Source organism: Myxococcus sp. SDU36, from assembly GCF_030168875.1.
GTDB lineage: Bacteria > Myxococcota > Myxococcia > Myxococcales > Myxococcaceae > Myxococcus > Myxococcus vastator.
In genome coordinates this window covers 4,359,948-4,817,940 of sequence record NZ_CP077414.1, presented here as the reverse complement: position 1 = coordinate 4,817,940, position 457,993 = coordinate 4,359,948, and the positions used below count along the sequence as shown (strand labels likewise).

383 protein-coding genes, 1 other RNA gene and 3 pseudogenes (2 of these 387 only partly in view) are annotated in these 457,993 nt (G+C 69.8%); 235 read left to right on the top strand and 152 right to left on the bottom strand.

The features are described 5' to 3' along the window. The 6 genes from KGD87_RS19035 to KGD87_RS19010 form a co-directional block, all read right to left on the bottom strand. A protein-coding gene (locus tag KGD87_RS19035; RefSeq protein ID WP_284661643.1) for a GlsB/YeaQ/YmgE family stress response membrane protein crosses the window boundary here: on the bottom strand, positions 1-392 show its 5' portion. Its footprint begins 373 nt before the window's first position; only the first 392 of its 765 coding nucleotides appear in the window; its start codon is at positions 390-392; its stop codon lies off the left edge, out of view. A 36-nt stretch (positions 393-428) separates the two neighbouring features. Further along, positions 429-2,282: a cytochrome c/FTR1 family iron permease gene (locus KGD87_RS19030; RefSeq protein ID WP_284661642.1), complete on the bottom strand. Its 1,854-nt coding sequence runs from the start codon at positions 2,280-2,282 to the stop codon at positions 429-431. Positions 2,283-2,349: 67 nt separating this feature from the next. Then, positions 2,350-2,709 carry a hypothetical protein gene (locus KGD87_RS19025; RefSeq protein ID WP_163778816.1) on the bottom strand — a complete coding sequence of 120 codons (360 nt, stop codon included), beginning with the start codon at positions 2,707-2,709 and terminating at the stop codon, positions 2,350-2,352. Positions 2,710-2,809: 100 nt separating this feature from the next. Beyond that, positions 2,810-3,043, bottom strand: coding sequence for a hypothetical protein (locus tag KGD87_RS19020; protein WP_163778819.1), 234 nt, complete (start codon positions 3,041-3,043; stop codon positions 2,810-2,812). Positions 3,044-3,164: 121 nt separating this feature from the next. Beyond that, the gene (locus KGD87_RS19015; protein ID WP_284661640.1) at positions 3,165-3,644 is read right to left on the bottom strand and encodes a dihydrofolate reductase; all 480 of its coding nucleotides are present in this window, start codon (positions 3,642-3,644) and stop codon (positions 3,165-3,167) included. Next, complete coding sequence (locus KGD87_RS19010; protein WP_284668662.1) at positions 3,641-4,435, bottom strand: thymidylate synthase; 795 nt, start codon at positions 4,433-4,435, stop codon at positions 3,641-3,643. Before KGD87_RS19010 ends, KGD87_RS19015 begins: the two co-directional genes overlap by 4 nt. Positions 4,436-4,565: 130 nt before the next feature. Between KGD87_RS19010 and KGD87_RS19005 the strand changes: the two genes are divergently transcribed. Genes KGD87_RS19005 through KGD87_RS18980 form a run of 6 tightly spaced genes read left to right on the top strand, consistent with a single transcriptional unit; the run spans position 4,566 to position 8,963 of the window. Continuing rightward, positions 4,566-5,144 (top strand): cob(I)yrinic acid a,c-diamide adenosyltransferase, encoded by a 579-nt coding sequence (locus KGD87_RS19005; RefSeq protein ID WP_284661639.1) that lies wholly within the window; start codon positions 4,566-4,568, stop codon positions 5,142-5,144. Next, the gene (queG, locus tag KGD87_RS19000; protein ID WP_284661638.1) at positions 5,141-6,160 is read left to right on the top strand and encodes a tRNA epoxyqueuosine(34) reductase QueG; all 1,020 of its coding nucleotides are present in this window, start codon (positions 5,141-5,143) and stop codon (positions 6,158-6,160) included. Before KGD87_RS19005 ends, queG begins: the two co-directional genes overlap by 4 nt. Continuing rightward, positions 6,133-7,110: a DMT family transporter gene (locus KGD87_RS18995; RefSeq protein ID WP_284661637.1), complete on the top strand. Its 978-nt coding sequence runs from the start codon at positions 6,133-6,135 to the stop codon at positions 7,108-7,110. The genes queG and KGD87_RS18995 overlap by 28 nt, the downstream gene beginning before the upstream one ends. Positions 7,111-7,159: 49 nt before the next feature. Next, positions 7,160-7,867, top strand: a complete 708-nt coding sequence (locus KGD87_RS18990) for a 2OG-Fe(II) oxygenase (protein WP_284661635.1) — start codon at positions 7,160-7,162, stop codon at positions 7,865-7,867. Between the two features lie 9 nt (positions 7,868-7,876). Then, complete coding sequence (gene alkB / locus KGD87_RS18985; RefSeq protein ID WP_284661633.1) at positions 7,877-8,530, top strand: DNA oxidative demethylase AlkB; 654 nt, start codon at positions 7,877-7,879, stop codon at positions 8,528-8,530. A 25-nt stretch (positions 8,531-8,555) separates the two neighbouring features. Further along, positions 8,556-8,963, top strand: a complete 408-nt coding sequence (locus KGD87_RS18980) for an ATP-grasp domain-containing protein (protein ID WP_284661632.1) — start codon at positions 8,556-8,558, stop codon at positions 8,961-8,963. 6 nt (positions 8,964-8,969) lie between these two features. On the opposite strand, the gene KGD87_RS18975 is transcribed toward KGD87_RS18980, so the two are convergent. After that, positions 8,970-9,779, bottom strand: a complete 810-nt coding sequence (locus KGD87_RS18975; RefSeq protein WP_284661631.1) for a hypothetical protein — start codon at positions 9,777-9,779, stop codon at positions 8,970-8,972. A gap of 93 nt (positions 9,780-9,872) precedes the next feature. Between KGD87_RS18975 and KGD87_RS18970 the strand changes: the two genes are divergently transcribed. Next, positions 9,873-10,760, top strand: a complete 888-nt coding sequence (locus KGD87_RS18970; RefSeq protein WP_284661630.1) for an MTAP family purine nucleoside phosphorylase — start codon at positions 9,873-9,875, stop codon at positions 10,758-10,760. Positions 10,761-10,883: 123 nt separating this feature from the next. After that, a complete protein-coding gene (locus KGD87_RS18965) occupies positions 10,884-11,927 on the top strand; it encodes a YihY/virulence factor BrkB family protein (RefSeq protein WP_284661629.1) in 1,044 nt (347 codons plus the stop codon). A gap of 10 nt (positions 11,928-11,937) precedes the next feature. Here KGD87_RS18965 and KGD87_RS18960 read toward each other — a convergent pair whose 3' ends face one another. Further along, the gene (locus tag KGD87_RS18960; protein WP_284661628.1) at positions 11,938-12,762 is read right to left on the bottom strand and encodes a M48 family metallopeptidase; all 825 of its coding nucleotides are present in this window, start codon (positions 12,760-12,762) and stop codon (positions 11,938-11,940) included. A gap of 205 nt (positions 12,763-12,967) precedes the next feature. On the opposite strand from KGD87_RS18960, the gene mutM reads away from it, so the two are divergent. The 9 genes from mutM to KGD87_RS18910 all read left to right on the top strand — a co-directional run bounded on the left by mutM (position 12,968) and on the right by KGD87_RS18910 (position 21,601). Next, positions 12,968-13,840 (top strand): bifunctional DNA-formamidopyrimidine glycosylase/DNA-(apurinic or apyrimidinic site) lyase, encoded by an 873-nt coding sequence (gene mutM / locus KGD87_RS18955; RefSeq protein ID WP_350099187.1) that lies wholly within the window; start codon positions 12,968-12,970, stop codon positions 13,838-13,840. Positions 13,841-13,916: 76 nt separating this feature from the next. Further along, a complete protein-coding gene (locus tag KGD87_RS18945) occupies positions 13,917-15,728 on the top strand; it encodes a TIGR04551 family protein (RefSeq protein WP_284661627.1) in 1,812 nt (603 codons plus the stop codon). A 2-nt stretch (positions 15,729-15,730) separates the two neighbouring features. Further along, positions 15,731-15,979 carry an LPS translocon maturation chaperone LptM gene (gene lptM, locus KGD87_RS18940; RefSeq protein ID WP_284661626.1) on the top strand — a complete coding sequence of 83 codons (249 nt, stop codon included), beginning with the start codon at positions 15,731-15,733 and terminating at the stop codon, positions 15,977-15,979. Next, on the top strand, positions 15,976-17,217 hold the full coding sequence (lysA, locus tag KGD87_RS18935) for a diaminopimelate decarboxylase (protein ID WP_284661625.1): 1,242 nt from the start codon (positions 15,976-15,978) through the stop codon (positions 17,215-17,217). The genes lptM and lysA overlap by 4 nt, the downstream gene beginning before the upstream one ends. A 16-nt stretch (positions 17,218-17,233) precedes the next feature. After that, entirely contained in the window at positions 17,234-18,121 is an 888-nt protein-coding gene (dapA, locus tag KGD87_RS18930) for a 4-hydroxy-tetrahydrodipicolinate synthase (protein ID WP_284661623.1), read from the top strand. Positions 18,122-18,160: 39 nt separating this feature from the next. Further along, positions 18,161-18,976, top strand: a complete 816-nt coding sequence (dapB, locus tag KGD87_RS18925) for a 4-hydroxy-tetrahydrodipicolinate reductase (protein WP_284661621.1) — start codon at positions 18,161-18,163, stop codon at positions 18,974-18,976. After that, on the top strand, positions 18,973-19,743 hold the full coding sequence (locus tag KGD87_RS18920) for a fumarylacetoacetate hydrolase family protein (protein WP_284661620.1): 771 nt from the start codon (positions 18,973-18,975) through the stop codon (positions 19,741-19,743). The genes dapB and KGD87_RS18920 overlap by 4 nt, the downstream gene beginning before the upstream one ends. Next, a complete protein-coding gene (folK, locus tag KGD87_RS18915) occupies positions 19,740-20,264 on the top strand; it encodes a 2-amino-4-hydroxy-6-hydroxymethyldihydropteridine diphosphokinase (RefSeq protein WP_284661618.1) in 525 nt (174 codons plus the stop codon). Before KGD87_RS18920 ends, folK begins: the two co-directional genes overlap by 4 nt. Next, on the top strand, positions 20,261-21,601 hold the full coding sequence (locus KGD87_RS18910; protein WP_284661616.1) for a tetratricopeptide repeat protein: 1,341 nt from the start codon (positions 20,261-20,263) through the stop codon (positions 21,599-21,601). Before folK ends, KGD87_RS18910 begins: the two co-directional genes overlap by 4 nt. A gap of 59 nt (positions 21,602-21,660) precedes the next feature. On the opposite strand, the gene KGD87_RS18905 is transcribed toward KGD87_RS18910, so the two are convergent. The 5 genes from KGD87_RS18905 to KGD87_RS18885 all read right to left on the bottom strand — a co-directional run bounded on the left by KGD87_RS18905 (position 21,661) and on the right by KGD87_RS18885 (position 26,987). After that, positions 21,661-22,680, bottom strand: coding sequence for a hypothetical protein (locus tag KGD87_RS18905; RefSeq protein ID WP_284661615.1), 1,020 nt, complete (start codon positions 22,678-22,680; stop codon positions 21,661-21,663). Between the two features lie 106 nt (positions 22,681-22,786). Then, the gene (locus KGD87_RS18900) at positions 22,787-24,349 is read right to left on the bottom strand and encodes a caspase family protein (protein ID WP_284668660.1); all 1,563 of its coding nucleotides are present in this window, start codon (positions 24,347-24,349) and stop codon (positions 22,787-22,789) included. Positions 24,350-24,444: 95 nt separating this feature from the next. Continuing rightward, a complete protein-coding gene (locus KGD87_RS18895; RefSeq protein WP_284661613.1) occupies positions 24,445-25,224 on the bottom strand; it encodes a hypothetical protein in 780 nt (259 codons plus the stop codon). Further along, positions 25,221-25,769, bottom strand: a complete 549-nt coding sequence (locus KGD87_RS18890) for an RNA polymerase sigma factor (RefSeq protein ID WP_284661611.1) — start codon at positions 25,767-25,769, stop codon at positions 25,221-25,223. The genes KGD87_RS18895 and KGD87_RS18890 overlap by 4 nt, the downstream gene beginning before the upstream one ends. A 159-nt stretch (positions 25,770-25,928) precedes the next feature. Beyond that, positions 25,929-26,987, bottom strand: coding sequence for a KpsF/GutQ family sugar-phosphate isomerase (locus KGD87_RS18885; RefSeq protein ID WP_284661610.1), 1,059 nt, complete (start codon positions 26,985-26,987; stop codon positions 25,929-25,931). Between the two features lie 132 nt (positions 26,988-27,119). Between KGD87_RS18885 and fsa the strand changes: the two genes are divergently transcribed. The 4 genes from fsa (at position 27,120) to KGD87_RS18865 (ending at position 31,032) form a co-directional block, all read left to right on the top strand. After that, positions 27,120-27,791: a fructose-6-phosphate aldolase gene (gene fsa / locus KGD87_RS18880; protein ID WP_284661608.1), complete on the top strand. Its 672-nt coding sequence runs from the start codon at positions 27,120-27,122 to the stop codon at positions 27,789-27,791. A gap of 188 nt (positions 27,792-27,979) precedes the next feature. Then, complete coding sequence (locus KGD87_RS18875; protein WP_284661607.1) at positions 27,980-29,116, top strand: acyl-CoA dehydrogenase family protein; 1,137 nt, start codon at positions 27,980-27,982, stop codon at positions 29,114-29,116. 116 nt (positions 29,117-29,232) lie between these two features. Next, entirely contained in the window at positions 29,233-30,030 is a 798-nt protein-coding gene (locus tag KGD87_RS18870; protein ID WP_284661606.1) for an electron transfer flavoprotein subunit beta/FixA family protein, read from the top strand. Positions 30,031-30,066: 36 nt separating this feature from the next. Continuing rightward, positions 30,067-31,032 (top strand): electron transfer flavoprotein subunit alpha/FixB family protein, encoded by a 966-nt coding sequence (locus tag KGD87_RS18865; protein WP_163786256.1) that lies wholly within the window; start codon positions 30,067-30,069, stop codon positions 31,030-31,032. A 78-nt stretch (positions 31,033-31,110) separates the two neighbouring features. Here KGD87_RS18865 and KGD87_RS18860 read toward each other — a convergent pair whose 3' ends face one another. Next, a complete protein-coding gene (locus KGD87_RS18860) occupies positions 31,111-31,656 on the bottom strand; it encodes a cytochrome c oxidase assembly factor Coa1 family protein (protein WP_284661605.1) in 546 nt (181 codons plus the stop codon). A 127-nt stretch (positions 31,657-31,783) separates the two neighbouring features. On the opposite strand from KGD87_RS18860, the gene KGD87_RS18855 reads away from it, so the two are divergent. From KGD87_RS18855 to KGD87_RS18840, 4 genes are all read left to right on the top strand, one after another. Next, the gene (locus tag KGD87_RS18855; RefSeq protein WP_284661603.1) at positions 31,784-32,758 is read left to right on the top strand and encodes a GNAT family N-acetyltransferase; all 975 of its coding nucleotides are present in this window, start codon (positions 31,784-31,786) and stop codon (positions 32,756-32,758) included. A 118-nt stretch (positions 32,759-32,876) separates the two neighbouring features. Then, complete coding sequence (locus tag KGD87_RS18850; RefSeq protein ID WP_284661602.1) at positions 32,877-33,818, top strand: DMT family transporter; 942 nt, start codon at positions 32,877-32,879, stop codon at positions 33,816-33,818. A 119-nt stretch (positions 33,819-33,937) separates the two neighbouring features. Beyond that, complete coding sequence (locus KGD87_RS18845; RefSeq protein WP_284661600.1) at positions 33,938-34,915, top strand: MBL fold metallo-hydrolase; 978 nt, start codon at positions 33,938-33,940, stop codon at positions 34,913-34,915. A gap of 33 nt (positions 34,916-34,948) precedes the next feature. Beyond that, on the top strand, positions 34,949-35,542 hold the full coding sequence (locus KGD87_RS18840; RefSeq protein ID WP_284661598.1) for an MOSC domain-containing protein: 594 nt from the start codon (positions 34,949-34,951) through the stop codon (positions 35,540-35,542). A 98-nt stretch (positions 35,543-35,640) separates the two neighbouring features. Here the strand turns inward: KGD87_RS18840 and KGD87_RS18835 are convergent, their stop codons facing one another. Then, on the bottom strand, positions 35,641-37,107 hold the full coding sequence (locus KGD87_RS18835; RefSeq protein ID WP_284661597.1) for a pentapeptide repeat-containing protein: 1,467 nt from the start codon (positions 37,105-37,107) through the stop codon (positions 35,641-35,643). Between the two features lie 44 nt (positions 37,108-37,151). On the opposite strand from KGD87_RS18835, the gene KGD87_RS18830 reads away from it, so the two are divergent. Both KGD87_RS18830 and KGD87_RS18825 read left to right on the top strand, forming a co-directional pair. Next, a complete protein-coding gene (locus tag KGD87_RS18830) occupies positions 37,152-38,108 on the top strand; it encodes an RluA family pseudouridine synthase (protein ID WP_163785589.1) in 957 nt (318 codons plus the stop codon). A 27-nt stretch (positions 38,109-38,135) separates the two neighbouring features. Next, positions 38,136-40,709, top strand: coding sequence for a penicillin-binding protein 1A (locus KGD87_RS18825; protein WP_284661595.1), 2,574 nt, complete (start codon positions 38,136-38,138; stop codon positions 40,707-40,709). On the opposite strand, the gene pyrF is transcribed toward KGD87_RS18825, so the two are convergent. The 3 genes from pyrF to KGD87_RS18810 form a co-directional block, all read right to left on the bottom strand. Continuing rightward, positions 40,690-41,553: an orotidine-5'-phosphate decarboxylase gene (gene pyrF, locus KGD87_RS18820; RefSeq protein ID WP_284661594.1), complete on the bottom strand. Its 864-nt coding sequence runs from the start codon at positions 41,551-41,553 to the stop codon at positions 40,690-40,692. The genes KGD87_RS18825 and pyrF overlap by 20 nt on opposite strands. A gap of 29 nt (positions 41,554-41,582) precedes the next feature. After that, the gene (locus KGD87_RS18815) at positions 41,583-42,344 is read right to left on the bottom strand and encodes an SDR family oxidoreductase (RefSeq protein ID WP_284661592.1); all 762 of its coding nucleotides are present in this window, start codon (positions 42,342-42,344) and stop codon (positions 41,583-41,585) included. An 89-nt stretch (positions 42,345-42,433) separates the two neighbouring features. Beyond that, entirely contained in the window at positions 42,434-43,459 is a 1,026-nt protein-coding gene (locus KGD87_RS18810; protein WP_284661591.1) for a histone deacetylase family protein, read from the bottom strand. A 111-nt stretch (positions 43,460-43,570) separates the two neighbouring features. On the opposite strand from KGD87_RS18810, the gene KGD87_RS18805 reads away from it, so the two are divergent. The 5 genes from KGD87_RS18805 (at position 43,571) to KGD87_RS18785 (ending at position 49,923) form a co-directional block, all read left to right on the top strand. Then, positions 43,571-45,619 carry a methyl-accepting chemotaxis protein gene (locus KGD87_RS18805; protein WP_284661589.1) on the top strand — a complete coding sequence of 683 codons (2,049 nt, stop codon included), beginning with the start codon at positions 43,571-43,573 and terminating at the stop codon, positions 45,617-45,619. Between the two features lie 10 nt (positions 45,620-45,629). Further along, complete coding sequence (locus KGD87_RS18800) at positions 45,630-46,907, top strand: MFS transporter (protein WP_284661588.1); 1,278 nt, start codon at positions 45,630-45,632, stop codon at positions 46,905-46,907. A gap of 132 nt (positions 46,908-47,039) precedes the next feature. Next, on the top strand, positions 47,040-47,558 hold the full coding sequence (locus tag KGD87_RS18795) for a twin-arginine translocase TatA/TatE family subunit (RefSeq protein WP_284661587.1): 519 nt from the start codon (positions 47,040-47,042) through the stop codon (positions 47,556-47,558). A gap of 48 nt (positions 47,559-47,606) precedes the next feature. Next, complete coding sequence (gene tatC / locus KGD87_RS18790) at positions 47,607-48,812, top strand: twin-arginine translocase subunit TatC (protein ID WP_284668659.1); 1,206 nt, start codon at positions 47,607-47,609, stop codon at positions 48,810-48,812. Between the two features lie 13 nt (positions 48,813-48,825). Next, positions 48,826-49,923 (top strand): potassium channel family protein, encoded by a 1,098-nt coding sequence (locus KGD87_RS18785; protein WP_284661585.1) that lies wholly within the window; start codon positions 48,826-48,828, stop codon positions 49,921-49,923. Here KGD87_RS18785 and KGD87_RS18780 read toward each other — a convergent pair. Both KGD87_RS18780 and KGD87_RS18775 read right to left on the bottom strand, forming a co-directional pair. Next, on the bottom strand, positions 49,895-51,217 hold the full coding sequence (locus KGD87_RS18780; RefSeq protein WP_284661583.1) for an alpha/beta fold hydrolase: 1,323 nt from the start codon (positions 51,215-51,217) through the stop codon (positions 49,895-49,897). The two genes, KGD87_RS18785 and KGD87_RS18780, sit on opposite strands and share 29 nt — an antisense overlap. 249 nt (positions 51,218-51,466) lie before the next feature. Beyond that, positions 51,467-51,835, bottom strand: a complete 369-nt coding sequence (locus KGD87_RS18775; protein WP_284661582.1) for a nuclear transport factor 2 family protein — start codon at positions 51,833-51,835, stop codon at positions 51,467-51,469. A 166-nt stretch (positions 51,836-52,001) separates the two neighbouring features. On the opposite strand from KGD87_RS18775, the gene KGD87_RS18770 reads away from it, so the two are divergent. Next, positions 52,002-52,889 (top strand): methylated-DNA--[protein]-cysteine S-methyltransferase, encoded by an 888-nt coding sequence (locus KGD87_RS18770; protein ID WP_284661581.1) that lies wholly within the window; start codon positions 52,002-52,004, stop codon positions 52,887-52,889. Between the two features lie 58 nt (positions 52,890-52,947). On the opposite strand, the gene KGD87_RS18765 is transcribed toward KGD87_RS18770, so the two are convergent. The 5 genes from KGD87_RS18765 to KGD87_RS18745 all read right to left on the bottom strand — a co-directional run bounded on the left by KGD87_RS18765 (position 52,948) and on the right by KGD87_RS18745 (position 61,088). Then, the gene (locus tag KGD87_RS18765) at positions 52,948-57,030 is read right to left on the bottom strand and encodes a DUF3857 domain-containing protein (protein ID WP_284661579.1); all 4,083 of its coding nucleotides are present in this window, start codon (positions 57,028-57,030) and stop codon (positions 52,948-52,950) included. Positions 57,031-57,232: 202 nt separating this feature from the next. Then, positions 57,233-57,925, bottom strand: a complete 693-nt coding sequence (locus tag KGD87_RS18760; RefSeq protein WP_284661578.1) for a histidine phosphatase family protein — start codon at positions 57,923-57,925, stop codon at positions 57,233-57,235. Then, complete coding sequence (locus tag KGD87_RS18755; protein WP_284661577.1) at positions 57,925-58,998, bottom strand: phosphotransferase family protein; 1,074 nt, start codon at positions 58,996-58,998, stop codon at positions 57,925-57,927. Before KGD87_RS18755 ends, KGD87_RS18760 begins: the two co-directional genes overlap by 1 nt. Positions 58,999-59,022: 24 nt before the next feature. Beyond that, entirely contained in the window at positions 59,023-59,847 is an 825-nt protein-coding gene (locus KGD87_RS18750; protein WP_284661575.1) for an SDR family oxidoreductase, read from the bottom strand. 5 nt (positions 59,848-59,852) lie between these two features. Next, positions 59,853-61,088: an acyl-CoA dehydrogenase family protein gene (locus KGD87_RS18745; protein WP_284668658.1), complete on the bottom strand. Its 1,236-nt coding sequence runs from the start codon at positions 61,086-61,088 to the stop codon at positions 59,853-59,855. Between the two features lie 59 nt (positions 61,089-61,147). Here KGD87_RS18745 and KGD87_RS18740 point away from each other — a divergent pair, with 59 nt between their 5' ends. Next, positions 61,148-62,080 (top strand): LysR family transcriptional regulator, encoded by a 933-nt coding sequence (locus KGD87_RS18740; RefSeq protein WP_284661573.1) that lies wholly within the window; start codon positions 61,148-61,150, stop codon positions 62,078-62,080. A gap of 102 nt (positions 62,081-62,182) precedes the next feature. On the opposite strand, the gene KGD87_RS18735 is transcribed toward KGD87_RS18740, so the two are convergent. Beyond that, positions 62,183-63,031 (bottom strand): aldose epimerase family protein, encoded by an 849-nt coding sequence (locus KGD87_RS18735; protein WP_284661571.1) that lies wholly within the window; start codon positions 63,029-63,031, stop codon positions 62,183-62,185. 7 nt (positions 63,032-63,038) lie between these two features. Further along, complete coding sequence (pruA, locus tag KGD87_RS18730; protein ID WP_284661570.1) at positions 63,039-64,694, bottom strand: L-glutamate gamma-semialdehyde dehydrogenase; 1,656 nt, start codon at positions 64,692-64,694, stop codon at positions 63,039-63,041. A gap of 170 nt (positions 64,695-64,864) precedes the next feature. On the opposite strand from pruA, the gene KGD87_RS18725 reads away from it, so the two are divergent. From KGD87_RS18725 to uraH, 5 genes are read left to right on the top strand one after another with little or no spacing between them, the layout of a single operon-like run. Continuing rightward, on the top strand, positions 64,865-66,310 hold the full coding sequence (locus tag KGD87_RS18725) for a SidA/IucD/PvdA family monooxygenase (RefSeq protein ID WP_284661568.1): 1,446 nt from the start codon (positions 64,865-64,867) through the stop codon (positions 66,308-66,310). Continuing rightward, positions 66,307-67,677, top strand: a complete 1,371-nt coding sequence (gene allB, locus KGD87_RS18720) for an allantoinase AllB (protein WP_284661566.1) — start codon at positions 66,307-66,309, stop codon at positions 67,675-67,677. Before KGD87_RS18725 ends, allB begins: the two co-directional genes overlap by 4 nt. A 21-nt stretch (positions 67,678-67,698) precedes the next feature. Beyond that, positions 67,699-68,721, top strand: a complete 1,023-nt coding sequence (gene alc / locus KGD87_RS18715; protein ID WP_284661565.1) for an allantoicase — start codon at positions 67,699-67,701, stop codon at positions 68,719-68,721. Further along, the gene (gene uraD, locus KGD87_RS18710) at positions 68,718-69,230 is read left to right on the top strand and encodes a 2-oxo-4-hydroxy-4-carboxy-5-ureidoimidazoline decarboxylase (RefSeq protein ID WP_284661563.1); all 513 of its coding nucleotides are present in this window, start codon (positions 68,718-68,720) and stop codon (positions 69,228-69,230) included. Before alc ends, uraD begins: the two co-directional genes overlap by 4 nt. Continuing rightward, the gene (gene uraH / locus KGD87_RS18705) at positions 69,227-69,571 is read left to right on the top strand and encodes a hydroxyisourate hydrolase (protein ID WP_284661562.1); all 345 of its coding nucleotides are present in this window, start codon (positions 69,227-69,229) and stop codon (positions 69,569-69,571) included. The genes uraD and uraH overlap by 4 nt, the downstream gene beginning before the upstream one ends. A gap of 67 nt (positions 69,572-69,638) precedes the next feature. On the opposite strand, the gene KGD87_RS18700 is transcribed toward uraH, so the two are convergent. After that, complete coding sequence (locus tag KGD87_RS18700; protein WP_284661560.1) at positions 69,639-70,052, bottom strand: response regulator; 414 nt, start codon at positions 70,050-70,052, stop codon at positions 69,639-69,641. A gap of 469 nt (positions 70,053-70,521) precedes the next feature. On the opposite strand from KGD87_RS18700, the gene KGD87_RS18695 reads away from it, so the two are divergent. The 7 genes from KGD87_RS18695 to KGD87_RS18665 all read left to right on the top strand — a co-directional run bounded on the left by KGD87_RS18695 (position 70,522) and on the right by KGD87_RS18665 (position 78,373). Beyond that, positions 70,522-74,106 carry a protein kinase domain-containing protein gene (locus tag KGD87_RS18695; protein WP_284668657.1) on the top strand — a complete coding sequence of 1,195 codons (3,585 nt, stop codon included), beginning with the start codon at positions 70,522-70,524 and terminating at the stop codon, positions 74,104-74,106. Between the two features lie 66 nt (positions 74,107-74,172). Continuing rightward, positions 74,173-74,829, top strand: coding sequence for a 2-hydroxychromene-2-carboxylate isomerase (locus KGD87_RS18690; protein WP_284661559.1), 657 nt, complete (start codon positions 74,173-74,175; stop codon positions 74,827-74,829). Positions 74,830-74,965: 136 nt separating this feature from the next. Continuing rightward, on the top strand, positions 74,966-75,613 hold the full coding sequence (locus KGD87_RS18685; RefSeq protein WP_163780857.1) for a hypothetical protein: 648 nt from the start codon (positions 74,966-74,968) through the stop codon (positions 75,611-75,613). A 75-nt stretch (positions 75,614-75,688) separates the two neighbouring features. Continuing rightward, complete coding sequence (locus KGD87_RS18680; protein WP_284661557.1) at positions 75,689-76,885, top strand: acetyl-CoA C-acetyltransferase; 1,197 nt, start codon at positions 75,689-75,691, stop codon at positions 76,883-76,885. A 29-nt stretch (positions 76,886-76,914) separates the two neighbouring features. Beyond that, on the top strand, positions 76,915-77,130 hold the full coding sequence (locus KGD87_RS18675; protein ID WP_163780860.1) for a hypothetical protein: 216 nt from the start codon (positions 76,915-76,917) through the stop codon (positions 77,128-77,130). 164 nt (positions 77,131-77,294) lie between these two features. Next, complete coding sequence (locus KGD87_RS18670) at positions 77,295-77,492, top strand: hypothetical protein (RefSeq protein ID WP_013938428.1); 198 nt, start codon at positions 77,295-77,297, stop codon at positions 77,490-77,492. 149 nt (positions 77,493-77,641) lie between these two features. Further along, positions 77,642-78,373: a DUF1751 domain-containing protein gene (locus KGD87_RS18665; RefSeq protein WP_284661556.1), complete on the top strand. Its 732-nt coding sequence runs from the start codon at positions 77,642-77,644 to the stop codon at positions 78,371-78,373. Positions 78,374-78,391: 18 nt separating this feature from the next. Here the strand turns inward: KGD87_RS18665 and KGD87_RS18660 are convergent, their stop codons facing one another. Then, positions 78,392-80,029, bottom strand: coding sequence for a sigma-54-dependent Fis family transcriptional regulator (locus KGD87_RS18660; protein WP_163780864.1), 1,638 nt, complete (start codon positions 80,027-80,029; stop codon positions 78,392-78,394). Positions 80,030-80,171: 142 nt separating this feature from the next. Between KGD87_RS18660 and KGD87_RS18655 the strand changes: the two genes are divergently transcribed. Both KGD87_RS18655 and KGD87_RS18650 read left to right on the top strand, forming a co-directional pair. Then, positions 80,172-81,047 carry a dioxygenase family protein gene (locus KGD87_RS18655; protein WP_284661555.1) on the top strand — a complete coding sequence of 292 codons (876 nt, stop codon included), beginning with the start codon at positions 80,172-80,174 and terminating at the stop codon, positions 81,045-81,047. A gap of 31 nt (positions 81,048-81,078) precedes the next feature. Further along, on the top strand, positions 81,079-81,702 hold the full coding sequence (locus KGD87_RS18650; RefSeq protein WP_284661554.1) for a YceI family protein: 624 nt from the start codon (positions 81,079-81,081) through the stop codon (positions 81,700-81,702). A gap of 107 nt (positions 81,703-81,809) precedes the next feature. Here KGD87_RS18650 and KGD87_RS18645 read toward each other — a convergent pair whose 3' ends face one another. The 4 genes from KGD87_RS18645 to KGD87_RS18630 all read right to left on the bottom strand — a co-directional run bounded on the left by KGD87_RS18645 (position 81,810) and on the right by KGD87_RS18630 (position 92,027). Next, positions 81,810-87,890, bottom strand: a complete 6,081-nt coding sequence (locus KGD87_RS18645) for a DUF6982 domain-containing protein (RefSeq protein WP_502887945.1) — start codon at positions 87,888-87,890, stop codon at positions 81,810-81,812. 126 nt (positions 87,891-88,016) lie between these two features. Further along, positions 88,017-89,408, bottom strand: a complete 1,392-nt coding sequence (locus tag KGD87_RS18640) for a peptidase MA family metallohydrolase (protein ID WP_284661552.1) — start codon at positions 89,406-89,408, stop codon at positions 88,017-88,019. A gap of 57 nt (positions 89,409-89,465) precedes the next feature. Next, complete coding sequence (gene ilvA, locus KGD87_RS18635; protein ID WP_284661550.1) at positions 89,466-90,683, bottom strand: threonine ammonia-lyase; 1,218 nt, start codon at positions 90,681-90,683, stop codon at positions 89,466-89,468. A gap of 114 nt (positions 90,684-90,797) precedes the next feature. Further along, complete coding sequence (locus KGD87_RS18630) at positions 90,798-92,027, bottom strand: Glu/Leu/Phe/Val family dehydrogenase (protein ID WP_284661549.1); 1,230 nt, start codon at positions 92,025-92,027, stop codon at positions 90,798-90,800. 71 nt (positions 92,028-92,098) lie between these two features. Between KGD87_RS18630 and KGD87_RS18625 the strand changes: the two genes are divergently transcribed. Further along, positions 92,099-92,617 carry a helix-turn-helix domain-containing protein gene (locus tag KGD87_RS18625; RefSeq protein WP_284661548.1) on the top strand — a complete coding sequence of 173 codons (519 nt, stop codon included), beginning with the start codon at positions 92,099-92,101 and terminating at the stop codon, positions 92,615-92,617. A 4-nt stretch (positions 92,618-92,621) separates the two neighbouring features. On the opposite strand, the gene KGD87_RS18620 is transcribed toward KGD87_RS18625, so the two are convergent. Next, on the bottom strand, positions 92,622-95,054 hold the full coding sequence (locus KGD87_RS18620; protein WP_284661547.1) for a DEAD/DEAH box helicase: 2,433 nt from the start codon (positions 95,052-95,054) through the stop codon (positions 92,622-92,624). 68 nt (positions 95,055-95,122) lie between these two features. Here KGD87_RS18620 and KGD87_RS18615 point away from each other — a divergent pair, with 68 nt between their 5' ends. Beyond that, complete coding sequence (locus KGD87_RS18615; RefSeq protein WP_284661546.1) at positions 95,123-96,229, top strand: RNA polymerase factor sigma-32; 1,107 nt, start codon at positions 95,123-95,125, stop codon at positions 96,227-96,229. A 91-nt stretch (positions 96,230-96,320) separates the two neighbouring features. Next, on the top strand, positions 96,321-96,872 hold the full coding sequence (locus tag KGD87_RS18610; protein ID WP_284661545.1) for a hypothetical protein: 552 nt from the start codon (positions 96,321-96,323) through the stop codon (positions 96,870-96,872). 21 nt (positions 96,873-96,893) lie between these two features. Here KGD87_RS18610 and KGD87_RS18605 read toward each other — a convergent pair whose 3' ends face one another. The 4 genes from KGD87_RS18605 to KGD87_RS18590 all read right to left on the bottom strand — a co-directional run bounded on the left by KGD87_RS18605 (position 96,894) and on the right by KGD87_RS18590 (position 100,995). Further along, entirely contained in the window at positions 96,894-98,462 is a 1,569-nt protein-coding gene (locus tag KGD87_RS18605; protein ID WP_284661544.1) for a beta-ketoacyl synthase N-terminal-like domain-containing protein, read from the bottom strand. Positions 98,463-98,481: 19 nt separating this feature from the next. Continuing rightward, the gene (locus tag KGD87_RS18600; protein WP_284661542.1) at positions 98,482-99,915 is read right to left on the bottom strand and encodes a DUF6250 domain-containing protein; all 1,434 of its coding nucleotides are present in this window, start codon (positions 99,913-99,915) and stop codon (positions 98,482-98,484) included. 79 nt (positions 99,916-99,994) lie between these two features. Beyond that, positions 99,995-100,699 carry a hypothetical protein gene (locus tag KGD87_RS18595; RefSeq protein WP_284661541.1) on the bottom strand — a complete coding sequence of 235 codons (705 nt, stop codon included), beginning with the start codon at positions 100,697-100,699 and terminating at the stop codon, positions 99,995-99,997. A 32-nt stretch (positions 100,700-100,731) separates the two neighbouring features. After that, complete coding sequence (locus tag KGD87_RS18590) at positions 100,732-100,995, bottom strand: molecular chaperone DnaJ (protein ID WP_284661540.1); 264 nt, start codon at positions 100,993-100,995, stop codon at positions 100,732-100,734. A gap of 57 nt (positions 100,996-101,052) precedes the next feature. Here KGD87_RS18590 and KGD87_RS18585 point away from each other — a divergent pair, with 57 nt between their 5' ends. Both KGD87_RS18585 and KGD87_RS18580 read left to right on the top strand, forming a co-directional pair. Further along, positions 101,053-101,811 carry a DUF4159 domain-containing protein gene (locus KGD87_RS18585; protein WP_284661539.1) on the top strand — a complete coding sequence of 253 codons (759 nt, stop codon included), beginning with the start codon at positions 101,053-101,055 and terminating at the stop codon, positions 101,809-101,811. A 27-nt stretch (positions 101,812-101,838) separates the two neighbouring features. Then, the gene (locus KGD87_RS18580) at positions 101,839-104,118 is read left to right on the top strand and encodes a glutamine amidotransferase (RefSeq protein WP_284661538.1); all 2,280 of its coding nucleotides are present in this window, start codon (positions 101,839-101,841) and stop codon (positions 104,116-104,118) included. A gap of 54 nt (positions 104,119-104,172) precedes the next feature. On the opposite strand, the gene KGD87_RS18575 is transcribed toward KGD87_RS18580, so the two are convergent. From KGD87_RS18575 to KGD87_RS18525, 11 genes are all read right to left on the bottom strand, one after another. Further along, positions 104,173-104,727, bottom strand: a complete 555-nt coding sequence (locus KGD87_RS18575; RefSeq protein ID WP_284661537.1) for a superoxide dismutase family protein — start codon at positions 104,725-104,727, stop codon at positions 104,173-104,175. Positions 104,728-104,842: 115 nt separating this feature from the next. Continuing rightward, on the bottom strand, positions 104,843-106,411 hold the full coding sequence (locus KGD87_RS18570; RefSeq protein ID WP_284661536.1) for an HsdM family class I SAM-dependent methyltransferase: 1,569 nt from the start codon (positions 106,409-106,411) through the stop codon (positions 104,843-104,845). 293 nt (positions 106,412-106,704) lie between these two features. Continuing rightward, on the bottom strand, positions 106,705-107,532 hold the full coding sequence (locus KGD87_RS18565) for an ion transporter (protein ID WP_284661535.1): 828 nt from the start codon (positions 107,530-107,532) through the stop codon (positions 106,705-106,707). A gap of 43 nt (positions 107,533-107,575) precedes the next feature. After that, positions 107,576-109,204, bottom strand: a complete 1,629-nt coding sequence (locus KGD87_RS18560; RefSeq protein ID WP_284661534.1) for a sodium:solute symporter family transporter — start codon at positions 109,202-109,204, stop codon at positions 107,576-107,578. 7 nt (positions 109,205-109,211) lie between these two features. After that, positions 109,212-109,496 carry a DUF485 domain-containing protein gene (locus KGD87_RS18555; RefSeq protein WP_176416888.1) on the bottom strand — a complete coding sequence of 95 codons (285 nt, stop codon included), beginning with the start codon at positions 109,494-109,496 and terminating at the stop codon, positions 109,212-109,214. A 16-nt stretch (positions 109,497-109,512) separates the two neighbouring features. Then, the gene (acs, locus tag KGD87_RS18550) at positions 109,513-111,477 is read right to left on the bottom strand and encodes an acetate--CoA ligase (RefSeq protein ID WP_284661533.1); all 1,965 of its coding nucleotides are present in this window, start codon (positions 111,475-111,477) and stop codon (positions 109,513-109,515) included. Positions 111,478-111,505: 28 nt separating this feature from the next. Beyond that, positions 111,506-112,612, bottom strand: coding sequence for a hypothetical protein (locus KGD87_RS18545; protein ID WP_284661532.1), 1,107 nt, complete (start codon positions 112,610-112,612; stop codon positions 111,506-111,508). Positions 112,613-112,766: 154 nt separating this feature from the next. Continuing rightward, complete coding sequence (locus KGD87_RS18540) at positions 112,767-113,594, bottom strand: hypothetical protein (RefSeq protein ID WP_284661531.1); 828 nt, start codon at positions 113,592-113,594, stop codon at positions 112,767-112,769. A gap of 136 nt (positions 113,595-113,730) precedes the next feature. Then, positions 113,731-115,086, bottom strand: coding sequence for a sigma-54-dependent transcriptional regulator (locus tag KGD87_RS18535; protein WP_284661530.1), 1,356 nt, complete (start codon positions 115,084-115,086; stop codon positions 113,731-113,733). Next, positions 115,083-118,055: an ATP-binding protein gene (locus tag KGD87_RS18530; RefSeq protein ID WP_284661529.1), complete on the bottom strand. Its 2,973-nt coding sequence runs from the start codon at positions 118,053-118,055 to the stop codon at positions 115,083-115,085. The genes KGD87_RS18535 and KGD87_RS18530 overlap by 4 nt, the downstream gene beginning before the upstream one ends. After that, positions 118,052-118,246 carry a hypothetical protein gene (locus KGD87_RS18525; protein WP_284661528.1) on the bottom strand — a complete coding sequence of 65 codons (195 nt, stop codon included), beginning with the start codon at positions 118,244-118,246 and terminating at the stop codon, positions 118,052-118,054. Before KGD87_RS18525 ends, KGD87_RS18530 begins: the two co-directional genes overlap by 4 nt. Positions 118,247-118,471: 225 nt before the next feature. Here KGD87_RS18525 and KGD87_RS18520 point away from each other — a divergent pair, with 225 nt between their 5' ends. From KGD87_RS18520 to KGD87_RS18510, 3 genes are all read left to right on the top strand, one after another. Continuing rightward, positions 118,472-119,659: a GNAT family N-acetyltransferase gene (locus tag KGD87_RS18520; protein ID WP_284661527.1), complete on the top strand. Its 1,188-nt coding sequence runs from the start codon at positions 118,472-118,474 to the stop codon at positions 119,657-119,659. A 77-nt stretch (positions 119,660-119,736) separates the two neighbouring features. Further along, positions 119,737-120,732 carry an NAD-dependent epimerase/dehydratase family protein gene (locus KGD87_RS18515; protein WP_284661526.1) on the top strand — a complete coding sequence of 332 codons (996 nt, stop codon included), beginning with the start codon at positions 119,737-119,739 and terminating at the stop codon, positions 120,730-120,732. A gap of 3 nt (positions 120,733-120,735) precedes the next feature. Beyond that, a complete protein-coding gene (locus KGD87_RS18510) occupies positions 120,736-121,596 on the top strand; it encodes a WGR domain-containing protein (protein ID WP_284661524.1) in 861 nt (286 codons plus the stop codon). Positions 121,597-121,617: 21 nt separating this feature from the next. Here KGD87_RS18510 and KGD87_RS18505 read toward each other — a convergent pair whose 3' ends face one another. Further along, positions 121,618-122,358, bottom strand: coding sequence for a hypothetical protein (locus KGD87_RS18505; RefSeq protein WP_284661523.1), 741 nt, complete (start codon positions 122,356-122,358; stop codon positions 121,618-121,620). Positions 122,359-122,628: 270 nt separating this feature from the next. Between KGD87_RS18505 and KGD87_RS18500 the strand changes: the two genes are divergently transcribed. After that, on the top strand, positions 122,629-123,834 hold the full coding sequence (locus tag KGD87_RS18500; RefSeq protein ID WP_284661521.1) for a substrate-binding domain-containing protein: 1,206 nt from the start codon (positions 122,629-122,631) through the stop codon (positions 123,832-123,834). A gap of 27 nt (positions 123,835-123,861) precedes the next feature. On the opposite strand, the gene KGD87_RS18495 is transcribed toward KGD87_RS18500, so the two are convergent. Beyond that, positions 123,862-124,659 (bottom strand): M14 family metallopeptidase, encoded by a 798-nt coding sequence (locus tag KGD87_RS18495; protein ID WP_284661519.1) that lies wholly within the window; start codon positions 124,657-124,659, stop codon positions 123,862-123,864. A 93-nt stretch (positions 124,660-124,752) separates the two neighbouring features. Then, positions 124,753-125,196, bottom strand: coding sequence for a Spy/CpxP family protein refolding chaperone (locus tag KGD87_RS18490; protein WP_284661517.1), 444 nt, complete (start codon positions 125,194-125,196; stop codon positions 124,753-124,755). A gap of 228 nt (positions 125,197-125,424) precedes the next feature. Here KGD87_RS18490 and dnaE point away from each other — a divergent pair, with 228 nt between their 5' ends. The 3 genes from dnaE (at position 125,425) to KGD87_RS18475 (ending at position 130,955) form a co-directional block, all read left to right on the top strand. After that, positions 125,425-128,982: a DNA polymerase III subunit alpha gene (dnaE, locus tag KGD87_RS18485; RefSeq protein ID WP_284661516.1), complete on the top strand. Its 3,558-nt coding sequence runs from the start codon at positions 125,425-125,427 to the stop codon at positions 128,980-128,982. A 26-nt stretch (positions 128,983-129,008) separates the two neighbouring features. Next, positions 129,009-129,836, top strand: a complete 828-nt coding sequence (locus KGD87_RS18480) for a crotonase/enoyl-CoA hydratase family protein (RefSeq protein ID WP_284661514.1) — start codon at positions 129,009-129,011, stop codon at positions 129,834-129,836. An 81-nt stretch (positions 129,837-129,917) separates the two neighbouring features. After that, complete coding sequence (locus KGD87_RS18475) at positions 129,918-130,955, top strand: prephenate dehydrogenase/arogenate dehydrogenase family protein (protein ID WP_284668656.1); 1,038 nt, start codon at positions 129,918-129,920, stop codon at positions 130,953-130,955. 18 nt (positions 130,956-130,973) lie between these two features. Here the strand turns inward: KGD87_RS18475 and KGD87_RS18470 are convergent, their stop codons facing one another. After that, a complete protein-coding gene (locus KGD87_RS18470) occupies positions 130,974-133,610 on the bottom strand; it encodes a U32 family peptidase (protein WP_284661513.1) in 2,637 nt (878 codons plus the stop codon). A gap of 118 nt (positions 133,611-133,728) precedes the next feature. On the opposite strand from KGD87_RS18470, the gene KGD87_RS18465 reads away from it, so the two are divergent. The 3 genes from KGD87_RS18465 to KGD87_RS18455 all read left to right on the top strand — a co-directional run bounded on the left by KGD87_RS18465 (position 133,729) and on the right by KGD87_RS18455 (position 142,378). Next, positions 133,729-134,532: an SDR family oxidoreductase gene (locus tag KGD87_RS18465; RefSeq protein ID WP_163783235.1), complete on the top strand. Its 804-nt coding sequence runs from the start codon at positions 133,729-133,731 to the stop codon at positions 134,530-134,532. A 167-nt stretch (positions 134,533-134,699) separates the two neighbouring features. Continuing rightward, positions 134,700-140,270, top strand: coding sequence for a lamin tail domain-containing protein (locus tag KGD87_RS18460; protein ID WP_284661512.1), 5,571 nt, complete (start codon positions 134,700-134,702; stop codon positions 140,268-140,270). A gap of 44 nt (positions 140,271-140,314) precedes the next feature. Then, complete coding sequence (locus KGD87_RS18455; RefSeq protein WP_502887944.1) at positions 140,315-142,378, top strand: M3 family metallopeptidase; 2,064 nt, start codon at positions 140,315-140,317, stop codon at positions 142,376-142,378. Between the two features lie 15 nt (positions 142,379-142,393). Here KGD87_RS18455 and KGD87_RS18450 read toward each other — a convergent pair whose 3' ends face one another. Continuing rightward, the gene (locus KGD87_RS18450) at positions 142,394-143,464 is read right to left on the bottom strand and encodes a lipase secretion chaperone (RefSeq protein ID WP_284661509.1); all 1,071 of its coding nucleotides are present in this window, start codon (positions 143,462-143,464) and stop codon (positions 142,394-142,396) included. 244 nt (positions 143,465-143,708) lie between these two features. On the opposite strand from KGD87_RS18450, the gene KGD87_RS18445 reads away from it, so the two are divergent. Next, the gene (locus tag KGD87_RS18445; RefSeq protein WP_284661507.1) at positions 143,709-143,981 is read left to right on the top strand and encodes a hypothetical protein; all 273 of its coding nucleotides are present in this window, start codon (positions 143,709-143,711) and stop codon (positions 143,979-143,981) included. A gap of 247 nt (positions 143,982-144,228) precedes the next feature. Here the strand turns inward: KGD87_RS18445 and KGD87_RS18440 are convergent, their stop codons facing one another. Then, positions 144,229-146,736: a glycogen/starch/alpha-glucan phosphorylase gene (locus KGD87_RS18440; protein ID WP_284661505.1), complete on the bottom strand. Its 2,508-nt coding sequence runs from the start codon at positions 146,734-146,736 to the stop codon at positions 144,229-144,231. Between the two features lie 225 nt (positions 146,737-146,961). On the opposite strand from KGD87_RS18440, the gene KGD87_RS18435 reads away from it, so the two are divergent. Further along, positions 146,962-147,546: a DUF2378 family protein gene (locus tag KGD87_RS18435; protein WP_284661503.1), complete on the top strand. Its 585-nt coding sequence runs from the start codon at positions 146,962-146,964 to the stop codon at positions 147,544-147,546. Between the two features lie 7 nt (positions 147,547-147,553). On the opposite strand, the gene KGD87_RS18430 is transcribed toward KGD87_RS18435, so the two are convergent. The 4 genes from KGD87_RS18430 to KGD87_RS18415 all read right to left on the bottom strand — a co-directional run bounded on the left by KGD87_RS18430 (position 147,554) and on the right by KGD87_RS18415 (position 153,567). Continuing rightward, complete coding sequence (locus KGD87_RS18430) at positions 147,554-148,732, bottom strand: M23 family metallopeptidase (protein WP_284661501.1); 1,179 nt, start codon at positions 148,730-148,732, stop codon at positions 147,554-147,556. Positions 148,733-148,841: 109 nt separating this feature from the next. Next, positions 148,842-150,335, bottom strand: coding sequence for a SpoVR family protein (locus KGD87_RS18425; RefSeq protein ID WP_284661500.1), 1,494 nt, complete (start codon positions 150,333-150,335; stop codon positions 148,842-148,844). 35 nt (positions 150,336-150,370) lie between these two features. Continuing rightward, positions 150,371-151,480 carry a DUF444 family protein gene (locus KGD87_RS18420; RefSeq protein ID WP_284661498.1) on the bottom strand — a complete coding sequence of 370 codons (1,110 nt, stop codon included), beginning with the start codon at positions 151,478-151,480 and terminating at the stop codon, positions 150,371-150,373. 23 nt (positions 151,481-151,503) lie between these two features. Continuing rightward, positions 151,504-153,567: a PrkA family serine protein kinase gene (locus tag KGD87_RS18415; protein ID WP_284661497.1), complete on the bottom strand. Its 2,064-nt coding sequence runs from the start codon at positions 153,565-153,567 to the stop codon at positions 151,504-151,506. A 739-nt stretch (positions 153,568-154,306) separates the two neighbouring features. On the opposite strand from KGD87_RS18415, the gene KGD87_RS18410 reads away from it, so the two are divergent. Beyond that, positions 154,307-155,227, top strand: a complete 921-nt coding sequence (locus tag KGD87_RS18410; protein WP_284661495.1) for a hypothetical protein — start codon at positions 154,307-154,309, stop codon at positions 155,225-155,227. Further along, the gene (locus KGD87_RS18405) at positions 155,224-156,894 is read left to right on the top strand and encodes an ArnT family glycosyltransferase (protein WP_502887943.1); all 1,671 of its coding nucleotides are present in this window, start codon (positions 155,224-155,226) and stop codon (positions 156,892-156,894) included. The genes KGD87_RS18410 and KGD87_RS18405 overlap by 4 nt, the downstream gene beginning before the upstream one ends. Positions 156,895-156,925: 31 nt before the next feature. Here KGD87_RS18405 and ruvX read toward each other — a convergent pair whose 3' ends face one another. After that, the gene (gene ruvX / locus KGD87_RS18400) at positions 156,926-157,381 is read right to left on the bottom strand and encodes a Holliday junction resolvase RuvX (RefSeq protein ID WP_284661492.1); all 456 of its coding nucleotides are present in this window, start codon (positions 157,379-157,381) and stop codon (positions 156,926-156,928) included. A gap of 189 nt (positions 157,382-157,570) precedes the next feature. Between ruvX and KGD87_RS18395 the strand changes: the two genes are divergently transcribed. Both KGD87_RS18395 and KGD87_RS18390 read left to right on the top strand, forming a co-directional pair. Then, the gene (locus KGD87_RS18395; protein ID WP_284661491.1) at positions 157,571-159,043 is read left to right on the top strand and encodes a hypothetical protein; all 1,473 of its coding nucleotides are present in this window, start codon (positions 157,571-157,573) and stop codon (positions 159,041-159,043) included. A gap of 6 nt (positions 159,044-159,049) precedes the next feature. Then, entirely contained in the window at positions 159,050-159,571 is a 522-nt protein-coding gene (locus KGD87_RS18390; RefSeq protein ID WP_284661490.1) for a tetratricopeptide repeat protein, read from the top strand. A gap of 128 nt (positions 159,572-159,699) precedes the next feature. Here KGD87_RS18390 and KGD87_RS18385 read toward each other — a convergent pair whose 3' ends face one another. The 4 genes from KGD87_RS18385 to KGD87_RS18370 form a co-directional block, all read right to left on the bottom strand. Continuing rightward, the gene (locus KGD87_RS18385) at positions 159,700-160,893 is read right to left on the bottom strand and encodes a M48 family metalloprotease (RefSeq protein ID WP_284661488.1); all 1,194 of its coding nucleotides are present in this window, start codon (positions 160,891-160,893) and stop codon (positions 159,700-159,702) included. A gap of 58 nt (positions 160,894-160,951) precedes the next feature. After that, positions 160,952-162,064: a tetratricopeptide repeat protein gene (locus tag KGD87_RS18380; protein ID WP_284668655.1), complete on the bottom strand. Its 1,113-nt coding sequence runs from the start codon at positions 162,062-162,064 to the stop codon at positions 160,952-160,954. Positions 162,065-162,342: 278 nt separating this feature from the next. Beyond that, a complete protein-coding gene (locus KGD87_RS18375; RefSeq protein ID WP_284661486.1) occupies positions 162,343-163,458 on the bottom strand; it encodes an ArsA family ATPase in 1,116 nt (371 codons plus the stop codon). Continuing rightward, the gene (locus tag KGD87_RS18370; RefSeq protein ID WP_284661485.1) at positions 163,455-164,369 is read right to left on the bottom strand and encodes an ArsA family ATPase; all 915 of its coding nucleotides are present in this window, start codon (positions 164,367-164,369) and stop codon (positions 163,455-163,457) included. The genes KGD87_RS18375 and KGD87_RS18370 overlap by 4 nt, the downstream gene beginning before the upstream one ends. Positions 164,370-164,537: 168 nt before the next feature. On the opposite strand from KGD87_RS18370, the gene KGD87_RS18365 reads away from it, so the two are divergent. Beyond that, complete coding sequence (locus KGD87_RS18365) at positions 164,538-164,843, top strand: hypothetical protein (RefSeq protein ID WP_284661484.1); 306 nt, start codon at positions 164,538-164,540, stop codon at positions 164,841-164,843. Positions 164,844-164,867: 24 nt separating this feature from the next. Beyond that, positions 164,868-165,668, top strand: coding sequence for a ParA family protein (locus KGD87_RS18360; protein WP_163783244.1), 801 nt, complete (start codon positions 164,868-164,870; stop codon positions 165,666-165,668). 10 nt (positions 165,669-165,678) lie between these two features. Here the strand turns inward: KGD87_RS18360 and KGD87_RS18355 are convergent, their stop codons facing one another. Then, positions 165,679-166,362, bottom strand: a complete 684-nt coding sequence (locus tag KGD87_RS18355; RefSeq protein ID WP_284661482.1) for a polyhydroxyalkanoate synthesis regulator DNA-binding domain-containing protein — start codon at positions 166,360-166,362, stop codon at positions 165,679-165,681. 167 nt (positions 166,363-166,529) lie between these two features. On the opposite strand from KGD87_RS18355, the pseudogene KGD87_RS18350 reads away from it, so the two are divergent. The 3 genes and pseudogenes from KGD87_RS18350 to KGD87_RS18340 form a co-directional block, all read left to right on the top strand. Then, positions 166,530-166,628 (top strand): annotated as a pseudogene (locus KGD87_RS18350) (zinc-ribbon domain-containing protein); the annotation flags it as partial. 474 nt (positions 166,629-167,102) lie between these two features. Further along, a complete protein-coding gene (locus KGD87_RS18345; RefSeq protein WP_284668765.1) occupies positions 167,103-168,659 on the top strand; it encodes a hypothetical protein in 1,557 nt (518 codons plus the stop codon). A gap of 6 nt (positions 168,660-168,665) precedes the next feature. Continuing rightward, entirely contained in the window at positions 168,666-169,472 is an 807-nt protein-coding gene (locus KGD87_RS18340; protein WP_284661481.1) for a hypothetical protein, read from the top strand. Positions 169,473-169,502: 30 nt separating this feature from the next. Here the strand turns inward: KGD87_RS18340 and KGD87_RS18335 are convergent, their stop codons facing one another. Beyond that, complete coding sequence (locus KGD87_RS18335; RefSeq protein WP_043611634.1) at positions 169,503-169,730, bottom strand: twin-arginine translocase TatA/TatE family subunit; 228 nt, start codon at positions 169,728-169,730, stop codon at positions 169,503-169,505. A 112-nt stretch (positions 169,731-169,842) separates the two neighbouring features. Between KGD87_RS18335 and KGD87_RS18330 the strand changes: the two genes are divergently transcribed. Then, positions 169,843-170,568, top strand: coding sequence for a glycerophosphodiester phosphodiesterase (locus KGD87_RS18330; protein ID WP_284661479.1), 726 nt, complete (start codon positions 169,843-169,845; stop codon positions 170,566-170,568). 3 nt (positions 170,569-170,571) lie between these two features. Here KGD87_RS18330 and KGD87_RS18325 read toward each other — a convergent pair whose 3' ends face one another. From KGD87_RS18325 to KGD87_RS18315, 3 genes are all read right to left on the bottom strand, one after another. Continuing rightward, positions 170,572-171,468, bottom strand: a complete 897-nt coding sequence (locus KGD87_RS18325) for a hypothetical protein (RefSeq protein WP_284661478.1) — start codon at positions 171,466-171,468, stop codon at positions 170,572-170,574. A 158-nt stretch (positions 171,469-171,626) separates the two neighbouring features. Beyond that, positions 171,627-174,851 (bottom strand): MXAN_5808 family serine peptidase, encoded by a 3,225-nt coding sequence (locus KGD87_RS18320; RefSeq protein ID WP_284661476.1) that lies wholly within the window; start codon positions 174,849-174,851, stop codon positions 171,627-171,629. 212 nt (positions 174,852-175,063) lie between these two features. Next, a complete protein-coding gene (locus KGD87_RS18315) occupies positions 175,064-175,882 on the bottom strand; it encodes an EI24 domain-containing protein (protein ID WP_350099144.1) in 819 nt (272 codons plus the stop codon). 58 nt (positions 175,883-175,940) lie between these two features. Between KGD87_RS18315 and KGD87_RS18310 the strand changes: the two genes are divergently transcribed. Then, on the top strand, positions 175,941-177,278 hold the full coding sequence (locus tag KGD87_RS18310; RefSeq protein ID WP_284661474.1) for a glutamate--cysteine ligase: 1,338 nt from the start codon (positions 175,941-175,943) through the stop codon (positions 177,276-177,278). Between the two features lie 12 nt (positions 177,279-177,290). Here KGD87_RS18310 and KGD87_RS18305 read toward each other — a convergent pair whose 3' ends face one another. Both KGD87_RS18305 and KGD87_RS18300 read right to left on the bottom strand, forming a co-directional pair. Then, a complete protein-coding gene (locus KGD87_RS18305) occupies positions 177,291-177,959 on the bottom strand; it encodes a hypothetical protein (protein ID WP_502887942.1) in 669 nt (222 codons plus the stop codon). A 118-nt stretch (positions 177,960-178,077) separates the two neighbouring features. Then, positions 178,078-179,580, bottom strand: a pseudogene (locus KGD87_RS18300) (Hsp70 family protein); the annotation flags it as partial. 526 nt (positions 179,581-180,106) lie between these two features. Between KGD87_RS18300 and KGD87_RS18295 the strand changes: the two are divergent. Beyond that, positions 180,107-180,859, top strand: a complete 753-nt coding sequence (locus KGD87_RS18295; protein WP_284668764.1) for a hypothetical protein — start codon at positions 180,107-180,109, stop codon at positions 180,857-180,859. Positions 180,860-181,737: 878 nt separating this feature from the next. Here the strand turns inward: KGD87_RS18295 and KGD87_RS18290 are convergent. From KGD87_RS18290 to alaS, 3 genes and pseudogenes are all read right to left on the bottom strand, one after another. Further along, a pseudogene (locus KGD87_RS18290) lies at positions 181,738-181,986 on the bottom strand (TIGR02266 family protein); the annotation flags it as partial. Beyond that, positions 181,983-182,636 carry a hypothetical protein gene (locus KGD87_RS18285; protein WP_284661470.1) on the bottom strand — a complete coding sequence of 218 codons (654 nt, stop codon included), beginning with the start codon at positions 182,634-182,636 and terminating at the stop codon, positions 181,983-181,985. The gene KGD87_RS18285 and the pseudogene KGD87_RS18290, both read right to left, overlap by 4 nt. Continuing rightward, the gene (gene alaS, locus KGD87_RS18280) at positions 182,633-185,326 is read right to left on the bottom strand and encodes an alanine--tRNA ligase (RefSeq protein ID WP_284661469.1); all 2,694 of its coding nucleotides are present in this window, start codon (positions 185,324-185,326) and stop codon (positions 182,633-182,635) included. Before alaS ends, KGD87_RS18285 begins: the two co-directional genes overlap by 4 nt. Before the next feature lie 415 nt (positions 185,327-185,741). Between alaS and KGD87_RS18275 the strand changes: the two genes are divergently transcribed. After that, positions 185,742-192,197, top strand: a complete 6,456-nt coding sequence (locus KGD87_RS18275) for a PA14 domain-containing protein (RefSeq protein WP_284661467.1) — start codon at positions 185,742-185,744, stop codon at positions 192,195-192,197. Then, positions 192,194-192,469: a hypothetical protein gene (locus KGD87_RS18270; protein ID WP_284661465.1), complete on the top strand. Its 276-nt coding sequence runs from the start codon at positions 192,194-192,196 to the stop codon at positions 192,467-192,469. The genes KGD87_RS18275 and KGD87_RS18270 overlap by 4 nt, the downstream gene beginning before the upstream one ends. Positions 192,470-192,660: 191 nt before the next feature. Here KGD87_RS18270 and tnpC (KGD87_RS18265) read toward each other — a convergent pair whose 3' ends face one another. The 3 genes from tnpC (KGD87_RS18265) to tnpB (KGD87_RS18255) form a co-directional block, all read right to left on the bottom strand. Then, positions 192,661-193,935, bottom strand: coding sequence for an IS66 family transposase (gene tnpC / locus KGD87_RS18265; protein ID WP_284661464.1), 1,275 nt, complete (start codon positions 193,933-193,935; stop codon positions 192,661-192,663). Next, positions 193,887-194,273: a hypothetical protein gene (locus KGD87_RS18260; protein WP_284661463.1), complete on the bottom strand. Its 387-nt coding sequence runs from the start codon at positions 194,271-194,273 to the stop codon at positions 193,887-193,889. Before KGD87_RS18260 ends, tnpC (KGD87_RS18265) begins: the two co-directional genes overlap by 49 nt. 81 nt (positions 194,274-194,354) lie before the next feature. Beyond that, positions 194,355-194,675, bottom strand: a complete 321-nt coding sequence (gene tnpB / locus KGD87_RS18255) for an IS66 family insertion sequence element accessory protein TnpB (protein ID WP_284661462.1) — start codon at positions 194,673-194,675, stop codon at positions 194,355-194,357. A gap of 442 nt (positions 194,676-195,117) precedes the next feature. Between tnpB (KGD87_RS18255) and tnpB (KGD87_RS18250) the strand changes: the two genes are divergently transcribed. The 4 genes from tnpB (KGD87_RS18250) (at position 195,118) to KGD87_RS18235 (ending at position 198,019) form a co-directional block, all read left to right on the top strand. Continuing rightward, positions 195,118-195,504, top strand: a complete 387-nt coding sequence (gene tnpB / locus KGD87_RS18250; protein ID WP_284661461.1) for an IS66 family insertion sequence element accessory protein TnpB — start codon at positions 195,118-195,120, stop codon at positions 195,502-195,504. 58 nt (positions 195,505-195,562) lie between these two features. Then, entirely contained in the window at positions 195,563-197,224 is a 1,662-nt protein-coding gene (gene tnpC / locus KGD87_RS18245) for an IS66 family transposase (protein ID WP_284661460.1), read from the top strand. Positions 197,225-197,291: 67 nt separating this feature from the next. After that, entirely contained in the window at positions 197,292-197,573 is a 282-nt protein-coding gene (locus KGD87_RS18240) for a hypothetical protein (RefSeq protein ID WP_284661459.1), read from the top strand. A gap of 56 nt (positions 197,574-197,629) precedes the next feature. Further along, complete coding sequence (locus KGD87_RS18235) at positions 197,630-198,019, top strand: tetratricopeptide repeat protein (RefSeq protein WP_284661458.1); 390 nt, start codon at positions 197,630-197,632, stop codon at positions 198,017-198,019. 159 nt (positions 198,020-198,178) lie between these two features. Here the strand turns inward: KGD87_RS18235 and KGD87_RS18230 are convergent, their stop codons facing one another. Further along, the gene (locus KGD87_RS18230) at positions 198,179-198,688 is read right to left on the bottom strand and encodes a hypothetical protein (protein ID WP_284661457.1); all 510 of its coding nucleotides are present in this window, start codon (positions 198,686-198,688) and stop codon (positions 198,179-198,181) included. A gap of 660 nt (positions 198,689-199,348) precedes the next feature. Here KGD87_RS18230 and KGD87_RS18225 point away from each other — a divergent pair. Together KGD87_RS18225 and KGD87_RS18220 are read left to right on the top strand one after the other, a co-directional pair. Continuing rightward, positions 199,349-200,098, top strand: a complete 750-nt coding sequence (locus tag KGD87_RS18225; protein ID WP_284661455.1) for a HEAT repeat domain-containing protein — start codon at positions 199,349-199,351, stop codon at positions 200,096-200,098. Continuing rightward, the gene (locus KGD87_RS18220; protein WP_284661454.1) at positions 200,095-200,832 is read left to right on the top strand and encodes a signal protein; all 738 of its coding nucleotides are present in this window, start codon (positions 200,095-200,097) and stop codon (positions 200,830-200,832) included. Before KGD87_RS18225 ends, KGD87_RS18220 begins: the two co-directional genes overlap by 4 nt. Positions 200,833-200,845: 13 nt before the next feature. Here KGD87_RS18220 and KGD87_RS18215 read toward each other — a convergent pair whose 3' ends face one another. From KGD87_RS18215 to trmB, 6 genes are all read right to left on the bottom strand, one after another. Beyond that, positions 200,846-203,812: a helicase C-terminal domain-containing protein gene (locus tag KGD87_RS18215; protein ID WP_284661453.1), complete on the bottom strand. Its 2,967-nt coding sequence runs from the start codon at positions 203,810-203,812 to the stop codon at positions 200,846-200,848. Between the two features lie 57 nt (positions 203,813-203,869). Then, positions 203,870-204,280, bottom strand: coding sequence for a cupredoxin domain-containing protein (locus KGD87_RS18210; protein WP_284661452.1), 411 nt, complete (start codon positions 204,278-204,280; stop codon positions 203,870-203,872). Between the two features lie 45 nt (positions 204,281-204,325). Further along, a complete protein-coding gene (locus KGD87_RS18205) occupies positions 204,326-205,462 on the bottom strand; it encodes a hypothetical protein (protein WP_284661451.1) in 1,137 nt (378 codons plus the stop codon). Between the two features lie 67 nt (positions 205,463-205,529). Next, positions 205,530-205,949: a hypothetical protein gene (locus KGD87_RS18200; protein ID WP_284661450.1), complete on the bottom strand. Its 420-nt coding sequence runs from the start codon at positions 205,947-205,949 to the stop codon at positions 205,530-205,532. Positions 205,950-206,005: 56 nt separating this feature from the next. After that, positions 206,006-207,049 (bottom strand): diguanylate cyclase, encoded by a 1,044-nt coding sequence (locus KGD87_RS18195; RefSeq protein ID WP_284661449.1) that lies wholly within the window; start codon positions 207,047-207,049, stop codon positions 206,006-206,008. 107 nt (positions 207,050-207,156) lie between these two features. Beyond that, positions 207,157-207,777: a tRNA (guanine(46)-N(7))-methyltransferase TrmB gene (gene trmB / locus KGD87_RS18190; protein ID WP_284661448.1), complete on the bottom strand. Its 621-nt coding sequence runs from the start codon at positions 207,775-207,777 to the stop codon at positions 207,157-207,159. Between the two features lie 75 nt (positions 207,778-207,852). Here trmB and KGD87_RS18185 point away from each other — a divergent pair, with 75 nt between their 5' ends. From KGD87_RS18185 to KGD87_RS18045, 29 genes are all read left to right on the top strand, one after another. Next, entirely contained in the window at positions 207,853-208,779 is a 927-nt protein-coding gene (locus KGD87_RS18185) for a bifunctional riboflavin kinase/FAD synthetase (RefSeq protein ID WP_284661447.1), read from the top strand. A 204-nt stretch (positions 208,780-208,983) separates the two neighbouring features. After that, positions 208,984-210,684: a type IV-A pilus assembly ATPase PilB gene (pilB, locus tag KGD87_RS18180; RefSeq protein ID WP_163786700.1), complete on the top strand. Its 1,701-nt coding sequence runs from the start codon at positions 208,984-208,986 to the stop codon at positions 210,682-210,684. 42 nt (positions 210,685-210,726) lie between these two features. Further along, positions 210,727-211,842: a type IV pilus twitching motility protein PilT gene (locus KGD87_RS18175; RefSeq protein ID WP_163784639.1), complete on the top strand. Its 1,116-nt coding sequence runs from the start codon at positions 210,727-210,729 to the stop codon at positions 211,840-211,842. Between the two features lie 57 nt (positions 211,843-211,899). Then, positions 211,900-213,153 carry a type IV pilus assembly protein PilC gene (pilC, locus tag KGD87_RS18170; RefSeq protein WP_284661446.1) on the top strand — a complete coding sequence of 418 codons (1,254 nt, stop codon included), beginning with the start codon at positions 211,900-211,902 and terminating at the stop codon, positions 213,151-213,153. 10 nt (positions 213,154-213,163) lie between these two features. Next, on the top strand, positions 213,164-214,747 hold the full coding sequence (locus KGD87_RS18165; RefSeq protein WP_284661444.1) for a two-component system sensor histidine kinase NtrB: 1,584 nt from the start codon (positions 213,164-213,166) through the stop codon (positions 214,745-214,747). Further along, on the top strand, positions 214,744-216,180 hold the full coding sequence (locus tag KGD87_RS18160; RefSeq protein WP_284661443.1) for a sigma-54-dependent transcriptional regulator: 1,437 nt from the start codon (positions 214,744-214,746) through the stop codon (positions 216,178-216,180). Before KGD87_RS18165 ends, KGD87_RS18160 begins: the two co-directional genes overlap by 4 nt. A gap of 186 nt (positions 216,181-216,366) precedes the next feature. Then, positions 216,367-217,002 (top strand): prepilin-type N-terminal cleavage/methylation domain-containing protein, encoded by a 636-nt coding sequence (locus tag KGD87_RS18155; protein ID WP_176424333.1) that lies wholly within the window; start codon positions 216,367-216,369, stop codon positions 217,000-217,002. Positions 217,003-217,017: 15 nt separating this feature from the next. Continuing rightward, positions 217,018-218,013 (top strand): ABC transporter, encoded by a 996-nt coding sequence (locus KGD87_RS18150; protein ID WP_284661441.1) that lies wholly within the window; start codon positions 217,018-217,020, stop codon positions 218,011-218,013. 47 nt (positions 218,014-218,060) lie between these two features. Then, positions 218,061-218,990 carry an ABC transporter ATP-binding protein gene (locus KGD87_RS18145; RefSeq protein ID WP_284661440.1) on the top strand — a complete coding sequence of 310 codons (930 nt, stop codon included), beginning with the start codon at positions 218,061-218,063 and terminating at the stop codon, positions 218,988-218,990. Continuing rightward, complete coding sequence (locus KGD87_RS18140; protein ID WP_284661439.1) at positions 218,990-219,757, top strand: ABC transporter permease; 768 nt, start codon at positions 218,990-218,992, stop codon at positions 219,755-219,757. Before KGD87_RS18145 ends, KGD87_RS18140 begins: the two co-directional genes overlap by 1 nt. Positions 219,758-219,780: 23 nt before the next feature. Next, positions 219,781-220,788 (top strand): prepilin peptidase, encoded by a 1,008-nt coding sequence (locus KGD87_RS18135; RefSeq protein WP_284661437.1) that lies wholly within the window; start codon positions 219,781-219,783, stop codon positions 220,786-220,788. Between the two features lie 16 nt (positions 220,789-220,804). Further along, on the top strand, positions 220,805-221,926 hold the full coding sequence (locus KGD87_RS18130; RefSeq protein WP_284661436.1) for a sensor histidine kinase: 1,122 nt from the start codon (positions 220,805-220,807) through the stop codon (positions 221,924-221,926). 73 nt (positions 221,927-221,999) lie between these two features. Then, a complete protein-coding gene (locus KGD87_RS18125; RefSeq protein ID WP_284661435.1) occupies positions 222,000-223,424 on the top strand; it encodes a sigma-54-dependent transcriptional regulator in 1,425 nt (474 codons plus the stop codon). 214 nt (positions 223,425-223,638) lie between these two features. Further along, complete coding sequence (gene pilM, locus KGD87_RS18120; RefSeq protein WP_043712169.1) at positions 223,639-224,721, top strand: type IV pilus assembly protein PilM; 1,083 nt, start codon at positions 223,639-223,641, stop codon at positions 224,719-224,721. A gap of 28 nt (positions 224,722-224,749) precedes the next feature. Next, entirely contained in the window at positions 224,750-225,427 is a 678-nt protein-coding gene (locus KGD87_RS18115) for a PilN domain-containing protein (protein ID WP_284661434.1), read from the top strand. A gap of 15 nt (positions 225,428-225,442) precedes the next feature. After that, a complete protein-coding gene (locus KGD87_RS18110; protein ID WP_284661433.1) occupies positions 225,443-226,069 on the top strand; it encodes a type IV pilus inner membrane component PilO in 627 nt (208 codons plus the stop codon). Between the two features lie 44 nt (positions 226,070-226,113). Continuing rightward, on the top strand, positions 226,114-226,677 hold the full coding sequence (locus KGD87_RS18105) for a pilus assembly protein PilP (RefSeq protein ID WP_284661432.1): 564 nt from the start codon (positions 226,114-226,116) through the stop codon (positions 226,675-226,677). A gap of 57 nt (positions 226,678-226,734) precedes the next feature. Then, entirely contained in the window at positions 226,735-229,455 is a 2,721-nt protein-coding gene (locus KGD87_RS18100) for a type IV pilus secretin PilQ (RefSeq protein WP_284661431.1), read from the top strand. A 38-nt stretch (positions 229,456-229,493) separates the two neighbouring features. Next, complete coding sequence (locus KGD87_RS18095; protein WP_284661430.1) at positions 229,494-230,147, top strand: hypothetical protein; 654 nt, start codon at positions 229,494-229,496, stop codon at positions 230,145-230,147. Between the two features lie 64 nt (positions 230,148-230,211). Continuing rightward, complete coding sequence (locus KGD87_RS18090) at positions 230,212-230,574, top strand: roadblock/LC7 domain-containing protein (RefSeq protein ID WP_140794779.1); 363 nt, start codon at positions 230,212-230,214, stop codon at positions 230,572-230,574. Positions 230,575-230,710: 136 nt separating this feature from the next. Beyond that, the gene (gene efp, locus KGD87_RS18085) at positions 230,711-231,289 is read left to right on the top strand and encodes an elongation factor P (protein WP_163784123.1); all 579 of its coding nucleotides are present in this window, start codon (positions 230,711-230,713) and stop codon (positions 231,287-231,289) included. 43 nt (positions 231,290-231,332) lie between these two features. Continuing rightward, on the top strand, positions 231,333-231,932 hold the full coding sequence (gene accB, locus KGD87_RS18080) for an acetyl-CoA carboxylase biotin carboxyl carrier protein (RefSeq protein WP_284661429.1): 600 nt from the start codon (positions 231,333-231,335) through the stop codon (positions 231,930-231,932). A 73-nt stretch (positions 231,933-232,005) separates the two neighbouring features. Further along, the gene (gene accC, locus KGD87_RS18075) at positions 232,006-233,391 is read left to right on the top strand and encodes an acetyl-CoA carboxylase biotin carboxylase subunit (RefSeq protein ID WP_284661428.1); all 1,386 of its coding nucleotides are present in this window, start codon (positions 232,006-232,008) and stop codon (positions 233,389-233,391) included. 189 nt (positions 233,392-233,580) lie between these two features. Continuing rightward, on the top strand, positions 233,581-236,787 hold the full coding sequence (sgmX, locus tag KGD87_RS18070) for a type IV pili formation protein SgmX (RefSeq protein WP_284661427.1): 3,207 nt from the start codon (positions 233,581-233,583) through the stop codon (positions 236,785-236,787). Positions 236,788-236,814: 27 nt separating this feature from the next. Continuing rightward, the gene (locus tag KGD87_RS18065) at positions 236,815-237,759 is read left to right on the top strand and encodes an ExeA family protein (RefSeq protein ID WP_284661426.1); all 945 of its coding nucleotides are present in this window, start codon (positions 236,815-236,817) and stop codon (positions 237,757-237,759) included. 5 nt (positions 237,760-237,764) lie between these two features. Further along, complete coding sequence (locus KGD87_RS18060) at positions 237,765-241,697, top strand: translocation/assembly module TamB domain-containing protein (protein WP_284661425.1); 3,933 nt, start codon at positions 237,765-237,767, stop codon at positions 241,695-241,697. Between the two features lie 14 nt (positions 241,698-241,711). Then, the gene (locus tag KGD87_RS18055) at positions 241,712-244,795 is read left to right on the top strand and encodes a POTRA domain-containing protein (protein WP_284668653.1); all 3,084 of its coding nucleotides are present in this window, start codon (positions 241,712-241,714) and stop codon (positions 244,793-244,795) included. Positions 244,796-244,812: 17 nt separating this feature from the next. Then, a complete protein-coding gene (locus KGD87_RS18050; RefSeq protein ID WP_284661424.1) occupies positions 244,813-245,328 on the top strand; it encodes a hypothetical protein in 516 nt (171 codons plus the stop codon). Between the two features lie 22 nt (positions 245,329-245,350). Continuing rightward, positions 245,351-246,670 (top strand): lysophospholipid acyltransferase family protein, encoded by a 1,320-nt coding sequence (locus tag KGD87_RS18045; protein WP_284661423.1) that lies wholly within the window; start codon positions 245,351-245,353, stop codon positions 246,668-246,670. Here KGD87_RS18045 and KGD87_RS18040 read toward each other — a convergent pair. The 7 genes from KGD87_RS18040 to KGD87_RS18010 all read right to left on the bottom strand — a co-directional run bounded on the left by KGD87_RS18040 (position 246,661) and on the right by KGD87_RS18010 (position 253,429). After that, on the bottom strand, positions 246,661-247,929 hold the full coding sequence (locus KGD87_RS18040; protein ID WP_284661422.1) for a spinster family MFS transporter: 1,269 nt from the start codon (positions 247,927-247,929) through the stop codon (positions 246,661-246,663). The two genes, KGD87_RS18045 and KGD87_RS18040, sit on opposite strands and share 10 nt — an antisense overlap. Then, entirely contained in the window at positions 247,926-248,861 is a 936-nt protein-coding gene (locus KGD87_RS18035; RefSeq protein WP_284661421.1) for a Ppx/GppA phosphatase family protein, read from the bottom strand. The genes KGD87_RS18040 and KGD87_RS18035 overlap by 4 nt, the downstream gene beginning before the upstream one ends. A gap of 14 nt (positions 248,862-248,875) precedes the next feature. Next, positions 248,876-250,060 carry an aminotransferase class V-fold PLP-dependent enzyme gene (locus KGD87_RS18030; protein ID WP_284661420.1) on the bottom strand — a complete coding sequence of 395 codons (1,185 nt, stop codon included), beginning with the start codon at positions 250,058-250,060 and terminating at the stop codon, positions 248,876-248,878. Positions 250,061-250,157: 97 nt separating this feature from the next. Further along, entirely contained in the window at positions 250,158-251,450 is a 1,293-nt protein-coding gene (gene tolB, locus KGD87_RS18025; protein ID WP_284661419.1) for a Tol-Pal system beta propeller repeat protein TolB, read from the bottom strand. After that, positions 251,447-252,235 carry an energy transducer TonB gene (locus KGD87_RS18020; protein WP_284661417.1) on the bottom strand — a complete coding sequence of 263 codons (789 nt, stop codon included), beginning with the start codon at positions 252,233-252,235 and terminating at the stop codon, positions 251,447-251,449. Before KGD87_RS18020 ends, tolB begins: the two co-directional genes overlap by 4 nt. A 3-nt stretch (positions 252,236-252,238) precedes the next feature. After that, complete coding sequence (gene tolR / locus KGD87_RS18015) at positions 252,239-252,706, bottom strand: protein TolR (RefSeq protein ID WP_163784097.1); 468 nt, start codon at positions 252,704-252,706, stop codon at positions 252,239-252,241. A 12-nt stretch (positions 252,707-252,718) separates the two neighbouring features. After that, positions 252,719-253,429: a MotA/TolQ/ExbB proton channel family protein gene (locus tag KGD87_RS18010; RefSeq protein ID WP_011555704.1), complete on the bottom strand. Its 711-nt coding sequence runs from the start codon at positions 253,427-253,429 to the stop codon at positions 252,719-252,721. A 245-nt stretch (positions 253,430-253,674) separates the two neighbouring features. On the opposite strand from KGD87_RS18010, the gene KGD87_RS18005 reads away from it, so the two are divergent. Further along, positions 253,675-254,625, top strand: coding sequence for a hypothetical protein (locus KGD87_RS18005; RefSeq protein WP_284661407.1), 951 nt, complete (start codon positions 253,675-253,677; stop codon positions 254,623-254,625). Positions 254,626-254,729: 104 nt separating this feature from the next. Beyond that, positions 254,730-255,545, top strand: a complete 816-nt coding sequence (gene murI, locus KGD87_RS18000; protein ID WP_284661406.1) for a glutamate racemase — start codon at positions 254,730-254,732, stop codon at positions 255,543-255,545. Positions 255,546-255,552: 7 nt separating this feature from the next. On the opposite strand, the gene carF is transcribed toward murI, so the two are convergent. Beyond that, a complete protein-coding gene (gene carF / locus KGD87_RS17995) occupies positions 255,553-256,398 on the bottom strand; it encodes a plasmanylethanolamine desaturase (protein WP_284661405.1) in 846 nt (281 codons plus the stop codon). Between the two features lie 214 nt (positions 256,399-256,612). Between carF and KGD87_RS17990 the strand changes: the two genes are divergently transcribed. The 10 genes from KGD87_RS17990 to KGD87_RS17945 all read left to right on the top strand — a co-directional run bounded on the left by KGD87_RS17990 (position 256,613) and on the right by KGD87_RS17945 (position 267,707). Then, positions 256,613-257,179 carry a RomY N-terminal domain-containing regulatory protein gene (locus KGD87_RS17990; RefSeq protein WP_163784105.1) on the top strand — a complete coding sequence of 189 codons (567 nt, stop codon included), beginning with the start codon at positions 256,613-256,615 and terminating at the stop codon, positions 257,177-257,179. 136 nt (positions 257,180-257,315) lie between these two features. Beyond that, positions 257,316-258,008 (top strand): cell division ATP-binding protein FtsE, encoded by a 693-nt coding sequence (ftsE, locus tag KGD87_RS17985; protein WP_284661403.1) that lies wholly within the window; start codon positions 257,316-257,318, stop codon positions 258,006-258,008. Then, positions 258,005-258,907, top strand: coding sequence for a cell division protein FtsX (locus KGD87_RS17980; protein ID WP_163784109.1), 903 nt, complete (start codon positions 258,005-258,007; stop codon positions 258,905-258,907). The genes ftsE and KGD87_RS17980 overlap by 4 nt, the downstream gene beginning before the upstream one ends. Next, a complete protein-coding gene (locus KGD87_RS17975; protein ID WP_284661398.1) occupies positions 258,841-260,034 on the top strand; it encodes a murein hydrolase activator EnvC family protein in 1,194 nt (397 codons plus the stop codon). The genes KGD87_RS17980 and KGD87_RS17975 overlap by 67 nt, the downstream gene beginning before the upstream one ends. A gap of 69 nt (positions 260,035-260,103) precedes the next feature. Further along, positions 260,104-260,964: an alpha/beta fold hydrolase gene (locus tag KGD87_RS17970; RefSeq protein WP_284661397.1), complete on the top strand. Its 861-nt coding sequence runs from the start codon at positions 260,104-260,106 to the stop codon at positions 260,962-260,964. 57 nt (positions 260,965-261,021) lie between these two features. Beyond that, positions 261,022-262,389, top strand: a complete 1,368-nt coding sequence (locus tag KGD87_RS17965) for a S41 family peptidase (RefSeq protein ID WP_284661395.1) — start codon at positions 261,022-261,024, stop codon at positions 262,387-262,389. Between the two features lie 69 nt (positions 262,390-262,458). After that, positions 262,459-264,240: a PEGA domain-containing protein gene (locus KGD87_RS17960; protein ID WP_284661394.1), complete on the top strand. Its 1,782-nt coding sequence runs from the start codon at positions 262,459-262,461 to the stop codon at positions 264,238-264,240. A 2-nt stretch (positions 264,241-264,242) separates the two neighbouring features. Beyond that, positions 264,243-264,626: a hypothetical protein gene (locus KGD87_RS17955; RefSeq protein WP_284661393.1), complete on the top strand. Its 384-nt coding sequence runs from the start codon at positions 264,243-264,245 to the stop codon at positions 264,624-264,626. Positions 264,627-264,877: 251 nt separating this feature from the next. Beyond that, positions 264,878-265,858, top strand: coding sequence for a D-alanine--D-alanine ligase (locus tag KGD87_RS17950; RefSeq protein ID WP_284661392.1), 981 nt, complete (start codon positions 264,878-264,880; stop codon positions 265,856-265,858). A gap of 325 nt (positions 265,859-266,183) precedes the next feature. Next, on the top strand, positions 266,184-267,707 hold the full coding sequence (locus KGD87_RS17945) for a cellulose synthase family protein (RefSeq protein ID WP_176420975.1): 1,524 nt from the start codon (positions 266,184-266,186) through the stop codon (positions 267,705-267,707). Between the two features lie 67 nt (positions 267,708-267,774). Here the strand turns inward: KGD87_RS17945 and KGD87_RS17940 are convergent, their stop codons facing one another. Then, positions 267,775-268,317 carry a hypothetical protein gene (locus tag KGD87_RS17940; RefSeq protein ID WP_284661391.1) on the bottom strand — a complete coding sequence of 181 codons (543 nt, stop codon included), beginning with the start codon at positions 268,315-268,317 and terminating at the stop codon, positions 267,775-267,777. An 82-nt stretch (positions 268,318-268,399) separates the two neighbouring features. On the opposite strand from KGD87_RS17940, the gene KGD87_RS17935 reads away from it, so the two are divergent. Continuing rightward, the gene (locus tag KGD87_RS17935; RefSeq protein ID WP_284661390.1) at positions 268,400-269,449 is read left to right on the top strand and encodes a PEGA domain-containing protein; all 1,050 of its coding nucleotides are present in this window, start codon (positions 268,400-268,402) and stop codon (positions 269,447-269,449) included. Positions 269,450-269,500: 51 nt separating this feature from the next. Here the strand turns inward: KGD87_RS17935 and KGD87_RS17930 are convergent, their stop codons facing one another. Further along, the gene (locus KGD87_RS17930; protein ID WP_284661389.1) at positions 269,501-270,097 is read right to left on the bottom strand and encodes a hypothetical protein; all 597 of its coding nucleotides are present in this window, start codon (positions 270,095-270,097) and stop codon (positions 269,501-269,503) included. A 53-nt stretch (positions 270,098-270,150) separates the two neighbouring features. On the opposite strand from KGD87_RS17930, the gene KGD87_RS17925 reads away from it, so the two are divergent. Further along, a complete protein-coding gene (locus KGD87_RS17925; protein ID WP_284661388.1) occupies positions 270,151-272,046 on the top strand; it encodes a M1 family aminopeptidase in 1,896 nt (631 codons plus the stop codon). Positions 272,047-272,055: 9 nt separating this feature from the next. On the opposite strand, the gene ftsY is transcribed toward KGD87_RS17925, so the two are convergent. Further along, positions 272,056-273,621: a signal recognition particle-docking protein FtsY gene (gene ftsY / locus KGD87_RS17920; protein ID WP_284661387.1), complete on the bottom strand. Its 1,566-nt coding sequence runs from the start codon at positions 273,619-273,621 to the stop codon at positions 272,056-272,058. Between the two features lie 69 nt (positions 273,622-273,690). Here ftsY and KGD87_RS17915 point away from each other — a divergent pair, with 69 nt between their 5' ends. Next, positions 273,691-274,248, top strand: coding sequence for a hypothetical protein (locus KGD87_RS17915; protein WP_284668652.1), 558 nt, complete (start codon positions 273,691-273,693; stop codon positions 274,246-274,248). Between the two features lie 26 nt (positions 274,249-274,274). Here KGD87_RS17915 and rnpB read toward each other — a convergent pair. Together rnpB and KGD87_RS17905 are read right to left on the bottom strand one after the other, a co-directional pair. Continuing rightward, an RNA gene (gene rnpB / locus KGD87_RS17910) (RNase P RNA component class A) lies at positions 274,275-274,670 on the bottom strand. Between the two features lie 70 nt (positions 274,671-274,740). After that, complete coding sequence (locus KGD87_RS17905; RefSeq protein WP_284661386.1) at positions 274,741-276,024, bottom strand: RNA polymerase sigma factor; 1,284 nt, start codon at positions 276,022-276,024, stop codon at positions 274,741-274,743. Positions 276,025-276,307: 283 nt separating this feature from the next. Between KGD87_RS17905 and KGD87_RS17900 the strand changes: the two genes are divergently transcribed. After that, complete coding sequence (locus KGD87_RS17900; RefSeq protein ID WP_284661385.1) at positions 276,308-277,636, top strand: reverse transcriptase family protein; 1,329 nt, start codon at positions 276,308-276,310, stop codon at positions 277,634-277,636. A 37-nt stretch (positions 277,637-277,673) separates the two neighbouring features. Here the strand turns inward: KGD87_RS17900 and KGD87_RS17895 are convergent, their stop codons facing one another. Then, complete coding sequence (locus tag KGD87_RS17895) at positions 277,674-278,312, bottom strand: ribonuclease HI family protein (protein WP_284661384.1); 639 nt, start codon at positions 278,310-278,312, stop codon at positions 277,674-277,676. Positions 278,313-278,330: 18 nt separating this feature from the next. Further along, the gene (locus tag KGD87_RS17890; protein ID WP_284661382.1) at positions 278,331-279,062 is read right to left on the bottom strand and encodes a zinc ribbon domain-containing protein; all 732 of its coding nucleotides are present in this window, start codon (positions 279,060-279,062) and stop codon (positions 278,331-278,333) included. A gap of 166 nt (positions 279,063-279,228) precedes the next feature. On the opposite strand from KGD87_RS17890, the gene KGD87_RS17885 reads away from it, so the two are divergent. Together KGD87_RS17885 and KGD87_RS17880 are read left to right on the top strand one after the other, a co-directional pair. Then, complete coding sequence (locus KGD87_RS17885; protein ID WP_284661381.1) at positions 279,229-280,011, top strand: cupredoxin domain-containing protein; 783 nt, start codon at positions 279,229-279,231, stop codon at positions 280,009-280,011. A gap of 121 nt (positions 280,012-280,132) precedes the next feature. Beyond that, positions 280,133-280,297, top strand: coding sequence for a hypothetical protein (locus KGD87_RS17880; RefSeq protein ID WP_284661380.1), 165 nt, complete (start codon positions 280,133-280,135; stop codon positions 280,295-280,297). 87 nt (positions 280,298-280,384) lie between these two features. On the opposite strand, the gene KGD87_RS17875 is transcribed toward KGD87_RS17880, so the two are convergent. Then, positions 280,385-280,681, bottom strand: a complete 297-nt coding sequence (locus KGD87_RS17875; RefSeq protein WP_163787487.1) for a TIGR02300 family protein — start codon at positions 280,679-280,681, stop codon at positions 280,385-280,387. A 148-nt stretch (positions 280,682-280,829) separates the two neighbouring features. Between KGD87_RS17875 and KGD87_RS17870 the strand changes: the two genes are divergently transcribed. After that, positions 280,830-282,548 carry an AgmX/PglI C-terminal domain-containing protein gene (locus KGD87_RS17870; RefSeq protein ID WP_284661378.1) on the top strand — a complete coding sequence of 573 codons (1,719 nt, stop codon included), beginning with the start codon at positions 280,830-280,832 and terminating at the stop codon, positions 282,546-282,548. Positions 282,549-282,552: 4 nt separating this feature from the next. Here the strand turns inward: KGD87_RS17870 and KGD87_RS17865 are convergent, their stop codons facing one another. From KGD87_RS17865 to KGD87_RS17855, 3 genes are read right to left on the bottom strand one after another with little or no spacing between them, the layout of a single operon-like run. Further along, positions 282,553-282,798, bottom strand: coding sequence for a DUF3006 domain-containing protein (locus tag KGD87_RS17865; RefSeq protein ID WP_284661377.1), 246 nt, complete (start codon positions 282,796-282,798; stop codon positions 282,553-282,555). A 13-nt stretch (positions 282,799-282,811) separates the two neighbouring features. Beyond that, entirely contained in the window at positions 282,812-284,152 is a 1,341-nt protein-coding gene (locus KGD87_RS17860; RefSeq protein WP_284661376.1) for a ComEC/Rec2 family competence protein, read from the bottom strand. After that, the gene (locus KGD87_RS17855) at positions 284,149-285,345 is read right to left on the bottom strand and encodes a ComEC/Rec2 family competence protein (RefSeq protein WP_284668651.1); all 1,197 of its coding nucleotides are present in this window, start codon (positions 285,343-285,345) and stop codon (positions 284,149-284,151) included. Before KGD87_RS17855 ends, KGD87_RS17860 begins: the two co-directional genes overlap by 4 nt. Positions 285,346-285,459: 114 nt before the next feature. Here KGD87_RS17855 and deoC point away from each other — a divergent pair, with 114 nt between their 5' ends. The 4 genes from deoC to KGD87_RS17835 all read left to right on the top strand — a co-directional run bounded on the left by deoC (position 285,460) and on the right by KGD87_RS17835 (position 289,192). After that, on the top strand, positions 285,460-286,281 hold the full coding sequence (gene deoC, locus KGD87_RS17850) for a deoxyribose-phosphate aldolase (protein WP_284661375.1): 822 nt from the start codon (positions 285,460-285,462) through the stop codon (positions 286,279-286,281). Between the two features lie 15 nt (positions 286,282-286,296). Further along, positions 286,297-286,689 (top strand): TraR/DksA family transcriptional regulator, encoded by a 393-nt coding sequence (locus tag KGD87_RS17845; protein ID WP_284661374.1) that lies wholly within the window; start codon positions 286,297-286,299, stop codon positions 286,687-286,689. A 65-nt stretch (positions 286,690-286,754) separates the two neighbouring features. Continuing rightward, complete coding sequence (locus KGD87_RS17840) at positions 286,755-288,482, top strand: phospho-sugar mutase (protein WP_284661373.1); 1,728 nt, start codon at positions 286,755-286,757, stop codon at positions 288,480-288,482. A 65-nt stretch (positions 288,483-288,547) separates the two neighbouring features. Continuing rightward, positions 288,548-289,192 carry a hypothetical protein gene (locus KGD87_RS17835; protein WP_284661372.1) on the top strand — a complete coding sequence of 215 codons (645 nt, stop codon included), beginning with the start codon at positions 288,548-288,550 and terminating at the stop codon, positions 289,190-289,192. Here the strand turns inward: KGD87_RS17835 and KGD87_RS17830 are convergent, their stop codons facing one another. The 5 genes from KGD87_RS17830 to KGD87_RS17810 form a co-directional block, all read right to left on the bottom strand. Then, complete coding sequence (locus KGD87_RS17830; protein ID WP_284661371.1) at positions 289,193-290,350, bottom strand: sensor histidine kinase; 1,158 nt, start codon at positions 290,348-290,350, stop codon at positions 289,193-289,195. Positions 290,351-290,702: 352 nt separating this feature from the next. Continuing rightward, positions 290,703-291,632 carry an ABC transporter permease gene (locus KGD87_RS17825; RefSeq protein ID WP_284661370.1) on the bottom strand — a complete coding sequence of 310 codons (930 nt, stop codon included), beginning with the start codon at positions 291,630-291,632 and terminating at the stop codon, positions 290,703-290,705. Beyond that, entirely contained in the window at positions 291,625-292,740 is a 1,116-nt protein-coding gene (locus KGD87_RS17820) for an ABC transporter permease (protein WP_284661369.1), read from the bottom strand. Before KGD87_RS17820 ends, KGD87_RS17825 begins: the two co-directional genes overlap by 8 nt. Beyond that, a complete protein-coding gene (locus tag KGD87_RS17815) occupies positions 292,733-294,214 on the bottom strand; it encodes an ABC transporter ATP-binding protein (RefSeq protein ID WP_284661368.1) in 1,482 nt (493 codons plus the stop codon). Before KGD87_RS17815 ends, KGD87_RS17820 begins: the two co-directional genes overlap by 8 nt. A gap of 38 nt (positions 294,215-294,252) precedes the next feature. Beyond that, on the bottom strand, positions 294,253-295,443 hold the full coding sequence (locus tag KGD87_RS17810; RefSeq protein ID WP_284661366.1) for a BMP family lipoprotein: 1,191 nt from the start codon (positions 295,441-295,443) through the stop codon (positions 294,253-294,255). A 75-nt stretch (positions 295,444-295,518) separates the two neighbouring features. Here KGD87_RS17810 and KGD87_RS17805 point away from each other — a divergent pair, with 75 nt between their 5' ends. After that, positions 295,519-296,823 (top strand): thymidine phosphorylase, encoded by a 1,305-nt coding sequence (locus KGD87_RS17805; RefSeq protein ID WP_284661365.1) that lies wholly within the window; start codon positions 295,519-295,521, stop codon positions 296,821-296,823. Between the two features lie 72 nt (positions 296,824-296,895). Here KGD87_RS17805 and KGD87_RS17800 read toward each other — a convergent pair whose 3' ends face one another. Then, positions 296,896-297,582 carry a DUF4328 domain-containing protein gene (locus KGD87_RS17800; RefSeq protein WP_284661364.1) on the bottom strand — a complete coding sequence of 229 codons (687 nt, stop codon included), beginning with the start codon at positions 297,580-297,582 and terminating at the stop codon, positions 296,896-296,898. 347 nt (positions 297,583-297,929) lie between these two features. Between KGD87_RS17800 and KGD87_RS17795 the strand changes: the two genes are divergently transcribed. The 4 genes from KGD87_RS17795 (at position 297,930) to KGD87_RS17780 (ending at position 300,816) form a co-directional block, all read left to right on the top strand. Then, a complete protein-coding gene (locus tag KGD87_RS17795; protein ID WP_284661363.1) occupies positions 297,930-298,340 on the top strand; it encodes an SET domain-containing protein-lysine N-methyltransferase in 411 nt (136 codons plus the stop codon). A 304-nt stretch (positions 298,341-298,644) separates the two neighbouring features. Beyond that, entirely contained in the window at positions 298,645-299,010 is a 366-nt protein-coding gene (locus KGD87_RS17790) for a TIGR02266 family protein (protein WP_284661362.1), read from the top strand. A 34-nt stretch (positions 299,011-299,044) separates the two neighbouring features. Further along, positions 299,045-299,449 (top strand): cytidine deaminase, encoded by a 405-nt coding sequence (locus KGD87_RS17785; RefSeq protein WP_176410488.1) that lies wholly within the window; start codon positions 299,045-299,047, stop codon positions 299,447-299,449. 20 nt (positions 299,450-299,469) lie between these two features. After that, positions 299,470-300,816 (top strand): 5'-deoxyadenosine deaminase, encoded by a 1,347-nt coding sequence (locus tag KGD87_RS17780; protein WP_284661361.1) that lies wholly within the window; start codon positions 299,470-299,472, stop codon positions 300,814-300,816. Positions 300,817-300,819: 3 nt separating this feature from the next. On the opposite strand, the gene KGD87_RS17775 is transcribed toward KGD87_RS17780, so the two are convergent. Continuing rightward, positions 300,820-302,187 (bottom strand): sensor histidine kinase, encoded by a 1,368-nt coding sequence (locus KGD87_RS17775; protein WP_284661360.1) that lies wholly within the window; start codon positions 302,185-302,187, stop codon positions 300,820-300,822. Positions 302,188-302,448: 261 nt separating this feature from the next. Between KGD87_RS17775 and KGD87_RS17770 the strand changes: the two genes are divergently transcribed. The 12 genes from KGD87_RS17770 to KGD87_RS17715 all read left to right on the top strand — a co-directional run bounded on the left by KGD87_RS17770 (position 302,449) and on the right by KGD87_RS17715 (position 318,084). Beyond that, positions 302,449-303,186, top strand: coding sequence for a PspA/IM30 family protein (locus KGD87_RS17770; RefSeq protein WP_163786428.1), 738 nt, complete (start codon positions 302,449-302,451; stop codon positions 303,184-303,186). A 10-nt stretch (positions 303,187-303,196) separates the two neighbouring features. After that, positions 303,197-304,384, top strand: a complete 1,188-nt coding sequence (locus KGD87_RS17765; protein WP_284661357.1) for an ABC transporter substrate-binding protein — start codon at positions 303,197-303,199, stop codon at positions 304,382-304,384. A 15-nt stretch (positions 304,385-304,399) separates the two neighbouring features. Continuing rightward, complete coding sequence (locus tag KGD87_RS17760; protein WP_284661356.1) at positions 304,400-305,203, top strand: hypothetical protein; 804 nt, start codon at positions 304,400-304,402, stop codon at positions 305,201-305,203. A 47-nt stretch (positions 305,204-305,250) separates the two neighbouring features. After that, a complete protein-coding gene (locus tag KGD87_RS17755) occupies positions 305,251-307,038 on the top strand; it encodes a DUF8728 domain-containing protein (RefSeq protein ID WP_284661354.1) in 1,788 nt (595 codons plus the stop codon). Positions 307,039-307,157: 119 nt separating this feature from the next. After that, the gene (locus tag KGD87_RS17750) at positions 307,158-308,813 is read left to right on the top strand and encodes a hypothetical protein (protein ID WP_284661353.1); all 1,656 of its coding nucleotides are present in this window, start codon (positions 307,158-307,160) and stop codon (positions 308,811-308,813) included. Continuing rightward, the gene (locus tag KGD87_RS17745; RefSeq protein WP_284668574.1) at positions 308,810-309,511 is read left to right on the top strand and encodes an ABC transporter ATP-binding protein; all 702 of its coding nucleotides are present in this window, start codon (positions 308,810-308,812) and stop codon (positions 309,509-309,511) included. Before KGD87_RS17750 ends, KGD87_RS17745 begins: the two co-directional genes overlap by 4 nt. Then, positions 309,508-310,791 (top strand): FtsX-like permease family protein, encoded by a 1,284-nt coding sequence (locus KGD87_RS17740; protein WP_284668573.1) that lies wholly within the window; start codon positions 309,508-309,510, stop codon positions 310,789-310,791. The genes KGD87_RS17745 and KGD87_RS17740 overlap by 4 nt, the downstream gene beginning before the upstream one ends. Then, positions 310,788-311,567 (top strand): hypothetical protein, encoded by a 780-nt coding sequence (locus KGD87_RS17735; protein ID WP_284668572.1) that lies wholly within the window; start codon positions 310,788-310,790, stop codon positions 311,565-311,567. Before KGD87_RS17740 ends, KGD87_RS17735 begins: the two co-directional genes overlap by 4 nt. A 100-nt stretch (positions 311,568-311,667) precedes the next feature. Further along, complete coding sequence (locus KGD87_RS17730) at positions 311,668-314,163, top strand: serine/threonine protein kinase (protein ID WP_284668571.1); 2,496 nt, start codon at positions 311,668-311,670, stop codon at positions 314,161-314,163. A gap of 21 nt (positions 314,164-314,184) precedes the next feature. Beyond that, a complete protein-coding gene (locus KGD87_RS17725) occupies positions 314,185-315,942 on the top strand; it encodes an ATP-binding protein (protein ID WP_284668570.1) in 1,758 nt (585 codons plus the stop codon). Positions 315,943-316,002: 60 nt separating this feature from the next. Continuing rightward, positions 316,003-316,560: a gamma-glutamylcyclotransferase gene (locus KGD87_RS17720; RefSeq protein WP_284668569.1), complete on the top strand. Its 558-nt coding sequence runs from the start codon at positions 316,003-316,005 to the stop codon at positions 316,558-316,560. 69 nt (positions 316,561-316,629) lie between these two features. Then, positions 316,630-318,084 (top strand): DNA/RNA non-specific endonuclease, encoded by a 1,455-nt coding sequence (locus KGD87_RS17715; RefSeq protein ID WP_350102468.1) that lies wholly within the window; start codon positions 316,630-316,632, stop codon positions 318,082-318,084. Between the two features lie 46 nt (positions 318,085-318,130). On the opposite strand, the gene KGD87_RS17710 is transcribed toward KGD87_RS17715, so the two are convergent. The 4 genes from KGD87_RS17710 to KGD87_RS17695 all read right to left on the bottom strand — a co-directional run bounded on the left by KGD87_RS17710 (position 318,131) and on the right by KGD87_RS17695 (position 323,217). Continuing rightward, positions 318,131-319,084, bottom strand: a complete 954-nt coding sequence (locus KGD87_RS17710; RefSeq protein ID WP_284668567.1) for a L,D-transpeptidase family protein — start codon at positions 319,082-319,084, stop codon at positions 318,131-318,133. Positions 319,085-319,161: 77 nt separating this feature from the next. Next, on the bottom strand, positions 319,162-321,129 hold the full coding sequence (locus KGD87_RS17705) for a LysM peptidoglycan-binding domain-containing protein (protein ID WP_284668566.1): 1,968 nt from the start codon (positions 321,127-321,129) through the stop codon (positions 319,162-319,164). A gap of 151 nt (positions 321,130-321,280) precedes the next feature. Further along, a complete protein-coding gene (locus KGD87_RS17700; protein ID WP_284668565.1) occupies positions 321,281-322,828 on the bottom strand; it encodes a cytochrome c family protein in 1,548 nt (515 codons plus the stop codon). Between the two features lie 5 nt (positions 322,829-322,833). Continuing rightward, positions 322,834-323,217 (bottom strand): response regulator, encoded by a 384-nt coding sequence (locus KGD87_RS17695; protein WP_002634498.1) that lies wholly within the window; start codon positions 323,215-323,217, stop codon positions 322,834-322,836. A gap of 182 nt (positions 323,218-323,399) precedes the next feature. Here KGD87_RS17695 and KGD87_RS17690 point away from each other — a divergent pair, with 182 nt between their 5' ends. From KGD87_RS17690 to KGD87_RS17655, 8 genes are all read left to right on the top strand, one after another. Further along, positions 323,400-325,046, top strand: coding sequence for a mechanosensitive ion channel family protein (locus tag KGD87_RS17690; protein ID WP_284668564.1), 1,647 nt, complete (start codon positions 323,400-323,402; stop codon positions 325,044-325,046). A gap of 120 nt (positions 325,047-325,166) precedes the next feature. Then, entirely contained in the window at positions 325,167-325,733 is a 567-nt protein-coding gene (locus KGD87_RS17685) for a hypothetical protein (RefSeq protein ID WP_284668563.1), read from the top strand. Between the two features lie 15 nt (positions 325,734-325,748). Next, complete coding sequence (locus KGD87_RS17680; RefSeq protein WP_284668562.1) at positions 325,749-326,576, top strand: hypothetical protein; 828 nt, start codon at positions 325,749-325,751, stop codon at positions 326,574-326,576. Between the two features lie 14 nt (positions 326,577-326,590). Next, the gene (lpoB, locus tag KGD87_RS17675) at positions 326,591-327,199 is read left to right on the top strand and encodes a penicillin-binding protein activator LpoB (protein ID WP_163780181.1); all 609 of its coding nucleotides are present in this window, start codon (positions 326,591-326,593) and stop codon (positions 327,197-327,199) included. Between the two features lie 16 nt (positions 327,200-327,215). After that, a complete protein-coding gene (locus KGD87_RS17670) occupies positions 327,216-328,472 on the top strand; it encodes a COG3014 family protein (protein WP_284668561.1) in 1,257 nt (418 codons plus the stop codon). Positions 328,473-328,502: 30 nt separating this feature from the next. Then, a complete protein-coding gene (locus KGD87_RS17665) occupies positions 328,503-329,291 on the top strand; it encodes a ZIP family metal transporter (RefSeq protein ID WP_284668560.1) in 789 nt (262 codons plus the stop codon). 9 nt (positions 329,292-329,300) lie between these two features. Next, positions 329,301-330,155 carry a class I SAM-dependent methyltransferase gene (locus KGD87_RS17660; RefSeq protein ID WP_284668559.1) on the top strand — a complete coding sequence of 285 codons (855 nt, stop codon included), beginning with the start codon at positions 329,301-329,303 and terminating at the stop codon, positions 330,153-330,155. Between the two features lie 329 nt (positions 330,156-330,484). Then, a complete protein-coding gene (locus KGD87_RS17655; RefSeq protein WP_284668558.1) occupies positions 330,485-332,209 on the top strand; it encodes a sigma-54-dependent transcriptional regulator in 1,725 nt (574 codons plus the stop codon). A 21-nt stretch (positions 332,210-332,230) separates the two neighbouring features. On the opposite strand, the gene KGD87_RS17650 is transcribed toward KGD87_RS17655, so the two are convergent. From KGD87_RS17650 to KGD87_RS17630, 5 genes are all read right to left on the bottom strand, one after another. Beyond that, positions 332,231-333,034, bottom strand: a complete 804-nt coding sequence (locus KGD87_RS17650; RefSeq protein WP_284668650.1) for a biliverdin-producing heme oxygenase — start codon at positions 333,032-333,034, stop codon at positions 332,231-332,233. After that, on the bottom strand, positions 333,031-333,282 hold the full coding sequence (locus KGD87_RS17645; RefSeq protein WP_284668557.1) for a hypothetical protein: 252 nt from the start codon (positions 333,280-333,282) through the stop codon (positions 333,031-333,033). The genes KGD87_RS17650 and KGD87_RS17645 overlap by 4 nt, the downstream gene beginning before the upstream one ends. Positions 333,283-333,421: 139 nt before the next feature. Beyond that, the gene (locus tag KGD87_RS17640; RefSeq protein ID WP_284668556.1) at positions 333,422-333,910 is read right to left on the bottom strand and encodes a GDYXXLXY domain-containing protein; all 489 of its coding nucleotides are present in this window, start codon (positions 333,908-333,910) and stop codon (positions 333,422-333,424) included. Beyond that, a complete protein-coding gene (locus KGD87_RS17635) occupies positions 333,910-335,007 on the bottom strand; it encodes a DUF4401 domain-containing protein (protein WP_284668555.1) in 1,098 nt (365 codons plus the stop codon). The genes KGD87_RS17640 and KGD87_RS17635 overlap by 1 nt, the downstream gene beginning before the upstream one ends. A 1-nt stretch (position 335,008) precedes the next feature. Then, positions 335,009-336,022: a DUF2157 domain-containing protein gene (locus KGD87_RS17630; protein WP_284668554.1), complete on the bottom strand. Its 1,014-nt coding sequence runs from the start codon at positions 336,020-336,022 to the stop codon at positions 335,009-335,011. A gap of 193 nt (positions 336,023-336,215) precedes the next feature. On the opposite strand from KGD87_RS17630, the gene KGD87_RS17625 reads away from it, so the two are divergent. Beyond that, positions 336,216-337,367, top strand: a complete 1,152-nt coding sequence (locus tag KGD87_RS17625) for a hypothetical protein (RefSeq protein WP_284668553.1) — start codon at positions 336,216-336,218, stop codon at positions 337,365-337,367. Positions 337,368-337,387: 20 nt separating this feature from the next. Here KGD87_RS17625 and KGD87_RS17620 read toward each other — a convergent pair whose 3' ends face one another. Together KGD87_RS17620 and KGD87_RS17615 are read right to left on the bottom strand one after the other, a co-directional pair. Next, the gene (locus tag KGD87_RS17620) at positions 337,388-337,894 is read right to left on the bottom strand and encodes an ureidoglycolate lyase (RefSeq protein WP_284668552.1); all 507 of its coding nucleotides are present in this window, start codon (positions 337,892-337,894) and stop codon (positions 337,388-337,390) included. 12 nt (positions 337,895-337,906) lie between these two features. Then, positions 337,907-339,256 (bottom strand): sigma 54-interacting transcriptional regulator, encoded by a 1,350-nt coding sequence (locus tag KGD87_RS17615; RefSeq protein WP_284668551.1) that lies wholly within the window; start codon positions 339,254-339,256, stop codon positions 337,907-337,909. 464 nt (positions 339,257-339,720) lie between these two features. Between KGD87_RS17615 and KGD87_RS17610 the strand changes: the two genes are divergently transcribed. Next, on the top strand, positions 339,721-340,710 hold the full coding sequence (locus KGD87_RS17610; RefSeq protein ID WP_284668550.1) for a hypothetical protein: 990 nt from the start codon (positions 339,721-339,723) through the stop codon (positions 340,708-340,710). A gap of 141 nt (positions 340,711-340,851) precedes the next feature. Then, entirely contained in the window at positions 340,852-341,238 is a 387-nt protein-coding gene (locus tag KGD87_RS17605) for a thioredoxin family protein (protein WP_284668549.1), read from the top strand. A 73-nt stretch (positions 341,239-341,311) separates the two neighbouring features. Here KGD87_RS17605 and KGD87_RS17600 read toward each other — a convergent pair whose 3' ends face one another. After that, on the bottom strand, positions 341,312-341,659 hold the full coding sequence (locus KGD87_RS17600; protein WP_284668548.1) for a hypothetical protein: 348 nt from the start codon (positions 341,657-341,659) through the stop codon (positions 341,312-341,314). 151 nt (positions 341,660-341,810) lie between these two features. Next, positions 341,811-342,701, bottom strand: a complete 891-nt coding sequence (locus tag KGD87_RS17595) for an alpha/beta fold hydrolase (protein ID WP_284668547.1) — start codon at positions 342,699-342,701, stop codon at positions 341,811-341,813. Between the two features lie 195 nt (positions 342,702-342,896). Between KGD87_RS17595 and KGD87_RS17590 the strand changes: the two genes are divergently transcribed. The 10 genes from KGD87_RS17590 (at position 342,897) to KGD87_RS17545 (ending at position 352,484) form a co-directional block, all read left to right on the top strand. Continuing rightward, the gene (locus tag KGD87_RS17590) at positions 342,897-343,886 is read left to right on the top strand and encodes an AAA family ATPase (protein WP_284668546.1); all 990 of its coding nucleotides are present in this window, start codon (positions 342,897-342,899) and stop codon (positions 343,884-343,886) included. A gap of 30 nt (positions 343,887-343,916) precedes the next feature. Beyond that, a complete protein-coding gene (locus KGD87_RS17585) occupies positions 343,917-344,798 on the top strand; it encodes a DUF58 domain-containing protein (RefSeq protein WP_176418126.1) in 882 nt (293 codons plus the stop codon). Then, positions 344,795-345,784 carry a BatD family protein gene (locus KGD87_RS17580; protein ID WP_284668545.1) on the top strand — a complete coding sequence of 330 codons (990 nt, stop codon included), beginning with the start codon at positions 344,795-344,797 and terminating at the stop codon, positions 345,782-345,784. The genes KGD87_RS17585 and KGD87_RS17580 overlap by 4 nt, the downstream gene beginning before the upstream one ends. Continuing rightward, positions 345,759-346,769 carry a vWA domain-containing protein gene (locus KGD87_RS17575; protein WP_163780150.1) on the top strand — a complete coding sequence of 337 codons (1,011 nt, stop codon included), beginning with the start codon at positions 345,759-345,761 and terminating at the stop codon, positions 346,767-346,769. The genes KGD87_RS17580 and KGD87_RS17575 overlap by 26 nt, the downstream gene beginning before the upstream one ends. After that, on the top strand, positions 346,766-347,827 hold the full coding sequence (locus KGD87_RS17570) for a VWA domain-containing protein (RefSeq protein WP_284668544.1): 1,062 nt from the start codon (positions 346,766-346,768) through the stop codon (positions 347,825-347,827). The genes KGD87_RS17575 and KGD87_RS17570 overlap by 4 nt, the downstream gene beginning before the upstream one ends. Then, entirely contained in the window at positions 347,824-348,834 is a 1,011-nt protein-coding gene (locus KGD87_RS17565) for a tetratricopeptide repeat protein (protein ID WP_284668543.1), read from the top strand. Before KGD87_RS17570 ends, KGD87_RS17565 begins: the two co-directional genes overlap by 4 nt. Beyond that, complete coding sequence (locus KGD87_RS17560; RefSeq protein ID WP_284668542.1) at positions 348,818-350,704, top strand: BatD family protein; 1,887 nt, start codon at positions 348,818-348,820, stop codon at positions 350,702-350,704. The genes KGD87_RS17565 and KGD87_RS17560 overlap by 17 nt, the downstream gene beginning before the upstream one ends. Next, on the top strand, positions 350,701-351,411 hold the full coding sequence (locus KGD87_RS17555) for a tetratricopeptide repeat protein (protein ID WP_284668541.1): 711 nt from the start codon (positions 350,701-350,703) through the stop codon (positions 351,409-351,411). The genes KGD87_RS17560 and KGD87_RS17555 overlap by 4 nt, the downstream gene beginning before the upstream one ends. Positions 351,412-351,516: 105 nt before the next feature. After that, positions 351,517-351,885, top strand: coding sequence for a hypothetical protein (locus KGD87_RS17550; protein ID WP_284668540.1), 369 nt, complete (start codon positions 351,517-351,519; stop codon positions 351,883-351,885). A 191-nt stretch (positions 351,886-352,076) separates the two neighbouring features. Next, positions 352,077-352,484: a response regulator gene (locus KGD87_RS17545; RefSeq protein ID WP_163780138.1), complete on the top strand. Its 408-nt coding sequence runs from the start codon at positions 352,077-352,079 to the stop codon at positions 352,482-352,484. A gap of 1 nt (position 352,485) precedes the next feature. Here the strand turns inward: KGD87_RS17545 and KGD87_RS17540 are convergent, their stop codons facing one another. Continuing rightward, on the bottom strand, positions 352,486-352,812 hold the full coding sequence (locus KGD87_RS17540; protein ID WP_163780136.1) for a PilZ domain-containing protein: 327 nt from the start codon (positions 352,810-352,812) through the stop codon (positions 352,486-352,488). Positions 352,813-353,035: 223 nt separating this feature from the next. Between KGD87_RS17540 and KGD87_RS17535 the strand changes: the two genes are divergently transcribed. From KGD87_RS17535 to KGD87_RS17485, 11 genes are all read left to right on the top strand, one after another. Continuing rightward, positions 353,036-353,494: a hypothetical protein gene (locus KGD87_RS17535; protein ID WP_284668539.1), complete on the top strand. Its 459-nt coding sequence runs from the start codon at positions 353,036-353,038 to the stop codon at positions 353,492-353,494. Between the two features lie 15 nt (positions 353,495-353,509). After that, positions 353,510-353,995, top strand: coding sequence for an ATP-dependent helicase HrpB (locus tag KGD87_RS17530; protein ID WP_284668538.1), 486 nt, complete (start codon positions 353,510-353,512; stop codon positions 353,993-353,995). Between the two features lie 10 nt (positions 353,996-354,005). Then, positions 354,006-354,809 (top strand): flagellar M-ring protein FliF, encoded by an 804-nt coding sequence (locus KGD87_RS17525; RefSeq protein WP_284668537.1) that lies wholly within the window; start codon positions 354,006-354,008, stop codon positions 354,807-354,809. A gap of 7 nt (positions 354,810-354,816) precedes the next feature. Further along, complete coding sequence (locus KGD87_RS17520; RefSeq protein WP_284668536.1) at positions 354,817-355,308, top strand: hypothetical protein; 492 nt, start codon at positions 354,817-354,819, stop codon at positions 355,306-355,308. Positions 355,309-355,455: 147 nt separating this feature from the next. Continuing rightward, positions 355,456-356,601 (top strand): type III secretion system cytoplasmic ring protein SctQ, encoded by a 1,146-nt coding sequence (gene sctQ, locus KGD87_RS17515; protein ID WP_284668535.1) that lies wholly within the window; start codon positions 355,456-355,458, stop codon positions 356,599-356,601. A gap of 8 nt (positions 356,602-356,609) precedes the next feature. Next, the gene (locus KGD87_RS17510; protein WP_284668534.1) at positions 356,610-357,032 is read left to right on the top strand and encodes a flagellar biosynthetic protein FliO; all 423 of its coding nucleotides are present in this window, start codon (positions 356,610-356,612) and stop codon (positions 357,030-357,032) included. Next, positions 357,029-357,760: a type III secretion system export apparatus subunit SctR gene (gene sctR, locus KGD87_RS17505; protein WP_284668533.1), complete on the top strand. Its 732-nt coding sequence runs from the start codon at positions 357,029-357,031 to the stop codon at positions 357,758-357,760. The genes KGD87_RS17510 and sctR overlap by 4 nt, the downstream gene beginning before the upstream one ends. 4 nt (positions 357,761-357,764) lie before the next feature. Then, entirely contained in the window at positions 357,765-358,034 is a 270-nt protein-coding gene (locus tag KGD87_RS17500; protein ID WP_011555600.1) for a flagellar biosynthetic protein FliQ, read from the top strand. Then, positions 358,031-358,825 carry an EscT/YscT/HrcT family type III secretion system export apparatus protein gene (locus KGD87_RS17495; protein ID WP_284668532.1) on the top strand — a complete coding sequence of 265 codons (795 nt, stop codon included), beginning with the start codon at positions 358,031-358,033 and terminating at the stop codon, positions 358,823-358,825. Before KGD87_RS17500 ends, KGD87_RS17495 begins: the two co-directional genes overlap by 4 nt. Next, positions 358,822-359,871 carry an EscU/YscU/HrcU family type III secretion system export apparatus switch protein gene (locus KGD87_RS17490; protein ID WP_284668531.1) on the top strand — a complete coding sequence of 350 codons (1,050 nt, stop codon included), beginning with the start codon at positions 358,822-358,824 and terminating at the stop codon, positions 359,869-359,871. The genes KGD87_RS17495 and KGD87_RS17490 overlap by 4 nt, the downstream gene beginning before the upstream one ends. Further along, a complete protein-coding gene (locus tag KGD87_RS17485) occupies positions 359,868-361,934 on the top strand; it encodes a flagellar biosynthesis protein FlhA (protein ID WP_284668530.1) in 2,067 nt (688 codons plus the stop codon). Before KGD87_RS17490 ends, KGD87_RS17485 begins: the two co-directional genes overlap by 4 nt. Positions 361,935-361,945: 11 nt before the next feature. On the opposite strand, the gene KGD87_RS17480 is transcribed toward KGD87_RS17485, so the two are convergent. The 6 genes from KGD87_RS17480 to ligA form a co-directional block, all read right to left on the bottom strand. Then, the gene (locus tag KGD87_RS17480; protein ID WP_163782702.1) at positions 361,946-362,299 is read right to left on the bottom strand and encodes an HU family DNA-binding protein; all 354 of its coding nucleotides are present in this window, start codon (positions 362,297-362,299) and stop codon (positions 361,946-361,948) included. A 125-nt stretch (positions 362,300-362,424) separates the two neighbouring features. Continuing rightward, on the bottom strand, positions 362,425-363,810 hold the full coding sequence (locus KGD87_RS17475; protein ID WP_284668529.1) for a YhjD/YihY/BrkB family envelope integrity protein: 1,386 nt from the start codon (positions 363,808-363,810) through the stop codon (positions 362,425-362,427). A 356-nt stretch (positions 363,811-364,166) separates the two neighbouring features. Next, on the bottom strand, positions 364,167-366,938 hold the full coding sequence (locus tag KGD87_RS17470) for an Rne/Rng family ribonuclease (protein WP_284668528.1): 2,772 nt from the start codon (positions 366,936-366,938) through the stop codon (positions 364,167-364,169). Between the two features lie 551 nt (positions 366,939-367,489). Then, complete coding sequence (locus tag KGD87_RS17465; protein WP_284668527.1) at positions 367,490-367,933, bottom strand: DUF3052 domain-containing protein; 444 nt, start codon at positions 367,931-367,933, stop codon at positions 367,490-367,492. After that, positions 367,930-368,229 carry an acylphosphatase gene (locus KGD87_RS17460; protein ID WP_284668526.1) on the bottom strand — a complete coding sequence of 100 codons (300 nt, stop codon included), beginning with the start codon at positions 368,227-368,229 and terminating at the stop codon, positions 367,930-367,932. Before KGD87_RS17460 ends, KGD87_RS17465 begins: the two co-directional genes overlap by 4 nt. Before the next feature lie 3 nt (positions 368,230-368,232). Beyond that, positions 368,233-370,251 carry an NAD-dependent DNA ligase LigA gene (ligA, locus tag KGD87_RS17455; RefSeq protein WP_284668525.1) on the bottom strand — a complete coding sequence of 673 codons (2,019 nt, stop codon included), beginning with the start codon at positions 370,249-370,251 and terminating at the stop codon, positions 368,233-368,235. Positions 370,252-370,706: 455 nt separating this feature from the next. On the opposite strand from ligA, the gene rho reads away from it, so the two are divergent. Both rho and KGD87_RS17445 read left to right on the top strand, forming a co-directional pair. Next, positions 370,707-372,335, top strand: coding sequence for a transcription termination factor Rho (rho, locus tag KGD87_RS17450; protein ID WP_284668524.1), 1,629 nt, complete (start codon positions 370,707-370,709; stop codon positions 372,333-372,335). 25 nt (positions 372,336-372,360) lie between these two features. Next, positions 372,361-372,675 carry a hypothetical protein gene (locus KGD87_RS17445; protein WP_284668523.1) on the top strand — a complete coding sequence of 105 codons (315 nt, stop codon included), beginning with the start codon at positions 372,361-372,363 and terminating at the stop codon, positions 372,673-372,675. A 3-nt stretch (positions 372,676-372,678) separates the two neighbouring features. Here the strand turns inward: KGD87_RS17445 and KGD87_RS17440 are convergent, their stop codons facing one another. From KGD87_RS17440 to KGD87_RS17425, 4 genes are all read right to left on the bottom strand, one after another. Continuing rightward, a complete protein-coding gene (locus tag KGD87_RS17440; protein ID WP_284668522.1) occupies positions 372,679-373,905 on the bottom strand; it encodes an AI-2E family transporter in 1,227 nt (408 codons plus the stop codon). Between the two features lie 119 nt (positions 373,906-374,024). Further along, positions 374,025-374,483, bottom strand: a complete 459-nt coding sequence (locus tag KGD87_RS17435; protein ID WP_284668521.1) for a hypothetical protein — start codon at positions 374,481-374,483, stop codon at positions 374,025-374,027. 15 nt (positions 374,484-374,498) lie between these two features. Continuing rightward, positions 374,499-374,951 (bottom strand): hypothetical protein, encoded by a 453-nt coding sequence (locus KGD87_RS17430; RefSeq protein ID WP_284668520.1) that lies wholly within the window; start codon positions 374,949-374,951, stop codon positions 374,499-374,501. A 17-nt stretch (positions 374,952-374,968) separates the two neighbouring features. Continuing rightward, on the bottom strand, positions 374,969-375,724 hold the full coding sequence (locus KGD87_RS17425) for a glutamine amidotransferase (RefSeq protein WP_284668519.1): 756 nt from the start codon (positions 375,722-375,724) through the stop codon (positions 374,969-374,971). Between the two features lie 204 nt (positions 375,725-375,928). On the opposite strand from KGD87_RS17425, the gene KGD87_RS17420 reads away from it, so the two are divergent. Further along, positions 375,929-377,392, top strand: a complete 1,464-nt coding sequence (locus tag KGD87_RS17420) for a glutamine synthetase family protein (RefSeq protein ID WP_284668518.1) — start codon at positions 375,929-375,931, stop codon at positions 377,390-377,392. A 23-nt stretch (positions 377,393-377,415) separates the two neighbouring features. Continuing rightward, complete coding sequence (locus tag KGD87_RS17415; RefSeq protein ID WP_284668517.1) at positions 377,416-378,600, top strand: iron-containing alcohol dehydrogenase; 1,185 nt, start codon at positions 377,416-377,418, stop codon at positions 378,598-378,600. A 49-nt stretch (positions 378,601-378,649) separates the two neighbouring features. On the opposite strand, the gene KGD87_RS17410 is transcribed toward KGD87_RS17415, so the two are convergent. The 8 genes from KGD87_RS17410 to KGD87_RS17375 form a co-directional block, all read right to left on the bottom strand. After that, positions 378,650-379,222 carry a hypothetical protein gene (locus tag KGD87_RS17410; RefSeq protein WP_284668516.1) on the bottom strand — a complete coding sequence of 191 codons (573 nt, stop codon included), beginning with the start codon at positions 379,220-379,222 and terminating at the stop codon, positions 378,650-378,652. Between the two features lie 210 nt (positions 379,223-379,432). Continuing rightward, positions 379,433-380,311 (bottom strand): hypothetical protein, encoded by an 879-nt coding sequence (locus KGD87_RS17405; RefSeq protein ID WP_284668515.1) that lies wholly within the window; start codon positions 380,309-380,311, stop codon positions 379,433-379,435. Positions 380,312-380,466: 155 nt separating this feature from the next. Further along, the gene (locus KGD87_RS17400) at positions 380,467-382,317 is read right to left on the bottom strand and encodes an ArnT family glycosyltransferase (RefSeq protein WP_284668514.1); all 1,851 of its coding nucleotides are present in this window, start codon (positions 382,315-382,317) and stop codon (positions 380,467-380,469) included. After that, positions 382,314-383,264 (bottom strand): hypothetical protein, encoded by a 951-nt coding sequence (locus KGD87_RS17395; protein WP_284668513.1) that lies wholly within the window; start codon positions 383,262-383,264, stop codon positions 382,314-382,316. The genes KGD87_RS17400 and KGD87_RS17395 overlap by 4 nt, the downstream gene beginning before the upstream one ends. After that, on the bottom strand, positions 383,251-383,763 hold the full coding sequence (locus KGD87_RS17390; RefSeq protein ID WP_163783489.1) for a zinc metalloprotease: 513 nt from the start codon (positions 383,761-383,763) through the stop codon (positions 383,251-383,253). Before KGD87_RS17390 ends, KGD87_RS17395 begins: the two co-directional genes overlap by 14 nt. A 58-nt stretch (positions 383,764-383,821) precedes the next feature. Further along, positions 383,822-384,772, bottom strand: a complete 951-nt coding sequence (locus KGD87_RS17385) for a CarD family transcriptional regulator (RefSeq protein WP_284668512.1) — start codon at positions 384,770-384,772, stop codon at positions 383,822-383,824. Between the two features lie 82 nt (positions 384,773-384,854). Further along, complete coding sequence (locus KGD87_RS17380; protein ID WP_284668511.1) at positions 384,855-385,061, bottom strand: hypothetical protein; 207 nt, start codon at positions 385,059-385,061, stop codon at positions 384,855-384,857. 88 nt (positions 385,062-385,149) lie between these two features. Further along, complete coding sequence (locus KGD87_RS17375) at positions 385,150-387,471, bottom strand: serine/threonine-protein kinase (protein WP_284668510.1); 2,322 nt, start codon at positions 387,469-387,471, stop codon at positions 385,150-385,152. 271 nt (positions 387,472-387,742) lie between these two features. Between KGD87_RS17375 and KGD87_RS17370 the strand changes: the two genes are divergently transcribed. From KGD87_RS17370 to KGD87_RS17355, 4 genes are all read left to right on the top strand, one after another. Continuing rightward, positions 387,743-388,579 carry a hypothetical protein gene (locus tag KGD87_RS17370; RefSeq protein WP_284668649.1) on the top strand — a complete coding sequence of 279 codons (837 nt, stop codon included), beginning with the start codon at positions 387,743-387,745 and terminating at the stop codon, positions 388,577-388,579. 60 nt (positions 388,580-388,639) lie between these two features. Then, a complete protein-coding gene (locus KGD87_RS17365) occupies positions 388,640-389,299 on the top strand; it encodes an SRPBCC family protein (protein WP_284668509.1) in 660 nt (219 codons plus the stop codon). Between the two features lie 8 nt (positions 389,300-389,307). Beyond that, the gene (locus tag KGD87_RS17360) at positions 389,308-389,661 is read left to right on the top strand and encodes an ArsR/SmtB family transcription factor (protein WP_140794649.1); all 354 of its coding nucleotides are present in this window, start codon (positions 389,308-389,310) and stop codon (positions 389,659-389,661) included. A gap of 170 nt (positions 389,662-389,831) precedes the next feature. Continuing rightward, positions 389,832-391,640, top strand: coding sequence for an acyl-CoA dehydrogenase FadE (locus KGD87_RS17355; protein ID WP_284668508.1), 1,809 nt, complete (start codon positions 389,832-389,834; stop codon positions 391,638-391,640). 21 nt (positions 391,641-391,661) lie between these two features. On the opposite strand, the gene KGD87_RS17350 is transcribed toward KGD87_RS17355, so the two are convergent. Further along, positions 391,662-392,372 (bottom strand): PilZ domain-containing protein, encoded by a 711-nt coding sequence (locus KGD87_RS17350; protein ID WP_284668507.1) that lies wholly within the window; start codon positions 392,370-392,372, stop codon positions 391,662-391,664. A 264-nt stretch (positions 392,373-392,636) separates the two neighbouring features. Between KGD87_RS17350 and mraZ the strand changes: the two genes are divergently transcribed. The 18 genes from mraZ to ftsZ all read left to right on the top strand — a co-directional run bounded on the left by mraZ (position 392,637) and on the right by ftsZ (position 420,281). Further along, on the top strand, positions 392,637-393,089 hold the full coding sequence (mraZ, locus tag KGD87_RS17345) for a division/cell wall cluster transcriptional repressor MraZ (RefSeq protein ID WP_090490200.1): 453 nt from the start codon (positions 392,637-392,639) through the stop codon (positions 393,087-393,089). 46 nt (positions 393,090-393,135) lie between these two features. Beyond that, entirely contained in the window at positions 393,136-393,522 is a 387-nt protein-coding gene (locus KGD87_RS17340; RefSeq protein ID WP_163781951.1) for an STAS domain-containing protein, read from the top strand. A 6-nt stretch (positions 393,523-393,528) separates the two neighbouring features. Beyond that, positions 393,529-394,443, top strand: a complete 915-nt coding sequence (gene rsmH, locus KGD87_RS17335; protein ID WP_284668506.1) for a 16S rRNA (cytosine(1402)-N(4))-methyltransferase RsmH — start codon at positions 393,529-393,531, stop codon at positions 394,441-394,443. Further along, entirely contained in the window at positions 394,440-394,859 is a 420-nt protein-coding gene (gene ftsL, locus KGD87_RS17330) for a cell division protein FtsL (protein WP_284668505.1), read from the top strand. Before rsmH ends, ftsL begins: the two co-directional genes overlap by 4 nt. Then, positions 394,856-396,874, top strand: a complete 2,019-nt coding sequence (locus tag KGD87_RS17325) for a PASTA domain-containing penicillin-binding protein (RefSeq protein ID WP_284668504.1) — start codon at positions 394,856-394,858, stop codon at positions 396,872-396,874. The genes ftsL and KGD87_RS17325 overlap by 4 nt, the downstream gene beginning before the upstream one ends. A gap of 51 nt (positions 396,875-396,925) precedes the next feature. Then, positions 396,926-398,449: a UDP-N-acetylmuramoyl-L-alanyl-D-glutamate--2,6-diaminopimelate ligase gene (locus KGD87_RS17320; RefSeq protein ID WP_163781958.1), complete on the top strand. Its 1,524-nt coding sequence runs from the start codon at positions 396,926-396,928 to the stop codon at positions 398,447-398,449. Between the two features lie 44 nt (positions 398,450-398,493). Next, positions 398,494-399,894, top strand: a complete 1,401-nt coding sequence (locus KGD87_RS17315; protein ID WP_284668503.1) for a UDP-N-acetylmuramoyl-tripeptide--D-alanyl-D-alanine ligase — start codon at positions 398,494-398,496, stop codon at positions 399,892-399,894. After that, positions 399,894-401,072 (top strand): phospho-N-acetylmuramoyl-pentapeptide-transferase, encoded by a 1,179-nt coding sequence (mraY, locus tag KGD87_RS17310; RefSeq protein ID WP_284668502.1) that lies wholly within the window; start codon positions 399,894-399,896, stop codon positions 401,070-401,072. The genes KGD87_RS17315 and mraY overlap by 1 nt, the downstream gene beginning before the upstream one ends. Before the next feature lie 19 nt (positions 401,073-401,091). Continuing rightward, entirely contained in the window at positions 401,092-402,459 is a 1,368-nt protein-coding gene (gene murD, locus KGD87_RS17305; protein WP_284668501.1) for a UDP-N-acetylmuramoyl-L-alanine--D-glutamate ligase, read from the top strand. 4 nt (positions 402,460-402,463) lie between these two features. Beyond that, positions 402,464-403,630: a putative lipid II flippase FtsW gene (ftsW, locus tag KGD87_RS17300; protein WP_284668500.1), complete on the top strand. Its 1,167-nt coding sequence runs from the start codon at positions 402,464-402,466 to the stop codon at positions 403,628-403,630. Continuing rightward, the gene (gene murG, locus KGD87_RS17295) at positions 403,627-404,778 is read left to right on the top strand and encodes an undecaprenyldiphospho-muramoylpentapeptide beta-N-acetylglucosaminyltransferase (RefSeq protein ID WP_284668499.1); all 1,152 of its coding nucleotides are present in this window, start codon (positions 403,627-403,629) and stop codon (positions 404,776-404,778) included. Before ftsW ends, murG begins: the two co-directional genes overlap by 4 nt. Beyond that, positions 404,775-406,193 carry a UDP-N-acetylmuramate--L-alanine ligase gene (murC, locus tag KGD87_RS17290; protein ID WP_284668498.1) on the top strand — a complete coding sequence of 473 codons (1,419 nt, stop codon included), beginning with the start codon at positions 404,775-404,777 and terminating at the stop codon, positions 406,191-406,193. Before murG ends, murC begins: the two co-directional genes overlap by 4 nt. Before the next feature lie 4 nt (positions 406,194-406,197). Beyond that, complete coding sequence (murB, locus tag KGD87_RS17285; RefSeq protein WP_284668497.1) at positions 406,198-407,130, top strand: UDP-N-acetylmuramate dehydrogenase; 933 nt, start codon at positions 406,198-406,200, stop codon at positions 407,128-407,130. After that, positions 407,127-408,083, top strand: a complete 957-nt coding sequence (locus tag KGD87_RS17280) for a D-alanine--D-alanine ligase (protein ID WP_284668496.1) — start codon at positions 407,127-407,129, stop codon at positions 408,081-408,083. The genes murB and KGD87_RS17280 overlap by 4 nt, the downstream gene beginning before the upstream one ends. Before the next feature lie 155 nt (positions 408,084-408,238). Beyond that, a complete protein-coding gene (locus KGD87_RS17275; protein WP_284668495.1) occupies positions 408,239-409,093 on the top strand; it encodes a cell division protein FtsQ/DivIB in 855 nt (284 codons plus the stop codon). Positions 409,094-409,139: 46 nt separating this feature from the next. Beyond that, the gene (ftsA, locus tag KGD87_RS17270; RefSeq protein WP_002634374.1) at positions 409,140-410,372 is read left to right on the top strand and encodes a cell division protein FtsA; all 1,233 of its coding nucleotides are present in this window, start codon (positions 409,140-409,142) and stop codon (positions 410,370-410,372) included. A 332-nt stretch (positions 410,373-410,704) separates the two neighbouring features. Continuing rightward, the gene (gene agmC, locus KGD87_RS17265) at positions 410,705-418,729 is read left to right on the top strand and encodes an adventurous gliding motility protein AgmC (RefSeq protein WP_502888030.1); all 8,025 of its coding nucleotides are present in this window, start codon (positions 410,705-410,707) and stop codon (positions 418,727-418,729) included. Between the two features lie 334 nt (positions 418,730-419,063). Then, entirely contained in the window at positions 419,064-420,281 is a 1,218-nt protein-coding gene (ftsZ, locus tag KGD87_RS17260; RefSeq protein WP_284668494.1) for a cell division protein FtsZ, read from the top strand. Between the two features lie 14 nt (positions 420,282-420,295). Here the strand turns inward: ftsZ and KGD87_RS17255 are convergent, their stop codons facing one another. Further along, positions 420,296-420,685 (bottom strand): hypothetical protein, encoded by a 390-nt coding sequence (locus tag KGD87_RS17255; protein WP_163787331.1) that lies wholly within the window; start codon positions 420,683-420,685, stop codon positions 420,296-420,298. A 137-nt stretch (positions 420,686-420,822) separates the two neighbouring features. On the opposite strand from KGD87_RS17255, the gene KGD87_RS17250 reads away from it, so the two are divergent. Genes KGD87_RS17250 through KGD87_RS17240 form a run of 3 tightly spaced genes read left to right on the top strand, consistent with a single transcriptional unit; the run spans position 420,823 to position 423,218 of the window. Beyond that, positions 420,823-422,175, top strand: a complete 1,353-nt coding sequence (locus tag KGD87_RS17250) for an acetyl-CoA carboxylase biotin carboxylase subunit (protein ID WP_284668493.1) — start codon at positions 420,823-420,825, stop codon at positions 422,173-422,175. Between the two features lie 45 nt (positions 422,176-422,220). After that, positions 422,221-422,433 carry a biotin/lipoyl-binding carrier protein gene (locus KGD87_RS17245; protein ID WP_176420127.1) on the top strand — a complete coding sequence of 71 codons (213 nt, stop codon included), beginning with the start codon at positions 422,221-422,223 and terminating at the stop codon, positions 422,431-422,433. A 2-nt stretch (positions 422,434-422,435) separates the two neighbouring features. Then, entirely contained in the window at positions 422,436-423,218 is a 783-nt protein-coding gene (locus KGD87_RS17240; RefSeq protein WP_284668492.1) for an enoyl-CoA hydratase/isomerase family protein, read from the top strand. 34 nt (positions 423,219-423,252) lie between these two features. Here the strand turns inward: KGD87_RS17240 and KGD87_RS17235 are convergent, their stop codons facing one another. After that, positions 423,253-423,846 carry a response regulator gene (locus tag KGD87_RS17235; protein ID WP_141648350.1) on the bottom strand — a complete coding sequence of 198 codons (594 nt, stop codon included), beginning with the start codon at positions 423,844-423,846 and terminating at the stop codon, positions 423,253-423,255. Positions 423,847-423,920: 74 nt separating this feature from the next. Further along, entirely contained in the window at positions 423,921-425,633 is a 1,713-nt protein-coding gene (locus tag KGD87_RS17230; protein ID WP_284668491.1) for an FHA domain-containing protein, read from the bottom strand. 135 nt (positions 425,634-425,768) lie between these two features. Here KGD87_RS17230 and KGD87_RS17225 point away from each other — a divergent pair, with 135 nt between their 5' ends. The 7 genes from KGD87_RS17225 to KGD87_RS17195 all read left to right on the top strand — a co-directional run bounded on the left by KGD87_RS17225 (position 425,769) and on the right by KGD87_RS17195 (position 435,673). After that, complete coding sequence (locus KGD87_RS17225) at positions 425,769-427,295, top strand: rhomboid family intramembrane serine protease (RefSeq protein WP_350102423.1); 1,527 nt, start codon at positions 425,769-425,771, stop codon at positions 427,293-427,295. Between the two features lie 145 nt (positions 427,296-427,440). Beyond that, entirely contained in the window at positions 427,441-427,926 is a 486-nt protein-coding gene (locus tag KGD87_RS17220) for a hypothetical protein (RefSeq protein ID WP_284668489.1), read from the top strand. A 268-nt stretch (positions 427,927-428,194) separates the two neighbouring features. Beyond that, the gene (locus KGD87_RS17215; protein WP_284668488.1) at positions 428,195-430,498 is read left to right on the top strand and encodes an ArnT family glycosyltransferase; all 2,304 of its coding nucleotides are present in this window, start codon (positions 428,195-428,197) and stop codon (positions 430,496-430,498) included. Beyond that, positions 430,495-431,412, top strand: coding sequence for an ABC transporter ATP-binding protein (locus tag KGD87_RS17210; RefSeq protein ID WP_284668487.1), 918 nt, complete (start codon positions 430,495-430,497; stop codon positions 431,410-431,412). The genes KGD87_RS17215 and KGD87_RS17210 overlap by 4 nt, the downstream gene beginning before the upstream one ends. Positions 431,413-431,415: 3 nt before the next feature. Next, positions 431,416-432,216, top strand: coding sequence for an ABC transporter permease subunit (locus KGD87_RS17205; RefSeq protein WP_284668486.1), 801 nt, complete (start codon positions 431,416-431,418; stop codon positions 432,214-432,216). 198 nt (positions 432,217-432,414) lie between these two features. Beyond that, complete coding sequence (locus KGD87_RS17200) at positions 432,415-433,464, top strand: SPFH domain-containing protein (RefSeq protein WP_284668485.1); 1,050 nt, start codon at positions 432,415-432,417, stop codon at positions 433,462-433,464. A gap of 292 nt (positions 433,465-433,756) precedes the next feature. Continuing rightward, positions 433,757-435,673, top strand: coding sequence for a CotH kinase family protein (locus KGD87_RS17195; protein WP_284668484.1), 1,917 nt, complete (start codon positions 433,757-433,759; stop codon positions 435,671-435,673). Here KGD87_RS17195 and KGD87_RS17190 read toward each other — a convergent pair. Then, positions 435,670-437,412, bottom strand: a complete 1,743-nt coding sequence (locus KGD87_RS17190) for a gluzincin family metallopeptidase (protein WP_284668483.1) — start codon at positions 437,410-437,412, stop codon at positions 435,670-435,672. The two genes, KGD87_RS17195 and KGD87_RS17190, sit on opposite strands and share 4 nt — an antisense overlap. A 30-nt stretch (positions 437,413-437,442) precedes the next feature. Here KGD87_RS17190 and epmA point away from each other — a divergent pair, with 30 nt between their 5' ends. Together epmA and KGD87_RS17180 are read left to right on the top strand one after the other, a co-directional pair. Further along, on the top strand, positions 437,443-438,447 hold the full coding sequence (epmA, locus tag KGD87_RS17185) for an EF-P lysine aminoacylase EpmA (RefSeq protein WP_163782648.1): 1,005 nt from the start codon (positions 437,443-437,445) through the stop codon (positions 438,445-438,447). Positions 438,448-438,541: 94 nt separating this feature from the next. Beyond that, on the top strand, positions 438,542-439,279 hold the full coding sequence (locus tag KGD87_RS17180; RefSeq protein ID WP_284668482.1) for an inorganic pyrophosphatase: 738 nt from the start codon (positions 438,542-438,544) through the stop codon (positions 439,277-439,279). A gap of 6 nt (positions 439,280-439,285) precedes the next feature. On the opposite strand, the gene KGD87_RS17175 is transcribed toward KGD87_RS17180, so the two are convergent. Next, the gene (locus tag KGD87_RS17175; RefSeq protein ID WP_284668481.1) at positions 439,286-440,482 is read right to left on the bottom strand and encodes an energy transducer TonB family protein; all 1,197 of its coding nucleotides are present in this window, start codon (positions 440,480-440,482) and stop codon (positions 439,286-439,288) included. Positions 440,483-440,595: 113 nt separating this feature from the next. On the opposite strand from KGD87_RS17175, the gene KGD87_RS17170 reads away from it, so the two are divergent. The 5 genes from KGD87_RS17170 (at position 440,596) to KGD87_RS17150 (ending at position 448,825) form a co-directional block, all read left to right on the top strand. Further along, positions 440,596-442,041 carry a nicotinate phosphoribosyltransferase gene (locus KGD87_RS17170; protein ID WP_284668480.1) on the top strand — a complete coding sequence of 482 codons (1,446 nt, stop codon included), beginning with the start codon at positions 440,596-440,598 and terminating at the stop codon, positions 442,039-442,041. 7 nt (positions 442,042-442,048) lie between these two features. Next, on the top strand, positions 442,049-443,020 hold the full coding sequence (locus KGD87_RS17165) for a nicotinamidase (protein WP_284668479.1): 972 nt from the start codon (positions 442,049-442,051) through the stop codon (positions 443,018-443,020). A gap of 105 nt (positions 443,021-443,125) precedes the next feature. Continuing rightward, complete coding sequence (locus KGD87_RS17160) at positions 443,126-445,627, top strand: type VI secretion system Vgr family protein (protein ID WP_284668478.1); 2,502 nt, start codon at positions 443,126-443,128, stop codon at positions 445,625-445,627. A 48-nt stretch (positions 445,628-445,675) separates the two neighbouring features. Continuing rightward, a complete protein-coding gene (locus KGD87_RS17155; RefSeq protein ID WP_284668477.1) occupies positions 445,676-447,685 on the top strand; it encodes an amidohydrolase family protein in 2,010 nt (669 codons plus the stop codon). Between the two features lie 12 nt (positions 447,686-447,697). Next, positions 447,698-448,825, top strand: a complete 1,128-nt coding sequence (locus KGD87_RS17150; RefSeq protein ID WP_284668476.1) for a hypothetical protein — start codon at positions 447,698-447,700, stop codon at positions 448,823-448,825. 9 nt (positions 448,826-448,834) lie between these two features. Here the strand turns inward: KGD87_RS17150 and KGD87_RS17145 are convergent, their stop codons facing one another. From KGD87_RS17145 to KGD87_RS17135, 3 genes are all read right to left on the bottom strand, one after another. Next, positions 448,835-449,950, bottom strand: coding sequence for a glycerate kinase (locus tag KGD87_RS17145; protein ID WP_284668475.1), 1,116 nt, complete (start codon positions 449,948-449,950; stop codon positions 448,835-448,837). 214 nt (positions 449,951-450,164) lie between these two features. After that, positions 450,165-450,653, bottom strand: a complete 489-nt coding sequence (locus KGD87_RS17140; RefSeq protein ID WP_284668474.1) for a YkgJ family cysteine cluster protein — start codon at positions 450,651-450,653, stop codon at positions 450,165-450,167. Positions 450,654-450,663: 10 nt separating this feature from the next. After that, positions 450,664-451,968: a class I SAM-dependent rRNA methyltransferase gene (locus KGD87_RS17135; RefSeq protein WP_284668473.1), complete on the bottom strand. Its 1,305-nt coding sequence runs from the start codon at positions 451,966-451,968 to the stop codon at positions 450,664-450,666. A 29-nt stretch (positions 451,969-451,997) separates the two neighbouring features. Here KGD87_RS17135 and KGD87_RS17130 point away from each other — a divergent pair, with 29 nt between their 5' ends. Beyond that, entirely contained in the window at positions 451,998-452,528 is a 531-nt protein-coding gene (locus KGD87_RS17130) for a hypothetical protein (protein ID WP_163787655.1), read from the top strand. 51 nt (positions 452,529-452,579) lie between these two features. Next, positions 452,580-453,143 (top strand): FxsA family protein, encoded by a 564-nt coding sequence (locus tag KGD87_RS17125; RefSeq protein WP_284668472.1) that lies wholly within the window; start codon positions 452,580-452,582, stop codon positions 453,141-453,143. A gap of 15 nt (positions 453,144-453,158) precedes the next feature. Here KGD87_RS17125 and KGD87_RS17120 read toward each other — a convergent pair whose 3' ends face one another. After that, a complete protein-coding gene (locus KGD87_RS17120; protein ID WP_502888029.1) occupies positions 453,159-454,259 on the bottom strand; it encodes an acyltransferase family protein in 1,101 nt (366 codons plus the stop codon). Positions 454,260-454,379: 120 nt separating this feature from the next. On the opposite strand from KGD87_RS17120, the gene KGD87_RS17115 reads away from it, so the two are divergent. From KGD87_RS17115 to KGD87_RS17100, 4 genes are all read left to right on the top strand, one after another. Beyond that, positions 454,380-455,189: a YfiM family lipoprotein gene (locus KGD87_RS17115; protein WP_284668470.1), complete on the top strand. Its 810-nt coding sequence runs from the start codon at positions 454,380-454,382 to the stop codon at positions 455,187-455,189. A 235-nt stretch (positions 455,190-455,424) separates the two neighbouring features. Further along, positions 455,425-456,534 (top strand): cytochrome-c peroxidase, encoded by a 1,110-nt coding sequence (locus KGD87_RS17110; RefSeq protein WP_284668469.1) that lies wholly within the window; start codon positions 455,425-455,427, stop codon positions 456,532-456,534. A 41-nt stretch (positions 456,535-456,575) separates the two neighbouring features. Continuing rightward, entirely contained in the window at positions 456,576-456,974 is a 399-nt protein-coding gene (locus tag KGD87_RS17105) for a hypothetical protein (RefSeq protein WP_090490155.1), read from the top strand. Positions 456,975-457,157: 183 nt separating this feature from the next. Then, positions 457,158-457,993, top strand: partial view of a c-type cytochrome gene (locus KGD87_RS17100; protein ID WP_284668468.1) — the 5' portion only. It continues 7 nt past the right edge of the window; only the first 836 of its 843 coding nucleotides appear in the window; the start codon lies at positions 457,158-457,160; the stop codon falls past the right edge of the window.

Genomic DNA, 457,993 nt, shown 5'->3' with positions numbered 1-457,993 from the left:
CAGCCCACCGTGGACGCACCCACGATGAAGCCGGTGAGCATGCCCACGGTGCCCGCGATGAGGCCGCCACCGGCGCCGGCCACGAACTCCACCGCCACCCGTGGCACGGGGTCCGCGGGGCGGGCGCGGGCCTTGCCAGGAAGGGCCTGTTCGTTGACGGAGGTCGTGCCCTCCGCCTCCTGGCTCGGGCGGGAGGCTCCCTCCGCGTCGACGTCGCTGCGCGTCGGCGCGTCCCAGCCGACCGGGGCTGGAACCAGGGGCGGCGGCGTCAGCTCGGAGGCGGGCGCCCGGGCGGGCTCGCTCGTGGGGGGCTCCTGTGCCCAGGCGGCGCTCTGGCCCGAGGAGAGGACCAGCAGGGCCAACCCGATGGAGTGCGCTCGCGAAACCTTCACCAGGGACACGCTACCGCAACGACGGGCGCGCGTCGCCTAACCCGCGGAGGCCTCGGAGACAGGCTGGGCACGGCCCTTGCGGCGCAGCAGGACGAGCGCCAGCGGGACGGCGCCCAGCAGGAGCTGGGGAACGAGCGAGAGCGCGTCCGGATAGATGCCCAGCATGTCCACGGTGACGAAGGGCACGGGCGCCAGCGGCAGCGCACCGACTTCCTGCAGCGAGTGCAGGCCCTTGCCCAGCAGCATCACCGCGGTGAGGACCAGGATGACGGTGGACGCGTTGAAGAGCGTCTTCATCGGCAGGCGGTACCCCAGTCGGTTGATGAAGAGGACCAGGGCCGCCATGGCCACCGCGCCCGCGAGCGCGCCCCAGGCCACGCCCTCCGGCGAGTCCAGCGCGAGCCCCTGGAGGAAGATGGCCGTCTCGAAGCTCTCGCGCAGTACGGCGGTGAAGGCGATGAGGAACAGGCCTGGCATGCTGCCGCGGCCCAGCGCGCCCTGCATCTTCTCGCGCAGCTCGCCCATGAACTGGCTGATGTTGGAGCGGGCGTTGAGCCACAGCGCCGCGTACAGCAGCATGGCCACCGCCACGAGCGCGGCGATGCCTTCCAGCCACTCGCGCTGGGCACCGGCCAGCAGGTGGCGGCCGAGCACGTAGGACAGCGCGCCGACGATGAGCGCGGAAATCCATCCGAAGTGCACCACACGTACGTGCTCGGTGGCCTTCATCTTCCGCAGCGCGGCCAGCAGCGCCGCGACGATGATGGTCGCCTCGAAGCCCTCGCGCAGCAGGATGAGCAGCGTCAGCCACATCGTGGACAGCAGGCTCGCGGTGGTGCCCGAGTCACGCCGCGCCTGGTCCAGCAGCGCCAGCAGCTCCCGGCCCTCGTCCTGGAGGTGCGGGCTGCCGCGCTCCGCCGCCATGCGGGCCTTGAGGAAGCCCTGCTCGATTTTCAGCGTCAGCGCCGAGTCGCGCGCGCTGAGCTTGGGCTCCACCGGCTCCACGCCGTTGAGGTAGCCGTCCAGCAGCGCCCCCTTCGCGCCCGCGATGTCACCCGCGGCGCCCAGGCGCATGGCCTGCTGCACGTTCTCCCGGGCGGCGAGCAGCAAGCGCTCCTCGTCCGCGTCCAGCATCTTCCGGCGCAGACAGGCCAGGTGCTCCTGGCCGAACTCCTTCACCAGGTCCGCGTCGGTGGCGTTGGCCAGCCGCTCCAGGGAGATGCGCGGCGGCGTGCCCTCGCACTCGGGCAGGCGCATGGTGAAGACGTAGAAGGCCAGCGACCAGCGCTCCTCCTCGGACAGGGTGGGGTAGGCCGGCATCGCGGTGCCCGGCACGCCGAAGCTGGTGGTGTTGAAGGCCTTGTACGGCGTGAGGCCTTCCATCAGCTCCGCGTCCTGGAAGTTGGCGGGCGCCGGCTCCATGTTGGCGGCGATGGCCACGTTCGCGCTGCCGTCCGCGCCATGGCACGCGGCGCAGTTGGTGGCGAACAGCGACTGGCCCAGCGCCAGGTCCGGCGGGCGGCGCGGACTGCGGGCCAGCCCTCCGGCCGTGACGAGGTTCTCCACCAGCTCACCGCAGTCGCGGCTGACGCCGTCAGGGTCCTCGCCCTTGTCCACGCGGGCCTGGATGGCCTCCACGCGCGGCAGGAAGGCCGCCGCGGCGGGGCCCAGTCCGCGCGCCGCGTCCACCGCCTCCGCCGCGAAGCTCTTCTGCTCCTCCATCTCGAACGCGGACTGCGACTCGATGGCGAGCGGATAGTCCGCTTCCAGGTACTGGAGGATGCCGATGAGCCGGTGCCAGGTGCGTTCCTCGGAGGCGCCGTCGTCCGCGCGGGACGCCACAGGCAGGGCAAGCAGGAGGAACACCAGCAGCGAGGCGGCGCGAGTCATGCCACCCCCTCTACCAGTGGGGTGGTGACCTTTCAATCTTGCGAAGCAACTTCAAAATCAGCCGGAGTCAGGTCGCGCTCACGTCGGAGTAGCCCGAAGGTCCAATCGTCTCCACGACCTGGAGGGAGCCCACGCGGAGTGAGTCCACCTGCCAGTCGTCACCCCGCAGCTTGCCAATGGTCAGGGCGCGGATGGCCAGGGTGCCGATGCTGAGCGCTCCGATGGCGAGCGCTCCCAGCGCGGTGGCCCCGACGGCCAGGGCGGGGAGGGCACGAGGCCGCGGCCTCAGGCGGTGGCGCAGCAAGGGAGCAAGCCGAAGGCTGGCCACGAGCGCGGCCACGTTGGAAGCCGTGAGCACGGCGGCGCTGGAGAGGGCCGCGGTCCGCCAAGGCACTTCGATGGGACGAGACAGAAGGGTGGTCTGCATCCCGTGGAGGTGTGCATGGCGTCGGGAGGTGCCACGCGACGGGACGGGAGGCCCCCGGCCGGATGGATGGCCGGGCGCCTCAAGGTGCTTCACCTGCGCGCTATTCGATGACGATGTCGCAGTACTGCGGGAAGCGGTTGCATGGGTAACAGGTGCCACCGGGGCCGCCCACGCAGACCTCGTTGGCGGCACACCGGCCCTGCAGGTCACACATGCGCAGTTCCTGCTCGGCGCTGCCCGTTTCCTCCACGGGGGCTTCTTCCACGGGGCCGCCACAGGCCATCATCACCACGGCCGCAACCAATCCAAGTCCTCGCATCCACGTCTTGCTCATCCGGAGCTCCTTGGGACTGACGGGTGAAGTCCGGATTGTGCGCTTAACGTTTGAGGGAAGGAATGTGGGCGCGTGCCCTCGCCCGGGCATGCATGTAGCCGCCGCCGGGCGAAGGGGGGCGTCAGCGCTCGTAGGTGCGGAAGGTGTGGGGTGGCTCGGCGTCGGGATGTGCTTCCTCTTCGACGCACGTCCACCCCGACAGGTCCACGTCGGGGAACCGGGTGTCACCGGGGAAGTCCCGGGCGATGTGCGTGAGGTAGAGGCGCTGCACGCGGTCCATCGTCTGGGCGTAGAGGTCCGCGCCCCCGGCGATGAAGACCTCCGGGTCGCCGCTGGCTTCCGCCAGGCAGAGCGCTTCGTCCACGGAGTGCGCCACCTGGACGCCCGGGGGCGCGAAGTCGCGCTGACGGGTGACGACGATGAAGGTGCGGCCCGGCAGTGGGCGGCCGATGGACTCGTACGTCTTGCGCCCCATCACCAGGGTGTGACCCATGGTGATGCGCTTGAAGCGCGCGAGGTCCGCGGGCAGCCGCCACGGGAGCTGGTTGCCCGCGCCGATGACGCGGTTCGCCGCCATGGCGACGATGGCGGACAGCTTCATACGGCCACGGGCGCCTTGATGGCGGGGTGCGGCTCGTAGCCTTCGAGCGTGAAGTCTTCGTACTTGAAGGCGAAGAGGTCCGTCACCTCGGGGTTGAGGCGCATGCGCGGCAGGGGGCGCGGCTCGCGCGACAGCTGCGCCTTCGCCTGCTCGACGTGGTTCAGGTACAGGTGCGCGTCGCCCACGGTGTGGATGAACTCGTGCGCCTGCAGGCCCGTCACCTGCGCCACCATCATCGTCAGCAGCGAGTACGAGGCGATGTTGAAGGGCAGCCCCAGGAAGAGGTCCGCGCTGCGCTGATAGAGCTGGCAGGACAGCCGGCCGTTGGCCACGTAGAACTGGAAGAGGACGTGGCAGGGCGGCAGCTTCATGGACGGCAGGTCCGCCACGTTCCACGCGCTGATGATGTGGCGGCGCGAGTCGGGGTTCTTCTTCAGCCCCTCCACCAGCGCCTTCATCTGGTCGATGTGCTCACCGTTGGGCGCCGTCCACGAGCGCCACTGATGCCCGTACACGGGGCCCAGGTTGCCGTCGGCGTTGGCCCACTCGTCCCAGATGGTGACGCCCTGGGCCTGGAGCGTGCGCACGTTGGTGTCCCCCGCGAGCATCCACAGCAGTTCGTGGAGGATGGACTTCGTGTGCAGCTTCTTCGTGGTGAGGAGCGGGAAGCCTTGCGTGAGGTCGAACCGGAGCTGGGGCCCGAAGACGCTGAGCGTCCCCGTGCCGGTACGGTCGCCCTTCTTCACCCCGTGGTGCAGGACGTGGTCGAGCAGGGACAGATAGGGCTGCATGGGGCCCATGTACGATCGTGTCCACGCTGGACACAAGGGTCGCGTGCCACGAGTGGACTCCGTCCGGGACGGACCTCGAGGTGCGGCTTCTCATGGACGCCAGTCGCGACGCACCGTTAGAAGCCGGGGCATGAAAATCTACACGAAGAGCGGCGATGCCGGAGAGACCGGTCTGTTCGGTGGCGGACGCGTCGCGAAGGACGACATGCGTGTGGACGCCTATGGCGAGGTGGACGAGCTGAACGCGACCCTCGGCCTCGTGCGGAGCTTCGCGGGGCCCACGGACGTGGACGCGCTGCTCCACCGGCTCCAGGACCAGCTCTTCACGGTGGGCGCGGTGCTGGCCACGCCCGAGGGCACGAAGGCCTCGGCGCACATCCCCGAGCTGAAGGCCGAGTGGGCCGAGGACATGGAGCGCGCCATCGACGGCTTCGATGCGGAGCTGGCTCCGATGACCCACTTCATCCTGCCCGGAGGCACGCAGGCCGCGAGCGCGCTGCACCTGGCGCGCACCGTCTGCCGCCGCGCCGAGCGCCGCACGGTGCCGCTGCTGCGCGAAGGGAAGATTCCGAAGGCGGTGGTCGTCTATCTCAACAGGCTCTCCGACCTGCTCTTCGTCCTGGCGCGCGTGGTCAACCACCGCGCGAGCGTGGAAGACGTGAAGTGGATTCCGGCGAAGCCCTCCAAGTCGTCGGACGCGCCCCTGTGAGCATGCTGCCCACCGCCCATCTGCGTGACCTCGCCAGCTCGGTTGGCTTCGACCTGGTGGGGTTCGCGCGCGCCGAGCCCATTCCGCCCGACTTCCTGCTGTCGTGGGTGGCGGCGGGCTACGCGGCGGACATGGATTGGATGGGCGAGCGGGCCGCCGAGCGGCTGGACGTCTCGGTCCTGCTACCGGGCGCGAAGACGGTCATCTCCTTCGCGAACAACTACTGGCGCGACGACGCGGAGACGGTGGACTCCCCCATCGCGCGGTACGCCCGGGGGCGTGACTACCACTCCACGCTGCGCGACCGGATGAAGGCGTTCCGAAAGGCGCTCAACGTGATGTACCCGGGGCTAGGCACCTACGGCGGCGTGGACAGTGGCCCGTTGATGGAGAAGGTGTGGGCGGCGCGCGCGGGGCTTGGCTACGTGGGGAAGAACGGCTGCTTCATCACCGAGCCCTATGGCTCGTGGGTGCTGCTGGCCACGCTCGTGGTGGATGCGGAGGTCGACGACTATGGCAACGGTCCCGCGGCGGACCGGTGTGGCGCGTGCCGCCGCTGCCTCATGTCCTGCCCCACGGGCGCCCTGGTGGGCAACGGCCGCGTGGACGCGCGCGCGTGCCTGTCCTACCAGACCATCGAGAACCGCGAGCAGCAGGTGCCGGAGGCGTTCCGGCTCAAGTTCGACAACCTGATTTTCGGCTGCGACATCTGCCAGCAGGTGTGTCCGCTGAACCGCCGGCCGGTGTTCGCCGAGCACCCGCGCTTCGCGCCCCGAGCGGTGGCGGAGTTGGGTGTACGCGAGCTCGCGGGACTCACACTGGAACAGTATGAGCACCTGATACCTGGCACCGCGCTGGCGCGCGCACGCTACGACGGGCTGCGCCGCAACGCCGTGTATGCGTTGGGGGTGGCGAAGCAGGCGGATGCGAAACCGTTGCTTGAAAAGCTCTGCGGCGATTCGAGCGAATTGGTACGTACCGCCGCGCAATGGGCGCTCCATCAGCTCGACCCCTGACGTCCACCTCTCCGCAGCCCCTGGGCCCGGTCTACGCCGGGCTCATCCTCCAGGTCCTCATCAGCGCGGGGACGTACCTGGCGGGCAAGCGCGCGATGTCGGAACTGCCGCCGCTCACGGTGGTGCTGTGGCGCTTCGTGTTGAGCGGCTCGGTGTTCGTGTTGCTGCTGTGGTTCCTGCCCGGGCCCCGGCTGCCGCCGCGCAGCGAGTGGGGGCGGGTGCTGCTGCTGGGCCTGCTGGCGGGGCCGGTGAACCAGGTGTTCTTCTTCCATGGACTGGCCCAGTCGACGGCGGCGCACGCGGCGCTGCTCTACGCGCTGACGCCGCTGGGTGTGTACCTGCTCAGCCTGGGACGAGGGCATGAGCGGGCCTCGCTCCGGGCGATGGGCGGCATCGTCACGGCGTTCGTGGGCGTGGTGGTGTTGCTGTTGGGGCGCGGGCTGGCGGATGCGAGCGGCTCGTTGATGGGAGACCTGCTCATCCTGGGCGCGATGATGTCGTGGGTGGTGTACACGACGGAGGGCAAGCCGTTCGTCGCCATCCACGGACCGATTCGCGCGACGGCGTGGAGCATGGTGGTCTCCACGTTGATGATGCTGCTGATGGCGCCGTTCTTCGCGAAGCCGGACGCGGTGCTCGCGGCGAGCCCCGCGGCCCGGTACTCCATCGTCTACCTGGGCCTGCTGACGTCGGTGGTGGCGTACCTGCTCTGGTACTTCGCGCTGTCGAGGGTGCCCGCGTCGAAGGTGGCCGTGTTCTCCAACTTCCAGCCCGCGGCGACCGCGGTCGCCGCCTGGGCCCTCCTGGACGAGGCGCTGCAATGGGAGGTCGCGGTGGGCGGTGTGCTCGTGCTCCTGGGGGTGCGGCTGACGCAGGCGGCGCACGTCCGGCCTCCCGCCGTGGCGCCGGCCGCGCCAGAGCAGCCTCCCGCCTCATCGAGCGTCGGATAGCCGCAAGACTCGGAGTGCCAGGCCCGTCTCCGCCCTTTAGTTTCCAGTCATGCATGTCTCGGAGCGGGTGGCCGACGTCGATTGGGCACGGATTTCGGAGGAGCTGGACGCGCGAGGCTGCGCGACGTTGGAGCGGCTCGTCACGCCGGCCGAGTGTGATGCCCTGGCGGCGCTGTACCCGGAAGACGCCGTGTTCCGCAGCCGCGTGGTGATGGCGCGGCACGGCTTCGGAAGAGGGGAGTACAAGTACTTCGAGTACCCGCTGCCGGACGTGGTCGCCGGGCTGCGCGAGGCGCTGTACCCCCGGCTCGCGCCGATTGCGAACCGCTGGAACACCGCCATGGGCATCGAGCTGCGGTACCCGGAGTCCCATGCGGCGTACCTCGAACGCTGCCACGCGGCGGGGCAGGTGCGGCCCACGCCGCTGCTGTTGCGGTACGCGGCGGACGACTACAACTGCCTGCACCAGGACCGCTATGGGGCGCACGTCTTCCCGCTCCAGGTGGCGATTCTGCTGTCGGAGCCCGGACGGGACTTCACGGGAGGCGAGTTCGTCCTCACCGAGCAGCGTCCGCGCATGCAATCACGCGCGGAGGTCGTCCCGCTGCGCCAGGGAGACGCCGTGGTGTTCGCCGTCCATCACCGCCCGGTGCAGGGCACGCGAGGCGTGTACCGGGTCAACCTCCGGCACGGCGTCAGCCGCATCCGCTCGGGACAGCGTCACACGGTGGGTGTCATCTTCCATGATGCGACTTGAGGCGCGCGCATGACGATGGACCTGTTCGACGGCCTGGGTGGCACCGGTCCTCGCGAGGAGTCGCTGGGCCCCGGTGCCAGGGTGCTTCGGGGCTTCGCGCTGACCCAGGACGCGGAGTTGCTGAGCGCGGTCCATGACGTCGCGCTCGCTTCGCCCTTCCGCCACATGGAGACGCCGGGCGGGTTCCGCATGTCGGTGGCGATGACGAGCTGCGGGGCGTGGGGCTGGGTGACGGACCGGACGGGGTACCGCTATGCCACGGTGGACCCGTTGCATGGGCGGCCTTGGCCGGAGATGCCGGCCGTCTTCCTGCGGCTCGCGCAACTGGCCGCCGCGAAGGCCGGCTTTGATGGGTTCACGCCCGATGCGTGCCTGGTGAATCGCTACGAGCCCGGGGCGAAGATGTCGCTGCACCAGGACAAGGACGAGCGTGATTTCACCGCGCCCATCGTCTCCGTCTCACTGGGGCTCCCGGCGGTGTTCCTCTTCGGTGGGGCGGAGCGAGCGGACCCGTCGGCGCGGGTGCGCCTGAGTCACGGCGACGTGGTCGTCTGGGGCGGGCCAGCCCGCCTGCGCTACCACGGCGTCATGCCGCTCAAGCCGGGCCACCATCCGCAGGTGGGTGGGCATCGCATCAACCTGACGTTCCGGAAGGCGCGTTGAAGGGCCCGAGCAGTTCCGCCAGGCGATGCAGGCCTACGCAGAGGACCCCATCCTGCACTGGCAGCGAGTGGTGTGCCGGGAGTTGAGGCCCTTGCGCAGAGTCGAAGAGGGCGCGCCGGACCGCATCCCCAGCTCCTTCGAATTCCGCACCTTCTGGTGGAAGGGCCAGTTGGCGGCGTGGGGGCCCTACTGGTGGCAGGGCACTCCGTACACCTTGACGCCGGAAGAGCAGCACGAGGCGCTCGGGCTCGGGCGTGAGGTGGCACGTCGGCTGGACGTGCCCTTTCTCGTGGTGGACGTGGCCCAGGAGGTATCGGGCCGGTGGATTGTCATTGAGTGCAACGACGGCCAGGAGAGCGGCTACGTGGGTATCTCCCCGTTCGCGCTCTGGCGGGCCATCCTCGACGTCGAGAGTGGAACTGGAGCGTCGTAGCGCGCCTCAATCCCCGTTCGGGTCCCAGTCGGAGATGTCGTACCCAGGCTCGGGGGGCAGCGCCGGCTTGCTGGGCGCGGGCTTCTTCACGGCCGGAGGCGGAGCGTCGGACACGTCTTCGTCGAGTAGCGGGTCCTTCTTCGCCGGGCTCGCGGAGACGGCAGGCGGGGTGGGTTTCACCGGCTCGGGCGCGGCCGACGCAGGCGCGGGCGCCGCCGTGGGCTCGTCATCCGGCGAGTCCAGGTCACCCAGTGACGTCGGGTCCGCGGGGGCCGATGCGGGAGTCGGGGACGGCGGTGGAGCCGACTCACTCGCCCGGTACACGCCTGTCCGCGTGGCCTCCACCGCGACACCGGAGGACGGCGGCGGCGGGGGAACAGGCTCCGGCGCGCGGCGCGAAGGCTCCGCCGCCGCGGAGGACTCCGACGCGCGGTAGCCGTCCCGCCGGCCGGCTGGCTTCTCATCCCCGAACGGGTCGTCCTCGCGGCTGCTGCGCTTGCGCGTGGGCCGCGCGTCCCCGTCGCCGAACGGGTCCTCCTCGCGGGTCAGCTTCTTCCCCTTCCGCCGCTTCGGCGGATCCGCCACCACTCCAGCCGGCATGCCCTTCAGCGACGAGTGCCGGTCCGCACACAGGCCCACGCCCTCCTGACATTCGGCCAGACAGTGGGTGAGCTGCTTGATGGTGCGCCCGCTGCCTCCGAACTCGATGGAGCAGTCCTCCTTGCAGGTCGCGTAGTCCTCCTGGCAGCCAGAAGGGACGGCGGCCGCGGCGGGGCCGGCGGCGAGGGTCAGGCCAAGAATCAGGAGGGCTCGCATGGCGATTACGAAAACTACCAGTCTTCTGGGGTTCCGGCGCCAGGGGGGCGCGTTATGGTCCCCTGGCGCGATGGTCGCGCCACGAGGAGGCACATGGCTGTCAGGGTGGGCATCATCGGGAGCCCCGGGTTGGCCCAGGCCCTGGGCATCCCCGGCAAGGGCGACTCCCACATCTTGGAGACACCCTTCGGTCCTCACGCGGGTCCCATCGTCACCACCGAGCTCAACGGCGTCTTTGTCGCCTTCGTCGCCCGCCACGGCGCCGGCCACGTCTACAACGCCACCCGCGCGCCCTACCGCGCCAACATGTACGCGCTGAAGGTCCTGGGCGTCACCCACGTCCTCGCCACTGGCACCGTGGGCAGCCTGCGCGAGCACATCCAGCCGCTCCAGCTCGCCCTGCCAGACCAGGTCATCGACCGCACCTACCGCCGTCCCTGCACCTTCTACGACGACGTGGCCGTCCACGTGGACCTGGGCAATCCCTTCTGCGGCACCCTGCGCCAGGTGCTCGAGCACGCCAGGGACCCGCTGGGACCGGCCGTGCACACCGAGGCCACCTACGTCTGCATCGAAGGGCCGTCCCTCAGCACCCGCGCGGAGAGCATGCTCTACCGCACATGGGGCGGGGACCTGGTGGGCATGACGGGCATGCCCGAGGCCCGGCTCGCCCGCGAGGCGGAGCTCCACTACGCCCTGGTGGCCCTGCCCACGGACTATGACTCGTGGCAGCCGCGCGCGCCGGGGCAGGCGCATGACGACCTGCTGGCGCAGATCTCCCACAACCGCAAGGCCGTCACCGCCAGCGGCGCCGCGCTCATCCGCCGCGCGCTGCCTCGCATCGGAGAGGCCCGCGCCACCTGCCGCTGCGACACCGCGCTGGCCCTGGCCATTGGCACCGAGCGCACCCGCATCCCTGACGAGGTGCGCGGACGCCTCCGTCCACTGCTGGGCAGATACCTCCCGCCCAACGTCGCCTGACGACACTTCACCCAGCCATTCGGTCGAGCCACACGACGCGCGCTCGCCCGGCCGCCTGCTGCCAAAGCGCGCTCTGGTTTTCACCTTCGGGGCCCCTGTATGACTCGGTGCGAGGAGACGAGCATGGGGTTGCCCAGACTCAAGTACCTGTCCTGGCGCGAGTTCAGCCGCCGCTTCGTGAAGGAGTTCCAGGAGGACAGCGTCACCGACATCGCGGCGCAGTTGTCGTACTACCTGCTGTTCTCGCTGTTCCCCTTCCTCTTCTTCCTCGTCACGCTGGTGGCGTACCTGCCAATCGCCCCGGGCGCGGTGGACGCGATGATGGCCCGCATCCGTCCGCTGGTGCCGGGTGACGCGCTGGGGCTCATCACCGGGCACCTGCAGTCCCTGGTCAACCAGCCCCAGCCCAAGCTGCTGACGGCCGGCCTGGTCATCACGCTGTGGTCCGCCTCGCGCGGCGTGAACTCGCTGCGCACCGCGCTCAACCTGGCGTACGACGTCGCCGAGTCCCGGGCGCTCTGGAAGACGGAGGGCCTGGCGATGCTGGTGACGCTGATGGGCTCGCTGTTCATCCCGCTGTCCTTCGCCGTGTTCCTGCTCGGCGGGCGGCTGGGGCTGGGGCTGGCGGGGATGCTCCAGTTCGTGGACGCCTTCCACCTCGTGTGGTCCTGGCTGCGCTGGCCCTTCACCGCGTCCCTGGTGATGCTGGTGCTGGCGTGCTGCTACTACCTGCTGCCTGACGTGAAGCAGCGCTTCAAGTACATCATCCCCGGGGCCGTCCTGAGCACGGGCCTGTGGCTGATGTGTACCTGGGGCTTCACGCAGTACGTGGAGCACTTCGGCAAGTACAACGTCACCTACGGCTCCATCGGTGGGGTGATGGTGCTGCTGCTGTGGCTCTACCTCTCCGGGCTCATCTTCATCGTCGGAGGCGAAATCAACGCCATCCTCGAGCACGCCTCGGTGGACGGGAAGTCGAAGGGCGCCCGTTGCTTCGGGGAGCCCGCGCCGCTGGAGCCGCCCCTGAAGACGCCCGGCGCGGCCAAGAGCGCCAGCAGCGCCCTGCGCTCGAAGCTGGCGCGCTTCCGTTGGCGGCGGCGCGTGGCCCGGGGCCAGGAGCCCGAGCCCACCGTGGAGGAGGACGCCCGCTCCTCCACGCCGCGCTGAAGGCTGGGGACTACTTGCCGCCCAGGGCCTGCTTGATGGCGGGCAGCCCCCCCGGGGCGTTGTTGCTGCCCCGCAGGTTCTTCTGGGAGATGATCTTCTGGATGTTCGTGATGCGGTCCCGGTTGGTGGGGTGCGTGCTCAGCCACTTCATCAGCGCGGGCGTGTCGCCCTGCGCCTTCTGGAGCTTCTCGAAGAAGGTGATGAGGCCCCGCGGGTCATAACCCGCGCCGGAGGCGTAGCGAGCGCCGTACTCGTCGGCTTCAATCTCCTCGCTGCGGCCATGCGCCAGCATCGTGCCGCCGCTCACCAGTTGCGCGGCGATCTGCGCCACGGTGCCCGGGTTCTGCCCCAGCGCCGCCTGGGTGATGGCCTGCAGGCCCATCTGGTTGACCATGGCGCGCGCGGAGTGACGGCCCACGACGTGGCCCGCCTCGTGCGCCATGACGCCGGCCAGCTCCGCCTCGGTGTCCGCGGCCAGGATGAGGCCCGTGTAGACGTACAGATAGCCGCCGGGCGTGGCGAAGGCGTTGACCATCTTCGGGTCGTCGATGACGTGGATCTTCCACTTCACCCCGGGCCGGTCCTTGGAGGCCTGGTTCAGGATGCTGGCGGAGATGCCGCGCACGTAGTCGACGACGGCCGCGTCCTCCACGTACTTGATCTTCTCCTTCGTCTCCAGCTCCGCCTTGACCTGCTTGCCGAGCTGCTCTTCCTGCTCGTCGGAGATGAGGGTGCGGGCCACTGCCTTCTCGGCGGTGATGCGCTGCTTGGCGCAGCCCGTCGACAGGCCCAATGCCAGGGTGACTCCCAGTACCGCCACGAGGATGCGCTGCATGCCGAGTGCTGCCTTTCTTTCCAGAGGTCTACGCCGCGTCGCTCCGCGGGAGGCGGCACGGTGGCCCACATCGGCACCTGCCTTCAAGGGCCGCGTGGTGCAAGCCGCCAGGCATCCGGCCTTCGCGCCGCCACCGCGCCAGTGTTCGCTGCCCGGCAGGTAGGCGGTGCGTGAGGCCGCCCGGCGGTGTATGTGCCCCGGCAGGATGCCAGAACTTCCCGAAGTCGAAATCGCGCGGCGCAACCTGGTGCGCTGGTTCAGCGACCGGCGCCTCGTGCGTTCCGAGTCGGAGAACACCCGCATCTTCCGAGGCGCCGAGCGCCAGCAGTTCGACGCGCTGACCGGCCGGTTGGAGTCGCTGGTCCGCCGGGGCAAGTACCTGCTCTTCGCCTTCGAGGGCGGCAAGGGGCTGATGGGGCACCTGGGGATGACGGGCAAGTTCGTCCGCCGCACCGAGGCGCAAGTGGAGCCCTACAGCCGCGCCCGGTTCCACCTGGACGACGGCCAGGTCATCCACTTCTCCGATCCACGGATGTTCGGCCGCCTGGAGCCGGCACCCGCCGCGCGCCTGCGGGAGCTGGACGCGGTGCGAATCCTGGGGAGGGATCCGCTGGCGGATGGCCTCACCGCGGGGCAGCTCCAGCAGGCCGTGGGCTCCTCCCGGAAGGAGCTGAAGGTGGCGCTGATGGACCAGGAGCGCATCTCCGGCCTGGGCAACATCCACGCCGCCGAGGCGCTCTTCCGCGCGGGCCTTCACCCAGCGCGCCAGCCCGGCTCCCTGACGCCGGACGAGTGGAAGCGCCTGGTCCAGGCCATCCGCGCCGCCATCGACTTCGGCCTCAAGGAGCAGGAGGGGGAGGAGCCGGTGTACCTGGAGGAGGGGCGCTCGGAGAATCCATTCCGGGTATACGGACGCGCGGGGGGCCCATGCTCTCAGTGCGACACCCGGGTCGAGTCCTTCACCCAGGGAGGCCGTACCACCCACTTCTGCCCCCGGTGCCAGCCGGGGGACGGACGCCGTCGTGAGGCGGAGGCGCCAGCCGTTGACGGCGCGAAGACCCGCCCTGGTAAGCGTTGACACCCCTTGGTCCCGTCGCTTGAATCGCCCGCCTTTCAGACCCGGCCGCCCCAGGTGGCCCTGGAGATCGTTGCCCATGTCTCACGCCCTGCTGGCGGCGCTACTCGTCGCTTCGTCCACGGCCACCGCTCAGACGCCGGTGCCCGAGGGTAGCCCGCCCGCGCCCGCGGAAGCCGCACCCGCTGCTCCCGCCGCCCCCGCGGAGCCTGTTCCCGCGGAGCCCGCGCCCGTGGCCCCCACTCGCGAGGGCGTCAGCCGTGACGACCTGGAAGCGCTGAAGGAGGAGCTGCGCGAGGAGATTCGCGCCGAGGCCGCCAAGCAGTCCATTGGCGCCACGGACGCGTGGGCCGAGGAGTTCCCGGAGGAGAAGCGCAAGCTCGAGGTCTTCACGCTCGACGGCTACTTCCGCGTCCGCCCCACGCTCTTCTACAAGTTCGACCTGGGCAAGGTGCCGGGCCGGGAGCTCTTCCCGCGCTCGCCGCGCAGCGCGCAGGAGAACACCCAGTCCTTCGCCACCATGCGCGTGCGCCTGGAGCCCACCTTCAACATCTCCGAGCAGGTGGCGTTGAAGATGGAGGTCCTCGGCCTGGACAACTTCATCATGGGCGCCATGCCGGACACGCTGCTGCCCGGAAACACGCGCAACCTCTTCGGCATCTTCTCGGAGAGCCAGGACCCGCTGGCGGACGCGCTCCAGGACTCCATCAAGCTGCGCCGCGCCTACGGCGAGGTGAAGACGCCGGTGGGCATCCTGCGCTTCGGCCGCATGGGCAGCCAGTGGGGCCTGGGCATGCTGCGCAACGACGGCACCTGCTTCGACTGCGACTTCGGCGACACCGTGGACCGCGTCCAGTTCGTCACCAACCCCTTCGAGGGCTGGTACGTGACGCCGATGCTGGACTTCAACGATGAGGGCGTCACCGACACGCGCGGCACCGTGGGCGAGCCCATCGACCTGACCCAGTCCGATGACTCGCACAGCTGGGTGATTGCCATCGCGCGCCGGGACACCGACCAGGTCATCCGCTCCAAGCTGGACAACAACCAGGGCGTGCTCCAGTACGGCCTGCACTTCACCTACCGCACCCAGAAGTGGGAGTACGACGGCTCCACCACGAACGGCCCGGGCACCGGCTTCATCCCGCGGGACGCGTCGCTGTACGTGCCGGACCTGTGGCTCAAGTACGAGGAGAAGAACTGGCGGCTGGAGTTCGAGGTCGCCGCCCAGCTGGGCCGCATCGGCAACCGCGCGCTGGACGTGGGCGGCATCAACGACCCCACGCGCAACCAGAGCCTCACCGTGGCCCAGTTCGGCGGCGTGGCGCAGGGCGAGCTGCGGCTGCTGAACCAGAAGCTGTCGCTGAACATGGAGCTGGGCTTCGCCTCCGGCGACAAGGCGGCGGGCTTCGGAAACCAGCCGGGCCGTCCGGGCTCGGGCACCAACGGCCAGACGGTGCCGGGTGACTTCGAGGGCCCGCAGTACGCCTGTGACGTGGGCGGCTGCTCGGACAACGCCATCCGCAACTTCCGCTTCAACCGCGACTACCGCATCGACCTCATCCTGTGGCGCGAGCTGCTGGTCGGGGTGACGGACGCGTTCTACGTCCGCCCGTCGGCGAAGTACACCATCACCGAGGGCTTCGACCTCTACGGCCGCGTCATCTACTCGCAGGCCATGTACGCGCAGTCCACGCCGTCCTTCACGAGCAAGGCGCTGGGCCTGGAGGTCAACGTGGGCGCGGACTACAAGACGGAGGACGGGTTCATCGCCGGCCTCGCCTACGGCATCCTGTTCCCGATGAGCGGCCTGCAGGAGTTCGACGCGACGCTGCGCAACGACCTGGACACGCCGCAGACCATCCGCGCGTGGCTGGGGATGCAGTTCTAGCCATGCGCCAGGTCCTCGCGGCGCTGTGCGTGGCCGCCAGCGTGTCACTGACGCTGGCGGCGTGTGGCATCAAGGGGCCGCCTCGGCCACCCGGGCCGCCGCCAGCGCCCGCGACCCAGACGCAGCCGCCGCCGCCCGAGTCGGAGCGAGGGCCTCTGGAGCCATCAGGGCCCACCCTGTCTCCCACGCCGGAGACCGGGGTGGAGACGCCGCTGTCACCGCCGACGTCCGAGGACGCGGGAGCCCCGTGAATCACTTCACCTATCGCAAGGGCGTGCTCCACGCGGAAGAGGTGCCGCTGGCGGCCATCGCCGAGTCCGTGGGCACGCCCACCTACGTGTACTCCACCGCCACGCTCACCCGGCACGTCCGGGTGGTGACGGAGGCCTTCGGAGACCGGCCGCACCTCATCTGCTACTCGGTGAAGGCCAACTCGAACCTGGCCATCCTCCGGCTCATCGCCGAGCGCGGCGGCGGGTTCGACATCGTCTCCGGCGGCGAGCTGGCCCGGGTGCGGCACGCGGGCGGGGATGCCGCGAAGACGGTGTTCGCTGGCGTGGGCAAGACGCAGGAGGAGATGGAGGCGGCGCTGGCCGCGGGCATCCTCCTCTTCAACGTGGAGAGCGCCGAGGAGCTGGAGGCGCTGGACGCCGTGGGCCGCCGCCTGGGCCGCCGCGCGCCCTTCGCCCTGCGCGTGAATCCGGACGTGGATGCGCGCACGCACCGTTACATCTCCACCGGGTTGAAGACGTCGAAGTTCGGCGTGCCGTTCGAGGAGGCGGTGGCCCTCTACGCGCGCGCGAAGAAGATGAAGGGCCTGCTGGCCGCCGGGCTGGATTGCCACATCGGCTCGCAGCTCACCCAGACGGCGCCCATGCGCGCGGCCTTGTCCAAGGTGGCGGGCCTGTACTCCGCGCTCAAGGCGCAGGGCCACCCGCTGGCGTACCTGGACGTGGGCGGCGGGCTGGGCATCACCTATTCGGACGAGACGCCTCCGTCTCCGGACGAGTACGCCCGCACCGTGATTGCCGCGGCGGGCACCACCGGGGCCACGCTCATCCTGGAGCCGGGCCGGGCGCTGGTGGGCAACGCGGGCGTGCTGCTCACGCGCGTGCTGTACCGGAAGAAGACGCCGGCGCGGCACTTCGTGGTGGTGGACGCGGGGATGAACGACTTGCTGCGCCCCGCGCTCTATGAGGCGCACCACGGCTTTCAGCCCCTGGTGAAGCGGCGGGGCAAGGCGGTGGAGGTAGACGTGGTGGGGCCGGTGTGTGAATCCACCGACGTGCTGGCGAAGGCACGCTCCCTGGTGCTCCCGCAGGCAGGCGAGTTGTTCGCCTTCATGAGCGCGGGCGCGTACGGCATGAGTATGTCGTCCACCTATAATTCCCGGCCACGCCCGGCCGAGGTGCTGGTGGACGGTGAGGCGTGGCGCGTGGTCCGGGAGCGCGAGCGCATCGAGGAACTCTGGCGCGGCGAGCGGGCCTGAACGTATAAGCGCCGGCATGAAGACCTTCGAAGGCTCCATGACGGCGCTGGCCACTCCGTTCCGCGACGGAGCGCTCGACGAGCCCGCCTACCGGGCGCTGGTCCGCCAGCAGATTGAGGGGGGCACCCGCGTGTTGGTCCCCATGGGCACCACGGGCGAGGCCGTGACGATGACGGCCGACGAGCGGGCCCGCGCGGTGAAGGTGGTGGTGGAGGAGGCGAAGGGCCGCGTGACGGTGGTGGGCGGCGCCGGCTCCAACAGCACCGCGGAGACCATCGAGGGCGTGCGCCGCGTGCGCGAGGCGGGCGCGGACGGCACGCTCATCGTCACGCCCTACTACAACAAGCCCACGCAGGCGGGCTTGCTGGAGCACTACCGCGCGGTGGCCAAGGCGCACCCGGGCTTCCCCATCATCGCCTACAACGTGCCGGGCCGGACGGGCGTGGACCTGCTGCCCGACACCGTGCTGCGGCTGTGTGACATCCCGGAGGTGGTGGCGCTCAAGGAGGCCACCGGCAGCATGCCGCGGGCCATCGACATCCTGGAGAAGTGCGGTGACCGGATGACGCTCCTGTCCGGTGACGACTTCACGGTGCTGCCCTTCATCGCCTGCGGCGGCAAGGGCGTCATCTCCGTGTCCTCCAACGTGGCGCCGCGGATGATGGCGGACCTGGTGGCGGCGGCGCTCGCGGGGAATATCGCCGTGGCGCGCGACCTCCAGGTGCGGATGAACGAGCTGCATCGGCTGCTCTTCATCGAGGCCAGCCCCGCGCCCGTGAAGTGGGGATTGCACGTGATGGGATTGTTCGGGCCCGAAGTGCGGTTGCCCCTGGTGCAGATGACCGAGCCCAACGCCGCGAAGCTTCGCGACACCCTGCGCCAGTTGGGCCTGCTCACGGGCTGAGCTTTCTCGCACCCCGCCGTTACCTGGAGCGCGGCAGACATGATTCGCACCGTCATCACCGGCATCACTGGCCGCATGGGCAGCACGTTGCTTCGCCTGGCGCGCGACTCGGGAGACCTGCGGGTGGTGGGCGGCACGGCGCGGCCGGGCAGCGCCTCGGTGGGCCAGGACGCCGGGGTGGCCACGCGGCTGGGCCCGGTGGACGTGACGGTGGTGGACAGCCTGGAGCGGGCGCTGGACGCCGCGCGGGCGGACGTCGTCATCGACTTCACCAGCGCGGAGCTGAGCGTGGCGCACGCGCAGGTGTGCGCCGCGCGCGGCGTGGCTTTGGTGGTGGGCTCCACCGGCTTCACGCCGGAGGCGTCCGCGGCACTGGCCCAGAGCGCGGAGAAGGTGCCCATCGTCGCCGCGCCGAACATGTCGGTGGGCGTCAACCTGGTCATCCGCATGGCCGCGGAGCTGGCGCGGGTGCTGGGGCCGGGCTTCGACGTGGAGGTCCTGGAGGCGCACCACCGCATGAAGAAGGACGCGCCCAGCGGCACCGCGCTGCGGCTGGCGGACGTGCTGGCGGAGGCCTTGGGGCGCACCCGGGAGGACCTCACCTTCGCGCGGCATGGGCAGTTGGGTGCGCGGCCCGCGCGCGAGATTGGCGTGCAGACGCTCCGCGGCGGCGACGTGGTGGGCGAGCACACCGTGTACTTCCTTGGCGAAGGTGAGCGCATCGAGCTCACGCACCGCGCCACCAACCGAGACCCGTTCGCCGCTGGCGCGCTGAGGGCCGCGCGCTGGGTGGCGGGGCGCGCGCCGGGTCTCCATGACATGGCCGACGTGCTCGGCTTCCAGAGGACTTCATGACGACCGCGCGCTACTGCCGCTTCCTGCACGAGGGCCGTGCGCACCACGGCCGGGTGGAGGGCTCCGAGGTGGCGGTCCTCACCGCCGCGCCCTGGGCCGGCGCGAAGGAGACGGGCATCCACCGCTCGCTGTCCTCGCTGACGCTGCTGGTGCCCTCGGACGCGTCCAAGGTGGTCTGCATCGGCCAGAACTACCGCAAGCACGCGGAGGAGATGGGCAAGCCGGTGCCGCCCGAGCCGCTCATCTTCACCAAGCCCTCCACGGCGCTCAACGGCACGGGCTCGCCCATCCGCATCCCCAAGGCGAGCCAGGAGGTCCACTACGAGGCGGAGCTGGCGCTCGTCATCGGCGAGAAGCTGAAGAACGCCGACGCGTCCACCGCCGCGCGCGCCATCTGGGGCCTCACCTGCTTCAACGACGTGACGGCGCGCGACGTCCAGCGCCGCGAGATTCAGCACACCCGCGCCAAGGGCTACGACACCTTCGCGTGCGCGGGGCCGTGGGCGGTGACGGGCCTGTCCCCCGACGACCTCCAGATTGTGTGCCGGGTGAACGGGCAGGTGCGCCAGGACAGCCGCACGTCCGACATGATTTTCAGCCCCGCGCGCCTGGTGTCGTTCATCTCCCACATCATGACGCTGCTGCCCGGGGACATCATCAGCACCGGGACGCCGTCGGGCGTGGGGAAGCTGTCGGCCGGGGACACGGTGGAGGTGGAGCTGGAGGGAATCGGAACCCTGGTGAACCCTGTTGAGCTGGAGCCGTGAGCGACACCGTCTACGTCGGGTTGGGTTCCAATGAGGGAGAGCGCGAGAATCACCTCGTCGCCGCCCTGTCCGCGCTGTCCCGCATTGACGCGGTGGCGGTGCTCCACTGCTCCTCGCTCTTCGACAGCGCCCCCGTGGGGCCTCCGCAGCCGCGCTTCCTCAACGCGGTGGTGGCCCTGGAGTGTGGTCTTCCGCCGCAGCGGCTGCTCTGCATCCTTCAGCAGATTGAGAGAGATTTGGGCCGCCGCCGGGACGTGCGCTGGGGCCCGCGCACCATCGACCTGGACATCCTCTTCTGGGAGGGACAGGTGGTGGCCGACCCCACGCTCCAGGTGCCCCACCTGGAGCTGCACAAGCGCCGCTTCGCCCTGGAGCCGCTCGTGGAACTGGCGCCTCACCTGCGTCATCCGGTACTGGGGATGCCGGTGAAGGAGCTCCTCGGGAAACTCGCCCCGCAGGATGTCCGCAGGAGCGAGGCCACGTGGTGGCCCGAAGCGAGCTACTCGAGCAACGACACATGAACCTGTCCCTGGCCCTGGCCACCGCGGCGCTGTTGACCGCCGAGCCCTCGACGCTGCCTCCCAATCACCCGGTCATCCCCCCGGGGACCACGGCCTCGCCCGCCACCGCGGGCATGCCGGAGGGCCACCCGCCGACGGAGGGCGTGGCTCCCAGCATCAACCCGGAGCAGCTCCCCCCGGGCCACCCGCCCATGTCGGGCACGGGCCGGGCGCCGCCGTCCGCGGAGGAGCTGCTGCGCCAGCTCGACTCCACGGAGGGGTTGGCGGACCGGGAGAAGACCTTCGAAATCGCCGCGTCGCTGGGCCGCCTGTACTACGTGAACGGCCGCAACGCGGAGGCCAGTACGTACCTCCAGCAGGCCCTGGCGCGCGCGCAGCCCACGCGGGAGCTGTTCCTGGCGCAGCGCAAGAAGCTGGGCAAGGCCGCGATACCCACCCCAGAGGCGGCGGGCTGCGGCTTCACCCCGAACATGCCGGTGGAGGACATGGCCGCGGCCGCGCAGGCGCGCGCGAAGAAGGGTGACACCGCGGGCGCTGTGGCCTGTGCGCGCGCGGCGCTGGCGCCGGTGCTGGACGTGGCGGTGATGCAGGCCAACGCGCTCTACCTGTCCAACGACAGCGGCAAGGCGCTGGTGGCCTATGAGGCCGTGCTGGAGGTGGAGCCCCGGCACGAGGACGCCCTCTACGCGCGCGCGGCGCTGCTCTTCGAGACGAAGGGCGACGACGTGGCGGCGCTGAAGCAGGCGGGCGAGGGCTTCGAGGCGGTCGCCACCACGTACCCCGACTCGTTCCGCGCGCCCATGGCGAAGCGGATGGTGGCGCTGGTGGAGGAGACGGTGAAGGCGGGCGGCCGCAAGCAGCTGCTCGCCTCGCGCGCGGAGGACCGCCGCATCCGCCTGTCGCAGGCGCCCGCGGCCGCCGCGCCGGATGCGCCCCGGCCGCTGTCGCAGGAGATGGTGGACGCGGTGAAGAACACCGAGCGCACGCCGGAGCTGGAGCAGGGCCTGGCGAAGCTGGTGGACGAGGGCGAGGAGCACCTGGCGAAGGGCCGCTACCAGGAGGCGCTCGCCAACTACACCCGCGTGGTGCCCTTCCAGCCGGAGAACGGGCGCGCGAAGGCGGGCATGGCCTGGGCCCTGGTGGGCCTGGAGCGCCCCATGGCGGCGCGCGTGTGGGGCGTAGCCGTGCAGAGCGACCCGCACTCCGTGGAGAAGCTGGGCGACACGCTCAAGGCCAAGGGCGACGACAAGGGCGCCAAGGCGCTCTGGGAGAAGCTCGCCACGGACGCGCCGGAATATCCCAACAAGGCCAGCCTGCAGGCGAAGCTGGGGAAGTAGCCGCGGTCAGCAGGGGCGCCGGCGCATGTTGGCCCGGGCCCCTCTGCCGTTGTGTTGTGTCAGGGCAGGGCCGGGAGTTCGCAGGGCCACCACGCCGGTGGAGTGGCCCGGTCATCCCAGGTGTCGTTCCAGTAGTCCTTCAGCGCATAGACCTCGGTGTTGGCCTTGCTGCAGAACCGCTCCGGGTGCTTGTTGACCACGAGCGTTTCGTCCCGGTTGTAGACGATTGTATCGCGCCGGCACTGCTGGGTGCTGCCCGCAGGCGGCGGGCCGGCGGTGGTCGCACGTTCAAGCTTGGCGTACATCATCGAGCTGGGCTGCTCGCAGGCCATCTCCTTGAAGCGGCCATCCGTGAGGATGGCGACGTTCATCGTCACGCGGCGCTCCGTCAGGAAGCACCCCTCGAAGGTCTGGTATCCATCAGGAAGGCTCGGGTCAGTCCCGTATCGGTAGGTCACCAAGGAGTAGCCCTGCGGGGGAATCGGGCATTCGCCGAAAAGCTTTTCATAGAGCGGATGCAGCGCGCCCTCGCGGTACACCACCGCGTGGTACTCCGTTGCACCCCGGTCGTACCCTTCCTGATGCCCGACGACGAGGTCGGGGCTGGACGTTGCCGTCAGACTGACGCGGTCGAGCTCGCCGTTGTCATTGCCGTCCACGTAGGCGAGCAGGTATGCGACACCCAGCTTCGAGCCTTCCTCGCCATGCAGAACGCCGGGCTCGGGCAGCCGATGCACGGGCATGCTGAAGGTGTTGGGGAAGCGCCCGTTCACCTTGACGTCGACGATGCGCCGCTCGAAGGACTTCCTGGGGCTCACCCGCTGGCATTTGCCCACCGCGATGTGGAAGGGATTCTCCAACATGCACTGGAGCGTCGCCTCGGGCCAGTGTTCCCAGTAGAGGCCCGCCCGCAGCTTCTTGCCGCGTGCCTCGTCGAGTGATTCGGTGCCGAGGAGCGCGCCCTCCACCGTGAACAGGGCCTGGTCCTCGGCTTCGTCTCCCAAGAGTCCTCCGCAGCCAGCGAGGGCCAGCGTGAGCAGCCCGGTTCCGAGTGTTGCGTGTGCCTTCCGATGCGCCATGTCACCCATCCTTGTGTGTGGAGGGCTCGCGGAACGCTTGCTGCTCGCGAGGGCCTCTTGGGTTGCAGGAAGGGAGACGCGGGGTGTGGACTGCGTGGGACATCCTTCAATGACTCCAGGTGCTCCCAAATAACAGGCTGGGCGTTGCCTGCACGCGCAGCTGTGCGTCCGCCTTCATCAAGGCCACCCATCCGCCGAGCCGCACGAAGAGCCCGGCGTGTGCGCCGAGGGGAACCTCGGTGGAGAGTGCGGCGAAGGTGGCTGCGCCCGCGCCCACGCGCATTCGTGCGGCAGGTAGGTTCAACCTTTGTCGTTGTGCCGCCTCAAGACTGGTTGCGCGCTGAAGCACTCCGATGGCGCCTCCGCCGACATGCACGCTGGTCCAGAAGGAGCCCATGGCACGTGCCAGGCCGACGCCGCCCCACAATCCCAGCTCGGCATGGGCCATCTGGAGCAGGGGCGTGGTGCCGCGATGTCCTCCGAGCGTCAGCCCGCCGGTGACGGAGAGCCCTGACCTGGTGCCCGAGGACGTCTCTCTCGTGAGGTACACGCCCGCTTGCGGTCCCCACCCGCCCACCTGGGTGGAAGACCTGCCAACGCCCAGTCCGACTTGAAGCCGCCAGCCATCGTCCTGCAGGAGTGCGCCTTTTCGCTGGTGCAGCGCGAGCGTGCGCACTTCGAGCGATGCGGCGTTCAGGCGGTGGTGGCTGCCCCAGGGAAGGTAGACTTTGCCAAAGAGCACCTGCGCGCCTCGCCTGACCTGGATGCGGTAGCGGCCGGAGGGCAGCGCCAGCCGCACCGAGGCCTGCGGCCGGGGTTCCACTTCCGCCATCACCTGGAGCGTGCGCTCGTCGACCAGCACCACGCTGTCTCCCAGCGCGGCGGGGAGCTCCAACTGCGCCTGCGCCCGTTCCAGGGTGGTGATGAACAGGTCGCCTTCTCCCGCCAGCTGGCTGGATAGTTCTGGGTGCTGGACCGCTGCGCTGGAGCCATGCGAGGCAGCGAGCGTGCGATGGTAGACGTGGCCATAGGCCTCGGTGAGGCTCACACGCCCGTCACCGTCCACGTCCGCGGCGCCTCTCAGTCCCGAAATCAGGTGGTGCGAGAAGTAGGAACCCTGAAGGCTGTCGGATTCCTGGGCGACTTCGTGCGCGCCCGCAGAGGTGATGAGCACCTTTCCCGATGGGCCCACCTGCCGCACGAAGGAGATGTCGAAGGCGGGCGCGGACTTGATCCCCTTGGATCGCCCACGCACCATTGCTCCACTGTGGCAGGCGTCGAGGACGGCCACGGTGACGGTGGATGGAACCTCAGCTAGCAGCCGCTGCAGTTCGGCGAGCGCGAAGGCCTCGCCTCCCATGCGAAGCGCAGCGTCGTCTCCATGCCCCGAGTAGTAGAAGAACAGCAGCGTGCGCTCTCCCGCCCGGCGCGCCTCCTCGATACGTCCCCGCATCCGTGCCAAGGCGAACCGTACACTGCCGGGGCCTTCCCCTTTGAGGAGGATGCGGCGGTCCTCGGGCACGCCGCCAAGCTGCCCCAGGAGTGCATCCAGCCGTTCGGCGTCCCGCTCCGCCCAGCGAAGGGGCTCATCGGTGTCCCGGCCGAGGTTGTGGCCCACGCTGAGCGCGAAGCGACTCTCCGCTACCGCGGGCCACGCCGCCAGGAGCATTCCCGTGAGGGAAAGACCGGTGAGCACTTTCAGTGCCGCTGTGCTCGGGGGCCGGAGGCCTGCCACGTGCGTTGGGGCCTCACCCTGCCGTGCGCTCATGGCTGCTCCTTGGGAAGCTCACGAACGATGTACCGCGTCGAGGGAAGCGGCGCGGGCCGAGGGGGGAAGTCCATCCCCTCCGCTGCCCGCTCCAGCCAATCCAGGACCGCTTCCGCCGAGGGCGCGTCGGCGGTGGTGGGGGTGAGCACCATCACCAGGGCCTCTCGCTCCGGGGCGGCGTCCAGTTCCAGGCTGCCGGGGAGCACCAGGCGTCCCGGCGCCATTCGTACCGTGCCGCCCGTCTGGGGGAATCCATGCAGCGGCGTCAGGCGGCCGTGGTCGCTCAGGGCCAGCACATACAGCCAGCCGCCTTCCACATCCTCCACTTCGACTCTCACCCGGTCTCCAGGACGAAGGACCACGCCAGGCGCCTGCTCGAAGACGGCCTCGCCGCGTTTGACGAGGAGCCGCGCCGTCAGCCCTCCTCGGACACGTACCTGTTCGCCCTCGTCCGTCGGAGGCTTCCAACGCTGCACCTCCAGGACCATCAGGGCGCACACCGCGAAGGCGGGCAGGGCCCAGCGGTACGCCCACTGCCAACGCAGCGCACCAGCCGGTCGCGGCGCGAGCCGTGTCCGGATGGTGCTGAAGGGATGCGTGGCGGCGAAGGCGCTTCGTGCCGCTTGGCGGTCGCGCAGATGCGCGGCCAGCTCAGGCGATGCTTGAGCCGCGTCCTCCACGCGGTGCGCGTCCTCGGCGGACAACTCTCCGCAGAGATAGCGCTCGATGAGCAGGTCCGGCACGCATGGAAAGCGAGGGTGGGAAGGGGGCCTCATGGGGATGCGGTTCCTTTCCGCGCAACGGGGCTCGCGGGGACATCGAGGAGGCGCCGCGCGGTATCGAAGAAGGCCTGGAGCTTTCGCTGCACCGTCTTGCGCGACACGTCGAGCAACACGGCGATTTGTTCCTGTTCGAGTTCGTCGAGGAACCGGTGCGCGACGACGCGCTGGACGTCTTCCGGGCAATGGGCGAGGACGTGCCGCATCAGGTCCGCTTCCACCAGGAGCCGCTCCATGGTTGCGTCCTGGGGGGCGACATCCCACAGCGGGGCGCGCAAGGTGAGGGCGCTGGTGGCCTCGGTGCGGCGGCGTCGCAGCAGCGAGAAGCACTGCCGGTCCGCCAACGTCAACATCCAGGACAGCGGCGAGTTCGCATCGCGCACCTGCTTCAGGTTCGCATGGACCCGCAGGAACACCTCCTGCGTGGTGTCCCAGGCCAGCGCGTCGTCGTTGAGCAGCCGCTGACAGCGCCGGTATACGGGCTCACTGTAGCGGCGGTAGTACCCCTCGGTCTGCCCGACGTCGTCTTCCGGCTCGCGCACGGATGCCCCTCATGCGGGGCCCCTGGCCAGCCCCCCGGCCAGTGTCGCCCGGTCGGGGCGTCCGAAGGGGTGGGGCCCCGCGAGGCGAGACGCATAGGCGTCACCGCGTGGGACATTTTTCTGGAAGAGACTTCGCCCCTTGACGAGCGGCGGCACGCCTCAGACGAACTTCGCGGCCAGCAGGTCCTGCACGTCGAGCAGGCCCACGGCGCGGCCCTCCACGTCCACCACGGGGAGCTGGTCCACGCGCAGCTCGCGCATCTGCGTGGCCGCGGCCAGCACCAGCGTCTCCGGCGTCACGCAGCGCGGGTTCTTCCCCATCAGCTCGCGCACGGGCACGGTGAAGTCGGTGAGGCCCGCCTCCACGCGGCGGCGCAAGTCGCCGTCGGTGAAGATGCCCACCAGCTTCCCGGACTTGTCCACCACGCACGCGGCGCCCGGCCGGCCCGGCGTCTTCGTCATCACCGCCACCACCGCGGACAGCGGCGAGGTGTCGCGCACCAGCGGGTTGGCGTTGCCGGTCCGCATCAGCTCGAAGACGCGCTGCACGGAGCGCCCCAGCTTCCCGCCCGGGTGCAGCAGCGCGTAGTCCTCCGTACCGAAGGGCCGCGAGCGCAGCACCGTCATCGCCAGCGCATCGCCCATCGCGTGCAGCGCGGCGGTGGAGGCCGTGGGCACGAGGCCCATGGGGCACGCCTCCGCGATGGCGCCGATGTCCAGCACCACGTCCGCGCCCCGGCCCAGCGGGCTCTTCGCGTCACCGGTGAGGGCGATGACGGGCGTCTCCATCCGCTTGAAGGAGGGGAGCAGGCGAATCAGCTCCTCCGTGGAGCCGCTGTTGGACAGCGCGAGGATGACGTCGCCCCGGCCCACGCGGCCCAGGTCTCCGTGCACGGCCTCCGCGGGGTGGAGGTACACGGAGCGGATGCCAGTGGAGGCCAGGGTGGCGGACAGCTTCTGGCCAATGTGGCCCGCCTTGCCCATGCCGGTGACGATGACCTGGCCCGCGCAGTCGCGCACCAACTGCACGGCGCGCAGGAAGTCGGCTCCCAGACGCTCCGTCACGCCGAGGATGGCGCGGGCCTCGGCCTCCAGCACGCTCCGCGCGTAGGCGAGCGTGGCCTCCGCGTCAGGGAGGACGGCAGGCGCCTGGGCGGGACGGCCGGGGAGGGCGCGCAGGCGGGGCTTCTTGGCGACGGAGCGGGAAGGGCGGGCCATGTTCAGTGTCCGGCCTTCTACCTCCGCCCCCCGGCGGTGGCCACCCTTGACGCATGGGGGGGCATCGGTTACGCGCCTGCTCGCCCGGCCTCCTTTGGCCGGGGCACATTCCACCTTCAAGAGAGGGACGAGATGAAGTTCTTCATCGACAGCGCCGACGTGGAGGAGATTCGCAAGGCCCACGCCATGGGCTGCGTGGACGGGGTGACGACCAACCCGTCCCTGCTCGCCAAGGTGGGCCGGGGCCTGGAGGAGACCATCCGCGAAATCTGCTCCATCGTGGACGGTCCCATCAGCGCCGAATGTGTGTCCATGGACGCGGACGAGCTCATCAAGGAAGGCCGCTCCCTGGCGAAGATTCACGACAACGTCGTGGTGAAGATTCCCATGGGCGTGGAGGGCATGAAGGCCACCAAGGCGCTGACCGCCGAGGGCATCCGCACCAACGTCACGCTGTGCTTCTCCGCCAACCAGGCCCTGCTGTGTGCCAAGGCCGGCGCCACCTACGTGTCGCCCTTCGTGGGCCGGCTGGATGACATCTCCCAGGACGGCATGGAGCTCATCTCCCACATCCTGGAAATCTTCCGGAACTACGAGTACTTCAACACGCAGGTGCTGGTGGCCAGCGTGCGCAACCCCGTGCACGTGCTCCAGGCCGCGCGCCTGGGCGCGGACGTGGCCACGCTGCCCTACAACGTCATCACCCAGCTGGCGAACCACCCGCTCACCGACGCCGGCATCAAGAAGTTCCTGGCCGACTGGGAGAAGGTCCCCAAGGCCACCAAGCCGCCCGCGGCCCAGTAGTCCCTCGGGAAATTCGGACTTTAAGCAGCTTCCTGGGCTCCAATCCCCATGCGGGGTTGGGGCCTGTTTTTTTGAGAAGATGGACCCGGTCCTCCTCCGCTTCCCGGTGGGTTGCACTGGCGATTTCGCGCCGCGGCATGTATTCGTTGACTCCCGAGTCAACGAGCCGAACCCGTCACGAGGTCCCCATGGAATTCCAGCTCACCGACGCCCAGCGCGCGCTGCAGGACGCGGCCCGCAAGTTCGCCCGCGAAGTCGTGCGTCCGAAGGCCGCCCACTACGACGAGACGGCCACCTTCCCACTCGATTTGCTGACGACCGCGTGGGAGCTGGGGCTGCTCAACATGGCGATTCCCACCGAGTACGGTGGCGTGGGCCTGTCGCACCTGGAGCAGACCCTGGTCGCCGAGGAGCTGAGCTGGGGCTGTGCGGGCGTGGCGACGTCCATCATCGCCAATGACCTGGCCAACCTGCCCATCATCCTCCACGCGACGGATGAGCAGAAGAAGCGGCTGCTCACGCCCTTCACGGAGAAGCTGAAGTTCTCCTCGTTCTGCCTCACGGAGCCCGAGGCCGGCAGTGACGTGGCCAACATGCAGACCACGGCGCGGCTGGACGGAGACCACTACGTCCTCAACGGCGCCAAGTGCTTCATCACCAACGGCGGCCAGGCGAGCCAGTACACGGTGTTCGCCTCGGTGGACAAGGGCAAGAAGCACAAGGGCATCACCTGCTTCGTGGTGGAGGGCCGCCCCGAGGGGCTGTCTGTCAGCAAGCACGAGAACAAGATGGGCCAGCGCGCCAGCGAGACGGTGTCGCTGACGTTCGAGGACGTGCGCGTCCCGGTGGCCAACCGCATTGGTGAAGAGGGGCAGGGCTTCGCCATCGCCATGGCCACGCTGGACAACAGCCGCCCCCTGACGGCCATGTTCTCCGTGGGCATCGCCCGCGCCGCGCTGGAGCACTCCATGGAGTACTCCACCCAGCGCCGCACCTTCGGCAAGCCCATCATCGAGCACCAGGCCATCCAGTTCATGATTGCCGACATGGCCATGAACACCCACGCGGCGCGCATGCTCACCTACGAGAGCGCGTGGCTGCTGGACGAGGGCAAGCGCAACTCCCTCCAGTCCAGCTACGCCAAGTGCTTCGCCGCGGACATGGCCATGAAGGTCGCCACCGACGCCGTGCAGGTGTACGGCGGCTACGGCTACATCAAGGAGTACCCCGTGGAGAAGCTGATGCGCGACGCCAAGCTCATCCAGGTCTACGAGGGCACCAGCCAGGTCCAGCGGCTCGTCATCGCGCGGGAACTGTTCAAGTAGCGCCGCGGCACCGCGTCCGGCGGCCGTTTCCCATTGCCGCCGCGACGCGCCAGTGCCTATTAACCCAGGCTGTTCTCCCAGATTTCAAACTCCTCCCCGTAAGGAGAAGCACCGCCGTGAAGATCCTCGTCACCGCCAAGCGCGTGGAAGACCCCGAGTCGAAGATCAAGGTCAAGCCGGATGGCTCGGGCATCGTTCTGGAGGGGCTGAAGTACAAGATCAACCCCTTCGATGAAATCGGCGTCGAAGAAGGACTCCGGCTCGTCGCGAAGCACCAGGGCGAAGTCGTGGTGGTGTCCGTCGGTGGCAAGGAGGTGCAGGAGCAGCTCCGGCACGCCCTGGCCATGGGCGCGCACCGCGCCGTGTGGGTGAACCACACCGGCCCGGTGGACCAGCTCGGCATCGCGGCCCTGCTCCAGAAGGTCGTGGAGAAGGAGCAGCCGGACCTCGTCATCCTCGGCAAGCAGTCCATCGACGATGACCAGAACCAGGTGGGCCAGTACCTCGCCGAGTTCCTCGGCTGGGGCCAGGCCACGTTCGCCTCCAAGGTGGAGTCCATGGAGAGCGAGCAGGAGAAGAACAAGGTCCCCGCCATCGTCGTCTCCGCCGACAAGAAGAGCGTGCAGGTGATTCGCGAGGTCGACAACGGGCTCGCCACGGTGGAGTGCCAGCTGCCCGCCGTCGTCACCACGGACCTGCGCCTCAACCAGCCGCGCTACGCCAGCCTCCCGGGCATCATGAAGGCGAAGAGCAAGCCCATCGAGGAGCTGACGCCGGCCAAGCTGAGCGTGGACGTCACCCCCGCCATCCAGGTGCTGAAGATGTCCGCCCCCCCGGCGCGCAAGGCCGGCATCAAGGTCGCGGACGTCCCTGCCCTGGTCGAGAAGCTGCACAACGAGGCGAAGGTCGTCTGAGCAGCTTTCCCGCACACTCTCTACGGAGTCATCCAAATGCCAATCGTTCTCATTGTCGCCGAGCAGCAGCCGGACGGGAACCTCCGCAAGGCCACCCTCAACGCCATCTCCGCCGGCAAGCAGCTCGCGGAGAAGGCCGGTGGTGAGCTGCACATCGCCCTGGTGGGCAAGGACCCCGCGAAGGTCGCCGACGAGCTCAAGGGTTACGGCGCGAAGGCCGTGCACCTGGGCGCCGCCGCCGAGCTGGAGCACTACTTGGCGGAGACCTACGCGCCCGCCATCGCCGCCCTGGCCCAGGAGCTGAAGGCGGACTACATCGGCATGGCGTCCACCGCGCAGGGCAAGGACCTGCTGCCCCGCGTGGCCGGCCGCCTGCGCGCCGCCATGGCCACCGACGTCATGGCCATCAACGGCAGCGGCGCGGACCTCTCCTTCACCCGTCCCATGTGGGCCGGCAACGTCTTCGCCGACGTGAAGCTCACCACGCCGGTGAAGGTGCTCACCCTGCGCGCCACCGAGTTCCCCGCCGCCGCTGGCGGTCAGGGCGCCGCCGAGGTGAAGACCTTCAGCCCGAAGGTCGAGGCCTCCAAGACGAAGTTCGTCGACTTCAAGGAAGTGAAGAGCGCGCGGCCCGAGCTGACCGAGGCGCGCGTTGTCGTCTCCGGTGGCCGCGGCACCAAGGGCGACTTCAAGGAGATTGAAGGCCTGGCGGACGACCTGGGCGCCGCGGTGGGCGCGTCCCGCGCGGTGTGCGACGCGGGTTGGGTTCCCAATGACTTGCAGGTCGGCCAGACGGGCAAGGTGGTGGCGCCGTCGCTCTACATCGCGGCGGGCATCAGCGGCGCCATCCAGCACCTGGCGGGCATGAAGAGCTCGAAGACCATCGTCGCCATCAACAAGGACCCCGAGGCCCCCATCTTCCAGGTGGCGGACTACGGCATGGTGGCGGACCTCTTCAAGGTGCTGCCCGAGCTGCGCGCGGAGCTGGCGAAGCTGAAGTAGCGCCGAAGGGCACGGACGTGTCCTGACTCAAGGGGCGACGTGGGGACCTCCCCGCGCCGCCCCTTCGCTTTTCGCGACTCACAGCTCGATGTCGCGGCCCGCGTCGCGCGGCGCTGCTTCCTCTTCGGGCTCCGGGGCCTCGTCCGCGTAGGGCGGCTCGGCGGGCAGCGGCAGCTCGGGGCGCTTGAGCGGTTCGGCGCGGAGCAGGTCGATGAGCGTCCCGTCGCCAACGGCGACGATGAGGTGGTTGAACTGCCAGGGGCCGTCTCCGCGTTTCTCACCCTGCGCGTGCAGCGTGCCCTTGCCGTCGGGCCCCTCGAGCGGGAGGGAGAACTGCGCGCGAGAGACACCGTTGCGGCGCTGCACGGAGCTGCGCCGGGGCAGGCCACTTTCGATGGGCGTGCCCAGCGCGCGCAGCACCCACGCGTCGCCGCTGGCGATGGCCACCGCTTCCTGGTGCGCGTCGGACTGGCCCAGGGAGGAGAAGCCCAGGTACGTGGCCAGCACGCCCAGGCCGACGCACGAGGCGAGCATCCCCAGGCACCCCAGCGGAAGGACCCAGCGCCAGTGGCGACTCCACCCGCCGGGCCGGGGCGCCATTGAACCTTCCAGTGCCGTGTCCATGGCCGCCTCCTCCCGCTTCGCGCGCGGCCTCCTCTTATTCGCTCCCGAGGCTCCCGGGGAACACGCGGAAGCCGTCCGGCACCGCCAGCGGTTGGTGTGTGTACCGGGCAACAGGTAGATTTCGCGTGTGCCTTCGCGAGCCTCCTCCGCAGAGGTGTTGTTGGACGTGCTGGAGGCCTTGCCTCCGGGGCACCGGCTGTGGGTGCGTGGCGCGGGGCGAAGCCTGTTTCCGCTGCTGCGGGCAGGGGACTCGGTGCGGGTGATGCGCTGTGGCCCGGGCTCGCTGGCGGCCGGGGACGTCGCGCTGATGCGGCAGGGGCGCGAGCTGGTGGCGCACGTGGTGGTGTCCACGCGGCCATGGCGGACGGCCTCGCTGCTGGGGCGCCAGGACGCTCCGGGCGGCGTGACGCTGGGCCGGGTGGTGGCCATCCGCAGGGGGCGCTGGGTGGTTCCACTGCCCAGTCCGCTGCGCCCGGCGCTGCGGCTGGCGCAGAAGGCCGCGTCCACGGCATGGGCCTGGCCCCGGACCCGGCTAGTGTCTCGGGGCGTGTGGGACTTCCTCTTCGCCGGATGGTCGCTGCCGCTTCGTCACCGCCTGGTGGGGCCGTTGGAGGTGCGGCTCCTGACGGCCGGAGACCTGGACCCGCTCCTGGCCTATGCCAGTGAGCGGCTGGTGGTCTCTCCGGGCTTTCTGCGCCGTCAGCTCCGCGAGCGCTGGGGCCTGCCGGACGCGGGGCGTCAGGGGGCCGCGGCGGGCGCCTTCGACGCGCAGGGACGGATGCACGGCTTCGCCTGGGTGGACTCCTACCGGCAGGAGGGCTTGCAACTGGAGGGCGTCTGGGTGCGCTCCCTGGTGGTGGCGCCCCGCGTGCGGCGCATGGGCGTGGCCACGGGGCTGCTGGAGTGCCTGCTGGACGAGGCCCGGCGCCAGGGGCAGTCGCACGTCTTCGCGGACGTGGACGACGACAACATGGCGTCGCTGCGCACGTTCGAGCGGCTGGCGTTCCGGCGAGCGGACGCCACGCTGACCCAGCAGGCCAACGAGGCCTGGGATGCCACGGGCCGCTCCAAGCGGCTGGTCGTCGTCGAGCGCGCCCTGTAGGCGCGCTCGGGGAGGGTTGCGTGGCCGCCCAGGCTGCGTCAGAAAGCCCGCGGCCGTGGCCGCCGCGTGACGTCACCTGGCGAGCCCGGCGTCATCCTCTCCGGTGGACCCTCGCGACATGAGCACCTCGACGTCCGACATGCTGGGGGGCGCCACGGAGCCTCCGTCGCGGTCGCAGCGGCTTCGGGCGGATGGGGCGCTGGCGCTCATCACCTCGTTCTGGGGCATCACCTTCGTGGTGGTGAAGGACGCGCTCGGGCACGGCGACCCCTTCAGCTTCCTCACGCTGCGCTTCCTCGTGGGCGCGGTGGTGCTGAGCGCCCTGGCGGGACGGCAGGTGCTGACGGCGCGCAACCTGCGCAGCGGCACGATGCTGGGGACCTTCCTCTTCCTGGGCTTCTCCCTGCAGACGGTGGGGCTCACCACGACCACGCCTTCGCGCTCGGCGTTCATCACCGGGCTGTGCGTGCTGCTGGTGCCGCTGCTGTCGCTGGTGCTCTACCGGAAGGCGCCGAAGTTCACCTCGCTCCTGGGGGTGGGCCTGGCGGCGGTGGGGCTCTACCTCTTCACGCAGCCGGACGTGGGGCTGGGCAGTGGCGGCCTGTCGTCCGGAGACGTGCTGTCGCTGGGCTGCGCGGTGGCCTACGCGTGCCACATCCTCATGACGGAGCGGCATGCGCCGAAGCAAGGGGTGATGGGGCTGGTGGCGGTGCAGCTCTGGACGGTGGCGCTGCTGTCCGCGCTGTGCCTGCCCTTCGTGGAGCGGCGCGTGGCGTGGCATCCGTCCTTCGTGGGGGCGGTGCTCGTCTGCGGCGTGTTCGCCAGCGCGCTGGCCATCAGCGTCCAGACGTGGGGGCAGGCACGCACCACGGCGGTGCGCGCGGCGCTCATCTACTCGCTGGAGTCGGTGTTCGCAGCGCTGTACTCGGTGCTGCTGGGCTACGAGACGCTCGGGCCTCGCGAGTGGCTGGGCGGCGCGCTCATCCTGTCGGGCGTGTTGATGTCGGAGGTGGGCGCGGCGGCCTGGGTGTGGTGGCGCGCGCGGGCACCGGCGCTGTAGCGGCCCCGTCGCGGGGCGTGCGTGCGGCCACGCCGGGCCTGTCCACCAGCCGGGCGGGCAGGGCGGTGAAGTGAAGGCGGCCACCGGCGGGTGGACGCGCTATACCCGGGGCCCTTCCCATGAGTGTGGAGCTGCGGCGAAACGGGATGCACCTGACGGGCACCCCCCTGTCCCTGGATGCGAAGCGCAAGTCGCCGCTGTGCTTCGTGAGTCACGGGCATTCGGACCACATTGCCCGGCACGAGAGCACCATCGCCACGGCGGCGACGCTGCGCTTCATGACGCACCGCCTGGGGCCGGTGCGTGAGCCGCGCGAGGTCCCCTTCCGGCAGCCCTTCGAGCTGGGGCCGCTGGTGCTGGAGTTGCTGCCGGCGGGGCACATCCTGGGCAGCGCGCAGCTCCGCGTGACGCGTCCGGATGGGCGCCGCATCGTCTACACCGGGGACCTCAACGTGGCGCCATCGCTCACCGCCGAGGCGACGGAGGTGGCGGAGTGCGACACGCTCGTCATCGAGTCCACCTTCGGCCATCCGCGCTACCGCTTCCCGCCGCGTCCGGAGGTGCTGGGGCAGGTGGAGACGTGGCTGCGGATGCAGTTGGAGCGCGGCGCGGTGCCGGTGCTGCTGGGCTATCCGCTGGGCAAGAGCCAGGAGGCGATGAAGCACCTGGCGGGGCGCGGCTTCCCGCTGGTGGCGCACTCCTCCATTTATGAAGTGGCGCAGCTCTACGCGGAGCTGGGCGTGCCGATTGAAAACCTGCGCTGCTACGACGGCAGGGTGGAGCCGGGTGAGGTGCTCTTCTTCCCGCCGCACCAGGCGCGGGGTGGGGCGCTGGCGCCGCTGTGGCCTCGGGCGACGGCGGTGCTGACGGGGTGGGCGGTGGACCGGGGCGCGGTGCGGCGGTACGGCGCGGACGTGGCCTTCCCACTGTCGGACCACGCGGACTTCCCCGGGCTGGTGTCCTACGCGAAGTCCACGGGGGCGCGGGAGGTGCTGACGTGCCACGGCTTCGCGGAGGAGCTGGCGCAGGCGCTGCGCGACGCGGGGATGGACGCGCGCCCGCTGGGCGGGAAGCCGCAGCAGCTCGGGTTGTTCTGACAGGCGGCGTGGGGGCGCGTTAGAAGGACGGCCATGGCCCGCAAGACGCCGCAGTGTGAAGGACGCACCGTGCGCGTCCTCGTGTGTACCGAGCGCAAGAGCTTCGTCACGAAGGAGCTGCCCGAGGCGCGGGTGTCCTTCGAGGGCTTGGAGGGCGACCGCCACGCGGGCCTGACGCGAGCGGCGGACGTGCGCACGCCGTGGTTCCCCAAGGGGACGCTCATCCGCAACACGCGGCAGCTCTCCCTGGTGTCGACGGAGGAGCTGGCCGAGGTCGCGCAGACGCTCGGCATTCCGCGCGTGCTGGCGTCATGGCTGGGCGCGAACCTGGAGGTGGCGGGCGTGCCGCGGCTGACGCACCTGCCTCCGGGCACACGGCTGTTCTTCCCAGAGGACGCGACGCTGGTGGTGGAAGGGGAGAACGAGCCCTGCACAGGCCCGGGGCGCGTCATCGAGGCGCATCATCCGGACGTGCAGAAGCTGGCGAGCCGCTTCGTGAAGGCGGCGTGGCAACGCCGGGGACTGGTGGCCTGGGTGGAGCGCCCCGGCATCATCCGCGCGGGGGACACCGTGAGGGTGGTGCTGCCCAGTCCCGTGACGTACGTGCTGCCTTCGTCCGGCGCGTAGCCCCGCGAGCCCTCGCGCCAGAAACACCCCGGGGCCGCCAGGTCCGGGAGCGCATCCCGGACCCCGCGGCCCCGCGGGCCTCGACCTGCACCGGACGGCTACTCCTCCGGTGATTGGACGATGAGCTTCTCCTTGCCGCACACGTCACAGCGCAGGTGGACGAAGAGGTCGCCGTCGCTCTCCTCGGGAACCTCGCCCTCGGGAACGCCCAGCTCTTCCTTCGCCAGCGCCGCCACCTTGGACGGAATCTCCTCCGCCTTCAGCGACTGGACGTACGTCATCTCCCGCTCGTGGCACTCGCGCGTCTCGGGGCCCGTGAGCCACGACGGCTCCATGCCCTCCGGCAGCCGGCTCACCAGCTCCAGGTGGGTGACGGACTCGGCCAGGTAGGCCAGCCGCCGCAGCCGGGCCTCGTCCGGCAGCGCCGCGAAGACCTGGAAGCCCTCCAGCAGGGCATTGCGGTCCTCACCCGTGGCCAGGTGCGCCAGCTCCAGCGACGCGTCGCTCGACTCCAGCGCCTCGTCCCAGTTGTTCTCCGGGTTGAAGCCCGCCTCCAAGAGCGACGTGTAGAGCTGCGTGGCCGCCAGCCGGCGCCGCGCCTCCTGCAGGTGCTCCACGACTTCGTGCGTCAAGCGCAGCTCCAGCAGCGCGCCCGTGGTGCGGGGGTCGATGGCGCCCGTCAGGTCATCCACGTCCACCTCTTCCCGCAGCGCACCCTTCAGCACCTGGGCCGCGGCGAAGCGGAACAGGGGCAGCACGCCCACCTCGCGCAGGTACATGGCCGCCACCGGGGCGTCCTTGGCGCCCATGCGGAGCGCCTTCTGCGCGCGGTCCACCACCGCCGGGTCGGCCGCGGGCTTCTTGTTCTCCAGCCGCGTCTTCACCGCCTCGCGGTAGAGCGTCTCCAGCGAGCTGCCCGGGGGCAGCCGCTGCGGCAGGAGCGGGCGCAGGCCGGGCACGTCCAGCACCCACAGCGGGGGCACGCCCATCCGCTTCAGCGCCCGGAAGAAGAGCGAGCCGGGAGGGTCCTGGGGCCGGAAGGGCGGCAGCTCGTCGCCCACGGGCTCACCCTGGAGCGCCGCGGCGGCCTGCGCGCCCAGCGCCTTCTCCCGCTGCTCACGGGTGAAGGCGGTGATGCCCTGGGCGGGGGGCGGCGGAGGCGGCGGGGCCTCCTCGCCGTCCAGACCGACGACGCGGTCCATGTCCACGTCGTCCAGCTCGACGTCGTCGAGTCCCTTGGCGCCCGTGAAGTCGCACCGCAGCAGCTTCAGCTTTTCGAACGTCGCGCCTTCGAGGTTCGCACCCCGGAAGTCGCAGTCCTGGAGCCGGCCGCCGTGAAAGTAGGCATTGGAAAGGTCCGCGTCCCGGAAGTTGACCTTGGACAGGTCGCACCGGTCCCATTCCGAGCCGATGAGGCCCAGCCCGGACAGGTCCGTGTTGGCGGAGAACAGTTGAGTGAAGGTGGCGCCGGTATGGTCGGTGGCGACCTGGCCGGACTTGCGCATCCGGTTCCATTCCGCCGAGCCACTCTGGAGAAGCTTCTCGATACTGGGGGCTTTCGCCATGGACCGGGGATTATTCGTATGGTCTGGTCCATGCGCCAGCACAAATGATCGAGTACCGAATCGAAGCCGACACCGCCGGGATGCGGCTGGACAAGCACCTGCGCAAACGGCTCCCCAATGTTCCGGTGAGCCACCTCTTCAAAATGATTCGCACCAAGAAGGTGCGAGTGAACGGGAAGCGTGCGCAACCCGAGCAGTTGCTGTCCGAAGGAGACGTGCTCACCATCCGCGGCGACGAGCAACAGCTCGTGGGGGCGGAACGTCCGAAAGTGGACCCGCCTCCACCACCGGTGGACCCCAGCCGGTTGGTCATCCTTCGAGAGGACGACTGGCTCATGGCCGTGGACAAGCCCAGCGGAATGGCCGTCCATACCGGCAGCGGCATCACCGGCGGGACGCTGGTGGACTACGTGCGCGCGTATCTGGGGCCCAAGGCCGTCCGCAACGACTTCGCGGCGTCCCCCGCACACCGGCTGGACCGGGAGACCTCCGGCGTCATCCTGGTGGCCAAGCGGCGCCCGGCCATGGTGCACTTCACCGAGGTCTTCACCCACGGCCTGTCCCGCAAGCGCTATCTCACCCTGGTGAAGGGGAAGATGCCACGGGACTCCGGGGTCATCGACCTGCCCTTGTCGGAACACCAACAGACGGCCGAGTCCAAGGCCCGTCGGGGGGTGAACATGCAGGCGGCCGTCACCCGGTGGAAGGTCGTGAAGCAGTCGGGCGAGGCGGCGCTCCTGTCCTGCGCCATCGAGACCGGGCGCACGCATCAGATAAGAAGGCATCTGGCCGCCATCGGACATCCGGTGGCTGGGGACAGGAAGTACGGTGACTTCGCCTTCAACCGCGACGTGCGGGCGCGCTGGGGGCTCAAAAGGTTGTTCCTGCACGCCGAGCGCATCGAATTCCCGCATCCCGAAGGCGGCGCGAAGGTGGTCGTCGAGGCCCCCCTCGCCGTCGAGCTCCGAGATGTGCTCAAGCGGGCCGCATTGGTGCCCTGACGCCCGCGAGGCACAAAAGAAACGCGTATGTCCGACCCTAAATCCGCTGACCGCAGCCGCTCGAAGCTGGTGCTCGACGGCGTCCCCTCCAAGCGCTGGTGGAAGTTCCTCCTGAAGTCCGCGGGATGGCTGGCGCTGACGGGGGCCACGGCCGCCGTGATTGCCGTGACGACCGTGTACTACGTGTACGCGGAGGGACTGCCCGCCATCCCCAAGGTGGACGAGTACTGGCCGCCCATCGTCACCGAGGTCTACACGGACGACGCGGTGCTCGCCGGCGAGTTCTACGAGGAGCGCCGAAAGGTGGTGCCCTACGAGCGGATTCCGAAGCGCCTGGTGCAGGCCTTCATCGCGTCGGAGGACTCCAGCTTCTTCGACCACTTCGGCGTGGACGTGCTGGGCACCGCGCGCGCCGGCTTCAAGACGGTGGGCTCCAAGCTGGGCCTGCGCTCGGGCGGCATCCAGGGGGGCTCCACGCTGACGCAGCAGACCGCGAAGGCGGTGCTCATCTCCGCGGAGGGCTACAAGTCCGCCACCGCGAAGACCATCACCCGCAAGATTCGCGAGGCCATCCTCGCCCGGCGCCTGGAGGAGTCGCTGACGAAGGAGGAGATTCTCTACCTCTACCTCAACAACGTCTTCCTCGGGCACCACAGCTACGGCGTGCAGAGCGCCGCGGAGAACTACTACCGCAAGGACGTGCGCGACCTGACGCTGGGCGAGATGACGCTCATCGCGGGCCTCCCGCAGGCGCCCAGCCGCTACTCGCCCTTCCTGCGCCCGGAGGCGGCCCGCAAGCGCCGCTCCTACGTGCTGCGCCGCATGCTGGTGGAGGGCATGATTTCGCAGGAGGAGCACGACACCGCCAACGCCGAAGAGGTGAAGGTGTACCCGGTGGAGGACGTGTTCCACGAGTTCGCGCCGTACTTCGTGGAGCAGGTGCGCAAGGACGTGGTGGACCGGTACGGCAACCCCGTGCTGCTCAAGGCCGGCCTCAAGGTCTTCACCACCATGGACAGCGAGCGCCAGCGCGCCGCGCAGGACGCGGTGCTCCACGGCCTGCTGTCGGTGGACAAGCGCCAGGGCTGGCGCGGTCCGGTGGAGCAGCTCGCGTCGAAGGAGGCCATCCGCGCCTTCATCGACCGCTCGACGAAGCTCATGGGCTCACAGGCGCTGGTGGAGAACCGGCTCTACGTCGCCGTCGTCACGTCCATTGACGGGGACGGCAAGGGCGCGGACGTGCAGGTGGGCGGGCACGCCGGCCGGCTGCCGCTGTTGGGCATGCGCTGGGCGCGCAAGGTGAACCCGGAGGGCTACTACCCGGCGATGATGATTTCCTCGGTGAGGCGGGCCATCTCCGAGGGCGACGTCATCGTGGTTCGCCACGTGACGAAGAAGGACCTGACGGACGACAAGGAGCAGTGGGACAAGAAGCTCGCGGACGAAATCCCCAGCGAGGGCGTGAAGCTCTTCCGCCTGGAGCAGACGCCCGAAGCGCAGAGCGCGCTCGTCTCCATCGACCCCCACCGCCAGTACCTCACCGCGATGGTGGGCGGCTACGACTTCGACGACAACGAGTTCAACCGCGCCTTCCAGGCGTGCCGTCAGCCGGGCAGCTCCTTCAAGCCCTTCGTGTACTCGGCGGCGCTGGAGCAGTTGGACTGGACGGAGGCCACCGTGCTGGTGGACTCGCCCATCGTCGAGCACGACCCGGACACCAAGGTGTCGTGGAAGCCGGCCAACTACAGCGACAAGTTCGAAGGCGAGGTGCTGCTGCGCACCTCGCTGGTCAACTCGCTGAACGTGCCCGCGGTGAAGACGTTTGGCGCGGTGGGCGTGAAGAACATGGCCGAGTGGAGCACGAAGCTCGGCATCACCACGCCCATGAACATGGACTTCTCCGCGGCGCTGGGCTCCTCGTGCGTGTACCCGGTGGACCTGGCCAACGCCTACGCCACCTTCAACCGCTACGGCCGCAAGAAGCCCACGTACTTCATCCGCAAGATTGAGGACCGCTGGGGCCGCACGCTGGAGGACCACACGGCCTTCGACGACGCGTGGGCGCCCCTGCAGGACCGCGTGGCCGCTGGCTACGCGCGCCTCTTCGAGCCGGGCGAGCAGGTGATGAGCCCGGAGGCCGGCTTCATCCTCACGCACCTGCTGCGCGGCGTGGTGCTCCAGGGCACCGGCGGTCCGGCGCAGCGCCTGGGCAAGCCGGCGGCGGGGAAGACGGGCACCACCAACGACTCCTTCGACGCGTGGTTCGCCGGCTACACCCGCGACCTGGTGACGGTGGCGTGGGTGGGCTACGACTTGAACCCGCATCCGCTGGGCCGCTACGAGACGGGCGGCCGCGCCGCGCTCCCCATCTGGCTCAACTACATGAAGAGCGCGCTGGGGGACCGGAAGCAGTCCGAGTTCTTCCCGTGGCAGTCCATGAGCCTGGTGCGGCTCCACATCGACAAGAAGACGGGGAAGATTGCCCCAGCGGGCGCCCGGGATTCGGAGCTGATGTTCTTCAAGAAGGGCACCGAGCCGAAGGACGCGGTGCCCGACAAGAACACGGTCGACGTGGACCAGTTCATGATGGGCGCGCAGTAGCGCGGAAGGCGCGCGCCGGCGCCAGGTGCCGCTCCAGCGCCTGGCGCAGGGCGGCGGTGTCCGGCCCCGCCTCCAGCACCGAGCGCGTGGCGGTGGGGATGACCTGCGCCTCGCGCCCGGCGAACAGGCGCTTCAAGTCGTCGAAGCCGGCGCCCTGCGCGCCGATGCCGGGCGTGAGCAGCAGCGCGCCGCCGAGCCGCTCGATGACGCCGCGGTCCGAATCAGGGAGGGTGGCGCCCATGACGGCGCCCGCCACCGGCGCCGCGTCCTGGCCGGGCTGCTCGTTGAAGGCGCGCAGGCCGTCCGCCAGGGACTCCGCCACGGTGCGGCCGTCCTCGCCGCGCGACGACTGGAGTGAGGTGCCCTCCGGGTTGGAGGAGCGCACCACCACGAAGGCGGCGGCGCCGGACGCGCGCGCCCGCTCCAGCGTCTTTCGCAGCGCGCCCAGGCCCAGGTAGGCGGTGAAGGTGGCCGCGTCCGCTTCGTAGGCGCTGCCCTCGCCGAAGACTGTCTCGGCGTAGGCCTCCATGGTGGAGCCGATGTCCCCGCGCTTCACGTCCAGCAGCGTGAGGGTGCCCACGGACTTGAAGCGGCGCAGCAGCTCCTGGAGGACCTGGAGGCCCGCGGGGCCGTGGCGCTCGAAGAAGGCGCTCTGCGGCTTCACCACCGCGACGGTGCTCCCCGCCGCGTCGGCCACGCGCTCGCAGAAGTCGCGCAGGCCCTGGGCGTTGTCGGGCAGGCCCCAGCGCGCCAGCAAGTCTCTTGACGGGTCGATGCCAAGGCAGAACGGCGAGCGCTGCTCGGCCAGCAGGCTGAAGCGGTGGGCGAAGGGCTGTGGCGTCATCACCGGGCGTCTCCGTGGGAAGGGGAAGGTCAGCGCAGCCGCCGCGCGGCCGCGTCGAAGAGGGGGTTGGGCAGCACCTTTGCCAGGCGCGTGGGCACCGCGAGCTGCCAGGGGAAGGACACCTCCGCGTCGCCCCGGACGATGCCCTTGCCCATCAGCTCCACCGCGTCATGCGTCTCCATGAGGAAGGGCATGGGGAAGGGGTTGGTGGCCGTCAGCTCGCTTTTCACGAAGCCGGGGTAGATGCAGGTGACGCGCACGCCGGTGCCGCGCAGGTCCACGCGCAGGCTCTCCATGAAGGTGGACAGGAAGGCCTTGGACGCGGAGTAGGCCGCGTGGCCGGCCAGCCCCCGGAAGCCCGCGAGGCTGGAGACGCCCACCAGGTGCCCGCGCTGGCGCTCCACCATCTGGGGCAGCACGGCGCTCAGCGTGGCGGCGGCGCCGGTGACGTTGGTGTCGATGATGCCGCGCACGCGCTCCCATGGCAGGCGCTTCGCGTTCGTCGTGCCGCCGATGCCCGCGTTGGCCACCACCAGGTCCAGCCCGCCCGCCTCCGCGTCCAGCGCGCGGATGCGCTCCAGGGTGGCGTCCGCCTGGGTGACGTCCAGCGCCACGGGCTCCACGGTGACGCCGGCCGCCTGGGCCTCGTCCCGCAGGGCATGGAGCTGCGGCAGGCGGCGTCCGGCGGCGAACACGCGGACGCCCCGCTTGGCGAGCCACAGCGCCAGCCCGCGCCCCAGGCCGCTGGATGCACCCGTCACCAACGCCGTCCGGTAGCTCAACTCCACCATGCAGTCCTCCCGCGTGCTGCCGGGCTTCTTGCACGGTTGCCAGGGGAAGAACAGCGGCGCGAGACGCGGCGCGCCATCCAGCCAACGCTCTACACGCGGGGCCAGTACGGCCGCAGCGCCTCGCGGCTCACCCGCAGCGCGGCCTTCGCGTCCGCGTGGGTGTCACCCGTGGGGAAGCTGTCCTTGCGCCCGGCGAGCACCTCCACGCAGGCATGCACGGACTGGGACAAGCCCTCCAGCGAGTAGCCGCCCTCCAGCAGCAGCACCAGCCGGCCCTGACACACGCTGTCGGCCAGGGACTTCATCGCCGAGCACATGGCCGCGAACCCGCGCTCGCTGACGTCCATGCCGCCAATCGGGTCGTGCTGGTGCGAGTCGAAGCCCGCGGAGACGAGGATGAGCTGGGGCCGGTACGCCTCCGCCACGGGCAGCAGCAGCTCCTCGAAAATCATCCCGTAGTCCGCGTCCGAGTTGCCGCCCGGCAGGCCCACGTTGACGGTGTAGCCCTCGCCCTCGCCCTTGCCCGTCTCCTGGGCCGCGCCCGTGCCCGGGTAGTAGGGGAACTGGTGCACCGACTGGTACATGACGTCCCGGCGCGACCAGAACGCCGCCTGCGTCCCGTTGCCGTGGTGCACGTCCCAGTCGAGCACCAGCACGCGCTCGGCGCCCAGCCTCCGGCCCGCCTCCGCGGCGATGGCCGCGTTGTTGTACAGACAGAAGCCCATGGCCTTGTCGGGCTCGGCGTGGTGCCCGGGCGGGCGCACCAGCGCGAAGGCGTTGCGGGCCTCGCCCTTCATCACCGCCTCCACCGCCTGCACGGAGGCGCCCGCCGCAAGACGGGCCGCGTCGATGCTGTCCGGCGACACATGGGTGTCTGGGTCCAGCTGCGAGGCGTGCCCGCTCAGGCTCGCCAGGTACGCCAGCAGCTCCGGCGTGTGGACCGACGCCAGCTCCGCCTCCGTGGCGGAGCGCGGGGCGGTCATCACCGTGCCCTTCACCGGCGCGCTGGCCAGCACCCCGAGGATGCGGCGCAGCCGGGAGGGCGACTCCGGGTGGCCCTGTCCGGGGTCGTGCTGGAAGAAGAGCGGGTCCGTCAGGAGCAGGGTGGAGGACATCGGGAAGACCTTACGCATCCGCCAGGCGGGAAGTCAGCACCCCTGGGGGACAGGCCGCGCCGGCGCCCTGTTCTTGCCCTGCCGGTGTTTCCCTCCCTACAGTGCCTCGTCTTGGCTCTCCGGTTCAAGAAACCCGGCCTGCGCAGCCTGCTGCTGGGCTCCTTCGCGCTCGTCCTCGCCCTCATCCTGGGGACGCTCTTCTTCGTCGTACCCTCGCGCGTGGAGGCCCACCTGGAGCAGCGCCTGCAGACGCGGGGAGAGGCCCGTGCCAGCCAGGCCGTCAGCATGCTCACGAGCCAGCCCGCCGCGGCCCTGCCCGACAGCCTGGAGCGGCTGCGCGCGGGCGACGACGACTTCAGGGTGCTGGCCGTCCTCTCCAGCGAGGGCCAGGTGCTGGCCACCCACCCGGCCGAGCCGCCCGCGTGGTTCCATGCGGAGCTGAAGGCCCGGCAGGGCCGGCCGCTGAATGGCTTCCGCTTCGCCAGCGGCGACCGCTCCGTGGCGCGCCCGGTGACGCTGTCGGGCGGCGTGGTGGGGCAGGTGCTGCTGGTGCTCGACAACGCCGGGCTGGACGCGGTCGTCAACGAGCTGCGCCAGCTGGTGCTGCTCGCGTTCGGCCTGGGCCTGGGCCTGTTCCTGCTGGTGGCGTTCTTCATTTCCCGCGCCTTCATCCTGGTGCCGCTGGACGCGATGATGGGCATGGCCCGGCGGCTGGCGGAGGCGGACCTCACCGGCCGCGTGGACGTGGGGACGCAGGACGAGCTGGGCCAGCTCGCCGAGGCGCTCAACCGCATCGCCCAGAGCTGGCGCGACACGCTGGGCCGGGTGCGCGGCGTGTCGGACGTGGTGGCGGGCGTGGTGGAGCAGATTCACCGCACCGGCACCACGGTGTCGTCCGGCGCGGGCACGGTGCAGGCGCGCGTGGAGGAGACGTCCTCCTCCATGGTGGAGATGATGGCCTCGCTGCGCGGCATCGCGGAGAACGTGGAGGTCCTCTACCAGAGCGCCGAGGAGAGCAGCTCCTCCATCATGGAGATGGCCGCCACCAACGACGAGGTCGCGGAGAACGTCCAGGCCATGGCCGCCAGCGTGGAGGAGACGACCAGCGCCATCGAACAGATGACGTTCTCCATCAAGGAGGTGGCCACCAACATCCAGGAGCTGTCCGCCTCCACGGAGGAGACGTCCTCGGCCATCAGTGAGATGGACGCCGCCATCGGCCAGGTGGAGGCCAACGCGAAGGAGACGGCCCGCCTGTCCGAGCAGGTCTTCGACGACGCGCAGACGGGCGTGGAGGCGCTGCGCAAGACGCTCTCCGGCATCGACCGCATCAAGGACACGAGCCGCAGCGCCGCCAGCGTCATTGAAAGCCTGGGCCGGCGCATCTCCGAGATTGGCAACATCCTCAACGTCATCGACGACGTGGCGGAGCAGACGAACCTGCTGGCCCTCAACGCGGCCATCATCGCCGCGCAGGCGGGGGAGCACGGCAAGGGCTTCGCGGTGGTGGCGGAGGAAATCAAGGACCTGGCCGAGCGCACCGGCGCGTCCACGAAGGAGATTGCCGAGCTCATCCGCAGCATCCAGGAGGAGAGCCGCAACGCCGTGGTGGTGATGAACCAGGGCGTGCGCAGCGTGGAGGAGGGCGTGCAGTTGGGCCGGGAGGCGGAAGGGGCGCTGCGCAAAATCAACGACAGCACCCAGAAGTCCACGCAGATGGTGAAGGCCATTGCCCGGGCCACCGTGGAGCAGGCGCGCGGCAGCAAGCAGGTGACGGCCTCCATCCACCGCATCAGCGACACGGTGCAGCAAATCTCCAAGGCCTCCAACGAGCAGGCCCGCGGCGGCGAGCAGATCATGAAGAGCGCGGAGAAGATGAAGACGCTCACCGCCCACGTGCAGCGCAGCAGCCAGGAGCAGGCGCACGGCAGCAAGCAGATTACCCGCTCCATCGAGAGCATCAACGAGATGGTCACCCACCTGAACCGCGCCCAGAAGGAGCAGACCAAGGGCAGCGAGCAGGTGCTCAAGGCGGTGGAGACCATCAAGGGCGTGTCCGAGCACCAGACACGCTCCGTGAAGCAACTGGAGGAGGCCATCGACAACCTCCAGCGGCAGGCGGAAATCCTCCGTGCGGAGGTCCGCCGCTTCCGGGTGTAGACACGTCTTCATGCCGACACAACGACAGGTCTCCGAGCGCGCCGTGGTGGCCCTCATCGGCGCGGTCCAGTTCGTCAACATCCTGGACTTCGTGATGGTGATGCCGCTGGGCCCGGACTTCGCGAAGGGGCTGGGCATCGCGTCGTCGCACATCGGCGTCATTGGCGGCGCGTACACGGCGGCCGCCAGCGTGGCGGGGCTGGCCGGTGGCTACTTCCTGGACCGCTTCGACCGGCGCAAGGCGCTGGCGGTGTCCATGCTGGGCCTGGTGGTGGCCACGGCGGCGGGCGGCTTCGCCACGGGGATGTCCACGCTGCTGCTGGCGCGCGTGGTGGCGGGCATCTTCGGCGGGCCGGCCACGTCGCTGTCGCTGTCCATCATCGCGGACCTGGTCCCCGTGGAGCGGCGCGGCCGGGCGCTGGGCGCGGTGATGGGGGCCTTCTCCGTGGCCTCGGTGGCGGGCGTGCCCATGGCGCTGAAGCTGGCCGAGTTCGGCGGCTGGCGCGTGCCCTTCTTCGCGGTGGCCGCCATGGGCCTGCTGGTGGTGCTGGGCGCCATCTTCTTCCTGCCACCGGTGCGCGGCCATCTGGACGCGGGGCCCCGCCAGCAGGCCAGCGTGCTCGAGCTGTTGGGCAACCGGGACATCCAACTGTCGTATGTGATGACGGCGTTGGTGATGATGGCGGGCTTCGTCCTCATCCCCAACCTGTCCGCCTATCTGCAGCAGAACGTGGGCTATCCGCGCGAGCTGCTCTGGCTGCCGTACTTCATTGGCGGCATCGCCAGCTTCGCGACGCTGCGGGTGGCGGGGCCCATGGTGGACCGGTACGGCGCCTTCGTGGTGGGCACGGTGGGCTCCACGCTGGTGCTGCTGTCCACCTACGTGGGCTTCGTCCACCTGCCGCGCTGGATGCCCGTGCCCGTCATCTTCACGCTCTTCATGGTCGCCATGGGGACGCGCAACGTCGCGTACAACACGCTGACGTCGCGGGTGCCGGACAACCCGGTGCGCGCGCGGTTCATGTCCCTCCAGTCCGCCGTCCAGCACATGGCCGCCGCCGTGGGGGCCTTCCTCAGCGCTCGGCTGCTGACGGACCTGCCAGACGGCACCCTGGGCGGCATCCCTCAAATGGCTGGAGTGTCCATGGTCCTGACGCTGTTGCTGCCCGTCTTGCTGTGGGTGGTGGAGCGGCGGGTGCAGAGCCGGGAGCAGGCGCGGGCGTTGGCGGTGGCTCCCTCGCGAGGAATGGCGGTTCCGCTCTCGCCCGGGGTGGATCCTCGCGCGTAGTATGAAAGGGCGCCTTCGGGTTGCCTGCCGCCCATTCCGGGGGGCGGGCGGATGCTTTGGCGCGACGAACGGTTGCGCCTGCCTCCTCGGGGCGCGATAAACCGGGCTGCTCCGGGGAGCGCGTCAGGAAAAATGTTCAACATCGGCGCAGGCGAAATGGTGTTCATCCTGGTGGCCGCGCTGCTCATTCTCGGGCCGCAGCGGCTGCCCGAGCTCGCGCGCGGCATCGGCAAGTTCCTGCGCGAGTTCCGCCGCCAGACGGATGAGGTCCGCAACGTCGTGGAGCGCGAGTTCTACGCCATGGACCAGGAAATCGGAGAGCCTCCCACCGCGCCCGTGAGGCCCGGGACGCGCTTCGCGCCCCAGCCGCCGCAGGTCGTGGGTGGGCCCGAGGCCAGCCTGCCTCCCGCCACGGAGGGCGCGGCGCCTCCGGCCGATGCGGCGCCCCCTCAGCCCTCGTCGTCCGCGCAGGTGCTGGAGCTGGACGGGCAGGGGCCTCGCGAGGTGTCCACCGCGGACGTGCAGACGGGGGAGCCGGGCGCGGAGCCCGCCGCCGAGCCGTCGCCCGAGCCCGCTGCTTCTTCCGCCACCTCGCCCACGCTGTCTCCCATCCCGGGGACGGTGGCGCGCAACGCCCCGAAACGGAGCTGAGCCGTGAGCCCCCCGCCCATCAACCCCGGCGCCGACTCCGAGCTGCGCATGAGTCTGTCGGACCACCTGACGGAGCTCCGCTCGCGCCTCGTGCGGTGCACCCTCGCGGTGCTCGTCCTGGGGGCGATTTCGCTCGTCTTCGCCAAGCCGATTTTCGGCCTGCTGATGCAGCCGGTGCTGGACGCGCTGCCGCCCGAGAATCGCTCGCTCATCTACACGTCCGGCATCGAAGAGCTGAACGTCTTGATGAAGGTGGGCGTGTACTGCGGCATCTTCCTCACCACGCCCGTCATCCTGATGCAGATCTGGGGCTTCGTCTCGCCCGGCCTGTATCCGGAGGAGCGCCGCTTCGCCGCGCCCTTCGTGGCGTTCGGCTCCATCGCCTTCCTCCTCGGCGCCGCCTTCTGCTACTTCGCGGTGCTGCCCTCCATGTTCACCTTCCTCCTCAACGAGGAGGAGACGCTCGCGCTGGAGCAGCGCCTGGACACGGCCCGGCTGCGCGCGGACGACGCCTTGCGCTTCCTGCGCCTGGGTGAAGTGGAGGAGGCGGGGCGCATCGCGAAGGAGACGAGCACCCAGCTTCGCGCGGAGGGCGAGGGGCAGGCGCCCGCGCCGGAGGCCGCGCCCGCCGCCAGCGTGGAGATGACGGGGCGGCTGGAGGGCCTGGGGCGGCTCCTGGACGCGGCGTCGGTGGGCTACGGCGCGCAGTCCCGCGGCGTGCTGCGGCAGGCGGTGGAGCAGCGCATGGAGGCCGTGACGGCCTACGGGAACAAGGACTTCGCGGCGGCGGCGGCGGCCATGGACCGCTCGGCGAGCCGGCTGGCGGACATCGCCCCCGCGCGCACCGAGGAGCTGGCGGGGCTGTGGCGGCTGGAGAAGGAGCTGGCCACGGCGCACGCGGCGCACGAGGCGGCGCGGTGGACGCGGCCCATGTTGTCCATGCACGAGCAGCTCTCGCTGGTGCTGCTGCTCATCCTGGCCTTCGGCATCATCTTCGAGCTGCCGCTCGTCATGGCCTTGCTGGGCGTGGTGGGCGTGGTGAAGTCGTCCTGGCTCTTCAAGTACCAACGCCATGCCTTCGTGGTGTGCCTCATCGCGGCGGCCATCATCACTCCCACGGGAGACGTGGTGAACCTGTCGCTGATGGCGGGCCCCATGCTGCTCTGCTACGAGCTGGGCGTGCTGTTGGTGTGGATGGTGGAGCGGCGTCGCGCGCGGGGCTCGGCGGAGACGGACATCACCCCGGCGTCGTAGTCGAGGAGCCTCCATGAAGCCCTCCCGCCGGCACTTCCGGGCCAATCTGCGCTACCTGCGGGCGCTGGTGCGGCGCTTTCGCACCACGCTAATGCTGTCCGCCGTGTTGTTCCTGGGCGGGCCGCTGCTCTTCCACTGGCGCTTCCGGGGGCCGGACGGCGACCGCATCGACTTCGGCGAGGCGCTGCACCACACGTACTTCCTGCTCTACGGCCAGCCGTCGCTGCCCTATGTGGACGACTGGCTGGTGGAGCTGCTCAACCTGGTGATTCCGCCTTCGGGCATTGCGCTGGTCGCGGACGGCGTGGTGCGCTTCGCCTACCTGTTCTTCGCCCGGCACAAGAACGACAAGGAGTGGATTGAAGTGGTCTCCGAGACGATGAAGGGCCACGTCGTGGTGTGTGGGGCGGGGCGGGTGGGCTACCGCGTGGTGACGCAGCTGCGGGAGATGGGCAAGGACGTGGTGGTGGTGGAGAAGCGCGAGGACGCGGCCTTCGTGTCCGCGCTGCGCGACGAGCGGGTGCCGCTGCTCATCGACGACACGCGCAGCCCGCTGTGCCTGCCTCGCACCAACGTGAAGGACGCGTCCGCCATCGTCTGCGCCACGGATGATGACCTGGCCAACCTCAACATCGCCCTGGACGCACGCAAGCTCAACCCGAACATCCGCGTGGTCATCCGCCTGTTCGATGACGACCTGAGCGGCAAGGTGCGGGAGACGTTCAAGGCGGAGGCGCTCTCCAGCTCGTCGCTGGCGGCCCCGGCCATGGCGCTGGCGGCCATGGACCCGCGCATCGTCCACTCGTTCCACCTGGCGAAGCACCTGATGGTCGTCTCGCTGTTCGAGGCGCGCCTGGGCCTGCCGAGCCTCACCATCTCCGAGGTGAGGGACCGGTTCGGCTGCCTGACGTTGTCGCTGCAACGCAATGGCGAGGAGCAGCTCCACCCGCGGGGGGATGAGGTCATCCGGTCTGGAGACGTGCTGTCGCTCCAGGCGTCCTATCCGGAGTACCGGCGGCTGCGCGCCTTCACCCACGAGGCCGAGCCGCCCCTGTGGTCCCAGCACGAAGCGGTGGCCGTGGTCACGCCTTCGTCCCGCAAGGTGGGCTGAGGGCCGGGCGCGCCTCCGGCCAGCGCGAGAAGGCGTGCGCCGGGGCCCTGGCGGTGGGCAGGGCGAGCGCCCGCGCGAGCAGGACGGCCATGGCGTCCCACTCCAGCAGGAAGCCGTCGTGCCCATGCTGACTGGACAGCGTGGCGTGCTCGGCGTGGAGGCCGTGCTCGCGCAGCCGCCGGGCCAGCGCCGCCATGTGGCTGGGGAAGAAGAGCTGGTCGGTGTCGATGCCCACGCACAGCGCGCTCGCGCGGATGCGGGCCAGGCCACCTCCCGGGAAGCGTGACACGTCGTGGTGGTCCATGGCGCCCAGCTGCGCCAGGTACGCGCGCGCATCGAAGCGGCTCGCCAGCTTCTGGCCCTGGTACTCCAGGTAGCTGTGCATGGGGTACAGCGCGCGTGAGGACCACGCCGAGGGGCGGCCCTGGAGCGCGTCCAGGCCGGGCTCCGCGCGGTAGGTGAGCATCGCGAGCTGCCGGGCCAACTCCAGGCCCCGGCGAGGCGACTCAGGGAAGCCCGGGTCCATCAGCAGGGCCTGCCGCGCCACGTGGTTGAGGCCCACCACCCACGCGGAGGCGGACTCCGTGGTGGCGATGGGCGCCATGCGGGCGAAGCGCTCCGGCGCCAGCGCCGCGAGGCAGAGCACCACCATGCCGCCCAGTGAGCCGCCGGTGACGAGCGCCACTTCGTCCAGGCCCAGCGCGTCCATGGCCAGCAGGATGCTCCGGGCCTGGTCCCACGGCGTGACGGTGGCGGGCAGGCGTTGCTCGTCCTGGCGCAGGTCGCCCTTGGGCAGCGGGAGCGGTGGGCCGAAGCGCGCGTCGTCCGTCCGCGGAGGGAAGCCCTCGTCGGCGGGGCCCGTGGTGCCGTAGCAGGAGCCCAGGTTGTTGAAGCACAGGAGCCGCACGCGGGATGGGTCCAGCGCACGCCGTGGGCCGATGAGCGGCTCCCACCAGCCGCCCGTGCCGCCCGCGCGCATGTCTCCGGTGAGCGCGTGGACCAGCAGCACCGTGGGGACGGACGTGGGAGCTCGTGCTGGGCCCCGGTGGCGTGCCTCGGCCGCGAGCGCCTGCTGTTCGGCCACGGTGCGGCGGACGACGCGCAGCGCGCTCGCCTGCGCTTCGGCCTCGGAGAGGACGCGCGCGCGCGACTCGAGCCAGGGGACGTCCTCCTCGGGGCCCCACCACCAGCCTCGCACGAGGTGGTTCGTGATTCGGGCGCCCGCCTCCAGCGTCAAGTCGGGCAGGGAGACGTCGAAGAGGCGCGGGGCGGACGTGAGGTGCGCTGTGGGCACGGGAACTCTCCGGAGGTGATGCGGAAGGGGGCCCTCCAGGACGCGGAGGGCTGGGAGAGGTCGGCGCGCGTCCAGAAACGACGAAGCCCACCAACCCTCGCGGGTGGATGGGCTCGGTGGCTCACCAGGGGCGGACGGACGTCAGCCGAACCTGGAGGGCGAGAGCCCACCCGGCATCGACATTCGACACATGGCGCTTGGCGACGTCATTGGCGGTTACGGATAAGCGCTCGTCTGTCGGGAGTCAAGTCAGCCCACCGCCGTGCACTGGGCCGCGACGACCTGGGGCGCGTCGTCCACGACCTGCCACACGCGCGTGTAACGGAAGTTCCCTTCGAAGGGGGCGCCCTGGAACTCACCGGATAGCGCGGCATGGACGACGACCACGGCGCCCGCGGAGAGGTAGCGGAAGTGTGGGTCGGTGAAGTCCACCCGGGTGAGGCGCAGGGCCCCCGAGCGATGCGCTTCCAGGTCGGCGTCCTTGTCGAGGATTTGGCCGGCGTGGCTGACGAAGAGGAGGTCGTCGGAGAGGAGGGCGTCGAGCGCGGCGACATCGCTCAAGAGCATGGCCTGTCTCAGCGCCTCCTCCGCGGCCAGGAAGTCTTCTTCTGGAAGCATGGCGCTCCTTTCCTGTGGCGGTATGCGGGATGGAGCGTTCGGTTGTTGCACAATGACGCCTCATGTCAACGCGCGCCCGGCGCGCGAGGACAGCGCAAGAACCGGATTGCTCCAGGATGTGTTGGCGGACATACGTTTTCGCGAAGCGCATCCCAGGAGCATCGGCATGGCATCCAGCGACTACGCCCGCATCGAACAGGCCATCCTCTATCTCGACGCACATGCCCGCGAGCAGCCGTCACTGGACGACGTGGCCGCGCACGTGGGACTGAGCACGTTCCACTTCCAGCGGCTCTTCTCGCGCTGGGCGGGCATCAGCCCCAAGCGCTTCATCCAGGTACACACGCTGAGCTCGGCCCGGCGCCTGCTCGACGAGCGTCGCAGCGTGCTGGAGACGTCGCTGGAGGTGGGCTTGTCGGGCACCGGCCGGCTGCATGAGCTCTTCGTGACGCTGACGTCGATGACGCCGGGGGAATACAAGCTGGGCGGCGAAGGGCTCACCGTGCGCCATGGCGTCCACCTGTCACCCTTCGGCGCGTGTCTGCTCGCCGTCTGTGCGCGTGGAATCTGTGGCCTGCACTTCCTCGCGGGTGAATCAGAGGAGGAGGCGCTCGCCTCGCTGCGCAAGCAGTGGCCGCGTGCCACGTTCGTGGCGTCCGCCGAGGACACGGCGCCGTGGCTGGAGCGCATCTTCCAGGCGGAGCACGGTGGCTCGGAGTCGAGCCCCTTGTCGGTGCTGGTGCGGGGCACGCCCTTCCAGGTGCAGGTGTGGCAGGCGCTGCTGCGTGTGCCGTCGGGCAAGGTGACGACGTACGAGGACCTCGCGCGCGCCATCGGCAAGCCCAAGGCGATGCGCGCGGTGGGCTCGGCGGTGGGCGAGAATCCCGTGGGGCTCTTGATTCCCTGCCACCGCGTGCTGCGCAAGACGGGCGTCTTCGGGGAGTACCGCTGGGGCGCCTCCCGTAAGCGGGCGATGCTGGCGTGGGAGGACCTGCGGTACACCGGGGCGGACGACGCGCCCACCCAGGCGGAGGGCATCCGACAAGGTGCCTGACTCCTGGGGCTCAGGCGGCAGGGAGTCCCGTTCGGATTTCCGCCGCTTGACCCACGGTCTACTCCTGGACCTCCGCGGACGCGGGCCCGCGCAATGAGACGCGTTGCTCCAAGGCGTCGAGCGCGGCCTGCATTGCTTCCTTGTACTCCACGTACTTCGATGCCTCGTAGCGCCCGTGCGCCCGTCTGATGCGGAAGTCGCGCGTGAGCGCACCGTCTGTCATGCGGGAGGCCAGCTTCCACTCCGCATAGGCCGTGGTGTCGGAGCGCTCCTCCAGTTCCTGCGCCGTGAAGGCCTGGCCCGCGGGTGCCTCGAAATGGGTCACGCTCTCGATGACGAGGGGCGTTCTCATTGTAATGGGAGCGTCGCGCCGCTCCGTCTCCCGGAGGCTCAGGAAGTTGTGCTCCCAGGGCGAGGGCAGCTGCCCCACGATACCGCCGCCCGCGGAGGCGAAGCGGCCGCGCATGACATACTCGATTTTCAAGGTCAGCGGGCGCTCGGGCTCATCCAGGTCGGGGACCTCCAGGGTGGTGACGCTCACGCCTGCCTGGGTGCCTCCCAGCATGGAGGCCAACAGCTCCGCGCGCTCGGAGGGCTCTTCGTCGGAGAGGTAGTAGCGCAGGGCGGAGGCATGGGCTCCTGTCAGCGTCACCTGCTCCTTCACGCGCAGCACCGTCCCCTGCAGGCGGACGTGGCGTTCGGCGCGGACGTTGCTCTCGGGGGGCTCAGGAATGCGCACGAGCCGGGACTTCGTGGCATCCAACACCAACGCTTCCCGGCCGCTCAGCCCCATCGCCCCGCTGCGTAGGGGCGCGGTGGACTTGTTCGTCACATCCACGAAGGTGCCCCCGCCCACCGTTGGGAGGTAGACGACCATGTGGTCGAACTGGTCCAAGGCAGGCGTATCCGAGACGATGGGCCCTCCCGTCCTCACGAGCGCCAGTTGCGACGGAATCCCGGCGGCGCCGAGCAACTGGTGCAGCAGGAGGGAGTGGTCCTTGCAGTCGCCGGTGCGGCTGCTGACGATTTCATCCACGGCGTGCGGAATGCGGGCCCGGGCGCCAAAGAGGATGCCTCGATAGGTCAGGCTCTTCTGGACCCACCGGGCCAGGACGGCGGCGCGTGCTGCCTCATCCCTGACTGTTCCGCCCGCCTTAGCGGCCAGGGATTTCATGCTGGCCGCTGGCACGAGCTGCGTCGCAATGGAGTCCAGGTAGTCGGTTCCCTCGGCCTCCCACGTCTTGCCGACGGGGGCCAGCCACGCCATGGGCAGAAACTCCTGGTAGTCGGGCTGCATGCCCTCGTCGCGGTAGATGGCGGGCTGCTCGATGACAAAGGTCCACGTCCCGGGCGCCTGGAGGGGCTTGATGCCGGGAGAGGCCCGCCACTGCATCGCGTCCACGTCGCCGCGGACGTGGAGCACGGCGCGTGACGCGGGCACGCTCGATGAGAAGTCATGCTCGAGGAAGCGCGGGGACTGCGGTGGCGTGATGTCGCGCCGGGTGACCACCACCTCCACGGTGTGCCCAGGCTTTAGCCCCGGCACGGGTACCACCAGGGTGCGGCGCTGGGTTCCCATCTGCGAGGAGGCCTTGTCGGAGACATAGCAGTCCTCCACCGTGCCCTTGGCCACCACGCGGCCGCTCTCATCCCGGACTTCCACCCGGTTGACGAAAATCTCCTCGAACAGCGGGTCGAGTTCGAACTCGAAGGTGTTGTAGCGCTCCACGCCTGCCGCGTTGTGCACTTGGACCCGGCGCAGGTCCGTGGTGCGCAACTCCTTGCCCTTCACGAACGAGATGGCGGTGGCCCGCAGGAGGTACTGGCCATTGTGGCCCGTCGCCTTGGCGGGCTTGTCCCGCCGGGCAACCAGGTCTGGTGGCATCGCGACTTCCTCGATGGGCGTCTTGAGCACCGAGTTGACCCCTTGGCCCAGCATGCCGGACACATGATCGAGCAACTGGCGCGTGCCCTCGGAAGAGGGCTCCAGTTCGAGCGCCTTCTCCAGGGAGGACTTGGCCTCCGCGTAGCGCTTGAGCGCGTACTCCGCGCTGGCCTGGACCCGGTAGCTCCTGGGCGACTTTGCTGACTTGCTCACCATCTCCTTGGCGACTTCCAAGGCGAGCTGGGGCTTCTTGGCCTCCAGCCACGTGTCCGCCAGGGCTTCGGACAACTCCAGGGCGTAGCCCTCACGTTTCTGGCGCTGCTTCAGGAGGGTTGCGGCCTGCGCGGGGACGCCCTTGCTCCGCAGGATGCCCGCATGGATGAGCGTGGCGTTCGTCGAGTCGGCTCGCTTCCGGTAGCGTTGGATGACTTGGAGCGCCTGCGCGACACGGCCCTTCTCCTGGAGCAGGGCGAGATACCGCTCCAGGTGGGGCTCGTTGGTGAATCGGGACGGGAAGAGCGAGGCGTAGACGCGGAAGCCCTCGGCTTCGCGGCCGGTGCGCACGAGCAGATAGGCTCGCCAAGCCTCCAGCCGTGGTTCCCCCCGGAACCGCTTCGAGTGGGCGTTGAGGAGCGCGAGCCCTTCTTCGTATTGCTCGGTGCTGACGTGCCCGGCCACGGCGTTGAGGAGCAACAGCGGGTCCCCGGGCGCCACGTCGAAGGCACGCTTGAACCACGTGAGCGCCGCGGCGAAGTCCCTCCGGGAGGTGTAGTGAAGCGCGATGTTGCTGAACACCCTCGCATGGGTTGACGCGGAGGACTTGCCCACAGCCGCGGAGACGGGCGCTGCCGAGGGTGCGCTGAACTTGAAGGCGTCCATCGCCGCGCTGACCCGTGGGCCCAGCGTGGGTTGATTCCTGGGCCACCACGCGGCGAGCAGGTACGCCATGTCGCCATCCCGGAATACACGCAGCTCGGACGCGTCGATATCGCCGTTTTCGTCGGGCGTTTCGTAGGTGAGGGCCCGGCCCGACAGGTTGCCCGCGGTGACCTCGCGGGTACTGCGGAACGTGGTGGTGTGAGAGTCGACGTCAAGGGTGCTCATCAGGCCGTGCGTCAGCGCGTCCGGAGAGGGGTCCTCCCCGAAGAGCCAGATGGGAACCAACACCAGGCCGGCACTGTCACTGACCGCGCCGAAGTCAACCATGGGATACGCGGTCCCAAGGTTGCTTGGCCGTGCCCAGAGCCGTCCGTCCAGCTCGACGGAATAGCCATACTCCGTGGAGCGCGCCGTCAGCGGGCCAGCGGGGGCGGCGGAATCCGTGGCCTTCCGCTGGGGGTCCACCAGGGAGAAGCGTGAGAACAGACGGTCTGCTTCCTCGAAAATCTCCTTCTCCGACTGGGTATTTCCCCACACCATGAGCTGATAGGCGTGCTCTTCGTGCGTGTAGACCCAGTGCACGTAGCTCAGCGGTATCTTCGCGTGGTGGGCGCGGGAGCGCAGTCGGATGCCCTTCAGTTCTCCAATGGCATGCGGTTCGCGCGACAGTGTTTCGACCGTGCTCAGGCCGCTCTCTAGGTTGGCGGTCACGATGTCCGCGAGCAGTTCCGTGCCTTCCTCCCCAGGGGTGAAGTCTCCGCGCGAGAACTGCTCCGGGACGATGATGAAGAACATCTGGAGCTTGCCTCCCCGGGCCATGGCGAACTTCGCGGCTGCGTTGAGGCGTTGGGCGTTCATCGTCGTCCAGGGTTTGCCCGGATGCTGGAAGGCATAGTTCAGCTCCTCGTCGCGGATGCCTTCGTCGGGCTTCTCCGCCCGGTACTGCTCCGGGACTTCATGCTGGCGCGAGACGGCGCTGACGAAGCCGAAGCCCATGGCGCCCAGGATGAAGACGGAGAGCCCAACGGCCCACCACGCGTGCGAGCGACCCTTCTGCCACCGTGCCGATTCGGAGCGGAGCTCCAGCAGGCCGGTCACGGCGAGGAACAATCCCAGCAACAAGAGGATGAATCCGACCAGCGGCGCCACGATTGCCGCAAGGGGGCCGTCGAGCACGGGCTTGAGCAAGCGCGCGACGAGGACGACCAGCGCGGCAACCTCCACGACCACCAGCGAATAGATCGCCTTGCGGTTCGTGGCTGCGTCCTGGAGGGCCTCCCGGTGCTTCAGGAGGCTGATGAGAATGACGAAAGTCCAGATGAGGGTGCCAGGCGACAGGCCACCGTCCGTCGCCGCGGCAAAGAGCGTGATGGGCATGTGAAGATGGGCAGCAGCCTAGCAGGCGCGACGCTTGCCATCCCATCCCCCCGGGACTCACGGAGGACGATGCGCTCGTTTCAAGGCGCGTAATTCATTATCTTCCGGAAATAGCAAAAGCCTGCGCGCGGCCCGTCAGGGTCAAGCAAGACATCACCATGGGATGCGCAGTATGACATTGACCCAGTGTGAGGCTGGCCGCTCAGCGGTAGGTGAGCAGTCCGCGCTGGGCGCCCTCGAAGTGGCTGTGCTCGTTGAGCGTGGACAGGTAGCGGCCGCGCTCGCTGTAGATGACCTTGGTGAGGCCGCAGTTCGCCAGCGTCAGGTTGAGGCGGAAGGCGTGCTCGTCGGGGATGCGGAGCAGCTCCTGGCAGATGGCGGTGATGGTGCCTCCAGAGGTGAAGACGAGCGCGTTCTTCGACGCGCCCAGTTCCTGGATGAGGGCGTCCATCGCGCGGCGGCACCGCTCGCCGAAGGCGGACCAGGGCTCGGTGTACTCCGCGTCGTGCTGGCCGGCCACCCAGCGGGCCACCGCGTCGGTGAAGAGCGCCTGGTAGGCGCGCCGGGGCGACTCCGCCTGGGACAGCTCCGCTCGCAGCACGGCCGGGTCCGCGTAGCGCGGCGTGTGCCGGGTGACGATTTCCTCGTGGTCGAACTCGTTGAAGCCCGCAGTCTGCTCGGCCACGGCGCCGCGGCCGAGCGCGGCGAGACACGCCTCCGCCGTCTGCCGGTGCCGCGCCATGGTGCCGGTGACGACGGCGTCCACGCGGGGCAGCCGCTCGCGAAGGGTCTCACCCAGCACCCGGGCCTGGACGAGCCCCGTCTCCGAGAGCTGGTCGTAGTTCGCCGCGCCGAATGAGGCCTGGCCGTGCCGGACCAGATACACCACGCCCATCAGCGCGCCCCCTTGCGGATGAGCCGGTGGCAGCGCCAGCCCAGGTAGTTGACCAGCACCCAGAAGTTCTTGAACGCGGGGTTGCGCGTCTGCTGGTGGTGGTAGCGGTAGTAGATTTGCTGGGCGATGACGGCGAGCCGGAAGAGGCCGAACACCTCGTAGAAGGTCCAGTTGGCGGGCTTCAGCTTCGTCTGGTCCAGGTAGTACTCAACGACTTCTTCACGCCGGAGCATGCCGGGCAGGTGCGTGGGCTGGCGCCGCGTGGAGCGCAGCAGGAAGTCGTCGTCGGCGTGGACCCAGTAGGCCAGCGCGCTGCCCAGGTCCATCAGCGGGTCGCCCAGGGTGGCCATCTCCCAGTCGAGCACGCCGATGATGCGCGTGGGCTCCTCCGGGGCGAGCACCACGTTGTCGAAGCGCCAGTCGTTGTGGATGACGCAGGTGGCGATGTCCGCGGGCGTGTTCGCCTTGAGCCAGTCGCGCACGTAGCGGAAGCCGGCGACGTTCCACGTCCGTGCCTTCTCGTAGCGCGCCGACCAGCCCTCCACCTGCCGCGTGGGATAGCCCGGCCCCTTGCCCAGTGACGTCAGGCCCACCGCCGCCGGGTCCACGGCGTGCAACTCCACGAGCTTGGAGACGACGTTGAGGCACAGCGCCCGCGTCTGCTTCGCGTCCAGCGCCAGTCCCCGGGGCAGGTGCTTGCGCGGGATGAGCCCCTCGATGCGCTCCATGACGTAGAAGTCGGAGCCCAGCACGGCCGGGTCCTGGCACAGGCCCACCATGGTGGGGACGACGGGATAGGCCGGCTTCAGCGCCTGCTGCACCGTGTACTCCCGGGCCATGTCGTGCGCGGACTTCGCCTTCGTCCCCGCGGGAGGGCGGCGCAGGATGAGGTCCCGGTTGGCGTACTTCAGCCGGTACGTCCAGTTGGAGGCGCCGCCCGCGTACTGCGTGACCTCCGGCGAGCCCTCCAACGTGGGCACCTGGGCCTTGAGCCAGGCCTCCACGGCGGGGAGGTCCAGCTCCTCGCCCGGGCGCACGGCACCTGCGGGGTCGATGGTCGCGGTCGGTGGCATCGGTGGGCTCGTTCCTAGCTCAACTCAGCTCGGCTTCGGCCGCGAGCCGGAGCGCATGCCTCGCGTGTTCCGGCGCAGCATCCACGAATAGAGCTCACGCGGCAGCAGGCGCTTCAGCCGCCAGGCCCTGCGGCCCTCCGCGTGGGGCAGGACGTAGAAGCCGCGCTCGGCCACCGCGTCGAACACGTCGTTGGCGATGTCCTCCGCGGTGATGGCGGAGCGCTCCAGCAGCCGCGCCATGGTGGCCCCCAGCTTCGGGTCCGTGGTGCGCAGCGAGTCACCCAGGTTCGTCTTGAAGAAGGACGGGCACACGACGCTGACGCCGATGCCGTACTCCGCCAGTTCGTTGTGCAGCGTCTCGGACAGCGACACGACGGCGGCCTTGGTCGCGTTGTAGCTGCTCATCAGCGGTACATCGAGCAGCCCCGCCATGGACGCCACGTTGACGATGTGGCCGTGGCCCTGCTTCTTGAAGGCGGGGGTGAACACCTTGCACCCCCGCACGACGCCCAGCAGGTTGATGTCGATGATCCACTGCCAGTCGTCAAGCGACACGTCCTCGATGGCGCCCGCCTGTGCGACTCCGGCGTTGTTGATGACCACGTCCACGCCGCCCCACTGGGCCGTGAGCCAGTCCAGGGCCTCGCGCAGGTCCTCTTCGCGCCGCACGTCACAGCGCAGGTGATGGGCCTGGGGCGCCAGGGCGGAGAGCTCCTTCAAGGCCTCCTCGCCTCGGGCGTCGTTGACGTCGCCGATGCAGACCTTCCAGCCGGCGCGAGCGAAGCGCAGGGCGATGGCCTTGCCAAGTCCGCTGGCACCACCGGTGATGAAGATGCGTTGAGTCGCCATGGCCGTCAGCTCCGGGAGAAGCCCCGCTTCGACAGCTCGAGGCGGGCGATGAGTCCCTTGTGTACTTCGTCCGGGCCATCCGCGAGGCGCAGGCTGCGCGCCTGGGCGAAGAAGCCCGCCAGCGGCGTATCTTGGGACACGCCCGCGCCGCCGTGAAGCTGGATGGCGTCATCCACCACCTTCTGGAGGACATTGGGCGCGACGACCTTGATGGCGGAAATCTCCGTCATGGCACCGAGCGCCCCCACCTGGTCCATCTTCCAGGCCGCGTAGAGCGTCAGCAGCCGAGCCTGGTCGATGGCGATGCGCGCCTCGGCCACCTTCTCGCGGTTTCCACCCAGGTTGAGGAGCGGTTTCCCGAAGGCCGTGCGCTTCATGCCCCGGTCAATCATCAGCTCCAGAGAACGCTCCGCCGCGCCGATGCAGCGCATGCAGTGGTGGATGCGCCCCGGTCCGAGCCGACCCTGGGCAATCTCGAAGCCCATCCCCGGTCCGGCGATGACGTTGTCGCGTGGCACGCGCACGTTGTCGAAGTGCACCTCGCCGTGGCCGTGGGGCGCGTCGTAGTCGCCGTACACGGGCAGCATGCGGCGGATGCTCACGCCCGGCGTGTCCAGCGGTACCAGCACCATGGAGTGCTGGTGGTGCCGGTCCCCGCCGGTGTCGGGCGTGCGGGCCATGAAGATGACCACCTTCGCGCTGGGGTGCCCCAGGCCGCTGGACCACCACTTGCTGCCGTTGAGGACCATGTCGTCGCCGTCGACGATGGCGGTGGCCGCCATGTTGGTGGCATCGGACGAGGCCACGTCCGGCTCCGTCATGCAGAACACCGAGCGGATGTCCCCGGCCAGCAGCGGCTTCAGCCAGTGCTCCTGCTGCGCCTCGGAGCCGTACTTCCAGAGCACCTCCATGTTGCCGGTGTCCGGGGCGCTGCAGTTGAAGACCTCGGGGGCGATGAAGCTGCGGCCCGTCTCCTCGGCGATGGGGGCGTACTCCAGCGTGCTGAGCCCGGCGCCGAGCTTCGCGTCCGGGAGGAACAGGTTCCACAGGCCCTGGGCCTTCGCCTGGGTCTTGAGCTCCTCCATGACGGGCGGCACGCGCCACGTCTTCCAGTCGCCGCCCTGCGCGGTGGCTCGGAGCTCCTCGTGGTAGCGGCTCTCCGCAGGGAGGATGTGCTCGCTCATGAAGCGCTTCACACGCTCCAGGTAGTCCTTGCCTCGCTGGCTGGGCTCGAAGTCCATGGGCGTCATCCTGCGCACCGGGCCTTGATGCATCCAGTGAATATTGGTCATGTGTCATCATGAACCCTGTTCAGGATTCGGCGCGGCTGGCCCGGCTGGACCTCAACCTCTTCCGGGTCTTCGACGTGGTGCTCCGGGAGCGGAACCTGACGCGCGCGGCGGAGGTCCTGTTCCTCAGTCAGTCGGCGGTGAGCCATGCGCTGGCCCGCCTGCGTGAGCAACTGGGCGAGCCGCTGTTCGTCCGCGAGGGGCGCGGCGTGGCGCCCACGGCGTTCGCGGAGCGCCTGGCGCCGGAGATTCGGGAGGCGCTGGCGCTGTTCGAGCAGGCGGTTCATCGCGGACGCGGCTTCGACCCGCGCCGGGACGTGGGCCAGTTCACGGTGGCGATGAATGACGTGCTGGAGCCGTCGATTCTCCCGCGGCTCGTGGCTCGGCTGCGGGCGCACGCGCCGGAGGTCCGTATCTCCAGCGTCCGGCTCGACCGGGCGCGGCTGGAGCGGGACCTGGCGTCGGGGCGGGTCGACCTCTCCATCGACGTGGAGCAGCAGACCGGCGCGGAGCTGAAGCGCACGGCCTTGTTGCAAGACACCTTCTGCGTGGTGAGCCGAAGCCGGCGCAGGCTGGACGTGGCGAAGTACATGGCGGCCCGGCACGTCACCGTGTCCTCGCGTCGCACCGGGCTGGCCGTGGAGGACCTGGTGCTCAGCCGCCTGGGCTACCAGCGTGACGTCGTCGTCCGTTGCCAGCACTACGAGGCCGCGTTCAAGCTCGTCGCGGACTCCGACTTGCTGCTGACGATGGCGAGGCGGCGCGCGGCGGCGCTGCATGCGCTGCTGGGCAACCACCTCCTGCCGATGCCGCTGTCACTGCCCCCGCTGGAACTCCACCTCTACTGGCACCGGCAGACGGATGCGGACCCGCGCAACCGCTGGCTGCGAGGTGAGTTGCTCTCGCTGACGGGGGAGGGGGCCCGGCCCGGGAGGGGACCATGAGCTCGCTGTTCGGGAATGTCGGGGGTTTTGTGCGGCAAATGTCCCGACATTTCCGAACAGCGAGGTGCAGGAGTCGCCCCGGGAGGCTCCGGGGCCTGCCGCTCAGCCCTGGATATCGAACCGAAGCGACGCCCGCGCGCCGGGCTGGACATGCGGCAGCCCTTCGCCCGTGGCCAGCGCACCCTTGGCGGCGGTCCACGGCTCCACGCAGACGAAGTCCTTCCCGCGCAGCGTCCACACGACGAGCACGCGGTACTCGGGGCTCCACGACAGGCGGATGGGCGCGAGCCCGGGGCCCCGCGCCAGCGTCGTGCCCGGCTTCGAGTGGTCCTTCAGGTGAAGGTCCACTTCCTCCTCGGTGAGGTCCAGCCCGGTGACGGCCACGTCCTGACCGCGCCAGTTGTCCCACGCGCGCGCGGCGTCCGTGTCCACGCCCGCCTGCGCCTTCGCCGCGTCCGGCACGCGGAAGTACGGATGGAAGCCCAGGTGCAGCGGCATGGGCCGCGTGTCCTGGTTCTCGAACTCGCTCTCCAGCGTCAGCCGTTGGCCGACCAGCGAGAAGGTCAGCCGCGCGTCGAACCGCCATGGGAAGTGGCGCAGCGTCTCCTCGTTGGAGGACAGCTCCACCACCAGCCGTGCTGCGTCAGCCTGCCGCACCGTCCACGGCAGCCTCCGCGCGAAGCCGTGCTGCGGCAGCGTGTACTGCTGACCGCTTACGGAGTAGGTGTCCCCCGGCAGCGGCCCGGCGTTGGGGAACAGCACGGGGATGCCCCCGCGCACGTTCTTCGCCGGGTCCGCGACGGTGGCCTCGTCGAGGTACAGCAGTTCGTCACCGTCCACGCACATCCGGCTGACGAGGGCCCCGCGTGAAGGAATGACCTCCACGCGGCACCCGCCGTCCACCAGCGCGTACGTGTCCAGTCCTGCGATGCCGGGGGACGGACCGTTCATACGTGCCTCAGAGGGCGCCTTCGTTGGGGTCGTTGTCCATGAAGGGGTAGGGCACCTTCACGGCCGGGACGAAGGTCTCCTTGATGGTGCGGGGGCTGGTCCACCGCACCAGGTTGAGGGCAGAGCCCGCCTTGTCGTTGGTGCCGGACGCGCGGCCACCGCCGAAGGGCTGCTGGCCCACGACGGCGCCGGTGGGCTTGTCGTTGATGTAGAAGTTGCCCGCCGCGTGGCGCAGCTCGCGCAGCGCCGTGTCGATGGCCTTCCTGTCCCGGGCGAACACCGCGCCGGTGAGGGCGTAGGCGGCGGCCTGGTCGACCTCGCGCAGCGTCTCCTCGTACTTCGCATCCGGGTAGACGTGCAGGCCCACCAGCGGCGCGAAGATCTCCTCGCGGAGGATGCGGTGGGAGGGGCTGTCGAGCTGCACCAGCGTGGGCTTCACGAACCAGCCCTGCTTCCGGTCCACCTCGCCGCCGGCGACGATGCTGGCCCCGCTGTCGCTCTTGGCCAGGTCGATGTACGAGGAGACCTTCTTGAAGGACTTCTCGTCGATGACGGCGCCCATGAAGTTGCGGAAGTCCGACACGTCCCCCATGCGGACCTCGCTGATGAGCGCCTGGAGGCGCGGCTTCAGCTTGGGCCACAGGGACTCGGGGATGAAGACGCGGCTGGCCGCGGAGCACTTCTGACCCTGGTACTCGAAGCCGCCGCGGACGATGGCCACCGCGAGCGCCTCCAGGTCGTCCGCCGCGGACGGGTGGGCGACGATGAAGTCCTTGCCGCCCGTCTCGCCGACGATGCGGGGGTACTGCTTGTAGCGGGAGATGTTCTCCCCCACCGTGCGCCACATGGCGTTGAACGTCGGCGTGGAGCCGGTGAAGTGGATGCCGCCCAGGTGCGGACTGGCCAGCACCGGGTTGCCCACCGTGGGGCCGTCACCCGGGAGCATGTTGATGACGCCGTCGGGCAGGCCCGCCTCGCGCAGCAGCTCCATGATGTACCAGGCGCTCAGGGCCGCGGTGGACGACGGCTTGAAGAGCACCACGTTGCCCATCAGCGCCGGCGCGGTGGCCAGGTTGAGGGCAATGGCCGTGAAGTTGAACGGCGCCACCGCGAAGACGAAGCCGTCCAGCGGGCGGTAGTCCGTCATGTTCCACGTCTGGTGCGCGGCCTCCGGCTGCCAGCTGAGAATCTGCTCGGCGAACGCGACGTTGAAGCGGATGAAGTCGATGGCTTCGCAAGCGGCGTCAATCTCCGCCTGGTGGACCGTCTTGCCCTGCCCCAGCATGGTGGCGGCGTTGAGGATGGGGCGGTAGCGCGAGGCGAGCAGCTCCGCGGCGCGCAGGAAGATGGCGGCGCGCGACTGGAAGGGCATGCGCGCCCAGTCGTCCTTGACGGCCAGCGCGGCCTGGATGGCCTGCTCCGCGTGGCTGGCGTCCGCCTCGTGCAGCGTGGCCAGCACGTGCTGGTGGTTGTGCGGCATGCGCACCGTGTCCGTCTTGCCGGTGCGCAGGTGCTTGCCGCCGATGATGACGGGGATGTCGAGCTGCTCACCGGCCATGCGCTTGAGCTCGGCTTGCACCTCCCGGCGCTCGGCCGTGCCGGGCGCATAGGAGAGGACAGGCTCGTTCTTCGGCGGCGGGACGCGGGTATGGGCGTTGATCACGCGGATTCACCTCGGGCGGAAACGAAGGGCGCGCAGCATAGCCAAGCAGCCCAGCGGGGGAAGCGTGGAAGGTGGCGCAACCTCCAGTGAACCCTTGAGGTTTCGGACAATTCCCCCTCAATCCGGGGCGTGTTGGCTCGCTGACGCGGTGCGCGGGTACGATGTGGACCATGCGCGTCCCCTCGAGCCCCGCCGAGTCGCCCTCCGCCCCTGCTCTCACCGCGCTGGAGGCTCGAATCCGGAAGGACCTGGCGCAGTTGGAGTACCCACGCAGACCGTGGGTGCTGCCGCGTCGCACCCGGGACGGGCAGGCCGTGCTGGACGTGCTCGTCATTGGTGGTGGGCAGAGCGGGCTCACCGCCGCCTTCGGGTTGATGCGTGAGCGCGTCACGAACCTGCTCGTGGTGGATGACTGCGAGCAGGGCCTCGCCGGGCCGTGGAAGACCTTCGCCCGCATGCACACGCTGCGCACGCCCAAGCACCTGACGGGCCCGGACCACAACCTGCCCAACCTCTGCTTCCAGTCCTGGTACGAGGCGCAGCACGGCGAAGGCTCGTGGGAGGCGGTGGTCCGAATCCCCAAGGAAATGTGGGCGGACTACCTCGACTGGTACCGCCGCACGCTCGAAATCCCCGTGCGGTGTGGCACGCGCGCGGGGGCCATCGCCTGGAGCGCGGAGGAGGACTGCTTCGCCGTCCCGCTCATCGACGCGAGCCAGGGCACCACGGACGTGGTCCATGCGCGCAAGGTGGTGCTGGCCACGGGCATCGACGGCTCCGGGCGCTGGGAGGTGCCGTCCGTGGTGGCCGGGCTGCGGCGCGAGCTGTACGCCCACACGCGCGACGCCATCGACTTCGAGGCCCTGCGGGGCAAGCGGGTGGGCGTGCTCGGCGCCGGCGCGTCCGCGTTCGACAACGCCGCCGTGGCGCTGGAGCACGGCGCGGCCGAGGTCCACCTCTTCTACCGGCGCAAGACGCTGCCCAACGTGAATCCCTACCGCTGGGCGGAGTTCGTGGGCTTCCTCAAGCACCACGCGGACCTGCCGGACGCGGACCGCTGGCGCTTCATCCACCGCATCATCGAGATGGGGCAACTGCCACCGTCGGACACCTTCAGCCGGGCGCGGGCCTTTCCCCAGTTCCACCTGCACGGCGGCAGTCCCTGGCTCGGCGCGGAGGAGGTGGACGGGCAGGTGCGCGTCACCACGCCTCACGGGCAGTTCCTGTTCGACAAGCTCATCATCGGCAGCGGCACGGTGACGGACCTGTCGCTGCGCCCGGAGCTGGCGGGCCTCCACGGCGACATCGCCCTGTGGAAGGACCGGTACACCCCGCCCGAGGGGCAGTCGCACGCGGACCTGCAGCGGCACCCGTACCTGGGCGCGCACTTCGAGCTTCAGGAGAAGCACCCGGGGCAGGCGCCCTGGCTCCAGGGCATCTTCAACTTCACCTTTGGCTGTCTGCTCTCGCTGGGCTTCGGGGGCGCGAGCATCTCCGGCATGAAGTACGGCCTGCCCCGGCTCGTGTCCGGGGTGACGCGGCAGCTCTACGTGGATGACCGGGACGCGTTCTTCGAGTCCCTGGCGGGATACGACGAGAAGGAATTCGAGCCATGAGTGGAGCGCAGTTCGTGGTGCGCGGCCAGCGCGTCGTCACAGGCGAAGGCGTGCGCGAGGCGGCGGTCGTGGTGCGTGGCGGCAAGGTGGCCGCGGTGGTGTCTCACGCGGAGGTCCCCGCGGGACTGCCGGTGGTGGACGTGGGCGACAAGGTGGTGATGCCCGGCGTGGTGGACAGCCACGCGCACATCAACGAGCCCGGCCGCACCGAATGGGAGGGCTTCGAGACGGCCACGCGCGCGGCGGCGGCGGGGGGCATCACCACGGTGGTGGACATGCCGCTCAACTCGCTGCCGCCCACCACCACGCTGGCGGCGCTGAAGCTGAAGGCCGAGGCGGCCCACGGGCGCTGCCAGGTGGACCACGCCTTCTGGGGCGGCGTCATTCCGGGCAACGCGGGCGAGCTGGAGGCGCTCATCGACGCGGGCATCTCCGGCTTCAAGTGCTTCCTGTGCCCCTCTGGCGTGGACGAGTTTCCGCATGCGACGCGCGAGGTGCTCGACGTGGCCATGCCCATCCTCGCGCGCAGGGGCATCCCGCTCATCGTCCACGCGGAGCTGGAGTCCCCGGTGGAGGGCCTGACACCCGGTGGGGACGCCCGCACGTACCGCGGCTACCTGGAGTCCCGACCGAAGCGCTGGGAGAACGAGGCCATTCAGATGATGGTGGAGCTGGCGCGCGCGCACCGCTGCCGCGTGCACATCGTCCACCTGTCCTCCGCGGAGGCGCTGCCCGTGCTGCGCGAGGCCCGGCGCGAGGGCCTGGATGTGTCGGTGGAGACGTGTCCGCACTACCTGAGCTTCACGGCGGAGGAGATTGAGGACGGCGCGACCCACTTCAAGTGCGCGCCGCCCATCCGTGAAGCGGAGAACCGCGAGCGGCTGTGGGCCGGGCTGGCGCGGGGGGACATCGAGCTGGTGGTGTCGGACCACTCGCCCTGCACGCCAGCGCTGAAGCACCTGGAGCGCGGCGACTTCGGCGCGGCCTGGGGCGGCATCGCGTCGTTGCAGCTCAGCCTCCCAGCGGTGTGGACGGAGGCGAAGCGGCGCGGCCTGGGGCTGGAGTCACTGGTGCGCTGGATGTGCGAAGCCCCCGCGCGGCTGGTGGGCCTCGCGGGCGTCAAGGGGACGCTGGCGCCCGGCGCGGACGCGGACCTGGTGGTGTTCGACCCGGACGCTTCATTCGCCGTGGAGCCACAGCGCCTGCTACACCGTCATCCGCTGACGCCGTACGCGGGCAGGACGTTGACGGGCGTGGTGGAGATGACGTTCCTGCGAGGGACGAAGGTTTTCGAGCGCGGCCAGCCGATGCCGCGCCCGTCGGGACTCTGGGTGCGCCGCCCCGTGGGGCCGCGCGCCGCTGCTTGAAGCACTTGGGAGACACACACCATGCACGCACCCGAAGAGGGAAAGCTGCGGATTGCCTTCACCGAATTCATCGACCTGGCCGCGGAGAACGTGGGCGGACAGGCGCTGCTGGCCAGCGATGAGTTCTTCGCGGGGAAGGAGAACCTGCTGAAGCCCGGCCGGGGCATCTTCATCCCCGGCAAGTTCACGGAGAATGGCAAGTGGATGGACGGCTGGGAGTCGCGCCGCAAGCGCGTGCCGGGCCACGACTGGTGCATCCTCAAGCTCGGCCTGCCGGGCGTGGTGCGCGGCGTGGACATCGACACCAACCACTTCCTCGGCAACTTCCCCGAGTACGCGTCGGTGGACGCGCTGGAGGTGGAGGGCTCGCCCACGCCCGAGGCCCTGGCCGAGGCGACCTGGACGCCCATCCTCCCGCAGCTCAAGCTGCAGGGCGGCACGCGCAACCTGTTCCCCATCGCCAGCGACAAGCGGTGGACGCACCTGCGGCTCAACATCTTCCCGGATGGCGGCGTGGCCCGCTTCCGCGTCCATGGCGAGGTGCGTCCGGACTTCGCGCGCCTGTCCCACGCCGGCGGCACGGTGGACCTGGCGGCGGCGGAGCATGGCGGCACGGTGGTGGCGTGCAACGACTCCTTCTTCGGCCCCAAGGACAACCTCATCCTCCCGGGGCGCGCCGCCAACATGGGCGAGGGCTGGGAGACGCGGCGCAAGCGCGTGCTGCCGGGCTTCGACTGGATTGTGGTGAAGCTCGCCGTCCCGGGCACCGTGGAGCGGGTGGAGGTGGACACGGCCTTCTTCAAGGGCAACTACCCGGACTCCTGTTCCATTGAAGGCTGCTACCTGCGCGAGCCGGTGGTGGACTTCGCCAACGCGCATGACCTCGCGTGGACGGAGCTGCTGCCGCGCACGAAGCTCCAGGCGCACCACCGCCACTTCTATGAGGCGGAGCTGGCGGCGAAGGGGCCCTTCACCCACGTGCGTCTGAAAATCCACCCCGACGGCGGCGTCAGCCGGCTGCGGGTCCACGGGCGGCCGGCATGAGCAGCGGACTGACACGGCTCAACGCCATGTTGCCGTCGGAGGCGCGCGCGGAGCTGATGCGCTGCTGCGGGGCGTCCCGCTGGGCGGACGGCATGGTGCGCTCGCGGCCCTTTCGAGACGAGGAGCATTTGTTCTCGGAGTCGGCGTGGCTCTGGAAGCAGACAGGGCCGGACGACTGGCGCGAGGCCATGACGCATCACCCGCGCATCGGAGATGTGTCCCAGCTGCGTGCGAAGTTCGCGTCCACCGCCTCATGGTCCTCGCAGGAGCAGGGCGGGGTGCGGGGCGCGGACGAGGCGGTGCTGCAAGGGCTGGCGGAAGGCAACGCCGCCTACGAGCAGCGCTTCGGTTTCATCTTCCTGGTATGCGCCACGGGCAAGAGCGCGGCGGAGATGCTGGAGCTCTTGCGCGAGCGGCTGGACAACGCACCGGACGAGGAGCTGCGCATCGCGGCCGGTGAGCAGGCGAAAATCACCCGCATCCGACTGGAGAAGCTGCTGGCGCCATGAGCACCCTGTCCACTCACGTCCTCGACACGAACCGGGGCCGGCCGGCGTCCGGTGTTCCCATCACCCTGGAGCTGCAAGGCGACTCGGGCGAATGGAAGCCGCTGGCTCGCGGCGTCACCAATGACGACGGCCGCGTGCGCGACTTCCTGCCCCAGGGCGCGCGCGTGGAGCCGGGCATCTACCGGATGGCCTTCGACACCGGGGCGTACTTCCGGGCGCTCGGCGTGCGCGGCTTCTATCCGTCCGTGACGGTGGTGTTCGAGCTCACCGCGCCGGACGAGCACTACCACGTCCCATTGCTGCTGAGCCCCTTCGGCTACTCCACGTACCGGGGGAGCTGAGCCACGGCACGCCTTCCGCTGGAGCGGCACGTCCTGCGTGCCGCGTCGAGCCGCGGGGTGAGCGGCCTCAGCTCTTCCACGCGGGCTGGATGGTGGGCGCGGCCGGAGTGACGGCCTCCGCGCGGGCCAGCAGCGCGTGAAGCTGGGCGATGAGCACGGGCGGCTTCACCGGCTTGACGAGGTACGCGTCCGGGACGGGCTGGTCCACGGGCCCTTCCGTGCGAGGCGCATAGCCGCTGACGAAGATGACGGGGATGTGCTTGAGCGTGGGCTCGGCGCGGAAGTGGCCACACAGCGCGTAGCCGTCCATTCCGTCCATGTTCACATCGGAGATGAGCACATCGGGCGGGTGCGACAGGGCCTGCTGAAGCCCCGACTCGCCGTTGGCCGCCGTGACGCAGTCAAACTCGCCGGAGAGCAGGAGACGGAGCGTCTCCCGCATCGTCCATGAGTTCTCGACGATGAGGACCTTCGGCTTCACGACACCCCGACTCTCAGGGAGGCAGCCGCCCGGCGGTGCCCGGTGCACACGCGCTCCCCCGGCGAAAAGCCCAGCATCACCCCACGCGCCAGCCGGGGCAAGAGGGGGTGCGCAGCGCCCCTGGGTTCCAGCCGTCTTTGTGTGCACCCACGCGTCCAGGGCTTCGGGCAGGGCGGCCAGGCGGCCGTCCAGTCGGGGGCCGTGTTGTCAGGTGCTCGCCGCCGGGGCCTCACGCGCGGTGCGCCACTCAACGCCGACACGGCACCGATGAGGTGTGCCTGTCGCAAGGAAACGTGATATCCCATGAACTTCTGCATTTCGCTGACCCCGCCGGTTCCCCTTCGTGAGCGACGAGGAGAAGACAGCCGTCCTGGACGAGCGCAGCCGTCCTCCAAGTTCGTGGGGGGACCGCATCCGCACGCCCATCACCCTGCCGGGAGCGCGCGCCGGGGAGCGCCGCTCGTTGGCCGTGGGCATGGTGGTGACGGGGCGCTACCGGGTCGAAGGGCTGCTGGGCGAGGGCGGCATGGGCCGCATCTGGCTGGCCACGGACCTGCATGAGCACCGCCGGGTGGCGCTCAAGGAGATGCAGGTTCCGGCGGGCCTGACGGCGGGCAAGACGGAGGAACTGGTGCTGATGTTCCGGCACGAGTTCTTCGCCATGAAGAAGCTCCAGCACCCCGGCACGCTCAAGGTCTTCGACTGGGGCATGACGGAGGCCGGCAACCGCTTCATCACCATGGAGGTGGTGGACGGGCAGGACCTGAGCTCGCTGGGGCGTGAGTCGCCGCTGGACACGCGCACGCTGTACCGCGTGCTCATCCAGATGTCCCAGGTCCTGGCCTTCCTTCACGCGCGGCTGTACGTGCACTGCGACATCAAGGCCAGCAACATCCGCATCACCAGCGCGGGCGCGGTGAAGCTGATGGACTTCGGCGTCATGCACCAGTTGGGCACGCCCAGCCCCGGCCGGCTCAAGGGCACGCTGGAGTACCTGGCGCCGGAGTGGCAGCGCGGCGCGAGCATCGACGGGCGCGCGGACCTCTATTCGCTGGGCGTCATGGCCTACTACCTGGCCACGCGCCGGCTGCCCTTCAAGCGCAACACCCCGGCGGCGCTGCTGGCGGACCACCTGACGCGGCCGCCGCCGAAGCCGTCCACGATTTGTCCGGTGGATCCACAGCTGGAGGAAATCATCCTCCTGCTGCTGGCGAAGGACCCGCGCGAGCGCTTCCAGGACGCCAGCGAGCTGATGGAGGCGCTCTGCCACGCCAGCAGCGAGCCGATGCCGGAGGAGCCGCTGTCGGCGCGCGCCAGCTACCTGCACGTGCCGGAGGTGGTGGGCCGCGCCGCGGAGCTGGAGGCGCTGATGAACGGCCTGGCCGAGGCGGACTGGGGCCAGTCCCGCGCGGTGCTCATCGGCGCGCCCGCGGGCGTGGGCAAGACGCGGTTGCTCCAGGAGTTCGAGCTCCAGGCGAAGCTGGCGGAGCTGCCCTTCGGCCGGGGCCAGTGCCGCGCGGAGGGGCAGGCGCCGCTGACGCCCATCGTCCAGGCAGTGCGCTGCCTGGTGCCGCTCACGCCCTCGGAGATGATGGACCGCCTGGGGCCGAAGCTGCACCAGCTGCTCCCGGGGCTGACGCCGGACGCGGGCGAAGCGCACCCGGTGGCGGGCGAGGAGAAGCTGGCCTTCTTCGGCGCGCTGGCGGAGTGGGTGCAGGCGCTGGGCCGGCGGATGACGCTGGTGCTGTGCTTCGAGGACTTGCAGTGGGCCGACAGCGCCACGCTGGAGGTGCTCAACGTCCTCATCCGCGCGCTGTACGGCACGCGCGGCATGGTGGTGGGCACGTTCCGGAGCGGCGAGCTGAGCCGCCTGAGCCTGGCCTTCCAGACGGTGGACGAGAAAATCACCACCCGCATGGACCTGGAGCCGCTGGCCGCCGAGCACGTGCGCACGCTGGTGGAGCTGGCGCTGCCGGGGCTGGCCGTGCCCCAGGCCTTCGTCACGCGGCTGCATGAGACGACGGGCGGCAACGCCTTCTTCGCCACCGAGTGCCTGCGCGCGCTGGTGGAGGAGGGCGCGCTGACGCGGGTGGGCGGCCGGTGGAACGCCGTCGAGGGACTGGACACGCGGCCGCTGCCCGCCAGCATCCACGACGCGGTGCTCGCGCGCCTGGGCAGCGCTCCCGCCGAGCAGGTGTCGCTGCTGCGCCAGCTGGCGCCCGCGGGCCGCAGCCTGGAGCTGCCCATGCTCCGCGCGCTGGCGGAGCTGCCCGAGTCCGAGCTGTTCGCGGTGCTGGACGGCATCGTGGAGCGGCAGTTCCTCCAGGAGGCGGAGGGCCGCTACGTCTTCACGCACGACACCGTGCACCAGGCCGTCTACGACAGCACGCCCGAGGAGGCGCGGCGCGTGGCGCATGGCCGCGTGGCGGTGGCGCTGCAGACGCTGCACTCGTCGCGGCCAGAGCTGTCGCGCACGGTGGGGTGGCACTACCTGCGCTCGTCGGAGCCGGAGCTGGCCATTGGCCCGCTGCTGGACGCGGGCCGGGCCGCCATCGAGGCGCAGGCGCTGCTGGAGGCGACGCTGCTGCTGAAGGAAGCGGCGATGCTGCTGGAGGCCGCGCCGGACTTCCCGGGCCGAGACAGGCTGCTGCTGCGCATCTGGGTGACGATGGTGGAGGTGGGCTATTCGAGCGACCCGCCCACCTCGCTCGTCTTCGCGCGGAAGCTGAGTGAGCACTGGGCCTCCACGGTGGACCTGGAGGACGGGCGGACGCAGGCGGTGGCCGCGCTGGAGGCCGCGTGCGCCGCGCCGGAAGCGGAGCGCCCCGCGCGCCTGAAGGCGCTGTTCCGCGAGCGCGAGGCGGATGCGTTCGCCAGCACCGCGGATGTCTTCTGGAAGCAGGCCGAGCTGCGCATCCTCCAGGCCATGGCGCTGGCCAGCGTGGGGCGCACGGAGGAGTTGACGGCGCTGCTGGAGCGCGTGCGGGCCGAGCAACCCGAGGTGTCGCCCTATCGCGCCGCGGCGCAGCTGGCGCCCGCGCAGCTGTGCGCCTACACGGGCCGCTTCGCCGGCGTGCTGGAGACGCAGTACGAGCACCTGAAGCGGCTGCGCGGGCTGTGCGAGGTGACGGGCCGGCTGCCCAAGCGCCTGGCGTGGGCGCTGGGCATGGGCGGCTTCACGATGAACCTGAACCTGGCGCTGCGCGGCGAGCCGCTGGACGCGCAGGCGCTCCGCGACGGGTACGCCGTGGCGGAGGCCCATGGGTTCACGGACGTGCGCGGCTTCCATCTGTTCTCGGTGGTGACGCGCGCGGCCTTCACGGGCGACGGCGCGGCGTTCGTCCCGGCCTTCACGGAGAAGACGGAGCTGGTGCGGCGGCTGGGCAACCCCCGGTTGATGGAGCGCAACCTGGCCCTCTTCACGCCGCCGTACTACCTGGAGCGCGGCGAGCACGAGCACGTGGCCGCGGTGGTGGCCCGCGCCGAGGCGCTGGCGCGGGTGCTGCCGGAGGACCGGTGGCTCCAGTGTCACCTGCGGGTGTACCAGGCCTGCCGCGACGTGCTCTTCGAGGATGCGGGGGCGGCGCGCCGCTCCCTCCCCGCGGCCCTGGCCGCCGCGCGGGAGGGCGGCGTCCGCATGGAGACGCTGCTGCGCGTCTACCAGTCCCGCTTCGAACGGGAGCAGGGCAACCTGGTGGCGGCGGAGGACGCGGCGGAGGCGGCGCTGGCGCGGGCCACGGACCCGGTGCTGGCCAACCCGTGGGACGAAATCCTCTCCCGCCGGGCGCTGGCGGCGCTGCTGCCCGGTGAGGAGGGCCTGGCGCACCTGCGCAGGGCGCTCGCGCTGGCGGAGCTGACGGGCAACGTGCTCCAGGTGGGGCTGGTGCGCCTGTCGCTCGCGGAGCGCGCGCGGGACGCGGAGTCCTCGGTGGTGGCGTTGGAGGCGGCCGAGGCGGCCTTCACGGATGCCCGGGCCTCCAGCCTGCTGGCCCTGGCCAGCTCCCTGCGGGGCGCGCTCCAGCGCCGGGCCGGGGCGCTGCGTCAGAGCGCCTGATGTACCGCTGGAGCGTCGACGGGACTGTGTCCTCCCAGCCCGGACGTGGGGCGTTAGACTCGGGCCATGGCCCACACCCCACTGCGCTTCCTGCTGGATTTCATCTCGCCGTATGCCTACCTGGCCTGGACGCGCCTGCCGGCGCTCGCCGCGCGCCATGGCCGCGTCGTGGAGCCGGTGCCCGTGCTGCTGGCGGGGGTGCTCAACGCGACGGGAAACCTCGGCCCCGCGGAGGTCGCGGCCAAGCGCGGCTACGTCTTCAAGCAGACCTTCCGCATCGCCCATGACTTCGGCGTGCCCTTCGCGCCGCCGCCGACGCACCCCTTCAATCCGCTGCTCGCGCTGCGCGTGACGGCGGCCGTGGAGGACGTGGAGGCCCGGGGCCGGCTGGTGAGCGCGCTGTATGCCTCCGCCTGGGGCGGCGGGAAGGGCGCGGAGTCGCCCGAGGCCGTGGGCGCGGCGATTCAGGCCGCGGGGCTGGACGCCCAGGCGCTGCTCGCGGCGGCCCAGACGCAGGAGGTGAAGGACCGGGTCCGCCGCAACACCGAGGCGGCGGTGGCCGCCGGGGCGTTTGGCGTGCCCACCTACCTGGTGGACGACGAGCTGTTCTTCGGCGTGGACTCGCTGGGCCACCTGGAGCGGTTCCTGCGCGGCGAGGACCCGCTCACCCCGGCGGACGTCGAGCGCTGGCGCACGCTGCCGGCCAGCGCGTCCCGGCGCTGAACCCAGCGCACGCGGGCGCCGCTTTCCGCTAGGGTCCCGGAGCCATGGTCTCCGGTCGGCCCGCCTTGTTGACCTCCCTCATCCGGCTCCTCGCGCCCGTGGCGCGCGGGGCGATGCACCTGGAGGTCGTCCCCTCATGAATGTCCTCGCCGAGCTGGGCATCGTCGTCGCCGGCCTGGTGCTGGCGCTCGTGCTGCTGTCCATGAATCTGTGGCGCGGCATCCTCTTCCTCTTCCCGTCCAGCGTGCGGGTGGAGCCCGAGGCGCCCGCGGACCAGATGGATTTGCCCCTGGAGCTGTCGGGGCGCGCCAACCAGCTCCAGGCGCTGGGCTTCGTGCCGCTGGGCAGCCACGAGGAGAAGCCGCGCCTCCAGCGCGCCACGCGCTCCTACGATTGGGCCCATCCGGGTGAGCGCGTCTTCGCCACGCTCCATACGGGGCAGGGCGGCGTGCCCCGGCTGTACCTCCTCACCCCCCTGGCCTCCGGGGGCTTCGTCATCACCGCGGACTACCGGCGCCCGGCGCTGGAGGTCCCCGGCGTCTACCTGACGGGTTCACTGGAGGACGCTCCCCCGGACCGCCTGCTGCGCGCGCACCTGCGCCGCCTGGACGGGCTGCGGCCCGCGGGGGAGTTCACCTGGGAAGGCCGGGTGGCCGCCGGGCGTTCCTGGTACCAGGGGCTCGGCCGCAAGGAAATCCGGAAACAGAACCTTCAAGGTTTGTTGTGGACCGTCATCGCGCTTGCCATCGTCGCCAGCGCTTTTTTCGGGCAGCGCGCGCCCTAGGGCCGCCCGTCCCACACGTCACGACGTCACGGCGCGCGTGCACCGCGCGCCCCATGAGAGTAGGTAGACGACACCATGAAGAGCGTGTCCAAGAACGAGGAAATCTACTTCCTGTCCGGCAAGCGCACCCCGTTCGGTACCTACGGGGGAAGCCTGAAGGACCTCAGCGCCACCGACCTCGCCGTGGAGTCGGCGAAGGCCGCGCTGGCCCAGGCGAAGGTGTCTCCGGAAGACGTCCAGCACGTCGTCTACGGCAACGTGGTGCAGACCAGCGCGGACGCCATCTACCTGCCGCGCCACGTGGGGCTGCGCACCGGCGTGCCCGTCCCCGTGCCCGCGCTGGGCGTCAACCGGCTGTGCGGCTCCGGCTTCCAGGCCTTCGTCACGGCGGCGGAGCTGATGCTCACCGAGCAGGCCTCCGTCGTGCTGGCCGGTGGCACCGAGTCCATGAGCCAGGCGCCCCACGTCATCCGCGGCGCCCGCTGGGGCCTGCCGCTGGGCAAGGGCAGCCTGGAGGACATGTTGTGGACGGCCCTCACCGACAGCTACACGGGCCAGGCCATGGCGCTCACCGCCGAGCAGCTCGCGGTGGACTACTCGCTCACGCAGGAGCAGGTGGATGACTACGCCGTCCTCACCCAGAAGCGCTTCGCCGCCGCGCAGGAGGCGGGCCGCTTCCAGGATGAAATCGCCCCCGTCACGCTGAAGACGAAGAAGGGTGAGACGGTGGTGTCCCGGGACGAGCACAACCGCCCGGAGACGACGGTGGAGAGCCTGCGCAAGCTGCCCAAGGTCTTCAAGAAGGACGGCGTGGTGCACGCGGGCGCGGCCAGCGGTATCTGCGACGGCGCCGGCTCCATGGTGATGGCCACCGGCAGCTTCGTGAAGCAGCACGGCCTGCAGCCCATTGCCCGGCTCGTCAACTGGGGCGTCTCCGGGTGCGACCCGAAAATCATGGGCATCGGCCCGGCGCCGGCCATCCGCCAGCTGCTGGCGCGCGCCCAGTGTCAGCTGTCGGACATTGACCTCTTCGAGGTCAACGAGGCCTTCGCGCCGCAGTACCTGGCGGTGGAGAAGGAGCTGGGCCTGCCCCGCGAGCGCACCAACGTCAACGGCGGCGCCATCGCCGTGGGGCACCCGCTGGGCGCGTCGGGCGCGCGCATCACCACCACGCTGGTGTACGAGCTGAAGCGCCGCGGTGCCCGCTATGGTATCGGGTCCGCTTGCATCGGTGGCGGCCAGGGCATCGCGGTGCTCGTCGAGGCGCTCTGATGGCACAGGACCTCCAACCAGGACGCGAGATGAGCAACGAGGTGGACGCGAAGACGGCGCGTGAGCGGGCCAAGGCCATCGCGGAGCAGCGCCGCGCCGAGCGTCGCAACCGCAAGCGCAAGTGCGTGGTGTGTGGCGTGGAGGAGAGCGACAAGACGCCCCTGACGGCACACCCCGAGGGCATTGGCCCGGCCTGCAAGGACGAGGTCACCTGCCTGTCGCGCAAGGCCGCCAGCAGCCGGTGAAGCTCCAGCCCCCGGGCCCGCGCGCTCCGTGCGAGGCCCGGGAGCAGACCCCTCGGGTGGGGCGCCCAGGACACGCCAGGGCCGGATTGTCGGGCCCGATTCTTGATAGCGGAATCGTCTCGGGGTAAACGTCCAGAATCTCCTGGTTTATGACGAGGGTCGGAATGGGCGTTATCAGCTTCACGGGCGTCAAGGTGTTCTCCACCACGCTCGCGCGTGACCGCGAGAACATGGGTGAGAACATCACCAAGTGGCTCAAGGAGAACTCCAACCTCGAGGTGGTCGACAGGGTGGTGACGCAGTCCTCCGACAAGGAGTTCCACTGCTTGACCATCACGCTCTTCTACAAGCCGAAGGCCTGATCGGCCGCGCGGCGGTTGACGAGGCGTGGGTGTTCGAGGGCGCTCTCCCCGGTGTCGGGGATGGGCGCCCTTCGTCATTTGGGGTTGCGAAGCGAGCGATGTTCCACCACCTTTGGACGGCTCTGGGCAACGAGAGGATGGTGTACTGAATGCGACCGATGAGGGGCTTCGGAGGCGGGGGCGGCGGCATGGGACTGCCCGGCCTGGAGACCACGGCGGCCAAGTTGGCGGTGGCGCTGGTGGCGGGCTCCGTGATGTTCCACCTCACGAAGTCGCAGTCGGGTGGCTTGCTGCTGCTGTTCCCGGACCTGGTGTTCGGGAGGCTCTTCCTGTGGCAGCCGCTGACGTACGCCTTCATTGAGTCCAGTCCCATCGGCATCATCTTCGGCGCCATCATCACCTGGTCCATTGGCGGCTACCTGGAGTCCATCTGGGGCGGCAGGCGCCTGCTGATGGTGGCGTTGGGCATCGCGGTGAGCGCGGGCCTCATCACCTCGCTGCTGGCCATGCTGGTGCCTGGCGCGACGGTGCAGGCGTACGCGGGCGGCAACGTCATGACGTCGGTGCTGTGGGTGTCCTACGGACTCACCATTGGCCGGGGGCAGACGAACTTCTGGGGCCTGCCACTGTCGGGCAACGCCCTGGCGGGCGTCGGCGCGGGCTTCGTCGTGCTGTCGGCCATCACCAGCGGCTGGCAGACGCAGGTGCCGGACCTGCTGGGCTTGTGCATGGCGTTCGCCTACGTGCGTGGCGCCAGCCCGCGCAGGCTGTGGCTCCACCTGCAGCACTGGCGGCTGCAGCGCCAGTTGAAGGGCCGCTCCAAGCACCTGCAGGTGGTGCGGCCGAAGGACCGGCCGGACCGGGACCAGTACCTCAACTGACGCCGGGCTCTTTGCGCCTCAGTGGGCCGCCTCCGGGTGGCCGTACTGCTTGAGCTTGCGGTAGAGCGTCGCCACGCCGATGTCGAGCTGCTCGGCGGTGCGCGCGCGGTTGCCGCCGTTCTGCGCCAGCACCGCCAGGATGTAGTGCTTCTCCATGTCCTCCAGCCGCTGTGGATTGCCGGTGGGTACCAGGCTGGGGGGCGCGGCGCGGACCTCCTCCGGCAAGTCGTCCCGCTCCACCCGGGTGCCCTCGCACAGCGCCACCGCGCGCTCCACGGCGTTGCCCAGCTCCCGCACGTTGCCGGGCCACGCGTAGCGCAGCAGCTGGTCCGCCGCGTCCGGGGACAGGCCCGACACCCTGCGGCCCAGGCGCTCCGCGGCCTCGGCGAGCAGCAGCCGCGCCAGGGGGAGCACGTCGTCGCGGCGCTCACGCAGCGGCGGAATCTTCAGCTCGATGACGCGCAGCCGGTAGTAGAGGTCCTGGCGGAAGCGCCCCTGGCGGACCTCCTCCGCGAGCTCGCGGTTGGTGGCGGCCACCAGCCGCACGTCCACCTTGCGGCTGGCATTCTCGCCCACGCGGCGCACCTCGCGCTCCTGCAGCACGCGCAGCAGCTTGGCCTGCATGGACGGGGGCACCTCGCCCACTTCATCCAGGAAGAGGGTGCCGCCATGGGCCGCTTCGAAGAGGCCGGCCCTGTCGTGGGTGGCGCCGGTGAAGGCGCCTCTCGCGTGGCCGAACAGCTCGCTCTCCAGCAGGCTCTCCGTGACGGCGGCGCAGTTGACGGCGACGAAGGCCTTGTGCGCGCGGCCGGACTCGTCATGGATGAGGCGGGCGATGCGCTCCTTGCCCACGCCGCTCTCCCCCGTGACGAGCACCGTGGAGTCCACCTTCGCTCCCCTGCGCGCCAGGTTGATGATGCGCTGCATCGCCTCCGAGCGCGCCACCATGCCCGCCGGGTCCTCCGTCACGCCCGCGCGCGCCAGCGACTGTCGCTTCGCGCGCAGCTTGCGCTCCGCCTGCCGCAGCGCCTCCGTCACCTGCGCCAGCATGCCCTCCATGCACTGCGTCTCATAGAGGCGCAGCACCTCCGTGCACTCGGTGCTCCACTCCTCGGCGGGCCGGCCCACGTAGTGGCAGGCCGCGTCGCCCTTGCCCACGCAGCGCAGCTCCGTGCCGTAGATGGGCTTGCCGTTGACGTAGCTCATGTAGCCGGACGCGAAGCCGGTGAGGCTCCAGCACACCGGCTGGTCGGACTGGCCCAGGTGCAGCAGGTGCTGCTCGGCTTCATAGGAGTCGCGCCACTGCGCTTCGGCGAAGGGCTCCGGGCCCTCGTCCGCGCGGCGCTGGACGGGCTCCACCCGGACCTGCCCCTGGAGGGTGTGCAGCCGCCCTCCGGCACGGCGCCACAGGGATTCGTCCTGCCAGGGCACCGCGCCCTTCATCGCCTCGGCCGTGCGCCAGCCGTGCGCGTAGCCCAGGCGCGTGAAGGTGCCGCGCGCCGCCGTCATCCCCATCAACCCGATGAGCTCCTTGCGAAGCAGCCCCAGCGCCACCGGGTCCATCAGCAGCACGCGCTGGTCCCCGAAGTGGATGAGCCCGCCCCCCGGCTCGAAGGACAGCAGCTCACTCAAGTCCAGCTCGAAACGGCCACCCACGCTGTACGGCTCCTTCCAGAATGAGTTGAGTCTCTATCGTTTTGAGAGCCCCGTTGCACGGAGGGTTTTCGGAGTGGAGCAAATCCAATAGGTTGGAGTTTGGGGTGTCGTGGTCCTCCGGTTGCATTAGAAAGCGGCCGTCATGGGCGACGAACTCGACAGACGCGGGGTGCTTCAAGGCGCGGCGGCGGCCGGGGTGGCGGGCATGTTGGGGACGGGTGGCCCTGGCGGCGGCCAGGCCGTGGCCCCCGCGGCGTTCATCTCCCATGGCTCACCGATGGTGGCCCTGGACGCGGATGCCTATCCGCAAGCGCTGCGGCGCTTTGGCGGCGAGGCCCAGGCGCGGGCCCTGGTGGTGGTGTCCGCCCATTGGGAAACGCCCGGCGAGGTTCGCGTCACCGCCAGCGCGCAGCCGCCCCTCATCCATGACTTTCATGGCTTTCCCGATGCGCTCTTTCGGCTGCGCTACGGCGCGCCGGGTGCGCCGTCACTGGCCGAGGACGTGGTGGCCCGGCTGAAGGCGGGCGGGTTGCCCACCGTGGCCGACGCGGAGCGTGGCTGGGACCACGGCGCGTGGGTGCCGCTGCTGCATGCCTTCCCGGAGGCGAAGCTCCCCGTCGTCCAGGTCTCCATGCCGCTGGGCGCGAGCCCCGCGGACATCGCGCGGATGGGCGAGCTGCTCCGGCCGCTGCGCGCGCAGGGCGTGCTGCTGATGGGCAGTGGCGGCATCGTCCACAACCTGCGCCGGCTGAACTTCCATGAGAAGGCGGCGTCCGTCGAGCCGTGGGCCGCGGCCTTCGATGCGTGGATTGCGCGGAAGCTGGAGGCGCGAGACTTCAATGGCCTTCAAGCCTGGTTGGAGGCACCGAACGCGCGGCTCGCGCATCCAAGGGCCGAACATTTGATGCCGCTCTATTTCGTCCTCGGAGCTGCCCTCCCCGAGGACCGCCTCACCCCCGTATTCGAGGGCTTCCATCACGGAACCTTGTCCATGCGCAGCTTCGCGCTGCGCGCCTGACTTCGCTGTATCTCCCAGGAGCACACCCCCGATGAAGACGTCCATGAAGAGCGCCGTTGCCCTGTTTTTCGCCCTCCCGTCCCTCGCGCTGGCCTCCAACTGGAATGTGGATGACTCGCACTCCAGCGCCGGCTTCTCCGTCCGTCACATGATGGTGTCCAACGTCACCGGCTCGTTCAACGTGAAGAGCGGCACGGTGAACCTGGATGACAAGGACATCACCAAGTCCAAGGTCGAGGCCGTGCTGGACGCGACCACCGTCAACACCGGCAACGCCAAGCGCGATGCGCACCTGAAGGCTCCTGACTTCTTCGACACGGCCAAGTTCCCGGAGATCACCTTCAAGTCCACCAAGATCCAGAAGGCGGGCCAGGGCAAGCTGAAGGTCACCGGCGACCTGACCATGCACGGCGTCACCAAGCCCGTCGTCCTGGACGTCACGGGCCCGTCGAAGGAGTCCAAGGACCCCTGGGGCAACACCCGCACGGGCGTGACGGCGACCACCAAGCTGAACCGCAAGGACTTCGGCCTGGCCTACAACCAGGCGCTGGAGACGGGCGGCGTCGCGGTGGGTGAGGAAGTCACCGTGAACCTGGACCTGTCGCTGGTGAAGCAGGCGGACGCCGGCGCCCCGGCCGCGACGGACAAGAAGTAGTCCTTCGTTTCTCCTGAAATGACGGAGGGGCCTCCCACGGTGGTGGGGGCCCCTCTTTCATTTGCGGGGCACGGTGGCCTCGCCCGTCCTTCGTCGGACGCGTCCGCTCAGCCCTCGGCCACCGCCTGCACGCTGGAGCGGTAGATGAAGATGCGCGCGGTGTTGGTGCGCTGGTCGGCGGGGATGACGAAGAAGCCCGGCGTGCTGCCCTGGAAGTCCTGGGAGAAGCCCGCGACCTGACGTCCGTCGTTGAAGGTGACCCGAATCTTCTGACCCTCCGCCTGCGGCTGACGCGCACCGGCGGCGAGCATGAAGAAGATGGCCTTCACGCGCTTGCCCTGAATCTGCTCGGCGGCGAAGCCGCTCTGCTGCTCCAGGGAGATGACCTCGTCGAGTAGGTCCGCGTCGCGGATGGTGCCGCGCTTCACCTGGCCTTCGACGGTGTGGATGATGACGCGGTGCTCGCCTTCGACGAAGGAGGTGAGGGCCGTGCCTCCGACGATGGCGGTGTCGTCGAAGAGCGGCTCACGCTCCACGGCGATGCGGTTGGCGGGCGCGGCCGGCATGACGACGGCGGTGTGCTGCGGCTGCGCGGCGGTGGCCAGTGAGGCCGCCTGGGCGAAGTGCGCGGGTGCCGGCGCGACGACAGGGATGGCGGCCATGGGGGCGGGCGGCGGCACCACGGCTTCTTCCTCGACGTCGATTTCGGAGACCTCCTGCTCGAGTTCCATCGAGACTTCTTCTTCCTCGATGGGCGTGGCCTCGGTGAAGTCCTGCGCCTGCGCGCCGAAGGGGCTGTCCGTGCTGGCGGCGGCCCACTGCGACGTCACGGGCGCGCTGTCCTGCATGGGCTCGGCCTCCCACTCGGAAGCCTCTTCAATGGGCTCGGCCTCCTCCATGACGGGCTCCACGTCCACGGAGGCGTCATTCCACTCCGCCGAGGCGGGCGTGGCCGTGTCCGCGAGGGAGACCTCTTCGGCGGGCGCTTCGTTCCAGTTCGCCGTCTGCTCCGAGGACCACTCGGTGGTGGCGGAGGCGTCCCGGGCCGCGCCGGTGTCGTGGTGGGTCGTGAACCCATCCGCGCTCGCCGTGTCCGGGGAGGGGGACGCCCACTCGCTGGCAGGCGCGTCACCTGTGGGCGCGTTCCATTCCGAGGCCGCGGGGACGGTGTCGGCGGACGTGTCCCATTGCGAGGCGGCAGGTGCGCTCGTTGAGGCCCATTCGGCGGCCGGAGCGGCTTCCTCGATGGGTTCCGCCCACTCGGCCTGGACCTCCTCGGTGGCGGGCGTGGACCACTCCGCGTGGGGGGCTTCCGTGGGCGTTGCCCACTCCGGCTGAGCATCCTCCACCGGAGCGGCGGCCCACTCGGCCTGGACCTCCTCTGCTTCGGGAGTCGCCCACTCGGCCTGCGCGCCTTCCGCGGGGGCGGCCCAGGCGTTCTGGGCGGCTTCGGGCGTAGACGTGGCCCACTCCGGCTGGGCGGCGGTTTCGGTGGCGGGCGTGGCCCACTCGGCCTGGACTTCCTCGGTGGCGGGCGAAGCCCATTCCGATGCCGGTGCGACGGTTTCGGTGGCGGGTGTGGCCCACTCGGACTGGCCTTCCTCGGTGGTGGGCGAGGCCCATTCCGACGCCGGTGCGGCGCCTTCCTCGGGAGTGGCCCACTCGGCCTGGACTTCCTCGCTCTCGGGCGAAGCCCACTCCGACGATGCGGCGGCTTCGGCCGAAGGCGTGGCCCACTCGGCCTGGGCTTCCTCGGTGGCGGGCGAAGCCCACTCCGACGACGGTGCAGCGCCTTCCTCGGGAGTCGCCCACTCGGCTTGGGCTTCCTCGGTGGCGGGCGAAGCCCACTCCGACGATGCGGCGGCTTCGGCCGAAGGCGTGGCCCACTCGGCCTGGGCTTCCTCGGTGGCGGGCGAAGCCCACTCCGACGACGGTGCGGCGCTTTCCTCTGGAGTCGCCCACTCGGCCTGGACTTCCTCGGTGGCGGGCGAAGCCCACTCCGACGAGGCGGCGGTCTCGGCTGCAGGCGTCGCCCACTCGCCTTGAGCCTCTTCCGTCGTGGGCGAGGCCCATTCCGACGGTGCGACGGCTTCGGCAGCGGGCGTCGCCCACTCGCCTTGGACCTCTTCTTCAGCCGCGGGCGAAGCCCACTCCGGCTGCGCGGCTTCCGCGGGTGCCGCGGCCCAGTCGGTCTGCGCCACATCGGTCGCGGGCGCAGCCCACTCAGCCTGGGCTCCATCGGTCGCAGGCGCAGCCCACTCAGCCTGGACTTCCTCGCTCTCGGGCGAAGCCCACTCGGGCTGAGCATCTTCACCGGGAGCGGCTTCGGTCGCAGGCGTAGCCCACTCAGGCTGCCCGGCGTTTTCCGTAGCGGGAGCGCCCCAGTCGGTCTGCGCGGCTTCCGCCGCAGGCGTCGTGGCCCACTCGGGCTGTGCGGCGACCTCTTCGACAGGCGTGGCCCACTCGGACTGCGCGGCCTCGGCGCCCGGCGTCGTCCAACCTGCCTGGGCATCCGTGGTGGCGTCACCGGTTTCAGGCGCAGCCCATCCGGCCTGGACCTCGGTCGCCTGGGCGGGATTGGCCCACTCGGCTTGTACTTCCACCGGCGCTGCTTCGGACGGAGGGGCTGACCCATCGGCCTGAACCTCAGCGGGCGCGGCCTCAGAAGCCTCGGCCCACTCGGCCTGGACTTCCACGGGCGCTGCTTCAGTCGACGCCGTGTTCCAGCTCTCGCTCGGAGACGCTTCAGCCGTGGCCCACTGGGTCTGGCCTTCCTCGGCGGTCGGCTCCGCCCACTCCGCCTGGAGTTCGACGGTTTCCGAAACAGGATCCTCCCAGCCTGCATACGCATCGCTGGAAGCGGCCTGCTCACCAGAAGGGGCCCATTCCGTCTGCGCCGCTTCCACAGCGGGCGGCTCGGAAGTGGAGGCCCATTCAGGCTGCAGCTCGATGGTGCCCGCGTCACCCTCCGCCGTCGCCACACCGCGCTCATCAGTCGGCGCGAAGTGGCCGTGGGCCAGGAACTCGTTCGCCGCCGCGAGAGGCACGGCCTCTTCGGGGTTCCCGCTCAGGTCGAACATCTCCTCGGAGGAAGGCGTGCGCGCGGAGTGCCCTGCGGACGCATGCGGCGGCTCTCCCTCCACCTCGAGCGTTTCCGCGTGGAGGTCCGGACCCACCTGAACCGGCCGAATCTCGAGCGACGGGACATCCGACGCCGCGAAGGGCGCAGCCCCCTGCGGGAAGTCCACTTCGGGAGCAGCGGCCTCCGTATCGACGTCGATGACCTCGAGCGTGGGCTGCTCGCTCCCGGCATCCGCGGCCTGGAACGATGCTTCTTCCTCTGCGTATCCGGGCGCGGACTCGACATCGATGACATCGAGCGAGGGCTCGTCGGACGCAACCTCGGCCGCGTTGAGCTCCAGCGTCGGGACGCTTCCCTCCTGCGCGGGAGACGCTTCGCTCACCTCAGAGGCATCGAGCGCGATTTCGGCCGACTGCGGCTCGGCGACGTCGGAGGCCTCCAGGGAAATCTCCGCGGCCGACTCGATGGGAGCGGACTCGGCGACGTCCGTGGCGTCGAGCGTGATTTCGGAGGGCGAATGGGCAGAAGCCGATTCGGCGACATCAGACGCATCGAGAGCGATTTCGGGCTCGCTCATCTCGGCTGCGTCGAGGACGAGCTCCGAACCGGTAGAGGCTTCGTCCGAGTTTTCGTAGGTGCCGTGAGCCGTCTCGATGACAGCCACTTCGCTGACGTCGGAGGCCGCATGCTCCATTGTCGCGAAGTCTTCGGCCGCGTCCGTGCTGCCCCATTCGTTGGATGCCAGCGCCGTGTCACTGACGTCGGCGGCGTCGAGTGCCACTTCCGGATACGCCTCGGCTGTGGCCGACTCGCTCGCTTCGGACGTCGTGAACGCGTGGTCGCTCACGGCCGTGTCGCTGACCTCCGGGGTGTCGAGCACGGCTTCGGTGTACGGCTCGCCAGCGGCGGTCGCGTCGCCTCCGCTGAATGCAGTCTCTGCGTAGGGCTCGAACGAGGCGGCTTCGCTGCCGTAGGTGTCGGAGGGCGCGGCCTCGGCGACGACTTCGCTGTCGGCATCCGCGGCCGTCAACTCAGGCTCGGGCGCGGACGTTTCGACGACATCCGAAGCCGAGCGCGCAAACTCGGGAGCGGCTGCGGTCGTGCCGCCTGTCTCGGAGGGGGTCAGCGCCACCTCGGGATAGGCCTCCGCCGTCGCGGCATCGCTGACGTCGGCCGTCGCGAAGTCGGTCGCAGGGTAGGTCTCCGCCGTCGCGAAGTCCGTCGCAGGGTAGGCCTCCGCCGTCGCGAAGTCCGTCGCGGGGTAGGCCTCCGCCGTCGCGGCATCGCTGGCGTCTGCCGCCGCGAGCGCCGTCTCGGGAGCGGCCTCCGCCACGGCGACATCGGAAGCGTCGAGCGCGATTTCGGCGGGCGCGTTGTCGTCGCCCGTTGCAGTCCCGGCAGCCGCGTCGAGCGCCGTCTCCGGGGCGTGCTCAACCGCCTCGTCGCTCACGTCGGCTGCATCGAGCGCAATCTCGGCGGGCTGTGCCTCGTAAGTATCGCCCGCGCTGAAATCCGTCGCGCCGTGGTCAGCCGTCACGTCGGTCGTCGTGCCCGCGTCCCACGCCTCCGTCGTACCCGCCTCCGACGCTTCGACCATGTCGGAATCTTCGAGCGCGATTTCGGAGTCCGCCGCCTCCGGCTCCGCCATGGCGGCAACGTCGATGATGTCGCCCGCATCGGCGACGTCCACGTGCTCAGACTCGACGGCGAGCGGCGCGGAGGCCCACGCATCATCGATGGCGGCGGGAGACTGCTCGTGTGCCAGGACAGGCTCGCTGTCGGCGGTGCCGTCCAGCAACTCGACCTCGGAGGAGGGGACCTCCACTTCCGACGAGGGTAGGGCGTCGCCCGTGGGCGCCTCTGGTGCCGACTCGACCTCCATCGACATGTCGGCGAACGACGCCTCCAGGGAGGTCTCGGGCTCGGCGCTGGCGGTCACCGCCGGGGTGTCCGTGCCCACCTCCGAGAAGTCATCCTCCGCCACGTTCAGGGCTTCCGGCTGCGCCTCCTCGAACTCGGGCTGAGCATCCTGCTGGAGGTCCTCGGTGACGTCCGCGAACGACGCAGACGGATCATCCGCCGCCGGTTCCTCGTCGGCGGGCGTCGCCTCGATGGAGGGTTCCTGCTCATCACTCAGCGCGCTCTGCGCCTGGCCACCGGCGCCCGGCGTCATCCACGGCGCGGGCTCGCTCAGCGCGGGAATGTCGATGTCGTCAGATAGGCTGATGTGGTCTGGCTCGACAGCCGGCTGGGGCGCGGGAGCTGTGGGGTAGGGCTGCTGCACGGACTCCGCGGCATGGGCCTGCGGATCCTCCTGCCACGCTTCGGCAGCGCCTTGGGCGTAGCCCGAATGCGGGTCATGCGCCTGCTGCGCGTAAGCCTGCGCGTTCGGGTCGTAGCCCTGCTGCGCGTAAGCCTGCGCATTCGGGTCATACGCCTGCTGCGCATACGCCTGAGCGTTCGGATCGTACCCTTGCTGCGCGTAAGCCTGCGCATTCGGGTCATACGCCTGAGCGTTCGGGTCATACGCCTGCTGCGCATACGCCTGAGCGTTCGGGTCATACGCCTGCTGCGCATACGCCTGAGCGTTCGGGTCATACGCTTGCTGCGCATACGCCTGCGCGTTCGGGTCATACGCCTGCTGCGCATACGCCTGAGCGTTCGGGTCATACGCCTGCTGCGCATACGCCTGCGCGTTCGGGTCGTAGCCCTGCTGCGCATACGCCTGAGCGTTCGGGTCGTACCCCTGGTTCGGGTCGTAGCCGGCGGGGTAGGGGTACCACTGGCCATCAGCCGCGTAGTAGCCCTGGGGCTGCTGCTCATAGCCGGCGGGGTAGGGGTACCACTGGCCGTCCGCGGCGTAGTAGCCCTGGGGCTGCTGCTCGTAGCCGGCGGGGTAGGGGTACCACTGGCCGTCCGCGGCGTAGTAGCCCTGGGGCGCGGCCTGCTGCTGCCAGGCGGCGGCGTCCGCGGCTGGCGCGTCATCCACGCCCAACTGTGCGCGCAGCTCGTTCCAGCGAGCCTCCTCCACCGGAGACAGGCTTCCCAGCTTCCGCTTCTCATCGAGGAAACGGAATTCTCTCATCGCTGCGCGCGTGTCCGACATCCGTCACCTTGCTGCGGACAGCGTACCGCCGAGCTTCTGTCGCAGCGTAAATAGAGGGGGCTGCGAGTCTAGGGGACTCCCGGGAACGGGTAAACCAATTGGCCCGGGCCTGGCTGCCAGCCTCCCCTACTGGAGAGCGGCCCGGACGTCCTCGTCGAGGCTCGCCCGCGTCTCGCCGTAGTGGTCCGACAGGGCCTCGTCGATGGGTCTTCCCTGTCCCACCTCGCGGACCATCGTGAGGAACCGGCCCGTGCCGCCCCGCTTCACCAGCTCGCGGACCGCCACGGCGGAGGTGGCATAGGCGACCGTCGGATTCCGCTGCATGATGAGGGACGAGCCCTCCATCTGCGCCAGCTTGGGCAGGGCGTTCGCCTTGGCGGCCTGGGCCATGTAGTTCCGGACCGACCGCTGGGGGTCCTCGACACCCAGGTAGCGCCACTCGACGTATTCGGCCAGTCCCTCGTTGAGCCAGATGGGGAGGTTGTTGCCGTAGCCGCCGCAGAAGTCATCCAACGCGGCGTGGACGTACTCGTGGACCAGGGTGGCCTTGGTCTGCTGTGTGAGCTCCGCGGCGTCGTTGATGCGGATGGCGTTGTCGGAATAGAGCCCGGCGACCGCTCGCGCCCTCGCCGCGCCGAAGTGCGTCTGGAACTCCGCGAGCGTGTAGAGGATGATGTCCACCGGCGCCTGTCGCACCTCGCCCAGCATGCTGCGGGTGAAGTCGTAGGCCTCGTCCAGCGCGGCGACGATGCGGCCCTCGTACTCCGCGCGCTGGCCGAAGTCGCGCTGGTTGTTGAAGTACTTGATGACGAAGCGGCTGTTGGAGCGCGTCCGCATGCCGTCCGCGCCGGTGCCCGACTCGTAGTTGAGGCTGGCCGAGCGCGTGGAGCCCCGGCCCTGGCCGGCCACCGCGGGCTGGGCTTCGACCATGACGGTGGGCCTCCCGCTCGTGGCGCCGTTCATCCGCAGCTCCAGGCGCTCCGCCTCCCGCCGCGCGGCGGTCTCCTCCGTCGTCTTGGCGCGGGCCTGCACGAGCAGCCGCTTCGCCTCCGCGGCCTCCTTCGACTTCGTCGGCACCTTCTCCAGCGCGGCCACTGCGCCCGCCGCGTCCTGCTCCTCCATCAGCAGCCGCCCCAGCTCCAGGCCGAAGGCGCCGTCCTTGGGGTACTGGGCCAGCCCCTTGCGCAGGGCGGCCTCCGCGGCGGCCCGCTGGTCCGTCTTCCGCGCGGTCCGGGCCAGGCACCGCAGCGCGCCCGCGGACTCTCCGTAGACAACGGCGCGCTCGCCCAGCGAGTACGCCATCACCGGGTCTTCGTCCCTCAACGCCTCGCAGCCCTTCTGGAGCGCGGTGGCGACGGTGCCCCGCTGCGCGGCGGGCACGTCCGACGCCTCGCCGGCCGAGAAGGCCAGATACAGCTCCTCCCAGGCGCGGCTGGCGGCGAGCGACTTCGCCTTCTGTCCGGGAGAGGCAGGGGCGGCGGTCAGCAGCAGGGCGGAGAGCAGGGCGGCGGGGCTCATGCCCTGAGTATCGCCGGACACGGGCGCAAGGGCGCAAGGCCCTGCCCCGGACGGCTGTCACTTGCGGGCCACCTGCCAGCCCAGCCGGTGGAGCGCGCGCTCCAGCTCCTCGATTTGCGCGGGCCCGGTGGTCTCCAGCGTCACCTCCACCAGGGTCTCCCCCAGGCCCGCCTTGGAGAAGGCGCGCTCGTGGTGGATCTCCACGACATTGGCGCGCAGGTCCGCCACCTGCGTGGTGAGCTTCGCCAGCATGCCGGGCCGGTCCGGCAGCCGGACCTCCAACTGCACCAGACGGCCGGCCTTCACCAGGCCGCGCTCGATGATGCGGCTGATGACGTTCATGTCGATGTTGCCGCCGCTGAGGATGATGGCGGTGCGCCGGCCCCGCGCGGCGGGAACGTCACCGCGGAGCAGCGCCGCCACGCCCACCGCGCCGGCGCCCTCCACCACGCTCTTCTCCTGCTCCAGCAGGGTGAGGATGGCGGCGGCAATCTCCTCCTCGTCCACCGCCACCACCTCGTCCACGTACTTCTGCACCATGGGGAAGGTGAGGTCTCCCACGCGCTTGACGGCGATGCCATCCGCGATGGTGGTGCCCGCGGCGGCCAGCAGCACGCGCTCGCCCGCCTCCACCGACGCCTTCATGCTGGCGATGGTCTCCGCCTGCACGCCCACCACGCGGATGTCGGGCCGCGTCTCCTTCAGCGCGCACGCGATGCCGGAGATGAGCCCGCCGCCCCCAATGGGGACGAGCACCACCTCCAGGTCGGGGCACTGCTCCAGCAGCTCCAGCCCAATGGTGCCCTGGCCGGCGATGACGTGCGCGTCATTGAAGGGGTGGATGAAGACGCGGTCCTCCGCCTTCTGGATGCGCAGCGCCTCCGCGTAGGCCTCGTCGTAGTTGGTGCCCTTGAGCACCACGCGCGCGCCGTAGTCATCCCGCGTGCGCGACACCTTGATGAGCGGGGTGCGCTCCGGCATGACGATGGTGGCGTTCACGCCCAGCCGCCGCGCGTGGTACGCCACGCCCTGCGCGTGGTTGCCGGCCGACGCGGCGATGACGCCCCGGCGACGCTCGTCCTCGGTCAGCGTCAGCAGCTTGTTGAGGGCGCCGCGCTCCTTGAAGGCCCCGGTGCGCTGGAGGTTCTCCAGCTTGAAGTACACCGCGGCGCACTCCGTCCGCTCCGTGAAGTAGTCCGACTGCGGGCACGGCGTGGGGCGAATGGCCGAGCGGAGGCGCTCGCGCGCGGCCTGGATGTCCTCAAGGGTGACCATGGGCGCGCCTCTATCGGATGCGAGCCCCGGGCGGAAGAGACACGAGGAGAGAGCGCGCTCCGCCGCCTGTCTGCCGCGCCGCGCCACGTCCAGGGCATGACACGGCGGGCCGCGTCAGATGCCGCGCAGCACGGTGGCCTTGCCCACCCGGCCAATCGCCAGGATGTACGCGGCCGTCCGCATGGAGACCTTCCGGGAGCGCGCCACCTGCGCCACGCGCTCGTAGGCCTCCTTCATGGACTTCTCCAGCTCCGCGTTGACGCGGTCCTCTTCCCACGACAGGTGCTGGAGGTTCTGCACCCACTCGAAGTAGCTCACCGTCACGCCGCCGGCGCTGGCCAGCACGTCCGGCACCACGAAGATGCCGCGCTTCTCGAACACCTCGTCGGCCTCCGGCTGCGTGGGGCTGTTGGCGCCTTCGATGATGAGCCGGGCGCGCACCGCGTGGGCGCTCTCCCGGGTGAGCACGTGGCCCAGCGCCGCGGGGATGAGGACCTCACAGTCCGCGCCCAGCACGTCCTCGTTGCTGCACGAAGCACCGCCGCCGAAGCCCGTCACCGTGCCGGTGCGCTTCACGTGCTCGAAGAGGGACGGGACGTCCAGGCCCTGCGGGTTGCGCACGCCGCCCAGCGCGTCCGACACGGCCACCACCACGCCGCCGTCCTCCCAGAGGAGCTGCGCGGTGTGGCTGCCCACGTTGCCGAAGCCCTGGAGCGCGAAGCGCGTGCCCTTCACCGGCATGCCCAAATCTCTCAGGATTTCACGCGCCACGTAGAGCAGCCCGCGGCCGGTGGCGGCCTCGCGGCCCTTGGAGCCGTACAGCTCCAGCGGCTTGCCCGTCACCACCGCGGGCGAGTGGCCGTGGTAGCGCGAATACTGGTCCATGATCCACGCCATCACCTGGGGGTTGGTGTTGACGTCGGGCGCGGGGATGTCGCGCGTGGGGCCGATGACGTCCTGCACCTGGTCTACGAACTTCCGGGTGAGGCGCTCCAGCTCCTTGATGCTCAGCTGGGACGGGTCGCAGGCGATGCCGCCCTTGGCGCCGCCGTAGGGGACATTCACCACGGCCGTCTTCCACGTCATCAACGAGGCGAGCGACGCGCACTCGTCCTGGTCCAGCATTGGGTGGTAGCGCAGGCCGCCCTTCATGGGGCCGCGGCTGTTGTCGTGCTGAATCCGGTAGCCGAGGAAGGTGCGAATCTCCCCGGAGTCCATTTCGATGGAGACCTGGACCTTCACCTCGCGCAGCGGCGTGGCGAGCAGCGTTTCGATGGGGGTGCCCACGTCCATGATCCGCGCGGCTTTGCGGAAGTAGTAGTTGGTACCCTCGACGGCGCTCATGTGTCGGCATGCTCCTGGATGGCGGCGCGCGCGACCTTAACAGAAGGGGTGCGCTACCATAGGAAACTGCCATGCCGCCCGAACCGCCGGACGCTTCCACCGTGAGTGGACACCTCCAGGGACTGGCCCGGCGCATCCGGGCACTGCGGGAGCGGCGGGGCCTCACCCAGGAGGACCTCGCCGCCCGCTGCGGCATCTCCGTGTCCTTCGCGTCCCTGCTGGAGCGGGGCGAGCGCAGCCCCAGCTATGAGACGCTGCTCCAGGTGGCCGCCGCGCTCCAGCTCCCGCTGTGGGAGCTCTTGCGGCTGGAGGACACGAAGGATGCGGGGGTCCACCGGCTGGAGGCCTTCGTCCAGGGGCGTGGCCTGTCCCGCGTGGACGTGGACCGGCTGCTGTCGGTGGCGGAGGTGATGTTCAACGCGCCCGCGCCCGCGCCAGCAACGGAGGACCTCCAGGTCGTCCGGCCGGAGCCCGCCCGCTGCGGCGAGCCCGGCTGCGAGAAGCCGGTGCTCGCCCGGAGCCTGTGCGCCGCGCACTACCACCGCGAGCGGCGCAGGAAGGCCGCCAGTCCAGGGACTGGCGGCACCTGAGGGACTACTTCCGCTTGGCCTGCTCCACCTTGAGCGTGCGCTCGCCGTGGGGCTTGCCGTGCGTGGTCTCGAAGGCCGCGACGTCCTCGTCGGCGACGAAGACGTACGCGTAGGTGGGGCGCAGGTCCGTGCGCAGCACCTTGCCGGCCGGAGCGCCCGCGGCCTCCAGCGCGGCGGCGACGCCCGCCTCGTCCAGCCCGTCCTGCTTGCCCAGGCCCACCCACAGGCGCGTCTGGCCGGGAACCTCCGGCAGGGCCTCCGTGCGGGGACGGCGCTCCGGGCGCGCGCCACGCGGACGGTGACGCTCCACCTTCAGCGCCTTCTCGCCGTGGGGCTTGCCGTTGACGGCCTCGAAGCCGGGCGCGTCGTCCTCGGCCACGTAGGCGTAGCCGTAGGTGGGGCGCAGCAGGGTGCGCAGCACCTTGCCGGCCGGAGCGCCCGCGGCCTCCAGCGCGGCGGGCAGCTTCGCCTCGTCCATGCCGTCGTCCATGCCCAGGTTGATCCACAGCTTCGCCTCGCCGGGGCCCGCGTCCGGGGACGGGGGCGGGCGGGGCGCGGCGTCACGCTCCGTGCGCGGCTTGCTCTTCTCCACGCGCAGCGTCTTGGTGCCGTGCTGCTTGCCGTTGATGGTCTCAAAGGCGGCGGAGTCCTCCTCCGCCACGAAGACATAGGCGAAGGTGGGGCGCAGCTCGGCGCGCACCACCTTGCCCACCGGGGCGCCCGCGTCTTCCAGCGCCGTGGCGATGCTGCCCGGCCCCAGGCCATCCGCGGTGCCCAGGTTCACCCACAGCTTCGCCTCGCCCGGACCGGCCTCCAGCGCCGCCGCGCCGCGGACACTCTCGCCGCCGCCGCGGACACTCTCGCGCCGCGCGTCGTCACGGCGGGGCCGACGCTCGCGCTCGGAGGGCTCGACGCGCTTCTCGCGCCGGTCATCGCGCTCACGCTCCCGGCGCTCACCGCCACGCTCCTTGCGCTCGCCGCGCTCGCGTCGGCCGCTCTCGCGGCTCTCGAACTTGCGCTCCTGCGGAGGCTCACGCCCCTCCGCCGCCATCGCCGCGGCGGCCTTCTCCATGCGCAGGTGGCTGAAGAAGTACTTCAGCAGGAAGGCGATGAGGTCGTCGGCGTCCGCGCGGGGCTTGAGCTGCGCGGCCAGCGGCAGGAAGCCCTCGAAGACGGAGCCGCCCGCGGCCTCCTGGATTTCGCGCACGTGGCGCTCCGTCCACAGGCGCATGGCCTCTTCCGGGGCCGGCATCTCGCGGTTGTCGAAGTTGATGCCGTACTTCTTCTCCAGCACGGTGTACGTGGCCAGCTCGCGCCCGGAGAAGAGGTTGATGGCGGTGCCCTTGTTGCCGATGCGGCCGGTGCGGCCCACGCGGTGCAGGTACACCGCCGGGTCCTCCGGCAGCGAGTAGTTGATGACGTACTCCAGGCCGGAGATGTCGATGCCGCGCGCCGCGATGTCCGTGGCGACCATGAAGGCCACCTCGCCGCGCTTCACCTTGCCCATGACCCGCTCGCGCTCCTTCTGCGGCAGGTCGCCATTGAGCAGCTCCGCGTCGAAGCCGTTGCGGTTGAGCACCGCCGTCACCAGCGCCGTGTCATCCCGCGTGTTGCAGAAGATGATGGCGTTCTGCGGCTCTTCCTTCTCCAGCACGTAGATGAGGTTGCGCGGCTTGGGGAAGGCGTCCGACACGTTGTAGCGGATGTGGTGGATGTGCTCCACCGTGAAGACGTCGCCTGACAGCAGCAGCGTCTCCGCGTTCGTCGTGTAGCGCGCGATGAGGTTCTGGATGTCCGTGGGGACGGTGGCGCTGAAGAGCAGCACCTGGCGCGTCTTGGGAAGGCGGTCGAGGATGCGCGTGACTTCCTCGTAGAAGCCCTGGTTGAGCATCTCATCCGCTTCATCCAGGACGGCGTGGTCACACGCGTCCAGCTTCAGGTTGCCGCGGTTGATGTGGTCGAACACGCGGCCCGGCGTGCCGACGATGATGGGGGTGCCATCCTCCAGCGCGTCCTCCTGCTGCTTCATGGAGGCGCCGCCGTAGATGGCCGCGACCTTCAGGCCCTTGTGCTTGCCGAGCGACCTCAGCTCGTCCGCGACCTGCAGGGCCAGCTCGCGGGTGGGACAGAGGATGAGCGCGCGGACGCGGCGCTCGTCGGCGGGAATCTTCTCCAGCAGGGGCAGGCCGAACGCGGCCGTCTTCCCGGTGCCCGTCTTGCTGCGGACGATGAGGTCTTTTCCCTCCATGGCGGGCTTGAAGGCGCGGGCCTGGACGGGGGTGGGGTTGGTATAGCCGACCTCCGCCAAGGCAAGGCGGATGGGCTCTGACAGGTTCATGTCGTCGAAGCCGATGTCCGCGATGTACTCGGCGGGACGCGTCGGGGCTTCGTCAGGCGCCGGACTCCCCGGCACGTTTGGCTCTTGGATGTCGCTCATCGGGCATGGGCATAGCCCCTGCATTACCCTGTGGCAACAATCGCGGCACTTTGCTGTATGGAGCCCCCATGGCGAATGGGAGGAAAAGAACCAAAGGGACGTCCCCCCGCCCCCGCGTGAAACGGCCGGCCTCGCCCGGGGCTGGCGACGTCGCGGACGCCGAGGTGGACGGGGCGGAGGTCGAGGCTCAAACGGACCCGGATTCCCTGGAGCCGGACGCGGCGGAGCTGGCGGAGGTCGAACCGGAGGCCGACCTGGGCCCCCTCGTGGCGCCCCCCAGGGCGCTCATCCGCGCGGAGGAGGCGGCGCTCACGCCCAGGGACCCCCTCCAAGCCTACATGGCCGAGGTGCATCGCCATCCCCTCCTGACACGGGAGGAGGAGCTCGAGCTGTCCCGGTACTACAAGGAATCCGGGGATGTGAACGCCGCCTACCGGCTGGTGGCGTCCAACCTGCGCCTCGTGGTCAAGCTGGCCCACGAGTACCACCGCAACCCGCTGTCCCTGCTGGACCTGGTCCAGGAGGGCAACATCGGGCTGATGCAGGCGGTGAAGAAGTATGACCCCGAGCGCGGCGTGAAGCTGAGCAGCTACGCCGCCTGGTGGATTCGCGCGTACATCCTCCGCTACATCATGGACAACTGGAAGATGGTGAAGCTGGGGACCACCGAGGCCCAGCGGAAGCTCTTCTTCAAGCTGCGCCAGGAGCAGGAGCGGCTCGTCGCGCAGGGCTTCGAGGCCAGCCCCAAGCTGCTCGCCGAGCGGCTGAACGTCACCGAGCAGGACGTGATGGAGATGGACCAGCGGCTGGGGCACGACGAGATGTCGCTCGACGCGCCCCTGGGCAACGACGATGACTCGCGGACCACCCGGGCGGACCGCTACCTGCCGTCCAACTCCATCCCGGCGGACGAGCGCCTGGGCGCCGAGCAGCTCAAGGCCCTCTTCCGGGAGAAGCTGTCCGAGTTCGCCCGGACGCTGGAGGGCAAGGAGCGCTTCATCTTCGAGAGCCGCCTCGTCTCCGACGAGCCCCTGACGCTTCAGGACATTGGCGACAAGTACGGCGTCAGCCGGGAGCGGGCCCGGCAAATCGAGGCGGCCCTCATCAACCGGATGCGTGAGTTCATGCGTGAACACATCCCGGACTTCGACCTGGTGGCCAGTCCCAAGGCCTGACGGCGGGGGGCGGGGGCGGGGCATCTGGCCGGGCACTGGCGATATGCTGGGGGCGTCCGGCCGTTCTCCTCGCACCTTCAGGGGACCCCTCATGCACCGCTCCACCCGCCTCGCGGGAGTGTGTCTCGTCGTCGCCACGTTGCTGACGCTCACGGGTTGTTCCGGCTCCCTGCGCAAGAGCTACGTGCGCGACAAGGCGGCCGACCACGTCTACCGCCAGGAGTTGGCGGAGCTGTGGCCCCACGTCCAGGAGGTGCTGCGCAGCCACGGCTACTCCTGGAAGGAGATGCCCGGCCGCTACGTCCTGGAGACGGAGTGGCTGGACTCTGGCGGCGGTAGCCTGGGCCCGGGCACGGCGTCCCGCTTCCTGGTGCAGGGCATCGTGCTCACCACCGGCGGCACGGCCCTGCGGGTGATGCGCGGAGACCGCGTCACCCAGTCCATTGGCGTGGGTTACGTGGACAGGGAAATCAAGACGGACGAGGACTACGCCCAGGCCGTCAACAGCAGCCAGGCCAGCGGCGTCCTCCCCACGCGGCAGAACTACTTCCGGGACCTGGAAATCGAGCTGGAGATTCTCCGCCGCAGTGACCCGGAGGCGGCCGCGCGCCTCGACGCGGACGCGCTGGCCGCGCACCCCTGAGTCCCGCGGCGGGCCCCGCCCCTACTTCGACCAGGGGCGGGAGATGACGCAGGCGTTGATGCCGCCCACGCCCATGGACAGCTTGCCCGCGCAGCCCGCGGGCGCGTCGACGGCTTCGTCGAAGACGTAGCGGCCGTGGACGCGGGAAATCTGCTTGTTGAGCTCCGCTTCCTTCAGCGGCGTGGGGAACACCCGGCCCTGGCCGTAGCCCAGGTACTGCGCCGTCAGCTCCCAGCCGCCGCCTGCGGACATGCCGTGGCCGAAGGTTCCCTTGCGCGCGGTGATGAGAACTTGCTCGGGCAGCACGTCGCGCAGGTTCTGGACCTCCAGGTAGTCACCCGGCGTGGCGGTGGCGTGCAAGTCCCAGCTGCCCACGTCCTCCGGGGCGCAGCCGGACTCGGCCAGGGCCTCTCGGATGGCCAGCGTGGGGCCTTCCTTGGACGGGGTGATGATGTGGTCGGCGTCCGCGGTGACGCCCACCGCGATGGGCTCCATCCCCAGCGGCTTGAAGCCCTTGGCCGTGAAGTGCTCCAAGTCACCCAGCACCCACACCACCGAGCCCCCCGCGACGTGCGTGCCGCGCAGCGCGGTGAGCGGCTTGGACAGGGCGGCGTCCGCGGAGATGACGCGGGCGTTGTAGAAGCCGCCCACCGTGAGCGGCATGGGCGGCGGGTCCGTCATGCCCATGACGACGGCCTTCGCCTGGCCCAGCTGAATGGCGTTGATGGCCAGCCGCAGCCCGTAGCCGAACGACGAGCACGCGGCCACCGGGGCGAACGTCATGCCATTGATGCGGCCCATCATCGAAATCTGCGAGGCCGGCGTGTTGTGGATGTTCCACAGCACGTTGGAGGACACGGCGTTCCACGGCGGCTCCGGCGACATCCACTTCTTCTGGAGCCGGGCGTTGCGCGTGCGCTTCTCCTTGATGACGGCCAGCTTGGCGGACTCCACGTCGCCGTCCTCGGGCACGCCAATGGCTTCGATTTCGCGCAGCTCCTCCAGGTACTCGCGCAGCTCCGGCGAGCGGCCCGCCCAGAAGTGCCACCACGCGTCCTCGGCCTCGTCGCGCGCGGTGTCGTCCACCGTGGACGGCTCCGGCGGCAGGCCGGGCAGCGGCTCCTGCGTCTCTTTCCACTTCCGCAGGGCGCTGTTGCGCTCCGGCGCGGACCAGAAGCGGTCCCACCGGCGCTGGGCGCGGTACAGGTCCAGGGAGATGGAGCGGATGGTGGGCAGATCGCCCAGGCCGGTGCCCACGTAGACGTGCGCGCGGGGCCCCAGCGCCTGCAGCTCCTGCTCCAAACCCGGGTTCTGCGCCAGGGACTGGATGAAGGCGCCAATGGCGAACTGCGTCGGCTGGCCCATCTTCCGCTCGAGCTGCGAGAAGCGGCTGCCCGGGAAGCGCGCGTCAATCCACGGCTTGTAGTCGGCCAGCTCGAACTCCGGCATGCCGACGAGGAAGTTGTCGGGGCCGAAGCCGTTGAAGGGGGACAGCCAGCTTTCGGACGACGAGAGGTTGCGCTCGAACGCCTCGATGTTCCTGGACCGGGGGGCGACAACGCCCCAGCCGAAGATGCCTACTCTGCGCACGTGGGATTGTCCTTCACCGCTAGGGGGCGAGCGGCTGAATCGTCAAGTTGTCGAAGTGGACCCGGTTCTTCCAGCCGGAGAAGCCGAAGTACTGATTGCGCGGGCCCTCCAGCGGGACGGGGTCCTTGAGCGTCAGGTAGGGCTGGCCATCCAGCTCCCACGCCAGGGTGCCGCCGTTGCGGGTAATCTTGATGTGGTGTCGCTTGCCGGGCACCACCGCGGCGCCGTCGCGCACCGCCCGGTCATTCGCGTGCTCGTTCTGCCGGGCGATGGCGGACTGGGTGTTGCGCCAGCCACCGAAGATGATGACGTACCCGGTGGCGGTGTACTGCAGCCGCAGGTCGCCCGCGTAGAACGAGCGCCCGTCGCCCCACACCTCCACCTTGATGTCGCCCTCCGGGTTGTCCGTCCAGGCGTCGAACTCAATGGTGGCGTTGGTGGGGATGGGCTGCTTCAGCCACACCGGCCGGTTGTGCATCAGCTCCACCACCAGCGCCCCGTCCACCAGCTTCACCGCGTCAGGGTGGGTGGCGTTCCACGCGTCACCCAGCGTGTCGCGGTTGAAGTCGTCCGCGTAGGGGCCGGGGGGGGGCGTGGGCGCGCGCGGCGCCGCCGTGAAGGGCAGCCGGTCCGGCGTGTCCACCCGCAGGTTGTCGTAGAAAATCTGGGACTCGAAGCCGGACAGGCCCAGCCGGTCCTGCCCCGGGCCCTTGAGCGGGAAGGGGTCGTCCAGCTCCAGCATCAGCTCGCCGTCGACGAACCAGCGCAGCAGCGTGCCGCGGCGCTCGATGCGCCAGTGGTACGTGCGGCCCGCCTGCACCGGCTGGCCTCGCAGCTCCACCCGGACCTTGGTGTCCTCCTTGAAGGCGCCGCTGGCCTTCAGGTCCACGTTCTCCTGGCCTCCGCGCGCGGCCCGGCGCCGGAGGGCGTCCAGGGAGGGCGCGTTCATGTCGCGCCGGCCAATGACGGACAGGGCGTTGTTCCAGCCGCCCTGCACCAGCACGTATCCGGAGGCGGGGTCCCTGCCGTTGCCGAAGAGCTCCACCCGGATGTCCCCGGCGGGCAGCTCCGAGCGGACGTCGAACTCCACGGCGACGTCCTCCGGCAGCGCGGCCTGGAGCCACAGCGGGTTGTTCTTCACGCCGGGGGCGAGCAGCTCGCCCTGAAGCACGCGCCAGTAGCCCCCCGTGGAGAAGAAGTCACGCTCCACGACGCCCGCGTCGGAGAAGTCCTGGGAATACGGCACCGTCGCCCGCGCGTCCGGCTGGCCGCGCAGCAGCGCGTAGTGGATGAGGGGGAACTGGATGACGAGGATGAGGCCGACGAGCACGGCCCACCCCTTGCGAGTCAGTCCCGTCGGCTTCACCCACGCGGTGCTCGCGGGAGGCTCCTGCCGGGGAGCGGACTCCTTGGGGGACTCGTGCTGCTTCTCCTGACGCCTGGCCTGACCCATCAATCCTTCCGGGGGGAAAGGCGGCGGAATCTACGCCCCGGGCAGGTGGACGTAAAGCACGGCCACCTGCCTCTGGGGGCTACTTGACCCCCCACCGCTTTTCGAGCGCATGTTGCTCCGCCTGCCGCACCTTGAGGCGCTCTCGCTCCCCGCGAAGCTTGTCCGCCTCCTCGGGAGAGGGCCGGACGGCCAGCTGGTACACCGCGCCGGCCACCGCGAAGAGGCCCGCGGCGATGATGACGCCCCAGGGCTTGGCGGCCACCGCCTGCACCACGCCGCCCACCTGGTGCAGCGCCGCGAGCGCGCCGATGACGAGCATCCACGCACCCACCGCGGAGGCCACCACCGCGGCTACCGGGCGTTGCAGCATCGCGCCCGCCAGCCCACCGATGATGAAGCCCGGCACGAAGCCCAGCAGGAAGTCCTGCTGCCCGGCGATCTGCCCGGCCACCAGGCCCAGCGGCACGCCCACGCCCAGGAAGGTGATGGCCGTGGGGAGCAGGAAGCCCAGCGCCATCAGCACCGCGGCGGCGATGGTGGCCATCTTCGCCACGTCCGGCAGGCCCAGCTTCATGACGAGCACGGGCGTCCACAGCAGGCCCATCACCGCGCCAATGGGGCCCGCGAGCACGCGGAAAAGCTTGCCCCCACCGGCGACGAGCAGCGTCACGCCGGCGACACAGCACACGATGCCGGCCCACATGGGCAGCAGCCGGTAGATGGCGACCCAGCCGGTGGGATTGAACGTCTGGTACGCCCCGAGGGCCTGGAGGAGGCCTTCCATGGCAGTTTCTCCTTGATGCGGTCCGCCGAAGCTTACGCGTATCGGACGATTGCGAGTACGAGCAGGAGCACGAAGACGGTGGCGGCGAGCAGGGCGAACCCGTACAGGGCGCGCGGGGTGGCGGTGCGCCGCAGCAACTCCTCCGCCTCCGCGCGGTCCTCGGCGGACGGACTTTCCGCGAGGATTCGCTCGGCGTCGCGCCGTGCACCCGCCACGTCGCCCGCCTCCTTCCGAGCCCAGGCGGCCTGGGCCTCCGCCGAGCCGGGCGCCGGGGGCGTCTGTCCGCCTTTCGCCATGACGCCGTTCTATACCGGGGAATGCGCATACCCGTCGACGGTATATAGATACGCCCTATGTCCGCGCGGCGTCTGACCCGTCGAAACCTCCTGCTCGGCACCGCCGCGCTCGCCCCACTGCTGGCCCGGCGGGCGCATGCCTTCGGTGAGAAGAACCGCTTCATCCCCGCCGTGGCCCGTCACAAGGGCCGCTGGGACACGCGGCTGTCCGGCCTGCGCCGCATCACCTGGGAGCTCCAGCGTCGCACCTCCGTGGAGGTCGTCCCGGACGCGCGCCCGTTTCCGCTCAGCTCGCCGGACCTCTTCGAATACCCGTTCCTCTACTTCGGCGGCGAGGGGGAGTTTCCCCCGCTGGAGGATGCGGAGGTGGCCAACCTGCGCCGCTACCTGACGTACGGCGGCTTCATGCTCGCGGACGCCAACGACGCCAGCGACGGGGCCGGCTTCGACGCGTCCTTCCGCCGGGAGATGGCGCGGGTGCTGCCCCAGAGCCCGCTGGCAGACGTGCCGTCGAAGCACGTGGTGTTCAAGTCCTTCTTCCTGCTGGACGCGGCGCCCGGGCGGGTGCTCAACAAGCCCCAGTTGATGGGCTGCAACCTGGGCAAGCGCACCGCGGTGCTGTACTCGCAGAATGACCTGGCCGGGGCGTGGAGCCGCAACGAGTCGGGTGACTTCGAGTTCGACGTCTCGCCGGGTGGCGAGCCCCAGCGGGAGCTGGCGGTGCGGCTGGGCATCAACGTCTGCATGTATGCCCTCTGCCTGGACTACAAGGACGATGCCGTCCACCTGCCGCTCATCCTCAACAAGCGGCGCTGAAGCCCCGGCCCTCCGCCGAAAGCCTGGATGAACTCCCCCACGTTCAACGCCTGGAAGCTCGTCACCCTCTCGCCATTGCCACCGTGGGCGCTGGTCCTGCTCGCCCTGGGGCTGGTCCTGGGCGTGGCGCTGGCCGCCTGGGGCGTGCGCCGTGAGCCCTCGCGCGGGCGCCGAGTCCTCCTCTGGGCCCTGCGCGTCGGAGCCGGCCTGGCCGCGCTCTTCTTCCTGCTGGAGCCCGGCATCCGCCACCTGCAGGTGGCGCGCATGAAGAACCGCGTCGCGGTGCTGGTGGACCGCTCCGCGTCCATGAGCTTCCCCGCGGAGGTGGGCGGACGCACGCGCTCCGAGGAAGTGGCGGACTTCCTGGAGCGGGCAGCGCCGCGCCTGGCGGAGCTGCAGGACCGCTTCACGGTGGAGCTGTACGGCTTCGACCCGGAGCTGGCGCCGGTGACGCCAGAGACGCTGAAGACGCCCGCGCGCGCGGGCACCACGGACCTGCTGGCGGCGGTGCGTGCCGCGGCGGGGGCGGGGCAGGGCTCGCGCAAGCTGTCCGGGGTGCTGCTGTTCAGCGACGGCGCGGACAACACCGAGCTCAAGGCGGGCGTGGTGGGCCGGGCGCGCGCGGCGCTGGCGGACCTGAACGTCCCCGTCTCCACCTTCACCGTGGGACAGGAGACGCTGAAGGACGTCGCCGTGGAGGGGCTGAAGGTGGATGACTTCGCCTTCGTCCGTAACTCGCTCACCGTGGAGGTGGAGATTCACGGCCGCGGCTTCGAGGGGCAGGACATCCCCGTGGTGCTGAGCCAGGAAGGCAAGACGGTCGCCAGCAAGGTGGTGCGGATGGAGTCCGCGGACGACGTGAAGCCCGTGGCCTTCACCTTCACGCCGGACCAGACGGGGCGCTTCGTCTACACGATGACGGTGCCCACCTTCCCGGGCGAGGCCGTGGCGGAGAACAACACCCGCTCCTTCACGCTGAAGGTGATTCGGGACCGCGTGCGCGTGCTGCTGGTGGTGGGCCGGCCCTCCTGGGACGAGCGCTACCTGCGCGGCCTGCTGCGCCAGGACGCCAACGTGGACCTGGTGTCCTTCTACATCCTGCGCACGCAGTCGGACGACCCGGGCGTGGTGAACGACCAGCGCGAGCTGTCCCTCATCCCGTTCCCCATGGAGGAGATTTTCGACACGAAGCTGGACACCTTCGACGTCGTCATCTTCCAGAACTTCGGGCACTCGGACCCGTCGCTCTCCATCGCCGAGTACGAGCGCAACCTGGAGCGCTACGTCCACAACGGCGGCGCCTTCGTGATGATTGGCGGCGACAGCGTGCTGGGCGAAGGCCGCGCCACCATGCCCACGTTGATGGAGTCGCTGCCGGTGGCCGCCGCGGGCCCCGCCAACCTGGACGCCTTCAAGCCGCGGCTGACGCCCGAGGGCCTGCGTCACCCGGTGACGGGCATTGGCATGGGCGCCGCCAGCACGGAGGCCGCGTGGGCGGAGCTGCCGCCCATCCCTGGCGCCAACCTGACGCAGGCGCGTCCGGGGGCCACGGTGCTGCTGGACCACCCGCACCTGACGGTGGGCGGGAAGAACGCGCCGCTGGTGGCCGTGTGGGACTACGGCCGCGGGCGCTCGCTGGTGATGGCCACGGACGCCTCCTGGTACTGGGCCTTCGCGGCGCACAAGGATGGCTCGCCCAGCCGCGCGTATGACCGCTTCTGGGGCAATGCGCTGCGGTGGCTGGTGAGAGACCCGGACCTGACGACGCTGAAGGTGACGGCGGACCCGCCGTCCGTGGAGCCGGGCCGGCCGGTGGGCGTCGTGGTGCAGGCGCGGATGGCGGACTACCAGCCGGCGCAGGACGCGCAGGTGCGGGTGGAGCTCTTCTCCGTCGCCACGCAGAAGCCGGTGGCGGTGCAGACGGGTTCCACGGGGACGGACGGCGTGGTGCGGCTGGAGTTCGAGCCCCCCGCGCCCGGGCCCTACAAGCTGCTGGCCTCCGCGAAGAAGGGCGAGACGGACCTGGGCAAGGGCGAGGACGCGGTGGCCGTGCGCGCCGTGGGGCCCGAGCTGTCGGACGCGTCCGTGCGGCCGGAGCTGATGGCGCAGATCGCGAAGGAGACGGGCGGCAAGTCGTACAAGCTACCGCGGGACGGCCTCCCGGACGTGCCGCTGCTGGACCCGCCGGTGGTGGAGGTGGGCCGCGCCAGGGATCAGCCGCTGTGGGACCGCTGGTACTACCTGGTGGCGCTCATCGCGCTGCTGGGCGCGGAGTGGTTCGCCCGCCGGCGCTTCGGCTACGTGTGACAGCGGCCTCTCCCGGTGACAGGGAGAGGCCCGGTTGCTGACGGGTGGGGCGGACTACGTCTTCTCCACCACGCCGCAGGCGATGCGGCCGCCCGCGTCCCCCGTCGGGTCGGTGTGGTAGTCGTCTTCCTTGGCGTGCACCACCACCGCGGAGCCGTCCTTGTCGAACAGCGACTTCACGGTGAGGCCGTTCTGCGAAAAGATGTCGAACTGCACCGTGCCGTCGCTCGCCACGTAGAGGTTGGGCAGGTCGCCGTGGTGCTTGCCCTTCGGCGCCAGCAGTCCGTGGGCCTTCTTGCTGGGGTTGAAGTGGCCGCCGGCCGTGGTGAAGGCGGGCGCCTCGCACTTGCCCACCTCGTGGATGTGGAAGGCGTGCTGTCCCGGGGGCAGGTTGCTCAGCTTGCCCTTGATGAGGAGGCCTTGCTTGGTCTGCTCCAGGGTGATTTCGCCCACGTCCTGGCCCTCGGAGTTCTTCACCTGGGCCTTGGCCGTCTGGCCCTTGGGCGGCGTCTTCTTGGCCGCCGGCGGCGGCGTGCCCGCGTCCTCCTGCGCCAGGGCGGGGAGGGCGGCGGTCAGTGCGGCGGCGGTGAGCAGGGCTCGAATCTTCATGGGTGTGTCTTCCTCCTGAGGTCATGCGCTACGGAGCGAAGGTGGACACTAGCGGTTGCCCGTGCCCGCCGCTGGGGAAAGCAAGCGGGCATCCGAGCCATCTGCCGGGTAGCGCTCACTCCTCCGTGAGGGGCACGGGCACCACGCGGGAGGCGCCGAAGGCGGGCGCCCAGATGGCCTGGACCTCCGGCCCATTGAGGAAGCGGACCAGCGCCTGGAAGGCGGGCAGGGGGCCGCCCAGGCGCTCGGCCCAGGCCAGGCCCCGGGGGGAGAGGTTGGGCACCAGCGGGCCCAACTCGTCCCGTGTCTTCACGGACCGGGTGAGGCCCAGGCCCTCGTCGCGCAGGCGCCGCGGCACGTAGAGCGGGGCGAAGCGCGCGTGGCGATGGTCATGCACGCAGCCCTCGTCCTCCAGCAGCGCGGCTGACAGGGGCAGCTCGCGCACGTTGAAGAGCAGCTTCACCGCGCCCAGGTGCGGGTCATAGGGACCGCGCAGCCGGTGGTCGCCGCGGGGGACGAGCCGCCGGTCCAGGTAGCAGTAGGCGCGGGCCTCGGGCGGCACGCAGCCGCGGTGGCGGGCACCGCCGTAGCGATAGAAGGGCCGTATGTGGCTGGCGTCCACCTCCAGCGGCGGCCCGGCCTTCAGCGCGCGCAGCTTGGGCATCAACTCTTCGGGCAGGCCATGGGCCTTCGCGAAGTCGGGCAGGGCTTCTTCCGTCGTGGCTGCGAAGTCCTTCACGCGCGTGAGGAGCCGCTCCGGGTCCGCGTCCACCAGCAGCTCGTCGAAGCGGGTCTTCACGCCGGGGAGGCTGACGGGGACGAGCCGCGTCAGGGGTTCACCGCTCTGCCGCCAGCGGGCATCCAGGGCGGAGGCCTCGGGCGCGGTGGGCGCGAGCCGCCACTCGGGGGGCTCGGGGGTGAAGTGTTGCCCGAGGCCACGCCGCTCGAAGCGTGGGGCGGGGTGAGGGCCCGGGAGGGAGCTCCACACGGTGATGCAGGTCCGCACCTGCGTGCCCGCGAAGGCGCCGGGGCCCAGGTCCACCACCTCGCGCAGGGAGAGCGTCTCCAGCAGTGACTGGCGCAGCGGCGCGTACATGAAGGCGTCCAGGAAGCTCGCCGGGGTGATGAAGGCGAGCGCCCCGGGACGGGTGGCCAGCCGGTGCGCGGCCACCAGGAGGAAGAAGGCGAAGTCGTCGCGCAGGCTGGTGCCGGGCATCAGCGCCAGGGGGAGCAGGGCGCGCAGCCGGGCATAGGTGCCCGGGTCCTTCAGCACGGAGGAGGTGCCGTTGTAGGGCGGGTTGCCCACCCACAGCTCCTGGTGCTCCGGCGGCGTGGTGGCGAGCAGGGGCGCCAGGCCGTCGCGCAGCGCGTCTCCGGCGCGCACGGTGGCCTCGGGCACGCGGGCCTGGCAGAGACGGGCGACCTCGGGGTCCAGCTCCAGGCCGCAGAGCCGGACGCCGGGCCGCAGCCGCGAGGCGGCGGTGAGGAAGGCGCCCGCGCCGCATGAGGGGTCCACGACGGTGAGGGGCCCTCCGCCCACGTGCTGGAGCGCGAGCGCGAGGGTGCGTTCCGCCAGCGGTGCTGGCGTGAAGAAAGCACCCACGGCCTTGCGGTCCAGGCTGGGGAATTGAAGAACGAGCTTCTCCTCATCCACTTCCAGCGGCCTGTGCGCGGTGCGAGGCATGGAACCGCATCCTACTCAGCGTGGTGCGGAGTGAACGCCCGGGGCTCGCATTTAGACTTGGTGTTTCAGCGAGTTGTGCGCTTGGCATCACCATCCCTGCCCTGGAGTCGCAGGTGCGTGTGATGTCTGCGTGGGGCTCGCTGCCTTGTTGTTTCAGGTTGGCCCATGAACGAACGTGGCGGGAGCCGCCACGTCGATGAGCCTGGGCTTCGGCAGGCCCAGGTTGTTCATGAGCTGGATGAAGCCCTCGCGGCTCCGGCCCGCCCCGCGGAGCCATGCCCGCCGCTCGCGACCTAGAGCCCGTGCCCGCAGTGCTTGCAGAAACGGGCATCCAGGTCATGCCCCTGCTGGCCACAGGCGGGGCACGCCCGGTGGTCCACCGCGTTCCGCGTGGCGGCGGCCAGCTCCACGGAGACGATACCCGTGGGCACCGCGATGATTCCGTAGCCCATCACCATCAGGATGGACGCGATGAACTGCCCGGGCACCGTCTTGGGCGTGATGTCGCCAAAGCCCACCGTCGTCACGGTGACGATGGCCCAGTACATGGCGCGGGGGATGCTGTCGAAGCCGTTCTCCTGGCCCTCCACCACGTACATCAGTGCGCCCATGATGACGACGATGGTCAGCACCGTGCCCAGGAAGACGGTGATTTTCGGCCGGCTGGCGCGCAGCGCGGTGAGCAGCACCTCCGCCTGCCCCAGCAGGTGCGTCAGCTTGAGCACGCGGAACACGCGCAGCAGCCGCAGCACCCGAATCACCAGCAGGGACTGCGCCCCGGGAATCAGCACGCTCAGGAACGTGGGCAGGAGCGCCAGCAGGTCCACCAGCCCGAAGAAGCTGCGGGCGTAGCGCAGCGGCTTGCTGACGGAGAAGAGGCGGAGCAGGTACTCCAGGGTGAACAGGGCCGTGAAGAACCACTCGACGCCGAGCAGCACGCTCCCGTACTGGGTCCGCACCGAGGCGACGCTCTCCAGCATCACCGCGATGATGCTGAAGAGGATGGCCCACAGGAGGCCGACGTCGAACGCCCTGCCCGCGGGCGTCTCCGCCTCGAAGATGATTTCGTGCAACCGACCGCGGAGGCCCTCGGAGGGGCCCTGCTCTGAGGCGCTGGACACGGGCCCAGTGTAGGCGACCCGTGTCCCAGGGGAATGCCCGTCCTCAGGCCTTGGCCTCGCTGGCGGCGGGGCGGGACGGCCCAGCCTCCGGCTTCGAGCCCACGGCGACCACCGCGGGGGCCGGCTGGGGCGCCCCCACGTGCATCCGGTGCTTCACCTCGGCGAAGCGGGCGGCGGACGCGTGCTCGGGGAAGAGCAGCGACACCGCGGCGCCCACGAGGAAGGCCAGGGGGATGGTGATGACGCCCGGGTTGCGCAGCGGGAACAGCGCGGACGTGTTGCCCAGGAGGTCCACCTGCACCGTGGGGGACAGGTAGATGAAGAGCACGGAGCTGAAGGCGCCCGTGAGCATGCTGGCCACCGCGCCATTCGTGGTGAACTTCTTCCAGGCCATGGACAGGAGCAGCGCCGGGAAGTTGGCGCTCGCCGCGATGGCGAAGGCCAGCCCCACCATGAAGGCCACGTTCTGCCCCTTGAAGACCACGCCCAGGATGATGGCCAGCACGCCCAGCAAGAGGCTGGCCAGCCGCGCCACCTTGAGCTGCTCCGCCTCGGGGGCCTGGCCCTTGCGCACCACGCTGGACCACAAGTCGTGGGACAGCGCCGCCGCGCCGGACAGCGTCAGGCCGGCCACCACCGCCAGAATCGTGGCGAAGGCGACGGCGGAGATGAAGCCCAGGAAGCCCGTGCCCCCCACGACTTCGGCGAGCATGGGCGCCGCCATGTTGCCGCCCTTGTCCACGCTGGTAATCGCCTGACGGCCCACCAGCACGGACGCGCCGAAGCCCAGGATGAACGTCACCAGGTAGAAGTAGCCGATGAGCCCCGTGGCGTAGAAGACGCTGCTGCGCGCCGCCTTCGCGTCCGGCACCGTGTAGAAGCGCATCAGGATGTGCGGCAGGCCCGCGGTGCCGAACATCAGCGCCACGCCCAGGGAGATGGCCTCCAGCGGGTTGCTCACCAGCTTTCCAGGGGCCAGCACCTCCGCGCCGTACCGGGTGGCGGCCTCGTTGAAGAGCCGCAGCGGGCTGAAGCCGAACCTTGACAGCACCATGCCCGCGAGCCCCGTGGCGCCCGCCAGCAGCAGCACCGCCTTGACGATTTGCACCCAGGTGGTGGCGATCATCCCGCCGAAGAGCACGTAGAGAATCATCACCGCGCCCACGATGACGACCGCCATCTCGTAGGACAGGCCGAACAGCAGGTGGATGAGGTTGCCGGCGCCCACCATCTGCGCAATCAGGTAGAAGCTGACCACGGTGAGCGTGCCCACCGCCGCGGACAGCCGCACCGGCGTCTGCTTCAGCCGGTAGGCCACCACGTCCGCGAAGGTGTACTTGCCCAGGTTGCGCAGGGGCTCGGCGATGAGGAACGTCACGACCGGCCAGCCGACGAGCCAGCCCACGGAGTAGATGAGCCCGTCGAAGCCGGACGTGGCCACCAGACCCGCGATGCCCAGGAAGCTGGCGGCGCTCATGTAGTCACCCGCGAGCGCGAGGCCATTCTGCGCCGCGCTCACGCCGCCGCCCGCGGCGAAGAACTCCGACGTCGTCTTCGTCTTGCGCGCCGCCCAGTACGTAATCGCCAGGGTGATGCCCACGAAGAGGAGGAAGAACAGGATGGCCGTGGCGTTGGGCTGGCCGAGCTGCGTCGTCGTTTCTGCCGGGTTCATGCCTGCCTCACTTTCCACCGCGGAGTTGGTGCAGGGCGCGGTCGTACTTCCCGTTCGCCCACAGCATGTAGATGCCCGTCAGCGCCCAGGCCGCGACGATGACCAGCGCGCCCAGCAGGATGCCAACGGACAGGCCCGGGACGAGCTGCTGCCCCATGAGCGGCTTGTCGAAGGCCACCAGGAGGATGAAGCCCAGGTACGCCGCCAGCGTCGTCACTGTGAGCACGCCGGCCACGCGCCAGCGCGCCGCCGCGAGTGCTTCCAGCGCTTCCTCGTTCGGATTCGTGGACATGGGGTGTCTCCTCCGGTCAGCGCTTCGCCTGTGTGGGGGTGGCCTTCGCGAGCAGCTCGTCGAGCACCGACGGGTCCGCCAGGGTGCTGGCGTCACCCAGGTTCTCCACCTCGCCCGAGGCAATCTTGCGGAGCATGCGGCGCAGAATCTTCCCGGAGCGCGTCTTCGGCAGGCCGTTGACCAGCACCACCCGGTCCGGCGTGGCGATGGGGCCAATGACATGCCGGACCTGCTCCTTGAGCGCGCCCACCATCTGCTCGGAGCCGGACTCCTGCCAGTCCGGCTTCACCGTGACGAACGCGCACACGCCCGTGCCCTTGAGCTCATGTGGGAAGCCCACCACCGCGGCCTCGGCGACGGCCTCGTGCGCCACCAGCGCGCTCTCCACCTCGGCGGTGCCCAGGCGGTGCCCGGAGACGTTGAGCACGTCATCCACGCGGCCGGTAATCCAGTAGTACCCGTCCTCGTCGCGGCGGCAGCCGTCACCGGTGAAGTACAGGTTGGGGAAGCGCGCGTAGTACGTCTCCTTGAAGCGCTGGTGGTGGCCGTACAGCGTGCGGGCCTGCCCCGGCCACGAGCGCGCCAGGCACAGGTTGCCGCTGACGCCGTTGCCTTCGATGACGCGGCCCTCGTCGTCCACCAGCACTGGCTCCACGCCGAAGAAGGGCAGGGTGGCGGAGCCCGGCTTGGTGGGCGTGGCCCCCGGCAGCGGCGCAATCAGGATGCCGCCCGTCTCCGTCTGCCACCACGTGTCCACCACCGGGCAGCGGCCGTCGCCCACGACGTCGTGATACCAGCGCCACACCTCCGGGTTGATGGGCTCGCCCACGCTGCCCAGCAGGCGCAGCGACTGACGCGAGGACTTCTTCACCCACGCGTCGCCCTCCCGGATGAGCGAGCGCAGCGCGGTGGGCGCGGTGTAGAGGATGGTGGCCTTCAGGTCGTCCACCACGCGCCACAGCCGCCCCGCGTCCGGGAAGGTGGGCGTGGACTCGAACATCACCGTGGTGGTGCCGGTCATCAGCGGCCCGTAGAGGATGTAGCTGTGGCCGGTGACCCAGCCCAGGTCCGCCGCGCAGAAGTAGACGTCCTCCGGCTGGATGTCGAAGACGTAGCGGAACGTGGTGGCCGCGTAGACGAGGTAGCCGCCCGTGGTGTGCAGCACGCCCTTGGGCTTCCCCGTGGAGCCGGACGTGTAGAGGATGAAGAGCGGGTCCTCGGCGTCCATCCACTCCGCGGGACAGACGCCGCGGTGCTTCGCCATCTCCGCGTCCAGCCAGTAGTCGCGGCCGGCGAGCATCGGCACCTCCTTGCCCGTGCGGCGCACCACCAGGATGGACTCCACCCGGGACAGGCCCTCCACGGCCTCGTCGGCAATGGCCTTGGTGGCCACGAACTTGGGACCGCGCGGACCTTCGTTGGCGGTGATGAGCACCTTGGCGCCACAGTCGAGGATGCGCTCGCGCAGGGCCTCCGACGAGAAGCCGGCGAACACCACGGAGTGCACCGCGCCGATGCGCGCGCACGCGAGCATGGTGTAGGCCAGCTCCGGCACCATGGGCAGGTAGATGCAGACGCGGTCGCCCTTGCGCACGCCGTGCGCCTTGAGCACGTTGGCCACGCGGCCCACGTGGTGCTGGAGGTCGCGATAGGTGATGGACTCGTACTCGCCCGGCTCGTTCTTCGCCCAGATGATGGCGACCTTGCCGGGGCGCTCCTTGGCGTGCCGGTCGATGCAGTTGTAGGCCGCGTTGAGCTTGCCGCCGCCGAACCAGGCGAAGTCCACCTGCTCGGCGTCCAGGTCCATGATGGCGTCTGGCTCGTGGAACCAGGTGAGCTGCTTGGCCATCTCACCCCAGAAGGCCTCGGGCTGCTGGAGGCTGCGCTGGTAGAGGCGCTGGTAGTCCTCCAGGCTCTTCACGTGGGCTTTGCGGCTGAAGGCGTCCTTCGTGGGAATGAGCGCGTCCTGCGTCTGGGCCATCGTCGGCATCCTTGGGAATGGAGGCGGGTTAGTAGAAGAGCTGCAGCTGGCTCGTGCCCGTCACGGCGGCGCGGGCCTGGGCGAGGTCACCCGTCCACGCGACGGCGACCTCGGTCCGGAGGTTGAGCGTGTGCTTCTGGAACCAGATGTTGAAGCCGGGCTTGAGCGCGACCTGGTCCTGGCCGGCCACGCGCGCCTTGAAGTACTCGCCGGAGATGAGCGGCTGGAGCTTGCCGAAGCGCCAGCCCGTCTCCGCGTAGAAGCCCGTGCCGCTCCGCGGGTTGTCCAGGCCCTGGCGGTAGTGGAAGAGGGTGGCGTTGAAGACGAACTCCTGGTCGTTCGCCAGGGGCACGTCGAGGAACACGTCCGCGGCCGTGCCCAACGAGTCATGGAGCCCGGACTCCGTGGCCACCGCTTTCGGCTGGTAGTCGGCGCCGAGGCCCACCGACAAGCGCGGCTCGGAGGCGAAGTAGATGCCCTGGAAGAAGAGGTCCTCCTCGCGCGTGAAGAAGTTCCAGCGCGCCATCGCCGTGACGCGAGGCAAATCGTCCGGGTTGAGCACGGTGCCCTCCGGCGTCGTCTTGCCGTTGACGCCATTGAAGAGGGCGGCCCGGAAGCCCAAGGGGCCGGCGAAGCCGCGGACCTGCACGCCGATGTCCCGCCACACCTTGCCCACGCCGGGTGTCCAGCGGACCAGGTTGGCGTGGTAGTCCACCGCCTGCAACGCGATGGCGCCTTGGAGGACATGGCGCGTCAGCGGCGGCAGCAGCATGCCCACGTCAATCCAGATTTTCTCCGCCACCTCGTAGGAGATGAACGCGTCCTGGATGAAGAAGGCGCCGCTCCAGTCGCCGTTCTTGCCGAAGTTGGGCTGGTCCGTCTCGGCGAAGAACGACAGTTTCCTGGTGATGTTGCCGAACACGAGCAGGCGCGTGCGCCGCAGGAACATGTCGGAGCCAGGCCCGCCGGACGGCGCGCCCTCGTCGACAAGCTGGAGCTGCGGCTGCAGGAGGATGGCGACGTTGAGGTAGGACTCCTCGCTGAGGGGAAGCTTGAATGCGCTCGACGGAGTGGCTGACAGCAGGACCGCGAGCGCGGCCATGAACGGCAGCATGCGTGCGGGGGCAGTGCGCATGCCCCAGCACAGAGCAACGTGTCTGCCAACGCGCCGCGCCCGGAGATTCAAGACGTTGCAGGTTGGCCCGGCGCGTCAGGACGTTACCGAAGGTGACGTGCGCGTTACCGCGGTAACGCTTCATGCGCCGCGTCGTAGCGCTTCGCGCGCGGCGTCAGGTCTGCTTGGAGTTGGAGTGGTCGCCTGTCTTTCCTAGCAGGTATCCACCATGGCTGATGGCCAGCAGGGCGAGCATGCCTTGCGACAGGGCGGGCATCGCGCTGGTCGTCCCGCGCGCCACCGACATGGCCACATCCATGAAGTAGCCCACCGCTGCGATGATTGTGAAATAGAACATCTGCACCTTGGCCAGGTCGATGTGCGCGGTGTTGCCCACCTCGTCTCCCTGGAACATGTCCGCCATGCGCGCGTCCGTCATGTTCGCGTTGGCGTAGAGCACGCCCTGCCGGTGCGCGTCGATGTCCGCGGTCGCCTCCGCGAGCTGGACGGAGGTGTTCCGCACCAGCTTCTCGTCCGGGCTGCGCGCACGCTTGCCTCCCAGCACCAGCGGTGTGCCCAGCAGGGAGGTGGTGGAGATACCCATGGCAATCCAGAGCTCCTGGGGGATGTCGACTCCCACGGCGTTTGACGCGCCCGACTTCACGCGGGAGAGCGTCATCGTCAGGTAGCCCGCCATCACCACCACGGTCCACACGAGCGCCTGGAAGCGGGAGAGACTCATCAGGTTGCGCTCACTGATGAGCAGGGCCAGCGGCACGCCCACGATGGCCTTGCCCAACACCAGCAGGAAGCCGGTGAGCATGGCGGCCGTTCCGAGCAGGTTCCAACCCGGCGGCAGGTACCACGTCGAGGTGAGGACGGCCATGGGCATGACCGTGGTGAGCACCACCATCCGCCCGTACTCCGCGCGAGGAATGACGCCAACGACTTCCCCCGCGCGATTGCCAGCCCCACTGCCAATCACAGGCACGCTGTCTGCCATGAATTCCCCCCTGCGGTGTGTTGGCGGGAATCCTAGCGATGGGGCGCGGCGGGCGTTCCGTCGTGCCGGGGCGTCGCCCATGGCGGACGGGCCTCCTGCACCGGAGGGCAGTGGACGGGCGCCCGGGCGCCGTGCCTCAAGCGCGCGTGCGAGGGATGCCCAGCTTCTGGCGCTTCTCCCACAAGGCCTTGCGGCTGATGCCCAGGCGCTTCGCCAGCTCCGTCTCGCCCATGTGCTCCTGGTGCTCCATGACGAAGCGGCGGAAGTACTCCTCCATGGAGTCCGGTGCGGCGCCGCTGGTTTCCTCGGTGGCGGAGGCTCCGAAGCTGTCCGCCGCTTCGGGCAGCTCCAGCGCCAGGAGCCCCGCTGTCACCACCGGGCCATCCGCGAGGATGACAGCGCGCTCCAGCGCGTTCTCCAGCTCGCGCACGTTGCCCGGCCAGGGATGGGAGGTGAGCGCATCCATGGCCTCGGGCGCCAGGCTCGCCGTGGGACGGCCGACCTTGCGGCTGGCCTTCTCCAGCAGGTGTCTGGCCAGCGCGGGCACGTCCTCCGTGCGCTCCCGCAGCGGCGGCAGGCGAATCTCCACCACGCGCAGGCGGAAGTAGAGGTCCTGGCGGAAGGAGCCCTCCTGCACCCGGCGGGGTAAATCGCGGTGAGTCGCGGCGACGATGCGCACGTCCACCTTGCGGGGCCGCGTCGCGCCCACTCGCCGCACCTCGCCATCCTGGAGCATTCGCAACAGGCGCGCCTGGGCGGGCGCGGGCAGCTCACCAATCTCGTCCAGGAAGAGGGTGCCGCCGTGCGCCGCCTCCACGAGCCCCGGGTGCGCGGCCTGGGCGCCGGTGAAGGCACCCTTCTCGTGGCCGAACAGCTCGCTCTCCAGCAGGCCTTCGGGAATGGCCGCGCAGTTCACCGCCACCAGCGGCCCGTCCGCCCGAGGACTCTGGGCGTGGAGGGCTCGCGCCACCAGCTCCTTGCCCGTGCCGGATTCGCCCAGGACCAACACGGTGGCGGGGGAGGGCGCCACCTTGCGGACGCGCTCGAAGACCTCGCGCATCGCGGCGCTGCTCCCCACCATTCCGCTGACGGGGTGCGTCTGGTCCACCTCGCGCTTGAGCGCCGCGTTCTGCCGCGTCAGCAGCCCTTCGCGCAGCACCCGCTCCACCTGCATCAGCAGCTCGTCGTGGTCGAAGGGCTTGGCGATGTAGTCCACCGCGCCCAGCTTCATCGCGTCCACCGCCGACTTCACGGTGGCGTAGCTGGTCATGATGAGCACCGGTACCCCCGGACACAGGGCGATGATGTCCGTCCCCGGGGCGCCCGGCAGGCGCAGGTCCGACAGCACCAGGTCGAACGAGTCCAGGGCGTAGTCGCTCGACGCCTCATGCACGGAGCCCGCCTCGGACACGTCATGCCCCGCGCGTACGAGCAGCCGGCGCAGCTCCGTGCGGATGATGGGCTCGTCTTCGATGACCAGGATGCGGCTCATGCCGGGGCCTCCCGCTCGGGGTTCACGCTGGCTTCCATCCGGCGTGGCTCCGGAAGGCTCACCACGACGCTAGTCCCTCCCCCCTGCCGCCTGTCCACCTGCATCGCGCCGCCGTGCTCTCGGACGATGCCCGCCGCGAGCGCCAGGCCCAGGCCCGTTCCCTCGCCGGAGCCCTTCGTGGTGAAGAAGGGCTCGAACACGCGCTGCGCCAGCTCGGGGGGAATCCCGTGTCCCCGGTCCATGACGCGCAGGCGCACCGCGCCACCGTCGATGTCCGCCTCCAGCTCCACCACGCCGTGCTCGGGTGAGGCGTCCATCGCGTTGGTCAGCAGATTGACGAGCACCTGCTCCAGTCGCTGCGCGTCGCCTAGCACCTCCAGGCCCGCTGGACAGCGATGCTCGAAGCGCACCCCTCGCTGCTTGCGCGCCAGCCGCGCCAGTTGCACGGCTTCGCTCAGCAGCGGCGCCACGGCGACGCGCGTGAAGGGCCGCGCCTGTCCGCCCACCGTGCCTTCGTGGCTGAAGCCCACCAGCGTCCGGACGATGGCGTCGATGCGCCGACACTGCTGGAGGATGAGCCCCGCGCGCTCCTGCAACGCGGCCGGGTCTTCCAACTCGTACTTGAGGTTCTGCGTCAGGCTGGCGATGGCCGTCAGCGGGTTGCCAATCTCGTGGGCCACGCCCGCGGCCACTCGGCCCAGCGAGGCCAGCCGGTCCTGATGCGCCATGCGCGCGTCCACGGCCTTGCGCGCCGTGAAGTCCTCCACCAGGAGCGCCATGCCCTCGGACGTGCCCGTGCCCTGCTCAGCCGGAGAGAGCCGCGAGCGGTGCAGCCGGAGGATGCGCTCGACGCCCGCCACGGTGACACGCGTCTCCGTGTCCCCGTCCACGCCGCTGGCGAAGCCGGACAGCAGCGGGCCCCAGGGCGCGGGCAAGGCCTCCAGGGGATGGCCATGCACGGTGTCCACCGGCACGCCGGAGAGCTGCTCGAGCGCCGCGTTCCAGATGACGACCTCACCATCCGGCCCCACGGCGCAGACACCCACCGGGAGGTCCTCCAGGATGCGGCGCAGGTAGCGGCGCACGGCCTCCAGCGCGGGCACCGGGCCTCGCGGGCCCCGCGCGTCGCGGAGGCGCTCCTCGACGAAGCGAAGCTGCTCGGCCAGGGCCGTTCGCGCGCCGGGCTCCAGCCGCAGCGCCTCCTCCACCGTCATGCGCGCGAGCACGGGGCCCAGCAGGCCCGACAGGTTTCGCTCCACGCCGTCGCGCAGGCGGCGCAGCTCGGAGGGCCGGCGCTCGTCCGGCGGCAGCGACAGGGACTTCAGCGCCCGGTCCACCTCCGCCGTCGCGGCCTCCTCACCCAGCAGCGGGGCCAGCTTGCGGCGGAACTCGTCGGGCGAGCCCGCCACCACGCCGCCCGCGGCGGGCGCGGCCTCTTCGCGTGTGCAGGCCCGCGCGGCCTCTGCTTCCTCGGCGGACTGGCGCGTCGCCAGCGAAACGCCGATGAAGGCCAGCCCGTTGAGCGTCAGCGAGGCGAAGGTGGCGAAGCCCCAGGGCTCGTCGACGGGGAAGCCGAGCAGCGCCGCCATGCGGTGCGTCCACGCGACGACGCCCGGCGACGCCCACAGGGGCACTACGAGCGTTAGGAGCCACGCGCTGGCGCCCACCGCCAGGCCCGTCAGCAGCCCGGCGCGTGTGCCCCGCTTCCAAAACAGCAACCCCAGCACGCCCGGGATGAACTGCGCCACCGCGACGAAGGACACCAGCCCCAGGTCCACCAGGCCCGTGCCGCGGATGTTCAGCAGCCAGTGGAAGCCGTAGCCGGCCAGGATGATGATGCCGATGAGCAGCCGGCGCGCCCACAGCAGCCATCCGTACAGGCGTGGCTGGCCGCGCGCATAGCCCAGCGGCAGCACCAGGTGCGTGAGGCACATGGGCGCCAGGGCCAGCGTGGTGACGATGACCATGGCGCTGGCCGCGGAGACGCCGCCCAGGAAGGCACCCAGCGCCAGCCACGTGGCGCCGCGTGACGCGGGCACCGCCAGCACGTGGAAGTCCGCGGGCCAGGGCAGCCCCAGCGCCTGGCCGCTCCAGAGCACCACGGGGACGACCAGGTTCATCACCAGCAGCAGCAGCGGGAAGGCCCAGGTGGCGGTGGCCAGCCCCTCTCGCTCCGGGGCCTCGGTGAAGGCGACGTGGTAGCTGCGAGGCGTGAGGAAGGCGGCCGCGCAGGACAGCACCAGCAGCGGCGCCCAGGAGGCCTCCCGCGCCGGACGCTGGAGCCCTTCGATGGCCTCTGGATGCGCGTCCACCCAGGCCCGCAGTCCGTCCACGCCGCCGAACACGTTGGAGACCGCCCAGACGCCCACGGCCACCAGGGCGACGAGCTTCACCGCGGACTCGAAGGCGATGGCCAGCATCAGGCCTTCGTGCCGCTCGCGCGGGGAGAGGTGCCGGGCGCCGAAGAGGACGGAGAAGACGGTGAGGACCGCGCAGAAGCCCAGGCCCACCAGCGTGGGCGACGCGGACGGACTGAGCACGCGCGCGGACTCCACGACGGCCCGCACCTGGAGCGCCAGGTAGGGCAGGCTGCCCGCCAGCAGGAACAGCGTCACCGCCGTGCCGGTGGACTGCCCCGGGTAGCGGAAGGCCAGCACGTCCGCCAGTGAGGTGAGCTGCAGCTCGCGGGTCAGGCGCAGCAGCGGGCGCCACAGCACGGGAATCAGCAGGCACGCCAGGGTGACGCCCAGGTAGATGCCCAGGTAGCGGAAGCCGTGCCGGGCCGCGTAGCCCACGCTGCCGAAGTAGGACCACGACGTGGCGTACACGCCCAGCGCCAGCGCGTAGACGAGCGGATGCTGGGTGATGCGCGCGGGGATGGCGCCTCGCTCCGCCGCGTAGGCCACCAGGAAGAGGACCAGCAGGTAGGCGACGGACGCGGCGACGAGCGAGCCAAGCTCGAGCGTCATCGGCCACCGCTTCGGTGCGCCGCCCAGCCGCCCAGGAGGATGACGCCCAGCCACACCGCGAAGGGCAGGTACCCCGGCGCGCCCTCCGCCAGCCACAGCCGGCGCAGGGGGGAGCCGAAGAGGAGCACCGCGACGGCGAAGACGAGCAGCGACGGCATCACGGGGGCGTCGGGCTCGGGAGGGCGCTTCATGGCGGCGAGGATACCAGCCGCGTCTGCTTCGAGTGACGAAGCCGCCACGTGTGTCAGGTGGACGCGGTGGGGCGGGTCGCCGGGTCCGAAAGGCGCAGCCTCACGGCGCACCTGCTGCGCGGGCGCACGGGCCTGGCCGTGGCTTGTCGCTCGACAGGCGGGCCGGGCCGTCGCGAGAATGCGGGTCGGCCGAGGTGCCCGTGCGGGCGCCATCGGGGAACGGAGATGCGCGTGGAGACGCAGCCTGGCGACTTCGGACCGCCGCGAGACGAACGTGAGCTGGCCGCCGTCGCGGACATCATGATGCAGTCGTATGCCATGTCCCCCGCCGACAGCGCCGCCTGGGTGCAGCGGACGTCGCGGCCGGACCTCCGGTTGCTGCGCGAGGGCGGCGAGGTGGCGGCCACGCTCGTGCTCATCCGCATGGGGCAGTGGTACGGCGGACGCAGCGTGCCCGTCATCGGCGTGGGCGGCGTGGGCGTGTCTCCCGTCCACCGGGGGCGCGGCACCGCCACGCGGCTGATGCGGCACCTGCTGCGCGAGGCGCGCGCGACGGGCGCCCCGCTGTCGGTGCTCTATCCCGCGACGCAGCCGCTCTACCGGCGCGTGGGCTACGAGCACGCGGGCACGCGGCAGGAGATTCGCATCCAGGTCCCATCGCTGGACTTCAGTGAGCGGACGTTGTCGCTCCGGCCCATCGAGGAGAAGGACACGCAGGCCGTCGTCCTGAGCTACCAGCGCCACGCGCGTCACCGGCCGGGCTGGCTGGACCGTGGGGACTTCTCCTGGGGCCGCGTCCGCAACCTGCGCGGCGAGGTGGCACATGGCTACCTGGTGGAGGGCAGCGCCGGTGTGGAGGGCTACCTCTACGTCATCCGCCGGCCGCTCAAGGACTTCAAGCAGGAGCTGTTCCTCTCCGACGTCGTGGCCCATACGCCCGCGGCGGCGCGGCGGATTCTGAGCTTCCTGGGGGACCACCGCTCCCTGGCCACGGACGTCTTCTGGTACGGCGGCGTGGACGACCCGCTGCTCCTGCTGCTTCGCGAGCAGACGTACTCGGTGAAGCTGTACATGCACTGGATGGTGCGGGTGCTGGACGTGGCCTCCGCGCTGGAGGCGCGTGGCTGGCCGGAGGGGCTCTCCGGCACCCTCCATCTGGACCTTGAGGACGACCTCTTCCCGGAGAACCAGGGCCGCTTCGTGTTGGAAGTCATTGACGGTCAGGCGCGCGTCCGCCGTGGCGGCGACGGCGGCTTGCGGCTGCACGTGCGGGAGTTGGCGCCGCTGTACACCGGCCACCTGTCCGCGGAGTCGCTGCGGGCCATGGGCGCGCTGGTGGGCGATGAGGCCTCGGTGCGCGCGGCGGGCAGTCTCTTCGCCGGGGCGCCGCCTTCGCTGCGCGACATGTTCTGAACCGGGCCGGGCGCTCTATCGGGCCCGGCGTGGGAGTGCTAGGAGCGCGAGCAGTCCTTCACAGGAGCGTGCAATCAATGCGGGCATTCGTCACCGGTGGTTCAGGCTTCGTGGGCAGGCACCTCCTCGCCGCGCTGAAGGTGCGCGGGACGCCTGCCCGGGCCCTGGCGCGCTCCGCCGCGGCGCTGGCCTCGGTGACGGAGTCCGGCGCGGAGCCCTTCGAGGGCGACCTGTCGGACGTGGACAAGTTGAAGGCGGGCATGGAGGGCTGTGACACCGTCTTCCATTGCGCCGCGGTGGTGAAGGGCTGGGGCGCGCGCAGCGAGTTCTACGAGACGAACGTGCGCGGCACGGAGCGGGTGCTGGAGGCGGCGCGCGCCGCGGGCGTCAAGCGGCTGGTCCACGTCAGCACGGAGGCGGTGCTGGTGGATGGCTCGCCCCTGGAGCGGGTGGATGAGACGATGCCCCTGCCCGAGCGCCCCATTGGCGACTACCCCTCCACCAAGGGCGAGGCGGAGCGCCGGGTGCTCAGCGTGAATGCGCCGGACTTCGTCACCGTGGTGGTGCGTCCCCGCTTCATCTGGGGCGCCGGTGACACGTCGCTGCTGCCGCAGTTCCAGGAGGCTGTGCGTGCCGGGCGCTTCCGGTGGTTTGGCGGCGGCCGTTACCTGACGTCCACCTGCCACGTGGCCAACTGCGTGGAGGGAATGCTGCTGGCGGCGGAGAAGGGCCGCGGCGGCGAGGCTTATTTCCTCACGGATGGGGAGCCCGTGGAGTTCCGAGGCTTCATCACCGCCATGCTCGCGACGCAGGGCGTGGACGCGGGCGAGCGCAGCCTGCCATACGGTGTGGCCGCGACGGTGGCCACGGTGGGCGACTTGCTGTGGGGCACCTTCGGCCTGGGCGGCAGGCCTCCGCTCACCCGCACCGAGGTGCTGCTCATGGGGCGCGAGGTGACGGTGCGGGACGACAAGGCCCGCCGGGAGCTGGGGTATGAGGGCCGCCGCTCCCGTGAAGAAGGGCTCCGGGAGATGAAGGCGGAGCATCGGAGCACGGCGTCGCGTATGCTTTGAGGCATGCGAAGGTTCGAGTTCGTGGAAGGCTCCAGCTCCAAGTTCTGGGAGCCGGAGCTCAAGGGCAACACCTTCATCGTCACCTACGGCCGCATCGGCACCGCCGGTCAGCGGCGGGAGAAGGCTTTCGCGGACGAAGCCGGCGCCCGGAAGGAGTACGAGAAGAAGGTCGCTGAGAAGCTGCGCGAGGGGTACCGCGAGGTGACGGAGGGCGGCGCCGCCGAGGCCGCGCCCGCCCCGCCGCCCGCGCCGAAGAAGGCGGAGCTCCCCCGCCGCGTGCCCGCGGCCACGCCCACGCCCGATTCGCTGAAGGCCGCCGCCGAGGCCCTGGCCGCGCTCCGCGCCCGACTGGGGTGGCGGAGCTGGGAGGTGACGTCGCGGGCCCGGCGTGCGAAGCGCGCGCTGCGGGCCCTGGGCGGCGCGGACCCCGCGGCCCACGCGGAGCTGGCGGGCACCTTCACCGCGCTGATGGAGCGCGTCGTCGCTCCCAGGAAGGATGGCCGGCTCCCGCTGCGGCACGCGCTGGCGTTGCTGGGCGAGCTGGACGTGGCGGCCTTCTCCCGCGCGGCCGAGGTGTGGCTCGCCGCGCCGGACGCCGTCCCCGCCGCGACGGCCGTGGCCCGGCAGGCGTCGGCGCTGGGGCAGCCCGAGCTGGCGCTGCGCATGGGCATGCTGCTAGCGGAGCGTCCCGGTCAAACGGGCGCGCCTACCGAGGAGGGGTGGAGCAAGCGGTGGACGCGCCTGCGGCCACACGTGGAGGAGCAGCTGTCCTCCAGCGGCGGCTCGCTGGCCACCTGGGCCCGGTCCGTCGAGGCCTCGAAGGACGCGCACCTGGCCAGCCGGTTGGCCCGGCTGGAGACGTGAGGCGCCGCGAGGAGCGGTGAGCTAGCCCGGGCCGCCGCTGCTGGACGCGGACGACTTCTTGGCGGCGCCCTTGCCCGAGGACGGGACGCTGTCGGGCTGCCGGTCCATCTCCGCCATCGGGTAGTCGCGCGCGGCATCCAGGTAGGACTGGGGCTTGATGCGCCGGCGCATGCGCCACGTCAGGTTGTCGGGCTGCACGAGCACGGGCTCACCATTGGCGCGCTGCTCCACCAGGTGTCCGTCGCAGAAGCGCCACAGCTTGCGGCCGTCCACCTCCTGCCGCGCGTAGAACAGGTCCGTCTGCCCCACCTGGGGCTTGGGCGGGCACCAGGTGCGGCGGGCGGTCTCCTCTCGCTCGGGCATCTCCGCGCGCCACCGCCGGCGGGCATCCTTCAGCGCCACCGCCGCCAGCACCTTGGGGCCCTCTTCCAACCGGGCTTCCACCTCCGGCAGCAGCTCGTTGCCACGCCGGACAATCTCCGGGAAGGCCCCGATGTCGCGGAAGCTGCACTCCTTCAACCGGTTCAGCGTGTAGCGGTGCACCTCCATGAGGGGCGGAAGTGACGTGGTGGCCTCCCGCATCATCGCCAGTTGCCGCGCGTGGTCCGGCGCGTCCAGCTTGGAGACCTGCTCCGTCTCCCGGAGGAAGCGCGCCATCGCGCCGTTCACCGTCGTCAGCTCGTCCGCCAGCCACCGCGGCTCCGAGGACGCACAGGGGTCCGCCTTCGCCTTCTTGTAATCCCGGTAGTCCGCTCGGGACATGCCGAGCGAAAAATGCTCCACCGGAGGAGCGGGCTTGGTCGCGCACGCGCTCAATGCCGTGCCCAGGCCCGCAAGCACGAGCTTCCGAATGTTTGCCGTCATCCCCCCATTCTGGCATGTCATTTGTGTTCAAACAAACGTGCGGAAGCGGACGCTTCGGGGCAGGCCCGGATTCCGAGGCGGACGGGCCTCCCCTGTACGGCGTCACGGAGGTTGCCTACAAGGCTGCCCAGGAGCCGAGCACCTGTTCCCAGAAGTGTGAGCCGGTACATGAAGCCCGCGGTCCTCATCATCATCGGGGTGTTCACGGCGTTGGGGGGGGCCCTCTACCTGTCCTCGCGGCGCGCCGCGGAGCGCGGCACGGCGGAGGCGCGTCCGGCGGCGCGGGCGCCCGTGGCCACCCGCGCGGTGCGGACGGAAATCACGTTCCTCTACAGCACGGAGAAGCAGGCGTGGGTGGAGGAGGCGGCGGCGGCCTTCCAGAAGGCGCACCCGCTCATCCGGGTGAATCTGGTGGGCCGGGGCTCGCTGGAGGCCGCGCGGGCCATCCTCGAAGGCCGTGAGCGGCCCACCGTGTGGAGCCCTGCTGACAGCGCGGTCCTGCGGATGCTGGAGTCGGACTGGGCCACGGACGCCACGCGCCCGCCGCTGTTCGCCTCGGAGGGCGCCGCGGCGCCGCGGCCGTTGGTGAAGACGCCGCTCGTCTTCGTGGCGTGGGAGGACCGGGCGGAGGTGCTCCAGCGCGCCAGCGGCGGGGGCGCGGTGTCCTGGAAGGTCATCCACGACGCGGTGGCCAGCGACCAGGGCTGGCCCGCGGTGGGCGGCCAGCCGGAGTGGGGCTTCGTGAAGCTGGGCCACACGGACCCCACGCGCTCCAACTCCGGGCTCCAGGCGCTGCTGCTGGCGGCGCTGGAGTTCTACGGCAAGCAGCGCGGGTTGACGGTGGCCGACCTGCTGGAGCCGCGGTTCCAGACGTGGCTGAGCCAGTTGGAGCGGGGCGCGGGCCGCTTCGAGCGGTCCACGGGCGCGCTGATGGCGGACATGGTCCGCTTCGGCCCGTCCCGCTACGACATCGCCGTGGTGTACGAGAATCTGGCCATCTCCCAGCTCTCCCAGTCCCCGGGGAAGTGGGGGGCGCTGAAGGTCCTGTACCCGACGCTCACGTCCTGGAGCGACCATCCGGCGGCGGTGCTGGAAGGGGACTGGGTGCTGCCCCACCAGCGTGAGGCCGCGCTGGAGTGGCTGCGGCATCTGCACAGCCGGCCGGTGCAGCAGCGCGCGCTGGCCTTCGGCTTCCGCCCCGCGGATGCCTCCGTGCCGCTGACGTCGCCCGGCGAGCACGGCCCCTTCCACCCGCTGGCCGCGCGCGGCCTCCAGGTGGACGTGCCGGACGGCGCGGAGGTCCCCGAGGGCGCGGTGGTCCGCAACCTCCTCACGCTGTGGTCGCGGCGGGTGGGCAACGCGCGCTCGCCGTAGCCCGCCGCTGCGTCCGGTGCGCCGCCGTCAGCCGCCGCGCGCCGCCAGGTCGATGAAGCCGCGAATCCAGATGAGGTTCACGGCGTCGCAGACGTCCCGCGGCGTCGGCGTCGTCGTCTCCAGCGCGGCCGTGTAGGGCACGCCCTGGCGCGAGTACCAGTCGGTGACGCTGCCGTCGTGGTACTCGATGAGGCCGTCCGCGTCGGTGATGCTGTGGTCGTCCACCTTCTGGCTGCGCACCACCGCGACGTGCTTCGCGCTGGCCTCCACCAGCGGGCGGTAGGCGGCCTTGTCTCCGAAGGTGTACGCGTACGTCGACGCCCCGCCCAGGTAGTCGTCCTGGTGGATGTCGAGCGCGGCGGCCGGCGCGGCGTAGCGCGCCAGCTCGCTGCGTATCGCGCGCGTCTCCTTGGGGCCCCCGTCATGGAGCGCCCAGCGGAGGATGGGCCGCGCGACGTTCAGTTCGCCCACCCACTCCCCGGGGGCGATTTCGTAGCGGAGGAAGTCGTTGTTGGGCTTCTCGCCGCTGCGGTTGTAGCGCGTGCCCGCCTCGAAGCCGGACGGGTTGATGCAGGGGTAGACGCGCAGCCCCACGCCGCGCTCCACCGCGTACGCCGCCACCGCCGGGAAGTGCTCGGCCAGCGTGAGCGGGCCGGCGGGCTCCTCTCCGTGGAAGCCGGAGGTGATGACCAGCCAACGCTCTCCCGGGACGACGAGCCGGAGGAGGGAGTAGTCCTGGTCCCCCTCCGTCACGCGGCCGTATTCGGACACGTCCGCGACGTGGGCGTGGGCGCGGATCCGCTTTGCGTAGTCGGTGTAATTCACGCATCTAAACTAGCCGTGCGCCGCCGCCCCGCCCACCCTTTCCCGCAAGCACACACCCCACCTGTCCTGACGCCACGGTGGCGTGCGCGCGGGCTATGGGCCTACGTGCTGGCGGAACTGCTCGGCCAGCTCCTGGCGCTGCCGCGGCGTCAGGGTGCCGTGGACCTCCAGGGCGGCGTCTGTCGCCTGGTGAGCAAAGGCGCGCATGGCCTCGATGCGCGCGTCCACCAGGGCGTGGAGCTGCTGCCGGTCCGGCGTGTCCGAAGAGAGCTGCTGGAAGGCCTCCTCGCGCACCGCGCGGTGCTCCTTCATCAGCTGCATTCCGTCGGAGAACAGTCGCTCCTTCACGGCGTGGATGGACTGGCGCTGTGAATCGGTGGCGTCCAGGGTGTCCAGCTTGTCGTCGAGCTTCCACGTCACGAGCTGCTTCACGCGCTCCGGGTCCTTGCCCCAGCGGGGGCCTCCCCGCAGCGCGAAGCCGCTGAGCAGGGCGACGGCGAGCATCGCGGAGCCGACGACGGCGAACCTCTTCATCATGGCGTTCTCTCCTGGGTGGAGCGCGGGATGGCTCCACGAGACGTCGCCACGACTCGCGGCGACGCAGGGCAATGTGCCGGCCCGCCATTGCAGGGGCTTGTACGAGGCGTGAAGAAGTATGAAGCCGCCCGTATGCTCACCGGGCCAGGAACAACACTGGACTGGCGAGCAGGGGAGCTGGGCTCTAGTGTTCGGCGGCCCCCCGGCCTCCAGGAGCGGAACGCGCTTATGTCCTTCACCCACCTCCACCTGCACACCCTCTACTCGCTCCTCGATGGGGCGATCCGGATGAAGGACCTCATCAAGACGGTGAAGGAGAAGGGGATGAGCAGCGTTGCCGTGACGGACCACGGCAACATGTTCGGCGCCATCGACTTCTACAAGAAGGCGAAGGACGCCGGCATCAAGCCGATTCTGGGCATGGAGGCCTACGTCGCCGGACCCAAGGGGCGTGAGGACCGCTCCGAGAAGGTCTCCCACCACCTCATCCTGGTGGCGAAGAACGCGGAGGGCTACGCCAACCTGCGCTACCTCTCCTCCACCGCGTACATGCACGGGTTCTACTACCACCCGCGCATCGACAAGAAGGTGCTCGCCGAGCACAGCAAGGGCCTCTTCGCGCTCACCGCGTGCCTGGGCGGGGAAGTCACCAGCGCGTGCTTCCGCGGTGACATGGACCACGCCCGGCGCGCGGCGCAGGAGTACAAGGATATCTTCGACCCGGGGCACTTCTTCCTGGAGGTGCAGTCCAACGGGATGCCGGAGCAGGACAAGGCGAACGAGAACCTCAAGCAGCTCTCGCGTGATTTGGACATCCCGCTGTGCGCCACCGCGGACGCGCACTACATCAAGCGCGAGGACGCGCGCGCCCACGAGCTGCTCATGTGCATCGCCAGCGGCAAGACGCTGGCGGACGGCAAGCGCATGAAGCACTCCACGGACAAGCTCTACGTCACCAGCCCCACGGAGATGCTGGAGTTCTTCAAGGACATCCCCGAGGCGGTCCACAACACCCAGCGCATCGCCGAGCAGTGCAACCTGGAGCTCAAGCTGGGCAAGCCGATGCTGCCCACCTTCAAGGTGCCCGAAAGCCACACGCCGGACAGCTTCATGGCGGAGCTGGCGTATGAGGGCCTGCGCGAGCGCTTCAAGGAGCTGGCGGCCACCGTCACCTATCCCATCGACCGCGAGCAGTACCAGGCGCGCCTGTCGCTGGAACTGGGCGTCATCCAGAAGATGGGGTTCAGCGGCTACTTCCTCATCGTCCAGGACTTCATCAACTGGGCGAAGAAGATGAACATCCCGGTGGGCCCGGGCCGTGGCTCCGGCGCCGGCAGCCTCGTGGCCTACGCGCTGCGCATCACCGACGTGGACCCCATCCCGTACAACCTCCTGTTCGAGCGCTTCCTGAACCCGGAGCGCGTGTCGATGCCCGACTTCGATATCGACTTCTGCCAGGACCGCCGGGACGAGGTCATCCAGTACGTCGGCCGGAAGTACGGCGAGATGAACGTGGGGCAGATCATCACCTTCGGCTCGCTGAAGGCGAAGAGCGTGCTGCGCGACGTGTGCCGCGTGTTCGCGCTGCCCTTCAGTGAAGGTGACCGCATCGCGAAGCTGGTGCCGGAGGTGCTCAACATCACCTTGAAGGAGGCCATCGAGATGGAGCCTCGCCTCAAGGAGATGATGGAGACGCCCACCAACCTCGGCGAGGTGGAAGGCAAGCCCGTCACCACCAAGGACGTGCTCGAAATCGCGCTCGCGCTGGAGGGCCTGCACCGCCAGCCCGGCATGCACGCCGCCGGCGTGGTGATTGCCGACAAGCCGCTCTGGGAGTTCGTGCCCGTCTACCAGCCGCCGGGTGAGAAGACGCTCATCACCCAGTTCGCCAAGGACGAGGTGGAGGCGGCCGGCCTGGTGAAGTTCGACTTCCTCGGGCTGAAGACGCTCACGGTGATTCAGCACGCGCTGAATCTGGTGAAGCGCAACCACGACAAGGACATCCCGCGGCACGAGATTCCGCTCAACGACGAGAAGACGTGGGAGTTGATGGCCAAGGGCGACACGGCCGGCGTCTTCCAGATGGAGTCCAGCGGCTTCACGGAAATGGTCGTGAAGCTCAAGCCGAACTGCTTCGAAGACGTCATCGCCGCCGGCGCGCTCTACCGCCCCGGTCCGCTGGACTCCGGCATGGTGGACGTCTTCATCAACCGCAAGCACGGCCGGGAGAAGGTGTCGTACCCGCACCCAGCGCTGGAGCCGGTGCTCAAGGACACCTACGGCGTCATCGTGTACCAGGAGCAGGTGATGCAGATTTCGCAGGTCCTGGGTGGCTACACCCTGGGCCGCGCGGACCTGCTTCGCCGCGCCATGGGCAAGAAGAAGGCCGAGGTCATGCAGGCCGAGCGGGCCGGCTTCCTCGAGGGCTGCGCGAAGAACAACGTCGACCTCAAGGTCGCCGGTGAAATCTTCGACCTGATGGAGAAGTTCGCCGAGTACGGCTTCAACAAGAGCCACTCGGCGGCCTACGGCCTGGTCACCATCCACACGGCCTGGCTGAAGGCGCACTTCCCCTGCGAGTTCATGGCGGCCCTTCTCTCCAGCGAGAAGGACAACACGGACAAGGTGGTGAAGCACATCGGCGAGGCGCGCGAGTCGGGCCTCGAGGTGCTGCCGCCGGACGTGAATCAGTCCGACATGGAGTTCGGCGCGGTGAGCGGGAAGATTCGCTTCGGCCTGGGTGCCATCAAGGGCGTGGGCGAGGGCGCCATCGAGTCCATCCTGGAGGCGCGCAAGGACGGCCCCTTCAAGAGCCTGTTCGACTTCTGCGAGCGCGTGGACAGCCGGAAGGTGAACCGGAAGGTGATGGAGGCGCTGGTGAAGGCGGGGGCCTTCGACTTCGAGAAGCGCTCGCGCCGGCAGATTTTCGACACCATCGAGAAGGCGATGAACCGCGGCTCGGCCAGCCAGAAGGACAAGGCGGCCGGGCAGAGCTCGCTGTTCGGCATGCTGGCCGGCCCGTCCTCGAACGGCGGAGGCGGCGCGCTGAAGGACGACTACGTCGAGGTGGAGGACTGGTCGGAGAAGGAGCGGCTGTCGCTGGAGAAGGAAGCCATTGGCTTCTACGTGTCCGGCCATCCGCTGCACCAGTACGACAAGGAGCTGAAGCGCTACGCGCGGCCGATTACGGCGGTGCAGCGCGCGCGCCGGGACGACAAGCTCACGGTGGCGGGCATCGTCACGGTGCTGCGCGAGCGGCCCACGAAGACGGGCAAGCGCATGGCGTGGGTGACGATTGAGGACCTGTCCGGCTCCATCGAGCTGGTGTGCTTCCCGGGCAAGGACGGCACGCGCAACGTGATGGGCCGGGACGGCAAGTGGGCGAAGCAGGGCCCCAAGCCGGGCTTCGAGAACTGGGAGCACCTGCTCAAGTCGGACGACCCCATCCTGGTGTCCGGCACGGTGCAGATCAGCCAGCGTGACGAGGACTCGCCGACGCCGGAGCTCATCGTCGACGACATCCAGAGCCTCAAGGCGGTGCGTGAGAAGCGCACCAAGCGCCTGGAGCTGCGCGTGCCGGCGGACCTGCTCACGGAGGAGCGGGTGGCGAAGCTGCACGAGCTGGCGAAGAAGTACGCCGGCGCCACGCCCGTGGCGGTGAGCGTGCTCTTCAAGGGTGAGGGCGAGGCGCTCATCGGCAACACGTCCATCAAGGTGCAGGTGAATGACGACCTGCTCCTCGCGGTGGACCGCCTGTTCGGCATGCGCGTGGTGGAGTTCGGCTGACGTCTTGAGTCGGAGGGCTGCGCTGAATGGACGGGACCTACAAGTCGCTGCGCATCGAGAAGAACGAAGGCGTCGCCGAGCTGGTGCTCACCGGCCCCGGCAAGGGCAACGCCATGGGGCCCGACTTCTGGCGGGAGATGCCCGAGGCCATCCGCGCGCTGGATGCGGATGACGCCGTCCGCGTCGTGCTGGTTCGCGGCGAGGGCAAGCACTTCACCTTCGGCCTGGACCTCATGGGGATGATGGAGTCCCTGGGGCCGCTGCTCACCGGCGAAAGCAACCTGGCCCTGGAGCGCTTGAAGTTGCTGTCGCTGATTGGCGACATGCAGCAGGCCACCGAGGGCCTGGCCCGTTGCCGCAAGCCCGTCATCGCCGCGGTGCACGGCTGGTGCATCGGCGGCGGCATGGACCTCATCGCCGCGTGTGACTTCCGGTACTGCTCCCAGGACGCGAAGTTCTCCCTGCGCGAGGTGAAGGTGGGCATCGTCGCCGACCTGGGCGCGCTCCAACGCCTGCCGCGCATCATCGGCGAGGGCCACACACGCGAGTTGGCCTACACTGGCGGTGACGTGGACGCGGCGCGCGCGCTGCGCATGGGGCTGGTGAACGAGGTGTTCCCCACGCCGGAGGCCCTGCTGGAGGAGGCCCGGGCGACCGCGAGGCGCATCGCCGAGAATCCCCCGCTCGTCGTCCAGGGCGCCAAGCAGGTCATGGAGTACTGCGCGGACAAATCCATCGCGGATGGCCTGCGTTATGTGGCGGTGTGGAACTCCGCGTTCCTCCAATCCCATGACCTCGCCGAAGCCTTTTCCGCATTCGCGGAACGCCGCCCCCCTCACTTCCAGGGGCGCTGAGCACCCCTCCCGAGGGGCTTTCGCCTCGCATGCCGCCGATGCGAGAATTCCATGAACACCTTGGATTCGGAGTCCGGCGACATGACGGAGAGCATCGCGCTGCTGGGGTACGGCCGCTTTGGCCGTGCCTTGTCTGGCCTCCTGCTGGGAGCGGGCCTCCGGCATCGGGTGTTCGAGCCGGGACAGGCTGACGTTCCCGCGGCGCTGAGGGCCTCGACGCTGGCCCAGGCCGTTGAGGGCGCTGGACTCGTGGTGCTGGCCATGCCCGTGTCCGCCATGCGCTCGGTGCTGGAGGCGCTTCGGCCGCACTTGTCGCCAACGCAGACGGTGCTCGACGTCGGCAGCGTCAAGGTGAGGCCCGTGCAGGTGCTCGCCTCGGTGCTGGGGCGGGACATCCCCTGGGCGGGCACGCATCCGCTGTTCGGTCCGGCCAGCCTGGCCAGGGGCGACCTGCCGCGCCGGACGGTGGTGTGTCCGAACGCGCTGCACCCGGAGGCCGGGCGAAAGGCCCGCACGCTGTTCGAGCGCATCGGCTGCGAGGTGACGGAGCTGTCGCCGGACGCACACGACGCGCTGATGGCGCGCACCCACGTGCTCACCTTCTTCCTGGCCCACGGACTGCTCAAGGCGGAGGCCGGAAAGGACCTGCCCTTCGCGCCGCCCAGCTTCCAGCCGGTAGCCCGCTTGGAGGAGTACGCACGGCTGGAGGTGCCCCACCTCTTCGGCGTCGTGCAGTCGGAGAACCCCTACGCGCGGGACGCGCGGGTGCGGTTGCTGGACGCCCTCACGCAGCTCCACCTGGGCTGTGATTCAGGGCGCTCGGGCGCGCCGGAGCCTGTCGCCGCGCCGCCCGGGTTGACGGAGGTCCGGGAGCGCGTGGATGCGTTGGACCAGGAGCTGGTGCAGCTCCTGAATCGTCGCGCCCAGCTCATCCAGCAAGCCGCCCACCTGAAGTCCGAGCACGGACTCCCGCTGCCAGACGCGGAGCGCGAGGCGAGCCTGCTGGAGACTCGGCGCCAGTGGGCCGAGGCGCAGGGGATGGACGCGGACGCCACGGAGGATGTCTTCCGCGCCGTCCTGCGCTTCTCACGCCGCGCCGTGCCCTCGCGCTCCCGCTGAGCGCGGCGGGCCTCCGCGTCAGCGCTGCACGGTGGAGGTGGGGTTGAGCACCTTCATCGTGCCCTTCGTCACACCGAACTGCTCATGCACCGCCGCGCGGCGCACTGCTTCGGCGGGGGAGATTCGGCCCGCCAGCAGCTCCTGGTACGCGGAGAGCACGCGCGAGGCCTCCTCGCGAGACTCGCGCACGAACTCCACCCGGAAGCGCCGCACGCCCCGCGCGAGCAGCGACGGCACCAGCGACGCCGCGCTCTGCGCCTGCGCGTTGAACACCGTGTTCCGGCACCCCACGTCCACCACCACCGGGTGCTCCAGCCCCTTGTGGTCTCGCAGCGACACCCGGTGCTTCTCACACGGCCGCCCACAGCTCCGGTAGTCACGGCCGTGAGACAGCGTGTGGGAATACACGCAGTGCTCGGTGTGGAACGTGGAGATGTGGTGATGCACCGTCACCGTGAAGCGCTCCGCGGGCAGGTGCTCCAGCATGGCCCCGAGCTGCACCGCGTCCAGGTCATGGGCGAAGGTCAGCGTGTCCAGCCCGAGCCCCAGCAGGTGCAGCGCCGTCACGGAGTTGGTGACGTTGAGCGAGAAGTCCGCGTGCAGGGCAGGGCGCGTCTCCCTGGGCGCGGGAGGCCGCTCCAGGAAGTGCATCATCGCGCCCCAGTGCCGTACCAGCACCGCGTCCGGCTTCAGCTTCGCGATGCGCGCGTCGTAGCCTTCCTCGCCCGGCTTCTGCACGCGCACCGTGGCAATCGTCACGCGCAGCCCCGCCGCGCGCGCACGCTCCACCGCGCGCTGCAGGCCCACCAGCTCCATCCAGTCCAGCTCCACCTCGGGGAGGCCCGCGGCAATCACCGCTTCGAGCTGCTCGTCCGTGCGGCACAGCGGCAGCAAGCGCACGTCCTCCACCGCCCGGGGTGCTGGCCGCACGCGCTCACGCAGCGACGCGCGCAGGGGCTCCAGCGTGGAGCCCGCGTTCACGGTCCGCACCGGACCGCGCGCCACGGCGTCCGACAACTCCGCCACCAGCCGGCGCCGCAGCGCCTTCAGCTCCGACACCGGCAGGTGCAGCCCCGCCGCCAGCCCGGACGTCTCCAGCCCTGTCAGCGTGAAAGGCGTCCCGCCCAGCGCCGCCAGCTTGTCGCGCAGCAGGGCTTCGTCGATGCCGCCCGCGCGCGCCTCGGCCAGCGCGACCTCGCTGGACACCGTGGAGACGTGTCCACCGCGCGCCCGGCCCAGCACCGTGAGCGGCGACCCCGCGGCGCCTGTCACGGTCAGCTCCAGGGGCACGCGGCCTTCGGGCTCGCCGCGCCCCAGCAGCTCCTCGGTGCGCTTCGCCAGGGACGGGTCGCTCGTCATCCAGACGCGCTGGCCCGGCTTCACCCGTCCCATGTCCGGACCCGGGTTGCCGAAGCCCAGCACCCAGCCGCGGCCCTTGCGCTCCACGCGGAACAGCGGGCCGCCGGGCTCGTGCTTGTCCTCGGGGTGCCCGTCGTCGAACACCACGCCCATGCCGGGGCGGGGCGACACCTCGGCCGCCACCGGTGTCTCCGTCTCCAGCGGAGAGGACACCTTGCCCACGGGCGCATCCGGGCGTGCCTGCGCGTCGTCCTGGACCAGCCCGCCCGTCCACGGACGTCCCTCCACGTCGTCCACCACGCGCACGTCGCGGCCGTGCACGGACTCCACGCGGCCCAGGTACGCGCCCCGGTGCTTCGGGAAGCGCCCCTCCACCAGCGTCTGGTGGTCCGAGCCCGCGAAGAAGCCGTGCGAGAAGCCCCGGCTGTACGACAGCGTCATGTCCGCCAAATCGTTGCGCAGCGCGCCCGTGTCCGGCGTCCCCGCGGACACGCCATCCACCCAGCGCCGGTAGCCCTGCACCGCCGTGGTGACGTACTGCGGCCCCTTCTGCCGGCCCTCAATCTTCAGCGAGTGGACGCCAATCTCCACCAACTGCGGCACCGCCATCACCCCCGCGAGGTCCTTGGGGCTGAGCAGGTATTGCACGTCCCCCAGCTCCCGCGTCTGGCCATCCACCACCAGGTCGTAGGGGAGCCGGCACGACTGCGCGCACTGGCCGCGGTTGGCGGAGCGTCCGCCCCACGCCTCGCTGGTGAGGCACTGGCCGCTCCACGACATGCAGAGCGCGCCGTGGATGAAGACCTCCAGCTCCACGTCCGTCTCCGACGCCAGCCGGCGAATCTCCGCCACGGACAGCTCGCGCGGCACCACCACGCGCGTGGCGCCCAGGCCCTTGGCGAAGCGCGCACCCTCCGCGCTCGAAATCGTCATCTGCGTGGAGGCATGAACCTCCATTTGCGGACACACCGCGCGCGCCACCAGCGCAATCGCGGGGTCCTGGACGATGAGCGCGTCCACGCCGGCTTCGGCGATGCGGCGCAGGATGTCCTCCACCACCGGGAGCTCGGGCTCGAAGACCAGGGTGTTCAGCGTCAGATAGGCGCGTGCGCCTGCGCGGTGTACGAGCGCCAACGTCCCGGGCAGGGTGGCGAGCGAGAAGTTCTCCGCGCGGGCGCGTGCGTTGAACCCTTCGTCCAGCCCGAAATAGATGGCGTCCGCGCCACTGGCGAGCGCGGCCCTCATCGAGTCGAGGTCCCCAGCGGGGGCGAGGATTTCGGGGCGGCGGCGGGTCATGGCGCGACCTCTAACATACGGCCCCCGGTTCCGCTGTCGGCCCGGCGAACGTCATGGACGCAGTGCGGCAGGTTTGTTCAAGTCCCCGCCCGGTTGCTTCCACAGGAGACGGGTCCAAATGGCTGATGGCGTGTTCCGGGACGGGCTGCTCGCGGGCAAGGTGGCGTTCATTTCTGGCGGCAGCAGTGGCATCAACCTCGGCATCGCCGAGGCCTTCGTGAAGGCGGGCGCCAAGGTGGCCATCAACGGCCGCAACGTGGAGAAGCTCGAGGCCGCGGTGAAGGGGCTTCAGGCACATGGCACCGCCATGGGCGTGGCCGCCGACGTCCGGGACTTCGCCGCGGTGGAGAAGGCCCTCCAGACAGTGCGCGAGGCCTACGGTGAGCTGGACGTCGTCGTGTGCGGCGCCGCCGGCAACTTCCCCGCGCCCGCGCTGGGCATGTCCTCCAACGGCTTCAAGGCCGTCATGGACATCGACGTGCTGGGCACCTTCAACATCAGCCGCGCCGCCTTCGAACACCTGCGCAAGCCGGGCGCGTCCCTCATCAACATCTCCGCGCCCCAGGCCTATCTCCCCATGGCCATGCAGGCCCATGTCTGCGCCGCCAAGGCCGGCGTGGACATGCTCACCCGCGTGCTGGCCATCGAGTGGGGGGGCTCCGGCGTGCGCGTCAACTCGATTACCCCCGGCCCCATCGACGACACGGAGGGCATGCGCCGGCTCGCCCCCAGCGACGAGGGCCGCGACAAGCTCGCCCAGGCCCTGCCGCTCCAGCGCTTCGGGAAGAAGCAGGACATCGCCCAGCTCGCGCTCTTCCTGGCGTCGGAAGGCTCGTCCTACATCACCGGCTCCATCATGGTCTGCGACGGCGGCCAGTCCCTGCTGGGCGGCGGCGCGCTCATGGCCGCGCTCGGCATGTAGCGGGCCGCGCCTGACGGGACATGGGTCACGACAGCCCCGTGGGGTTCCACCCGGGATGCAAAGCTCTGGTGGGGGTCTACGTGGTGAAGGGACTTGTCTGGTAGAAGGCACTGGGACCTCGCGAGTGCTCTCTTCCGTGCGGGGTCCGTTCGTTCCCGGAGCCGCTCATGTCCCGTTGTCCTCTCGCGCTCACCCGGTTGCTGGGGTTGGGCGTGCTGTGCCTCGGCGTTGCGCTGATGGGGTGTGGTGACAGCGCCACGCCGCCGTTCCCCCCACCAGCGAAGTCCCTGCCCGACGCGGCGCTCTCCACGGTGCAGGTGGACCGGGTGGAGCAGGTGCTGGCGGACGGCGTGGACCGGGTCACCATCACCGTGACGGTGCGGCAGAAGGACGGCTCGCCCATGGAGGGCCGCACGGTGCGGGTGGAGGTCTCCGGCGACGGGAACACCGTGACGCAGCCGGCGGACCGGACGAACGCCCAGGGCGTGGCGACCGCGTCCGTGGTGTCCACGCGAGGCGGCTCGAAGCGGGTGACGGCCTCGGTGGATGCCGAGGGCGGCGCGGTGGTGCTGGGCTCGCGTCCCGTCGTCGGCTTCACCGTGCCGCGGGCCTCGCGGCTGGCCTTCGCGGCGTCCTCGCTGTCGGCCCGGGCCGGTGCACCCATCGGTGGACTGGACGTCGAGTTCCAGGACGCCGACGGCCGCCCGGTTCCGTCCATCACGGGCGAGGTGACGCTCTCGCTGGCCGCCGGCCCGGGTGGGGCGTCCCTTGGAGGCTCGCTCCGGGCTCAGGCCGTGGACGGCGTCGCCCGCTTCCAGGAAGTGGTGCTGACGCGCGCGGGCCTGGGCTATCAGCTCAAGGCCGAGGCGACCGGCGTCGAGGGCGCCGTCAGTCCTTCGTTCGACGTGACGCCGGCCGCCGCCGCCACCGTCGAGGTGACGGGGCTGCCGCCGAACGCCATCGCGGGCTCCTCGCATGATGCGGAGGTGACGGTGCGTGACGCGTTCGGCAACGTCGCCAGTGGCTATCGCGGCACGCTGAGCGTGCAGTCCTCGGACGCCACGGCCACGCTGCCGGGCGGGCACACCTTCACGGAGGCGAACGCGGGCCGCTTCCGCTTCACGGGCATCACCCTGCGGCGGGCGGGCACTCAGCGCGTCGACGTGCAGGACGCCGCGCAGGCGGGTTTGGCGGGGCGCCAGGACGTGCGCGTCACGGCGGACCGGACCGCGGCGCTGGCCTTCGCGCGCGTGCCCTCGCATGCGTCCGTGCGCGCCGCGCTGACCGCCGTGGAGGTGGTGCTCCAGGACGCGCATGGCAACCGGACGCCCGTGGGCGCGCCCTCGGTGACGCTGGCCCTGGTGTCCGCGGGCGGCGTGCCCTTGCGCGGCGTCACCGAGGTGGCGCCCGTGGAGGGGCTGGCGTCGTTCTCCAACGTGCACGTGGAGACGGAGGGGCGCTACCAGCTCCAGGCCACCGCGGAGGGACTGACACCCGCCACGAGCACGGACATCGACATCATCGATGACGTGGACCCCGCCATCCCTGTCCTCGCCGCGACCGCGGCCACGCCCGACGGCGTCACGGTGTCCTGGACGGCCGTGGGTGATGACGGCGACCAGGGACGGGCCGCGTCGCAGGCCCTGCATTACTCGCTGAGCCCCATTGAAACGGACGCGGACTTCAACCAGGCGACGCCGGTGGCCGGCCTGGGCGAGCCCGCGGAGGCTGGCACACAGGAGGCCGCCGTCCTCACGGGCCTTCAGCCTGGCACGAACTACCACGTCGCGCTGCGCGTGGCGGACAACCAGGGCAACGCGGTCCGCTCCGCCAGCTTGATGGTGCAGACGCAGGTGCAGGGCGTCACGCGGCTCGTCTTCTCCCAGCAGCCCGTGGATGGTGACGCGGGCGACACGCAGCCGGACCTCCGCGTCTCGCTGCTGGATGGCGACGGACAGGTCGTCACCACGGCCACGTCGCCGGTGACGCTCACGCTGGAGGATGAACCCGGGTTCACGCCGTTGCAGGTGGCGGCGGTCGCGGGCGTGGCGACCTTCTCGGGCGTGGTGGTGGAGCAGGCGGGGACGCACCGCTTCATCGCGTCGGCCACGGGACTGGACCCGGAGCCCAGCGACGCGTTCACGATTGAGCCGGGCGACGCCGTCCGATTGGCGCTCACGGGCCTGGTCTCACCGGTGGCCGCGGGCGCCGAGGGCAGTGTGGTGGTGACGGCCCATGACGCCTTCAACAACGTGGCCACGGGCTACACCGGCGCGGTGCGATTCACGTCCACCGACGCCGAGGCGGAGCTGCCGGGCGACCACACGTTCACCGCGGCGGATGCGGGGCAGCGGACCTTCAGCGGCGTGACGCTGCTGACCGCGGGCGCCCAGAGCGTCACCGTGGTGGACACGGCGCGGCCGGAGCTGACCGACACGCTCGAGGTGGAGGTGAGCACGGGGGCTGCCGCCGAGTTGACGCTGAGCGCGCTCCCCGCGGAAGTGGCGGCCGGCGAGGCGCAGAGCCTCACCGTCACCGCTCGAGATGGCTTCGGCAACATCGTCACGGGCTACACGGGTACGGTGCACTTCGAGTCAGATGACCCGGAGGCGACGCTGCCTACGGACTACACCTTCGTTCCCGGGCAGGACGCGGGGCAGCACACGTTCCCGGTGACGCTGGTGACCTCCGGGGCGCGCTCGGTGACGGTGCGGGATGCGGGCAACGCGGGGCTGGCGGCGACGGTGAGCACCCAGGTCCTGTCTGGCCCCGCCGCGCAGTTGACAGTGGAGCTGGCCGTCGCGACGACCCTCGCGGGCGAGCCCGTGGCGGCCACTGTGTCGGTGCGGGATGCACACGGCAACCTCGCCTCGGGTTACCGGGGCACCGTCCACTTCGAGATTCCGGGGGACGCCCAGGCCACCGTGCCTTCGGACTACACCTTCACCGAGTCGGACGCTGGCCAGCGCCTCTTCAATGTGACGTTCGCCGCGGTGGGCAGCGGTCAGCTCGTCGTCACGGACACCCTGACGGCGACGCTGACGGGGATGGCCTCTGTGACGGTGCAGCCTGGACTCCTCGCGGCGTTGTCCGTCGTGGGGCCGACGGAGCCCATTGTGGCGGGCGAGCCCCAGTCCTTCGCCGTCACCGCGCAGGACCGCTTCGGCAACGTCCTGACGGCGTACGACGGGGCGGTGGAGCCCACGTCCACGGACCCGGCCGCCGCGCCGCTGTCGACGTACACGTACACCGAGGCGGACCAGGGCGTGCACACCTTCACCATCACCTTTGAAACGGCGGGTGCGCAGTCGGTGACGTTCACGGACGGCGATGCCGCGGTGGCCGACACGTATGACTTCACCGTGGAGGCGGGCGAGCCCGTGCAGCTCGTGTTCGTCGCTCCTCCGGAGCCGGGCACCGTCCTGGCGCCGCTGACCGAGACGCGGGTGGCGCTGCAGGATGGGTTCGGCAATGTGTCGAATGTCACGGCGCCGTCGGTGACGCTCCAGTTGGTGGGGGCGCCGGGGGTGACGCTGGGCGGCACGTTGACGGTGGCGCCGGTGGCGGGCGTGGCCGTCTTCAACGACCTCACGGTGGACCAGGCGGGCAGCTTCGTCCTCTCCGCGACCACGGAGGGGCCGTCGCTGCCCTCCGTCGACACGATGGTCACCATCACCGACGACGTCGCGCCCGCCGAGCCCGTGCTGAGCGCCAGCCTGGTGGACAACACGACGGTCCGCCTGACGTGGCTGGCCACGGGAGATAACGGCGTGGTGGGCAACGCCGCTCGCTACGAGCTGCGCTACAGCGCCGCGCCCATGGACGCGCAGAGCTTCGCGCTGGCCAGCGAGGTGCCCACGGCGGCGCCACGGGCGCCGGGGCAGGCGGAGGAAGTGATTCACGCCCTGCCGCCGTCCCAGGCGGCCACCGGGTACTTCGGGCTCCGCGTCTTCGACGGAGCGAACAACGGCAGCACCGTGGCGTTCGTCTCCATCGAGGTGCCGGGGCCCTGCGGCGATGTCGTCTGCACGCCGCTCGCGCCGGAATGTGATGAGGATGGCGTGCAGCGTGTCACCTACGCGGAGGCGTGCGTGGTGACGGCGGGCCTGGCGGAGTGCGAGTACACGCCCACCTCGGAGCTCTGTCCGGGCCAGGACGGCGTCTGCTTCGAGGGCACCTGTGCCACGGCGCCCGCGCCCGTGGCGGGTGAGTTGGTCATCAGCGAGGTGATGCACCGCCCGGATGCGAACACCACCGAATACATCGAGCTGACCAGCACCGTCGACGGACCGCGGGACATCGCGAACCTGCGCATCCGCTTCGACGATGGCGCGGGCAGCGAGACGGACGTCAGCGTGTTGACGACCGGGGACCGGCCGCTCATCGTTTCGGGGCGAGGCACCTTCGTCCTCGCGAACAACACGGAGGTGGCCACCAACGGCGGCGTGGCGGCCCAGTACGGCTACGGGAGCACGCTCTTCGAGCTTGGCCATTCGGGGCACCTCTTCGTCGAGATGGGCGCCACCGTGGTGGATGACGTGGCGTACTCGGCGTCCTTCCCGCAGACGACGGGGCGCTCGATGAACCTGTCGTCCGTGGTGGTGGGGACTCGGGCCAGCCAGCACGCCTGGTACTGGTGTGATTCAGAGGCGCCGCTTTCGGGCGGCGGACAGGGCACGCCGGGCGGCGCCAACGCGTCCTGCGGCGTGGAGCTCACCGGCCCGGTGGACTACTGCGCCATCCAGTATCCGAAGTCCTTCGCCACGCCCATCCAGGCGGGCCAGGCGGAGGCCGTCTACAGCCAGTTCTACGAGCCCCAGGTGAGCACCCGGAACACGAACGGCAACGACGGCTTCCCGCACCTGGTGGCGGAGCTGGGCTACGGAGCCGACGCGGCCTCACCGGAGTCGTGGACGTGGGTGCCGGCGCAGCCGAACGCGGGGTACGCCACGCCGGGCAACAACGATGAGCTGGTGGCCCCGCTGAACATCGCGGCGCCGGGCAGCTACATCTACGGCTTCCGCTATCGCTTTACCCAGGGACCCGAGTCTGCCCAGGCGTGGGTGTACTGCGACCAGGACGGCGTCGTCGCGGAGGCGAGCACGGGTAACTACGGCACGGTGACGGTGGTGTCGCCGCCGCCCGTGGCCAACCACGTCGTCATCAGCGAGGTGAGCGGCGGCAACGGAACCGGGACCGCGGCGACCGATGAGTTCATCGAGCTCTACAACCCGACGGACTCCGACGTGGACATCAGCAACTGGCAGGTGCAGTACAAGTCCGCGACAGGAGCCGCTTACGCTGGCGCCGGCACCGTCACCATTCCCGCCGGGACTGTCATCCGCGCCCATGGGTACTTCCTCCTGGGGGGCAGCAACTACAGCGGTTCCGTGGCGCGGGACCTGGCCTATTCGTTCGACGCATCGGCGTCCACGACGGGCGGAGGCCACATCCGCATCGGTCCTGGCCTGACGACCAACGTCAATGACGTGGCGGTGGACAAGGTGGCGTGGGGCACCGGGAACTCGCCCGAAGGCACCGCGGCGCCCTCTCACCCCGCGACGGGCGGCAGCTTGGAGCGGAAGGCCCTGGACACCTCGACCTCCGCCACCATGGCGGAGGGCGGCGCTGACGCGTCCTTCGGCAACGGCTGGGACTCGGACAACAACAGCGCGGACTTCGTCACCCGGGCCGTCCGTCAGCCACAGAACTCACTGAGCCCGACGGAACAGCCGTAGCCGGGCGCGAGCACCGCGTGTCTCACGGAGGCCGCCGGGCGTGCATGCGCCGGGCGGCCTCTTGTATTTCCGCCGCCAATCCCTGCTGCTCCCCGGCGTCCGGCGCATTACCTTTGCGGCCGTACCTTCGCCGTCATCACGTCCAGGAGCAGACTGTGTCAGAGAGCCAAGTCCCCGACGCCGCCCGCCTCGTCACCTGCCCACCGGGCGAATTCACGCGCGCCGGTGAGGAGGCCATGGCCGCCGCCCGAGCGGGAATCGCCCAGCTCAAGGCCCTCCGTCCCCCCTACGTCACGCGCGAGGTGCTGGAGCTCTACGACGAGGCCACGGCCGCGCTCGACGACGCGGGGGCCCGCGCCAGCGTCGCCCGACATGCGCACCCGGACGCCGCCATGCGCGAGGCCGCCGAGGCCGCAGAGCAGGCCCTGGAGACGCTCGGCAACGACATCCGCATGGACCGGGGCGTCTATGACGTGCTGGCCGCGCTGGATTTGTCCGGCGAGGACTCCGCCACGCGCAAGTGGATGGAGAAGGTGCTGCGGGAGTTCCGCCGCGCGGGCGTGGACCGGGATGACGCCACCCGCGCCCGGGTGAAGGCGCTCCAGGAGGAGCTGGTCCGCATCGGCCAGGAGTTCAGCCGCAACATCCGCCAGGACACGCGCACGGAGGCGCTGTCGCCGTCCGCGCTGGAGGGGCTGCCCGACGACTACGTGCGCGCCCACCCGCCCGGTCCGGACGGCAAGGTGCGCATCACCACGGACTACCCGGACATCGTCCCCTTCATGACGTACTCGCGGGATGCCCAGGCCCGCGAGCAGATGTGGCGCGTCTTCCGCCAGCGCGGCCACCCCGCCAACGCGGACGTCCTGCAGCGCATGGTGTCCCGCCGGAACGAGCTGGCCACGCTGCTGGGCTACCGGAACTGGGCGGCCTACGCGACCGAGGACAAGATGATTCGGGACGAGCGGGCCGCCTCGGACTTCATCGAGAAGATCGCCGCAGCGTCCGGCGCGCGCATGGAGCGCGACTACGCCACGCTGCTGGAGCGCAAGCGCCGCGACGTGCCCGGCGCCGAGCGCGTCAACCCATGGGACCAGGCGTACCTGGAGGACCGCGTGAAGGCGGAGCAGTACGCCTTCGACTCGCAGGTGGTGCGGCCCTACTATGAGTACACGCGCGTGAAGCAGGGCGTGCTTGACCTGACGGCGCGCCTGTTCGGCGTCACCTACCGCCGCGTCGCGGACGCGCCGGTGTGGCACCCGGACGTGGAGGCCTACGACGTGTTCGAGGGCACCACGCTGCGCGGGCGCTTCTACCTGGACATGCACCCGCGCGACGACAAGTACAAGCACGCGGCCCAGTTCACGCTGACCAGCGGGAAGTCGGGCCGGCGGCTGCCGGAAGGGGTGTTGGTCTGCAACTTCCCCCGTCCCGGAGCGGAGCCCGCGCTGCTCCAGCACAGCGACGTGGAGACCTTCTTCCACGAGTTTGGCCACCTGCTGCACCACATCTTCGGCGGCCACACGCGCTGGGCGGGCGTGTCCGGCGTGCGCACGGAGTGGGACTTCGTGGAGGCGCCGTCGCAGATGCTGGAGGAGTGGGCGCGTGACACCGTCAGCCTCCAGACCTTCGCCAGGCACCACCAGACGAACGAGCCCATCCCCGCGGACGTGGTGGAGCGCATGCGCCGCGCGGAGGAGTTCGGCAAGGGGCTGTGGGTGCGCCAGCAGATGTTCTACGCGGCGCTCAGCCTGGAGCTGTACCGGCGCAAGCCGGAGGGCGTGGACACGGTGTCGCTCGTGCGCGAGCTCCAGGGGAAGTTCACGCCCTTCCCGTACGTGGAGGGCACCTACTTCCACCTCTCCTTCGGCCACCTCGACGGGTACTCGTCCAACTACTACACGTACATGTGGTCGCTCGTCATCGCGAAGGACCTGTTCACGGTGTTCCAGCAGAAGGGGCTGCTGGCCCCGGAGCCCGCCCAGGCCTACCGGCGCGCGGTGCTGGAGCCGGGGGGCTCCGACGACGCGGCCCGGCTGGTGAATGCCTTCCTGGGGCGCGACTACGACTTCCGTGCCTACGAGGAGTGGCTCAACCAGGCGGCGTGACGTTCCGTCCGCGCTTCAGTTGCGCCCCCACTGCCGGGGGCGCGTGAAGCGGAAGAGGCCACTGGCCTCCTCCTGGGCGATGACGTCCGCCTCGGCGCCGAAGTATCGGGCACGCACCTCCTGGAGCCGGGCCTCCAGCGCCTCGCCGGAGAGCGTCCGTGCCAGCGCCGTGCGCTCCGCCATGTAGCGGAGGCCCGCCTCCCAGCGGGCCTCCCGCGTCTGGTCCAGCGCGTCCCAGCGCCGCAGCGCTTCGTCATCCAGCCCCAGCTCCTGGCGCACGGTCCACAGGCTGCGCGCGCGTTCGGCCGGTGTCATGCCCGTCAGCTCGCTTTGGATGGAGGGCAGCGCCAGGAAGCGGTTCATCGTCTCCTGCGGATGCCGGGCGAGCTGCGCGGGTGCCCCGTCTCCGTAGACCTCCCCCAGCCGCGCCTTGTAGGCAGCCAGCTTCTCCGGAAGGGGCAGGTCCTGCCGCGCGTCAATCACCTGGAGCGCGTCCACCAGCGCCTGATGCTTCAGCTCCGAGGCCCAGAGGCGCTGCGCGGTCTCCTCCCCGAAGAGCCGGTTGCGCGCATCCCAGACGGCGGAACGCCGCTGCTTCGAGTCCAACCCGCGCAGGTAGGCGTCGTTGTCCTTCACCCACTTCTCGTAGTCCAGACGGTCGCGCAGCAGGGCGGCCAGCGCTTCGTACTGACTGGGAAAGGCTTTGCGAAGGAAGGTCTGGAGTTCTTCTCGCCACCGGTCCGGCGAGCGCGTCTGGAAATACCGCATGAGCTGCTCCAGCATCCGGAGCTGGACGGACGGTTCATGCAGCCGCGAGCCGAAGCGCTCGAGCAGTGAGAGGCGCAGCAGCTCCCACTCCGCGTCCAGGGACTCCGCCGCTGGGGCGGCTGCGTTGACGGCGCCTGGCATGGGCGGACGGCTCGCCGGGGCGCCCACGGGTGTGGGAAGGCCGCGGCCCTGGGCCCTCGCGGTGTCGGGTGAGGGAGGCACGCCAGACGTCTGTCCCGTGGGGATGAGTCGCCATCCCACGAGCAGGGCCAGGATGGCGGCACTCGTCCCCAGCACTCGGTTGGCTTGCAGGCTCATGCCGCCGAGTCCTCGGACGTGGCGGCTCCAAGGCCAATCGCCCTCCAGTCCCTCGCGCGGCACAAGGGGACTCGGCTGTTCGCTGAATCGCCGCGGACACGACGGATGTTTCCCATACAACGCGGATGCACAGCGAAATTGTATGGTACTAGGCTTTTGCGGTAATTCTGATTATTCTGCTTAAAGTCAGTGTATGACCCTTGGGGCCAGGCCTCATGTCTGGCATTCAAAAAGGGAAGACACCATGAAGAAGGCGATGACCTTGTTTGCCAGCGTTTCGCTCGGATTCCTCATCAGCGCGTGCGGCGGGCCGGAGCTGGAGGATGCTGACGGTTCGACGCTGACCACGGCGGAGCAGGCCATCTGTGAGGGCTACGCTCCGGGCGCCGTGTGTACCTTCAAGTGCACCAGCACGTCCGATTGGACCTTCGTCGGTGGCGTCGCCTACGGCCAGTGCCAGAGCGTGGCGAACCGCATCTGCGGACGCACGGCCTACGGCGCCTGCTGGAGCCGCTGAGCCCGTCCCAGCCTGAGCTCAGGGCCACCTTGCCCGCGGGCGCATCCACCACCATGTCCTTGGTGAGGAAGCGGATGCGCCCGAAGTCACCGCGAAACCGCGCCGCGAAGGCCTCACGCACCTGCGCGAGGCCCCGGCGCTGCTTTCCGTCATACGTCTCGTACAGGGCGTCTGGCGTGAACTCCGCCATCACCGCCTCTTCCGGCGCCGTCACCGGCCAGGAGGGGAGGGGTCGCGGGCCCTGTGCTCACGGCTCCACCGGCGTCTGCTGGATGCGCCAGATCTCCTCGGCGTACTGCTTGATGGTCCGGTCCGAGGAGAAGATGCCGCCGCGCGCCACGTTGATGATGCACTTGCGCGCCCAGCCGTCCGCGTCCCTGTAGGCGTGCGCGACCTCCTCCTGCTTCGCCATGTAGGACGGGAAGTCCGCCAGCATGAGGTAGCGGTCCTCCTCCAGGAGGCTGTCCACCAGCGGCTTGAAGAGGTGCTTGTCCTCCGGGGAGAAGAAGCCGGTGGAGATGAGGTCCAGCGCCTCGCGCAGCTCCTGGTGCTGGCCGTACACGTCGCGCGGGCGGTAGCCCTCGCGCTTGCGGGCAATCACCTCGTCCGCCGTGAGGCCGAAGAGGAAGAAGTTCTCATCACCCACCGCGTCGCGAATCTCCACGTTGGCGCCGTCCAGCGTGCCCAGCGTCAGCGCGCCGTTGAGCATCAGCTTCATGTTGCCGGTGCCGGACGCCTCCATGCCCGCGGTGGAGATCTGCTCGGACACGTCGGCGGCGGGGATGATGCGCTCGGCCAGGCTCACCCGGTAGTTGGGGGCGAACACCACCTGCAGGCCCGTGGTGCCCGCGTCACTGTTCACCACCTCGGCGATGCCGTTGATGAGCCGGATGGTCAGCTTCGCCAGGTGGTAGCCCGGCGCCGCCTTGGCGCCGAAGATGAACGCCCGCCGGTGGATGATGGTGGACGGGTCCCTGCGCGCCTTCATCCACAGCGCCACGATGTGCAGCGCGTTGAGGAGCTGGCGCTTGTACTCATGCAGGCGCTTGATTTGGACGTCGAAGATGGCGTCCGGATTGAGCTGCACCCAGCGCAAGTCCCGGATGTGCCGGGCCAAATCTTCCTTGTTGGCGCGCTTCACGTCGCGGAAGGCCTTGCGGAACTCCGGGTCCTCCGCGTGCGCCTCCAGCTTCGTGAGCTGGTCCAGGTCCGTGGCCCAGCGCTCGCCGATGCGGGACGTAATCAGCTTGGACAGGCGGGGGTTGCACCACGCCAGCCAGCGGCGCGGCGTCACGCCGTTCGTCTTGTTGTTGAACCGCTCCGGGTGCATGGACGCGAAGTCCGTCAGCACGTCCCGGCGCAGCAGGTCGGTGTGCAGCGCCGCCACGCCGTTGACGCTGTGGCTGCCGACGACGGCGAGGTGGGCCATGCGAATCTTCTTCTCGGCCCCTTCCTCCACCAGGCTCATCCGCTGCATCTTCTCCTGGTCGTACGGGTAGCGAATCTGCACCTGCCGCAGGAAGCGCGTGTTGATTTCGTAGATGATTTCCAGGTGGCGGGGCAGCAGCCGCTCGAAGAGCGTCGCCGGCCACCGCTCCATCGCCTCGGCCAGCAGCGTGTGGTTGGTGTAGCCGAACGTCTCCTGGGTAATCGTCCACGCCTCGTCCCAGAGCAGGCGCTTCTCGTCCACCAGCACGCGCATCAGCTCCGCCACGCCAATGGCCGGGTGCGTGTCGTTGAGCTGGATGGCCGCCTTGCGGGAGAAGTCCCGGAAGTCGGTGTGGTTCTTCAGGTAGCGCCGGACGATGTCCGCGATGGAGCACGCGACGAAGAAGTACTGCTGCTTGAGCCGCAGCTCCTTGCCGGCCTGGAACGCGTCGTTGGGGTAGAGGACCTTGGAGATGACCTCCGAGTCGTTCTTCTCCACGACGGAGCGCTCGTAGTCGCCCGCGTTGAACAGCAGCAGGTCGAACTCCTCGGACGCCCGCGCCTGCCACAGCCGCAGCGTGTTGACGGTGTTGTTGTGGTACCCCGCGATGGGCGTGTCATACGGCACGCCCACCACCGTCTTGCCGCCCACCCAGCGCGCCACGGGGCGGCCATCCGGCCCCTGGTGGTGCTCCACGCGCCCGAAGAAGCGCACCGGCACCGCCTTCTCCGGCCGGACGATTTCCCACGGGTTGCCGAACTTGAGCCACTCGTCGGCGCGCTCCACCTGGTACCCGTCGACGATGTCCTGCGTGAAGATGCCGAACTCGTAGCGGATGCCGTACCCCATGCCGGGGTAGGCCAGCGTGGCCAGCGACTCCATGAAACACGCGGCCAGGCGGCCCAGGCCGCCGTTGCCCAGGCCCGCGTCCGGCTCCATCTCCAGCAGGTTGGTGAGGTCCACCCCCACCTCCTGCATCGACTCGGCCGCCGCTTCGTACATCCCCAGGTTCAGCAGGTTGTTGCCCAGGGCCCGACCCAGCAGGTACTCCGCGGACAGGTAGTAGGCGCGCTTGACGTCCTTTTCGTAGTACGTGCGCGACGTCTTCACCCACCGGTCCGCCAGCCTGTCCCGCACCGCGAGCGACAGCGCCATGAAGCGGTCATGCGGGGTGGAGGACTCGTAGTTCTTTCCGCGCGAATAGCGCACGTGGTCGAGGAAGGAACGGCGCAGGCTGGCCGCGTCGTGCCCGACGCGCCCGCTGTCTTCGGTCTGGGCCGGCTGGGCGGGGCGGGGCTGCTGGGAGGCGGAGGCAGGAGGGGCCATGTCGCTGGGTATCTCTGGACGTAGATGCTGCGGGTTCAGGGTTTCGCGGGCCCCGGGCTTTCCCGGGTACGCGAAGGTGCGTCAGGCTAGCGCAGCCGTGTCTCGCATCGCACCGGTAAAGCGCGGCCTGGCCCCCTGGGACAGCTCACCTGGAAGGGCGGCGGACTGCCTGTCGGTGGATGGCGCGCCAACCCGGAGACGGATTGATGTAGAAATCAATCCGCCATGGGTTTTCCGCAGAACGACCTCGAACAACGGTTGGCCATCATCCGTCCCGACGACACGGTGCGCGGGCTCGTCTTCAACGCGGTGTTCAACCTGACGGAGAAGAAGCTGGGCGCGGACGCGGCCACGCGCCTGCGTGAGCCCTTCTTCAAGCGCTCCCCGGTGGACTTCTTCTCCTATCCGGCCGTGGACGCCCTGCGCCTCTTGTACGCGACGTCGGAGGCGCTCACGCCCGTCTACGGCTCCATGGAGGACGCGGTGCGGGCCTGCGGCGCGGCGGCCGTCACGCACTTCTTCCAGTCCACGGTGGGGCAGACGCTCAACCGGCTCATCGGCAAGGGCGACCCCAAGCGGCTCCTCTCCCACGCGCCCACCGCGTACTCGACGCTGGTGAACTACGGCCGGCGCGAATTCGCCGTGCTGGGAGACAAGCAGGTGCGCCTGGCCTTCCACGGGGACATGCAGCCGGTGCAGTACCACGAGGGCGTCTTGCAGGAGGCGCTGAGCGTCGTCGGCTGCAAGAGCCGGGTGGTGGGCACGCCTCGCGGCGTGACGGGCGCTGACTACGTCATCACCTGGGAGTAGGCCCGCGTCACGGCATGGCCGCGGCTTGCCCGGCGACGGCGGCCATGGACACGGCCTCCATCTGCCCCGTCAGCTCCTGCGCCTTGGCGAGGAAGTCCGGCAGCAGCTCCTTGGGCAGCGGGTCCGCGCGGGGGTACTGCTGGTTGAGCGGGTTGGTGTACCGGCCGTTGCGCTTGAGGCCGAAGTGCAGGTGCGGCCCGGTGGAGCGGCCGGTGTTGCCGGAGTACGCGATGATCTGCTTCTGCCGCACGCGGGTGCCCGCGCGGACGCCTTCTCCGAAGCGCGACAGGTGCATGTACTGCGTCTCGAAGCCGTTGGCGTGGCGGATGACCACCATGTTGCCTGCGGCGCCCGCGTAGCCCGCCTGCGTCACCGTGCCGTCCGCCACCGCCCACACCGGGGTGCCAATGGGGGTGCCGTAGTCCACGCCGTTGTGGGCCTTGAGGTACTTGAGCACCGGGTGGAAGCGCGAGCCGAAGCGGCTGGTGACGTTGGCGTACTTCAGCGGCGTCTTGAGGAAGGTCTTCTTCGCGCTGGCGCCCTCCTCGTTGAAGTAGTTGGGCTGCCCGTCCGGGAGCACGTAGCGGTACACCTTCTTGTTGCCCACCAGTCCGCCCGCGTACGTCGCCGCCAGCACGTCGCCGTAGCGCAGCAGGCGGCCCTTGGAGACGAACTTCTCCACCAGCGCGCGCGCCGTGTCGCCCTTGCGCACGTCCCGGTAGAAGTCGATGTCCCAGGCGAACACGTCCGCCAGCACCATGCCGATGGCCGGGTCCTCGCCGGCGTCCACCGCCGCCTCGTACAGCGACGACTGGATTTCCAGCGCCACCACGGCGACCTGCTTCTCCACCTCGATGGCGCGCTTGCTGCCCACGTACTTCTCGCCGTCGCGGCGGACCTGCCACTCGTCCACCATGCTCTGGCGGTAGTCGAAGAAGTCCAGCTCCCCGTCGCGCATGACGAGCCGCAGCTGGTCCCCCACGCGCGACTTGCGGAAGTCGAACACGCCCTCCAGCGCGGAGATGACGGCGGCCACCTGCGCGTCCGGGAGCTTCGCGTCGTGCAGCGCCTGCGCGAGCGTCTGGCGCGGCTCGATACGGCGGTTCTTGATGACGTAACGGACGGCGGCTTCGGACGTCGAAGCCAGCAGCGCGGCGGCCAGGCAGAGCAGGGGAGCGATTCTCATGGGGCGGCGGCCGAGTGTAGTGGACACCCTGGCGCTCGCCCAGCGGAGGACCGGGAAATTTCTCAGGCCTGGCTGCCTGGCTGCTTGAGCGCCGCCAGGGCAGGGCCGCTCAGAGCTCCACCTTCCGCTCGGAGTGGGTCTGCCCGTCGAAGCGCAGCATGGCGCCCTTGTTGTCGTACCGCGTGAGGATGTTGACGGGCCGGCGCCAGAGCGACTGGAGGTTGCGCAGCGTCTCGCGCGCGTAGTCGCCCTTGAGGTCCTGCCCGTCGTGGCGGTGCGCCAGCAGGAGCTCGCTGCGGTTCTCGAAGTTGCCGTCCACTACCTCGATGATGGGCTGGCCGAAGTTGGTGAGCCCCTGGAGGAGCTTGTTCTTCACCTTCTTGAACTCGCGGTCCAGAATCTCCCACGAGTTGCGCTTGTCGTTGAAGCCGTACACGAAGAGCTTCTGCTCCATCGCGAACTCGGGCGTCAGGAACGTGTCGATGAAGGTGATGTCGTTGTAGTGCTTGCGGACCTCGAAGATCTTCTCGCGGCCCGCACCCAGCTTCTTGTCCCAGGAGCGGCGCGCGCGCAAATCGTCGCACTCGTCCCACTCCTTGCCGAAGCGGCCCTTGTTCCACCGCTCTTCAATGTCCCGCCACAGCTCGATGCCCAGCTTGTACGGGTTGATGGCGCCAGGGCGGGTCCCCATGGTGCCCGAGTGGTGGTCCGCGTAGTCGATGATTTCGTCGTCCTTGAGGGCCCGGCGCGTCATGATGGTGGAGTGCCAGTAGCTGGCCCACCCTTCGTTCATGATCTTCGTCTGGCCCTGGGGCGCGAAGTAGTAGGCCTCGTCGCGCAGAATCGCGAGGATGTCCGCCTCCCACGGCTCCAGCGGCGCCTCCTCCAGGAGGAAGAGCAGCACGTCGCGCTGCGGGCGCTCGGGGAAGTTCTTGGCGCGCTGCTTCTCGTCCTCCACCTTCTTGCGCTGGGAGTCGAGGAACTCGGACGGGTTGATGTAGCCGCGCATGTACTCGCGGCCCACCTTGAAGCCCTCCACGCGCTCGTTGGCCTTGAGCTCGTCCTCGGCCTTCTTCGGGTCCGGGTTGCGCCGGATGTGCGGCGCGTGCTGGTCGATGAGGTTCTCCAGGCTCAGCGTCCGGTCGATGAAGTCCTCGACCTTCTCCACGCCAATCTTGTCCACCCAGCGCCGCACCCGCGTGGCGTGGTTGGCCATCTCATCAATCATCCGGCGGTTGGTGTGCCGGAAGGAGAAGTTGTTCTTGAAGAAGTCGCAGTGGCCGTAGACGTGGGCCATGACGAGCTTCTGGTCCACCTCCGGGTTGCTCTCCATCAAGTAGGCGTAGCAAGGGTCGTTGTTGATGACGAGCTCGTAGATTTTGCTCAGCCCGTACTCGTAGCCCTTGGCGAGCTGCTCGTACTCCATCCCCCAGCGCCAGTGGGGATAGCGGGTAGGGAAGCCGCCGTAGGCGGCCACCATGTTCATCTCGTCGTAGGACACCATTTCAAAGCGGGTGTCGAAGAAGTCCAGGCCGAACTCCTTGGCGTAGCCATGGATTTCGTCCCGGAGCGCGGCGAGGCGAGGGGTGAGGCTCTTGGGCATCGGGCAGTCGCTCCGGTGGGAAAGGCCCGCTGAAGTCAGCGGCCCTTGCCGAGGAAGTCCTTGATGGACGCGTAGATGGCGTCCTTGTCCGCGATTTCGCTCAGCGCGACGTTGGGCGTGTCCCCCACCGCCTCGCGCAAATCCTTGATGAACTGGCCGCTGCCGTAGGGAGACTCCACCTGGCCGTAGGCGAACTGGTTGACGTTGGGCAGCACGTCGCTTCGCAGCATCTCAATGCACTGCCGCGTGTCGTCCGCGCTCCAGTTGTCCCCGTCGCTGAAGTGGAACGGGTAGATGTTCCACGCGCTCTTCGGGTAGTCCGCCAGGATGATGTCCCGGCAGAGCTTGTAGGCGCTGGAAATCATCGTCCCGCCGGACTCGCGGGTGTGGAAGAACGTGTCGCGGTCCACCTCGCGCGCCACCGCGTCGTGGATGATGTAGCGCGCCTCCAGGCCCTTGTATTGGTGGCGCAGCCACGTATCGAGCCAGAAGCTCTCGATGCGGACGATCTCCTTCTGCTCGTCACCCATGGAGCCGGACACGTCCATCATGTAGATGATGACCGCGTTCGTCTCCGGCAGGTCCTGGAGCTTGTAGCTGCGGTAGCGGCGGTCCTCGCGCGTGGGGATGATGACGGGCCGCGCCGGGTCATACGTGCCAGCGGCGATCTGCCGCCGCAGGGCCTGCTTGAAGGTCCGCTTGAAGTGCCGCAGCGACTCCGGGCCGGTGGTGTTGACGCCGGTGTAGCGGATCTTCTGGGTGATGATGCGCTCGTTCTGCCGCCGCTCGATGTGGGGCAGCTGCAGCTCCTCGCCCAGAATCTGGGCGAGCTCGTCGAGCGTGACGTCCACCTCCAGGGCGTGGTCGCCTTCACCCTGGCCAGCCTGCTTGCCCTCCCCGGGCTCCACCGCCCCGGGGCCGAGCTGCTGGCCGACCTCGCCGTCACCCTGTCCGACGCCACCCTGTTCCTTGTGGCCGTACTTGAAGCGGGGGATGTCGATGAAGGGGATGGGGATGGAGATGGCGTCCTTCCCCTTCTTCCCAACCATCTCGCCCTTCTGCACGTACTTGCGCAGGTTGGCTTTGATCTTCCCGCGGACAATCTGTTTGAAGCGGGAGTGGTCCTGGTGGATCTTCAAGGTCACGGCGGCTCGCCCCTCTCTAGGTGTTACTCCTTCGCGTCGCCGCGGGCGAAGATGCTGGCCACGAAGTTCAGCACGTCCGTGGAGCAGATCTCGCAGTAGCCGTAGTTCTTCATCATCCGGTCCTTCACCAGGTCGATCTTCTCCTGCGTCTCCTTGTCGACGACGGAGGACACCAGGTTCTTGAGCTTGATGCTGTCCTTCTGGTCCTCGAACAGCTTCAGCTCCAGCGACTTGTGGAGCCGCTCGTTGGTCCGGTAGTTGAAGGTCTTCCCCTCCACCGCGAGCGCGCCGATGTAGTTCATGATTTCGCGGCGGAAGTCGTCCTTGCGGGTATCGGGGATGTCGATCTTCTCTTCAATGGACCGCATCAGCCGCTCATCGGGTTCCTCGTAGAGGCCGGTGTACTTGTTCTTGACCTTCTCCTTCTGGGTGTAGGCCTTGATGTTGTCGATGTAGTTGCCGCACAGCTTGGCGATGGCGTCCTCGTCCGCGGAGATGGCGCGCTGGACCTCGTTCTTGACGATGTCCTCGTACTCCTGCTTCACGGACGTGAGCAGCTCCTTCATCCCCTTGCGCGTGTCCTCGTTGTTGATGAGGGAGTGCGTCTTGAGGCCGGCCTCCAGCTCGTTGAGGACCATGAAGGGGTTGATGCAGCCCTCGCCCTTGTCGCTCACCAGGGCGTTGGAGATTTTGTCCTGGATGTAGCGCGGGGAGATGCCCTCCAGGCCCTCGCGGTTGCTCTCCTTGCGCAGCTCCTTGATGTTGTCCTCGGTGAAGTTCGGGAGCGTCTTGCCGTTGTAGAGCTTGAGCTTCTGGAGCAGTGACAGGTTGTGCTTCTTGGGCTCCTCCAGGCGCGTGAGCACGGCCCACATGGCGGCCATCTCCAGCGTGTGCGGCGCGATGTGCTTGCCCTTGATGGCGCGGGAGTTGAAGTCCTTCTCGTAGATCTTCACCTCTTCGGACAGCTTGGTGATGTACGGGACGTCAATCTTCACCGTGCGATCTCTCAGGGCCTCCATGAACTCGTTGTTCTCGAGCTTCTTGTACTCGGGCTCGTTGGTGTGGCCGAGGATGACCTCGTCGATGTCCGTCTGCGGGAACTTCTTCGGCTTGATTTTATGCTCCTGCGACGCGCCGAGCAGGTCGTAGAGGAACGCGACGTCCAGCTTGAGCACCTCGACGAACTCGATGATGCCGCGGTTGGCGATGTTGAACTCGCCGTCGAAGTTGAAGGCGCGCGGGTCGGAGTCGGAGCCGTACTCGGCGATCTTCCGGTAGTTGATGTCACCGGTGAGCTCGGTGGAGTCCTGGTTCTTCTCGTCCTTGGGCTGGAAGGTGCCGATGCCCACGCGGTCCTTCTCGCTGAAGACGAGCCGGTTGACGCGGATGTGGCCTATGACCTTGGCGAAGTCGCCCTGGTACTGCGTCATCAGCTCCTTGAAGACGAAGCGGCAGGCGGGGCACAGCTCGGAGCCATCCGGAATGGTGTAGCCGGACTCGGGCGGAGAGATCTCGGCGTAGACCTTGGCGCGCCACTCCCGGGGGATGAGGTTGAGCGGCTCCTCGTTCATCGGGCACTTCATCTTCTCCTTCACCGGGACGCCGTCCGCGCCCTTCTTGTCGGTGAGCCAGGAGAAGGTGTACGCGGCGCCCTCCGGCGTCTTGGAGTAGTCCTCGGTGCCCTTCTTCAGCAGGCGCGCGATGGTGGACTTGGACGAACCTACGGGGCCGTGGAGGAGGATGACGCGCTTCTCGGTGCCGTAGCCCTGGGCGGCGGACTTGAAGACGTTGACCAGCTTCATGAGCGGGACATCGAGCCCGAAGATGGCGTCACGGCCGCCGAACTTCTCGTCACTGAAGAAGTGGTAGCGGATGAGCTTCTTCTTGTTGTCGATGTACTCCGTCTTTCCGTGGCTGAGGATCATGTCGTAGATCCTCTGGAAGGCGGTGCGGGTGACCTTGGGGTTCTGCCGGACGATTTCGAGGTACTCCTCGAACGAGCCTTCCCAGTTGAGCTCCGCGTAGGTCTTCACGTCCTGCAACGCGGCGATTCTGGAGACCCACGAACCCTTCTCAGCGTCCTTCATGTCTCTCCCTCGGAGCCCACCCGGGGACGCGGAAAGCCGCGCCGACAGGGGGCCAAAATGGTCAACCTGGAGGGCATGACTGCCATTCCACACCCACCCCGACGAGGTCCCAGGCACGACTGCCCTGCTGCCCCTTCGGGACCCCGCCGCGGAGTGGGACCGCGCGTTACGCTCGTGTCAGGGGTGGGACGCCCGGAGGCGCACCCCCTCCACGGGGTGAAAAGGCCTCTTGATTATAAGGGTCCTCGCCCACGGGGGTAGGCGCACACCGGCTGCACGAAGGGTAGTGAACGCCTGAACGGTCATCTCCTCGGCGCACGGCAGGGGCGATGCGCGGGTGGGTTGTGGGGCAGCGTGCCCTTTCACTCCACATGTCGGCGCGGAGCCTTCACGGACGAGGCTGGCGTCGCATGCGCGAAAGCAGGCGAGCGGCCGTGCGGGAGGGGGCGCGTGGTGCGCCGAACGCGCGTCCGCGAGTGGCCGCGTCACACACGTCACGGCGAGGCGCGACAGTCACGCCATGCCAGGGGTATGGGGCATGCGGGAAGGCAGCCCGTCGCTGGCGCGCTTCGCACGGGATGAACCGCGGCACGGCGCAGGGGCGTCGGCGCGGTGCAGCCCTTGCTTCACTCGCGGGGTCTCCCGTTCTGGACGGCGCCGTGCGCGCGCACGAGAGGACGGTCTCTGAGCATGGCGTGTGCAATGGGGCGCGGCTTCTGTCCTTCCCAGGAGCCTGCTGATGCCCGTCCTGCTTGTCGCAACCTGTCTTCTCGTCGCATGGGGCCAGGCAACAGTCCCTCATGCGGAGGGAGACGTGGTGGCGACGGCGTTGCTCGATGCGGGGCGCGCACCCCGCCGCGCGCTGCGGTTGGCGCAGCGGCCAGGGTGGGGCCAGGGCATGGTGGTGTCGATTTCTCCCGAGGTTGAGACGGTGCTGGGAGTGGGGGCCGACCGCGAGCTGCGAACGGAGTACGGCCCCGAGGTCTCGGTGCCGCTGTACGTGGAGTGGCAGGCGGGGGCGGGGAGGGGGCAGGCGCGTTACCTCGTGCGGGTGGGGCGTCCCGAGGTCCGCGCCGTGGACGATGAGGGGATGGAGCCCGCGTGGCGGTTGGCGGAGGAATTGGGCGCGGTGAGTGGCCGGGACGGAGCCGTGGTGCTTTCCGACCGGGGGACGCGGGTTCAGGCGTGGCTGCGACTGGCGCCCGGGGCTTCCGCGGCCTTGAGCACCCTGGTGCGGGCGGCGTTGTCCTCGGACTGGCTCGTCACCCCGCGGTTTCCAGAAGCGCCCGTGGGCGCGGGAGGGCGCTGGGTCGTGGCGCGAGCCCTGGAGGGAGGGCTGGCCGTCGTCACCTACGAGTTGGTGAAGCTGGATGGCGCCCGCGGCCGGGTGCGCTTCTTCCTCCAAACCCAGGGAGCGGACGGCCCTCCAACCCCCAAGGCCGAGGGCGAGCTGCGTTTCGACCTGAGCCGCCCGTTCCCCGAGCGACTGGAGGTCCTCTACACGTCACGCGCCGAACTGGGGGCGCGGGGCTCCCGGCGGCTGGAGGTGGTCCGCCGCACGCGGGTGACGCTGGAGTCCAGCAGCCCCCTGGCCCCAGCGCACCCTGAAACGATTGCAGCCCCCTGGCTATCGGAAGGGGAGCAGGTTCGCGCACCGTGAAATCGGCCGCGCTCTCCGAGCAAGGGAACAATGGGCGTTGGCTTGGCTTTGGGCCGTGCCTGCGTATCCTGCCGCGCGTCATGGCCACTGCCCCCACACCCCTCTCCGTTTCGCCTCCCCACGCACCTGGCCTGTCGGCGGTGCCTGCCCCTCAGCACGAGCCAGGCACCCGGCTGCTCGTCGGGCTGTTGCTGGTGGCGGCCCTGGTGCCGCGGCTGGGCGTGTTCTTCGTCAACGAGAACCTCTTCGGTGACGCGGTGGTGCGCACGGAGTTGGCGGAGCGCTGGCTGCGGGCGCCGCACTTCATCACCGCTTACGGGGACGGGGCCTACCAGTTCGGTCCGCTGCACATGTACCTGGTGGGCGCGGCGCTGTCGGTGTTCGACCGGGAGGTCGCGGGCCGCGTGGTGAGCCTGCTGTTCGGCGTGCTGTCGGTGGTGCCGCTGTTCGCGCTGACGCGCCGGCTCTTCGGCTGGCGCGCGGGCGTGGTGGCCGGCCTGTCCTTCGCCGCGTGGGGCATGCACATGCAGTTCTCCACCACGGCCTGCAGCGAGGCGGTGTCCCTCTTCTTCATGCTGGCCACCTTCGCCCTGTACGCGGAAGGCGTGGATGAGAACCGCTTCCTGCCCCTGTTCCAGGCGGCGTTGATGCTCAACCTGGCGTGCGCGCTTCGCTACGACGCGTGGATGTACATCCCGCTGCTCACGGGGGCGTTGTGCTTCAGCAGCCAGGACAAGGTGGTGTCGCTGACCCGGGCCGTGGGCTTTGGCCTGGTGTGCCTGCCGTTCCCCCTGTTGTGGATGCAGGGAAATGAGCTGATGCACGGCAACCCGTTCTTCCCGGTGGTGGCGGTGGAGGACTTCCACCGCAACTGGGTGAAGTCGTCCCTGGGGGAGGGGCTGAACGTACGCTGGCGGTTGCAGCAGCTGGGGTTCTGGCCCGGCATCGCCCTGCTCACGCTGTCGCCCCTCGTGGCGCTCCTGGGCATGACGGGCATGGTTCGTGCGTGGCGCTCGCGTCCGGACACGCGCTGGCTGGTGGCCGCGGCGGTGCTTCCCGCTGCCTACTTCACATTCCGGGCGGCGGTGCTGCTGACCTTCGTTCCGCTGGGCCGCTTCACGGTGACGCAGGTCGCGCTGGTCCCCGTCTTCGTGGCCTTCGGCTTCGCCGGGCTGGTGGGGGCGCGTGGAGGCCCCGTGCTGCGCAAGGCCCTGGCGGGCGTGACGGCGCTGGTCGCCGTGGCCGTGCCGGTGGCGATGGGCATCTATACGTTCCGTGCCGACGGGCCGCTGCAGGCCACGATGCGCCCCATCAGCCCCACGTCCACGAATCCCGTGGCGCTGATGCAGGTGGCGAAGTTCCTGAAGGCGGAAGTCGCCGCCAAGGGGGGGGCCGCCGCGCTCGACATCGACCCGAACTACATGGACCTGCAGCTGGCCTTCTTCTCCGGCCTTCCCGAGGAGCGGCTGGCGCGCGTGCGCTGGGACACCTTCCGCCAGCGCATGCGGGAGGCCCGTCCGGAGGTGCTGGTCCGCTTCGACGGTGGAACGCTGGCGAAGGACGCGGGCGTGAAGCTGGAGGAGCGCTCGCTGGTGCTGGACGGCGTGGCCTACCAGAAGCTGGATGGCTTCACCGCGCCGCTCCACGTGTACCGGCGTCAGCCGTAGCGCGGGGACCTGGAGGGGCCCTCCAGCCCGCTCAGGGCTCCGAGTCGTAGTCGTCGGGGTGGTAGTCGGTATCGGGCGGCCGGCGGGCATCCAGCCACCCTTGGAGGATGAACTGCGCCGCCACCTGGTCGATGACCTCCCGGCGGCGGGCCCGGCTGACGTCCGCCTCGAGCAGGGTCCGCGTGGCGGCCACGGTCGACAGCCGCTCGTCCCATAGCTCCACCGTCACCCCCAGCGAATGGGTCAGGGTGTCCGCGAACTTCCGGGACGCCTCGGCGCGCGGGCCCTCGCTCCCGTCCATGTTGAGCGGCAGGCCCAGCACGACGTGGGTCACCTCGTGTTCGCTCACGACGGTGGCCAGCGCCGCGAGGTCCGCCTTGAGCGACGTACGGCGAACGGTGGTGACGCCTTGGGCCGTGAGGCCCAGGCCATCCGAGACGGCCACTCCAATGGTTTTGGTGCCCAGGTCCAGGCCCATGGTGCGCATGCCGCGGAACTTAACCGCAATCCTTCGTCGTGGACCGCTCCGTCCGCGCCTGGGGACGTGCCCCCACCTCGGTGAGCGCTAACCGCCGGAATTCGCTGGATGCCTCCCACGCCCACGGACGGCACCGCCGCTGCAATCCAGCGGACGACTGCGCGGCGTCCACTTCAACCCCGTCGCGCGAGAGGGTTCATGCTCGACTTCCTCAAAGGTGCGGCCAACCTGCTGGCTGGCCCCATGTCCACCGCGGTGGAGTTCGCGGGCAACGCGCTGGGATTGCCGCCGCTCATCACCAACTCCATCAAGGCCGCGGCGGGGGTCGCGACGGGCAACGTCATGCTGGCTGCCAGCGGCGCCATGGGCGTGGCGCAGGAGCTGTCGAAGAACCCGCCCGCGAAGACGGAGTACCACGCGTCCTCCTCGGGCAGCTCGAAGGCCGGCAGCGGCTACGCGCCCTCCGCGTCCTCGTCGCCCATCCTGAATCCGGGCAGCAGTCCGTTGGACCCGAAGATGCTCGACTACGCGGACGCCCTGAAGGTGCTGGAGGCGAACTTCCAGCAGCTGGACCTGCTGGATGGCACGAAGAGCGGCTCGCTGTCGAAGAAGGACCTGCAGCGCATCTCCACGGACTCCAGCCTGTCACCTCAGCTGCGGGACGCGGCCCGCTTCATGGGGGAGAACACGGCCCTCTTCGAGCGGCTCGACCGGCAGGGGCCGCTGGCGAGGATTGGCGTCTTCTCGCCGCTGTACAACCTCGACACCTTCTCGGTGAAGGACCTCCAGCGCGAGCTCAAGGCGGTGGACGCGGAGTTCGCGCGGTATGGCCGGCCCGTGCGCCCTGGAAGCGGTGGCGCGACGCCTCCGGCGCCTGGATGCACGCCCGGCGGTGGTGGCACGCCGGTGCCCGGCACTGGCGGCACGTCCGGCGGCGGTGGCTCCACGCCTGTGCCGGGCAGCCCGCCGACCTCGACGGCGAACCCGCTGGACCCGGACTTCCACGAGTATCACGACGCCTTGCGCGTGCTGAGCGCGAACTGGGACACCTTCGACACCGCGGTGGGGGCCCGGGACAACGTGCTCACGCGCGACAACCTGGAGGCCATCCTGAGCAGCCCGGCGGCATCGTCGACGCTGAAGCGCGCCGCGCAGTTCTTCAAGGACCACCCCGCCTACTACGACCGGCTGGAGATGGCCGCGGGCGTGGGTCCGCGGGACGGCATCGTGGGCCGGCCGGATGTCACGGCGGCGCTGCGCCAGGCGGACGCGGCGCAGGCGTCCTCCGGAACGCCGCCCGCGAGCGGCGCTGGCGGGAGCCGGCCGGTGGGCGGCGCTTCGTCGAGCGTGCGGGGCATCGTCGACAACCCCAACATGAGCATCGAGGACAAGATTCAAGCCATCCTGATGTCCATCTCCAGCGACACGGACGAGGAGATTCTCGACGTGATGGAGCAGATGGCGAACGTGCGCGACCAGCGGGCCTCGCTGGGCACCGGGGAGTCGGACCGGAAGGCGGGCGCGAAGCTGGAGAGCAGCATGCAGGAGCTGGAGCTGCGCCTTCAGCGGCTGGTGGAGAAGCGAAAGGCGATGTTCGACCTGATGAGCAACATGTCCTCGAAGTTCCACGAGATGGCGAAGACGGCCATCTCCAACCTGCGGAGCGCCTGAGCCGTCATGGGACGCATCATCAAACACGAGGGAGCGGTGGCCATGCGGATGCAGCGCGGCGCGGTGCAGGGCTTGAAGGCGTTCGCCCGGGGCGAGGCGACGTGGGCCGAAGTGGAGGGGATGACCTTCGAGGAAGCGAAGGCCATTGCCCAGGTGGGGTGTGACCTGGCGGCGGCGGGACGTCTGGAGGAAGCCCGCATCCTCTTCGAAGGCCTGGTGGAGGGAAACCCGAAGGACGCGGCGGCGCGGGCGGCGCTGGGCACCGTGTACCAGAAGCTGGGCAAGCTGGACGACGCCATCGCCGAGTACAGCGCCGCGCTGGAGCGTGAGCCCGACAACCCGGTGGCGCTGGCCAACCGTGGCGAGCTCTACCTCCGCAGGGGCGAGCGCCAGGGCTTCACGGACTTGGCGAACGCGGTGGAGGCGGACCCGCATGGCGAGACGGCGGGAGGCCGCCGGGCGCGGGCGCTGGTGAAGGCCATCACCTTGATGGCGGTGGAGAAGCTGAAGGAGAGCGCGCAGCCGTAGCGCCGGAGTCGGGGGGAGCAGGGCCACCCGGCTGTCGGGGAGCGGCGGGGTGGAGGCAGTCGGCGGGTGGGCGCTGGGAAGAGGCGTGGCCGGAAGAGGAGGGGAGCGCCCACCTGTCGACCGCTGTTTCAGGGCGTGGGGAGCGAGGCAATCCGTTCGCCGATGGGCGGATGGCTCATGCCCTTGAGGACGACCCAGCGGGGGGGCGCGGGGTCCATCTTGTTGACGCGCGCGGCCTTCACCAGCATGCGCCGGAAGGCGTCCACGTCCCCCGTGAGCCGCAGGGCATAGCGGTCCGCCTCGCGCTCCCGTTCCCGGGAGAAGGCGCCCGAAATGGGCCTGGCCGTCAGCACGAGGAGGAAGAAGACCAGGGAGATGAGGGGCAGGTTGCGGATGTCCGCGAAGTGGGGGGCGCCGAACCAGCCCCGCGACGCGGACAGTCGCAAGAGGCGGTCGAGCGCGAAGAGCAGGGCCACCAGCACCAGCGATGAGGCGATGCGGGCGGGCCACTTCGACTCGTTCACATGGCCTGCTTCGTGGGCCACCGCGGCCAGCACTTCGTCCTCGGAGAGCTCCTTGAGGATGATGTCATTGAGGACGATGGTGCGCGTGGGGCCCTGCCCGGCGAAGTAGGCCTGCAGCCGGCGCGAGGAGACGGAGGTCTCCTCCACGAGGACGTCGGCGAAGGCGATGTCCGCCTGCTCCATGAGGCCCACGATGCGGGTGCGCAGGGGGCCGTCGGGCAGCGGCTTCTGGTCGAAGAAGAGCCGGCTGCGGTACGGGTCCAGTGCCCCGGAGACGAGGAGCAGCAGGGCCACGGGCACGCCCAGCACCAGCCACCATTGGCGCAGCTTGCGCGCCAGGCCGAACATGCCGATGACGAGCGCGCAGATGGCGGAGGACGCCAGCAGCTGGGCCTTGAGCATGTCGTAGGCGAAGGTGGCGGGCGTCTGCGTGGACATGCCGTGCCGGTGCTCCAGCGTGTAGCTGAACCACACGTCCACGGGCAGGTAGATGAGCGACACGACCAGGTCCGTGAAGAGGGCGAAGAGCACCGCCGCGCCCCAGCCGGGCTCGCCCCACAGCCGCTCCATGGCGCGGAAGAAGGCGCGGGTGACTGGCGCCGTCCGGAGGAAGCCGAGCCGCCGCTCCAGGCCCGCGGCGGCCGCCACGGCCAGGCGGTGGAGCGGTTGGACGAGGACACCCAACATGAGCAGCATCAGGGCCAGGTTGGCGAATGGCCCCACCGCGGCCCGGATGTAATAGGGCCGGTGGAAGGCGTGAATCTCCGCCAGTTGCTCGGGCGTGAAGAGGGGCTCCATGGAAGCCCCAGGCTACGCCGCGCGCCCCCGGCCTGCCCAGCCAGGGGGGCTACCGCGCTCAGGTATGGGGCTCGGCCTCGGAGGAAGACGCCGTCGACGCGGGCTCGCCCTCCGCGTCCGCCAGCAGCAGGGCCTTCACCTTGGCCAGGCTCTCACGCGTGCGGTCCACGAAGGTGCTCTGCGAGCCGATGCGCTCGGCCGTCTCCAACGTGCGCTCGTAGATGTTGATGGACTTGGTGAGCAGCACCCGAATCTTCTTCCGCAGCTCCTGCCGGTAGATTTGGGCCTCGCTGGCATCCAGCTCCGCGGGGGCGGGCGAGTTCACCATGTGCTCGTAGAGGTTCTCGTACAGCGAACCAATCTGCGTGCCCGCGGCGGTGGCCCAGTAGCCGTTGCCCACGCGGATGGAGCGCAGGTAGTGGCCCTGCGCGGACAGGAGCAGCTCGGCCTTGTAGTTGAGGTCCTGGGCGAGCGTGTCCGCGCCCTTCGCCGGGTCCAGCTTCACGCCGTCGTAGTGGAGCCGGTACAGCTCGCCGATGAAGAAGTGGGCCTGAGCGGGGAAGTAGTCATCCACCTCGCCCTTGTCCTCCAGGGCGTCATAGGTGGAGAGCGCCTTGCGTAGGGTGACCTCGGCGGTCTCCGGCGAGCCGCTCTCCAACTGGCAGATGCCCTGCTGCACCTGCGCTTCGAGGCGGCGGTTGAGGGGGAGGTCCTCGCGCGCGACGATGATGCCCAGCAGCTTCGAAGCCTGTTCGTAGCGCTCCAGGTGGTAGTCCACCTCCGCCACGCGGAAGGCCGCGTCCAACGCGTCACCCTGGCCCTTGGCCGGGTCCGACAATTCGGAGAAGCGGTGGCCGGCCTCCTCCCACTCCTTGAGGCGCTGGTGAGCCAGGCCCGCGTTGTAGAGCGCCGCGCGGCGGTGGCGGCTGTCAGGGAAGAAGTCCACGAGCCGGCCGAAGTAGCGGGCCGCCTGCTGGAAGTCGTTCGCGGCGAAGGCCGACGTGCCGCCCGCGAAGAGCTCCTCGTCGTTGAGCTTGTCCAGCTCCAGGTCCGCCGTCACCGTCACCGCTTCGAAGTGGAGCTCCTGCTTGGGCGCCTTCGCCTGTGGCTCCTCCCGCGCGACGGAGCCCGTCGTCCGGCACCCGGATACGACAAGGCCCAGCGCGGCCATCCACCACCACCGGCTGACAGGCTTCTGCTTCAGCGCTCTCCCGTTCACCACATCCTCCTCCTGGACCGGCTCCCCCTCCCGGACAGCGCCGGGCGCCGCGGGGTTCCCTGCCCCGTCACCGGGCACGCCAGCTTAATGCGCCCGGCCCGCGCGCGCTTCCCCGGCCGCCTGCTTCCCGCGGACGGCTGGACTGAAGAAGTGCGGCGTTTTCGCACAAGCACCGTGCGAAACAGGGAAACGCGGCGGCGGGCCCGAAGCATGTGGGCCCCTGGCCGGGGTCAGCCGAGTGTCTCGTCGCCCACCAGGTAGCGTCCGGTACGCCACAGGGCGGAGATATCGTGCACATCCATCGCGAAGCGGGGCACCTGGATGATGGGGACCCCCGGACAGGCGGCCTGGAGCTGGGCGATGCCGGTGTGGTCCTGCTCGGCCATGATGTGCTGCTCGCGCAGCGTCTCTTCCACCTTGGCGCGGCGGCTGGGCGTCAGCGTGGCCGCGTCCGCCCACAGCGCCTCCGTGGGCATGGGGTGCACGCGGTTGACCACCAGCGACACGACCTCCATGCGGTGCTGCTTGAGCATCTTGTGGAAGTGGATGGCCTCGTCCATGCGCTCGGGGTGGGGGCTCGTCACCAGCACGAAGCCGGTGTTCGGGTCCTCCAGCAACTGGCGCACGCCCCGGGCGCGCTCGCGAAAGCCCTCGTTGAGCGAGGAGATGGCGAGCATGAAGTTGGAGAGCTCCTGGAGCATCTCCGTGCCGGTGAACCTGGCCAGGCCCCGCATGACGTAGCCGCCGCGGTTGAACAGGGACATCCCCAGCTTGCCGGCCTTGAGCGCCGGGGTGAGGAGCCACTTCGCCGCGTCATTGTCCAGGAAGTCCAGCACCCGGTTGGGCGCGTCCAGGAAGTCCAGCGCGTGCGCGGTGGGCGGCGTGTCCAGGACGATGAGCTCGTAGTTGCTGCTGCGGCGCAGCTCCCACAGCTTCTCCATGGAGATGTATTCCTGGCTGCCCGCCAGGGCCGTGGAGAGCGACTGGTAGAAGCGGTTGGACAGGATGCGCTCGCGCTGCTCGGGCGAGGCGACGCGGGTGATGAGCTCGTCCCACGTCTGCTTCATGTCCAGCATCATCGCGTACAGCGGCGCGCGGGGATTCACGCCCAGCGGCTCCAGCGCGGTGGCGGGGACGGGCGTCTCCGCGTTGCCCAGCGCCGTGAGGCCCAGCGAGTTGGCCAGCCGCCGCGCCGGGTCGATGGTGCACACCAGGCTGGAGCGCCCATCCACTGACGCGCGCAGGGCCAGGGCGGCCGCCGCCGTCGTCTTGCCCACGCCGCCGGAGCCCACGCAGATGAGGACGCGCTTGCCCGCAAGCGCGGGCGACAGGGCCGTCGTGCTCACGCCGCCCCCGTCACGAGAGGTTCGAGGTGCGCCATGACCTGTTCAATCGCCTTGCGCCCGAACTCGGGCGTGAAGAGCCGGGGGACGGGGTAGACGGGCGCATGCAGGTTGCGCTCCAGCTTCGTCCCGGCGAGCACCGCCTGCGCCGCGCGGTCGTGGTGCGCCTGGGCCACGGCGAGCAGCTCCGGATGGCCCCCCAGGGCCTCCAGGTCCGCTTCGGTGAAGCGCTCCGGGAAGGACTGGTTGAGCACCGCCGCGTGCGTGCGCAGGCTCACCTTGTCTCGCAGCGCCGCGTGCAGCTCCAGCGCCTCGTTCACCGGCATCTCCTCGGGGAGCGCCACCAGCACGGCGGCCGTCACCGCCGGGTCCACCAGGAGGTCGCGCATCTTCTGGGCCTCGCGGGCCATGGGCCCCGGCGGCACCGTCTGAATCAGCACCTGCGGCACGCTGAGGAAGGAGATGGCGTGGCCGGTGGCCGGCGCGTCCATGATGACGGTGTCGAACCGCCAGCGCCCGTCCGGGAGCTTCTCCTGCAGGTGGAACATGATTTTCCCCAGCAGCACCAGCTCCTGCAGGGACGGGATGAAGCGGAGGAACTGGCGCACCAGCCGGTTCTCGAAGACCGTCTTGTAGAAGGTCTCGAAGCGGAGAACCATGAGGCCGTACTCGCGCATGGCCTCCTGGGGCCGCACGTTGACGGCCCAGAGGTTCTGCTCCAACTGGGCCACTTCGGGCCCGGCTTCGGGACGCCCCAGGAAGCGGCTGACGCGCTCCTGGGTGTTCACTTCGCACACCAGGGTGCGCTTGCCCGCCCGCGCCGAGCGCAGGGCCAGCGCCGCCGCGACGGTGCTCTTGCCGACTCCGCCCTTGCCGGAGACGATCCACAGGCGCTTGTCGAGTAGTCCGGCCATAGAATGAGAGCGGCGAACCGTAGGAATCGTGTTCACGGGAGTCAACGCGTTTGGCCTCGGCTTGTTGCGCTGCTTGACACGTCGCGTTGCCCCCTCGCAGAGTGCGGCGTTTTCTTCAAGACTTCCAGACGGCCCGGCAGGGCTTTGCTCGCGAGGACGCGTGTTTCCATGCTCAAGAACAACCCGGTGATGAAGAAGCTCGTGGAGACGGGCGAGGAGCGCATCGGCAAGCTGGCGCAGCAGCTGCTGTCGAACGAGAAGTTCGTGTCGGCGGTGCAGACGCTGGTGTCGCGCTCCCTGGCGGCGAAGGGCACCCTGGACAGCGCGCTGCGCACGGCCCTGTCCGCCGCGAACCTGCCGTCCACCGCGGACCTGGAGCAGCTTCGTTCGAAGGTGGACGACCTGGAGCGGCTGCTCTCGTCCGTCGAGGGCAAGGTCGACACGCTGCTGGCGGCGAAGTCCCCGAAGAAGTAGTCCGCGCGTGAGGAGTGCCCAGGCATGAGGCGCATCGCGTTCATCAATGAGAAGGGCGGCACCTGCAAGACGACCCTGGCGGTGAACACCGCCGCCTGGCTGGCCAAGGAGCGCGGCCTGCGGGTGCTGCTGGTGGACCTGGACACGCAGGGCCACGCGGGCAAGGCCCTGGGCGTGGACGTGCGTACCTTGCCTCGCAACGTGTTCCACCTGCTGACGGACGCGTCGGTGCGCTTCGAGGACGTCGTCCAGCGCTCGGCCCTCGAGGGCCTGGACGTGCTGCCCGCCTACAAGGAGATGGCGGACTTTCCCGTCGTGGTGGCCGCGGATGAACGCCGGGCCCACCGGCTGGCGGACCGCCTGCGCGCGGCGGACGCGGCGGGCTATGACGCCATCGTCTTCGACGCGCCGCCCTCCATGGGGACCACCACGCGCAACATCCTGGTGGCCGCCACCGAGGTGGTGGTGCCGGTGGCGCTGACGTACCTGGCGCTGGACGGCTGCGCGGAGGTGGCGGACACCGTGCGCCAGGTGGGCGAGGCGGAGGGGCGGCCGGACCTTCGCGTCACGAAGGTGGTGCCCACGCTATACCGGAAGACGGCGCTGGCCACGGCGATTCTGGAGCGCCTGAAGGCCTACTTCCCGGACGCGCTGGCGGCCACGCCGCTGGGCTACGACGTGAAGGTCGACGAGGCCCAGAGCCACGGGCAGACCATCTGGGAGTACGCGCCGCGCAGCCGGGGCGCACAGATGCTGGCCGCCATCGCCGCGGAGCTGCACGGAGAGCCCGCCCCCAAGCGGAGGCGGGCCTCACAGAAGGCCTGACGCCGCGCGGCTACTCCTGCTTCGGCGGGCTCTTCTGCTGCTCGGCCTGCTCCAGCTTCTTCTCCAGCTCCTCGAGGCGCTGGGTGAGCGAAGCCATGTCGCGGCCCAGCGCGGGCAGGTTGCCGGTGAGGTTCTCCACGACGTGCTTCACGCGCTCGTCGATTCGCCGCTGCCACTCCTCGAAGGCGCGCTGGCTGGCCTTGAGCAGGTCGGCCGGGCTGAGCCCTGCCGCTGCCGCGGCCGCGGCGTCCGCGGTGGTGGTGTCCTCGGTGGTGGCGGCGGGGGCCTCGGGCTCACCCTCTGCCCGGGGGGCGTTCTCGTCCCGGCGCAGGAGCTTGTCGAGTCGGGACTCGGCCTCCTCGCGGATGGAGGCGACTCGCGGGGAGACCTCCTTCTGGATGAACCCGGAGATGGACTCGCCGGGGTGGCGGATGATTTCCCGCAGCACCGACAGCGGCATCTGGTTCTTCTTCTTCTCCTCTTCGAAGATGATCTGCGCGAGGGTGACGGAGGTCAGGTCCTCTTTGGTACGATTGTCGACAATCCGTACCTCGGTGCCCTCCTTGATCATCGCTGCGATCTCATCAAGGGTGACGTACCGGCTCTCCACGGTGTCGTAGAGCTTCCGGTTCGTGTACCGCTTGATGATCTTCGGCTCCTTGCTGGGAGCGTCTGCTTGCTCAGCCTCGCTCATGTGTCTCTCCGCCCCTTTTTGGGCTCGACATCAAGCCACGTGCCCCGCCTGAGTCTCGCAGGGGCGTTTCTCGTAGCAGAGGGGGTGGGGGCGAGCAAGCAACGTGAACCCGGCTCGCCGTGTCCACCCCGTCGTCCTATACTCGTGCTTCCAGCCGGGCCTGCTGAATGATCGTCAAGTGTGAGCGGTGCCAGACGCGGTTCAAGATCCCCGACGAGAAGGTGACCGAGAAGGGGGTCAAGGTCCGCTGCACCAAATGCCAGAACACGTTCCGGGTCACCCGCGAGGCCGCTGCCGGCCCTCCGGGCGAGCCGCCAGCCCCCTCCTCGGGCGGGCAGGTGGACCCTTTCGCTCAATTCGGGGTCGCTCCAGACCCCACGTCCGTGGACGTCACCAAGCCGGGCTACTTCGAGCTGGGAGTCGAGGCGAGCAGGCCGATGCCTGCACGCCCCCCGCCCCATGCGTCGAACTGGAACAGCATGGACGGGGACCTGGGCTCGGAAGACGGTGTCTTTCGGGAGCCCACGCGAATCACGTCGCTGCCGCTGCCTCCCGCCGCGCGTCCGCCCGAAGCGCCGGTGGGGCGCCCGCCACCGCCGGGCGCCTTCGTGGTTCCTGGGACTGAGCGTCCAGGGCGTCCACCCGCCGCGGCGCCCGCGCCCCCCGGTCCGGGGAGCGCACCTGCGCGAGCGGCGGGGGCCCGAGGTGCGGGTGGCCCCGCTGGCATGGAGGACCGCTCCGTGCCTCCTGTCCCCGAGGCTGCCGAAGCCCCCGTGTCCCCGGCGAGCGCTCGCCGAAACGCCGCGCCGCCGGTGGCCGACCCGTTCTCGGAGCTCCTGGGGCCGTCTTCGCCCGCCGAGCCGTCGGCGTCCGCGAAGGCGCTCGGCCGAAGCGCGGTGACGCCGCCGCCAGCGGGCGCGCCCGTGGGAGCCACGGCGCTCGGGACGGTGCGCCCGGGCGCTGCGCCGCCCGTTTATGATGGGGACGATCCGTTCGCGTCCATCGACATCGATGATGCGGCGGCGATGCCGTCGACGGCCACAGGCGCGCCGCCACCGGTGGAGAACGACCCGTTCGCGTCCATCGACATCGACGATGCGGCGGTTCCGTCCGCGGCACCCGGGCTGCCTCGGCCCGTGGGCAGCGACCCGTTCGCATCCATCGACATTCATGGCGCGGGGCCCGCGAAGTCCGCGTTGCCTTCAGCGGGAAGGAGTCCTCTCGCGGCGGTCGACCTCCACGCCTCGGGGCCCGCGAAGCCTTCCAAGGCCGCATCTCCTTCTGCCGGGAGCGACCCGTTCGCGTCCATCGACCTCCACGCCGACGCGCCCGGCAGCGGGCCTGTTCCGGGCGGGAGTGACCCGTTCGCGTCCGTCGACCTCCACGCCGACGCGCCGGCCGCGATGCCGCCTTCCGCGAATCCCCGGGACTTGTTCGACCTGGGCTCGGATGTGGGCGGGCAGGGCGAGGATTCTGGCCTGCTGCCCACGGACACGGGCCGCGCCGCGCTGTTCGGGACCCCGGACGCCTCCGACACCTCCCTGCTTGGCGATGTCCCCCCCACCCTGGATGACGCGGAGGCCTTTGGCGTCACCCTGGGCCGGGTCGGGGCACCCAGCGGCGTCCAGCGCGAGGTGCTGGACATGGACGGGCTGCCGGCGAAGCCCGTGGTCACCGTGGCCAAGCCCACCGCGCGTCCCGAGGACGTGGGCATCCCGCTGAGCCGCCCGTCGAGCCGCCTTCGCAAGGCGCTGGGCGTCACCGTCAACTTCGTGTTGGCCGCGGCCCTGGTGGCCGTGCTGGGCACGGTCGGCCGGGTGTATCTGAGCGATGGCCGGCTGGACGTGTCGGCCCTGTCGCTGGACTCCCTTCGCGCGCTCTTCATGCCCGCGCCGAAGCCGCTCGTGGCCGTGGATGTGACGAACGGGCTGTACGAGACGCGCGAGGGCCCCTCGCTCTTCTACGTCCGAGGGGACGCGGCGAACCGTTCGGACACCGCCGCCCGCATCCGCGTGCGGGCCGCGCTGTACGACGGCAGCCAGCGCGTGGCCTCCGCGGAGGCGCTCGTGGGCGGGGTGCCCACGCCCGAGGAGCTCTACGGCGTGGGGTCGCTCGACGCGGCGGTGGCCCTGCGCCAGCGCGTCGACGAGGCCGCCGTCTCCGTGGCGCCCGGCGCCAAGGCCCCCTTCGTCGTCATCTTCCCCGAGCACCCCTCGGACCCGGGGGGCTACCGGCTGGAGGTGACACTGGAGCCCGAGCGCTCCAAGACGGCGGAGGCCGGCCCCCGGACGGAGTGAGCCACCATGCCCACGCAGGAGGATGCACGGAGGGTCGCGCGCTTCATCCACGCCTTGAGCGGCGGGGCGGAGGTCCGTCGCAAGGCCGCCGCGCGTGAGCTCGCCTGGAGGGATCCGCTCGACTCCAACGAGCTGGTGGGCCACCTCATCGCCCTCTCGCGCGCGGGGTGGGGGCCCGCCTCCTGCGCGTTGTCGGACTTCATGGCCGCGCTGGCGCAGGAGGCCGAGCACATCCCCCACGTGGAGTCGCTGCGGCGGCTCGCGCACGTCCAGTCGCTCGACACCGTGGCGGACCTGTTCGCCCAAGGCCCCGCGAAGCTGGAGATGGACGCGGACGCCGCCGCCCGCGCGGACGCCAACGTCTTCTCCCAGTCGCTCGGGCACCTGAAGCAGCAGGCCCGCCTGACGCGGGATCCGGACACCCTGTCCCGCCTGGCCACCGTCAGCAATCCCACCGTCCTGCGCAACGTGCTCATCAACCCCCGGCTCACCGAGGAGCTGGTGGTCCGCATCGCCGCGCGCCGCCCGGCCCGGCCCGAGCCGCTCATCGAAATCTGGAAGTCACCGCGCTGGTCCGTGCGCCACGCCATCCGGCGCGCGCTCGTCTTCAACCCCTACCTGCCGCCGGAGACGGGCGCGAAAATCGTCCCGCTGCTCAACACCGCGGACTTGAGGGAGCTCGTCTCGAACGCCGCCCTGCATCCCGCCCTGAGGGCCCAGGCCTCCAGGCTGCTCGCCGAAGGCCATGGGGCAGGGCCCGCGCTGGGGCTCGCGCCCGCCTCACGCATCCCCGGACATCGCGGGCACGACTGACGGGCCGCGAAGCCTGGAGAGGGCAGAGGCCTAGCGGCGGCGCGGCTGCTCGGGCTCGGTGAACTCGGCGTCGGTGGTGCTGCGGCGGCCCGGAGGCAGCGGCTTCGCATCCACCAGGTCCTCGCCGCGCGACGCCTTGCGGAACGAGTACACGAACTTGCCCACGGCATTGCCGAGCTGACCCATGCGGGCGGCCGAGAAGACCACCAGCAGGATGAAGCCGAGGACGATGATTTCTCCGAGGCCGAGGCCCAGCATGATGAGGGCACAGTGCAGCAAAGGGCGTGGGGAGGCAAGCCATGCGTCCACCGCCGCACGCCCGGTTGGACTTCTGATGCACGGCGGCGGCCACCCGCGCAGACTGGAGGGCATGCTCCTGCTTGCCCACCGTGGCGCCAGCGCCGACGCCCCCGAGAACACCCTGGAAGCCTTCGCCGAGGCGGCCCGCCAAGGCGCGGATGGTGTGGAACTGGACGCCATGCGCTGCGGCTCGGGCGAGGTCGTCGTCTGTCACGACGAGCGCCTGGAGCGGCTCGCGCGGCTGCCGTGGGAGGTTCGCCTCACCCCGTGGTGGAAGCTCCAGCGGGCCGACGTCGGCTCGCCGCTGGGCTTCGCGCCCGCCCGCATCCCGCTGCTGGAAGAGGTGCTGGAGGCCCTGCCGCCGCAGTTCCTGGTCAACATCGAGCTCAAGTGCGAGCGCGCCGATGACGGAGGCCTGGCGGAGCAGGTGGCGCGGCTGGTGCGCCGGCGCGGGCTGTCGGGCCGGGCCGTCATCTCCAGCTTCAACCCGCTGTGTCTCTTCCGCCTGGCGGCCGCGGCGCCGGAGCTGCGCCGGGGGCTGCTCATCGACCCGGACAAGTCCTGGGCCCTGCAGGCCTACGGGGTGAGCCCGCTCGTGTCGTCACACTCGGTCCACCCCTTCCACGAGGCCTGCACCCCGGAGCGGGTGGCCGCCTGGCGCGCGGCCGGGATGAGCGTGGCGGCGTGGACGGTGGACGACCCCCAGCGCGCCCAGGTCCTGGAGCGGATGGGGGTCAGCTACCTCATCACCAACCGGCCGGGGGCGGTCCGTCAGGCCCTGCACCCCGCCGCGTAGCGCTCAGAAGTCCAGGCCGAGCGTGGTGTTGAAGGCGAAGACGGCTGGCAGGCCCCGGTCCACGGTGCCGCCGTTCTCCTCGTAGGAGACGCTGCCGGTGCGCGTCAGCGACAGCTCGGCGCCCAGTTGGAGCACGCCGCCGATGAAGCGCACGCCGCCGTAGATGCGCTGGTTGATGTTGCTGCCGAAGGACACCTTCCGGTACGCGGCCGTGTCGACCAGCGCTTCACGCGAGTCGTCACCCGTCGAGTCGTCGAAGCTGCGGTCCGGGTTGAAGTCGATGCGGCTGGACGTCGCGCCGACGAAGCCCAGGTCCAGGCCGCCGTAGGGCGTCAGCGTCACCATGCCGCCCAGCGGGAACTGCTTGCCCACGCCGAAGTCCAGGCCCATGACGGTGAGGCCCAGATCCCGGGCGCCGAACAGCTTCGTCACGTGTCCGCGCACGCCGAAGTCGGGCAGGTAGGTGAAGCCCTCGTTGGCGGCCCACTTCACCTCGCCGGTGGCCACCACCTGGCTGCTCTTCTCCACCCAGCCCACGCGCCCGCCCAGCTCCAGCGAGAAGGGCAGGCCCTTGCGCGCGTGGAAGGAGGGGATGAGCACCGTGGAGGGCTGGTCGTTCTGCGTGGGGATGTTCACGCTGCCGGGCAGCGACACCACGGAGAGCTCCGCGTTGACGGCCCAGGCCGAGTGGCCTGTCGTCTCCGGTGGCATCAGGTTCACGGAGGTGATGGCCGCGCCCATGATGCGGGCGAAGGCCTGGAAATCCGCGTCGGCGGACGCCACTGGGTTGTCGCCCGTGGGGTTGCCGAACCGTGCGACCTGCAGGTCATTGGGCGCAGCGACAACGGACGCGCCTGACGCCCAGGCCGCGAGGGCCACCCACCGACTGAACGTCCGCATTCGAGTCACCGCCTCCAGGGCGCGCGACCGGCCGGTAAGGCGCCCACCGCGCCGGACGCTAACGCCTGCCCGCGACGAGCGTCAACAAAACGGGCGGCCTCTCCCGCGGGAAAGGCCGCCCGGAAGGAGGCGGCGCGCCACAGGTGGGCGCGGGGCGCCTACCGCGGCTGCGGCTTGCTGGAGGGGCTGCCGGTGGGCGTGGCCATCTTCTGGGCGACCTCGGCCGGGCGGCGGCGGATGACCAGCGTGCGGCGGCTGGCGAAGTCGTTGTCCTCGCGCGCCACCACCAGCACGTTGTTGTTGCCCTCCTTCAGCGCGAACTCGGTGGAGAACTTCAGCGTGTTCGGCTCGGCGCCCTGGGGGTCCACGCCCTTGAAGTAGACCTTCTGGTCGTTCACCAGCACGTAGACGTCCAGCAGCCCGTGGGGGTCCGTCACCACGCCGGAGAGCGTGAACTTGTCCCCGTTGGCCACCAGGCCGCCAGCGGCCGGATCCACGTCCAGTCGGATGTCGGGCGGGCGGTGGTTGGTGACCAGGGTGGCCTTCGGCGCGGTGGCCTTGCCCGTCTTCAGCTCCTTCGCGTCCTGGCTGCGCACGAAGGCGAAGCGGTCCTTCTCCAGCGCCACGCGGTAGTAGCCCTTGGTGACCGCCTCGGCGGGCAGCACCGTCGTCCCGCTCAGCTTCGCCACCGCGCGCGCGCCCTGCGCGGGGGCGCCATACAGGTCCACCTTGTCGCCCAGGCGGACAAAGCCCTTCTTCGGCTCCATCGTGGCGACCGCGGCGTCGGTGACGGGCAGCTCCAGCTTCTCCATCACGAACTCCTCGAGCGGCTCGTCGATGATGGCCAGCTTCAGCGGGAAGGTGTTGCCCTTGAAGCCCTTCTTCACCTCCAACTGGAAGCGCGCCGTCTTCGTCTCACCGGGCTTCAGCTCGCCCAGCTTGAAGCGGCCCTTCTCGATGAAGACGTTGGCGTCGCCGCCATTCTTGATTTGCGTGAACGAGTCGAGCGCCGTGCCGGTGCCCGCGTTCGTCACGTCCAGCAGCACGGCGACCGACTCCCCGCGCTGCACGGTGCCGTCGCCGTTGCAGGCGGCGCAGTCGTCGATGACCTGCCAGTTGAAGGCGAAGGCGGGGCGGGGCAGCTCCACGAAGTTGAGCTCGGCCACCCGCGTCTCCGGCAGGGCGCCGTGGTCATCGAAGAAGCGCACCGTCACGTCGTCGCGGCGGCTGGTGAGGTCCTTGGGCAGGCGCACCTTCACCTTCCACGTCTTCTTCTCACCCGGCGCCAGCGCGCCGAAGAGGAACTCGCGGCGGTCCAGGAAGGCGTTGTCGCTCTCCGTCCAGGCGCGCACGCGCTTGAGCGGCTCGGTGCCGCGGTTCTCCGCGGTCAGCGCCATCTCCATCACCTCGCCCGCGGCAATCTTCGCGTCCGGGCCCGGCGTCAGCGCCACGGCCATCTGCACGTTCTTCGGCGTGGGGCCCGCGCTCCAGTCCACGCCCAGCGCGGCGATGGCGGCGTTGATGCGGGACTCTTCCTCGGCGCGCTTCTGGTGGATGAACGCCTTGCCCTGCTTGAGCTGCTCCTTGCGCGTGGTGGCCGGAGCGCGCAGCACGAAGTCGCGGGCGAACTTGACCTCGAAGTCCTCCTTGATCTCCTCCTGGGACTCGGCGTCGAGCTGGTCGTCCAGGTCCTCACCCATGCCGGCCACGTCCACGTCCAGCAGCGGGTCCTTCTCCCCGTGCTTCTTGTCGTTGGCGGCCGTCTTCGGCGCGCTCTTGCTCTCTTCCTTCGGGGCGGCGGCCTGGGCCTGCTTCTCGTCCACCTTCAGGTACTTGAGGCTCTCCAGCGGCTTCTCGCGGTTGAGCACGTCCTCGCGCTTCTTGGCGACGGTGCTGGAGTCCGGGTTTCCGAAGTGCTGGTCCAGGTCGGCCTCGCCCATGGAGCGGCGCGGCGCGAACACGTCCACGCGCTCGTCGGTGGCGCGGGTGGGGACCAGCTGGATGTCCGGGACGATGCCGACCTCCTGGATGGAGACGTCGCCCGGCGTGAGGTACTTGGCGATGGTCAGCTTCAGCGCGCTGTCATCCGGGAAGTCGTACAGCACCTGCACGCTGCCCTTGCCGAACGTCTGGCGGCCAATGATGGTCGCGCGGTCGAGGTTCTTCAGCGCGCCGGCGACGATTTCGGACGCGGAGGCGCTGCCGGCGTTGACCAGCACGGCGATGGGGTAGTTGTCCTCGCCGTCCATGGCGCGCGCGCGCTTCTCCTCGCGCAGCTTGTCGGACAGGCCCACCGTCGCGACGATGGTGCCGCTGGACAGGAACGTGTCGGACACCTGGATGGCCTGCTCCAGGAGGCCGCCCGGGTTGCCGCGCATGTCGAGCACCAGGCCCTTGAAGCCGCCCTTCGCGTCCGCCTGCTTGCGCAGCTGCGTGAGCGCCGCCTCGAGGTCGCGGGTGGTGTTGCCCTGGAAGTTCTTCAGGCGGATGTAGCCCACGTTGTTGGAGAGCATCTTGTGCTGCACGCTCTCGATGGAAATCATGGCGCGCGAGAGCGTCATGATGCGGGCCTTGTCCCAGCCGTCGCGCTCCACGGTAATCGTGATGCGGCTGTCCACCGGGCCGCGCAGCTTCGACACGGCCTCGTTGAGGTCCATGTTGACGGTGGACTCCTCGCCAATCTTCTTGATGCGGTCATCCTTCTGGATGCCGGCGCGGTGCGCGGGCGTCTTCGGAATCACCTTGACCACGGTGAGGTTGCCCTCGCGCATCTGGATGACGAAGCCCAGGCCGCCGAACTCACCCTTGGTGGACAGCTTCATCTCCCGGTACAGCTCCGGGCGCAGCAGCACCGAGTGCGGATCCAACGTGGACAGCATGCCGTTGACGGCCGCGTACTCCACGTCGCGCGTGTCCTCGATGGGCCGCATGTTCTTCGACAGGAAGTCGAAGACGTCCTTGAGCGCGAAGGACATCTTCCACAGCGAGTCCACGTGGGCGATGTCGAACTCGCGCTGCTTGCCGTTCACGTTGACGTTGAGCTTGCCCGTCTCCGCGTTGCCATCCACGAGCACGTCGGGGACGCTCTTCTCGACGTACTCCAGCGAGGCGATCATCATCTCCTTCGGCCTCACCCGCTTCGGGTCGACGTAGTTCTCCTTCACGTACAGGATGACCTTCGTCAGGACGCGCAGGCTGTTGAGGTCGTGCGGGGCCTTCTCTCCTTTGGCGGCGGGAAGGCTGCCGTTCCACGAGCCTGGCCCGGCCTCGGCTGCCCCCATGGTCAGCGGCAAGGGAGCCCGGTCACTGCCCACCAGGGCCCAGGCGCCGAGGAGCACGGCAACGGCTGTGATGCGGCGGAGGAAACGCGGCATTTGGTTCATCCAAGCTGGGGCGCTGTCCGGCACCCCGGGTGTGGCGAGAAGCCTTGAGATTTCGACCGGTTATACCGAGTAGACGAACACTGTAAGCGGCCGGGCAAGCCTAATCACGGGCTCCAGGTGCTTCAAGGCATCGCCTCTCTGCTGGTGAAGCAGAACGTCCCTGGTGGGCATTGCGTTCCCGGTACCCCCGTTTGGACACCCGGCTCGGACGTTTATTTCAACGCAGCGGTAGTGGGCTCTCCAGGAGGGGGCGCCAGCAGCCGGGCCTCGCGCAGCCCGCCATAGAGCAGGGTGCCGGCGACGATGGCCACGGGCAGGAAGAAGGCGTTGAGGATGGGGATCCAGAGCAGCACGTAGATGCCCGCGCCCAGGCCCAGGCACAGCGCTCGGCGCTCACGCAGCATCCGGCGCACCTCGGTGAAGGGATACAGGTGACGCGTCATGGGGGCGGCCAGGTGCTCACCCGCCATCCACGTCATGGTGTACAGGCTGGCGAGGACCGTCCACAGCACGCTGCCCACCCCCGGTATCAGGTGGAGGGGCAGGAGCACGGCCAGGCCCGCGAGGAGGAAGAACAGCCGCGCGAGCGTATGGGCGATGCCGGTGACGAGCCCCCGGAGGAAACCCGCCACGGTGAAGGACGCGCCCGAGCCGCCACCCCAGGTCGCTTCGGTCAGCTCGGACAGGGGGTCCTGAAGCGGGGCCAGCAGCAGCGGCGGCAGCACGTTGGCGCCCACGACCCAGAGCACCAGGCCGGACAACACCAGGACCGTGGTCCACGCGGCCCGGCCGTACCAGCTCTCCGGGCGGGTCCAGACGGATTCCAGGGCGCCGGGGGCGTAGCGCCACAACAGCCAGACGAGCCCCACCAGGGCGGCGGCGGTGACGGCGGCACAGAGGGCGGACAGGAGGAACAGCCGGCGGTCGCGCAGGATGAGGGAGACGGCCCGGCCGAGGAGGCCCATCCCCTGGAAGAAATCCGACAGGCGGGGTTGGGGAGAGATGGGGGGGAGGGTGGAATGTGGGCTCATAAGGGCCAGTGCGCAAATCCGGGCGGGTCTGAAGGTCTAGGTTATATAGGGCGCGCCCATGTCACTCGACCTCAAGCGCGCGGCCTCAGAGCCCATCTCCTCCGTCGACATGCTGTTGGCTGGATTCCGAGCCGCCGAGAAGCCCCGTGGAATGCACCGTCTGGGGCTCGAGCATGAGAAGTTCCTCTACCCGGCCGGCGCCGCGGAGCCCCCCACCTATGAAGGTGAGCGGGGCGTGGGCGCGCTGCTGCACCGGGTGGCCTCGGCGGGCTACACGCCGTTCCGGGAGACGCCGGAGTCGCCCGTCATCGCGCTGCAGCGCGGCGGCGCCACCATCTCCCTGGAGCCTGGCGGCCAGGTGGAGCTGTCCGGGAGCCCCTTCGTCACCGCGCGCGAGGCGCACGCGGAGAACCTGACGCACCTGTCGGAGGTGTCCTCCGCCGCGAAGGAACTGGGCTTGCGGCTCGTCTTCCTGGGCTACCGCCCGTTTGGCACGACGGCGCAGATGCCGTGGATGCCGAAGACGCGCTACCTCATCATGCGCCGCACGCTGCCGGAGCGCGGCCGGCTGGCGCTGAACATGATGTTGATGACGTCCACCGGCCAGGTGTCCCTGGACTGGGCGGACGAGGCGGACTGTGTCCGCAAGACGGTGGTGGTGGCGCGGCTCGCCCCGCTGATGAACGCGCTGTACGCCAACAGCCCGTTGGTGGAGGGCAAGCCGTCGGGTTACCTGTCCTTCCGCAACCGCGTCTGGGACGAGGTGGACCCCACGCGCTGTGGTTACCTGCCCGCGTTCTTCGACGGCTCGTTCTCGTACCGCGCCTATGTGGAGTGGGCGCTGGACGCGCCGCTGCTCTTCCTGCGGCGCAACAACGAGTACCTGTATCCGAAGCTGTCCTTCCGGCAGTTGATGAAGGAGGGCTTCGAGGGCAAGCCGCCCGACCTGAACGACTGGACGGACCACCTGTCCACGCTCTTCCCCGAGGTGCGGCTGAAGACGGTGGTCGAGGTGCGCGGCGCGGACTGCGTGAGTCCGGCGATGACGGGGGCGCTGGCCGCCCTCTGGCGCGGCATCCTGTACGACGCCACCGCCCTGGAGGAGGCCGAGCGCCTGCTCCCGAAGCTGACCTACGCCGAGCACCTGGCCTTCCATGACACGGCGCGGCGCGAGGGCCTGGGCGGCCGGCTGGGTTCGCGGGAGCTGCACCGCCTGGCGGCGGAAATGTTGGCCATCTCCCGCCGGGGGCTGATGCGGCTGGATGCGCAGGATGCGCCCCTGTTGGACGCGCTGGACGCGGTGGCCGAGTCGGGGCGCTCGCCCGCGGTGGCGGTGCTCGAGGCGTGGGAGAAGAATCCCCGCCCCGAGGCGCTGCTGGACGGCTTCGGCCTGTGACGTGGGGGCGGGCTAGAACTGCCCGCCAATCATCACGTTGCCGTTGAAGAGGCTGCCCTTCTCGTCAGCGTTGGTGACGGGGTTTTGGACGAGGCCCTCCCCGCCGACGAGCCGGTACGTGGCGCGCGCGCCGGCCACCAGGTTGCCGAAGCGGTAGTCCAGGCCCGCGGCCAGCGGGAGCTCCGTCTGCCAGTCGTTGTTGTAGAAGTTGTCCGCGCCGTCCGACGGGTTGAGGTAGCTCAGTCCGACGCCCGCGCCGACGAAGGGGCGCCACTTCTCGTCGATGAGCGGTCCCGCCTTGGCGAGCAGGGTGGCGTTGTGGCGCCAGATGCCCTCGCCATCACCGTTGTCGGGCAGGCGCGCGTCATCAATGGGGAGGCGCTGGCCTTCGTAGCCCACCTCGACGCCGCCGTACTGCCAGGGATAGGCGCTGGCGGTGATGCCCAAGAGCGGGCCCACCTTGGTGTTGCTGCCAAGGTCTCCGGTGAAGTTGCCAAGCCCCAACCGGACGTCGACGCCCACCAGCGGCTGCTCATTGACGCGCAGTCGCTCGCCCACCTGCTGTGCCTCGATGGCGAAGGCAGGTCCCGCCATGCCCAGCGCCGCCGTGGCGACTCCACCCACAATCGAACGTCGCATCGCATTCCTCCCCGGGAAAACAGTCACCGGAAAGCTGGCCATCTGTCGCCACGGTTGCAGAGAGAGCCACAGGGACGCACGGTGGCCTGGATGGCCGCGGGTGCATCGGCCCACGGGGCGAAGGACGCCGTGACTCGTGCGCGGACGGGCGAGGAGGAGCTCAGCGGCGGCCGAAGAGCTTCTTCAGTCCGGACAGCACGCCACCCTGGCGCCGCTCCGGCTCGGGGATGAGCGGCGAGCGGGCGATGAGCGCGTCGAAGGCCGCGTCGTCCAGGTGCTCCGTGGCCAGGGACACCGCGTGCCGCTTCACGCCGGGCAGGGTGGCTTCGAGCGACAGGGCCCCATCCACCGAGAGCGCGAGGTGCAGCTCCACCTCCCCCGCGCGCTCCACGTTGAGGGTGAGCTGGCCAAGGTACTCGGCGTCGGCGGCCTGCGTGGCGGCCCCCTGGAAGACGGCCAGTTCGAGCGGCCCCGGCGCGGTGGGAAGCACCAGCGTCTTGGTGGCGGGCAGGCGGGTGTTCCGTTCGAGGACGCGGCGCAAGGTGCCGCCGCGCTCGGCGACGGAGAGCGGCGAGGAGAGCACCTCTGAGACGGTGGCCGCGGGCTTTCCGGCCTCGGCGAGCAGGAGCCCCTGACCAAGCAGCGCGGCACCCAGGGCCACGCTGCCCCGCGCGTCCACGTCGTCGCGCACGCTCACGCCTAGGCTCTCTTCGAGCCGGCGGCGGACCAGGGGCGCGGCGCTCTGCCCGCCGACGAGGAGCACCGCGTCCAGCCCCTGAGGGGAGAGCGCGTTGGATTCGAGCACGTCGCGGACCACGGTGGTGACGCGCTGAGCGAGGTCGGCGGTGAGGGCCTCCACGCGCTCCCGGTTGAGGGGGGGCACGGTGCCCGAGGGGAGGGTGACGTCGACCTGCTCCCGACTGGAGAGGGCCACCTTCGCGGACTCGGCGGCGGTGCGCAGGGGGGCCCAGTCGAGGGGATGGTCCGGCTTGGGCACGCCTTGTTCGGAGAGGTCGCTGGCGATGGCTTCGGCGATGCGTGCATCGAAGTCCATGCCGCCGAGGGTGGCGTCGCCCCCGGTGGTGATGACCTCGAGGTCATCGCCTGTGACTTGCACCACGCAGACCTGAAGCCCGCCGCCACCCAGGTCCACGACGAGCACCCGCTTTCGCGCGAGCCCCCGGCCATGGGCATACGCGAGCGCCGCCGCCGCGGGGGCGATGAGGATGCGCTGGGCATCGAGCCCCGCGAGCGTGGCGGCTTCGCGAAGGGCCGCGCACTGGCGGTCGGTGTAATGCGTGGGGGCGCAGAGGACGGCGCGGGTTGCCTTGCGGCCGAGGTGCGCCGCGGCGGCCTGCTTCAGCTCGCGAAGCATCATGGCCGTGAAGAGGGTCGGCGAGATGACGCGGCCCCGGACCTCCACGGCGGCGTCCCCATTCGCGTCGGTGGTGACGGGGTAGGGGAGCAACGGGGCGAGCCAGCGGAGCTGAGGCGAACGCGGCTTCAGGCCCAGCAGTCGCTTGAGGCCGGAGATGGAACGGCGGGGGGCGCGTTGGCCTTCCGTCTGAGCCGCGGCGCCGACGACGAGGTCGCCGGTACCATTCACAGCGATGAGTGCGGGAAGGTCCGTGGTGTTGGTGCCGGGGAGGGGGATGAGCTTGGGCATCCCGTCCTGGACGATGGCGACGCGCGCATGGGAGGTGCCCAGGTCGATGCCCAGCACGACCTCGGGGAGCGCGGGCGTCGAGGCCGGCTGAGGAAGGGGAACTTCGAGCAGGGCACGGCGGCGGTTGCGTGGCACGTCCGCGTCCTGGGGGACGGGGGGCGTGGGCTCGGATTCGGTACGGGCTGGGGCTGCTTCCGTGGCGGCCCCGGTGGGCGCGGCGCTCGCTTCCGAGTTGGACAGAGACGCTTCATCCGAGGCCGGGCTGGGAGGCGTGCTTTCGGGAGCGGGCGGCTCGGTGGTCGCGTGTGTCGGCGCTGGGGGTGGACTCGACTCGACCGTGGGGGCTGCACTGGTTGGTGCCTGGGCCGAAGTGTCACGTGATGCGGAGGCGTCCTGCGAAGGCTCAGCGGGCTTCGCCTCCGGGGCGTCGGGCGCCGTCTTGTCGACGTCAGGTGCGCTCGGGCGCGCGGCCACCGCCTGTGTGGAGGGTGCCTCGCCGGGGGCGCTGCCGGAGTGGTCATCCGTGCTGGATTCGGACGAGGCATCCGGGCCACTTGTTTCGGTGTTCGGCGCGGATGATGCCTCGCCGGGAGCACTGCCGGAGTGGTCATCCGTGCTGGATTCGGACGAGGCATCCGGGCCGCTGTGCTCGGTGCTCAGCGCGGATGATGCCTCGCCGGGGGCACTGCCGGAGGGGGCATCCGTGCTGGTCGTCGTCGTGGAATTGGACGAGGCACTCGGGCCACTCTTTCCGGTGCTCGGCGCTGCTGCTTGGGGCGCGCTAGCTGCTTCGTTGCTTGTCTCGGCGACGGGCGCATCGCGCAGAGGTGACGTCGCAGCGGAGGGCTTCGTGGTGGATGCGTCGCCTGCTTCGGCGTCGGGCTTTGCACGAGGGAACGCGGCCGTCTCGGAAGCCACCGGAGCTGCTACGGGGCCTGCCTCGGTGGTGGACTCGACGCTTGGGCTCGAAGTGGCAGTCGGTGATGCGTCGCCTGCATCGGCATCGCGCTCTTCGCTCGCGGGGGGCGCCGTTCCGGAGGATGCCGGGGCTGCTTTGTTGTCCGCGTCAATGCCGGGCTCGGCGCTTGTGGTCGATGTCTCTGCGAGTGTTTCAGTCGTGGATGTATCGCAGCCCTCGGCACTCGTGGCTGCAGACGGCGCCGAGGATTCCGTGGCTGCTTCGTTGGCGGGAGCGGTGCCCGTAGCCGGACTCGTCGCGGAGGGCTCCCTCGTTGCGGAAGTGCCAGCTTCCGCGACGATTGGGGGGCTCGCCTGAGCGACCGAAGCTCCGTGGGGCGCCGCTGCATCTGCATCCGTCGCCGGAGTGGAGGTCGCGTGCAGGCGCGCAGCGGGTTCGTCGTGCTTCGTCGAGGCAACGGCGCCTTCCGTAGCGGGCTCCGTTGCCGAGGCGGGTCCATCGCTCGCTGCTGCACCGAACTGCTTTGTATCCGCAGAGTCGTCACCCGTTCCATGTACGGGCTTGGAGTCGTCAGGCGCAGGCAGGGTTGGGGCGGGCGCGGTTCTACCAGGACCAGGCGGGGATGCAGGAAGCGCGGAGCCGGTGGGCTCGGCTTCGGCGTTCTCATTGCCACCTGCATCCTCGGACGACGCGAGGCTCGCGGTGATGGCGAAGTCGAGCCCGTCACTCGAATCAGCTTCAAAGCGCGGAGCGACTGGCCCCGGACGTGCGTCGGCGTCTCGCGTGCTCGGAGCCCCTGAATCAGGGGCCTCAAGTGAGCCCGTGTCCGCCTCACCGGACACCGCATGCGCGTCCGTGCTGGACGCAGGCGCAGCTGGCACTTGCTCGAACTCGGAGGACGGAGCCGCAATGCCAGAGTCCGGTACTTCCGAGCGTGCGTCATCATCCGCCGTAGCAGCCTCGGAGCTGTGCGTGGGTTCCGGAACCGTCACCGCGTCAGGAACTCCAGCCGTCGTGCCTTCGACGCGCGCATCCTCCCGCGCGGGCCGCACCGCATTCGAAGCCTTCGCGCCGGGTGCGCGGCGAACGAGTCCCGGAGGTGGCGCGGGCGCAGGGGCCGGAGGAGGGGGCAGGACTTGGGCGGGAGCTTGTGGCTCCACACTACCGGTACGTTTCGCCACCACCCGGTCGATGAGCGCCTTGCTCGCCGCGTCCAGTTTCACGAAGCGCACCGTCATGCCGGTACGCCCGCCCACCGCGTCCACCTGGGCCTTCACGACGACGCCTTCGCCGCGAAGCAGCCGTGTCCCGTCGGCCAGGACGAACTCGAACGCCAGCCCGGTGCCTTCGGGCTTCATGGCGCGCGTGGCGACGAACACGCCACCGCGCGCCACGTTCGAGCCGTACTTGTCGATGAACTCCTCCTCCGTCGTGTACGGGAGGCGGATGCGAAGCGGGAGGAGCTTGGACGCGGTCCCGCTCATTTCAACGGAATCCGCACATCCCCCCCGGAGCCCTGAAGCAACAGGTGCAGCCCGTCATCCCGAAGGGCCTCCGGTGGAAGCTCGAAGAGGAGGACCACGTCGGTGCGCTCGTCCGGAGCCCAGGTGCGGCGAAGGGGGCGGGTGCCCCCGACGACCTGGGCATCCCGGGCCACGGCGTACGACTGGCCTTCAGCCCCGAAGAGCTTCGCCCCGTCCAGGTCCAGGGTGAGCGGCGCGCCGCCCACGTTCTGCGTCATGAGCTGCACGCGGAAGAACAGGTCCTCGGAGGTCAGGCTCACCTTCCCCGAGCCCGTCACCGAGTGCGACGCCTCCAGTCCGGTGAGCTTCACGGACAGGGTCTCCAGGCGCACGGCGTCGTTGGGGGAGGGGAGCTCCCAGGCGCGCTCGGTGGGGACGTTGATGCCCGCGGCGAGGCCCGCGAGGTTCGCGTTCGGGTCTCCTCGCGTGGCCTCGGGGCCTTGGGAGGGACGGCCTCCCTGGTTCACCCGGTCCACTTCCTGGCGGAGCTTCTGAAGCGTCCGGTCATCACCCGTGCCCGCGTAGTCAGGCGCGGACTCCTCCTTGCAGCCACCCAGAACGAGGGTGGCCGCCAGGAGCGCCACGGAAGCAGAGGCCCGGTGGTTCATCACGCGGTGCCCATGCCCTTCACCAGCTCGTACAGCTTCTCCAGCGCCGCGGGGAGCTTCGAGGCATCCGGGCCGCCGGCCTGGGCCATCTCCGCCTTGCCCCCGCCCTTGCCGCCGACTTCCTTGGCCATCTCGCGCACCAGCGCGCCGGCGTTGATGCCCTTGGCCACGACGTCCTTGGTGGCCGCGACCAGGATGATGGCCCGGCCGTCCTTCTCGCCGCCGATGGCAACGACGCCCGAGCGGATGCGGTCACGGAGCTGGTCCGCCATGCCGCGCAGGACGTTGTCGTCCGCCGCGTCCACCTTCGTGGCCAGGACCTTCATGCCATTCACCTCGCGAGCCTGCTCCAGCAGGTCCTTGCTGCTGGCCGCCTGCGCCTTGACGGCGACTTCCTCGACCTTGCGCTCCAGCTCCTTCACGCGCTTCTGGGTCGCCTCGACGCGCTTGGAGACTTCCTTCGGGCTCGACTTGAACAGCTCGGCCACCTTGCGCAGCTCGTGCTCCTGCTCGCGGACGTGCTGGAGCGCGCCGATGCCCGTCAGCGCGACGATGCGGCGCACGCCGGACGCCACGCCGCTCTCGCTGGTAATCTTGAACAGGCCGATGTCACCGCTGCGGCGCACGTGGGTGCCGCCGCACAGCTCGGTGGACTCGGGGTGCACGGTGACGACGCGGACCGTCTCGCCGTACTTCTCGCCGAACATGGCGACGGCGCCGGACTTCTTCGCGTCCTCCAGGCTCATGATGCGCGTCTCGGCCCCCGCGTTGTCGCGAACCCAGCCGTTGACCAGGTCCTCGACCTGCTCGAGCTGCGCGGACGTGGCGGGCGAGAAGTGCGCGAAGTCGAAGCGCAGGTAGTCCGGCGCGACGACGGAGCCCGCCTGCTTCACGTGCTCCCCGAGCACGAGCTTGAGCGCCTTGTGGAGCAGGTGCGTCGCGGAGTGGTTCGCGCGGATGGACTTGCGGCGCTCCGAGTCCACGCCGGCCTGGACCATGTCGCCGACCTTGAAGGTGCCCTCGGAGACTTCCACCGAGTGGACCACGAGGCCCGGCACGGGGCGCTGCGCGTCGGTGACCTTCGCCACCGCCTTGCCACCGTGGCCGACGACGCGGCCAGTGTCGCCCATCTGCCCGCCGGACTCGCCGTAGAAGGGCGTGCGGTCCAGGACCAGCTCCACCGTGTCGCCCTGGGTGGCCTGGGTGACCTCGGCGCCGTCCTTGACGATGGCCCGGATGCTGCCCTCGCCCTCGTGGCCCTCGCCGTCGTGGCCGAGGAACTCGGTGGGACCGAGCCGCTCCGCCAGCTTCAGGTAGACCTCGCCCGTGGCCTTGTCGCCGGAGCCCGCGAACTTGTTCTTGTCCGCCTCTTCCTTGAGGCGCTCCTCGAAGCGGACCAGGTCCACGTCGAAGCCGCGCTCGCGGGCGATGATCTGCGTGAGGTCCCACGGGAAGCCGTAGGTGCCGTGGAGCAGGAAGACGACGTCGCCGGAGAGCTGCTTGCCGCCGGCCTTCTGCAGTTCGGACAGCTCCTCCTCGATGAGCTTGAGGCCGCGGCTGAGCGTCTGACGGAAGCTGGTCTCCTCGTGCCGGCAGACCTCCAGGACGAAGGTGCGGCTCTCCCGGAGCTCGGGGTAGGCGTCGCCCATCAGCTCGATGACGCGGTCGACGACCTTGAAGAAGAAGACGTCCTCCAGGCCCAGCTGGGTGCCGTGCCGGATGGCGCGGCGCATGATGCGGCGCAGGACGTAGCCGCGGCCCTCGTTGGAGGGCTGGACGCCGTCCGAGATGAGGAACGCCGCCGCGCGGCCGTGGTCCGCGACCACGCGCTGGGACGCGCCGGACTCCTGCGAGTAGGGCTTGCCGCACAGCTCGCTGACGGTGGCGAGGATGTTCTGGAAGAGGTCCGTCTCGTAGTTGGACCGCTTGCCCTGGACGACGGAGGCGATGCGCTCCAAGCCCGCGCCGGTGTCGATGGACGGCTTCGGCAGGGGGATGAGGGGGCCGTCCTTCTCCTTGCGCTCGAACTGCATGAACACGAGGTTCCAGATTTCGAGCCACCGGTCGCAGTCACAGGCGACGCCCAGACACTTCTTGCCCTCGGCCTCTTCGACACAGGGGATGTCGTCGCCCTGGTGGTAGTGGATTTCGGAGCAGGGGCCGCAGGGGCCGGTGTCGCCCATGGCCCAGAAGTTGTCCTTGAGGCCGAGTTTGTAGAGGCGCTCGGCGGGGACGCCCTGCTTCTTCCAGAGCTCGTAGGCCTCTTCGTCCCAGGGGGTGCCGCCCTCGCCGTTGAACACGGTGACGGCGAGCCGGTCGGTGGACAGGCCGAGCGTCCGGGTGACGAACTCCCAGCCGTACGCGATGGCGTCGGACTTGAAGTAGTCGCCGAAGGAGAAGTTCCCGAGCATCTCGAAGAACGTGTGGTGCCGGGCGGTGAAGCCGACGTTGTCGAGGTCGTTGTGCTTGCCGCCGGCGCGCACGCACTTCTGCGACGTGGTGGCGCGGCGGTAGTCGCGCGTCTCACGGCCGGTGAAGACGTCCTTGAACTGCACCATGCCCGCGTTGGTGAACATCAGCGTCGGGTCATTGGCGGGGACCAGGGAGGAGGACGCCACACGGCGGTGGCCGCGCTCCTCGAAGAACTTGAGGAACGCCTCGCGGATCTCAGAGGCGGTCAGGGCGGAAGGCATGGTGTGGGTATATGCCACAAGAGGCGGCTTCGCAGGAGTTCTTGGAGCTTGCATGGGGGCCTGGAGGACCCTGGGAGTTCAGGGCTGAGCCGGACGGAGGGCTGGCAGGGGAGCAGGGCAGGCCGCGTGGGGCGCCGGGGAGCCGGGAGCGCCGAGGAACTCAACAGGGACGCATGTAGGTTTCCAGGAACGGCCTGTCCAGATCCGAAGACGGTGCATCTCCAATGCGGACGGTCTGAATTCGACCTGAATTGCGAAATGCACTCCAGGTGGGACTTTGAGTGCGACCGCGCTTCACGAATATTCGATGGGATCATCAAGTAGGCGCTGGCCCATTGGTTGCTCAACGCAACGATTTGCGTGGTGGTCTGTTGGCTACTTGACGGTTTGTGCCAGTGAATGCGATGTGCTGGGAATGCTGGCTGTACTGGGACTGGCGGGGTCTATGCGGAAGATGTGGAAGAAGTTGGGGGCTGCAAGCGCGGCCATCTTCGCCGTGGTGTTTGTAAGCTGCGGTCAAGAGTTGCCAGACGGAAGCGTGACGGAACCCAAGGCGGCTCGCAGTCAAGCGTTGCAGGTGCCAGGTCTCCGGGCTGAGTACTTCGATGATGATGCACTGCAAGACTTGGTTACTACGCGCATTGATCCGCAGGTGGACTTCTTCTGGGGCTCCGGAATGCCATCTGGCACCGCGCTCTCCAGCGCGGATACCTTCAGTGTGCGCTGGTCGGGAACGCTGACTGCGCCATCGACAGGACTGTATACTTTTACCACGTCGACTGACGATGGCGTACGCCTTTGGATTGGCGGGCAGAATGTCATCGACAACTGGACGCTCGAAGATGACAACGATCCGCTATCGGTGGGCACGACTTCGCTGGTAGCCGGGCAGACGTACCCCATTGTCATGGAGTATTTCGAAGGTCCTGGCTTGGCGCACGCAAAGCTATTCTGGGCGTACCCCGGTCAAGCTCAGCAGATTATCCCAGCAGCGGCATTCAGTCATGATGATGGCCCCTCAGTGCCCGGCGTTCCGCCGCTGGCGAACACGGGGACTCCCACGGATTTTGAAGACTCGATTTCCTTCCTTTATGAGGGGAGCAACCCGCCGCAAACGGGCGTCGTGCCGGGCACCATGGACAGCCGACGCGTCGCTGTCGCTTACGGCCGGGTCTTGACCACTGTCGGCGCTCCGTTGCCCGGGGTGAAGGTGTCGGCCCTGGCGCACCCTGAGTGGGGCGAGACGCTGACCCGGGCCGACGGTTCCTACGAGTTCGCTCTCAATGGCGGCGGCCACGTTGTCATGCAGTTCGAGAAGGCAGACCTCCTGCCGGTTCAGCGCACGATTCAGACGCCATGGAGAGAGTGGGTGAGCGTGGATGATGTCGCTCTTACTGCGCTCGACACCGCCGTGACAGTTATCAGTACGTCGGCCGCGACGCTCCAGGTGGCACGTGGCAATCCGGTGACGGACGTGGATGGCACTCGGCAGGCCACGCTCCTGGTCCCCGCAGGTACCGGCGCAACGATGACGCTGCCTGGCGGTGGGGTTCAGCCGCTCTCGACAATGTCCGTCCGGGCCACGGAGTACACCGTTGGTGAAGGCGGTCCCCGGGCCATGCCGGGCACATTGCCACCGATGAGCGCCTACACATACGCACTTGAATGGAGCTTGGACGAAGCGCTGGCTGTCGGGGCGACGCAGGTGTCCTTCAGTCAGCCGGTCTTCTTCTACCTGGACAACTTCCTGGGCTTTCCCGTCGGCGGTGCAGTGCCCACTGGCTATTACGACAGGCAAGTGGGCCAGTGGAAAGCTGATGCCGATGGTCGCGTAATCAAGATTGTCGGCATCTCGAATGGCATCGCTGAAGTCGACGTTACCGGGAACGGAATGTCGGACACAGGCCCGTCCCTCAATTCTCTGGGGTTTACGCTGGAGGAGTTGCAGCGTTTGGCAATTCTCTATGCCCCCGGAACGTCGCTCTGGCGCGTGCCGCTGACGCATTTGACGCCTTGGGATTGTAACTGGCCATTCGGATTTCCGGATGGCGCCGAGGCTCCGCCTAATAGAGAGCCGGAGGCTGACGAGCCGGAGCCCAATTCCTGCAAGGTGTCGGGCAGCATTATTGAGTGTGAGAATCAAACATTGGGGGAGGCTGTGGCCGTTACGGGCACGCCATACTCGTTGCATTATCAGAGTGACCGTGTGCCCGGACGAACCAGTCGTTATAGTTTTGTCATTCCGGTAACGGGGGCCACCGTGCCCGATAGTGCAGACTATGCCGTCGTCCAAATCAGTGGCGCTGGCAGGACGTGGCGATATCGGTTTGGACGCACTCCCAACAGGAGTTTCACGTTTCAGTGGGACGGGCTCGATAGGTGGGGGCGTATGCCCCAGGGAACCCAGACTTTTCTTGTTGAAGTAGGCTACGCATACCGGGGCGTATACCGTGACCCGCGGTCGGGCGGTCGCAGCTTCGGCTCCAGTGGAGGCGGCGCCATCGCGACTGGCAATCGACAGACGCTGGAACTCATTCTGTGGCGTCGCTGGACGAAGCAATTGGTCGCCCACAATACGCTAGCTCAGGCGCTCGGTGGCTGGACGCTCAATGCCCATCACTCCTTCGAACCAAAGAGCGGGCTGCTCTATAGAGGAGATGGGGAGAGGCAGACGTCCAAGGCGATAGGTGCAGTTCTTCAATATGTCGCAGGAAGGGGGACGGCCTATACCGAGGGTGGGTTGGCTGCTAACTCAAACTTTGGATTTCATCGCTTGGTGTCAGGTTCGGACGGTTCTCTTTATGCGCTGGAAATGAATAGCGGACTAGTCCGGCGCATTACGCCTGATGGGTACATCCATACAGTTATTGGTTGTCAGATGGGGTGTGCTGTTTCGGATGGTAGTGCAGGAGCGCTTGCTACTGAGACCAGTTTTGGGTCAATCACAGCGCATGCCTTGGGGCCGGATGGTAGTCACTACGTCGCAGCGCGCTCCAGGATCTACCGCGTTGCACCAGATGGCATTGTCCACCTCTTTGCGGGAGATGGAACAGGCGTTTCCAATGGGACGAATGGAGAAGGCGGTCCTGCTCTTCTGGCAAAGATTGGTTACGTTTCGTTCTTGAGAGTTGCGCGGGATGGCGATGTCTATTTTGCAACGGGCGCCAACTCGGGGCAATCGGGGCGTCGGATCCGAAAAGTGGATTCGGCAGGCATAATTACGACCGTTGTAGGTCATGATACCTACGGCGGAGTGGCGACTGATGTGCCCGCTTTGGAGACCGGCCTGCCTCAAATAACACTTTCTGCGGGTTTTGACGCAGCCGGGTCACTGTATTTTGGCGGAACGTCGGAATACCGCATCCGGAAGCTTGATTCGGACGGTATCGTGCGCAGTGTGGTTGGCAATGCAACTCACGGGTACTCTGGCGACGATGGTCCAGCGATAAATGCTGGTATGGCGGGCAGCCTCCACCAGGGGGGGATGGCTCTTGGGCCGGATGGGTCGCTCTACTTTTCTGATCAGTTTCGAGTTCGCCGTGTCGGGCCCGATGGTATCGTTTCGACGGTCGCAGGAGTTGGCGCCATGACATCGGGAGATCCGCCCTCGGGTGCCAATGCGGTTCAGACGAGAATTCGTACTCCGTACAGCATTGCCGTTGATGGCAATGGGGCTCTCTATATTGGATTCGTTCAGCCTTTCACAATTTACAAGGTTGTTACGCCGTATGCTGGACTGGCAGTGGGGGAAGTCCTTGTGCCAGCAGAGGACGGGAGTGAGGCTTATGTTTTTGCTGGGGGGCGGCATCTCCGGACTGTCAATGCTCTGACTGGAGCGACGCTGCTTACGTTTGGCTACGATTCTGTGGGAAGACTGGTCTCCCTGACGGACGCCAATGCGCAAGTCACGACAATCGAGCGCCAGCCTGACGGACGGCCGACGGCAATTGTGGCACCAGGTGGTCAACGGACTGAGTTGCTGGTTTCGTCGGAGGAACTCCTCTCTCAAATCGAAAATCCCAACAATGAAGCGATTGTCTTGGGATATGGCGCGGGCGGTCTGCTTACCTCGCTGACGGACGCTCGAAATGGCTTGCACATCTTCGAATACGATTCGACTGGGCGGTTGGTGAAGGACACGAATCCAGGTGGAGGATTCAAGGCGCTCGCTCGCTCCAAGCCAGCCTCGGGGTATGGTTCAGGGAAGGATGGCTACGCTGTTTCCGTGACGACGGCTGAGGGGCGCGTCACACGGCACACTTCTGAAAGAGTGGGGTCGCAGCAGCGGCGCACCATGCTTTCTCCTGCTGGGTTTCTTACCGAGTCGAACGTTGGCTCCAACGCATCTACGTCAACCGTATATCCAGATGGTACGACGGAGTCAGTCCGCTACGGCAACGATCCTCGCTTTGGAATGAGCACGCCTTTCGTGGCGGGCCATACGACGACGCTCCCGTCGGGTCTGACGCGGGTGGAAACGGCCAGTCATGTCGTAGCGCGCCCGACGGGGGCCAACGTTGACAATCCATTTGACTATAGTAGTGCGACTTGGAATTTCAGTCTGAATGGGAAGACTACAAGTACAGTATTCTCAAGGGCGACAGGACGGTTTACGCGTACCAGTCCGATGAATAAGAAGGTCTACGCCGATACGGATCAGCAAGGGCGCATCACGCGTCTTGAAGTGCCGGGAATCGAACCAATCTCGTATGTATATCACCCTGATGGGCAGCTCGCGTCAGTTGCGCAGGGCTCCCGGCTCAGGGCCTTCAGTTATCACTTGAGTGGTGCTGCCAAGGGAGAACTCGCATCCATCGCTAATTCAGCGGGTCAAATGATTAGCTTTTCACGGGACGCCACCGGAAGAATAACAAGCACTACGCTACCTGGCCCACGAACGGTCTCCTTTGGCTATGATGTCGCAGGGAATTTGACGTCATTAGAGCCCCCCGGGAAGCCTGCGCATATATTCGGCTACACACCCAACGGCTTGGAAGATGTCTACACTCCGCCCCTGGCAACTGGCACGGGTACGCTCAGCACGTTGGCGACACATAATTTGGATGATGAGCTGACATCGACAAGCTATCCGGACGGCACCTCGGTCGCGGTTACGTACGATGCCAGTGGACGATTCGCTTCGGTAACAACACCTCGTCATACCGTTACTGCTGAGTATTCGCCTGTCACCGGGAAACTCGTTGGACTCATTGACGGTGCGGCGAGCAGCGGCAATGGTGCAAGCGTCGCTTTTAATTATGATGGAACACTGGTGTCGAGTGTTGCGTGGGGGGGCGGTGTTTCCGGCAGTGTCGGATATTCTTATAACTCGAACTTCGATGTGGCCTCTGTTAGTGTTGATGGGGTGGCGCCTGTTGTGTATGTCTATGACGGCGACCGGCTTCTGTTGTCGGCTGGGGAACTCACTGTTGCGCGCAATGTTTTGAATGGACTCCTGTCCGGAACAATTCTGGGAAGCACGTCAACAACCCAGGGGTACAACTCGTACGGGGAGGTTGTCAGTCGCGGAACAAAGTATGGAGCGCAAGCCCTTTATGTCGAGTCTCTTGTTCGAGATGAATTGGGGCGCATTTCTACGCGTTCAGAGACGATGCATGGAGGCTCTGCTCGGACCTGGGGATATACCTATGATTCGGCTGGGCGTCTTGAGACAGTCAGTCGTGATGGAGTTGCTTACGCGGCCTACTCGTATGACTTAAATGGCAATCGTACGTCGATGGAAGAGGTGGGAGTGGTTGCGACCGCGACTTATGACGCCCAAGACCGGTTACTCTCTCTGGGAGGGACGACCTATTCATACGGTGCCCGAGGGGAGTTGAAAACGAGGACGGCAGGAGCCGAGGTCACTCAGTATATGTATGACACGACGGGAAGTCTTGTTGGTGCTGTTTTGCCGGATGGGATGGAATTGGAGTATGTTGTTGATCCCTATGGCCGTCGCGTAGGAAAACGCGTGAACGGAGTCCTTGTTCAAGGTTTTCTGTTCGACGGACAGTTGCGCATTGTAGCGGAGTTGAATGGGGCGGGGATGGTGGTGAGTCGATTTGTTTACGCTACTCGAGGCCATGTTCCCGACTACATGATGAGAAATGGCGAGGTTTATCGTATTTTTTCGGATAGCATTGGAAGCCCTCGTCTCGTTGTTGATGTTGCGGATGGTACGGTAGTGCAGTCGCTTGAATATGATGCTTGGGGTAAGATTATTGCGGACTCCAATCCTGGATTTCAGCCGTTTGTCTTTGCTGGCGGGTTGTATGATGCTCATTTGAGGTTTGTTCACTTTGGGGCTCGCGACTATGACCCCGAGATCGGCCGGTGGACGACCAAAGATCCAGTTCTCTTCGGAGGTGGAGATACAAATCTTTATTCGTATGTCGGTGGGGACCCAGTTAACTTTATTGACCCGAGTGGCTTGAGCGCTCTTGAAGTTTCGTTGTGGGAACTCGGATTCACTGAGCTTGTTTCGGCGACTCGGGCCGCGCAAGGCGTGGCTGCGGGCACCTGGGCTGGACTGATTGGGGCGGTATCGACGATGTCGAGCCATGGTGTGACGGGAACGGACATTATGCAGCTTGAGGCTGTGTTCTCGCAGGTGCCTGGACTTCCACCCGGGGTTACGAATGCAGTGTTCGCTGACGCTGTCGGGTGGCCTGGACCCAAGGGGCCAGGCAAGGGGCCGGACTGGGATAAAATGCGAAAACTAGGCATCACCCTCTCGGTTGTTAAGGTGGTTGCTAATTATTATGCAGATCAGGTGCCTAGAATTAGCAATAGCATGAATCATATTCTATATGCGAGGATTAACTATTTGCGGTGGATGATATCGGAAATGGAAAAGACGTGTCCGTGATGCAGAAGATTTCATTTTTTAACTCATCGAGTAAGCCACAAACGGTTGTGCTGGAGCCGTTTGCTGCCGACTACACTCTCGTTCCAGGAGAGGTTCTTGTGTTTGTTGCTGAGGGGGTGGAGGGTGATTTTATGTTCTCGGCTGACGTTAGGGCTAGGGATCATGTGTTGGTGTATACCGATGGTGTCTGTGATTTTGTTTCCGTGTTTACTGGAGACGGAATGCGAGTGGATGTTGGTTATAATCGGCACTTGATGGAGACGGAGTGGTGATGGCATGGTTGTGAGGGGTTTTAGTGGCGGCGTTGTACCGTGTCCCTTCGGCAAGCGTGCGTGAGCGTGCCGGCGGGGGCCAGTAGAATGGGGGCAGGCGCGGAGCGCTGCTGCGCCTGCGTTGAGGGTCACCCGGACGCGCGGATTTCTGGGCATGGGCGGCCCGGCGTTCGCGACAGGGGCTGGGTGAGTCAGGTCCCGGACGGCGGCGCATCCGCCGCGGCCAGTGCCTGCTGGTAGTTCCAGGGCATCCACTCGTCCGGGGCTTGCGCCAGCGCCTCCGGGTGGCGAAGCAGCGCCACCAGGTAGTTGAAGGGGTTGCCCTCGCACAACTCCACGGTGTGGATGAGACTCATGAAGACGTCTCCCACGTGAGCGCCATTCAGCGTCTGGTAGAAGAGGGCATTCTTGCGGTGAAGAATGACTTTCTTCAGGGCCCGCTCGCATACGTTGTTGTCCAGTGGGGCACCCTCCTCGCGCAGGAAGAGGGTCAGCTCCTCCCAGTGCTTGCGCAGGTAGGCAATGGCCTGGCCCAACCCGGAGTTGGGCTCCACCTTGCGCTGGGTGACTTGCTCCTCCAGCCACGCCTTGAGTGCGTCCAGGACGGGGCGGCTTTCTCGCTGGTGCCTCGCCAGCCGCTGCGCGGGCGTCAGGCCCTCTTTCCGAGCGACGGCGTCCACCCGGTACACCTCCCGGAGGGCCTCCAGCACGCGCGTGCATTCCTCCGGGAAGTCGGCGGCCACGTCGACGAAGCCCCGCCGCGCATGCGTCAGGCAGTTGGCCCACAGCGTGGCGAACTCCCCGGGCACATTCGCCGTCTGCGCGTCGCTCATCTGAATGGGCGTTGAGAGTTCAGCGGCGCGCTGCTGAAGGACGTCCGCGAGATTTTCTCCGGCGTGCTGGCGTCCGGTGAAGAAGAGGGCAATGGGGTGCTCCTGGCCCACGGCGAGCAGGCCCGAGGTGTGCACGCCGGTGCGCTTCAGCGGGGCCCCCGCGGCGGCCGCCTGCACCTGCTCCCGCGTCAGCGCCAGCACCTTCATGACGGTGTCGTCATTGTGGAGCACCGGAGCCTGGGCCGCCTGGTTGACAAGCGCGTCGAAGGCGGGCTGAAGCTTGCTGGCGGCGGCCTCGACGAGCTCCCATTGGGTGGCGGCCGGAAGGGGAATCCCAGCGCCTGCTTGGAGTTTCTCAATGCGGTGGAAGGGCAGCCCGCAGCCGTACTTGAGAAGCCCCGTCATGGCCACGGCCGTCTCGTCGTACTTCTCCTCGCCCACGCCCTCGGGCGCCTGGGCGGTGTACACCTCTCCGCACAGGTTGCAGCGCAGCCTCTCGCACTCCCACACGGTGGCCACCAGCGGGGCCATGCCCTTCACCCGCACCCGCTTGGACGGCTCCTGCAGCGGGTACACCTTGCCCTTCAAGCAGCCCTGGCACACCTCCCCACCGTGCAGCGAGGCGTGCGCCACCTTCTCCGGCTGGCGCCCGTGTAGGCCGCCGCCGCGGTGCGTCCGTGCCCCGGGGCGGGGGCCTTCTTTTCCTCCTGGTGCTGGACGCGCCCAGCCGGCTGTCCCGCCTTGCGCAGCACCGCGTCCGTCTTCTCGGTGGGCGCGCCGAAGAGAAGCCTGCGCAGCCGCTCGAGACTCGTCCCCTTCGCCTGCAACTCCGCCGTGACGAAGGCCAGCGTGTCCATGGCGGCCTTCAGCTTCACGTAGTCGTCCTGGCTGAGTGCCCCGCGCGTCCGCTCGACAATGACTGCCAACTCCGCCGGATTCACCTCCAGCCGCTGGCGCTGCTTCTTGCCCATGCCCGCTACAACCGGTTTGTGGCGCGCAAGCCTGCCTGGGGCGTGGGAGTCCGGGCTCGCTCCCATGGAGGGCGACGCGGCCTACGTGCCCACCTGGCGCCACTCAGGGGCGGCCTGCGTGGCCGAAGCGTCGCCCGCGCACAGCAGCACCTGCAACTCGTGGGCGCGCAGCGGGGCCGCCGCCTCACTCGCCGTGGGCCACCAGCGAAACCGCCCCTGGGAGAGGCGCTTGTGACACAGCCAGAAGCCCTGCCCGTCGTAGACGAGCAACTTCACCGCCGTCCGCTGCCGGTTACGGAAGACGAATACCGTTCCGCTGAAAGGGTTTTCCGCGAGGGCCGCACGGCACTGTTGCGCCAGCCCATCAACGCCCCGGCGGAAGTCCACCGGCTCAATGGCCACCAGCACTCTCATTTGAGGAGTGATTTGAATCATGGGCCCGCAGCGCGGCCACCAGGGCCAGCACGTCGAAGCCCTGGCACGAGGCGGGCACGGTGAGCGTCAGTCGGCTGCCCTCCCGAGCCACGTACTCAATGACGAGGTTGGCGGCGGGGCCGGCCCCAGCAGTTGCGCGGCGCTCACCTCAAGGAAGCCGTCCGGCCCGCTCGCCGCGCCGGCCTGACGCTTCGGCGGGTGCGCCGCCGACGTCCGGGCCTTCAGCCCGGCGTGGCCCACCCCCAACGCGCGCGCGACATGGGACACCCCGTAGCGCTGCGCCGCCGAAACCGCCTCCCTCCACAGCGCCTCTGGCATCCGTCCCTGCTGGCTACGCGTCAGCCGCCACTGCTGCACCCGCCCGCGCAACGCCTCCAACTCTTCCGCTGCTATACTGCCTCTCGCCACCGTGTCTCTCCCGGTCCGCTCCAATGGGCCGTGGACGGTACCGGGGGGCACCAGGGCCCTTCACGCACGTCTGCCGGAAGGACACGATGGCTTGAGCAACGAAGTCCGCGAGGTGCTGGCCAAGGACCCACTGAGCGGCCACGTCTTCGTCTTCCTCAACCGCCGGAAGAACCAGGTGAAGCTTTTGCTGTGGACGCGCGGCGGCTTCACCCTCGTACACAAGCGCCTCGAGCGTGGCACCTTCACCTTTCCGAGCCAGGTGGCCCTGGGCGCCACCAGCATTGAACTCGACGTGCATGAGTTGGCGATGCTGCTCGAGGGCATCGACGTGCAGCGCGCGCGGACGTCGCAGCGCTGGGAGCCCCCGGGGCACTTGCGCTCGGCCTGAAGAAAATCTCCTTCGAGGGTGTGGCGCGGGCACGGCGGCTGGTTACCTTTCCCGCGCCTTGCCAGGTACCGCGCCCACCTCCGAGACGACGAAGAAGCCGCGCCGAGGCCCGGTGCTGGAGGTGCTCAAAGCGCTCCTCGCCGAGGGCCGCACCGAAGAGGTGGTGGCGTTGGTGGCCAGGCTGGTGTCGAGAAACTCGGAGCTGGAGCGGCTGCTTCAGGACGCCAAGACGAAGGGCAAGAAGAGCGAGGGCGTGTCCACCACGCAGCTGAAGCTGCTCCTCGACGGACTGCCGGCGAACTCCGATGGCGACGTGGCGGAAGTGGATGCAAGGCTTCGCCGCTCGTCCGGCATTGACGAGGAGCCTCCGCAAGAGGAACCAGCGCGGCCAAAGCGGACGCGCCCCGCCCCCCGCCCCATTCCCACGAATCTGCGCCGGGTGGAGAACGTCATCCCGGTGCCCGCACCGCAGCGTCCGTGCCCGCGGTGCGCAGAGGCGCGAGAGTGCGTCGGGCACGAGGTGACGGAGGTCATCGACCTGATTCCGGCGGAGGTCATCGTCCGGCAGGACAAGCGGGAGAAGCTCGCGTGCCGTCTGTGTGAGGCGGAGGTGGTCCGCGCCCCGCTGGGCGAGAAGGTGGTGAGCGGCGGGAGAATGGGCGCCAGGCTGGTGGCCCAGCTTCTCGTGGAGAAGTACTACGACGGGTTGCCGCTGAGCCGGCAGGTGGAGCGCTTCGAGCGTCTGGGGCTCGAGGTGGCCCTCTCCACCCTCGCCGACCAGGTGGCCTGGGCGACCGAGGCGCTCCGGCCAGTGTGGCGCGCGGCCATGTCCAAGGTGCTGGGCGCCACGGTGATGCACCTGGATGCGACGTCGCTGCCGGTGCTGGACTCGAAGAATGCGAAGGGCATTCGCCTGGGCGCCATCTGGGGCTATGTCGGCGCCGACGTGAAAGACTGCGGCACGCAGCACACCGCGCTGTGTCTGTACAACTCGACGGGAAAGCGGGAGGGCCAGCGCGAGGGGGAGCTGGGCCCCGCGCAGATGCTGGCGCTGCGAGAGGGCCGCACGGTGGCCGATGCGGCTGGCATCTTCGACGCGTCCTTCAAGCGGGCGGGCCTGCTGGAGTGCGGCTGCAACACGCACGCGAGGCGCTACTTCCGGAAGGCCCTGGACGGCGGCGACAAGCGAGCCGCGCTGCCGCTGGCGGCCTTCAAGCGACTCTTCGCCATCGAGCGACGGCTCAAGGCCTGTACCATTGACGAGCGCCGGCGAGGGCGGCAGGAGCGCAGCAAACCCGTCTACGACGACCTCATTGCCTGGGCGATTGCCCACCAACCCAATGAGCCGCCCTCTTCTCCGCTGGGCCGGGCCATCCGGTACTTGCTCAATCATCAACAGGCGTTGCGACGCTACCTCGAAGACGGCGTCATCCCCATCGACAACACCGTCGTGGAGCGCCTGCACATCCGCACCGCGCTGACGAGGAAGAACTTCCTCTTCGCCGGCAGTGACGCGGGTGGCGAACGCGCCGCCATCGCATACACCCTCCTGGGGTGCTGCAAGCTGGCTGAGGTAGACCCCGTCGCATACCTGGCGGACGTCCTGCCCCGGCTGGCCACCAAGAAGCTGTGCCTCCGCGACATGCCCGCGCTGCTGCCCACAGAATGGAAGCGCTCGCATCCCGAAGCCGTGCGCGGCAAGGCGGCAGTTGCGCGCTGAGCGCCAAGGCCCCTCGCGCCTCGCAGGCAGGCGTGGCCCTCTCGTATGGTTCTCGGCGGAGGACGGCATGCCGAAGAACCAGAGGAAGCTCCGCATCTACATCTCCGCCGACGCGCTCGCGCTGCTCAAGCACCTCGACTACCCATGCTCCGAGGAAGTGCTCGCCTCGGCGAAGCGAGTCGAAGGGCTCGATGACGAGGGCATGGACTACGAATTGAGCGGCACCCGCGATGACTTCGAGAGCCTCGCCGGCTGGGTTGCCGGTGACGCAAACCACGCCGACCGCCGCCAGAAGCGGAAGCTGGCCTTGCTGCTGGCCCTCTCGGATGCGCTCGAGGCGGTGCTCTGACGACTGGCCACGAGTCGCTGGCGGCCCGCCTAACACTCTCTCCGACCAGACTTCAAGTGCCTGCCGGGTGCGCCCGGGCGGAGGGACACCTCTACGTCGCATTTGCCTACGAGCAGGGCCGAGGCGTCCGGAAGAATCTAGGACGAGCCATTCAAATCTACAAGAAGGCCGCCGATGCGGGAAATGCCGATGCCCAATGCGTCCTGGGTTGGATGTGTCTCAATGGTGTCGGGGGCTCTACAGACATACTGGGGGCTCTCAGGTGGTACCAACAGTCCGCAGAACAAGGTAACGCTAGTGCCCTCTTTAGCCTTGGACAGATGTACGGGGAAGGCAATGGCGTGCCCAAATCCAGGACACGCGCAGCTCGGTACCTCAGGTTGGCCGCAGCTCTGGGCCATTCTCGGTCCGCAGACTATCTGAAAGAACTGGGCTTCGAGGAGTAGCGGGCGCGCCGGGAGTGGATGCGTCAGCGGGTGACCTGATTGTAGTCAACTTGGTGCATCAATAATTCCGGAGTGGTGAATGCCAGGGCGTGCCGTCGAGGAGGAAACGCAGACGGCGGTGCCCGCCGCGCCCAGGTGTCCATGTCATTCACTCGCCAGTCAGGTGCCCGAAGAGGCGTTCCCGAAACGACTCAGCATTTCTTCCACGTACTGGACGCCCCTGGCCGTGATGGCTTTGCCCTTCTGGGTGTCCTGCGCGTAACCACCGTGTAGGCGGAGTGCCTTGGCCGCGTTCGGCGCGGCGTAGGTGACACCCAGCTCCCCCCAGAATCGCGACGTTGTCCCAGACGTCACCTCCAGCTCCGCGTCGAGCGAGCGTGCGAGATAGAGGGGGATGAGCGACCGCACGAGCTGGTCCTTCTGCTTGCCTGCCGAGATGAAATCCTGCTGCCGCGGATGGCTGCGCAACGCGAACAGCAACTGGTCCACGGCGGTGCCACCATTTCCGGTCGCGGGCGAACCGGCCTTCTTATCGGGGCGCGCTCGCTTCTTCGTCTTCGTGGCCGGGCGGGCCGTCCGCTTCTCCGACTTGGCTCCCGTGTTGCTCTGCGCCTGCCGTGCTGCGGGCTTCTTCTTTTTCGCCCCCGTGCGAGGCTCCTTCGCCGTCACCTTTCGGGAAGGCTCTGGCGTCGCGGCCTGGGCAGCCGAAGGTGCGACAGCGTCGGTGGTTACCGCACCACGCGGCGGGGTGCGCTCTGCCTCGGTCGGCTCCGGTGCCGACGCGTCGGCCGGCTGGGAGACGACTGGCCTGGGACGCGGCGTGCGCTCGACCACGGTCTGCTGTGGGGCGCCACGAGGAGGAGGTGAGGGGAAGTCCGAGGACCGGGGCGCGGATGTGTCTCGGGACTCCTTGAGCCCGAGTCGCGCGCGCACCTCACCCACGATACCGCCCAACCCCACGTTCTGGAGCAGACCTTCCAACCGGGACGTGAAAGACACCTGGTGAGCCCTCCTGGAGAGGCGCACATTACCCCATGAAGGCCACATCCCCGAGCGGATGGCTCGATTCCTGCCGGTCCTGCTGTGGTGGCGGAGGCGGGAGGCACCGGTTGTAGGGCCACAGGGGCCGAGCCCGGGCCGCTGTGACGGCCCCGCATCGGGCGCCCTTCCCAGCGCATCCCCAGGTCTGGACAGACACCCGGACTGACAGAAGCGGGTCGGCCCTCCAAGGTGGGCGTGGGCATGACCCACTGTCTTCCAGGTGCAAGGCCATGCAACTGTTCGGCAATCGTCAGACGGCGCTAGACTCTCCGGACTCCTTCTCTGCACATGCAGCTGCTTTCCTCCGCCCTCGTCCTGCTGCTCCTCGCGCCCTGCGCGGCCCTGGCCCAGGGCAGCTCCCGTATTGCCTTCCTGGGCAAGCAGCTCCAGAAGAGCAAGGACCCGCGCTCGCGCTCGCAGGCGGCGCTGGTGCTCGGCGCCACGGAGGACCCGGAGGCCGTGCCGCTGCTGTGCAACGGATTGAAGGACGAGAGCGAGCTGGTGCGCGCGGCCGTGGCGAAGGGGCTGGCGAAGCTGCTGGAGCCCGACGGGCTCGCCTGCCTCCAGGCCCACAAGGCGGACGCGGACGCGTCGGTCCAGGCGGCGGTGCGCGAGGCCGTGGTCACCCTGAAGGAGTACCAGTCCCGCCCGCCGCGCTTCTACGTGCAGCTCGAGGCGGTCAAGGACCGCACGGGCAAGCTCCCCGCCGACCTGGTGAAGGCGACGGAGGCGCGGCTGCGCTCGCGGCTGATGCGGAGCGGGGCCCAGCTCGCGCCCGCAAAGGAGACGAAGGCGGCGGCGAAGGGCACGCTGAAGAAGCTTCGGGTGCGGGGCTACCGCGTCACCCCGGAGCTTCATGCGACGGACAGCGGCGGGCTGAGGGTGGCGCTGGTGTGCCTCACCTACCCGGACCTGTCGCTGATGGGGCAGGTGGAAGTGAATGCCGCGGGCGCTCAGCCTGGCGATCTCCTCAAGGCGCTGGTACCTCGCGCGGTGGAGGAAGCGGCGGAGACCTTCGAGTGGAGCAGCGAGACATGACGACGACCACGGCGCCCCTGACGCCACCCAAGCGGCGCTGGCGCAACTTCCTCCTCGAAACGGGCTTCCAGCTCAAGCTGACGGCGTACATCGTGTCGGTGACGCTCGTGCTGTCGGCGCTGCTGGGCGTGTTCCTCGTGAGAGGCGCGCGGTCGCTCATGCGCGAGACGGCGACGGCGGTGGAGGCCCGCTCCCGCGCGGCGGAGGTGAGCCGCGAGCTGTCTGGCGCCACGCTCTCCAATGAGCTGCTGACGCGGATGGACGACCCCACGTTCGAGGCGAGCTTCCGCGAGAAGGCACGGGCCATCGACGCGGCCTACGAGGCCGAGCGCGCCGCCATCATCGCCCAACGCGCGGAGCTGGAGCGGCAGCAGAAGCTCACCTGGTGGGCGCTGGGGGGCTTCCTGGTGGCCTTCATCGCGGTGGTGGGCTTGGGGACCATCGTGGTGACGCACAAGGTGGCGGGCCCGCTCTTCCGCATCCGCCGCATGGTGCAGGAGGTCCACGACGGCCGGCTGCGCCCACCCCAGCACGGGCTCCGGGATGGCGACGACCTCCAGGACCTCTTCGAGGCCACGCGGAAGATGGTGCAGCGCCTCCGCGAGCAGAATGAGGAGGACGCGAGGACCTTGTCGAACGCGCTCCTGGCCGCGGAGCACTCGGGCGCCTCCCCCGAGCTCATCCACGAGCTGCGCGCCCTGGATGCGCGCTACCGCACCCGGCTCGAGGACTGAGCCGCTCCGGGGCTCACCCCCAGGACCGCGCGGGTCCTGACTCCACGGTGAGCCCCGTCTCCTTCAGCATCGCGTGGATGCGCAGGCGCGCCTGGGCCCACGGGAGCGCCTCGACGCGATAGCCCTCCAGCGCGTTCATCAGGTGGCCACGGTAACTGGGGTGCCCCGGGTCCGAGATGATGACCACGCCCCGGTCCGTCGTGGCCCGGATGAGTCGGCCCACGCCCTGGCGCAGTTGCAGCAGGGCGCGTGGCAACCGGTAGTGGAGGAAGCCCATGTACTCGCCGCCGTTCCGGGACAGCGGCTCCTCGCGCGCGGCCACCAGCGGACGCATGGCGGGCTCCAGCGGCAGCTTGTCGATGAAGACGCAGCCGACGCCGCGGCCGGGGATGTCCACGCCCTGCCAGAAGCTCTTGGTCCCCAGCAGCACGGTGCCCGTGTCCTTCTCCTGCCGTGCCGCCAGCGAGCGGCTGTGCCCGCGTGACTGCCGCAGCACCTCGATGCCCAGCGGGTCCAGCCGTCCGCGCACGCTCGTGCCCACGCGCTCCATGCGGCGCGTCGACGCGAACAGCCCCAGCACCCGGCCGCCCATCGTTTGTGCCAGGCCCGAAATCCGGAGCGAGGCCCACTCGATGAAGGCTTCCTCGTGCGCACGAGGCGCATCGGTGACGAGCACGACCAGCGCCTGCTCCTGCAGCTTGAAGGGCGTGGCCGCGCGGACCAGCCGGGGCGCGGGCCGGCCTCCGCGCCCGTCGAGCCCCAGGCGACGGAGGACGAAGGGGAAGCCGTCGCCAGTGCCCAGCGTGGCGGATGCGAGTACCAGGGTGCGCTTGCTCTCCGCGAAGTCCTTCGACACGTAGGCGGAGACATCCACCGGCTGGGCGCTCAGGCTCCACCGCTGCCGCTTCGGCTCCGCCGTGGCCGCGTAGCACCGTCCTGGCGCGGCTTCACCGGACAGCTCGCCCGCGAGCACGGCGAGCTCGCCCAGCTCCGTGGTGGCGCCGGACAGCTCCCGCTCCAGCGCGGGTTGCCGAGCCGCCAGCTCGGGGAGCGCGGCCAGGACACGCACGGACAGCAGGACATGCAGCGCCTGAAGCGCGCCGCGCACGCCTTCCAGTCCGTCGCGCACCGGCTCCCAGGCGGGTAGGGCGCGCACGGTCGCGGTGATGCGCAGCTCCGGAGAGTACGCGCCTTCGTCCGGGTCCTCGCCCAGTGCGGTGGCTGCGGGCTCACACAGCTCCGTCACGCGAGCGCCGAGGTCGCGCGCGTCGTCGAGCAACCGGCGGAGCCCATCCTCCACCTCGCCCATCAGCGCCCGTGTCTCCGTCCGGCGCGAAGCGCTCAGCGCCTTGCGCAGCTCGGCGAACAGGCCGCGTCGTCCGTCCCTTCCGTGCAGCCGCTCGGTGAGGCGGAGGAAGGCCAGGTCCGACAGCTCCAGCGCCAGCGCGGTGGTGGCGACGTCCTCCACCTCGTGCGCCTCGTCGAGGACCAGGTGGTCCAGCTTCGGGTAGCGCGCGGGCCATGCGAAGGCGAGCGACTGGTTGATGACCAGCACGTCCGCCTCACGGGCCTGCGCCACGGCCGAGTGATAGAAGCAGCGGTGGAAGTGCGGGCACTTCTCGCCCAGCGTCGTCGACGCCTCGGAGCGCACGGCGGGCACCAACGCCATCAGCACCGGGAAGCGCTCGCGGAACCAGTGGCTCAGCCGGTCCAGGTCGCCCTCGCCGCTGCGGCGCAGGTACGCGCGCAGGTACGCCCGAGGCGCGCGCGCGGCGTGCCCCATGCCGGGCTCCACCCGTGTCGCCTCCAGCGCGCGGCGGCGACACAGGTAGTTCGTCTGGCCCTTCAGCAGGGCGTAGCCGAAGGCGCCTTTCGTGGCCCGGTGAAGCCGCGGCAGGTCCTTCTCCAGGAGCTGGTCCTGGAGCGTCTTGGTGTGCGGCGCCACGCCGACCTTGCGTCCGTTGCGCGCCGCGAAGAGCGCCGCGGGAGCCAGGTACGCCAGCGACTTGCCCGTGCCCGTGCCGGCTTCCACCGCCAGTTGCCCGCCGTCCGACAGCGCCCGCGCCACCGCCTGCGCGACGTCGAGCTGCGCGGCCCGGCTCAGGAACCCTTCACCGGCCTGCTCCAGCGCGCCATTCGCGCCCAGCAGCGCGGAGACCTCGTCCGGACGCACCGGCAGCACGGGGGCATCTGCCTCTGGCTCAGGCAGCGCCGTGGCGCCCCCCGCACGCCGCCGCTCCGGCTTCCCGCGAAGGAAGCCCTGCGCCTCCAGCGCCAGCGGCGCCGCCTCCGCGCGGCACGCGGCGGCCAGTCGCGACAGCAGGTCCACCAGCGGCCACTCCTCGTAGTCGAACGCGCCGCTCGCGCCGTCCTTCAGGCCCACGCCCTCCATGGCCAGGCGCAGCTCCGCGCCCTTGCGTGGATCCAACGCGGCGAGCAGGTCCACCACGTCATCGCCACGGCCCTCGCGGATGCAGCGCTCCATGGCGTGCACCAGCACTGAGTACACCGCCTCGCAGTCCGATACCGCGCGGTGCGGCTGGCGCAGGGCCAGTCCGCCCCAGCGCAGCAGCGACTCCAGCGAGTGGCTGGGCAGCTCCGGGTGCAGGTAGTGCATCAGCTCGCACGAGTCGAGCACCGGGGCGCGGATGGGCCCCAGCAGGTCCGGCAGGAAGCCTTTTTCAAAGGGCGCGTTGTGCGCCACCACCGTCCAGCCGGAGAGCTTCTCTCGAAGCTCGGCGATGTCGGCGCCGAAGCGCGGATGCCCTTCGAGGTCCGCGTCCGTCAGGCCCGTCAGCCGCCGGATGGTGAGGGGGAGGGGCCGCGACGCCGAGTACAGGCGCGCGAAGCGTTCCACCTCGCGCCCGTTCTCGAAGAAGATGCAGCCCAGCTCGATGACCTCGTCCACACGCGGGTCCAGCCCCGTGGTTTCGAGGTCGAGGAAGACATGCCGGGTGAAGAGCTCCGCCGCGCCGCCCATTCAGGCCGCGCAGACTACTCCTCCCGGCGGCGCTGCCCAGAAATCGGCCAGCGTCCGTCAGTCGACCATGAAAACGCCGGAAATCATCTTGTTCATGGCGCAGCCGTACACCAGCTTGCCGGACTCCTTCGGCGTGAAGGCAATCTCCACCGGCTGGTCGAGCGGCAGCGGCGTGTTGATGTCGTAGCCGTCCATGACGACCTCGGTGGCGCAGGTGTGGTCCGTCTTGCGCGTCACCACCAGCTTCACCGGCTCACCCTTCTTGAGGCTCACCGGGCTGGGCTCGTAGCCCTTCTCCGTGACGGACAGCTCGACGACGCGCACGCCGTTCTCCCGCTTCTCGGGGACGGCGGGGGCCTTCGCCGCGTCGGCGTCCTTCGTGCACCCCTGCTGGGTGATGCCCACCAGGGCGGCCGTCGCGGCCAGGGCGAGCCAGGGCTTGATGATGCGGGAGATGAACTGACGCATGGAGGTCTCGGCGGTGAGGGGCCGCGCCCCCCGCGGGGATGGGCCTCAGGCCTCGTCCGCGGGGGCGCTCTCGGAGGGGGAGGTGACGGGCTCGAAGCGCAGCAGGGCGTGGAGCGGGACGAAGACTTCGTGGCCCTCTTCGCCCAGCAGCAGGTCGAACCGGCCCACGCGTATCAGCGGAAGCTGGAGGGTGATGCCGTTGCGCAGCACCATCCGCACCGTCTGCCCCAGGTGGTCCAGGAAGGCGCGCGGGTCCGAATGGGGGCGCTTGTCCGGCTGACGCGCCACCGCGGACGGCTTCTGCGTCAGCTTGGCATCGCGCTCCAGTCCGGGCAGCAGCCGCTCCCAGTCCCCGCGCCGGGCCAGCAGCACCACCTGGAGCTTCTCCAGGCGACCCGTGCGCTCCAGCGTGAAGGCGATGGGCTCCTCGCCGAGCAGCGTGTCCAGCAGCGAGCGCTCCGCCAGCACCACGGAGACCTCCGCCTTGTCGCTGATGAGCCGGGCCAGGAAGTCCGCGACCACGGCGTTTTCGACCTCGCCGCGGGCCTGCTTGATGGCCGCCTTGCGCTGGGTGCGCTCCTTGCGGGCCATGAACTCCGCCACCGTCATGCCGCTCTGGAGCACGCCGAAGGCGTCACCCAGGGACAGGCTGGGTGTCTGGCCCATCAGCTCGTACACCTGGTCGAAGCGCTTCGCCTCCTCGGCGTGCAGCTTGCGCCAGATGCGGCACTTCATCTTCCCTTCGAGCTCGCCCTTCGCGATGCGGGCGGGGACGCGCTCGCGCACCGCCAGCGCCTGAATCTGCTCGGGCGTGGGGGGGGGCCGGGGCGTGGAGGGCCGGAAGCCACCGGGGCGTCCGCCGAACCCACCACCGGGGGCCCTACCCGGAGGCGCACCCGTGCCAGGGCCCGAGGGGCGTGGAGTCAGCGGGCGAGCCCCAGGCGTCACGCCCGTCGTCGGGCGGGGCGTGGGGGCCGCTGTCGCTGGCGCTTCCGCCGGCGCGCTACCCGTGGGCGTGGGACGCGGCGTCGGCAGTGGCGCCGAGCCAGCAGCAGGCCGGGGTGTGGGCGCCACGCCCGTGGGGCGCGGGGTGGGCGTGGGGCGCGGCGTGGGCGCCGGAGTCGGGGCGGCAGTGCCGGGCGTCGTCGCCGGGCGCCGGATGACTTCGACCGCGGGAATCACCCGCCGTGTCTTCCTGTCGTTCACAGTCGTACGTTACCTGATGCGAGTTTTCCGGGCATGCCCGGCTTCACGGCTGGAGGGATGCTGAAAGATCGACCTTCCACCCGGACGGCTCTCGGACCATCCGGACCTCGTGGGAGCTGCCTCCCGCACGCACGAGCACTGTCGCCACGTCTCCCTCCTCCCGGACCAGCGAGACCTCCGTAACATCCGGAGGCGGAGGGACATTCGCGAAGAAGAGGGCCAGGGGCTCCGGCTTTTCTTCACCACCGGAGGCCGCGCCCACCACCTGCGCCCGCTGCGCCAGCGCGTCCTGGGTGGGCTTGGACAGCGCGCCCCACGCCTGCTGCAGCTCCCCTCGCTTCACCAGCCGGTGGAAGGACGTGTAGGCGTCCTGCGGGGTGCCGAAGCGCGGCCGGTTGCAGCCACCCAGGCCCAGCAGCAGGACCAGCGCTACCAGCCAGGGCATCGTCGCGGAGAGACGCATGGGGACAGGGGTTTAGGTCAAAGCGTCGCCGGGGGAAAGCCCGAGGTTCGGACATGTCACGCGGCGTGCTGATGGACGCGATTGCGGCCTGCTCCCTTGGCCGCATAGAGGCAGGCGTCCGCGGCCCGCAGCAGCGCCTCCACGCTCGGGAGGTCGCCCGACGGCACCGTGGCCACGCCCAATGACGCGGTCAGCCGCACGCACTGCGGCTTGCCACTCCCCCCCACATGCTCTAGCTCCAGGGCGGCGATGGCGTCGCGCACCCGCTCGCAGACCCGGAGCGCATCCGCGGGGCCCGTCTCCGGGAGCAGGGCGATGAACTCCTCGCCGCCGTAACGCGCCAGCAGGTCCACTTCCCGCAGCCGCGCCCGCGCCGTCTGGGCCACGGCCTTCAGCACGTGGTCCCCGAAGGGGTGCCCGAAGCTGTCGTTGATGCGCTTGAAGTGGTCGATGTCCAGCATCACCAGGGACAGGGGCGCCCCATAACGCCGAGCGCGGGCGAACTCGTCGTTCAGCCGCTCCTCCAGGGCGCGCCGGTTCGACAGGCCGGTGAGGGCATCCGTGCGGGTGAGCGTCAGCAGCTCTTCGCGCCGCGCCGCCAGCTCCTTGTTGGCGCGGTCCAACTCCCGGTTCTTCTCCACCAGCGCGTCCTGCAGCGCCTTCAGCCGCAGCATGGACTTCACGCGGGCCGACAGCTCGAGCATGTCGAAGGGCTTCACCAGGTAGTCATCCGCGCCCAGCTCCAGCCCCTCCACCTTTCCCGCGGCCTGCCGGGCCGTCATGAGAATCACAGGGATGAAGCCGAAGCCGTCCTCACCCGCGTTCGCCTTGACGATGCGGCACACCTCCACGCCGCCCAGCCCCGGCATCTCCACGTCCATGAGGATGAGGTCGGGGCGGGACTCCCGGATGGCGGACAGCGCCTGGGCACCGTCATGCGCCTCGGTGAAGACGTAGCCGTGAGGGGCCAGGCCGTCGCGCACGTGCCGGACATGCACCGGGTCATCGTCCACGATGAGCACCGCGCGGCCACTGAGTTCCCCTAAGGGCGGGGAACGGCGGGCGACCTCCAGCGTCCTCTTCCGTTCGCCATCCGCCATGAATGTCTCGCCCCCGGTGCGGTCATCCCGCGGTGCGGGGTTGCCCGCCATTCTCACGGCCCGTGCCTGGGATGCAAGCGGCTCGGCGACCGCCCGTGGCACCGACGTCAGGCAGGCTTCAGTAGCCGCGCCCGGTACACGGGCTCGCCGCTGGCCAGGTAGCGGCGCTCCCGCGTGGAGGGCACCTCCTCCGGGTCGTAAGGATGGAAAACGCCTGAACCCAGGGGGTTCTTGAAACCAGCGGATTCCAGGATGCTGAGCATCGTCACGCCGCGGTCCTGGACGTCGGTGCGCATGTCGAAGCGTCCGCCCGGTGCGAGCTTGCCGTACAGCAGCTCGGCGAACGCGGGCTGAATCACGGCGCGCTTGGCGTGGGAGCGCTTCCACCAGGGGTCGGGGAACTGGAGGTGGATGGCGGCGAGCGAGTCGGGCGCGAAGATGCGGGGCACGATGGAGCGGGCATCCGCTTCGATGACGCGCAGGTTGCGCAGGCCCGCCTTGTCGCCGCGGTCCTGGGTGTCGCGCGCGTACTTCTTGCGCCACTCGAAGGCGACGAAGCGCACCTCGGGGTGGCGGCGGCAGTACTCCAGGGCGTGGCCGCCGACGCCGGAGCCGATCTCCAGCTCGAGCGGTCCGCTGAAGCCGAACTCGGCGTCCCAGTCCGGCGGGGTCTCCAGCGTGACGAACTTGAGGCCGACGGGCTCGGGGAGCAGGCGAGGACGGGTCATGGGCGGGCGCCACCAACCATGGCGGCGACGGGTTTGGCCAGGGAAAAACGCGAGGCCTGGAGTATACGGGAGCCCATGAAGGTCTTCCCTGCGGTGGCGGACGCGGGCCGAGCGCTGGCCGGACAGGCGCTCGCGCTGGGCAACTTCGACGGTGTGCACGTGGGCCATCAGGCCCTCTTCGCGGAGGCGCGTCGCCACGGGCGGGCCGCCGCCTTCACCTTCAATCCCCACCCGGGCAAGGTGCTCCAGCCCGAGCTGGCGCCGAAGCTCATCACCCTGCTGCCACGCAAGCTGGAGCTGTTCGAGGCGTGCGGACTGGACGCGGCGGTGGTGCAGCCCTTCTCGCGCGAATACGCGCGCACGCCGCCCGCGGACTTCGAGGCCGCGCTCTTCGACGCGCTCGGCGTCGCGCACGTCGTGGTGGGCAGCGACTTCACCTACGGCGCTGCCCGGCGCGGCACCGTGGAGACGCTGCGCGAGGCGGCGTCCCGGCGCGGGGCGACGGTGCACGTGGTTGCGCCCGTCACGGTGGATGGCGTGGTGGCGTCGTCATCACGCGTGCGCGAGTACATCCTGGAGGGGCGCGTGTCCGCGGCGCGGCGCCTGCTGGGCCGTCCCTTCGACCTGGACGGCACGGTGGTGACGGGCGCGGGGCGGGGACGGGGCATTGGCTTCCCCACGGCGAACGTGGACACGCAGAACGAGCTGCGCCCCGCACCGGGCGTCTATGCCATCCGCGTTCAACTGCCGGGCGAGTCAAAAGGCACCTGGCATGGCGGCGCGGCGAACATCGGTGTGAAGCCCACCTTTGGCGGCACGGAGGTGACGATCGAGGCGCACCTGCTCGACTTCACCGGCGACCTGTACGGCAAGGAGCTGCGCGTGCAGTTCCTCGACCGCCTGCGCCCCGAGCAGCGGTTCGGCTCGGTGGGGGAGTTGACGGGGCAGATCAAGCGTGACGTGGAGGCCGCGCGCGCCGTGATTGCTCGCGCGGAGGGTTGAGCAATTTTCCCGTGTCCGTTCAATGGGTTGTGAGAGCAGGGGAGCAGGCGAGGGCGCCTTGACGCGCGCGCGCCGCTCCCCTCTAATTCGCAATCAGGAACCGTGCCATGGGGTGTGAGTCACCCGGGCACCGCTCCCGCGTCTTTGAGCTCGGAGGCGGGCCCCCGCCCGTTTCTTTCTTCTTCAAGGAAGAGGCATCAACGAATGTCCGGTCGACTCGGTGAACTGCTGGTTCGCGAGAACCTCATCTCCGTGCAGCAGCTGCGCAAGGCCCAGGAAGAGCAGCAGAAGAACGGCACGCGCATCGGCACCGCGCTCGTCAAGACGGGCGCCATCGAGGAGTCGAAGCTGACCGATTTCCTCTCCAAGCAGTACGGCGTGCCGGCCATCAACCTGAAGGACTTCGACGTCGAGCCGGACATCATCAAGCTGGTGCCGAAGGAAGTGGCGGAGAAGCACCTGGTGGTGCCCGTCAACCGCGCGGGCCCGTCGCTCATCGTGGCCATGTGCGACCCGTCCAACATCTTCGCGGTGGACGACCTGAAGTTCCTCACCGGCTACAACATCGAGACGGTGGTCGCCTCGGAGGTCTCCATCCGCGAGGCCATCGAGCGCTACTACGCGGAGAAGGGCCCGTCGCTGGAGGACATCGTTGGCGACGTCGGTGACGACATCGAGGTCACGAAGGAAGAGACGGAGAATATCGATGAGATGGCCAAGGCCGCGGATGACGCGCCTGTGGTCAAGCTGGTGAACCTCATCCTCATGGACGCCATCAAGAAGCGCGCGTCCGACATCCACGTCGAGCCGTACGAGAAGGACTTCCGCGTCCGCTTCCGCATCGACGGTGTGATGTACGAGGTGATGCGCCCGCCGATGAAGCTGCGCAACGCGATTACGTCGCGTTTGAAGATCATGGCCTCGCTGGACATCTCCGAGCGGCGCCTGCCGCAGGACGGCCGCATCAAGATCAAGATGGGCGGCGGCAAGGAGATGGACTTCCGCGTGAGCGTGTGTCCCACGCTCTTCGGCGAGAAGGTCGTGATGCGTCTGCTCGACAAGAGCAACCTCCAGCTGGACATGACGAAGCTGGGCTTCGACGCGCAGCCGCTGGCCTGGTTCAAGGAGGCCATCGACCGGCCCTACGGCATGGTGTTGGTGACGGGCCCCACGGGCTCGGGCAAGACGACGACGCTGTACTCGGCGCTCGCCAGCCTCAACGGGCTGGACACCAACATCTGCACCGCGGAGGACCCGGTCGAGTTCAACTTCGCCGGCATCAACCAGGTGCAGATGCATGACGACATCGGCCTGAACTTCGCCGCGGCGCTGCGCTCCTTCCTCCGCCAGGACCCGGACATCATCATGATTGGTGAGATCCGTGACTTCGAGACGGCGGAGATCGGCGTGAAGGCGGCGCTCACGGGCCACCTGGTGCTCTCCACGCTGCACACCAACGACGCCCCGGGCACGGTGAGCCGTCTGCTGAACATGGGCATCGAGCCGTTCCTCGTGACGGCGTCGCTCAACCTCATCCTCGCCCAGCGTCTGGCGCGCCGGCTGTGCCCGGCGTGCAAGAAGCCGGCGGAGAACGTGGACGAGCAGGCGCTCATCGACGCGGGTGTTCCGCCGGACAAGATTGGCACCTTCACGATGTACGAGAAGGTCGGCTGCCGCGACTGCAACGACCGTGGCTACCGGGGCCGCGTGGCCATCTACGAGGTCATGCCCTTCTGGGATGGCCTCAAGGAGCTGGTCATCAACGGCGCCTCCGCCGCGGAGCTGAAGCAGGAGGCCATCCGCCTGGGCATGAGCAGCCTGCGCATGAGCGGTCTTCGCAAGATGATGGACGGCGCCACCACGTTGGAAGAGGTGGTGGGAAACACCGCCCCGGACCGCTTCTAATCAACCTCCCCCACCGCACTCCCGCTGAAGGACATCCCCCCCGTGGCCAACCTGCACCAGCTCCTCAAGGCGATGGTCGAGAAGGGCGCTTCCGACCTCCACATCACCACCGGCTCGCCGCCGCAGCTCCGCGTCGACGGCGAGCTCGTCCCCTTGAAGACGGCGCCGCTGACTCCGGTGGAGACGAAGCAGCTCTGCTACTCCATCCTCACGGACGCCCAGAAGCACAAGTTCGAAGAGGACAACGAGCTGGACCTGTCCTTCGGCGTGAAGGGCCTGTCGCGCTTCCGCGCCAACATCTTCATGCAGCGTGGCGCGGTCGCCGCGGCGTTCCGGACCATTCCCTTCAAGATTCTGACGTTCCAGGAGCTGGGGCTGCCGCCGGTGGTGGCGGAGCTGGTGAAGAAGTCGCGCGGGCTCATCCTGGTGACGGGCCCCACGGGCTCGGGCAAGTCCACCACGCTGGCCTCGATGATCGACAAGATCAACACCGAGCGTCATGAGCACATCATGACCATCGAGGACCCCATCGAGTACCTGCACCCGCACAAGAACTGCCTCGTGAATCAGCGAGAGGTGGGGGCGGACACGCGGAACTTCAAGACGGCCCTCAAGTACATCCTCCGCCAGGACCCGGACGTGGTGCTCGTCGGTGAGCTCCGCGACCTGGAGACGATTGAGGCGGCGCTCACCATCGCGGAGACAGGTCACATCTGCTACGCGACGCTACACACCAATAGCGCGGTGCAGACCATCAACCGCGTGCTGGACGTGTTCCCGCCGTACCAGCAGCCGCAGGTCCGCGCGCAGATGTCCTTCGTGCTGGAGGGGGTCATGAGCCAGGCGCTGGTGTCGAAGGCGGGCGGCCCTGGCCGCATCCTGGCGCTGGAGGTGATGGTGCCCAACCCCGCGATCCGGAACCTCATCCGCGAGGACAAGGTCCACCAGATCTATTCGTCCATGCAGGTCGGTCAGGCGAAGTTCGGCATGCAGACCTTCAACCAGGCCCTGGCGGCGCTGCTGCTGCGGCGGCTCATCACCCAGGACGAGGCCTTCGGGCGTTCTACGGACCCTGATGAACTGCGCAACATCCTGGCCACGGGCGGTGGGACGCTGCCCGGGATGCAGCGGCCAGGCGGGGGAGCGGGTGGTCGTTAGTTCCGGGATTCAGAGATCAGCGGTTAGAGTGGCGCGGCACCCGCGGAGGTCCAGCTCATGGCAGCCCCAGCAGTGAAGTCGGCATCAGCTCCCAAGAAGGTCACCGCCCAGTTCCTCTGGGAGGCGAAGACCAAGAGCGGGGAGTCCAAAAAGGGTGAGATGGAGGCGATGGACGTCGAGGCCGTCAACGCGCGCCTCAAGTCCCTGGGCCTCAACCCCGTCAAGGTGCGCAGGAAGGGCCTGCTGGATGGGGACATCTCCATCCCTGGCCTGGGCGGCGTCGAAGGCAAGGACATCCTCGTCTTCACCCGTCAGTTCGCCACGATGATCGACGCCGGCCTCCCGCTGGTGCAGTGCCTCGACATCCTCGCGAGCCAGATGGACAACCCTTCCTTCAAGAAGGTGCTGTTCGCCATCAAGGGCAAGGTGGAGCAGGGCAGCACCTTCGCGGACGCGCTGAAGGAGCACCCCAAGGTCTTCGACGAGCTCTACGTCCAGCTCTGCGCCGCGGGCGAGGTGGGCGGTATCCTCGACGCCATCCTCAACCGGCTCGCGGCGTACCGGGAGAAGAACGAGAAGCTCAAGTCCAAGGTCAAGAGCGCGATGACCTATCCGGTCATCGTCATCCTGGTGGCCATTGGCGTGACGGCGGTGCTCCTGCTGAAGGTGACACCGGTCTTCGAGAAGATGTTCGCGGACTTCGGCTCGGAGCTACCAGGGCCGACGCAGATGATCGTGAACTTCTCGCACATGGCGCAGGAGTACTTCTTCCATGCGGCTGCGTCGATTACCGCGGTGGTGATGTCCTTCACGTGGAGCTACCGGCAGCCGCGTGGCCGGAAGTTCTGGGACAAGGTGTTCCTCTTCATGCCCGTCTTCGGGCCTGTGCTCCGTAAGGTGGCCGTGGCCCGGTTCACCCGCACGCTGGGGACCATGATCTCCTCCGGCGTGCCCATCCTGGACGCGCTGGACGTCACCGCGAAGACGGCCGGTAACCGGACGGTGGAAGACGCAATCATCTACGTCCGCGGGAAGATCGCCGAGGGCAAGAACATCGCGGGGCCCCTGGCGGAGACGAAGGTGTTCCCGTCCATGGTGGTGCAGATGATCGGCGTGGGTGAGGCGACGGGCGCCATGGACACCATGCTCAACAAGATCGCCGACTTCTACGACGACGAGGTGGACGCGGCCATCAACAGCCTCACGGCGATGATTGAGCCCGTGCTGATGGTGTTCCTCGGCGGCGTGGTCGGTGGCTTCCTCATCGGCATGTACCTGCCGATCTTCTCGCTTGCCGGTGCCATCCAGTAACGGAGTTGTCGTGGGTGGGCGCCCGCTCGCGGGGGGCGCCCTGAGGTCGCGGCTTGTATGGCTGGTGCTGTTCCGCACGGTGGCCGCGAGCCTGTCGCTCGTCATCACCCTCGCGCGGCTGCTCCTGCAGCCCTCTCAGGACCTGAGCCGGGCTGATACCCTGTCGCTCGCGGTCATCGTCGTCGCGTACGTCTCGACGCTGGTGGTGGGGTTGAGGCTGCGGCGCGGGCGTGGAGGGCTGAGCGATGCCTGGGTGCAGGTCGCTGGCGACGTGGTCATCGCCACCGGGCTGGTCTACCTCAGCGGCGGCGCGGACTCGCCCCTGACGTTCCTCTACAGCCTGTCGGTCATTGGCGCGGCCGTCGTATTGGACCGGCGTGGCGCCCTTTGGGCTGCCGCTGCGTCCGCGCTGTGCTTCGCCGCCCTGGTGATGGGAACTCGGTTCCTGGGAAATGCTCCTGGAGGACTGATTCCTCCGACCCGGGTGATGTTCGTCCTGGGAAGCAACTCGCTCGCCTTGGGGCTCATCGCTGTCCTCGCGGGCTACCTTTCGCGTCAGCTCTCCGTGGCGGGTGGCGCATTGTCCGCTCGAGAAGCGGACCTCCACCGATTGGGGCGGCTTCAGCAGCAGATCCTCACCTCCATGCCTTCGGGGCTTGCGACGTGTGATGCGGAGCGCCGCATCACGTACGTCAACCCCGCGGGCTGCGCCATCCTTCAAGTGGAGACTGCGAGCGTCGTCGGGACAGAGGTCGAAATGCTCCTGCCTGGAGTATCGGGCCTGGCTCCGCGGTCTCCTCGCAGTGAGCTGGTCGTGGGGCAGGGGTCGAAGCGGCGCATTCTGGGGTTGTCGGTGACGCCGCTGGATGGCGAGCCAGGGGCCTTGCTGATGGTCTTCCAGGACCTCACGCAGCTCCGCCGGATGGAGAATGACCTGAAGCGGGCGGACCGGCTGGCGAGCCTGGGCGCGCTGTCCGCTCAACTGGCGCATGAATTGCGCAATCCACTGGCCTCCATGCGCGGCTCGGCGCAGTTGCTGGCGCAGGATGCGCAGGACGGCGTCTCACAGAAGCTCACCAACATCCTGATGCGGGAGTCGGACCGGTTGGCGAGGCTCGTCGAGGAATTCCTGCGCTTCGCACGGCCTCCGATGCCCGTGTTGCAGATGGTTCCCCTCGCGACGCTCGTGACGGAGACCGTGGACATGCTCCGCGTGGACCCGCTGGCACGTGATGTCCGGGTGGAGGTCAGCGCGCCTGATGCGGTGGCGGTCGCGGTTGACCCGGATCAGCTCCGGCAGGTCCTCATCAACCTGGTGCGAAACGGCTTCCAGGCAGCAGGTCCGCGAGGTCACGTAAAGGTCGCGCTGACGCGAGACGAGAATGAGGCGAGAATCCGCATCTGGGACTCGGGGGGAGGGATTTCGGAGGAGATGATGGGGCACTTGTTCGAGCCGTTCTTCACCACACGCGATGGCGGCACGGGGCTGGGGCTGTCCACCGCGCACTCCATCATCCGGGCCCATGGTGGCTCCATCCAGGTTCGCTCGAATCGCGACGAGGGCACTGAGTTCATGGTGGGGTTGCCGCTGTGACGTCGGTTCCGGCAGGAGACCTGGGGGCGCGTGGCCACATCCTCGTGGTCGACGACGAGCTGTCCATGCGCGAGTACCTCGAGCTGTTGCTCCAGCGAGAGGGATACACGGTGACGAGCGTCGCGGGCGTGAAGGGCGCGTGTGACGTGCTGGCCCAGGACGGGGTGGACCTGGTCATCTCCGATTTGAAGTTGGGCACGGGAAGTGGCCTGGATGTGCTGCGCGCCGCCCGGGCCCGTCCCGCATCTCCGGAAGTGGTGCTCATCACCGCCTACGGCACTCCTGCGGCAGCGGTGGAGGCGATGCGCGAGGGCGCCTACGACTACATCTGCAAGCCCTTCGACAACGAGGAGATGCGGCTGCTGGTCCAGAAGGCCCTGGAGAAGCGCTCGCTCCGGCAGGAGAATAGTGGCCTCAGAGCGCGCTTGTTTCCTGGCCTGGATGGGGCCGTGGGGCAGAGCGCTCGGATGCAAGCGGTCTGGACCCTGGTGGAGAAGGTGGCTTCCGGGCGGAGCACCGTGTTGGTCATGGGCGAGAGCGGCACGGGAAAAGAACTGGTGGGACGCGCCATCCACATGCGCGGCAGCCGGGCCGCGCGGCCGTTCCTGCCCTTCAACTGTGCCGCGCTCAATGAAGGCACGCTGGAGAGCGAACTCTTCGGGCATGTGAAGGGGGCCTTCACAGGGGCGACCTCGGACCGCTCGGGGCTCCTCGTGGCGGCGGGTGACGGCACCGTCATGCTGGATGAAGTCGGGGAGATGCCGCTCGCCACACAGGTGAAGCTGCTCCGGGTGCTCCAGGAGCGGAAGGTGAAGCCGGTGGGCAGCGCCGCGGAGATTCCGTTTCAGGCGCGCGTTATCGCGGCGACCAATCGGCGGCTCGAAGCCGAGGTGAAGGCCGGTCGCTTCCGTGAGGACCTCTTCTACCGGCTCAACGTGATTACGGTGGAACTGCCGCCTCTGCGTGAGCGCGCCGGCGACATCTCGCTGTTGGCGAAGTACTTCCTGTCGCGGATGTCGGAGGAGTTGGGGCGGCCAGGTCTGCGCTTCGCTCCTGAGACGCTTTCGCTGCTGGAGCGCTACCCGTTCCCAGGCAACGTCCGGCAGTTGCAGAACATGGTGGAGCGGGCCGCGACCCTCTCTGATTCAGACCTCCTGGGGCCGTCCACGCTTCCTCCGACGGTGCGGGGTGATTCAGACCCCGCGGTCCGGACCGCTGAGGGAGGCGAGCCGGGACTGGGCGCGGGGTTCAACCTGGAGCGGCATCTCGACGACAGCGAGCGCCGTTACCTGATGGCGGCGATGAAGCAGGCCGGTGGGGTGAAGACCCGTGCCGCGGAACTCCTGGGGCTTTCGTTCCGGTCCTTCCGCTATCGGCTGGCCAAGCACGGGCTTACCGATGACCTGGAGCCAGGGGGAACGGGGGATGCGTAGGCTGATCGACAGTTCTCGTCAGCGTCACTGCCGAATTTTGTCAGCCCTGGACCCCTCCGCCACGGGGGCTTTCTCCAAGCTTTGAAAATCTAGGGCTTTGGCGGCTTGACGCTGGTTGGCATGCTCGGTGCTATTGTTCACGGCGGGCGCAGTGCCCCCCGTTGCAACCTTCCTTGAGGATCCCCCATGCGCGTCTCGCGATTCAACCCCCGCAACCGTGGCTTCACGCTCATCGAGCTCATGATCGTGGTCGCCATCATCGGCATCCTGGCGGCCATCGCCATCCCGAACTTCATCAAGTTCCAGGCCCGCTCGAAGCAGTCCGAGGCGAAGACGAACCTCAAGGCGCTGTACACGGCGCAGAAGTCGTTCTTCTCTGAGAAGGACCGCTACTCCAACTACGCCAACGAAATCGGCTTCGCGCCGGAGCGTGGCAATCGCTACGGGTACATCGTCAGCGAGCTTGGTGTGCCCGAACTGAGAACCGCGGCAATCGTCACGATCTCCGATACGGAGGGCATCGGCGCCATTTCCTATGACTCCTTCCGCTTCGGTGGAACCGCGGAGCGGCCGACCTTCGCGGCGGCCAACTTCGCTGCGGCAGCTGGCGGCTGGACTACCACGTGGGGTGTTCAGGAGGAGTGCCCGAACTGTAACTTCCTGGCTGGTGCCTCGGGGAACGCTGATAATGAGTTGGGTCTGGACAACTGGCTGATCGCAGGCTTTGAGGGCGAGGGCGAGCTGTCGGGGTGCTCCGAGGAGGGCACGGTGTCCTCCGGTACGCCGTACAATGATCGCAACGACGTGGCCTGCGACGAGTAGTTCTGGTCCTGCGGAATGAGCGGTGGCGTAGCCACTGTTCTTTGGGCCGCCTTCCTGCCGGAAGGTGGCCCTTTGCCGTTCCGGAACTTCAAGGTGCTCATGCGGATTGTTGCGCTGTGCTTCGCTGTGTGCTCCATCGCGTTGATGGCGGAGAAACCGGCCAAGCCCCTTCGCACGAAGGATGGTCCGATTCTCCCCCGAAGGGAGCTTCTCGAAATCGTTGGGGCGGCCCAGAAGCCGCTGCTCACAGACTTTTATTGGCTCCAGGCCATCCAGCAGGTTGGCCGCGCCAACACAGACACCGAATACAGGGACGTGTACTTCTACTCGGATATGGCGACGGACTTGGATTCCAAGTTCAGATACGTCTACGAGTGGGGGGCCATCAACACGCCCTTCAACGTGGGACGGGAGCAGTGGGTGAACACGGACCTGTCATCCCGGTTGCTCACCAAGGGAATTGACGAGTTCCCGGATGACCGTCGTCTCCTGTTCCAACTGGCCTACAACAAGATGACCTACGATCGGGATTGGACGGCGGCTGCCGACCTACTCATGCGGTTGTCGAAACTCCCCAATACCCCACGATATCTGCCGCAACTTGCAACCCGCCTTTATGCACAGGCTGGCAACTTCGACACGGGCCTGCAAATGGCGGAGATGCTGCATGACAGTGCGGAGGACGAAGAGTCGCGAGCGTTCTACGAGCACCGCATCAAGGAGCTTCTGCGAGAGCGGGTGCTGACTCAGATTGACGATGCCGTCGGGGCCTACCTGCGGGAGCACGGAGAGCGGCCCAAGACCGTTCCTGCCTTGGTCGACGCGGGCTATTTGAAAAGCATGCCCGTGGACCCATTGGAGGGGCAGCTCTTCATCGACAGGCGGGGACGCGCACGCTCCACTTCGGGACTCTACAGGTTGGAGATGTACGACCAGGCCAAGAAGAATGTGTTGAAGGAAGATCTCGCAGCGGGTGGCATTCAGCTCGACGCGTTGGAGGAGGCTCCGTGACGACCTCGACCACACCTGACTCGAGTCCTCCCGTATCCATCCGAGGGTTGTCCAAGACATATCGGGTGGGCTTCTTCCTCAACAAGCAGGTGAAGGCGCTTCAGGGGCTGGATCTGGAGATCGCGCCTGGGCAGGTCTACGGCTTGCTAGGGCCAAACGGCGCGGGCAAATCCACCACGATCAAGATTCTCATGGGCCTGGTTCGGGCTTCCGAGGGCCAAGCACTGCTCTTTGGCGAGCCTCCCGACCGGCCCCATGTCCGGCGGCAGGTGGGCTTCCTTCCTGAGAACCCCTCGCTCTACGAATACCTCACCGGTCGGGAGTTCGTGACACTGGCCGGTCGCGTCTTTGGTCTGAGCGGCCATGAGCTCGACCAGCGCGTGGAGCGGGTGCTCGGCGAGGTGGGGATGGGCCGCGCCTCCGACCTGCAGATTCGCCGCTACTCCAAGGGCATGGTGCAGCGCACCGCGCTGGCCCAGGCGCTCATCAGCGGGCCGCGCCTGCTCGTGCTGGATGAGCCTACCTCCGGCTTGGATCCACTGGGTCGCAGGCAGATGCGCGACCTCATCCTGGCTGAGCGGGAGAAGGGGACGACCATCCTCTTCTGTACGCACATCATCTCCGACGTCGAGTCGCTCTGTGACCGCGTGGTGGTGCTGGTCGGCGGGCGGCGCGTTCAGGAAGGGAGCGTGCAGGAACTGGTGTCCGCGAAGGCGCCTTCCGTGGAGATGGTCGTGCACGGGCTTCCGCTGGAACAGCTCCAATCGCTGGGATTCACGTACGAGCAGGCGCAGCAGTTGGACAGCCGGGTCTTGCTGCGCATACCGGACGCCGACTCGCACGGCCTGCTCCAGGCAGTGCTCAACAAGGGAGGGCGCGTGAGCCGGGTACAGCCCGCGCGTTTCTCGCTGGAGGACCTCTTCCTGGACGCGATGAAGCAGGCGGGTGGACAGACGGTGGGCGGGGAGATCCAGTGATGGGTGCCTTCGCCGCCATGGCGTGGAACGGATTCCGCGAGGCGCGCCGCAACCGGGTGACGGTGCTCGTGGCTGCCTTCGCGCTCTTGCTGCTCTTCGCTACCACGCTCATCACCGAGGTCACCGTCAGCACCTTCGACAGGGTGGTGACCGACTTCGGGCTCGGGGTGATGAGCCTGCTGCTCGTCTTCCTCTCCATCTACCTGTCGTCCGGCCTCATCAGCCGTGAAATCGAGCGGCGGACCATCTTCTTGATGGTCTCCAAGCCAATGTCCCGGACCCGGTTCCTGCTGGCGCGGCTCGCGGGCAACATGCTCACCCTGGGGGTGTTGCTGGTGGCCATGACACTGCTGTTCTGGGTGGAGCTGGTTCTGCACCGCTCGCCCATCACCCAGCCGCAGATGGCCGCATTGTGGGGGCTCTACCTGGAGCTGTTCGTCCTCACCAGCGCGGGGTTCCTGATGTCCACCTTCGCCAGCCAGCTCGTCTCGGCCCTGGTGACGACGGGGCTCTACTTCGCGGGCCACCTCTGCTCGGACATCTACAATCTGGGCGCGAAGTCCCAGGTCGACTTCGTCCAGTGGGTCAGCAAGGCCACGTACTATGCGCTGCCCAACCTGGAGCGGTTCAACTTCCGGCCACGCGCCACCTATGCCATTGAAGTGACGGCCGTTGAGCTGGGGACCGCCACGCTCTATGCATTGGGCTGGGGGGCGTTCTTCTGCGTGCTGGCTTCAATCGTGTTCGAGCGGCGCGACTTCCGCTGAAGCTCGGGTAGGATGCGTCCTCTGTGACGCACTCCTCCCTCCCGGGATATTTCGGGCCCCTCTTCGCCGTGTTCCTGTTCGTGCTCGGCCTGTGCGTGGGCAGCTTCCTCAACGTCGTCATCGCGCGGGTGCCGCTGGACCAGAGCATCGTGCGTCCGGGCTCGCGGTGCCCCAAGTGCGGGCACGTCCTGGCCTGGTACGAGAACATCCCGCTGTTGTCCTGGCTGGCGCTGCGGGCGCGCTGCCGGGGGTGCCGCACCCCCATCTCCGTGCGGTACCCGTTGGTGGAGTTGCTGACGGGGCTCCTGTACTTCGCGTGCCTGCGACGCTTCGGTTGGACGTACGAGCTGGTGCCCGCGTTGGTGCTCGTGTCCTTCCTCGTCCCACTTGCCTTCATCGACCTGGACCATTGGATTCTGCCGCTGTCCATGACGGTGTCGGGCATGCTGGCGGGGCTCATCCTGGCCATCCCCCTGGGGACGGAAGCCTTCCGTGACGCGCTGATTGGCGCGGCCGTGGGATTCCTGACCTTCCGGATGATGGAGTACATCGGCTGGAAGGTGTTCCAGCGCGAGGCGCTGGGGGCGGGGGACAAGTATCTCGTGGCCCTGCTCGGAGCGTTCCTGTCCTGGCGCGCGCTGCTGGGCGTGTTGCTGTTCGCGTCCATGCAGGGCGCCGTGGTGGGCATCCTGATGTTGCTGCTGACGGGCCGGGCGGGCCCTCGCGCGGAGGATGCTCCCGAGGAGCCCGAGGGCGAGCCGGCTCCTCTCACGATGACCTGGGAGTTCACTCAGCCAGGACTTCCGCTCTGGAAGCGACTGGTGCTGGTGCCGCTGTGCCTGTTGGTCCAGCCCATCCCCGACGCGCCCTTGGACGAGGAGGGCCAGGAGGAGGACTGGGTCCCGGAGCGCACCAGCATTCCTTTCGGGCCCTGGCTGGCGCTCGCGGGGCTGGAACTGCTGCTCCTGGGGCCCTGGCTGTCACGGGTGTTGCCCGCGGACATCGCCATGATGCTGGGCGGTCTGCCGTGAGCACGGCGGGGATGCGATGAAGTGGCGGATTGCCAGCGTCGCGTTCCTGCTGGGCTCCGTGTCGACAGGCCTCACCTGGTTGTCCGTCCAGCCGGTGCTCCTTCGGCTGCTGGACGCGCTCCGCCGGTGGGTGCCCGAAGGGAGCACGGAGCACGAGGCGCTGATTCGCCTCCGGAGCATTCTTCCCTGGGTCCTGGGGTTGGACCTCGTCGCGCTGACGGTGCTCGCCTACGTGGTCCTGGACCTGATGGTGGGACGTCCCTTGCGCCGAACCGAGGCGGTGGTCGAGCAGTTCGGTCGCTTGGAGTTGGAGCCGCGCCTGGTGCCGACGTCGGGCGGAACATTGGTGTCGCGCATCCAGCGCGCCCTGCAGCGCATGGCGGAGGCACTGCGCGAGGAGCAGGCGCTCACGCGCGCGCAGATGGCATCCCTGCGTGAATCCAATGCCCAGCTGGCGCGCACGCAGACGGAGTTGGTTGCCTCGGAGCGGCTCGCCACGGTGGGCAGACTGGCCGCGGGCGTCGCGCACGAGGTGGGGAATCCGTTGGCGGGAATCCTCGGCTACGTGGCGCTGGCGCAGACCCAGGCGGACACGCCCGAGCTGAAGGACTTCCTGGATCGCATCGACCACGAGGTCCAGCGCATCGACCGCATCATCCGGGGCCTGCTCGACCTGGGACGTCCTGGCACCACCTCACTCGGCCCGGTGGAAGTGGGCGCGGTGGTGGAGACCTGCGTGCGCCTGGTCCGTGCCGCACCTGAGCTGACTGGCGTGACGGTGGCGCTGGAGATGGAGCCAGGGCTGCTCGCACGCGCGGACCCAGGACCGCTCTCGCAAATCGTCATCAACCTGTTGCTGAACGCCGCCCAGGCCATGGGCGGGCAGGGGCGCGTGCGAGTCGCCACGCGGCAGGTTTCGGACGAGGCTCGCCTGGTCGTCGAGGATGGTGGAACCGGCATCCCCGAGGACGTGATGCCTCGCCTGTTCGAGCCCTTCTTCACGACCAAGGGACGCGAGGGAACTGGACTGGGACTGGCGGTGTCCCAGCGGCTGGCGCAGGTCATGGGAGGGCGGCTCGAAGCAGAGAATGTTCCGGGTGGCGGCGCCCGCTTCACGGTGCGGCTGCCCGTACCCTGAGGAAAACGCGCGCGACGTCAGGGCGGAAGCTATCGGCGCACTCGCGGGTGCGCGATGATGTGTCAAGACGGCCATGCCCCTCTTCCGCACCATTCTCGTCGCCGATGATGAGCCCTCCATCCGGCACATCCTCACCTTGGTGCTGACCGGCCATGGCTATGAAGTGCGCGCGGTGGCCGACGGCGAGGACGCGCTGAAGGAGCTCAACGCGCGTGACTACGACGTGCTGCTCTGTGACGTGCGCATGCCGAAGAAGGATGGGCTCTCCGTCCTGCGCGAGGCCCTTGCGGCGCACCCCGCGCTGACGGCGGTGGTGATGAGCGCCTACGGCTCGCAGGAGCAGGCACTCCAGGCCGTCGCCGCTGGCGCGTTCGACTACGTCCAGAAGCCCTTCAAGCCGGATGAAATCGTCTTCGTCCTCCGCAAGGCGGAGGAGCGTGAGCGGCTGCTCCGTGAGAACCGGCGCCTGAAGCAGGCGAGCCTCCCCTCCACGCCCGAAGGCCACATCCTCGGAGAGAGCCCCGCGTTGCACGCGCTGCTGCGCCAGGTGGCCCGGCTCGCACCCGTCGACACGACCGTGCTCATCAGCGGCGAGAGCGGCACGGGCAAGGAGCTCATCGCGCGGGAGCTGCACGTGCGCAGCCCTCGCGCACCCATGTCCTTCGTGGCGCTCAACTGCGGCGCCATTCCCTCCGGGCTCATCGAGAGCGAGCTGTTCGGCCACGCGAAGGGCGCCTTCACGGACGCGCGCACCGCGAAGCGAGGCCTCTTCGCGGAGGCGGATGGCGGCACGCTCTTCCTGGACGAAGTGGGAGAGCTGCCACTGTCCGCCCAGGTGAAGCTGCTGCGCGTCCTCCAGGAAGGGGAAATCCGCCCGGTAGGGGAGAACCGCGTCGAGAAGGTGAACGTGCGCGTGGTGGCCGCCACGCTGCGGGACCTGTCCCGGCTGGTGGCGAAGGGAGAGTTCCGCGAGGACTTGTACTACCGCCTGAACGTCGTGAACCTCCGAGTCCCGCCGCTGCGGGAGCGGCGGGAAGACGTGCCGCTGTTGGCGCGGACCTTCATCGCTCGCTTCAACCGCGAGCTGAATCGGGAGCCTCCCGTCGCGGGGCTCTCCTCGGAGGCCGAGGCGCTCCTGATGGCCTATGCGTGGCCGGGAAACGTCCGCGAGTTGGAGAACGCCATGGAGCGTGCCGTCCTGCTGGCGGACGAGGCGCTCATCCTGCCGGCGAACCTGCCCGAAAGGCTGTGGGCAGCTCCCCCACCCGGACAGCAAGGTGCGACGCCGCAGGTGGGGCCGGTGCTACAGGATGGTGGCGACCTGTCACTCAAGCGCGCCATCCGAGAGTTGGAGGAGTCCTACATCAGAGCCGCCCTGCGGAAGACGAAGGGCAACCGCACGCGGGCGGCGGAGCTGCTGGACATCAGTCACCGAGCGCTCCTCTACAAAATCAAGGAGTACGGCATCGATCCGGATGCCGAGGCGGAGCGGGGCTGAGGTGCGGGGTTGGTCCAGAAATCGGACGGAGCGGCCGACATTTGACGGAACGCGCCGGAGGCCGGAAAATCGGGCCTCCGCGACGGTGTTGAGGGGCCCGGCGCAGTATGTGGTGCGCGGCTCCCGTCCGTCCGGAGGGCAGGCGGGCTCCAGGCACTTTTTAGGAGGGGTTGACGGCCAGTGCTACGCTGGCCGCCTCTCGACGGAGTCAAGCATGGCGAAGGGCAAACTGGTACTCGGCCTGGATATCGGATCGACGTCCATCAAGATGATTCTGCTCAAGGAGCAGCGCAAGCGCGGCGAGGTCATCTACGCGCTGCAGAGCTTCGGGATGAAGCCGCTGCCTCCAGAGGCCATCGTCGACGGCGCGCTGATGAACTCCACGGCCATCGTCCAGGCCGTGCAGGACCTGATGTCCGAGCTGAAGGTGAAGGGCAAGGACGTGGCCATTGGCGTCTCCGGCCACTCGGTCATCATCAAGAAGATTCAGATGCCTCGCATGTCCCAGGACGAGCTCGAGGAGAGCATCCAGTGGGAGGCGGAGCAGTACATCCCGTTCGATGTGAAGGACGTGAACATCGACACGCAGATCCTCGACGGCGGCGGCAACGACGCCACGGGGCAGATGGACGTGCTGCTGGTGGCGGCCAAGAAGGACATGATCAACGACTACACCACGGTGGTCTCCGAGGCCGGCCTGGCCCCGGTGGTGGTGGACGTGGACGCCTTCGCCGTCCAGAACATGTTCTCCGTCAATTACGACGTGCCGGACCGCGAGACGGTGGTGCTCATCAACGCGGGCGCCTCCGTGGTGAACATCAACATCATCTCCAGCGGCGCGACGGTCTTCACCCGCGACGTCACCATCGGTGGCAACCAGTTCACCGAGGAGATTCAGAAGCAGCTGAACGTCTCCTACGAGGAGGCCGAGGCGCTGAAGATTGGTGGCAACGGCGCGGACGCGGACGCGGTGGTGCCGCAGGACGTGGAGCGCGTGCTCTCCAGCGTGGCGGAGCAGGTCGCGGGCGAAATCCAGCGCTCACTCGACTTCTACGCGGGCACCGCCGCTGATTCGAACTTCAGCAAGGTCTACCTGTCGGGTGGCACGGCGAAGATTCCCGCGCTGTTCAAGACCATTGAAGCGCGCACCGGCGTGCCGGTGGAGATCCTCAACCCCTTCCGAAAAATCGAAGTGGACAACCGGAAGTTCGACCCCGCGTTCATCATGGACGTGGCGCCCATGGCCGCGGTGGCAGTGGGACTGGCGCTGCGGCGCCCGGGCGACAAGCTGGCCTGACCGGACCCCCCCACTGGAGACGACGCACATGATGATTCGCATCAACCTGCTGCCCGTCCGGGCGGTGAAGAAGCGCGAGATGGGCCGGCAGGTGCTGGTCCTCTTCGCCGTGGTTCTGGTTGGCGCTGCCGTGGCCAACTACGCCTGGTACGACAACCGCGACACGGAGCTGGCGTCGCACCGCCAGGGCGTCGCGACGGCCAAGGCCAAGATCGCCGAGTTGGAGAAGATCATCGGCGAGGTGAAGAACATCAACACCCGCAAGGCCGAGGTCGAGAAGAAGCTGGCCGTGCTGGACTCGCTGCGCAAGGGGCGCAACGGGCCCGTTCGGATGCTGGATGCGCTCGCCTCGGCCACACCCAAGAAGGTGTGGGTGAAGTCGTTCGTCGAGGCAAAGGACGTTGTGTCCATCGATGGCTCCGCGGTGAGCCATGACGAGGTCGCGGAGTTCATGCGGGGGCTCAACAGCGTCGTCTGGACGCCTAAGGGGATGGGCCGGTTGGTCGACGAGCGGCGCGAGAGCAAGACGTCTCGGGTGGAGTTGTTGACCGCGGAAGCGACCATCGAAGAGTTCCCCCAGGCGCAGGTCACTCCATTCTTCACGGGCATCGACTTGAAGAACGCCACGCAGGGCAAGTCGACCGAGTCTGGTGCACCCGCGCTGGTCGACTTCAAGATCTCCCTGAAGTCCAACTACGCCATCTGAAGAAGGCCGTTCGCCATGGACAAGTACCTGGATCAATTCGTCAAGGCGCCACCGGCCATCAAGTTCGGTGGCCTGGCCGCCGTCGTGGTCGTGCTCACGGTCGCCAACTTCTTCATGCTCATCCAGCCGACGGAGGAGGCCATCAAGGCGCAGGTCGCGCAGCGCCGGAAGCTGGACATGGAACTGGCCGACAAGAGCGAGATCGCCCAGAACCTCAACGAGCGCCGGCGTGAGATGGACGTCCTCGAGCAGAAGCTCTCCGAGGCGCTGACGGAGCTGCCCGAGCAGCGCGACATCGAAGAGCTGCTCGCGCAGATCAACGACATTGGCAAGAAGAGCGGCCTGCAGATCTCCAGCGTGACGCCCGACAAGGAGTCCGTGGGCGGGGGCGAGTTCTTCGCGCGCATCCCCATCAAGATGACGGTGAGCGGCAACTACCATGAGATCGCCATCTTCCTTCAGGAGATGGCGAACATGCGGCGCATCGTCAACGTGAACAACATCAAGCTCGATTCAGCCACGCTCAAGAACGAGAAGGTCGTTCTTCAGAGCAGCTTCCTCGCGACGACGTTCCGGTTCGTGGATCAGAAGAACCTCCCCGCTGCGGACGCGAAGACCAAGAACGCCAAGGCGAAGAAATAAGAAACTTGATCCGCCCGAGAAGTAGGGCGACAAGGGGATTGAGGATGAAGACGTTCAAGGCCACCATGACCACCGCGATGCTCGCCTTGGCGCTCGCCGCGTGCGACGAGACGCCCAGCCCGGCGCCGAAGGCCGCGAAGCCCAAGGCGGCAGCGGCAGCGCCGATGAAGGAGGCTCCCGTGGAGGCCGTGGCCCAGACCGCACCGGCCTACGCCTACACATACAACCCGGTGGGCAAGCGAGACCCGTTCCGAAGCCCCATCGAAGACCTGGGGCCGGTGAACGCCAATCCGGTGTCCGCCTGCAGCGAGCCGCTCTGCGCGTTCGATCTGGACCAGCTGAAGCTGGTGGCGGTCGTCACGGGTGATGCGAGTCCGATGGCCATGGTCGAAGACCCCGCTGGCCGGGGACACATCGTGCGCCGCAACACCCGGATGGGGCGCCAGGGCGGCAAGGTGACGCAAATCCTCCGTGATTCCGTGACTGTCACTGAGGTGTTCTCGGGCAACGGCGAGATCATCAAGAATCCGGTGATGTTGCAGCTGAAGCCTGATGCGAAGAAGGACCCCGCCTACAACATGATGACGGGCAGGAATTTCGGAGAGTAGCGCCCTCCAAGGCGCTCCCGCGGGCGGTGGCCCGCTTCCAACTTGTTGAGGGGACGCATGCTCGAGGAGAGCGCTGTGACGAGGGGCAAGTGGATGTTGGCGGCCGCGTGGGCGGTCGTTCTTGTGGGCGCCAGGGTGCATGGCGCCGAGCTGAATACGCTGCGGGGACTGGATGTGTCCCGCACGGGCTCGGGCGCCCAGGTGGTGGTGACCGGCACCCGGCCACCGACCTTTACCGTGTTCCGCCTGAGTGGGCCGGAGCGCCTGGTGGTGGACCTCTCGTCGGCGGATGCGACGGGGATCAAGGGCCACCACGATGGCTCGGGCCCGGTCTCCGGTGTCGTCGCATCGCAGTTCTCGGACGAGCGCGCGAGCGTTGGCCGGGTGCTCCTGGCGCTCGACAAGGCGTCTCAGTATGACGTCCGCGCGGATGGCAACCGGGTGGTGATCTCGGTGGACGGCGCAGCGCAGCCGGTGGCCTCCCCTCCGGAGGCGGCACGCGCTGAGGCTTCGTCGAAGCCAGGCGCCGCTTCGGTCCAGAGCGAGGCGAAGCCGAGCGCGCCGGTGACGGTCGCCGTGCGCTCCACCGAACCGAAGAAGGCCGATACCGGGCCTGCCAAGGCCGCGCTGCCCGAGAACGTGGTGGCTGCCGAGGCAGACGAGCGCGAGGTCGCGAACCCGGCTCAGCGCATCACCGCCCTGTCCTTCGCGAACGATACACTGCGCATCCGGGCCGACGGCGACATCGCCCGGTATGAGGTGCTGGAGCTCGCCGATCCGCCTCGGTTGGCAGTCGACCTGTTTGGTGTCGGGCTGGCGACTCGGGCTCCGCGGGTGGGCTCTGGCTCGCTGCGCGAGGTGCGCGTAGGCGCGCACTCCGACAAGGTGCGGTTGGTGCTCGATGTGCGCGGAAAGATGCCCGCCTATCGCGTGGACCGTGCCAGCCGCGGGCTGGAGGTCGTGCTCGGTGGTGCCGTGGCCCGCAAGGCCGCGCCGGCGTCTGAAGCGCAGGAAGTCGTTGCGTCCGTGACGGAGGTCGAGCCACTTCGCCAGGCCCCCGCGAAGGCCGAGGCCCCCTCGGTGGTGGAGGTGAAGGACGTCCGCTTCGAGGAGAACAGCGCGGGTGGCCGCATCGTGATGAAGCTGTCCGGCACGGCGGCGTGGAAGGTCGACCGGCCGGATCCCCGCAGCGCCGTGCTGACCCTGGAATCCGCGCGGCTTCCAAAGAAGCTGGAGCGGAGCCTCGACACCAGCGCCCTGGAGACGCCGGTGAAGATGATCAGCGCCTTCAGCGTGCCAGGGAATGGCGGCAAGGTGCGCTTGGTGGTGGCCGCTGATGGGGCCATCACGGAGAAGGTGTCCCAGAGCGGCAGCACGCTGACGTGGCGCCTGGACGTCAAGGGCGTGAAGACGGAAGAGGTCGCCGTCGCTCAGCGGACCGCCGGCTTCACCACCGAAGCGTCTGCCTACGCGGCCGAGGGCGCGCCGCAGCAGGCCCGCTATCGCGGGAAGCGGGTGTCCTTCGAGTTCAAGGACATCGACATCCAGAACCTCCTCCGCGTCATCGCGGAGATCTCCAAGAAGAACATCGTGGTGGCGGACGACGTGAGCGGCCGCGTGACCATCCGGCTGCGGAATGTTCCCTGGGACCAGGCGCTGGACCTCGTGCTTCGCACGAAGGCGCTGGGCAAGGAGGAGTTCGGGAACATCATCCGGATCGCGCCGCTGAAGACGTTGGAGGAGGAGGCCCGTCTGCGCCAGGAGCGCAAGGCGTCACTCCAGCGGCAAGAGGACCTGATGGTCAACCTCATCCCGGTGAACTACGCTGTGGCCTCGGAGATGGCCGCTCGCGTGAAGGACGTACTGAGCGAGCGGGGCTCGGTCACGGTGGATCAGCGTACGAACGTCCTCATCGTCAAGGACGTGCGCTCCAACACCGAGCGGGCGCGTTCATTGGTTCGCAGCCTGGATACGCAGACGCCGCAGGTGCTCATTGAGAGCCGCATCGTGGAAGCCAACACCACCTTCAGCCGGTCGCTCGGTGTTCAGTGGGGCGGTCAGGCGCGTGCTGGACAGGCGACGGGCAATGCGACGGGCCTGATCTTCCCGAACAACCTTGCCGTGACGGGCGGTGTGACGGGAGCGGCTCCGGGCCTCCCGGACAACCCGAACTTCGCGGTGAACCTCCCAGTGGGTACGGGGCAGGGCATCGGTGGCGCCATGGGCTTCACCTTCGGTTCGGCGGGTGGCGCGCTGCAGCTCAACTTGCGCCTCTCCGCAGCGGAGAACGAAGGCACGGTAAAGACTATTTCCGCGCCCAAGGTGACGACGCTCGACAACAACACCGCGCGTATCAGCCAGGGCGTGTCGATTCCCTTCAGCCAGACGTCCGCTCAGGGTGTGAACACAACGTTCGTGGAGGCGCGTCTGTCTCTCGAGGTGACGCCGCACATCACCCAGGACGGCAGCGTGTTGATGTCCATCAACGCGTCCAACAACCAGCCGGACCCCTCCAGCACCGGTGCCAACGGTCAGCCTTCCATCCAGCGTAAGGAGGCCAACACCCAGGTGCTCGTGAAGGATGGCGACACGACGGTGATTGGCGGCATCTATGTCCGCCGCGGCGCAACGCAGGTCAACGCGGTGCCGTTCCTGTCGAGGATTCCGGTGTTGGGGTTGCTCTTCAAGAACAACACGGAGTCCGATACCCGGCAGGAACTGCTCATCTTCATCACGCCTCGCATTCTCAACCGGCAGACCATCGCGCAGACCCTATAGGGGTCCATCGTCGTCCTCGTGCAGGAGAACGTTCGCACATGAAGAACTTCTATCTCGCGGTGCCGCTGGCTCTGGTCATGTCCGGCTGCGTCGACAATCCTCCCGCAATCCAGATCTTCAACGCCTACATCCCGGATGAGTCATGCGCAGTGAATCAGGCGGGGGCTGCCAGTGGTGGAGGCTCAGTGGATCTTGCAACCGCCAACCGCTATTTGGCGGGACTTTCCGTGCGGAGTGGCTTCACTCTGTCGGAGGTGGAAGTCGGGGAAAATCCTGTCACGGGTGAGGGTGACGCCACGGCGGTCTATGTCACGCACATCGAACTGGCCTACGAAACCCAGGGCGTGGGACCGACGCTGGAGAGTGAGGCCTACCCCACTCACTTCGCGATTCCTTCGAGTTCCACGTCCAACAGCATGCTCATCATTGATCTGCTGGGGGGCAATGCGCGTGAGACCCTGTTGACGCAGGTAGGATCCGGAAGCTCAGCCTCGTTCACTGTCCGGGTCCGGCTGACTGGAAAGACCGCGACTGGCGCGAAGGCGGAGTCCAACGAGATTGCCTACCCCGTGACGGTCTACAACTCCGGTTTCACCTGCCCGGAGGGGACGATCCTTGAGTTCAATGGCCCGTGCGGCGGCCCTGGTGGCCAGGATGGCTACCCCCCGACGTGCGAAGAGATCGAGGAATAACTTGTTCCCAAGCCCGCCGGGGCCCTTGACCGGGCCCCGGCCGTCTTTCTAAGAGCCTCTACCCATGTCCTTCCGCACGCACCTCGAGTCGGTGGTCAACCAGGTCGACGGAGCCCTCGCGTGCAGCGTGATGGGCTTCGATGGCATCTCCGTCGACACGTTCCAGAAGGATGAGAGCGCCGAGCTGGACCTCAACGGCGCCTGGGTGGAGTACGCCAACCTCCTCACCCAACTGCGCAACGCGGCGGAGACCCTCAAGACGGGCACCGTGAGCGAGGTCAGCGTCAACAGTGAGAAGGTGCTGACCGTGATGCGGCTGGTGTCACCGGACTACTTCCTGGTGCTCGCCCTTCACGCGGACGGCAACTTCGGCAAGGGCCGCTACGTGCTGCGCGTCACCGCACCCAAGGTGCGCGCCGAGCTCTAGTCGGACGCCCCGGCCAGCAGTCATCCAGGCGACGCTTCCGCCGCTGCTTTCCCCTTCCCATGGAAGGGGCGCATGGGCTAGACACCCCGGACTTTTCAAGCTTTCGCTGCTGCGAGTCTGTAAGGAGTCGGTCCCCATGGCCGGTGTCATCGATACGTCCGAGTTCCGCAAGGGTCTGAAGATTGAAATCGACGGTGAGCCGTTTGAAATCGTCGATTTCCAGCACGTCAAGCCCGGCAAGGGTTCCGCGTTCGTGCGCACCACGATTCGCAGCCTCCTGACGGCCCGCGTGCTCCAGCCCACGCTGAAGTCCGGTGAGAAGGTGGGCAAGCCCGACATCGAGGAGAAGGACATGCAGTACCTCTATGTCCAGGGCGAGGAGTTCTACTTCATGGACACCCGCAACTACGAGCAGACCTTCCTCGGTGAGAAGGTGCTCGGAGAGGCGAAGAACTTCCTGAAGGAGAACATCAACGTCAGTGTCCTCTTCTACAATGGCAAGGCCATTGGTGTGACGCTGCCGAACTCCGTGGACCTCAAGGTCACCCAGTGTGACCCGGGCATCCGCGGCGACACCGTCTCCGGCGCGCTGAAGCCCGCCGTCCTGGAGACCGGCTACTCCGTCAACGTCCCGCTCTTCATCGAAGAGGGCGACGTGCTGAAGATTGATACGCGTGACGGCAAGTACCTGACGCGCGTGGCCACCAGGGGTTAGTTCGCAGCTCGGCAGCGACGCCGGAGGGAAGGGGACGCGAGTTATGGCAACGAAGCGCAAGTCGACCCGGGCCCAGGCGCCCGCGCGGACGGTAGCCGCCTCCAGCGGCACGGCCGACACGGGTGGCACGTCCCTGGACGTGGATGCCCTGCGGCAGATCGTGGAGATTCTCGAGTCCTCGGACGTCACGAGGCTGGTCTGGAAGCGCGGCGAGGAGAAGCTCTTCATCCGCCGCGGCCAGGGGCCCGAGACGACCATCGTCCACCACGCCGCGCCGTCTCCCGTCGCCGCGAGCGCCGGGGGGGAGTACGCCGCCCCGGCCGCTCCTCGCGTTGCCGCTCCGGCACCGGCCGCTGCTGCCGCGGCGGCGGCTCAGGCCGCGGAGAAGCCGGTGGAGAAGCCTGGCCACCAGGTGACGAGCCCCTTCGTGGGGACGTTCTACCGGACCCCGGCGCCGGACCAGCCTCCCTTCGTGGATGTGGGCGCCCTGGTGAAGAAGGGCCAGGTGCTCTGCATCATCGAAGCGATGAAGCTGATGAACGAGATTGAGTCCGAGGTGTCCGGCCGGGTGGCGGAGATCCTCGTGGAGAACGGCCGGCCGGTGGAGTTTGGCCAGGCGCTGTTCCGCATCGAAGTGGCCTGACGAAGAGGCCCGCGCGCCGCCCGTGTCCCACGGGCGTGCCGCTCCTCAAGACGGCCCTGACGGAGACACCCACGTGTTCAAGAAGGTGCTGATCGCCAACCGCGGGGAGATTGCCCTGCGGGTCATCCGCGCCTGCCGGGAGTTGGGCATCGCCACGGTCGCGGTGCACTCCACGGCGGACGCCAACGCGCTCCATGTCCGCTTCGCGGACGAGGCGGTGTGCATCGGCCCGCCGGCGTCCAAGGAGAGCTACCTCAACGTCCCGCAGCTGCTGTCCGCCGCCGAAATCACCCGCGCGGACGCCATCCACCCGGGCTACGGCTTCCTGTCGGAGAACGCCGAGTTCGCGGAGGTCTGCGAGAACTGCAAGATCCGCTTCATTGGCCCCCGGCCGGAGATGCTCCGGATGATGGGCAACAAGGTGCGCGCCCGTCAGGCCGCGCGCGAGGCGGGCCTCCCGCTGCTGCCCGGCAGCCCCGGCACCGTGAAGGACCCGCGTGAAGCGGAGGCCTTTGCTCGCGAGATTGGCTTCCCCGTCATCCTCAAGGCCGCCGCCGGTGGCGGCGGCAAGGGGATGAAGATCGTCCGCGAGCCGGGCGCGCTGGCGCAGGCCTTCTCCACCGCCCAGGCGGAGGCCGTGGCGTCGTTCTCCAACGGCGACCTCTACATCGAGCGCTACGTGGAGAAGCCGCGCCACATCGAAATCCAGATTGTGGCGGATGAGCACGGCAACATCGTCCACCTCAACGAGCGTGAGTGCTCGGTGCAGCGCCGGCACCAGAAGCTCATTGAAGAGAGCCCGTCCCCGGCGCTCACGCCGGAGCTGCGCAAGCGCATGGGCGAGGTGTCCGTGAACGCGATGCGCAAGCTCGCGTACAACAACGTGGGCACCATCGAGTACCTGCTCGACGAGCGCGGCGAGTTCTACTTCATGGAGATGAACACGCGCATCCAGGTGGAGCACCCGGTGACGGAGCTCGTCACGGGCGTGGACCTGGTGAGCGAGCAGATCCGCCTGGCCTATGGGGAACCCCTGCGCTTCAAGCAGGAGGACATCCAGATTCGCGGCCACGCCATCGAGTGCCGGGTCAACGCCGAGGACCCGATTACCTTCGCCCCCTGGCCCGGGAAGATTACGGGCTACAGCGTGCCGGGCGGCTACGGGGTTCGCGTGGACTCGGGCGCCTACGAGAACTACACGGTGCTGCCGTACTACGACAGCCTGCTGTCGAAGCTCATCGTCCACGCGGAGGACCGGGCCACGGCCATCCGCCGCATGCAGCGCGCCCTGGGCGAGTACGTCGTCGAAGGCATCCGCACCAACATCCCGTTCCACCGGGCCGCGCTCGCGGAAGAGTCCTTCCAGGAGGGCAATTACGACACCCGGTTCGTGGAGCGTCTGCTCGCGAGCGAGACGGGCTCCCGGCGGCTGAAGAAGGCCGTCGAGGAGACGCCGTAGCACCCATACACCTGGTGTGGATCCCCGCCTGTCGGGCCGCCACGCGAGCAGGTGATCCGGCCCCGGGGGGAGCCGGGCCGTTTCTTGACCCGCGTCGGAGCTTTCCGTTAGCCTCCGACACTCCCCCTTGCTGAGGATGGAAACCCGCGAAGTTCAAGGGGTTTCGGCCTGCTGGAAGCCCACCGCTCGATGGACAAGAACAAGATCATCGAAGCCGCCGCGAAGCTCGTCGCGAAGGGCGCCTACGACAAAGCCATCAAGGAGTACCAGAAGGTCCTGGAGGTCGACCCGAAGGACATCCGGGTCCTCCAGAAGATGGGGGAGCTGTACCAGAAGAAGAACGACAACCCGCAGGCCGCCCACTTCTTCACCAAGGTCGCGGAGAGCTACTCGTCGGACGGCTTCTTCCTCAAGGCCGTCGCGCTCTACAAGCAGGTCCTCAAGCTCAATCCGAACCTGCTGGAGGTGAACCTCAAGCTGGCGGAGCTTCACCAGCAGCTCGGGCTGATGTCCGAGGCGATGGCGTACTTCCAGATTGTCGCCAACCACTACGACAAGGCGGGCGACACGAAGTCGTCGCTCGATACCTTGAAGAAGATGGTGGATCTCGACCCGGAGAACGTGGCGTCGAAGATCAAGCTGGCGGAGCTGTACGCGCGGGAGAACATGGCGCGCGAGGCGGCCCAGGAGTTCAAGCGCGCCGCCGAGTACCTCAAGCGCAACAGCCGCGCGGACGACTGGCTCCGCGTGGCCGAGCGGCTGTCCGCGCTGGAGCCGGACAACCTCCCGCTGTCGAAGGAGCTGGCCACGTCGTACCTGCAGCGCGGCGACCAGAAGCGCGCGCTGGCGAAGCTGCAGGTGTGCTTCAAGGCCGATGGCCGCGACGTGGAGACGCTCACGCTGCTGGCGCAGGCGTTCCAGGGCCTGGGCCAGACGTCGAAGACCATCTCCGTCTACAAGGAGCTGGCCAAGATTCATCAGGAGCGCGGCCGCGTCACCGAGGCCGAGGCGGTCTGGACGCAGATTGAAGTGCTGGACCCCGAGGACCCGGACCTGGTCGCGCGGCGCGCGCCCGAGCCCGCTCCAGTGGCGCCCCAGCCCGCGGCGGCACCTCAGCCCGCCCCGCGCCCCGCGCCCCAGCCCGCGGCGGCGGCGCCCGCGCCCGTGGCGCCTCCCGCTCCAGCGGGGATGGGGCGCGAGCAGCTCGCCAAGCTGCTCACGGAGACGGACGTCTACGTCAAGTACGGGCTCCATGACAAAGCGCTGGAGCACCTGCGCAAGGTCTTCTCCGTCGAGCCGGAGAACCTCGACGCCCACGAGAAGGCGTACCAAATCTACGTCGCGTCCGGGAACATGGCCCAGGCGTCGGAGCAGCTGCTGAACGTGCTCCGCCTGTGCACGCGCACGGCGGACGTGCAGCGCGCGCAGCCGTACCTGGCCACCATCCTCCAGGAGAACCCCGCCCATCCCGAGGTGCCCGCGTTCCTGTCCGTGCTGCGCACGACGGGGCCCGTGGTCGCCGCGCCGCCGGTGTCCGTGGTGGAGTCGGTGGGCGAGGACGCCATCCTGGTGGACTCCAGCGACGACGAGATTCTCGTCGCGCCGCCGCCGGAAGACGCGCTCCTGCACCCGCCCGGTGACGAGCTGGCGCTGACCACGCTGCCCTCGAGCGACTCCGACGAGGTCATCGAGGAGGACAGCGACTCCACCGTCATCAGCGAGGAAGCGCTGGTGGGCGAGGCCATCACCTCGGGCGAGTTCGAGGTGTACGGCGCGCCAGACCCAGAGGACCTGGCGGCGGCGTCAGTGGACGAGACGCTGGTGACGGATGACGACCGGTTCGCGCTGACCGACGAGCCGGGCCTCAGCGTCACCGACGACGAGCCGCTCGTCGCCTCCAGCGATGATGACCTGGCGGCAGCGGCGGCGTACTCGCTCGACGACGAGTCGCTGGTGGACGACGGCGAAGCCACGTCCATGGAGGCGCTGTCGCTCGGGGACGACGACGAGCCGCCGCCCACGCAGATGCACGCGCCCACGCAGGCGCTGCTCGACGAGGCCTCGCCGGACACGCTCCAGGTTCCCACGCTGGACTCTCTGGACGTGCCCTCGCTGGACGACGAGGCGCCTCCTCCGCTGGATTTGGAGGATGCGCCCACGCGCGTGGGGGCCGCGCCGTTGACGGCCGCCGACCTGGACGACGACCCGTTCGGGGCCCCGGCGCTGGGCGACCCGATGGAGTTCGAGGAGCCCACGGCCTCGCACGCCGTCGTGGCCGTGGACGACGAGCCCTTCGTGGAGGACGTGCCGGACCTGGCCGCGGACGAGCTGTCCGAGCCGGTCGCCTACGAGGAGCCCGCGGACGCGCTGTCGGAGCCGGTCACCTACGAGGAGCCCGCGGCCGAGCCGGAGCCCGAGCCTGAGCCCGAAGTCGAGGCCGCCGCCGATGAAGAAGAAGAGCCCGCGGCGGAGGAGTGCGACGAGGCGTCATTCTTCCTCGACCAGGGCCTGCTGGAAGAGGCGCGCGAGATTCTCGAGACGGTGATGATTGCCTTCCCGGGCCACGCGCGCGCAGCCGAGCTGATGGAGCGGCTGGAGGCGGCGGAGGCGGGAGGCGGCGCGGAGCATGAGGAGGCGTCCGCGGAGCCAGCGCACATCCCGAGCGTGCAGCCCGTCACGGACGGCTACGAGGAAGCCGAGGCGACCACGGGCGAGCGCGACGCGTTCGACCTCGCGGCGGAGCTGGCCGGGGAAATCGACAACCTGGGCGACGACGCTGGGGCCACCTCGCTGCCGGCGGAAGAGGACTTCCAGTACTCGGTGGAGGAGGTCTTCTCCGAGTTCAAGAAGAGCCTGGCCAAGGTGGTGAAGCCCGAGGACGTGGACACGCACTACGACCTGGGCATCGCGTACAAGGAAATGGGCCTGCTCGACGACGCGCTCCACGAGTTCGACGTGGCCCGCCAGGGCAGCGCGGGCGGCAAGCGCGAACTGGACTGCATCACCATGATGGGCATGCTCCAGTTGCTGCGCGGCGACGCGGCGGCGGCCGTGGAGGTCTTCCGCGAGGGCCTGGCCAACCCCCACGCCACCGGCGAGGCGGCCAAGGCGCTCGGCTTCGAGCTGGCGACGGCCTACGAGGCCCAGGGTGACGCGGGCAAGGCGCTCTTCCACTACCAGCGCGTGGCCGCGATGGACGGGAAGTACCGGGAGGTCGCCGGGCATGTGTCCCGGCTTGCGGCTTCCGTGGAGCCGGTGGAGGATCCGCTCCCGACGCCTTCTGGCAATGGGGCCAAGGCCACCAGCAGTCCGCCCGCACCCGCGGGGGCCGCGGCGCCCACGACTCCGATACCAGCGGCTGGCGCGTCCAAGGCGCGCAAGGTCGGCTACCTGTAGTTGCACCCCGCGAGGTCCGGCGAGCCCATGACTACGTACCTGGACTTCTTCGAGCTGACCCAGGAGCCCTTCTCCAACGCTCCCGTCAGCCGCTTCTATTACAACTCGGCGCAGCACTCGCAGGCGCTCACCCGGCTGATGCACGCGGTGAGCTACATGAAGGGCCTGTCCATCCTCGTCGGTGACATTGGCGCGGGAAAGACGACGCTGGCCCGCCGCATGCTCGACTCGCTTCCGGAGTCCGAGTACGAGGCCGCGCTGCTCGTCATCATCCACTCTGGCATCACCGCCAACTGGTTGCTGCGCCGCATCGCGCTGCAGCTGGGCGTGGAGAATCCGGCGCAGGAGAAGCTGGCGCTGCTGTCGCAGCTCTACCAGCGGCTGCTCCAAATCTACGAGTCCGGCAAGAAGGCCGTCGTCCTCATCGACGAGGCGCAGATGCTGGAGACGCGCGAGCTGATGGAGGAGTTCCGGGGGCTGCTCAACCTGGAAGTGCCGGAGCGCAAGCTCATCTCCTTCGTCTTCTTCGGCCTGCCGGAAATCGAAAAGAACCTGAAGCTGGACCCGCCGCTCGCGCAGCGGGTGGCCATGCGCTACCGGCTGGAGCCCTTCACCGCCGAGTCGACCGAGGCCTACGTCAAGCACCGCCTCCGGCTCGCGGGCTGCCCGCGCATGCCCTTCAGCCCGGAGGCGCTGCTGGCCGTGCACGAGCACTCGTCCGGCTCGCCCCGCGTCATCAACACCCTGTGCGACAACGCGCTCTTCGAGGCCTTCCTCGCGCGCGAGCAGACGGTGTCCGCGGAGCTGGTGCATCGCATCGGGAAGAACCTGGGCCTGCTCGGGGTGAACACGCCCGCCGGGCAAGCGGCCGAGCGGCCGAGCGCTCCGTCGTCGACGCTCCCCAGGACGGCGAGCAGCAAGGTGGACCTCGCGGAGATCGACCGCTACCTCGAAGGGCTGGGTAAGCTGTAGCGGCTTTGTCCTCTCAGAGCCGCCACGGTGCGCGCAGGGCGCTGCTGTTGGTGCTCCTCGTCTTGTCGGGGAGCGTGCTCCTGTTGCGCATGCCGGAGTCCTGGGAGGTGGCGTGCACGCTGGGCCGCCGGCACCTGCCGGATGTGCTGGGCCTGGATGTGGGGCTCGGCCGCTGCGAGTTGGATCCGCTGGGCTCCCGCGTGGTGGTGCACGGCTTCTCGCTGTTCCTCCCCGGCACGGACTCACCGCTGGTGGCCGTGGACAGGGCGGAGGTGCAGCTCGGCTTCCTCCAGCCGTTTCGGGGACGGCTGACGCTGGCCCAGGTGAAGGCGACACGGCCCCGTGTGGCGCTGGATTTGTCGCGGCCCCCCGCGCCGTCCGAGCCCAAGTCCGACTTCTGCTTCCTGGAGCCGCTCGAGCACCTGCGCATTGCGAAGCTCGACATCTCCGGCGCGGAGCTGCGCCTGGCGCTGCCCGAGGGCCGGCGCGTGGAGGTGGACGAACTGGACGTCCGCTGGGACGAGCAGTGGGGCGTCATCGAGCTGGACGTGGAGGCCCGGCGCGGCCGGGTGCGCCTGGGCCCGGGTGGACGCGAGCTGGCGCTGGGGCAGCTCGTGGTGGCGGGCGCGTTGGACCCGGACGAGGCCCTGCTGGAGCTGGAGCGCGCCGAGGTGTCGCTGGACGACATCACCACCACGGTGTCAGGCCGCGTGGATTCGCTGTGCGCGCCGCGGCTGGCCCTGGACGCACAGGTGTTCCTCCCGCTGCGCGCGCTGTACCAGGCGCGGCTGATTCCCAGCCCGGCGACGGGGCACCTCTGGTCGCGTGTGTCCATCGCTGGGAAGGTGGCGTCCCCCGCGGTGTCGCTGGAGCTGTCGGGCAACAGCCTGGGTTACGGGAACTTCGGCCCGACGAACCTCCACGCGCGCCTGTCGTACTCGGGGGACGACGTCCGGCTGGAAGAGCTCACGCTGCCGGTGGGCACGGGCGAGGTGCGCGCGACGGGGCGGCTGGGCCTCACGCCGAACTTCCCGCTGGAGGTGTCGCTGACGACGGAGGACGCGTCGTTGGGCCGCATCCTGGACCGGGCGGGCGTGAAGGGCTCCTGGGTGGACTTCCCGGCCACGCTGGACGCCCGGCTGTCCGGCAACCTGCTGCCGCGCCTCTCCCTGTCGGGCCCGTTGGACCTGCGGACCGGGAAGTTCGTGCTGGCCACGCATGCGTTCGACACGCAGCCGAAGGACGGGCTCACGATTCTGGAGTTCGACAAGGCCCGCGCGCAGGCGCAGGTGAAGCTCCAGGCGGACCGCGTGGCCTTCAGCCACGTCAACGCGGAGGTGGGCCACTCGCGCGTGACGGGGGACGTGGTGCTCCTGCTGGCGGGCGGGCTGGGCCTGGACATCCACGGGCAGGGCGACGTGGACCTGGCGGACTTCGGCCACATCGCGGGCCTGCCCTGGGCCGGACGGGGCCACGCCACGTACGCGGTGACGGGCCCCGCGGCGGACGTGAAGGTGGCGGCCGGCCTGTCCTTCCGCGACTTCGAGTTCTGGAACCTGTCGCTGGGGGTGATGCAGGGGAAGCTGGCCTACCAGGACAGCATGCTCACGTTCCCCGCCTTCTCCGGCCAGAAGGGGCGCACGCAGTACTACGGCAAGGCGGGCGTGTCCTTCGGGCGGCTGCTCAACCTGCGCCTGGAGGTGAACGTCCCGCAGGGCCGCACCGAGGACCTGGTGGACGTGGTGGCGGGCCTGAGTCCGTCGCTCGCGGTAGTGCAGGGCACGCTGGGTGGAACGGCCACCGGCCGCGTGGAGGTGGACAGCCCCGTGGAGAAGCTGGAGGGGCTGGTGGCGTTCGACGTCAAGGACACCACCTACCTGGGGCGCCGCATGGGCGACGGCGCGGCCCGGCTGCGCTTCGTGGATGGCAAGGCGATGGTGCTGGAGCGCACCACGCTCATGGGGCCGCTGGGCCGCACCTGGGCGGAGGGCACCTTCACGTTTGAGGGGGGGCTGGACTACCGCTTCGGCGGAGACAGCCTGTCGCTGGCCGAGGCGGTGGACCCGGAGCTCGCCGAGCGCATGGGCATGCAGGGCACCCTGGTGATGGACGGCGTCGTGTCGGGCACCGCCGACGTGCCGGTGGTGGACGTCACGCTGCGCGCGCCGCGCGTCACCTTCGCCGAGCGGAACCTGGGCGCCATGGACCTCACCGGGCGCATGGTGGGGAAGAACTTCGAGGTGTGGGGCCACCCCTTCCGGGACGCCACCGGCCGCATCCGCATGAAGGTGCAGGAGAACTGGCCCTATGAAGCCCAGGGTTCGTTCTCGCTGCCGGAGATTCGCCCGCTGCTGCCGGACGCGCCGCTGTGGGCGGGCGTCAGCGGGGCCCTGTCGGGCACGATGAGCGCCAAGGGCCAGCTCCTGGAGCCCGCGGGCTCGCAGGTGAACGCCACCGTGGAGCGGCTGGTCCTCTCCCGCGACGACCTGCGCGGGGAGAACGCGGGCCCCATTGTCCTGGCGTACGCGGCCGGGCGGACGGACGTGCAGCCCTTCCGCTTCACGGGGCAGCACGTGGACCTGTCGCTGGGCGGATGGATGAGCCCGCGCGGACTGAATGTGACGCTGCGGGGCGGGTTGGATTTGCGCCTGCTGGAGTCGCTGACGCCCGCCATGGTGGAGCGCTCCTCCGGGCGCGTCACCGTGGACGCCGAGGCCTCCGGGACGCTGGAGAAGCCCTCCGTGGTGGGCTCCGCGGAGCTGTTCGACATGCGGCTGGCGCTGCGGGACTGGCCCGTCCAGGTGCGCAACATGGCGGGGCGCGTGGAGCTGACGGGCCAGCGCGTGCTGGTGGAGCACCTGCAGGGCCAGATTAATGAAGGCCGCGTGTCCGCGCGCGGCGACGTGCGGCTGGAGCGCTTCCTGCCGCAGCGGCTGGGGCTCACCATCCAGTTGGACGAGGTGCCCTACCGGCTCACGGAGGACCTGCCCGCGACCTTCTCCGGCCTGCTCCAGGTGATTGGTCCACCCCAGGGCTTCACCGTCACCGGTGGCATGGACATCGTGAAGTTGCGCTACCAGAAGGCGCTGGACGTGGATGCGCTGCTGAAGACGATGCAGAAGCGCACCACCCACCTGGCGGCGGGCGCGTCCTCCTCCGCGTCCGGTGAGCCACCGAAGCCCTGGGTCATCTGGGACGTGAATGTCCACTTCGGCGACGTCCGCGTGGACAACAACCTGGCGAAGGCCCGCCTGCTGGGGGACGTGCGGCTGACGGGGACCGATTTGCGGCCGGGGCTGCTGGGCCGGGTGGAGCTGGCCGAGGGCAGCCAGGCCTTCTTCCGAAACAACCCCTTCACCATCAGTCAGGGGCGGCTCGAGTTCCAGGACGCCACGCAAATCGACCCCGTCTTCGAGGTCCAGGCGCAGACGCAGGTGCGTGAGTTCGTGGTGAAGCTGCACGCCTTCGGCAAGCCAGCGGACCCCCAGATTCTGCTCTCCTCGGAGCCCGCGCTGGTGGAGGGCGACATCGTCTCGCTGCTCACCTTGGGTTTTACCTCGTCAGACCAGGATACCGCGGCTTCGGCGAGCGCCGGCCTGGCGGCCGAGGCCCTCTTCAACGTGTCGGGCCTGGACCGGCAGCTCCAGCGCTTCCTGCCCAGCAATCCGGTGTTGAGGGATTTGTCCCTGCAGATTTCGACCACCTACAACGACGCCACCCGGCAAGCGGAGCCCACCGCGCAACTGGAGTCGAAGTTCCTGAGCGAGCAGCTTAAAATCGGTATGACGCAACCCGTGAGCGGGCGCGGCACGCGGGCGCGGGCCGAGTACCGTTTCGATGACCGACTCTCCGCACAGGCCCAGTGGGACAACGAGAACAACGAAGCCTCGTTTGGAAACCTCGGGCTCGAGCTGAAGCTGAGCTGGGAGGTCGAGTAGCCCGCGCCGTCGCGCTGGTGGCGCTGGTGCTCTGCGTCCTCGTGCCGGGCGCGGCGCGCGCGCAGGCGGACGCCGGCACGGGCTTCGGCGCCGAAGTCACGGCCGTGGAGCTGCACCTGCCCGGAGGCGCCGACGCGCAGGGCCTGAGCGACCTGGTGGCGGTGCGCAAGGGGCAGACGCTGACACCGGGCGCGGTGCGGCGCTCGGTGGAGCGGCTGTGGGCCACGGGCCGCTTCACGGACGTGGTGGCGCGCACGGAGCCGGTGCGAGGCGGGGTGCGGCTGATGTTCCAGCTCACGCCCGTGGCGCGGCTGGCGCGGCTGCGCTTCGAAGGCAACGCCGTGCTGTCGGACGGGGAGCTGCTGGAGGCCAGCAGCCTGCTGGAGGGCGGGCCGCTGGACGCGGAGGAGCTGCAGGGCGCGGTGTCGTCCGTACTCCAGGCGTATCAGCGCAAGGGGTACGACTCGACGAGAGTCTCCGTGACGCAGGAGCCGGTGACGGATGGCATCGCGGTGGTGCTCGCCGTGGACGAAGGTCTGCCCACGCGGGTGCGGCAGGTGACCTTCTCCGGGAGCCCCGGCCTCCCGCTGTCCCGGTTGCTGGAGGTGCTGGCGCTGCGGCCGGGGCAGGTGTTCGACCGGGCGCGCCTGTCCAGCTCACTGGAGGAGCTGCGCGCGCTGCTGCGCGGCGAGGGCTACTGGCGCGCGCAGGTGGGGGCGCCGGCGGTGCTGGTGGAGGGCAGCTTCGCGTCGGTGGCGGTGCCCCTGATGGCGGGGCCTCGCTACGTGGTGCGCTTCCACGGCAACCGCCACTTCCCGCCGGGCGTGCTGGAGCGCGTGCTGGCGCACGACGTCTCGGAGCCCATGGACGAGGTCGTCGCTGGCCGGCTCGCGCGGCGCATGGAGGCTTTCTACCGCTACCGCGGCTTCCACGACGTGCGCGTGCGTCCCCGTGAGGTGCTGCGCCCGGATGCAGAGGTGGCGGCGCTGGTGTTCGATGTGGAGGAGGGGCACCCGCTGCGCGTGGCCGACGTGCGCTTCCACGGCAACCACGGGCTGCCGGTGGAGACGCTGCGCGCGCTGCTCGCGGAGCGGGTGCGGGCGGGCATGACGCGGCCGGAGCTGGACCTGCGGTTGCTCGACGACCCGCTGAACACCGAGGGACGCCACGGCCCGGAGCTCCCGGGCGTCGCGCCGCCGCCGCCGGCGTCCACCGTTTACGTGGAGGACGCGTGGCTGGAGGCCGTGGAGGCCATGAACGAGGCCTACCGCGAGCAGGGCTTCCTCTCCGCGGTGGTGGCGTTCCGGGGCCTGACGGTGGACGTGGTGGGGCGCACAGCGGTCGCGGACTTCGACGTGGAGGAGGGCCCCCAAGCGCGCCTGGTGAAGGTGGACTTCGAGGGGGTGCCGCCGGGCCTGACGGCCTGGGGCATGGGCCGGCGCATGCGCGAGGGCGCGCCGCTGAGCTTCGACACGGTGGAGTCCTCGCGTCAGGCGCTGGAGCAGGAGCTGGGGCGGCAGGGCTACCTCTTCGCGCGCGTCACCACGGAGACGGGCGTGGGCGAGGACGGGACGCGGGCGACCGTCACCTTCCGCGCGGACGCGGGCCCGCAGGTGAAGGTGGGGAGGATTCTGGTGCAGGGCCTGACGCGCACGGACCCGGACCTGGTGCTGGCCAACCTCGCGGTGGAGGAGGGCAAGCCCGTCGCGCTGGATGAGCTGACGGAGGGCCAGCGCCGGCTCGCGCGTCTGGGCGTGTTCCGGCAAGTGGACATCGCGCTGGCGGACCCGACCCGGCGCGAGGACACCAAGGACGTGCTGGTGACGGTCCAGGAACGGCCCCGGCTGGATGGCCAGGTGTCCGGCGGCTACTTCCTGGTGGATGGTCCCCGCATCACGCTCGACACGGCCTACCGCAACCTGGACGGGCTGGGGCTCAGCTTGCTGGCGCGCGGGAAGATCAACTACGCGGGCTGGGGCGCGGAGGCGCTGTCTCGGGACCGGCGCATCGCCTGTCAGCAGACGGTGTCCGGCGGTGGCCCTGCTCCGGGCTGTGACGTGGAGCTCCAGGGGCTCAATGGCTTTGGGGGCCGGGGCAACCTCGCGCTGGCGCAGCCCCGGCTGTTCTTCCTGCTGCCGCTGCAGGTGGGGGCCCGTCTGGACCTCATTGGCGAGCGTGTGCACCGGCCTTCCTACGTGTCCTCGCGGTTCGCGGCGGCGGCCGCCATGGACTGGGCCGCGGCGACGTGGCTCAACCTGTCGCTGTCCTACGAAGTGGAGAACAACCGGCTGCGCTCGCGCGCGGGCGTGCTGGAGCTGCTCAACCGCGCCGACCGGGAGCGGCTGCGCTACCCGTTCGGTGACTTCGCGCTGCACTCGCTGCGGCCCTCCGCCACGCTCGACTTCCGGGACGACCCGGCCAACCCGCGCCGGGGCGTGGTGTTCGTCTCCAGCGCGGAGTTCACCCGCGGCTTGAGCGTGCGGCCCACGGACGTGGCGGGCAACCGCGTGGAGCCCTATCCCATCGACGGCGTGAAGCTGTCGGGCAGCCTCAGTGGCTACATCCCCCTGGGACGCCGGGCGAGCGTGGCGCTGTCCGCGCGCGCGGGCACCATCATCCCGCTGGAGGAGCAGGCGCAGGCCATTGGCTCGAAGCTGTTCTACCTGGGCGGCTCGTCCAGTCTGCGCGGCTTCCGTGAGGACGGCGTGCTGCCGGAGGACGTCCGCGGCGCGTTGCAGCAGCGGCTGCGCGACTGCCGCGCGCTGATTTCGCCGTCGGGGTGCTCCGCCGAGCTGAAGGCCGTGCTCGCCGGACAGGTCCCCGCGAGCCAGGGCGGCGAGCTCTTCACCCTGGGCAAGGCCGAGCTGCGCCTGCCGGCCCTGGCCTCCGTGGACCTGGGGCTCTTCTTCGAGGCGGGCAACCTGTGGCTGGACCGGACGCAGTTCGACCCGGGCCGGCTGCGCTACACCGCGGGCGCGGGCCTGCGCTACGTGACGCCCGTGGGCCCGCTGGCCTTCGACGTGGGCTTCAATTTGGACCCCGACGAGTCGGTGAACGAGGCCACCACGCAGTTCCACTTCAGCATCGGGACGTTCTGAGGGAGGCGAGGGTGCGCATGCGCTGGCCGCGGTGGACGGTGGTAGGGCTTGGGCTCCTGCTCCTGGCGAGCTGCCGGACCACGTCGGAGTCCTCTCAGGGGCCGGCGCGGCCCAAGTGGATGCCGCCGGAGGGGACGTGCCCCCGGGGCGCCTTGCTGCAGATGGAGCGCCTGGGCCTGAAGCCCGGGGACAAGGTCCCCGTCATCGTGGATGCCATCCAGGACCACCCGGGGCCGGCGCGCTACAACTACAGCTTCGTGATTGCGCTGCCGCGCGAGCAGGGAGAGCAGCAGCTCCCCGGCGCCCGCATCGGCGGCCGACTGTACGTGACGAAGCACCGCGTCTTCGGCCGGTATGACCGCATCTTCCTGCCGGAGTCCGGGGCGATGTCGGTGCCCTTCTGCGGCATCCTCCTGGATTCGCGCTGGGACAGGGACGGCGAGGGCCTGATTGCCTACCCGAGCCCGATGAAGGGCTTCTCCGTGGTGCAGGACAACACCGGCGTCATCCAGGTGGTGGACCGGTATCCCTGAGACGTGGAGTACAGTCCCCTCCGTGTTCTACGCGTGCGTGCGTGCGGTGGTGGCGCTGTGTCTCCGACTCTTCTACCGGGTGAGGGTGAATGCCCCGGCGCTGGAGCCGGACGGCCCGGTGCTCTTCGTGGGCAATCATCCCAACGGGCTCATCGACCCGGCGCTGGTGTTCATCCTCACGCGGCGCAAGGTGACGTTCCTGGCGAAGGCGCCGCTGTTCCGGATGCCCGTCATCGGCTGGCTGCTGAAGGGGCTGGACGCGCTGCCGGTGTACCGGAAGCAGGATGACCCGGCGAAGATGGGCGGCAACGAGGGCACGCTGGACGCCGCGAAGGGCGCGCTGGTGCAGGGGCGCGCCATCACCATCTTCCCGGAGGGAAAGAGCCACTCCGAGCCCGGGCTCGCCGAGCTAAAGACGGGCGCGGCGCGCATCGCCCTGAGCGCGGCCAAGGCCGGGGCCCCGGTGCGCATCGTCCCCGTGGGGCTCACCTACGCGGAGAAGCACGTCTTCCACAGCGAGGTGCTCATCGACGTGGGGCCCGCCATCGACGTGCAGGCCTTCCTGCCCGCGGACGCCGCGGCGGAGCCCGACGCCGTCCGCGCGCTCACCGAGCGCATCGCCAGCGGGCTGCGCGCGGTGACGCTCAACCTGGAGCAGTGGGCGGACCTCCCGCTGGCGCAGCTGGCCGAGCAGCTCTTCGCCTTCAAGCAGGGTGGGGCGCTCGACGCGGAGCGCCTGCGCCTATGGGCGCGCGGCGTGCAGTTGTTCCGCGCCCAGGAGCCGGAGCGCTTCGAGTCCCTGCGCGCGCAGCTCGCCGCCTTCCGACACCGCATGGCGCTGGTGCAGGCGGCGGGGCCGGAGGACCTGGCGCTCGAGTACCGCCCGGGCAACGTGGGGCCCTTCGTGGTGAAGAACGTGCTGGCGCTGGTGCTGGGCCTGCCGCTGTTCGCCCTGGGGCTGGGCCTGTTCTGGCTGCCCTACCAATTGCCCCGGCTCGCCAGCCGCAACGCCGAGCTGGACGTGCAGGCCACGGTGAAGTTCCTCACCGCCTTCGTGGTGGCGCTGGCGTGGTGGGGCGCGCTGACGGCCGCGGCGGTGGTGTGGGGGAGCGCGCTGCTGGCCGTGGCCGTCTTCCTCGCCGTGCCGCCGCTGGCGCTGTTCACCCTCTACTTCGCCGAGCGCTGGGAGTCGCTCCAGCGTGACATCCGCGTGTTCTTCACGCTGGGCAACCGCGCGCGCCTCAAGGGCCTGCTGCTCGCGGAGGGCGAGCGGCTGGCCTTGGAGATGGAGCGCCTGGCCGACGAATACCGGCCGAGGCTGGACGCCGCCGCTCAGCCCTGACGCGCGAGGGGCACCGCTTCACGGAACAGCCGGGCGCCCAGCAGCAGCGCGAAGCCGCCGAGGAGGACGGGCAGGGCATTCACCGCGATGGCGGTGTGCAGGCTGGAGGCGTCCGCGATGTTGCCGATGAGCGCGGGCGAAATCGCGTCACCCAGCAGGTGGATGCACAGCACATTCAGGCCCATGGCGAAGGCGCGGAACGCGGGCGGCACGCAGTTGACGATGGCCGCGTTGATGGGGCCGCTGTTGAGGAAGATGAGGAACTGCGCCAGGGCAATCGCCGCGAAGGTGGGGCCCACGGCCTCCAGGTTCACCGCCAGGTACATGCACGGGGCCGCCAGCATCAGGCCAATGCCGGACATCCACAGTCCGCCGCCCTCGCGCTTGCGGTCCAGCTTGTCGCCGAGCCAGCCGCCGGCCACCGTCCCCAGCAGGCCCGCCACCGCCGTAATCGCGCCGAAGATGAAGCCCGAGCTGTCCTGCGCCATGCCGCGCTCGCGCACCAGGTACGTGGGCATCCAGAAGCCCAGGCCACCAATGGAGAACGTCATCAGCGTGTAGCCGGCTGTCACCGCCCAGAAGGCCGAGTTCCGCGCCAGCCCCTTCAGGCCCACCATGAAGGGCATCTTCGTCTGCGCGTCCGGCCCGTCCATGGCGCCGCGCTGGGGCTCCGGCATGAAGAAGGCCATGGCACCCAGAATCAGCCCGGGCACGCCCCCCGCGAAGAAGGCGACGTGCCACGAGTACGCCTGCGTCAGCCACCCGCCCAGGCCGTAGCCCGCGGCGGCGCCCACGGGGATGGCGATGTAGAAGAACGCCAGCATCCGCGTGCGCTGCGTGCGCGGGTACAAGTCGGAGATGATGCTGGGCGCCACCGCGCCGTAGCCGGCCTCGCCGATGCCAATCACCGCGCGGGCCAGGAGCAGCGCGCCGAACGAGGTGGCCAGCCCGCTGGCCCCGGTGGCCAGGCTCCAGAGAATCACCCCCCCCGCCACCAGCAGCCGCCGCGGGTAGCGGTCCCCGAGGAACCCGCCCAGCGGCGAGGCCAGCATGAACACCACGATGAACATGGTGCCCAGCAGGCCGGACTGGGTGTCGTTGATGCCGAATTCCTGCTGGATGCCCGGCAGCGCCACCGCGACGATGTAGCGGTCGAGGTAGTTGACCAGGTTGATGAGGGTGAGGATGAACAGCGCATAACCCGCGTTGCTGGCGGGCACGGCGGACGCGGCCGGTGCGGCCACGGGTTGGGCGTTCATGAAGAGGTGGCTCCGGCTCCAAAGCGGTGCGCGAGCAGGCCCCAGCGCAGGCCCCTGTCACTGACTCGGCAGGCCTCCAGTCCCAGCGCCTTCACTGACTCCAGCAGGATGAGGGCGCCCGCGGGGATGACGTCCGCGCGCTTGGGCTGCATGCCGGGCAGGGCGCGCCGCGCTTCCAGCGGCATGGCGCACAGCCGGTCCGTCAGGGCGGACAGCTCTCCCACGGACAGCGTGCCGCCGTGGACCTGCGCCGCGACGTAGGGGTGGATGGCGTGCTGCACGGCGTACAGCGTCGTCACCGTGCCCGCCACGCCCACCAGGGCCGCGCCGGGCGGCGGGACGGGGAGGGCGCGGAAGGTGTCGCGCAGGTGGGCTTCGACGCGCGCGCGGTCCTCGGAGGTCATCGGGTCCGAGCGGACGAAGCGCTCCGTCATGCGCACCGCGCCCACGTCGAAGCTGTGGCGGAAGTCCACGTGGCCGCCGCGGTTGCCGTAGATGAACTCCGTGGAGCCGCCGCCGATGTCGAGCACCAGCAGGGGGCCCGCAGCGTCCGCCGCGAAGTCCGCGTGCACCGCGGCGAAGGACAGCTCCGCCTCCATGGCGCCGGAGATGATTTCCACCGTCACGTCCGCCCGCGCCTTCGCCGCCGCGAGGAACTCCGCGCCGTTCTCCGCGTCGCGCGCGGCGCTGGTGGCGGACACGGCGATGCCCTCCGCGCCCAATTCTCGCGCCTCGCGAGCGAAGGACTCCAGCACCTGGAGCGTCGCCTCCAGGCCTTCGGCGGACAGCTTGCGCGTCGCATCCACGCCCCGGCCCAGGCGCGTGATTTCCGCGCGCTCCCGCACGGCCTCGAAGCGGCCCTCCGGGGTGCGCTCCGCGACGAGCAGGAGGACGGAGTTGCTTCCAACGTCGATGGTGGCGAAGCGCGACATGCGCGGCAGCCTACTCAACGCAGCAGCGCTTCCAAAGCGTCACCCAGGGCCTGGTAGTCAGCGGGGGTGTTGTAGAGCTGCGCGGACAGGCGCACATGCCGGTGCGGCGGCCGGGGCCAGGGGGTGATTTGCGCCTCGATGCGGTATTCGTCGAACAGGCGCAGATGGAGCGGGTCCACGTAGAGCGGAGGCGGGGAGACCTCGGGGAAGCCGTCTGGCAGCGTCACCGTGGCCATGCTGCCGACCATGTCCTCGGGGCAGGTGGGCTGGGTGCCCAGCCGCGCGCACAGCAGGCGCCGCGCCGCCAGCACCTTGGCCCGGTTCGACGCCATGACCTCCGGCCAGCCGCCGGGGAGCAGTCCGCCCACGAAGCGAATCGCGTCGGGCACGCAGAGCATGGGCGACGGGTCGTGTGTCCCCGTCCAGTCGAAGTCCAGCCGGAAGCGGGAGCGGTCCGTCCGCCGGGAGTTGTGCCCGTGGCTCACGGACAGGGGCTTGATTGCGGGCTGGAGGTCGCGCCGGACGTGCAGGAACGCGGCGCCCTTGGGTGCGCACAGCCACTTGTGGCAGTTGCCCGTGTAGTAGCCGGCGCCCAGCGCGCGCAGTGACAGCGGCAGCATGCCCGGCCCGTGCGCGCCGTCCACCAGCGTCTCCACGCCGCGCTCGCGCAGGGCGGTGACGAGCTGTGCCAGCGGCAGCACGAGGGCCGTCTGGCTGGAGACGTGGTCCACCAGGAACAGGCGCGTGCGCGGGGTGACGTGGGGCAGCACCGCGTCCACGACCGACTGTGCGGACGGCACCGGCCAGGGCAGCTTCGCCACCACCACCTTGGCGCCCCACTGCGAGGCCACGAAGTCCAGCGCGTTGCGGCTGGCGTTGTACTCGTGGTCGGTGGTGAGCAGCTCGTCGCCGGGGGCGAAGCGCAGCGAGCGCAGGACGGTGTTCACCCCCGCCGTCGCGTTGGGGACGAAGCCCAGGTCGTCCGCGTCCGCGTCGAGGAACGTGGCGAGCGCGGCGCGGGCGTCATCCAGCAGCGGCTCGATTTCGCGGTGGAGGAAGCGCACCGGCTCGGCCTCCAGGCGCGCGCGCAGCTCGGACTGCCGCTGGAGGACGGCCGTCGGGCAGGCGCCGAACGAGCCGTGGTTCAGGAAGACGACCTCGGGGTCCAGGCTCCAGTGGCTGCGAAAGGGCGCGCTCATGCGGGAGGACTCGACCCGAGCGCGCCCCGGCTGTCAACGTGACGTCCTGGTGCCGGGCGCGGGGCGCTTGCTGGCATCCCACGGGCACAAGGGACGGCTACTGCGCCTGTGGCAGCGGCGACCAGTCCGGCGTCTGGTAGACGCCCTTCTCGGCGCGCAGCGGCAGCTGGTTGTTGCCGTCCGCCGTCATGACGTGGAGCTGCGAGCCGCCGTTGCGCGTGGACGTGAAGACGATGAGCCGCCCGTTGGGAGAGAAGGCGGGCTCCTCGTTGCTGCCCTGGTCCTGCGTGAGGCGCGTCACCTTGCCCGTCTCGACGTTGATGGTGAAGAGGTCGAAGGCGTTGCGCTCGTCCCGAGCGGTGAAGACGATGAGGTCCCCGCGCGGCGACCAGTCCGGCGTCTGGTTGTAGTTGCCCTGGAAGGTGAGCCGGCGCACGCCGGTGCCGTCCGCGTTCATGACGTAGACCTGCGGGCTGCCGCCCCGGTTGGACACGAAGGCGATGCGCTTGCCGTCCGGCGACCAGGTGGGGCTGGTGTTGAGGCCGTAGGGCGTGTCGGTGAGGGCGCGCGCGCCGCTGCCGTCCGCGTTGGCCACGTACACCTGGGCGCTCTCGCCCTCGGCCAGTGAGTACGCGATGCGCTTGCCGTCCGGAGAGAAGGCCGCGCCGGTGGCCATCTGCCCGCCGGAGACGACGGCCTTCGCCTCACCGCCGGGGGACTGCACGTAGATGTCCGGGCGATTCTTGCGGTACGTGGTGAAGGCGACCCGCGAGCCGTCCTGGCTCAGCGCGGGCAGGATGTTGATGCCGCCCTTGGTGAGCGCCCGGGCGTTGCCGCCGTCCCAGTCCGCCACGTACACGTCGCGGTTGGCGCCCGCCTTGCGCACGTAGGTGATGCGCGAAAGGAAGGGGCTGGGCTCCTTGGTGAAGTGCCGGTACAGCGCGTCCGCAAGGCGGTGCGCCAGCAGCGAGGCGCTGTCGCCGGGCGCGTCCTTGGACACCTTCAGGTCCTCGCGGCCGGTGCCCACGTTGAACAGGCGCAGCTCTCCGCGCAGCACGCCGCCGTCCTGCGCCAGCGACACCTTCACGAGCGCTTCCGCGCCCACGTCCGCCCAGCGGCTGAAGTTGATGCTGGCCGCGGCCATGCCTTCCTTCGCGTCCGCCGTGAAGCCCTTGCGGTCCAGCACCTGGAGGATGCCGGAGGCGGCCAGGTCGAAGCTGAAGGCCGCGTCGAAGGGGGCCACCAGCGCCTTCGCGCCGTCGTTCTGCGTCAGGGGGACGGGCACCGCCACCGGCAGCGGGCGGAAGTTGGCGCCGGAGATTTCGATGGTGGGCGCCTGCGCGAGCGCGGCGACGGGGAGGAGCAGCAGGGAGAGGAGCAGGGCTTTCATAGGGCGTTGAACACCAGGTTGACGCCGCTCTTCTGCAGGGCGTCCCGGAGATGGTCCGGCGGAGGAGAAAAGGGCGCGGCCTTGCGCACGGCCGTGACGACAGCCGAGTCGAAGAGGTCGTTCCCACTGGCCTTGGTGAGATTCACGTCCAGCACTTCACCCGTGCGGCCCAGGCGCACCGCCACCGTGGCCTTGAGGTGCAGCCGCTCGGATTCAGGGATGGTGTCCGCCACGCTGTAGTGGCGGCGGACCTGCGACTGGAGCAGGCCGAAGTAGCGCTCGCCTTCCGCGGTGGCCGAGTCGCCGTCCGGGTCGCCGTCCTCGGCGCCCTCCGCCTCCTCGGGCTCGGCCGCCTTGGCCGTCTTGTCGAAGGCGCCGAAGAGCCGCTTGCGCCGGTCCTCGCCCGTCGTCTCGCCCTTCTGCGGCGTGGGCTTGGACGTGGAGGGCTCCGGCTGCACACCGGGGATGGGCACCGCCACCTTGGCGGGGGAGGGCTCCGGGGGCGGGGCCTCCGGAGCGGGCTTGGGCGCGTCCACCTTCTTGGGCGGCGGCGGCAACTGCTCCTTGCGCGGCAGCAGCTTGGAGTCGCGCGGCTTGCCCAGGCGCACCAGCGTGGCGCGGATGGGCTTGGTGTCCAGGTCCACCTTGGGCGTGGCGGTGTAGCGCGCGTACGCGACCGCCGCCACCAGCACCAGGATGTGGCCCACGACGGACACCACCACGAAGCGCGACAGCCGCGTGGAGCGCGTGACGAGCAGGCTGTGGCTGACCGCGGAGGGCGTCATGGGCTAGCGCTTCGCTTCCTTCGACTTGCCTTTGCCAGTCTTGGACGTCCGACCCCCGGTCGACGGGTCCGTAATCATGCCCACGTTGCCGATGCCCGCGCGCTGCGCCGCGGCCATGACCTCCACCACCACCCCGTAAGGCACGTCCCGGTCCGCGTGGAGATAGACTTCCTTGTCGGCCTGCGCCTTGGCGTTGGCGGCGAGCTTCTGCTCCAACTCCTCCAGCGCCACCTCCGCGTCACCGATGTAGACCTTGCGCCCCGCGTCGATGGAGAGGACCAGCTTCTTCTCCGTGGCCTCCACCGGCGCGGCCTTGGTCTCCGGCAGGTTCACCTTCACGCCCTGCTGGATGAGGGGCGCCGTCACCATGAAGATGATGAGCAGCACCAACATCACGTCCACCATGGGCGTGACGTTGATTTCACTCATCGTGGTGCGACCACCGCCGCGGTTGCCTCCGCCCATTCCCATGGTGGCCCCCGGCTACCGGAAGAAGTGACGCTTGATGATGTTGAGGAAGTCCGCGGAGAAGTTCGACATCTCCGTGTCGAACACCTTGATGCGGCTGACGAACGAGTTGTAGGCGACCACCGCCGGAATCGCCGCGAACAGGCCCGCGGCGGTGGCGAAGAGCGCGTTGCCCACCGGCGCGGCCACCGTGGCCAGCGTCGCGTTGCCCTGCTCGGCAATCTGGTTGAACGCGCTCAGGATGCCGATGACGGTGCCGAACAGGCCCACGAAGGGCGAAGCCGCGCCCACGGTGCCCAGGAAGGACACCCGGTTCTCCAGCTCGGTGATTTGCGCCGTGGAGGCCCGGTGGAGCGCGCGCTCCACGTTTTCGATGCCGCCCAGCCGCTCGGCCAGGGCGCCTTCGGTGCCGCCCTCCTTGGCTTGCGCCAGCTTGGTCAGCTCCTCATAGCCAGCGCAGAAGACCTTCGACAGCGGCGAGCCGTCCAGCTTCTGGGCCGTCTGGTAGATGGCCTCCAGGCGCGAGGCCTTCCAGAAGGTGTCGAGGAAGGTGAGAGATTGTGCGCGAGCCTTGGCGAGCTGGGACGCCTTCATGGCGATGAGGGCCCAGGAGGCCACGGAGACCCCCATGAGGAGCAGGAGGACCGCCAGCTCGATGAGGGAGGCGTCGCGGATGATCTCCACGTAGTTCATGGCGCCAAGCGCCAGGGGCAGGTGGGGCGTCATGGGGAGCAGCGCGTAACACTCCGATAAGACAGGGTCAAACAATGGGGAAACGGTTGGTTGCTTGAGCTGGATTGCCCATGGCGGTGAATAATTCCCGCCACCGCCCGTCGGACGAAGCTGAAACGGGCCGAACACCTCACCACCCCACCGACAGGTGCCCCATGAACTCCCGGTTGCTGGTCGCATTCCTCTGCTTGTTTGCGATCCTCCCAGGCTGTGTCGTCCATGATGAGCCGTGCTGCGATGTGCCCCGCTACGAGGGGGATGTGACGTTCCGCTGGAGCTTCGGCGGGCTGCGCTGCGACGATGACCGCGCGGTCCGGGGCGTCAACGTCATCATCCCCGGCGAGCTGCTGGCCAACGACGGCCGCTATGACTGCCAGGCGAACGGCTTCGACGGCATCGTCCTCCACCGCTTCGCGCCGGGGACCTACTCGTTCCGCCTGGAGGGCGTCGGCTACGCCAACGAGCTGCTGTATGAGACGCAGGGAACCTTCATCGTGGACGGCAACGTGACGGTGAACGTGGACCTGACCCCGGTGGGCCTGCCGCCGTCCTTCGCCTACCTGAGCTGGCTCTTCCCGGCGAACAGCTACAGCCCCAGCCCCAACTGCAACCAGGCGGGGATTACCCACGTCGAGGCGAGCGTGGATGGCGGTGACTGGGCGCGCTTCGAGTGCTGGGAGGGGCACGCCGCCAACCAGATCCGCACGCCGTACCTGGACCCGGGCTACCACGGCCTGGAGCTCGTCGCCATCGATAGGAACGGACTGCCCTGGTACTACTTCGGGGGCGACATCCTCACCCAGGCGGGCCAGCCGACCTCCCACACGGCCTCGCTGTGGGCCATTGGCGGGGCCTCCGTGCGGTGGGAGCTGCGCTCGCGGTACGGGCACCGCCAGACCTGTTACGAGGCGGGCCTGCGGCGAGTGGGCATCAACTTCCGCGACCTCTACACGGGCGAGCTGGTGTACGGCGACGTTGGCGACTGGCACGACTGTGTCGACGGCCCGAACGAAAACTCGGTGGTGGTGTACCAGTTCCTGCGGCCCGGCCGGTACGTGGTGGAGATGTACGCCAGCGCGCTCGACGGTCGCGAGTACTTCTCGCCGGAGAACTCGCCCGTCATCGACGTGGTCGCCCACGAATTTCCAGGCCCGAACTCCTCGCTGCCGGTGTACCTCATCGAGGACTGAGCGCGGCAGGATGGCGGGGCAGTGAGCGGAGGGCCGGGATGATGCATCCCGGCCCTTCGTGCGTTCAGCAGGCGCTGGCATCAAACGTGATAGGGACACGCTCCATGCGGCAAGGCAGCCACAGTCCCATTGGTGTCTTCGATTCGGGCGTCGGAGGGCTCACCGTCCTCAAGGCCCTCATGTCCCGGCTCCCCCACGAGAGCACGGTGTACCTGGGGGACACCGCGCGGGTGCCCTACGGCACCAAGTCCGGCGAGGTGGTGACGCGCTACTCGCTGAAGAACGCGGAGTTCCTCCTGGAGCGCGGCATCAAGCTGCTGGTGGTGGCGTGCAACACCGCCTCGGCGGTGGCGCTGCCAGCGCTGGAGGCGGCGCTGCCGGTGCCGGTGGTGGGCGTCATCCTCCCCGGCGCGCGGGCGGCGCTGGCGCGCACGCAGGGCGGCGGGGTGGGTATCATCGGCACACCCGGCACCATCCGCTCGGGCGCCTACCAGCGCGCGCTCGAGTCCGCGGACCCGCGGGTGCGGGCGAAGGCCCGCGCCTGTCCGCTCTTCGTGCCGCTGGCGGAGGAGGGGTGGACCACGGGCGACGTGCCCCTGCTGGTGGCGCGCGACTACCTGGCCGAGTTCACCCGCGACGGCGTGGACACCCTGGTGCTGGGCTGCACGCACTACCCGCTGCTCAAGGGCGTCATCGCGGAGGTGGTGGGGCCTCGGGTGGCGCTGGTGGACTCGGCGGAGGCCACCGCGGACGCCGTGGCCGCGCTGCTGTCGGAGCGCGGCGGACTGGCGCCGGCGTCGCGAGGCACGCCCGAGCACGCGTACTACGTCACCGACGTGCCGGAGCGCTTCATGGAGGTGGGGGCCCGTTTCCTGGGCCGGCCCATCACCGCCGCGGAGCAGGTGGACCTGTCCTTCTGACAGGGGACTACGGCCGCGTGGAGGCGGGCTTCTCCTGCGCGGTGGCCTGGGTGAGCAGCTCCTTGGCCGCCTGGACCACCGGGGCCTCGTTGCCATCCTCGGCGACCACCAGGGCGCGCGCCGCCTCGGCGCCGATGTCGTCCTGGCGCGGCAGCAGGCCCGTGGCCCAGGTGATGAGGCGCTCGGCGGCGGGGAAGAAGTGGACCATCGTCAGCGGCTTGTTCATCCAGCCCACGGTGATGCAGTAGTACTTGTTGTACGGCTTGGTGTGGTGGATGCGGTGGTGGTCGGGGGGCAGGATGAGGTGCACGCGCTGGAGGAAGCCCACGAGCGCGGGCGGCGAGTCCAGGTGCGACCACTTGTGGAACTGATTGGTCGCCATCACCCAGAAAATCATCGCGCCGAGGAAGGACGCGCAGAACACCCAGCCCGGTCCGCTCATGGGCATGCACAGGGCCATGATGGCCACCGGCAGGGAGATGAGGCAGTTGTTGCCGTTGGTCTCCACGAAGTCGTGGCGGGTGATGGCCTTCTCGTCCACGTGGTGCTCGCGGAAGGGACGGATGAGCGCCTTGCCCAAGAGCGGCATCTCCGTGGAGCCCCACGTGTCGCCCATCCAGTGGACGAAGCCGGAGACGAAGTCCGCGGCGAGGTAGCCCAGCAGCACCGCGCTGAGCAGCAGCCACGTGCCCGCATAGGGGTTGCCCCACAGCCGGTACACCAGCGCCACCTCCAGGGAGATGAAGGAGACGATGGCCGCGATCTCCATCGCGCGGATGGCGGGCGAGTATCCCTGCGCCAGCACCTGGGCGTCTTGCTGACGCACCTTCTTTTCAATCGCTTGGGTCTTCATCCGGGCGTCCTGGCCGTTGATGGGGGCATGGGGAACCCCGTCCGTCAGCCTGTACGTATCCCAGCCGCTTTCAGCTTTTCAACGGAACTGCCGGGCAATCGCCATGGCCTGCACGGTTGGTGGGCCAGGGAGTCGGGCGTGCACGAAGGACGCGAGCAGGTCACGCTTACCTTGTGTCGTGCGGATGCGGCTGGTACGGTCCGCGACCTCGGCGATGACGAAAACCTTCGAAAAAGCCGTCACCGGCTTCAATCACAACATCAAGCACAAGGGGAAGGTCTACCACGTCCAGACCGAGGACTCGGGCGTCAACAACCCCCACATCATCACCCACCTGTTCGTGGGCGGGAACATCCTCGCGTCGAAGAAGACGTCCTACGCGGACATCCTCAACGCGGAGAACCTCGCGGAGGTGGTGCGTGAGTTGATGGAGGAGCAGCACAAGGAGATGCTGCGCAACCTCATCAACGGGGTGTACGACAGCTACGAGTCCATCGCCCGCAGCTACCAGCCCGGTCAGCTCGCGGCGGACACGGACCCGGCGCAGGTGAAGATGCAGCCCGGCCAGTCCATGGCGCAGCGGCCGCCTCCACCTCCGCCTCCCGTGGCGGTTCCCGCGCCCATCGTGGTGCCTCCGGAGGTCGCCGCGGCGCGCGCCCTCAAGGAGAAGCCGAAGATCAACGAGATTGGCGTGGAGACGCTCTTCGGCGAGGACCTCATCTCGGAGAAGAGCCTCGACGAGGTCATCCTCAGCTACCTGGCGGGCGAGGGCGAGCAGTAGCCCACCCGCGCGGTCTTCCGGACCTGGGGCCAGGGCTTCGCGCGGCCCCAGGCGAGCGGGCGGGAGCGCCTCTCGCGGTGCGTGCGTGGGGGAGGCCGCCCGGGCGTGCTAGGTTGGCGGTCTTCCGCCCGCCGCCATGATTCAGTTCTTCCACGTATACAAGGCGTACCCCGGCGACCCACCGGTGTTGTCGGACATCAACCTCAACGTGGAGAAGGGCGAGTTCGTGTTCCTCACGGGCCCTTCAGGCGCGGGGAAGACGACGCTGCTGAAGCTCGTCTTCTGCGCTGAGAAGGCCACCAAGGGGCAGATTCTCGTGGGCGGCCGCAACATCGCCCGCATCCGTGAGTCCGCGGTGCCGTACCTGCGGCGCAACATCGGGGTGGTGTTCCAGGACTTCAAGCTGCTGCCGCACCGGACGGTGGAGGACAACGTGTCCTTCACGCTGGACGTGCTGGGCGTGCCCCGCGCGGAGGCGCGCGAGAAGGTGCGGCGCATGCTCAAGCTGGTGGGGCTGGAGCACAAGGCGAGCTCGTATCCCCTGCGCCTGTCGGGTGGAGAGCAGCAGCGCGTCGTCATCGCGCGAGCGCTCGTCAATGACCCCACCATCCTCCTGGCGGACGAGCCCACCGGCAACCTGGACCCGGCGCTCACCGTCGAAATCATGGACCTGCTCACGCAAGTCAACGTGCGCGGCACCACGGTGATGGTGGCCACGCACGACGCGACGCTGCTGTCGCGCTACCAGAAGCGCACCGTGCGCCTGGAGCGCGGGCAGATTGTGTCCGACGAGGACGGCGTCAAGGCGGCGCGCCGGATGGTGGTATGAGCGCGCTGTCGAAGGTGACGTACTTCTGCCGCTCGGCGGCGGTGGGGCTGAAGCACTCGCCCTTCGTGCACTTCATCGCGGTGACGACCATCGCCATCGCCCTGTTCTCCGCGGGCATGGCCCGGGGCGCGGCGCGGGTGCTGGACAACCTCCTGGCGTCGCTCGGCGGCGAGGTGGAGGTGACGGTGTACCTGGCGCCCGAGCTGGACGCGGACGAGGTCCACGGGGTGCGCTCCCTCGTGCTGGCGCTCAGCGGCGGTGAGGTGACGCTGGTGTCGCCGGACGCCGCGCTGTCGCGGCTGCGCTCGGAGCTGGGGGATTTGGGCGAGGCGCTGGCGGAGCTGCCGGAGAACCCGCTGCCGGTGTCGCTGGAGCTGCGCGTGCCGCCGGAGCGGCGCAACCCGGACGCGCTCCTGGCGCTGGCGAAGACGCTGCGAGCGGCGCCCGGCGTGGCGGGCGTGGACTATGGCGAGGCGGCGGTGCAGCGGCTGTCCGCCATTGCCCGGGCGCTGCGCTTCGGCTCGCTGGTGGCCTTCGCGGTGGTGCTGGGCGCCACCGTGGTCATCGTGGCGGCGACGCTGCAGCTGGCCATCTATTCGCGGCGCGGCGAGATTGAAATCCAGAAGCTGGTGGGCGCCACGGACCGCTTCGTCAAGGCGCCTTTCCTGCTGGAGGGCCTGCTCCAGGGCGTGCTGGGCGCGGCGGTGGCGCTCTTCGGGCTGTGGGCCTTCGGCCGGGTGCTGGGGCCGACCCTGGGCGCGCTCTTCGCCTTCCTGTTGGGGCCCGGTGTCGCGGCGCCGTGGGTGGAGCCGCGGCTGGTGCTGGAGCTGCTGTGCGCTGGCTGCGGCCTGGGACTGGGCGGCAGCTTCGTCGCCGTGGGGCGCTTCCTCCGCGTATGAGCTGGCGCCTCCTGCTGGCACTCGGGCTGTGGGCCTCGACGGCCGTGGCGGCGGCTCCGGCGACGGCGGCCGAGGAGGCCGAACAGGCCGCGGTGCGTGAGCGGCTGAGCGCGCAGCGCGCGACGCTGGCCCTGGTGGAGGCGAAGAAGCTCTCCGTGCTGGAGGGCGTGGAGCTGATGCAGGAGATGGCCGCCTTCTCCCGCCGGCGCGTGCGCTCGCTGGAAGGCGACCTGGCGGTGTTCCGCCGTCGCGTGCTGCTGGCCGAGCGCGAGCAGGCCGTGCTGGCCGAGGCGCTGACGCTGCAGCTGCGCCGGCTGTCTCCGCGCCTGCGCACGCTGTACCGCCTCATGCGCCGCCGCCCGCTGGAGGTGCTGCTGTCGGCCGAGGACTTCGCCGCGCTGGTGTGGCGGGCCCGGGCGCTGGAGGCCAGCATGTCCGGCGACCTGGAGCTGCTGCGCACCGTGCAGCGCGTGGCGCGCTTGCAGCGTCAGGCGACGCGCGAGCTGGAGCGGCTCCAGGCGTCGCTCGCCGCGCGGATGGCCTTCCTCCAGGAGCAGGAGCGGCTGGCCCACCTGCAGCAGGAAGGGTTGGAGGAGGTGGTGGGCACGCTCGCGGGCGAGGCGGAGCTGGCCCGGCGCGCGGTGCGCGAGCTGGAGCAGGCCGACGCGGAGCTGACGCGCATGGTGCTGGACCTGAAGGAGCTGCCCGCTACGAGCGGCTTCGGCGCGCTGCGCGGCAAGCTCCCCCGGCCCGTGTCAGGCCTCGTGGAGGTGGGCTTCGGCAAGGTCGTCAACCCGCGCTTCAACACCGTCACCGTCCAGAAGGGCCTGGACATCCGCGCCGCCCCAGGCTCGCCGGTGCGGGCCGTGGCCGAGGGCACCGTCGCCTATGCCGGCGCCCTGCGCGGCTACGGCAACCTGCTCATCCTGGACCACGGCGACGGCTACCACACCCTCATGGCCCACCTGGCCTCCATCACCCCCGAGCTGGGCGGCAGGGTGCTCCCCGGGGACGTGGTGGGCGAGGTGGGCGACACCGGCTCCCTCAAGGGCGCCTACCTGTACTTCGAGGTGCGCAAGAGCGGGCAGGCGGTCGACCCCGCCCCGTGGCTGGCACCCAGTCCCTAACGCGTTGCGGCAAAATCTCGGGGACGTTGTTATCGTCGTGAAATCCTTCTGCGAGGAGCAGGCGAGCGCATGGACCTGATGGGCGGAATGCAAAAGGCGCTGCGGCACATGCTGGTGGCGCGGGGTGTCGAGTCCACGTCGGTGAAGGTCGGCAGTCAGACGGTGCACCACTACGCGTTGGAGGGCCAGGGCAAGGGGCCGCCGGTGGTGCTGGTGCACGGCTTGGGCGGCTCGGCCAACGGCTTTGGACGCACGCTCTTCGGGATGGCGAAGCGCTTCTCCCGCGTGTACGCCCCGGACCTGCCGGGACACGGCTTCTCCGTGGAGTACTGCGGCGGAGAGGTGTGTGTGCGCAACCAGTTCGAGGTGCTGCGCACCTATGTGGAAGAGGTGGTGAAGGCGCCGGCCTTCGTGGTGGGCAACTCACTGGGGGGCGCCATGGCGGTGAACCTGGCGGCGGACTACCCCCAATGGGTCCGCGCGCTGGCGCTGGTGGCCCCCGCGGGCGCGCAGCTTCCGGAGGCGGAGAACACCGCGCTGCTCAACTCGTTCGTCGTGAAGTCCCCCGCGGAGGCGCGTGCCTTCACGCGGCGCCTGTTCCACCGGCCGCCCCTGCCCGCGCTGCTGTTCGCCTACGAGCTGCGGCACTTCTACGACACACCCACGGTGCGGGCGCTGACCGCGGAGGCGCTGGCCACGCGCGCCTGCCTGGAGCCGGAGCAGGTGCGCAACCTGGCCATGCCGCTGCTGTTCCTGTGGGGCGGCAGTGAGCGGCTGCTGCCGTCGGAGACGCTGAACTGGTACCGCGCCCACCTGCCCGCCCATGCGCAGGTGCGCGTGGTGGATGGCTTCGGGCACGTGCCGCAGTTGGAGCGCCCGGACGAGCTGGTGTCGCACCTGGTGCGCTTCGCCGACTCGGCGGAGCTGTGAGGGCCGGGTAGACTGGTACGAGCCTTCCGGGGCCGCCCCGGGAAAGGACGTACCGACGTGACGGGTTCCTCCCAGCCATGGCGCGCGGCGCTGACCGCCTTCCTCCTCCTGAGCGCTCCGTGGGCGCAGGCCGCGGAGCCGCCCAGGAAGGATGCGGGCCGCGCGGAGCAGGCCGAGCGCGACGCCGCCACGTACCGGCAACTGGAGGTGTTCGCGCGGGTGCTCTCCTACGTGGAGAACAACTACGTGGAGTCGCCGGACCGCCAGCGGCTCATGTACGGCGCCATCCAGGGCATGCTGGAGACGTTGGACCCGCACACGGTGTTCCTGCCGCCCGACGTGTTCCGGGAGATGAAAATCGACACCTCGGGCGAGTGGGGCGGCCTGGGCATCGAAATCGCGCGCAAGGGCGAGCGAATCGTCGTGGTGGCGCCCATCGACGACACCCCGGCGGCGCGCGCGGGCATCAAGGCCGGCGATGAGCTGGTCGGCATCGACGGTGAGCGGACCGAGGGCATGGACGTGGCGCGCGCGCTGCGGAAGATGCGCGGCCCCGCCGGCGGGCGCGTGCTGCTGACCATCATGCGCGAGGGCTTCAGCGCGCCGCGCGAAATCGCCATCATCCGGGACCACATCCGCATCGTGTCCGTGGAGGGCGCGCTGCATGGCGGCCTCGCCCATGTGAAGGTGAAGAACTTCCAGGACCGCACCGACCTGGACCTCCGCAAGGAGCTGGAGCGGCTGCGCGCGCTCAACGGCGGCAAGGAGCTGCGCGGGCTGGTGCTGGACCTGCGCAACAACCCGGGCGGGCTGCTGGACCAGGCGGTGGCGGTGAGTGACAGGTTCCTGCCGGGCAACCTGCCCATCGTCTCCACGCGGGGGCGGGATGGCCGGAGCGCCACCGTGGAGCGCAGCAAGGACCGCGACACGGAGACGGACTACCCCGTCGTGGTGCTGGTCAACGCGGGCAGCGCCTCCGCGTCCGAAATCGTGGCGGGCGCGCTCCAGGACCATGGCCGCGCGAGCATCCTGGGCACACCCACCTTCGGCAAGGGCAGCGTCCAGACGGTCATTGAACTGGAGGACGGCTCCGGGCTGAAGCTGACGATTGCCCGCTACTACACGCCCAAGGGCCGCAGCATCCAGGAGCGCGGCATCACCCCGGACTTCCTCGTCCCCGACACGCCGGGAGGCAAGGTGCCGCGCGACGTGGTCCGGGAGAAGGACCTGCAACGTCACTTCCGCGCCGAGCCGTCGGCCGCGGCCGAGCCCGCGGCGCCAGCGCCGCGAGGCCTGCCGGAGAACCTCAAGCCCTGGGACGTCACCGCGAAGCTGGAGGATTATCCCTTGAGGGTCGCCCTGGACTATCTCCACGGCATGGCATCCGCTCCCGCGCGCGCTCCGGCCCGGGCAGCGGGTCGTTGAGGACTCCTTCCCACTTGCATTTCGCCGCGCAGTCCGTTTGATGCGCAACGAGCCAAAGGTGAACGAGAGATGCGACCTTCGAATGTGCGAGCGGTTCACGCCGCGTTGAGTGGATGGCTGGTGGGACTGCTGGCCGTGGGACCCGCGGCGGCGCAGGCGCCGGTGTCCTCGCGGCTGGTGCCCCGGGCCTTGAGCGCGGCGACGGCGGAGGCGCCGGCCGACGCGGCGACGGTCACCGTGGTGGCCATCGCGCTGGACGCGGCGGCCCGTGGCGACGCGGCCCGGCTGGCGCGCGAGGCGGAAGTGGCGGTGACGCGCTCGGGGCGGCTGAAGCTGGTGCGCCTGGCGGACGCGCTGGACGCGGACGGGCAGCGCGAGCGCCAGGCCCGTGAGGCGGAGGCCGCCGCGGCGATGAAGGCGGGCCAGCGCGCCTACGACGAGCTCGACACCGAGAAGGCGCTCGAGCACTTCGACAAGGCGGTGCGCGGCTACGAGGGAGCCGACCTCTCCCAGCGCTTCACCGAGCTGAGCCGCGCGCGGGTGCTGAAGGCCGCGTCGCAGGTGGCCAACGGTGAGAACACCGCCGCGCAGCTGGAGATTCGCACCGCGCTGGCGCTGAACCCGGAGGCGCGCTTCTCGCCCAACTTCTTCCCGCCGGAGGAGATGACCTTCGTGGAGAAGGAGCGCAAGGCGGTGCTCACCGGCGCCAAGGCGAGCCTGCGCGTGAGCACTGAGCAGGTGCCGGCCCAGGTGTTCGTGGACGGCCAGTTCCGGGGCATCTCGCCGGTGGAGGTCGCCGACCTCACGGCCGCCGACCACTACGTGACGGTGGTGGCGCCGGGCTACGCGCTGACGCAGCGCCGGGAGCGCGAGGGCGAGGTCACCCTGACGCTGGCCCCCGTGGCGGCGCAGAAGGGCCTGCAGACGTTCACCGAGCAGGCGGCGCGCAAGCCGGAGAGCCCGGAGCGCGACGCGGCCCTGCGGGAATTGGGGACGCTCGCGGGCGTGTCCCAGGTGCTGGCGCTGCTGGTGCGCGGCGGCGCTGGGACGGCGCCGTTGGAGGTGACGGGCCTGCGCCTGGACGTGGCGGATGGCCACAACCAAGCCTACGCGCTGGGGACGGTGCCGCGCGGGGAGGGGCTGGTGGACGGTTCGCAGGCGCTGTTGGCGCAGTTGGTGTCGGCGGATGCGCCGCGCCAGGGCGGCAAGCCGGTGACGCACTTCGCGGGGGGCATCAGCACCACGCGCCGCACCGTGGGCTACGTGCTGATGGCCACCGGCGTGGCGCTGCTGGCTGGCGGCGTCTACTTCGGCATGGAGGCCTCCGCGAAGTCGGATGACTTCAAGCGCGCGGCGCAGAACAGCAGCCGTGCCCAGGACATCAAGAGCACGGGCAAGTCATACGCGCTGGTGGCCGACCTCGGCGTCCTCCTGGGCCTCGCGTCGGCGGGCGCGGGCGGCTACCTGGCCTTCGCCAAGGGCGGCAGCGGCAGCGGCGGCGGCTCGAAGTCGCCTTCCCAGGCGCCCCGTGCCACGCCGGCGTCGGAGCCCGCCGCGGCGAAGGAGGCGTTGCCCATGCCTCCGCCTCCCGCGCAGGCGGTGCCCGCCTCCACGCAGACGCAGTCCAACACGCGCGCGCAGGACGCCGAGGCGCAGAAGCGTGAGGAGGAGCTGCGCAAGCGCCGTGAAGAGGTGGAGCGCCAGCGCCAGGAGCTGGAGGAGCGGCGCAAGCAGGAGGAGGCCGCGGCGCAGCGCGAGGAGGAAGAGCGGCGGCGGCAGGAGGAGCGGCGGCGACAGGAAGAGAAGAAGAAGCGGCCCGCACTCGACGAAGACGATCTCCGGAACTACTAGCCATGCGCCGTCCCTTGCGAAACCTCGTTGCTTTCATGGCCCTGGGCACCGGGCTGTCCGCGTGCAGCCTCCTCGTCGACTTCGACGAGGAAGGGCAGCCCTGCGATGAGCTCTACCAGTGCCTGGAGGGCTACACCTGCGTCGACAACGCGTGCGTCTCCGACGACGCCGCGCCGTCCGACGGGGGCGCCGATTCGGGCACCGACGGCGGTCTTGGCACCGATTCGGGAACCGACGGCGGCCTTGGCTCCGATGCGGGCTCCGACGATGCCGGCTCCGGCGACGCCCCCGACGCGGGGAGCTCCCCTGCGCCGGGAAGCGTCATGACGGGGTCCATCGAGGAGCCAGGGCCCATCCTGGAGCCCGCGCCCATCCTGGTGCCGTAGTTTCCGACCGGCTGACCGCGTCCTCGCAGGTTCGAAGCTCGGAGCGTAGGAGCAGGGCGGCCCCACGTGCGCCGCCCGTTCCGTGTCGCCCCGGCCACGCCGCGGCCCGGAGGACACGCCTGCTCTGTCGGCATGGCGTGGCTGGAGTCCCTCCTCCGAGGTGATTTCCGACGGGCCCGTCCCGCTCCGCCAGGCCGTCCCGTGGCTGGCATCATCCGTGCTCTGTGCTCCGCCCAGGAGGCAACATCGACATGGGCAAGCGCGTGGGAGTGCTGATGGGCGGGTGGGGCGAGGAGCGGGAGATTTCGCTCAAGACGGGAGAGGCCGTGGTGGCGGCGCTCGAGTCCCGAGGCCATCAGGTGACTCGCATCTTCGCGGGGCCGGGCCTGGACCGGGCACTGCGCGCGGCCGAACTGGACGTGGCCTTCGTCGCGCTGCACGGGCGCATGGGCGAGGACGGCCGGGTGCAGGGCCTGCTGGAGCTGCTGGAGCTGCCGTACACGGGCTCGGGCGTGCTGGCGTCGGCGCTGGCCATGAACAAGCCCTTCGCCAAGCGGCTCTTCCGCCTGCACAACCTGGCCACGCCCCAGGGCTACACGGTGGCGCGCGAGGACGCGTGGCGCGCCCTGGCCCTGCACGGCGACCTGGGCTTCCCGTGCGTGGTGAAGCCCGCGTGCGGCGGCTCGTCGGTGGGGCTGGCCGTGGTGCGTGAGCCGGAGGCGCTGGCGTCCGCGGTGGCGCAGGCCAGCCGGTTCGGCGGCGAGGCCCTGGTGGAGCGCTACGTGGCGGGCCGTGAAGTCACGGTGGGCCTCCTCGGCGGCCAGGTGCTGGGCAGCTGCGAGGTGGCCACGCCGCGCGACGGCTTCGACTTCGACGCCAAGTACAAGGGCGGGGCCGCGTACTTCTGCCCACCCCGGTTGTCTCCCACGCGCGTGGCCAACGTGGAGGCGCTGGCGCTGGCGGCCTACCGCGCGCTGGGCTGCCGCGGGCAGGCGCGGGTGGACCTGCTGTGCTCGGACACGGAGAACGACGTGGTGCTGGAGGTGAACACGCTGCCGGGCTTCACCCCCACCAGCCTGCTGCCGAAAATCGCCGCCAGGGCCGGGCTGGACTTCGCCGCGCTGACGGAGCGCATCCTGGCGCTCGCCACCCGCGATGAGGCCGCAGTCCTGGAAGCCCCCGCCGTGGAGACCCCGCCGGACCGGGCCGCGCCGCTCCTGGCCGTGAGCTGACCCCTCAGGTCGGTCAACCCCTGGCGTCGTTTCAACCCCGGCGCCAGGGCCACAAGCTGGGTGTGATGGGAGTGACGCAGGGTGTCAGGTGCCCGTGAACGGAACGTTCAATTCCGGGGAATAGTTTGACACGGCCTTGAACGCGTTCCTATTGTCCGGCGCCGATCACTCCCCGAAGGTCAAAACCTTGTCATTTCGGGTACATACGATGTGGGGGCTTGGACGACCCATCTCGCGGTGGTAAGCGCGAGACGGAATCAGCCGGGCCGACCCGCACGGAAGGACCGCAGGCCCTCTGGGCTGTGGCAGGGGTTGAGCGTCACCGATGACCACCGTCGAGATCATCTTTCTGGGCGTTTATTTCAGTCTCCTGGGCGTGCTTGGAGTCTATGGCTCGCACAGGTACCGAATGGCGTTCCTGTACTACCGGCACAAGTTCAAGCTGCCGACGCCGAAGGGCGCGCTGGAGTCGTTGCCCAAGGTCACCATCCAGCTCCCCATCTTCAATGAGATGTACGTGGTGGAGCGCCTGGTGGAGTCGGTGTGCCGCATCGACTACCCTCGCGACCTGCTCGAAATCCAGGTCCTGGACGATTCGACGGACGAGACGTGCGGCATCGCCCGTGCGTGCGTGGAGCGCCAGCGCCTGAAGGGCCACGACATCGTCTACATCCACCGCACCAACCGCCAGGGCTTCAAGGCGGGGGCGCTGGAGAACGGCCTGAAGCTGGCGAAGGGCCAGTTCGTGGCGGTGTTCGACGCGGACTTCGTGCCCAGCCCGGACTTCCTGACGCGCACCGTGCCGTTCTTCTCGGACGACAAGGTGGGCATGGTGCAGGTGCGCTGGGGCCACCTCAACCGCGAGTTCTCCCTGCTGACGCAGGCCCAGAGCATCTTCCTGGACGGGCACTTCATCATCGAGCACACCGCCCGCAACCGCTCTGGCTGCTTCTTCAACTTCAACGGCACCGCGGGCATCTGGCGCCGTGACACGATTTCCGACGCGGGCGGCTGGCAGCACGACACGCTCACCGAGGACCTGGACCTGAGCTACCGCGCCCAGCTCAAGGGCTGGCAGTTCGTGTTCCTCCCGGAGGTCATCTCCCCGGCCGAGGTGCCGGTGGACATGAACGCCTTCAAGAGCCAGCAGCACCGCTGGGCCAAGGGCTCCATCCAGACGGCGAAGAAGCTGCTGCCCACCATCCTCAAGAGCGACCTGCCGCTGCTCGTGAAGCGCGAGGCCTTCTTCCACCTCACCAACAACATGGCCTACCTGTTGATGGTGCTGCTGTCGGTGCTGATGCCCATCAGCATGGTGGTGCGCTTCCAGCACGGCCTGTACGGCACGCTCTTCCTGGACCTGCCCTTCTTCCTCACGGCCACCGCCAGCGTCTGCTTCTTCTACGTGGCGGCGCAGCGTGAGCGCGGCGCCAAGGGGTGGGAGCGGGTGAAGTACCTGCCCTTCCTCATGAGCCTGGGCATCGGCCTGGCCATCAGCAACGCCAAGGCCGTGGCGGAGGCGCTGCTCAACCAGCAGTCCGGCTTCGCGCGCACGCCGAAGACGGGCGCCGAGGGCAAGAAGGCCGTCACCATCAAGAAGGCATACCGGGGCAGCAAGACGCTGCTGCCGCTGGTGGAGCTGCTGTTCGCCGCGTACTTCACTGGCGCGCTGTGGTTCGCCATCGACGCGCGCATCTACACGTCGGTGCCCTTCATCGTCCTGTTCCTGGCGGGCTTCCTGTATGTGGGCAGCTCCAGCCTGCTGCAGGGCCTGTCCGGCCGGATGAAGCTGGTGGAGTCCACCCCCGCGGTGGACACCCCCGACGAGCAGCCCCGCCGCGCGGCCTGAGCGGCGTCCTTCCTTCGGGAAGACGGGGGTGAGGCTGGCACCGCGCCGCCTCACCCCTTTCGCGTTTCTACGTGCCCGCGTCCGGCGAACTGCCCGCATCCGGCGGGCCCCGCAGCAGCACCTGCTCCATCCGCACGCTGGGGGCGCCCGTGGGGGCCGTGCGGCAGTCCTCGTCAATGGAGGTGCTGGTCGCCGAGCGCAGCGTCAGGCCCGCGTCCGTGCATCGCACCACCTCTGTCGGAAAGGTGACGGGGCAGGGCGTCCCGGCGCCGGAGAAGCCGGTGGCGCGCGTTTCGCCCACGAAGCCCGCGGGGGTGCGCCGCAGGACGATGGACGGCGAGCCCGCGTCCGGGGCGTCCACCGCTTCCGAGTCATGTGCGCGGACGACGGCGAGGGAGAGTGTGCTGCCGTCATCGTCACCGTAGTAGCGGAAGGCGGGGTTCCCCGCGTGGTGGTACTCGCCGCCCTGGTTCTGCTCGCAGCCCGCGGGAATCTTCACCGCGGGCGGCGCGGGGGGCACGGGCACTATCCTGGGCGGCGCCTTCGCGGTGCAGGCTGTGAGGGAGAGGACGCTGAGGTGGAGGGCCAGGGTGGGCAGGACGCGGTGCATGGGGGCGGATATTCTCCCAATCCGACAGGCCCTGGGACTCTGTTTGATTCCCTTGGGATGACTCTCTAACCTTCGGTTCGTCATGAGCCTCCACCGCATCGTCGTCTTCGCCCTGGTGACTGTCCTGGCCGCCCCTTCGGCCGCGCTCGCGCAGGATGACTTCCTGGCGCCGCTCACCACGCCGTCGAAGCCCAAGACGGGCAAGCCCAAGGTGGTGAAGAAGAAGCCCGCGAAGGCACCCGCCAAGAAGCCCGTGCGCGCGAAGGCGCCCGCGAGGGGGAAGAAGAAGCCCGCGGCCCAGGACGATCTGCTGCTGGCGCCGCTGACGCCCGCGAAGACGGAGGTGCTCGTCCGCATGACGGGCAACGTGCGCGGCGCGAAGCTGTTCGTGGATGGGAAGGAGTTCGGCGTCCTCTCCTCGGCCATCGTGCCGGTGGAGGTCCGCCCGGGCGAGCACCACCTGGTGGTGCGCCGGGTGGGTTACGCCGACTTCACGCGGCGCATCGACGTGAAGGCGGGCACGCAGGCGGAGGTGCTGGTGTCCATGGACGCCACCATGGGCTTCGCCACGCTGACGGCGGACGTGGCGGACGCGGTGGTGATGGTGGACGGGCAGAAGGTGGGCGCCGTGCCGCAGGCCAACGTGCTGCTGCGTCCGGGCTCGCGCGAGGTTGAGTTCCGGGCGCCGGGCTTCAAGCCGGACGTGCACAACATCACCGTGTTCGCGGGACGGAACTATGAGGTGACGGGCAACCTGCGGCCCCTGCTGGACACGTCCGTGGCCACCGCCGATGTGCCGAAGAGCCCGGTGTTGGAGCCGTCCTCCAAGCTGGACCCCGACGACGAGCCGGCCCCGGGCCTGTCGTTCGCGGAGGCTCCGGAGACGCCCGAGGTGGAGGGCTCCAAGCCGTGGTACGGCCGCTGGTACGTGTGGGCCGGCATTGGCGCGGTGGTGGCCGCCGGCACGGTGGGCGCGGTGATGGCGACGCAGGGCGGTGGCGCCAGCCCGCTGAGCCCCACGGACGTGTGCGGCCCGGCCGGGTGTGACGCGGTGCTGGGCGGCATCCGCTCGGTGCGTGGTGGAGGCGCGGGGCTTCAGGCGCCCGCGCCCGCCGGAGCGCTGCGCTTCTGACGCGGCGGTGAAGCCTCCCGCCCTCGACGTGGGCGGGACGGCGCCACGGTGCTACTGGTCGCGCAGGTCGTCGCTGTCGGAGCGGCTGCCCGGGGCGAGCAGCAGGTACACGTCGCTCACCCGTCCCACGCCCCAGGTGTCCAGCGCGGTCGCGCGGACCTGGAAGGGGGCGGCGTCGGGCAGCAGGTGGGTGATGTCCACCTCGCCCGCTTCGAAGGTGAAGGCGCGGCGCCCCACGCTGTCCACCAGCTCCCGGCCCATGTGGACCGCCTCGGTGAAGCCCACGGTGGCGCGCCGGGTCACCTGTCCACGGGCGTCCAGCACCTCCAGCAGCAGGAAGTTGTCCACGGAGATGCCGAGCGTGCCCTTCGCGTCGCCGTAGAGGCGGGCCCGGTGTCCGCCCAGGCTCAGCGTGGGTGTCTGACCGGTGGCGACGACGCGCGGCGTGCGCTCACCCTCGGTGGCGTCCACCTCCACGTCCTCGCGCAGCTGGGTGAGCGTGTGGGTCTCCCGGGGGGGCGTGTCCAGCAGGAGCCGAACGGCGCGGGGCTCGGTCGAGGTGGAGGTGGGCGTGGCCGAGGCGGGCACCTGCCGCGCACAGGCCATCAGCCCCAGGGCGGCGGCCATGACGAGCGTTCGAGAATGCATGGGAGGTCCAGGGTAGATGAGCAGGGGTGACCCGGGTCAATTAGCATGGCCGCATGAGGACCTTCCTCCATGGGTGCCTGCTGTGGTGTGTGCTCTCCGGGACGCTGGCGTGGGGCAATGCGCCCGCGGACCCCCCGGCCTCACCCGAGGTGCAGCTGTGCCTCCAGCACCTGAAGCCCGCGGAGCGTGAGCGGGCCGCGAAGGCGCTGGGGCCCCTGGAGGAGCTGCCGCTCTACCGCGTGCAACTGGAGGTGGACCCGGAGGCCCGTGGGGTGAAGGGCCGGGTGCAGGTGGAGGTGCTGGCCCGGAAGCACCCCCTCACCGAGCTGTACCTGCGGCTGACGCCCAACGCGCAGGGCCGCCGGTTGACGCTGTCGGACGCGAAGCTGGGCGGCCGGCCCGTCACGCTGGAGCGGCCGGAGCCCACGCTGTATCGCCTGTCGCTGGAGTCCGAGCCCGTGCCGCCGGGCGCCGCCGCGGTGCTGGACGTCGCGGTGGAGGGCCTGGTGCCGCGCGCCGCCGCGCCCTCGGGGGGCGCCGCGGGCGGCCTCCTCGGCGGTTTGATGGGTGGTGGGGGCGGGCGTCCCTCGGGCGGCGACCACGGGGCCTTCTCCGCCACGGCGGACTTCATCAGCCTGGTGGGCGTGGTGCCCCAGGTGCCGCCGGTGGGCGCGGACGGCAAGCCCTGGGAGGGGCCGCAGGGGATTGGCGACTTGGGCCTCTACGAGCCAGCGCACGTGCTGGCCACCGTCACCGTGCCCACGGGCTGGGCGGTGCACGCCACGGGCGTGCCCATGGGCGAAGTCCCGGAGCGGGATGGGCGCGTGCGCTACGCCTTCGCCGCCGCCGCGGTGCGCGACTTTCCCCTCTTCGTGTCGCGGGGCTACGCCAGCGCCACCGCCACGGTGAATGGCGTCACGGTGGAGAGCCACTACGCCGCGGCGGACCAGGCCGCGGGCGAGCGCGTGTTGAAGCACGCCACGTCGATGCTGGCGGAGTTCGAGCGCCGGCTGGGGCCGCTGCCGTACACGCACTTCCGCGTGGTGCAGGCGCCACTGTCCGGAGGCGCGGGCGGCATGGAGTTCCCAGGGCTGGTCACCATCGCGACGCAGCTGTACCGCGGCGCGGCGGGGGCCTCCCAGATGCTGGGCGGCGGCATGCCGGGCATGGAGGACCTGGAGGCGATGCTGGGCATGTTGGGGCAGCGCGGGGGCGCGGGTGGCGGCGGGGTGCTGGGGCAGCTCAACGGCGCCATGGAGCGCACGCTGGAGTTCACCGTGGCGCACGAGGTGGCGCACCAGTACTTCGCGGGGCTCGTGGGCTCGGACCCCATCCTGGAGCCGGTGGTGGACGAGTCGCTGGCCCAGTACGCCGCGCTCCTCTACCTCGAATGGAAGCACGGCAAGAAGGTGGCGGAGTCGGTGCGCCAGGAGACGCTGGTGGGGCAGTACCACCTGTACCGGATGACGGGCGGGAAGGACGGCCGCGCGGACCGGCCCACGGGGCACTTCGCGGATGAGCTGGAGTACGGCGCGCTCGTCTACGGCAAGGCGCCCCTGCTGCACCACGCCTCGCGGAAGCTGGTGGGAGACGCCGCCTTCCTCAAGGCCCTGCGCGCCTACGTGGATACGTACCGCTTCAAGTGGACGTGCAAGGACTGCTTCACGAAGGAGCTGGCGAAGGCGAGCCCCGCCAACGCGAGCGCGCTGGAGCGGCTGCGCACGCGCTGGTGGCGGGAGGCGAAGGGCGACGAGGATTTGGGCAAGCCCCGTCTGGGGTCGGTGCTGGGCGGCTTCGAGGGCCTGGAGGGGCTGGAGGCCCTGCAGTCGCTGCCCGGCATGGACCTGGAGGCGCTCCAGGGCCTGCAGGGCTTCGAGGCCTTCCAGGAGATGGACGCCCAGTCGAAGGAGCTGCTGGAGCAGCTCATCCCCGGGTTGATGGGGGAGTGACGCGGGCCCTCAGTCGAAGAGGGCGCGGACGAACTCGCGGGGCTCGAAGCGGCGCAGGTCGGCCACCTTCTCGCCCACGCCCACCCAGACGACGGGGAGCTTGAGCTCGTCGCAGATGCCAATGACGACGCCGCCCTTCGCGGTGCCGTCCAGCTTCGTCAGGGCGATGGCGCTGACGCCCACGGCCTCGTGGAACTGCTTGGCCTGCTGAATCGCGTTCTGGCCGTTGGTGGAGTCCAGCACCAGCAGCACTTCGTGCGGCGCGCCGGGCAGGGCCTTGTCCATGACGCGCTTCACCTTCTTCAGCTCCTCCATCAGCGGGGCCTTGGTGTGGAGCCGGCCGGCGGTGTCCGCGATGATGACGTCCGCGCCTTCCTCCTTCGCCTTCTTGATGGCCTCGAAGATGACGGCGCTGGGGTCTGTGCCCTCGGCGCCCTTCACCAGTTGGGCCTGGGCGCGCTCGGCCCACACGTCCAGCTGCTCGGTGGCGGCGGCGCGGAAGGTGTCACCCGCGGCGAGCACCACCTTCTTGCCCTCGCTGGTGAGCTTCGCGGCCAGCTTGCCGATGGTCGTCGTCTTCCCGGCGCCGTTGACGCCCACCACCATGACGACGTGCGGCGGGCCGCCGCCTTCCAGGGAGCGCGGGACGGGCAAGTCGCAGATGCGGGCGACCTCGTCGCGGATGAGGCCCTTGATGCGCTCGGGGTCCTTCAGCTCGTTGCGCTTGAGCTTCTCGCGGGCCACCTCCACCAGGTGGTTGGCGGTGCGCACGCCGATGTCGGCGGTGAAGAGGATTTCCTCCAGCTCCGCCAGGACGGACTCGTCCACCTGGCGCTGCTGGCCGAACAGGCCGTTGAGCCGGGCCATGAAGCCCTGGTTCCGCGTCTTGTCCAGGCCCTGGGCCAGGGTGCGGCCGGCCTCGGCCTCCACCTTGGCGCGCGCGGCGGCCTCCTCGGCGCGGCGGGCCTCCTCGGCGGCGGCGGCCTCGCGGGCGCGCTCCTCTTCCATCAGCCGCTGGGCTTCGGCCTGCTCGCGCTTGCGGCGCTCCCGGGCCTCGTCGTCCGCGGCCTTCTTGGCGCGGTACTCGGCGCGCTTCTCCTCTTCCTCGCGCTCCTTGAGGGCGCGGGCCTCCTCCTCCAGCCGGGCGCGCTCGGCGGCGTCCGTGGTGGCGCGGGCGGCCTGGGCGGCCTCGGCGCGCTGGCGGGCCAGGGCCTCGGCGCGCTGGCGGGCTTCCTCGGCCTCGCGGAGCCGGGCGGCCTCCGCCTCGGAGGGGGGCAGCTCCACGCGCAGGCGGGGCTGCTCGGCGGGGAGGGCGGGCTTTTCGGCCGCGGAGGGGACGGTGGGGGGCTTCTTCTCCTCGGGGCGCTTGCGGAAGAACAGCTTCCGGGCGGCCAGCACCATCAGCAGGACGAAGAGGGCGGCGGCGCCAATGCCCACGACGTCGCCCGCGGGGGAGCTGTCCGGGGGGGGCGTGCCGGTGCCCGGCTGCGTGGAACCCCCGCCCGGGGTGGGAGCGGGAGGGGGGGCGGGCGGCACCTGCGCGGTCAGGGCGTCGAGGGCGTTGGGCGTCTTCATGTGCGCGGGTTCGCATACACCAACGCGCCGGTGGATGCAGCGCCCGTGGCCGGGTAGAACCCCGTCGTGATGCGTCTCCAGCCCTCCTGTGTCCTGCTCCCGTCGCTTCTGCTGCTCGGCAGCGCCTGCATCGTGGAGGCGCCCGGCGGCGCCAGCGCGCAGGAGCGGCGCGCGGCCACCGTCACCCAGGTGCCGCCCCTGTCCGTGAAGAACGGTGCGAACCTGGGAGGCAAGGTGGAGCTGGTGGGGGCCACGGTGGAGCCCGGCCGGCTGAAGGCCGGAGACCAGGCGAAGGTGGCGCTCTACTTCAAGGTGCTCCAGCCCATGGACGACGACTACCTCATCTTCGTCCACGTGGAGGACGCGGACGGCCGCGCCGAGCGCATCAACGTGGACCACAAGCCCGCGGGCGGCCTGCTGCCCACGTCGCAGTGGAAGCCCGGCGAGACGGTGAAGGACGAGTTCGCCATCTACGTGCCGCCCGGCTCGACGGCCCGCGCGCTGAACATCTGGCTGGGGTTCTGGGAGCCGCGCACGGACTCCCGGCTGCGCATCCTCAACCCGAACGCCGTGCGCAACGACGGCAAGGACCGCGTCCTGCTGGGCCAGGTGCCCGTGGCGCGCTGAGTCGCGCCTGGACGGGCAGGGGAAAACGCCGGAGCGGCCGTGTAAGCCGAGTTCTGTCCCCACCCCTTTCGGGATGGGCGGTGAACATTCATCTAGGGCCCTGGTTGCCCAGGGGCCTCATCAGCGAGCAACCCGAACGCATGGGACGGGCCATCCCTGTCCTCCGGACGGCGAGGACGCGCTCCTATTGGCTCTTGCTCCAGGTGGGGTTTACCGAGCCGTCCGAGTCACCCCGGACGCGGTGCGCTCTTACCGCACCGTTTCACCCTTACCCGCCCCTTGCGGAACGGGCGGTCTGTTTTCTGTGGCACTTTCCTGCGAGTCGCCTCGACTGGCCGTTAGCCAGCACCCTGCCCTCTGGAGCTCGGACTTTCCTCCCGCCACCCATGACTGCGGTGGCCGGCGTTCACCCGGGCCGCTCCGGCACCTAGCGCTTACAACAGCCGGGCAGGGGCGGTCCACTCCGGGGCGTGGGGAGGCGTCCCTCGTCCGTCAGGAACGCCGCCCCGTCCCGCGCGAGCACGCGGCGGCCCGTTCGAGGAGCAGCGCGCGCTCCCGCGTGTTCGCCGTGAGGGCGGCGGCCTGCTCGAACTCCGCGCGGGCCTCGTCCATCCGCCCCAGCTTGCCGAGCAGGTCTCCCCGGACGCTGGGCAGGAGGTGGTAGCCCTGAAGCGAGGGCTCCGAGGTCAGCGCGTCCACGAGGGCCAGGCCCGCCTCCGGGCCGAACGCCATGGAATGGGCGACCGCGCGATTGAGCTCCACGACAGGGGAGGGGACGACCTGGGCCAGCGTGTCGTAGAGCGCGGCGATGCGTGGCCAGTCGGTGGCCTCGGCCGTGCGCGCCCGGGCGTGGCACGCGGCGAGGGCGGCCTGGAGCGCATATGGGCCCTGGGCGCCTCCCAGCGCCTCGGCGCGTTCGAGCGCCGCGAGGCCCCGGCGGATGAGGAGCTGGTCCCAGAGCCCTCGGTTCTGCTCCAGCAGGAGCACGGGCTCTCCCTTTGGCCCCACGCGGGCCCGCGCGCGTGACGACTGAAGCTCCATCAGCGCGACGAGGCCATGGACCTCCGGCTCCTTCGGCGCGAGCCCCGCCAGGATGCGGCCCAGGCGAAGGGCGTCCTCGCAGAGCGCGGGCCGCATCCAGTCGTCGCCGGCCGTCGCCGAGTAGCCTTCGTTGAAGACGAGGTAGATGACCTCCAGCACGGTAGACATGCGGGCGGCCAGCGCGTCGCCTTCGGGGACCTCGAAGGGGACTCGTGCCTCCGCGAGCGTGCGCTTGGCGCGGACGATGCGCTGGGCCACGGTGGGGACGGGGACGAGGAAGGCGCGGGCAATCTCCTCGGTCGTCAGGCCTCCGAGCAACCGGAGCGTGAGCGCCACCCGCGTCTCCTTGGAGAGCACCGGGTGGCAGGAGATGAACATCAGCCGCAGCAGGTCATCGCCCACGACGTCGTCGAGCGCGGCGTCCAGGTCCGGCGCGGCCATGCCTTGCAGCGACTCCAGCTCGTGACCGAGCTCCTCATGCTTGCGCTCGAGGAGCTTGCCCCGGCGCAGCTCGTCAATGGCGCGGCGCTTGGCGGTGGCCATGAGCCACGCGCCCGGGTTGTCCGGGACGCCCGACTCCGGCCACTTCTCGAGCGCGGCGACGAGCGCGTCCTGGGCGAGCTCCTCCGCGCGGCCGACGTCGCGCACCATTCGCGTGAGCCCCGCGATGAGGCGGGCTGACTCGATTCGCCAGACTGCTTGAATGGCCCGCTGTGTCTCGGTGGAAGCCGTCACGGGCGCAACTCAATCACCGTTCGCCTACGGCACAAGGGGCGTGCGCGCGCGGCGTTTCCTTTTGAGAGGGCGACGTGTACCGTCGGTGGGCCATGCGGCGGCTTGGAGACCCAGCGGGTAGCCGGTCCGTGATGCTGCGGTCCGCTGCCTCTCCGGGGTACCCCCGGGGACAACTCATCAGGAGCACACCGTCACGCGCGGCCGTCTCCGCGGCAAGCCGCGGTTCGGGCCACGCAAGACACGACAGGTGGGGCCACGCCGCCGCATGGCGTGAGTGTGGAAGATGAGCGAGCGGCGCGTCGTGGCTCAGGCGCTCGCGTCCGCGTTCCTCGCCGGGCCCTGGACGCTCAAGGGGCTCGTTGAAAGGGGCACGGAGGTCGTCGGAGGACGAGCACCGTGGGTGTCGTCCCTGGCGCGCAGCGCGGTGATTTTCTTCCCGCGTCCACCGCATGCGCGGATGGAGTTGCTCGGGGACTTGTTGGCTTCGCGCCCCGCGTTCACGCGGGGCTTCATGGACCCGTCGGCGCGTGCGCGCATCGTGCGCTGGATTGCCTCCGAGCCGCGGATGGCGCGGCAACCGTGGCCCGTGCCTGAGCTGCCGACCCAGGCCGACCTCGCGGCGTGGCTGGGCGTGACGGGGCCTCAGTTGGACTGGCTGGCGGATGTGCCGGGCATCGAGCGCACGTCTCCACCAGGGCGCTGGCGGCGCTACCGGTACACCTGGATTCCGAAGCGCAGCGGCGGTGAGCGCCTGCTGGAGCGGCCGGGATTGGACCTGTCGCTGGTACAGCGCAAGGTGCTCCACGGCATCCTGGACCACATCCCGCCGCATGACGCCGCGCATGGCTTCGTCGCGGGCCGAAATGTCCGCAGCTTCGCGGGGCCCCACGTCCGGCAGGCCGTGGTGGTGCGGGTGGACCTGGAGGACTTCTTCTTCTCCGTACGGCCCGCGCGAATCTGGGCGGTGTTCCGCACGGCGGGGTATCCGGATGGCGTGGTGCGTGCGCTCGCGGGACTCTGCACGAACCGCGCGCCTGGCGCGGTGGTGTCGCAGGCGCGGCGTCCGGATTCACTCGCCGAGGCGAGCGCGTGCTGGCGTCTGGCGCGGAGGCTCGAATCGCGTCACCTGCCACAGGGCGCGCCCACGTCGCCCGCGCTGGCCAACCTCGCGGCGTACCGGCTCGATGTCCGGCTGTCGGCGCTCGCCGCTGCCATGGGCGCGCGGTACACGCGCTACGCGGATGACCTGGCGTTCTCGGGGGGTGACGCCTTGGCCCGGCGCACGCACAAGTTGCTGCGGTACGTGAGCCTGATTCTCCGCGATGAGGGCTTCACGCCGCGCGCAGGGAAGACGCGGGTGATGCACCGAAGCGCCCAGCAGCGGCTCGCGGGCGTGGTGGTGAATGCGCATCCTTCCGTCCGCCGCGCGGACTACGAGCGGCTGAAGGCCATTCTCCACCTGTGCCGCACGCGAGGCCCCGAGAGTCAGAACACCGAGGACCATCCCGACTTCCGCGCGCACCTGCTGGGCCGCATCGCTTGGGTCGCACACCTGCACCCGGCCCGAGGCGCGAAGCTGCGCGCCGCCTTCGACCAGATTGTGTGGGATTGACGCCCGCGCCTTTCGACCGATGTCGTCCCTGGAAGGTCTACATCCGCTCGTCAATCGCGCGGTTGCTCATCTCATCCGCCTCGGCGTTCTGCGCGCGGGGGACGTGGTGCAGCTTCACCTTGGTGAAGCCCTTGAGCAGCTTCCGCGCCTCTTCGTACAGCGGCTTCAACGTCGGGCTCTTCACCTGGTAGCGCCCGCCGAGCTGCCGAATCAGCAGCTCGCTGTCCGCGTAGACGTCCAGCTCGCGCGCGCCCAGGGACTGCGCGTGCTTCAGGCCCAGCAAGAGGCCCATGTACTCCGCGCTGTTGTTCGTCTGATGTCCCAGGAACCGCCCCAGCCGGGCCACCACGTTGCCCGCGGGGTCCATCAGCACCGCGCCCGCGCCCGCGGGCCCTGGATTGCCCCGGGCCGCGCCGTCCGAGTAGACGCGCAGCCGCGGATGCGACTCAGCAGCAGGCGCCGCGTCCACCGGCGGGCTCACCGCCCCAGCCGGCTCCTGCGTGCCCTTCGTCGCCGCGGCGGAGGCCGGCGGCATCCCGCCGAGCCGCTGCGCGGCCTCCTCGATGAGCTGCCCGAGGTGCTCCCGGGTGAGGCCTCGGAACTCTCGCACCGTCCCTTGCAACGGCTCCTCACGCGCGATGTGGCGGAGGATGTCGATGATGGACGGCGCGGGCATGTCCACGAAGCCGTGCCGCTACTTCGCCGCCGCCGGGGTTTCCTGCAGCGCTTCCACCGCGTAGATGATGCGGTTGCAAGAAGGACAGACGTCCGTGCCCAGCCCGGTGCGGAGCTGGTTGTAGAGCTGCGGGGGCACGTTCATGTTGCAGCCCTGGCAGGTGCCGGCCACCACGCCGACCATGGCGGGCAGCTTCTTCTTGCGCACCACCTCGTAGCGGCGCAGCAGGGTGGTATCCACGGCCGAGGCCACTTCGGCCCGGCGGCCTTCCAGCCCCTTCACCTGGGACTCGGCCTCGCCCAGCTTGCCGCGCAGCTCCGTCATCCGGCCGGAGAGGCCCTGCTGCTTCGTCGCGAAGTCGGCCTCCTTGCCCTTGATGGCCTCGCGGGCGCCGCCGAGCTGCTTCGTCAGCTCCGCCAGCTCCTCCGCCATCGTCAGATTGGCCTTCTTGGCGATGTCGATTTCACGGGCCAGGGCGGAGTACTCGCGGGTGGAGCGCTGCTCGCTGAGCCGCGTCTCCCACTTCTTCACCTTGTCCTTCTCGTCCGTGATGTTCTGCTCGAGCTGGGCCTTCTGCTTCTCCATGTCGGAGACGCGCGCCCGCTCCGCCTCGATGGCACTGCGGGCCACACCCAGTTCCCGCTCCAACTCGGCAATCTGACGGGGGTGAACGTCCGCGGCCTTCCGGAGCGAGGCGACCTCGAGGTCCACATTCTGCAGCTCCGCCAGCGCTTTCAATTTCTCCCGCAAAGTTGCTGCCTCCCACAGGGCCGCACCGTGTACGGCAACGGCCGAGCTCTTGTACCAACAAGGATGATGAGGGTCCAACGTCCAAATGGGCCATGAGTCATCCCTCGTGGCCCTCGCTGCCATGCCGCATTTGAAACAGCTTCACGCACCCGTTAGACCGGAGCGCGTGCTTCGTCCATCCTTCGTCGTCGTTCTCTGCGCGCTCGCTCCTGCTTGCAAGGAGCCCGCGTCCCCGCAGCCCACCACCACCGCGCCGGCCGCCGCGCCCGCCGCCACGAACACGAAGTGGGGCACCATCGAGGGGCGCGTCCGTCTCGACGGCACGCCCCCAGCGCCCGCGCGGCAGCCCACCACGGGCACCGTCGTCTCCGTGTGCGGCGAGGAGACGGAGGAGCGCACGCTCAGGGTGGGCAGTGAGGGCGCGTTGGCCCACACCGTGGTTTCCCTGAGAGACGGCCACGCGCTGCCCGCGGCCCGGCGCGCCGCGCCGGAGCCCGTGCTGGACCAGAAGCAGTGCATCTATGACCCGCCCGTGCTGGCCGCTCGCGCCGGAAGCACCCTGGTCATCCGCAACTCGGACCCGCTGGTCCACAACGTCCGCGCCGCCTCCGGCACGAACCGCGCCTTCTTCAACGTGGCCATGCCGCTGGAGGGCATGACGGTGAAGCGGCAGCTGCCCGCCGAGCCGGGCGAGGTCCCCATCCACTGTGACATCCACCCGTGGATGCGCGCGCGCGTGCGCACCTTCAACCACGGGTACTTCGCGACCAGCGGCGCGGACGGGCGCTTCCAACTGGAGGTCCCCGAGGGCACCCACACCCTGGTCCTCTGGCACGAGCGGCTCCCGGAAGAAGCCCGCACCGTGACGGTTCGCGCCGGCGAGCGCGTCCAGGTGGACGCGGAGTGGCCGGTGGCCGACTTGAAGTCGCCCGCCCGTCCGTCGCCATGAAGGATTCCGGCGCTCGCCGTCTAAAAGGTTGAGAAGCCGCGAATTGATTGGGGTTTCCGTTCCAGCAGAAAAATTGTTATACGGACGGCGGAAGTCACGTCCGAGAAGAGGGGGCCGAGTCATGCAGCAGCCAAAGAAGCAAGCACTCCCGAGCAGCGGCATGCGTGGCCTGGAGGCGCCCCGCAAGGCGGCGGTCCGGCCCATTGGCATGCAGGAGATGGGGCCGACCCTGTACGAGCAGCTCCGCCGCGCGCTGCTGGAGCTGACGCCCGTCTCGTCCAACTGAAGCCAGGTCGTCCGGGCGCGAGCGCCACGGCCTGAAAAGCGAAGGGGCTCCCGGCTTGCGCCGTGGAGCCCCTCGTTTCTCGCGGACCTAGACTTCGTCCTCTTCGGATTCGCTTCCCGCTGCTTCGTCATCATCGAAGGAGTCGAGTCCTTCCTCCTCGTCCTCCTCATTGCGACCGGCGGGTTCCTCCGGCTCAATGGGCTCGATGACCTTCGGGGCGGCTGCCAGACGGCTACGCCTTCCCTCCGGTTGGGGCTTGAGTGCCGGGCTTTCCCGTTGATCCGCACCACACTTCGGGCAGATCGGGTCCGGCTTCTTCATGTCGTAGAACTTCGTCTGGCACTTGTAGCAGACGTGTTTTGTTCCGAGGTCCTTCGCCGGCATTCGCCACCTTGTGTAAAAGGCGAGTGAAGACAGGGGGGAGGGCGGCTCAATAGTTGGGCCGCAAGACAGAGTCAACCTGTGGTTTGCGCCGGAGAATTCTAGCGGTAGCATCGCGACCGCGTTTTCCCCCGGAAGCTGGACGCCCCTCTTGAACTTTACCTGCGACAATTGCCAGAAGCGGTATTCCATTGCGGACGAAAAGGTCCGCGGCAAGACGGTCAAGGTCCGCTGCAAGAACTGCCAGAACGTCATCACCGTCGAAGGGCCCGCCGAGGAGGAGAACACCCGCGTGGTGTCCCTCGCGGACGTGGAACGCATCCGCGCGCAGGAGCGCTCCCTGGCGGAGCCCGAGCCCGCCGCCGCCCCGGCGGCCGTCATCAGCGCGCCCGTCACGGCCGCCCCGGTGGCGAAGGCGCCCGCGGCCGCGCTGCAGACGCCCTGGGATGATGAGCCCACGCGCGCCGCGCCCATGAAGGCCACCGGGTCGCCCTGGTTCGTCATGGTGCGCAACAAGCAGGAGGGCCCGCTGGACGAGGGCGCCCTCCGTGAGCTGATGGCCACCGGCACCGTGAATGGCCGCAGCTTCTTCTGGCAGCAGGGCATGGCGGACTGGAAGCGCGGTTCGGACATCCCCGAGCTGGCCGGCCTCTTCGAGCCGCCGCCCGCCGCCGAGCCGCCCCCGCCGCCGCCCCCCATCGCGGCGCCGCCTCCGTCCGAGCCCGCCCGTCCCTCGCGCGGCGCGCCCGCCCGCCGGGAGCCGGAGCCGCAGGCCTTCATCCCGGAACCCGAGCCGGAGCCCGAGCCGCGGCACGCCGAGCCCGAGCAGCCCTGGCCGGACGAGGAAGAAGCGCCGGACAACACCTACTATGGCGACCCCCTGCCTCGCGCCCAGCCGCAGGCTCAGCAGCAGGCCCAGGTGACCCGCCGCGCGCAGCAGCCCCAGTCCGCCAACGCCGCGCCGCTGGACGACGCGCTGTTCTCCGACCTGGACCTGCCGGGCAACCGCGACGGCGGTGACGACGAGGAGCCCCAGGACGACGACGGCGCGCTGGGCGGCGACGACCCGCGGGCCGCGCTGGGCGGCGACGAGGATGACGACGACGGCAAGGCCGTGCAGGACACGCGTCACTTCGCCAAGAAGTCGGGCGTCACCCGCCGCAACCCCGCCTGGAAGTACGCCGTCTTCGCGTTGCTGCTGCTCATCGTCCCGCTGGGCCTGGCGTATGTCCTGTCGGAGACGCTGGGCGTGGTGCCGCTGCGCGTGCAGACGGTGGACGCCAGCGGCAACACGGTGGAGCAGCCCGTCTTCTCGTCGGAAGGCGTGGGCGCGCTGCGCGACAAGCTGATGGGCCGCGAGCCGCCGCCCGCGCCCCCCAAGCCGCCCGCCGAGGGCAAGAAGCGCCCGGCCGCCGCGCCCGCCGACACCGGCGCGGTCGCGGACCCGGAGGCCGCCGCGGCGCCGTCCAAGGGGGCCCTGGAGGCCGTCTACGTGGACCCGGACAAGAAGGACGTGGACCCGGCGGTGCGCGGCGGCGAGGAAGTGGCCGCCGCCGACACCGAGGAGATCGGCGGCCCGTCCGACGAAGAGGTGGAGCGCGTGCTGGCGAAGACGCAGCCCGCCTTCCGGGACTGCGTGGAGGCCGAGCTGCGGAAGAACCCGTCCTTCAAGGGCGGGAAGGTGACGCTGACGGCCACCGTGGGCAGCTCGGGCACGGTGACGGCGGTCACGCTCGACCGCAAGGACCTGAACCGCAACAGCCCCGTGGGCACCTGCATCCGCGACCGCGCGAAGGGCATGGTCTTCTCCGCCTTCGCCGGCGAGGACGTGGACCTGGAGATTCCGCTGGTCCTCTCCAAGTCGATGTAGCCGTCTAGAGGTCGAAGCTCCCGGCCGGCGGCGGCTTCTTGCCGCGGGTCGCCTGCTCGCGGGCCCTGCGCACCTCCTCGCGCAGGGCCTCGGTGGCCTCCCGGTCCACCTTCAGGGTGTCGAGGTCGAGCACGTCTCCCTCACGAAGGCCGGCGGGCAGCTCGCTCAGGGGGCGCGTCACCTCACGGCCCTCCACCACCAGCACGGCGAGGTCGTCTTCGATGCGGTCCAGCGTGGCCCGGGTCGTCATGGGTCGTGGCTCCTCAGGGGTTGCAGTCCCGGGCAGGCCGCCGTCCGCGCGAGGCCTCTTCCCGGCTGGAGAAGGTCACCAAGTTCGATGACTTGATCTTCACGACGTTGCGGCAGCTGGGCTTGTGGAACACGTCGCTGCGGCTGCTGCCGACGTAGGTCCCCACCTTCACGGCGCCTGAGCCAGAGGCTCCGCTACGCGAGCGCGAGCCCGCGCTCGAGGGCGGCGCGCCGTCGCCTGCCGGGTCGTCGAGGCTCAGGGTGTACATCTTCCCCGTGGGCTGCTTGCCCGAAGCGTCACGCGTGCCGGAGCGGTCCGTCGAGCGCCGGGAATCCCCCGCGAGCGCGGTGTCCCGGGGCGTGGGCGTGCCCAGGCCCGGGTAGCTGTAGCGGGTGTCCTCCGGAACGCCGGCGGACAGCCGCTGCGGGGTGACGACGAGCGTCTTCCCGTCGCTCACCACCTGCACCTCGCCGTGCATGTCGGTGCGGAACACCTGCGCGCCGGTGGCCTCCAGGCGCTTGAGGGTGACTGGCGCGGGGGCGCCAATCAGGTTGCCTTCGCCCGCGGAGATGACGGCGGCGCGAGCCCCCACGGCAGACAGGAAGGCGGCGGAGGTGGGCCCTTCGGTGCCGTGCGCGGCCACCTTGAGCAGCGTGGCCTGCATGGGGGCGTTGCGCGCCAGCAGGTGGTCCACCGTCCGGGCATGCGCGTCCGCCATGAAGAGCACCGCGGTGTCCCCATAGGTGAGCCGGAGGATGACGGAGTTCGCCTCCAGCGCCGCCTCGGGCACGTCGAGCAGCGGCTCGGTGGGCGCGCGGGGCCACAGCACCGTGAGGGACACGCCCGCGCCCAGGGGCAGCCGCTGGAGCGCGTTGGGCGTGGCGGGGGAGGGGGACGGGGAGATGAACTCCACGCCCTGGCTGGCCACGTCGCCGAGCAGGGTGTCATACGCCTTGGGCGTGGCGCCCAGCTGCGGCTCCAGCAGTTGCCGGGCGCCCACGCGCTTCAGCACCGGCTCCAGCGCGCCATGGTGGTCCGAGTGCGGGTGGGTGAGCACCACCAGGTCCAGCCGCTGCGTGAGCAGCTCGGGCAGCCGGTTCACCAGGTGCTCCGCCGAGGAGGCGGGGCCCGCGTCCACCAGCGCGGTGTACCCATCCGGCGACACGATGAGCGCGGCGTCACCCTGGCCCACGTCGAAGAAGTAGACGTGGAGCTTCCCGTCCGGGGTGCCCCCGAAGTAGCGCCGGGGGCGCTCCGCCTGGCGCGTCGCCACCGGCTGCGGCGGAGGCGGCGGTTCCTTGCAGGCCGCCAGTGCCAGCAGAACGGCGAGGAGGAGGCGCGGGCGGGAACTCATGGATGGCAATCCTCGGCGGGGCGGCGCTCGCGCACGGCTTCGGCGCGGCTCGAATAGGCGGTGCGGTTCGACTTGGAGCGCTTCAGGGTCCGGCAGCTCTCTTTGTGAAACACCTTGCTGCCCTTGAGGCTGAAGTATCGGGGCGCGTCCGTGCCGCGTTGCGTGGTGTCGGTGCCGGGGGCCTCCGCCGGGGGGGGCGGGGCGTCGCGCCCACGGGGCGTGCTGGTCCGGCGCGTTCCCCGGGTGATGGGGCCCAGCGCCACCGGGCCGACCTTCACGCCGCCGGGAACCCGCTCCGAGGCTCCGGCGCGTTTCTCCGCGCGCAGGGAGACGACGTTGCCGTCGCTGGTCGCCACCACCTCGCCGTCCTGGTCGGTGCGGAACACGGTGGCCTTCACCGCGCGCAGGCGCTCCAGCACCGCCGGGGTGGGGTGGCCGTAGTCGTTCTTCGCGCCCACGGAGATGACCGCGGCCTGGGGCTTCACCGCGGCCAGGAAGCCCGCGGTGGACGAGTGCCGACCGCCGTGGTGGGCCACCTTCAGCACGGTGGAGGTGAGGTCGATGGGCTTGCGCAGCAGCGTGGCCTCGGTGTCCGGCTCTGCGTCGCCGGTGAAGAGGAACGCTGTCTTGCCGTAGGTCAGCTTGGCGACGATGGAGTTGGAGTTCGGGTCCGAGCGGGTGCCCGTGAGGAAGGGGTCCTCTGGCACGCGCGGCCACAGCACGGTGAGCGCCGCGCCATCTCCCAGGCCAATGGTGACCAGCGAACGCGGGTCCTGCGGGTTGGGCACGGGCGTCATCACCTGGCCCACCTCGTCACCCACGACGTTGAGCAGGTCGCGGTACGCCTCGCTCGGGTGGTCGAAGCCCGGGTCCATGAAGCGGCGCGCCCCCACCGAGCGCAGCGCGGAGGACATGCCGCCCAGGTGGTCCAGGTGGGGGTGCGTGAGGATGGCGAGGTCCAGCGGCGCCTTCACCAGCTCGCGCAGCCGCTGCTCCAGGCGGTGCCGCGCGTCGGGCGGGCCGCTGTCGATGAGCACCGTCTTGCCGGTGGGGGAGATGATGAGCGCGGCGTCCCCCTGGCCCACGTCGAAGAAATGGACCGTGAGGGGCTGGCCGGCGGCTTGGGCCAGGGCCTGGCCCGGAGTCGAGGCGAGGAGGAGGACGAGGAGTGCGAGCCACCGGACAAAGGACATCACGAGGCCGACTCTACCGCTCCGCTCCCCCCTCTGACACCCAGGGGCCCGGAGCAGGCGCGCTTCTCCTGCGAGCGCTTCCCGAGGGCCTGGAAGTGGGCTAAGGGGCCGGGCATGTCCGACTCCGAAGACCTCTTCCATTTCGTCGAGGACATCGCCAACCAGGCGCGCCGCCGGCTCGAGGCGTGGAAGGAGGGGCAGACGCCTGGGGACAGCGCTCCCGCGTCGGGGCCGTCCACCGCCCGGGTGGACCTGGACACGGTGCGCTCCCACGCGGACCTGGCGCCGTACATCGACCACACGCTGCTCAAGCCCGAGGCTCGCGCCGAGGACGTGGTGAAGGTGGCCGAGGAGGCCCGCCAGTACGGCTTCGCCACCGTCTGCGTGAACAGCACGCACGTGGCCACCGCGGCGCGGGTGCTGGCCGGCACGTCCACGCTGCCCATCGCCGTGGTGGGCTTTCCGCTGGGCGCCTCGCTTCCGTCCGCCAAGGCCTTCGAGGCCCGGGAGTCCATTCGCGCCGGGGCGCGGGAAATCGACATGGTGCTGAACGTGGGCGCGCTCAAGGCGCACGACTACGCGCTGGTGCACCAGGACATCGCCGCCGTGGTGGAGGCCAGCCGGCCCGTGCCGGTGAAGGTCATCCTGGAGACGTCCCTGCTGACGGACGAGGAGAAGGTCATCGCCTGCTCGCTCTCCAAGGCCGCGGGCGCCGCCTTCGTGAAGACGTCCACGGGCTTCGGTCCGGGCGGGGCCACCGAGGCGGACGTGGCGCTGATGCGCCGGGTGGTGGGGGACACGGTGGGCGTGAAGGCGTCGGGCGGCATCCGCTCCGCCGAGGACGCGCTGAAGATGCTGCGCGCGGGGGCCAACCGCCTGGGTGCGTCCGCGTCGGTGGCCATCGTCTCCGGGCAGACCTCCACCGCGAAGTACTGACCCGGGGCGGACACCGTGAACGCGAAACAGCGAGAGGAACTCAAGGCGCTGCTGCTCGCGCTCCATTCGGAGCTGACGGAGAAGACGCCGTCGAGAATCGAGCCGAACCGCACCGATGACGCGCGCATCGGCGGCGACGAGGACGAGCAGCCGCTCAACGAGATGATGCAGGCCATCGCCTCCAACCGGAACCGGAACATGGATGGCGTGCTGGCCCGCGTACTCAAGGCGCTGGGCAAGCTGCGCGAGGACCCGGATGGCTACGGTGAGTGCGAGGAGTGCGGCGACGAGATTCCGTTCGGCCGGCTGCGCGCCATGCCCTACGCGGAGTTCTGCGTGACGTGCCAGGGCAACAAGGACGGTCCCAAGGGCCGCGCCACCCGCAGCAAGCTGACCGATTACACCTGAACAACCGGCGTGCGAGCCAGTGTGCGTCGCGCGCCCTCAACGGCTAGACGAGGCTTCGAGGGCTCATGGACACCACCGGACTGAAGGAGCGGGCGGAGGCGTGGCGTCAGGCGGACCCGGACCCGTCCACCGCGGCGGAGCTGGCGGCGCTGCTCGCGGAGGCGGACTGGGCGGAGCTGGAGGACCGCTTCTCGCAGGACCTGGAGTTCGGCACCGCGGGACTGCGCGGCGTGCTGGGCGCCGGTCCCAACCGGATGAACCGCGCCGTCATCCGCCGCACCACCGCGGGCCTGGCGCGCTACCTCAAGGCGCAGGTGCCGGACGTCGCCACCCGGGGCGTGGTGGTGGGCCGCGACGCGCGCAACCTGAGCGTGGAGCTGGCCGAGGACACCGCCGCGGTGCTGGCCGCCGAGGGCATCCCCGCCCACGTCTTCCCGGAGCCGGTGCCCACGCCGCTGGTGGCCTTCGCCGCGCTGCACCTCAACGCCGCCGCGGCCGTCATGGTGACGGCCAGCCACAACCCGCCCGAGTACAACGGCTACAAAGTCTATTGGGGCAACGGCGCGCAAATCATCCCGCCGCATGACACGGGCATCGCCTCCGCCATCGCCCGGGTGGAGCCCGCCAACCGCGTGCCGCTGCTGACGCCAGCGGATGCGCGCGCCAGGGGCCTGTGGCGGGACTTGCCCGCGGCCATCGGCGACGCCTACGTGCGCGCCATCCTGGGGCTGCGCGTGGTGGGCAAGGGCTCCGAGTCGCTGTCCATCGTCTACACCGCCATGCACGGCGTGGGCGGCGTCTGGGCCGTGCGCGCCTTGCGCGAGGCGGGCTTCCCGCGCGTCACCCCCGTGGCCGAGCAGCAGCAGCCGGATGGCCGCTTCCCCACCGTGCGCTTCCCCAACCCGGAGGAGCCGGGCGCCATGGACCTGGCCACCGCCACCGCCGAGCGCGTGAAGGCGGACGTGGTGCTGGCCAATGACCCGGACGCGGACCGGCTGGCCGTCATGGCGCGCGACGCGGACGGCGCGCTGCGGCTGCTCACGGGCAACGAGGTAGGCGTGCTGCTGGGCCACTACGTCCTCACCCAGGGAGCGAAGCAGGGCAAGCCCCACGTCGTCACCACCATCGTCTCCTCGGCGCAGTTGGGTGACATCGCGCGCTCGCTGGGCGCCGCGTGTGACGAGGTGCTCACCGGCTTCAAGTGGATCGCCAACCGCGCGCTGGAGCGCGAGCAGGCCGAGGGCACCCGCTTCGTCTTCGGTTACGAGGAGGCGCTGGGCTACACGGTGGGGACGGTGACGCGGGACAAGGACGGCGTGGGCTCGGCGCTCGTCATGGCGGACCTGGCGGCGTGGTGCCAGGCGCGCGGCGCCACGGTGCTGGGCTACCTGGAGGAGATTCAGCGCGCGCATGGCCTCTACGTGGGCGCGCAGCGCAACTTCACGTTCCCCGGCGCGGCGGGCGCGCAAATCATTCGCGGCATCATGGACGCGTTCCGTGCCTCGCCGCCGAAGGACATCGGCGGTGACGCCGTCCGCGCCGTGAGGGACTACAAGAAGGGCGAGCGGGGCCTGCCACCGTCCAACGTCGTCGCGCTCGAGCTGGAGAGCGGCGGCCGCGTCACGCTGCGGCCCTCCGGCACCGAGCCGAAGATCAAATACTACTTCGAGCTGAAGGAGACGCTCACCGACGGTGAGCCCCTGGCCCAGGCGCGTGCGCGCGCCGAGTCCCGGCTGGCCCGCTTCATTGATGCTTTCCTCGGCCTCGCGCGTGAGCGCGGGCAGCCAGCGTGAGTCTAGTGACGCGGCACCACACCCACCGCCCGCCCCCCGAGGCGGCCTTCGTAGAAAGGTACTGTGTGAAGCGACTGCTCCCCGGAGTCCTCCTCGCTTGCTTCCTGGCCCTCCCCGCCACCGCGCTGGCGCAGCGCGGGGGACAGGGTTGGTCCGTCCTCGCCGGTGAAACGCTGGGACGGGGCAACACCGCCTTTCACGGCCAGATTGGCTGGCCCGGCATCTCCCTGGGCCTGCTGCACGGCGGCTCGGAGCGCTTCGACATTGGCGGCAAGTTCAACTTCAACTGGGGCCGCGAGGGCTGGGTCCGCTACACGGACCCGGGCATCAAGCTCCAGGCGTGGATGCGGCTGCAGCTCATCCAGGAGCGCAACTTCTCCCTGGCGCTCACCTTCCAGCCGGGCCCGTTCTTCTACTTCAACCGCCGCGACACCGACGTGGGCCTGGCGCTGCCCGTGGGGCTGGTGGTGGGCATCCCCGCCGGCAGCGCCGTCATGGTGAACCTGGGCCTGGACATCCCCTTCCACGTCTACTTCGGCGAGGGAATCGGCCCGGTGTTCCCCATCCTCGTGGGCGGCGGCCTGGAGTACTTCGTCAACCGCCAACTGGGCGTCACCTTCAACATCCGGCTAGGGCCCGGCGTCATCCCGGACATCGACGACACCGAGTTCACGCTGGAGGCGCTCTTCGGCGTCGCCTACCGCTTCTAGCTACCAGGACGACGTCTGCTCGGGCAGCTCCACCGTGAAGGTGCTGCCCAGGTTGACGCGGCTCTTCGCCGCCACCGCGCCGCCCATGGCTTCCACCAGGGTGCGCGCGACGGTGAGGCCCAGCCCGGCGCCCTTCTCGGGCGCCTTCGTCGTGTAGTAGGGCTCGAAGACGGCCTGCAGCTCGTCCTCGAAGATGCCGATGCCTGTGTCCTTCACGTACAGGCGCGGGCCGAAGTCCCCGAAGATGTCCGGCAGCTCCACGCCCACGTGGATGCGCCGCGGGCGGTCCGTCACGTCCTCCACCGCGTCCACCGCGTTGGCCAGCAGCTCCACCACCACCTGCTCCAACTGGCGGCGGTTGAAGACGACGGCGATGGCCTCGTCCGGCAACTGCACCTGCACCTCGGCGGTGCCCAGGCGGCCGGCGTCACGCATCCGCTCCACCACCGCGGGGATGAGGTCGCGCAGGTCGAAGCGCTGGATGTCCTTGGGGCTGGTGGGGCCCAGCGACAGCAGGTGCTGTCCGTGCAGGCGCATCTGCTCGCCCGCCACGCCCAGCTTCTTGAGCTCGTCGGCGTCCGGCGGCAGGCCCTGCGACGCGCGCACGCGCACGTGCTCCAGCGCCCGCTGGAGTCCTTCGCCCACGCGGCCCAGGTTCTGCGCCACGTCCGCGGCCAGCGTGCCCACGCGGGCCAGCCGCTCCATCTCCACCCAGCGGACGCGCGGGTCCTGCAGCGCTTCGGCGCGCTGGCCACCGCGCTCGCGGTGCGCCTTGAGCTCCAGCAGCGTGTGGATGCGGACCTTCAGCTCCAGCGGGTCCAGGGGCTCGGTGATGAGCAGGTCATCCACGCCCGCCTCGAGCACCTCGCGGCGCGTCTCCCGGTCCGCGCTGGGCGTCAGCATGAGCACGGGGAGGGCCGGGCTTCCCAGCGCGTCCTGGAGGCGCCGGTACGTCGCGAGGCCGTCCGTGCCGGGGCGCTCCACGTCGAGCAGCACCAGGTCCGCGGACTGATGAGCCGCCGCCGCCAGTCCGCTGGCCCTCAGCACGTCATAGCCCGCCGGCGCGAGGATGGAGCACAGCCGCTCCATGCCACCCGACGCCACGTTCACGGCCAGCACCCGGGGCCGATACGTCCCGGTCTCCGTCGTCTCCAGCATCACGCCACCCCTACATGGTGACCAGGTGAGCCTTCACCCGGGTGTTCCAGGCCGTCCTACGGACCTCTCTCGCCCTGGATGGAGCTCCCCCCCTGGGCGCCTGCGTCCAGTCCGGTACGTGATCCGATACCGCGATGTGTCTATGCGAGGCTCATGCCGCGCTTCGTCCCGGCGCGTCGGAATCGCCCATTGCACCTCCAACGGTGGCAGCCCTGCAACGTCGGGGGGTTGAATCGTTGCGACACTGGAGAAAGTTGTCTCAACTGGAATCTGGCCAACGAAAGAAGGGGTCCAACCTGACCTGAAATCGATTTCAACCCGGGTATTGAATGACCTCGTTGCGCGCAAAACGTCAGCGCGACTCTTGTTCGTAGGGCGTTCCGAGCGCGGCGGGGGCGCTGCTGCGCTGGCCCTGGAGGGTCAGCACCCCCAAGGTGAGCAGATAGGGCAGGGCCAGGAGGACGCCCTGGGGGATCAGCTCGACCAGGCCGGGGGCGCTCGACACCAGGCCGATGCGCAGCGCGTTACCGAAGGCGAAGAAGGTGGCGGCGAGGAAGGCGCCCACGGGCGTCCACCGGCCGAACACCATGGCGGCCAGGGCCATGAAGCCCAGGCCCGCGGGGGTGTGCTGCTCGAATCGGTCCAGCACGGCGGTGGACAGCACCGCGCCGCCCAGGCCCGCCAGGAGCCCGCTGCCCAGCACCGCGCCCCAGCGCAGCCCCGGCACCGACAGGCCCAGGGTGGCCACGGCCTGGGGCTTGTCGCCCACCGCGCGCAGCCGCAGGCCCAGGGGCGTGCGAGTCAGCAGGCCCTGGAAGGCGAAGGGCAGGAGCAGCGCCAGGTACGTGGGCGCCGAGTGCCCGGACAGCGCGCCCAGCACCGGCACGGAGCTGAAGCCGGGGAGGTTCCAGCGGGTGAGCTGCTGGATGGGCGGGGTGCCGTTGGGGCCATAGAGCGACTCCAGCAGGAAGGTGCCGCCGGCCAGGGCCACCAGGTTGAGGGCGATGCCGGACACCACCTGGTCGGAGCGCCAGCGGATGCTCAGGAAGCCATGCACGCCGGCCAGGGCCGCGCCCGCGAGCATGCCCATGACGACGGCCAGGGGCGTGGGCATCGTCAGCGCCGCCACCGCCGCGCAGAAGGCGCCCACGCGCATCATCCCCTCCATGCCCACGGCGACCACGCCCGCGCGCTCGGAGAGCACCGCGCCCAATGCGGCGAAGATGAGCGCCGGCGCCGCGTCCAGGGTGGAGAACAGCAGCGAGTGGAGGACCTCAAGCACGGGGCACCTCCGTAGACGCGGCGGGCGCCACGCTCCGCCGGCGCAGCACCGCCAGCCACACCATGCGGCCGGCGACGAAGAGCAGCGCCAGGCCCTGGATGAGCTCGGGGAAGCTCTTGTGCACGCCGAGCAGCTGCATGCGCGTTCCGCCCGCGCGCAGCACGCCGAAGAAGAGCGCGGACACGGTGGCGCCCAGCGGGTGGTTGTTGCCGATGAGCGCGATGGCGATGCCGTCGAAGCCGTAGGGCGCGCCCAGCGTTCCGGGGTAGCGCCCCTCCGTGCCCAGCACCAGCACCGCGCCCGCCAGCCCCGCCATGGCCCCCGCGAGCGCCATGGCCAGGCCCATGCGCCGGGCCACGGGGATGCCCGCTGCGCGCGCGGCCTCTGCGCCCAGGCCCACCGCGCGCGTCTCGAAGCCGGAGCGCGTGCGCGTCAGCCACACCCACACCGCCAGCGCCGCGACGAGCGCCAGCGGGAAGCCCAGGTTGAGCCGCGAGCCTTCGCCCAGCAGCCGGGGCAGCACGGCGGTGGCCTGGATTTCGGCGGTGCCGGTGATGGACTGGCCGCCTTCGGCCGCGCCGCGCAGCGGGCCCACCACCAGCCAGTTGTCCACCAGGCTCAGCGCCACCCAGTTGAGCATGATGGTGGAGATGACCTCGTGCACGCCCCGGTAGATGCGCAAGAGCCCGGCGATGCCCGCCCACGCCGCGCCCGCGAGCGCCGCGCCCAGCAGGGCCGCCGGGACGTGCAGCGCGCCGGGCAGCGACACCTGGGCGCCCACCACGGCCGCGGCCAGCGCGCCCAGCAGCATCTGCCCCTGCGCGCCGATGTTGAACAAGCCGACCTTGAAGGCCACCGCCACGGACAGGCCGGTGAGGGTGAGAATCGCGGCCTTCATCGCGGACTCGCCCAGCGGGCGGGTGATGACGGTGGCCGCCGCGCCGTCCAGGTACGCGGGCCAGTTGCCGATGCCACCCCACAGCATCTGCAGATAGGCGTCCGTCGCGGTGCCCGGCTCCAGGGTGAGCGCGATGAGCACCCAGCACACGCCCAGCGCGAGCAGCACGGAGAGCACCGACGGCAGCAGCTGTCTTGCGCGCTCAGGCATGGCCCGGCTCCGGGGTGCCCAGCATGCGCCGGCCCAGCTCGCGCTCGTCGAACGCGTGACGCGGGAAGTGGCCCGTCACGCGGCCCTCGAAGAAGACATAGACGCGGTCCGACAGGGCCAGCACCTCTTCCAAATCCAGTGACACCAGCAGCACGCCCGTGCCCTGGTCGCGCGCCTCGCGCAGCTTCGCGTGGACCTGCGCCACCGCGCCCACGTCCAGCCCGCGCGTGGGCTGCACCACCACCAGCAGCCGGGGCCGCGCATCCAGCTCGCGCGCCACCACCACCTTCTGCTGGTTGCCGCCGGACAGGGCGCGCAGGGCGACCTCCGGGTCGGGCGGCCGCACGTCATAGGCCACGGTCAGCGCGCGCGTGCGCTCGCGGCGGCCCTTGAAGTCAATCCACGGGCCCTTGGCGAAGGGCGGCCGCGTGTGCCGGCCCAGGGCCACGTTCTCCTCCACGCTGAGCGCCTTCACCACCGCGCGGTGGTGCCGGTCCTCCGGGATGTGTCCCACGCCGCGCGTCCGCGCCTGGGCCGGCGTGAGGCCGCCCAAGGGGCCTCCCAGCAGCGTGCCGCTCCCGGAGGTCAGCGCGCGCAGGCCGGTGAGGACCTCCGCCAGCTCCCGCTGCCCGTTGCCGTCCACGCCCGCGATGCCGACGATTTCCCCCGCGCGCACCTCCAGGTCCACGCCGCGCAGGGCAGGGCGCCCGTTGTCGCCAGTGGCCTGGAGCCCGCGCACGTCCAGCAGCGGCTCGCCGGGCGCCTGGGACACGGCCGTGGCGGGCGCGGCGGCGGGCGCGCGCGGGCCTTCGCCCATCATGAGCGCGGCGAGCTGTTCAGCCGTGGTGTCGGCGGCGCGGACCTCCGCCACGCAGCGGCCCCGGCGCATGACGGCGATGCGGTCCGCCACGCCGAGCACCTCTTTCAGCTTGTGGCTGATGAGCACCACGGTGTGGCCCTGGGCGACGAGTCCGCGCATGACCCGGGCCAGCTCATCGGACTCCTGCGGCGTGAGGACGGCGGTGGGCTCGTCCAGGATGAGCACCTGGGCGCCGCGGTGCAGCGCCTTGACGATTTCGACCTTCTGCTGCGAGCCCACGCTGAGCGTGTCCACGCGCGCCCGGGGCTCCAACTGGAAGCCGAAGCGGGCGCAGGTGGCGGCCACCTCCTGCACCGCGCGCTCCAGGTCCAGCAGTCCGTGGCGGGTGGGCTCGCGGCCCAGCACCACGTTCTCCGCCACCGACAGCGTGGGCACGAGCATGAAGTGCTGGTGCACCATGCCAATGCCCCGCGCAATCGCGTCCCGAGGGCTCTTGAAGCGCACGGGCTGGCCGTCCAGCGACAGCACGCCCGCGTCCGGCTGGTAGAGCCCGTAGAGGACGTTCATCAGGCTGGACTTGCCCGCGCCGTTCTCACCCACCACGGCGAGCAGCTCGCCACGGCGGACGTCCAGCGACGCGTCCTCCAGCGACACGCAGGTGCCGAAGGCCTTGTGGATGTTCCGGAGGGAAATCAGGGCGCGGCAGCCTGGAAGGAGGCGAGGTCCGCCGGGACGGCCGGGATTTGGAGCGTCCCGGAGACGATGCGCTGGCGCAGGGCCTCCACCTTCTGGAGCGCCTCCGCCTTGCCGGGGAAGTCCACCCGCACCTGGGCCATGCCCACGCCGTTCTCCTTGAGGCCGAGCACCTGCTCACCCGCGGAGAACGTGCCGTCCACCAGGTCCTTCGCCGCCTGGTACACGGCCAGGTCGGTGTGCTTCATCATCGACGTGAGGATGGCCTCGGGCGCCACGTGCGACTGGTCGGAGTCCACGCCAATGGCGTACACGCTCTTGCCCGCGGCGCGCGCCTCCTTCACCGCCTGGATGACGCCGATGCCGTCCGCGCCCGCGGCGTGGAAGAGGACGTCCGCGCCCTTGGAGATGAGGTCCTGCGCCACCTGCTTGCCGGCGGCCATGTTGTTGAAGCTGCCCGTGTAGACGGACATGAGCGCCTGGGCCGCCTGGGCGTTGGTCGTCTTCACGCCCGCGCGGTAGCCCACCTCGAAGCGCTGGATGAGGGGCACCTCGATGCCACCCACGAAGCCCACCTTGTTCGTCTTCGTCACCAGCCCGGCCAGTGCGCCCACGAGGAAGCTGCCCTCCTGCTCCTTGAAGAGGACGGTGCGCACGTTGGGCAGCTTCATCGCCTTGCCCTGCGCGTCCAGCACCTGGCTGTCGATGAGCAGGAACTGGGACTTCGGGTTCTCCTGGGCGGAGGTGCGCACCGCGTTGGCCAGCATGTAGCCGTTGCCCACGGTGAGCCGGGCGCCCTGGTCCACCAGGAGCTGGAGGTTGGGGACGTAGTCCTCCTGGGCCTTGCTCTGCAGGACGATGGGCTGGATGGCCAGGGACTTGAAACTGGCGGCGGCCGCCGCCAGGTGGGGCGGCAGGGACTGGCGCACCTCGGCGGGCGTGGCGTCCACGTACTTTCCGCCCTCGTAGCGCTTGCCCGCGGCCCATAGCTCCAGGCCCCGAAGCGCCGCGTCATTGAAGGAGTGGTCTCCGCGGCCGCCCACGTCGATGACGAGCCCCACGGGGAGGGCCTTCTTTTCCGTCGTCCCGGCGGCGGGGGCCTGGGCGCCGGAGGGAGGCGCTTCTTCCTTCTGCTTGGAGCACGCGCACAGGAGGGCGGTGAGGGCGAGGACGTGGAGGCGGAGCATCATGAGGCGCTTATCTACCAGATGCCCGCCCTTTCCCGGAGTGCATGAAGGGGTGGGTTCCTGCTATGGGCTCGCCTCGTGCAACCCTACGAGCTCATCAAGGCCAAGCGGGATGGCGGCCGGCTGGATCCGGCGGACATCCGTGCGTTCATCGAGGCGTATACGGCGGGGACGGTGGCGGACTACCAGATGGCGGCCATGTGCATGGCCGTCTTCTTCCGGGGCATGGACTCCCGGGAGCTGGGCGCCTGGGCCCGCGCCATGCTGGAGTCCGGCGAGGTCCTGGACCTGTCCGACACGCCGGGCGTGAAGGTGGACAAGCATTCGACGGGCGGGGTGGGCGACAAGGTCTCCCTCAGCCTGGCGCCGCTGGCCGCCGCGTGCGGCGTCCCGGTGCCCATGATTTCGGGCCGCGGCCTGGGGCACACGGGGGGGACGCTGGACAAGCTGGAGTCCATCCCCGGCTTCAACGTCAACCTGCCGACGTCGGAGTACCGGCGGCTGGTGCGCGAGGTGAACTGCTGCCTGATTGGCCAGACGGCGCAGGTGGCCCCCGCGGACAAGAAGCTCTACGCGCTGCGGGACGTGACGGCGACGGTGGACTGCATCCCGCTGATTGCGTCCTCCATCATGAGCAAGAAGCTGGCGGAGGGCATCGACGCGCTGGTGCTGGACGTGAAGGTGGGCAGCGGCGCCTTCATGAAGCGCGACGAGGACGCGCGCACGCTGGCGAAGACGATGATTGGCCTGGGCGCGGAGATGGGGAAGAAGGTCGTGGCCCTGCTCACCGACATGGACCAGCCGCTGGGCCGCAAGGTGGGCAACGCGCTGGAGGTCATCGAGGCGGTGGACATGCTCCGCGGCACCGCGCCGGAGGACTACACCGAGATTACGTACGCCCTCACGGCGGAGATGCTGGTGCTGGGCAAGAAGGCCGCCACGGTGGAGGAGGCGCGCGCGCAGCTGCGCAAGGTGGTGGAGGATGGCAGCGCGTTGCGCAAGCTGAAGGAGATTGTCCAGGTGCAGGGCGGTGACCCGCGCGCCATCGACGACTACTCGCTGCTGCCGCAGGCGAAGTCCACCGCGGACGTGGTGGCGCCCCGGGACGGCTTCGTCACCGGCATCGACACGGAGGGCGTGGGCCTGGCGGCGGTGGCGCTGGGCGCGGGCCGGCAGCGGACGGACAGCAAGATAGACCCGGCCGTGGGCTTCACGCTGCTGAAGAAGACGGGCGAGTCCGTGAAGCAGGGCGAGCCCGTCGTGCGCGTGCACTACAACGACGCGGCCCCGCTGGAGAACGTGAAGGCGCGCCTCCTGGCCGCGTACCAGTTCGGCGACGCGGCCCCCGCGGCCCGGCCGCTCGTCCGCGAGCGGGTGGAGTAGGGCGCCTCGCCATGGGGTGACCTTGGAGCCAGCCCCCGCCAATGCCGTGGCATGGCGTGGGGCTTCGTGTGCTCAGGCGCTGGTGCGCGTGTCCACTCGGGCGACGATGCCGTCCAGGCCCGCGCGGCGGCTCGCGAGCATCGATTCGATGCTCTTGATGACGTGGATGCAGAGCACCGCCGCCAGGACGTTGAGGGCCTCCGCCATCATCCCGGCGATGAGCGCGACGGGGACGATCTTCGGAATGCTCTCAACCATGTTGAACACCGACGCGCTGGCTTTCGTCGTACCATTGCTGATGAGCCAGGCGGCCCACCACCCCATCAGCAGGGGCTTCCGGGCAGGGGTTCCCCCCAGGTTCAACCACAGGTCGCGTACGACCGTATACGGTTTGACCAGATTGTAGATGGGGATGAACCAGGCCAGCATGGCCCAGCGGGGCTCCTCGGTACTGACGCCGGTGGCCCGGGCGACTTTCACGCTCAGGTACTGCCACCGGAGGATGCTGATGGCACTGATGATGCTCACGACCGAGCTGGCCAGGACGAGTTGGGCATTCAGGGTGTCGAAGGTCTCCGCGTTCGGCTGCGATGGCGTGATGCCGTCCTCCAGGCTCAAGAAGAGCCAGACGTGGAGAAGCCCCGTGAGCGCGGCCACCGCGACGCCGGAGTAGAGGGCCCCCAGCGCCCACTTCACCCGGCCCGCAGTGTGGGGCAGCGACTGGAGCTTCCTCGCGTGACACGGGACGCAGACGCCCACCTGCGGTTGGGCGCACTGCTGACAGAGGAATCGGCCGCACCGCTCACACGTCCCCGTGGACGGTTCACCAGCATGGTCAGGGCAGACAGGGGCGGTTTCAGGAACGGCAAGTTGGGGCAGCATGGTGTTTTCAAGGCAAAGGCAGGCCGTCGCGCACGCAGCGCGCGTTGCAATGGACGGCGGGCGGGGAGGGACTTCGGCGGCGCACTCTAGCGGCCTGACGCGACGCCGCCCAGAGGCGGCCCGGACCCGGCCCGCCACCGGGGGGCACGGCCGGCACCTTCTGGCTTCACCCCGCATAGGGAAGGCGCCATCCTTCAGCCCTGAGCCATGCGGGGCAGGGGACCATGAACCAGGGCGCGGCGCTGTACCTCCATCCGGGCGTGAAGGTCCGGCCGTGCGAGTGGGGCTATGGCGTCTTCACCGACGCCTTCATCAAGGCGGGCGACCTCATCGAGGAATGCCACTACCTCAAGCTGCCGCGCGCCCTCACCCAGAACCCCCAGCTCCAGGACTACGTCTTCCTGCTCCAGTGGGCCGCGCACGAGGTGCCCCGGGAGGGAGAGTGGGTGGCGCTCGTGCTGGGGTATGGGATGATCTACAACCACGCCCGCGAGCCCAACACGTCCTATCACCGCGAGGCGACCCGGGACGTCTTCTGCTACCACGCGCTGCGGGACATCCACCCCGGCGAGCAGCTCTGCATCAGCTACGGCGAGGACTGGTGGGCGTCCCGGGAGCAGGGCGTCCCGGCCTGAGCGCCCCGCCTGGACGCCACCGCGCCGGGCCCCCGGTGGGGTGCGGGCAATCCGCCAAATGGCCCGGCCTGGAACGGTGGGGCCCCAAATTCCCGGCCTCGCGCGCGGGTGTTCCCTCGTATGATGCCCAGGTGATGAGGCGTCGTGACCAGGCGGGGAGGGCGGTCGTCGGAGGGGTGGACGTCGCCTCGGACGAGACGGCGGCACGCGTCTACGGTATGGGCTCGCGGGCCAGGACCCACGGGGACGTGGGTTTCCAATGCGTGGCGGTGGCGCGAGCATGAGCGGCAGGGAGGTAACGGCGATGGCCGAGAGGAACGACTCGATGAGCGACAAGGCCGAGGACCGACGGGACTCACCCCGGGTCCCCATGCGCCTGAAGGTGCGCCGGGAGGACAGCTCGGGGGACTTCGAGCAGCATGACGGAGACCTGTCCCTGGGCGGCTGCGCCTGGCAGGGCGCCGGGTGGGAGCAGGGGACGCGGGTGGAAGTCCGCTTCCACCTGCCCATCCTCCCCGATGAGGTGGTGGCGAAGGGCGAGGTGCTCCACGCCGCGCAGGGCGCCAACGGCCCGGCGGCGCGGGTCCGTTTCGTGGACCTGCCGGTGGAGTCCGAGCTGGCCATCGCGCGCCACCTGGATGACGTGCAGCGCGGTACGGCCCGCTCGTAACGGACCGCAATCCGGCTTCGTGTAGGAGGGCGTCATGGCGGACGAGGTTCCCTGGGAGCGCCTGTTCGAGGAAGCCGCGCGCGTGCGCGCGCGCGCCCACGTGCCCTATTCACGGTTCCCCGTGGGGGCCGCCGTCCTCTATGCGGACGGCGCCGTGGTGGCCGGCTGCAACGTGGAGAACGCCACCTACGGGCTCACCGTCTGCGCGGAGCGCAATGCCTTCGCCGCGGGCGTGGCCCAGGGGCACACCCAGCCGGTGGCCGTCGCCATCGTCGTGGACACCCCAGAGCCCTGTCCACCGTGTGGCATGTGCCGCCAGGTCATGGCCGAGTTTGGCGGGCAGGAGTTGCCCGTGCGCAGCCGGACGCCGAAGGGCGGCGAGGCGCGCTACACCCTGGGAGGGCTGCTGCCGCATGCCTTCACCAAAGACTTCCTCTAAAGAGAGAGCCTGAGCACGCCGTGGATTTGCTCCTGACTGGTGGCACGGTTGTAACGATGAACCGCGAGCGCGAGGTGCTCGTGGATGCGGACGTCCTCGTCCAGGATGGGCGCATCGCCAAGGTGGGCCGAGGCCTCAAGCCCCGTGGCACCCGGCGGGTGGTGGACGTGACGGGCAAGGTGGTGCTGCCGGGCCTCATCCACGGCCACCTCCACGCCTGTCAGACGCTGTTCCGCGGTCGCGCGGATGGACTGGAGTTGCTGGACTGGCTCCGCGAGCGCATCTGGCCCTTCGAGGCCGCGCACGACGCCGCGTCCATGCGGGCCTCCGCGGACCTGACCTTCGCGGAGCTCATCCGCTCGGGCGCCACGGCGGCGCTCGACATGGGCAGCGTGTACCACTACGACGCCGTCTTCGAGTCGGCGCGGGACTCCGGCTTCCGGCTGGTGGGCGGCAAGGCGATGATGGACGCGGGCGCGGGCGTGCCCGCGGGCCTGCGCGAGAGCACCGAGGCGTCGCTGCGGGAGAGCCTGGCGCTGAAGGAGCGCTGGCACGGCACGCACGACGGCCGGCTGCGCTACGCCTTCGCCCCGCGCTTCGTGCTGTCCTGCACCCCGGCGCTGCTGCGCGAGGTGGCGCGGCTGGCCAGGGAGCACGGCCTGCGCATCCACACCCACGCCAGTGAGAACGCGAAGGAGACGGACGCGGTCCGCCAGTACACCGGCGGCGAGGACAACGTGGCCTTCTTCCACACGGTGGGGATGTCCGGCCCGCACGTGACGATGGCCCACTGCGTGTGGCTGTCCCAGGAGGAGCAGGACCTCCTGCGCGACACCCGCACGGTGGTGTGCCACTGCCCCGGCTCCAACCTCAAGCTGGCTTCGGGCATCGCCAAGGTGCCGGAGTTGCTGGAGGCCGGCGTGGCGGTGGCGCTGGGCGCGGACGGCGCGCCCTGCAACAACACGCTCGACATCTTCTACGAGATGAAGCTCGCCGCGGTGATGCACAACCCGCGCGTGGGGCCGTGCGCGATGACGCCCATGCGCGTGCTGGAGATGGCCACGCTGCACGGCGCCCGGGCGCTGGGTCTGGAGGACGAGGTGGGCTCGCTGGAGCCCGGCAAGCGCGCGGACATCACCGTGGTGGACGTCAGCGGCCTGCACGCGGGCCCCACGCCCGAGGACGTGCTGGTGCCGCTGGTGCACTCCGCGCGGGGCAGCGACGTGGCGCACGTCTTCATCGACGGCCAGCCGGTGCTGCGCGATGGGGTGCTCACCACGCTGGACGCCGCCTCCGTCCTGGCGAACGCGAACGCGCAGGTGGCGCGCATCCTCAAGCGCCGCCAGAAGAAGGCGCGCAGCGGCTGAGGCTCAGGCCGGCAGCCGCAGCACGAAGGACGTGGACCAGCCGGGCGCGTCCTCCACCGTCAACCGCCCGCCGTGGGCCTCCGCGGCGAGCCGGCAGAAGTAGAGCCCCAGGCCGTAGCCCCGGCGGCTGTCCCGCTCCGCGTCGGCCTGCCCGTACTTGTCGAAGATGCGCCCGCGCGCCTCTTCGGAGATGGGCGGGCCGTCGTTGCGCACCGCGAGCCAGCGGCCGCCCTCATCCGCGCCGGCCTCCAGTCGCACCCGCCCGCCCGAAGGGGCGTAGCGCAGGGCGTTGGTGGTGAGGTTCTCCAGGACGCGGACCAGCAGGTCGGCGTCGCCCACCAGCTCCATGCTCGCGGGGACCTCCGCGTCCAGGGTGAGCTTGCGCGCGCGCGCCACGCCCTCCAGGGAGCGGCGCACGTCCTCCACGATGCGCGTGGCCGGGAAGGTGGCCCGCTGCGGCTCCAGCCGGCCTTCCTCCAGACGGGGCACGTCCATGAGGTCGGAAATCATCCGGTCCAGCCGCGCGGTGACGGCCAGCCCCGTGCGGACAGTCTCACCGAGGCCGCCCTGCCGGGGCACCTCCTGCTCCATCCACGACAAGGACAGCGTCAGTGCCGACAGGGGCGAGCGCAGGTCATGGACCAGGAACTCGGTCAGCTGCTCCTTGTCCCGTTGCAGCCGCTGCAGCTCGGCGTTCTGGGCCTGGGCATCCGCGAGCATGCGCTCAATCGTGCGGCGTGCCTCCTCCACTTCCTGGAAGCGGCGGGCCTCCAGCGCCCGGTCCACTTCCAGGCGGGAGAGCGTCACCGCCAGGCCGCGCAGCCGCCCGGTGCCGTAGTGGCTCACCACGGCCACCAGCACCAGCGCCACCACGGCGATGGCCACCGCGCCCCAGCCCACGTCCGCCTGCCGCATGAGCGTCGCCTGGGCCACGGCGGACAGCAGCGCGGTGCCGTAGACGACGGTGCCGCGCATGCCCAGCCCGCTCAGGGCGACGACGAGCGCGAACAGGCCCAGGCTGAAGCCCGCGACACCCGCCGGAAAGGGCGACACGGGCAGGGCGGTGGACTGGAGCCAGTACACGAGCCCCACGTCCACCAGGGACTGCACCGCGCCCAGGCCCCGGGCCACGCGCCGCTGGCGGAGCATGAACAGCACGCCGGCGACCGAGGCGTAGAGCCCCAGCGCGGGCGGGTACACACCCCAGTCCCGGCCTCCGGCCAGCCACAGCGTGGTGCTGATGGTCAGGAAGAGGGCGGCGCCGGCGAGCCGCACCGCCGCGCCCGCGCCGACGACACTCCGCCGCTGGGCGTCCATGGCCCGGGACATCGTCTCTTCGAGCGGGCCGGGCACGGGAGGCGGAGACGTCACGAGGCGTGGGTTTTCCCCGCTTCCTTCGTTGCTTGCAAGCCCCGCCACCTATCGTGCGGAAGCGGACGGACGGGCGGGCGGAACGCGGGCGGGCCCCATTTTCCGGCGTGGATCCGCCACGTCACGCTTTTGTATCCGCCGCAATCGCCTTAGGTAGAGGCGCGTAGGGACAGAGAAGACATTGGGACTGTGTCTGCTTGCTCGCCTTGGCAATCGTGTAAGGTGGCTGCAAGTAGGTCTGGACGGAGGTAGACCGCCGATATGTGGCAACGATTCAAGAGAGCAATGCGTAGCTTCGCCGGGTTCTTCGTCTCCTCCATCGAGGACCCGGAGTTGATTCTCGAGCAGAACGTCCGTGACCTGAACGACCAGGTCCCGAAGATGAACGAGTCCATCGCCATGGTCCGGGCGAACGTGACGCTGCTGGAGAAGGAGAACGCCAAGTACCAGGAGGACGTGCGCTCGCTGACCGCCAAGGTGAAGGCCGGCATCCAGGCGGGCCGTGACGACCTGGCCGCGCAGTACGCCTCCAAGCTCCAGATGGAGCGGGACGCGCTGGCCCGCAACGAGCAGCAGCTGTCCACCGCGCGCCAGGCGTACGAGAAGGCCCTTTCGGTGAAGAAGGCGTTCATGCGCGAGAAGGAGCGCAAGACGCAGGAGGCCATGAACGCCATCCGCGAGGCGCGCCGCGCCAAGTGGCAGGCCAAGGTGGCCGACACGATGGAGTCCTTCACCGTGGCGGGCATCGATTCGACCCACGATGAGATGCTGCGCAAGGTGCAGGAGAAGTCCGCCATCAACGAGGCCCGCATGCAGATGGCCCTCGAGTCGGTGGACCACACCGCGGCGAACATCGAGGAAGAGGCCGAGAAGATTCAGGCCGACGAGCTGGTGAAGCAGTTCAAGATGGAGATGGGGCTCGTCAGCAGCCCGGCGCCGGTGTCCGAGGTGGGCAGCGGTCCGGAGAAGACCATCGGCAAGAAGGTCGGCGTCGAGTAGTCCGTCTTGAATGAAGCTCCACCGCGGTCCAGGCCTCTTCCTCTTCCTGTTCCTCTGTGTGCTCGGCGCGAGCTACGCGCTCGCGTCGCGCATGGGGTACCTGGACCGCTTGCAGGAGCGGTACTTCCCGTCCACGCGTGAGGCGGTCCGCCTGTCGCCGGGAGACTTCCCGGCCGGCGTGGCGGCCCCGGTGGCGGACGTGGCCTCCGTGCCCCTGAGGCCGGTGCTCATCGGCTTCAGCCCGCGCGGTGCCTCCGCGGGCCTGCTGGTGGCGGCGGGCGGGGCCACCACCCTGGACAACCCGGTGCCTCCGCCCGGCGCGGCGCAGGGGCTGCTGAAGACGGCCTATGCGCTGGACGCGCGGGCGGTGCTCTTCGCGAAGGAAGACGACCTGCGGCACGCGCTGGCCATTGGCGCGGAGAACGGCGGCGTGGACATGGCCACCCTGTCCGTGGACCGGCTGGCCGCGTGGGCCCCGTCGCTGCGGGACGCGGCGCCCCGCACGCTGATGCTGGTGGGGCGCAGCCGGGGGCAGGAGGCCCTGGCCGCGGTGGGCGTGCCGGACCTCGCCTCCCTGCGTGGCAAGCGCCTGGGCGTGTATCCGTATGGCTCGTCGCACTACTTCGCGCTGTGGCTGCTGTCGCGCGCGGGGCTGCGCATCACGGACGTGCGCTGGGTGGAGCTGCCCACGACCTTGGATGCGGGACGGGCGCTGCGAGAGGGCCGGGCGGACGCGGTGGTGGGGCTGTGGGGGGACGTGGAGCTGGCGGCGCGGGACCGGGGCGGCGCGGTGCTGGCGACGACAGCGGACGCGCCGCACCTGGTGGCCACGGTGCTGGTGGCCCGGGGGGACTTCGCCGCGCGCTACCCGGACGCGGTGCGGCGGGTGCTGCGGGGGCTCCTGGACACGGGGCAGAGCGTGTTGAAGGACCCGACGGCGGGGGCCCGGATGCTGGGCGAGGTGGCGCCGTACCTGGGCGACCCCATTGAAGCCATCCGGAGCGCGCCGCCGGCCACGCTGGCGGACAATCGGGCCTTCTTCGGGCTTTCCGGCGAGGCGCCCGTCACCTATGACGAGCTCTTCCAGAGCGCCGCGGCGCTCTTCCAGAAGTTGAAGCGAGGGCCTCCGGTGCCTCCCGCGGAGGACACGAAGGATTTGGGGGCCTTGAAGTACGTGTCGGAGGCGCGCGGCCCCTGACGCTGGAGGACGGACGTGGCGAAGTCGCCGAACTACATCAAGGCCGCCTTCATGATGCCCGCCAACCTGGTGGGGCTGGGCACGGCGGCTGCCTCGGCGGCCATGACGGGCGAGCCGCTGCCCATGCTGGTGGCGCTGGGCCTGGAAGGCCTCTACCTGGGCGTCATGTCGTCCATGAAGCGCTTCCAGCGGGCGGTGCGGGCGAACACGCTCGACGACCCGGAGGCGGCGCGCAAGGCGCTGGACGCGCTCCAGGCGGACCTGGCGCCCTCTCAGCGCGAGCACTACCAGCAGCTCGTCGGGCTGAAGGAGAAGATCCTCGCCAACTACCGGAAGCTGCCGGGCGGCAAGGTGCTGGAGGCGGACAGCGAGCCCCGGCTGGACGCGCTGCTGACGTCCTTCCTGCGGCTCATCTCCACGCTGAACCAGTACCGCACGTACCTGAACAGCTCCGACCGCGAGCACCTGCAGCGCGAGGTGGCGGAGCTGGAGGCGGACCTGGCGCGGGAGACGAGCCCGCGGCTGAAGGACGTGAAGCAGAACCGCGTGGACATCCTCCGCAAGCGGCTGGCGCGCTTCGAGCAGGCCGGTGAGAGCCGCGAGGTGGTGAGCCACCAGCTGGCGGGCATTGAAGATTTGATGCGGCTGACGCACGAGCAGTCCGTGGCCATCCGCGACCCGGAGGTCGTCAACCGCCAGCTCACCATGCTGAGCGCGGAGGCGGAGGCCACCGAGGAGTCCGTGCGGCAGATGGAGCAGTTCCTCGAGTTCTCCGAGGAGACGCGAGGCCCGCTGCCCCACGGCGGCCGGGTGCGTTGAAGCCCGTGGGCGCGGGGGCCGTCTCTGGTGGTAGAACGCCGCCCGATATGACTCCATCTGAACCATCCACCCATGTGAACTCGCCGCGCCAGCGCCTGCGGGCCTGGGGACCGGGACTGGCCGTCAGCGCGGTGGTCGTCTGGATGGTCATCCGGATGTTTCCCCGGCTGTTCAAGCGCATCGGCACGAGCGACTACTTCGAACTCGCTGCCTCCATCCAGGACGACAGCTTCTACTATCTGGTGCCGGCGTTTCGCTTCAAGACACAGGGGTTCTTCACTTTTGACGGGCTGACGTCGACCTATGGTTTTCAGCCTGCCTATGAAGTGCTCCTGACTGCATACGCATTCTTCTTCGCCGACTTCGAGTCATTCCTGCGCGGCACGATGAAGCTGGGACTCGTGCTCCACGCGCTCACGGCGGTGATGATTGCGTTGCTCGTACTCCGCACCGCGGATGCGCGCACGCGGTGGGGGCGCTGGCTCCAGTATGCCCTCGCGGCGGGCGCAGGGCTCTTCTACCTGTCGCGAGGCACGGTTGTTCTGAGTGCGATGACCTGCAAGGAGAACGTTCTCGCGGCAGGCCTGCTCGCAGGGGTGCTTCTGCTCGTCACCCAGGATGTGGAGGATACTCCCAAGCGCCACCGGCTTTTCTCCGTCCTCACCGGTGCCGGTGTCGGCGTGTTGCTGCTCTGCCGCATCCTTCCGACCACGCTCGCGAGCGTGGGGCTCGTCACACTCATCGCGCTCTTCCGGTGGCGGAAGCCAGGGGCTTTCTTCCTGGCGTTTGCAATGCCGATGATTCTCTGGGGCGCCTACGCGGTGGTTGCGTTCGGGCATGTCGTGCCCATGTCGGCGCGTGTGAAGACGCTCGGCGAGTCGGTGGACAGTCCCTGGCGTGTGCTTGCTACGCATGGCCGCGACTACATGAAGGCCACCTTCGGGTTCGCCGTGGGGGACCCGGGCATGTGGCTTCCGCAGCGAGACGGCGCCATCGTCTTGCCGGATGCGCCTGCGACACCCAGGTGGGCCGCCATCACCGCGATGGCGCTCGTGGTGCTGGGGGGCGCTGGTGGTGCTGGCCTGCGGCAGGCGTTCCGAGCGCGCTCGCTGCGGTTGCCACAACACACGCTGGTGGTCTCGCTGCTCGCCGTGCTCACCCTGAGCATCATTGCGATCTATCCCATCCAGGGCATTCTCATCGCGATGCGCCGGCCAGGGGAACTCTTCTATTACATGTGGTATGTGTATGATTTGCCGGTGCTCGTCGCGGCCGCATTGGGTGCGGCGGCGGTGGTGGGCCTGGGGCGGGTCGAACGCTTCGTGGTCATGGTGACCGCTCGAAAGGGCTTCGAGGTGCGCACCACGCTCGTGTCCGCGGGGGCCGTGGTAGGGGTCCTGGCAGTCCTGCTGATCTTCGGTCAGCGGATTCCCGAAGGTTACAAGAAGGTCCGGCAACTCAAGCCCTACGCGACGTTCGACCAGAGCGCCGGAACCTGGCAACACACCATGCTGCGCGCGGGCCTCTGGCTGAAGCAGAACGTTCAGCTGCAGCCCGGTGAGCGCGTCGCCTGTTTCAGTTGTGGTGCCCTGGGGTTCCTGTTGCCGGACCACGTCCTCAACCTCGATGGGCTCGCGAACGACGACGCGGCGCGGAGCCGGTTGACGAACCCGTCGACCATCGAGGACTACATCGCGAAGGTCCGTCCGCGTTACTACATCGACGTCCACGTCTGGACGGTGACCAGCAACCCGCGAATCCAGGTCCGGCCGCTCCAAGTCCTGCCCTTTTCGTATGAGGGGGGCTATCTGGTGGCGGAGCTCACGCATCAATGAGGGACCGGGCTCGCGGCGGGCGGTGACGCGCCGCCTGCCCATCATCCGGGCTCCCGGACTGGCGCTGGGGCCCCCACGAATCGGTTGACTCTCCGCCCCAGGCAGCCTGAGGTGCCCGCATGCTCCGCCGAGTCTGGCTCCCGTCCCTCCTCCTCGTGCTCGCCGTCGCGGGCTGCTCCCGTTGTGGCAAGGACGCGGACCCCGCCGCCCCGGCCGCGACGGCGGGTGTGGCCCGCTACCTGCCCCGCGACGCGCAGGCTGCCGTGGTCATCAATGACCTGGGGGGGCTGGGTGAGAAGCTCGCCCGCTTCCAGAAGCTGAAGGCCGCCTCGTTCGCCGCGCAGCTCCAGAACTTCTCCACTGCGGAGGGCTACGTCTCCGCGGTGATGCGCCAGATTGGCGTGGACCTGCGCAGCCGGCAGGCGCTCGAGACGGCCGGCATCGCGCCGGACCTCGGCGCGGGCGCGGCGTTCCTCGGGGGCAACCGCGCCATCTCGGTGGTGGGGGTCAAGGACGCCGGCAAGCTCGAGGAGACGTTCGGCAACTTCGCGCGCAGCCGCCTGGGCGCGTCCGACAAGAAGCAGTCCTCCGTGGACGGCGGGGACCTGGTCACCTTCAGCCGTCCAGGCAGCGCCTCGCCCGCGCTGGGCATCTTCTTCGTGAAGGGGACGCGCTTCGCGCTGCTCGGCGCGGGGCCCACCGCCGCCACGCTGGGGACGCTGGCCACGCAGCCGGAGGAGCGCTCGCTCGCGAAGGAGCCGGTGATGGCGGCGTCGCTGCAACGGCTCCCGTCCCAGCGCGACTTCCACGTCTGGCTCCCGGGCGGCGCCGGACTCGTGCCGCCGGGCACCGTCCAGGGCGTCACGCTCACGGGCCGCATCGACGACCGCGCGGTGACGCTGAACGCGGACGCGCCCTGGCCGGACACCGAGGCGTCCCTGGCGGCGCTGGACGCGGTGGCGCCCGCCGCGAGCGAGCTGCTGGCCCCGCTGCCCGCCGACAGCTTCCTGGTGGCCCGGTTCCGCGGGGACGCGTCGCACCTCGACGGTGTGTGGCCCTATCTGGCCGGTGGCTATCTCACCCGCGCGGTGCAGAACAGCGGCCTCAACGTGAAGACCGAGCTGCTCGACAACCTCAAGCCGGGCACGGTGCTGGGCTTGTCGCTGTCGCCCACGGTGAACCTGGGCGCGGGCATGCCGGCGTTGGATTTGCGCCGCACCAACCCCTTCCGCTTCGTCCACCTGGTGGCGCTCGCGGACGCCGAGGACGCTCCGAAGATGCAGTCCACGCTGGAGCAGCTGCCGCGCATCGCGGAGAACTTCGGCGCGAAGGTGGAGGCGTCGGAGCTGAGCGGCCAGCGCGTGTACCTCACGACCTATCGCGCGGGCGAAGGCGCGCACTTCGCGCTCGCGCCTGGCGGGCGGCTGGTGGTGGCCTCGCCCAAGGCGCGGCTGGAGTCCACGCTGGCCTCGCTCGCGAAGCCCTCGGGTGACGGGCCGGTGGCCGCGGACCTGAAGGACGCGGGCCAGGACGCGGCCTTCAGCGCCGTGCTGGATTTGCGGCGCCTGTCGGACGCGGTGAAGAACCTGCCGTCGGAGGCCTGGGGCATTGGCGGCTTCGCCATCAAGGCCACCACCGTGCGCTGGCTGGAGGCCGTGGATGACCTGCGCGCCGTGACGCTGGCCGTGTCCCGCAAGGGCAAGGCGCTCCAGGCGGAGCTGTCCCTGCGCCTGGCGCCCGCCGCCGCTCCTTCCAGCCCGTCGGCCGCGCCGTGATTCAAGCCCGGGACGTCGTGAAGACGTACGTGGATGGTGACGGCACCCAGGTGCGCGTGCTCGACGGCATGTCGCTGGACGTGGCGGAGGGCGAGTTCGTCGCGGTGGTGGGCTCGTCCGGCAGCGGGAAGTCCACGCTGCTGCACCTGCTGGGCGGGCTGGACGTCGACTACCGCGGCGACCTCCGCGTGGGCGGCGTGACGCTGCGCGGCCTGGGCGACAAGGCCCTGGCGCACTTCCGCAACACGCACGTGGGCTTCGTCTTCCAGTCCTTCCACCTCATCCCCAACCTCTCCGCGGTGGAGAACGTGCTGTTGCCGTCGCACTTCGGCGCGGCGCCCCCGGATGCCCGCGCGCGCGCGGAGGCGCTGCTGGAGCGCGTGGGCCTGGGCACGAAGAAGGACCGCGCGCCGGTGCGCCTGTCCGGCGGCGAGCGGCAGCGCGTGGCCATTGCCCGCGCCCTGTTCGGCAAGCCCCGCCTGCTGCTGTGTGACGAGCCCACGGGCAACCTGGACGCGGCCACCGGCACGGGCGTCATCGCCTTGTTCCAGGAGCTGCACCGCGAAGGGCTCACCGTGTTGTGCGTCACCCATGAGGAACGGATGAGCGCTGTGGCCGGACGGGTGCTGCGGCTCAAGGACGGGCAGCTCGTGGAGGAGCGCGCGGGACTCCAGGTGGCCACGGGAGGTTCGCCATGAGGCTGGACGCGCTGGCCCGGCTGGTCCGGCTGAGCCTCGCCCGCGAGCGCAAGGGGGCCTTCTTCTCCGCCTTCGGCGTGGCCATGGGCGTGGGCGCGCTGGTGTTCTTCGTGGGCCTGGGCCTGGGCGTGGGCGCCGTCATCCGGGAGAAGGTCTTCCCCACGGACGCGCGGCTGGTGGACGTGGTGCCCCCGGCGGTGTCGCTGGGCTCGCTGCTGGGCGGTGGCAAGCTGGACGCGCCCACGGTGGAGCGCCTGCGCGCGCTGCCCGGCGTGGAGGCCGCCTACCGGAAGATGAACGTGCGCGTGCCCGCGGTGACGCGCTACGACGGCGTCTTCTTCGGCAGCCGGCTGCGCATGGGCATGGAGGTGCTGGCCCTGGGCGTGGAGCCGGCGCTGGTGCGGGGCGACGTGCAACTGGGCGAGTTCAAGGACGCGGGGGAGGGGCAGCCGATTCCGGCGCTCGTGTCCACGCGGCTGTTGGAGCTGTACAACAAGACGTTCGCCCCGGCGCGCAAGCTGCCGCAGCTCTCCGCCAACATGCTGGTGGGCTTCGGCTTCCCGGTGGAGTTCAACCGCTCCTACGTGGCCGCGGCGTCCGCGTCGGGGCCCACGCAGCCCGGGCAGGCGCAGGTGGTGGGGGCGTCCGACCGGGCGCTGCTGGCCGGCATCACCATTCCGCTGGACGCGGCCGTCCGCCTCAACCGTGCGTTCGGCGTGGACGCGGAGAACTACTCCGGCGTCACGTTGGTCGCCACGGACCCGTCGCAGGTGCCCGTCATCGTGGACGCGGTGAAGGGCATGGGGCTGGAAATCGATGACCAGGAGCGCCGCATGGCGGAGAACTCGGGCGCGGCGGTGGCGCTCACCACGTCCGCGCTGGCGCTGCTGTCCCTGCTCATCTGCATCCTCGCGGCGGTGAACATCGCCCACGCGTTGTCCGCCTCCGTCCGGGCGCGCGCCAGGGAGATTGGCGTCATGCAGGCGGTGGGGGCCTCACGCGCGGACATCCGCGCCATCGTCCTGGCCGAGGCCGCCGTGGTGGGGCTCGCGGGCGGCGCCGCGGGGACCACCGCCGCGCTGCTGCTGTCCCTGGGCGTCAACCGCCTGGCGGCGGGCTACCTGCCCAACTTCCCCTTCAAGCCCGACAGTTTCTTCTCCTTCCCCTGGCCGGTGGTGGTCGGCGGTGTCGTCCTGGGTCTCGTCGCCGCGCTCGCGGGCGCGTACTTCCCCAGCCGCCGCGCCGCCGCCACCGACCCCGCACGCACGCTCGCCGGATGACACTTCCTTCTCGCAAGACGCTGCTTGGCAACGCGCTGAGCTTGATGGCCATCGCCTGGATTTACGGTGGCGACCTCTCCGACGCCGTGCGCGCCCGCACCGCGGACGTGTCCGCCTTCATGACGGTGCCCTCCCTGGAGCGGCCCGCCGTGGTGCTGGCCGTGGCCGCGGTGGCCGCGCTCGCGTTCGTCGTGGGCCTGCTCCAGCGCAAGGACGAGGGCTTCAAGGGCTACCGGCTGCTGCCCATCGTCCTGGTGGGCGCGCTCTTCGTGGACCTCGTGCTGTCGGAGAGCCGCACGCCGCTGACGTCCACGGACATCGCGTCCATGGCGCTCCAGCGCTTCCACCAATCCGTGCAGGAGCGCACCTCCGCGCTGGAGGTGCCGGATGACCCGCGCCTCCTCCAGTCCCTGCTGGAGGAGCTGGGCCGGCCGCCATACCTCGTGCGCGGCGAGCCCCTTCCGGGGTACTCCCTCCAGGTCCGAAAGGACTGCGAGGGCCCCGTGAAGGACGCACCCGGTGTGCGTCCGGGGACGCTGCTCTACTGCGTGGCGCCAGCGCGGCAGGGCGCCTGGGTGACGATGGTGGGACTCCCCGCCGAGGCGCGCTTCGGCTCGCCAGCCATCGTGTCCGTCGCGGGCGAGGCGCGCTTCCTGCTGGTCCGCCCCATTCCGCCCGATGAGGCGGAGCCAGGAACCGCATTCCGCGACAGCCTTGCCGCCCCACCGTCACCCGCCGGTGACACGGACGCGGGTTCTCCTCGGGCCGGACCCTGATCCGCCGCCTGCCTCCCTGGTCAGTTTGGGCGGGGCTTTCACGAGGTTGACCCTTTGGAGCCCCGATCGATAGGCTCGCCGAGAACGGACCCTCCCCCACGTGACGACCACTCAACCGAAGCGGCAGCCCATCCCGTTTGGGAAATATCTCCTTCTGGACCGCATCAACATTGGCGGCATGGCGGAGGTGTGGCGCGGGAAGCAGTTCGGCGCGAGCGGCTTCGAGCGGCTCGTCGCCATCAAGCGCATCCTCCCCAACATCGCGGAGGACGACGAGTTCATCTCGATGTTCATCGACGAGGCGAAGATCAGCGTCCAGCTGACCCACGCCAACGTCGCGTCCATCTACGAGCTGGGCAACATCGTCGGCAGCTACTTCATCTCGATGGAGTACATCCCCGGCAAGGACATGCGGGCCATCTTCGACCGGTGCCGGAAGAAGGGGGAGCCCGCTCCGGTGCCGCTGGTGGCCTACTGCGTGTCCAAGATGTGCGAAGGCCTGGACTACGCCCACCGGAAGAAGGACGGGATGGGGCGGGACATGAACATCGTCCACCGCGACATCTCGCCGCAGAACATCCTCATCTCCTATGAGGGTGAGGTCAAAGTCATCGACTTCGGCATCGCGAAGGCGGCTGGCAAGGCGACCAAGACGCAGGCCGGCATCCTCAAGGGCAAGTTCGGCTACATGAGCCCGGAGCAGATTCGCGGCCTGCCGTTGGACCGGCGCTCGGACGTGTTCGCCATTGGCGTGTGCCTCTATGAGATGCTCACCGGTGAGCGCCTCTTCGTGGGCGACAGCGACTTCAGCGTGCTGGAGAAGGTGCGCAAGGCGGAGGTGCCGTCGCCCACCACGTACAACCGGCGCATCCCGGAGGTGCTGGAGCGAATCGTCCTCAAGGCGTTGGCCAAGGACGTGGACGAGCGCTACCAGTACGCCAGTGAGCTGGGTGACGACCTGCAGCGCTTCCTCATCACCAGCGACACCATCTTCAGCCGCAAGGACCTGGCGCAGTACATGAAGTCCACGTTCGCGGAGGACGTGGAGCGCGAGAAGCAGCGCCTGCTGGACTACGCGGACATCAAGCCGCCCGAAGGCATGCAGGCCGCGCTGGAGGCCGCGTCCTTCAACAGCCCCATCATGCCCGCCGCGCCGGCGCCGGCGCCCGTGCCGGTGGTTCAGCCGGTGGCGCCGCAGCCCCGGATGACGGGCTCCATGCCGGCGGTGTCGCCCGGGGGCGTGCGCCGCTCCCCCACGCTGGCCGCGCTGCCGAAGCTGACGGCCGCCACCGCCGCGCCCGCGGCCGACGATGACGGCGGTGGGGCGACGCAGCTCGTCTCCAGCGACCACGAGTTCGCGGACGCGCCGGAGCCCACGACGCAGCCGGGGGCCGCCGTCGGGCGCGCCATCACCCCGCTGGAGGTGCCTTCGTCGCCGGGCGACGACGACGAGCCCGTCAGCGGCAGGACGGCGGTCATTCCGCCGCCCGCGCCCCTGTCTCCCCCCGTGGGTCCGCCGCGGCTGTCGCACGCGAACATCCCCGTGGTGCGGCCGTCCATGTCCGTGCCCACGCTGTCGCCTTCGGACGCGGGGCCCGCGCCTCGGGCGAGCCGGGGCGGGGGCCTGCCTCGGATGACGCGGGACGTGCCGGTGCTCGACGGCTCGCAGGCCGCGCCGCGCCCGCCGCCGCCCGCGGCCCCGCCCGCGCCGGTGGCCCCCGCGTACGATGATGAAGACGACGTGGATGATGCCCCGGAGCGGCCCACCGGCGCGATGCCGCCCGTGGGCGGCCGTGCGCCCATCCCGAGGAAGGTGCTCTTCGGCGGCATTGGCGCGGTCGCGGTGCTCGTGCTGGCGCTGATTGGCTGGGCGGTGTCGGGGCCCGGTGTGGGCTACGTGCTGGTGGACCTGCAGGGCGTGCCCTCGGAGGTCCGCGGCCGCCTGCAGGTGCGCCTGGACACGCAGCTGGTGCCCCTGGAGGGTGGCAGCGCGACGCTCCTGCGCGAGGTGCCCGCCGGCAAGGTCATGGTGGTGGTGAGCGCGGAGGGCTACAACACCTTCACGAAGACGGTGGAGGTCGCCGCGGGCAAGGACGTCACGCCCGTGCAGGCGGTGCTGGAGAGCCTGGTCCGCACCGCGGCGTTGGTGCTCACGACGGAGCCCGCCACGGCCGAGGTGAAGGTGGATGGCCGGGTGGTGCGCGAGCAGGGCAAGGTGGCGGCCTACATCAAGGATGTGCCCCTCAACGGGGCGGAGTGGGTGGTGGAGGTGAGTGCGCCTGGCCACAAGCCGGCGTCCAAGCGGGTGCCGGTGTCCGGCGGCGGACCGGTGGAGGTGTCGCTCAAGCTGGAGCCGTTGGTGACGCGGGTGTCGGTGAAGGTGGAGTCCAAGCCGGCCGGCGCCACCATCTTCGTGGACGGCAAGGACATGGGCGCCACCACGCCCGCCGTCGTGCAGGTGTCCCCCAGCGCGCGGCAGCTCACCCTGAAGCTGAAGTGCCACAACGAGGCTGAGGTGGACGTCCCGGACGCGGCGCCAGGCAATGAGCCGGCCACGGCGAGCGTTTCCCTCAAGCGGCAGCCGCGCTGCCGTTAGCGCGAGAGGAGGCGGGAGTTCGTGAGCAAGGTGCGCAAGGTGAGCAAGGCGGATCCACTGGCGGATCTCCCTCGCTGGGCCCAGCAGTTGGCCCGGAAGTACTATACGAAGACGGTGAGCGCCTTCCTGCTGTACGGCGCCGTGAGGGATTTGCAGCCCCTGCAGCTGGAGGATGGTGGCCGGGGCTTCGGCACGCTCAAGACGTTCCTCTCCGAGGAGCTCTTCGGCGGCAGGGATCACGTCATCTTCTATGACCGCTCTTCCGGCATCCGCTCCGCGACGCCGGAGACGCAGAAGGACCTGCAGCGGGCCATGACGGGCTACGACGCCCTGTACGGCACCGACTACGCCAAGGTCATGCCGCGCGATCCGGGCCGCGCGCTCCAGATTCTGGAGAACTTCATGCGCATGCGCCTGAGCGAGGGCCGCTCGCTGGCGCTCATCATCGACTTCGCGGAGACGCTCGTCCCCGGCGGAGAGATGAGCCACCTCTCCAGCGAGGACCGCTTCGTGGTGGCCACGCTGGACAAGTGGGCGCATGACCCGCAGTTCCTCGCGGCCGACGTGTCCGTGGTGCTGCTGGCGGAGAACCTGGCGGACGTGTCGCCGCGCATCAGCCGCAACCCGTACGTGGCGCCCATCGAGCTGCCCCTGCCCACGGAGGAGGAGCGGCTGGAGTACGTGCGCTACAAGCTGGAGGGCAAGCGGCTCCAGTCGGTGTCGGACGTGCCGCTGGCGGGCCTGGCGAAGATGACGGCGGGCCTGTCCCGCATCAACCTGGACCGCGTGCTCATCGAGGCGCTCGAGCGCGAGGTGCGCATCTCCTCCGAGCTCCTCAAGGAGAAGAAGCGCGAAATCATCCAGGCGGAGTGCCACGGCCTGCTGGAGTTCATCGAGCCGGTGCACACGCTGGACGCGGTGGCGGGACACGCCAAGGCCAAGCAGATGCTGCGGCAGGCCGCCGGGGCCCTGAAGAAGGGGCGCCTGGAGGTCATGCCCATGGGCTACCTGCTGTCCGGGCCGGTGGGCACGGGCAAGACGTTCATGGTGAGCTGCTTCGCCGGGGAGATTGGAATCCCCGTGGTGAAGTTCCTCAACTTCCGCAGCCAGTGGCAGGGCGTCACCGAGGCGAACCTCGAGAAGATCTTCAACCTGCTCAAGGCCCTGTGGCCGGTGGCGGTGATGATTGACGAGGCGGACACGTTCCTCGGCAACCGCGACTCCGGCGGGGACTCCGGGACGAGCAGCCGCGTGTTCGGCTCCATCGCCTCGTTCATGGGCAACACGTTCTACCGCGGGAAGATTGTCTGGTTCCTGATGACGGCGCGGCCGGACCTGCTGCCCATCGACCTCAAGCGGCAGGGGCGCGCGGAGGAGCACCTGGCCCTCTTCTACCCGCAGACGGACGCGGAGCGGGACGAGCTGTTCCAGGTCATGTCCAAGAAGACGGGCGTGTCCGTGGACGGCGTCGAGTCCTTCTCCACGCTGATTCCGGAGGGCGTGCGCGCCTTCAGCGGCGCGGACATCGAAGCCGTCATGGTGCGCTCGAAGTTCCGCGCGCTGGCGGAGGGCCGCGAAGGGGTGACGAAGGACGACCTGGCCGCGGTGCTCGCGGACTTCGTGCCCCCCAGCTACCCGCTGGAAATCGAGCTGCAGAACCTGGTGGCGGTGCAGGAGTGCACCAGCCGCGCGCTGCTGCCCGAGGCCTTCCGCCAACTGGACCGGGACTACATCACCCGGCGCGTGCGCGAGCTGAAGGCGCTGCTGGAGTCGCAGTAGCCTTGGCTGCCTCACGCCCAGGCGCTTGTCCTGGGCGCACGGCCCGCTGAGACTGGGGGCATGGCTGCTGGCCCCACTGCTCCGCGCTCCTGGTTCGCGTACTCGGTCGACCTGGCCCCGGTGGTTGCGCGCGAGCGCCTCCCGGGGCTCCCGCCCATCCCCGACGTGCTGGAGGGCGAGCTGGCCGAGGCGCTCGACGTGGACGTCGTCTATGACGTGGCGTCAGCGGCCTGGGGCGGGAAGGTGGCCCGGCTGGTGGATGCGCCGGGCCGCAAGCTCCCCGGCATGCTCCGCCGCGTTCCCACCGACGCCTGGGACGCGCTGGTCCGCCTGGAGTCGGCGATGGCGGGCGCCACCGACGTCCGGCAGGTGAAGGTGCGCACCTTCACCGGGGCCGTGCTCAGTGCCCACGTCTTCACGCCCGCGGCTCCCGCGACGCCCGCCCAGGGGCTCGTGAGCGAGGCCTTCCTCGTCACCCTGGCGCTGTCGGCGGAGCAGGCCGGGCTGTCCCCGGAGCACGTGGAGCGGCTCCAGGCCGAGGCTCGGATTGTCCAGGCCCTCCAGAAGGCGGGCCCCGAGGCCCTGGGCCCGTCAAAAGCCCCCGGAAACAAGGGTTAGGCGGGTATCCAGGTGCGAAGCGACCCCTGGATTCTTTTTCTTCGTAAGAAAACGGAGCCGTGACGCAACTTGGCGCGGCGAACGGCCGACGATGGGAGGCGGGGCCCCACCTCGTGTTTCTCCTCGTCGGCCCCGAGGACATTCAGGATGACGCTGCGACCCACCTCGACGCGAGTCGTTCCCCCGCGCCCGGCATCGGCCGCTTCGCCCCTCAATGCCGTCACCACGCCAGGAGGGAGCTGGAGACGCTCGACGGCCCGCGAGGTGCCCATTGGCGAGCTCCAGGAGAAGTTCGGCTGGACGGATGAGAGCTGGCAGGTGGGGTTGATGAACGCGGCGGACGCCGCGAGCGGCGTCAAGTCGCGCAATGGCAACGGGGCGGTGTCCGCGGCGGAGTTGGAGCGCTACCTGGCCGCGCCCGAGGACGGGCAGTACCTGACGTCCACCGCGCTTCAGCAGAAGCGCTCCGCGCTGGACGCGAAGCTCGCGCAGGGGAATGGCACCGCGGTGGACGTGGACGCCTTCGAGGGCGGCTGGCAGGCCACGGTGGCCCGGCGCGCGGACCTGCTGGGTGGCAACGCCGACGGCCAGCTCAGCGCGGAGGAGCTGGACGCGTTCATCCAGGCCTCGAAGGCCGGCAAGCACGCGGACACCCGCTGGGTGCCGGACCAGCAGATGGCGGCGCTGCAGAGCCGCGTGGCCGAAGCGGCCGGTGAGCTGGATCCGCTGCGTCCGGAGGGGGCGCCTGGCGCCAATGGCCTGAGCCTGGTGAAGGAGTACGCGCGCCTGGCGCTGGACCAGGGGGCCAACGTGCCCACCTTCGTGAGCTACATGCTGTCCGCGGCGGACGTCCAGGAGACGCCCGCGGGCGTGAGCCGTCTGGAGAGCACCTTCGTGCGCGACCCCGTGCTGGGCCGCGCTGGCGTCACCGACTCCGACTACACGAACACGGGCTTCGACCGCGGCCACATGAAGCCGGCGGAGGACTCGCCCACGCAGGAGGCGATGAACGAGAGTCACCAGATGAGCAACATCGCCCCGCAGCACGGCAACCACAACCAGCAGGTGTGGCGCACGTTGGAGCAGGGCGTTTCGGGCTTGGTGAACTCGCAGGGCGGCAAGGCGTACATCCTCACCGGCAACCTGTACCTGGATGACCAGGGGCAGCCGGTGCCTCCGGAGCAGCGGGAGACGACGGGGGCAGGGGAGCGCCGCCTCGCCATCCCCACGCACAACTTCAAGACGGTCCTCCACGAGCTGCCGAACGGCAGCCTCACCATGTACGCGTACCTGATGCCCAACGCGAAGGACGGGCCGTCGAAGAAGGAGGACATCCTTCCGCTGCTCGACGCGCACCGCGTGCCCGTGGACCGCATCGAGGAGCTGCTGGGGCAGGACCTCTACGCCAACCTGCCCAAGCGGGTTCAGGACAGGCTGGAGAAGGGCACGCCGGGCGAGGGCGTCTTCCAGCGCGACAGCCTGTACTTCGCGGCCAGCCTGTTCCGCTTCGCGCCCGGCAACTGACGCGGGGCTTCGCGGCCTGGGCCTCGCTTCAGCGCGAAGCCCGGGCTCACGCCACGGGGCGCGGTGCGCCCAGGTGCGGGTCGTCCACGTGCTCCACGACGGCCACGCGGTCTCCGACGGAGAGCGCGTCGTGCAGCACGCGCACGGCCTCGTTCGAGTGGCGGATGCAGCCGTGCGAGACGTCGGCGCCCAGGAGGGCGGGGGCGTTCGTTCCGTGCAGCTCTTCACCGGAGTGCCGGCCATCCGCCCAGGAGAGGTCGAGCATGCGCACGCCGAAGACGTGGCGGTCGTTCCACAGCCGCGTGCCGGCCGCTTCGGTGGCCAGTTGATCCAACTTCGTGCGAACCACCTTGAGCCCGGCGCGGGTCGGGGAGGCCGCGGCGCCCGTGGCGTTGGGGAAGATGTCCACGAGCTGCCCACGGGTGTCGAAGAGGAAGGTCCGGTGCTCCCGGAGGGCCACCACCACGCGGACCTGCTGTCCGTCGAAGAAGGCGGAAGGCAGCCCCCGAGCCTGTCCGCGCGTCCCAGGCGCTGGAGCCAGCGCATCCAGCGCGCGCAGCGTGGCGGCATCCAGCGCGCCCGTGGGGCGGACGGCGGGGAAGGTGCGCGAGGCGTGGACCTGGAAGTTCCGCAGCGCTCGGGCGGTGTGCGGGCCGTGGCGTCCGTCCGCGCCGCCGTGCAGGGCGAAGCCCAGGTCGAGCAGGGCGGCCTGTACGGCGCGGAGGCCCTCGCCCTGGCTGTCGGGGCCAAGGACGTGGGCCCCTGACGCGACGTCCGCCAGTTGGGGCAGTCCGGTGAAGCGCGCGTTGGCAGGGGGCGCTGGGGTGCGCGCGAGCCGGTCCACGCCCTCCGGGGGCAGGGGTGTCCCGGACGGTGGACGTGCATCCACCGCGCGCTGGACGCGTGTGGACTCCCCAAGGGAAGCCGGAGGCGGCGCGTCCGTGACGTCAGGTGGAAGGACGGGAAGGCGAGTGCTCGTCGGCGAGATGGATGAGGTCATCCTCCGCGTCTGTGCAATTCACTCGCCCGAAGCCAGCCCGTGAGGACGCCGTGCGCGCCGTCCCTCCGCGCCGGAGGCTATGGCGCGCTGAGGAGCAGGACCTTCCCCGTGGGGATGGTGCGGTGGTCCTTGATCTTGTTCCACCGCATGATGTCGTCCACGCTGACGCCGTAGCGCTGCGCGATGGACCAGAGCGTCTCGCCCTCCACCAGCGCGTGGACCTTGCCGGCCTTGCCCGCGGGCTTGGCGACGCTCACCGAGTGCTTCGCCAGCACCGTGCCGCCGCGCTCCTGCACGCTGGCGGTGGCCGTGGTGCCCTCCGGCCAGACGAACAGCGTGGAGCCCACCTGCAGCGTCGGGTTGCGCCGCTTGAGGTTGTTCCACTGCTTCAGCGAGTCCACCGACACGTTGAACTTGTTCGCAATCACCCAGAGGCTGTCACCGGACATCACGCCGTACGTCACGCGCGTGCGCCCGTTGATGGTCTCCTTCTTCACGGGACCCGCGGCCACCGGGCCCTTGGGCGTGCCCGCCGGAACCTCGTCCTCGGGCCGCACCACGACGCCGCTGCGGCGGGCCTGCGCCACCTTCGTCGCCAGCGCGCCGCCCGAGCGCGTGCCGGCGGGAATCGGAATCACCAGCTCCCCGCCCACGCGCAACCTGTGGGCCGACTTCAACTGGTTCATCTGGAGGATGGCCTCGGACGCCGTGCCGTACTTCTCCGCAATCTGAGACAGGGTGTCGCCGCGCTTCACCTTGTGGATGCGGAAGGTGAGCCGCTCCGCGGGGCTGATGCGCTTGTAGTTGTCCGCGAACTGCGTCCCCGCTCCCTTGGGGAGCCGGAGCGTGTAGGGCTTCTTGGCCGTCGCTGGCGGGGTGCACCAGCGCTTCAGCTCCGGGTTGAGGTCCTGCACCACCTTGACGGACACGCCGGCCGCGCGGGCGAGGACGTCCAGGTCCGCCGCGTCGGTGAGCTGCACCTCGTCGAAGTCGAGCACGGGCTCGGGGTCGAACTCGTTCTCGTTGAAGCCGAACGCCGCCGGGTGCTTGGCCACCAGCGCCGCGGCAATCAGCTTGGGCACGTAGTGCTTCGTCTCCTTCGCCAGCCCGCGCTCTTCGGACAGGAGCCAGAAGTCCGTCGTCCCGTGCCGCGCCACCATCCGCCGGACGCGCCCGGAGCCGGTGTTGTAGCCGGCCCACGCCAGGTACCAGTGCCCCAGCTCTCGCTTCAGGTCCTTCAGGTACGACGCCGCGGCGTGGGTGGCCTTGATGGGGTCCCTCCGCTCGTCCACCCAGAAGTCCTGCTTCAGCCCGTACTGCTTGCCGGTGCTGGAGATGAACTGCCACGGCCCCGCCGCGTGCGCCCACGAATAGGCATGCGCGGAGAAGCCGCTCTCAATCATCGCCAGGTACACCGTGTCCTTCGGCAGGCCGTACTGCTCCAGGATGGGGTGCATCACCGGCACGTACCGGGCCGCGCGCGACATCCACTTGCGGAACCAGCGCCGGCCGGGGCCCTGGAAGAACTGGACGTACTGGGCCACCAGCGGCTGCATCTCCACCGGGATGTCGTAGCGGTCCTGAATCTGCCGCACGTCGAAGGTGGCCAGGTCCGTGATGAGCGGAATCTCCGGCAGCGCTTCGTCCTCGCGGAAGGTGTGCTCGTCGAGCGCGTCCAGCATTCGCATCCGCAGCGGGTTGGCGAGCCCGAGCCGCCGCAGCGACTGCATCACCTCGGCGGTGGACCGCGACGCCGGGTCCAGCGCGGCGCCCTCCAGGGCGCGCAGCTCCTCCAACTCGGCGGACTCGGATTCGACGGTGTCGCGCGTGGCCTCGCCTTGCTCGGAGGCGTCCTCGGCCACCATCGGCGTGCCGGGCTCCAGCGGCTCCAGCGCGGGCTCATCGGCCTCATCGGTCGCGGCCTCCGCCGCGCCATCGGATGCCACCCCCTGTACCTTGGCGGGAACAGGCCCCACGGGCGGTGGGGTGGGCCCCGAGGCAGGAGCCGAGGCCAGGGCGAGCAGAAGCAGAGGTAGAGGCAGCATACAGTCGCGGGAACGGGCGCCCGGAGGCGGGCGAAAGCGGGAAGTAATCGCCCTTTTCCTTGACAGTCAAACAAGGAGTCGCGGTGTGCGCTCCTTGTCTGGACGCCTGGCAGGCACAGCCGACCAGGCGAGCCCCTGGATTCCTGGATGACTAGGGCTTCCCGTGCCCCGGCCCCACGATGCGCGGCAGGTACGTCGCGAAATCGAAGTGAGGCGAGTTCTCCGGGTTGTGACAGGTGACGCATACGCGCTCGTCCGGCGAGGCGATGATGTTGTCGGTGCCAGGCGCGTCCGCGTGCTCCGAGCCCGGACCGTGGCAGCTCTCGCAGCCCACGTCCTCGCGGCCCGCCACCTTGTCCAGCCGGCACACGCCGCCGGGTTGCTCCCAGCCGGTGACGTGGCACCCCACGCAGTTGAGGTGGAACTGCTTGCCCACCTGCTCCAGCGTCTCCCAGGCGTGGTGGTGCTTGGACTTCTCCCAGACGGGGAACGCATCCTCGTGGCAGGTGCGGCAAGGCGCGTTGCCCACGAAGCCCGCGCGGCCTGGCGCCGGAGGCGGGCAGTCCTGTCCATGCGCCTTCGCCCAGGCGAGGTTCATCTTCCCTACGTCCGCGTCATAGGCGGACACCAGCGCCACCGCCTCCGCGTCGGAGGGGAGGCTGGACTCCAGCGGCACGAAGCGCAGCGTGAAGGCGTTGACGCCGTCGGGGACGACGGGCGGCGCGTTCAGCAGGGCCTGCCGGCGCGCCACCAGCTCGTCGCGCTTGCCCTGCTTGAGCGCCTTGAGCTTCGGGTCCGTGCCGGGGAGGTTGATGTCCTTGTCCAGCAGCGCCGTGCGTTGCTCCAGCGCGGCGGCCTCGCGCTCCAGGTCATCCTGACCCTTCTGCAACGCGAAGGGGCCGGGCTGGGGCGCATAGGCCAGGTCCACGCGCAGCAGCGAGCGGCCCTTGCTCTGCAGCGCCACCACCGGCACCGCGGACCGCACCAGCCGGTTCTGCTCGCCGCTGAACTCGGTGGCGGTGCGGGTGGCCACCACCACGTCGGCCTTCAAACCCGGCTGCTCCACCGCCTGCTGGGCCACGTCCAGCGTGACGTCCAGCAGGCCCACCACGAAGTCTGCGCCCCGCGCGCGGGCCTGGGCGCTGGCCTGGGCGAGCTGCGCGGCCGTGGTCGCCGCCACCACGCCCACCTTCCGTTCGCCCGCGGGCAGCAGCTTCACCGCGCCCGGCGCCAGCTCCGGCAGCCCCAGGCCCTCGCGGAAGTCCACGCCCCGCGTGTCGTCCAGCGGGCCGGTGGCGCGCACCGCCAGGCCCATGTGCCGCATGGCGTCCGCGAGCGCCTTCGCCTTGCGCTCCTCCTGGGGCACCTGTCCCGGCTTGAGCCGCTGCTCGCCGAAGAGGCTGTTGCCGCCGTCCACATAGAGGACGGGCAGCGGGCCCTCGCGCGCCGCCCGCACCTGCGCGGCGGCGCGGGCGATGCCGCCCCGCATGTTCTCGCTACAGCCACACGGGCCCAGGTAGCCGCGCGTGTCGGCGGAGAGGAAGAGGATGGCGCCCGGACCCTGGCCGGCGGCCGTGGCGGGCTTCGCGGCGGCGGTGGCTGATGAAGCGTCTGCTTCCGCGGGCGTGGGGGGCGGGTCCTTGCGTGCGCAGCCAGCGAGCGACGCGGCCAGCAGGGCCGCGGCGAGGAAGGCACGCATGGGCTTCACCAGAGGATGCTCTGCACCAGCTCGTCGATCTTCTCGCCCATGGCTTCCAGCCCGTTCACCTTGGACAGGGAGCCGTCGGCACCCACCTGCTCGGCCAGCTTGGACAGCTCATCGTCCGGGAGGCTGGAGAAGAGGACGATGGGGATGTCCTGCGTGCCGTACTCGTTCTTCAGCGTGCGACAGATATCCGTGCCCTTGGCCTCGGGCATGTGGATGTCGGTGAGGATGAGGTCCGGGCGCCAGGTCTGCAGCGTCTTCTCGAACTCCATGAGCGTGGAGGTGGCGATGACCTCGTAGCCGCGCGCCTCGAGCACGGCCTTCTCCATCGCGAGCGTAATCTCGCTGTCGTCAATCAGGAGGATTCTTCGCTTCTCGGACACGGCGACCTTCCTTCACGCCGTTTCTATCCTACCCCCACGCGCCGCACCAACGCTTTCCCATGCGCTCCCGGGGTCGGCGTTTCCCGGATTTCGGATGTCCATCGCCGCACGCTCGGCCGCCGGGCGCGCCGGGGCCGACTTCTTTCCAGTGAGACACCCGAAAGGGGATATGGCAGTCAGCCATGATGCACCGTGACAGTTGGACCCTGAGAGCACTCGTCCTGGGACTGGGGCTGCTGTGGAGCCTTCCTGCCGCCGCGCTCAACGTGGGCCTCGGTCCGCCTCCACCCTCGGTGGACCGGAGGACGCCGCAGTCCGCCGTGCAGGGCTTCCTGGCCGCCGCGCACCGGGGGGACTACACCCTGGCGGCGCACTACCTGGACCTGGATTACATCCCCCGCGCCCAGCAGGCGGAGCGGGGCGTCCAACTGGCTCGCGCGCTCAAGTTCGTGCTGGACCGCAAGCTGCCCGTGGACGTGGGCGCGCTGAGCACGGCGCCGGAGGGCGACCCGGCCGACGAACGCTACGACCAGTTGGGCACCATTCCGTTGCAGGGGAACAACGTCCCCATCCGCGTCCAGCGTGTCCCCTCCGAAGGGGGACTGGTCTGGGTCTTCAACGAGTCCACGGTGCGGCAGGCGGATCCGCTCTTTGCGGAGTATGGCCCCCGGCTGGTGGGCTTCCTGCCGGCCTTCTTCTTCAAGGACACGGTGCTGGGGCTGGAGCCCTGGCAGTGGCTGGGGCTGCTGGTGATGGTCCTGGGCAGCCTGGGCCTGGCGGTGCTGCTGGAGCGCCTGGTCCTGGTCTTCGCTCGCCGGGTGGCGCGGTGGACCCGGTTCACCTGGGAGGAAGACGTGGTCTCCTCCGGGAAGGGGCCGGTGAAGCTGCTCACCTTCTCCGCGCTGCTGGCGGTGGGCACGCTGCTGTTGCGGCTGCCGCGGCCGGCGCAGGGCTTCTTCATGCGGGTCGCCTACTCGCTGAGCGTCGTGGCGCTGGCCTGGGCCGTCCTGCGCATCCTCCACGTCTCCGTCGCCTTCGTGCAGAGCCGCTTGTCATCGGAGATGAAGGACGCGACCCGGGCGCGCAGCGTGAGCACGCAGTTGGTGGTGCTCCGCGCCATCTTCGAGGTGGCCACCTACGTCATCGCCGCGGCGCTGCTGCTCATCCAGTTCGAGGTGGTGCGCAACGTCGGCGTGTCGCTGCTGGCCTCCGCCGGCATCGCCGGTCTGGTGCTCGGCCTCGCGGCGCAGAAGTCCATTGGCACGCTGCTGGCCGGCATCCAGCTCTCCATCACCCAGCCCATCAGCATTGGCGACACCCTCATCACCGAGGGCGAATACGGCACGGTGGAGAAAATCACGCTCACCTATGTGGTGCTGCGGACGTGGGACCAGCGCCGGCTGGTCATCCCCATCGTTCAGTTCCTGGACAAGCCCTTCCAGAACTGGAGCAAGGGGAACCCGGAGATGCTGGGGCCCGTCATCCTCCAGGTGGACTACCAGACGGACATCGACGCGCTGCGCGCGGAGCTGCGCCGCATCCTGGAGAACGAGGGCAAATCCATGTGGGACGGCCGCGTGGCGTCGGTGGTCGTCATGGACGTGCTGGACCGGACCCTCACGGTGCGCGCGCTGGTCAGCGTGTCGGACTTCAGCATGCTCTTCGACCTGCGGGCCCTGGTGCGCGAGAAGCTGGTGGCCTTCCTGCGCGCCCATCCGCTGTGGCTGCCCGTCACTCGCACGGAGGCGCGGCCCTTCCCGCCACCGGAGCCGGAGCCGGAGCGGCTGTCCGCGTCCCCGGATGCGCCGCCCAGTCCGCCTCGGGCGTGAGGGCTGGCTGCCCCCAGGCGCAGTGAGCCCTTGCCTGGGGGCACGGGGTCTTGAATAGTCGCCGCGCCGCGCCGTCACAGCGCTGGAAATTCGCACCTACCGCCCGGGGGAGTCTTCGAGATGATGCGTCATGTCAGGTTGTGTGGGGCCCTTGCGATGCTGGCCGCCACCGTGCCGCTGACCGCCAGTGCCCAATCCGGAGGCCGCACGGACGGTCCAGAGGAGTCCGAGTACGGCAAGGGCGGCTACAGCGGCCCCGGCGGCCGGAGCGTGTCGCTCCAGCTCGACTGGGGCGCGGCCATCAACTCCCGCAAGCCGCCTCGGGGCGCGCCTTCAGGCCCGCCGCTGTTCGTGGGCGCCACGCTGTCGCTGTGGGGCGCGGACTGGTACCAGCTGGACGTGAGCGGCGCCTACGTGTTCGACGGGGGCCGCTTCGTCGGCATGGTGGGCCCGCGCTTCCGGACCTGGGGCTGGCCGCTGGTGTTCACCGCGGGCCTGAAGGCCGGCGCCATCGTCATCCCGGAGGGAGAGGGCCTGCGCTTCGGCATCTCGCCGCAGCTGGGTGCCGAAATCCTCCTGGGTGACCGGGAGAACATCCTCATGGCCCTCAACTACACCCCGGACATCCCCATTGGCGGTGGCGGCGTCACGCACCGGCTGGGCATGTCCGTGGGTTACAAGTTCTAGCAAGGAGGCTTCAAGATGATTGCCCAGCTGCTTGCCGCCACGCTGGCGCTGACCTCCAGCCAGGCGCCTGTCTCCGTTGCCGGCCGAGGAAGCCCGCAGGTGAACCTGCCGTTCCCGGCCGGGGACGTGCAGACCTACAACATCATCCAATGGGACCCCAACCAGCTCCCGCGCATCTACGAGCGCTCCGACCAGCTCCCGCTCACCGACGAGGAGCTGACGAAGCTGTCCCAGGCCGGCTTCGAGCCCGCCCAGCTCGTGAAGATGATTGAAGAGCGCCGCTGCGCCTGCGACGCCAGCGCGGACGGCCTCATCCGGCTCAAGAAGGCCGGCGTGGACAAGGACGTGCTGGCCGCGGTGTCCCGGCACGGCCTGGCGCCCAACCGCGGGTTGAACCTGTTGGTGACGCTGGACTTCACCGGGGAGAGCCGCACCGCGCGCGAGGCGTTCCTCTACTTCTTCGTGGACGACGGGGACATCACCCGCGTCTTCACCGCCAACATCCCGGAGCTGCTGCGCCGCCGCAACAGTCACGAGACGACGGTGGACCGCAGCGACATCCTCGTCGCGCGCACCGTGCGGCGCGTCCAGTTGGCGGGTCAGGTGCCGCTGCGCACCTACGGCAAGCACCACGTGCTGGTGGTCGCCAGCGCCAGCCCCACGCTCACGCACCCGTCCCAGCTCACCGCGCAGGAGCTGTCGCGGGCGCAGCGCTACACCTTCGATTATCCCCGTGCGTCGCTGCAGAACGTCTGCCGCCTGACGGCCGGGTACCGCCGTGACGCGGTGCTCGCCTACAAGTGGAACTTCGAAGGCAGCCGCTTCGAATGCGAATGGAACTAGGAGTGACCCGCACCATGAACACCCGCCGCCTGCTTCTGTCCGCCTGTCTCGCCGCTTCGCTGTCCGCCTGCACGGGCCCGCGCGCCTTCACGCGTGGCACGTACGAGGACCCGAACACCATCGAGATGCTGTCGGACCGCTTCAACGAGAACGACCTGCAACTCATCGCGAAGAAGATGGCGGAGTCGCTCGCCACCTCGGCGCGCTTCTCCCAGCCCCGGCCGGACGGCTCGCTGCCCATCGTCCTGGTGGGCAAGCTGAAGAACAGCACCTCCGAGCACATCGACATGCGCTCGCTGGGCGACAAGATTCAGACGGCGCTGGCGCAGACGGGCCGCTTCGCCCTGGTGGACCAGCAGGCGCGCCAGGACATCGCGGAGGAGTACGAGTACCAGCAGTCCGGCTACGTCGACCCGAACGCCGCCAAGGGCCCGGGGCAGCAGACGTCGGTGGACTTCCTGATGACGGGCGACCTCGCCTCCATCATCCAGGAGGTCGGCCGCGACAAGCTCGTCTATTACAAGATGACCGCGAAGCTCAGCAACGTGCGGACCGGCCTCATCGAGTGGACGGATGAGAAGCAGATCCGCAAGAAGTTCGAGAAGCGCGGCGTGAGCTGGTAACGGGCGGCACCCTTCCATGTCCATCCACTCCCGCAGCCCGCTCCGCCTGCGCGGGTGGGGCGCGCTCGCGCTCGCGAGCGTGCTCCTCCTGTCGTCGGGCTGCGCGGGTGACTATGTGGCGCGCACCCGGGGCGTGCGGTCCGCGTACCAGCAGGGGGACTATTCGCGCGCGCTGTCCTCCCTGGAGGCCGCGACGAAGGAGGGCCCCGAGCAGGATCGCCTGCTGGTGCTGATGGACAAGGGCATGGTGCTGCACGCCGCCGGGCAGTGGGCGGAGAGCAACGCCGTGCTCGAGGAGGCGGAGCGGCTCAGCGAGCAGCTCGACAGTGTCTTCGTCGGCGAGGAAGCGAAGACGCTCGTCACCAACGAGCGCCAGCGCGCCTACCGCGGGGAGGACTTCGAGAAGCTGATGATTTCCGTCCTCCAGGCGCTCAACTACGTGGAGCTGGGCGACGACGAAGCCGCCATGGTGGAGGTCCGCCAGGTCAACGAGCGCCTGGAGAAGATGATCGCCGAGGAGAAGAAGCCCTACGAGCAGCTCGCCATCGCGCGCTACCTGGGCGGCGTCATCCGGGAGGACCAGCGGGACTGGGATTCGGCGTACATCGACTACGCGAAGGCCTATGAAATCGCGCCCCGCAAGGACGCGCTGGCGGAGCCCCTGCTGCGGCTGGCGAAGAGGGCGGGCCGCGACGACGTGTACGCGGAGTTGCTGGCGAAGTACCCGGACGTCCCGCATGCGCCGCTGGCGCCGGACGAGGGGCAGCTCGTCGTCGTGGTGGAGGCGGGCCTGTCTCCAGAGAAGCATCGCAACTCCAGGGACCCGGGCGGCGGCGGCGCCCTGATTGAAGTCCCCGTCTACCGGAAGCGGGGACTCGCTCCGCCGGTGAGTGTGGCCTTGGAGGGCGAGTCGAAGCAGGCGGTGACGGTGACGTCCCTGTCGGACGTGGCCGTGGTCCACCTGGATGACCGGATTGGCCGCCTGCTGGCGAAGCAGCTCGCGGGCGTGGCGGTGAAGGCGGGCGTGGCGGCGGGCGTGGGCGCGCTGACGAAGAGCGATGAGCTGGGCGTGCTGACCTTCCTCGTCCTCAACGCGATGAATGCGCCAGACCTGCGCTCCTGGCTCTCCCTGCCCGCGGAGTTCCAGGTGGCGCGCTTCCGCGTGCCCGCCGGGAGCCACACCGTGCGTGTGATGGCTTGGGGACAGACGACCGAGCATCCCGTGGAGGTGAAACCAGGGCGGGTGGGGTTGTTGGTGCTCCGGCGCTACTGATTCGGTTTTTTGATGTAGGGTGCGCGCCCCATGTCGCCGGTCCTGGCCACGGTGGCCCTGTATTCCCTCATCATCGTTCTCGGCGCGCTGGCTGGCGCGGTGGTCGTCGTCCTGAACGACCGGCCCACCCATCTGGTGCGCTTCCTGGCTTTCGCCGCGGGAGTGATGCTGGGGGCCGCCTTCTTCCACATGCTGCCGGAGGCGTACTCAGGAGGCGGGTGGTGGGCCTTCGCGCTGGTGCCCGCGGGCTTCGCCTTCCTGCTGGTGCTGGAGCGCTACCTCGTGGCGCATGCGGGCGAGGACCTCTCCCACGGAGACACCGTGGCGGGCACCGGGCAGGTGGTGCATCCGGGCCACGTGCTGGGGCTCACCGCCTTCCTCGGGCTGTCCACGCACACGTTGTTTGACGGCATTGCCCTGGGCTCGGCGGTGGAGGAGGGCGTGGGCGGCATGGCGATGCTGGCCATCGTCGCGCACAAGGTGCCCTCCGCGCTGTCGCTGGCCTCCATCCTCAAGACGGAGGGGCGCTCGCGGGTCTCCATCCTGTCGCTGTCCACGCTGTACGGGATGATGGTGCCGGCCGGCGCGCTGCTCTACTTCCTCTTCGACGCGATGTTGCAGTTCGAAAGCCTCGCGGCCAAGGCCCTGGCCTTCTCCGCCGGCACGTTCCTCTACATCGCAGTGTCGGACCTGCTGCCGCACGTGCATCGGCACGGCAAGGACCAGCCGGGCCGCAACGTGCTGGCGCTCTTCGTGGGCCTGCTGCTGATGTTCCTGCTCGCGCGCCTCATGGGACACCCAGGGCACCCCGAGCACTGAGCGCCCTTCATGGAAAAACGCACGGACTGGTACGAACACCCGCAGTACTACGAAGCCATCTTCGGCACGGACACCGTGCGCGAGGTGGACTTCCTCCAGACGCTCAGCGAGCGCTTCGGCACGGGCGGCAAGCTGTGGCTCGAGCCCGCCTGCGGCGCGGGGCGGCTCGTGGAGGAGGCGTCGAGCCGGGGCCTGCGGGTGGTGGGCTATGACATCTCCGAGGCGATGCTGGCCCATGCGCGCAAGCGCCTGACGCCGGCGCAGCGGCGGCGCGTGAAGCTGGGGCCGTCACGCATGGAGTCCTTCGCCGACCCGTCGCTGGAGGGGCAGGTGGACGTGGCGCACTGCCTGGTGTCGACCTTCCGCTACCTGGACAGCGAGGCCGCGGCGCGCCAGCACCTGCAGGGGACGCGGCGGCTCTTGAAGCCGGGCGGCATCTACGTGCTCGGCTTCCACCTCACGGACTACGCGCGCGCCCGGCCTGAACACGAGCGCTGGGTGGGGCAGGTGGGCGAGGACCGCGTCGTCTGCAACACGAACGAGGGCCTGCCGGAGCAGCGCGCGCGGCGCTCGCCCATGCGCAACCGCCTGCGTGTCACCGGGCCGGACAAGGACTGGCTCATCGAAACCCAGTGGCACTTCCGCACCTACAGCAATGCCCAGGCGGCGAAGCTGTTCCGCGACGCGGGCATGCGGGTGCTGGCCGGGTACACCTTCGACTACGACATCGACGCACCTGTGGAGCGGGGGAGCCTCCGGTTGGATCGCGTCTTCGTCCTCCAGCCGGACCCCGGGGCTGCGTCCGCGCGGAAAGCGCCCACGACGGCCTCGACGCCCCGAAAACCGCGCAAGGTTTCACGATGAGGACGTTTTAGACGGGCGGAAGAGATACTCGCGGTGAAATTCGGACGGCCTGCGTTCTGATGGGACGCCGGCGCGTCCTGCTAGAACGCAAACCAGGCCCCTCCAGGGTGGCTGTGTTCACCCATCCCCCTGGAATCACATGAATGTCGCGTCTGGCACGGGACGCGCATGGCGTTATGTCGTGGCGCTTCGGGAGACCGGGCTGCCCCGCAGTATCGGCGTTCCGGGAACGCGGAAGGAGGGGCCGCTCCTTCCGCGTTCTTCATCTCCGCTACACTCCGTCCCCCTGATGTGGTTCCTGTCGGAGGGCACTGGACGGAGGCGAGTGGATGCAAGACGAGATGGCGCAACTCCTCACGGATTTGCGGGGAGCCAGGGACTTCGAGGCCGCGGCTGCCGCAACGCTCCGGCGGCTGCAGGCCGTCGCCCAGGAGGCCGTTGCGTCCAGTCGGTACGCAGCCCGGGGCCGGGTGTTGCGCGGCATCGTCCACCTCCGCCCGGGAGCGGCCTACCGCAGCCTGGCCGCGCTGGAGGTAGGGGCAGCGGAGATTACGGATGCCAGTGTGGGCACCCCCTTCTTCACGTCCGCCACGGCGTGGCGCGCGGTGGTGGAGCACCGGTGCGCGGTGTCCATCGACGTGAATGTCGGCACGGTGCAACCCCATGCGCCCAACGCCCCCGTGACGGGGGACCCGAGCCTGGCGGGCTTCAACAGCCATGAGAGCCGGCAGCGCTTCCTGGGCCGTCACGCGACGCACGTCTGCGTGCTTCCGCTGCGCACGCCGGGCGGCGACATCGAGGGCATGATTTCGCTGGAGGCGGACTGCCTGGCGGCGATGGGGCAGGACTTCGTCTGGCTGGACGCGGGGGACCGGCTCCAACTGCTGGCGGACGTGGCGGCGCCGTACCTGGCCCGGCTGCCGCAGCGGCCCGTGGCCCGGCCGGAGGTGGATGAGTTCCTCCCGGTGGTTGGGCGCTCCATGGCGGAGCTGCTGCCCATCCTCCGCGTCTTCGCGCTTCAGGATGAGACCATCCTCATCAGCGGCGCCACCGGCGCGGGCAAGTCGCGGCTGGCGCGCTGGTGCCATGAGCGCTCCAACCGCCGCGGCAAGCCCTTCGAGACGCTGGACCTGGTGACGGTGCCCGAGGACCTCCAGATGGCGGAGCTCTTCGGCTGGAAGAAGGGCGCCTTCACTGGCGCGGTGCGGGATGCCCCCGGCAGCGTGGCCCGCGCGGACGGCGGCACGCTGTTCATCGACGAAATCGACAAGCTGTCGCTCAAGGCCCAGGCGGGGCTGCTGCACCTGCTGGAGTCGCGCAGCTACCGGCCGCTGGGCGAGGGCACGGGTGAGCGGCAGGCGGACGTGCGCTTCATCATCGGCACCAACGCGGACCTGCACGCGGAGGTGCGCGCCGGCCGCTTCCGCGAGGACCTCTACTACCGCGTCAACGTGCTGCCGGTGCGCATGCCGGCCCTGCAGGAGCGCCAGGACGAAATCCCCCTGTGGGCGCAGTACATGGTGAACCGCCGGCACCGCGAGCGCTCGCCGGACGGCCACGCCCGGCTGATGAAGGAGGCGGAGCAGCTGCTGGTGGGGAGCCCCTGGCCGGGGAACCTGCGGCAGCTCGACAACATCGTCCGCCGCGCCTACACGCTGGCCATGGTGGAGCACGCGGGCGCCACGGGCGAGCTGGTGCTGCACGAGAAGCACGTCGCGCGGGCGCTCGACTACGAGCAGGCCCCCGGTGCCCGGCCGCTGCCGGAGGCGCTGCGCGCGGCCGCGCAGGCCTTCGTCGCGGAGGCGCGCCGCCGCAATGCCCCGTTGGATTTGGACCTGGCCGATGCCTTCCGCGGCATGGTGCTGGGGCTGGCCATTCGCCAGGTGGGGCGGGACGAGGGCTTCAAGCTGCTGGGCCGTGAGAGCCTGGTGAAGAACCGCAACCACCACAAGGCGCTCAAGCGCGAGCTGGAGAAGGTGGACTCGCTCTACAAGGCGCTGGGCGAGGAGAGCTCGCCCTTCTCCGACTTGCTGTCGGAGGTCGAAGGCGTCTGAGCCGCCTCGGCGCCCGGAAGACTACCGGGGGTCGGCGTGGGGGCCCGCGGCGATGCCCGTGGCGCCCCGGGCCAGCTCGTCACACACGAGCGCGTGGAGCCGGAAGGCCATGCGCGCCTCCTGCACCACCTCGCGCGCCTCGTCCTCGTCCAGCTCCAGCCCGTCGAGGCGCGAGTGGAAGCGGACGCGGAAGGCCGCGAGCTCCGCTTCGGGCACCGTGCCGTAGAAGGTGGTGCCCTGGCCTGCCGCCAGCTCGAAGGCGTCCGTGATTCGCCGCGCCCGGCGGTGCCCGCTGAAGACGTCCAGCACGCAGCGCGCGTAGGCATGCGCCACCAGCAGGTGAGGGGCGTCCTCGGACACCTCCCGGATGCGCTCGGCGTGCAGCCGCGCCTCCACGCAGGCGAAGGTGTCCGTCCGGGACTCGCCGCAGAAGTACGTCAGGTCCGCTTCCAGCGCGGAGGTCAGCCGCAGCTCGGGCAGCAGCAGCGCGGTGGTGAGCGGGGTGCTCATGACGTGGGGCAGCGCCGCTTCGAACGCCGTGTAGAGCGTGTGGAGCTGCCGCAGGTGGCTCACGTAGTGCTGTGCCCGGACGTACTGGCCGTAGAGGCCGCCGTCCCACGCGTCGAAGAAGAGGGACTGGATGAACAGCGAGCGCTCCGCCTGTTCGGCCAGCTTCGCCGTGCCCTCCGCCAGCAGCTCGGACAGGGGCGCCGGAGGGGTGGCCTGGGCCAGCGGCGTGGCCGCCGGGTGCTGGGGCTCCACCCACCGCTTCACGCGCGCGGACACCTCCGTCCGCGGCAGCCGCAACGTGCCGGTGGCGCTCACTGCTTCCACCCGCCGCCCAGTGCACTCATCGCCAGGGGCTCGGCGTCCTCATTCGACAAGGCCTCCAGCGGCGTCCCCAACTGCTGGAGCGCCTCCGCCAGCGTCATCCCGATGGCGCGCAGGACTTCCTCCTCTACGCGAATCGTCACCGGCCCCATGGCCAGGTGGATGTGCCCGCACGAGCACTGCGTCACTTCCGCGCATGGACCTCGCGCCAGCACCGTCTTGCCGCATCCCTGACCGGGCATCGTCGTCATCCTTGATTTTGATTTTGAGTATCGAAATCAAAATGATGATGCACCAAAGGCTGGCGGAGAGCAAGCCCCGGCCTTTCCTCGACTTGCGGCGAGTGTGGGGAAGTGGACCGGCGTCCGACAGTGGGGGGCGTCAGCGGCCGAGGGGCTGGCGCTGCGCGTCCCGTAGCCCCACCAGCACGCTGGAGCCGCTGTCCGCCACGCGCAGCTCGCCGTAGCGGGCGCCCTCGTAGCGGCCGGCGTGGCCTTCCTGGAAGAAGAAGGCCTCCGCGCCCAGGCGGTAGCGCCCCTTGCGCAGGCGGTAGCGGAGCTTGAGCTCGCTGGGCGCCAGCGGCGTGTCGGGCGTGTCGAAGCGCACGAAGGTGCCCACGCCCTTCGCGTCCAGTCGTAGCACCAGGTTCCCGTCGGTCGCGGGGGGGGTGGGGCTCGCGCTCCGCTCGCGGCTGATGGCGTAGTCCAGCACCATGTAGTCGCCCTGAATCAGCGAGCGCGGGTCGACGGGGGCCAGCTCCAGCAGCACCGGCGTGCCCGAGCGCAGCACGTGCTCCTTCTGGATGACGAGCCCCGTGGGGACGAGCAGCGCGAAGGCCAGCCCGCCGAAGATGACCGCCGTGCGCGACATCACCGCACCTCCGTCGCCGGGGCGGGGAAGCGCCGCAGCAGGAACGAACGCAGGCCCAGGAACACCAGGCCGCTGCCCATCAACGCCAGCGACTTGGCCAGCAGCGTGAGGCCCAGGTCGTAGTAGTACCAACCGCCGGACGCGAGCAGGTACGCCACCGCCAGCCCCAGCAGCACGCTGCTGCGCCGGTGGAAGCCGAGCACCAGCATGCCCGCGGCGGTGATGACCGCCGGTGTGTGGGGCGTGAGCACGGCCACCAGCGTCAGCGCCGCGAACACCGCCGCGCCCGCCACGCCGGTGGGCTCCAGTACCAGCTCCCGCAGCACGCGCCACGCCGTGTACAGCGTCAGCGCCGTCAGGCCCAGCGTCAGCACGGCATCCGGGAGCGCGGCGCCGGTGTCGAAGAGGTGCCGGGCCACGTCCCGCATGCCGCGCGCCAGCAGCACGCCGGGGATGGCGCACGCGAGCGCGAAGGCCGCGGGCCCCACCAGCTCGCCCGTGTTGCCCCGGCGCAGCCGGGCCTGCTCCAGGAAGAGGAAGTGCATCAGCGCCGCGCAGCCCAGAATCAGCAGGTCCAGCGCGAAGCCGCCCACCAGGTGCCAGGCGAGGAACCCGGCCGCGCCCACCACCCCCAACGTGCTCAGGAAGCGGAGGATGGCGTCCGGGTAGACACACAGCAGCACGCCGCTGATGACCAGCACCAGCGCCGCGCCGACGTTCTCGCTCTTCGTTTCGATGCCGAAGCTGGCGGAGGCCATGACGGCGCCGGCCAGGCACAGGGCCAGCGCGAGCTGCTCCACGAAGACGCCGCGCACCGTGCGCCGCAGCATCGTCGCGCCCGTGCACAGGCCCAGGCCCACCACGCCCATCACCACCTCTTCCTCCCAGAGGCCCGCGCAGGCGAAGAAGCTCAGCACGAAGAGGGCGGACAGCCAGGCGCCGACGCCGGCGAAGGCCTTCACGAACCAGGGCACGGCCACGGACTGGCGCTGGTGGGCCTCCAGGGCCACGCGGGCGCGGTCCACGGCGTCGGGCTCGAGCTGGCCTTCGGCCTGGAGCGCGTTCAGCACGTCCTGCAACGAGGGACGCAGGGCCATGTCAGGACTCCTCCGTGGCGCCGGTGACGCGGGCTTCGTGCCGCAGCCACCACACCGCGAGCGCCACCTGGGCGATGACGAAGAGCGGCAGCACGAAGAGGCCCAAAACCTCTACGTCCTGGTAGGAGTCGAAGACGACGCTGACGGCGCCGGAGGTCAGGAGCGTCATCGCGCTCACCGCGCCGAGCGTGAGCATGAACAGCTCGCCCTTCAGGTGCCGGTGCAGGGCGTACTCGGCCGCGAGCGAGGCCAGGACCAGGAGGAGCGCCACCACGGCGCCGGCGGGGGCTCCCGACGGGTGCATGATGAATGGCACGGAGGCAACGAGCACCGGGGCCACCGCCATCACCGCCAGCACCCGGGGCACCCAGCGCGCCTGGAGCCAGGACACGCGCAGGTTGGCGAAGTGCTCGTAGGTGGCCCAGGTGAAGCCGTTGAGCCCGCTCAGCACCACCGCCAGCCAGTACGTCTGGTCCGGCTCCGTATCCAGCACCTGGTCCCAGAAGAGGATGATGCCGGTGTTGACCAGCACCAGCGCCAGCAGCCCCAGGGGCGCGAAGCGGGATGCGGCCACCCAGGGCAGGATGAGCACGGCCCAGCCGATGAACAGCTCATACGGGTCCGCGCCCGTTTGGTACGCCTGCCCGTACACGGCCAGCAGCGCGCCCACGAGCACCGAGGCCGCGAACAGTGACAGCTGACCACCCAGCGTTGCGCCTTGTCTCCATGCGCCCACCGCCGCGCCGGTGATGGCCGCCGCGATGAGGCCCAGCTTCGCGAAGCGGTGCATGTCCGCCCAGTTGTACGCGAAGAAGTAGATGACGCCCGCGAGCACCAGCAGCACGCCCAGGCCCATCAGCGTGGTGGACAGGAAGCGCCGCCAGTCCTGCCGCGGCGGGGTGGCCACGGACAGGTGTAGCGCGCGCTCCAGGGTGGTCGGCGTCAGGACGCCAGCGTCCGCGAGTGCCCGGAGTCGTTCCGGCGTCGCGTCAAGGTCGAGCAAGGGTTTCAACACGGGCGCAGTCTAGCTGTCCGGCGGGGTGGCGCGTCCATCGGCATGCCTTCGCCCGGCGAAATCGTCGTGGGTGGATGACCCGAAAATCCCGGGCCTTTCGTATCTGTCTTCGAGAGCGACGGACGGATGGACGGGCCTGGGGCCCGTACCGCGTCGCTCGCCAATCCACAGAAAGGTTTCAACCGTGCGCTCGATGATGAAGCGTCTCTCCCTGGGTGTGTGCATTTCCACGTCGATGGCGTTGCTGGGTTGCGGCGGCGAGATGATGGACGCCAACGCCATGGCGGACTTGTCGCTGCCCGAGGAGGCCGTAGGCACCACCGCATCCGCGGTGGAGACGGCCAGTGACTTCCGGATTCGCACCGCGAACCGCTACGCGGGCATTCATGGCTACGCGGCGGGCTTCGGCAACTTCCATGAGGCCAACTACGGCGCGGGCGTGGTGCGTGGCACCATCCTGCTCAAGCCGGGCACCCTGGCGCACTACCTCGCGGTGCCCCGCTCCGCGCTGGGCAACACGGCGCTGAGCAACATCCCGGAGCTGTTCCGTCGCGCGCAGGACTACGGCAACGCGCACGGGTTGGGCATCGCGCTGCCCGCGTTCGAGCAGGGCCTCAACGGCTCCATCGTGGAGTACGGCATCAACTTCCTCCACCCCAGCGTCGTCGAGTTCCGCGACGTCCCGGGCTGGGCCATTGGCTACCCGAACGTGAATGACGCCGGGGCGATGATGCGCGCCGCCAACGACTACGCCTTCGCGAACGGCTTCTCCGCGGGCCTGCCCACCTTCCACTCCGCCACGTACAACGGCACGCAGGTGTACGGCATGCACCTCGTCCACGCGGGCTACGCCGACTCGCGGGACGTGCTCGCGGACGTGCTGGCCATGCAGGACCGCTTCAGCTCCGACGCCGCCACCGTCACGGGCGCCAACTGGGCCCGGACGCTGCGACGCCACGAGGCCGCGCAGGACGCCATCCAGACCTGCACCCACCTGACCAACCTGGAGAAGTCCGCGCTGCGCAATGCCTACCGCAAGGCCATCCACCACACGGGTACGAACGAGGCAGGCATCAACGCGCGGGCGGAACTGGGTGGAGATGATGTGTGGATCAACTTCGGCGTGCTCTTCCCGCAGGGGGACACGGAGATTGCCCAGACGCTCATCCACGAGATGATGCACATCGCCGGTTACTCACACCCGGACCGCCGCGACGGCATCGACACGCCGTATGACGGGGGCCAGTACTACAACTCCGCGCCGCTGCGCGCCGAGCTGTGCATCGCGGGCTTCCAGAGCATCCACTCGACGCGCGAGTCCAGCCGCGAGCCCCAAGTGCGCTGACGTCCAGCAGGAGGCGCTGTTCAGTCGCTGGTGACGAGCACGGGTGTGGTGAGGGGGCGCTCCTCGCAGTCCAGGGGCGTCCCGTCCTCCCAGGCCAGCATCAGCAGGTCCGCGGGGCCATCCAGCGCGATGATGGGGTGGTGCCACTGGCCGGGGCGGTAATTCACGCCCTGGCCCGGGCCACACACGAAGGCTTGCAGCCGGTCCAGGTCCGGCTCGCCGCGCGCATCGTCCGGACACACGACGACCAGGAAGCGCTGGCACGCGAGCGCCACGAACAGCTGCGTGGAGCAGGGGTGGCGCTCCAGCAGGCGCACCTCGAAGGGCAGGGACTTCGCCACGGAGCGGAACACCGCCAGGTTGGGCGCTGCCTGGGGGCGCGTGCCCGTCAGGTTCGCCACCTTGTCATACCGCGTGGCCGTTCCCTGGTTGGCGCTGTTGCCGCCCGCGAGCTCCAGCCCGATGACGTCGCCGAATGGCGCGAAGGCCTCTTTCGTGAGCGGTCGTGCGCGGAGGGGCGGTCGCATGGCGTGTCTTCCTCAATCCCGTGAGTCGTCGTCGTCCACGAGCATCATCCCGTGCTTCGTGAGCAGCTTGCGCAGGTACACCCGGGCGATGCCCGCCTCGCGGGCCGCGCGGGAGATGTTCCGGTCGCAGCGCGCGATGAGGCCCTGGAGGTAGTCCCGCTCGAACACTTCGATGAGCCGCTCCTTGGCCTCCTTGAAGGGCAGCTCCGCGTCGAGCGCGGCTGGCGGCATCCGGGGCGAACCCGAGCGGGCCTCCATGGGCGGCAGGGTGTCCTCGCCCAGGTGGATGGCCTGCTCCACCACGTTGCGCAGCTCGCGCACGTTGCCGGGCCAGGGGTACTGGGCCAGCAGCGCGCGCGTCTGCTCGGACAGCGCGCTGGGCGGACGGTTCAGCCGCTCCAGCATGGCGTCGATGAGCAGCGGCAAGTCGTCCACCCGCTCCCGCAGCGGCGGCGGGACGACCTTGAGCACCGCCAGCCGGTGATAGAGGTCCTTGCGGAACCGGCCCTCCTGCACGGCCTGCTCCAGGTCGACGTGCGTGGCCGCGACGACGCGCATGTCCACCGTGCGGTAGTCGTTGGCGCCCACGCGCTTCACCTGCCGGCGCTCCAGCACGCGCAGGAGCCGGGGTTGCAGCTCCAGCGGCAGCTCGCCGATTTCATCCAGGAAGACGGTGCCCCCCTGGGCGCGCTCGAAGGCCCCGGCGCGCTCGCCGTGGGCTCCCGTGAAGGCGCCCTTCACGTGCCCGAAGAGCTCCGACTCCATCAGGGAGGGCGGAATCCCGGCGATGTCCACGATGATGAAGGGCCCACTGGCCCGCGGGCCTTCCTGGTGGAGCGCCTCCGCGCACAGCTCCTTGCCCGTCCCCGTCTCGCCCTGGACGAGCACGTCCCCGCCGCCCGCGGCCACCCGCTCCAGGACGGTGAACAGCTCGCGCATCTTCCCGCTGGCACCCACGAGCGCGCCGAAGCTCCGCCGCGAGGACAGCGGCATGGGCCGCTCCCGCGAATCCTCCGGCACCACCTTGAGCACGACGGTGCCCAGCGTCAGCGACGCCCCGGGCCGCACCTCCAGCGCGGTGAAGCGCACCCCTTCATGGAAGGAGCCGTTGCGCGAGCCCAGGTCCGTGGCCACCACCCGCTCGTCCGTCACCTCCAACTGCAGGTGCTGCCGGGACACGACGCGGTCCGTCAAGACGATGTCGCACGTCGAGGACGTGCCGAGCCGGACCACCCCCGGGCGCAGGACGTGGCTGTGTCCCGCCTGCTCCCCGGAGAGCACCAGCAGCTTCAACCGCAAGGGGCCGCGCCGCGCCACCGGGACGGGCGCCGTCTGGACCAGCGCGTCCACCTCCGTGTCCATGTCACCTGGGTTCACCACGGCGCGCAGGCTACCACCTCGCCCATGCGGGGGAGGGGGGTGACAACTGTTGTTGCCACCTGACAACCGCGGTTACCAGGCCCGCCGGAGCGCCACTCCGGGCGTCCTCCTCTGCCGCGCGCGCCTCGCCCCGGCACCGGAGGCGCTGGAGGGCCCTGGCACACCGACTGCAATGACCTGGCTCCGCATCGAGAACGACACCTCCGAACCGCCCACCCGCGATGTCTTGCCTTGAATGGCCAGACGCTTCGCGGGTGGGCTTGTTTGTTTTTGATTTGTGCCCGTTCCCCTCGGGTGCGCGCGGAAAACAAATAAAAACACCGCACGAAACACCGCGCATGTCCGACAGAGAATGTTCATGTAGTCAGCGCGCGGGGCTTTCGGTTGAAACAGCCACCTGCCCCCAATTCAAACCATTGTTGCAATCACTATCAGGAGTCACGACCATGAGCCTGTCCATCGCGAAGTCCATCCAGTGCAACGGCTTCTCCGGCAACACCCGCGGCTGCGGCCCCACGGACCGCTACCAGGCGGCCTACCAGTCGATGGACCCGTCCAAGGCGGCGCAGACGGTGCTCAAGCACTTCGACGCCATCGAGGGCGTGGGCATGAACGCCAGCGGCAAGGGCGCCGGGGACAACAACATCGGGACGTCGGAGCTCAAGCGCGTGGCGGACCCGAACAGCGGCTTCCCTCCCGAGGTCCGCGCCGCCGCGAAGTGGGTGCTCGACCATCCCATCGCCCTGCGCTCGCTGGACCAGGGCGCCAGCAAGGCCCATGGCGGCAACAACGAGGTGCACCTGAGCAAGGCGGACCTCCAGGCGCGCGCGGGCAATGCCTCGGACTGCGGGGCTCCGCAGCGGCCTGTCCTCCCGCAGCGTCCGCCGCTGTGCGGCTCCGGGTTCGGAGGAGGCTTCGGCGGCGGCTTCGGAGGAGGCTTCGGAGGCGGAGTCGGTGGCCCGGGCGGCCTGCCCAACCCGCACCGTCCCAACCTGCCGCCGCGGCTGGACCTGTGCGGCCCTTCGTCCGGCCCTCAGTCCCGCCCGCCCTTCGGCGCCAATCGCCAGCAGCCCATGGACGTCTACAAGGCGGCCCAGACGCTCAAGGACCACTTCCACTTCGCCGAGGGCGTGGGCATGAACGCCAGCGGCAATGGCGCCGGGGACAACAACATCGGCATGTCGGAGCTCAAGCGCGTGGCGGACCCGAGCAGCGGCGCGCCGAAGGAGCTCCGGGAGGCGGCGCAGTTCCTCATCAACCACCCCACGGCGCTGCGCTCGGTGGACCAGGGCGCCAGCAAGTCCAAGTCCAGCAAGGAGGTCCACATCAGCCTCCAGGACCTGGAGTCCTTCACGGCGAAGGCGCCCCGCCGCGAGACGCAGTCCAACCGCCTGGACCTGGCGCAGTTCATGGGCCGGGCGAGCATCTGGGGCTGAGTCCGCCCGCTGTCCCGGCTGCCCACCCGTCATGGGCCGCCGTGGTGCGCTGAAGGTGACTGGGAGCCGGGCCCTGGGGGGAGCCCGGCTTGCCACCTCCTGACACTGGCGCCTCCGGGGGGGAGGGCCCAGTGTCAGGGCATGGCAACCATCGACATCACCAAAGCCAACTTCAAGGAAATCGTCTCGAAGGAGGGAATCGTCCTCCTCGACTGGTGGGCCGAGTGGTGCGCACCGTGCCGCACCTTCGGGCCTGTGTTCGAACAGGCGAGCACGAAGAATCCGGACCTCGTCTTCGGCAAGCTCGACACCGACGCGGAGGTGGAGCTCGCGGGGGCTTTCGCCATCCGCTCCATCCCCACGCTGATGGTCTTCCGTGACGGCATCATGTTGTTCGAACAGGCGGGAGCGTTGCCGGCCAATGTGCTGGATGACCTCATCCGCCAGGTGCGCGCGCTCGACATGAACGAGGTGCGCCAACAGTTGGTGGAGCGCCAGGTACAGCAGGGCGCGCCGCCCCAGGCCTGAGACGGCACACCGCTGTCCAGCGAGAAGACGGGCGGAGCCTCCCGGGGGAGAGGCCTTCCGCCATGCCTTCGTTTCAGCTCAGGACCTGCACCTTGCCGTGGTCGTCGCAGTGGCCGTCGTGCGGGTGATGCAGGTGGCCGTCCACGAGATAGTCCATGTGGTCCCCGTGCGGCACGGCCACATGGCCACACGAGGGACCGTGGCGGTGCGTGGCTTCATGGGCACCACAGGCATGCTGCGGGGTGCATTGCGCGGGGTTGCGCGCGTCCTCGGAGAGGGTGCACTCGTCGGTGTGGTCCGAGTGCGGGTGGTGCAGGTGCCCGTCGTGCAGATAGTCCACGTGGTCCTGGTGCTGGATGGCGGGATGGCCACAGCCCTTGGCGTGGACGTGGTCATGGTGCGCGTGCATCTTGTGATTCATGGCAGCCTCCCTGGCGGCGGTGTCCGTGGAGGACACGGCGGGACGGTTGCCATCCAGGAAGGCCAGGACAAGCGCCTCCAGGACGCGCTCCGACCGCCGGACCAGCCCGTGTCCTTTGGACGCCGTCGGGCGCCTGTCTGCCGTGCGCCCGTCAGGGCTCTTGAGGCGCGGCGAGGAACGCCTTCAGCTCGGGGAGCACGCGCTCCGGATGCTCCTGGTGGGGGCTGTGGCCCGCGTCCAGGCGCAGGAGCCGGGCCAGGGGGAGGCGCCGCGCCGCCTGCTCGGCGATGGAGACGGGCAGGGTGTCCTCGCGCTCGCCCCAGACGAGCAGCACCGGCGCCGTCACGGCCTCGAGCTTCTCCATGCGGTGGAAGACAGGGCCGGCCAGGGGCACGAGCCGGTTGAAGGCCCGCGTGGCGTCGGGCCTGACACCCGGGCGGGCGAGCAGCTCGTACTCCAGGGCGCCCAGCCGCTCACCCAGCGGCGTCGGGGGCGGCGGCATCATCCGGGCCCAGGCCCAGGGCCCCAGCGAGCGCGCCAGCCGTTCGGGGCCGGCGCGGAAGAAGAGGCGGGCCTTGCGCGCCATCTCCGGACCCAGACCCATGGCATCTATCAGGGCCAGCCGCTCCACCGGCACTTGGCCGCGCAGCGCGAGCTCCAGCGCCACGAGCCCGCCCAGCGAGTGGCCCACCACGGCCACCGGGCCCGGGGCGAGCTGGGACAGCAGCGCCTCGATGGGGGCGGTGAAGAAGGTCGCCGCGTCCTCGCCGGTGGCCAGCGGGCCTTCGGGGGGGGATGACATGCCGAAGCCCGGCAGGTCCACCGCCAGCACGCGGTGTCCTCGGGCCAGGACCGTCAGGTAGGTGAACCACTGGGAGGCCGCGCCGCCCCGCCCGTGGAGCAGCACCACCGTGGGGCCGGCGCCCGCCTCCAGGACCCGGAGGGCCCCGCCGCCCGGCAACCAGTGAACCGTCGCGACCACCGCGGGGGCCAATTGGGCCAGCAGCGCGGCCTCCACCGGCCCCACCGAGGGGGCCCTCATGCCGGCTTCCTCGGCACCGCCGTCCGCCGGGAGTGGAACAGGGGTTGGCGTGGCGGCTGTGAGTGGTACATGGGGAAGACACTCCAGGAGGGGCGGACGGGCGGGCAACATACTGGAATGCGCGGCCCTCAGCGGTGTTGAGCCGGATACCCTGTAAACCCTAGGCTGCCCGCCGCCAGTCCGACACGAGGCGACATGAACACCGACATTCGCGCGCTCACCGAACGCGTGCAGCAGGAAAGCAGCTTCGTCGAGGTCCTCAACCAGGAAACCAGCAAGGTCATCGTCGGGCAGCGCTACATGCTGGAGCGCATCCTCATTGGCCTGCTGTGCAACGGACACGTGCTGCTGGAGGGCGTGCCCGGCCTCGCCAAGACGCTCACGGTGCGCACCGTGGCGGATTCGCTCAACGCCACCTTCATGCGCATCCAGTTCACCCCGGACCTGCTGCCCGCGGACGTGGTGGGCACCATGATCTACAACCAGCAGGCGGCGAACTTCACCGTTCGCAAGGGCCCCATCTTCGCCAACATCGTGCTCGCGGACGAAATCAACCGCGCCCCGGCGAAGGTGCAGTCCGCGCTCCTGGAGGCCATGGCCGAGCGCCAGGTCACCATCGGCGACCAGTCCTTCCCGTTGCCCACGCCCTTCCTGGTGCTGGCGACGCAGAACCCCATCGAGCAAGAGGGCACCTACCCGCTGCCCGAGGCGCAGGTGGACCGCTTCATGCTCAAGGTGAAGGTGGGCTACCCGACGCGTGATGAAGAGAAGGTCATCATGGACCGGATGTCCGGAGGCTCGTTGCCGCGCGCCCAGCGGGTCATCGACCTGCAGCACCTGGTCCGTGCGCGCGAGCTCGTCCACCACATCTACATGGACGAGAAGGTGAAGGAGTACATCCTCAACGTGGTGTTCGCCACGCGCGAGCCTGCCAAGTACGGCCTCAAGGATTTGGCGGACTACATCCAGTTCGGCGCCTCGCCGCGCGCCACCATCGCGCTGGCCCAGGCGGCGCGCGCGCACGCCTTCCTGCGCCACCGCGGCTTCGTCACGCCCGAAGACGTGAAGGCCATTGCCTTCGACGTGCTCCGCCACCGCGTCGCCATGACGTACGAGGCGGAGGCCGAGGACCTCACGCCGGAGAAGATCATCCAGCGTGTGTTCGACCGCGTCGAAGTCCCCTGACCCTTCCTCCCCGAGCCCGCCAGGCGCCCCGTGCTTCCCAAGGACCTCATCCGCCGCATCCGCAAGCTGGAGATTCGCACCCGCAAGGTGGTCTCCGACATGCTCGCCGGCCAGTACCACTCGGTCTTCAAGGGCCGGGGCATGGCCTTCTCCGAAGTGCGCCAGTACCAGCCCGGTGACGAGATTCGCATCATCGACTGGAACGTCACCGCGCGCATGGACGAGGCCTACGTCAAGGTCTTCACCGAGGAGCGCGAGCTGACGGTGATGCTGGTGGTGGACGTCTCCGCGTCGAAGGAGTTCGGCTCGCGCGAGCGCACCAAGTCGGAGATTGCCGCGGAGGTGGCGGCGCAGATTGCGTTCAGCGCCATCGCCAACAATGACAGGGTGGGGCTGGTCCTCTTCTCGGACCGGGTGGAGAAGGTGGTGCCGCCGCGCAAGGGCCGCACGCACGTGCTGCGGCTGGTGAGCGACATCCTCACGTTCCAGCCGCAGGGGCGGGGGACGGACCTGTCCGCGGGGCTCAACTACCTGACGCGGGTGGCGAAGCGGAAGGCGGTGACGTTCCTCATCTCCGACTTCCAGGCGCGCGACTACGAGAAGCCGCTGCGGCTGGTGGGGCGCAAGCACGACCTGGTGCCGGTGGTGGTGGCGGACCCGTTGGAGGAGGCCTTCCCCCGGCTGGGGCTGGTGGACATGGAGGACCCGGAGACGGGCGAGCGCTTCGTCGTCGACACCAGCGACCCGCGCGTGCGGGGACGCTTCGCCCGGGCCATGCAGGCCGCGCGCGACGAGCGGCGCAAGCTGTTCAAGAAGCTGGAACTGGACCACGTGGAGCTGCGCGCGGGTGATGACCACGGCAAGGCGCTGGCGAACTTCTTCCGCGCGCGGGCTCGGAGGATGGCGGCATGAACCGGCGCATCTCCTTGCTGGCGGTGTGGCTCGTGCTGGCGGCTCCGGCGTGGGCCCAGGCCCCTGCTCCAGAGGCCGCGACGACGGAGCAGGTCGAACCCCAGCACCTGTCCGTGCGGCTGGAGCCGCAGCAGGTCCGCATTGGCGACCCCTTCGTCTACGAGGTGGTCATCACCCATCCGAAGGACCACCGCTATGAGCTGAAGGTGCCCCAGGAGACGGGGGACTTCGAGTTCCTGGACCAGACGCGCCAGCGCCAGGACGGGTCGGACTCGGCGACCACCACCTTCCGGGTGCGGATGTCCGCCTTCGCCCTGGGCTCGGTGACGGTGCCGGCGCTGCCCTTCGACGTGGCCACGCCGGAGGGGCCCAAGGCGTTCACGGTGCCGGGCCGCGCGGTGGACGTGACGTCCACGTTGCCACCGGACGCGGACGGGCAGGGCGCGGACCTCTTCGACTACAAGCCGCCGGAGGAGGTGCCCATCCGTTCGTGGCGCCTGGTGCTCACGGTGCTGGGCGCGCTGGCCGCGGCGCTGCTGGCGTGGGTGCTCTTCCGCTGGTGGAGGAACCGGCCCAGGCACGTGGAGGTGGTGCCGGTGCTGCCCCTGGACGTGCGCACCCGCAAGGCGCTGGACGCGCTGAAGGCGGAGGATTTGCCCTCGCGCGGCCGGGTGAAGGACTTCTACTTCCGGCTGTCCGAAATCGTCCGTGGCTATCTGGGCGAGCGCTACGGCTTCGAGGCGCTGGAGTGCACCAGCTCCGAGCTGATGGCGTCGCTGCGGCGCATGTCCACGCCGGGCCTGCCAGAGGACAAGCTGATGCGCTTCGTGTCCGAGTCGGACATGGTGAAGTACGCGCGCGCGGATTCCTCGGCCGACGCCTGCCGCGACGCGCTGGCCTTCGGCTACTCGCTCATCGACACGACGTACGTTCCGCCACCGCCGCCCCAGGCTCCCGACAATGCCGCCGCTCCCCGCGTTCAATAACCCCGAGGCGCTCTGGGGGCTGCTGCTCGTGCCGCTGCTGCTCTGGCAGGCCTGGCGGGAGCGGCGCGCCCGCGCCACGCTGCGCTTCTCCGCGGCGCATGTCTTCGCCCGGAGTGGCCGCGGCCTGCGCACGTATCTGCTGCCGCTGCTGCCGCTGCTTCGCGTGGCGGCGGTGACGGCCGCGGTGCTGGCCATCGCCCGGCCGCAGGTGCGCGACTCGCGCGTGCGGGACTTGTCGGTGGAGGGCATCGACATCGTGGTGGCGTTGGACCTGTCCACGTCGATGGAGGCCGGCGACTTCCGTCCGCAGAACCGCATGCACGTCGCCAAGGAAGTGCTGAGCGAGTTCATCGCCAACCGGGTGAATGACCGCATCGGCCTGGTGGTGTTCGCGGGCGCGGCGTACACGCAGGCGCCGCTGACGCTGGACTACGGCGTGCTGAAGGAAGTGGTGAAGCAGCTGCGCACGCGCGTGCTGGAGGACGGCACGGCCATTGGCGACGCGCTGGCCACGTCCCTCAACCGCCTGCGGGACTCGGAGGCGAAGAGCCGGGTGGTGGTGCTCATCACCGACGGCGACAACAACTCCGGGAAGATTTCGCCCATGGACTCGGCGAACATGGCCCAGGCGCTGAGGGTGCCCATCTATACGATTCTGGTGGGCAAGGGCGGCAAGGTGCCCTTCCCGCAGGGCACGGACCTGTTCGGCAACACCGTGTGGCGCGACACGGAGATTCCCATCAACCCGGAGCTGATGCAGGACATCGCGGACCGCACCGGCGGCGAGTACTACCGCGCCACGGACCCGGAGCAACTGCGTGAGGGACTCCAGAAGGTGCTCGATTCGCTGGAGCGCTCGAAGCTGATGGAGGGCGGCGCCAGCGCCACCTACCGCGAGGAGTTCCATCCCTTCCTCCTGGCCGCCTTCGGCCTCGCCGCGCTGGAGTTGCTCCTGCGCGCCTCCTTCCTGAGGGTCTTCCCGTGACGCCCGTGGAACCCTGGCGCTTCACCGTGCTCGGTTACCAGGCGGGGCTCGCGCAGCCCCTGTTCCTGCTGCTGGTGCTCGTGGGCGTGACGTTGGGCCTGCTCGCGCTGGTGGGGGCGCTGCGGCGCCGCTCACGCGTGCGGGCGCTGCTGCATGAGCGCCACGCGGAGCGCTTCACGCCGGGCGTGTCGGTGTGGCGTCCGGCCACGCGGAGCGGGCTGTACGGCCTGGGGCTGGCGCTCTTCGGCTTCGCGCTGGCGCAGCCGCAGTGTGGCACCAAGAGCGAGCTGACGAAGCGGCGTGGCATCGACGTGGTGGTGGCGCTGGACGCCTCCAAGTCCATGCTGGCGCGGGACATCCAGCCCAGCCGCCTGGAGCGCGCGAAGCTGGAGCTGACCACGCTGCTGGACGAGCTGAAGGGCGACCGCGTGGGCCTGGTGGTGTTCGCGGGGGATGCGTTCATCCAGTCCCCGCTCACGTCGGACTACTCGGCGGTGAAGCTGTTCCTGCGCGCGGTGGACCCGGAGGTGATGCCTCAGGGCGGCACCAACGTGGGCGCGGCGCTGCGGCTGGCGCGGCAGGTGCTGGAGAACGCGGACCGCGGCTCGAAGGAGCGCGTGGTCGTCCTGCTGACGGACGGCGAGGACCTGGTGGGCGACGTGGGGGAGGCCACCGAGGCGCTGAAGGACGCGGGCGTGCAGGTGCTGGCGGTGGGTGTGGGCTCGGAGTCCGGTGAGCCCATCCCCGTCTTCGACCGGCGCGGCGCGTTCGTGGACTACAAGAAGGACGCTTCGGGGGAGACGGTGATTACGCGGCTGGACCGGGCGGGGCTGACGGCCATCGCCGAGGCCACCGGGGGCACCTTCTACTTCCAGCCCCGTGGCGTGGCCATGTCGCAGGTGGTGGAGCGCATCGACCAGATGCAGAAGAGTGAGCTGGAGAGCCGGGTGACGGTCCGCTACGACGAGCGCTTCCAGTCGTTCGCCATTCCGGGGCTGGCCTTGCTGGCGCTGGGCATGTTGCTGCTGCCGTCGTCGCGCCGGAGGCCGTCACCATGAGCGCCGCGAGGACGCGCGCGGCGCGGTGGTTGACGTGGGGCCTGGTGACGTCTCTGGCGCTGCCGTCGCCCGTGTGGGCCGCGGGGCCGCTGGAGCGGGACCACCCGCTGGTGGAGCAGGGCCGCGAGGCGTACACGGCGGGCCGCTTCGACGAAGCGCTGGAGGCGTTCGAGGCCGCGAAGAAGGAGCGCCCCAACGACGTCACGGTGGACTTCAACCGCGCGGACGCGATGGCCAAGCTGGGGCGCATCGCGGATGCGAAGGCGCTGTTCCAGTCGGTGACGGAGTCCAACCGCGCCGACCTCCGGCAGAAGGCCTGGTACAACCTGGGCAACCTGCATGCGACCACCGGAGACCGGCAGGAGGCGCTGAAGGCCTACCGGCGCGCGCTCACGCTGGACCCGCAGGACGTGCAGGCCCGTCACAACTACGAGGTGGTGCTGCGCAACCTGCCGCCGCCGCAGGACAAGGGCCAGGATGGCGGCACGGACGGTGGCAACGACGGCGGCAGTGACGGTGGGCGTCCGGATGCCGGCGAGGATGGCGGCACGAAGGGCGACGGCGGCACGCCCCAGGACGGTGGCACCGATGGTGGCTCGGACGGCGGCGCGGACGGCGGCGCGGATGGTGGCGCCAGCGATGGCGGCATGGACGGCGGCGCGGACGGCGGCGACGGCGATGGGGGCAGCGACGGCGGCTCCGACGGCGGCGCGGACGGCGGCGACCAGGGCCCGCCGGACAAGGGCGACGGGGGCGCGGACGGCGGCGCGGATGGTGGAGAGGACGACGGAGAGGGGGAGCCCCAGGACGGTGGCAGTGACGGCGGCAGCGCGGGAGAAGAAGACTCGGAGGAATCCGAGGCGGACGGTGGCTCCAGCGAGTCGGACCTGGACCGGCAGGAGGCGGAGCGCCTGCTGGATGCGATGAAGCAGAATGAGAAGAACCTCCAGCTCTGGCGGTTCCAGCAGAAGAAGAAGCAGAGGAAGCCGAATGAGAAGGACTGGTAGCGCCCTCGGCGTGGTGTTCGCCGTGTTCGCCCTGCTGGCCACCGCGCCGGCGTGGGCGGCCTCGGACGACCTCGATTTCTACCAGACGGCGGACCGTACAGAGGTGGGCACCGAGGACACCTTCCGCCTCACGGTGGTGGTGGTGGACGCGCCCGCCAACGCGCAGGTGAAGCTGCCGGAGTCGGAGGACTTCTCCGTCCTCTCCAGCTCGCGCAGCAGCCAGCGCTCCATCTCCCTGTCGGGCGGTGGCCCCGCCGTCATCCAGGACGTCACGCGGCACGTGTTGGTGATGCGGGCCAACCGCGCGGGACGGCTCAAGGTCCCACCGTCGCAAATCACGGTGCGCGGCAAGACGTACCGCACGCAGCCCGTGGAGTTGACGGTCAAGGCCGGCCGGGTGGGCGGAGCGCCGCCCGGGCAGGCGGGGCGTGGGAGGGACCGGCAGCCGGACCCCTTCTCCAGCATCCAGTCGCAGATGCAGCAGATGGAGGAGGCCTTCGGCGACATGGCGGAGGTGGACCGGCCCACGATTCCGCGTGGGGACTCCGACCTCTTCCTGCGCGCCAGCCTGGACCGGGACACCGTGTACGTGGGCGAGCAGGTGACGCTGTCGCTCTACATCTATTCGCGCGTGGACCTGTCCAGCGTGGACGCCGTCACCATGCCCAAACTGGAGGGCTTCTGGACGGAAGAGGTGGAGAGCCCCACGCAACTGTCGGGCGAGCAGCGCGTGGTGGACGGCATCCCGTACCGCGCCTACCTGCTGCGCCGCCGCGCCATCTTCCCGGTGAAGTCCGGCACGCTGCCCATCACCGCCGCGGAGGCGGACATCACCACCGGCTTCCTCTTCGCCGGCCACCGCGTGCACCGGGTGTCCAACGCGCTCAAGGTGAAGGTGAAGCCGCTGCCGCCCGGGGGGCCGCAGGACATGCCCAACGCGCACGTGGGCAACTGGCGGCTGTCCATGGACGTGTCCCAGACGCGCGTGGAGCTGGGCCAGCCCGTCACGGTGAAGGTCAGCCTGGAAGGGGTGGGGAACGTGAAGAACGTCACGCCCCCCGCGCTGAAGGGCCCCGCCGCGCTCAAGATTTATGACCCCACCACGACGGACAAAGTGTCGCCGCAGCGCCACCGCGTGCAGGGGCGGCGGGTGATGGAGTACCTGGTGATGCCACAGCGCACGGGCAGCTTCACGCTGCCCGCGCTGGAGTTCACCTACTTCGACCCGCGCGCGCGCAAGTATGAGGTGGCGCGCACCGACCCGGTGACGATTACGGTGGAGGCGGGCGCGGGAGGCGCATCATCCATCGCCTCGGCGTCGCCTCAGGCTTCGTCGGACCAGGCCAACGAGCAGAAGAACGTGCTGACGGCGGGAGGCTTGCGGCCGGTGCGCTACCAGGCGCGCTTCGAGGCGCCGGGCGTGCCCGTGTGGCAGCGGGGCTTCTTCGTCCCGGCGGTGCTGGCGCCGCTGGGGCTGCTGCTGGGCGTGGCGCTGATTGGCGGCGTGCGCGGGCGGCTGGCGCTGCGCACCGAAGCGGGGCGTGGACGTCAGCAGGCGAAGGCCGCGCGCAAGCGTCTGGCGGATGCGGAGAAGCTCCAGTCCAGCGCGGACGTGGGGGCCTTCTACGGCGAGGTGGAGAAGGCGCTGCACGGCTTCCTGGAGGCGCGGCTGGGGATGCCGGTGGTGGGCCTCACCCGTGAGGTGCTCGCCGAGAAGCTGACGGCGGCGGGCGCGGACACGGAGCGGCGCGCCAAGGTGCTCTTCGTGCTGGAGGCGTGCGACTTTGGGCGCTACGGCGGCGGGGGAAATCCCGCCGAGCGACAGAAGGTGATGGACGCCGCCGCGGCGGCCATGGAGGGCTGGGCGTGAGCGGCTACTACACGCCGGAAGAGGCGCAGGACATCTTCCTCAAGGCCAACGAGGCCTACGCGCGCGAGGACTACGCGGCGGCCAAGGAGGGCTACGAGAAGCTGCTGGCGAACGGCCAGGGCGGCCCCGACGTGCTCTACAACCTGGGCACCACGCACCTGGCGCAGGGCGACCTGGGCCGCGCGGTCCTGGCGCTCGAGCAGGCCCGGAAGGAAGGGGGCCAGGCTCCGGATTTGACAGCCAACCTCGCGGTGGCCCGGGCGCGTCAGGTGGACAAGGTGGTGGGCGCCACCGCGGAGGACGCCTTCCTGCCTCGCGTCGCGGCGGCCACGGACGGCCCGGTGGTGGCGTGGACCTTCCTGGGCACCTGGGTGGCGGCCTTCGTCCTCGTGCTGCTCTGGCGGTTGCTGGGGCGGGGCCGGCGCACGGCGGTGGGCGTGCTGGCGGTCCTGCTCTTCGCGGTGGCGGTCCCGTCAGGGCTGCTGGTGGCCACGCACGCCTACGTGGGGGCCACGGTGCACGAGGCCGTGGTGCTGGCGCCCACGCTGGTGGCGCGCGAGCTGCCTCAGCCCGGCGCCCGCTCGATTTTCGAGGTGCACGCTGGCCTCAAGGTGCGCCTGCTCGAAGAGACGGGCCGCTTCGTCCGCATCCGTCTGCCCAACGGCCTGGAGGGCTGGACCGAGCGGGAAGGCGTGGCCGAAATCTGAGGTCGCGCGCGGAGTGTGGGGACGCGAAAACCTGGAAATGTCCGCCATTTGGAGGGTAGACTGCCTCCGGAGGGACGGCGGGTATTGCCAGGAGGTCGTGGCCCTGTGTTTTCGGTCGAGGCACTCGTTGGCAAGAACCGGCTGGTCATCCGCCTCTGGGGTGTCGTCACAGAGGAAGAAGCACTCCAGATTGGCGATGCGTCGCTGCGCGCGCTCGAGCGGCTCCGGCCGGGCCTCGACATCCTGTCTGACCTGACGGGCGTGACGGCGCTTCCAGAGTCGGGTTCTGGGCAGATTGAGCGCGTCGTTGAAGCGGCCCGGGTCCGCGGCTTCCGCCGGGTGGTGCGCGTGGTGGGGCGCTCCGCCATGGCGGCGGTGCGGTTCCAGCGCAGCAGCCGGAACGTGGGGCACGAGGCCTACCTGGCCTTCTCCCTCGAAGAGGCGGAGCAACTGCTGGAAGTCGGCTGGCCGTGAGCCACCATGGCTACGCCGGCCTGTCAGCCCTCCTAATCGAAAAGCAAGGCATCCAGTGTGTGTCCGGCTTACGTATGGGGGAGGTGGGTGCCATTGCACAATCCGTTGCATCCTCCCTGGTGCGGCTACGCCCCGGAGGGCTATACCGCGCGCGGCGGGTGGCACTGGCATCGTGTTTCGTCCGGAGAACCATGGCTGGCAATTCCCAGGCACCCTTCCACATCCTCCTCGTCGAGGATGAGCCGGTCATCCGGGAGCTGGTGCGCTCCATGCTGAGTGACGGCACCGTGGAGGTGGTGTGCGCCGCCACGGGGCTGGAGGGCCTGAAGCTGGCCAAGAGCCAGACGTTCCACCTCATCCTGATGGATGTGGTGTTGCCGCAGCTGGACGGTATCTCCGTGTGCCGCATCCTCAAGGGGGACCCGGCCACCGCGGGGGTGCCTCTCTACATGCTCACCGCGAAGGCGAAGCGCTCCGACATGGAGAGCGCCACCCAGGCGGGGGCGGACGGCTACATCCACAAGCCCTTCCGCGGCGCCGAGCTGATGGCGCTGGTGGAGCGGCTGCGCGAAGCGGGGCCGAAGCCGGAACTGCCCTGAGTCAGGGCAGGCGCGGGTGGAGGTAGCGCGCCAGGGCGATGAGGTCGTCCCAGTCCAGCTCGCCGAACTCCAGCGCCACACCGTCCACCTCGCGGCGGCGAATCTGGCAGGTGGTGATGATTTCCCGCTCTCCGGGCAGCGGCACCGCGATGGTGAGCTCCCGCGCGGTGTCGGCCGGGTGGGCCATCAGGAACAGGCCCGCCATGGACACGTCCCGGGCGCGCACCATCACCGAGCGTCCCTTGAGGAGCACCTTCACGGGGAGGTTGGCGTCGACGCGCGGGTGAAAGCGCTCGGCAATCTGGGGGCCGCCATCGGTCGTCCTCACCGCGTTCTCCTCTTCTCCACACAACAGGGTGCAACAACTCTGAGGCACTCTGGAGCGGACGCAAGTTTCCAGTCACGGCCGCCGTCCAGCCTCCCGGACGCTCCTCCCGGTCCGCGGAGCGCTTCCGGACCCGCCCTGGCGGCTCAACGCCTGGGATTGCCGGGGGTTAGCGCTGGCACGACGGCTGAACTGGGGCCGGGCAACTCTCCGCAGGAGGCTGCCCGTGTCCAATGACAGTCGGATTCCCACGCTGACCATCACCCATACGGTTCCGCGTCAGACGCCGCAGAACGACTTCGGCACGGTGCTGGCGCGCGCGGCGAACGAGGTGGTGCGCTCGGGCGCGGGCCTGGTGGGCGGCATGATTCCGGGGGGGCCCATCGTCAGCGCGGCCGTCTCGAGCATGAAGACGGTGGTGTCGGCGGTGGCGCCCAAGGCGTCGGCGGCGGGGATGCCCGCCACGGCGGAGACGGGGGGCGCGGGGGCCGCGGCGGGCAATCAGGAGGCGTGGGACCTGCTGGAGGCGCAGAAGGTGCTCGCCGCGGAGGGCCAGAAGTTCAACATGGCCTACCTGCAGCTCCAGAACGAGATGCAGAAGGAGAGCCGCGAGCACACCGCCGTCTCCAACATCATGAAGGTCCGCCACGACTCCGCGAAGGCGGCCATCAACAACATCCGCTGAGGAGCGACACCAGCCATGGCCATGGACACGTTGGGGCCGGTGGGAGGAGTGGGCGCGTCGCCCGCGGTGGAGCCCAGCCGGGAGCGATTCAGCAAGGTGTTGGATGAGGTGACGGGGCCCGCGAAGAGCCCTGGGGTTCCGGTGGCCACGGAGGGGCCTTCGAAGCCCGCGCCCACGGCGGCGCCGCGGGGTGTCTCCCGGGCCGAGGGCGTGGGCCCCGCCGCGCCGGGCTGCGCGGACGTGAAGCCGGGCACCCGGGTGGACTCGGTGCAGGCGGCGCGAGCGCAGCAGGCGGCGCAGGTGCTGGACAGGGTGGGGCAGGCGCAGAAGCGGTTGGACCACATCCTTCAGCTGGCGCAGTCCGGCCGCAGCTTCACGCCCGCGGAGTTGCTCGCGTTGCAGGCCCATGTCTACCGGGCGAGCCAGGAGCTCGACCTCGCCGGCAAGGTCGTCGAGAAGGCGACCGGCGGCGTCAAGCAGGTCCTCCAGACCCAGGTTTGAGGAGCACCCGATGCATTCGCTTTTCCGTCGCGCTGTCTTCGTCCTCCTGCTCGTGAGCGTCACGGCCTGCCGCGAGCGCATCCAGCATGGCCTGGATGAGCGGCAGGCCAACGAGCTTCAATCCGTGCTCGTCGAGCGAGGGCTCGACGCGCGCAAGGTCCCCGAGGCGGGCAAGAAGCCCGCGTGGTCCATCGAGGTGGCGGATGAGCACGCCTCGGACGCGGTCCGCATCCTGTCGGAGCTCGGGTTGCCCAGGCCGAAGGAGGAGGTGGGGTGTGACGTCTTCGGCGGAGGCGGGCTGGTGCGCACGCCGTTGGAGGAGAGCGTCTGCCGCGTGAGGGTGATGGAGCGGAGCCTGGAGAAGACGCTCCAGTCGGTGGAGGGGGTGCTGCTGGCGCGCGTCCACCTGGTGGTGCCCGCGCCGCCGAGAGTGGGACAGGCCCCGGGTCCATCCAAGGCGTCGGCCATGCTTCGCGTGGCGCCGGGCAATGCGGCACGGGTGCGGCAATCCTCCGAGACGTTGAAGGTCCTCCTCTCGGGGGGGGTGGAGGGCCTGTCGCCGGAAGCCGTCTCGCTGTTGGTGGACGAGGTCTCCACCCGAGTAGAGGCTCCGACGGGGGTGGGCGTGTCGCCGCTGACCCGACTGCGAGCCCTCCTGGCGGTGCTGGGCCTCATGGTGACGGGCCTGTCGGTGGCGCTGGTGCTGGTGACGCTCCGGATGCGGCACTACCGCGACCGGCCGCCGACTCCGTCCGCGTCGCCTGGACCCGCGCGGCCCGTGTTGTCACCCGGACCGGCGCGGAAGGTGGCGTGAACGGTCCATGGAGCGCGAACGCATGGAGGTGACACGCGTGGGGCGCAAGCCCCGGCCCGGCCGGAGCTCCGCGTCCGTCAAGGCGGCCGCGCCGACCGAGGAGGTGCCCCGTCTCGTGGGCCCCTTGCCGATTCCACTCGAACGCCTCGCGCTCGTCGCGTGGGTGCTGGGGCGGGAGCGGGCGGGCGCCTTGCTGGGCGAACTGGGCGAGGAATCCGCGGTCCGTGCGCGGGAGCACCTCCAGCGGCTGTCCGCGCTGCCCTCCGCGCAGCGGCAGGCGAAGGTGGCGGTGGAGTTCGGAGAGCGAGCTGATGCCGCTGCCCGGTTGCGGCGCCTCATGACTGACGCGCCTCCCATGCTTCGCCGGGAAATCTTCCGGCGCCTGCCGCCGTACCACCGGACCTTGTTTCCCGATGCGAGTCTGGCGCCGCAGGCGTCAGAGGCGCCTCCCGCGCTGGAGGCGCTGGCCGAGCGCCTGATTCGCGAGGCCACGCGCTGAGTCTGTCCGCGGCGCCGTCCCGGCCCGCGTACCCGGCGTCCCGCGCGCGGATGCCATGCCCTCCCAACCCCGCGACTCCACGAACCCGGCCCCTGGCGGAGGGCCTGCACAGGTGGGGTGCGTCCCGATGCAGCAGCGGAGCCATGGATGAAGACCCGTATCGAACACGCCTCAAGCCGGAAGGTCCGCCCCTTGCGCCGCTTGGGAAGGCGCCGGCTGACTCGGGCGCACCTCGTGCTCGCGGAGCGGCCCCAGGCCGCGAGCCTCGGGCGGAGTGCGCTAGAGGCGGTGACGACGGCCCTGACGCGCGAGCTCGGCTGTTCGGTGCACGCGGAGGCCCGCATCCTGGAGTCGGTCGTCTCACCGTCGGCCGGACTGGGCGAGCCCGCGATTTTCGCGCTGCTGGAGCTGTCGGCGGTGGGGGGCACGGCGGTGTTGGAGCTGGAGCCCGCGCTCGCTTTCATGGGGCTGGAGCGCATCGCTGGCGCGGGGCAGCGGCCCGGCGTGGTGACGGAGTTGGCCCGGTTGGAAGAGGCGACGCTGGCCTATGTCCTGCTGGTCGCGCTCTCCGCGGTGCGGGCGGCGGGCGGGGCAGCTCCGTGGCTGGGGCCGCGGCTCGCGGGCGTGACGATGTCCAGGTCGGACGTGGTGGCGCGCCTGGACCCACGCGAGCCGCTGGTGGGCATCGAGCTGATGGTGACGGTGGCCGAGTCGCGCGCGGGCGCGCGGCTGCTGCTGCCGGCACAGGTGGTCCAGACGGTGTTCCAGGCGCTTCCGGTGGAGCGGGCGTCGGGCATCTCGGCAGAGGTGCTGGCCGCCTCGCTGGAGGCCCGGTGTCTCGTAGGCCAGACGCCGCTGCCCGCGAACGCGGTGGACGCGCTCGTGGAGGGGGACGTCGTCGTCTTCGAAGGCGTGCGCAAGCAGTCCGGCCAGCTCTTCGGGCCGGGGCGGCTGGTGACGCGCGGATTCGCGCTCTCGGGAGACTTCCTCGCCGAGGGCTTTTCACTGACCCGCGCGCAGGGGCGCGGGATTCCCCAGGAGTCGGACATGGTGGCCGTGAACAAGCAGGAGGAGGGCATGCCTCCGCTACCCGTGGATGTGGAAATCGAGCTGACGCGGGTGATGATTCCCCTGTCGGAGCTCGCGGCGCTCAAGCCGGGCGCGCTGCTCCCCCTGCACATCAACGCCAGTGAGCCGGTGGTGCTGCGCGTGGGAGACCGCGCGGTGGCCCGCGCCGAGTTGGTGGAAATCGAGGGCGAGGTCGGCGCCCGCGTCCTGGCGTTGCTGCCGTGAGTCCCGTCATGAATGCACAGCGTCTCGTACATTCGCCGCGCGCGCGCTTGCTGTTGGCGGGGGCATTGGTGCTCGGATTGGCGGTGCTGGGCCCGGTGGCTGGGGTGTCCACCACGGTGGCCGCGCGGTGGCTGCTGGGCGTCGTGGCGCTGGCCGTGCTGGGGTGGTGGTTGCACCGGCGGGGCGCCGTCGTCACGGGCGCAGCCACGGCGCCACGGCTGACGGTCGTGTCGCGAGCGGGGCTGTCGCAGCGGTGTGGTGTGGCGCTCGTGGAGGTGGATGGGCGCGGCTACCTGGTGGCCTTTGGTGACGCGTTCGCGGAGATTCGCGAGACGGCATCACCGGCGCCGGAGTTCGGCCGTGTCCTGGCGCAGGCCCGGCGGCCCATGCCCACGCCTCGCACGATTCGGGGCAGGAGGGAGGGGCCATGAGCCACGGCTTGCTGGGAGCGCTCCTGCTGGTTCCCGCCGTGGCCGCCGCGGCGGAGAGCTCGCTGGCGCGGATGTCGTACGCGGGCAGTCCCCTGTCGATGATGGGCATGCTCGCGGTGATGTCACTGCTGCCGTTCGCGGTGCTGATGCTGACGAGCTTCTCGAAGATTGCCGTCGTGTTGTCGCTGGCCCGCTCGGCCATGGGCACGCAGCAGGCGCCGCCCACCATCGTGCTGACGGGCCTGGCGGCGGTGCTCACCGGGCACATCATGGCCCCGGTGATGGAGCGCATGTACGACGCGGGGCAGGTGGCCTACGCCGAGGTTGCGTCGGGCTCCGGCGCGGAGATGCTCTCCGCGGCGAGCCGGGTGTCGGAGCCGCTGCGCGCCTTCCTTGTCAAACACGGGAGCGCTGAGGAACGAGCGCGCTTCGTGGACCTGGCGCGCGAGCTGCGGCCGGTGGCGGAGATGGACGCGGTGCGGGAGACGGACCTCTTCGTCGTCATTCCGGCCTTCGTCATCACCGAGCTGAAGGAAGCCTTTCAGATTGGCTTCCTCGTCTTCCTCCCGTTCCTCGTGCTGGACATGGTGATTGCCAACGTGCTGCTCGCGTTGGGCATGCAGACGCTGTCACCCAGTCAGGTGAGCCTGCCCTTCAAGATTCTCCTCTTCGTCGCCGTGGATGGCTGGTCGCTGCTCGCGCGGGGCCTCATCCTCGGCTACCGGTGACGCCATGACTCAGGACGTCTTCCTCACCCTGGGACGTGAGGCCCTGCTGTTGATGGTGATGGCGTCGCTGCCGCCGATTGGCGCGAGCCTGGTGGTGGGGTTCTTGTCGAGCCTCTTCCAGGCCACCACCCAGCTTCAGGAGTCCACGCTGTCGGTGGTGCCCAAGCTGTGCGCGGCGGTCCTGGCGCTGGTCCTCGCCGGGCCCTGGATTGCCGGGCAGCTCACGCGGTTCACCCACCAGCTCCTGATGCTCATCTCCGAGGTCGCGGCATGAACCTGGAGCCGCTTCGCGCGTGGCTCGAGTCACTGGGGCCGGACATCGTCGTGGTGGCGCTGTGTGCCGCGCGGCTGCTGCCCATGACGTTCCTGTGTCCGCTGCTGGGCGGGCAGGCCACGCCGACGACGGTCCGACTGGCCTTGGTGCTGTCCCTGTCGCTCTTCCTCCGGGTGGAGGCGGGCGTGGCACTCGAGGCGCCCGTGACGTCCTCGGTGGTCCTGGGAGGCCTGGTGATTCGCGAGCTGCTCTACGGCACGTCCGTGGGGCTGGTCGCGGCACTCCCGTTCGATGCCGCGCGCATGGGGGGCCGCTTCATCGACCTGCTTCGTGGCACCTCCGCCGAGGCGAGCCTGCCCCTGGCGGGGAGTCGTGAGTCCGCGGCAGGGGAGGGGCTCTACCATCTGCTGGTGGCGCTGGTCGTCTCTGGCGGCATGTGGCCGCTCGTCACCTCCAGCGTGCTGCGCGGGTTCGGCGTGGTGAAGCTCGGCGCCTTCGTTCCCACCGAGGCGGCCACGCTGCAGGTCGTCCTGCTGGCGGGCGCGGCCATGGCCACGGGGCTGGCGGTGGGGGCACCCATCGCGGCGGCGGTGCTGACCGTGGACTGTTTCCTGGGCATGGCCTCGCGAGCGGCGCCGCAGGTGAATCTGCAGGAGGTGGGGGCGCCGCTGAAGATTCTGGGCGGGGGCGCCTTGCTGTGGCTGGGGACGGGCGTGCTGTGTGAGCGGCTGCTGGCGGGCGTGCTGTCCGTGGAAGGCGCGCTGTCGCTGCTGGGGGAGGTGGCGCGGTGAGTGGGGAGAAGTCGGAGAAGCCCAGCGCGAAGCGCCTTCGTGAAGCACGGCGCAAGGGACAGCTTCCCCGCAGCCGTTTGCTGAACGCCAGCGCGGTGACGGCGGGTGGCTTGTTCGGGCTCACGGCGGCCGCTCCTGTGGGCATGGCGAGGCTCCAGGCCTGGGCCGAGCACCTCTTCCTGGGACAGCAGGACCTTGGGGCGTGGCAGGAAGGACTCTGGATTGCCGCGCGCTTCTGTGGCCCGGTGCTGGGAGGCGCGTTCGCCGCTGCGTTGCTCGTGTCCGTGGCCACGGTGGGCCTGGATGCCGACCTCCAGCATGTTGCGCCGAAGCTGGAGCGCATCAGTCTCGTGGCGGGCGTGCAGCGGCTCTTCAGCTGGCGCCCCTGGGTGGAGCTGGCGAAGACGCTGCTGATTGTCTGCCTCGTAGGGGCGCTCGTCTGGAGCGATTCGGAGGAGGCCGCCCCGGATGCGATGAAGACCGCGTGGCTGGGTGGTACGGAGGGCCTGCGCCTGGTGGTCGCGCACGTGTCCGGGCTCGCGAGCCGGCTGGCCTGTCTGATGGTGGTGCTGGGCGTGGGGGACTACGCGCTGGCCTGGCGGCGCCACATCAAGGACCTGATGATGACTCGCGAGGAGCTGAAGCGCGAGTACAAGGAGAGCGAGGGCGACCCGAGGCACAAGGGCCAGCGGAAGGCCCTGCATCGTCAGCTCGCGCAGGGCGGTGCGGCACGTGGGGTGCAAAAGGCGACCGCCGTGGTCGTCAACCCCACGCACATCGCGGTCGCGCTCCGCTACGACGTCGACGAATGTGAGGCGCCCTACCTCGTGGCGAAGGCCCGGGAAGGGGATGCGCTCGCCCTGCGGGAGCAGGCACGCCGGCTCGGCATTCCGGTGGTGCGGGACATTCCCCTGGCACGCAGCCTCATCCACTACGACGTGGGCGAGCCCATTCCGGAGGAGCTGTACCAGGCGGCGGCGGTCGTCCTGCGCACGGCGATGGAAGCGCGGGAGTTGGACGGCCATCCACGGAGACAGACGTCATGAACCCCCTCATGAAGGTATTGCTGAAGGCCCGAAGCTCCTCGGACGTGGTGCTGGCGGTCGCCATGGCCGCGATTCTGGGCGCGCTCATCATCCCCTTGCCCGCGTGGCTCCTGGACGCGGGGCTCGCCGTCAACCTGGCGGCGGCGGTGGCCCTGCTGGTGTCCGCGCTGCGTGCTCGGGACGCGTTGCAGGTGACGTCGTTCCCCACGCTGTTGCTGTTCACCACGCTGTTCCGGCTGGCGCTCAACGTGTCCTCCACCCGGCTCGCGCTCGCGGAGGGGCACGCGGGAGCCGTCATCGAGGCCTTCGGCGAGTTCGTCGTCCGAGGCGACTACGTGGTGGGCACGGTGGTGTTCGCCATCCTCACGCTGGTGCAGTTGCTGGTCGTCACCAAGGGCGCGGAGCGTGTGGCGGAGGTGTCCGCGAGGTTCACGCTGGACGCGATGCCCGGCAAGCAGATGTCCATCGACGCGGACCTGCGCGCGGGCGCCATCGACCAGACGCAAGCCCGACGTCGACGGCGTGACCTGGAGCGCGAGTCACAGATGTTCGGCGCCATGGACGGCGCGATGAAGTTCGTGAAGGGTGACGTGATTGCGGGCCTGGTCATCGTCGCGGTGAACCTGCTCGGAGGAACCGTCATTGGGGTGCTGCAGGGCGGCATGCCCCTGGCCGAGGCGGCGTCGACCTTCGCGCTCATCGCGATTGGTGACGGGCTGGTGTCCCAGGTCCCCTCGCTGTGCATCGCCGTGGCCGCGGGCCTCGTCGTCACCCGGGTCGCCTCGGAGAAGGAGGACGACACGCTGGGGGCGGAGATTGGCGCCCAGTTCTTCGGAGAGGCGCGGACGCTCTGGGTGGTGGCGGGCCTGTGTGTCGCGCTGGCCCTCATGCCGGGAATGCCGCACGTGACGTTCCTGCTGCTGGCGGGAGGTCTGGGCGGGCTGGGCCACGTGCTGAGCCGGCCGGGTGTTTCGAAGGTCGAAGAGAAGGCCGGCGCGCCCGCGGAAGGCGTGGCGCCTGGCGCGGCGGGGGCGCCACCGGAGAGTGCCTCGTCGCCCGTGGGGGTCTCCCCGCTCACGCTGGACCTGGCGCTGGACCTGACGGTGCTGGCGGAAGCGGAGGGCTCCGCCTTCGTCCACAAGACGTTGAACGGCGTGCGGGATGAGCTGTTCTTCGAGCTGGGGGTTCGGGTGCCAGGCCTCCGGGTGCGCACGCAGGCCGCCTACCTGGGCCCGGGTGAGTACCGCGTCCTGGTGGATGAAGTCCCGGCGGGCGGAGGGCAGGTGCTGCCCGAGGCGCTCTACGCGCTGGCGCCTCCGGACGAGCTGGCATTCCTTCAGGTGAGCGCGGAGGCCGCGACGGAGCCCTCGAGTGGGAAGGTCATCAGCCGCATTCCAGAGTCGGCTCGCGTCCTCCTGGAGACGGCGCAAGTGCCGCTGCGGCGTCCGGGGGAGCTGGTCGCGGACCACGTGCGCGCCATCCTGCGGGTCCGCGCCGCGGACCTGCTGGGGCTGCAGGACGTCCAGGGACTGCTGGAGGGACTGGAGACGCAGGCGCCCGTGCTCGTGAAGGAGGCGCTGCAGAAGGTGCCGCTGCCGCTGCTCACGGACGTGCTGCGCAAGCTGCTCCAAGAGGGCGTCAGCATCCGGGACTTGCGAGCCATCCTGGAGGCGCTGGTGTCGCCGACGACGGAAGGGGATGCCGTCGCGCTCGCGGAGCGCTGCCGGCAGGCGCTGCGGCGTTACCTCAGCCACAAGTTCGCGCCCACCGGGCCGCTGTATGCGTACCTCGTGGACCCGGAGGTGGAAGAGGTGCTGCGCGGCATGGGCCCGCGAGGGCTGGCGCCCGACCCGGAGCGGGTGGCGGAAATCCTCGAAGGCGTGCGTCAGGTGGCCACCGAGGGACGGGCCGTGCTGCTCACCGCTCCGGATGTCCGGCGGCCCCTGCGCAGGCTGTGCGAGGGCGCGTTCCCGGAGGTCGCGGTGCTCACCTATGGCGAGCTGGACGGAGCCCTGCAGATTCGCCCCATCGGCCGGCTGTCACCGGTGGCGGTGGGGCGCTGACGGAGGTGGGCCTAGAGCCCCGTTCCCGTGTTGCCCGGTCCCTTGCTTTCGGGAAGCGAGGGCAGCTCCGTCTGGGCCTGCTGAGGCGCCGGACGGTTGACGCGGTCGCGCAGCTCCTTGCCCGTGCGGAAGAGCAGGCCGCGCTTGGGCTTCACCGGGATGACCTGACCCGTCTTCGGGTTGCGGCCCTGGTAGCCCTGGTAGTTCTTCACGTGAAAGGCACCGAGCCCGCGAATCTCGATGTTCTCTCCGCGGCAGAGGGCATCCTTCATCGACTCGAAAATCGTCTCGACGGTGGCCTCAGCCTGCTTCTGCGTCACGCCCCTCTTGGCCACGAGGATGTTGATCAGATCGGACTTGAGCATCGGACGCTCCCGCAAACCCGGTGACCCCTTGGAAACAGGGCGCTCTGGCCCGTGGTCGAATCCTGAAAACATAACAGAACACTTCCTTCGTGCAAGCAGGGTGAGCTTCCAACCACCCAGAACCTCTACGGATTTCCCCCCGCGGCCACCCTGGGCGGTGGTGCGGGAGCTGGCTCGGCCAGTCCTGGGCGGAGCGGCACCACCAGGTCCAGCCATCGGGTGCGACGTAGCAGGTCGACACCGGCGCAGTCAGCTGCCTGGAAGAGGGGTTCCATCTGTTCGAAGCCAAGCGCCCGTGGCCCGCTCCAGCCCTCCGCGCCGCCGGTGAGCATCACACCGTGCACGGCAAGCGTGGTGTCCGCCAGCGTGAGGGCAGCCGGGTCCTTCGAGGGACGCAGGCCCCCTTTGCGGAGGCGCTCCAGCAGCCCGGCGGCCACCATGCGGTCGACGACCTCGTGGACAAGCGACTCGGGGACGCGCAGCCGCGTCGCCAGCTCACGGGGCGAGGGAGGCTGCAGTCCGTCCACCCAGGCCAGGGTGGCCTCCTGGGCGACGCGGGCGGCGACCAGCTCGTGCGCGCGCGGGTGGCTCCCAAAGGCGAAGAGGGAGTGCCGGAAGGCGGTGTGTTCCACGGCATAGGAGAGCCGGGCGCCAAAGAGCACCAGCAGCCAGCTCACGTAGACCCAGGCCAGGAACAACGGGAGCGCGCCAAGCGAGCCGTAGAGGGGGTTGTACTGGAAGCTGCGCTCCGCGAACGCGGCGTACACCTGCTTGGCGAACGTCCACCCCAGGCCGGCCACCAGTCCTCCGGCGAGCGCGGACCGGACGCGGACATGCGCATAGGGCGTCCAGTAGTAGAGCAGCGTGAGGCTCGTCACCGTGACGAGCGTGGTGCCCAGCAGGATGAAGGCGTTGGCGTAGGGCGCGTGGCTCTGCAGGAAGACGCGGACCTTGCCCGTTCCGGAGAAGGACAGCGCGAGGAAGAAGGGCCCCACGAGCAGGAGGCCCGAGTAGATGAGCAGCCGGATGCGCCACGGCCGCTGCCGCCGGATGCCCCACAGCTCGTTGACGGCGCCGTCGAGCTGCCGCAACAGCGAGCCGGCGGACAGCAGCACCGCCAGGAAGCCCACGCTGCCCATGGCGACGGTGTGCGTGGGGTTCAGGAAGCGGTCGAGGAACTGGGAGGACTTGCCGCGGACCCCGGGGTTGAGCACCTCGCTGACGACGAAGCGCAGCTTCTCCTTGAACTCCTCCTGGTGGAAGGCGGTCAGCAGCACCAGCGCCACCGTCAGGAGGGGCACCAGGGAGAACATGCTGACGTAGGTCAGCGCTGCGGCCCGGAGCCGGAGGTTCTCCCCGCGGAAGCCCTGGGCCACCGTCTTCGCGGCCAGGAAGGTGTCCGTCGCGAACAGCCCCACGGGCGTGTGCTGCACGGGCGCCCAGAGCCGGGTGGCCTGGGCGGACAGCCGCTCACGGAGGTGACGGAGCCAGGGCAGGGGCGTCAGCTTCACCAGTTCCCTCACGAGGCCCGGCCGCGCCAGGCGCGGGCCTGACCAAGGCGGAGGGAGCGTGGCCCCAGGTGGGGCGATACGTGCTCGGAGCGTGAGGACATCATCCGTGTGACATGGCTGGCCCGTGAGGCGGGAGCCGCCTTGGGACATAGACGCTCACGCTAGCGAATCCACGGCCGCCAGGGCCAGCCCACCCCGGTTCGAGGTAGCTGGCCAGCGTACACAAGCCGACACGGTGCGGGGCTTCGTGTGCACCGGCCAGCGACTTCCGCCAGGCCCCGCCGCCGGCTCCCAGCCCCGTCCATGAATCCACAGGGAGGGCAGGGCGCCGACGACTGACTCGGCGGAAGGAGAACTCAGGTCGTGCCGCCCGAAGGCTCCGAACCACCACCCGAGGACGGAGGCGTCGAGCCACCAGCGCTCTCGCCTCCACCGGACGCGTTCTGCGAGCCGCCGCGCTCTCCACGCCGCTCGCCGCGCTCGGAGCGTTCACCCCGCTCGCCGCCGCGCTCGGAGCGCTCGCCGCCGCGCTCGGAGCGCTCGCCACCGCGCTCGGAGCGTTCGCCGCCGCGCTCGGAGCGCTCACCGCCCCGCTCGCCACCCCGGGGACGCTCTCCTCCCCCACGACCCTCGCGGCGGCCCTCGCGACGGTCTCCGCCGCGCTCACCGCGCTCGGAGCGCTCGCCGCCGCGCTCACCGCCCCGGTCCCTGCCACCGCCGCTGCCACCACCACCGCCGCGGCGGCCCTGCTCCTGGCGGCCGTAGCCTCCGCCATTGCTGTCGGGCTTGCGCTGCTGCATGGCCAGTTCGCCATCACCCGAGCCGGGCGACGAGGCCACCTTGTGCTCCGGGCCGGAGGCCGAGCGTCCGTAGATGTCGTACTGCTCGCGGTGGTAGTTCTGCTGCGCCTTGACCTGGATGGACTTGTTGTACCGGTCCATCAGGTGCCGCAGCTCGTTGCGCTCCTCGCCCTGGAGCAGGCGCGCCACTTCCGCGTTGCAGTTGATGACCAGCGTGGAGTCCTTGTAGCCCGGCGCCTCGCGGCGAATCTCCCGGAAGATTTCGTAGGCCACGGTGGTGGCCGTCTTCACGAAGCCGTTGCCGTCGCAGTACGGGCAGTCCTCGTGGAGCATGCGGCCAATGGACTCGCGCACGCGCTTGCGCGTCATCTCCACGAGGCCCAGCTCGGAGATGCGCAGCACGTTCGTCTTGGCCTTGTCGCGACCCAGCGCTTCCTGCAGCGCCTTGAAGACCTTGTCGCGGTTCTGCGCCTTCTCCATGTCGATGAAGTCGCAGATGATGATGCCGCCGATGTTGCGCAGCCGGAGCTGGTAGACAATCTCCTTGGCCGCCTCGACGTTGATCTTGGTGATGGTCTCCTCGAGGCTCTTCTTGCCGACGTAGCGGCCCGAGTTGACGTCGATGGCGGTGAGCGCCTCGGCCTGGTCGATGATGAGGTAGCCGCCGCTCTTCAGCCACACCTTGCGCTGGGTGGCGCGCTGGAGCTCCTGCTCGATGCCGTACGCGTCGAAGACGGTGTCGTCGCCCTCGTGCAGCGCCACCCTGTCTCGCAGCGCGGGGTCCTGCGCGGTGACGAAGCCGAGGATGCGCTCGTACTCCTCGCGGTCATCGACGACGAGCTTCTCCACGTCGTGCGCGAAGAGGTCGCGCGTGGCGCGCAGGATGAGGTCCAGGTCGGGGTGCAGCAGGCCGGGGCCGCCGCGCTTCTCGTTCTTGCGCACCACCTGGTTCCACACCTCGATGAGGAACCGGATGTCGCTCTCGAGCTTCTCCTGCGGCACGTTCTCCGCGACGGTGCGGACGATGAAGCCCGTCCCGGGCGGGCGCAGGCGGTCCACGACTTCACGCAGACGCCGGCGCTCCTTCTCGTTGGAGATGCGGCGGCTGATGCCCACGTGGTCCACCGTGGGCATGAACACCAGGTGACGGCCGGGGATGGAGATGTGCGAGGTGAGCCGCGCGCCCTTGGTGCCGATGGGGTCCTTGGAAATCTGGACGACGACTTCCTGGCCCACCTTCAGCAGGTCCTCAATCTTGTCGGTGCGGCGCGGCTTGACCTTCTCCTTGTCGTCGTCGCGCTTGTCGCCCCGGCGCTTCTCCTCCTGCGGCCTGCGGCCCTTTTCCTTCTCGCCGCGCTCCTTCTCCCGGCTCCGGGGCTCACGCGCCTCACGGGCCTCGCGCGGCGTGCGGCGCTCGCCGGAGACCTCGGAGGGCTTCGCCGCCTGGGCGCCCTCCGCGGCGGGCGAGGGGATGATGTCTCCCAGCGCGGCGGCCGAGGGGGGAGGGGGCTCGACGGGAAGGCTGGTGGCCTCGCCCTCGGCCACTTCCACGGCCGCTTCAGCGGGCGTCTCCACCACGACCGCGGCGGGCTCGGACGCCGCGGCCACGGCCAGCGCCGCCTCGGGAGACTCCACCTGCGCGGCCGGCTCCACGGCGGCCTCGGTCACCTGCGGCTCGGCGGATGGCGCGGTCACGGCCTCGCCACTCACCGGTGCAGGCGCCGCCTCCACGGGCGTCGCCGTGGACGGCTCGACCGCGACAATCTGCTCGGGCGTGACGGGCTGCGCGGCCGTCTCGGCGGCCACCCCTGCCTCCGCCCCGGCTGCCGGCGCTTCCTCCGCGGGCGCCGCCGGTGTCTCCGCGTCCGGCGGCGTCACAGACGGGGCGTTGGCGGCCAGCTCCAGGGCGGTGTCGCGCGGCAGCGACTCGGTGGACGCCGCGGCGGGCTCGACGTGGGCGTCCTCCGGCTCCGACGCCACGTGACGGGGCGCGTGCCGGGCGGCGGCCTCCGCGGCCTCGGCCTCGGATTCGTCCGGGACGTCCGGCGCATCCTCGTGTTCGCCTTCGGTCAGCTCGAACTGCGCGCGCGCGAAGTCGGGGTCGTAGACGACGTCACTGACATAGAGGAACGCCGCCTTCTCCAGGCCAATGTCCACGAAGGCGGCCTGCATGCCGGGGAGCACCCGGACGACGCGACCCTTGTAGATGTTCCCGACGACGCCCTTGTCCTTCTTACGCTCGAGGTAGAACTCCGCGATGTGTCCGCCCTCGACGAGCGCGACGCGCGTCTCTCGACCCGCGGCGTTGATGACCAGGATGCTGCTCATGGATGAATCCTGCTGGCGCGCGCGGTAGGGCGGACCTCACCGGACGGGCGGCGGCGAGACGCCGCGCCTCCGAGCGCGCTGCGAAGGGAGAGGCGGCCTCTGGCGGACCTACAGCGAGCGCCACCGACCCGGGCATGCCGGGCACGGCTGGGGGCGCGCTGTCGAGGACCGAGGGGACCACCGCCTGCTCCTCCGAGTTCATTGGCGCCCCGCATTGCGACCGGCACCGTGCCGGGCGAGGCCTTGTCTTCACAACGCGTTCGAGCTTCCCCACGACGCGCGTGCCGCCCGCTCTTCTATCCACACCCGGTCGGTGCCCATCGTGGGCCACCTTGGGGGGGCGACTGGAGCCTCGGTGCGGCTGACGCGGCCAGAGGAGCCGGGAACGCAACCCGTCAAAATCCCTACCAGACGTTGACCCCCGACAACGCGGGGCGTCACACAACCGTCCAGAAACACGAGGAGTTTTTCACGGCCCCCCGGGTGTGTAAAGCCGAGAAACGGCATCCATCCACTGTCGGGCAGATGCCGGGCGGCAACCCGGCAGGGCGTCAGGCCTGGGCAGGGGCTTGCTTGCGCTCCCCTGGCTTGTCCAGTCGCCCTCGGGGCCGCCTCACCAGCCGGAGACCTGTCCAGGTGGCGTCGATGGTGCAGATTTTGTTGTCCACCAGACCGATGTCCAGGGCCGCATGGCGGACGAAGTCCTCGGTGAGGCCCCGGCGGGCGTTTTCGCCTCCCGGCCAGCACACCCAGATGCCGCCGGTGAGGGCCATGGCGCGGGCCAGGGCCGGCAGCCGCTGCACCAGCTCCTGCGGGTCCTGGGTGAAGAAGAGGATGACATCCAGGCCCGTCACCGCGGTGATGAGGAACTCCACCCCATCCGGCAGCGGGTTGAGCTTCTGCACGAAGCCCCGCGGCGGGTTGATGACGGAGACCTTGGACCCGGCCCGGATGCCCAGCATGGCCGGAAGGGAGGCCAGCGCGTAGGGCGTCATGACGTGCGCTCCACATTGAATTGACTGAACTCGCCGGTGGCCTCGCCGTCCGTGCACTGCACGCCCGAAACCCGGGCCTGCGTCGGACCGTGATGACACCAGCGGATGAATTCCTCGAGCACGGCGGGCTCCCCTTCCACGACGGCCTCCACGGCCCCGTCCGGCCGGTTGCGCACCCAGCCTGTCAGACCCAGGCGTGTCGCTTCAACGCGGGCGCTCTCCCGGAAGAACACGCCCTGCACCTTGCCTTCGATGCGCAGCGAGGCTCGCCGCGTGCCACTCATGGACCGCCCCATCCTCTAGGCGTTCGGCTGCAGCATCTGCAGGAACGCCTGCTCGTCCAGGATTCTTACCCCGAGTTCCTGGGCCTTCTTCAGCTTGCTGCCCGCATCCTCGCCGGCCACGACGAAATCGGTCTTGCGCGAGACACTTCCGGCGACCTTGCCGCCCCGGCGCTCGACCTCTTCCTTGGCCTGCTCCCGCGTCATACCTGTCATCGCGCCGGTGAGCACCACCGACTTGCCCACGAAGGGGCCTCCCGTGGCGACCTGAGGCGCCGCGGGCGTGACACCCGCCGCCAGCAGCGCGCGGATGGCCTCCTGGTTCTGGGGCTCCTGGAAGAAGGTGTGGATGACCTGGGCCATGATGGGACCGACGTCCTTTACCCGGGAGATGTCCTCCAGGCTGGCACCAAAGAGCTTCTCCGACTGAGGGAAGGCCTCCGCCAGCGCCTTGGCGGTGGCGTCACCGACGTGACGGATGCCCAGGGCATAGAGGAAGCGGCGCTGCGTGGTCTGCTTGGAGCGCTCCAGTGACGCGACGAGGTTGTCCGCGCTCTTGTCGCCCATGCGCTCCAGCGTCAGCAGGTTCTCCTTGGTGAGCGCGTAGAGGTCCGCGAACGCCTTCACCCTGCCGGTGGCCACCAGCTGCGCGGCCAGCTTGTCGCCCAGCCCTTCGATGTCCATGGCCAGGCGGCTGGCGAAGTGGCGGATCTTCTCCACCAGTTGTGCGGGGCACGAGGCGCCCGTGCAGCGGATGATGGCGCCGTCCTCGTCCTTCGTCGCCACCGCGTCGCAGACGGGGCAGTGCTTGGGGAATTCGAAGGGGGCGGAGTCCGCGGGGCGCCTGGACAGCACGACGGAGACGATTTCCGGAATCACGTCACCGGCGCGGCGCACGAAGACGGTGTCGCCCTTGCGCACGTCCTTGCGGCGCAGCTCGTCCTCGTTGTGCAGCGTGGCGCGCGCCACCGTGACGCCGCCCACCTTCACCGGCTTGAGGTGCGCCACCGGCGTCAGCGCGCCCGTGCGGCCCACCTGGATGCCGATGTCCATCACCTCCGTGGACTCCTCCTCCGGCGGGAACTTGTAGGCCACCGCCCAGCGGGGGCTCTTGGAGACCTGGCCCAGGCGCTTGCGCTGGTCCTCGTCATCCACCTTCACCACCATGCCGTCCACCTCGAAGGGCAGCTCGTGGCGGCCCTTGAGGGAGGCGTCATAGGCCTCGCGCACGCCCTCCAGGCCGTCGGCGCGGCGGTACTGGTTGATGGGCAGGCCCAGCGTCTTGAGGTACTCCAGCTTCTCGATGTGCGTCTTGAAGCCGGGAACGCCTTCGCCCGGGACGCATTCGTAGAGGAACACGGAGAGGGGCCGCGCGGCCGTCATGCGCGGGTCCAACTGGCGCAGGCTGCCGGCGGCGGCGTTGCGCGGGTTGGCGAAGAGCGGCTCGCCTTCCTCCTCGCGCTTCTCGTTGAGCTTCTGGAAGTCCTTCTTGCGGATGAAGACCTCGCCCCGCACCTCCAGCACGTCCGGCACCTTCACGCCGTCCTGGGGGAACAGCGACATGGGCAGGCTGCGGATGGTGCGCAGGTTGCCGGTGACGTCCTCTCCCGTGGCGCCGTCGCCCCGGGTGGCGCCCTGGACGAAGGCGCCCTTTTCGTAGCGCAGCGCGATGGCGAGCCCGTCCAGCTTGGGCTCACAGACATAGGTGACGGCGGGCAGCCCCACCAGCTTGCGGATGCGCTCGTCGAACTCGATGAGGCCCTGGTCCTCGAAGATGTTGGCCAGCGAGAGCATGGGCGCCCGGTGCACCACCTCGCCGAACGCCTCGGCCGCCGCGCCGCCCACGCGCTGGGTGGGCGAGTCTGGCGTCTGGAGGCTCGGATGCCGCGCCTCCAGGTCCTGCAACTCGCGCATCAACGTGTCGTATCGCGCGTCGCTGACCTCGGGCGAGTCGAGGACGTAGTAACGGTAGTTGTGGTGCGCCAGCTCACGGTGGAGCTCACGGGCTCGGGCTGCGGCTTTCTGGAAGTCGTCCACGGTTCGCGGTCCTTACTCCAAAACACGGCGCGGCGGCGCGTGCCTCGAAAGGCGGCCACTCTACGGTTCCCGACCGACAAGGTCCGGTCGCCCGCAGGCCCGCCGGCGCCTCAAGTCCGGGGCAGGGGACTGCGGAAGGCCCGCACGGCCGGCTTGGAAATGGGGGCCCGGGGGCGGCGTGTTGCTCAGCTGGAAGCGACGCAACCGTGGCCCTCAAGATGCCTTGACAGGCCAGGAGGGGGTCAATAACGTCCCTCGCGGTTCATGGCGCAGGCGTATCCGACGGCGCCGACTCTTCTCCCAACCACAAGGCTCACGCCCGCGCAGTCCCTTCCTGGGATTCCGGCGGGGCCGTCCTCCTGGAAGGTGCTTCCGAGGGCTGCGCGGACGTCTCCCCCCGCCATTCCACCTGTCCGAGTCCTCGGGCGCATCATTCCTCCCCAAGCGTTACAGACATGCGTAAAGCCCGTACTTCGAGAGAGAAGGCCGCTGACACCGAGGTCGCCGTCGAGGCGGACACGGAGAAGCCCCGCCGCAAGCGCGCAGCGAAGACGGTGGAGCGGGACGAGGCCGAAAAGCCCGCCCCGCGCGCCCGTCGCAGCGCTGCCCGCCGCGACGACGAGCCTGGCGCCGAGGCCGAGGAGGCCCCCGCCGAGCCGCCCCGTCCGGTGCTCACCCCCATCTCCCGCCCGGTGCGGGACGACGACCTCCAGGAGGCCCGCATCTCCGGCGAGGCCGAAGAGCCGGCCGCCACCCTGCCGCCTCCTCCGGAGCCGCCCGAGGCCCCCGCCATCACGGAAGTCACCCGCGACGGCGAGCCCATGCAGGTCATCAAGCTCAATGACCTGAAGCGGATGAAGATCACCGACCTCTCGAAGATGGCCCAGGACGTGGGCGTCGAGGGGTACCAGGGCCTGAAGAAGCAGGACCTCATCTTCGCGCTGCTGGGCGGCATCGCCGACAAGCGCTTCGAGGTCCACGCGGAAGGCGTGATGGAGCTGCTCAGCGACGGCTTCGGCTTCCTGCGCAGCGCGGACAGCGACTACCAGCCCAGCCCGGACGACATCTACGTGTCCCCGTCGCAGGTGCGCCGCTTCAACCTGCGCCCCGGCGACACGGTGACGGGCCCCATCCGCCAGCCCCGCGAGGGCGAGCGCTTCTTCGCGCTCCAGAAGGTGGACAAGGTCAACTTCGCGGACCCGATGTCGGACGCGGCGCGCGACCGCATCCTGTTCGACAACCTCACGCCGCTCTATCCGACGCGCAAGCTCAAGCTGGAGCACGAGGCGTCGGAGATGACCACGCGCATCATCGACATGTTCTGCCCCATTGGCCTGGGCCAGCGCTGCCTCATCGTGGCGCCGCCGAAGGCCGGCAAGACGGTGCTGCTGCAGAACATCGCGCACGCCATCAGCCGCAACCACCCGGACGTGTACCTCATCGTGCTGCTCGTGGACGAGCGCCCGGAAGAGGTGACGGACATGGAGCGCAACGTGCGCGGCGAGGTGGTGTCCTCCACCTTCGACGAGCCCGCCACGCGCCACGTGCAGGTGGCGGAGATGGTCATCGACAAGGCCAAGCGCCTGGTCGAGCAGAAGTACGACGTCTGCATCCTGCTGGACTCCATCACCCGTCTGGCGCGCGCCTACAACACGGTGGTGCCCGCGTCCGGCAAGATTCTGTCCGGCGGCGTGGACGCCAACGCGCTCCACAAGCCCAAGCGCTTCTTCGGCGCCGCGCGCAACATCGAGGAGGGCGGGTCGCTGACCATCATCGGCACCGCGCTCATCGACACCGGCAGCCGCATGGACGAGGTCATCTTCGAGGAGTTCAAGGGCACGGGTAACTCCGAAATCGTCCTGGACCGGAAGCTGATGGAGAAGCGCATCTTCCCGACGCTGGACATCAACAAGTCCGGTACGCGCAAGGAGGAGCTGCTGCTCGGCCCGGGCGACCTGGTGCGCATCACCGCCCTGCGGCAGGTGCTCCACCCGTTCACCCCCATCGACGCGATGGAGTTCGTGCTCAAACACATGCGGCCCACCCCGTCGAATGCGGACTTCCTCGGGTCGATGAACCGGTAGAGAGTGTCCGGGCAAGGAGTGTCCATTGCTCAGACACGGACGTTTCCGCCTGCTCACCCTCGCGCTGGGGGTGACGCTGGGCGGTGGTGGAGTGGGGTGTGACGGCCTGGAGGACCTGCCGCTGGGGGACATGCCCCCGGTGTTGTCCGACCAGACGTGTTACTCGGACGACGACTGCGTGGCCAACGCGTGTTGTGGGCTGGGGACCGCCGTCACGCACGCGGACGAAGGGCCGACGTGCGGCGCCCCCTGCACCAGTGGCTGCCCGGAGGGCTCCATCGACTGCGGGCGTTGCATCCCCACCTGCCGTGAAGCGCGCTGCGCCGCCGCCTGTCAGTAGGGCTCAGGCGGCGGGCGGCTGACGTTCGACGGGCAGCGGGCCGGGCGTGGCCAGGGCCACCGCGGGCGCGGGCTGGGCCATGAGCCGCGCGTAGTCGAAGCACGCCACCAGGACGGACGCCACGGGCACCGCGAAGAGGGCGCCCACCAGCCCGAAGAGCCGCTCTCCGGCGATGAGGGAGAAGGCGACGATGACGGGGTGCAGGTGCGCCGCCTGCCCCATGATTTTGGGGTTGAGGAAGTAGGCCTCCAGCGCGTGGATGCCGATGATCCACGCCAGAATCGCCAGCCCCTTCTGGAAGCCGTCCGCCAGCGCGATGAGGACGATGGGCACCGAGCTGAGGATGGTGCCGAAAATCGGGATGAGGCTGAAGAAGGTGGCGATGGTCGCCAGCAGGAACGCGAACTTCACGCCGAACAGCAAGAGGCCGATGAACGTCAGGACGCCGTTGACGATGCAGATGGTGACCTGGCCGCGCACCACGCCGGACAGCGAGCGGTCGATGCGCTCCAGGAGCTGCCGCGCGTCGGTGGCGTACTCCGGCGGAATCAGCGTGCCGAAGTAGTGGCGGATGGCCTGCGCGTCGATGGAGAAGAACGCGGCCACCATCAGCACGAAGAAGAGCATGAAGACGCCCGCGGCCACGCTGGTGACGATGTTGCGGGACACGTTGACGATGTCGCCCAGGTTCTCCTGCACCAGGAGGGACACGCGCTTCACCGCGTCCCCCAGGAACTGCTCCAGGTCCAACGCGAAGCCGAAGGTGCCGTTGCTGCTCCCCGCGTCCGCGCCCTCCAGCGCGCGGTTGGAGAGCGCCACCGGAATGCCCCGCGTGCTGAGCCACGTCTCCGAGCGCTGCGCGAGCTCCTGGATGTGCTCCGGGGTGAGCGTGTTGGCGAACGTCACCGCCTCACGGCTGACGCGCGTCAGCTCGCGGTAGAGCTGGGGCGCCAGCGCGACGATGAAGAGGTACACGCCCACGAAGAAGCCGGCGTAGATGAGCAGCAGCGCCGCCCAGCGCGGCACCGGCCGGCCGGCCACCTTCACCCGGGAGATGCGTCCCACCAGCGGCTGCACCAGGTAGGCGATGAGCGCTGCGCCCGCGAAGGGCATCACCACCGAGCGGAAGGCCAGCAGGACCAGCGCCATGCTCAGCCACAGCGCGCCCAGGAGGAGCAGGCGCTTGCGTCGGTTGGCGGAAGTGGTGGAGTCCGAAGGCTGCGGCGACATGCCGTCTGGCTTACGGCAGTGCCTTCCCGGTGACAAGGGCCGCCATGCGAGCGCCCCGCCCGCGTCCTGGGAGGGGGATGGTGCCCGTTCAACATTTCACCGGGCCACCCGGCGGCGGCTCAGGCGCTGGGCGCCGGGAAGACGCTGAGCTTCGACTGGAGCCGCTCCAGGCAGTCGCGCATGTGCTTGCGTTTGACGCGGCCCTCGGTGGCCTCGCCCAGGCCCAGCATCTGCTCGGTGAGCCAGCGGCTGAGCAGCAGCAGGGGCAGCCGGTCGTCCGGCACCAGGCCCCGCTCCAGGTAGCGCTTGTTGCGCATGTATTCGTCGTAGGCGTCCGTCTCTCGCGCCAGCTCCCACTGGGCCAGCCGGAAGGCCTCCGTGTAGACGGCGCGGGACGGCCGGGGCCGTGGCTCCGTGAAGAGCGGCGCGAAGTGGCCCCCGGTGTCCAGGTCCAGCTCCTCGACGGGGGGGGGCCACTGCTGCAGGTCCTTGTGCAGCAGCTTCGCCACCTCCTCCAGGAGGTGCTCCAGCAGGGAAACCGGTTTGAGGTCGAAGAGGTAATCCCAGCGCGACGCCATGGCTTCTTCTCTACCTCAAATCCCGCCGTCGCCCGTGCCCGCGTCGGTGCCGCCGTCGTCCGGGCCCACGCCCTGGCAGCAGGGGGGCACCTGCGCGAAGTAGAGCGCCGACTGCGAGCAGGACACGCGGATATCGCGGCGGTAGGCGCTGCAGCCGGTGACGAAGCGGTCGCTCCCGCAGGTCGGCGGGGCCGCGGTCGCCGGGTCGCAGGCCTCCAGGGTGACGGCGCACACGGCGCGAGAGCGGAAGAAGCGCGCGTCGTTGCGGTCTCCGGGGACGACGGTGCACGTCGTGCGCTCGGTGCACTCCTGGAGGAGGGGGCCGCTGGAGCACGGGCCCACCGTGCACTCCGGCTCGCAGTTGAGCGCTTCTGTGCCGTCACAGCGGGGCGCCTGGGTGCACAAGTCCTCCGAGCACGCGGTGGTGAGCAGGGCGAGGAGCAGGGTCGGCAGGGCGAGACGGGACACGGGGGGCCTCTGTCAGGTCAGGAGAAGCGCTCGAGGAAGTTCAGCAGGATTCTACGGCCCGCGGGCGAGGGCGTGAGGCCCGCCAGCAGCTGACGGACGTGTTCGCCGGGCGCGGCGCCGCGCGCCACGGAGGCCCGCTCCAGGCCCTCCCGGCGGGCCTCGATGACGGCGCGAAGGGTGTCCACGCCGGCCTCCGGATGGAACTGCACGCCGCGCACGTTGGGGCGGAAGGCCAGCGCCTGCGCGGCCGTGTTCGCGTTGCCCGCCAGCACCCGCGCGCCGTCGGGGAGGTTCGAGACGATGTCCTCGTGCGTCGCCTGCACGGTGAAGCGCTCCGGCACGCCGTCGAAGAGCGGGTCCTGCTTGCCGGCCTCGGTGAGCGTCACCTCGACGCTGCCCGTCTCCCGCCCCTGGGGATTGCGTGAGACGCTGCCGCCATACGCATGCGCCAGGAGCTGCTGACCGAAGCACACGCCCAGCACGGGCGTGCCCCGCTCACCGGCCTCCACCATGAAGTCCGCGGCGCGCCGCATCCACGGCGCGGGCGCCGTCACCGACAGCGGCGAGCCCGTCATCATCACCGCGTCGTAGCCCTCCGCGCGCGTGGGCAGGGGTGCGCCCTGGTGCACCGGGACGACGTCGAAGCGGTAGCCGGAATGTCCAATGGTTTGCAGAAACCACCGGTCGTAGTCACCGATGGAGACGCGCACCGAGGCGGCCGCGTCACCGGCTTTCAGCAAGAGGACGTTCTTCACCGACGTAGGTTGCCGCATTGCGTTCCCATTCCTACCGTGTCGTGCCCCCGCGTGTCCGTTCCTGGCCAGTCGCAGTGGAACGCGCCCGTGTGCTTCGAGGTATCCACATGACCGGCGCCCGTTGGCTCACCTGCTCATCCATCGTCCCCAGTCTGCGCATGGCCGGGCGGCGGGTGGAGCCCTGGGCGTCAGGCGTTTCCAGCAAGAGAAGGGATTGAATCGATGCCGACCCGACCCAAGGCGAAGGTCCTGACCCACCCTGCCATGGCCCGCCGGGTTCGCGGCAAGGCGTCGCGTGCGTCCGCGCGAGGTCCGGCGGCGCGGGACGCGGCGAGCGTGGACACGCTGCGCCAGTGGCTGGACGAGAAGGGCATCCAGAAGGTGAAGGTGGGCGCGGTGGACGTCGATGGCGTCTGGCGCGGCAAGTACATCTCCCTGGAGAAGTTCCTCAGCGCCGCCAAGGGCGGCCTGGGCTTCTGCGACGTCGTCTTCGGCTGGGACTTGAGCGACGACCTGCTCGACAACACCGCGGTGACGGGCTGGCACACCGGCTACCCGGATGCCCACGCGAAGGTGGACCTGTCCACCGGCCGCGTCATTCCCTGGGAGCCGGACACCGCGGCGTTCCTGCTCGACTTCGAGAACCCCGACGGCACGCCGTTCGAGGCGAGCCCCCGGCAGCTCCTCCAGAAGGTGGCCGCCCGCGCGCGCGCGCTGGGGTACCTGCCGCGCTTCGGCGCGGAGTACGAGTTCTTCATCTTCAAGGAGCAGCCGCAGAGCCTGCGGGACAAGGGCTTCCAGGACCTGACGCCGCTGACGCCGGGCATGTTCGGCTATTCGTGGCTGCGCACGTCGCTCAACGCGCCGCTGGTGCATGCGCTCATCGACGGGTGCAACGCCTTCGGCCTGGGCATCGAGGGCTTCCACACGGAGACGGGGCCGGGCGTCTTCGAGGCGGCCATCCGCTACGACGACATCGAGCAGTCGGCGGACAAGGCCGCGCTCTTCAAGACGGTGGTGAAGGAGATTTGCGCTCGCCACGGCCTCACCGCGTGCTTCATGGCGAAGGTGAACGCGAAGCTGCCGGGGTGCTCGGGGCACGTCCACCAGTCGCTGTGGGATTTGGACGGGGCGCACAACCTCTTCCACGACGCGAAGGCGCCGCACGGCATGAGCAAGCTGCTGCGCCACTATATCGGCGGGCAGGTGGCGCTGATGCCGGAGCTCACCGCGCTCTACTGGCCCACCATCAACAGCTACAAGCGCAGCGTGGAGAACACCTGGGCGCCCACCACCGTGACGTGGGGTCTGGAGAACCGCACCACCGCCATCCGTGTCATCGGTGAGAACGCCAAGGCGATGCGCGTGGAGTACCGGCAACTGGGCGCGGACATGAACGCGTACATCGGCATGGCGGTCAGCCTGGCCGCGGGCCTGTGGGGCATCGAGAACGAGGTGGAGCCGCCCGCGCCCTGCGAGGCCAACGCCTACGCGAAGAACGACGCGCCGCCCTTGCCCCGCAGCCTCAAGGACGCGGTGGCGCTGCTGAAGGGCAGCGAGCGCGCGCGGGAGCTGCTGGGCGACGGCTTCGTGGACCACTTCGTGCGCACGCGCGAGTGGGAGGTGCGTCAGTACGAGCGCGCCGTCACCAACTGGGAGTTGGAGCGTTACCTGGAGCTCATCTGATGAGCGCAAACGAGGCAGCCGCCATGAAGCCGTTCGACCTTCCCTCCGAGCCGCGCGTCACCGAGATGGCGTGGCCCACGCGCATCGTCTTCGGCGCCGGCGCGCTGCTGCGCCTGCCCGCGCAGGCCCAGCGTCTGGGCATCCAGCGTCCGCTGCTGGTGACGGACGCGGGCGTGGTGAAGGCGGGGCTGGCCGCGCGCGTGGCGGACGTGCTCAAGGCGGCGGGGCTTGCCTGCGAAGTCTTCGACCGCGTGGAGCCCAACCCCACCGAGCGCGACGTCTTCGCGGGCCTGGAGGCGTACCGGAGCCACGCCTGCGACGGCATCGTCGCGCTGGGCGGCGGCAGCGCCCTGGACGCGGGCAAGCTGATTCAGCTCCTCACCACGCACGAGCCGCCGCTCAGCCGCTACGACGACGCGAAGGGTGGCGACCAGTACGTGCGAGATGACCTGCCGCCGCTCATCGCGATTCCCACCACCGCGGGCACGGGCTCCGAGGTGGGGCGCTCGGGCGTGGTGACGCTGGAGGACACGGGCCGCAAGACGGTCATCTTCAGTCCGCACCTGCTGCCGCGCGCCGCCATCTGCGACCCGGAGCTGACGCTGGGGCTGCCGCCGGGCGTCACGGCGGCCACTGGCATGGATGCCTTCACCCACTGCCTGGAGGCGTACCTGGCCAATGGCTTCCACCCGCTGGCGGACGCGGTGGCCATCGACGGCATCCACCGCGTGGGCCGCTCGCTGGAGACGGCGGTGCGCGACGGCAAGGACCTGGCCGCGCGCACGGACATGATGGTGGCGGCGATGGAGGGCGCAATGGCCTTCCAGAAAGGCCTGGGCGCCTGCCACGCGCTGGCCCACGCGCTCACGCCCGTGTCCAACGTGCACCACGGCCTGGCCAACGCCATCGTCCTGCCCGTGGTGATGGAGTTCAACCGCGCTGTCTGTACGGCGCGGCTGGCCCGGGTCGCTGTGGCGCTGGGAGATACGACGCTGTCGCGCGAAGAGGTGCTCGCGGGCAACGCCATCGACCGGGTGCGCAAGCTCAACGCGGCGGTGGGCATCCCCTCGCGGCTGCGCGACGCGGGCGTCCAGGAGAAGGACCTGGAGCGAATCGCCCAGAAGGCCTTCCAGGACGCCTCGCACCTGAGCAACCCGCGGAAGGTGTCGCAGGCGGACCTGCTGGCCATGGCGCGCGAGGCCTACTGAGCCGCCGCCCGCCGGGGGAGGGGCGTCCCCCGGCGCACCGCTTCACGGCTCAGGGCGCGTCGTCCATGGCGCCCATGCCGCCCGCGGTGCCGCCATCCGACAGCACCGGGGCGCCCGTGTCCTCTGGTTCGGGGTCTCCCCCCGCGCCCACCACGGTGCCCGTCACGGGCGTGCCGCCTTCCTCGGGGGTGAACTCCAGCGTCTCCACGAACACGCGGCCGGGCAGGCGCAGGTCCGTGGCGTTGATGCGCTCCTGGCCGCGAAGCTCGTAGAGCTGCTGCGCCACCGGGCCCGCGGGGATGCGTTCGTCGGAGAAGAAGATGTACATGCGCACCTTCCCCTCCTGCACGGGGATGCGGAAGCTCGTGTGCGCCACGGGCTTGTTCGCATCACAGCGGATGGAGCGGTTCTCCCGCGTCAGCGTGAGCTGCCGGATGACGCCCTTCTCGGACACCGTGTACAGCATGCAGTAGGGAAGCTGGTCGTCGGAGGGGATGACCTCCACCGTGGCCCCCCCCGTCTTTCGCAGCTGGGCCCGCGTGGGCCTGTCCGTCGACTTCTTCCCGTCACAAGCCGCGCCACACAGCGCGGCCACCACCAACAACCCAGTCCAACGCCTCATGTGTCCCTCCCGGGGTGTGGAAGCGCCTTCACCTGCCACCCCCAGCCTACTTCGGAGCCTCGTCCTGGGGGGAGGTCAGGGGTTGTCCTGTGACAGGTCGCGCCAGCCGCAACGACCGCCAGTTCACACCTCGACGCGGCGGACGCGCGCACGCACGTACGCACGGCGTCATGTCCTCCGCGCGCGAGGCGGGCGCGCTCCTGGCGGGGCTCAGGGGCAGCCGGAGCTGACCTGGAGGCCGTCGTAGGCCATCCACCCGTTGCGCTTCGTTCCCGTGGCGGCGATGACGTAACCGTAGAGGAATTTCATGGTGCCGGACTGCTGGCGGTAGCGTCCCGCTCCGTCCTGGACCCACAGGGGAATGTCGATGGACGGCACGCCGTGCTCGGTGGGGACGTCCAGGCGCTGGAACTTCGTGCCCGCCGGGAAGTGGTCCACCGCGGGGCCGCCCAGCGCGAAGCCCGGCACGTTGAAGACCAGGTTCGCCGAGCGCAGGCCATTGGCGCGCACCAGCGGCAGGTAGTCGCCCGCGCGCTCGTGCGTCGCCGTGCTGTCGTAGACGACCTTCTTGAATTCGAGCGTGGTGTCGTGCCAGTCGCGCACGGCGTAGCAGCCCAGCTTGCCCAGGCCCGCGCCCAGCGCGGAGACGTGGCCGACCTTCTGCTCGAAGGACGTCCTCCCCAGGATGCTGGAGAGGGGCAGCCACCCGGCGCTGGAGTTGGACGTCGACACCGCGAAGGCATGCTTCTCACCCGCGAAGGTGCGCGTCTGGCCGTGGTTGAAGGCCGCGCTCGTCCGCGTGTTGGTGCCCACCACCGTGCCGTGGCCGTCCCGGATGGGAACGCCCGTCACCAGGCCCCAGTTGTCGTCCTCGGGCGCGTTGGTGGGCACGCGGTTTCCACCAGACGCTTGCAGCTTGCAGTTGTAGGGGCTGACCAGGCAGTAGGTGCCATTCACGCCGGAGAACGCCGCTTGCTCCCGTGAAGCGAGGGCTTCGTCTGAACCGGGAACCGCCTGGGATGGGGCTTCGTCTCCACAAGCGGAGGCCACGAGCGTCGCTGCGATGAGGGCATGGAGTGGGATTCGCATCGTGGGATGGGAATTCGACAGGACTTGAGAAAGCAAGTCAGCGGCCGTGCGGGCTCGTCGGCGGGGAGGGGAAGTGGTCAATGACAGACGTCGTCCTCCCGTTGTTGCTCGCTGAGCAGCCTTTCCGCGGGACGGGCGCGGTGGCCTTCGAGGGACTACCGCGTCTCTGGCCGGACGTAGACGACCACCTGGGGCGTCTCATCCACGTAGAGGCCCGTCACCGGCGTGCGCGTGCCGAAGGCCTGCCACGTGAGGAACTCGTGCTCGCGAAACTCCTGGTGGTACTGGTACGCGACGATGTCCGCGTCCGCCGGGCTGCCCACCGCGCGCAAGTCGGGGCGCAGCATCCCATTGCGCTGGTAGTCGCGGAACGAGCCGCCGTGCACCTCGTGCAGGAACAGGCGCGCGCCCCGTTTCGCGTTCGCGTTGATCCACGGCAGCACGCCGGTGACGTGGCTGGACCAGAACTGGCGCTGCATGCCCAGCGTGGCCGCGCCCGGCAGTCCTCCCGCCAGCTCCGAGTACGCCGCCGTCCCGTAGGGGAACACGCGCACCGAGTACACCAGCGCGGGGGCCAGCAGCACGGCGAACACCGGCACGGCCACCGCGGCCTGGGGCAGTGAGGGCCACTTCGCCTTCAGCCGCTCCCACAGCGCCGTGCAGCCCCGGGCCACCGCGGCGCCCGCGAGGATGCCCAGGAACACCATGGACGGGAACCAATGCTTCACCCCGCCGAAGTGCGGCACCTGCGGGTGGCTGATGATGAGGATGGACGTCACCGCGTTCACGCACACCAGCGCCTCCGTCATCGTCACCGGGCGCTCCACCCACGCGCGCGTCCGCGCGAAGGCACCCAGCACCATGCGCGCCACCAGCGCCGCCAGGCCCGTCACCATGGGGACGAAGATGCTGGTGGGCACCGTCAGCGCCGTCTTCACGACGACGTAGGCGAGCGGGAAGGGCGGCTCGCGCAGCAGTTGGTTCAGGTAGAACCAGGCGTAGTGGTTGTGCTTCGCGTGGAAGGCCAGGTACCACGCGGTGCGGTCCACCGGCTGGTGCCACAGGTAGGGCCAGTGCAGGTAGAAGATGACGGGCCCCAGCACGGCCATGGCGGCGATGGGCACCAGCGCGCGCGTCACCGGCGCGTTCACCTTGTCCACGCCCTTGAGCACCCAGGCGCCGCCCACCGCGAGCCCGGCGAACAGCAGCGTGTGCGGGCTGAGCAGCAGGAACTTCCGCTGGAAGCCCTCGCCGCCGCCCAGCGACAGCACCAGCAGGCCGTAGAACACGGCCACCGCCGTGAAGACGCCCACGAAGCGGCCCAGCCAGGCGCGGGCCTCCGGCTGCCCCTCGCTGGCGCTGTAGGCGCGCCACAGCGCGAAGGGCGTCAGCACGAAGGGGAGGAACAGCGCGTTGTGCTTGGTGGCCAGCGCCAGCCCGAAGGCCACGCCGCACCACAGCCCCCAGCGCGCGTCCTCCAGGGCACGCCAGAAGCAGTACACGACGAGCAGCCACATGGCGGCCACGGGGACGTCGAAGCACGCCATCTCCGCGTTGAAGTACTGCCGCGGCACCAGCATGAAGGCGAAGGCGGCGAACAGCCCCGCGAGGCGGCCGTACATGGCGCTGCCCAGCAGGAAGGACAGCGCGGGAATCAGCGCCGCCAGGGCGAAGGCGGGGAGGCGGAACGCCGTCGCCGACCGCAGCCACCCCAGCCCCGTGTGGAAGAGCAGGTGGCTCAGGCCGAACAGCGTCTTCATCAGCACCGGGTGCTCGTGGTTGTAGTCCCACGCGCGCACGATGGCCGCGTCCGTCAGCGCCCGGGCCGGTGACTGGAAGAGCTGCCGGAACCAGCTCGCGTAGCCCTCCGCCGCGATGAAGTAGACGCTTTCGTCGCGCGTGTAGCCCACCGCGGACTCCGTCAGCCACAGCGCCGCGAAGGCCAGCACCCAGAGCGCCCAGGCCAGGGACTTCTCGTCGCGCGTGGGAGCGCGTCCTCGCATCATCCCCGCACTCCCACTTCGGGCTCCACGGCCAGCACGTCCAGGCACACCTGCCGCCGGTCCGCGTTGTCCGCCTGCACCCAGACCTTCACCGTGTGTGGCGCGCCCTGGGGGAGCCGGACCTCGGCCTTCTGCACGCCCTCCAGGCCCGGCGGTATCGCCAGCGACAAGAGCCGCGCGCCGCTCGCCGCGTCATCCACGCCCAGGTGCGTGGTGGAGAGGCGCGAGCCCTTGGGGAAGGCGTGCTCGAAGATGATGCCGCCTTCCAGCCGCAGGCCCAGGCCACCGGGCACGCCGTCCAGCTCCGCCACCAGCCGCTGCTTGCCTCCCGGCGCGTGCATCCACAGACAGCGCCGCGGCTCATAGAGGATTTCGTGCCACTCCGGCGCCACGTACAGGTGCGCGGGCCCGGGGCAGCGGTGCGCCTTGCCGTCGAAGGGGCAGTCGCGGCGCGTGCCGTCCGGCTGCTCCAGGTACACGCGGGCGCGCGCGTATTCCTCCGTGGCGGTGAAGCGCCGGGGCCGGTGCCGGCCATTCTCATGGAGCGCCAGCGTCAGCGTGCCATGTCGCGACGTCGCGCCCACCGCGCGGCGGCCGTGCAGGAAGGTTTCGAGGAATCCCGCCTCGTCCGAGCGGGGCAGCTCCGGCTGGCCCAGCACCCAGACCCGCGGGTGCGCGGACAAGTCGTCCCGGTCCGAGCCCAGGTAGCCGTACACCGGCAGCGAAGAAGGGACGAAGAGGCGTGCGCGCTCCGCCCACCAGGGGAAGAGCAGCACCGCGTCACCAGGCTGGGCTTCCGCCTGGAGGCGCCCCGCCACCGCGCGGTAGTCCGCCTCCGACGGGAGGCGGCCTGGCAGGCGCAGATGGAAGAGCAGGCACAGGAGCGCGACCAGGAGCAGGCCTCCCAGCTCCACGAGGGGCAGCGCGCGCGTGAGGCTAGGACTTCGCAAGGCGAATCTTCTGCTCGCTCTTTTCGCGGCAGAAGGTGCAGAAGATGGCTTCACCCTGAGCGAAGGACGGCGTCCAGGGCGGGTACATCGAGCAGCGCGGGTCCAGGCAGTGGTGCAGCTCCCAGAGGTGGCCCAGCTGGTGGAGCGCGTGGCGGGTGACGGCCTTGAAGGCGCTCTCCAAATCCTTGTGGGGCGCGATGGTGAGGATGGCGCGGTCCTTCCCCTGGCGCGCGAAGCCCGCCGTGGGCGCCACGCCGCTGGGGAGCTCGCGGTCCTTCAGCTTGCGCGTGGTGAGGAGCAGCACCTTGTCGTCCTTGTAGGAACGGATGCCCTGCACCTCATCCATCAGCTTCTCCGCATCCAGCGGCTCGGACATGCCCGCGGGCACCTCCGCGCTGCCGGAGTGCTCACTGCCCACGCCGAACGCCGTGTAGAGCGTGCGGTTGAACTTCGCGAGCTGCTTGTCGTCGAAGGGGTCCAGCGTCACGACGCGAATCACGGGGCGTCACCTCGGCGGAAGGGCCCCAGGTGCAGGGGCCCGTCGGTCCATGGGGCTTTCAGCTCTCACCCTCGGGCGGTTTGACCTTGGGCGGACGGCCGCGCTTCTTGGGCGCGGCGGGCGCGGCGCCTTCCGCCTCGGGCGGCTTGGGCTTGGGCGGACGGCCGCGCTTCTTCGGAGCGGCGGGCTCTGCACCCTCGGCCGTGGCCTCCGGCTTGGGCTTGGGCGGACGGCCGCGCTTCTTCGGAGCGGCGGGCTCGGCGCCCTCGGGCGCCTCCGTCTTGGCCTTGGGCGGACGGCCGCGCTTCTTGGGGGCGCCTTCCTCGGAGGACTCGGCCTCCTCGGACTCGCCTTCCTCGCTGGACTCCTCCTCGGACGGCTCGGCGGGCTCCTCGTCGGAGGGCAGGTCCAGGTCGCTGTCCAGGCCCAGCAGGTCGCTGTCCAGGTCCAGGTCGCCGTCCTCGCGCTGGAACTCGGCGGCGGTGCGCTTGGGGCGCTCGCGGCCGGGCGGGAAGAGGACGATGTCGATGGCGTCCTCGGCGTTGACCTCGGCGGTGCCCAGCGCGGCGGCGACCTCCGTCACCAGCAGGTGCCGGGCATTGTCGTAGAGCTCGCGCTCCTTGGTCGGCAGCGGACGCAGCTCGCTGAGCACCTGGAGCCCCTTCACCACCTCGGCCAGCCCCATGATGCCGCCTTGGGTCATCCGGTCCAGGTTGGTGCGGGCTCGCTGCTTCCAGTCGAGGTCGGCCTTGTCGCTGTCCGAGCGGAGGAAGGAGAAGATGGCCTCCACGTCCTCGGCGGATGCGACCTTGCGCACGCCGATGGAGAGCACCTTGCCCTCGGGCACCATCACGACGGCGCCATCTTCTTCGCGGCGCATCGTGACGAAGGTGAGCTTCTGTCCCGCCACTTCCTTCACATCGATGGCGGAGACTCGGCAGACCCCCTGGTTCGGATAGACGACCCGGTCGCCAACCGCGAGCTGGAGTGACGCGGACCCTTCAGGCATGTCCCCCTCACGGGTGAGGTTGGTGGGCTGAACGTCGGAACAGGCCCGGGCTTAGCACCGAGCCACGTCGGACGCCACGAGTTTACCGGTGGATTGCCGCCGGACGTGCGTCCGTGCGCTGAACCCCGAGGAGGTTGCCCAGCACCCGCTTCTGCCCCGCGTCCAGCGCCGCCTCGACCTGCGCATCCGTTGGCTCCATCCCGTCCACTCCCGGCCGGGCGTCCACGCGCGCGGCCATTCCCAGGGTTCCCATCAGGCCGAACACGGCCACCGCCACCAGCTTCTTCATGGTGAGTCCTCCGTGGCGCCCAGGGTAGGGGGCAGCCTCCGGTGATCAACTTTTCGGCAACAGGTCGCTGCACCGCTGTAGCGGCCCGTTACCGGTTGGGAGCGGGAGTCGGAGACCCCGGAGGGGGAGCGGGCGAGGTGCCGGGCGCCGCCACGGGCGATACCTCGAGCACCAGGCTGCCGGTGTTGTCGGCCAGATGGTCGTCGGGGAAGGCGAGCAAAAGCCAGGTGGCGCCCCGCAGGCGCAGGGGGCGGCCCAACTCCAGCAGCGTCAGCAGGCCGGCCGCGCTCTCCGGGCTCTCTCCGGCGCCGTACAGGCCCAGCACGCGGCCCACCGGCCCCCCGTCGAAGCCCCGTGTGCGCGCGGACTCGGCGGTGTCCCGCAGCACGACGTCGTAGTGCGTGTCCGGCTCCAGTCCGCTCAGCAGGAAGCGGTCGGCGCGCGACAGCTTCACCGCGTGCGTCCGGGCGTCCACGCGCAAGGTGGTGACGGGGCCGTCGTTGTCCCATTCGCGCACGCGGACCAGCAGCGTGCCGTGGTTGTCCGTCCGGTTCGCGTCCAGCAGGAAGACATGGAGGCGCGAGGCGTGGCGCACCAGCCGCTCCTCGCCGTCCAGCACGCCGAAGGACTCATGCGCCGCCAGCCGCGCGTCCCCCTCCAGGAAGTAGCCGGCGTGCTCCACCAGGCTGGCATGGCCCAGCGAAGCCCAGCCCTCCACCCGGACGCTGTAGGTGCGCGACGGGTCCAGCCGCATCTGCGCGGTGGAGAGGTAGGGCACGCGGAAGGCGTGCGCCACGCTGGACAGGGACATCCGCTCGGCGGGCATCCGCACCTCCTGAGGAGGCGCGGCGCGGTGCGGCTGCTGGGCGGGGCCCAGAATCCGCTTGGGGAGCAGGCGGGCATGGACGGCCAGGGTGGTGCCACGCTCGGCCCGCACCGTCTGGCTCCACGCCACCATGCCCGGGACCTGGACCTCCAGCAGGTGCTCCGCGTCCGCGGGAAGCTGCGTGAGCAGGGCGGGCGTGCGCGCCGTCTGCGGCTGGCCGTTCACCCGGATGGCGGCGCCCGGGGGCGACGAGCTCAGCTCCACGGAGAAGGTGCCCGTGCTGTTCGACACCAGCAGGGCCAGCGTGGCCATCAGCGCCACGATGATGGGCGCGCCCAGGGTGACGGCCCGGGGCATGCCCATCGTCCGCGATGCCGCCGCGTCCAGGGGCGGGACACCCGGGCCGGGCAGGAGGGCGGGGAGCGGCTGCGTGGTGCGCTCCAGCCGCCCGTCGACGGGCGCGGAGGCCTGGGTGGGAGGCGGCTCGAACTCGGCGATGGGGGTCCGCTCCTCCTCGTCAGCGGCCGGCTCGCGGATGGGCGGCGCCATCTCCCGGAGGGCGCGGCGCTCCAAGGGGGAGTGGGTCCACCGGGCCATCTGCGCCAGGAACTCGCGGGGCAGCAGCACGGGGCGGCCTTCGCCCACCAGCTCCGATTCGAAGAGGTAGCCCATGAAGTGGGCGCGCGCGCTGGAGGACACGTCGGGCGCGGCCGTGTGGAGGTGGCGGGTGAGGGCCTCGGCGAAGGCCTCCGCGGTGGCGTAGCGCTGCTCGCGCTCCACGGCCAGCGCGGTGAGCAGGATGCGCTCCAGCGCGGTGGGGATGCCGGGGTTGAGGTCGCGGGGCCGCGGGAAGTCCCCCAGGGCGAGCTTGCGCAGCACGTCCGGCATCTTCCCTTCGAAGGGGAGGCGGCCGCACAGCATCTCGTAGATGACGACGCCCGCGGCGAAGATGTCCGAGCGCGCGTCGGGCTCGCGCCCGCGGACCTGCTCCGGCGCGAAGTAGGTGTACTTGCCCTTGAGGTCGTGCTCCACCGGCTCGGCGCTGCCGGCCAGCCGCGCCCGCGCGATGCCGAAGTCGACCAGCTTCACCTGGCCTTCGTAGCTGAGCAGCACGTTCTGCGGGCTGACGTCGCGGTGGACGATGTGGAGCGGCCGGCCGCGCTCATCCAGGCGCGTGTGCGCGTAGGCCAGCCCCTCCAGCATCTCCACGGCGATGAGCAGCGCCAGCGGCTGGGGCAGGGTGTACATGCCCTTCTCCCGCGCGCGCCGCATGACGCTCGACAGGGTGCGGCCGTCCACCCACTCCATGGCGATGAAGTACTCGCCGTCCACCTCGCCAAAGTCGAAGACCTGGGCGATGTTGCCGTGGCTCAGCCCCGCGGCGATGCGGGCCTCGTTGACGAACATCGACAGGAAGGCGCTGTTGCCCGCATAGCCCGGGAGGATTTTCTTGATGACCACCGGTTTGGTGACACCCGCCGCCGCTGTCATCCGAGCGCGGTAGATCTCCGCCATCCCGCCCGTCGCGATGCGCTCGAGCAGCTTGTATTTACCGAAATGAAGCCCTTCGGAAGGCTGCTGCACGTTCGTTCCGGTTCCTTCGGGTGCAGGTGGCCGCTGCGCCAAGGGGGCCCGCGCTGTCTTGGCAGGGGCGCCTGAAGGTATCATGGGGTAGGTAAAACGCCATGACGGGAAAAATCCGTTGATTGTGATTGGAGGGTGGGTGTGCCTCTTCCTACGTCTCGCGACAGCCACCGCCATGGTGGTGCCCGAGGTGTTCGGGGTGCCGGGCCGGGCGCCGAAGGATGCCCGCTTCGCGCGCCACGTGCCGATGCGTCATCACCCGCGCCGTTGGATGGCGGCCACTTCCGCGGCCACCCAGGCGCTCGCCGGGGTGCTGCTTGTCGTGGTGGCCGCCGGCTGTCGTGAGGAGCCGCCGGCCGAGCCGCTCAAGTCCTTGAAGCCCGCGCCCTTGCCCTCGCTCGCCGTGCCGGGCGCGGCGCCTCCGGAAGCGCCGCGCCCCGCGTCGCGGTCCGAAGGGGACGTTGCGGGCCCCCTCCAGGGCGAGCCGCTCCCAGCCTCCGCGCTCCGGGTGGCGCTGGCGGGGGAGCGCGTGCGCGTGGGCGAGGAGACCTTCGAGCCGGCGCGCCCGGATGACGCCACGCGGCTGGCGCAGCGCGTGAAAGGGCACACGGTGTTGGTGGTGCCGGACGCGGACACCTTCCTGGTGCAGACGTCGGAGCTGTTCACCGTGCTGCGGGACTCGGCGGAGGCCGTGTGGCTGGCGCACCCGGATGGGCCGGTGGCCTATCCCGTGGTGCTACGGGACGAAGCGGGCTTCCGCGCGTGGCTGCAGGAGGTCGCGCCGGGCAAGCTGCGCATCATCATGCGCGCGGACGGCTTCGAGCTGACCACCAGCGTGGGCAAGCTGCCGGGCCCGGACCCGAACGGTCCTTCGGTGCCAGTGCGGGCGGGGCGGCAGGACATCGTCACGCTGCGCCGGGGCCTGGGTCTGCTCAAGGGGCGCTTCAAGACGTCCGAGGACCTCTGCCTCGTGCCCTCGTTCGGCATGGAGGTGGCGCAGGCGGCGCGGGCGCTCGGCGCGAATTTCACCGCGCCGGGTGAGCCCCTGTTCGACACCCTGTGCTTCGTCTATCCCACGCCCCACGGGGCCCCGGGGTCATCGCCTTGAGCGTTGACTTCTTCAATAAGTCGCCGTTTATATAGGCTCATGCTTATATTTGGAGGCGACATGATTGATGTGCAGCGGTACCTGGGGGCCGTCGTGCGGGAGGTGGAGAGCCGTGAGCATGAGGGCAAGCCCGCGCGCGTCGTCGTCGCCATGCGCGACTACGACACGACGGTGGAGGACCTCTGGGACGCGCTGACCAACCCCGAGCGCATCCCCCGCTGGTTCCTTCCGGTGTCCGGCGACCTGAAGCTCGGTGGGCGTTACGAACTCAAGGGCAATGCCAGCGGGACGGTCACCCGCTGCGAGGCTCCGCGGCACCTGGGGCTGACGTGGGAGTTCGGGGGCGGAATCAGCTGGGTGGACGTCATCCTGGCCGCGTCGCCGGGCGGTGGCGCCCGGCTGCGGCTGGAGCACATGGCCCATGTGAGTCCCTTCTGGGACGACTACGGCCCTGGCGCCACCGGAGTCGGCTGGGAGCTGGGGTTGATGGGCCTGGGCCTGCACTTGGAGTCCGGCGGCGCCGCGGTCGACAGCGCGGCGGTGGAGGCCTGGACGACGTCGGATGAAGGCAAGGTGTTCATCACGGCCAGCAGCGAGGGCTGGGGGCAGGCGGATGTGGCGCGGGGAGAGGACGCGGCGGCGGCGAAGGCACGCGCGGCGCGGACGACGGCCTTCTATACTGGTGCGCCGCCGCCCGACGTGCGGCATCCGGGGACCTGATAGCCACGATGCATGCCTTCGACGTCCTGGGTGATCCGGTGCGCAGACGGATCCTCGAGCTCCTGGCCGAGGGGGAACGCCCCTCTGGCGAGGTGACCGAGTCCATCCAGGCGGAGTTCGGCATCAGCCAGCCGGCGGTCAGCCAACACCTGAAGGTGCTGCGCGACAGCGGCTTCGCGGAGGTGCGCGCGGAAGGGACTCGCCGCCTCTATCGCGTCGACCCGGCGCCGCTTCAGCAGGTCGACGCGTGGCTGGAGCAGTTCCGCGTGTTCTGGACACCGCGCCTGGAGGCGCTCGCCACCGAGGTGGCGCGGGGCAAGCGGGCTCGGGCCAAGGCCGACAACGAAGGCGGCGGTCCGTAGCCTGGCGTGTGTGGTGTCCAGGATGACCTGCTTCGGCTGACGTGAAGGGCACCGCTCGCCCCTTCGCGTGGACTGGCGCGGACTCGCCGGGTCTTCGCGGGCGACTTCCCGCCGGAGGATTTAGATTCAGGCTCCAGGGCGGGGCGCGCTCGCCCGCTGGAGGGATGTTCATGGATGCCGAATCCAAGGCCGCTTCGCAGCAGGGGCATGCGCCCGGTGGCGCGTTCCTCTTCGAGGAGGTGGGCTCGGCCCGCATCCTCACCCCGGAGACCTTCACGGAGGAGCAGCGCCTCTTCTTCCAGACGGCGCTCCAGTTCTCCCGGGAGCAGGTCCTCCCCCTGGCCGAGCGCATCGAGGCCAAGGACAACGCGCTTTTGCGCCGGTTGCTGCGCCAGGCGGGCGAGCTGGGCCTCTTGAGCGTGGACATCCCCGAGGCCTACGGCGGCACCGGCCTGGACAAGACGACGTCGCTGCTGCTGGCGGAGGCCATGAGCCTCAACGGCTCGTGGTCGGTGACGTTCGGCGCGCACACCGGCATCGGCACGCTGCCCATCGTCTGGTTCGGCAACGCCGAGCAGAAGGCGAAGTACCTGCCGAAGCTGGCCACGGGTGAGTGGGTGGCGGCCTACGCGCTCACGGAGCAGGGCAGCGGCAGCGACGCGCTGGGCGCCAGGACGAAGGCGGTGCTGTCCCCCGACGGCAAGCACTGGATTCTCAACGGCTCCAAGCTCTACATCACCAACGCGGCCTTCGCGGACGTGTTCATCGTCTTCGCCAAGGTGGACGGGGACCGGTTCACCGGCTTCATCGTGGAGAAGGACACGCCCGGCCTCACCGTGGGGCCGGAGGAGCACAAGATGGGCATCCGCGGCTCCTCCACCTGCCCGCTCTACTTCGAGGACGCGCGCGTCCCGGTGGAGAATCAGCTGGGCGAGGTGGGCAAGGGCCACAAGATTGCCTTCAACATCCTCAACTACGGCCGCCTCAAGCTGGGCGCGGCCGTGCTGGGGGGCATGAAGCTCCAGCTCCAGAACGCGCTGCGCTTCACGCAGGAGCGCAAGCAGTTCGGCGCGCCCATCGTCCAGTTCCCGCTGTCGCGCGAGAAGCTGGCCCGCATGGCCGCGCTCGTCTACGCGGTGGAGAGCATGACGTACCGCACCGCGGGGCTCGTGGACGCGCGCCTGGGGCAGGGGGACCCGCGCGCGCCGGACTCTGAAGCGCGCCTCCTGGCGGCGGTGGAGGAGTACGCCATCGAGTCCTCCATCATGAAGGTGCACGGCTCGGAGTCCCTGGGCCACCTCGTGGATGACGCCGTCCAGCTCCACGGTGGCGCGGGCTACATCGAGGAGTACCCGGTGGAGCGCGCGTACCGCGACGCGCGCATCAACCGCATCTTCGAGGGCACCAACGAAATCAACCGCATGCTCATCACCGGCATGCTCCTCAAGCGCGCGGTGAAGGGCGACCTGCCGCTGTTCGCCATGGCCGGCGACGTGGCGGAGGCGCTGTCCCGGGGCGAGCGGCCCCACGCGCGCGCGCGGGATGCCCTGGCCCCGCAGGAGGTCGCCGCCGAGGCCGCCAAGCACCTGGCGCTCCACGGCCTGCGCCTGGCGGCGGAGACGTTCGGCACGGAGCTGGAGCAGCACCAGGAGGTGCTCGCGGCCCTGTCGGACGTGGTGATGGACGCCTTCGCCCTGGACTCCATGGTGACGCGCACCCGCCAGGCCGCGAAGGACGGCGGCGCGCTGGAGCCGGCGCGGGTGGCGATGACGCAGCTCTACGCGCTGGACGCCATCCCCCGCGCCTACGACAGGACGCGCCGCGCGCTGTGCGCCACGCTGAAGGGGGACGCGCTCGACCAGGCGCTGAAGCGCCTGGGCACGCTGGACGTCTTCACGCCGTATGACCCGGCGGCGCTGCGGGAGACGGTGGTGGTGGCCCTGGAGTCCGCGGGCGGCTACCCCCTGGGCGCGGTGTAGCCCGCGGGGGCCTTCGGGCCGTCACGGCATCCGCGCGACGGCCTCCATGCCGAAGCTCACCCGGGCCTTCCAGGGGGCGGGCGGCAGCATCGCCAGGGACAGCAGGCCGTCCAGCCGCTGCTGCATGTCCGGCCGGAGCCGGCCGAAGGTGGCGCCGAAGCCCGGCGTCACCGTCCCCGAGCTCTTCCGGGGCACCGTGGAGGTCCACACCACCTCGCCGTGCAGCAGCATGGGCCCCTCCCGGAAGTCCAGCTCCAGGAGGAAGGGCGTGCCCACCTTCACCTGGCGCGGCAGGGCGGGGGCTTGCACCTCCAGGCCCACACCGCCCCGGGAGATGTCCCGGACGACGAAGCCCGGGGACAGGGGCGCCGCCTCGCTGGCGCGCAGGTACAGGGGCAGCCGTGGGAAGCGACGCAGGCCGGCGTGCTCCTCGGCGGCATAGATGCGCTGGAGGACGGCGTCCAGCGCGCTGCGGTCCTCGCCGACCCCGTAGCGGACGGTGAGGAGGAAGCGCTGGGACTCCTGGTGCGGGACGACCTGGACCACCTCCCCCAGCACTTCCACGGGCCGGGGCACGCCGCCCGCATGCAGTTCAAAGGTGAAGCGAGTCCCCAGCGGCAGGCTGCGACGCGTCTCCAAGGTGACGCCCCCCATGCCGACGCTGCGCGTGTACTCCCCCACCAGGGTCTGCGGCGTCTTGTAAGCCACCTTCAGCCGAACGTTCGTGTTCACGCGGCTGACACTTTGCGCCTGGGTCCGGGGGGAACTCAAGTTTACCCCAGCGCAATAGGTAGGGCGTCGGACGGCGCCAACCACTGGACCTTCCAGGTGTGACGACCTTTCCGGACGTCGGGCGCGGACAAACCGCTGTTTCAACCTGTTGCGGTTTCTTGACCCCCCCAGGTGGGGCGCGTATGTATGCCGCCCGGAAGTGGCAAGGAGTGGGAAGGAGTGGAGGTACATCCCTCATCGGGCTGAAAAGGTGGATCGTCCCGCGTGTTCCGAGGCGTCTATGAGCACCAGATCGACGCGAAGGGGCGGACGAGCCTCCCGGCGAAGCTCCGGGACACGCTGGTGGGCGCCTACGACGAGAGGCTCATCCTCACGACGGCGCTCGACAGATGCCTCCACGCCTATCCGGTGCGGGAGTGGGAAGCGCTGGAGCTGTCGCTCGCCAAGCGCAACCCGATGGAGCCTGGGGTGAAGACGCTGATGCGCTTGTACGTGGCCAGCGCGCAGGAGTGCCCGCTGGACAAGCTGGGGCGCCTGCTCATCCCTCCGACGCTCCGCTCCTATGCGGGGCTGGAGAAGGACGTGGTGTGGGCGGGGATGGTGAAGGTCATCGAGCTGTGGAGCCGCGAGGGCTGGGCGAAGGCGCAGGAAGAAGCGCGCCAGGAAGCGACCTCCGCGGACGTGATGAAGGTGCTCGCCGAGCTGCGGCAAGCATGACGGGAAAGTCGACAGGACCCCGAAGTACCGGGAGGGTGGCAAGCGTATGAACCAGGTTCTGGAGGTTCGGCCAGGGTTGGCGGGCGCGGCGATGGCCGCCGGCCGTGTCGAGACGCTCATGCTGGAGGGCGAGCTGAGCGAGCAGGACCTGCTCGAGCTGTGCGACGACCTGGGCCGCAAGCTGCAGCGCGGCACGCGTCAGGTGGTGCTGGACTTCGGGGACGTGGGGCACCTGAACTACCGCGGCGTCAAGCCGCTGATGGCGCGCACGGAGGTCTTCCGCCGCGCCGGTGGGGACGTGAAGCTGTCCGGGCTGTCGCCGTACCTGGCCGCCATCTTCCGCGCGGCCGGCGCGCACGACTGCTTCGAAATCTACCCGCACATGAACGATGCCCGAGCCGCCTTCGCGCTGGCGCGGGCACCCTTCGTCTGACGGCCCGTGACGGCTTCGGACTTCCAGCACCAGACCGTCCTCCTGCGGGAAGCAGTGGCGCTGCTTCGGCCGGCGGATGGGAAGGTCATCATCGACGGGACGCTGGGTGGCGGTGGCCACTCGGAGGCGCTGCTGGCCTCGGGCGCCACGGTGGTCGGCGTGGACCGGGATCCGGTGGCGCTCGCCGCGGCCACCGCGCGCCTGGGCGCCAACCCGCGCTTCCAGGGCCGCGCCGGCAACTTCGCCGAGCTGCCCCGCGTCGCCGCGGACCTGCTGCCCGTGGAGGGGGTGCTGGTGGACCTGGGCGTGTCGTCGCCCCAACTGGACGTGGCCGAGCGCGGCTTCTCCTTCTCCAAGGATGGCCCGCTGGACATGCGCATGGGGCCGGACGGCCCGACGGCGGCGGAGCTGATCGCCACCACGGACGAGCGCGAGCTGGTCCGCATCCTCAAGGACTACGGTGAAGAGCCCTTCGCCCGGCCCATTGCCCGCGAGCTGAAGAAGGCGCTGCCCACGCGCACGCTGGAGGCCGCGGAGGTCGTGAAGCGGGCGGTGCCGCGCAAGGCGTGGCCCAACCGCATCCACGTGGCCACCCGGACCTTCCAGGCGCTGCGCATGGCCGTCAACGGTGAGCTGGAGGCGCTGGACGCGCTGCTGGCCGCCATCCCCGGGCTCCTCAAGGTGGGGGGCCGCGCCGCCGTCATCGCCTTCCACTCCCTGGAGGACCGGAAGGTGAAGGAGGCGTTCCGCACGCTCGCGGGGCGCTGCACCTGTCCGCCGGGCCTGCCGGTGTGCGTGTGCAGCGGGGTGGGGGATTTCGCCCTGGTGACGAAGAAGGCCGTGGCCGCCTCCGAGGCGGAGGTCGAGGCCAACCCCCGTTCACGCAGCGCGCATCTGCGCGTGGTGGAGAAACTCCGATGAGCAAGGTGCACTCCCGGGTGTCGGCGCTGCGTTCCTCCGTGACGGTGGGCGGCGTGCTGCTGCACCTGCTGCCGGCCGTGTGCCTCTTCGCCCTCTTCGCGGCGGTGGGCATCCTCCACGTCAGCAGCCGGGTGCTGGTGGTGGACATGGGCTACCGCCTGTCGCGCGAGGAGGCGGAGAGCCGCGTCCTCACGCGTGAGAATGACCGGCTGAAGCTGGAGCTGGCCACGCTCAAGTCGCCGGGCCGGCTGGAGCGCGTGGCGCGCGAGCAGCTGAACATGGCCATGCCGCGCGGCGGCGCCGTGGTGTCGCTGTCGGCGGAGAAGCCGGCGCGCGGCGGCGGGGCGCGCGCGCAAGCCCCAGACGCCGCTCAGCCCACCGTCCGCGTGGCGGGCCGCGCCGGAGCGGGGCGGTGAGAGACTTCAAGGCGGCGCGGGCTCCCGAGCCCAACGCGAAGTGGCTGAAGCTGCGGGTACGGCTGCTGTTCGGGCTGTTCCTGATGCTGCTCGGCGTCGCCTTCGGTCGTGCGGTGCAGCTCCAGGTCTTCGAGCAGGAGAAGCTGCGCGGCATGGCGCAGGACCAGTACGTCCGGCACATCGAGATTCCGGCCCGCCGGGGCGACATCTTCGACCGGCGCGGCACGCCGCTGGCCCAGAGCGTGGAGGTGGACTCCATCTGGGTGGACCCGTCCATGCTGCCCGACGTGAAGGCCGCGTCCCGGGCGCTGGCCAAGGCGCTGAAGATGGATCCGGACGAGCTGGGCGCGCGCCTGGCCCGGGCCAGGCGCTTCGCCTGGGTGAAGCGCCAGGCCAGGCCCGCCGAGGTCGCCGCGGTGAAGGCGCTGGCGCTGCCGGGCGTGGGCTTCTCCAAGGAGCCCAAGCGCTTCTACCCGCAGCGCGAGCTGGGCGCCCACGTGGTGGGCACTGTGGGCATGGACGGCCGCGGCCTGGAGGGCCTGGAGCTGGCCTTCCATGACGAGCTGTCCGGGCAGAACTCCTCCACGTCCGGCTTCCGTGACGCCAAGGGCCGCAAGCTGCTGGTGCAGGGCGCGTTGGATCCGCTCCAGCGCCAGGGCGCCGCCGTCACCCTCACGCTGGACCGGCACATCCAGTACGTCGCGGAGAAGGCGCTCAGCCGCGCGGTGGAGGACGCCAGGGCGGTGGCCGGCATGGCGGTGGTGTTGGACCCGCGCACGGGCGAGCTGCTCGCCGTGGCCAACCACCCGCGCTTCAACCCCAACACGCCGGAGTCCAGCACGCGCTCGGGCATGCGCAACCGCGCCGCCCTGGACACCTTCGAGCCGGGCTCCACGCTGAAGTCCTTCGTGGTGGCCACGGCGCTGGAGGAGAAGGCCATCACCGCCGACAGCCTCTTCTTCTGTGAGAACGGCGCCTGGCGGGTGGGCCGCCACACCATCAACGACACCCACTCCTACGGCTGGCTCGCGCCGCAGGGCATCCTCCAGGTGTCCTCCAACATCTGCATGGCGAAGATTGCCCAGGCGCTGGGGCGGGAGAAGTTCGTGAAGGGCTACCAGGCCTTCGGCTTCGCCGAGCGCACCGGCCTGTCCCTGCCGGGCGAGGGGCGCGGCGTCCTGCCGTTCCCGAAGGCGGAGGTCTCCCTGGCCACCCAGTCCTTCGGGCAGGGGATGACGGCCACGGCGGTGCAGATCGCGTCCGCCTATGGTGCGCTGGCCAACGATGGGGTGCTGATGCGGCCCTATCTGGTGTCGAAGGTGGTGGACCCGGACGGTGTCGTTCTGCTGGAAAACCGTCCCACGGAGCTGCGCAGGGCGGTCTCCGCGAAGGTTGCCCGGCAGGTCGTGGGCATGCTCGAAAGCGTGGTGGTCAAGGGAGGGACGGCCACCAAGGCCGCCATGGAGGACTACCGGGTGGCCGGAAAGACGGGCACCGCGCAGAAGGCAGACCCGGTGGCGCGGGGGTATTCGGACAAGCGGATCGCCTCCTTTGTCGGGGTGGTACCGGCCGAGTCTCCGCGAGCAGTGATTCTTGTCGTAGTGGACGAACCCAAGACGGACGTATACGGGGGGACCGTGGCTGCCCCTGCTTTCAAGGAGATTGCGACCGCCGCCATGGCTCACCTGGCCGTGCCCCCGTCCCGGACGGTGGCACCCGAGGTGGCCGTGGCCGCCGTGTCACCCGCGCCTGCCGCGGCGAAGCCGGGGGCGAAGGCCTCCGGAGTCGCCCGGACGGCGCTGGCGGACGCGGTGACGGAGACCCCTGAACCCGGCACGGTACGTGTGCCGGACCTTCAGGGAGCAGTAGGACGTGAGGCCGTGGTGAAGCTGCTCGCCGCGGCGCTGGAGCCACAGGTATTGGGCAGTGGACGCGTGGTATCTCAAACCCCCCCCGCCGGCTCATTGGTGGAGAAGGGGGCCCGGGTGACGCTGGAGCTCGCCGCGCGGCAATAACGCCGCGTCCGCTCCAGGCCCCGCTCTTGCAATGCGTGTGAAGGGGAAGAGATGAAGCTGACGGATGTCCTCGCAGGATGTGGTGCCGAGCAGACCTCGGGCGGCCGTTCCGCGGTTGACGTCACCGGGGTGACGCAGGACTCGCGGCGCGTGAAGCCGGGAGACCTGTTCGTCGCCATTCCTGGCACGAAGGAGGATGGGGCCCAGTTCATCGGTGAGGCCGTGTCCCGTGGCGCCGTGGCGGTGGTGTCGGAGAAGCCGGTGCCGTCCTCGCAGGTGCCCTTCTTCAAGGTGGGCAGCGCCCGCAAGGCGCTGGCGCTCATCGCGGCCAACTTCTACGGCCGCCCGGCGGACCAGCTGACGTTGCTGGGCCTCACCGGGACGAACGGGAAGACCACGGCCAGCTATCTGCTGGAGGCCATGAGCACCGCGGCGTACGCGGCCACCGGCGTCATCGGGACGCTGGGCTACAAGTTCGCCGGCCGCACGGTGGAGTGCGCCAACACCACGCCGGATCCGCTGGAGCTGCACCGCATCCTCCGGGAGATGGTGGAGGCGGGCGTGGAGACGGTCATCATGGAGGTGTCCAGCCATGCGCTCGCGCAGGAGCGCGTGCACGGGCTGACCTTCAAGGCGGCGGGCTTCGCCAACCTGAGCCGGGACCACCTCGACTACCACAAGGACATGGAGGATTACTTCCAGTCCAAGCGGAAGCTGTTCTCGGAGAACCTGTCCGCCACGGGCGTGGCGGTGGTGAACGGCGACGACACCTACGCCAGCCGCATCTACAACGAGCAGCGTGGCCAGAAGCGCATGGCGTGGAAGTTCAGCCGTCAGGGCTCCGGGGAGATTTCCGTGGCCGACGTGAGCTTCTCGCTCCAGGGCATCAAGGGCGTGCTGAAGACGCCCGCGGGTGACATCCCGCTCAAGAGCAAGCTCCTGGGGCCCCACAACCTGGAGAACATCCTCCTGGCGGTGGGCCTGGGCCTGGGCGCGGGCTTCGCGCGGCGCGACGTGCAGGAAGGCATCGAGCGGATGATGCCGGTCGCCGGCCGCATGGAGCGCGTGGAGAACTACGGTCCGTCCGGCGCCCCCGCGGTGCTGGTGGACTACGCGCACACGGATGACGCGCTCAAGCGCTCCATCGAGGCGGCGCGCTCGCTGGCCAAGGGCCGCGTCATCGCGGTGTTCGGCTGCGGCGGGGACCGCGACAAGGGCAAGCGGCCGCTGATGGGCGCGGTGGCGGGTGAGGGCGCCGACCTGGCCGTCATCACCAGCGACAACCCCCGCACCGAGGACCCCGAGGAGATCATCTCCCAGGTGGCCGCGGGCATCGAGAAGGGCGGCCTGCGCCGCATCTCCGCGGGCAAGGCGAAGAGCGGTGAGAAGGGCTACCTGGTCGATGCGGACCGCCGCGCGGCGATTGAACAGGCCATCAGCCTGGCGTCCGCGGACGACGTCGTCCTCATCGCGGGGAAGGGCCACGAGACGTACCAGCAGGTCGGCGCGGAGAAGCTCGCGTTCGACGACCGGCAGGTGGCCGCGAAGGCGCTGGCCAACCGCACCGCCGGCTGAGCCCGAGCCTCCCAAGCCCCGTCGACCCGCCCATCTCTCACACCATGGCAGCTTCCTTCAGCGACGAAGAGGTGGTGCAGGCGACCGGGGCGACCCGGCGTGGCGGCCCGGCCCGGGCCGCCTACGCTGCCGTCTGTACCGACACCCGGGCACTCACCCCCGGGTGCCTCTTCGTGGCCCTGGTGGGTGAGCGCTTCGACGCCCACGCCTTCGTGGACGCCGCGGCGAAGGGCGGGGCGGCCGGCGCGGTGGTGGCGCGCGGGCGCCCGCTGCCCGCGCTGCCCGCCGGGCTGACGCTCTATGAAGTCGATGACACCCTGCGGGCCCTGGGCGCGCTGGGACGGCACCACCGTCAGCGCTTCCGGATTCCGGTGTGCGCGGTGGGTGGCTCCAACGGGAAGACGACCACCAAGGAGATGGTGGGCGCCATCCTGGCCACGCGCGGGCCGGCGCTGAAGACCGAGGGCAACCTCAACAACGAGATTGGCGTCCCGCTGACGCTCTTCCGGCTGGAGCCGCGCCACGTCGCGGCGGTCATCGAAGTGGGGATGAACCAGCCGGGGGAAATCGAGCGGCTGGCCCGCGTCGTCCAGCCGGACGCGGGCGTCATCACGGTGGTCCAGCCCGAACATCTGGAAGGGCTGGGCAGCCTGGAGGGCGTGGCGGCGGCGGAGGGCGAGCTGTTCCAGGAGATGGGGCACGGCACCACCATCGTGGTGAACGTGGACGACGCGCTCATCCCCGCGCAGGCGGAGCGCAGCGGAGCGCAGCGGCTGACGTTCGGCCGGGCGGAGCACGCGGACGTGCGGCTCGTGGACGTGAAGACGCTGGGCCGTGAGGGCATGGTGGCCACGGTGCGGCACCTGGGCCGCGAGTGGCCGGTGCGGCTGCGCTTCGTGGGGCCACACAACGCGCAGAACGCGACGGCGGCCTTCGCGGTGGCGCTGGCGCTGGGCTACACGCCGGAGGAGTGCGTGCGCGGCCTGGAGTCGGCGCGGCCGTACTCGCGGCGCCTCAACGTGGTGGACGGGCAGCACGGCGTGACGGTCGTCGACGACTCCTACAACGCCAACCCGGCCTCCATGGACGCCGCGCTGGAGACGCTGGGCACGCTGGTGCCCGCGGGTGGCCGGGCCGTGGTGGTGCTGGGGGACATGCTGGAGCTGGGGCCGGGCGAGCTCGAGGAGCACGCGCGGCTGGGCGGTCAGGTCCCCTCGCACGCGACGCTGGCGGCATTTTTCGGTCCCCGCTCCGTGAAGGGGTGGGAGGCCGCTTCCATGGGTGAATCCGCCGCCCACTTCACCGACGTGGAGCCGCTGATGGCGTGGTTGGCGCCGCGGCTTCGCGAGGGTGACGTGGTGCTGGTGAAGGGCAGCCGCGGCATGCGGCTGGAGCGGGTGGTGGCCGCCCTGACGGGCACGGCCGTCCCCGGAGGAAATCACTAGTGCTGTACCTCCTCTACGAGGTCATCCAGAACACGGAGGCGGGGCGCGTCCTCAACTTCCTGCGCTACCCCACCTTCCGCATCATCGCCGCGGGCGTCTTCGCGCTGCTCCTGGGCATGCTCATCGGGCCCAGGCTCATCGCCCGGCTGCGGCTGAAGCAGCACGGCCAGAGCAACGTGCGCGAGGACACGCCGGATTCGCACCAGAAGAAGAAGGGCACGCCCACCATGGGCGGCGCGCTCATCCTGCTGTGCATCGCGGCGGGCACGCTGCTGTTCGCGGACCTGAAGAGTCGCGCGGTGTGGGTGATGCTGCTCTTGACGCTGGGCTACGGCTTCATCGGCTTCCTGGATGACTGGCTCAAGCTGTCCAAGCGCAACTCCAAGGGCCTTGCCGGGCGCAAGAAGATGGTGCTGCAGACCTTCTTCTTCCTCGTCGCCGTGTTCGGCCTGCTGACGACGTGGACGCTGCCGGACGGCTCCTTCGGGCCCACGCTGCTCATCAACACCAGGCTGACGCTGCCCTTCATCCCCACGCGCTGGTTCAACCCGGACCTGGGCTGGTTCTACGTCTTCTTCGCGTGGATTGTCGTCGTGGGCACGTCCAACGCGGTGAACCTCACCGACGGCCTGGACGGGCTGGCCATCGTCCCCACCATCGTGTCCGGCATCACCTTCGCGGTGCTCTGCTACGTCGCGGGCACCACGCTGAGCATCGCGGATTCGGAGGTGGTGGGCGGCGTGTCGAAGCTGGTGGCCACGCCGCTGTACCAGTACCTGGGCATCCTCCAGGTGCCGGGCGGCGCGGAGCTGGCGGTGTTCTGCGCGGCCATCGTCGGCGCGGGCATCTCCTTCCTGTGGTTCAACACGTACCCGGCCTCCGTCTTCATGGGCGACATCGGCTCGCTGGCGCTGGGTGGCGCGCTGGGCGGGCTGGCGGTGCTGTCCAAGAACGAGGTGGTGTCCGCCATCATCCACGGCATCTTCTTCGCCGAAATCCTGAGCGTGATGATTCAAGTCACGTCCTTCAAGATGACGGGCAAGCGCGTCTTCAAGATGGCGCCGGTGCACCATCACTTTGAGCTCAAGGGAATGGCCGAGCCGAAGATCATCGTCCGTTTCTGGATCGTCTCCATCCTCTGTGGTGGCGTGGCGCTCCTGTCCCTGAAGCTCCGCTGAACCCGGAGGTGGCACGGCCATGACGTTGGCGCTGTCCGGTCAGAAGGTGCTGGTGTTCGGGCTCGCGAAGAGCGGCGTGGCCGCGCTGCGCCTGCTGCGTCAGCAGGGCGCGGACGTCACGGCGCTGGACGCACGCGGGGAGGACACGCTGGGCGCGGTGGCCCACGAGGTGAAGGCGCTGGGCGCCACGCTGGTGTCCGGACCCACGCCGCCGGGGCTGCTCGCGTCGCAGGACCTGGTGGTGGTGAGCCCGGGCGTGCCGCTGGCGCTGCCGGAAATCCAGGCCGCGCGCGCGGCCGGTGTCTCGGTGTGGGGCGAGGTCGAGCTGGCGGGCCGCCTGCTGTCTGGCGTGCCGCTGTTCGGCATCACCGGCACCAACGGCAAGAGCACCACCACGGCGCTCACGGGCACGCTCTTCGCCAGCGGCGGCAAGCGGACCTTCGTGGGCGGAAACCTGGGCCGGCCCTTCAGCGAGGCGGCCATGTCCCCGGGCGACTGGGACGCGCTGGTGGTGGAGCTGTCCAGCTATCAGTTGGAGGGCATCCGCGCGCTGCGCCCCCGGGGCGCGGCCATCCTCAACCTGACGCCGGACCACATTGACCGCTACCCCAGCCACGCGGCGTACGGCGAGGCGAAGGCGCGCATCTTCCAGCAGCAGCAGGCCGGTGACTTCGCGGTGGTGAACGCGGACGACGCGGACGTGCTGGGCCTGGCGCGCGGTGCGAAGGCGCCGGTGTACGGCTTCAGCCTCATGGGCACGCCCGTGGCGGACGCCCCGGCGCTGGCGGGCCTGGCGGTGGCGGAGCCGGGCGGCTTCCGGCTGGACTTCCTGGGCGAGCACTACACGCTGATGAACCGCGCGCTGCGCGGCGCCCACAACGCGCAGAACGCGATGGCGGCGGCGCTGCTGGCGCGCCTGGGCGGCGTGGCCTCCGGCGCGGTGCAGGCGGGGCTGGACGGCTACCCGGGCCTGCCGCACCGGCTGGAGAGCGTGCGCGTGCTGGACGGCGTCGAGTGGGTGAATGACTCGAAGGCCACCAACGTGGAGTCGGTGCTGGTGGCGCTGCGCGCGTTCTCCAGGGACGTGTGGCTGATTGTCGGCGGCAAGGGCAAGGGCGCGTCGTACGCGCCCATGGTGGAGGCGGGGCGGGGCAAGGTGAAGGGCGTGCTCACCATCGGCGACGACGCGGACACGCTGGCCCGGGCCTACGCCGGCGCGGCGCGGGTCCACGCGTGCGGCACCCTGGCCCGGGCGGTGGCGCGGGCGCGGGAGTTGGCGGAGCGGGGGGACACGGTGCTGCTGTCGCCCGCGTGCGCGTCCTTCGACCAGTTCAAGAACTTCGAGGACCGGGGCGATTCGTTCAAGCGCCTGGTGGAGGCGCTGTGACGGTATGAAGAACCCTTTTTCTCCGTCCTCCGCCCTCGTGCGCTTCGACCCGGTGCTGCTCTGCGCGGTGCTGGGGCTCGTGAGCTTCGGGCTGGTGATGGTGTACTCGGCCAGCGCGGTGCTGGCGCAGGACAAGCTGGGCGACAGCCTCTACTTCCTCAAGCGTCAGCTCGTCGCCGCGGGCCTGGGGCTGGGCGCCATGGCCATGGCCATGAAAGTCGGCTGGCGCCGGCTGGCGCGCTGGGCCTATCCGCTGCTGCTGGCGGCCATCGTCCTGTTGGTGCTGGTGAACATCCCCGGCATTGGCAGCACGGCGGGTGGCGCGCGGCGGTGGATTCGCCTGCCGGGCTTTGGCCTGCAGCCGGCGGAGGTGGCGAAGTTCGCCTGGGTCGTCTACCTGTCCTACTCGCTGGCGAAGAAGCGGGAGAAGGTGGCGAAGTTCTCCGTGGGCTTCGTGCCGCACCTCGCGCTGTGCGGCATCCTGGTGTTGCTTTGCATGATGCAGCCCGACTTCGGCAGCAGCGTGCTGCTGGTGTTCATGCTCTTCGTGCTGCTGTTCGCGGCCGGCGCGAAGCTGAGCTACCTGGTGGGCATGGTGCTGCTGGCGTTGCCCCTGGCCTACGTGGCCATCGCGTCCAGTCCGTACCGGATGAAGCGCATCCTGGCCTTCCTGGACCCGTGGGCGCACCGGCATGACGTGGGCTACCAGGTGGCCGAATCCCTGATGTCCATCGGCTCGGGCGGCGTGGCCGGCCTGGGCCTGGGCGACGGACGGCAGAAGCTCTTCTTCCTGCCCGAAGCCCACACCGACTTCATCTTCTCCATCATCGCCGAGGAGACGGGCCTGATTGGCGTGGGCCTGCTGGTGGTGCTGTACGGCGTGGTGCTGTGGCGCGGCGTCCGGGCCAGCCTGGCGGCGGGGGAGACGTTCGGCACGTACCTGGGGCTGGGCATCAGCTCCATCATCGCGTTCCAGGCCGCGGTCAACATGTGCGTGGCCATGGGGTTGCTGCCGACGAAGGGGCTGACGCTGCCCTTCGTGTCGTACGGAGGTTCATCGCTGGTGGTGCTGATGGGCGCGGCTGGAGTGCTGTTGTCGTTGAGCGCGAACACCCAGGGGGCCGCGAGGTCCAGCCGGGTGGGAACCGACATGCGGGAGGTGGCGGCATGATGAAGGTGCTCATCGCGGGTGGGGGCACGGGCGGACACCTCTTTCCGGGCATCGCCCTGGCGGAAGAGGTGGTGACGCGGCATCACCGCAACGAGGTCGTCTTCGTGGGCACCGAGCGTGGCATCGAGGCGCGCGTGGTGCCGAAGGAAGGCTATCCGCTGGAGCTGGTGAAGGTGCAGGGCCTCAAGGGCAAGGGCTTCCTGGCCCTGCTCAAGGCGCTCTTCGCGCTGCCGCTGGCCTTCATCGAGTCCTTTCGCATCCTCGCCCGGCAGAAGCCGGACGTGGTGGTGGGCGTGGGCGGCTACGCCAGCGGCCCGGTGGTGCTGGCCGCGTGGCTGATGGGCATCCCCACCGCCATCCAGGAGCAGAACGCGCTGCCCGGCTTCACCAACAAGGTGCTGGGCCGGATTGTCCGCGTGGTGTTCATCGCCTTCGAGGAGGCGCGCGCCTTCTTCCCAGAGAAGAAGGTCCAGCTCATCGGCAACCCCATCCGCCGCAAGCTGATGGACAACTACCTGCGCAGCCACGTCGCGCACGAGCGCTTCTCCGTGCTCGTCTTCGGCGGCAGCCTGGGCGCGCGAGGCATCAACCAGCGGATGACCGAAGCGCTGGACTCGCTGGGCGACCTGAAGGACAGCCTGCACTTCGTCCACCAGACGGGGAAGAATGATTTGGAGTCGGTGCGCAAGGGCTACGCGGACAAGGGCTTCCAGGCGGAGGTGGTGGAGTTCATCGACGACATGTCCAGCGCCTATGCCCGCGCGGACCTCGTCGTCTGTCGCGCTGGCGCGACGACGCTCGCGGAGCTGACCGTCTGCAAGAAGGCCAGCCTCCTGATTCCCTTCCCCCACGCCACGGACGACCACCAGGCCGTCAACGCGCGGGCGCTGGTGGACGCGGGCGCGGCGCTGATGTTCCGCGAGTCGGAGCTCACCGGGGAGAAGCTGGCGCAGACGGTGCGTGAGCTGAAGAGCCACCCCGAGCGCCTCAAGAGCATGGAGAAGAAGGCGGGCCTGCTGGGCCGTCCCGAGGCCGCCAAGGAGCTGGCGGACGTGTGCGTGGACCTGATGGTCCAGACGTGGGGCCCCAACGGCCGCGAGCGCACCCCCATCGAAGCGGAGAAGAAGGCCCCCAGGAGCCATTCGTGACGCGCAACAAGCCCCCCAGCCTCTTCAAGACGCGCCACGCGGCGCAGGTCCACTTCGTGGGGCTCGGTGGTATCGGCATGAGTGGCATCGCCGAGGTGCTGCTGAACATGGGCTACCGGGTGTCCGGCTCGGACCTGCGCGAGAGCGACATCACCCGGCGCCTGGCGCGCATGGGGGCCACGTTCTTCGAAGGCCACCGCGCGCAGAACCTGGTCCAGGCGGACGTGGTGGTCATCTCCTCCGCGGTGCGCAAGGACAACCCGGAGGTGGTGGCCGCCCGGCAGCGGAAGATTCCCGTCATCCCCCGCGCGGAGATGCTCGCGGAGCTGATGCGGCTGAAGTACGCGGTCGCCGTGGCCGGCAGCCACGGGAAGACGACGACGACGTCCATGGTGGCCACCGTGATGAGCGCTGCGGGGCTGGACCCGACGGCGGTGGTGGGCGGCAAGGTGAACGTGCTCGACTCCAACGCCAAGCTGGGCAAGAGCGAGCTGATGGTGGTGGAGGCCGACGAGAGCGACGGCAGCTTCCTGCACCTGCACCCGTCCATCGCCATCGTCACCAACATCGACCCGGAGCACATGGACCACTACGGCGACCTGGAGACGCTCCAGTCCGCCTTCGTGGAGTTCTGCAACCGGGTGCCGTTCTACGGCCTCAACGTGCTGTGCCTGGACAACCCCAACGTCCAGGCGCTGCTGCCGCGCATCGAGAAGCGCTTCGTCACCTACGGCAGCTCGCACATGGCGGACTACCGGCTGGAGCACATCCAGTTGGACGGCTTCACCACGCGCTTCCACGCCTACCGCCGGGAAGAGGCGCTGGGCGAGTTTCGCGTGCGGATGGTGGGCGCGCACAACGCCTTCAACGCGCTGGCCGTCATCGCCGTGGCGGAGGAGATGGACATCCCGCTGGAGACGGTGCGCGAATCGCTGGCCGAGTTCGGCGGCGTGCAGCGGCGCTTCACCGTGCGCGGCGAGGCCCAGGGCATCACCGTGGTGGACGACTATGGGCACCACCCCACGGAGGTGCTGGCCACGCTGGCCGGCGCGCGGCGGGCCTTCGGGCGCCGGGTGGTGGTGGCCTTCCAGCCGCACCGCTACACGCGCACGCATGACCTGATGAAGGAGTTCACCACCTCCTTCAATGACTCGGACGTGCTCTTCGTCACCAGCGTCTACGCGGCGGGCGAGGAGCGCATCGAGGGCGCCACGGGTGACGCGCTGGCGGACGCCATCCGCGCCCACGGCCACCGCGACGTCGCCTTCGTGGAGAAGCGCACGGACCTGCCGGCGGCGCTGCTGCCGCGGCTGCGCGAGGGGGACCTGGTGTTGACGCTGGGCGCGGGTGACATCACCCACGTGGGGCCGGAGCTGCTCGAACTGCTGCGCACCACCCCCCTGTCGAAGGACTAGCGCCATGGTGGAAGCGGGCGTGAAGACGGCGCTGGCGGCGCGCGTGGAGTCGCTGGGCGGCTGCGAGGTGAAGGCGGGCGAACCGCTGGCGCCGCTCACCAGCGTCCGGGCTGGCGGCGCCGCGGAAGCCCTGGTGCGCCCGCGCTCGCCGGACGCCCTGGTGGCCTTGCTGAAGCTGGCGCGCGAAGAGGGCGTCCCCGTCTCGGTTCTGGGCGGCGGCGCCAACACGCTGGTGGGCGACGGCGGGGTGCCCGGCCTGACGCTGAAGCTGCCCGGAGACCTCTTCCCGGAGGTGGCCGACGTGGGCCCCGAGGAAGGGCGGCTCACGCTGGGCGCGGGGGCGGCCATCGTCCGCCTCATCAACGTCATGCGGGCGCACGCGCTGGTGGGCGCGGAGTTCCTGGCCGGCATCCCCGGCACGCTGGGCGGCGCGGTGTCGATGAACGCCGGCACCAAGAATGGCGAGGCCTTCCGCGTCATCGAGGCGGTGGAGGTGGCCACGGCGGACGGGGTGGGGTGGCTGACGAAGGCGCAGGTGCCGCACGCCTACCGTCACTCCGAATTGCCGCCGGGCGGCGTCGTCACCCGGGTGCGTTTCGCGCTGCGCAAGGGGGACGTGGTGGCCTCCAAGGCCGTCATGGACGCGGACCTGGGTTACCGGAAGCGGACACAGCCGCTCAGTCAGCCCAACTTCGGCAGCGTCTTCACCAACCCGCCAGGCGACCATGCCGGGCGGCTGATTGAACTGGCGGGCCTGAAAGGGTACTCGCTGGGGCGCGCGCAGGTGTCCACCCTGCACGCCAACTGGATTGTGAACCTGGGCGGCGCCACCGCCCGCAACGTGCTGGGACTCGTCACCCTCATGCGGCAGCGGGTGCGCGAGCAGTCCGGCGTCGACATGAAACCCGAAGTCAAGCGCCTGGGAGACTTCCCGTGACTCCGAACCGCGGTGCCTTCACGAAGGACGAGCTCAAGCAGAAGCGTGTCGGCGTGCTGTTGGGCGGAATGTCCGCGGAGCGCGACGTGTCCCTGCGCACCGGTGAGGCCGTCTCCGGGGCGCTGCGCGGGCTGGGCTACACCGTGGTGGAGCTTGACGTGGGCCGGGACTTGCCCGCGCGCCTGGCGGCGGAGCAGGTGGACGTGGCGTGGCTGGCCGTCCACGGGCGCTATGGCGAGGACGGCTGCCTCCAGGGGCTGCTGGAGTCGCTCTTCATTCCCTATACCGGCAGCGGCGTGCTGGCCTCCGCGCTGGGCATGGACAAGGTGTACGCCAAGCAGGTCTTCGTGGCCCACGGCATCCCCACGCCCGCGTACCGCTCCTTCCGAGACGCCGCGTCGGCGCTGGCGGCGGCGGACAGCCTGCCCTTCCCGTTTCCAGTGGTGGTGAAGCCCAGCCGCGAAGGCAGCAGCGTGGGTGTGCACATCTGCAAGACGCGGGACGCCTACGAGGCCGCCGTGACGGACGCGGCGAAGTACGCGGGCACCCTGCTGGTGGAGCAGTTCGTCAAGGGACGCGAAGTGCAGGGTGGGGTGTTGGACGATGAGGCCCTGGGCGTCATCGAGGTCCGCGCCGCTCGCGAGTTCTACGACTATGACGCGAAGTACAAGGCCGGCACCGGGACGCAGTACCTCTTCCCCGCGCCCCTGCCTCCAGAACAGTATGCGCGCGTGAACGAGGTGTGCCTGGCCGCGCACCAGGCCCTGGGTTGTAGCGGGGGCTCGCGGTCGGACGTCATCGTCACCGACGGGGGCGAGGTGTTCCTCCTGGAAACGAACACGCTGCCAGGCATGACGGCCACCAGCCTGCTGCCCAAGATTGCCGCGGGGCGCGGCATCGACTTCCCCGCCCTGTGCGAGCGCCTGTTGCTGGGCGCGTGTCTCAAGGCCTGAGCGTCCGGTTTTCGATCAGGCGCAACTCGGCGTCGGCCTCCCTCGAAAATTTCCGAAGCGCCTGTGCGGCGGCTTGCGCTACAGCGACGTGCCTGTAGCCAAAAACTGGCGTGGCTCCCCAACCGCGCACAGCATGCGTCAATCCTTTTCTCCCCATGGCCTTCGGAAAATCCAAGAACCGCCGCCGTCAGGACGCCGCCCAGCAGAAAGAGGCGGTCCGAGGCGCGGTGCGTTCGCACGGGCCGGGCGTGCTCAGGGTGCTGGGGTTGACGCTGGGCACCGGGCTGCTGGTGTGGGGTGGGGTGGCGCTGCGGGAGTGGGCGCTGACGTCGCCGCGCTTCGACCTGGAGGCGGTGTCCTTCTCCGGTCTCCAGCGCGCCTCCCGGGTGGAGCTGCTGCGGCTGGCGGCGCTGACGAAGGGGCAGAATCTGTGGAAGCTGGACGTGGACGCGCTGGAGCGCGCCATGCACCAGCACCCCTGGTTGCGCACGGTGGAGGTGACGCGCCGGTTTCCCAACCGCGTGTCGGTGGAGGTGACGGAGCACGTGCCGGTGGCCATGGCGGTGCTGGGGGAGCTGTACGTCCTGGACGAAGAGGGTGAGCCCTTCAAGCGGGTGACGCCCGGGGACGGACTGGACTTGCCCCTGGTGACGGGCCTGGACCGGGAAGGTTATGTGGCGGACCCGGCGGCGGCGCGGGAGCGCCTCCGTTCGGCGTTGACGGTGGCGAGCGCGTACGCGCGGCTGTCACCCGAGAAGGCCGAACAGTTGTCGGAGGTCCGCCTGGAGGCGCAGAGCCTGGCGCTGGTGACGGCGTCCGGTCAGGAAGTGCGCCTGGGCGAAGGAGATTCAGAGGTCAAGCTGCAACGTCTTGCCCGTGTCCGGCGCGAACTGGGTGCGAGGGGGCTTGCAGCGGAGATCATTCACCTGGATAACCGTGCCCGGCCCGGCTGGGTGGCGGTGAAGATTTCGAGCCCCGCGTCCGAGAGGAGCGGGGCTTCGATGCGGTAAGAGGACGCGCCCCTTTCACGAGAGTGGGGGGCCTGGGAGGGTTGTCATGGCGAAGCAGAAGTCGGGGGAGATCATCGTCGGCCTCGACATCGGCACGACGAAGATCTGCGCCATCGTCGGAGAGCTGACCGACAGCGGCATCGACATCATCGGCATCGGTACGCATCCGTCGAAGGGTCTGCGCAAGGGCGTGGTGGTGAACATCGAGGCGACCGTCTCTTCCATCCGCCGCGCGGTGGAAGAAGCGGAGCTCATGGCGGGGGCGGAGATTTCCCACGTCTACACGGGCATCGCCGGAGGCCACATCAAGGGCTTCAATTCCCAGGGCATCGTCGCCGTCAAGGACAAGGAGGTCCGCGAGGCGGACATCGCCCGCGTCATCGACGCGGCCAAGGCCGTGGCGATTCCGCTGGACCGGGAGGTCATCCACGTCCTCCCGCAGGAGTTCATCATTGACGACCAGGGTGGCATCAAGGAGCCCCTGGGCATGGCGGGCGTCCGGCTGGAGGCCAAGGTCCATATCGTCACGGGCGCGGTGTCCAGCGCGCAGAACATCGTCAAGTGCGCCAACCGCACCGGGCTCAACGTCTCCGACATCGTCCTCCAGCCGCTGGCCAGCGCGGAGGCGGTGCTGGGCGAGGATGAGAAGGAGCTGGGCGTGTGCCTCGTCGACATCGGCGGCGGCACGACGGACATCGCCATCTTCTCAGGCGGCTCCATCGTCCACACAGCGGTGATTGCGCTGGGCGGCAACAACCTCACCAGCGATATCGCCATTGGCCTGCGCACGCCCGCGCACGAGGCCGAGCGCATCAAGCAGAAGTACGGCTGCGCGCTGTCGTCGCTCATCAACAAGGACGACACCATTGAAGTGCCCAGCGTCGGGGGCCGTCAGCCTCGCGTGCTCGGGCGGCAGATTCTCTGCGAAATCCTGGAGCCGCGCGTGGAGGAGATCTTCCAGCTCGTGCACCGCGAAATCCAGAAGTGCGGCTACGAGGACCTGCTGGCCTCGGGCGTGGTGATTACGGGTGGCTCCACGCTGCTGGCCGGCATGCCGGAGCTGGCCGAGGAAGTCCTGGGCCTGCCCGTTCGCCGCGGCATGCCGCGTGGCATCGGCGGTCTGGTGGATGTGGTGAAGAGCCCCATGTACGCCACCGGCGTGGGCCTGGTCGTCTACGGCGCCCGCCACCTGGACCGGCGCATGTTCCGCATCCGCGAGGAGAACGTGTACAAGAAGGTGAAGGGCCGCATGCGCGAGTGGCTCGAGGAAATCTTCTAACGCACCGGGCCGAGCGCCCACCGCGTCGCCCAAGGGCTCTCCGAAAGGAGGGCCCTTTTTTGTTGGCCTGGGCCACGCCCTGCGTCCTGGCTGACGCGTCAGCGTCCGGGTTTGACGCGTCAGCCGACCTGGTGGGTTGCCCTCTTGGAGGCGCGAGCCGGTCCAGTTTCCGGAAACTGGATCCGTGGTTCGGATGGGGCGGGCGCTACCCCTTGAGCAGGGCGCTGAAATCCTCGGAATACCGCGGGTCGTAGATTGGACAGAGGCTGGCTCTCGGATTGCTATGTGCGGCATTTGCCGCTGGGCCCACACCCCCCAACGACCCCAGGTTTATGACTCGAACGACCTTTTACGTCCCCTTGCTTAGTCGGGTTTTCCAAGGGCGCCTTGGCCTGGCCATCGCACCCCTGGCGCTGCTGTGCGCGGCGTTGGTTGGGCCGGTGGCGATGGCCGCCGTGGACAACGTCGGCCTGGGGAGCGGGGCCGTCGGCGCGCTGACCATCAACGCCGCCAACACGCCCATCAATACCTACACGCGCGTGACAGCCGCCGTGCCCGCGGGGCAGAGCTTCGTGACGGTGGCCTCGACCGCGGGCTTCGCGGTGGGCAACCTGGTGATGGTGCACCAGACCACGGGGCTCGCGGCGCCCGCGTCTGGGAGTCAGGCGCCCATCAGCCTGGCGGGAGGCCCGGTGGGTCGCTGGGAGTTCGCGCGGATTCAGAGCCTCACGGCGACGCGGCTCAACTTCACGCAGCCGCTCACGGTGGCCTTCGGAGCCACCGGGACGCAGGCGATTCGGGTGCCCGAGTACACCAGCGTGACGGTGAACGCCGCGGGCAGCATCGTGGCGGCGCCGTGGGATGGGACGACGGGCGGCGTGGTGGCCTTCCTGTCGCAGGGCGCGGTGAACAACGCGGGTGCCATCCACGCGGATGGCCGGGGTTTCCGGGGCGCGTTTGCCTGGAACGGCGATGGTGATGGCTGCACGGGTGTGGATGAGGAGTGGCCGGGCGGGGCGTCGAAGGGAGAGGGCCTGGTTCCTTCCCGGTTTGGCGGTGACACGTTCCCGCTCGACCTCGCGGAGGTGACGACGGGCCGGGGCAACATCGCCAACGCGGGTGGCGGCGGCGTCTGCCACAACTCCGGCGGTGGTGGCGGCAGCAACGCGGGTGCAGGTGGCATCGGTGGGCGCACCTGGAGTGGGGAGGATGGTCCTACGGTTTCTCGGACGGTGGGTGGGTTCGGTGGCGCCGGTCTGAACTTCGATGCGGTGAGCCAGGGGCTGTTCGGCGGTGGCGGTGGCGCTGGACATGGCAATGATGACGTGGCCGGCGCGGGGAGCGCGGGCGGCGGATTCGTGTTCATCCGCGCTGCCTCGCTGTCGGGGGCTGGTCGCGTTTCGGCGAACGGGCTGGCGGGCGGCAACGCCCTGGGAGATGGAAATGACGCAGCGGGCGGAGCGGGCGCTGGCGGCACCGTGTACCTGCGCGTCACTGGCGCCCTGAACTGCGCGGCCAACCAGGTGTCGGCCCGCGGTGGCAACGGCGGTGTCACGATTTTCGCCGAGCACGGCACGGGTGGCGGCGGTGGTGGCGGCCGGGTGCTGACGCAGTCCGCGACGGGAACGTGCGCTCCGGTGGTCACCGGCGGCGCCGCGGGCACGCAGCCGACGGCAAGCGCTCCGGACGGGCTCACGTATGGCGCCGCTCCTGGCAACCCGGGTGTTGTCACCACCCTTCCCGGCGCCTTCCCGGCGAACCTGCCGGCCCCCGTGGTGGTGTCGCCGGCCAACGGCTCTACCACGGGCGTTCGTCCGGCCATCACCGGCACGGCCCCCGCGAACGCCACGGTGGTCATCTTCGTGGATGGCGTCGAAGTGGGCCGCGCGACGGCGGACGCCGCGGGGAACTTCAGCTTCACGCCGACCGTGGACCTGGCCGTCGGCTCGCACACGGTGAATGCCTACGCCCAGCTCCAGGGCGTGTCGTCCGTGCTGAGCAACACCAACACCTTCACCGTGGTCTCCGACACCACGCCTCCGGACACCACCATCGTGAGTGGGCCTCCGGCGGTGACGAATTCCACCAGCGCCACGTTCGACTTCAGCTCGAATGAGAACCCGGTGACGTACCAGTGCTCCCTGGACGGCGGTCCGTTCGTGGCCTGCACCGACCCGCGGACGTTCACGGGGCTGAGCCAGGGCAATCACACGCTGGCGGTGCGCGCGGTGGACGCGGCGGGCAACGTGGACCCGACGCCCGCGACGTACGCGTGGACGGTGGACACGACGGCGCCGGACACGACGATTGTCAGCGGCCCTTCGGGGACGACGACGTCCAGCAGCGCGACGTTCGACTTCGATTCGAACGAGAGCCCGGTGACGTACCAGTGTTCGCTGGATGGCGGCCCGTTCGTGGCCTGCACGGACCCCGTCACCTTCACGGGGCTGGCGGATGGTTCGCACACGTTGGCGGTGCGCGCGGTGGACGCGGCGGGCAACGTGGACCCGACGCCCGCCACCCGGACGTGGACGGTGGATGCCACCGCGCCGGACACCACCATCGTGAGCGGGCCTCCGGCGGTGACGAACGCCACCAGTGCCACGTTCGACTTCAGCTCGAACGAGAGCCCGGTGACGTACCAGTGCTCCCTGGACGGCGGTCCGTTCGTGGCCTGCACCGACCCGCGGACGTTCACGGGGCTGAGCCAGGGCAATCACACGCTGGCGGTGCGCGCGGTGGACGCGGCGGGCAACGTGGACCCGACGCCCGCGACGTACGCGTGGACGGTGGACACGACGGCGCCGGACACGACGATTGTCAGCGGCCCTTCGGGGACGACGACGTCCAGCAGCGCGACGTTCGACTTCGATTCGAACGAGAGCCCGGTGACGTACCAGTGTTCGCTGGATGGCGGCCCGTTCGTGGCCTGCACGGACCCCGTCACCTTCACGGGGCTGGCGGATGGTTCGCACACGTTGGCGGTGCGCGCGGTGGACGCGGCGGGCAACGTGGACCCGACGCCCGCCACCCGGACGTGGACGGTGGATGCCACCGCGCCGGACACCACCATCGTGAGCGGGCCTCCGGCGGTGACGAACGCCACCAGTGCCACGTTCGACTTCAGCTCGAACGAGAGCCCGGTGACGTACCAGTGCTCGCTGAACGGCGCGCCCTTCACCGCCTGCACGGACCCGCAGACGTTCACGGGTCTGGTCGAGGGCGACCAGACGCTGGCGGTGCGCGCGGTGGATGCGGCGGGCAACGTGGACCCGACGCCTGCTCAGTACGCGTGGACGGTGGACCTCACGCCTCCGACGCTGCCGACCATCGACTCGCCCGCGGACCAGGAGGAGGTCGCCACCGCGACGCCGACGCTGACGGGAACGGGGGAGCCGGGCAGCAGCATCTACCTGGATGTCGGTGGTGCGACGCACGGTCCCATCCTGGTCGATGAGGACGGCAACTGGACCTTCATCGTGCCGGAGCCGCTCGACGAGGGCCCTCACACGGTGAGCATCATCAGCGTGGACCCCGCGGGCAACTCGGCGGGGCCGGTGACGAGCACGTTCATCGTCGACCTGTCTGCGCCCGACACGTTCATCGACTCCGGTCCGGCGCTGCTGACGCGGGACACGTCCGCTACCTTCGACCTCCGCTCGGAGGGCGGCGGCGTGGCCTACGAGTGCAGCCTGGATGGGGGCGTCTACGTGGCCTGCACCGACCCGGCGAGCTTCACGGGCCTGGCGGATGGGGACCACCTGCTCCTGGTGCGCGCGGTGGACGCGGCGGGCAACGTGGACCCGACGCCCGCGCAGTACGCGTGGACGGTGGACACGACGCCGCCGGACACGCTCGTGGTGAGCGGCCCGCCGACGGTGACCTCGGCGACGTCAGCCTCGTTCGAGTTCGCGGCCTCCGAGCCGGGCTCCACCTACGAGTGCAGCCTGGACGGCGCGGCCTACGTGCCGTGCACGGAGACGTTCGACGGCTTCGCGGAAGGCGAGCACACGCTCCTGGTGCGCGCGGTGGACACCGCGGGGAATGTGGACCCGACGCCCGCGGAGCACACCTGGACGGTGGACCTCACGCCACCTCTGGCGCCGCTCATCACCTCGCCCGCGAATGGCGCGGTGCTGGATGACGGGGTGGTGACCATCACCGGCACGGCGGATGGCGCCGAGTTCGTGACGCTGACGCTGGATGGGACGACCTACGGCCCCATCCCGGTCGACGCGGGTGGCAACTGGACCTTCACGCCGCCGGTGACGTTGCCGGACGACACGTACACCCTCACCGTCACGGCGACGGATGAGGCGGGCAACACCAGCGCTCCGACGAGCTCCACCTTCACGGTGGACACGGCGGCGCCGGATACCGCCATCGACAGTGGCCCGGCGGTGCTGACGAACGTGGCCACCGCGGACTTCGTCTTCTCCTCGAACGAGTCTCCGGTGACGTACGAGTGCTCGCTGAACGGTGCGCCCTTCACGGCGTGCCCGGCCCAGGCGCAGTTCGGCCCGCTGCCGGACGGCGACCAGACGCTGCTCGTGCGCGCGGTGGATGCGGCGGGCAACGTGGACCCGACGCCCGCCGAGCACACCTGGACGGTGGACACGGCGGCGCCGGTGGTGGTCATCACCACGCCCGCGGACGGCGCGGTGCTCGACGTGCCGGTGGTGACGTACTCCGGTACGTCGGAGCCGGGCAGCACCGTGACGGTGGTGGTGGATGGCGTCACGGTGGGCACGGCGGTGGCCGACCCGTCCGGCAACTGGTCCCTCCCCGTGGGCGACACGCTGTCGGAGGGTCCCCACACGGTGTCCGTCACGGCGGAGGACGAGGCGGGCAACACCAGCACGACGGTGACGCACACGTTCATCGTGGACGCGGAGCCGCCGGAGACGACGTTCACCTCGACGCCGCCCACGCTCACCAACAGCGACTCGGCGACGTTCGACTTCGACTCGGACGAGTCCCCGGTGACGTACGAGTGCAGCCTGGACGGCGCGCCCTTCACGGCGTGCACGGACCCCGTTGACTTCACGGGCCTGGATGACGGCGAGCACACGCTGGAGGTCCGCGCCGTCGATGGCGACGGCAACGTGGACCCGACGCCGGCCACCTACACCTGGACGGTGGACACCACCGCGCCGGACACCCTCATCGTCACGGGCCCTCCGCTGACGGACGCGCCCAGCACGGCGACGTTCGACTTCGACTCGGACGAGTCCCCGGTGACGTACGAGTGCAGCCTGGACGGCGCGGCGCACGTGCCGTGCACGGACCCGGTCACCTTCACGGGCCTGGCGGAAGGCAGCCACACGCTGAGCGTTCGCGCGGTGGATGCGGCGGGCAACGTGGATGACACGCCGGCGACCTACACCTGGGCGGTGGCGGTCGACTCGGATGACGACGGCCTGACGGACGCCGAGGAGATTGCGCTGGGCACCGACCCGAACAATCCCGACACGGACGGTGACGGCCTGCCGGACGGTATCGAGGTGAATGTCGCGGGGACGGACCCGCTCGACGACGACACGGACGACGACGGCATCCTGGACGGCAACGAGGACGCCAACCACAACGGCATCGTCGACGAGGGTGAGACGGACCCGAACAACGGGGACACGGACGGCGACCTGCTGTCGGACGGCCTGGAGCTGGGCCTCACCGAGCCCCAGGGCACGGGCACGGACATGACGCGCTTCGTGGCGGACGCGGACCCGACGACGGTGACGGACCCGCTCAACCCGGACACGGACGGCGGCAGCGTGCGTGACGGCATCGAGGACGCCAACCGCAACGGCCGGGTGGACCCGGGCGAGACGGATCCGCTCAACCCCGCGGACGACGTCGACTCCGACGGCGACGGCATTGATGACGCGACGGAGCTGGAGCTCGGCCTGGACCCCAACGACGCGGACAGCGACGACGACGGCATTCCCGACGGCCTCGACGGCATCACCGACACGGATGGTGACGGCCTCATCGACGCGTTGGACCCGGACAGCGACAACGACGGCATCCTGGACGGCACCGAGGCGGGCATCACCCTGGAGACCGCGCACGCGGACACGGACCGCAGCTCGCCCAACTTCCGCCCGGACGCGGACCCGACCACCACCACCGACCCGAAGAACCCGGACACGGACGGCGACGGACTGATGGACGGCGAGGAGGACGCCAACCACGACGGCCGCGTCGACACCACGGAGACGGACCCGAACAACCCGGACACGGACGCTGACGGCCTGTCGGACGGCGTGGAGGTGCGTGGCTCCAACCCCACCAACCCGCTCGACCCGGACACGGACGGCGACGGCCTGCTGGACGGCGCGGAGGACGCCAATCGCAACGGCGCCTTCGACAACGGCGAGACGGACCCGAACAACGCCGACACGGACAGTGGCGGCGTGAATGACGGCGAGGAAGTCTCCGGTGGGACCAACCCGCTGGACGGCAACGACGACTTCGTCATCTCCGGCCGTGGGTGCAGCACGAGTGGGGCGGGCACCTTCGCTCCGCTGGCGCTGCTGCTGCTCGGACTGCCCCTGCTGGGCCGCTTCCGTCGCTCGGCGGGGCGGGCCGGTGGGGCCCCTGTGGCCGCCGCCGCCGTGCTGGCGCTGGCGGTGCTGCTGGTGTCGCGGCCGGCCGTGGCGCAGGTGCCCACGCTGTCCGCGTCCCAGTCCATCGACGTGCAGCAGTACAAGCCGGGGCCGAGCTCGAAGGACATCCTGGGCGTCCAGAGCGCCCAGGTGCATTCCCACCTGGGTTGGAACGTGGGCGTGTCCGTCAACTACGGGGACAAGCCGCTCAACTTCATGGACCCGCGCTCGGGCCGGTACATCACCGCGCTGGTGCGCAGCCAGGTGGGGGTGGACCTGATGGGCTCGGTGGGCCTCTTCGACCGCTTGGAGCTCGGCGTGCTGCTGCCGGTGACGCTCCAGCGTTCGCAGGCGGCGCCCATGGTGGACCCGTCCTTCGCCCAGGGCGTGGGCTCGGGCGGCATCGGGGACCTGCGCCTGGTGCCCAAGGCCCGCCTCCTGGAGGAGGGCTCCTTCGGCCTGGCCCTGACGGTGCCGGTGGTGCTGCCCACGGGCGGCGGCTCCGACTTCCTCGGGAGCTCGGGCGTGGGCGTGCAGCCGCGCCTGGTGGCCGAATACGGCGAGCGGTTCCGCCTGGCCGCCAACGTGGGCGTGGACTTCCGGCAGATGCAGCAGCTGCGCAACCTGAACGTGGGCAACGCGGTGTCCTACGGCATGGGCGCCGAGCTGCCCTTCACGGTGCGCGAGGTGCCACTGGCGCTCGCGGCCACCGTGGTGGGCGCGGTGAACCTGGAGCAGCAGGACACCGAGGAGCGCCCGCTGGAGCTGCTGGCGGCGCTGAAGTACCGCGCGCTGGGCGGCTTCTCCGCGCACGTGGGCGGTGGGCCGGGACTCACCCGCGGCTACGGCACGCCGGGCTTCCGGCTGCTCGCGGGCTTCAGCTACAGCCCGGAGCCGTCCCGCGAGCCGCAGCCGGCGGCGCCGGTGGACACGGACGGCGACGGCATCCTCGACATCCATGACGCCTGCCCGACGGAGCCCGAGGACAAGGACGGCTTCCAGGACGAGGACGGCTGCCCCGACCCGGACAATGACGCGGACGGCATCCCCGACACGGCGGACGCGTGCCCGAACGAGCCGGAGACGCTCAACGGCTTCGAGGACACGGAGGGCTGCCTGGACGTGGCGCCGCCCCCGCCGCCGGTGGACACGGATGGCGACGGCCTCATGGACCCGGAGGACCGCTGCCCCAACGCCCCGGAGGACAAGGACGGCTTCCAGGACGAGGACGGCTGCCCCGACCCGGACAACGACCGGGACGGCATCCCCGACACCGAGGACAAGTGCCCGAACGAGCCGGAGACCATCAACGGCTTCCAGGACGAGGACGGCTGCCCCGACAAGGGCAAGGTGAAGGTGCTCGTGGACGGCGAGCGCATCGTCATCCTGGAGAAGGTCTACTTCGCCACTGGAAAGGACGTCATCCTGGCCCGCTCGTTCCCGCTGCTGAAGCAGGTGGCCGCGGTGCTGCGCGCCAACCCGCAGGTGGAGCTGGTCCGCATCGAGGGCCACACGGATGCCCAGGGCAACGACGCGAAGAACCTGGACCTGTCCCAGCGCCGCGCGAACAACGTGCGCGCCTTCCTGGTGAACGCCGGCATCGCCGAGGGCCGCATGGAGGCGGTGGGCTACGGCGAGGCGAAGCCGGTGGACACCAACAAGACGGCGAAGGGCCGCGAGAACAACCGCCGCGTAGGCTTCACCATCCTCCGCGTGGGGAAGGTCGAAGTGGAGCGCGAGGCGCGCTGACGCACGGGCCCTGAATACCCGGTGAAACACACCGGGTGCGTTCATCCACGGGTGGCTCCGAAAGAGATTTCGGGGCCACCCGTCGTTTTTTGGGGCATGCTGCGTCCCACCCGCTACGCAGTGCCGTGGAGCGCGAGTCAAGGGGCGAAGTTCACCCACCGCGTCGCACGCCTGCACGTCCTTGCGTTGGCGTAAGTGCGCGTCAGGACTCGGACGCGCAGCATCCCGCTACAGGCTCGTAGCGGAATACTTGCCAAAGCGTGGGACTTGCTGATGATTGAGGAGGTTGGGAGCACGCGCGCTGCATCGCGCGACTCCGGGCGAGAGGACCACCATGGACCAGTTCGATCAGAACAAGCAGGCCGCCAAGATTCGGGTCGTCGGGGCGGGTGGGGCCGGCTGCAACGCCGTCAATACGATGATTCTGTCCAAGCTGGACCGGGTGGACTTCATCGCCGCCAACACCGATGTCCAGGCGCTCGCCGCGAGCAAGGCGCCCACCCGGCTTCAGCTGGGCCAGACGCTGACGAAGGGCCTGGGAGCGGGCGCCAACCCGGAGATGGGCCGCGAGGCCGCCCTGGAGTCGCGCGACCAGATTGCCGCGGTGCTCGAGGGCGCCGACATGGTGTTCGTCACCGCCGGCATGGGCGGCGGCACCGGCACGGGCGCCGCGCCCATCATCGCGGACATCGCCAAGAGTCTGGGTTGCCTCACGGTGGGCGTCGTCACCAAGCCCTTCCTCTTTGAAGGCAACAAGCGCCGCAAGCAGGCCGAGCAGGGCATCGTGGAGCTCAAGGCCGCGGTGGACACGCTCATCACCATCCCGAACCAGCGCCTGTTGTCGCTCTCCAACGAGCCGATGCCGCTGCTGGAGACGTTCAAGCGCGCGGACGAGGTCCTGCTGAACGCCGTGCAGGGCATCAGCGACCTCATCCAGTACCACGGCTACATCAACGTCGACTTCGCCGACGTGAAGACCATCATGAGCGACAAGGGCATCGCGCTCATGGGCACGGGCCACTCGACGGGTGACAAGCGCGCGCTGATTGCCATGCAGCAGGCCATCGCCAGTCCGCTGCTGGAGGACGTCTCCATCGACGGCGCCACGGGCCTGCTCATCAACATCACCGGTGGCCGCGACATGACCCTGCAGGAGGTCAACGAGGCCCTGACGCTGGTGCACGACGCCGCCGACAGCGAGGCGGAGATCATCTTCGGCTCGCTCATCGACGAGAACATCTCGGACGAGGTGAAGATCACCATCATCGCCACGGGCTTCGTGCACCGCGACGCGCCCAAGGTCCGCACGGTGACGCCCGTGGTGCAGGTGCCGCTGTCGCGTCCGGCGCAGTCCGCGCTCGCCAACGCGCGCGAGGAGGTCGCCAGCCTGGTGCCCACCAAGGGCAGCGGCTCGCGCCAACTCACCGTGGAGAGCAGCAAGGCCGTGAGCGCCCGCACCGCGGTGGTGAAGGACGCGCCGCTGCCGCTGGACGAGGACCAGTTCGACATCCCGACGTTCCTGCGGCGGCAGGGCCAGACGGAGCTGCCGTAAGCGGAAGCGGGGCTTTAGCGAGCGGGAAGCTGGGCCACGCTGGCTTCGTCGCGGGCGGACAGGGTGTCCGCGCGGGCGAAGAGGCCGTCGACTTCCGAATAGAGCGCGTCCACGCGCTCCGGGAGCCGGGCCGCGGGCAGCACGCCGTCGCCGGACACTTCCTCCAGGCGCGCGTGGGCGCGCTGCAGCAGTTGCAGCGCCTTCAGCAGGGAGAGGCCGCGGCGCGTGCCCTCCTCGGTGAAGAGGGTTCCGCTCTGCGTCAGCGCCTCCAGCGTGGTGCGCACGAAGCGCACGCGGTCCGTGTGCCGGCCACGGTAGAGGTCCAGGCGCTTGGCGCGCCGCGCGTGGTGCAGGTTGACCACGCCGCCAGGGCTTGAAGAGGAGGGGGGCGTCACGGGGAACAAGGTACGACACCGCCTCGTAGACCCGCAAATTTACTGGACTGTAGGGACCTGTTGCACGTCCGTCCGCACCCTTGTCTTGGGAGGGAGCGAGGGTTAGGTTCGCCGCCCTTTCGCACCCGCACCCCAGGGGTTCCGCCATGTTCCAGAAGCTGCTCATCGCCAACCGGGGAGAAATCGCCCGCCGCATCGGCGTGGTGGCCCGGGGAATGGGGCTCAAGACGGTCGCCGTCTATTCGGACGCGGACGCCGAGCTGCCCTTCGTGAAGGAGGCCGACGAGGCGGTGCGCATCGGCCCCGCGCCGGCCAAGGACAGCTACCTCAACACCGCCGCCATCCTGGAGGCCGCGAAGCAGACGGGCGCGCAGGCCATCCACCCGGGGTACGGCTTCCTATCGGAGAACGGCGAGTTCGCCCAGGCCTGCGCGGACGCGGGGCTCATCTTCGTGGGCCCGCCGCCGGAGGCCATGGCGCGGATGAAGGACAAGAGCCAGGCCCGCAGGCTGGTGTCCGCCGCGGGGGTGCCCGTGGTGCCCGGCAGCGAGGACGTGGTGCCCGACGTGGCCAGCGCGCTGGCGGAGGCCGAGCGCATCGGCTACCCGGTGCTCGTCAAGGCGGCCAGCGGCGGCGGGGGCATTGGCATGGCGGTGGCCAGGAGCCCGGCGGAGATGGAGAAGGTCTACCGCCAGTGCACGGACCGGGCGAAGGCCGCCTTCGGCAAGGAAGGCGTGTACGTGGAGCGCTACTTCCCGGCGCCGCGGCACATCGAGGTCCAGATTCTGGGGGACCAGCACGGCCACCTCATCCACTGCCTGGAGCGGGAGTGCTCCATCCAGCGGCGCCACCAGAAGGTGGTGGAGGAGGCCCCCTCCGTGCTGTTCGCGGACGGGCGCAACCCGGAGCTGGCGCAGAAGCTCTTCACGGCCGCGGTGGCCGCGGCGAAGGCCTTCGGCTACGCCAACGCCGGCACGGTGGAGTTCCTGTACTCGGAGGGTGAGGTCTACTTCATCGAGATGAACGCCCGCCTCCAGGTGGAGCACCCGGTGACGGAGCTGACCACGGGGCTGGACCTCATCGGCTGGCAGCTGCGCATCGCCGCGGGGGAGCGCCTCACGGTGACGCAGCAGGACGTGAAGCGGCGCGGGGCGGCGCTGGAGTTCCGCATCTACGCCGAGGACCCGGTGAAGTTCTTCCCGTCCCCCGGGCCGCTGAAGGTGTTCCAGCCGCCCACGGGCGAGGGCGTCCGGCTGGACGCGGGCTACGGCGAGGGCAATACCGTCACGCCCAACTACGACCCGATGATTGCCAAGCTCATCGTCACCGGTGAGACGCGGGCGCAGGCGATTGAGCGCTCCGTGGCGGCGCTCCAGGCGTTCCGCATCGAAGGCATCAAGACGAACATCCCGCTCCACCTGCGCATCGTGCAGGATGCGGCCTTCCAGGCCGGCGAGCTGGACACGCACTTCCTGGAGCACCACGCCAAGCCGGCGTAGCGGGGCCCGCTCCAGCCCCACCCACCCCTGAGGAGGCACGGATTCATGGCGGACGTCGCGGCGCACATCACCGGCACGGTGTGGAAGATTGAGGTTCAGGTCGGCCAGCAGGTCAACGCGGGCGACACGCTCGTCATCCTCGAGTCCATGAAGATGGAGATGCCCGTGGAGGCAGAGGAGGGCGGGACGGTGAAGGAGATTCGGGTGAAGGAGGCGCAGTCGGTCAACGAGGGCGACGTCCTCGTGGTGCTCGGCTAGCAGTGGAGCCCGTCGTCGCGACAGGCGCTTCGCTGAACGTCGAGGACCGCGACGACGGGGTCCGGGTGTTGACGCTGTCCAACCCGGCCCGCCGCAACGCGCTGGATGACGGCCTCCTGGCGCGGTTGGACGCGGCGCTGGCGCCCACCCCGCACGTGCGCGCCTTGCTGGTGCGCGGCGCGGGCGGGGCCTTCTGCTCCGGCTATGACTTGACGCACCTGGGCCCCCCAGGCGCGGACGGGCGGCTGCCGGATGACTTGCTGGTGGAGTGCCTGCTGAAGCTGGAGTCCCACCCCGCGCCCAGCGTGGCGCTGGTGGAGGGCCCGGCGGTGGGCGCCGGCTTCGACCTGGCGGCGTCGTGTGACTTCCGCATCGGCGCGCCCAACGCCGTCTTCCTCATGCCCCCCGCGAAGCTGGGCATCGTCTACTCCCCGGAGGGGCTGGCCCGGGCCGCGCGGCTGGTGGGCGTGGCGCGCGCCAAGCAGCTCTTCCTCGCGGCGCGGAAGCTGGGCGCGCGGGAGGCGCTGGAGTGGGGGCTGCTGGATGACTGCCTGGCGGACGCGGAGGCGCGCGCGCTGGCGCTGTGCGCCACCCTGGCCAGCCATGCGCCGCTGGCGGTGTCGGGGATGAAGGAGTCCTTCGGGCGCCTGGCGCGGGCCCCGCTGGAGGAGGCGGACCGGGCGCGGCTACGCGGCTTGCGCGCGGCGGCCTTCGGAAGCGAGGACGCGAAGGAGGGGCGGGCGGCCTTCCTCGAAAAGCGCCCGCCCCGCTTCTCCGGCCGCTAGTCAGGGCGGCCGGCGGGGGACTGCCACGGCGACATCAGGTGTCGCCGAAGAGCTCGCCCATGCGCAGCTGCAGCGCCGAGGCAATCTTGTACAGCGAGGAGATGGAGGCGGAGGACTCCGCGCGCTCAATCTGCGACAGCAGCGACACCGACAGGCCCGTGCGCCGCGCCAGCTGCTTGAGCGTGAGCTCCTGCGTCTTGCGTGCGTCGCGGATGGTGCGGCCAATGGCGCGGTGCAGGTCCGCCTCCGGGTCCTGGGACAAGCCCTTCTTCTGGAGGGCGTTGCGGACCGCGGTGATGAACTGCTCCGGCTCCATGGGCTTCTTGACGTAGTCGGAGGCCTGCGCCTTGAGCGAGGCCACCGCCGTGTCCACCGTGGGGTACGCGGTGGCGACGATGACGGCCACGTCCGTGTCGTACTTGCGAATCAGCTCCAGCACCTCGGTGCCCGACATCTGCGGCATCATCATGTCGAGGATGACGAGGTGGAAGTCGGAGCCCCGCAGGATTTCCACCGTCTGGGTGGGGTCCGTCGTGGTCACCACCTCGTAGCCTTCACGGGTCAGGACCAGCTTGAGGTAGTCGCAGTTGTCCTGCTCATCATCAACTACCAGGATGCGAATCTGCACAGCGTCTCCTCGCTGCAGTTCAGTGCCATGGGACCGGAACACCCTCGGGGGGCGAGGGTGATTCCGGCAGACCGCTACTTCTTGGGATTCTCGTAACTCTCAACCAAACCCTTCACGCGCTCGTAGTACGCGTGATTGGGCGCAAGTTCCAGGAATCGCTTGTAGTGAACCGCGCCCTTTTCGGGCTGGTTGTCATTCGCGTAGGCGGACCCGAGGTAGAGGTGGCACTCGGCGCGGCCAGGTTCCAGGTCGAGGCACTTGTTCAGCTGCTCGATGGCCTGCCGGTAGCGCAGGCCCTTGATGTGCTCGAAGCCGTCCGCCTGGGCCTTGGCCGCCGCGGACTGCGCGGCGGACGGCGCCTTCTCCGTGCCGGAGGTGGGGACCGCGGCGGGCGGCGCCGCCTTCTTCGTGGCCTCGGCGACCTGCGTCTTCAGCGCCGCGTACTCCTTGGCGAACGCCTTGGTGGCGGCGCTCTCGCGCAGGGCCTCCTCGGCCTCCGGCAGCTTGCCGTCGTCCAGGGCCGTGCGGACGTCGTCGAGCCGCCGCTTCATCAGCTGCTCGGCGCGCGCCTCGTCGAGCCGGGTCTCCACGTCACGGGGGCGCTGGCCGTTGGCATCCTTGATGCGCTCCAGCGCCTCCACGGCCGCGTCGAAGTCACGCGCCGCAATCGCCTTGTCGGCGACCGCGCGCTGCTCCTCCATGGAGGGGCCACGTGGGGGGGGCGGCGTCTCAGGCGTCTGCGCCGCCGTCGTGGGCGGGGGGACGTTGGCCGCGGGCGGGTCCTCGATGGCCGGCCGCGGCTCCTCGTCCGGCAGCGGCGTGGGCGTCTGCGCGATGACGGGGGGCCCCGCCGGCTGGGTGCCCTGCTGGTTCAGGTACCAGAAGGCGCCGCCGCCGCCGCCGAGCAGCAGGGCCGCGAGGCCCGCCACCAGGGGCAGCTTGGAGCGCGAGTCGCCACCCGAAGCCGCGTCGTCTGACGCGTCACCGGCGTTGACGAAGCGCAGCCTCACGTGTCCCAGCTCGATGATGTCTCCGGTGCCGAGCGTGGCCTGCGCGTAGCTCTCACCGTTGACCGTCATCCCGTTGGCGGACTGCATGTCGATGACGCGCCACTCGCCGGCGTCCTCGCGGACGAGCTTGGCGTGGGTGCGCGACAGCGACCGATGATCCAACGTGATGTCGTTGTCGTCGGTGCGGCCGATCCGCAGCTCCGTGCGGATGCAGGCGAACTCCTGACCCTTGAGCTCGTCCGGGGACAGCACGAGCAGGCGGGGCGCGTCCTCGGCGGGCACGTCCACCACCTTGCGCGGCCGCTCCGCCTCCACCTGATCCAACCGGATGATGGAGGTGGAGTGTCGGCGCGCCTCCGCGGCGCTGAGCGAGGGCGGGGTGTGGTCGCTCTCCTCGGGCTCGTCGTCGGAGTCGTCCTCCTCCGGCTCGGGCTCCAGCCGGCGGGTGGGCACCTTGGTGGTGATGGGGCCTACGGCGTTGGCCGCGCCCTCGGCTTGGAGCGCGAGGTCGTAGTCGCCAATCTGGACCAGGTCGCCCTCTTTCAGGGGCGACTGACCCGCGATTCGCTCGCCGTTGATCCGGGTGCCGTTATAGCTCCCCAAGTCTTCCACTACGACGTGGCCATTGAGTCGCACCAATCGTGCGTGACGGCGAGACACATTTCGTTCCGTCAGGCGGATGGTGTTTCCCTCCTGACGGCCGATGGTGATCTCGTCACGCACGAAGGGAACAACGGTCTTGCGCCCCTCGTCGTCTTCGATGATGAGCTTCAGCACGGGTCCGATCCGCGTACAGTCATAGCAGAACGGCCTTTCCCTGTACAAGCCATGTATCCCCCTCAAAAGACAGGACTTTCTCCCGAGGAAGAGGGGCAGGCGAGGCTGTTGTCCATCGGTCAATCGGCCGGTGGAGTGCGACTTGGGGGGGCGCCCTGGCTCACCTTGATCCTGGCCACCGTGCTGGTGGCCATCCACGGCGCGGCGCGCGCGACGGGGCCCGTGGGGCTGGACACCCTGCTGCGGTGGGGTGCCAAGGCGGGGCCCCTGGTGGTGGACGCGGGCCAGGTCTGGCGGCTCGTCACCGCCAACTTCCTGCACCGGGACTTCCTCCACCTGGCCCTCAATGTCCTGGTGCTGCTGGCGGCCGGAAGTGGCCTGGAGCGCCTGTGCCGGCGCCGGGACTACGCGGCGCTGCTGGTGGCGGCGGGGCTGGGCACCATGACGGGCTCGCTCGGCAGCTCCGGGGCGGTGAGCGTGGGGGCCTCCGGGCTCGTGTACGCCTGTGTAGGGGCGCTGCTCGTCCTGGGCCGGCGTCACCGGGCGAAGCTGCCGGCGCGGTGGATGTCCGGCGAGGCCGCGGTGCCCACGGTGCTCGTCTTCCTCTGGATGGGGTGGACGTCGGTGGGCGTGGACAACGCGGGGCACCTGGGGGGACTGCTGGCGGGACTGCTGGCCGGCGTCTTCCTGGAGCCGCGCTGGCGCCCGGACACGGGCTGGCCGCGCCCGGTGGGGATGGTGGTGGTGGCGGTGGTGCTGGCGGGAGGCGTGGTGGCGGAGCGCTCCGCCTGGCGCACGGAGCGGGATGACGGCTTTGGCATCTCCGTGGCGCTGCCGCGCGACTGGCGGGGCGACGTGGACGGGCATGGCCGGCGGGCCTTCTCCAACGGCTTGCCCGGGCGTGGCCGCGCGACCTTCTCGGCGGAGGCCGTTGAGACGGGAGAGCCGGGAGACGGCTCGGTCCAGGCACGGCAGTTCCAGCAGGACGTGTTGGTGCAGGGCGCTCAGGGCCCCGAGGGGCGGACGCTGAAGGTGACGGGGCCGGTGGCGGCGCGCGTGGGGGGGAGGAGCGCGCAGCGGCTGCATGCGGAGCTGGAGGGGCCAGGGGGGCCCACTCAGCTGATGGCGCTCTTCGTGCCACGGGGGGAGTGGGTGTACCGGTTGGTGTTCACCTGGCCCGCGGCGTACCCCGCCTACCGAGCGGTGGTGGACCGGATGGTGGCGGAGCTGCGCTTCGACGAGCCCTCCGTCCTGCGCGAGGCGCGGGCTCGAGCGCTGCTCGTCCCGGGCGCGCCGGGACCGCTGCGCGAATTGGGCGGGGTGCTGCGCCGCCTGGGCCTCCCCAAGGAAGCGGTGGCGCCGTTGAGCGAGTCCGTGCGGCTGGCGCCCGCTCATGTGGAGACGCGCGTGGAGCTGGCGCGTGCGCTCCTGCAGGCGTCACGCGTGGAGGAAGGGTGTCACGCGGCCGCGGAGGCGCGGGTGTACGGGCCCTGGGACACGGGCGCGCTGGAGGCGGGCGTGCGCTGCGAGCTGTCACGCGGCGACGTCGCGCGGGCCCTGGAGCGCCTGGTGGAAGCGCGCCGGGTGGCCCCTCAGGATGCCCGGCTGCGCGCGGCGGAGCTCGCGCTCCGGTCGGTGCTGGAGGCGTCCCCTCGGCGGTGAAAAACACGTCGGAAAGTGTGGGCGAAACTCCGCCTAATCACCACCGATAACCCCAATGTGGGCCGCAATCACACGCAGAGGGGGGAACACCATGCCGCAGATTCCTGGAGTCAAGTCGACCGTTTCGTCTTTCAAGCCGGGGCCCGTGCTCGCTGACGTCGCGGACCGGACCATGAACGTGGTGGCGCTCGAGGCGAACGTCGCGAAGAGCGTGGGAAGCAAGGGCGGCGCGTCGGAGCCGGTGCGGACGCCGCAGCAGGTGGTGAGCACGATTGGCGGCACCTCGGGCACGCTGAACAACGCCATCAACGTGGCGGACACCTTCGAGACGGGCGCCCGCGCCATCGGCCAGATGTCGCGAGGCACCGTGCCCACGGCGCTGCCCCCGACGCTGGTTGGGAAGACGCTGGGCAAGTTCGTCCCGGGCCTGAACGTCGTCGGTGCGATGTCCTCGTTGTCGAACACGCGGGACGTCTTCACGAACCCGTCGTCGACGCAGTCGCAGAAGACGCACGCGGTCATCGACTCGGCGAGCGCGGTCGTGTCGGCGCTGCCCGTCCCTGGTCTCGCTCAGGCCGGCGCCGTCGTGAACACGGTGAACAGCCTCTTCACGCCCTCTTCGTCGCAGTGAGCCAGCGCCGGGCCCCACGCCGAACCACGCCCGCTCCGTCTCCGCGCGCGCCGGGTCCAGCAGCAGGCCTGGAAAGAGGGCGGGGCGGTGGGCGACTGAATGACGAGGGCCTCGTTCCCTGCCTGCGCGAGCAAGGGGGCGCGGACCGTCAGGCTCACGGCAGAGGCGGCTTGCGGTGGTCGACCGGAGGGGGCCGCGGGGATATAACGCCGCGTCCCGCCGAGGGTGGGCCGCCCACCGCCCGGAACGACTCAAGGAGCTTCAGTCCGTGGAGAGCGAAGTCGAACAGCAGCGGGAGCAGACCTTCGCCGAGGCCATCCTCGGCAAGGACTTCTTCCAGGCGAAGTGGGCGAAGCGGTGGCTGGAGCTGTCCTTCAGCCTGCGCGTCGTGACAGCCACGGCGGGCTTCGCGGCCCTGCTCTTCCTTCCCTACCTGGGCGCGGTGGGCCTCTGGGACTGCTGGGAGACGCACTACGGCGAAGTGGCGCGGATGATGATTGTCCGCCAGGACTACGTGTATCCCTTCTGGGAAGGCTCGTGGTTCTTCTCCAAGCCGCCGCTCACCATGTGGATGCAGGCGCTGGGCATGAACGCCGCGGGCGCGGTGAACCCTGGCGGGGTGCTGGGCCGCTACATGGAGTGGGGCATGCGGATGCCCTTCGCGGTCCAGAGCATCACCGCGGTGGCGCTGCTGTCCCTGGCGGTGGCGCGCGTGGTGTCCCGGCGCGCGGGCCTGGCCACCGGCTTCGTGCTGGCCACCATGCCGCTGTACTTCCTGCTCACGCGGCAGACGGTGACGGACACGCCCTTCGTCACGACGTTCATCTGCGCCATGGCGTGCGCGCTCATCGGTCAGTTGGATGCGACGACGAAGCACCGCGCCGCCTGGTGGTACGGCTTCTATTTCTTCGCCGGCCTGTCCGCGCTGGCCAAGGGCCTGCTGGGCGTGGGCCTGCCCGCCGTCATCCTGATGCTGTACGCGGCCCTGTCCGTCATCCCCTGGGACAGCGACAGCCTGGACGCGCACCTGAAGTGGCTCACCCAGTCCCGCTTCCGCAAGGACGTGCGAGAGGGCCGTCAGCCCATGCCCGTGCTGTGGGGGCAGATGTTCAAGATGCACCTGGGCACGGGCATCCTGGTGTTCTTCGCGGTGGCGGGCCCCTGGTACCTGACGTTGTCCCTCTTCGGCTCCGTGGACGACGAGGGAAAGCTCTTCTGGTACCGCTTCTTCGTCCATGACCACCTCAACCGCCTCACGGCGGGCGTGCACACCACCACGCCGGGCGGCACGTTCATCTACTTCATCGAGCAGGGCGGCTTCGCCATCTTCCCCTGGGTGGCGCTGCTGCCCGGCGCCTTCTCGGTGGTGGCGCGGCTGAGGCTGCGCTCGGAGAAGGCGGCGGACCACCTGGCCATCATCGCGGTGCTGTGGGTGGCCTTCTCCTTCTGGCTGCTGTCGTCCAGCGCCACCAAGTTCCACCACTACGTCTTCCCGGTGCTGCCGGGCGTGGCCGTCCTGCTGGCGCTCTTCATCGACCGGCTGTGGGAGGAGGGCATCTCCGCGCACGCGGTGAGCCTCATCTTCGGCTTCATGCTCTTCGTCCTGGTGGGGAAGAACCTCGCGGAGAACCCGAAGATCTTCACCGACTTGTTCGTCTACAACTACGACCGGCCCTATCCGCAGGACCTGGTGACGAAGCCCATCGCGTTCTTCACGTCGCGCCCGCTGTGGACAGGGGATTTGGTGACGCTGGTGCTGCTGGCCTTCGGCGTCTACCTGTCCTTCGACGCCTTCTCCGCGAAGGGGCGGGCCCGGACGACGCCGAGCGCGCGCGCCGTGGCGCTGATGCTGCTCCTGGGCGGCGTGGCGACGCTGGGCGCGGTGAGCGCCCAGGCGCAGGTGTCCGCCAAGGCGCTGGTGGGCGTGGCGGTGCTGGTGGTGGCTGGCTACCTGGCGTGGGAGTCCATGCGGCCGGGGGCGGAGGGCCGCGCGGCGCTCCAGATGCTGGCCGGCGTGCTGGCGGTGGTGGGCATCGCGTTCGCGGTGCGGGGCTTCCGTCAGCCGGCGGCGGCGGACTCGCTGCTCAAGGCGCTGTCGGAGCCCGTCAACATCAAGAAGTCGCTGGGCTTCACCTTCGCGGTGGCGGGCGGCATGGCGGTGGTGGCGGCGCTGATGCGGGCGCGGGCGATGCTGTTCGGCACCTTCTGGGTGCTCGCGGCGGGCATGGCCCTCTGGTTCAACTGGAGCCACTGGGTGGACCTGTCCCACCACTGGACGCAGCGTGACCTCTTCTGGCGCTACTACGCGCAGCGTCAGGAGGGCGAGCCCATCGTCGCGTACATGATGAACTGGCGCGGCGAGACGCTCTACTCGCAGAACACGGTGGAGCAGTACCGCGCGTCGGACGCCAACGCGCGCATGCGCGCCCTGGCGCAGCGCCCGGGTCGCGAGTGGGCCCTGGTGGAGCACAACCGGCTCAACCTGCTGCGCACCTCGGTGGGCTCGGACAAGGTCGTGACGCCGGTGGACCGCGACATCAACAACAAGTTCCTCCTGGTGACCATCGATTGAGCGGCATCCACGTCCAGGGCCTGGGGAAGCGCTTCGGAGACCGGGTGGCCGTGGAGGCGCTGTCCTTCCACGTGCGGCCCGGCGAGGTATTCGGCCTGCTGGGGCCCAACGGCGCGGGGAAGACGACCACGGTGCGCATGCTCACGGGGCTCCTGCGGCCCACCGAGGGCGAGGCCACCGTGTGGGGCCACCGTGTGGACGGGGACGGCGAGCCGCTGCGCAAGGTGGTGGGCCTGCTCACCGAGCAGCCCGGCCTCTATGACAGGCTCACCGCGCGGGAGAACCTGCGCTTCTTCATGAAGCTGCATGAGCTGGATGAAGCCGCGGCCTGGCCCCGGGCCCGGCACTACCTGGAGCGCTTCGGGTTGGGCGGGCGTGAACAGGAGCCGGTGGGCGGCTTCTCCAAGGGCATGCGGCAGAAGCTGGCCATCGTCCGGACGCTGGTGCACGACCCGAAGGTCATCTTCCTGGACGAGCCTACCAGCGGCCTGGACCCCGAGTCCGCGCGCACCGTGCGCGACGCCGTGGCGGAGCTGGCGTCGGAGGGGCGCACCATCATCCTGTGCTCGCACAACCTGTCGGAGGTGGAGCGCCTGTGCGAGCGCGTGGCGGTGGTGAAGCGCCGCCTGCTGGCCATGGGTCCCATCCGCGAGCTGCGGCACGCCGGGCAGGCGCTGGAGGTGCGCGTGGAGGGGGAGGCGGAGCGCTTTCGCGGCGCGCTGGCCCAGTTGCCCTTCGCGCCCAGCGCGCTGGCTGAAGGGCCGCGCCTGCGCGTCATGCTGGCGGAGGACGCGCACGCGCCCGACGTGGTGGCGTGTCTGGTGAGCGCGGGCGCGCGGGTGCACAGCGCGGTGCCCACGCAGCGCCCGTTGGAAGAGGTCTACCTGGAGCTGCTGCGCGAGGGGAGGGGGTAGCCCATGGCGTTCCATCCGAAGCGGGCCCTGGCGGTGTTCTGGAAGGACCTCCTGGACCTGCGGACGAACGTGGGCTTGCTGGTGTCCATGACGGTGCTGCCGGTCGTCATGGTGCTGGTGCCCATCGGCGTGGTGTGGACGTACGTGCGCACCCCCCACGACGCGGACCTGCGCAGCGTGGCGCTCTTCTATGAGCCGACGCTGCCGTTTGGCGCCAGCGCCGCGCGCTTCCTCATCGACAAGACGCTCTCCGACTGGTTCGGCATGTTCCTGGTGATGCCGGTGTTCGTGCCCATCCTCATCGCGTCCCAGAGCGTGGCGGGGGAGAAGGAGCGGCGGACGCTGGAGCCGCTGCTGGCCTCGCCGGTGACGGCGACGGAGCTGGTGGCGGGCAAGAGTCTGGCGGCGCTGGTGCCCGCCGTGGCGATTACGTGGGCGGCCTTCATCGTGTTCTGCGTGGGGGTGGACATCGCCGCGTGGCCGCTGGTGAAGGCGCCGCTGATGCCGAACGCGATGTGGACCTTCGGCGTGTTCGTCATCGCGCCATTGTTCGCCTTCTTCGGCAACGGGGTGGCGGTGCTCATCTCCGCGCGGGTGAGCGAGGCGCGCATGGCCCAGCAGCTCGCCGCGCTGGTGCTGCTGCCCCTGGTGGGGCTGATGGGCGGCCAGGTGGCGGGGGTCCTCAAGTCGGGCTTCGCCTACTACCTGCTCCAGGGCGCCGTGGTGCTGGTGCTGGACGCCCTCCTGCTGTGGGCCAGTATCCGCCTGTTGGACCGCGAGCGGTTGGTGAGCCGCTGGGGCTAGCGGCCGCCGGCCGCCGCTTTCCAGAGCATCCAGCCTGCCGAGCGGCTAGGCTTTCGCCAGTGAAACTGGCATGTTGCGGGCAGGTGCTGGGATGTGAGCGCGCGCGCTTTCGTCCTGGATGCCATGCTCTTAAATGGGGTTGAGGTGGCGGGTGCGGGTTGACCGGCTGCCAATGCGGCCACGGAGGCGCTGACGGCAATGGGTATCTTCGACAGCATCAAGGGTGAGGCGAAGCGCAACTTCATCGCCCGGGCGGATTCAGCGAAGGGCGACATCATCTACAAGTATCCGGAGAACAACGTCCGGATGCTGACCCAGCTCACCGTCGATGCGGACGAGGTCGCCCTCTTCGTCAAGGACGGCAAGGTGGAGGGCAAGCTGGGGCCCGGCCGTCACTCGCTGGACACGAACAACATCCCGTTCCTGTCCCGCCTCATGGAAGGCTTCACGGGCGGCAACCTCTTCATCTCCGAAGTCTTCTTCGTCTCCACGCGGGAGTTCGCCGGCGTGAAGTTCGGCGGCCCCATCGGTGACGTGCGCGACCCGGAGACGGGCCTGGGCATTGGCACCATGGTGTACGGCGACTTCTCCATCCGCGTGACGGACCCGGAGCGCCTGGTGGTGGGCCTGGTGGGCATGGGCCGCACCGGCAATGAAGAGCTGCTCGGCTGGTTCAAGAACCAGGTGCTGAAGGTGACGCGCGACCGCATCGCGGAGCTGCTCGTCAAGAAGCGCTGGCCGCTGCTCGACGTGACGAGCGGCGCGTACACCGAGGAGATTGAGACGGAGGTCATCTCCGGGCTCAAGCCCCACGTGGACGGCTACGGCCTCACCGTGGTGCGGATGGGCAACTTCCACGTCTCCATCAAGGAGGAGGACGAGGCGACGCTGAAGAAGCTGGGCAAGGACGTGGCGTACTCGCGCCTGGCCGGCGGCTTCCAGCAGTACGCGCAGGGCCAGGCGATGCTCGGCGCGGCCGAGGGCATGGCCAAGGGCGGTGACGGCGGCGGCGGCGCGGGCAACGCGCTGGGCGGCATGGGCATGGGCATGGGCTTCGGCATGGCCCAGCAGTTCATGAACCAGCAGCCGCACCAGCAGCGGCCCCCGGAGCCCGCGCCCGCGGCGCCCCCGGCGGACACGCGCAGCCCCGCGCAGCGCCTGAAGGAAATCAAGGAGCTGAAGGACGCGGGCGTCCTCAGTGACGAGGAGTACAACGCGAAGCGCGCGGAGCTGATGAAGCTCCTGTAGTGCCCTTCGTGTTCCCCAGCGGTCCCCAGAGCCTCCGTCCGACACCGGGCGGGGGCTCTCGTACTTTTCCCGACGTGCACTGGGGTGGGATGGACCTCAAATGTTCCCTGCGCTACACAGGGGGCGCCGCGGTCGTCGTGCGGTGTGCGTTTCGGGGCGCCTCACCTGGGGCTCGGAAGGCGTGCGCCGTGCACGGGCGCGTATGGGACGTGTCGCGGGAGGGGTGTGTCCCCGCGGGCCGGACGTCCCCGTGCCAGCCATGCTGGCCGTTGGTTCCCAGGGAGACAAGGCATTGAGGACGTTTCGCTACAGGTCCCGCTCGGTGCTGTGGGCGCTCACGGTTTCACTGGTCGCCTGCCGTGAGGATGTTCCGCCGGCTGCGCCCATTGAAGGCCCGCGGGAAGAGCAGTCCGTTCCGTACGTGTCCATCGACGGCATGGACAACGCGACCAGGCTCCTGCGGGGCACCATCCAGGGGCAAGGTGACATCAAGGCCGTGGAAGTCTACGTGGACGGCGTGCTGCTCGGCTGGGCCGAGGTGCACGGTGACCAGTGGAGCATCCAATGGCTGCCCGCCGCGAGGATGCACGCCATCGACGTGGTGGCGCATGACGGTTCGGGCACGCCGGCCCGCGCGTCGCTGGCGCTCCAGCCGTTGGACTTCGACACGCCGCACGCGCTCTATCAGGCACCGTCCCTGCTGACGCTGCCCACGAGCGAGTCCGCGACGACGCGCTACACGCTGGATGGTTCGACGCCGACAGCCGACTCGCCCCGCTACACCTCGCCGCTGGTGCTGATGCGCTCAGAGGGCGAGCCCGCGCCCCTGTCACGCATTCCCACGAATCCTCCGGAGACGCCGGTGGACTGGCGGTGGCTGCCGCCCCGCGGGCCGGTGGGCCGCGCCGCGGTGGTGCGGTTCCAGCAGTTCCAGGACGCCACGCCCGTGGGCGCCTCCGGCACGCGGAGCTATCTCATCGACAGCTCACATGGTCCGTTGCCGGTGATGTCCCTGACGGTGGACGCGGAGCACTTCTTCGGCTTCGAGCACGGCATCTACGTCCCTGGGCGGATTCACGCGGAGGACCCCATGCCGGACTGGATATGGGGCAACGGCAACTATCACCAGAGTGGCAAGGACTGGGAGCGCCCCCTCCACGTGGAGTGGTTCGAGGTGGACGGCCAGCCGGTGATTTCGCAGGGGGCGGGGGTGCGCATCCACGGCTCGGGCAGCGCGGCGCTGCCGCACAAGAGCCTGCGCCTGTACGCGAAGGAGGACTACGGGCCGAAGACGTTCCGCGCGGCGGTGTTCCCCGACGAGACGCTGGACGAGTACACGCGGCTCATCGTCCGCACGTCGGGCCAGGACCTGCTGTACTCCAAGATTCGCGACTGCGCGCTCCAGGAGTTGCTGCGGGAGACGGCGCTGCACCTGCAGGCCTGCCGCCCCACCGTCCTGTACCTCAACGGCGAGTACTGGGGCCTGCATGAGCTTCGCGAGCGGTATGACGAGTACTACCTCGCGTCGCGCCACGGCATCGACCGCAAGAAGGTGGCCATCCTGGAGCTGAACGGGGTGCTCGACACCGGCGAGGAAGGCGACGAGTCGCACTACCTGGCGCTGCTGGACTTCGTCCGGAGCAACGACCTCTCGCTGCCGGAGAACCTGGCCCACGTGGAGTCGATGATGGATGTGGACGACTTCATCGACTATCAAATCGCGGAGATCTTCTTCGCGAACCCCGACTGGCCCCAGAACAACGTCAAGTTCTGGCGCTACGTGGAGCCAGAGGCCCAGGGGCCCGCCGCGAAGGACGGCCGCTGGCGCTGGCTGCTCTACGACTTGGACGGGGCCTTCCTGGGCGACGCGGATTACGACGCACTGGCCCGGGTGCTGACGGATGAATCGCTCCCGGAGTGGTCCGTGTTGCTCATCCGCAAGCTGATGACGAACGCGGACTTCAAGAGCCGCTTCGTGTCGCGCTTCCTGTGGCACCTGGACAACACCTTCCGCGAGGAGCGCGTGACGGCGCACCTGGCGTCGCTGACCGACCTGGTCGCCGCGGAGATGCCCGCGCACATCGAGCGTTGGGGCTATCCGGTGTCCCTGGCGTCGTGGCGCTACTACGTGGACGCGATGCGTGACTACGCCACGCAGCGGCCCACGCACGTGCGCCAGCACCTGGAAGCGGCGTTCGGTCCTTTCTAGGGCGCCGGCGCGGGCGGGGCGGGGGGCGCGCTGAAGTCCTCCAGCCCCGGCGCGGGCGGGGGCTGGGTGAAGTCCTCCAGTCCGGGCGCGGCGGGGAGGATGGCGTCCTCCACGCCTTCGAGGTTGAGCTTCATGGGCACCTGGAGCGTGGTGCCCAGCCGCAGCAGCAGCACGTCCGGCTCGATGCCCTTCTCCCCAATGGCCTGGGCCACCTCGCGCGCGGACAGGCCGTTGCCCTTGGCCCACAGCGTCTTGAGGAACTCGCCCGCCTGCGACGTGCGCCACCACGCGGGGCCAAAGCGCGCCTTGAGCTGCGCCTGGAGCTGACCCGCCAGGAACCACGCGCGGAAGCTGTCCGCGGACTGGAAGAAGTCCTCCTGGTCCACGAGGTACCGTTCGGTGTCCTCGTCCGTCATCGGGATGTCGTCGGTGCGCGACATGACTTCGCGGTACAGCGCCTTCGGGTCGGCCTCCACGCGGCGGTGCAGCTCCAACTGGTAGAGCAGCCGGCCCGCGGCATGGCGGATGAGGTACAGCTTGTGCGCGCTGGACGCGGCCAGGTACTGCGCGCGCTGCTCGCCGCTGACGCCCGCGTGCTCCTCCAGCCACACCGGGTCCTCTGCCAGGTCCTCGAAGAGGGCGGAGTAGGCCTCGCCCACGGTGGGGTTGCCCAGGCGCGCCAGCTCGAAGCGCGTCTCCGTGGTGAAGGCCGCGTGCAGCGCGTGGCCGAACTCGTGGAGCACGCGCGCCTGGTGCAGCACGCCCGTGCCCGGCTTGAAGGAGATGCGCACGTCGGAGGGCACGCGCACCGCCAGCGCCAGGGGACGTGAGCTCTTGCCCTTCACGTCCCGCGCGTCGATGGTGACGTTGGACAGCTCCCCCAGGTCCAGGCCCATGCCGGACAGCGTCCCGTGGGCCTTGAGCAGGGACTCGCCCTTGGGGAAGGCGTCCTCCACCTCGCGCGAGCGGAACAGGCGGGGGATGTCCGCGCGGGTGATGTCCTTGAACGGCATGCCCAGCTCGCGCTGGCTCAGCCGCTCCATCACCACGCGGTAGGGGGCCTGCGTGGCCTGGAGGATTTCCTCCGCCAGCACGCTCAGCCGTCCCAGGTCCGCCTGTCGCAGCTCGCTGCCAAAGGCCTCGTAGGAGGCGAAGCCCAGCTCCCGCACCAACGCCTCCGCGCGCTCCTCGCGGCGGCGCAGCGTCTGGTTGAGCCGCTCAATCGCGGGCGTGGCCGCGGCGTACAGGGCCCGGCGCCGCGCCACCGTGCGCTCGTTGGCGAGCAGCCGCTCCAGGTCCCGGTAGCGCACGTCCTTCCCGTCCACGGGGAAGGTGAGGGACGCCTCCAGGTTGGCGGCCGCGTCGTTGAACTCGGCCAGCGCGTGGGACAGGTACTCGCCGGCGAAGTGCGAGTGCAGCGCGGTGAGGGCGCGCACCTCGCGGGCGTCGTCCGTGAGCTGGCGCAGCCGGTCGATTCTCCGGATGTTCTCGAGGGTGAAGAGCGCCTCCTGTCCGGCGTAGGTGGCGGCGACGTCCACGTGGCGGCCCGCCGTCCAGAAGTCCCACACCAGGCGGCTCTGGGCTTCGAGGAGGGTTTCAGCCTTCGAGGACATGGCGCTGACGTCCGCCTCGAGCTGCTGCTGCTTGGAGAGGACCTGCCGGCCATCAGCGGGCGGGCCCTTGGGGCAGGCAGTGAGGCAGCAGGCGAAGGCCAGCAGCAGGGGAATCCTTGGGTGCATGTGGCTCCTCATGTTACTTGCGCGCTGCCCATGCCCAATCTTTCTCAATGGCGGGCCGCCCGGGGACGCCAGTCCCTCTACTCCGCCCTGCGACGTTTCTTCGCCGCCCATGGCTATCTGGAGGTGGAGACGCCCCTGCTCATCCCCACCCCGGGGATGGAGCCGCACATCAACCCGTTCGAGGCCGGCTTCATCCCGGAGACGGACGTGGGCTCCGCGCGGACGCTCTATCTGCACACCAGCCCCGAGTACGCCATGAAGCGGCTGCTCGCGGATGGGGCCGGGCCGTTGTTCCAACTGTGCAAGGTGTTCCGGAATGGGGAGGTCTCCCCGACCCACAATCCGGAATTCACGATGCTGGAGTTCTACCGGCCCCACGCGGACTACCACGCCATCATGGATGACCTGGAAGGGGCGCTGGCGGAGGCCGGCCGCGGCGCGACGGAAGGGGAGCCCGGGGCGGACCCGGCCTTCTTCACGCGCACCCCCTACGAGCGCCTGACGGTGCGTGACGCGGTGCTGCGCGCCACCGGGGTGGACCTCCGCCAGCACGCGGACGGCCCGTCGTTGAAGCGGGCGGCGGAGGCGGCCGGGGTGCGCACCGGAGACGCGGAGACGTTCGACGACGTCTTCTTCCACCTCTTCCTCCAGAAGGTGGAGACCGGCCTGGGCCACGAGCGGCCCACCTTCTTGATTGAGTACCCGGCGTCCATGGCGGCGCTCTCCCGGCTGAAGCCCGGTGACACCACGGTGGCGGAGCGGGTGGAGCTGTATGCCAAGGGGCTGGAGCTGGCGAACGGGTTCTCCGAGCTGACGGACCCCGTGGAACAGCGCGCGCGATTGACAGAAGAACAGGCGCTCAGGCGCCAGCTGGGCCGGGCCGTGTATCCTCTGGACGAGCGGTTCCTTGACGCGGTAGGGCGAATGCCACCCTCGGCGGGCATCGCCGTCGGGCTTGATAGAATCCTGATGCTGCTGCTCGGGGTCCAGCGCATCTCGGACGTGCTCCTCTTCCCCGCCCACGAGTTCGTTTGATTCGCAAGCGCCTGGAGGGTGGGCAAGCCCCTTCCCACCCAGGGATTGACGATGCAGGACCGCGACGCGCTCACGCGCCAGCTGGAGACACGCCATGAAGAAGCCAATCCAGACCACCTCCCAGGCGCACCCGTGGCACGGCATCACCCCGGGTGAGGACGCCCCCGAAATCGTCACCGCGTACATCGAAATCGTCCCCACGGACGCGGTGAAGTACGAGCTGGACAAGGAGTCCGGCATCCTCAAGCTGGACCGCCCGCAGCGCTTCAGCAGCCAGTGCCCCACGCTCTACGGCTTCATCCCGCGGACGTACTGCGACGAGCTGGTGGCGAAGCGCTGCGCCGAGCGCACGGGCCTGAAGGACATCAAGGGCGATGGGGACCCCATCGACGTCTGCGTGCTGACGGAGAAGGTCATCTCCAGCGGCAACCTGCTGGTGCGCGCGATTCCCATCGGCGGCTTCCGCATGGTCGACGGCGACGAGGCCGACGACAAAATCATCGCGGTGCTGGAGTCCGACCTGGTGTACGGCGAGCTGCAGCACATCGCGCAGCTTCCGCGCGCGCTGCTCGACCGCCTCAAGCACTACTTCCTCACCTACAAGCAGATTCCCGGTGAGGGGAAGCGCAGCGTGGAGATCGCCGAGGTCTACGACCAGCCGGAGGCGCTCGAGGTCATCAAGCGCAGCATGAAGGACTACGCGCGCCTCTACGGCCCGCAGGGCACCACGACGGCGCGCTCCGGCCGCGCGCGTGGCGCGGCGGTGGAGGCGAAGGTCGCCAGGCCCGCGAAGGCCAAGGCGAAGACGGCGCGCAAGTCCCGCGCGTCCTGAGCCGGCTCAGCGGACCTCGACCAGCCGCACGCGCTTGTAGATGCGGCGGTCCAGCGGAAGGCGGGCGTCGATGAAGCCGAGCGCTTCGTCGAACTCGAAGCTGAAGGTGGGGACGGGAGGGCTGATGGAGATGAGCAGCTCGAACTCCCAGACACTGGTGAGCCGCGAGCGGCCGCCCACGGCCTCGTCCGGCGGCGGGGGCAGCTTCTCCGCCATGGCGCGCACGTCCTTGAGGGCCTCCTTGTCGACCTGGGGCTCGTGGCTGGGCTCCAGGAGGTGCACGTCCACGAGGTTCCCCTTCGTGTCCTGGATGACGCGGATGAGGGCACGGCGCGTGGTGCGGAACTCCTGGCGCATCTGCTGGCGCAGCTCGCGGCGGGTATTGAGCGTGGGGTCTCCCGCCGTGCTGAGCGGCCTGCGCCGGTCCTCGCCCGGGCCATTCTTCGCGGCGAACGAGCCCGACGCGCCGTAGTCCGACGCGCGCTCCCTCCAGATGCGCGAGTACGCGCGGCCTCGCTCCATGCCCATGTCGAAGTAGCCCTGGAGGCCGTGCTCCTTCACGGCGCGGTCGGCGTCCCACGCCTTCATCAGCGCCTTGCCGAGCTGTCCGTAGTACGGGTGCACCAGCCCGCGTTCCACCCGGCCTCGGCCCACGCTTTCGGACACCAGCTCTTCCACCAGGGCCTGGGCCGAAGGCGGCGCATGCGGGTCCACGCCGCCGCCGTCGAGCTCCGCCGCCACACCCGGGTGCGCTCCTGAAAGCGCGGTGACCTGACGGGCCGCGAGCAACAGCCGCGAGCCTGGGGCGGCGTTGGCGCGGGGAATGTCCGTGGGAGGTGAGCCCGCCAGGGGCGCGTCCTCGAAGTGGCGGCTTGCCGGCGCCGTGTCAGGAACCTCCGCGTCACGTTCAGGCTGCGCGTCCGCTTGGGGGGCGACGGGCGTGTCGTGGGCGGACTGGGCGCTCGCGTGGGCAGGCGCTGGGCCGCGCTTGAGCCGCGCAGTGCCGGTGGACCTGGGCGGCGAGGCGGGTTCCGGAGGGGCCTCCGCCACCTCCACGTCGACCCATTCAAGGGCCGGTGGCAAGTCAGGCGGAGGTGGCCGCGTGACGGGCTCCCCGCCCTCCAGGGCCAGCCACAGGAGCCCATGCACGCCCAGGCTCGCGACGAGCGCTGGCAGCAGGCGTCTGGTGGGCTCACGGGACATGCGCCTCCATTTAACCCCGCTTTCACGTCATGCCCGGGGAATCCACGAGGGGCGATTAGGAAACGCAACCCTGACGCGTTTACTCTTCACGACATCGGAGGAAGGACCCCAGGATGTCGACCTCGCTGCTCGCGACGGATGGCTACAAGTTCAGCATGGCGGAGGCTGGCTGGCCGCTTCGTCGGGAAACGTTCTACTACTCGCACCGGCGGGGGGGGCTCCAGGTGATGCCGCTCGACGTGGCGGCCTTCGTCCAGTCGCTCATCCCTGAGCCCAAGGCGGAGGACTACGACTACCTGGGCCGGTACGACTATGAGATGGGCGTGGGGTTCAAGGCGGCCATCCTCCGCCGTGAGAAGCTCAGCATCCGCGCCATCCCCAAGGGCGCGCTCTTCTACCCGCGCGAGCCCATCCTCACGCTGACGGGCCCGTCGGCCCTGGTGTCCTGGGTGGAGCCGCTGTTGCTCCAGCTCAACTTCCGCATCCAGGTGGCCACCCTGGCGTTGTCGGACCGGGACGCGCTGGCCCGCGCGCTGGCCACCGTGACGTGCGACGCGCAGAAGGCCATCGCGCTGGAGACGCTCGACGCGGTGGGTGTGAAGGCGGTGCCCATCACCGTGGACGCTGAGGGCTACGCCAGGCGCGTCTTCGCCACCGTCAAGGAGCTGGTGGACATCGTCGAGGACCCGTCCCGCATCTTCGAGGTGGGCCTGCGCGCGGCCACCTGTCTGGAGCAGCACGAGCTGGCGCTGCGAAGCTGCAAGGACGCCGGCGTCATGCGCACCTCCAACGTGGACGGGGCGGCGAAGCTGGGCATGGCCCCGGTGGGCACCATGGGGCACGAGCACATCCAGCGCTATGGCTCGGATGAGGCCGCGTTCCGCGCCATGCGCGAGCGCCGACCGCAGCGCTCCAGCTACCTGCTGGACACCTTCGACACGCTCACGTCCGGAATCCCCGCGGCCTTCCAGCTCATCCAGGAGGAGCCCGGCAACAACGACTCCATCCGCTTCGACTCCGGCAACAAGAAGCTCCAGTACCTCTACGCGGTGACGCGGGCGCGGGATTTGGGGATTCGCCCCGTCAACATCCTGGAGGACGGACTGGACGCGGAGGCCACGCGAGAGTTCGAGGAGCTGCGGCGGCAGGTGGGCTGGGAGCCGTCGGCCCAGTTCTACGGCTACGGCGGCCACATCGTCGCGCGGACGATGGACTGCCCGCTCACCCGGGACAAGGTCGCCGCCATCTACAAGCTGTCGCGCACGGGCAACACGCCGGTGATGAAGTTCGGCAACGAGCTGGCCGAGGGCAAGAAGAGCATCCCCGGCGAGCCCGTCCTCTTCCGCCGCCGCCATGGCTCGGGGCCCATCGGGCTGGTGGGCCAGGTGGGCGAGCCCGTCCCGGACGGCTACATCCCGCTCATGGAGAGCGCGCCGGAGACTCCGTCGCTGGTGGGGGCGCGGGAGCAGGCGGCCGAGGCGCGCGTGGCCTACACCGCCGCGACGCAGGCGCTGGTGGATGCGCTGCACCGCCGCCACTTTCCCCAGCAGCAGCGCTGAGGCCGACATGCCCTTACCCATTCCCCGCTTCCACGAGGACGCCCGCGTCAGCCAGCTCTTCCTGGAGCGTGGCGCGGAGGTGGCGGAGGAGGCCCTCCGCTACGTGGCGGAGCACCGCATCCGCCCCGCGCGCGAGGACGCGACGCGCATCGCCGCGTTCGGCATCGACGTGCAGGTGGCCTTCTGCACGCCGGGCGCCAGCCTCTTCGTGCCCGGCGCGGTGGAGGACACCCAGCGCGCGCTGCGCTGGCTCTACGCGAACCTGGACCGGGTGACGGAGCTGGTGTTCTCGCTGGACACCCACCGGGCGTACCACGTGTTCCATCCGTCCTGGTGGCGGGACGCGGAGGGCCGGCCGCCGCCGCCGCTCACGGCCATCACCGCGTCGGACGTGCGCTCCGGCCGGTGGCGGGCCACGCGCTCCCACGAGGAGAGCCTGGCCTACTGCGAGCAACTGGAGGCCAGCGGCCGGTACGTGCTCACCGTCTGGCCCTTCCACGCGATGCTGGGCGGCCTGAGCCACGCGCTGGTGCCGTCCGTCTTCGAGGCGAGCCTCTTCCACGCCCTGGTGCGCGACGTGCCCACGCACTTCGAGCTGAAGGGGGAGCACCCGCTCACGGAGAACTACTCCGTGTTGTCGCCCGAGGTGACGGAGGTGAAGGGGCAGCAGGTCGGGGCCTTCAATACGCGCCTCTTCGAGCACCTGATGTCCTTCGACCGCGTCTATGTGTTCGGCCAGGCCAGCTCCCACTGCGTGCTGAACACGCTGCTGGACCTGCGGCGTCACATCGAACGGACGGACCCTTCGAGGATGGGCCGCATCCACATCCTGGAGGACGCCATGAGTCCGGTGCCGGCGCCCCCCCTGGAGCCGCTGCCCGCCTCGCTGGACTTCCCCCGGCTGGCGAAGGAGGCCCTCCGGGACTTCCAGGCGGCGGGGATGCGGGTGGTCCGGACCTCGGACCCGCTGGAGGGGTAGCCGGGCGGCATTCCGAGCGAGTGCGCCCACGTACCCCGCGTGTGGTAGAATCTCCCGTTCGTTCCCGGCGAGGCTGGGGACCTCCGCGTCGGTGAAGGGGGAGTCATGGCCGCTCAGTTCAATCCGCCTGCGTTCACGGTGCAGCTCGGCTCACACGGCGCTGATGCGCTGAGTGTCTCGGGCATTTCCGGCACCGAGGCGTTGAGCCACCTGTTCGACTTCCGGGTGGACTTCTTCGCCAAGGATGGCGAGCCCATCGCCACCAGCGAGCTGCTGGAGCAGGACGCGCTGCTCACGCTCGCCATCCGCGACAGCGCGCCGCGCTACGTGCATGGCTGGGTGCGCGAGGTGGAGTCGCTGGGCATGAAGACGGGCCGCCGGCGCTACCGGGCGCACGTGGTGCCCCGGCTGTGGCGGCTCACCCAGCACCACCGCAGCCGAATCTTCCAGCAGAAGTCCGTGCCGGACATCCTCAATGCCGTCCTGGGAGAGGCGGGCGTGAAGACGCGGCTGGCCTTGTCCGGCAGCTACGCCCCCCGCGAGTACTGCGTGCAGTACCGGGAGAGCGACTTCGCCTTCCTCAGCCGCCTCATGGAGTGGGAAGGCATCTTCTACTTCTTCGAGCACGCCGAGGACGGGCACACGCTGGTGCTGGGAGACAAGCCCAGCACGCACGCGCCGCTGCCGCAGGGCCTGCAGCTGCCGCTGCGTCCCAGCCTGGGCAAGGAGGTGGTGGAAGGCGAGTACCTCTCCGCGCTGGAGGTGGTGCACCGGCTGCGTCCCGGCGCCGTGCACCTGAAGGACTACGACTTCGAGAAGCCCAGCCTGGACATCTCCGGCAAGGCGCAGGCGCCCGAAGGTGTCACGGAGCTGGAGCTCTACGACTACCCGGCGGGCTACGTGGCGCCGGGCGTGGGCAAGGCGGCGACGAACGTGCGCACGGAGGCGGCCAGCATGGGCGGGCGCACGCTGATGGGACAGGGCGTGGCGCCGCGCCTGACGCCCGGGTACCTGCTGGAGGTGCAGTCGCCGGAGGACGGCACCTTCGCGGGTGAGTACCTGGTGACGGAGGTGGTGCATTCAGGCACGCAGCCGGACGTCAGCGCGGGCAGCGAGGCGATTCAGGGCCTGTACCGCAACCAGTTCCAGCTGCTGCCCAAGGCGGTGCCCTACCGGCCCCGGCGCCTGACGCCGCTGCCGCAGCTCGCGGGCCCGCAGACGGCCACGGTGGTGGGCCCCGCGGGTGAGGAGATTCACACCGACGCGCACGGGCGCATCAAGGTGCAGTTCCACTGGGACCGGGAGGGCAAGCGCGACGAGAAGTCGTCGTGCTGGGTGAGAGTGGGCCAGCCGTGGGGCGGCCCGGCGTGGGGTGACGTGTGGCTGCCGCGAATTGGCCAGGAGGTGGTGGTGCGCTTCCTGGAAGGCGACCCGGACCGGCCGCTGGTGGCGGGGGCCGTGTACAACGGCACCAACACGGTGCCGTATGGCCTGCCCGCGGAGAAGACGAAGTCGACGCGCAAGAGCGCCTCCAGCCTGGGCAGCGACGGCTTCAACGAGGTCCGCGTCGAGGACGCGGCGGGCCAGGAGGAGGTCTTCACCCACGCGCAGAAGGACGAGGACCTGCTGACGGAGAATGACAAGGACCAGCAGGTGACGGGCTTCGAGGACCTGCTGGTGAAGAAGGACCGCGAGCGCACGGTGGAGGGCAACCAGGAGCTGCGCGTGGGCCTGGACGACGTGGGCGTCGTCGAGCAGAACCAGACGCTGCTGGTGCAGGGCAACCGCTCCACCCGGACGACGCTGTCCCACGACGAGGAAGTGGAGGGGAACCAGACGATGACGGTGGGAGGCAACCTCACCGCGCTGGTGCTCCAGGGCGCCATGGAGAACGTGGGCGCCGCGAAGGCCACCACCATTGGCGGCGTCTACAGCGTCAACGTGGCGCTGGCCTACAACGAGGCCACCGGCGGCGCGCGCGGCCTCGAGGTCGCCGCCGCGCACACCGAGCACGTGCTGGGCTCGCGGCAGGAGACGGTCGCCAAGGACAAGACGGTGGACGTCGGCGCGGACTGGGACTTGCGCACCAAGGGCCAGCTCACGCTGACCATCGGCAAGGACTGGGAAGAGGACATCGGGAAGACCACCGGCATCTACGTCACCGAGGCCATGGCGGGTCTGGCCAAGAAGTTCGAGCTGAAGGCAGACACCTTCTCGCTGCTCGTCGGGGACAACCTCATCTTGAAGATGGAGAAGTCCGGCAAGGTGACCTTCGCCCTCAAGACGCTCACCGTCGACGGCAAGGAAGTGAAGATCAAGGGCGGCAAGGTGAAGATGGAGGCGGCCGGTTCGCTCAAGAGCGACTCGCGCGAGGCGAAGGCGCTGGAGCACTTCAAGGACCCGGACCCCGTCAACGTCGAGTTCAACCTCAAGGGCGTGGACGGCAAGCCCATCAAGGACCAGCTTTTCGAGCTGCACATGCCCGACGGCAGCATCAAGAAGGGCCGCGTGGACGGGAGCGGGAAGGGCGTGGTGGAGAAGGTCCCGCCCGGCGACTACCGCGTCGTCTTCCCGGAGATGTCAGGCCGCATCAACAAGGGTTCCTGAGCCGTACCTGCCCGCGCGGGCACACGCGCCATTTCGGATAGGCCAGCGATGGAAACGTACGTCGTCAAGGACGGGGACTCCCCCGACTCAATCGCGCAGAAGTACGGGTTCAAGGAATGGAAGCTCATCTACGAGCATCCGGACAACGGAGGCCTGCGCGCCACGCGCGGCGCCAATGAGGTGAAGGCGGATGACCGGGTCATCATCCCGGACATGCCGGAGAACCAGGTGACGGCCGGCGGGCCGCAGAACCTCATCGCCACGTCGGGGACGCCGCTCACCCTGCCGCCCGTCCACTTCGACGCGCACATGCACATCATGAGCGGCAACTGCACGCCCATGCCCGCGCTGGTGCAGATGATGAAGGACAAGGGCCTGGGCTTCCTCATCGGCACGGGCACCAGCCGCACGAAGATCAACCGCCTGGGCTTCTGGGCGGCGAAAATCCCGTTCGCGCCCGACATCGGGGATGTGTCCCACCGCGACACGCACCGCATTGGCGAAGAGGCCGTGCGCTCCAATGACAGCCTCGCCCAGGACCGGACCGGCTACGCCGCGGATGGCATGGGCAACGTGGAGGAGTACACCATCCCCGCGCCCCTGCGGGCCTATGCGTCCACGCAGGGCCACGCGGAGGCCAGCGCTTCCTACATGGGCATGTCCATCGTCCTCACCATGGACATGGACTACTGCCACCTGGCTGGCTACCAGGGCGACCCCATCTATACCGAGGAGGAGACGGAGTCCGGGCCCGGCATTACCTATCGCTGGCGCACGAAGTCCGACGACCTGGGTGAGAAGATTGTCGCGAAGTCCGACGAGGCGGACCTCCACGAGACGTGGAGCCGGCAGCTCCGGCACACCGAGCAGGTGACGGCGGAGCACCCCTTCCGGCTGCTGCCGATGTATCACTTCGAGCCGCGCCGCTTCATCAAGAACGGCGACAAGGCCGCGCCCTTCAAGAAGGTGGTGACGGCCTCCCAGGCCGCGCCCTACATCGGCTTCAAGATGTACAGCCCGCAGGGCTACATGCCGAAGGAGCGCCACGCGCCGGCGAAGGACATCCTGAGCTGGTTCTTCTCCGAGTGCGCGTCGAAGGACATCCCGCTGATGACCCACTGCACGCCGTCGGGCTTCTACACGCACGAGCGGCGCTTCTACCTGGACCATGAGCCGGACGAGGCCATCCGCAAGGACCCCAAGTACTGGCCCTCGCAGGAGGCCATCGCCGCCGCGGACGCGAACATCACCAAGGCGCGCGACTACGTGACGGAGCTGGAGGCGAGCTGGAAGAGCCACCTCCCGCTGGTGCTCCGCCGCGCGCGCAACGGCGTGGAGGACGCCATCGAGGCCAAGGAGAAGCTGCTGAATCCGGGCCGGATGCGCTACTTCTACGAGAACTACGTGCACCCGGAGGCGTGGCGCCCGGTGCTCAATGACAACCCAAACCTGCGCTTGTGTCTGGCGCACTTCGCCAGCGATGGCACCTTCTGGGACTTCCGCAAGGGGCTCACCGTCAAGCAGGACAGCCAGAAGGTCCAATACGACAAGAGCTGGATTGGCTCCATCGTCGAGCTGTGCGACGAGTTCCCCAACTTCTACACGGACATCTCCTATCTGGACTTGATGGAGAAGCAGAAGTGGAAGCTGCTCGCTGAAATCCTCAAGTCCAGTCCGTGGATGCTGAAGAAGGTCATGTTCGGCACCGACTGGTACATGATTACCGCCGAGCCCGTGGAGTACGCGGCCTGGTACAGCCGGACGATTCGTGGGCTGGAGTTCATCCAGAAGGAGCTGCCGACGCAGGTGAACCTCTTCACCCAGTTCGCCATCGTCAATCCCATGCGCTACTACCGCATGATGGAGGTCGCCCCGAAGATGAAGGAGGGCCTCAAGGCGCTCCAGGAGAAGCTCAAGGTGACGGGCGCTCCGGTGGACAAGCTCGAGGACAACTTCACGACGCTGATGCGCCTGCAGCACCCGCTGGAGCAGATTGACAAGGCGGGCGGGCTGGCCAGTGGCCCCATGCTGTTCTCCGCGACCACGAAGGCGAAGTAGGAGCGCCCGCCCATGGAGCCCAACAAGGACCCCTTCCTGCTGACGCCCGGGCTGCCCGCGCCCGCGGCGCCCGTGCGTCAGGCCTCGCCGTTTCCCTGGAACCAGGTGGCGCTCGTGTTTCCGGCGCCCGTGCCGGATTCGGTGGCGGTGCTCACGCTGAACGACAAGCTCTGGCGGCTGGAGCTGTCCGGCCCCGAGGTGCGCCGCGTCGAGGTGGACGACGAGTACCTGGAGCAGGTGTCCGGGGGCGAGCTGCACGCGATGCTGCCGCCGTCACCCACGCACCTGGCGTACCTCCAGACGCGGCGGCTGGTGCTGTACGACCTCAAGTGGCAGCTGGCCAAGACGTGGTCCATGGCCGGGCGTCTGGAAGAGGTGGCCAGCCGCGGCGCCTGGGTCTCCCACTCGCCGCAGGTGGTGGCGGTGGAGCTGGAGGACACCACGCACTACGTCACCGAGGACCGCATCGACTTCCGGCTGCGCACCTGGCGGCTGGACGGCGACAAGCGCGTGCAGCAGGGCTCGCTGGAGCTGGGCTCCGTCGTCGGCGCGGTGAAGTGGGACGCGGGCGCGGGGCTGGTGGCGGTGCAGAAGCCCGGCGCGTCGCTGGAGCTCTACGGGCCGGATTTGGCCAAACCCCAGCCGGAGCACCCGCTGGCGCTCGCGCTGCGCAAGCTGGTGGTGGATGGCCTCGCGGTGCAGTCGCTGCGTCTGCATCCCTCGTTGCCGGTGGCGCTCGTGGCCCTGGGCCGTGATGTGGCGCCGAAGCGGGAGGAGGGCAAGGAGAAGCCCGAGGACCCCGGCATCTGGCGCGTGTCGTGGGAAGGCGCGCCCGCGGTGACGGTGCGGCTGGCGCGATATGCGTCGGGTGAATCGGTGACGCTGGGCTCGCTGTCACCCGAGGGTGACTGGCTCTACTACCGCGTCCTGAACAGCGCGGGCCGCAACCCGCACCTGTACGTGCAGCAGGTGGGCGCGGCCTTCAAGCCGCCCCTGGCGCTGGGCGCCGTCCCGGAGAAGGGCGCGGCGCTGCTGTGGACGGGTGGGGCGCCGTCGCTCGTCATGTATGACGGGACGAAGGACGCGCTGGTGCACTGGAAGCTGGCGGGCGCGTCACCGGCGAAGCCTGGCTCGAAGTGACGGCGCGGCTCAGCGTCCCTTGAGGCGCTGGGCGGCCCAACGCGCGGCGGCCTCGCACAGCACCTTCGAGGCCGCTTCGCCCGGCTGGGCGTGGGCGCTCAGCTCCACCACCTCGTGGAAGAGGTCCAGCGCCAGGCCCTCATCCCGCTGCACCTGTCCGGCGAAGAGCACCACCGGCGTGCCCTGCTCGCGGGCCAGCCGCGCGATGCCGCCCGGGCCTTTGCCCAGCGCCGTCTGCCGGTCGAAGCGGCCTTCGCCGGTGAGCACCACGTCCGCCATCAACACGCGTCGCTCCAGGCCCAGCGCGCGTGACACCAACTCGTAGCCGGGCACCAGTCGCGCGCCCGCGAGGGCCTGCAGGCCAAAGCCGAAGCCGCCCGCCGCGCCCGCGGCGGGCCAGCCCGCGGACGTGTCCCCCAGCACGGTGGCCGCGTGTGCCAGCGCCGCCTCCAAGGCTTTCACGCCGGCCGCGTCCGCGCCCTTCTGCGGACCGAAGAGCCGCGCGGCTCCGTCTGGCCCCAACAAGGGAGACGTGACGTCCGTGGCGCCCAGCAACTCCACGGCGCCCAGGCGGGGATGCCGGCCACTCGCGTCCACGCGGGCGAGCTGGGCCAGCGCCGCGCCTCCCGGGGCAAGCGGCTGTCCCCGCGCGTCCAGGAAGCGGAAGCCCAGGGCGCTGAGGGCCCCCGTGCCCGCGTCCGTGGTGGCGCTGCCGCCCAGGCAGACGATGAGGCGCTCGCAGCCCGACTCCAGCGCCGCGTGCATCAGCTCGCCCGTGCCGTAGGTGGACGCCTTCAAGGCCTCGCGAGCCTCGGGCGCCAGCAGCGACAGGCCGGACGCGGCGGCCATCTCCACCACCGCGGTGCGTCCGTCCTCCACCAGGGCCCAGTGCGCTTCCACGGGCGCGCCCAGCGGCCCACGCACCACCTGCTGACGACGCTCGCCACGCAGGCCCGCCAGCAGCGCTTCCACGGTGCCCGGCCCACCATCCGCGAGCGGCGCCACGTCCAGCACCACTTCCGGCGAGGACTCGCGGAGGCCGCGAGCCATGGCTTCGGCCGCTTCCGCGGCGGACAGCGTTCCCTTGAATTCTTGCGGTGCGACGAGCCAGCGAGGAGAAATCACGATGAAGGGTTCGGCGCTTTCCGGGTTTTCAATGGAACTCCAGAAGGCCAGGGGACCCGTACCGCGTCCTTCGCCTGTGAGAGTCCCCACCCCTGGCATACCACTCCCAGCGTCATTCCCACTCCTGGGGTCATGCGTGATTCATCACTTCTGTGTATCAACGGGACGTCCGCGCCTTGAATTCCTGCATAGGCTTGAATTGAAAAGATGCAATTCAAGCTTTCGTGGTCCCGTGCCAGGCCTCCGCATGCCAGTCCAACAGGGGGCGCGGCGCCTTCAGCGAAGGGGCCACGCGCTGGGACACACGCTCCAGCCGCTCCAGCAGGGTGGCCACCGTCTCCGCGGGTTGCCGCGTGGGGCCTTGGATGCGCTGGCAGAAGAAGGTCCGGCAGCCGAAGGGCCGGTCCGCGTACACCGAGCAGCGCAGGCCCGTGGCGTCCAGGTAGGGACAGCCGCCGTCCGCGCGAGGCGGCGGCAGCGGGCGCCCTCGGGACAGCAGCTCCCACTCGGGCTCCCACAGCCAGGGCTGGCGCTTCGTGACGGCCAGCTGGCAGCACTCGCCGCTGGCCGGGCAGGAGTAGGGGGCGTAGGCCGCGTCCGCCTGGCGGTAGACGGCGCGCACTTCCTTCAGCGCGCGCTCCCGTTCGCGGGTGCCCCCCAGGGGCGCGTCGTCCTCCTCGTCGTCCCAGTCCCGCGTCCGCATGGGCGTGGCCTCAAAGCACCCGGAGCACGAAGCACTTCAGGTAGCGCGTCTCACGCAGGTTGAGCAGCACGGGGTGGTCCCGGCTGGCGCCGCGGCGCTCGATGATTTGCACGCGGCGGCGGGCGTCCGCGGCGGCGGAGGCGAGCATGTCCTCGAAGGCCTGCTCGTCCACATGGTACGTGCAGCTGGCGGTGATGAGGATGCCGCCGGGCCGCAGCAACTGCATGGCGCGGAGGTTGATTTCCTTGTACCCGCGCACCGCGGCGGGGATGGCGTCCTTGTTCTTCGCGAAGGAGGGCGGGTCCAGGACGATGGTGTCGAAGTGCTTGCCGTCGTCCACCGCGTCGCGGAGGAAGTCGAAGGCGTTGGCCACCACCACGTCCAGGTTGCTCAGCTTGTTGGCCGCCGCGTTCTCCCGAAGCTGCGCCGAGGCCGCCTCGGAGATTTCAATCGCCGTGACGTGCCGGGCCCGCGTGGCGAGCTGGAGCGCGAAGCCGCCGACGTAGGAGAAGCAGTCCAGCGCCTCGCCGTGGGCGTAGTGCGCGGCCATGACGTGATTCTCGCGCTGGTCCAGGAAGGCGCCCGTCTTCTGGCCCTCCAGCAGGTCCGCGCGCATCTTCACCAGGCCCTCGTCGAAGGACACCGGGCCGGGGTGCTCGCCGCGCAGCACGCCCTTCTCCGGGGTGAGGCCCTCCAGGTTGCGCACGCCCACGTCGGAGCGGTTGATGATGCCGCGCGGGTTGAACTGCGCCTGGAGCAGGTCGGCGATGAGCGCCTTGCGCTGCTCCATGGCGGGGACCAGGAACTGCGCGCTGAGGTAGTCGCCGTAGCGGTCCACCACGAGCCCGGGCAGGCCGTCCGCCTCGCCATGCACCAGCCGGTACGTCTTCTCCCCCGGGAGGGCCAGCTGGCGCAGCCGGTCCGCGGCCAGGAGCCGCTCACGGAAGAAGTCCGCGTCCACCGCGACGTCGTCGAAGGAGAGCCAGCGCAGGGAAATCTTCGAGTGCTTCGAATAGAAGGCCTTGCCCAGGAACCACCCCCGGGTGTCCGTCACGCGCACCACCTCGCCGCCGGGCAGCCCGGGGTCTCCATTGAGGTCCGCGCGGTAGATCCACGGGTGGCCGGCCTGCCAGCGCTCCACGCCGCGGCGCACCAGCGACACCTGGGGGAGGCCGTCCGGGCCCAGCTCCGGCGAGGTGCGGTCCGGGGCGGGCTTCTCGGGGCGGGCGTGGGGACGGCCCCGGCCCTGCGGAGGGGGGCCCGAGGGCCGATTGCCGTTTCGGCGCGGGGAGGGGGGCTTGGAGGAGGTGGACATGGCGTTCGCGGCGTATACTCGCAACCCGCGTGAGATACGAGTTGCTCCTCCAGACGATGACGCCGGGCTCGCCCTACGAGGCAGCGCGGGTGGATGCCCTCCTTTCCGAGCGAGGAGTGGTCGCTCGGCAGGATGGTGTGCGCAGGTGGTCCTTCAAGAACGGCGACGTCGACATCGGCGAGCTGCGTGAGGGGGGCCAGGTGGTGGCCACCGAGCTGCGCGTGCCGCTGTCGGACCGCCCCGACCTGATGCGCGAGGCCGTGGAGGCCGCGGCGGCCCTGGCCTCCGAGGCCGGCGTCCGGCTGGTGGACCCGCAGCTGGGCCGCGCGCTGACCAGCAAGGACGACGCCGGGGTGATGGAGCAGTACGTCCGGACGGCGCGCTACGCGGGCGAGGTGGCCGGCGTGCCTGACGCGATGGGTGCGGGCAGCTACGCGCTGGAGACGGAGGGCTCCCGAGGCTTCCAGCTCTCCACGCGCATGGTCCTCATCGCCATGGGCATCTTCGTGGTCCTGTACCTGGTGGTGGACTCCCTGGTGGGCCAGCTCGGCGGGCGCTGACGCGGTGGCGGAAGACGGGCACGGCCCCTCTCGAAGGGTTACCTTGGGAGCGTGTTCCGCTCCCTCCTCCTCGCCCTCATCGTGGTGCCGTTCCTCGAGCTCTACCTGCTCCTGGTCATTGGCCGGCAGATAGGGCCCATGCCCACGCTGGCCTGGGTGCTGGTGTCCGGCCTGGTAGGCACCGCGCTCTCCCGAGGGGAGGGCAGGCGGGTGCTGCGTCACTGGCGTGAGTCCATGGCGCGCGGCCAGGTGCCCGAGGAAGGCATCCTCAGTGGCGTGCTGGTGCTGGCCGGCGGCGTGCTGCTCGTCATCCCCGGCGTCATCACCGACGTCGTGGGGCTGTTGCTCCTGCTGCCGCCCGTGCGGCGCCTCATCTCCGCGCGCGTGCGGCGCACCCTGGAGCGCAAGGTGTGCGACGGCTCGATGCACGTCACGACCTTCGGCGGCGGCTTCCACGCCTCCGTGGGCGGCCCCTTTCCCGGAGACCCCGCGCCGCGTTCGCCGCGGACCGGAGTCCTGGAGCCGGACGCCGGCGACACCGTGGCCCGCCGGCCCCAGGGCCCGCAGTCGGAGGTGGACGCCGAGTTCACCGAGGAGGAGCCCAGGCGGAGCTGACGCGCCGCCCGGACGTCAGCTCCCGCGCGGCCCCAGGCTGCCCACGCTGGCCTCCAGCGTGGTGGAGCCGGTGCGCCACGGCCGGGCCTGGTCCCTCAGCCACGTCCCGAGCCGGGCCACCAGGGCGCACGCCACCAGCAGCGACACGCCGATGCCCAGTCCCTCCGGAAGCGTCAGCGTCTGGCCCACGCGGCTGGACAGGCCCGCGTAGCTGGACCAGCCGTACACGATGGGCAGGTGCAGTACGTAGACCCACAGCGACAGGCGGCCCAGGGGCGCCAGCAGGCCGCTGACCTTGCGCGGCAGGATGTTGACCGCGCCAAGCACCATCATCCCCTGGCCCACGCGGTAGGCCACCAGCCACGCGCTGGCGGGGCCCCAGTCCTGGGGCTGCGCGCGCATGAACCAGAAGAGCCCGCTGCCCAGTATCAGCAGCGCCAGCCCCTGGGGCACGCCGGGGCGGAGGGTGCCCAGCAGGCTCGCGGCCACGGCGCCCGCGAAGAAGTAGCTGGCCCAGGGGAAGAAGGCGAAGCGGCTGGTTTCGCCCGTGCCGATGAGCTGGGTCAGCGGCCCGGGCAGGCCTTCGCTCATCGCCCGCACGCTCACGCTCACCAGCGGAATGCCCACCGCCACCGCCACCAGCATCACGGTGCGGCCCCAGCGCCCCGGCGTCACCGCCAGCAGCGTGGCGCCCGCCAGGAGGGCGAAGCCGATGCACTGGAGCGCGTCGAAGACGAACACCTTCGTCAGCATCTCCTCGGTCAGCCCCAGCTTGATGACCGTGGACCAGCCGGGCCAGTGCATGAGGTAGCCCAGGAAGATGAGCAGCAGCGCGCGGCGCACCCGTTTGCCGTAGGTGTCCCGGGCCGCCGTGGGCTTCGTACCCAGCGCGGCGACCACCGCCCACCCGGCGACCATCAGGAACAGGGGCGCGGTAATGCCTCGGCAGGTCCAGTAGTGCTGGACCCACACGTCCGCGCGCACGGCTGGCGACAACACCGCGTCCAGCGTGTGGCCAATGACCATCGCCATCACCGCGAGCCCGCGCGCGCAGTCGAGCCCGGGGTGGCGGGGGTCTCGTCGCTGGAACGTGAAGGCAGGGCCGAGTTGACTCACGAGGTCCCCAGCATAGGTCGTGACTCGGGCCACGTCTCGAAAACGCATGAAGCCGCCAGCGCCCCCCTTCACGCAGAGGCAGGGCACCCTGACGGGTCGTGTGGTGCTACAGGGAAGGACATGCGCCTGCATGCCCTGCTGCCCAGCCTGCTGTTGCTTGTCTTCCTGGCGCCTCTCGGCGCGCGCGCCGCGTCTGGAGATGCGTGGTTGGGGCCGGACAAGCCCAAGCACTTCGCCGCGTGTTTCGTGCTCGCGGGCGCGGGGTACGCCGGTGGCGCGCTGGTCTTCGACAGCCCTCACGCGCGCTGGCTCACCGGCGCGGGGCTCGCGATGGGCGCGGGGGTGGGCAAGGAGCTCTACGACCTGGGGCGCGGGACGACGTTCTCGATGAAGGACCTGACGTGGGACGCGGTGGGCACGGCGTCCGGGCTCGCGGTGTCGTACGTGGTGGACCGGCTCGTCTTCCGCCGTGACGACACGCCGTCCCTGGTGGCGCGGGCGCGGCTACGTCGCCCCGTCACGCTCCGCCTCCACGTCGCTGGGGACAAGGTCCTGCCGAGCGGGCTCGCCCCGCGCCTGGCGTTCGACGAGCTGTACCAGCTCCTCTCGATGCAGCCTCGGGTCCACCGTCACCAGGGCGCCGCCGCGGCCGGAGGCGCTGGAGACGAGCACGGTGACCTTGCCGCGCGGGCACTGGTTCATGCAGCCGGAGGGGCGCACGCGGACCCGCTCCCCCAGGCCGCGTTCGGTGAGCGTGCCTTGGAGCCAGCGCGGCAGGTCCAGGCCTCCGGCTCGGGCGCCGCCCTTCATCAGGCACTTCCGGCAGACGAGCACCTCCACGTCCTCCGCCGGGCCACCGCCGCTGTCGTCCCGCATCCGTCCTCCGTCGTGTCGTTGATGCCGCTCGATGCGCCGCGCGCCCGGCCCTGAGGCACAGGCGCCCTGTTGGCCGAAGCACGCACGGCGGCCTGAGACTGGGAGGTAGCGCGCTGTCGGGATTCCCGCAGGCGGCCCTGGTCGTTCGAGTACTCCCGGAGCGGGGAGGCGGCCCGGTGGCTGATGGGTCCGGAAAGCGGACGTGCGGGGATGTCACGACGCGGCATTCCTCCGCGGCCGCTTGCTGGTAGCTTGCGCCGCGTTAACGAAGCGGCCGTGGAGGGCTTCCATGATTCAGAACCGGTGGGTCTCGCTGCTGTCGCTGTCCGCGCTGGGCGTCAGTGCGCTCACGGGGTGCGAGCGCACGCCGCCTCCCGCCGAGGCGCCCGTGGCCGCGCTGGAAGCCCAGACGCTGCCGGCGCCCAAGCCGATGACGGCCGAGCAGCTCGCGCACTTCTTCAAGCCGCTGCCCAGGCGCAAGGACGCGCCGCCTCCGCCCGAGGACACCGACGCGCAGGTGGCGCTGGGGCGGATGCTCTACTTCGAGCCGCGCCTGTCGAAGAACCACGACGTGTCCTGCAACACCTGCCACGGCCTGACGACGTTCGGCGTGGACAACAAGGCGCTGTCGGACGGCCACAAGGGGCTGAAGGGCACGCGCAACTCGCCCACCGTGTACAACGCGGCCGGGCACATCGCGCAGTTCTGGGACGGGCGCGCGGACACGCTGGAGGCGCAGGCCACCGGCCCCATCCTCAATCCGGTGGAGATGGCCATGCCGGATGAGAAGCGCGTGCTGGCCACGCTGACCTCCATCCCGGAGTACACGAAGCGCTTCCGCGAGGCCTTCCCGGGTGAAAAGAAGCCGGTGAGCATGGCCAACGCCGCGCGCGCCATCGCCGCCTTCGAGCGCAAGCTCGTCACCACCTCGCGCTTCGACGCCTTCGTGGGCGGCAAGCACGACGCGCTCACCGAGCAGGAGCAGCGGGGCCTGCAGCTCTTCGCCACCACCGGGTGCACCACCTGCCACAACGGCCCCGCCGTGGGCGGCACCTCCTTCCAGAAGCTGGGCCTCATCGAGGACTACCCGGGCCTGAAGGACGCGGGCCGCTTCGACGCCACGAAGAACGAGGAGGACCGGGGCAAGTTCCGCGTGCCCACGCTCCTCAACGTGGACAAGACGGGGCCGTACCTGCACGACGGCAGCGTGGTGGAGCTGCCGCGGATGGTGCGGCTGATGGCGAAGCACCAGCTGGCGCGCACGCTGACGGACCCGGAGGTGGACGACCTGGTCGCCTTCCTCAAGAGCCTCACGGGGGAGCTGCCTCCCGCGGAGCTCATCGCCCCGCCTGAGCTGCCCCCCAGCACCGCGAAGACGCCCAAGCCGGACCCGTCTTGAAACGTGCGCGGCGCCTCGCGCGTTGCTAAGCAGCGAGGCCCATGGACCGAATGCTCTTCTACGCCCACTCCGGGCTCCGCTATCTGGTGCTGCTGGCTGGCATCCTGGCCCTCGCGTACTTCGCCTACGGGCTCGCCACCCGGAAGCCCTTCGACAAGCTGGGGCGCATCCTGGGCTCGGCCTACTCCGGGCTGCTCCAGCTCCAGGTGCTGCTGGGCGTCGGCGTGCTGGTGACGCGCTTCTATTACCCGGCGCTCATCGGGCACATCGTGATGATGGTGCTCGCCGCCGGCGTGGCGCAGGCGACGCTGTCCATCAACCGCCGCAAGCCGCAGCCGGCCTTCGTGCTGCCGCTGGTGGGCGTGGTCGTGTCCATCGTCTTCATCATCGGCGGCATCATGGCCATTGGCCGTGGCGTCTTCACCACGACGGCGATGTGAGCCGCGCGGGGTAAATGCTGCGCTGAATCACGGCGCGCGGCGCAAATGCTGCGCGCTCCAGGCCAACTCCCACGCATGTCTGCCTGGGTGTTGGCCTTTCGTCATTCTGGCCCTCGCATTGCAATTCGTGTCGCGCGTGCCGGGCAGTGAGCCCGGCCTCCCTTCGAGGAGGGGCACGCGGCGATGCGGACACATGCCCAGGAAGGACGACCGCGCCTGACGCGGGGGCTCGTCCCCGTCATTCCGCTGCTGGCGCTGGTGGCGGCGCCGGTGGCGGGAGCACAGAGCGCCTCGCAAGGGGCCACGCTCTTCACGCAGCGCTGCGCCACCTGTCACACGGTGGGTGAGGGCGACCGCGTGGGGCCGGACCTGCACGGCGTGATGGAGCGGCGCGACGAGGCGTGGCTCAATCGCTTCATCTCCAGCCCCGGCGCCGTCATCGACGAGGGCGACCCGGTGGCCACCGCGCTGCTGAAGCAGTTCAACGGCATCCGCATGCCGGACCAGCAGCTCTCCCCCGAGGAGCGCGGCGCCCTCTACGCCTTCTTCCGCGACTGCACGCGGAAGGGACTGGGCGGCTGCAAGCCATCGCCCGCGGCGAAGCCGGGCACGGACGCGACGTCGGAAGAGATTGCGCGAGGCCGCCGCCTCTTCGAGGGCACCGAAGCCCTGGCGAAGGGCGGCCCCGCCTGCTTCGGCTGCCATGACGTGCGCGGGCTGGGCGTGGCGGGCGGCGGCACGCTGGGGCCCAACCTCACCTTCGCCTTCGCGCGCATGGGCGAGCGCGGCATGCGGCCCCTGCTGGCGAAGCTGGACACGCCGATGATGGCCGCGCTGTACGCCAAGGCCCCGCTGGAGGAGGAGGAGCAATACGCCCTCAAGGCGTACCTCGCGGACGTGTCGCGCGACGGCAGCAAGCCTCGCGCGGACAGGGACTTTGTCTACCTGGGCCTCGTCGGGATGCTCGCGGTGCTCGGGTTCATGGGCGTTGCCTTCAACGCCCGCACCCAGCGAGGTCA

What these genes read in the sequence shown, in the direction of transcription:
- KGD87_RS17525 (WP_284668537.1), top strand. Translation starts at nt 354,006, where the DNA reads ATGCATTCGCTTTTCCGTCGCGCTGTCTTCGTCCTCCTGCTCGTGAGC.
- KGD87_RS17680 (WP_284668562.1), top strand. Translation starts at nt 325,749, where the DNA reads ATGATTGCCCAGCTGCTTGCCGCCACGCTGGCGCTGACCTCCAGCCAG.
- KGD87_RS17705 (WP_284668566.1), bottom strand. Translation starts at nt 321,129, where the DNA reads ATGCTGCCTCTACCTCTGCTTCTGCTCGCCCTGGCCTCGGCTCCTGCC.
- KGD87_RS18200 (WP_284661450.1), bottom strand. Translation starts at nt 205,949, where the DNA reads ATGCGTCTCTCCGCGACGATGCCCTGGCTGGTAGCGCTGGTCCTGCTG.
- KGD87_RS17895 (WP_284661384.1), bottom strand. Translation starts at nt 278,312, where the DNA reads ATGCCCGCGCCGTCCATCATCGACATCCTCCGCCACATCGCGCGTGAG.
- KGD87_RS17250 (WP_284668493.1), top strand. Translation starts at nt 420,823, where the DNA reads ATGTTCCAGAAGCTGCTCATCGCCAACCGGGGAGAAATCGCCCGCCGC.
- efp (WP_163784123.1), top strand. Translation starts at nt 230,711, where the DNA reads ATGGCCGGTGTCATCGATACGTCCGAGTTCCGCAAGGGTCTGAAGATT.
- KGD87_RS17935 (WP_284661390.1), top strand. Translation starts at nt 268,400, where the DNA reads ATGAGCCTCCACCGCATCGTCGTCTTCGCCCTGGTGACTGTCCTGGCC.
- carF (WP_284661405.1), bottom strand. Translation starts at nt 256,398, where the DNA reads ATGAAGACCCAAGCGATTGAAAAGAAGGTGCGTCAGCAAGACGCCCAG.
- uraD (WP_284661563.1), top strand. Translation starts at nt 68,718, where the DNA reads ATGAGCAGCGGACTGACACGGCTCAACGCCATGTTGCCGTCGGAGGCG.
- KGD87_RS17685 (WP_284668563.1), top strand. Translation starts at nt 325,167, where the DNA reads ATGATGCGTCATGTCAGGTTGTGTGGGGCCCTTGCGATGCTGGCCGCC.
- KGD87_RS18645 (WP_502887945.1), bottom strand. Translation starts at nt 87,890, where the DNA reads ATGTCGGACACGCGCGCAGCGATGAGAGAATTCCGTTTCCTCGATGAG.
- KGD87_RS18725 (WP_284661568.1), top strand. Translation starts at nt 64,865, where the DNA reads ATGCGCGTCCCCTCGAGCCCCGCCGAGTCGCCCTCCGCCCCTGCTCTC.
- KGD87_RS17495 (WP_284668532.1), top strand. Translation starts at nt 358,031, where the DNA reads ATGAACCTGGAGCCGCTTCGCGCGTGGCTCGAGTCACTGGGGCCGGAC.
- KGD87_RS17160 (WP_284668478.1), top strand. Translation starts at nt 443,126, where the DNA reads ATGGCCGCTCAGTTCAATCCGCCTGCGTTCACGGTGCAGCTCGGCTCA.
- KGD87_RS17385 (WP_284668512.1), bottom strand. Translation starts at nt 384,772, where the DNA reads ATGCCTGAAGGGTCCGCGTCACTCCAGCTCGCGGTTGGCGACCGGGTC.
- ftsE (WP_284661403.1), top strand. Translation starts at nt 257,316, where the DNA reads ATGATTCAGTTCTTCCACGTATACAAGGCGTACCCCGGCGACCCACCG.
- KGD87_RS18100 (WP_284661431.1), top strand. Translation starts at nt 226,735, where the DNA reads ATGCTCGAGGAGAGCGCTGTGACGAGGGGCAAGTGGATGTTGGCGGCC.
- KGD87_RS17560 (WP_284668542.1), top strand. Translation starts at nt 348,818, where the DNA reads ATGAGAAGGACTGGTAGCGCCCTCGGCGTGGTGTTCGCCGTGTTCGCC.
- KGD87_RS18835 (WP_284661597.1), bottom strand. Translation starts at nt 37,107, where the DNA reads ATGGCGAAAGCCCCCAGTATCGAGAAGCTTCTCCAGAGTGGCTCGGCG.
- KGD87_RS17410 (WP_284668516.1), bottom strand. Translation starts at nt 379,222, where the DNA reads ATGAGGCGTTGGACTGGGTTGTTGGTGGTGGCCGCGCTGTGTGGCGCG.
- KGD87_RS17720 (WP_284668569.1), top strand. Translation starts at nt 316,003, where the DNA reads ATGGCTGCTGGCCCCACTGCTCCGCGCTCCTGGTTCGCGTACTCGGTC.
- KGD87_RS18770 (WP_284661581.1), top strand. Translation starts at nt 52,002, where the DNA reads ATGGCATCCAGCGACTACGCCCGCATCGAACAGGCCATCCTCTATCTC.
- murG (WP_284668499.1), top strand. Translation starts at nt 403,627, where the DNA reads ATGATGAAGGTGCTCATCGCGGGTGGGGGCACGGGCGGACACCTCTTT.
- KGD87_RS18470 (WP_284661513.1), bottom strand. Translation starts at nt 133,610, where the DNA reads ATGACCCGCCGCCGCCCCGAAATCCTCGCCCCCGCTGGGGACCTCGAC.
- KGD87_RS18650 (WP_284661554.1), top strand. Translation starts at nt 81,079, where the DNA reads ATGAAGACGTCCATGAAGAGCGCCGTTGCCCTGTTTTTCGCCCTCCCG.
- KGD87_RS17465 (WP_284668527.1), bottom strand. Translation starts at nt 367,933, where the DNA reads ATGACGCCCTACGCGCTGGCCTCCCTTCCGGCCATGCTGGGCATCCGG.
- KGD87_RS18240 (WP_284661459.1), top strand. Translation starts at nt 197,292, where the DNA reads ATGCCGAAGAACCAGAGGAAGCTCCGCATCTACATCTCCGCCGACGCG.
- KGD87_RS18995 (WP_284661637.1), top strand. Translation starts at nt 6,133, where the DNA reads ATGGGCGCTCCATCAGCTCGACCCCTGACGTCCACCTCTCCGCAGCCC.
- KGD87_RS17670 (WP_284668561.1), top strand. Translation starts at nt 327,216, where the DNA reads ATGTCCATCCACTCCCGCAGCCCGCTCCGCCTGCGCGGGTGGGGCGCG.
- KGD87_RS17700 (WP_284668565.1), bottom strand. Translation starts at nt 322,828, where the DNA reads ATGCGTGCCTTCCTCGCCGCGGCCCTGCTGGCCGCGTCGCTCGCTGGC.
- tatC (WP_284668659.1), top strand. Translation starts at nt 47,607, where the DNA reads ATGAGTCTGTCGGACCACCTGACGGAGCTCCGCTCGCGCCTCGTGCGG.
- KGD87_RS17175 (WP_284668481.1), bottom strand. Translation starts at nt 440,482, where the DNA reads ATGTCCCGTGAGCCCACCAGACGCCTGCTGCCAGCGCTCGTCGCGAGC.
- deoC (WP_284661375.1), top strand. Translation starts at nt 285,460, where the DNA reads ATGTCCGACTCCGAAGACCTCTTCCATTTCGTCGAGGACATCGCCAAC.
- KGD87_RS18555 (WP_176416888.1), bottom strand. Translation starts at nt 109,496, where the DNA reads ATGTCCACGAATCCGAACGAGGAAGCGCTGGAAGCACTCGCGGCGGCG.
- KGD87_RS18225 (WP_284661455.1), top strand. Translation starts at nt 199,349, where the DNA reads ATGCAGCTGCTTTCCTCCGCCCTCGTCCTGCTGCTCCTCGCGCCCTGC.
- KGD87_RS17925 (WP_284661388.1), top strand. Translation starts at nt 270,151, where the DNA reads ATGAGGACCTTCCTCCATGGGTGCCTGCTGTGGTGTGTGCTCTCCGGG.
- KGD87_RS18740 (WP_284661573.1), top strand. Translation starts at nt 61,148, where the DNA reads ATGAACCCTGTTCAGGATTCGGCGCGGCTGGCCCGGCTGGACCTCAAC.
- murB (WP_284668497.1), top strand. Translation starts at nt 406,198, where the DNA reads ATGGTGGAAGCGGGCGTGAAGACGGCGCTGGCGGCGCGCGTGGAGTCG.
- KGD87_RS18585 (WP_284661539.1), top strand. Translation starts at nt 101,053, where the DNA reads ATGTCCGCGCGGCGTCTGACCCGTCGAAACCTCCTGCTCGGCACCGCC.
- KGD87_RS17660 (WP_284668559.1), top strand. Translation starts at nt 329,301, where the DNA reads ATGGAAAAACGCACGGACTGGTACGAACACCCGCAGTACTACGAAGCC.
- fsa (WP_284661608.1), top strand. Translation starts at nt 27,120, where the DNA reads ATGAAGTTCTTCATCGACAGCGCCGACGTGGAGGAGATTCGCAAGGCC.
- KGD87_RS17880 (WP_284661380.1), top strand. Translation starts at nt 280,133, where the DNA reads ATGCAGCAGCCAAAGAAGCAAGCACTCCCGAGCAGCGGCATGCGTGGC.
- murI (WP_284661406.1), top strand. Translation starts at nt 254,730, where the DNA reads ATGCGGCAAGGCAGCCACAGTCCCATTGGTGTCTTCGATTCGGGCGTC.
- KGD87_RS18815 (WP_284661592.1), bottom strand. Translation starts at nt 42,344, where the DNA reads ATGGTGGAGTTGAGCTACCGGACGGCGTTGGTGACGGGTGCATCCAGC.
- KGD87_RS18460 (WP_284661512.1), top strand. Translation starts at nt 134,700, where the DNA reads ATGTCCCGTTGTCCTCTCGCGCTCACCCGGTTGCTGGGGTTGGGCGTG.
- KGD87_RS17665 (WP_284668560.1), top strand. Translation starts at nt 328,503, where the DNA reads ATGTCGCCGGTCCTGGCCACGGTGGCCCTGTATTCCCTCATCATCGTT.
- KGD87_RS17360 (WP_140794649.1), top strand. Translation starts at nt 389,308, where the DNA reads ATGCATGCCTTCGACGTCCTGGGTGATCCGGTGCGCAGACGGATCCTC.
- KGD87_RS18510 (WP_284661524.1), top strand. Translation starts at nt 120,736, where the DNA reads ATGCGAAGGTTCGAGTTCGTGGAAGGCTCCAGCTCCAAGTTCTGGGAG.
- mutM (WP_350099187.1), top strand. Translation starts at nt 12,968, where the DNA reads ATGCCAGAACTTCCCGAAGTCGAAATCGCGCGGCGCAACCTGGTGCGC.
- rho (WP_284668524.1), top strand. Translation starts at nt 370,707, where the DNA reads ATGCGTAAAGCCCGTACTTCGAGAGAGAAGGCCGCTGACACCGAGGTC.
- KGD87_RS18860 (WP_284661605.1), bottom strand. Translation starts at nt 31,656, where the DNA reads ATGGACACGGCACTGGAAGGTTCAATGGCGCCCCGGCCCGGCGGGTGG.
- lpoB (WP_163780181.1), top strand. Translation starts at nt 326,591, where the DNA reads ATGAACACCCGCCGCCTGCTTCTGTCCGCCTGTCTCGCCGCTTCGCTG.
- KGD87_RS17565 (WP_284668543.1), top strand. Translation starts at nt 347,824, where the DNA reads ATGAGCGCCGCGAGGACGCGCGCGGCGCGGTGGTTGACGTGGGGCCTG.
- KGD87_RS18610 (WP_284661545.1), top strand. Translation starts at nt 96,321, where the DNA reads ATGCACCGCTCCACCCGCCTCGCGGGAGTGTGTCTCGTCGTCGCCACG.
- KGD87_RS18570 (WP_284661536.1), bottom strand. Translation starts at nt 106,411, where the DNA reads ATGCCTCGCACCGCGCACAGGCCGCTGGAAGTGGATGAGGAGAAGCTC.
- KGD87_RS17545 (WP_163780138.1), top strand. Translation starts at nt 352,077, where the DNA reads ATGGCTGGCAATTCCCAGGCACCCTTCCACATCCTCCTCGTCGAGGAT.
- KGD87_RS17115 (WP_284668470.1), top strand. Translation starts at nt 454,380, where the DNA reads ATGCGCCTGCATGCCCTGCTGCCCAGCCTGCTGTTGCTTGTCTTCCTG.
- KGD87_RS17980 (WP_163784109.1), top strand. Translation starts at nt 258,005, where the DNA reads ATGAGCGCGCTGTCGAAGGTGACGTACTTCTGCCGCTCGGCGGCGGTG.
- KGD87_RS17785 (WP_176410488.1), top strand. Translation starts at nt 299,045, where the DNA reads ATGGCGGACGAGGTTCCCTGGGAGCGCCTGTTCGAGGAAGCCGCGCGC.
- KGD87_RS17470 (WP_284668528.1), bottom strand. Translation starts at nt 366,938, where the DNA reads ATGAGCAGCATCCTGGTCATCAACGCCGCGGGTCGAGAGACGCGCGTC.
- alkB (WP_284661633.1), top strand. Translation starts at nt 7,877, where the DNA reads ATGACGATGGACCTGTTCGACGGCCTGGGTGGCACCGGTCCTCGCGAG.
- KGD87_RS18615 (WP_284661546.1), top strand. Translation starts at nt 95,123, where the DNA reads ATGGCGAATGGGAGGAAAAGAACCAAAGGGACGTCCCCCCGCCCCCGC.
- KGD87_RS17860 (WP_284661376.1), bottom strand. Translation starts at nt 284,152, where the DNA reads ATGAGTTCCCGCCCGCGCCTCCTCCTCGCCGTTCTGCTGGCACTGGCG.
- KGD87_RS18675 (WP_163780860.1), top strand. Translation starts at nt 76,915, where the DNA reads ATGAGCAACGAGGTGGACGCGAAGACGGCGCGTGAGCGGGCCAAGGCC.
- KGD87_RS18115 (WP_284661434.1), top strand. Translation starts at nt 224,750, where the DNA reads ATGATGATTCGCATCAACCTGCTGCCCGTCCGGGCGGTGAAGAAGCGC.
- KGD87_RS17460 (WP_284668526.1), bottom strand. Translation starts at nt 368,229, where the DNA reads ATGGGGCGGTCCATGAGTGGCACGCGGCGAGCCTCGCTGCGCATCGAA.
- KGD87_RS18310 (WP_284661474.1), top strand. Translation starts at nt 175,941, where the DNA reads ATGTCACTCGACCTCAAGCGCGCGGCCTCAGAGCCCATCTCCTCCGTC.
- KGD87_RS17605 (WP_284668549.1), top strand. Translation starts at nt 340,852, where the DNA reads ATGGCAACCATCGACATCACCAAAGCCAACTTCAAGGAAATCGTCTCG.
- KGD87_RS17620 (WP_284668552.1), bottom strand. Translation starts at nt 337,894, where the DNA reads ATGCGACCGCCCCTCCGCGCACGACCGCTCACGAAAGAGGCCTTCGCG.
- KGD87_RS18455 (WP_502887944.1), top strand. Translation starts at nt 140,315, where the DNA reads ATGCGCCGGGCGGCCTCTTGTATTTCCGCCGCCAATCCCTGCTGCTCC.
- KGD87_RS17830 (WP_284661371.1), bottom strand. Translation starts at nt 290,350, where the DNA reads ATGCTGGAGACGACGGAGACCGGGACGTATCGGCCCCGGGTGCTGGCC.
- KGD87_RS17750 (WP_284661353.1), top strand. Translation starts at nt 307,158, where the DNA reads ATGCTCCGCCGAGTCTGGCTCCCGTCCCTCCTCCTCGTGCTCGCCGTC.
- KGD87_RS17245 (WP_176420127.1), top strand. Translation starts at nt 422,221, where the DNA reads ATGGCGGACGTCGCGGCGCACATCACCGGCACGGTGTGGAAGATTGAG.
- KGD87_RS18795 (WP_284661587.1), top strand. Translation starts at nt 47,040, where the DNA reads ATGTTCAACATCGGCGCAGGCGAAATGGTGTTCATCCTGGTGGCCGCG.
- KGD87_RS18875 (WP_284661607.1), top strand. Translation starts at nt 27,980, where the DNA reads ATGGAATTCCAGCTCACCGACGCCCAGCGCGCGCTGCAGGACGCGGCC.
- KGD87_RS18450 (WP_284661509.1), bottom strand. Translation starts at nt 143,464, where the DNA reads ATGAGCCTGCAAGCCAACCGAGTGCTGGGGACGAGTGCCGCCATCCTG.
- KGD87_RS18155 (WP_176424333.1), top strand. Translation starts at nt 216,367, where the DNA reads ATGCGCGTCTCGCGATTCAACCCCCGCAACCGTGGCTTCACGCTCATC.
- KGD87_RS17575 (WP_163780150.1), top strand. Translation starts at nt 345,759, where the DNA reads ATGCCGCCGCTCCCCGCGTTCAATAACCCCGAGGCGCTCTGGGGGCTG.
- KGD87_RS18340 (WP_284661481.1), top strand. Translation starts at nt 168,666, where the DNA reads ATGCCCACGCAGGAGGATGCACGGAGGGTCGCGCGCTTCATCCACGCC.
- KGD87_RS17710 (WP_284668567.1), bottom strand. Translation starts at nt 319,084, where the DNA reads ATGACCTCATCCATCTCGCCGACGAGCACTCGCCTTCCCGTCCTTCCA.
- KGD87_RS18260 (WP_284661463.1), bottom strand. Translation starts at nt 194,273, where the DNA reads ATGGGCAAGAAGCAGCGCCAGCGGCTGGAGGTGAATCCGGCGGAGTTG.
- KGD87_RS17205 (WP_284668486.1), top strand. Translation starts at nt 431,416, where the DNA reads ATGGCGTTCCATCCGAAGCGGGCCCTGGCGGTGTTCTGGAAGGACCTC.
- KGD87_RS18810 (WP_284661591.1), bottom strand. Translation starts at nt 43,459, where the DNA reads ATGTCCTCCACCCTGCTCCTGACGGACCCGCTCTTCTTCCAGCACGAC.
- KGD87_RS18540 (WP_284661531.1), bottom strand. Translation starts at nt 113,594, where the DNA reads ATGGCAGACAGCGTGCCTGTGATTGGCAGTGGGGCTGGCAATCGCGCG.
- KGD87_RS18050 (WP_284661424.1), top strand. Translation starts at nt 244,813, where the DNA reads ATGCGCTGGCCGCGGTGGACGGTGGTAGGGCTTGGGCTCCTGCTCCTG.
- KGD87_RS17190 (WP_284668483.1), bottom strand. Translation starts at nt 437,412, where the DNA reads ATGCACCCAAGGATTCCCCTGCTGCTGGCCTTCGCCTGCTGCCTCACT.
- KGD87_RS17105 (WP_090490155.1), top strand. Translation starts at nt 456,576, where the DNA reads ATGGACCGAATGCTCTTCTACGCCCACTCCGGGCTCCGCTATCTGGTG.
- KGD87_RS17140 (WP_284668474.1), bottom strand. Translation starts at nt 450,653, where the DNA reads ATGCGGACGCGGGACTGGGACGACGAGGAGGACGACGCGCCCCTGGGG.
- KGD87_RS17155 (WP_284668477.1), top strand. Translation starts at nt 445,676, where the DNA reads ATGGAAACGTACGTCGTCAAGGACGGGGACTCCCCCGACTCAATCGCG.
- KGD87_RS18430 (WP_284661501.1), bottom strand. Translation starts at nt 148,732, where the DNA reads ATGAGAATCGCTCCCCTGCTCTGCCTGGCCGCCGCGCTGCTGGCTTCG.
- KGD87_RS17930 (WP_284661389.1), bottom strand. Translation starts at nt 270,097, where the DNA reads ATGCATTCTCGAACGCTCGTCATGGCCGCCGCCCTGGGGCTGATGGCC.
- KGD87_RS17425 (WP_284668519.1), bottom strand. Translation starts at nt 375,724, where the DNA reads ATGCGGCAACCTACGTCGGTGAAGAACGTCCTCTTGCTGAAAGCCGGT.
- KGD87_RS18900 (WP_284668660.1), bottom strand. Translation starts at nt 24,349, where the DNA reads ATGCTCCTGGCGGCGTGGCCCGCGGTAGCGGAGAGTCGCTTCGCGCTC.
- KGD87_RS19025 (WP_163778816.1), bottom strand. Translation starts at nt 2,709, where the DNA reads ATGCAGACCACCCTTCTGTCTCGTCCCATCGAAGTGCCTTGGCGGACC.
- KGD87_RS18765 (WP_284661579.1), bottom strand. Translation starts at nt 57,030, where the DNA reads ATGCCCATCACGCTCTTTGCCGCGGCGACGGACGGTGGCCTGTCGCCT.
- KGD87_RS18625 (WP_284661548.1), top strand. Translation starts at nt 92,099, where the DNA reads ATGCCGCCCGAACCGCCGGACGCTTCCACCGTGAGTGGACACCTCCAG.
- KGD87_RS17435 (WP_284668521.1), bottom strand. Translation starts at nt 374,483, where the DNA reads ATGGCGTCGCGCTGGGATTACCTCTTCGACCTCAAACCGGTTTCCCTG.
- KGD87_RS17970 (WP_284661397.1), top strand. Translation starts at nt 260,104, where the DNA reads ATGGACCTGATGGGCGGAATGCAAAAGGCGCTGCGGCACATGCTGGTG.
- lptM (WP_284661626.1), top strand. Translation starts at nt 15,731, where the DNA reads ATGCGCCAGGTCCTCGCGGCGCTGTGCGTGGCCGCCAGCGTGTCACTG.
- KGD87_RS18895 (WP_284661613.1), bottom strand. Translation starts at nt 25,224, where the DNA reads ATGAGGCCCCCTTCCCACCCTCGCTTTCCATGCGTGCCGGACCTGCTC.
- KGD87_RS18560 (WP_284661534.1), bottom strand. Translation starts at nt 109,204, where the DNA reads ATGAACCCGGCAGAAACGACGACGCAGCTCGGCCAGCCCAACGCCACG.
- KGD87_RS17820 (WP_284661369.1), bottom strand. Translation starts at nt 292,740, where the DNA reads ATGCCTGAGCGCGCAAGACAGCTGCTGCCGTCGGTGCTCTCCGTGCTG.
- KGD87_RS18845 (WP_284661600.1), top strand. Translation starts at nt 33,938, where the DNA reads ATGAGTGTGGAGCTGCGGCGAAACGGGATGCACCTGACGGGCACCCCC.
- KGD87_RS18980 (WP_284661632.1), top strand. Translation starts at nt 8,556, where the DNA reads ATGCAGGCCTACGCAGAGGACCCCATCCTGCACTGGCAGCGAGTGGTG.
- KGD87_RS18305 (WP_502887942.1), bottom strand. Translation starts at nt 177,959, where the DNA reads ATGGCCAGCTTTCCGGTGACTGTTTTCCCGGGGAGGAATGCGATGCGA.
- KGD87_RS18315 (WP_350099144.1), bottom strand. Translation starts at nt 175,882, where the DNA reads ATGAGCCCACATTCCACCCTCCCCCCCATCTCTCCCCAACCCCGCCTG.
- KGD87_RS18035 (WP_284661421.1), bottom strand. Translation starts at nt 248,861, where the DNA reads ATGTCGCGCTTCGCCACCATCGACGTTGGAAGCAACTCCGTCCTCCTG.
- KGD87_RS17795 (WP_284661363.1), top strand. Translation starts at nt 297,930, where the DNA reads ATGAACCAGGGCGCGGCGCTGTACCTCCATCCGGGCGTGAAGGTCCGG.
- trmB (WP_284661448.1), bottom strand. Translation starts at nt 207,777, where the DNA reads ATGACCCGTCCTCGCCTGCTCCCCGAGCCCGTCGGCCTCAAGTTCGTC.
- KGD87_RS18595 (WP_284661541.1), bottom strand. Translation starts at nt 100,699, where the DNA reads ATGGAAGGCCTCCTCCAGGCCCTCGGGGCGTACCAGACGTTCAATCCC.
- KGD87_RS18755 (WP_284661577.1), bottom strand. Translation starts at nt 58,998, where the DNA reads ATGCCACCGACCGCGACCATCGACCCCGCAGGTGCCGTGCGCCCGGGC.
- KGD87_RS17315 (WP_284668503.1), top strand. Translation starts at nt 398,494, where the DNA reads ATGGCAGCTTCCTTCAGCGACGAAGAGGTGGTGCAGGCGACCGGGGCG.
- KGD87_RS18750 (WP_284661575.1), bottom strand. Translation starts at nt 59,847, where the DNA reads ATGGCGACTCAACGCATCTTCATCACCGGTGGTGCCAGCGGACTTGGC.
- KGD87_RS17855 (WP_284668651.1), bottom strand. Translation starts at nt 285,345, where the DNA reads ATGTCCTTTGTCCGGTGGCTCGCACTCCTCGTCCTCCTCCTCGCCTCG.
- KGD87_RS18415 (WP_284661497.1), bottom strand. Translation starts at nt 153,567, where the DNA reads ATGAAGGACGCTGAGAAGGGTTCGTGGGTCTCCAGAATCGCCGCGTTG.
- KGD87_RS18320 (WP_284661476.1), bottom strand. Translation starts at nt 174,851, where the DNA reads ATGAACCAAATGCCGCGTTTCCTCCGCCGCATCACAGCCGTTGCCGTG.
- sgmX (WP_284661427.1), top strand. Translation starts at nt 233,581, where the DNA reads ATGGACAAGAACAAGATCATCGAAGCCGCCGCGAAGCTCGTCGCGAAG.
- KGD87_RS18435 (WP_284661503.1), top strand. Translation starts at nt 146,962, where the DNA reads ATGGGTTTTCCGCAGAACGACCTCGAACAACGGTTGGCCATCATCCGT.
- KGD87_RS17765 (WP_284661357.1), top strand. Translation starts at nt 303,197, where the DNA reads ATGAAGCTCCACCGCGGTCCAGGCCTCTTCCTCTTCCTGTTCCTCTGT.
- KGD87_RS18515 (WP_284661526.1), top strand. Translation starts at nt 119,737, where the DNA reads ATGCGGGCATTCGTCACCGGTGGTTCAGGCTTCGTGGGCAGGCACCTC.
- KGD87_RS18910 (WP_284661616.1), top strand. Translation starts at nt 20,261, where the DNA reads ATGAACCTGTCCCTGGCCCTGGCCACCGCGGCGCTGTTGACCGCCGAG.
- KGD87_RS18620 (WP_284661547.1), bottom strand. Translation starts at nt 95,054, where the DNA reads ATGAGCGACATCCAAGAGCCAAACGTGCCGGGGAGTCCGGCGCCTGAC.
- KGD87_RS18440 (WP_284661505.1), bottom strand. Translation starts at nt 146,736, where the DNA reads ATGGCCCCTCCTGCCTCCGCCTCCCAGCAGCCCCGCCCCGCCCAGCCG.
- KGD87_RS18850 (WP_284661602.1), top strand. Translation starts at nt 32,877, where the DNA reads ATGAGCACCTCGACGTCCGACATGCTGGGGGGCGCCACGGAGCCTCCG.
- sctR (WP_284668533.1), top strand. Translation starts at nt 357,029, where the DNA reads ATGAGCCACGGCTTGCTGGGAGCGCTCCTGCTGGTTCCCGCCGTGGCC.
- KGD87_RS18150 (WP_284661441.1), top strand. Translation starts at nt 217,018, where the DNA reads ATGAGCGGTGGCGTAGCCACTGTTCTTTGGGCCGCCTTCCTGCCGGAA.
- KGD87_RS18760 (WP_284661578.1), bottom strand. Translation starts at nt 57,925, where the DNA reads ATGGGCGTGGTGTATCTGGTCCGGCACGGCCAGGCCTCATTCGGCGCG.
- KGD87_RS17640 (WP_284668556.1), bottom strand. Translation starts at nt 333,910, where the DNA reads ATGTCGCGCACGGCGGTCATCTTCGGCGGGCTGGCCTTCGCGCTGCTC.
- KGD87_RS18840 (WP_284661598.1), top strand. Translation starts at nt 34,949, where the DNA reads ATGGCCCGCAAGACGCCGCAGTGTGAAGGACGCACCGTGCGCGTCCTC.
- ruvX (WP_284661492.1), bottom strand. Translation starts at nt 157,381, where the DNA reads ATGCGCACCATGGGCCTGGACCTGGGCACCAAAACCATTGGAGTGGCC.
- KGD87_RS18195 (WP_284661449.1), bottom strand. Translation starts at nt 207,049, where the DNA reads ATGGCGGATGGCGAACGGAAGAGGACGCTGGAGGTCGCCCGCCGTTCC.
- KGD87_RS17875 (WP_163787487.1), bottom strand. Translation starts at nt 280,681, where the DNA reads ATGCCGGCGAAGGACCTCGGAACAAAACACGTCTGCTACAAGTGCCAG.
- allB (WP_284661566.1), top strand. Translation starts at nt 66,307, where the DNA reads ATGAGTGGAGCGCAGTTCGTGGTGCGCGGCCAGCGCGTCGTCACAGGC.
- KGD87_RS17170 (WP_284668480.1), top strand. Translation starts at nt 440,596, where the DNA reads ATGTCGACCTCGCTGCTCGCGACGGATGGCTACAAGTTCAGCATGGCG.
- KGD87_RS18735 (WP_284661571.1), bottom strand. Translation starts at nt 63,031, where the DNA reads ATGAACGGTCCGTCCCCCGGCATCGCAGGACTGGACACGTACGCGCTG.
- sctQ (WP_284668535.1), top strand. Translation starts at nt 355,456, where the DNA reads ATGAAGACCCGTATCGAACACGCCTCAAGCCGGAAGGTCCGCCCCTTG.
- KGD87_RS18965 (WP_284661629.1), top strand. Translation starts at nt 10,884, where the DNA reads ATGGGGTTGCCCAGACTCAAGTACCTGTCCTGGCGCGAGTTCAGCCGC.
- KGD87_RS18830 (WP_163785589.1), top strand. Translation starts at nt 37,152, where the DNA reads ATGATCGAGTACCGAATCGAAGCCGACACCGCCGGGATGCGGCTGGAC.
- uraH (WP_284661562.1), top strand. Translation starts at nt 69,227, where the DNA reads ATGAGCACCCTGTCCACTCACGTCCTCGACACGAACCGGGGCCGGCCG.
- KGD87_RS18140 (WP_284661439.1), top strand. Translation starts at nt 218,990, where the DNA reads ATGGGTGCCTTCGCCGCCATGGCGTGGAACGGATTCCGCGAGGCGCGC.
- KGD87_RS18665 (WP_284661556.1), top strand. Translation starts at nt 77,642, where the DNA reads ATGCGACCGATGAGGGGCTTCGGAGGCGGGGGCGGCGGCATGGGACTG.
- KGD87_RS18975 (WP_284661631.1), bottom strand. Translation starts at nt 9,779, where the DNA reads ATGCGAGCCCTCCTGATTCTTGGCCTGACCCTCGCCGCCGGCCCCGCC.
- pilC (WP_284661446.1), top strand. Translation starts at nt 211,900, where the DNA reads ATGGCAGCCCCAGCAGTGAAGTCGGCATCAGCTCCCAAGAAGGTCACC.
- KGD87_RS17180 (WP_284668482.1), top strand. Translation starts at nt 438,542, where the DNA reads ATGAAGAAGCCAATCCAGACCACCTCCCAGGCGCACCCGTGGCACGGC.
- dnaE (WP_284661516.1), top strand. Translation starts at nt 125,425, where the DNA reads ATGTCCTTCACCCACCTCCACCTGCACACCCTCTACTCGCTCCTCGAT.
- KGD87_RS17735 (WP_284668572.1), top strand. Translation starts at nt 310,788, where the DNA reads ATGACACTTCCTTCTCGCAAGACGCTGCTTGGCAACGCGCTGAGCTTG.
- accB (WP_284661429.1), top strand. Translation starts at nt 231,333, where the DNA reads ATGGCAACGAAGCGCAAGTCGACCCGGGCCCAGGCGCCCGCGCGGACG.
- KGD87_RS17420 (WP_284668518.1), top strand. Translation starts at nt 375,929, where the DNA reads ATGCCGACCCGACCCAAGGCGAAGGTCCTGACCCACCCTGCCATGGCC.
- KGD87_RS18505 (WP_284661523.1), bottom strand. Translation starts at nt 122,358, where the DNA reads ATGTCCCGAGCGGACTACCGGGATTACAAGAAGGCGAAGGCGGACCCC.
- KGD87_RS18475 (WP_284668656.1), top strand. Translation starts at nt 129,918, where the DNA reads ATGACGGAGAGCATCGCGCTGCTGGGGTACGGCCGCTTTGGCCGTGCC.
- KGD87_RS17400 (WP_284668514.1), bottom strand. Translation starts at nt 382,317, where the DNA reads ATGATGCGAGGACGCGCTCCCACGCGCGACGAGAAGTCCCTGGCCTGG.
- KGD87_RS18380 (WP_284668655.1), bottom strand. Translation starts at nt 162,064, where the DNA reads ATGGCCGCGCTGGGCCTTGTCGTATCCGGGTGCCGGACGACGGGCTCC.
- KGD87_RS18325 (WP_284661478.1), bottom strand. Translation starts at nt 171,468, where the DNA reads ATGCGGACGTTCAGTCGGTGGGTGGCCCTCGCGGCCTGGGCGTCAGGC.
- KGD87_RS17865 (WP_284661377.1), bottom strand. Translation starts at nt 282,798, where the DNA reads ATGACGACCCGGGCCACGCTGGACCGCATCGAAGACGACCTCGCCGTG.
- KGD87_RS19005 (WP_284661639.1), top strand. Translation starts at nt 4,566, where the DNA reads ATGAAAATCTACACGAAGAGCGGCGATGCCGGAGAGACCGGTCTGTTC.
- KGD87_RS18960 (WP_284661628.1), bottom strand. Translation starts at nt 12,762, where the DNA reads ATGCAGCGCATCCTCGTGGCGGTACTGGGAGTCACCCTGGCATTGGGC.
- KGD87_RS18390 (WP_284661490.1), top strand. Translation starts at nt 159,050, where the DNA reads ATGGGACGCATCATCAAACACGAGGGAGCGGTGGCCATGCGGATGCAG.
- pyrF (WP_284661594.1), bottom strand. Translation starts at nt 41,553, where the DNA reads ATGACGCCACAGCCCTTCGCCCACCGCTTCAGCCTGCTGGCCGAGCAG.
- KGD87_RS18970 (WP_284661630.1), top strand. Translation starts at nt 9,873, where the DNA reads ATGGCTGTCAGGGTGGGCATCATCGGGAGCCCCGGGTTGGCCCAGGCC.
- KGD87_RS18090 (WP_140794779.1), top strand. Translation starts at nt 230,212, where the DNA reads ATGTCCTTCCGCACGCACCTCGAGTCGGTGGTCAACCAGGTCGACGGA.
- KGD87_RS18330 (WP_284661479.1), top strand. Translation starts at nt 169,843, where the DNA reads ATGCTCCTGCTTGCCCACCGTGGCGCCAGCGCCGACGCCCCCGAGAAC.
- KGD87_RS17355 (WP_284668508.1), top strand. Translation starts at nt 389,832, where the DNA reads ATGGATGCCGAATCCAAGGCCGCTTCGCAGCAGGGGCATGCGCCCGGT.
- KGD87_RS17530 (WP_284668538.1), top strand. Translation starts at nt 353,510, where the DNA reads ATGGCCATGGACACGTTGGGGCCGGTGGGAGGAGTGGGCGCGTCGCCC.
- KGD87_RS18220 (WP_284661454.1), top strand. Translation starts at nt 200,095, where the DNA reads ATGACGACGACCACGGCGCCCCTGACGCCACCCAAGCGGCGCTGGCGC.
- KGD87_RS18335 (WP_043611634.1), bottom strand. Translation starts at nt 169,730, where the DNA reads ATGCTGGGCCTCGGCCTCGGAGAAATCATCGTCCTCGGCTTCATCCTG.
- KGD87_RS18010 (WP_011555704.1), bottom strand. Translation starts at nt 253,429, where the DNA reads ATGACGCCCCACCTGCCCCTGGCGCTTGGCGCCATGAACTACGTGGAG.
- KGD87_RS17485 (WP_284668530.1), top strand. Translation starts at nt 359,868, where the DNA reads ATGAACCCCCTCATGAAGGTATTGCTGAAGGCCCGAAGCTCCTCGGAC.
- KGD87_RS18600 (WP_284661542.1), bottom strand. Translation starts at nt 99,915, where the DNA reads ATGGGTCAGGCCAGGCGTCAGGAGAAGCAGCACGAGTCCCCCAAGGAG.
- pilM (WP_043712169.1), top strand. Translation starts at nt 223,639, where the DNA reads ATGGCGAAGGGCAAACTGGTACTCGGCCTGGATATCGGATCGACGTCC.
- murD (WP_284668501.1), top strand. Translation starts at nt 401,092, where the DNA reads ATGACGTTGGCGCTGTCCGGTCAGAAGGTGCTGGTGTTCGGGCTCGCG.
- KGD87_RS17595 (WP_284668547.1), bottom strand. Translation starts at nt 342,701, where the DNA reads ATGAGGGCCCCCTCGGTGGGGCCGGTGGAGGCCGCGCTGCTGGCCCAA.
- KGD87_RS17790 (WP_284661362.1), top strand. Translation starts at nt 298,645, where the DNA reads ATGGCCGAGAGGAACGACTCGATGAGCGACAAGGCCGAGGACCGACGG.
- KGD87_RS17990 (WP_163784105.1), top strand. Translation starts at nt 256,613, where the DNA reads ATGACGAAAACCTTCGAAAAAGCCGTCACCGGCTTCAATCACAACATC.
- KGD87_RS18065 (WP_284661426.1), top strand. Translation starts at nt 236,815, where the DNA reads ATGACTACGTACCTGGACTTCTTCGAGCTGACCCAGGAGCCCTTCTCC.
- KGD87_RS18030 (WP_284661420.1), bottom strand. Translation starts at nt 250,060, where the DNA reads ATGAGCGCGCCCTTTCGCAGCCACTGGAGCCTGGACCCCGAGGTCGTC.
- ftsW (WP_284668500.1), top strand. Translation starts at nt 402,464, where the DNA reads ATGAAGAACCCTTTTTCTCCGTCCTCCGCCCTCGTGCGCTTCGACCCG.
- KGD87_RS17340 (WP_163781951.1), top strand. Translation starts at nt 393,136, where the DNA reads ATGAACCAGGTTCTGGAGGTTCGGCCAGGGTTGGCGGGCGCGGCGATG.
- KGD87_RS18745 (WP_284668658.1), bottom strand. Translation starts at nt 61,088, where the DNA reads ATGGACTTCGAGCCCAGCCAGCGAGGCAAGGACTACCTGGAGCGTGTG.
- KGD87_RS17810 (WP_284661366.1), bottom strand. Translation starts at nt 295,443, where the DNA reads ATGATGCTCCGCCTCCACGTCCTCGCCCTCACCGCCCTCCTGTGCGCG.
- KGD87_RS18905 (WP_284661615.1), bottom strand. Translation starts at nt 22,680, where the DNA reads ATGGCGCATCGGAAGGCACACGCAACACTCGGAACCGGGCTGCTCACG.
- KGD87_RS17950 (WP_284661392.1), top strand. Translation starts at nt 264,878, where the DNA reads ATGGGCAAGCGCGTGGGAGTGCTGATGGGCGGGTGGGGCGAGGAGCGG.
- KGD87_RS17625 (WP_284668553.1), top strand. Translation starts at nt 336,216, where the DNA reads ATGATGAAGCGTCTCTCCCTGGGTGTGTGCATTTCCACGTCGATGGCG.
- ftsY (WP_284661387.1), bottom strand. Translation starts at nt 273,621, where the DNA reads ATGAAGACGCCCAACGCCCTCGACGCCCTGACCGCGCAGGTGCCGCCC.
- KGD87_RS18945 (WP_284661627.1), top strand. Translation starts at nt 13,917, where the DNA reads ATGTCTCACGCCCTGCTGGCGGCGCTACTCGTCGCTTCGTCCACGGCC.
- KGD87_RS18670 (WP_013938428.1), top strand. Translation starts at nt 77,295, where the DNA reads ATGGGCGTTATCAGCTTCACGGGCGTCAAGGTGTTCTCCACCACGCTC.
- KGD87_RS17590 (WP_284668546.1), top strand. Translation starts at nt 342,897, where the DNA reads ATGAACACCGACATTCGCGCGCTCACCGAACGCGTGCAGCAGGAAAGC.
- ftsZ (WP_284668494.1), top strand. Translation starts at nt 419,064, where the DNA reads ATGGACCAGTTCGATCAGAACAAGCAGGCCGCCAAGATTCGGGTCGTC.
- KGD87_RS17500 (WP_011555600.1), top strand. Translation starts at nt 357,765, where the DNA reads ATGACTCAGGACGTCTTCCTCACCCTGGGACGTGAGGCCCTGCTGTTG.
- KGD87_RS17840 (WP_284661373.1), top strand. Translation starts at nt 286,755, where the DNA reads ATGGACACCACCGGACTGAAGGAGCGGGCGGAGGCGTGGCGTCAGGCG.
- KGD87_RS17110 (WP_284668469.1), top strand. Translation starts at nt 455,425, where the DNA reads ATGATTCAGAACCGGTGGGTCTCGCTGCTGTCGCTGTCCGCGCTGGGC.
- KGD87_RS17740 (WP_284668573.1), top strand. Translation starts at nt 309,508, where the DNA reads ATGAGGCTGGACGCGCTGGCCCGGCTGGTCCGGCTGAGCCTCGCCCGC.
- KGD87_RS18275 (WP_284661467.1), top strand. Translation starts at nt 185,742, where the DNA reads ATGCTGGCTGTACTGGGACTGGCGGGGTCTATGCGGAAGATGTGGAAG.
- KGD87_RS17600 (WP_284668548.1), bottom strand. Translation starts at nt 341,659, where the DNA reads ATGAATCACAAGATGCACGCGCACCATGACCACGTCCACGCCAAGGGC.
- KGD87_RS17690 (WP_284668564.1), top strand. Translation starts at nt 323,400, where the DNA reads ATGATGCACCGTGACAGTTGGACCCTGAGAGCACTCGTCCTGGGACTG.
- KGD87_RS18385 (WP_284661488.1), bottom strand. Translation starts at nt 160,893, where the DNA reads ATGGAGCCCCTCTTCACGCCCGAGCAACTGGCGGAGATTCACGCCTTC.
- KGD87_RS17165 (WP_284668479.1), top strand. Translation starts at nt 442,049, where the DNA reads ATGCCCTTACCCATTCCCCGCTTCCACGAGGACGCCCGCGTCAGCCAG.
- KGD87_RS17510 (WP_284668534.1), top strand. Translation starts at nt 356,610, where the DNA reads ATGAATGCACAGCGTCTCGTACATTCGCCGCGCGCGCGCTTGCTGTTG.
- KGD87_RS18480 (WP_284661514.1), top strand. Translation starts at nt 129,009, where the DNA reads ATGGACGGGACCTACAAGTCGCTGCGCATCGAGAAGAACGAAGGCGTC.
- KGD87_RS17380 (WP_284668511.1), bottom strand. Translation starts at nt 385,061, where the DNA reads ATGAAGAAGCTGGTGGCGGTGGCCGTGTTCGGCCTGATGGGAACCCTG.
- tolR (WP_163784097.1), bottom strand. Translation starts at nt 252,706, where the DNA reads ATGGGAATGGGCGGAGGCAACCGCGGCGGTGGTCGCACCACGATGAGT.
- KGD87_RS18640 (WP_284661552.1), bottom strand. Translation starts at nt 89,408, where the DNA reads ATGAGCCCCGCCGCCCTGCTCTCCGCCCTGCTGCTGACCGCCGCCCCT.
- agmC (WP_502888030.1), top strand. Translation starts at nt 410,705, where the DNA reads ATGACTCGAACGACCTTTTACGTCCCCTTGCTTAGTCGGGTTTTCCAA.
- KGD87_RS17275 (WP_284668495.1), top strand. Translation starts at nt 408,239, where the DNA reads ATGGCCTTCGGAAAATCCAAGAACCGCCGCCGTCAGGACGCCGCCCAG.
- KGD87_RS17615 (WP_284668551.1), bottom strand. Translation starts at nt 339,256, where the DNA reads ATGGACACGGAGGTGGACGCGCTGGTCCAGACGGCGCCCGTCCCGGTG.
- acs (WP_284661533.1), bottom strand. Translation starts at nt 111,477, where the DNA reads ATGGCCCAGACGCAGGACGCGCTCATTCCCACGAAGGACGCCTTCAGC.
- ftsL (WP_284668505.1), top strand. Translation starts at nt 394,440, where the DNA reads ATGAGCAAGGTGCACTCCCGGGTGTCGGCGCTGCGTTCCTCCGTGACG.
- tolB (WP_284661419.1), bottom strand. Translation starts at nt 251,450, where the DNA reads ATGAAAGCCCTGCTCCTCTCCCTGCTGCTCCTCCCCGTCGCCGCGCTC.
- KGD87_RS18785 (WP_284661585.1), top strand. Translation starts at nt 48,826, where the DNA reads ATGAAGCCCTCCCGCCGGCACTTCCGGGCCAATCTGCGCTACCTGCGG.
- KGD87_RS17405 (WP_284668515.1), bottom strand. Translation starts at nt 380,311, where the DNA reads ATGCGAATCCCACTCCATGCCCTCATCGCAGCGACGCTCGTGGCCTCC.
- KGD87_RS18525 (WP_284661528.1), bottom strand. Translation starts at nt 118,246, where the DNA reads ATGAAGCGCCCTCCCGAGCCCGACGCCCCCGTGATGCCGTCGCTGCTC.
- KGD87_RS18410 (WP_284661495.1), top strand. Translation starts at nt 154,307, where the DNA reads ATGCCCGTCCTGCTTGTCGCAACCTGTCTTCTCGTCGCATGGGGCCAG.
- ilvA (WP_284661550.1), bottom strand. Translation starts at nt 90,683, where the DNA reads ATGGTCACCCTTGAGGACATCCAGGCCGCGCGCGAGCGCCTCCGCTCG.
- KGD87_RS18920 (WP_284661620.1), top strand. Translation starts at nt 18,973, where the DNA reads ATGACGACCGCGCGCTACTGCCGCTTCCTGCACGAGGGCCGTGCGCAC.
- pilB (WP_163786700.1), top strand. Translation starts at nt 208,984, where the DNA reads ATGTCCGGTCGACTCGGTGAACTGCTGGTTCGCGAGAACCTCATCTCC.
- KGD87_RS17960 (WP_284661394.1), top strand. Translation starts at nt 262,459, where the DNA reads ATGCGACCTTCGAATGTGCGAGCGGTTCACGCCGCGTTGAGTGGATGG.
- KGD87_RS18590 (WP_284661540.1), bottom strand. Translation starts at nt 100,995, where the DNA reads ATGGCGAAAGGCGGACAGACGCCCCCGGCGCCCGGCTCGGCGGAGGCC.
- KGD87_RS18370 (WP_284661485.1), bottom strand. Translation starts at nt 164,369, where the DNA reads ATGGCCGGACTACTCGACAAGCGCCTGTGGATCGTCTCCGGCAAGGGC.
- KGD87_RS17755 (WP_284661354.1), top strand. Translation starts at nt 305,251, where the DNA reads ATGACTCCATCTGAACCATCCACCCATGTGAACTCGCCGCGCCAGCGC.
- KGD87_RS17655 (WP_284668558.1), top strand. Translation starts at nt 330,485, where the DNA reads ATGCAAGACGAGATGGCGCAACTCCTCACGGATTTGCGGGGAGCCAGG.
- epmA (WP_163782648.1), top strand. Translation starts at nt 437,443, where the DNA reads ATGCCCAATCTTTCTCAATGGCGGGCCGCCCGGGGACGCCAGTCCCTC.
- KGD87_RS18520 (WP_284661527.1), top strand. Translation starts at nt 118,472, where the DNA reads ATGCGCGTGGAGACGCAGCCTGGCGACTTCGGACCGCCGCGAGACGAA.
- KGD87_RS18465 (WP_163783235.1), top strand. Translation starts at nt 133,729, where the DNA reads ATGGCTGATGGCGTGTTCCGGGACGGGCTGCTCGCGGGCAAGGTGGCG.
- KGD87_RS17770 (WP_163786428.1), top strand. Translation starts at nt 302,449, where the DNA reads ATGTGGCAACGATTCAAGAGAGCAATGCGTAGCTTCGCCGGGTTCTTC.
- KGD87_RS17940 (WP_284661391.1), bottom strand. Translation starts at nt 268,317, where the DNA reads ATGCACCGCGTCCTGCCCACCCTGGCCCTCCACCTCAGCGTCCTCTCC.
- KGD87_RS18365 (WP_284661484.1), top strand. Translation starts at nt 164,538, where the DNA reads ATGCTCAAGAACAACCCGGTGATGAAGAAGCTCGTGGAGACGGGCGAG.
- KGD87_RS19010 (WP_284668662.1), bottom strand. Translation starts at nt 4,435, where the DNA reads ATGCAGCCCTATCTGTCCCTGCTCGACCACGTCCTGCACCACGGGGTG.
- KGD87_RS17580 (WP_284668545.1), top strand. Translation starts at nt 344,795, where the DNA reads ATGAACCGGCGCATCTCCTTGCTGGCGGTGTGGCTCGTGCTGGCGGCT.
- KGD87_RS17415 (WP_284668517.1), top strand. Translation starts at nt 377,416, where the DNA reads ATGAAGCCGTTCGACCTTCCCTCCGAGCCGCGCGTCACCGAGATGGCG.
- KGD87_RS17440 (WP_284668522.1), bottom strand. Translation starts at nt 373,905, where the DNA reads ATGTCGCCGCAGCCTTCGGACTCCACCACTTCCGCCAACCGACGCAAG.
- KGD87_RS18825 (WP_284661595.1), top strand. Translation starts at nt 38,136, where the DNA reads ATGTCCGACCCTAAATCCGCTGACCGCAGCCGCTCGAAGCTGGTGCTC.
- KGD87_RS18655 (WP_284661555.1), top strand. Translation starts at nt 80,172, where the DNA reads ATGGGCGACGAACTCGACAGACGCGGGGTGCTTCAAGGCGCGGCGGCG.
- KGD87_RS18425 (WP_284661500.1), bottom strand. Translation starts at nt 150,335, where the DNA reads ATGCCCAAGAGCCTCACCCCTCGCCTCGCCGCGCTCCGGGACGAAATC.
- KGD87_RS18185 (WP_284661447.1), top strand. Translation starts at nt 207,853, where the DNA reads ATGAAGGTCTTCCCTGCGGTGGCGGACGCGGGCCGAGCGCTGGCCGGA.
- KGD87_RS17520 (WP_284668536.1), top strand. Translation starts at nt 354,817, where the DNA reads ATGGAGCGCGAACGCATGGAGGTGACACGCGTGGGGCGCAAGCCCCGG.
- KGD87_RS18865 (WP_163786256.1), top strand. Translation starts at nt 30,067, where the DNA reads ATGCCAATCGTTCTCATTGTCGCCGAGCAGCAGCCGGACGGGAACCTC.
- KGD87_RS18355 (WP_284661482.1), bottom strand. Translation starts at nt 166,362, where the DNA reads ATGAGCGAGGCTGAGCAAGCAGACGCTCCCAGCAAGGAGCCGAAGATC.
- KGD87_RS19020 (WP_163778819.1), bottom strand. Translation starts at nt 3,043, where the DNA reads ATGAGCAAGACGTGGATGCGAGGACTTGGATTGGTTGCGGCCGTGGTG.
- KGD87_RS17915 (WP_284668652.1), top strand. Translation starts at nt 273,691, where the DNA reads ATGCGTCTCCAGCCCTCCTGTGTCCTGCTCCCGTCGCTTCTGCTGCTC.
- KGD87_RS19015 (WP_284661640.1), bottom strand. Translation starts at nt 3,644, where the DNA reads ATGAAGCTGTCCGCCATCGTCGCCATGGCGGCGAACCGCGTCATCGGC.
- KGD87_RS18130 (WP_284661436.1), top strand. Translation starts at nt 220,805, where the DNA reads ATGAAGTGGCGGATTGCCAGCGTCGCGTTCCTGCTGGGCTCCGTGTCG.
- KGD87_RS18885 (WP_284661610.1), bottom strand. Translation starts at nt 26,987, where the DNA reads ATGGCCCGCCCTTCCCGCTCCGTCGCCAAGAAGCCCCGCCTGCGCGCC.
- KGD87_RS18535 (WP_284661530.1), bottom strand. Translation starts at nt 115,086, where the DNA reads ATGAGCCGCATCCTGGTCATCGAAGACGAGCCCATCATCCGCACGGAG.
- KGD87_RS18105 (WP_284661432.1), top strand. Translation starts at nt 226,114, where the DNA reads ATGAAGACGTTCAAGGCCACCATGACCACCGCGATGCTCGCCTTGGCG.
- KGD87_RS18445 (WP_284661507.1), top strand. Translation starts at nt 143,709, where the DNA reads ATGAAGAAGGCGATGACCTTGTTTGCCAGCGTTTCGCTCGGATTCCTC.
- KGD87_RS17320 (WP_163781958.1), top strand. Translation starts at nt 396,926, where the DNA reads ATGAAGCTGACGGATGTCCTCGCAGGATGTGGTGCCGAGCAGACCTCG.
- KGD87_RS17370 (WP_284668649.1), top strand. Translation starts at nt 387,743, where the DNA reads ATGGCGGCCACTTCCGCGGCCACCCAGGCGCTCGCCGGGGTGCTGCTT.
- KGD87_RS18690 (WP_284661559.1), top strand. Translation starts at nt 74,173, where the DNA reads ATGGCCCACACCCCACTGCGCTTCCTGCTGGATTTCATCTCGCCGTAT.
- KGD87_RS18990 (WP_284661635.1), top strand. Translation starts at nt 7,160, where the DNA reads ATGCATGTCTCGGAGCGGGTGGCCGACGTCGATTGGGCACGGATTTCG.
- KGD87_RS18360 (WP_163783244.1), top strand. Translation starts at nt 164,868, where the DNA reads ATGAGGCGCATCGCGTTCATCAATGAGAAGGGCGGCACCTGCAAGACG.
- KGD87_RS19030 (WP_284661642.1), bottom strand. Translation starts at nt 2,282, where the DNA reads ATGACTCGCGCCGCCTCGCTGCTGGTGTTCCTCCTGCTTGCCCTGCCT.
- KGD87_RS18545 (WP_284661532.1), bottom strand. Translation starts at nt 112,612, where the DNA reads ATGCGCACTGCCCCCGCACGCATGCTGCCGTTCATGGCCGCGCTCGCG.
- KGD87_RS18630 (WP_284661549.1), bottom strand. Translation starts at nt 92,027, where the DNA reads ATGAGCGCCGTCGAGGGTACCAACTACTACTTCCGCAAAGCCGCGCGG.
- KGD87_RS18110 (WP_284661433.1), top strand. Translation starts at nt 225,443, where the DNA reads ATGGACAAGTACCTGGATCAATTCGTCAAGGCGCCACCGGCCATCAAG.
- dapB (WP_284661621.1), top strand. Translation starts at nt 18,161, where the DNA reads ATGATTCGCACCGTCATCACCGGCATCACTGGCCGCATGGGCAGCACG.
- KGD87_RS17365 (WP_284668509.1), top strand. Translation starts at nt 388,640, where the DNA reads ATGATTGATGTGCAGCGGTACCTGGGGGCCGTCGTGCGGGAGGTGGAG.
- ftsA (WP_002634374.1), top strand. Translation starts at nt 409,140, where the DNA reads ATGGCGAAGCAGAAGTCGGGGGAGATCATCGTCGGCCTCGACATCGGC.
- KGD87_RS18210 (WP_284661452.1), bottom strand. Translation starts at nt 204,280, where the DNA reads ATGCGTCAGTTCATCTCCCGCATCATCAAGCCCTGGCTCGCCCTGGCC.
- KGD87_RS18685 (WP_163780857.1), top strand. Translation starts at nt 74,966, where the DNA reads ATGAATGTCCTCGCCGAGCTGGGCATCGTCGTCGCCGGCCTGGTGCTG.
- dapA (WP_284661623.1), top strand. Translation starts at nt 17,234, where the DNA reads ATGAAGACCTTCGAAGGCTCCATGACGGCGCTGGCCACTCCGTTCCGC.
- KGD87_RS18095 (WP_284661430.1), top strand. Translation starts at nt 229,494, where the DNA reads ATGAAGAACTTCTATCTCGCGGTGCCGCTGGCTCTGGTCATGTCCGGC.
- KGD87_RS17610 (WP_284668550.1), top strand. Translation starts at nt 339,721, where the DNA reads ATGAGCCTGTCCATCGCGAAGTCCATCCAGTGCAACGGCTTCTCCGGC.
- KGD87_RS17900 (WP_284661385.1), top strand. Translation starts at nt 276,308, where the DNA reads ATGAGCGAGCGGCGCGTCGTGGCTCAGGCGCTCGCGTCCGCGTTCCTC.
- KGD87_RS18490 (WP_284661517.1), bottom strand. Translation starts at nt 125,196, where the DNA reads ATGATGAAGAGGTTCGCCGTCGTCGGCTCCGCGATGCTCGCCGTCGCC.
- KGD87_RS18215 (WP_284661453.1), bottom strand. Translation starts at nt 203,812, where the DNA reads ATGGGCGGCGCGGCGGAGCTCTTCACCCGGCATGTCTTCCTCGACCTC.
- alc (WP_284661565.1), top strand. Translation starts at nt 67,699, where the DNA reads ATGCACGCACCCGAAGAGGGAAAGCTGCGGATTGCCTTCACCGAATTC.
- KGD87_RS18530 (WP_284661529.1), bottom strand. Translation starts at nt 118,055, where the DNA reads ATGACGCTCGAGCTTGGCTCGCTCGTCGCCGCGTCCGTCGCCTACCTG.
- KGD87_RS18125 (WP_284661435.1), top strand. Translation starts at nt 222,000, where the DNA reads ATGCCCCTCTTCCGCACCATTCTCGTCGCCGATGATGAGCCCTCCATC.
- KGD87_RS17135 (WP_284668473.1), bottom strand. Translation starts at nt 451,968, where the DNA reads ATGTCCACCTCCTCCAAGCCCCCCTCCCCGCGCCGAAACGGCAATCGG.
- KGD87_RS17635 (WP_284668555.1), bottom strand. Translation starts at nt 335,007, where the DNA reads ATGGCCCTGCGTCCCTCGTTGCAGGACGTGCTGAACGCGCTCCAGGCC.
- KGD87_RS18020 (WP_284661417.1), bottom strand. Translation starts at nt 252,235, where the DNA reads ATGACGCCCTCCGCGGTCAGCCACAGCCTGCTCGTCACGCGCTCCACG.
- KGD87_RS18680 (WP_284661557.1), top strand. Translation starts at nt 75,689, where the DNA reads ATGAAGAGCGTGTCCAAGAACGAGGAAATCTACTTCCTGTCCGGCAAG.
- KGD87_RS18500 (WP_284661521.1), top strand. Translation starts at nt 122,629, where the DNA reads ATGAAGCCCGCGGTCCTCATCATCATCGGGGTGTTCACGGCGTTGGGG.
- KGD87_RS17955 (WP_284661393.1), top strand. Translation starts at nt 264,243, where the DNA reads ATGCGCCGTCCCTTGCGAAACCTCGTTGCTTTCATGGCCCTGGGCACC.
- KGD87_RS17200 (WP_284668485.1), top strand. Translation starts at nt 432,415, where the DNA reads ATGGGTATCTTCGACAGCATCAAGGGTGAGGCGAAGCGCAACTTCATC.
- KGD87_RS18775 (WP_284661582.1), bottom strand. Translation starts at nt 51,835, where the DNA reads ATGCTTCCAGAAGAAGACTTCCTGGCCGCGGAGGAGGCGCTGAGACAG.
- KGD87_RS18580 (WP_284661538.1), top strand. Translation starts at nt 101,839, where the DNA reads ATGAACTCCCCCACGTTCAACGCCTGGAAGCTCGTCACCCTCTCGCCA.
- KGD87_RS17480 (WP_163782702.1), bottom strand. Translation starts at nt 362,299, where the DNA reads ATGCTCAAGTCCGATCTGATCAACATCCTCGTGGCCAAGAGGGGCGTG.
- KGD87_RS18395 (WP_284661491.1), top strand. Translation starts at nt 157,571, where the DNA reads ATGCTCGACTTCCTCAAAGGTGCGGCCAACCTGCTGGCTGGCCCCATG.
- alaS (WP_284661469.1), bottom strand. Translation starts at nt 185,326, where the DNA reads ATGCCTTCCGCCCTGACCGCCTCTGAGATCCGCGAGGCGTTCCTCAAG.
- KGD87_RS18800 (WP_284661588.1), top strand. Translation starts at nt 45,630, where the DNA reads ATGCCGACACAACGACAGGTCTCCGAGCGCGCCGTGGTGGCCCTCATC.
- KGD87_RS18040 (WP_284661422.1), bottom strand. Translation starts at nt 247,929, where the DNA reads ATGAACGCCCAACCCGTGGCCGCACCGGCCGCGTCCGCCGTGCCCGCC.
- KGD87_RS18575 (WP_284661537.1), bottom strand. Translation starts at nt 104,727, where the DNA reads ATGAAGATTCGAGCCCTGCTCACCGCCGCCGCACTGACCGCCGCCCTC.
- KGD87_RS17945 (WP_176420975.1), top strand. Translation starts at nt 266,184, where the DNA reads ATGACCACCGTCGAGATCATCTTTCTGGGCGTTTATTTCAGTCTCCTG.
- KGD87_RS17645 (WP_284668557.1), bottom strand. Translation starts at nt 333,282, where the DNA reads ATGCCCGGTCAGGGATGCGGCAAGACGGTGCTGGCGCGAGGTCCATGC.
- KGD87_RS17150 (WP_284668476.1), top strand. Translation starts at nt 447,698, where the DNA reads ATGGAGCCCAACAAGGACCCCTTCCTGCTGACGCCCGGGCTGCCCGCG.